This window comes from Nonomuraea roseoviolacea subsp. carminata (assembly GCF_024172185.1).
GTDB classification, from domain to species: domain Bacteria; phylum Actinomycetota; class Actinomycetes; order Streptosporangiales; family Streptosporangiaceae; genus Nonomuraea; species Nonomuraea roseoviolacea.
On record NZ_JAMZEC010000001.1, the window covers coordinates 7,415,001 to 7,870,442 of the forward strand.

Sequence of the window (455,442 nt, forward strand, 5' to 3'; positions counted from 1 at the left end):
ACGCATGGGCAGGTTGAAGCTCAGGTAAGACTGGGTGGAGGACCGAACCCACCAGGGTTGAAAACCTGGGGGATGACCTGTGTGTAGGGGTGAAAGGCCAATCAAACTCCGTGATAGCTGGTTCTCCCCGAAATGCATTTAGGTGCAGCGTCGCGTGTTTCTTGCCGGAGGTAGAGCACTGGATGGCCGATGGGCCCGACAAGGTTACTGACGTCAGCCAAACTCCGAATGCCGGTAAGTGAGAGCGTGGCAGTGAGACTGCGGGGGATAAGCTTCGTAGTCGAGAGGGAAACAGCCCAGATCACCGACTAAGGCCCCTAAGCGTGTGCTAAGTGGGAAAGGATGTGGAGTCGCAGAGACAACCAGGAGGTTGGCTTAGAAGCAGCCACCCTTGAAAGAGTGCGTAATAGCTCACTGGTCAAGTGATTCCGCGCCGACAATGTAGCGGGGCTCAAGTACACCGCCGAAGTCGTGGCACTGACAAGGACTTGTTCTTGTTGGTGGGTAGGGGAGCGTCGTGCAGCTGGTGAAGCGGCGGAGTGATCCAGTCGTGGAAGCTGTGCGAGTGAGAATGCAGGCATGAGTAGCGAATCGAGGGTGAGAAACCCTCGCGCCGGATGACCAAGGGTTCCTGGGGCAGGCTAATCCGCCCAGGGTAAGTCGGGACCTAAGGCGAGGCCGACAGGCGTAGTCGATGGACAACGGGTTGATATTCCCGTACCCGCTTCAATGCGCCCATATCGAACCCCTTGATACTAAGAGTCCTTAACTCGGGTTTGTCCTTCGGGACGGCTGTCAGAGTGAACGCTCGGCCTGATTGGGTAGTAGGTAAGCGATGGGGTGACGCAGGAAGGTAGTCCAGCCCAGGCGATGGTTGTCCTGGGGTAAGCATGTAGGGAGTGAGGTAGGCAAATCCGCCTCGCATGTATCCTGAGATGTGATGCCGAGCCGATTGTGGCGAAGTGGATGATCCTATGCTGCCGAGAAAAGCCTCTAGTGAGTGTTGTGGCGGCCCGTACCCTAAACCGACTCAGGTGGTCAGGTAGAGAATACCAAGGCGATCGGGTGAACTGTGGTTAAGGAACTCGGCAAATTGCCCCCGTAACTTCGGGAGAAGGGGGACCTCTGCTGGTGATGGCACTTGCTGTCTGAGCTGGTGGGGGTCGCAGTGGCCAGGGGGAAGCGACTGTTTACTAAAAACACAGGTCCGTGCGAAGTCGTAAGACGATGTATACGGACTGACGCCTGCCCGGTGCCGGAACGTTAAGGGGACCGCTTAGCGCAGCTTGCTGTGCGAAGGTGAGAACTTAAGCGCCGGTAAACGGCGGTGGTAACTATAACCATCCTAAGGTAGCGAAATTCCTTGTCGGGTAAGTTCCGACCTGCACGAATGGCGTAACGACTTCCCCGCTGTCTCAACCGCAGACCCGGCGAAATTGCATTACGAGTAAAGATGCTCGTTACGCGCAGCAGGACGGAAAGACCCCGGGACCTTCACTACAGCTTGACATTGGCGTTTGGAGCGTCTTGTGTAGGATAGGTGGGAGACTGGGAAGCTCGGACGCTAGTTCGGGTGGAGTCATTGGTGAAATACCACTCTGGTCGTTTTGAACGTCTAACTCTGGTCCGTGATCCGGATCGGGGACAGTGTCTGGTGGGTAGTTTAACTGGGGCGGTTGCCTCCTAAAAGGTAACGGAGGCGCCCAAAGGTTCCCTCAGCCTGGTTGGCAATCAGGTGTTGAGTGTAAGTGCACAAGGGAGCTTGACTGTGAGACTGACGGGTCGAGCAGGAGCGAAAGCTGGGACTAGTGATCCGGCATCGGCATGTGGAAGCGGTGTCGCTCAACGGCTAAAAGGTACCCCGGGGATAACAGGCTGATCTTCCCCAAGAGTCCATATCGACGGGATGGTTTGGCACCTCGATGTCGGCTCGTCGCATCCTGGGGCTGGAGTAGGTCCCAAGGGTTGGGCTGTTCGCCCATTAAAGCGGTACGCGAGCTGGGTTTAGAACGTCGCGAGACAGTTCGGTCCCTATCCGCTGCGCGCGCAGGAGACTTGAAAGGGGCTGTCCCTAGTACGAGAGGACCGGGACGGACGAACCTCTGGTGTGCCAGTTGTACCGCCAGGTGCATGGCTGGTTGGCTACGTTCGGAAGGGATAACCGCTGAAAGCATCTAAGCGGGAAGCTCGCCTTGAGATGAGGTCTCCCACCCTGTGAGGGGGTAAGGCTCCCGGTAGACGACCGGGTTGATAGGCCGGAGGTGGAAGCGCGGTAACGTGTGGAGCTGACCGGTACTAATAGGCCGAGGACTTGACCACAAAGCTTATGCTTTGGTGTGTGCTGCGCTCTGTTACTCTTCGCCGGGTCCAGAGCTGCGCCACACTGAAGGTTTTGCTCGCGTCCACTAGGCAATTCTGAGACAGCAAGCAGTGCTTGTGTGTTTCGGAGGGTTACGGCGGTTATGGCGGGAAGGAAACACCCGGTTACATTCCGAACCCGGAAGTTAAGCTTCCCAGCGCCGATGGTACTGCACTCGGGAGGGTGTGGGAGAGTAGGTCACCGCCGGACAATCTTTTGAGAAGGGGTTCATGCGAGCCCGGCTTGATGCCGGGGCTCGCGTGGGCCCCTTTTCGCATGCTCGGAAACAGTTCCAGGATCGTCAGGGACGAGGAGGGCACATCCCCTCCTCGCTTGCTTTTATCGGCGGCATCCGCCGGCGGGTGCGGGGTGGAGACGGCCTACAGTTCAGCAAGGTCATCGATGCCATCGACGCCATCCGGAGGCTGCGTCCGCACCGTGTCCTAGTACTCCAGTGACACTTCGCGATCATTGCTCAGATCTGCGCTGGTAGTGGCAGCGTCGGGTACTGGCCTGGTGTCGGCGGCGCCAATCCGACCAGCGCAGAATGTCCGTGATGGAGCGGTGCGTGGTCAGTACGAGTGTCGTCAGCAGTCGGCGGATCTCGGGCAAGGTCAAAGGGATGCGGTCGCGTCGGCGACGCTGGGCGGCTGGGCGGCGGCGATGGCTGTCAGGAGAGCCAGGGCGAGCATCGGCGGCGCGCAGGCGCGAGTCTTGGCCGTAGATCTCATCGCCGGTCATCCAGCGGGCGGGTACGCCGGCCTTGAGCGCGGCCAGCATCAGGGCGGGCTTGGTGGCGAAGGCGGTCTCGTCCGGGATGCCGGTGGCCTGGCAGCGGTCGGGGTCGGCCAGCCAGGTGTGCTCGGGCAGGTAGAGCCGCCACCCCAGCAGGGCCCGCTGGCTGGGGTGGCGTAGGCGTTGAAGATGACCATCCAGCCGTCAGGGTCTACGCTGCGGCGCGCGGCCACCGCACGATCTTTGGTTGTCTTCACGGACTCCGAATGATCACGCGGTGGCCGACTGTCACTGGAGTACAGTCATGGGCTACCGGAACCGTCAGGGCTTGGTGAGTCACCACCGGATCCCGGCCGAGGCGCCCGGTGCCCGGCCGGCCGGGCACCGGGCGTCGGGTCACTTGACGATGATCTGATGGGTGGCCTGGGCCGGTCCGGTCCCGCCGTCCCCCGCATAGCTCGCGAGGTAGCTGTACCTGCCGGCGTTGGCGGGCGTGTCGGTGAACGTGTACGTGCCGTCGGCGTTCACCCTCACCGGCGGGAGCTTGACGGTCTTACCGCTGGTGCCCTTGACGTACAGGGTGCGCTGCACGGTGAGCGTGGACTCCGGAGAGGGCGGCCTGTCGCCCGCCGCCAGGACGCCGCTCAGCTCCACGGCCGTGCCGGCGACGCCGGACTGCGGCCCTGTCAGGGTGAGCGTGGCTTCGCGCTTGACCGTCACGGTGACGGAGGCGCTGCTGCGGCGGTGGCCGTCGTCGCCGTCCCAGAACACCCAGTAGATCACCTCGCCGATGTACGGCGGCAGCTCGAAGACGGGCGTGTCCTGAAAGGTGAACGTGCCGTCCTCCCGCGTCGTCACGCCGGTGATCGGCAGTTTCGTCCAGCCGGGCAGGTACTGGATCACCGTGAGCGGCTTGAGCCCCAGTGCCTCGCCGTCGGCGCGGGTGAGCCGCCCCTCGACGGTGATCGGCGAGCCGACGTACGCGTCCGCGGGGGCCGTCACCGTGAGCTTGGTGGCCGGTAGCGCGACGCCCGTCACCCGCCACAGCAGCAGCCGGTCCGTGGAGCTGCGCAGCAGTGCGAAGACGTCCGTGCCGGAGAACGCGACGCTGTCCGGGAGCAGTTCGGCGTCCGGCTGGTCGGCCGCGAACAGCTCCGCGCCCGTCGCCGCGTCGTAGAGGGTGAGGTCGGTGCTGCCCCACTGGCGTCCGGCCGCGACGTACGCGCCGTCCGAGCTGAGCGCCACGGCGCACGAGTACCCGTCCAAGCCGTCGTCGTAGGTGCCGGTCGCCGACAGGGTCCTGGTGTCGTACCTGGTGAAGTGACCGGGGGAGTCGGCCGCGCTGAACAGGGTGCCGCCGTCGGAGCTCAGGGTGAGGTCGCGCAGGGAGTCGATGCGCCACTTCTCGCTGTCGATCGTGCCGCGCAGCGCGGGGGCGCCGTCGCCGAGGTCGTAGACCAGTATGTCGGCGTGGTGCAGGGCGGTCTGGCCGACCACGAGCGTGTCGCCGGCGGCCGCGAGCGCGGGAGGCCGCAGGTGCTGGCCCCCGACCACCACGGGCGCCGGGGCGCTCGCGCTGAGATCCAGGCCGACGACGCCGCCGGTGCCGTTGTCGCATCCGTGCCCCACCCACAACCGCTCGCCCAGCAACGCCAGCGTGGACGGGCAGGGGTGGGCCGACAGGTCGATCCGGCGGGTGACGGCCAGGCGCGCGGTGTCGATCTCGGCGACCTCGTTCGAGCCGGCGAGAGCCGCGTACAGGCGGGTGCCGTCCGCGTTCACGGCCAGCTCTTGGACGCCGGGCAGGCCGGTGACGACACCGCCGGTGAGGTTTCCGTCAGTGCCGGCCACGATGATGCGGTCGCCGGCCGGAACGAACACCCGGCCGCCGCCGACGGCCAGGTCGGCGGCGGAGGAGTCGGTGACCCCGAGGTCGGTGGTGGTGCCGGCCGCCGAGGCGGCGGGGGCCGTGACGGTGAACAGGCCGGTGATCAGGCCGGCGGCGCCGCAGTAAGCGGCTAATCGGCGAACCAGGGATGGGGACACGAAAGCCTCCTGCACAGAATGGGAACAGACGTTCTAATAACGTCTCATGAGTGCTCCCCCGTCAAGATCATTCAGTCGCGCGACACCAAACCGTGATCAAGCACCCTCCGGGATTCGAGACCGGGACGATGGTCGGTGCCCGCCGACATGGTCGTCGCCATGCCGATTCCCCTCACGTGAGTCCGCGCCGTCCGCGGCCACGAGCCAGGTGCTGGACGGGGGATGACCCTGCGCTGCAGGAGGACCGGCGGCCAGCTGCTGGCGTCCGTGCCCGGGGCCGTGCGGTTCAGCCCGGTCGGTGTGCAGTTCGCGGCGCTGCTTGAGCACCTGGACGGGCACGAAAAGGAGTGCCGCGCCACCGTGGAGTCATGGATGCTGAACGGGCTGCCGGTGCCTGCCGGACTCCTCGCCGGGGGTGTGGTCCGACCCCTGGTGGCGGGCCTGCCTGCGGCACCCGGTGGTCCGCGTGGAAGGGCGGGCCGAGCTGCTGGAGGAGGTGTCCGAGGACAGGCGGGTGAGCGTCAGGACGGCGGACGGCGTCCCGTACGAGTCGCCGCCCGGCGCCCCGGTGACTCCGGCGCACCCCTCCTGCCGGACGCCCCGGGACCGTGGCGGCGGCTGCTGGTGGCGCCACGCCGTCGAGTGCGGCTCCGATCGGCTCGAACGCCATCGCGCTGTCGTCACCCGCCGCGACGAGCTCGCCACCCACTACGAGGCCACCGTGCTCGTCGCCACGATCAGCGAATGGCTCTGATCGACTTTGATGCGCGCCTAGACGAGGTCGACGACTTCGTGCAGGCGGCGCCGGCGGTTGAGGTCGCCGGTGATCCGTGCGACGACGGTGCGCGGCAGCAGGCGCGCGGGCCAGGTCAGGGCCCGGTTGAAGGCCCGGCCCGGGTAGGACACCGCGCGCCCTCGGGCGTAGTCATCCAGCGTACGGGCCGCGATGGTGGCCGGCGCGTCGGCGGCCCGGGGGTCGATCGTGGCCGAGGTGCCGTCGAAGAAGCCGGTCGCGATCGCGCCGGGATGCGCGGCCATGACGTGGACGCCGGTGCCGCGCAGTTCCTCGGCCAGCGCCTCGGTGAAGGAGAGCACGAAAGCCTTCGTCGCGGCATAGCTGGCCTGGTAGGGCATGGGCTGGAAGGCCGCGGTGGACGAGACGTTGATGATGCCGCCGGAGCCGCGGGCGACCAGCTCGGCCCCGATCGCGTGGGTCAGCGCGATCAGGCCGACGACGTTGAGCCCGACGGAGCGCAGTTGCGGCTCCAGCGGGCGGCCGAGGAACGGGCCCGCGCTGCCCGCGCCGGCGTTGTTGAGCAGCAGATCGACCGTGAGGCCGCGGTCACGCAGCTCCCGCAGGGCCCCCTCCGGGCCGTCCGGAGCGGCGAGGTCGGCGGCGATGATCTCGGCGTCCGGCCCGCCGTGCCGTTCCCGAAGGTGCGCGGCGACCTCCCGCAGGTTCCCCTCCGAACGAGCCAGCAGGATCACCCGCGCCCCCCGGCGCGTCAGCTCCAGCGCGTACGCCCGTCCCAGCCCCTTGGACGCGCCCGTGACGAGCGCGGTGACGCCACGATAGTCGTCGGCCATGAGATCCTCCATTGTTTCGAGCCTCGAAGCATAGAAGCCAACATAATCCTTCGAGTCTCGAAGTGTCGATAGGATGGCGTCATGACCACGCCCGAGCTCACCGCGGTGGTGGCCGCGACCTACGAGATCTGGATGCGAACCAACGACCAGATCGGGCCCGCGCTGGCCAGGCACCACCTGACACCGGCGACGTTCCAGGCGCTGTGGGCCATCGACCCGGCTGAGCCGCCCCCCTCGATGAAGACGATGACCGAGCGCCTGTACTGCAACGCCCCCAATCTGACCTTCATCACCAACCAGCTCGCCGACCGGGGTCTGGTGGAGCGCGCCGTGGACCCGGCCGACCGCCGCTCCCGCGTCCTGGTCCTGACCGCGAAGGGCCGCGAGGTTCGCGAGGAACTGGTCCGGACGGCGCTGGAGAAGACCCCGCTTGCGGCGCTGACCCGCGACGAACTGCGGCAGCTCATGGCCCTGCTGAACAGAGCCGTCCACTCCGGCTGACGTGCCGAAGACCGTGGCCCCTCGGCTGGGCCTGACAGGGATCCCGGCAGGCTGCACCGGCTTCCTCCACGGCCCCGCCACCGCGTGCCCCGCTGGCCCTCACCGCCCAGGCCGTGTAGCGAAGTCGGCCGGTGATGTCAGCGTGACGTCGACCGACCGACCGACCGACCGACCGACTGACCGGCCGACCGGCGGCGACGTCCTGCCGTCGATGCGCCTGCGCCTGGAAGAACCCCTCGGCTTCATGGGGGCCACTCCCTCATCGAGAGAGGGCGTCAGGAACTCGTGAGGACGACGAGCCGCTCGGTCGCGCGCGTCATCGCGACATAACGGTCCACCGCTCCCTCGATGCCCTCGCCGAACTTCTCCGGATCGACGAGGACCACCAGGTCGAACTCCAGGCCCTTCGACAGCTCCGGAGTCAGCGACCGTACCCGGGACGTCTCCCGGAACGTCGGATCGCCGATGACGCAGGCGGTCCCGTCGGCGTGCGCGGCGAGCCAGGTGTCGAGGATCGAGCCGAGATCCGAAACCGGTCCGTGGACGACCGGGACGCCGCTGCCGCGGATCGAGGTCGGGACGTTGGCGTCCGGGAGCGCGGCCCGGATCACCGGCTCCGCCTCCGCCATGATCTCTTCCGGCGTCCGGTAGTTGATGCTCAGCGACGCCAGGGTGATCCGGTCGAGCCCGACCCGCTCCAGCCGTTCCCGCCACGACTCCGTGAACCCGTGCCTGGCCTGCGCCCGGTCCCCGACGATGGTGAAGCTCCGGGACGGGCACCGCAGCAGCAGCATCTGCCACTCCGCGTCGGTCAGCTCCTGAGCCTCGTCCACGACGATGTGGGCGAACGGCCCGGCGAGCCGGTCCGGGTCGAGGGCAGGCAGTTCGGACTCGTCGACCAGGTTCCGCTGGAGGTCCGCGCGGCGAAGCTGCGTCACCAGGCCCTCGCCGTCGTCATCGGCCTCGATCAGGTTCTCGATGACCTGGGTCATGCGTTCGCGCTGGGCGGCGAGGGCGGCTTCGCGCTGCCGCTTGCGCCGTGACGTCTCCGGGTCGCCGAGCCGCTGCCGCGCCGCGTCCAGGAGCGGCAGGTCGGACACCGTCCACGCCTGGGGCTCCTCGCGTTGGAGTTTGCGTATCTCGTCGGGGCTGAGCCAGGGGGCGCACATCCGCAGGTAGGCGGGTACGGTCCACAGGTCTCCGACCAGGTCGGCCGCTTCGATCAGCGGCCAGGCCCGGTTGAACGCCGTCAGCAGCTCCCGGTCCCGCAGCAGTGACCTGCGGAGCAGATCAGGCGCGACGTCGTCCTGGTCGTGCTTGTCCGCCAGGATCCTGAGCAACTCCTCCCAGATCAGGTCACGGGCGTCGTTGTGCGGAATGCCGGGCTCGGCCGCGTCGAACGCCTCCGCCCAGTCCTCGGGGCTCAGCCAGACGTCGGACCAGTGGGTCGTGACCGTCATCCCCTTGGTGGGCCGGTTCTCGTAGAACCTGACGGCCGGCTCGATCGCCTTCACCAGCTCCGCGGACGCCTTCAGGCGGGCCACGTCCGGGTCGGACTCGACCGCCGCGGCGGCTCCCTCGGCGACGAGGTCCCGCAGCGTGCAGGTCTGCACGCCCTCCTCGCCGAGGCTGGGCAGGACGTCGGAGACGTAGGCCAGGTAGGGCTGGTGCGGGCCGACGAACAGCACGTCGCCCCGCCGGTGGCCGAGACGGGGGTCGGAGTAGAGGAGGTAGGCGGAGCGGTGCAGGGCGACGACGGTCTTGCCGGTGCCCGGGCCGCCGTCGACGACGAGGGCGCCGGCGGAGCCCGCGCGGATGATCGCGTCCTGGTCGGCCTGGATGGTGCCGAGGACGTCGCGCATCCGCGGTGACCGGCTGCTGCCGAGGCTGGCGATGAAGGCGGACTGGTCGTCGAGCGCGGCGTGCCCGACCAGCCCCTCGGAGGTGAACACCTCGTCCCAGTAGTCGCTGACCCGGCCGCGGGTCCAGCGGTACCTGCGGCGGCTGGCCAGGCCCATCGGGTTGGCGTGGGTGGCCCCGAAGAACGGCTCGGCGGCGGGGGAGCGCCAGTCGATGAGCAGCCGGCGGCCCTCGCTGTCCGTGAGGCCGAGTCGTCCGATGTACGCGGATTCGTGGTCGTCCGCGCTCACCATGTGGCCGAGGCACAGGTCCAGGCCGTAGCGGCGGAGCGTGCGCAGGCGAGCGGCCAGCCGGTGGATCTCCAGGTCGCGGTCCAGCGCCTCCCGGCCTTTGCCGCCGGGCGCCTTGCGCAGGGCGTCCAGGCGGTCGGACACGTCGGCGATCGCCTGCTCCAGGCTCCGCGCGATGGCCGCGAAGTGCTGCTCGTCGCCGGCGATCAGCGCCGGGTCGGCCTTGACGGCGAGGTGGTCGGGAAGGTCAAACGCGCTGGTGGTCAGCGGGTTCACGTGGGATTCAGCTCCGATCTGAGGTCGCTAGCGACCGTTTCGCGTGTCGCGTGGGTCCCGCGGGGCCCGCGCGACACGCGGCAAGGCGGCTGGACCGGCTCGGTCGACATGGGGGCGAACGGCACTCCGCTCGGCCTCCATGGCTTTCGCCGGTTCAGGCCACCGGTGGCTTTCGGGTCTTCGTGTTCTGGCTCCGGCTCGGCGGGAGCGGCGCGCGGGTGGTGTGACCGCGCCGATCCGGTGTGCCGGGGTTCAGGCGGAGACGGGCGGTCTCTCCCGGCTGGCCGCGTCCAGCAGCAGCGTCGCGGCCACCGTCGTCCCGTCGGCGCGGACGGCGCCGGCCACGGCGGCGGCCCGTGCGCGGGTCTCGGGGGCCAGGGCGGTCGCGAGCGCGGCCGACAGGGACGCGAAGGTCGGCACCGGCCCGTCGTGCGCCGCGCCGACACCCAGCGCGGCCACCCGGCCGGCCCAGTACGGCTGGTCCGCCAGCTGAGGCACCACCACCTGAGGCGCACCGGCTCGCGCGGCCGTCGTCGTCGTGCCCGCGCCGCCGTGATGCACGACCGCCGCCACCCGGCCGAACAGCTCCTGCTGGTTGACCTCGCCGACGACGAAGCAGTCGTCCCGCTCGTCCCCGTCCCCGTCCCCGTCGCCGGCCGGGCCCCGGCTCAGGCCGGCCCAGCCGCGCGCCATGACCACGCGGCGGCCCTGCGCGCGGATCGCCTCGACGGCGACCTGGGCGACGTCCGTCGATTCACGCATGGGCATGCTGCCGAACCCCACGTACACGGGAGGCGGGCCGGCCTCCAGGAACGCCGTCAGCTCCGCCGGGAGCGGGCGCTCGTCCGGCAGGATCCACGCGCCGGTCTGCACCACGTCGAGACCCGGCGTTCCGAGCCACGGGTCCAGGGTGGGGTCCGTCGCCAGCCACGGCCGGTCGCCGAGGACGTAGTCACGGACGTTGCCCACCGGCGGCAGGCCGATCGAGGCCCGGTTGGTGTTCAGCGCCGCGCCGAACAGCGCGTTGATGTGCCGGGCGTCCAGGTCCCACAGCACCCGGCTGTCCGTCACCTCCGGCGGGAGCGGCCGGCCCGGGTACGCCAGCGGCCGGTGGTGCGGCGACGGCAGCGTGAGCTGCTGGAAGGTGACGGACACGGACGGGATGCCCAGCTTCTCGGCCACCGACCGGGCCCCGGCGGCGGCCGGCAGCATGCCGGTCACCACCATGGCGTCGCACCCCTCGGCCGCCGCCGTGACCGCGTCCAGCTGGCGGGCGATCACGTCGGCCGCGCGCCCGGGCAGGTCCGACGGCGCCGGCGGCGCGGAGGTCGTCAGCGCGCGCGCCGACCGGCCGACCGGCACCATCGGCACCCCTACGCCCGCGAGCCGCCGCGCGAACTCCTCGTCCGGCGGCGCGCACACCCGCACCTCCGCGCCGAGCTCCCGCAACCGCACCGCGAGTCCCGCGACCGGCTCGACGTCACCGCGCGACCCGTACGTCGACAACAGCACCCGCACTTCGCGTCCCCCAATTTCCGCAGGTTGTGGCCACACGATCTGGCCTCGGCGGACGATTCTGGGGTACGACCGGGGTCTTGCCGCAAGCCCCCCGTTGCGCTATACGTTGAGAGTGGAGAGGAGCGGATGCTTCCCCTCTCCCACGATTCCCCTCACTGCCGGGCCACGAAGACGCCCCATCCCAGGTACTGCCTGCCGTACTCCAGGTGCTTCCGGCGTGACCTGTCCAGGAAGTCGCGGAGGGCCGAGGCGTCCGGGTCGTCAGGGTTGGCCCGCAGCCAGTCGCTCAGCGTCCACCACTGGCTGGCCACGTACCGGTCCCAGCTGTCCGGGTCGGACAGCACCATCTCCACCAGCTCGAAACCGGACTCCTCCAGCCGCTCCGCCGTGCCGGCCAGCGACGTGAAGGAGTCCTCGGAGATCTCCAGCGCCTCGCACGCCTCCGCGGGCGGCGGCGACTGCCAGAAGCATTCGCCCACCAGCACGATCCCGCCCGGCCGCAGCGGGCGGCGCATCAGCTCCAGCGTGCCCTGCAGCCCGTCGCCGATCCACGTCGCGCCGATGCAGGACACGATGTCGTACGACTCCGGTTCGTCGTTGTACGTGCCGGCGTCGGCCTCGACGAAACGTACCTGGTCACCGACCCCGAGGTCGGCGGCGCGCCGCCTGGCGGCCTCCAGGAACACCGAGCTGATGTCCACGCCCACCCCGTGCAGCCCGTAGCGGGAGGCCCAGCGGCTGAGCATCTCCCCCTTGCCGCAGGCGAGATCGAGCTGCCGCGTGCCGTGACTGATGCGGCAGATCTCGCCGAGGAGGTTGAGCTTGTCGGGGCTGAGGGGGTTGAGAATGCGGTGCCGCGACTCGGCGATCTCGTGGAAGCGAAGTGACATGGCTGGCAGTCTTCACGAAAACGGCAAAGTGGGCGACCGGATTCACTCGTCGCCGAGTCCCGCGGACGTTCGGCGGCTTGCTAGGCTGGAGCGAGCGGGCCACCCCCACGGGTGGCCTTCGTCGCGTAAGGCCCGAGGACGGGCGGCGGCGAGCCACGGCGGCCGCCATGTGCGATGCGGCTCCGCTGAGTGAGCCAACGAAATGGACCAGAAGTGAACAGAGACAACGGACCCGACGGCGGACAGCGCGGGGGCGGCGAATACGGGGAGAGGCGTACGTACGGTAGCAGCAGGGGCGGCGGATACGGCTCCCGGGGCAGTGGCCAGGGAGCCCCGCGAGGCGACCGCCCGTACCGTTCCGACCAGCGCTCCGGCTCCGACCAGCGCTACGGCGGCCGCGACGACCGGGGGCCGCGCCGCGACGGCGACGACCGTCGCTCCTCCCAGGACCGCGGCCAGGGCGACCGGCCCGTGTACCGCAGCCGCGACGACTTCGACGACCGCGGCCGGCGCCGCGAGGGCGGGTTCCGCGACGACCGCGGTCCGCGCCGTGATGACGACCGCCGTTCGTTCCGCGACCGTGACGACCGTGGGCCGCGTCGCGAGGGCGGGTTCCAGGGTGACCGGGGTCCGCGCCGTGAGGGTGGCTTCCGTGACGATCGTGGGCCGCGTCGCGAGGGTGGCTATGGCGATCGTGGCCCGCGCCGTGAGGGCGGGTTCCAGGGTGACCGGGGTCCCCGTCGTGAGGGCGGGTACGCCGAGCGGGGCCCGCGCCGCGACGACGACCGTCGCCCGTTCCGCGACCGTGACGATCGTGGGCCGCGTCGCGAGGGTGGCTACGGCGACCGCGGCCCGCGCCGTGAAGGCGGGTTCCGCGACGACCGCGGTCCGCGCCGTGATGACGACCGCCGTTCGTTCCGCGACCGTGACGATCGTGGGCCGCGTCGTGAGGGCGGGTACGGCGACGAGCGCCGCCCGTTCCGCGACCGTGATGACCGGGGTCCGCGTCGCGAGGGTGGCTTCCAGGGTGACCGGGGTCCGCGTCGTGAGGGCGGGTTCCAGGGTGACCGGGGTCCGCGTCGTGAGGGCGGGTTCCAGGGTGACCGGGGTCCGCGTCGTGAGGGCGGGTTCCAGGGTGACCGGGGTCCGCGTCGTGAGGGTGGCTTCCAGGGTGACCGGGGTCCGCGTCGTGAGGGTGGCTTCCAGGGTGACCGCGGTCCCCGTCGCGAGGGTGGCTTCCAGGGCGACCGTGGGCCGCGCCGCGAGGGTGGTTACGGCGACCGCGGCCCGCGCCGCGATGACGACCGTCGTCCGTTCCGTGACCGCGACGACCGGGGTCCCCGCCGTGAAGGCGGGTACGCCGAGCGGGGCCCGCGCCGCGACGACGAGCGCCGCCCGTTCCGCGACCGCGACGACCGCGGGCCGCGCCGTGAGGGCGGCTTCCAGGGTGACCGGGGCCCGCGCCGTGAGGGCGGGTTCCGTGATGACCGCGGCCCGCGCCGTGAGGGTGGCGGCTACGGCGACCGCGGCCCGCGCCGCGACGGCGGCTACCGCGACGGCGGCGCCCGGCCGTTCTCCCGCGACCGTGACGGCGAAGGCGGCGGCGCCCGCGACGACCGTCCGGGCGGCGGCACCCGCGCCAGGTACGGCAGGGCCGACCGCGAGGACGCCCCTCAGCGCGAGCGGCTGCCCGAGATCGCCCCGGACGTCACCGCCGACGAGCTCGACAAGGAGGTGCGCGAGGAGCTCCGCTCCCTCCCCGGCGACCTGGCCGAGCTGGTGGGCAGGCACCTCGTCGCCGCCGAGCGGGCCCTGGAGGAGGACGACCCCGACCGGGCGCACGAGCACACCAAGGTGGCGCGTCGCTTCGCCGCCCGCATCGGCGTGGTCCGGGAGGCGGCGGGCATCGTCGCATACCGCGCCGGCCACTACTCCGAGGCGCTCAGCGACCTGCGCGCCGCCCGGAGGATGACGGGCTCCGACGCGTACCTGCCGGTGATGGCCGACTGCGAGCGCGGCCTCGGCCGCCCGGAGCGCGCCCTCGACCTCGTCCGCTCTCCCGAGGCCGAGCGCCTCGACCGGCCCGAGCGCATCGAGCTGGCCATCGTCGAGTCGGGAGCCCGGCGTGACCTCGGCCAGAACGACGCCGCCGTCATCACGCTCCAGCGGCTTCCGGAGCTGCGGGACCAGGACGCGAAGCCGTGGTCGGCACGGCTCGCGTTCGCGTACGCCGACGCGCTGCTGGCCGCCGGACACCAGGAGGCGGCGACCGACTGGTTCGCCCGCGCGATGGCGTTCGACGGCGACGGCGAGACCGACGCCGCCGAACGGTACGCCATGCTGACCGGGGCCGTCATCGACGACCTCGAAGAGGACTACGAGGACGGCGACGACCTCGACGTGCCGTTCGACGACGACATCGCCGTCGGCGCCCCCGCTGGTGAGGCCGACGCCTCCGACGACTTCGACGACTCTGAGGAGTCCAGCGAGTTCGACGAGTCCGAGGACTCCCAGGACTCTTCGGACTCCCAGGAGTCCGAGGAGTCCGAGGAGCACGCCGAGGACTTGGAGGAGGACGTGGCTGCGGACGCCGTGTCCGAGGAGCGGCCGGTGCCGGACGAGGCCCCGCAGGGCGCGCCCGCTCCGACGCCCGCCGACTCGGCAGCCCCCACCGGGGCGGCTGACCCGGCCGTCTCCACCGGGGCGGCTGCGTCGGCCGGCTCGGCCGGCTCGGCCGCCGCCGACGAGGCCGCGTCGCCGGCCGCCGCCGGCGAGCAGAGCGACGTCCAGTCGGCGCCGGACATCAACCTGGCGTTCATCGAGCCCGACTTCGGTGACATCCTCGACGAATCCCCCCAGGACAAGTCCAAGCGGGAAGACTGACGCCTCGGCGTTCAGACACGTGAGTTGACGGTACGGCGGGCACCCCACACGGGGTGCCCGCCGTACCGTCGCGCGTTTCCGGCCGATCCGGCGGCGCCGCACGCCTGCCACCCGAGTCGCTCAGCGGGACAAGCGGAGCAGCAGAAGGCTCAACGGCGGATTCGGGCCGGCAGCACCTCCCGCTGCTACGGGTTGACGCGGTTGAGCCAGTGCAGGATGCCCGCGACGTTGGACGGCGCCCCGCTCAGCAGCTCGAACTGCTCGGCCGCCTCACCCTCCATCTCCAGCGCCGCGTAGCGCTCCTTCGTCCGGTCACGCACCATGGCGACGGCGTGGTCCAGGTCCATGCCCTCCGCGTGCGCCTGGCGGGTCAGGTCCACCCAGATGCGGAGTTCTTCCGCGGAACGTTCGAGGGTGTCCTGAACGGCATCGACCGGTCCGTAGTGGCTGAACAGCAGCCGTTGCGGACCGAGGGCCTGGAACAGGGCGATCGAGTTGAGCGCCGTGTCGAGGTCGAAGTCCGGTGGCGGCGTGGCGGGACGCAGGTCGCCGGTCTCCGGCAGGTACACGCCGGCGGCGTCGCCGACGTAGAGGTCGCCGGTGCCGGAGTCGACGAGGCCGACGTGGTGCTTGGCGTGGCCGGGCGAGTAGTGGCTGCTGAGGGTGCGGCCGTTGCCCAGGTCGACGGCGCCGGTGTCGCCGAGCGCGACGATGCGTTCCGTCTCGGTCGGCGAGAGCTCGCCGAACAGCGTGTCGAGCTTGTCGCCCCACACCATCCGGGCGCTGGCCATGAGACGCGACGGGTCGGCCAGATGCCGCGCGCCCTTCTCGTGTACGACGATCTGCGCGGAGGGGAAGAACTTCGCGATGTCGCCGACACCGCCCGCGTGATCGAGGTGGATGTGCGTGACCACCACGCTCGCCAGATCGTCGGGTCCCACCCCGAGCGAGGCCAGGGCGTCGCGCACCACGGGCGCGGACGTCGAGGTCCCGGTCTCCACCAGGCAGGGCCGGTCGGACAGAATCAGGTAGCCGGCCGTGATACCGGAATAACCGGCCATCTTCGTGTCGATCTCATAGACGTCGCCGCCGAGGGCGGTGATGTTGTCCACAGGAACTCCCGAGCAGCGGTCCGCGATCCCCAGAACGGCATTCGAGCCGTTCCGGCCATGCCCACATCGTAGAGAGTGATCCCCGCCGGAGCATCGGATGGGAGGACGACAGTGGACCGCAACGAGGTCGTGCTGGCAGGGAGGGTGTCCGCGGCAGCCGAGGACAAGCGGCTGCCCAGCGGTGACACCTTGACGAGGTGGCGCCTGGCCGTGCGCAGGGACCGCCCGCACCCGAAGGGCGGCGTGATGACGGACAGCATCCCGTGCGTCACGTTCGTCCCCGAGGTCGCGGCCGTCGTGCGCGACGCGGGGCCGGACGATCCGCTGGAGGTCAGAGGCGCGTTCAGGTGCCGCATCTACGGCCCGTCGTCGGCGAAGATCTGGCGGTACGAGGTCGAGGTCTTCCACGTCGAACCGGCCCGCGTGGATCCGGCGTCACCTCCTCCGGGGCCGAGACGGCGCACGACCAGAGGGCCGCGCCCGCCCAAACCCGCGCCTGCTGCCCCACCTGACGGCGAGGCCGCCACGGGGCAGGACCCTCGAGATCCCGCTTCCCTTCCTGTGGATGCGCTCGGGGTGGGCGCTTCTGCGGCGCCCTCGCCCGCCGAGCCGCCTCGCGCCGAAACGGAATCGCTGGTGGGCGGAAAGCCTCACGAGCCGACCCCCAGGGGCGATTCCGACGCTTCCCCGCACATGTCGCCGCCGCCGAGCCGCCTCCAGGCCATGATCGACACCTGTAGATCCGCCGGGAAGGGCGTGCTCTCCCGCACCCATCGGTGAGGAAGTGAGCGCCGCCGCGTCACGAGCGTTGCGCCGAGACCGGGGGATGCCCACGGCTGGGTGCTCATGCTCGTCGAGAAATGCCAGCCCGACGGGACCTCATCTCGAAGAGGCGCAACCTCACGGAAGCCCGGTCGAACGAACCCCGACCGAAGCCGACACGAAACAGGATGCAGAAAGGGAGAAACAGGAGGGAAGCAGCGGGGAGAAGCAGGAGCGGGCAGCGGGGAAACGCGTGTCCGCGGTGCGCCGAAAGGCCACCGACGGGTTGGGCACGCCCGAGGGAGCGGCAGACGTAGTCCCTGGGGTCCACCTTCACAGGAGCTCGCCCTATGGAGGTGAACTCGCTGGTCGGAGGGTCGGGTCAGCCGGTGGCGAAGGTGCGCAGGACCAGGCCGGTTCGGGGCTTGGGGCCGAAGGAGGTGGATTTGCGAGGCACGCGCTCGCCGGACGCGGCGACCGCGAGCACCTCGGCGACCAGGAGCGGCTTGAGGATCACCGCTGTTCCGCCCGCCTGCACGGCCTGCTCCACCGCGGCGTGTGCGTCGTGGTGGACGATCCGTACCGTCTGGTCGTCGTCGCGCACACCCCACACCTTGGGCATCAGGAACTCCGTCAGGATGGAGGTGTTCAGTGCGTTCCACCGGTCCGAGCGGTCGGCGGGCATGGCGCGGGCCAACTGCATCGGGTCGGGATCGGTCAGCAGATGGGCTCCGCCTTCACCCGCCACCAGGAACGCGAGACCGGGAGCTGCGTCGAGCGCGGCCAGGCCCGCGGCCAGGTCGGGATACTCGTGGACCCGCCACGAGCCCCTCGCCTTGGAGACCGCCTCAGCCAGAGGCAGCCCCGGGATGACCCGATGGATGGCCTTGAGGTCAGGCGGATAGGCCGTGGCGTCGACGAGCAAGGCCAGGCCGAAGTCCCAGGGGCCGGAGGGCGGCCGTCCCGTCTCGGCCTGCTCTGGAGCGCCTTGGGCAACGGCACGAGAGCTGGTGCCGTCGCCCGGTGAGGTCACACGAGTCGCCGTCTCGTCTCCACGCGTTGATGCCGCTGGGGTCGGCTCGCTTTCGCCGGCTGATGCCTGCGGGGTCCTCGTCTCGCCTTCGCCGGCTGGCTGCGGGGTCCTCGTCTCGCCTTCGCTGGCTGATGCCCTAGGAGTCTTCGGCTCGCCGTCGTCTGCTGATGCCTCACGGGAACCAGATCCCGCTTCGCTCGCTGAGGCGTCGTGAGTCTTCGATCCTGCGCTGCCTGCTGAGGGAGTAAGAGTTGCCCAGGCGCTGTGGTCCGGCGAGGCGTCATGAGGCGTCACGGCGTCTTGGGCTGCCAGGGCGTTAAGGATGCGAGAGGCCCCCGGCGAGGGCTGCTCCGCGGGCAACGGCGGCCGTGTCGGCGCGGTCGTCGGGTTGCCGGTCTGGGCGCGGGCCGTGTGTTCCTGGCGTTGCAGGACGCGGTACGTGGCGTACCGGTGATGGCCGTCCGCGATCAGGGCTTGGCGCGGGCGCAGGTCGGCGTTGATCGCGGCGATCTCCGAGCTGTCGGTGATCGCCCACAGGCGGTGGGTCAGGCCGTCCTCGGTCCTGGCCACGACCAGGGGCTCACGGGTGGTGGCCACCTCGTCCACGAGACGCGTCGCCTGTCCGTCGTTCCCGTCGTAAAGGAGGAAGATGGGTTCAAGGTTGGCCTGGGTGGTGCTCATGAGAGCGAGCCGGTCCGCCACGGGGCCGGGGAAGACGTGCTCGTGCGGCAGGATGACGCCCTGCGTCGGGTCGGCGATGCCCACGTCGCCGATGAGGCCGCGCTGCAGGACCGTCGGGCCGCTCTGCTCGTACACGTACAACGCTGGAAGGTCGTCCGTCACCAGGATGCCCGCGTCGAGCCAGGCGCGCAGGGTGTCGCGGGCCTCCGCGTAACGCGTTCCGTCGACCCCGGGCATCCGCTGCGCGAAACCGTGCTCGTCCGGGCTGCCCTCGTCTCGCGTCACAGGGCTGGTCGTCGCACCGGCCCCGACCGGGCTGTCCGCGCCTCGCGTCCGCGGGATGTTCGCGTCGGGCGTCTCTGTCCCGCTCGTGTGGCGGGCCTGTGCGCTGTTCGCGTCCTGCGCCCCCAGGCTGGCCGCGTCCCCCGTCTGCGGGCTGTGCGCGTCTGGCTCCCCTGGCCTGTTCATGCCTCGGGTCTGGGGGGTGTTCGCGTCCGACGTCTCAGTCGTGCTCGTGGGCCGGGCCTGCGGGCTGTCGGGATTCGGCTCCTCCACCGCGTCAGTGCCTGGCGTCTCCGAGGCGCTCATGTCCCGCCGCCCAGCGTCCCGGGATGCGTCCGGATGCCTCTGAGCATCGTCGGCGGCTTCCCGGGCGTCAGGGGTCCCTACCGGTCCGCCGTGCGCTGGGACGGCCTCGGAAGTGTCCGAAGGGGTCTCCACGCGTACCGGCGGTGTGGTGGGGCGGGGAAGGATGAGGCGTACCACGTTGTTCGGATGAGAGTGCAGCAATGCCCGGACGTCGTCGTCCGAGATCAGGTCGTACGGCGGGGACGTGACCTTGGCGGGGTCGTCCACGGCGAAACGGACGCCGCGGAAGGGGCGCAGCACCAGCCCAGCGGGCACCGGCAGTTCAGGACTCCCCATATCGGGCATGCTCCCATAAACATCCGAGTCTTCCAGAAGCCGCCCCAGCACCCCCGCCGCGTCCGACTCCGTGGCGAGCCGAGCGGAGCCGTCGTCCGCCGATGAAGGAGGCCTCACGCAATGGTCCAAGGAAGAAACGTCCACGATGATTCCCCCGGCGCCCCCGAAGGTGACGTTTACGACTGGTACCAGCGTGGGGTGAAGCTGCTCAAGGACGGCAGCCCGGCCGCGGCGGCCGCGCTGCTGGAGCGGGCGGCTCTGGCCGAGCCCGAGTCGCGCAGCATTCTGGAGGCGTTGGCGCGGGCGCAGTTCAACTCGCGGCAGTACGCGGAGGCGGCGGAGAGTTTCCGGCAGATCGTGGACGCCAACCCGGCTGAGGATTACGCCCATTTCGGGCTTGGATTGGCGCTGTGGCGCACCGGTGACATCGAGGGCGCTCAGGAGCCGCTGGCCATCGCCGTGGCGATGCGTCCCGACGAGAGGCACTACGTGTCGGCGTTGAAGAGTGTTCGGGCGACGTTGCGCGCCCGGCGGGAGATGTGACGGGCGAGGACTGCCGGCGGAGCGTCTCTTCCCCTTCGCGTTCGCGGCCGTGTGAGCCGGGAAGAGCGTCGCCGTGTGAGGAGGCGCGCGGGAGGGGTCACGGCGACGGCCTGGGCGGGTGGTCACGCGCGAGGGGCGGCGACGGCGGCGCTATTGTCTCGGTGATGGCGCCGGCGCACAGCCACTCGCGGCCGGCGTGCGGCCACCAGCGCTCGGCGGCCCCACCGCGACCGGAAGGCGACCCGTGCTGATCGACGGCTACGACACCCTGCTGCTCGACCTCGACGGCGTGGTCTACCTCGGCAGCCACGCCGTTCCCGGCGCCCCCGAGGCGCTGGCGGAGGCCCGCGCCGGGGGCGTCCGGCTCGCGTACGTGACCAACAACGCCTCACGCACCCCCGCCGCCACCGCCGCCCACCTGCGCGAGCTGGGCGTTCCCGCCGTCGCCGACGACGTGGTCACGTCGGCGCAGGCCGCCGCGCGGCTGGTGTCCGAGCGGGTGCCGGCGGGCTCGAACGTGCTGGTCGTCGGCGGCTCCGGGCTGCGCATGGCCGTACGGGACCGGGGACTCAGGCCGGTGACCACCGCGATGGACGCGCCCGCCGCCGTCGTGCAGGGCATCGCGCCCGGCCTGTCGTACGGGCTGCTGGCCGAGGGCGCCCTGGCCGTGCGGCAGGGCGCGCTGTTCGTGGCGTCCAACGGCGACAGCACCATGCCGACCGGCCGCGGCGAGCTGCCCGGCAACGGCGCGATGGTGCGGGTGATCGCCGCCGCCACGGGGGTGGAGCCGGTGTACGCGGGCAAGCCCGACCCGCCGCTGCACCGCGAGTCCATGATCCGTACCGGGGCGGAGCGGCCGCTGGTCGTGGGCGACCGGCTCGACACCGACATCGAGGGCGCCACCAACGCGGGCGTCGACAGCCTGCTCGTGCTCACCGGCGTGGCGACGCCGCTCGACCTGCTCACGGCCCCGCCGGAGCACCGGCCCACGTACGTCGCCGAGGGGCTCGGCGCGCTGTCGCGACCGTACCCGGAGGTGCGCGACGGCGTCTGCGAGGGCTGGCGGGCCCGCTGGCAGGACGGCGCGCTGCGGCTGGAGGGCGACGGCAGCCCGATCGACGGCCTGCGCGCCGCCTGCGACGCCGTCTGGGCGGCCGTGGGGGAGCGGCGGGCCGAGGAGGACGCGGTCAAGCACGCCCTCGACCGCCTCGGGTGAACGACACCAACCCTCCGGTCATGCTCGCGACACGTCAGAGGAGCCGGCGCAGGCGCAGCAGGTCGCCGAAGCTGGCGTCGATCTTCACCCGGCCGCCCAGCAGCGCCCGCGCCAGGTCCAGCTCCCCCTCCACCAGGGCCACGAGGTCGTCACTGCCGATCGTCAGCCGCACGTCGGTCCGCCCGTCCGCGGGCGGCTCCTCCACGAACGGGTCGAGCCCGTCGTGGTGCAGCCGCCCGTAGAAGGTCACGCCCAGGTCGGACACGCGGCAGCTCACCGAGCGCTCCACCACGTGACGCGCGCGGTCCTCCGCGTCGATCTCGTCGAACTGGGCGACGAGCTTGACCAGTGCCGCCCGGCACTCCTCGACGCTTGCCATGGTGTCCACCCTTTCGCTCACCTTTACGCACGCCTGACCTTCACCGACGTAGGGTTCCACATCGGTGGCATGCCGTATGCCCCGTCAACGTGTGACACACCCGCGATGGTGCCTGGGCGCTCGCGGGAGGCGTTAACGTCGTCTCATGAGTGCGCTGCCAGAGGAGACCGGGGACGAGCGGGTCGACGCGGTCGTCGCGGGGCTCGGCCGGCTGGCCGGCCTGCCGGTGAGCGAGCACGTCGCGGTGTTCGACGAGGCGTTCGCCGGGCTCGAGGCCACCCTCGCGGCCGTGGACGACCAGTGAGCCGCAGGATACGCCTGGACAGCGAGATGGTGCGCCGCGGGCTGGCCAGGTCGCGCGAGCAGGCCGTGCAGCTCATCGAGGCGGGCCGGGTCAGCGTCGGCGGGCAGCGGGCGGGCAAGCCCGCCACCCAGGTCGACACCGCCTCGCCCATCGTCGTCGCCGAGTCGGCCGAGGGACCCGACTACGTCTCGCGCGGCGCGCACAAGCTGCTCGGCGCCCTCAAGGCGTTCGGCGGGCTGACCGTCGAGGGGCGGCGCTGCCTCGACGCCGGCGCCTCCACCGGTGGCTTCACCGACGTGCTGCTGCGCAACGGCGCCGCCCGCGTGCTCGCCGTCGACGTCGGCTACGGCCAGCTCGCCTGGTCGCTGCGCACCGACGAGCGGGTCACCGTGATGGAGCGCGTCAACGTGCGCGACCTCACCCCCGACATGGTCGGCGAGCCGCCGTCGCTGGTGGTGGGCGACCTGTCGTTCATCTCGCTGCGGCTCGTGCTGCCCGCGCTGGCCGGAGTGGCCGCCCCGGCGGCCGACCTGGTGATGCTGGTCAAGCCGCAGTTCGAGGTGGGCAAGGACCTCGTCGGCGCCGGCGGCGTGGTGCGCGACCCCGCGCTGCGGGCCCGCGCCGTGCGCGACGTGGCCGCCCGCGCCCTGGAGCTCGGGCTGACGGTACGCGGCGTGACGGCCAGCCCCCTGCCGGGCCCCTCGGGCAACGTGGAGTACCTGCTCTGGATGGGCAAGGGAGAGGGCGCGCCTCCGGTGGAGGACCTGGAGGCCGCGATCGAGCGCGCCGTCGAGGAAGGGCCGCGATGAACCGTACCGTCCTGGTCACCGTGCACACCGGGCGCGAGGCCGCCGTCGAGAGCGCCCGCCTGGTCATCGACCGCCTGGTCGACGCCGGGATCACGGTCCGCGTGCTCGACACGGAAGCAGACGACATCGGCTGCGCGGGCGCCGATGTGGTGCCGAGCGACCCGGCCGCCACCAAGGACGCCGAGGTCATGATCGTGCTGGGCGGCGACGGCACGCTGCTGCGCTCCGCCGAGCTGGCCCGGCCCGCCGGCACGCCGCTGCTGGGCGTCAACCTGGGACACGTCGGGTTCCTGGCCGAGGCCGAGGTGGCCGATCTCGCCGCGGCCGTCGACAGCGTCGTCGCGGGCCGCTACGACGTCGAGGAACGCATGACGATCGACGTCCTCGCCCGCCAGAACGGCCAGATCATCGCCGACACCTGGGCCCTCAACGAGATGTCGGTGGAGAAGCGCGACCGCATGCTGGAGGTCGTGGCCGAGATCGACGGCCGCCCGCTGTCGCGCTGGGGCTGCGACGGCGTGATCTGCGCCACCCCCACCGGCTCCACCGCCTACGCCTTCTCCGCGGGCGGCCCCGTGGTGTGGCCAGAGGTGGAGGCCCTGCTCATGGTGCCGATCAGCGCCCACGCGCTGTTCGCCCGGCCGCTGGTGGTCTCGCCCCGCTCCACGCTGGCGGTCGAGACGCTGCCCGACACGCCCGGCGGGGTGTTGTGGTGCGACGGGCGGCGCCGCTTCGACCTGCCCTCGGGCACGCGGGTGGAGGTCCGCCGCAGCGCCCGTCCCGTGCGCCTGGCGCGGCTGCACGGGGTCGAGAGCACCGGCGCGCCGTTCACCGACAGGCTGGTCGCCAAGTTCGAACTACCCGTTCAGGGCTGGCGCGGAAGGGTGCGTCCCTGAGTGAATGGGCTGTGAGGCGCGTAGGATCACATGCGCACTGGTGTTCGGATTCAGGAGCGACGGGAGTGGGCAGTGCGACCTAGGGTCGAGGAGGTCCGCATCCAGGGACTCGGCGTCATCGATGAGGCCGTGCTCGAGCTTTCGCCGGGGTTCAACGTGGTCACCGGCGAGACCGGGGCCGGCAAGACGATGGTCGTCACCGGGCTCGGCCTGCTGTTCGGCGGCCGGGCCGACCCGTCGCGCATCCGGCCGGGGGCCGAGCGCGCCGGTGTCGAGGGCACGCTCGTCATCGAGCCCGGCGGCCGGGTCGCCCAGCAGGTGGAGGACATCGGCGGCGACGTCGAGGACGGCGAGCTCATCATCTCCCGCACGGTCTCGGCCGAGGGGCGCTCACGCGCCTGGCTGGGCGGGCGGGGCGTGCCGGTTGGCACCCTGACGTACCTGGCCGACGACCTGGTCGCCGTGCACGGGCAGATGGACCAGCAGCGCCTCCTGCAGCCCGCCCGCCAGCGCGCCGCGCTCGACCGCTACGCCGGCAACGACCTGGTCAAGCCGCTGCGCGCCTACACCCAGGCGTACAAACGGCACAAGCAGGTCGCGGCGCTGCTCGACGAGCTGACCACCCGGGCCCGTGAGCGGGCGCAGGAGGCCGACCTGCTGAGGTTCGGCCTGGAGGAGATCGAGAAGGTCGACCCCAAGCCGGGCGAGGACGTCGAGCTGCGCGGCGAGGAGGAGCGGCTCTCGCACGCCGACGCGCTGCGCGGGGCGGCGACCGGCGCCCACGCCGCCCTGCTCGGCGACCCCATGCAGGCGATCGACGGCGCGCGCGACGTGATCTCCCTGCTCGGCGAGGCCCGCGCGGCCATCGACGCGGTCCGCGACTTCGACGCGGAGCTGGCCGGCATGGCCGACCGGCTGGCCGAGGCCGGCTACCTCGTCTCCGACGTGGCCACCGACCTGGCCGCCTACGCCGAGTCGATCGAGGCCGACCCGGCCCGGCTCGCCGTCGTGCAGGAACGCCGGGCGCTGCTGTCCGGTCTGGTCCGCAAGTACGGCGAGGACGTCACGGGCGTCCTGGAGTGGGCGCGGAGCTCGGCGGCCCGCCTGACCGAGCTGGAGGGCGACGACGAGCGCATCGAGGAGCTCACGCGCGAGCACGAGGAGCTGACGGCCCGGCTCACCGAGCTGGCGGCCGAGCTCACCCGCGTGCGCGAGGTCGCGGCCGAGCGCTTCGGCCACGCCGTCACCGAGGAGCTGGCCGCGCTCGCGATGCCGCACGCCAGGGTCGTGGTGCAGCTCACGCGGGCCGCCGAGTTCGGGCCGGAGGGCGTCGACGAGGTCGAGCTGCGCATGGCCGCCCATCCCGCCGCTCCGCCGCTCCCGCTCACCAAGGGCGCCTCCGGCGGCGAGCTGAGCCGGGTCATGCTGGCCATCGAGGTGGTCTTCGCGGGCGCCGACCCCGTGCCGACGTTCGTGTTCGACGAGGTCGACGCCGGGGTGGGCGGCAAGGCCGCGGTCGAGATCGGCCGCCGGCTGGCCCGGCTGGCGCGCACCGCGCAGGTGATCGTGGTCACCCACCTGCCGCAGGTGGCCGCGTTCGCCGACCAGCACCTGGTGGTGGAGAAGGCCAGTGACGGCAGCGTCGTGCGCAGCGGCGTCGTCACGCTCGACCACGAGGGCCGCGTGCGCGAGCTGTCGCGGATGCTGGCCGGACTGGAGGACTCCGAGCTGGGCCGGGCGCACGCCGAGGAGCTCCTGGAGCTGGCCGCCGCGGAGCGATGACCTGGAGCCCCGACCTGTGACGACCTGCTGTGACAAAGCGGACACGCATCGTGATGATGGGCCGTTCAGCTGTTTCCCTCTGGCAGGATGTTCTTGATGAAGGTTCCGGGAAGCAGGATGCCGGGCCTCCGCGTCAGGAAGGTCGAGGACCTTCCCGGTGTCACGGCAGTGGCGAGAATCGATCGGCGGACGAAGAGGCTGACCAAGCGCCTCCAGCCCGGTGAGATCGCGATCATCGATCACGTCGACGTCGACCGGGTCAGCGCGGAGGCGCTCGTGGCATGCGGTGTCGCGGCCGTGGTCAACGTCGCGGCCGGCATCTCCGGCCGCTATCCCAACCTGGGGCCCCAGATTCTGCTGGAGGCCGGGGTGCCCTTCATCGACAACGCCACGCCCGAGCTGTTCGAACGGATCAAGGACGGCGACGTCGTCCGCGTCCACGAGGGCGTCGTCCACCTCGACGACGAGGTGGTCGGCAAGGGCGAGGAGCAGACGGCCGAGGCCGTCGAGGCCGCCATGGCCGAGGCCCGCGCCGGGCTCGCGGTGCAGATCGAGGCGTTCGCCGTCAACACGATGGAATACGTCCGCGGCGAGGGCAAGCTGCTCATCGACGGCGTCGGGGTGCCCGAGATCCGCACCCCGATGGAGGGCCGGCACGTCCTCATCGTGGTGCGCGGCTACCACTACAAGGAGGACATCGCCACCCTCCGCCCCTACATCCGCGAGTACCGCCCCGTCCTCATCGGCGTCGACGGCGGGGCCGACGCGCTGCTGGAGGCCGGCTACCTGCCCGACGTCATCGTCGGCGACTTCGACTCGGTCTCCACCAAGGCGCTGAGCTGCGGCGCGGAGCTGGTCGTGCACGCCTACCGCGACGGGCGCGCCCCCGGCCTCGAACGCGTCCACCAGCTCGGCCGCGAAGCCGTCATCTTCCCCGCCACGGGCACCAGCGAGGACATCGCGATGCTGCTGGCCGACGACAAGGGCGCCGAGCTCATCGTCGCCGTCGGCACCCACGGCACCCTGGAGGAGTTCCTCGACAAGGGCCGCTCGGGCATGGCCAGCACCTTCCTCACCCGGCTGCGCATCGGCAGCAAGCTCATCGACGCCAAGGGCGTCAGCCGGCTGTACCGCAGCCGCATCTCCACCCCGCAGCTGCTCCTGCTCGTGATCACCGCGCTGATCACGATGGGGGTCGCGCTGTTCATCTCGCCGATCGGCCAGACCTGGCTGAACGGTCTGCAAGACGCGTGGAACGCGTTCATCTTCTGGCTGGTCGGACTCTTCTCGTGATCGATTTCCGCTATCACCTCGTCTCCATCGTCGCCATCTTCCTGGCGCTGGCCGTGGGCATCGTCATGGGCACCACGCTGCTGCAGTCGCCCGCGATCGAGACCGCCAAGAAGACCAGCGACCTCATGGCCAAGACCAACAACGACCTGCGCTCCGAGCTCGACGCCCGCCGCGTCAGGGAGGCCGCCGACGACGCGTTCGTCTCGGCGTTCACCCCGCGGCTGGTCGCCGGCGAGCTGAACGGCGAGCGGGTGCTGCTCGTCGAGGCGCCCGGCGCCAGCAGCACCTACCGCGAGGCGCAGCAGCAGGTGCTCCTCCAGGCGGGCGCCGCCATCACCGGCCGGGTCACGCTCAACGAGAAGTTCCTCGACGCCAAGAACCAGGGCGTGATCGACGGGCTCGTCACCCAGCTCAAGCCGGACGACATGGCCCTGGCCCCCTCCACCAACGCCTACGACAAGGCCGCCGCGCTGCTCGCGGCCACCCTCATGACCACCGACCAGGCGCAGGCCGGCACCGCCAACCCCGCCACCGCGGCCGTGCTCGGCGGGTTCGAGGCGGGCGGCCTGCTCACCGTCGACGACGAGCCGGCCAAGCGGTCCACGCTCGTCGTCATGTTCGCGCCCGAACGCCCCCTCGACGGCGAGAACGCCGAGCCGCAGGCCGCCGCCCTGCTGTCCCTCGCCCGCGGCCTCGACGCCGCCGGCAAGGGCACCGTCATCGCCGGCAGCGTCAACGCCGCCTCGGCCGGCGGCCTCATCACCGCCGCGCGCGACGAGAGCGACGTGACCAAGCGCGTCTCCACCGTCGACACCGTCGACATGCCCGCGGGCCGCACCGCGATCGTCTACGCTCTGCGGGAGCAGCTCAACGGGCGGGCCGGCCAGTACGGCGTCGGCGCCAACGCGACCGCGCCCATGCCCGCCGTGCCCAACCCCACCACCACCCCCACCTCCTCAGGGAGCTGACATGGCCCGTGGCCTGCTCCACGCGCTCGCCGGCGCCGCCCTCGGCGTCGTCGCCGCCCGCGCCGCCTACACTCTTCTCACCCGGAACAGGCCCCAGGACCCGGGCGACCGCTGGACCCGCAAGAACCACCGCGGCGAGCCCATCACCCTGCTCGAAGGCCCCGCGTTCGTCGCCGGAGCCGCCGCGGCCACCGCGCTCGCGCCTGGCCTGCCCGCGCGCGCCCGCATCGCGGCGCTGCTGGCCGGAGGCGGCAGCGGAGCGCTCGGCGCCTACGACGACCTGTACGGCACCACCTCCTCCAAGGGCTTCAAGGGCCACCTGAGCGCGCTCGCCCGCGGCGAGGTCACCAGCGGGGCCGTCAAGATCCTCGGCATCGGCGCGACCGGGCTCGGCGCCGCCGCGCTCGTCTCCCGCGGCCCCGCCGACACGCTCGTCAACGGCGCGCTCATCGCCGGATCGGCCAACCTCGCCAACCTCTTCGACCTGCGGCCCGGCCGGGCCATCAAGGTGGGCCTGCTCACCGGCGGCCCGCTGCTGGCCGCCGCCCTGCTGCGCGGGCGGCCGGTGGGGGCCGCGCTGGCCGCCGTGCCGCTCGGCGCCGCCGCCGCGCTGCTGCCCGACGACCTCGGCGAGCGGGCCATGCTCGGCGACGCGGGCGCCAACGCCCTCGGCGCCCTGGCCGGCCTCGCGGCGGTCACCACGCTGGAGCGGCCGGGCCGGCTGGTGGTGCTCGGCACCGTGGCCGCGCTGACGGCGGCCTCCGAGAAGATCAGCTTCACCAAGGTCATCGCGGGCAACCCGGTGCTCAACCGCATCGACATGCTGGGCCGCCGTCCGGTCGACCCCGCGTGACCGACGCCGTGTGACTGATGCTGTGTGACTCATGGTGTGTGACCGACGTGCCGCCGGTCGAGCCGGGGTCCCAGATGGCGGGAGTGTCGGTGCGGCCTGCCAGGATGTCAGCGTGATCGGGGGTCTGGTGATGCGCGCGGGCGCGGCTTCGCGGCGGTCCCGTGAGCTGAACGTGCCGCGCGTGCCTTCACGTCCGGCCGCGTGCCGGGGGCGCGTGGTGACGGCGCGCCCTTGCCTTGGAGGTCGCGAAGGGTGTGTCGTGACGGCGCGCTCTTGCCTTGGAGGTCGCGAAGGGTGTGTCGTGACGGCGCGCTCTTGCCTTGGACGTCGCGAGGGGCGTGTCGTGACGGCGCGGCCGACCTTGGATCTCGCGAGGGGCGCGTCGTGACCGCGCGGCTGGCGCGGGGCGTCGCCGGGGGCGCCATGCTCATCGGCGCGATCACGATCCTCGCCCGCGTGGCCGGCTTCGCCAAGCAGTACGCCTTCGCCCGCACCGTCGGCACCAACTGCCTGGCCAGTGCCTACTTCACGGCCAACCAGATCCCCAACATCATCTTCGAGGTCGTCGTCGGCGGCGCGCTGGCCGGCATGGTCGTGCCCGTCCTGGCGGGAACGGCCACCTCCCAGGACGACGGCGCCGGGCGCGCGCGGGTGGAGGCGATCAGCTCCGCCCTGCTCACCTGGGTGCTGCTCGTGCTCGTCCCGCTGGGCGCGCTCACCGCGCTGCTGGCCGGTCCGCTCGTCGAGGTGTTCTTCGGCGCCCAGGTGAAGGGCTGCGACCTCGCCGACATCCAGGCCGTGGCCGCGCGCATGCTCGTCGTCTTCGCGCCCCAGATCCCGCTGTACGGGGTCGCGGTCGTGCTCTACGGCGTGTTGCAGGCGCACAAGCGGTTCGCCGGGCCCGCGCTGGCGCCCCTGGTGTCGAGCATCGTGGTCATCGTCGCCTACCTGCTGTTCGTCCCGCTCAGCGGCGGCTGGGCCGAGAGCGGCGACGCGCGGGCCGGCCTGTCCGCGCTGCCGGGCCCGGCCGAGCTGGCCTTGTCGGTGGGCACGAGCCTCGGCGTGCTCGCCCTCGTGCTCACCGTGGTGGGCCCGATCGCCGGGCTCGGGCTGCGCTGGCGGCCCTCGCTGCGCTTCCCGCCGGGCGTGGCCGTACAGGTGCGGCGGCTGGCCCTGGCCGGGGTGGCCGCGCTGCTCGCCCAGCAGGCCGCCATGGTCGTCGTGCTGCTGCTGGCCAACAAGGCCGTCGGCACCGGCGCGATCGCGGTCTACAACTACGCGTGGGCGATCTACCTCGTGCCGTACGCGGTGCTGGCCGTGCCCATCGCCACCAGCGCCTTCCCCCGGCTGTCGGCGCGTGCCGAGGCGGGCGAGACGCAGGCGTTCGCCGACCTGGCGGCCGGAGCGACGCGCGCGGTGGTGATCGTGTCCGGGCTGGCCGCCGGCGTCCTGGCGGCCACCTCGGAGCCGGGCGCGGCGGTGTTCCTGTGGACCAAGAGCGAGGTGCGGCCCGACGAGCTGGCGCGCACGATCGCGCTGTTCGCGCCCGGCTTGGTCGGCTACGGGCTCATCGCCCACCTCAGCCGCGTCCTGTACGCGGCGGGGCGCGGCCGGGCCGCGGCCACGGGCACGGTCGCCGGGTGGCTGGTGGTGATGGTCGCGCAGACGGTGTTCGCGCTGACGTTCCCCGACGGCTGGCGGATCGCCGGGATGGCGCTGGGCATGAGCGTGGGCATGACGGCGGGGGGTGTGCTGCTGCTGGTGTCGGTCGTACGCGTGCGGGGACGCGGCGCCGCGGCCGGCCTGGGGCGCGCCGGGGCGGCGGCGGTCGCGGGCGGCCTGGCCGGTTACCTCGCCGGGGCCGGGGTCGTGGCGGTGCTCGGCGCCGAGAGCTTCTGGGGGCAGATCGGGGCGGTGCTGGCCGGGGCGGTCGCGGCGCTGGCCGCGGGCGGGCTCGTGGTGGCGCTGGTGGACCGGGCCGACGCCACGGCGGTGGCGGGGACGCTCGTACGGGCGAGACGTGGCTGAGGCGCCCTGAAAATCTACTTTGTAAAGGCGCCCGCCCGGGAGATGGCTGCTGGGGGAGCGTCGGTGAGAAGCGGCAGGTAAGGGAGGAGTGGCGGTGCGGGTGGCATTCGTGCTGGGCACCACGTCCGGCGGCACCGGCAGGCATGTTCGCATGTTGGCCGCCGGGCTGGTGCGGCGCGGGCACCGGGTCCTGGTGGCGGGGCCGCCGAGCGTCGAGGAGAGCTTCGCCTTCACAGAGGTGGGCGCCCGGTTCGTCCCGATCCGGGTCTCGGATCGGCCGCATCCGCTCCACGACGCGCGCTCGGTGCTGGTTCTCCGGCGACTGACCAGGGGCGCCGACGTGGTGCACGCGCATGGCCTGCGCGTCGGCGCCCTCGCCGCGCTCGCCCTTCCCGGCCGCGCCGCGCTCCTGACCGGGGGAGGCGGCGCGCCGGGGACGTCGGGGCAGGCGATGGGGCGCAGGCTGGGGTCCGGCTCCGAGCCCGAGTCCGGCTCCGGGTCCCAGCCCGAGCTCGGCTCCGAGTCCGAGTCCGGCTCTGAGTCCGAGTCCGGCTCCGAACCCGAGTCCGGTTCCGGGCCCCAGCCCGGGCTCGGCTCTGAGTCCGAGTTCGGCTCCAGGTCCCAGCCCGGGTCCCAGCCCGGGCCCGGGCCCGGGTCCGGGTCCGGCTCCGAATTCGGGTCCGGCTTCGGCTCCCGTTCTGGGTCAGGCTCCGGGGCCGGGGCTGCGGCTGCCGCTCGGGCTGGGCGGGGGCGGCCGGTGCTCGTCGTGACGCTGCACAACGCGCTCACCGCCGGAGGGTTCGTCGGGGCGGTCTACGGGGCGCTCGAACGTGTCGTGGCCCGTCGCGCCGACCACGTGCTCGTCGTCTCACCGGACCTGGGCGAGCGGATGCGCGCGCTCGGGGCCCGCGACGTACGGCCCGCAGTGGTGCCCGCCCCGGTGCCGAGGCCGGCCAAGAGGGCGCCCGAGGAGGTGCGCGCCGAACTGGGCGCAGGGCGCCGGCCCATCGTGCTGACTCTCGCCAGGCTCGCCCAGCAGAAGGGCCTGGAAACCCTCCTCGACGTCGCCCGCGGCCCTTGGCCACCTGCAGAATCCGGCGGAGGCCCCGGCGGCAAGGACACCAGTGGTGAAGGCGCCGGTACTGAGGGCCGCGGTGGCGAGGCCCGAGGTGGTGAGGGCCAAGGTCGCGAGGAGCGCGGTGCGGGGGCGGGTCCGTTGTTCCTCATCGCGGGTGACGGGCCCCTGAGGGGTGCGTTGCAGGCCAGGATCGACGCCGAGCGGCTGCCCGTGCGGCTGCTCGGGTGGCGCGACGACGTGCCCGACCTGCTGGCCGCGGCCACCGTCGTCGTCTGGCCGAGCCGCTGGGAGGGCCAGCCGCTCAGCCTCAGCGAGACCCTGATGGTCGGCCGCCCCGTGGTCGCCACCGCCGTCGGCGGCGTGCCCGACCTGCTGGGCGGGGCGGGCAGGCTGGTCCCGTACGGCGACGCCGCCGCGATGCGCGCCGCCGTACGCGAACTGGTGGAAGACCCTGAGGAGGCGGCGCGGGCGGCCGCGCGGCGCGGCGCCGAGCTGCCGGGCGAGGATGACGCCGTGGACAGTGTTCTGTCCGTATACCGGGCCGCTACAGCGGGGGATGATTAGGCGGACCTTACGCGTTCTCATATACTGCGTGCGTTAGGGAGGGGAGTATCCCTTCGCGGCAGCCTCGTCATCACGGTGCAGCCCCGCTCCACGGGGCCCCCGGGGCTGCCGGTCCGCTGATCGAGGCGGGCGGGAGAGACCTCCGGCAGTCAGTTCTGCATGCCGGAGGAAAGACGTGACCGTACCCGTGTGGGCCTATATCGCCGTCATCGGCGGTCTTCTCGTGGTCCTGGCAGTGGACCTGTGGATCGTCGACCGTGGCGAGGCGCGCGAGTTCTCGATGCGCCAGGCAGGCTACTGGGTCACGTTCTACGTCGCTCTGGCGGTGCTGTTCGGCGGTCTGCTGTGGGCCACGATGGGGCCCGACAAAGCGGGTGAGTTCTTCGCCGGATACATCACCGAGTACAGCCTGAGCGTCGACAACCTGTTCATCTTCTTCATCATCATGAGCAGGTTCGCGGTGCCCCGCGCCTACCAGCACAAGGTGCTGCTCGTCGGCATCGTGCTGGCGCTGGTCATGCGCGGCATGTTCATCGCGCTCGGCGCCGCCGCCCTGCAGCGGTTCAGCTGGCTGTTCTACGTGTTCGGGGCGTTCCTCCTCTACACCGCCTTCACCATCGTGCGCGACCACCTCAAGGACGAGGACGAGGACTTCAACGAGAACCTCCTGCTGCGGTGGGTGCGCCGGGCGTTCCCCACGACGGAGGGCTACGTCGGCTCCAAGATCACCGCCAAGATCGACGGCCGGCGCATGGTCACCCCGATGCTCATCGTGATGGTCGCGATCGGCTCCACCGATCTGCTGTTCGCGCTCGACTCGATTCCGGCGATTTTCGGGCTCACCACCGACCCGTTCATCGTCTTCACCGCCAACGCGTTCGCCCTGATGGGACTGCGTCAGCTGTACTTCCTGCTGGGTGGTCTGCTGCAGCGGCTTGTTTACATCAGTTACGGTTTGGCGTTCATCCTCGGGTTCATCGGGGTTAAGCTGGTATTGGAAGCCCTGCACGCCAGCGGGGTCTCCTGGGCGCCCGAGATCCCCATCTGGCTGTCCCTCACGGTCATCGGCGGCACCATGGTCATCACCACCGTGGCCTCCCTGATCAAGGCCCGTGTCGACAGCCGCCGTAGCGAGGAAAGCAGTCCTACCGGGGCTAGCTAAATGGCTTTCGAGGCGCTTTGCTTGTGTAGTCGCGCCGTGTAATAGTTGCTGACTCTGTAACATCACGGCAAAGCGCCCAGTCCAGTCATTCACCAAAGGTTGTCCGTGTCAGACGATTCTGCCAAGACGAGCCGGATCCGGCTCGCACGCGGGGTGTCCCCGTGGCTCCTCCCGACCGTGGCCTCCGCCGCCGCGACCGCGCTGCTCGCGCGCAGGGACCGCCGATGGGCGCTCGCGGCGGTGCCGCTGAGCGCTCTGACCGGGGGCATGCTCTGGTTCTTCCGCGACCCCGAACGGGTTCCCGGGTTCGGCCGCATCCTGTCTCCCGCCGACGGCGTGGTGCAGAGCATCGACCCGTGGCCGGACGGCCGCACCCGTGTCGCGATCTTCATGAGCCCGCTGAACGTCCACGTCAACCGGGCGCCTCTTGCGGGAAATGTCACGTCCGTGCAGCATGTGGCGGGTGGGTTCCTGCCGGCTTTCAACAAGGACAGCGACCAGAACGAGCGCGTGGTGTGGCATTTCGAGACCGCGCTCGGCGACATCGAGATGGTGCAGATCGCGGGCGCGGTGGCGCGCAGGATCGTGCCGTACCTGAGCGCGGGGGCCAAGGTCGAGCAGGCCGAGCGCATCGGCCTCATCCGGTTCGGCTCCCGGGTGGACATCTACCTTCCCGAAGGGATCTCTCCCGCCGTGTCGGTGGGGGAGAAGACGGTTGCGGGGGTGACCAGAATTGACCACGGCTGACGCCGGAAGCTGGCAGGCCGAAGAGGAGGAGCAGCCCCGCGGGCCGGTCGGCAAGGCGTTCCGGCTCTCCGCGGCCGACTCGCTCTCCCTGGGCAACGCGCTCTGCGGCTTCCTCGCGGTCTGCGTCCTCGCCTCCTCGGCGATCCGCTCGCTGCAGGAGGGCGACGGGTTCAGGCCCGCTCCCAGCTACTTCGCGACCGCGGTGGTGCTGCTGCTCATCGGCGCCACCTGCGACCTGTTCGACGGTCTCGTCGCCCGGCGTTTCCGCGCCTCGGCGATGGGCGCCGAGCTGGACAACCTCGCCGACGTGATCAGCTTCGGGTTCGCGCCCGCGTTCATGATCGTCATCTGGGGCGGCTTCACGCCGAACATCCCGTTCCCCGCCGTGCTGGTGGCCGCGGGCGCGGTGCTGCTCGCCGGCGTCGTACGGCTGGCGAGATTCGCCTGCGTGAAGACCAAGAGCGGCGACTTCATGGGCCTGCCCATCCCCATGGGCGCCATGACGGTGATCTCGATCGTGCTGCTGTTCGAGCCGAGCATCCCCGCCCTGCTCGGGGTGCTGGGCGTGGCCTGGCTGATGGTCAGCCGCATCGAGTACCCCAAGCCGAAGGGGCAGCTCGCCGCCGTCGTCCTCGGCTGGATCATGGTCAACGTGGCCTTCCTGGCCTTCTGGGTCGCTTGGCCCGAGGGCGGCGACCTGCCGATCAAGATCGGCGCCTCGATGCAGATCGCGCTCGTCGCGGCGATCCCGCTGCGGGTGCTGTTCTACAAGCGGGAGCAGCGCAAGGAAGCCGAGCGCGTCGGCGACTGACGCCCACCGCACGTCCGGGCACCCGACGGATGGAGCCGCCCATGCCGGACACTCCACGCGAGCACACCCGTACGTACTTCCTCGGCAAGCTGGCCCAGGAGCTGGAGGCGCGCGGCCTGGCCGTCACGCTGCGCGCCCACCCTCCGGCGCTGCGGGTCAGCGACCCCGACACGGCGCTGCTGGCCGAGACCGTCGACTGCGTGCCGTTGTCGGACGGCTGGTTCTACCGGTGGTCGTGGGGCGAGATCGTCGGGCTGGCCGACGACCCGGGTCTGGCGGCGCACCGCATCGCCCGGGTGCTGACCGGCCGCTGACCGGCGCCGATCCACCGCCCGCGGGTCACCACCCGCGGGCTTTCCATTCCGGCAGCGACGGACGCTCGGCGCCCAGCGTCGTGTCCTTGCCGTGGCCCGGGTAGATCCACGTCTCGTCGGGCAGCCGGTCGAAGATCCGCTCCACCACGTCGGCGTAGAGCTGCTCGAAGCGCTCGGGGTCGTTCCACGTGTTGCCCACGCCGCCCGGGAACAGCGAGTCGCCGGTGAACAGGTGCTTGTCGTCGCCGCCGCCGTCGTACAGCAGCGCGATCGAGCCGGGCGTGTGGCCGCGCAGGTGGATCACCTCCAGCGTCACCACGCCGACCGTGATCCGGTCGCCGTGCTCGACCTCGCGGTCCACCGGCACGGGCAGCGCGGGCGCGTCGAGCGGATGGGCGATCGTCTGCGCGCCCGTCACCTTGGCCACCTGCTCCAGGGCCTGCCAGTGGTCGCCGTGCTGGTGGGTGGTGACGATGGCGCTGAGCGGTTGGTCGGCGATCAGCGCGAGCAGCCGGTCGGCCTCGGCCGCCGCGTCGATGAGCACCCCGTCGCCGGTCTCGTTGCAGCGCAGCAGGTAGGCGTTGTTGTCGTACGGTCCGACGGCGAGCTTGCCGATCGTCAGCTTCGGCAGCTCGCGCACGTCGGCAGGGCCGCCGACCTGGACGTCGCCTGTGTACGTCATGGGTAGTCCTCCGGGGGCGTCGCGGGCAGGTCAGCCGGAGCGGGCATGGTCAGCCACGGCGGCGCCGCGGGAAGTTCCGGGCCCGCCGGGCCGGGCACGGACGACTGCCCCTCCAGCACCACCCTAACCCCCTCACCCGCTGATCTGCCGGTGAGCCAGGCCAGCATGTCCGCCGGACGGCCCGCCACGACCGGCCCCGCGCCGAGATCGCGGCAGAACGCCGGGAGCGTCCCGTCGTCCGGCACGTCCAGGAGGCGGATGCCGCCCACCGTGCTCTCCCCGTACGGCCAGCACCGCAGGCAGTCGCGCAGCTCCCGCAGGACGAACCGCTCCGGCCAGTCGGCGGGGCCGTACCCCGCGCCGAGGTCCACGTGGTGCATGCCGAGCTCGCGCAGCCGCCTGACCAGGACGTACCAGGCCGGGTGCGGCGGCGGGCGCAACGCCTCCACCGGCGAGCCCCACGCCTCCGGCGGCATCCGCTCGACGAGCGCGTCCAGCCGCGCCGAGCTCTCCCGCAGGTCGGCGAGCTGCTCGGCCGCCGGGCGGCGGGCGCCGGCCTCGATCTCCGCGTCGCGGGCGGCGCCATTCGTGTACTGCGGGACCCGCACGCCGGTCCTGGCCCAGGTCAGGAGGTTGACGAGGCTGTCGGCGTTGCGGGCCACGTGGGTGAGGACGTGGCCGCGGGTCCAGCCGGGCAGGCGGGAGGGTGCGGCGAGGTCGTCGTCGCGCAGCGCCGCCGCGGTGCCGAGGAGAGCCGAGGTGGCCGAGGCCAGCTCAGCCCGTAAAGTCGCAACAACCGTCATGCCAGATATTTCAGCATCTGCGGGGTCGAGGGCCGGCGGCGGGCATAAAAGGGCAGGTCATGGCGTTGATGTGGGAAGGTCTCCTGCCGCGAGCGAGGCCGTCCCCGGAAGGCCCCCAGCCGTGAGGGAGGCCGACCTGGGAAGGCCTCCTGTCGCGAGCGGGCAGGCCGTACTCTGAGAGGGACGGATTTTCGGGGGGGCGGCATACGGCCCGCCGAAATTGTCGGTGCCCCCGTCTACCATCCCCGTGGACCTATCCGCCTTCTTGACATCGGGATCGCTGTGGCAGACCGCCTCCTCGTGCGTGGTGCGCGCGAACACAACCTCAAAGACGTCTCGCTGGACCTCCCGCGAGACTCTCTGATCGTCTTCACCGGCCTGTCCGGTTCGGGCAAGTCGAGCCTCGCCTTCGACACGATCTTCGCCGAGGGCCAGCGGCGCTACGTCGAGTCCCTCTCGGCCTACGCCCGCCAGTTCCTCGGCCAGATGGACAAGCCCGACGTCGACTTCATCGAGGGCCTGTCGCCGGCGGTGTCGATCGACCAGAAGGCCACCAGCAAGAACCCCCGCTCCACGGTCGGCACCATCACCGAGGTCTACGACTACCTGCGGCTGCTGTGGGCGCGCATCGGCAAGCCGCACTGCCCGGTCTGCTCCCGCCCGATCGCCCGGCAGATGCCGCAGCAGATCGTCGACCGGGTCATGGACCTGGAGGAGGGCACCCGCTTCCAGGTGCTCGCCCCCGTCATCCGCGGCCGCAAGGGCGAGTACACCGAGCTGTTCCGCGAGCTGCAGACCAAGGGCTTCGCCCGCGCCCGCGTCGACGGCACGGTGGTGCGCCTGGAGGAGCCGCCGACGCTGAAGAAGTACGAGAAGCACGACATCGAGGTCATCGTCGACCGCCTGTCGGTCAAGGAGTCGGCGCGGCGCCGGCTCACCGACTCCGTCGAGACCGCCCTGCAGCTGTCTGGCGGCACGATCACCCTCGACTTCGTCGACCTGCCCGACGACGACCCCAACCGCGAGCGGTTCTACTCCGAGCACCTCTACTGCCCCTACGACGACCTGTCGTTCGAGGAGCTGGAGCCGCGCTCGTTCTCCTTCAACTCCCCGTTCGGCGCCTGCCCCGAGTGCACCGGCCTCGGCACCAAGATGGAGGTCGACCCCGAGCTGGTCGTCCCCGACCCCGAGCGCACGCTGCGCGAGGGCGCCCTGCACCCCTGGTCCGGCGGCCACACCAGCGAGTACTTCGTCCGGCTGGTCGAGGCGCTCGGCCACACCATGGGCTTCACGCTCGACACCGCCTGGGAGAAGCTGCCGAAGAAGGCGCAGAAGGCGCTGCTGTCCGGCCACGACGAGCAGGTCCACGTCCGCTACAGCAACCGTTACGGACGCCAGCGCTCCTACTACACCACCTACGAGGGCGTCATCCCGTGGGTGCAGCGCCGGCACGCCGAGGCCGAGAGCGACGCGACGCGCGAGCGGTTCGAGGGCTACATGCGGGAGATCCCCTGTCCCGCCTGCCGGGGCACCCGCCTCAAGCCGGTCTCGCTGTCCGTCACCGTGTCCGGCCGCTCGATCGCCGAGGTGTCGGCCATGTCGATCGGCGAGTGCGCGGCGTTCCTGTCGGAGCTCACGCTGTCCGACCGCGACATGCAGATCGCCGAGCGGGTGGTCAAGGAGATCAACGCCCGTCTGGGCTTCCTGCTCGACGTCGGCCTCGACTACCTCACCATGGACCGCGCCGCCGCCACCCTGGCGGGCGGCGAGGCGCAGCGCATCCGGCTGGCCACGCAGATCGGCTCCGGCCTGGTCGGCGTCCTGTACGTCCTGGACGAGCCGTCGATCGGCCTGCATCAGCGCGACAACATGCGCCTGCTCGACACCCTGATCCGGCTGCGCGACATGGGGAACACCCTGATCGTGGTCGAGCACGACGAGGACACCATCGCCGCCGCCGACTGGGTCGTCGACATCGGCCCCGGCGCGGGCGAGCACGGCGGCCAGGTCGTCGTCTCCGGCACCGTGCCCGAGCTGCTGGCCAGCGAGGAGTCGCTGACCGGCCAGTACCTGTCCGGCCGCAGGAGCATCACCATCCCGGCCAAGCGCCGCAAGCGCGACCGCAAGCGGCAGATCACGGTCAAGGGCGCGCGCGAGCACAACCTCAAGGGCGTCGACATCGACTTCCCCCTCGGCCTGTTCACCGCCGTCACCGGCGTGTCCGGGTCGGGGAAGTCGACGCTGGTCAACGACATCCTGTACGCCGCCCTGGCCAAGGAGCTGCACGGCGCGCGCACGGTGCCCGGCCGCCACTCCCGCATCAACGGCATGGACCACGTCGACAAGGTCGTCCACGTCGACCAGTCGCCGATCGGGCGCACCCCGCGCTCCAACCCGGCCACCTACACCGGCGTCTTCGACCACGTCCGCAAGCTGTTCGCGGCCACCACCGAGGCGAAGGTCCGCGGCTACCAGCCGGGCCGCTTCAGCTTCAACGTCAAGGGCGGCCGGTGCGAGGCGTGCGCGGGCGACGGCACCATCAAGATCGAGATGAACTTCCTGCCCGACGTCTACGTCCCCTGCGAGGTCTGCCACGGCGCCCGCTACAACCGGGAGACGCTGGAGGTCCACTACAAGGGCAAGACCATCTCCGAGGTCCTCGACATGCCGATCGAGGAGGCCCTGGCCTTCTTCGACGCGATCCCGGCGATCAAGCGGCACCTGCAGACGCTGCACGACGTCGGCCTCGGCTACGTCCGGCTCGGCCAGCCCGCCACCACGCTGTCCGGCGGCGAGGCGCAGCGGGTCAAGCTCGCCTCCGAGCTCCAGCGCCGGCAGACCGGGCGGACGATCTACGTGCTCGACGAGCCGACCACCGGCCTGCACTTCGAGGACATCCGCCGGCTCCTCGGCGTCCTCGGCCGGCTGGTCGACGGCGGCAACACGGTGATCGTCATCGAGCACAACCTCGACGTCATCAAGACCGCCGACTGGATCATCGACATGGGGCCGGAGGGCGGCTCCCGGGGCGGCACCCTCGTCGCCGCGGGCACGCCCGAGGAGGTCGCCGTGGTCGAGGAGAGCCACACCGGCCGCTTCCTGCGCAAGATCCTCCAGCTCTAGCCGACCGGCGAGGCGGGTGTGCGCGTGGCGGCGCGGCGGCGGGCCCGCCGCCTGGCGTCGCCGCGCTCCAGCCACCACTCCGCCGCCAGCAGCGGCAGCACCCAGCCGAGCCAGCCGCCCAGCCCGGCGGCCGTCTGCGTGAGCAGCGCCCGGTCCCCGTGGTACGTCGTCATCAGCTCCGGCTCCAGGAGCACGAGGAGCACCGCCGTGTGGATGCGGTTGGTGATGATCGACATGGTGAGGGCGAAGCTGCGCACCATCCACCGGCGGTGCTCCACGAAGCCGCGCCGCCGGGCCGCCCGCCATCCGGCGATCGTGCAGCCCAGCCACAGCAGCGCCAGCAGCACGTTGCTGGCCCGGATGACGTGCCCGAACGGGGTGACCAGGCCGACCACCAGGCCCAGCAGCCCGGCCGGCAGGCAGCCGCCGAGCACGTACACACGGCCGACGAGCCGGTGCGCCCGGGGATGACGCTCGCGGAACCACGGCCAGACCTGCAGGCAGCCCGTCAGCATCGCCACCGAGCCGAACACCACGTGCAGCGACAGCACCACGTAGTGCGGAGGGAAGAACGCCGGGGCGGGCACGCGCGAGCGCGCCGGGTCGAGCGAGACGTACGGCGGCAGCGAGAAGGCCACGAACGCCACCGCCACCACGGCCAGCGGCGCCACCCACGGCCGCCGCCACCAGCGCGGACGCGCCCGTCCGGGCGGTCCCGGCCGTCCGGGCGGTCCCGGCCGTGCGGGCGGCGACGGCCGTGCGGCCGGCGGCTCCGCGGCGGCCGGGTGAGGGGACAGGGATGAGGTGGGGGAGGGTTCGGGCGAACCGGTGAGAGCGGTCATGGCGGCAGCATCGCCCGCCCCGCTGACCGATCACGCACCACCCGCTGACCGGACCGGAGGTCACCGCCCCTACAGTGATGACCGGTCTGGAGGACCTGACCTGCAGGGGGTCAGCGGCGACGCGGAAGGGTCGGCAGTACATGAGGGGTTCGGAGCGGGGCTTCGCCATGCCCGCGATCGAGGAGGGGCCGGGAGACGCCCGGGGGGTCGGGCGGCGCGAGGCCCTCGGTATCGCGGGCGCGGCCGTGTGCGGGCTGGCGGTCGCCGGCTGCGGCGCCGGGGGCCAGGAGACCGCCCCCGTCCAGAGCGTCAAAGGGCAGGTCCTCGCGAAGACGGCGGACGTGCCGGTCGGCGGCGGCACCTTCGTCGAGCAGTGGAAGATCATGGTGACCCAGCCCGCCGAGGGCGTGTTCAAGGCGTTCAGCGCCATCTGTCCCCATCGCGGCTGCGCCGTCGGCTCCCCGCGGGACTCGGTCATGACCTGCCCCTGCCACGGCAGCGAGTTCGCCGCCGACAGCGGCAAGTGCCTCAAGGGCCCGGCCACGGCCCCGCTCACGGCGTACCAGGTGAAGGTGGTGGGTGACGGCGTCGTCGTCGTGTGACACCGGGCGGGACAGGCGGGCGAACCGGTAATTGTGCGTGGTTCTCCGGATCGGCGCGCGCGACGCTGAACCGGTCGGCGGGCGCCGGCGTACCTGGGATTGAGACCCGAACCTGGAGGAACGCACCATGACGGATACGACGCGCAGGGCCGTTGTGCTGGGAGCCGGCGGCGCCGGGCTGGCCGCGGTCCTGACCGCCTGCGCCAGCTACGGCGACCCGGCCACCCAGGGCAGCCTCCCTCCCGTCACGGAGGAGGCCACGGCCGAGGAGTCTCCGGCCGACGAGCCGCAGGCCGAGGAGTCGTCCGCGGCGCCGAAGAAGAAGTCCGCGTCGGGCGGCGGCAAGGCGCTCGCCGACACCTCCGACATCCCCTCCGGCGGCGGCAAGGTCTTCGAGAGCCAGAAGATCGTCGTCACGCAGCCGGCGGACGGGGAGTTCAGGGCGTTCACGGCGGTCTGCACCCATGCGGGGTGCACGGTGGCCAGCGTCTCGAACGGCACGATCAACTGTCCCTGCCACGGCAGCAAGTTCAAGATCGACGACGGCTCCGTGGCCGCCGGGCCCGCCGACCAGCCGCTCGCCGAGAAGAAGATCAAGGTGGACGGCGACAAGATCATGCTCGTCTGATTCAACTTTCATGCTTTTCTCACCTGAGTGCGGTTAGGTGAGACGTATGGCAGACGACCTTCAGAGCCGCAGGGCGGTGATCGCGGGCGTGGGCGTGGGTGGCCTCTCGCTGGCGCTGACCGCCTGTGGCGGCGGTGAGAGCGGCACGACCACCGCCACCGAGTCCCCGGGACAGTCCACGAGCGGGTCCGGCGCGCCGAGCGCCGAGAGCACCGGCTCGTCCGCGGGCGGCGCCCTGGCCAAGACGGGCGACATCCCGGTGGGCGGCGGCACGATCTTCAAGGAGCAGAAGATCGTGGTGGTCCAGCCCGCGGCCGGGCAGTTCAAGGCCTTCAGCGCGATCTGCACCCACAAGGGATGTCTGGTCGCCAAGGTGGCCGACGGGACGATCGACTGCCCGTGCCACGGCAGCAAGTTCAAGATCCAGGACGGCGCGGTCGCCGGCGGGCCGGCCGACCAGCCGCTTCCGGAGAAGCAGATCAAGGTGGAGGGCGACCAGATCACCCTGGCCTAGGCATCGCGGCCATTCCGTACGGCCCCGCACAGGTCCCTCGCCGGGCCCACGCCACACCCGCGAGGCGCCTGTGCGGGGCCACGACCATGCCCTCCGTCCCGGGTATGAGGCGGCGGGGGTTGTCGGTGGGGGCCGTTAGTCTGTGAACGTGGCGAGATCAGCGGGCACCTCCTTGAGCTTCCGGCCCCGGCCCGGGTCCATCCCCGAGTCACCGGGGGTCTACCGGTTCAGGGACGCGCACGGCCGGGTGATCTACGTCGGCAAGGCCAAGAGCCTGCGGCAGCGGCTCAACTCGTACTTCGCCGACTTCTCCGCCCTGCACCCCCGCACCCAGTCGATGCTGACCACGGCGGCCGACGTCGACTGGACCGTCGTCGGCACCGAGGTCGAGGCGCTGCAGCTCGAATACTCCTGGATCAAGGAGTTCGACCCCCGCTTCAACGTCAAGTACCGCGACGACAAGTCCTATCCCTACCTCGCCGTCACCATGGGCGAGGACTTCCCGCGCGTGCAGGTGATGCGCGGCGCCAAGCGCAAGGGCACCCGCTACTTCGGCCCCTACTCCCACGCCTGGGCCATCCGCGAGACCGTCGACCTGCTCCTGCGGGTCTTCCCGGTGCGCACGTGCAGCGCCGGGGTGTTCAAGCGGGCCGGGCAGATAGGCCGGCCCTGCCTGCTCGGCTACATCGACAAGTGCTCCGCGCCGTGCGTCGGCCGCGTCACCCCGCAGGAGCACCGCGAGCTCGCCGAGGACTTCTGCGACTTCATGGCCGGCAACACCAGCCGCTTCATCAAGCGGCTGGAGAAGGAGATGCGCGACGCCGCCGCCGAGCAGGAGTACGAGCGCGCCGCCCGGCTGCGCGACGACATCCAGGCGCTCCAGCGCGCCCTGGAGAAGCAGGCGGTCGTGCTCGGCGAGGGCACCGACGCCGACGTCATCGCCCTGGCCGAGGACCCGCTCGAAGCCGCCGTCCAGGTCTTCTACGTGCGCGCTGGCCGCATCCGCGGCCAGCGCGGCTGGGTCGTCGACAAGGTCGAGGAGACCACGCCCGGCGAGCTGGTCGAGCAGTTCCTGCTCCAGATGTACGGCGAGGCGAGCCCCGAGTCGATGCCCCGCGAGGTGCTCGTGCCCGAGCTGCCGCCCGACGCGGCGGCGGTCGCCGAGCTGCTGTCCGAGCAGCGCCGCGCCCGGGTCGAGGTGCGGGTGCCGCAGCGCGGCGACAAGAAGGCGCTGATGGAGACCGTCGGCCGCAACGCCATGGAGTCGCTGGCCCAGCACAAGATCCGCCGCGCCAGCGACCTGACCATCCGCAGCAAGGCGCTGCAGGAGATCGCCGACGCGCTCGACCTCGACCAGGCGCCCCTGCGCGTCGAGTGCTACGACGTCTCCCACCTCCAGGGCGAGAACGTCGTGGCCTCCATGGTCGTCTTCGAGGACGGCCTGGCCCGCAAGAGCGAGTACCGCCGCTTCGCCGTCAAGACCAAGGAGGGCGACGTCGCCTCGATCTACGAGGTGATCAACCGCCGGTTCCGCCGCTACCTGGAGGAACGCTCGGCCACCGGCGAGCTGGCCGCCGACGACGAGGCCCAGGGGCTCATCGACCCCGAGACCGGCAAGCCGCGCAAGTTCGCCTACCCGCCCAACCTCGTCGTCGTCGACGGCGCCGGCCCGCAGGCCGCGGCCGCCCAGCGGGCGCTCGACGAGCTCGGCATCGACGACGTCGCCGTGTGCGGCCTGGCCAAGCGGCTGGAGGAGGTGTGGCTGCCCGGCGACGACCAGCCGGTGATCATGCCGCGCTCCAGCGAGGGCCTCTACCTGCTGCAACGGGTGCGTGACGAGGCGCATCGGTTCGCCATCACCTACCATCGGTCCAAGAGGTCCAAGACCGTGAAGGAGAGCGCGCTCGACGGCGTGCCCGGTCTCGGCCCGGCGCGGAGGCAGGCGCTGCTCAAGCACTTCGGCTCCGTGAAACGGCTTCGCGAGGCCACCGTGGCGGAGATCTGCGAGGTCCCCGGCATCGGCCGGTCGACCGCGGAGGTGATCGCGTCGACGCTGAAAGGGGAGTCAACCGTGACCACCAGCGAGGCGGCGCCCGCACAGCCGGCCGCCGGCGCGGGCGGCCCGAGCGGCGCCGACGACCCTGTCGAGGCGGGAGCCGCGGGCGGTGCCGACGCCCCCGTCGAGGCGGGAGCCGCGGGCGGCGTCGCCGTCGCGGTCTCGGGCGAAGCCGCCGGACCTGACCGACCGAGCGGCCGAACGGAGTGAGACGATGAGCGCCGCCGAAGACAACGACAAGCGCAGCGCCGCGCCGGAGGGCGAGGCGGGCGAGGGCGCGGCAGCGGTCGTGGCCGCCGCTGCCGCCGCCGCGGTGCAGGGCGACCGCGACGACAGCCGGGATCCGGCGTTCGTCATCGTCACCGGCATGTCCGGGGCGGGACGCAGCACCGCCGCCAAGGCCCTGGAGGACCTCGGCTGGTTCGTCATCGACAACCTGCCGCCCGGCCTGCTGTTCGCCATGGCCGAGGAGGCCGGCAAGGTCAAGCTGGCGGCCGACAAGGTCGCGGCCGTGGTCGACGTGCGCAGCCTCGCCTTCACCACCGACCTCAACGCCGCCATCGAGGAGCTCGAGGGCCGCGGCGTGCGGGTGCGCGTGGTGTTCCTGGAGGCCAGCGACGAGGAGCTGGTGCGCCGCTTCGAGAACGTCCGCCGCCCCCACCCGCTCCAGGGCGACGGCCGGCTCGTCGACGGCATCGCCCGCGAGCGCGGCATCCTGCGCGAGGTGCGGGCCAACGCCGACCTGGTCATCGACACCTCCTCCCACAACGTCCACGAACTCCGCAACAAGATCGTCGCCTACTTCGGCGGCGAGGACCGTCCCGGGCTGCGGGTCAACGTGGTGTCCTTCGGCTTCAAGTACGGCCTGCCGGTCGACGCCGACCTCGTGGTCGACTGCCGGTTCCTGCCCAACCCCCACTGGGTGCCCGAGCTGCGGCCGATGAACGGCCTCGACACGCCGGTGCGCGAGTACGTGCTGGGGCAGCCGGGCGCCAAGGAGTTCCTCGACGCGTACGAGGAGGTCCTGAAGGTGGTCGCGGCCGGCTATGCCCGCGAGGGCAAGAGCTATGCGACGCTGGCGGTGGGCTGCACGGGCGGCAAGCACCGCAGCGTCGCGATGGCCGAGCAGGTCGCCGGCCGCCTGCGCGACCGCGGGATGGAGGTCCAGGTGAGCCACCGGGATGTGGGGCGGGAGTGACCCATGACCACCAGGACCGGAGCGCGTCCTTCGCGCCGCCCCCGTCCACAGGCACCCGGCCGCCTGCCGGGCGGCCGTCCGACGACGTCACGCCGCCCGTAGACCGGCCCTCCGCAGGGGGTTCGCCCTCAGGGTCGCTTTCGTCAGGGTCGGCTTCGTCGGGGTCGTCTTCGTCGGGATCGCCGGGCCCGGGCGTCGTGCCCGTCATGCCGTCCGCGGCCCTCTCGCCGGAGGGCGGGACGCGACCGCGGGGGCCGCGCGTCGTGGCCCTCGGCGGCGGGCACGGCCTGTACGCCTCCCTGTCGGCCCTGCGGTCGGTGACCGACGCGCTCACGGCCGTCGTCACCGTGGCCGACGACGGCGGCTCCAGCGGCCGGCTGCGCCGCGAGCTCGGCGTGCTCCCGCCGGGCGACCTGCGCATGGCGCTGGCGGCGCTGTGCGGCGACGACGAGTGGGGCATCACCTGGAGCGAGGTCGTCCAGCATCGCTTCCGCAGCGAGGGCGAGCTGCACGGCCACGCCGTCGGCAACCTGCTCATCGTCGCGCTCTGGGAGCTCCTGGGCGACCCCGTGGCCGGTCTCGACTGGGTGGGACGGCTGCTCGGCGCGCAGGGCCGCGTGCTGCCCATGGCGTCCGTGCCGCTCGACATCGTGGCCGAGGTGGAGCTCGACGGCGTCATCTCCACCGTGCGCGGCCAGGTGGCGTGCGCCCTGACCCCCGGTCGCGTGCAGGCCGTCTCCCTCATCCCCGAGGACCCGCCGGCCCGGCCCGAGGCGATCGAGGCGGTGCTGGAGGCCGACTGGGTGGTGTTCGGGCCCGGATCGTGGTTCACCAGCGTGCTGCCGCACCTCAAGGTGCCCGAGCTCGCCAGGGCCCTGCACGAGACCCGGGCCAGGCGGCTGGTCACGCTCAACCTCGCCCCGCAGGCCGGCGAGACCGACGACTTCTCCCCCCAGCAGCACCTGGAGGTGCTCCGGCAGCACGCGCCCGACCTGACGGTCGACGTGATCCTGGCCGACACCGGCGTGGTCGACGACCTCGACGCGCTGGAGAAGGCGGCGGCCGCGCTCGGCGGGCGTACGGTGCTGGCCGACGTGGCCGCCGCCGACGGCTCGCCCCGGCACGACCCACGACGTCTTGCCTCCGTCCTGGACGAGATTTTCCTCCAGAAGCGTTGATCCTGGTCGGCGCGGTGCGAAGGTGCGAGAGACTGCTGGGAGCCGGTCTGAATGGGGGAGGACTAACGCTTATGGCGATGACGGGTGTGGTCAAGGACGAGCTGAGCCGACTACCGGTGCTGAAGCCCTGCTGCCGCAAGGCCGAGGTCTCGACGCTGCTGCGGTTCGCGAGCGGTCTGCACCTGGTGGGCGGGCGCATCGTGATCGAGGCGGAGCTCGACACCAACGCCACCGCGCGACGGCTGATCAAGGACATCGGCGAGGTGTTCGGCCACAAGGCGGAGGTTCTCGTCCTCGCGCCGGCCGGCCTGCGCAAGGGGTCGCGCTACGTCGTACGCGTCTACCGCGACGGTGAGGCGCTCGCCCGGCAGACGGGCCTCATCGACAACCACGGGCGGCCCGTGCGCGGGCTGCCCCGCCAGGTCGTCGCGGGGGCGGCCTGCGACGCCGAGGCCGCCTGGCGGGGGGCGTTCCTGGCGCACGGCTCGCTGACCGAGCCCGGCCGTTCCATGTCGCTCGAGGTCACCTGCCCGGGTCCGGAGGCGGCGCTGGCGCTCGTCGGCTCGGCGCGGCGGCTGAAGATCCACGCCAAGGCGCGCGAGGTGCGCGGCGTCGACCGGGTCGTGGTCCGCGACGGCGACGCCATCAGCGCCCTGCTCACCCGGCTCGGCGCGCACGACAGCGTGCTGGCCTGGGAGGAGCGCCGCATGCGCCGGGAGGTGCGCGCCACCGCCAACCGGCTGGCCAACTTCGACGACGCCAACCTCCGGCGCTCGGCCCGCGCCGCCGTGGCCGCCGGGGCGCGGGTGCAGCGGGCGCTGGAGATCCTCGGCGACGAGGCGCCGGACCACCTGGTGGTGGCCGGACGACTGCGGGTGGAGCACAAGCAGGCGTCCCTTGAGGAACTGGGGCAGATCGCCGACCCGCCGCTGACCAAGGACGCGATCGCCGGCCGCATCCGGCGGCTGCTCGCCATGGCCGACAAGCGCGCCTCCGACCTCGGCATCCCCAACACGGAGGCCAACCTCACGGTCGACATGCTCGCACCCTGACCTGGCCGGAGCCCTGGACTGGCTTCGCCCGTGCCCTGACCCCTCGGCGTCCCGCCGGCTGTGTGCGCGTTGGGGCGTCCGTGCGTCCAGGTGCGCTGGTGGTGGGGGTGTTCGGGGTGCTTGCGGGCAGTGTGCGCCCGGGCTCTGTTTGAGTGTGCGGCGGCTCTCCTGCGCGCGGATGGTGTGTGCGCCGGGTCCTGCCTGTGTGTGCGGCGTCTCCTGCGCGCGGGCCGGGCGTGTACGTGCTCCGTCTGCGTGCGTGACCGCCCCGGACGCGTTCAGCGGGGCCCGGGCTTCAGCGGTCCAGGCGGCGGAGTGACCCCTGCGGCCCGGGCCGCAGGGGTCAGCGGGCGGGCCGGTAAGGCCCCGTCGGGTCAGGCGTCAGCTCTGGCCCGGTTCGCGGGGTGCGAAGAGGTTGGCCGTCGGGGCGGCTGGTGTGGCCTTGGGCGGCTGGAGCGGCTCGAACGGCGCCCGGTACTCGGGTTCGGCCTCCATCGCGTCCGTCGCCTGCTCCCCGCCGTCGCGCCCGCGGTGGGTCACCACGCCCGCCTCGGCCCGCCACCGGCGGCGCACCCGCGCGACCCGTACGACGGTCAGCAGGAACGCCGGCACGGCGGCGGCGCCCACCGCGGCCCAGAACTGCCAGGACGTCCGCATGGCCGTCCACACGCCCTGCGCGATGCGGTCGACGTTGTCGGGGAACCACGTCGCCAGGGGGAACCCCTTGTCGACGGCCCAGACCACGATGCCCGCGACGTCGCCCCCCGCGCGCACCCCGAAGGCGTACAGCAGCACGACCCAAGGCAGGAGCAGGCTGCGCGGCCGGACCACCCACACGGCCAGGCCCAGGATCAGCCCGGCCAGCAGACAGCAGGCGACGGGAAAGACAAGCCCCGGGTTGCCCGCGAACCAGCGCACGTCGTACGGCAGACGGTTGGAGTAGGCCACCATGGCCGCATATCCCGCGACTCCTATCAGCATCGCGACGAAGCCCACGATCAGGCCGGACAGCAGGCCGGACCTGCGGTGTGACATCTCAGCCCCCAGAGAATGCCGGAATTTACTCCGATGAGTCGGGCACTTTACTCGAACGCTACAAATTACGCCTCCGGAATGGTGATACGCAGGGCGGGGGTTGCAGTGGTCTAAACCAATTTGGGTCCGATAGGCTTGGGCGTTGAGGTTTCAGCCCGCATCACGTACGAGGAGATCGGTTTCCGTGAGCATCCGCGTAGGCGTCAACGGCTTCGGCCGCATCGGTCGCAACTTCTGGCGCGCGGTCGCCGCCAGCGGCAAGGACATCGAGATCGTTGCGGTCAACGACCTGACCGACAACGCGACGCTCGCCCACCTGCTGAAGTACGACAGCATCCTGGGCCGCCTGCCGTACGAGGTGAAGGCGACCAGCGACGAGATCACCGTCGACGGCAAGGCCATCAAGGTCTTCGAGGAGCGCGACCCGGCCAAGCTGCCGTGGGGCGACCTCGGGGTGGACGTCGTCCTCGAGTCGACCGGCCTGTTCACCGACGCCGCCAAGGCCAAGGTGCACGCCGACAACGGCGCGAAGAAGGTCATCATCTCGGCCCCGGCCAAGAACGAGGACGTCACCATCGTCATGGGCGTCAACCACGACTCCTACGACCCGGCCAGCCACACGATCATCTCCAACGCGTCCTGCACCACCAACTGCCTGGCCCCGCTGGCCAAGGTCATCCACGACACCTTCACCATCGAGAAGGGTCTGATGACCACCATCCACGCCTACACGCAGGACCAGAACCTCCAGGACGGCCCGCACAAGGACCTGCGCCGCGCCCGCGCCGCCGCCCTCAACGTGGTGCCCACCTCCACCGGTGCCGCCAAGGCCATCGGCCTCGTGCTGCCCGAGCTGAAGGGCAAGCTCGACGGCTTCGCGATGCGCGTGCCGATCCCCACCGGCTCGGCCACCGACCTGACCGTCGACGTCAGCCGCGACGTCACCGTCGAGGAGGTCAACGCCGCGCTCAAGGCCGCCGCCGAGGGCCCGCTCAAGGGCATCCTCACCTACACCGAGGACGAGATCGTCTCCTCCGACATCGTCACCGACCCGGCCTCCTGCATCTTCGACGCCGGCCTCACCAAGGTGATCGGCAACCAGGTCAAGGTCGTCGGCTGGTACGACAACGAGTGGGGTTACTCCAACCGCCTGGCCGACCTCATCGAGCTGGTCGGCGCCGACCTCTGACGGGCCGGGCGCACCTCCCGGCGAGGTCGGGCGCGCCTCTGACGGGTCGCGCCGGCCTCTGAGGGGCCCGCGCCGAGCGAGACATCCATCACCTTGGACCGTCCGAGCCCCGCTCGGCGGAAGGAGCACAGTTGCGCACGATCGACGATCTCGACGTGAAGGGCCGGCGCGTGCTCGTGCGCGCCGACCTGAACGTCCCCCTCGACGGTGAGACGATCACCGACGACGGCCGCATCAGAGCGTCGGTTCCGACGATCCAGGCCCTGACCGGGCGCGGCGCGAAGGTCGTCGTCTGCGCCCACCTCGGCCGGCCCAAGGGCAAGCCCGAGCCGAAGTACTCGCTGAGGCCGGTGGCCGCGCGCCTCGGCGAGCTGCTCGGCCAGGACGTCGCCTTCGCCACCGACGTGGTCGGCGACAGCGCCCAGGCCGCCGTCGCGGGGCTCCAGGACGGCCAGGTGGCCCTCCTGGAGAACCTCCGCTACGAGCCGGGCGAGGAGTCCAAGGACGACCAGGCGCGCCGGGAGTTCGCCGAGAAGCTGGCCGGCCTGGCCGAGCTGTACGTGGGCGACGGCTTCGGCGCCGTCCACCGCAAGCACGCCAGCGTCTACGACGTGCCCAAGCTCCTGCCGCACGCGGCGGGCGGGCTGGTCGTGGCCGAGGTCGAGGTGCTCAGGCGCCTGAGCGAGCACCCCGAGCGACCGTACGTCGTGGTGCTGGGCGGCGCGAAGGTGTCCGACAAGCTCGGCGTCATCGCGAGCCTGCTCACCAAGGTCGACCGGCTGCTCGTCGGCGGCGGCATGGCCTACACCTTCCTCAAGGCCCAGGGTCACGAGGTGGGTCAGTCGCTGCTGCAGGAGGACCAGCTCGACCAGGTGCGCGGCTTCCTCGACCAGGCCGCCGAGCGCGGCGTCGAGCTGGTGCTGCCGGTCGACGTGCTGGCGGCCACCGAGTTCGGCAAGGACGCGCCGTACGACGTGGTCGAGGCGAGCGCGATCCCGGCCGACCGGCAGGGGCTCGACATCGGCCCGAAGACCCGCGAGCTGTTCGCGGCCAAGCTGGCCGACGCCCGCACCGTCTTCTGGAACGGCCCGATGGGCGTGTTCGAGTTCGACGCGTTCGCGGGCGGCACCCGCGCCGTGGCGGAGGCGCTGATCGCCTCCGACGCCTTCACCGTGGTCGGCGGCGGCGACTCGGCGGCCGCCGTGCGCCGGCTCGGCCTGCCCGAGGACGGCTTCTCCCACATCTCCACGGGGGGCGGGGCCAGCCTCGAATACCTGGAGGGCAAGACCCTCCCCGGACTCGCCGCCCTGGAGGACGCGGAGTGACGCGACAGGCAGACCGCCCCGCAGCGGGCGGCCGCAAGCCGCTCATCGCCGGCAACTGGAAGATGAACCTCAACCACCTCGAGGCCATCGCCCTGGTGCAGAAGCTCGCCTTCGCGCTCGGCGACAAGGACTTCGACAAGGTGGAGGTCGCCGTCCTGCCGCCGTACACCGACCTGCGCAGCGTGCAGACGCTGGTCGACGGCGACAAGCTGCGCATCGTCTACGGCGCCCAGGACGTGTCCCAGCACGACGCCGGCGCCTACACAGGCGAGATCTCCGGCGCGATGCTGGCCAAGCTCGGCTGCACCTACACGGTGATCGGCCACTCCGAGCGGCGTCAGTACCACCACGAGGACGACGACCTGGTCAACGCCAAGGTCCAGGCCGCCTACCGCCACTCGCTGACCCCCATCCTGTGCGTGGGCGAGGGCCTGGAGGTGCGCAAGGCCGGCGGGCACGTGGCGCACACCCTCGCGCAGCTTGAGGCCGACCTGCGCAAGGTCACCGCCGAGCAGGTCAAGTCGATCGTGGTGGCCTACGAGCCGGTATGGGCGATCGGCACCGGCGAGGTGGCCACGCCGGAGGACGCGCAGGAGGTCTGTTCGGCCCTGCGCGGACGACTCGCTGAGCTGTACGACGCCGAAGTGGCCTCCGCTGTCCGTATCCTGTACGGAGGGTCGGTCAAGTCGAGCAACATCGCCGGCATCATGGCTCAGCCCGACGTCGACGGCGCTCTCGTGGGAGGCGCCAGCATCGACGCCGCTGAGTTCGTCAAGATCTGCCGTTTCACCGATATGCCCGGCTAGCTGAGCTGTTCCGGAGGCGCGACTTGACACCAGGTCGTACCCTCTAGAGGCAAGTTTGAATCGTCACGCGTCACAGAGCACTGAAGGAACAGGCATACCGTGGTAATCGGAATCTCCATCGCCCTCATCCTGGCGAGCTGTCTCATGGTCCTGCTGGTGCTGCTCCACAAGGGCAAGGGTGGCGGTCTGTCCGACATGTTCGGCGGAGGTTTCTCGTCGAGCTTCGGCGGCTCGTCCGTGGTGGAGCGCAACCTTGACCGGCTGACGGTCATCACGGGCGTGATCTGGTTCGTCTGCATCATCGCGCTGGGCCTCCTGCTGAAGCCCTGAGCGTTTGGCGCGTGACAGTGATTCTCCCCCCCGTGTCTCGCGGGGCGATCGAGCGAGGAGTTCATCCGTGGGTAGTGGCAACGCGATCCGTGGCAGCCGTGTCGGCGCCGGCCCGATGGGGGAGGCCGAGCGCGGCGAGGCAGCTCCGAGAGTGCGGGTCTCGTTCTGGTGCGCGAACATGCACGAGACGCGCCCCAGCTTCGCCAGTGACGCGGCGGTCCCCGAGATGTGGGACTGCCCGCGCTGCGGCCTCCCGGCAGGACAGGACGAGCAGGCCCCGCCTGCCCCGCCCAAGAACGAGCCGTACAAGACGCACCTGGCCTACGTGAAGGAGCGCCGGAGCGACAAGGACGGCAAGGCCATCCTCGAGGAGGCGCTCGAGCGCCTGCGCAACAACAGGTCCCCCTGGTAGTTCCCGTTCCGGCGTGCGCCGGACGGTCGGCGGGACATCACGTCCGCGCGGCATGACGTGCCGCGAAGGGCCCCGGCGGTGGCGCCGGGGCCCTTCGCGTCGTCCTGTGGGGTACGGGCGGCCCGGCTACGCGCCGGCCCGCTCGTACACCGGCTCGCCGTCCACGAACGTCAGCGCCACCCGGGTCGTCCAGATCTCCCCGGCGGGCAGCGCGAACGGGTCGCGGTCGAGCACGACGAGGTCCGCCGGGCGGCCCGGCTCGATCACGCCGGCCGGTGAGCGGTTGATCCAGGCCGACCCGGCCGTGTACGCGGTCAGGACGGTGGCCAGGTCGAGCCGCTGCCCCGGCAGGAACGGCGTCTGCGCGGTCGGGTACCCGGCGTGCACCGAGCCGCCCGGCTCGGTGCGGTTGACCGCCACGTGCATGCCCTGCAGCGGGTCGGCGTCCGAGACCGGCCAGTCGCTGCCCGCGCAGAAGCGCGCGCCGTGCGCCAGCAGGTCGGCGAACGGGTACTGCCACGACGAGCGCGGCTCGCCGAGGTAGGGCAGGGTCAGCTCGTCCATCTGGGCGTGGTGGGTGGCCCACAGCGGCTGCAGGTTGGCGGTGACGCCGAGCCGGGCGAAGCGCGGCACGTCCGACGGCTCCACGATCTGCAGGTGCGCGATGTGGTGCCGGTTGGCGGGGTCGGTGCCTTCGCAGGCGTCGAGCGTCTCGCGCACCGCCCGCTCGCCGATGGCGTGGAAGTGCACCTGGAAGCCGAGCCGGTCCAGCTCGGCGACGTACTCCTTGAGCTTGCCCGGGTCCACGTACGACAGGCCCGTGCCGCCGCACAGGCAGTACGGCTCCAGGGTGGCGGCGGTGAAGTTCTCGGTGATGCCGTCCTGCATGATCTTGACCGAGGTGGCGGCGAACCGGTCCAGGCCCTCCGCGGAGCGCCGGCGCTCGACCAGGTCGGCGATCTGGTCGGCCCCGCGCGTGCGGTCCCACCACAGCGCGCCGACCACCCGGGCCCGCAGCCGGCCCGAGCGGGCCGCCGACAGGTACGTGGGGAGCTGGTCGTCCGAGCCCGCGTACGAGCCGACGATCGCGTCCTGCCAGCCGGTGATGCCGAGGGAGAACAGGTGGCGCTGGGCGTCGTCGAGCGCGGCGTCCTGGTCGGCCGCGGTGGGGCGCGGCGTGAGCAGGCCGACCAGGTCCATGGCGCCCTCGTGCAGGACGCCGCTGGGCGTGCCGTCGGGGTCGCGCTCGATGCGGCCGTCGGCGGGGTCGGGGGTGTCGCGGGTGATGCCGGCCAGTTCCAGGGCGCGGGTGCTGACCCAGGCCGCGTGGTGGTCGCGCTGGATGAGGTAGACCGGGCGGCCGTCGGCGTCGAGCTGGGTGCGGTGGGGGAGACCGCCGGGGAAGGCGGACATGTCCCAGCCGCCGCCGTCGATCCACTCCTTGTCCGGATTTCTGGCGGCATAGTCGGCGATCTTCGCCTGGTACGCGTCGAGTCCGTACACCTCGGACAGGTCGCACCTCGCGCGCTCCAGCCCGGCCTGCACCGGGTGGATGTGCGCGTCGATGAACCCGGGCGTCAGCAGCCCGCCCTTCAGGTCCACGGTCTCGTGCGGGCCCGCCTCGCGGGCGAGGTCGCGCTCGTCGCCGACGGCGGCGATCACCCCGTCGCGCACGAGCACGGCCTCGGCGAACCCGCCCGCCGCGGTGAAGACCCGTCCGCCCCGGAACAACGTCGTCATCGGCCCTCTCCGCCCTTCCCGCGCCGCCCCATGGGGCGGACGCCGCTGTAGATCCTCGCAAGATTCAACAAACCCGGCGAAACCGGGATATGTGCGTTCATAGGCGCATATCTTGCTACATGAAACGCCACGTTAGCGGCCGTGTAACAGCGGCCCGGCATGCTGGTGCCCATGGGATTCTTGCGCATCCGCACCACGGTCGACGAGCGGCCGGGACGGCTCGCCTCGCTGGCCGCCGCCCTGGCCGACCGGGGCGGCAACATCCTGGGCCTGAGCGTCCAGTCCGACGCCGACGGCACGGTGGACGAGTTCGTCGCCGACATCCCCGCCCACCCCGAGACCGTGCGCGAGGCCCTGGAGGCGGCCGGCGGACGCCGGGTCCAGGTCGTCCCGGCGACCGCGCACGAGCTGACCGACGAGCCGACCCGGGTCCTGCTGCTGGCCTCCCGGCTGCGCTCCATGCCGTGGCGGCTGCCCGAGCTGCTGGCCGAGCTGCTGCGCGCGGACGACGCCCGCTGGATCTATGGTGAGGCGGTGAGTGATCTTCCCGACCCGACCCAGCTCGTCGTGCCCGTGGCGCCCCGCCGCGCGGTACGGCTGCGCCGCGCGGAGCTGCCGTTCACGCTGACCGAGGCCGCCCGCGCCGCCTCCTTCGCCCGGCTGGCCCAGCCGCCGGCCGAGCAGCCCGCCGGGAACCGCTCCGTGAAGCTGGCCGACGGCGTGGAGGTCGTCATCCGGCCGCTCACCTCGATCTACCGCGAGGCCGTGCGCGACCTGCACGACCGGTGCTCGCCGGAGGCGCGCCGCTTCCGCTACTTCACCTCGATGCCGGCGCTGCCGCCGCGCATGTTCGACAAGCTGTGCGACCGCAGCCGCGGCCACTCGCTCGTGGCGGGCCACGACGGGCAGGTCGTGGCCATGGCGAACCTGATGTTCGGCGCCGACCCCGGCGTCGCCGAGATGGCCTTCCTGGTCGAGGACGGCTGGCAGGGGCGCGGCTTGGGCGCGGCGCTGGCCAGGGCGCTGATCCGGGCGGCGCGCGACCTCGGGTACGCCGAGGTGCGGGCGACCATGCTGTCGGACAACGTCCGGATGCGGCGCCTCATGGCCTCGCTCGGCGCCTCGATCACCTACACCGAGGACCCGGGGGTGCTGGAGTCGCGGCTGCCGGTGGGCGCGATGGTCTCAAGCTGACCCTTCCTCGCGCGGAGCGTCGCCGGTGTCCTCCCCGCCAGCCTCGGCCGGGCGCTCGCCGGGAGCTTCGGCGGGATGCCCTCCGGGAGCTCGGGTGGGAGGACGCTCCCCGGAGGCTTCGGCCGGGCGCTCGCCGGAACCCTCGGCCGGGCGCTCTCCGGAGGTCGCGGGCGGGTGTTCGCCGGGCGGGCGTTCGGCTGTCTCGCCGGGTGGGCGTTCGCTGGTGTCGGCGGGCGGGCGTTCGGAGGTGTCGCCGGGGCGTTCGGGGGTGTCGCCGGGTCCGCGCGCGATGCCGAGATGGCGTTCGATGCGCTCCAGGCTCTCCTCGATCCGCGTCAGCCGCTCCACCAGCGTCGGGCCGCTCGTGTAGTACGGCTCGGCCGGCCTGTCCCTCGGGCCCGCGGCGACCAGCGCGAGCACGCGTTCGCGCAGCCGGTCCAGCGCGACCCCCGCGTCCAGCAGCGCCTGTGCCGCGAGCCCGTCGGCCTCCCGGATGAGCCCGAGCAGGATGTGCTCCGTGCCGATGTAGTTGTGGCGCAGTTGCAGCGCCTCGCGCAGCGAGAGCTCCAGCACCTTCTTGGCGCGCGGCGTGAACGGGATGTGCCCCGGCGGGCCCTTGGTGCCGCGTCCCACCTGCTGCTCGACGTACCGCCGCGTCGGTCCCAGCTCGACCCCGAACCCCTCCAGGGCCCGCGTCGCGACGTCGTCGCCGTCGCCGGCGTGCAGGAGGCCGAGCAGGATGTGCTCGGTGCCGATGTAGTTGTGGTTCAGCATCCGCGCCTCTTCCTGGGCGAGGACGACCACTTTCCGGGCACGATCGCTGAATCGCTCGAACACGAGAGAACTCCGTTCGGCAGGCCTTGCCTCCACTATGCGCTACAAACCCATGCATGTGGGGTATCTCACTGGTGTGGATCTTGACGAGGTGGCCGACCGTCTCTACGGGCTGCCGCCGTCCGAGTTCACCGCCGCGCGCGAGGCCGAGGCCCGCGCGGCCAAGGACGCGGGCGACGCGAAGCTGTCCCGCGAGATCGGGCGGCTGCGCAAGCCGACGGTCTCGGCGTGGGCCGTGAACCGGGCCGCGCGCGAGCACCCGGACGATCTGCGCGAGCTGCTGGAGGTGGGGGAGGAGCTGCGCCGGGCGTGGGCCGCCCACGACGCGGAGGCGCTGGCCGAGGTCGCGCGCCGGCGCGGCGCCGTCGCCGAGCGGGTCGGCCGGCTGGTCAAGGAGGACATGGGGCTGTCGGCCGCGGCGTCGGTGGAGGTGGACCGGACGCTGGACGCCGCCGTGGTGGACGAGGGGGCGGCGGCCGAGGTACGGCAGGGACGCCTGGTGCGGCCCCTGGAGTACAGCGGCTTCGCCCCTGCCCCCGCGCCGGCCCGGGCGGAGGCCGAACAGGGCGAGGCAGGAGCCGAGGGGGCCGGAGTGTCCGGCACCACGAGTTCCACGAGCTCTGCCTCCGGGTCGAGGAGCCCCGCCGGTGCCGCCGGCCGCCCGGCGCGGGAGGTGCGGGCGTCGCGGAAGGCGGCGGCCGAGGAGCGGGCCCGGCGGGAGGCCGAGGCGCGCGCCGCCCGCGAGGCCCGCCGGGCGCAGGAGCGCATGGAGGCCGAGGCGACCTACCTCGAATGGCGCGAGGCGCTGACGGAGGCGGTGCGGGAGCACGACAAGCGCGCGGAGAAGGTGGCGCGGCTGGAGCGCAAGCTCACCAAGGCCCGCGCGAAGCTGCGGGAGAGCGAGCAGCGCCTGGAGGTGGCCCGCCGCGAGGAGCGCCATGCCCGCCGCCGCCTGGAGGGATGACCCGCACGAGCGTCGCGCGGGCGGCTTCGGAGGGCTAGGGTGTACGAAACCGTTCCGTACACTTGGCTACCACGGGAGTGGCGATGACCACCTGGACCCCCGACGACATGCCCCGCCTCGACGGCCGCACCGCGATCGTCACCGGCGCCAACAGCGGCATCGGCCTGCCCACCGCGCTGGAGCTGGCCCGCCACGGCGCACGCGTGATCGTGGCCGCGCGCTCCGACGCCAAGGGCGCGGAGGCCGTGGCCGCGATCCGGCGGGCCGTCCCCGACGCCCGCGCCGAGCACGCCCGGCTGGACCTCGCCGACCTGGCCTCCGTGCGCGCGTTCGCCGAGGGCGTGGACGAGGTGGACCTGCTGGTCAACAACGCCGGCGTCGGCATGAAGCCGCGCAGCCTGACGAAGGACGGGTTCGAGCTGCAGTTCGGCACCAACCACCTCGGCCACTTCGCGCTGACCGGGCTGCTCCTGCCGAAGCTGCTCGCCCGCCCGGGCGCGCGCGTGGTGACCGTGTCCAGCGACGCCCACACCCGAGGCCGGCTCGACTTCGACGACCTCGCCCTGGAGCGCGGTTACGGCCGGATGAGCGCCTACGGCCGCTCGAAGCTGGCGAACCTGCTGTTCACCCTGGAACTCCAGCGGCGCGCCGAGCGGGCCCAGGCCGACCTCAGGAGCGTGGCCACGCACCCCGGCGCCACCGCCACGAACATCGTCAAGGTGGGGCCGCTCAAGCCCCTCCTGGGGCTGTTCCTGCTGAGCCCCGAGACCGGCGCGCTGCCGTCCCTGTACGCCGCCACCTCGCCGGACATCCGCGGCGGCGAGTTCGTCGGCCCGAAGCTGCGCCTGATCACCCCGTCCGCCGACGCCCGTTCCGAGGAGCTGGCCGCGCGCCTCTGGGACGTCTCCACCGAGCTCACCGGCGTACGATTCGAACGGATCGCCGTACGGTGACGCCCCGGCGGGCACCCGGCGACTCCGTGACGAGCTGACCACGATCGCCGGGCGGACCCGCCGGGCAGGACCGGAGGACGTGTACGTGGCCCCACTCGACCCCGTGCGCGAGAGGGCCATCCTCGACGCCACGCTGGAGCTGCTGTCGGAGATGGGCTACGACCGGATGTCGGTCGACCAGATCGCCAAGCGCGCCCGGGCCAGCAAGGCGACGATCTACCGGCGCTGGGCGGGCAAGCCCGAGCTGGTCGTGGACGTCATCTGCAACCGCTTCGACATGGACGCGCCGCGCCCGCGCGACACCGGTTCGCTCCGGGGCGACCTGGCCGAGCTGGTCAGGTGCCTGTGCGAGACGGCCGAGCGCAAGCACACGCTCATCATGGGCCTGTCCTCGACGCTGGTGTCGAACCAGGAGCTGGCCAGGGCGCTGCGCGCGCACCTGCCCAGCCGCGACCTCAGCGGCGTGGAGGCGCTGCTGGTGCGGGGCGAGAACCGGGGCGAGCCGGCGAGGAGGGCGGACACCGCCCGGCTCGCCGCCGTCGCCGAGGCCCTCGTGTGGCATCGGCTGATCTTCGTCGGGCCGCCGCTGGACGACGCCTTCGTGGTGGAGGCGGCGGACGACGTGCTGTTCCCGCTGGTGCGGGCCTGGGCCGAGAGACCCGTCGAGCAAAGCTGACGTCTTTGTGTGAGATTCGGCCGCCAAAGCTGTCCGTACGGGAGGAGGGCGGCCTAAGGTCGTCGCCATGACGACCGACGCGACCATCGACGCCCCCCTCCCGGCCCGGGCGGACGCCTCCTCCGGCGACGCCGCCCTCGACGCGTTCATCGACGCCCTGCCCAAGGTCGAGCTGCACGTCCACCTCATCGGCTCCGCGTCCGTGCCCACGGTCCTGGAGCTGGCCCGCCGCCACCCCGGCGGCGGCGTGCCCACGTCGGAGGAGGAGCTGCGCGCCTTCTACCGGTTCACCGACTTCCCGCACTTCGCGCGGGTCTACAAGGCCGTCAACGCGCTGGTGCGCGAGCCGGAGGACGTCGCCACCCTGGTGCTCGGGCTGGCCCGCGACCTGGCCGCGCAGGGCGCCCGGTACGCCGAGCTCCAGGTCACCCCGTACGCCCATCACATCGTCGGGATGCCGCGGCGCGCGGTCACCGAGGCCCTCGACTTGGCCGCCCGCCGCGCGCCGGAGGAGTTCGGCGTGGAGATGGCCTACATCTTCGACATCCCCGGCGAGTACGGCGTCGAGGCGGCGGAGATCACCGTGGCCCACGCCCTGGAGGAACCTCCCGCCGCGTTGGTAGGTTTCGGCATCGGCGGGATCGAGCAGGAGCGCGTCCACTACCGCGACGCCTACCGCGACGCGTTCACCGCCGCCCGCAACGCCGGCCTGCACAGCGTCCCGCACGGCGGCGAGATGACCGGGCCGGAGACGATCTGGGAGGTCGTCGAGGCGTACGGCGCCGAGCGGATCGCCCACGGCATCGCCTGCCTCCAGGACGAGCGGCTCGTCGCCCACCTGCGCGAGACACGGCTGCCGCTCGACGTCTGCCCCACCTCCAACGTGTGCACGGGGCAGGTGGCCCGCATCGAGGACCACCCGCTGCCGCGCCTGCTGGAGGAGGGGCTGTTCGTGACGCTCAACACCGACGACCCGCCCATGTTCGACACCTCGCTGACCGGGGAGTACCGGACCGCGGCCCGGGTCTTCGGCCTCGGCCGGCGCGAGCTGGCCGACCTGGCCCGCAACGGCGTGACCGCCTCCTACCTGCCGGCCGAGCGCAAGCGGGCGCTCCTGGCCGAGATCGACGCGCTGGAGACGGCCACCCCCTGAACGGGCCGGCCGCTCAGAACCGCTCGCTCGGGGGCGACCGGCTCAGCGCCGGCCGCTCTGCGCTGATGGCTCCGGGCCGACCGCTCAGGGCTGACGGCTCAGGGGGAGGCCAGGCGGCCGAGGCCGGGCGGGATCTTGCCGGCCGCCGCGCGGTCCAGCAGGAACAGGGTGCGCGAGCGCCCCCGCGCCCCCGCCGCCGGCACCTGCACCGGACCGGACTCCGACAGCGCCAGCCGCACCGCGCCCGCCTTCTCCGCCCCCGCGGCGATCACCCAGACCTCGCGGGAGGCCTGGAGCGCGGGCAGCGTGAGCGAGATGCGGGTGGGCGGCGGCTTGGGCGCGCCGTGGACGGCCACCGCCGGCCGCGTGTCGTACAGCGCCGGCATGCCGGGGAACAGCGAGGCCACGTGCGCGTCGGGCCCCATGCCGAGCAGCGTCACGTCGAACGACGGCGACGGCCCGTGGTCCTCGGGCCGGGCCGCCTTGGCCAGCTCGGTGGCGTAGGCGTCGGCCGACTCCTCGGCCGTCAGCCCCGAGTCGGGGCCGAGCATGACGTGGACCCGCTCCGGGTCGACGTCGACGTGGTCGAGCAGCGCCCGCCGGGCGCCCGTCTCGTTGCGCTCGGGGTCGCCGTCGGGCAGGAAACGCTCGTCGCCCCACCAGATGTCGAGGCGCCGCCAGTCGACGGCGTCGCGCGCGGGGGTGCCGGCGATGGCCGCCAGGGTGGCGATGCCGATCGTGCCGCCGGTCAGCACCAGCGACGCGGTGCCCTTGGCGGACTGGACGTCGACGAGCCGGGTGATGATCCGCGCGGCCACGGCCTTGGCCAGGATGTCGGCGTCACGGTGGACGACTACGGTTGGAACGCTCACGGGGACCAGTCTTCCATCCCCGCGGCCCCGGCCACGCCACGCCCCGCGGAGTGGGGCGACGAACGCGGAAGCGGCCGGGCGCCCCGCGAGGGGCGCCCGGCCGCTTCCATCGAACCGGTCCGGACGTCAGGACTTGTACGAGCGGGCCAGCCGCTTGACGGCCTGCTCGTAGGTCTCGTCCGGGTCGAGCCGCCGCAGCTCCTCGGCCAGCAGCTCGGGGGTCTGCCGCCGGGCCAGCGCCACGTTCCGGTCGGGCTGCCCCGGCCGGGACAGCGTCGCCAGCCGGGCGTCGGCGCGGGCCACCGACAGGTCGCCCTCGGGCGTGGTCAGCCGCACGGAGGTCAGGCCCGGACCGGCCGAGTCACCGACCTTGATCGTGGTGCCGAGCCGCTCGGACAGCCACGCCGCCAGCAGGGGAGCGCTCGGGTTGCCCGAGGCCGCGTCCACCTGGCCCTTGCGGACCTTGCCGACGGGCTGGTCGAAGGCCGCCGCGAGCAGGCTGCGCCACGGCGTCAGCCGGGCCCACGCCAGGTCGGTGTCGCCCGGCGCGTAGCCCTTGGCCCGGGTCGCCAGCGCCTTGACGCCGCCGTCGGGCGACATGCGGGCGTCGGTGATGCGCCGCTGCGCGAGCATCCCGATCGGGTCCTTGGCCGGCACGTCGGGCGCCTTGCCCGGCCACCAGGCCACCACCGGGGTGTCCGGCAGCAGCAGCGGGCTCACCACCGAGTCGGCGTGGTCGGTCAGCTCGCCGTACAGGCGCAGCACGACCACCTCACCCGGCGTGGACTCGCCGATGCGCAGCTCCGCGTCGAGCCGGGTCGGCTCGTCGGTCTCCCGGTTGATCACCACGAGGATGCGCGACGGGTGCTCGCGGGCCGCCTCGGTGGCCGCCCGCAGCGCGTCGTACTGGTCGCGCTCCTCGGCGATCACGACGAGCGTCAGCACCATGCCGATGGCCGGCGCGCCCATCTGGTGGCGCAGCAGGGTGAGCTGGCCGGCGATCTTCCCCGCGGTCGTGTCGCTCAGCATGAAGGTCGTCATCAGAGTCTCCTCCACACGCGGCCGTCGCGCGCCATCATCGCGTCGGCCGACGGCGGCCCCCACGAACCGGACGGGTACGGCTCCGGCTGGCCCTGCGTGGCCCAGAACTCCTCGATCGGGTCGAGGATCTTCCACGACAGCTCGACCTCGCGCTGGTGCGGGAAGAGCGGCGGGTCGCCGATCATCACGTCCAGCAGCAGCCGCTCGTACGCCTCCGGCGACGACTCCATGAACGACTCGCCGTAGGCGAAGTCCATGGACACGTCGCGCACCTCCATGGCCGTGCCCGGCACCTTCGAGCCGAACCGCACCGTGATGCCCTCGTCCGGCTGCACCCGGATGACCAGCGCGTTCTGGCCGAGGATCTCGGTGTCGTCCTTGGAGAACGGCAGGTGCGGCGCCCGCTGGAACACCACGGCCACCTCCGTCACCCGCCGGCCGAGCCGCTTGCCGGTGCGCAGGTAGAACGGCACCCCGGCCCAGCGCCGGTTGGCGATCTCCAGCTTGACGGCCGCGTACGTCTCGGTCACGGAGTCCGGCGGGATGCCGTCCTCCTCCAGGTAGCCGACGACCTTCTGGCCACCCTGCCAGCCCGCGGCGTACTGGCCGCGCGCCGTGTTGGCCGCCAGGTCGCCCGGCAGCCGGACCGCCTTGAACACCTTCTCCTTCTCCCGCCGCAGCGACTGCGCCTCGAAGGAGGTGGGGTCCTCCATCGCGACCAGGGCCAGCAGCTGGAGCAGGTGGTTCTGGATCACGTCGCGGGCCGCGCCGATGCCGTCGTAGTAGCCGGCCCGGCCGCCGATGCCGATGTCCTCGGCCATCGTGATCTGCACGTGGTCGACGAAGCTGCGGTTCCAGATCGGCTCGTAGAGGTTGTTGGCGAACCTCAGGGCCATGATGTTCTGGACCGTCTCCTTGCCCAGGTAGTGGTCGATCCGGAAGATCGAGCTCTCCGGGAAGGCCGAGGTGGTGATCTCGTTCAGCTCGTGGGCCGACTGCAGGTCGTGCCCGAACGGCTTCTCGATGACCACGCGCCGCCACGAGCCGGGCGGCGCGTCGGCCAGTCCCGTCCGCTTGAGCTGCTCCACCACCACAGGGAAGAACTTCGGCGGCACCGACAGGTAGAACGCGTAGTTGCCGCCCGTGCCGCGGGTCTCGTCGATCTCCTTGAGCGCCATGGCCAGCGCGTCGAACGCCCCGTCGTCGGAGAACTCGCCGGGCACGAAGTGGATGCCCTCGCGGATCTGCTTCCAGACCTCCTCGCGGAACGGCGTCCGCGCGTGCTCCTTGACGGCGTCGTGCGTCAGCTGGGCGAAGTCCTGGTTCTTCCAGTCGCGCCGGGCGAAGCCGACCAGGGAGAAGCCGGGCGGCAGCAGCCCCCGGTTGCCCAGGTCGTAGATCGCCGGCAGCAGCTTGCGCTTGGCCAGGTCTCCCGTGACGCCGAACAGCACCATGACGCACGGCCCCGCCACCCGCGGCAGCCGCTTGTCGCGCGGGTCGCGCAGCGGGTTGGCCGCGGCCGCCTCGATCGTGGTCGAGGTGCCGGCGACCGAGGTGGCCGCCGACGCCGCGGCGGACGCCCCGGCCGGCCCGTTGCCCTTGCCCGGCGTGGCCGCGTCGACCGCGCTCTGGACCGTGCTGTCCACAGCCTGCGCCCCCTCCGCGGGCGCCTGCGGGTCTGTCATCTCAAGCCTCCTGTGCTACGGCGAGCGGTGCGCCGCCGGAGGAGGCGGCGCACGCCACCCCCTCCGCATGGTCACTGACGTCCCTCGAAGGAGCGGACATCAGGGGACCAGGTTCTTGCGGACGCTCTCGAGCAGCTCGTCCCACGAGGCCTCGAACTTGTCGACGCCCTCGTCCTCGAGCACTCGGACGACGTCGTCGTAGTCGACCCCGGCCTCCTTGAGCGCGGCCATGGTGTTCCACGCCTGCTCGTAGTACGGCCGGACCGTGTCGCCGGTGACCCGGGCGTGGTCGGCGACCGCGTCGAGCGTCTTCTCCGGCATCGTGTTGACCGTGCCGGGAGCGACGAGCTGGTCGACGTACATGGTGTCGGAGTACTCGGGGTTCTTCACGCCGGTCGAGGCCCACAGCGGGCGCTGCGGGCGGGCGCCGGCGGCGCGCAGCCGCTGCCACCGCTCGGAGGCCATGACCTCCTCGAACGCCGCGTACGCCAGGCGCGCGTTGGCGATGCCCGCCTGGCCCTTGAGCTCCGCCTTGCCGAGCTGGTCGAGCCGCTTGTCGATCTCGGTGTCGACCCGGCTGACGAAGAACGAGGCCACCGACTCGATCGTGGCCAGGTTGAGGCCCTTGGCCTGGGCCGCCTCCAGACCCGCCAGCCAGGCGTCCATGACCGCGCGGTAGCGCTCCAGCGAGAAGATCAGCGTGACGTTGACGCTGATGCCCTCGCCGATGGCCTGCGTGATCGCGGGCAGGCCCTCGACGGTCGCCGGGATCTTGATGAACAGGTTGGGCCGGTCCACGAGCCACCACAGCGCGCGGGCCTCGGCCACCGTCTTGTCCGTGTCACGCGCCAGGCGCGGGTCCACCTCCAGCGACACGCGGCCGTCCACGCCGTTGGTGGCGTCGTAGACAGGGCGCAGCACGTCGGCCGCCCAGCGGATGTCGTAGGTGGTGATGGCGCGCACCGCCTCGCCCACCTCGACGCCGCGCACGGCAAGGTCGTGCATCTGCTGGTCGTAGGCGTCGCCCTTGCTGAGCGCGCTGGCGAAGATGGTGGGGTTGGAGGTGACGCCCACCACGTTCTTCTCGCGGATCAGCTGCTCCAGGTTGCCCGTGCGCAGCCGCTCGCGGCTGATGTCGTCCAGCCAGACGGACACGCCCTGGCCGGACAGCTTGTTGAGGATCTCGCTCATCGTCAGTTTCCCGTCGTCTCACCCTTGTCCTGGCCCAGCTTGGCCAGGCTGGCCTTGGCCGCCGCCGCGACTCTCTCGGCCGTCAGCCCGAACTGCTCGTACAGCGTCTTGTACGGCGCGGAGGCGCCGAAGTGTTCGAGGCTCACCACTTCCCCGTGCTCGCCGACGAACTCCCGCCAGCCCAGCGCGACTCCCGCCTCGACGGCGACGCGGGCCTTGACCGACGGAGGCAGCACGCTCTGCCTGTACGCCGAGTCCTGCCCGTGGAACCACTCGACACACGGCATCGACACCACCCGCGTCGGGATGCCCTGCGCCTCCAGCAGCTCACGGCCGTTGACGGCCAGCTCGACCTCGCTGCCGGTGGCGATGAGGATCACCCGCGGCTGGGCGTCGGACGCCTCGTGCAGGATGTAGCCGCCGCGGGCGACGCCCTCGGCGCTGGTGCCCTCGTAGACCGGCAGGTTCTGGCGGGTCAGCGCCAGCGCGGCCGGCCGGTCGGTGTGCTCCAGGACCGTCTTCCAGGCGTAGGCGGTCTCGTTGGCGTCGGCCGGGCGGACCACGTCGAGGCCGGGGATCGCGCGCAGCGCCCACAGGTGCTCGATCGGCTGGTGCGTCGGGCCGTCCTCGCCGAGGCCGATCGAGTCGTGCGTCCACACGTACGTGACCGGCAGCTTCATCAGCGCGGCCAGGCGCACGGAGGGGCGCATGTAGTCGGAGAAGACGAGGAACGTGCCGCCGTAGGGACGGGTGCCGCCGTGCAGGGCGATGCCGTTGAGGATCGCGCCCATGCCGTGCTCGCGGATGCCGAAGTGCAGCGTGCGGCCGTAGCGGTTACCCGGGAACTCCTTGGTCTGGTACTCCTCCGGGATGAACGACGGCTCGCCCTTCATCGTGGTGTTGTTGGACTCGGCCAGGTCGGCCGAGCCGCCCCACAGCTCCGGCAGGATCGGCGCCAGGGAGCTGAGCACCTCGCCGGAGGCCTTGCGGGTGGCCATCGAGGCGCCCTTCTCGAACTGCGGCAGCGCCTGGGTCCAGCCGTCGGGCAGCCGGTGGGCGGAGATGCGGTCGAGCTCGGCGGCGCGCTCCGGGTTGGCCTCGCGCCAGGCGTCGTAGGACTTCTGCCACTCGGCGCGCGCCTCGTGGTTGCGGCGGGCCACCCCGCGGGCGTGCTGCAGCACCTCGGCCGGGACGTCGAAGCTCTTGTCGGGGTTCATGCCGAGCACGCGCTTGGTGGCGGCGACCTCCTCGGCGCCGAGCGCGGAGCCGTGGATCTTGCCGGTGTTCTGCTTGTTGGGCGCGGGCCAGCCGATGATCGTGCGCAGCCGGATGAACGTCGGCCGGTCGGTCTCGGCCCGCGACTCCTCCAGCGCGGCGTGCAGCGCCTGCACGTCCTCGACGTAGTCGCCGGTCTCGGTCCAGTCGACGCTCAGCGTCTGCCAGCCGTACGCCTCGTAGCGCTTGAGGACGTCCTCGGACTTGGCGATGAGGGTGTCGTCCTCGATCGAGATGTGGTTGTCGTCGTAGACGACCGTCAGGTTGCCCAGCTTCTGGTGGCCGGCGAGGGCGCTCACCTCGTGGCTGATGCCCTCCTCGATGTCGCCGTCGCTGACGAAGCACCAGATGTGGTGGTCGAACGGCGAGGCGCCCGGCGCCGTGTCGGGGTCGAACAGGCCGCGCTCGCGGCGGGCGGCCATGGCCATGCCCACGGCGTTGCCCAGGCCTTGGCCCAGCGGGCCCGTCGTGGTCTCCACGCCGGCCGTGTGGCCGTGCTCCGGGTGGCCGGGGGTACGGCTGTCCCACTGGCGCAGCCGCTCCAGGTCCTCCAGCGTGAGGCCGTAACCCGACAGATAGAGCTGGATGTACAGGGTCAGGCTCGAATGCCCGCACGACAGCACGAAACGGTCACGACCGATCCAGGTCGGGTCCGTCGGGTCGTGGCGCATCGTACGCTGGAAAAGCAGGTATGCGGCGGGTGCCAGGCTCATGGCGGTGCCGGGGTGGCCCGAGCCCGCCTTCTCCACTGCGTCCATGGCCAGGGCTCGAACGACGTCGACCGCCTTCTTGTCGAGGTCGGTCCATTCGAGGGCTGGCACGAGTTCGGTGCTCAAGTGCTCGATCTCCGGAATCTAGTTGTCATTGGATGGTGCCGGTTTGGCATATCCCGCCCACACCGGACCCTAACCGAGTGGCGACGCCGAACGTTCCCCACTCCCTCCACGCGTGTTCCCTGTGTGGTGACGCCCGGCCCCGAGCCCCCCATTGGCCGGACCGGCCGACCCTGCGACTACAGTTTGGTTGTTGTCCGCAGGGCCGCCACGGCGCCCCGTCCACGGATCCGCTCTAATCAGAGGTTACGCGTTGACTCCGCACGTGCTGGAAGCGCCTTGACGGTGCTGACGAACAGGCAGGCGACGGCCCCCGCTCCGGCGGAGGATGCGCCGCGCCCGAGCGGCCGCTCGATCGGCATGGTCGTCAAGGCCTACATCGCCCTGACCAAGCCGCGGATCATCGAGCTGCTGCTCATCACCACGCTGCCGGTGATGTTCCTGGCCGCCGGAGGGCTGCCGCCGCTGTGGACGTCCGTCGCGGTCATGGTGTTCGGCACGCTGTCGGCGGGCAGCGCCAACGCCCTCAACTGCTACGTCGACCGCGACATCGACCAGAAGATGCGCCGCACCCGGCGCCGCCCCCTGGCGCGGCACCAGGTCTCCCCGCGCGGGGCGCTGATCTTCGGCATCGTCCTCGGCGTGCTGTCCCTGCTCGGGCTGTGGGTGACGACCAACTGGCTCGCCGCCATGCTGTCCACCGGGGCGATCCTGTTCTACGTCCTCGTCTACTCGATGATCCTCAAGCGGCGCACCGCCCAGAACATCGTGTGGGGCGGCATCGCCGGCTGCATGCCCGTGATGATCGGCTGGGCCGGGATCACCGACCGGCTCGACTGGGCGCCGCTGGTGCTGTTCGGCGTGGTGTTCTTCTGGACGCCGCCGCACACCTGGACGCTGGCCATGCGCTACAAGGAGGACTACGCGGCGGCGAAGGTGCCGATGCTGCCCGTCGTGGCCACCGAGCGCCGGGTGATCCTGGAGTCGATCGCCTACACCTGGGCGACCGTGCTGTGCTCGCTGGCCCTGTGGCCGGTGGCCGGGACCACGCTGTTCTACCCGATCGTGGCCGCGGTGCTGGGTGCCATGTGCCTGTGGGAGGTGCACCGCCTGCTGGCCAGGCTCAACGCCGGCAAAACCGGGGTCGCGCTGCGCCCGATGCGCTTCTTCCACTGGTCCAACGCCTACCTGGCGCTGCTGTTCCTCGCCGTCGCCATCGACCCGCTGCTGTCCTGACCGTGCCGGGTCCCGGGGCGGCCTCCCGCGCGGGACACCTGCACCGTGATCCGTTAAAGTCACCGTATGACGTCCCGTGATCCACGCTGGGTGTTGAAGGACCGCCCGTCGTTCGCGTTGATCACCGGGCTGGTCCTCACCGGCATCTGCGCGCTCGTCTCCCTCTCCTTCGACGTGATCAACGGCGCGCCCGTGCAGTTCGTCATCGCGCTCGTGCTGGCCCTGGCGCCCGTGCCGCTGCTGCTGGCCGCGGTGCTCGCGCTCGACCGGATGGAGCCCGAGCCGCGCAGCAACCTGATCTTCGCCTTCGCCTGGGGCGCGGGCGTCGCCGTGCTGGTCGCCGGTCTGGTCAACTCGCTCAACCTGCACTACGTCACCGACACGGCGAACGTGTCGGCGGCCAGCGCCCGCAACCTGGTCGCCACCTTCGGCGCGCCCGTGGTCGAGGAGACCATGAAGGGCCTGGTGCTGCTCGGGCTGCTGCGCTTTCGCCGGGCCGAGCTCGACGGGCCCACCGACGGCGTCATCTACGCGAGCATGGTGGGCCTCGGCTTCGCGATGAGCGAGAACGTCAGCTACTACGTCCAGGCGCTCAACTCCGAGGCCGGCGGCGTGGGCCTGGCCGTCACCGTGGTGCTGCGCGGCATCCTGTCGCCGTTCGCGCATCCGCTGTTCACCTCGATGATCGGGGTGGCGGTGGCCTACGCGGCCCAGCGCCAGGGGCCCGAGCGGGTCTTCTCCATCATGGCCGGCTGGGCGGGCGCGATGGTGCTGCACGGCCTGTGGAACGGCATGGTCTCCTACGGCGGCTTCCGCGGCCTGCTGATCGCCTACGCCACGCTGCTGGTGGTGCTGGCCGTGCTGATCGGGGTGGTCTTCCGCGACCGGCGGCGCATCGTCGCGCTCCTGCAGCGCTACCTGCCGCCGTACGAGCCGACGCGGCTGGTCGACGCCGGCGACATCCACATGCTGTCCGCGCTGCCCCGGCGCCGCAAGGCCCGGCAGTGGGCCCGCGCCCACGGCGGCAAGCGCGGGCTGCGGGCCATGCGCGACTACCAGCTCGCCGCCACCGAGCTGGGCCTGCTGCACGAGCGGGCCGCGCGCCGCGTGGTGGACGAGGACGCCTTCCACGAGGAGCAGCGGGCGCTGCTGGAGATCATGAGCATGTCCCGGGCGCAGTTCCCGGCGGTCAGCGGGAGCGGGCCAGGATCGTGGTGAGCGAGGTCTCGCGCGGGCCGGGGAAGACCGGGTCGGAGTGCAGCAGCAGGGCGTCGGCCAGGCCCTTGGCGGTCGCGGCGAGCTCCCGGGTGGCGTAGACGTAGGTGGTGGCGGCCCACCGCCGGGTCGAGTCGTCGCCCACGCCGAAGGTCTCCAGACCGGCCGCCCGGCACAGCGTCACCGCCCGGGGCAGGTGGAAGGCCTGGGTCACCACGGTCACCCGGCGGGCGCCGAACACCTGGCGGGCCCGTACGCAGGAGTCCCAGGTGTCGAAGCCGGCGTAGCCCAGGACCATGACCTCCCGGGGCACGCCCCGCGCGGCCAGGTAGTCGGCCATCGCCGACGGCTCGTCGTACTCCCTGCGGCTGTTGTCGCCCGACAGCAGCACGGCCCTGACCTTGCCCGTCCGGTACAACGCGGCGGCGATGTCGAGCCGGTCGGCCAGCATGGGGGAGGGGCGGCCGCCGTACAGGCCGGCGCCGAGCACGAGCGCGGTCTCGGCGGCGGGCACCCGGGCCTCCCAGCCCGGGGCGCCGGCGACCGCGCGGTGGGGTGCGCTGCCGAGCCAGGCCCAGGTCATGGGGGCCAGGGCGAGCACGCTGAGCAGGACCGACCCCTGGTAGGCCCGGCGTAAGGCGGTCCGGGAGGGGCGGCGGGCCCGGAGCGCAGCCTTCCAGAAGGGGCGGACGAACTTCCGCAAACCGCACCTCGCCTCGGTGGGGGAGTGGCCGACTTCTCACCCCAAAGCCTGGCATAACCGCTCAGACGGCGGCAGGCACTCCGGTGGGGGAGGGGGCGGGGGCCTCCTCGGCGGCCTCGCGCACGCGCAGCGCCGTGACGGCGCGCAGCGCGAAGATCCACACCAGCGTCGCGCCGAGGACGTGCACCCCCACCAGGAACGCGGGCACGGCCAGGAAGTACTGGGTGTAGCCGATCACGCCCTGGAGCAGCTCGACCCCCAGCAGGGCCAGCGCCGCCCGCCGGGCCTCGCGCGGGGCCCCGGTCACGCGCAGCGCGAACGCCAGGGCGAACGTCAGCCCCACCACCAGGTAGGCGACGTCGGCGTGCAGCCGCACCACGCTCTCGATGTCGAGGTCGAAGCGCGAGGCCAGCTCGTCGCCCGAGTGCGGGCCCGTGCCGGTCGCCGTCACCCCGGCCAGCAGGAGGGCGAACACCGCCGGGACCAGGACGTGGCCGAGGCGGCGGATGTCGCGGTGGACCAGCGGCCGCACCGGGCCGTCGCCCTCCCGGCTGCGCCGGTAGAGCGTCCAGCAGGCGGCGACCAGCCCGATTGACAGCAGGAAGTGCACGCTGACCGTGAACGGGTTGAGCATGGTCCTGACCACCAGGCCGCCCCACAGCGCCTGCGCCACGACGCCCAGCGGCTGGAACAGGGTCAGCAGGAGCAGGGAGCGGCGGGCCGGACGCAGCCGCAGCGCCGACACCAGGCAGGCGAACCCGACCGCCAGCACGAGGAACGTGACCAGCCGGTTGCCGAACTCGACCAGCATGGTGGCCATCGACAGCTCGGGGTGCGCCACCGGCACGAAGCTGTCGGGCGTGCACCGCGGCCAGGTCGGGCAGCCGAGCCCGGAGCCGGTGACCCGCACGGCGGCGCCGCTCACGGTGATGCCGGCGTTGGCCACCACGGACGCGAGCGCCCAGCCGCTGAACGACTCCGCCGTGGGGTGCCAGGGCGACAGCAGGAGCCGGACGAGGCGGTTCGGGTGGGCCGTGGATTGCTTCACGTCATCGATGGTATGGGCCGGGGAGGGCGGTCCCGTCACCGGGGAACGCCCTTCTCAAGCCAAAAAGTATGTGACATATTACTGCGCGGGAGGTGCGCCGCCCTGTCCTGCCCGCACCCCCTCCGACCTGGAGGACTTGTCATGAGCGACCGCGTCCGACCCTGGCACGGGATCATGGTGGCCACCGCGCTGCCCCTGCGCGACGACCTCACCGTCGACCTCGACCGGTACGCCGAGCACTGCCGCTGGCTCGTCGGCAACGGCTGCGACGGGGTCGTGCCCAACGGCTCCCTCGGTGAGTACCAGACCCTCACGCCCGAGGAGCGCGCCCGGGTGGTGGAGACCGCCGTCGAGGCCGTCGGCGGAGCGAACGTCATGGCCGGCGTCGGCGCGTACGGCGCGGCCGAGGCGCGCGCGTGGACCGAGCGGGCCGGCGAGGCCGGCTGCGGCTCGGTGCTGCTGCTGCCGCCCAACGCCTACCGGGCCGGCGAGGACGCCGTCCTCGACCACTACCGCGAGGTGGCCAGGGCTGGCGTGCCCGTCGTCGCCTACAACAACCCCTACGACACCAAGGTGGACCTGACGCCCGCCCTGCTGGCCCGGCTCTTCGACGAGGGGCTGATCGTCGCGGTCAAGGAGTTCAGCGGCGACCCGCGCCGGGCCTACGAGATCGCCGAGCTGGCGCCGGGCCTCGACCTGCTGATCGGCTCCGACGACGTGCTCCTGGAGCTGGCCGTCGCCGGGGCCGTCGGCTGGATCGCCGGCTACCCGAACGCGCTGCCCGCCTCCTGCGCCGAGCTCTACCGGGCCGCGACCGCGGGCGACCTCGCCACCGCCCTCCCCCTCTACCGCGCGCTCCACCCGCTCCTGCGCTGGGACTCCAAGACCGAGTTCGTCCAGGCCATCAAGCTGTCGATGGACCTCGCCGGCCGCCACGGCGGGCCGTGCCGGCCGCCGCGCCTCCCGCTGGACGCCGATCAGGAGGCCGTCGTGCGCGCCGCCACCGAGAAGGCGCTCGCGGAGGGCCTGCGATGAGGACCAAGCGCGTCTTCCACGCCGTCGACTCCCACACCGAGGGCATGCCGACCCGCGTCGTCACCGGCGGCGTCGGCGTCGTCCCCGGCGCCACCATGGCCGAGCGGCGCGTGTACTTCCGCGACCACCTCGACCACATCCGGCGGCTGCTCATGAACGAGCCGCGCGGCCACGCCGCCATGAGCGGCGCCATCCTGCAGCCGCCCACCCGCCCGGACGCCGACTGGGGCGTGCTGTTCATCGAGGTGTCGGGGCTGCTGCCCATGTGCGGCCACGGCACCATCGGGGTGGCCACCGTGCTCGTCGAGACCGGCATGGTGGAGGTGACCGAGCCGGTCACCACCGTGCGCCTGGAGGTGCCCGCCGGGCTCGTCGTGGCCGAGGTCGCCGTCGAGGACGGCACGGCCACCTCCGTGACGCTGCGCAACGTGCCCTCCTACAGCGACCGGCTGGACGCCGTCGTCACCGTGCCCGGGTACGGCGACATCCGCTACGACCTCGCCTACGGCGGCAACTTCTACGCCGTCGTCGACCTCGACGCGTACGGGCTGCCGTTCGAGCGCAAGGCCAAGAACGAGATCCTGGCCGCCGGCCTGGCCACCATGGCGGCGATCAACGCCGCCGACGAGCCGGTCCACCGCGAGGACGCGCGCATCCGCGGCTGCCACCACGTCTACCTCGCCGGGCCGGGCTCCGACGCCCGCCACTCGCGGCACGCGATGGCCATCCATCCCGGCTGGTTCGACCGCTCGCCCTGCGGCACCGGCACGAGCGCCCGCATGGCGCAGCTCCACGCCCGCGGCGAGCTGCCGCTGGGCCGCGACTTCGTCAACGAGTCGTTCATCGGCACCCGCTTCGTCGGCCGGCTGCTGGAGGAGACCACGGTCGGCGGCGCTCCGGCGGTCGTGCCGTCGATCACCGGCCGCGCCTGGGTCACCGGCACCGCCCAGTACTTCCTCGATCCGCGCGACCCGTTCCCGGAGGGCTTCGAGCTGTGAGCGCACCCGGCGTCGTCACCACGACCGACTACCACACCGGCGGCGAGCCGTTCCGGATCGTCACCGGCGGAGCCCCCGAGCTGCCCGGCGCGAGCGTGCTCGACCGCCGCGAGCACGCCCTGCGCCCGGGGAGCGAGGCCGACCGGCTGCGGCGGCTGCTCTGCCACGAGCCGCGCGGCCACGCCGACATGTACGGCTGCTACCTCGTCCCGCCCGACGACCCGGGGGCCCACCTCGGGGTGCTGTTCTGGCACAAGGACGGCTTCTCCACCGCCTGCGGGCACGGCACGATCGCGCTCGGCGTCCACGCGGTCCGCGAGGGCCTGGTCGCCGCCGCGCCCGACGGGGAGACCGACGTCGTCGTGGACGTGCCGTCGGGCCGCGTCACCGCCCGCGTGCGCTGCTCCGGCGGGCGGATCGAGGCGGTCACGTTCGTCGGCGTCCCGTCGTTCGTGCTCGCCCGCGGCGTCCCGGCCGACGGCGCGAGCGTGGACCTCGCCTACGGCGGCGCCGTCTACGCCAGCCTGCCGGCCCGCTCCGTCGGGCTGGAGGCGCGCGCCGGGCACCTGACCGAGCTGATCGCCCGCGCCCGCCGGATCAAGCGCGACCTGGAGGGCCATCCGGCCACCCGGCATCCCACGGACGAGCGGCTGTCCGGCGTCTACGGGGTGATCTTCCACGACGAGCTGCCCGGCGAGGACGGCCGCGTCCGCCAGCGCAACGTCACCGTGTTCGCCGACGGCGAGGTGGACCGCTCGCCGTGCGGGTCCGGCACGGCCGCGCGGCTGGCGCTCCTGCACGACGAGGGCGTCCGGGAGCCGCTGGTCCACGAGAGCGTCGTCGGCTCCGTCTTCCGGGCCCGCGTCGCCCGGGTCACGGAGGAGGGGGTGGTGCCGGAGGTCGAGGGCATGGCCTACCGGACCGGCCGGCACACCTTCGAGCTGGATCCGGACGACCCGCTCGGCGCCGGGTTCGTCCTGCGGTGACCCCGTGACGGATGATCTGACCATGGAGCCCCAGCCGCACCCCGCCGTAGCCTCCGCCCTGCCGTACCTCGACGCCGGGACGCTGCGGCGGCTGGTGCCCATGAGCCGGGCCGTGGACGTCCTGGAGGAGGCGCTGCGCGGCGGGCTCGACCCCGAGGACACGCCCCTGCGCACCGCCGCCGACCTGCCCGGCGGGCAGCTCCTGCTCATGCCCGCCGCCGCGGGCCGCTACGCCGGGGTCAAGGCCGTCACCGTGGCCCCCGGCAACCCCGGGCGCGGGCTGCCCCGCATCCAGGGCACGTACCTGCTGTTCGACGGCGGCACGCTCACCCCGCTGGCCGCCCTCGACGGGGTGGCGCTCACCTCGCTGCGCACGCCGGCCGTCTCCGCGCTGGCCGTCCGGCACCTGGCCGAGCCGGACGCCCGCGAGCTGCTGGTCTTCGGCACGGGACCGCAGGCGTACGGGCACGCCGAGGCGCTCGCCGCGGTGCGTCCCGTGCGCGGCGTCACCGTCGCCGGCCGCGACCCCGGCCGTGCTGAGGCGCTGGCCGCCCACTGCCGCTCCGCCCTGGGCCTGCGCGCCCGCGCGCTGCCCCTCACCGGAGACGGCCCGGAGCTGCGCGCGGCGGTCTCCCGGGCCGATCTCATCGCCTGCTGCACCACCGCCCGGCTGCCGCTGTTCCCCGGCGCCCTGCCGCGCGACGGCGCCACCGTCGTCGCCGTCGGCTCCCACGAGCCCGACGCCCGCGAGCTGGACGACGACCTCGTCGCCCGCTCCACCGTGGTGGTCGAGGCCCGCTCCTCGGCCCTGGCCGAGGCGGGGGACGTGATCGTGCCGATCGGCCACGGTACGATCACCACTGGTCATCTCGCCGGAAACCTCGCCGAGCTGATCGCCGGCCGCCTGACCCCCGGTTCCGGGCCCCGCGTCTTCAAGAGCACGGGCATGGCGTGGGAGGACCTGGTGGTGGCCGCCGCCGCGTACGAGGCGTGGGACGTTGGGAGTGGATGAGCGGATGGGCGCGGAGCACCGGCTCGACCTGCCGGCGGTCGGAGAGCGGCAGAGCCTGCGCGAGCAGGTGGCCCACGCGCTGCGGGCCGCCCTGGTCACGGGCGAGATGCGCCCCGGCGTCGTCTACTCGGCGCCCGCGCTGGCGCAGCAGTTCGGCGTCTCGGCCACGCCCGTCCGCGAGGCGATGCTCGACCTGGCCAAGGAGGGCCTGGTCGAGGCCGTGCGCAACAAGGGCTTCCGGGTCACCGAGCTGTCCGCGCGCGACCTCGACGAGCTGACCGAGCTGCGCCGGCTCATCGAGGTGCCGACCGTGGCGCGGCTGGCCGACGACGCGCCCGCCGCCGAGTTCGCCCGGCTGCGTCCGCTGGCCGAGGACATCGTGGCCGCCGCCGAGCGCGGCGACCTGCTCGCGTACGTGGACGCCGACCTGCGCTTCCACCTGGAGCTGCTGGCGCTGTCGGGCAACTCCCGGCTGGTGTCGGTGGTCACCGACCTGCGCAACCGGGCCCGCCTCTACGGCCTGTCCCAGCTTCTGGGCGAGAAGCTGGTCTCCTCGGCCCGCGAGCACCTGACGCTGCTCGACGCGCTGGAGTCGGGCGAGCGCGACGCCGCGGGACGCATCATGGCCGAGCACATCGGCCACGTCCGCGGCATCTGGGCCGCCCCGGACCCCCGCCCGTAGGGGCAGGGGCCGTCGAGTCAGGGGCCGCTGAGACAGGGGGCGCTGAGACAGGGGCCGCTGAGACAGGGCCCCGGCTCAGCGTGACCGGGTGGCGCCCAGGCTGGCCGCCACGATGCTGGCGATCGCCGCCCACTGCTGCAGGTGCAGCACCTCGCCCAGCACCACGAGCCCGACCATCGCCGCCACCGCCGGCTCCAGGCTCATGAGGATGCCGAACACGTGCTTGGGCATCCGCCGCAGGGCGTTCAGCTCCAGCGAGTACGGGATGACCGACGACAGCAGCCCCACCCCGAGCCCGATCAGCACCAGCTCCGGCTGCAGCAGGTCGGTCCCGCCCGTCGAGAGGCCCACCGGCGCGACCAGCACGGCCGAGACGATCATCGCGAACGACAACCCGGTCGTCCCGGGAAAGTGCTTGCCCGCCGCGGCCGACAGCAGGATGTAGGCCGCCCAGCAGGCGCCGGCCACCAGGGCGAAGCCGATGCCGACCCAGTCCACGCTCTGCGACTGGCCCCATGGGGCGAGCAGCGCCACGCCCAGCCCGGCCAGCCCGACCCACAGCAGGTCCAGCCGGCGCCGCGACGCGGCCACGGCCACCCCGAGCGGGCCCAGGAACTCGATCGCCACCGCGATGCCCATCGGCAGCCGCGACAGCGCCTCGTAGAACGTCAGGTTCATCAGGCCGAGCGTCGCGCCAAAGCCGAGCCCGACCGCCCAGGCGCGCCACGACATCCCCCGCAGCTTCGGCCGGGCCACCGCGCCCATGATCAGCGCGCCCGCCATGATGCGCAGGAACACCACCGCGCTCGGCGGCAGCGTCGCGAACAACTCCTTGGCGAAACCCGCCCCGAGCTGCACGGAGAAGATGCCCAGCAGGACGAGCCCCGACGGCGGAATGGAGCCGGCGGCCGAGCGCAGCAGGTTGCCCGGCCGCGACAGGCCGGACCTGCGGTCGAACGGATCGTCCAAGGCGAAGTCGGTCACGATGCTCCTCGCGGGGGTGTGACGAAAGAGAGGCCGATGGCGGCAATGTGCCGAGGATAGTCAATGACCTCGACATATCCCCACCTAGGGTGGTAGGACCGGAAGCCGGTACCCCTGACCGCCCCGTCACGCGCTGGAGACATGACCGCACCCGCCGAGCCCGTCGCCCTGGTGCGGCCGCCGTTCGCGCTGTCCGCCGCCTCCCTCGTCAGCAGCTTCGACCGCTTCGCCGTCGGCCCGATGCTCGTCCTGATCGCCCTGGACCTGCGCGTGACGCTCGCCGCGGCCGTCGCGGCGGCGAGCGGCTACTACCTCGCCTACGGCCTGTCCCAGCCGCTGTGGGGCGTGCTGTCCGACCGGTACGGGCGCGTGCCGGTGATGCGGGGCGCGCTGCTGGGCGCCACCGCGGCGGGCCTGGCCTCGGCGTTCATGCCGGGCCTGATCCCGCTGGTCGCGCTGCGGGTCGTGGCCGGCGCCTGCTTCGGCGCGGTGATCCCCACCTCCCTCACCTACGTCGGCGACACCGTCGCCGCGCCGATCCGCCAGCGCGCCCTGTCGGACCTCATGGGCGCGACCGCGCTCGGCACGGCCGTGGCCACCGGCTTCGGCGGCGTGCTGGCCGACCTGGTGAGCTGGCGCGTCGTCTTCACCACGGCCGCCCTGTGCGCCCTGGCCTGCGCGCTCGGACTGCGCTCGGTGCCCGAGCCGCCCCGGGGCGCCGTCGCCGGGCTCGGCGCCCACCTCGGCGCGGTGCTGCGGGAGCGCTGGGCGCTGCTGGTGTTCGGGCTGGCGTTCGTGGAGGGCGCCGTCCTGCTGGGGCTCCTGCCGTTCCTCGCCACCGCGCTCCAGCACCACGGGGTCACCGCGGCGGTGGCGGGCCTGGCCACCGCGGTCTACGGCGTGGGGCTGTGGCTGCTGACCCGGCTGGTCAAGCGGGTGTCGCGGCGCCGGCCCGCGCCCCTGCTCATCGCCGTGGGCGGCGCCCAGCTCTGCCTCGGGCACGCGCTGGTCGCCGTCCACGTCAGCCTGGCGACCGTGACGGTGGCGGCGCTGCTGTTCGGCGGCGGCTGGTCGTTCATGCACTCGTCGCTGCAGACGTGGGCGACCTCGGCGGTGCCGCACGCGCGGGGGACGGCCGTGGCGTTCTTCGCGGCGGCGCTGTTCATCGGCAGCGCGGTCTCGTCGTCGGCGGCCGGGCCGCTGGCGGGCGCCGGGGCGTACGGGCCGCTGTTCGGGGTGGCCGCGGCGGTGGCACTGCCGCTGACCGCCGTGGCGGCCCTGACCCGCCGCAGGTGGCGCGCCCCCTGAGGCCCGCGCCGTCCGGTGAGCCCCGCCCGTGCGGCCCGGCTGGTAGGGTTACTCCCAGCGGAACGTGCGCGAGGCCAGCCCCAGGCACAGCACCGCCCACGCGGCCAGCACCCCGAGCGCGCCCAGCGGCAGCGCGCCGCCCGACAGCACCGTCCGCAGCCCGCCGGTGAGCGCCGAGATGGGCAGCACCTCCAGCGCCGGCCGCACCGACTCCGGCAGCTTCGACAGCGGGAACATCACCCCGCCCGCCCCCAGCAGCACCAGGTAGACGAGGTTGGCCGCGGCCAGCGTCGCCTCGGCGCGCAGCGTGCCCGCCATGAGCAGCCCGAGCCCGCTGAAGGCCGCCGTGCCCAGCACGATGAGCAGCGCCGCCGCCGCGAACGACCCGTGAGGCCGCCAGCCGAGCGCCAGCCCCACGGCCACGACCACCACGACCTGGATGAGCTCCACCGCCAGCACGGCCGCCGTCTTGGCCAGCATGAGCCCGGCCCGCGACAGCGGGGTCGCCCCCAGCCGCTTCAGCACCCCGTACCGCCGCTCGAAGCCGGTCGCGATCGCCTGTCCGGTGAAGGCCGTGGACATGACCGCCAGCGCCAGCACACCCGGCGCGAGGAAGGCCACCCGGCTGCCGCCGCCGACGTCGATGAGCGGCGCCAGCGTGAACCCGGCCAGCAGCAGCACCGGGATCACCAGGGTCAGCAGGAGCTGCTCGCCGTTGCGCAGCGTCGCGCGCACCTCGGCGCCCGCCTGGGCGAGCACCATGCGCGGGAACGGCGCCGCCCCGGGCGCCGGGGTGAGGTCGAGGGCCGCCGTGTCCGGCGTCGTCATCGCAGCTCCCTGCCGGTCAGTTCGAGGAAGACGTCCTCCAGCGTGCGGCGCTCGATGCGCAGGTCGTCGGCCGTGACGCCCTCGGCCGCGCACCAGGCGGTCACCGTGGCCAGCAGCTCCGGGCCCACCAGGCCCTCCACGATGTAGTGGCCGGCCGGCGACTCCTTGGCCGCGCTGCCCGACGGCAGCGCGTTGAGCAGCTCCTCCAGCGCCAGGCCGGGCCGGGCGCGGAAGCGGAGCTGCCGCTCGGCCCCGGTCAGCGCCGCCGGGCTGCCCTCGGCCACCACCCGCCCGCCGTCGATGATCACCACGTGGTCGGCCAGCCGCTCGGCCTCGTCCATGTGGTGCGTGGTCAGCAGCACCGCCACGCCCGCGGCGCGCAGGTCGGTCACGAGGTCCCAGCAGGCGTGGCGGGCCTGCGGGTCGAGCCCGGCCGTCGGCTCGTCGAGGAAGACCAGCTCCGGCCGGCCGACGACCGCCGCGGCCAGCGACAGCCGCTGCTGCTGGCCGCCCGACAGGCGGCGGTACGGGGTGCGCGCGTGGGCGGCCAGGCCCAGCCGTACGAGGAGGGCGTCCACGTCGAGCGGACGGGCGTAGAAGCGGGAGACCAGGCGCAGCCACTCGCCGCAGCGCGTCGCCGGCGGCACGCCGCCCGACTGGAGCATGACCCCCACCCGGGGCCGCAGCGCCGGGGTGGCGGGCGGGAGGCCCAGCACCCGCACGGTGCCCTCGTCGGCCTCCCGGAAGCCCTCGCAGATCTCGACCGTGGAGGTCTTGCCCGCGCCGTTGGGCCCGAGCACGGCCGTCACCGCGCCACGGGCGGCGCGCATCGACAGGCCGTCGACCGCTGTGGTGCCGCCGTAGCGCTTGACCAGGCCGATGATCTCGACGGCTGGGGAGTCCATGGCCACGAGTCTAAGGACTGCGCGGAGCGGTCCCGTGCGCAGCCCGGGCCGCGCGCCGCCGGCCCGCCGCCCGCGTCCCCGGGGCTGGCCGGATATGGCCACCTGTTTACCGCGCGTTTCCCGGCGGGGCCATCGGCCGGGTGAAAGCCTGAGGGCGGGGGCGAGTCGGGCGGCAGCCGCGAGGGGGCGGCGGCCGGCGAGGACGGCAAGGAGGGTTCCCATGTCAGAGCGCAGCGGCTACGAGCCGGGTGTCCCGTGCTGGGTGGATCTGTCGAGCTCGGACGTGGAGGCGTCCGTGCGCTTCTACGGCGAGGTCCTCGGCTGGCGGGCCGAGATGAGCGACGATCCCGCGGCCGGGGGCTACGGCCAGTTCTTCCACGGCGGCAGGCGCGTCGCCGGCGTGGGCCCCCTGCACGACGAGGACATGCCGTCCCACTGGAACAGCTACGTCGCCGTCGAGGACGCCGACGCGACCGCCGACCGGGTCAAGAACTCCGGCGGCACCGTGGTCGCGGGCCCGATGCAGATCATGGAGGAGGGCCGCATGGCGGTCTTCCAGGCGCCGGACGGCGCGTACGCCTCGATCTGGCAGGCGGGCCGCCACCACGGCGCCGACCTGGTCAACGAGCCGGGCGCGTTCTGCTGGAACGAGCTCGTCACCCGCGACCCCGAGGCCGCCGAGCGCTTCTACCGCGCGGTGTTCGGCTGGGAGCCCCGCCCGCAGCAGATGGACGGCGTCACCTACACCGAGTGGCACGCGGGCGGCCGGGCCGTCGCCGGGATGATCGAGATGGGGCCGATGTACCCGCCGGAGACGCCCTCGCACTGGATGGTCTACTTCGCGGTCGCCGACCTCGACGCGGCCATCGGGGCCGCCCGGCGGCACGGCGCGGAGGTGTTCGTCGACTCCATGGACTCGCCGCCGGGCCGCTTCGGGATGTTCCAGGACCCTCAGGGCGCGGCCCTCTCGGTCATCCAGCTCCGCGAAAATCAGTAAAAATCAGATGACTGGGAATTAGGAGGACTTTACCGCTGTTTATCTCCCTCGGCCCTCGTGGGCCGCACGCCTGCGAGGGAGAGGGGTACGCGCATGTCCGTGGCGCCGGCGTCACCATCCGCATCAGCGGCATCGGGATCCAGCCTGCCAGGGTCGGCGAACGGTGAGGAGGGCGCCCCTCGTGCGAAGCGGTCCGGCGCCCTGCTGCTGTTCGTGCTCGGCGCGCTGTCGGCCATCGGCCCCCTGTCCATCGACATGTACCTGCCGGCCCTGCCCGCCATCACCGGGGAACTGCTGAGCACGCCCGCCCAGGTGCAGCTCACGCTGACGGCCTGCCTCATCGGCGTCTCCGCCGGTCAGGTTGTCGCCGGGCCGGTCAGCGACGTGCGCGGGCGCCGGGGGCCGTTGCTGGTCGGCGTCGCCGGGTTCGCGGTGGCCTCGCTGCTGTGCGCGTTCGCGCCGAACGTGCCCGTGCTGATCGCGCTGCGGCTGCTGCAGGGCGTCCTCGGCGGCGCCGCCCTGGTGATCGTGCGCGCCGTGGTGCGCGACCTGTACGAAGGCCCCGCCATCGCGCGCATCTTCGCCACGCTCATGCTCGTCAGCGGCCTCGCGCCGATCCTCGCCCCGGTGGCCGGCGCCCAGCTCCTGTCGTTCACCTCCTGGCGCGGCGTGTTCGTCGCGCTCAGCCTGACCGGCCTGGTGCTGCTGCTGGCCGTGGTCGCGGGCGTCCGCGAGACGCTGCCGGCCGCCAAGCGCGAGAGCGGCGGGCTCGGGCACACCCTGCGCACCTTCGGCCGGCTGCTGCGCGACCGCCCGTTCATGGGCAGCGCGCTGACCGCGGGCCTGGGCTTCGCCGCGATGTTCGCCTACATCTCCGGCTCGCCCTTCGTGATCCAGGAGGTCTACCACGCCACGCCCCAGCAGTACTCCCTGATCTTCGGGCTCAACGCGCTGGGCCTGACCCTCATGGCCCAGGTCGGCGGGCGGCTCGCGGGCCGGGTCGCGCCCGCGCGGCTGGTCTTCACGGGTCTCGCCATCGCGGTCGCGGGCGCCGCGCTGCTGCTGGCGGCCGCGGTCACCGGGCTGGGGCTGGCCGGGATCGTGGCGGGACTGTTCGTCATCATGTGCGGTCAGGGCCTCATCCTGCCGGGCACCGGCGCGCTCGCCCTGGCCGGGCAGCCGCCGCAGGTCGCGGGCAGCGCCTCGGCCCTGCTCGGGGTGCTCCAGTTCGCGCTGGGCGCCCTCGCCGCGCCGCTCGTCGGCTTGGTGGGCTCGGGCTCGGCGACGCCGATGGCCGCCGTCATGCTGGCGCTGCTGGCCCTCGCGGCCGTCGTCTTCGCGGTCGTCCGGGGCCGTCCGGCGGCGGCGCTCCAGGCCGCCGAGCAGGGGATTAGGTAAGGCTTACCTGCGTGAGAAATTGCATTGACCCTTTCCCAGGATCCATTTGTGGGGCGGGAAGGAATTACGGCACACTGATGTTGTGAAAAACGTGCCCACCACGATCGAGCCCGGCAGCGAGCGCAGCACCCGCGCGCGCGTGGCCCGGCTCATCCTGGAGCACGGTCCCGTCGCGGCCGCCGCGCTGGGCGAGCGGCTCGGGCTGACCCCGGCCGCCGTCCGCCGTCACCTCGACGCGTTGCTGTCCGACGGGATGATAGAGCCTCGCACGGTGCGGCCACGCGGCCAGCGCGGGCGCGGGCGGCCGGCCAAGCTGTTCGCCATCACCGACGCGGGGCGCAGTGCCTTCGAGCACGCCTATGACGACCTGGCCGGGAGCGCGCTGCGCTTCCTGGCCGAGCGCATGGGGGACGAGGCGGTGACCGACTTCGCCCGCTCGCAGGTCTCCGGCCTGCTGCGTAGGCTGGAGCCGGTCATGCGCGAGGTGCCCGCCGAGCGGCGGGTCGAGGTGCTGGCGCAGGCGCTCTCGGCCGAGGGCTACGCCGCGTCGGCCAGCAAGGCCAAGTCCGGCGGAGACCAGCTCTGCCAGCACCACTGTCCGGTGGCGCACGTGGCGGCGGAGTTCCCTCAGCTCTGCGAGGCCGAGACCGAGGCGTTCGCCCGGGTTCTCGGCACCCCCGTGCAGCGCCTGGCCACGATCGCCCACGGCGACGGGGTCTGCACCACACACGTCAGCCCGCAATCGCTGGGTGATCCCGCACATAGAGACAAGAGCAAGGAGACCGGAAGGTGACTGTCACCGACCGCCCGGAGCTGGAAGGCCTCGGGAATTACAAGTTCGGCTGGGCCGACCCCGATGCCGCCGGGGCGGCGGCCAAGCGTGGCCTGTCCGAGGACGTCGTGCGCAACATCTCCGGGCTCAAGAGCGAGCCCGAGTGGATGCTCGACCTTCGCCTGAAGGGCCTCCGCCTGTTCGACAAGAAGCCGCTGCCGACCTGGGGCTCCGACCTCACCGACATCGACTTCGACAACATCAAGTACTTCGTCCGCTCGACGGAGAAGCAGGCCGCCTCCTGGGACGAGCTGCCCGCCGACATCAAGAACACCTACGACAAGCTGGGCATCCCCGAGGCCGAGAAGCAGCGGCTCATCGCCGGCGTCGCCGCCCAGTACGAGTCGGAGGTCGTCTACCACAAGATCCGTGAGGACCTTGAGGAGAAGGGCGTCATCTTCGTCGACACCGACACCGGCCTGCGCGAGCACGAGGACCTGTTCAAGGAGTACTTCGGCTCGGTCATCCCGGTCGGCGACAACAAGTTCGCCGCCCTCAACACCGCCGTGTGGTCCGGTGGCTCGTTCATCTACGTGCCGCCGAACGTCGAGGTCGAGATCCCGCTCCAGGCGTACTTCCGGATCAACACCGAGAACATGGGCCAGTTCGAGCGGACCCTGATCATCGTGGACGAGAACTCCTACGTCCACTACGTCGAGGGCTGCACCGCGCCGATCTACTCCTCCGACTCGCTGCACTCCGCGGTCGTCGAGATCATCGTGAAGAAGAACGCCCGCTGCCGTTACACGACCATCCAGAACTGGTCGAACAACGTCTACAACCTGGTGACCAAGCGCGCCGTCGCCTACGAGGGCGCCACCATGGAGTGGATCGACGGCAACATCGGCTCCAAGGTCACGATGAAGTACCCGGCCGTCTACCTCATGGGCGAGCACGCCAAGGGCGAGACGCTGAGCGTCGCCTTCGCCGGCGAGGGCCAGCACCAGGACGCCGGCTCCAAGATGGTGCACCTGGCGCCCCACACCAGCTCCAGCGTCATCTCCAAGTCGGTGGCCCGCGGCGGCGGCCGCACCTCCTACCGCGGTCTCGTGCAGATCGAGGAGGGCGCCCACGGCAGCGCCAGCACCGTCAAGTGCGACGCGCTGCTCGTCGACCAGATCAGCCGCTCCGACACCTACCCCTACGTCGACGTCCGCGAGGACGACGTGTCGATGGGGCACGAGGCCACGGTCTCCAAGGTCAGCGAGGACCAGCTGTTCTACCTCATGAGCCGCGGCCTCGACGAGGACGAGGCGATGGCGATGATCGTGCGCGGCTTCGTCGAGCCGATCGCGCGCGAGCTGCCCATGGAGTACGCGCTCGAGCTCAACCGGCTGATCGAGCTGCAGATGGAAGGAGCCGTCGGCTGATGGGCCTGAACGAGAAGCCCCTGTCGACCCTGCACGAGAAGGCGTCGTACGACCTGGCCGACTTCGACGTGCCGACCGGGCGCGAGGAGGCGTGGCGCTTCACCCCGCTCTCGCGCCTCAAGGGCCTGCACAACGGCAAGGCCGAGGCCACCGGCCAGCTCGTCGTCCAGGCGTTCACCCCGTCCGGCGTGAGCGCCGAGTGGGTCGGCCGCGAGGACCCGCGCATCGGCCGCGCGTACGTGCCGGCCGACCGGGTCAGCGCCCAGGCCTACAACGCCTTCGAGAAGGCGCTGGTCATCACGGTGCCCAAGGAGGCGACGCCCGACGACCACATCCGGGTCGAGCTGCGCGGCGGCGGCACCGACGGCGCCTCCTACGGCCACATCGTGGTCGTCGTCGAGCCGCTGGCCGAGGCCGTGGTCGTCATCGAGCACCAGGGCAGCGCGGTCTACGCCGACAACATCGAGTTCGTCGTCGGCGACGGCGCCTCCCTCAAGGTCGTCAGCCTCCAGGACTGGGAGGACGACGCCGTCCACGTCTCCCACCACCACGCCCAGCTCGCCAAGGACGCCACCTTCCGCAGCTTCGTGGTGACGCTCGGCGGCGACCTCGTCCGGCTCTCGCCCAGCGTGTCCTACACCGGCCCCGGCGGCGACGCCGACCTGGCCGGCGTGTACTTCGTGGACGCGGGCCAGCACCTGGAGCACCGCCTGCTGGTCGACCACTCGCAGCCCCACTGCAAGAGCAACGTCGACTACCGCGGCGCCCTGCAGGGCGAGGACGCTCACGCCGTCTGGATCGGCGACGTGATCATCCGCGTCGAGGCCGAGGGCACCGACACCTACGAGCTCAACCGCAACCTCATCCTCACCGACGGCGCCCGCGCCGACTCGGTGCCCAACCTGGAGATCCTCACCGGTGAGGTCGCCGGCGCGGGTCACGCCTCGACGTCGGGCCGCCTCGACGACGAGCACATCTTCTACCTCCAGGCCCGTGGCATCCCCTTCGACGAGGCGCGCCGCCTGGTCATCCGCGGCTTCCTCGGCCAGCTCATCGAGCGCATCGAGATCGAGGAGATCCGCGATCGCGTCATGGGCGCGGTGGAGGCGGAGCTCGCGCGATGAGTTTCCAGAAGGTGTGCAGCGTGTCCGACGTCCCCGACGGCGGGGTGCTCGGCGTGGAGGTCGAGGAGACCCCCGTCGCGCTCGTCCGCAAGGGCGGCGAGGTCTTCGCGCTGCACGACATCTGCTCCCACGCCGAGGTCAGGCTCAGCGAGGGAGAGGTCTACGACGACACCCTGGAGTGCTGGCTGCACGGCTCGTGCTTCGACATCCGCAGCGGCAAGCCCACCGGCCCGCCCGCGACCAGGCCCGTGAACACCTACACAGTCAAGATCGACGGCGATGACGTCCTCGTCTCGCTCTCGAAGGAGTCATAAGCACATGTCCACCCTTGAGATCCGTGACCTCCAGGTCGCCGTCGACGACAAGGCGATCCTGCGCGGCGTCAACCTCACCGTGCGGTCGGGCGAGACCCACGCCATCATGGGCCCCAACGGCTCCGGCAAGTCCACGCTCGCCTACGCGATCGCCGGTCACCCCAAGTACACGATCACCGGCGGCCAGGTGCTGCTCGACGGCGTCGACCTGCTGGAGCTGTCGGTCGACGAGCGCGCCCGCGCCGGTCTGTTCCTCGCCATGCAGTACCCCGTCGAGGTCCCCGGCGTGTCGGTGTCCAACTTCCTGCGCTCGGCCGTCACCGCGGTGCGCGGCGAGGCCCCCAAGCTGCGCGAGTTCGCCAAGGACCTCAAGAGCGGCATGGACGCCCTGTCCATCGACGCCGCCTTCGCCCAGCGCAACCTCAACGAGGGCTTCTCCGGCGGTGAGAAGAAGCGCCACGAGATCCTCCAGCTCGAGCTGCTCAAGCCCAAGATCGCCGTGCTCGACGAGACCGACTCCGGCCTCGACGTCGACGCGCTGCGCGTGGTGTCCGAGGGCATCAACCGCTTCCGCGCCACCGGCGACACGGGCGTGCTGCTCATCACGCACTACACCCGCATCCTGCGCTACGTGAAGCCGGACTTCGTCCACGTCTTCGCGGGCGGCCGGATCGTCGAGGAGGGCGGCCCGGAGCTGGCCGACAAGCTCGAGGCCGAGGGCTACGAGCAGTACACGAAGGCGACTGCATGACTTATCCCACCAGCTTGGACGTGGAGAGGATCAGGAAGGACTTCCCGGTTCTCTCCCGCGAGCTGCCCGGCGGGCGCCCGCTCGTCTACCTCGACTCGGGCAACTCCTCGCAGAAGCCCACGCCGGTCGTCGAGACGGTGCGCGAGCACCTGGCGATGCACTACAGCAACGTCGGGCGCGCCATGCACGCGCTCGGCGCCGAGTCCACCGAGGCGTACGAGAGCGCGCGTGACAAGGTGGCCGCCTTCATCGGCGCGCCCTCCCGCGACGAGGTGATCTTCACCAAGAACGCCTCCGAGGCGCTCAACCTGGTGGCCCACGCCTTCGGCCCCCACCTGTGGGGCTCCTCCGGCGAGGGCGCCGACCCGCGCTTCGCGCTCGGCCCCGGCGACGAGATCGTCATCTCCGAGATGGAGCACCACTCCAACATCGTGCCGTGGCAGCTGCTCGTCCAGCGCACCGGCGCGACCCTGAAGTGGTTCGGCGTCACCGAGGAGGGCCGGCTCGACCTGTCCAACCTGGACGAGCTGGTCACCGAGCGCACCAAGATCGTCTCGATCGCCCACCAGTCCAACGTGCTCGGCACCGTCAACCCGGTCGCCGACGTGCTGCGGCGCGCCCGCGAGGTGGGCGCCCTGGTGATGCTCGACGCCTCCCAGTCCGTCCCGCACCACCCGGTCGACATGGCGGGGCTGGGCGTCGACTTCGTGGCCTTCACCGGCCACAAGATGCTCGGCCCGTCCGGCATCGGCGTGCTGTGGGGGAGGGGCGAGCTGCTCGACGCCATGCCCCCGTTCCTGGGCGGCGGCGAGATGATCGAGGCGGTCTGGATGGACCACTCGACGTACGCGCCGATCCCGCACAAGTTCGAGGCGGGCACGCCGCCGATCGTCGAGGCCATCGGTCTCGGCGCGGCCGTCGACTACCTCCAGGGCATCGGCATGGACGCGATCGAGGCGCACGAGCGCGAGCTCACGGCGTACGCGCTGGAGGCCCTGCGCGAGGTGCCGACGCTGCGGCTCATCGGGCCCGACACCCTGGACCGGCGCGGCGCGACCCTGTCGTTCACGCTGGAGGGCATCCACCCGCACGACGTGGGGCAGATCCTCGACGACAGCTTCGGCATCGCCGTGCGGGTCGGCCACCACTGCGCGCGCCCGCTGCACCTCAGGTTCGGAATACCGGCGACCACGCGGGCGTCGTTCTACCTGTACAACACCACGGGCGAGATCGACGCCCTGGTGCGCGGCCTCCACCACGTTCAGAAGGTGTTCGCATAGCCATGATCGGCGAGTCGATGTACCAGGAGCTGATCCTGGAGCACTACAAGCACCCGCAGGGGCGGGGGCTGCGCGAGCCGTACGACGCCGAGGTCCACCACGTGAACCCGACGTGCGGCGACGAGATCACGCTTCGGGTCAAGGTCGGCGACGCCGGCCGGATCGAGGACGTCTCCTACGACGGCCAGGGCTGCTCCATCAGCCAGGCCGCCGCCTCGGTCCTGCACGAGCTGACCGCGGGCTCCACGGTGGAGGAGACGCTGTCGGTCGTCGACGAGTTCACCCGGCTCATGCAGGGCAGGGGACAGGTGGAGGCCGACGAGGACGTCCTCGGCGACGCCGTGGCGTTCGCCGGGGTGGCCAAGTTCCCGGCCAGGGTCAAGTGCGCGCTGCTGTCCTGGATGGCCTACAAGGACGCTGTAGTGAGGAGTGCCAGCAGATGAGCAAGCCGGTGGAGACGCCGACCTCGTTCGACGGTGAGACCACCGTCGAGGAGGTCATGGAGGCGCTCAAGGACGTCGTCGACCCGGAGCTCGGCATCAACGTCGTCGATCTCGGCCTGGTCTACGGCCTCAACCTCGACCCCGCCGAGGGCGGCCGGCCCGTGGCCACCATCGACATGACGCTCACCAGCGCCGCCTGCCCGCTCACGGACGTGATCGAGGATCAGGCGCACTCCGCGCTCGATGGTATGGTCTCCGATGTGAAGATCAACTGGGTCTGGCTCCCGCCGTGGGGTCCCGACAAGATCACCGACGAGGGCCGTGAGCAGCTCCGTATGCTAGGCTTCAACGTCTGATCTCCTGACCTTCAGCAGCATCAGCCTCCAGCGGGACGCTCCGAGCGGATCGTCTCGTGCATAGCTTCATCGTGAGCAGTACGGCCGGCACCCCGGTGCCGGCCGCGTCTGTGCCTCGGTCCGAGATCCGGACCGGGCGGGGAATACCCCAGGTCCTCCCCGCGTTGGCACCACGTGCACCTGGCGCACCTTCACGTGCGTCTCGCCGCCTGCGGCCGGCAACCGGGTGCGCGTAGACGGCCCGACGACATGCCGGTGAGCACACCGGTCCGGGCCAGTCCCCACCCCAGCGGGTGCCGATCACCCGCGCCTGGCAACGAGTGCGGCATGGCGCCGCACGTTCTGGCTCGTCCTTTCGCAGAAGTGACGCGCCACTTCGACTGAAAGGCACGACGTTCGTGACCATGCTTGACGCTGTCCTGCCCGAGCTCGCCCCCGAGCAGGGTCTGCCCACGCTCGCCCCCGAGCCGGGCCCGTCCGGATTCGAGCTGCTGGGCCTGCCCAAGCCGCTCGTGGCCGGCCTGGCCCGCCAGGGCATCGACAGCCCCTTCCCCATCCAGAGCGCCACCATCCCCGACGTGCTGACCGGCGCCGACGTCCTCGGCCGCGGCCAGACCGGCTCCGGCAAGACGCTCGCCTTCGGCCTGCCCACCATGGCCCGCATCGCCGGCGTCAAGCCCGCCCCGGGCCGCCCCCGCGCGATGGTCCTCGTCCCGACCCGCGAGCTGGCCCTCCAGGTGCACGACGCGCTGGAGCCGCTCGGCCGCGGCCTCGGCCTGCGCATGAAGGTCGTCGTCGGCGGCATGTCCATGGGCAAGCAGATCGAGGCCCTGCGGCGCGGCGTCGACGTCGTCATCGCCACGCCCGGCCGGCTCGGCGACCTCATCCGCCAGGGTGAGTGCTCGCTGGCCGACATCGAGGTGAGCGTCCTCGACGAGGCCGACCACATGTGCGACCTCGGCTTCTTCCCCGTCGTCACCGAGCTGCTCGCGCAGACCCCGGCCGGCGGGCAGCGGCTGCTGTTCTCCGCCACGCTCGACGGCGACGTCGACAAGCTGGTCCAGCGCTTCCTCAAGGACCCGATCACCCACTCCGTCGCCCCCGCGACCTCCCCGGTCGACACGATGGAGCACCACGTCATGCAGGTCACGCGCGACGACAAGTTCGACGTCACCGCGGAGATCGCCAACCGCGAGGGCCGCACGATCATCTTCGTCCGCACCCAGCACGGCGTGGACCGGCTGTGCAAGCAGCTGGCCCGGGTCGGCGTCAAGGCGGGCGGTCTGCACGGCGGCAAGCGCCAGAACCAGCGCACCCGCATCCTCGCCGAGTTCCGCGAGGGCTCGGTCAACGTGCTCGTCTGCACCGACGTGGCGGCCCGCGGCATCCACGTCGACAACATCAGCCTGGTGCTGCACGTCGACCCGCCGCAGGACCACAAGAGCTACCTGCACCGCGGCGGCCGCACGGCCCGCGCGGGCGAGAAGGGCACCGTGGTCACGCTCGTGCTGCCCAACGAGCGCCGCTCCACCGACCAGCTCACCCGCCGGGCGGGCATCCACCCGTTCCGCCTCAAGGCCACCCCGGGTCACCCGCGGGTCGCCGAGGTGACGGGCGCCCGCGTCCCGAGCGGCGAGGCCATCCCCGTGTGGGAGCCCGACGTGCGCAAGCCGCTGCGGCCGCGCCGCGAGCACGGTCACGGCGGCGGGCACGGCGAGCGCCGTGGCCGGCGTGGTCGCCGCGACTTCGGGCGTGACGCCGAGGGCGACCGCCGCCCCCGCCGCCACGACGGCGGCGAGCAGGAGGCGGGCTCGCGCGAGCCGCGCACGTTCGGCGAGGATCGCGGTGAGCGCGGCTTCCGCCGTGACGACCGCGCCCCGCGCGGCGGCGGCTTCCGCTCGGACGAGCGTCCGTTCCGCTCCGGCGACCGCGGCCCGCGCGGTGGCGGCTTCCGTTCCGACGACCGTCCGGCCCGTGACGGCTACCGCTCGGACGACCGCCCGGCTCGTGACGGCGGTTTCCGCTCCGACGAGCGTCCGTTCCGTTCCGAGGACCGGCCGTTCCGCGGGGACGACCGCGGCCCGCGCGGCGGCGGTTTCCGCTCCGAGGGCCGTGGCCCGCGTGACGGCGGTTTCCGCGCCGACGACCGCGGCCCCCGTGGTGGCGGCTTCCGCGCCGACGACCGCGGCACGCGCGGCGGCGACCGCGGCCGGCCGTTCTCGGCCGACCGTGAGCGCGGCTTCCGCGGCGACGACCGTCCGCGCGACGGCCACCGCACCGGCGGCCACCGCGACGACCGCGGCGCGCGCGGCGGCTACCGCTCGGAAGGTCGCCGCTTCGGCCGCTGACCAGCGACACCTTCGACGGCCCGCCGTACCCCTCGCAGAGGACGGGTACGGCGGGCCGCGCCGTTCCCGGGGAAGGCGCCATGGGCGACCCCGCTCATCGCGCGCCGGAACGCCCGGTGCGATGGCGAGGCCGAGCACGAGAGCGTCCGGGGCGGTCAGCCCTTGAGGCCGCTGAGCGCGATGCCGCGGGGTGAAGTACCTCTGGAAGACGAGGAAGAACGCGATCGTCGGTACCGACGCCAGCAGTCCGCGGTGTCCAGGCGCGTGCTTTCGGCGGCCTCAGTCCCCTGGCCCGCCTCGTCTTCCTTCGAAGCAGATGCAGGCGCCCAGGTCTGCCGCGGCGGCTTGCGGCCGGCCACACTGTACCTGCACCGACCGGCCGTGTCGTCGCAACAGCTTGCTGACGCCCTCGATGATGTAGCCGACGTGAAACGGCTCGGCGCGCCCCGGAACGCGACGAGCAGGCCATTGCCACCTGGAAGGCCGAGATTTCTGCGCGGCGGGCGTGTACCCGCCCCTTTGCCCCTGCCGCATCCCCTCCGGGCGCGGCGGGACGAAGCCGGCCACGACGAACACGGTGCCGATGTCGAGCGTTTGCCGCTGGTGGCGCGGGCGGCGCTCAGGAGCGCCACCAGGACTGTGCCGCAGACCGCCGTCGTTCGTCGCATGGGGGCCGTCCGATCTGCGGGTCGGATGGGCGTCCGGTTCCGCTGGCGGAGGCATGCGGGATACGGGGCATCCCGTGGACCGGCGCCCGATTTCACAGGCATGGGGATCGCGCTACTTAATCGGGTAAGTTCACCTAGGCGGTGATCGAAGGAGCGGGCCGTCTCCGCTGCCGTTCCTTGCGCCCGGGGCCGCGCGGTGTGACGGCCGTCCATGCAGCGGTTCAGGGAGGCGGGGCGGTGCTCCCGCGGGGACGCAGCCGGGCCGCCGCGTCCTCCACGCCGGTGACCTGCTCGCCCGCCGCCATCCGCAGCAGGAGCTGCGCCGCCCGCGCCCCCGAGGCCGGGATGTCGCGGGCCGTCGTCGTGAGCGGCGGCCGCACCACCTGGCAGAGCGGCGAGTCGTCCCAGGCCACGACGGACAGCCCGGCCGGCACCCGCAGGCCCATCTCCTGGGCCACCGACAGGCCGGCCAGGGCCGTGACGTCGTTGTCGTAGACGATCGCCGTGGGCCGCGAGCGCGAGCTGAGCAGCCGCCGGGTCGCCCGGGCGCCCTGCTCGCCGGTGTGGTCGGTGTGCGCGGCCGGCGCCTCCTCCAGCCCGAGCGCGGCCAGCGACTCCACGAACGCCGCGTCCCTGATCGCGGTGTGCGCCAGGGCGGCCGGGCCCGCCACCCGCGCGACGCGCCGATGGCCGAGCGCCGCGAGGTGCTCCAGCACCTCGCGCATGGCGGCCGCCTCGTCGGACCACACCGCGGGCAGCGAACCCGCGGCCGACGGGTGGCCGATCACCACCGCCGGCATGCCCAGCTTCTCCATCACCGGCACGCGCGGGTCGTTCGTGTGCAGGTCGACCAGGATCACGCCGTCCACGCGCCCCTCGCCCCACCAGCGGCGGTACACGGCGATCTCGTCCTCGTGCCCGGCGGCCACCTGCAGCATGAGCGCGTACGAGCGCGCCGCCAGCTCGCCCTCGATGCCGCTGATCAGCTCCATGAAGAACGGCTCGACGCCGAGGAAGCGCGCCGGACGGCACACGACCAGCCCGATCGCGCCCGCGCCGGCGCCGCTCAGCAGGCGCGCGGCCAGATTCGGGCGCCAGCCGATCTCCTGGGCGATCGCGTGGATGCGCGCCCTCGTCTCCTCCGACACGCCCGGCCGGCCGTTCAGGGCGTAGGACACCGCGCCCTTGGAGACGCCCGCGCGCCGGGCGATGTCGGCGATCGTCGGCCTCTTCACGCGGCACCTCCGCCAGGAGAGTTTCACTGAACCGGATCAGCGGGACCGGAGGCTGTCCGTGGTCAAGTGCTTATCCGGTTCATCGCGACGGGCCCGGACCCCGGCCGCCTCCGGCAGGGACCTCGCCCGGTTGTCCCGCTGATCCGGAAGACGTTTCCGGATTATCGGCTACCGGGAGCGGGGCAGCCGGGCGAACGATTCGAAACCAGTATGAAAGCAGGAGCGGCGTAACCATCTCCTCCGGCACGCGCGCGGACCGACGTACGACGGACAAGGTTTGTCCGGTGTTGTCGTCTCGGGTTCCGGACACGGGGCGTGCGACCCATGCGGGCCGACTAGGCTTGTCATGCACGTCAGCCGACCGACGAGAGAGACCATGAAGACCTTCGAAGAGCTGTTCGCCGAGCTGTCCGAGAAGGCGCGCACCCGGCCCGCGGGGTCGGGCACCGTGGCCGCGCTCGACGCCGGCGTCCATGCCATCGGCAAGAAGGTCGTCGAGGAGGCCGCCGAGAGCTGGATGGCCGCCGAGCACGAGTCCGCCGACCGGGCCGCCGAGGAGATCTCCCAGCTCCTCTACCACGTGCAGGTTCTCATGCTCGCCAAGGGCATCGGGCTGGACGAGGTCTACAAGCATCTCTAGGGCGCCCCGCGCCCGCCTCGCCCGCCCACGCCCGCACCGCGAGACACGGAGAGACCACACCGACATGATCCGCCTAGCCGTACCCAACAAGGGCGCGCTCAGCGAAGCCGCCCAAGCCATGCTCAAGGAGGCCGGCTACCGGCCCCGCCGCGACAGCAAGGAGCTGTTCGTCCTCGACGAGGACAACGGCTGCGAGCTGTTCTTCCTGCGCCCCCGTGACATCGCCGTCTACGTCGGCGAGGGCACCCTCGACGCCGGCATCACCGGCCGCGACATGCTCGTCGACTCCGGCGCGCCGGTCGAGGAGATCATGCCGCTCGGCTTCGGCGACTCCACCTTCCGCCTGGCGGCCAGGTCCGGCACGTTCGCCTCGGTCAAGGACCTCGACGGCATGCGCGTGGCCACCTCCTACGCCGGCCTGCTCGGCAAGTACCTGTCCGACGCGGGCGTCGACGCGCGCGTCATCAAGCTCGACGGCGCGGTGGAGACCGCCATCCGGCTCGGCGTGGCCGACGCCATCGCCGACGTCGTCGAGACCGGCACGACGCTGCGCAACGTCGGGCTGGAGGTGTTCGGCGAGCCGATCATGCGCTCGGAGGGCGTGCTGATCAGGCGGCAGAGCGCTCCCGAGCAGCCGGGCGTCCAGCAGCTCGTGCGCCGCTTCCAGGGCGTCGTCCACGCGCGCGACTTCGTGATGATGGACTACGACATCCGCGCCGAGCGCATCGAGGAGGCCATCGCGCTGACCCCGGGCATGGAGGGGCCGACGGTCTCGCCGCTGCACCGCGAGGGCTGGGTCGCGGTGCGCGCCATGGTCCGCCGCAAGGGGCACCAGCAGGTGATGGACCAGCTCTGGGACATCGGCGCCCGCGCCATCCTGGTCACCGACATCTACGCCTGCCGCCTCTGACCCCTCGCCCCGAGACCCTCCTCCTGCGGGGACTCGCCCCGAGGGCCGCCCGCCCTCGGGGCCTGCTCTGACCGACCGCGCCGGTCGCCCGGCTTCCGGGCTTCCGGGGGCGCTCCGACCCTCCGCTCCTAGAGCCGCCCGCCTGGGAGGCGCCCGCCTGGGAGGCGCCCTCTCGGCGCCCCGGTTCCGGATTCGGTGCGCGCTGTCCGGCCTGGGGGGACCACCGGGGCTCGGGAGGGGACTTCTCCGACATCCTGGGGGCGCGGGCTCTGGAGACGGATGCCTCGGTCGCGGCTCCCCGGCGCCCGCGGGCGCGGCCTGGCTCCCGTGAGCGGGGGTCTGGTCACACTGGGACGCGATGCACGGCCTCCGGACACTCCGGCGCCCCGGCCCGGCACTCCGGCACTCCGGCCCGGCACTCCGGCACTCCGGCGCCCCGGCCCGGCACTCCGGCATCCCGGCCCGGCACTCCGCTCCGGCACTCCGCTCCGGCACCCCGGCACCCCGGCACTCCGGCATCCCGGTCCGGCAACCTCGCCCTGGCGCCTCGCCTCGGCCACCCCGGACTGGCACCCCGGTCCGGCATCCCGGCACCAAATGGCACCCCGGCAGATCGTGGCTCAGGTTCTGGTCGACGTCACCTCCCGGATCAGGTCGGACACGCGGACGATGCCCATGCAGCGGTTGAGCTCGTCGGTGACCACCAGGTCGTCGTACACGCGGGCCGAGTCCCGGCCGGCCGCCTGGATGGCCGCCACCGCCGACGTGGTCTTCGGCACCGTACGCGGCGGATCGGCCAGCCGCCGCGCCGGCTTCGAGCCGTGCAGCGCGTGCCCGTAGCGGGCGGCGATCGACAGCAGGAAGCGGCCGCGGTCGAGGCTGCCCTTCGGCCGCTGGTACTCGTCCACCAGGATCACGCTCGTGATCGACGGCTCGTGGCCGAAGGCGGCCACCACCTCCTCCGCCTTCGCCTCGGCGGGGAGCGTCACAGCGGGCAGCAGCAGCTCCTGGACGCGCGGCCCCAGCTCCACCATGCCGGGCTGCTCGTCGGCGACCGGCAGCGGCACCCGTACCCGCCCGTCCGGCCCCGGGCCCAGCAGGGGACCCTCCGCGAGCCGCACACCCCAGCCGCGCACCACCGCGAGCTGAGCCTCCTCCTCGACCCCCTGGGCCAGCACGTGCGCCCCGATGCCGCGGGCCAGCGTCACCATCGCCTGCCCGACGGCCGCCGCCCGATGGTCGTTGTGGACCCGCGCGACCAGCTCCGGGGCCAGGGCGAGCGCGTACGGCGAGGCGTCCGCGATCAGGTCGAGCGGCACCCCCTCCGTCCCGGCGCCGCCGAAGCCCAGCAGGTAGCCGAAGTTGCGCAGCCCTTCGAGCGCGACCCGCAGCATCGGCCGGCCCTCCGGCGCGCAGGGCCCCGAGAGCACGAGCATCGTCTCGCGGGGATGCCTGCCGGACCTTCGCAGCGCCTCATGCAGCGGCGCGAGCGCCCCGGCCCCCTCCATCACGACCCGGATGGGCAGGTCGAGCACCAGGGGCAGCGGAACGTCCGGTAGATAGCCCGCCGCGTCCACGGCGGCGGCACAAGCGATGACGGCCCCTGTGCCGAGATCCACAACGGGGCCTGTGAACAGGGAGGACACGTAGCGATGATGGGAGCGGCAGGGGCGCCGTAGAAGGCACATGAAACGAAGTTCACCGACATTTCCCATGACGTTCCCATGGGCTGGCCGACCGGGAGCCGCGACACGACCTCACTGCTCCGTCCGAGCCGCCAACGGTCCGCCGGGAGTGTCCTCCCTGGCTGATCCGTCCCGGTCGTCGTCCCGGTCGTGCCCAGCGAGGCCCGTGCCCGTCCGTCCCGGTCGTGCCCAGCGAGGCCCGTGCCCGTCCGTCCCGGTCGTGCCCAGCGAGGTCCTTGTTCGTCGGTCCCGGTCGTCGTCCGGTCGTATCCAGCGAGGTCCTCACCCGTCCGTCCCGGCCGTCGTCCGGTCGTGCCCAGCAAGCCCTGGCCGTGCCCGACAAGGCCCTCTGCGACACGGACGGAGAGAGCCGTGCCCGGCAAGGCCCTCTCCGTCCGTGTCGCAGGCGAGGGGTCGGCTAGCCTTCGGGCATGAGCGCGCGACCGGCCAAGGGCGGCGGGCGGTGGGTGTCCGTGCCGCCGGAGCGGGTCCACCCGTGGATCGACGGGTTCGCCGACCGGCACGGGCCGTTCGAGGCGTCGGGCGACGAGCGGGCGGTGCGGCTGGTGGCCGCCGACGGGGCGCTCGCCGAGCTGCGCGTGCCGTTCCCGCCCATGCTCCCCGGCCCTCCTCATGTCACCCGGCTGGTCACGCACGCCCGCGCCGAGCGGCGCATCGGAGTCGTGCTGGTGCGGCTCGGAGGGTACGCGGCCGGGGTGTTCCGGGGGACGGAGCTGGTGGCGTCGAAGGTCGGGTCCCGGCTCGTGCAGGGGCGTACGGCGGCGGGCGGCTGGTCGCAGCAGCGCTTCGCCCGGCGCCGCCGCAACCAGGCGGACCAGGCGCTGGAGACGGCGGCCGACACCGCCCTGCGCGTCCTGACGCCCCACCTGCCGGAGCTGGAGGCCGTGGTGCTGGGCGGAGACCGCAGGGCCGTGGACGTCCTGCGCGCGGACCGCCGCCTCGCGCCGCTGCTCGCCCTGGAGGCGGAGCCGTTCCTGACCGTCCCGGACCCGAGGCTGGCCGTGCTGCGCGCGACGCCGGCGGAGTTCCGCGCGGTCCGGATCCACGTGGTGGACCCGCCCGGGGGTGGAGAGGCCGGGCGCCGCCGCGGCTGACAGGGGCCCGGAGCGGAGAGACTGAGCGCCGCCGCCGGCTGACAGGGGGCCGGAGCGGAGAGGCCGGGCGCCGCTGTCGGCTGGCAGGGGGGCGGAGCGGAGGGGTGGCGCGCTGCCGTCGGCTGACGGGGAGCCGACGAGGCGGGGGAGGAGGGGGCCTGAAGCTCGCTGAAACGGATAACAGAATAATGCTCCGGTAAGCGGTTGCCAGCGAAACCGCAGCTTGAGTCGATTCAAAACGATCTCGCCGGCCGCTATGATGAGCGGCGTTCACCCCCCGGCGCGGCCTCGTGAGGATCCATGGCGACAAGGAGCATCAAGGAGGTCGCGCGGCTGGCGCGCGTCTCGGTCGGCACCGTGAGCAACGTGCTCAACCGCCCCGAGATCGTCGCCCCCGCGACCAGGGCGCGCGTGTTCGACGCCATCCGCGAGCTGGGCTTCGTCCGCAATGAGGTGGCCCGCCACCTGCGCGTCGGCCGCAGCCGCACCGTCGGCCTGGTCGTGCTCGACGTGGCCAACCCCTTCTTCGCCGACGTCGCGCAGGGCGCCGAGGCGCTGGCCGACGAGCACGACACGATGGTCGTGCTGTGCAACAGCGGCACCGACCCCAACCGCGAGCGCCGCCACCTCGACCAGCTCGAACAGCAGCGCGTCATGGGCATACTGATCACCCCGGTCGACGCGGGCAGCCCGCGGCTGGCCGACCTCGCGGCCCGGGGCACCCCCGTGGTGCTGGTCGACAGCGCCGCCACCGGGCTGCAGTGCTCGGTGGCCGTGGACGACCGGTTGGGCGGGCAGATCGCCGCCGCCCACCTCATCGAGCAGGGGCATCGCCGCATCGCGTTCGTCGGCGGGCCGCCGTCGATCAAACAGGTGGCCGACCGGCACGCGGGCGCGGCCGGCGCGGTCGAGGCCGCCCGCGGGGTCGAGCTGCTCGACGCGTCGATGCCGATGCTGAGCGCCGCCGCCGGGCGGGCCGCCGGCGAGCGCGTCGCCGCCCTGCCCCCGGCCGAGCGGCCGACGGCCGCCTTCTGCGCCAACGACCTGCTCGCCCTCGGGTTTTTGCAGGCCATGGCCGCGTGCGGCCTGCGCGTGCCCGGCGACATGGCCATCGTCGGCTACGACGACATCGACTTCGCCGCCGCGGCGGCGGTCCCCCTCTCGTCGGTACGGCAGCCGCGCGAACTGCTCGGCCGCACGGCCGTCGAGCTCCTGCTGGAGGAGGTCGCCCATCCGGAGCGGCACCGGCACCGGCAGGTGATCTTCCAACCGGACCTGGTGGTCCGGGAGTCCAGCGCGCTGCGGAGGCGCGACTAGGAGGAGCGGCATCGTGACCGAGATCTACCGCAACCGGCTCGCCGGCCCCGACGACCTGGAGGGGTTCCGGATGGAAGGAGCCGGGGCGGTCTCCTTTCCGCTGGGCAGGATGCGGCTGGAGAGCCTGCGCCCGCCGGCCGACGGGCAGGCCGCGAACCTGGTGCTCTGGTGCCCGGAGGAGTTCCCCGCCGACGTGCGGATCGAGTGGGACTTCTGGCCGGTCAGGGAGCCAGGGCTGGCCATCCTGTTCTTCCACGCGCGGGGGAGGGGCGGCGAGGACCTGTTCGATCCGGCGCTGGCCCGGCGCGAGGGGCCGTACGAGCAGTACCACAGCGGCGACATCGACGCCTACCACGTGTCCTACTTCCGGCGGATGTGGCAGTCGGAGCGAAAGTTGCACACCTGCAACCTGCGGAAGAGTCACGGCTTCCACCTCGTCGCGCAGGGGCCCGACCCGCTGCCCGCGGTGCTCGACGCCGAGGGCCCCTACGCCATGCGGCTCGACGTCCGCGCAGGTGAGGTGACGTTCGCGGTCAACGATCTGGTCTCGTTCCGCTGGCAGGACGAGGGTCTCCTGGGCGGTCCGGCGCTGGCCGGAGGCAAGATCGGGTTTCGGCAGATGGCCCCGTTGATCGGCGAATACGCAAATCTCCGGGTTTCGTGTCATTGACTCTGAGTCGATTCAACACTACGTTCGCCACCAACCGCAGCGGTCATCCGCCCGTAACCGGGTGGGAACCGCAGCGCAACGCCCCCATCACCGTGTCCGCGCACACGCCACGAGAAAGTGCTGCCGGATGAGCCATTCCACCACGTCAACCAGGGTCTACGCGGTCTGCTCGGAGTTCGTCTGGGCGGTCCGGCTGAACCTGCTGTGGCTCGTCTTCGCCCTCGCGGGCGGAGTCGTCCTGGGAATGGGGCCCTCCACCATGGCCGCGTACACGCTGGCCCGGAGGCACGCTCGTGGTGAATCGTTTCAGGCGACGCGTGAGTTCTGGGCCGTCTACCGGCGGGAGTTCGTCCGCGGCTCGCTGCTGGTGCTGCCCGCCGCGGTGCTGGGCGTCGTCCTCGTGGGCGACTACCTGTACCTGAGCGCCCTCGGGCCCACCTCGGGAGCGTTGCGGATCGCGACCCTCGTGGCGCTCGTCGCACTGGCCGGTGTGGGGGCGCAGGTGGGGCCGCTCTACGCGCACTACGACCTGCCGCTGCGGGCCTACTGGCCCAAGGCGGCGCAGCTAGCGCTGCTGCGTCCGGCTTCATCCGTGCTGTTGCTGCTAGCGCTATCAGCCATCGCCGCCGCGACCTCGGCGGCGCCCCTCCTCGCCCCCCTGATCAGCTTCGGCGCGTGGATCTCACTCAACACGTGGCTTTGCCAGCGCTTCTTCGCCGAGAACGAGGCGCGACTGCTTTCGAAAGGGAACTCATGAGCGCATCACGTCGTAGCCGGCTCATCGCCGGTGTGTTAACGCTCACGGCCGCGCTGACCGCCTCGGCCTGCTCGGGCGGCGGCGACGCCCCCAAGACCGACTCCAACACGATCACCTTCATGGCGAGGCTGTTCGGCACGGCGCCCAACCCCCAGGGCGAGATGCAGCAGGCCGTCGAGAAGTTCCTGGGCAAGAAGATCCACGTCACCTGGGTCCCCAACGCGCAGTACAGCGACAAGATCAACGTCACTCTGGCCTCGGACAGCATCCCGCAGGTCATCGACGTGGACCCGCACCTGCCGGCGTTCGTCAAGGCCGCGCAGGCCGGGGCGTTCTGGGACCTCACCGACAAGATCGACAAGTACCCGAACCTCAAGCCGGCGGACCAGCGCACGGCCCTGAACTCCTCCATCAACGGCAAGATCTACGGCTTCTACCGGATGCGGCCCCTGCTGCGCTCGGCGGTCATCATCCGCAAGGACTGGCTGGAGAAGGTCGGCCTGAAGGAGCCGCAGACGGTCGACGACCTCTATCAGGTCGCCAAGGCGTTCACGGAGAAGGACCCCGACGGCAACGGCAAGAAGGACACCTACGGGCTCATCATCCCGAAGTGGCCGGGCAACTACGCCACCGCCAGCCCGTACGACGTGATCGAGACCTGGTTCGGCGCCCCGAACGGCTGGGGCCGGCGCAACGGCAAGATCGTGCCCGGCTTCGACACGCCGGAGTTCCTGGAGGCCAACAAGTGGCTGAAGAAGATGGTCGGCGAGGGCCTGGTCAACCCGGACTTCGCCACCCTCGACGCGGCCAAGTGGAACGAGCCCTTCCACCAGAACAAGGGCGGCATGATCATCGACGTCAACATCCGCTCCCGGCAGGTCCTCGACCTGTTCAAGGAGGACGACCCGGAGCACTACGGTGACAAGGTCACCATGGTCGGCAACCTCAAGCTGTCCGACGACAAGAAGTTCTCCTACCCGTTCACCGGCTACAACGACGTCCTGGCCATCTCCAAGCAGAGCGTGCGGACCGAGGCCGACCTCGACAACGTGCTGAAGTCGCTGGACAAGCTGGCCACCAAGGAGGGCCAGGTCCTGCTGCAGAACGGCATCGAGGGCCGCAACTTCAAGGTCGAGAACGGCGACACCGCCGCGCTGATCAACGAGGACGACCCCGCCGTCAAGACCATCCAGAACGACGTGGACAACGCCTTCACCCAGCTCAGCACCAAGGGCACGGCGGACATCGGCGGCATCGCCTACCAGCGCGTGCCGTCCGGCGAGCCGTACAAGGCGATGCTCAAGCTCCAGAAGGAGCTGATGGCGGAGGACCTCAAGACGGCCGTGCACAACGTCGGCCTGCCCGTGGTCTCACCCACCGCCGTCCAGCGGGGCCCGCAGATCGACACGATCATCCCGGACGCCCGGATCAAGTACCTGTCCGGCCAGCTCGACGACGAGGGGCTGAAGGCCGAGATCAAGCGCTGGTACGACAGCGGCGGCACGCAGGTGACCGCCGAGATGAACGACCTGATCGCCAAGCTCGGCCCCACGAGCTGACCCCGTCCCGGAGGGACCCGGGCCGCCGCCCAGGTCTCTCCCAGCCGTTCGGAAACCCGCCGCCCCGCCGTCGTGCGTGACCAAGTCGTGCGTGACCAAGACGAGCCGGCGGGTTTCTCCCGAGGAAAGGAGGCCGCTGTGGCCACCGACCTGGCGCCGCCTCCGACGAGCGCGGCGAGCATCTCCGGGCGCCGGCGCCGGAGGGCGGGGCTGCGCGACGTCTTCACGCGCTACCGCTGGCTCTACCTGATGCTCCTGCCGGGCGTCGTCTACTTCGCGCTGTTCAAGTACCTGCCGATGTACGGCGTGACGATCGCGTTCCAGGACTTCCTGCCGTTCCTCGGCTACTCGGGCAGCCCCTGGGTCGGGTTCAAGCACTTCGAGGAGCTGTTCTCCGGCCCCGACTTCGGCCGGCTGCTGTTCAACACGCTCTTCCTGGCGCTGCTGCACATCGTCTTCGTCTTCCCGGCACCGATCGTCGTCGCGCTGCTGCTGAACGAGCTGCGGGTCACCGTGCTCAAGCGCACGGTGCAGTCGCTGGTCTACATCCCGCACTTCCTGTCGTGGACGATCGTGGCGTCGCTGACGTACATCCTGTTCGCGGCGGACTTCGGCGTGCTGTCCGGCTGGATCCGCGACGTCCTCGGCGACACCTCGAAGATCGACTACATGGCGCAGGAGGAGTGGTTCCGGCCGATCGTCGTCCTGCAGCAGCTCTGGAAGCAGACCGGCTGGGGCACGATCATCTACCTCGCCGCGCTGGCCGGCGTGGACCCGCAGCTCTACGAGGCGGCGCGCATGGACGGCGCGGGACGCTTCAAGCAGCTCTGGCACGTCACGCTGCCCGCGATCCGCCCGACGATCGTCGTCATGGCCATCCTCGCCTCCGGCAACCTGCTCGACTCGGGCTTCGAGCAGATCTGGCTGATGACCACCTCGCTGAACCGCTCCGTCGCCGACGTGTTCGACACCTACGTCTACTACTCCGGCATCACGCAGGGCGCGATCAGCTACTCCACCGCCGTCGGCCTGTTCAAGGGCGTGGCCGGCGTCATCCTGATCTTCGGCTCCAACTGGCTGGCCAAGCGCCTCGGCCAGCGGGGACTGTTCTGAGGAGCCCTTGACATGAACAGCATGAAGCACAAGAAGCCGGCCACCGAGTACAGCACCGTGGGCAGCCGCGTCTTCGACGTGGTCAACGTGGCCGTGCTCGTCGGCCTGGCCCTGGTCACCGTCCTGCCGCTGCTGTACGTCCTGGCGGGCTCGTTCGCCGGCGAGGCGGAGATCTCCTCGCGGCCGTTCTTCCTGTGGCCGGAGAAGTTCGTCACCGAGTCGTACCGCTACATCTTCGCCACCGACACCTTCGTGCGGGCCCTGCTGACGACCGTGGTCGTGACGGCGGTGGGCACGGTGGTGCAGGTGCTGCTGACGTTCACCATGGCGTACCCGCTGGCCAAGCGCTATCTGCCGGGCCGCGCGCTGGTGCTGAACCTGATCATCTTCACGCTGGTCTTCACCGGCGGGATGATCCCCACCTACCTGGTGGTGCGCGACCTGGGACTGCTGGACAGCTACTGGGCGCTGATCCTGCCGCTGGCGATCAACCCGTTCTACCTGATCATCGTGAAGAGCTTCTTCCAGGAGCTGCCGCAGGCCCTGGAGGAGGCGGCGCGCATCGACGGCTGCAACGAGATGGGCGTCTTCTTCAAGATCGTCCTGCCGCTGTCGAAGCCGATCATCGCGACGTTCTCGCTGTTCTACGCGGTAGGCATCTGGAACGACTACATGTCGCCGCTGCTGTACATCAGCGACCCGGACAAGTGGACGCTGCAGATCCTGGTGCGCCAGCTCGTCAGCACCGACGCGGCCAACGCCCTGTCGCAGATGGACCGGACCTGGGTGCCGCCGGAGCAGGGCCTGAAGTTCGCGGTCGTGGTGATCGCGACGCTGCCGATCCTGTTCTTCTACCCGTTCCTGCAGAAGCACTTCACCAAGGGAGTGCTCATCGGCTCGGTCAAGGAGTAAGACCCTGAACACCGTCGCGACGACGCTGCGCTGGCTGAACGAGTCCCGGACGCCCCGGGGGGAGGGGGTGACCTTCGGGGTGCCGTGGCCGCGCGGCGCCGTCGGGCGGGCCGAGCCGTACACGCTGACCGGCCCTGACGGCAGCGCCCTGCCCACGCAGAGCTGGGTGACCGCGACCTGGCCGGACGGGTCGGTCAAGTGGTCGGCGCACGCCGTCCCTCCCCACGGGGAGCCCGCCGTCCCTCCCCACGGGGAGCACGCCGGTCCTCCCCAGGGGGAGCCCGCCGGGACGTACCGGCAGCCCGCCGGGACGTACCGGCTGGAGCCGGGGCGCACGCCGCCGGCGCCCCGCGTGCCCGTCACCGTGACGCGCGAGGACGGGGCCCTGCGGGTGAGCACGGGCGTCGTGACGTGGACGATCGAGGAGTCGGGCGCCACGCTCGCCCGCTCGGTCACCCGCGGCTCCCGCGAGATCGTCCGCGACGTCCGCCTGGTGAGCCTGCACCAGGACGGGCCCACGCCCGACGACGGCGGCACGCTCACGCGGACGGAGGCGACCGGCCAGGTCACCCGCGTCACCGTGGAGCAGGACGGCCCGGTCCGCGCCGTCGTCCGCCTGGAGGGCCACCACGCCCGCGCAGACGGACAGGAGGGACGCGCGTCCTTGCCGTTCACCGTGCGCCTGTACTTCTACGCCGGGGCGGAGGACGTCCGGCTCGTCCACACCTTCGTCTGGGACGGCGACCCGCAGCGCGACTTCCTGGCCGGGCTCGCCCTGCGCGCGGACGTCGTCATGCGCGACGAGCCGCACGACCGGCACGTACGGCTCGCCGGCCCCGACGGCTTCCTCACCGAGGCCGTGCGCGGGCTGACCGGCCTGCGCCGCGACCCGGGCGAGGCCGTGCGGCGGGCGCAGGTCGAGGGCCGCCCGTGCGGCCCGATCGGCAACCCCGAGGTCGCCGGCCGCCTCCACCTCATCCCCACCTGGACCGACTACACGCTCGACCAGGGCAGCGCCGACGGCTTCACGCTGCGCAAACGCACCGGCGAGGGCCACGCCTGGGTGACGATCCCCGCGGGCACCCGCTCGGCCGGCTACGGCTACGTGGGCGGGGTCAGCGGCGGCCTGGGGTTCGGGCTGCGCGACTTCTGGCGGCTGCATCCCACCCGGCTCGACGTGCGCGGCGCGGCCACGGACCTCGCCACGGCGACGGTCTGGCTCTGGTCGCCGTCGGCCCCGGCCATGGACCTGCGGTTCTGGCACGACGGCATGGGCCAGGACACCTTCGCCGAGCAGCTCGAAGGTCTGGAGATCACCTACGAGGACCACGAGCCGGGCTTCGGCGACGCGCACGGCGTGGCCCGCACCCACGAGCTGACCCTGCGGGTGCACCAGGCCACGCCCCCGGCGGAGGCGCTGGCCGCGCACGCCGCCGCCCTGAACGACCCGGCGCTGCTGACCGCGCCGCCCGCGCGGATCCGCGCGGCGGGCGTCTTCGGCGACTGGGCGCCCCCGGACCGCTCGACCCCGGCGCGCGCCGCGATCGAGGACCGGCTGGACTTCCTGTTCGACCTGTACGTCCGCGAACGCGAGCAGCGCCGCTGGTACGGCTTCTGGGACTACGGCGACGTCATGCACACCTACGACGCCGACCGCCACACCTGGCGCTACGACGTGGGCGGCTACGCCTGGGACAACTCCGAGCTGTCGCCCGACCTGTGGCTGTGGTACCAGTTCCTGCGCACCGGCCGGGCGGACGTCTTCCGCTTCGCCGAGGCGATGACCCGCCACACCGGCGAGGTCGACGTCCACCACCTCGGCCGCTGGAAGGGTCTCGGCAGCCGGCACAACGTGCAGCACTGGGGGTGCAGCTGCAAGCAGCTGCGCATCTCCAACGCCGCCTACCGGCGCTTCCACTACTACCTGACCGCCGACGAGCGCACCGGCGACCTGCTGGACGAGCTGTCGGAGCCGGAGGCGACGTTCCTGGCCGTCGATCCGCAGCGCAAGGTGCGCGAGGACGTCTACACGCCCGACCCGTCGGCCCTGTCGGTCGGGCTCGGCACCGACTGGGGCGCGCTGGCCGCGGCCTGGCTGACCCGCTGGGAGCGGCACGGCGACGAGCGGGCCCGCGACCGGCTGCTCGGCACGATGGCCGGCATCGGGGCGCTGCCGCGCGGCTTCCTGACCGGCGAGGCCCGGCTCGACCTGGCCACCGGCCGCTTCGACACCTCCCGCGACGCGGTCATGGTCTCGCACCTGTCGTCGGTGTTCGGCCTGCCGGAGATGTGCTCCGAGCTGATCGCGCTCGACCTCGGGGTGCCCGGCTTCGAGCGGGCCTGGCTCGACTACTGCCGGCTCTACCTGGCGCCGGCCGCGGAGCAGGAGGCCGAGGTGGGCCAGGCGTTGCGCGGCATCTCGCTGGTGCAGGCGCACAGCCGGCTCACCGCGTACGCGGCGGCCCGCACCGGTGATCCGGCGCAGGCCGCGCGCGCCTGGCGCAAGTTCTACCTGGACGAGGACGACCAGCTCAACCGCAACGAGCTCCAGCGCGAGCCGCACTGGCGGCTGACCCGCGTGACGGGGCCGCGGGTGCCGGCCGCGCTCGACGAGGCGCCGTTCGTCTCCACCAACGACGCCGCGCAGTACGGGCTGGCGGCCATCCAGAACCTCGCGCTGATCGGCGACCACCTCCCCGGGCGTCCGCCGGAGTAGCCGAGGGGCGGAGAACGGCGCACCGGGGATGAGCTGGGAGATAACCGGAGGTGGTGCTCCAGCTCAGGGGCCTACACTGATCGGTATGCACACTCCCGATTGACGGCACGGCGCACCCGGCCGCACGTCCCCCCTCCCTCGATTCCCTAGCTCGGGAGTGTTCCGTCAACCATGATCATCGCCAGTGACATCGAGCTGCGCGCCGGCGCGCGCCTGCTCATCGAAAGCGCCTCCTTCCGGGTCAACCCGGGCGACAAGATCGGCCTGGTGGGCCGCAACGGCGCGGGCAAGACCACGCTGACCAAGGTCCTGGCCGGCGAGGCGCTGCCCGCCGCCGGGTCGGTCACCACGAGCGGCAGCGTCGGCTACCTGCCGCAGGACCCGCGTACCGGCGACCTGCAGGTGCTGGCCCGCGACCGCATCCTGTCGGCGCGCGGGCTCGACGAGGTGCTGCGCAAGCTGCGCGAGGCCGAGCTCGGCATGTCCTCCGCCGACGAGAAGACCCGCGAGCGGGCGGTGCGCCGCTACGGCCGGCTGGAGGACCAGATGCACGTCCTCGGCGGCTACGCGGCCGAGTCGGAGGCCGCCTCCATCGCCTCCAGTCTCGGACTGCCGGACCGCGTCCTCGGACAGCCGCTGGAAACGCTTTCCGGCGGACAGCGCAGGCGCGTGGAATTGGCGCGCATTCTTTTCAGCGGGGCGGAAACTCTCCTTCTCGACGAGCCGACAAACCACCTAGATGCCGACTCAATCGGGTGGCTTCGTGATTTTTTGCGTTCTCATCAGGGCGGCTTGGTGATCATCAGCCATGACGTCGACCTTCTTGAAGCGACGGTCAACAAGGTCCTTCACCTCGACGCCAACCGCAGTGTCATCGACCACTACAACGTCGGCTGGAAGGCGTACCTCGCGCAGCGCGAGACCGACGAGAAGCGCCGCAAGCGCGAGCGGGCCAACGCCGAGAAGCAGGCCGGCGCCCTGCTGGCCCAGGCCGACAAGATGCGCGCCAAGGCCACCAAGGCCAAGGCCGCCCAGGACATGATGCGCCGCGCCCACCGCCTGCTGGCCGGCACCGAGGAGGAGCGCCAGAGCGACAAGGTGGCGCGGCTGCGCTTCCCGGAGCCGCAGCCGTGCGGGCGCACCCCGCTCACGGCGGAAGGACTGTCCAAGTCGTACGGCTCGCTGGAGGTCTTCACCGACGTCAGCGTGGCCATCGACCGAGGTCACCGGGTCGTCATCCTCGGCCTCAACGGCGCCGGCAAGACCACGCTGCTGCGGCTGCTGGGCGGCCAGGAGCAGCCCGACACCGGCGAGGTGAGGCCCGGCCACGGCCTCAAGCTCGGCTACTACGCCCAGGAGCACGAGACGCTCGACCCCGACCGCACGATCCTCGAGAACATGCGCTCGGCCGGCGGCGAGTTCACCGACACCGAGCTGCGCAAGGTGCTCGGGTCCTTCCTGTTCACCGGCGAGGACGTCGACAAGCCGGCCGGCGTGCTGTCCGGCGGCGAGAAGACCCGCCTCGCGCTGGCGATGCTCGTGCTCTCCAGCGCCAACGTCCTGTTGCTCGACGAGCCCACGAACAACCTCGATCCGGTCAGCCGGGAGCAGGTCCTCAACGCTCTGAGGTCGTATTCAGGAGCGATCGTGCTCGTCACCCACGACGAGGGTGCCGTTGACGCCCTGTCACCGGATAGGGTGATCTTGCTACCGGACGGAACTGAAGACGCATGGAGCGCCGAATTTTCCGATCTTGTGGCACTTGCCTGATCTTAATTTGGGTGGGTACGGATCTTTTCCCGTGGAGTAGGTAGCCGATCCCGCTGAAATGACTGATCATGGCGGAGTAACGCTGCGGAAGTCCGGCACTACAGGAGGTACTCGTGGCCGAGACACTGAAGAAGGGCACCCGGGTCACCGGGGCCGACCGTGAAAAGCTGGCCGGCGATCTCAAGAAGCGCTACGCCGCGGGTGAGAGCATCCGTGCCCTGGCCGCTTCGACCGGTCGGTCCTACGGGTTCATCCACCGCATCCTGAGCGAGTCCGGCGTGACTCTGCGCGGGCGCGGCGGGGCGACCCGAGGCAAGTCCAAGCGCTGACGGCCGCCTCGGAACGTGCGACCGCAGCCGCTCGTCCCTAGTCAGCCAGCCGTCGCGCCCGGGCCCAGAATCTCATTCTGTAAGCTCGGGCGCGACGGTTCAGTGGGCACAAGGGAGCGGGCGATGGCGGGAGCGAAGGCGCCGGAGGAGCGCGGGGGGTACGCGGAGGACGTGTCCGCCGGACGACCGGAGGAACACGGACTGCGCTTCGAGGTGGACGGTGAGATCGCGACGATCACGCTGAACCGGCCGGACAAGCGGAACGCTCAGACGTTCGCGACCTGGTCAGCGTTGGCCCAGATCGGTGATGACCTGCCGGAACGGGTGCGCATCGTCGTCGTGAAAGGTGAGGGACCGTCCTTCTCGGCAGGCATCGACCTGCGGATGTTCACACCAGAGGGGGTGCCCGGACAGGGCTCGTTCAGCTCGGCAGCGCGGCTCGGAGCCGCGGCGTTCGAGCAGCGGTTGCGGCAGGCACAGCGGGGGTTCCTGTGGCTGCGCCGCCCCGAGATCGTTTCCGTCGCGGCCGTGCAGGGCCACGCGATCGGCGCGGGTTTCCAGCTCGCGCTCGCCTGCGACCTGCGGATCGTGGCCGACGACGTCAAGTTCTGCATGAAGGAGCCCGCCCTGGGGCTGGTGCCCGATCTGACCGGGACCAAGCCGCTGGTCGAGCTCGTGGGCCTGGCCAGGGCGATCGACATCTGCCTGACCGCCAGGACCGTGGAGGCCGGCGAGGCCCTGCGCATCGGGCTCGCCGAACAGGTCGTCGCCCGCGACGACCTCGACCAGGCCGTGCGCGACAAGGCCGCCCAACTGCTCTCGACCAACCGGGACGCGGCCACGGCGACCAAGCGGCTCCTCCAGGGCGCGCGCTCGCGCACCCTGGAGGAGCAGTGCGCGGCCGAGGGCGCCGAGCAGGCCGAACGCCTGCGCGCCCTCTTCGCCGCCCAGCCCTGACCAGGTCCGCCCAGCCCTGACCGGCCCGCGCCGTATCCGCCCGGACCCTCCGGCCCGGTCCCGTGTCCGATCCGATACGCGTCCGATACGCGCCGCCGGGAATCGCCGGGCCGCCGGCGGCGCTCATACCGGGGAGGAGGCCCCGGATGGCGATGATGGGAGGGGGCTTCGGCCCCCAGGTCATGGCGTCGCTGCGCCGCGACGAGTCGGTGACCAAGCAACGGCTCGCGCCCGGCACCGTGCGGCGCATCGCGGGCTACGCGCGGCCCTACACCCGGCAGATCACCGCGTTCCTGCTGCTGGTGATGGCCGGCGCGGGCGTCGTGGTCGCCAACCCGCTGCTGATGAAGGCGATCATCGACGACGGCATCCTGCCCAGGCGCACGGACGTCGTCGTCGGCCTGGCACTGGCGATCGCCGCGCTCGCGGTGGTCGACGCCGGGCTCACGCTGGCGCAGCGCTGGTTCTCGGCCCGCATCGGCGAAGGACTGATCTACGACCTGCGCACCGAGGTGTTCGACCACGTGCAGCGCATGCCGGTGGCGTTCTTCATGCGGGCGCAGACCGGCGCGCTGGTCTCGCGGCTCAACACCGACGTCATCGGCGCCCAGCGCGCCCTGACCAGCACCCTGTCGTCCGTGGTCTCCAACGTGATCAGCCTGGTGCTCGTGCTCGGCGCCATGCTCGTGCTCTCGTGGCAGGTGACGCTGGTCGCGCTGGTGCTGGTGCCGATCTTCGTGATCCCGGCCAAGTGGGTGGGCCGGCGCATGTCGGCGCTGACGCGCGAGCAGATGCAGCTCGACGCCGAGATGAGCTCCGTCAGCACCGAGCGCTTCAACGTCGCCGGCGCCATGCTCGCCAAGCTGTACGGCCGGCCCGAGGACGACGCCGCCATGTTCGGCGCCCGCGCCGCCCGGGTGCGCGACGTGGGCGTCACGGTCGGCATGTACGGCACCGTGTTCCGGGTCGCGCTCGGCCTGGTCGCCGCGCTCGCCACAGCCCTGGTGTACGGCATCGGCGGCGTGCTGGCCATCGGCGACGTGTTCGAGCTCGGCACGCTCGTGGCGCTGGCCGCGCTGCTCATGCGCCTGTACGGCCCGCTGACGTCGCTGTCGAACGTGCACGTGGACGTGATGACGGCGCTGGTGAGCTTCGACCGGGTCTTCGAGGTCCTCGACCTGAAGCCCATGGTGGCCGAGCGCCCGGACGCCCGGCCCGTGCCCGACGGCCCGGTGACGATCACGTTCGACGACGTCCACTTCCGCTATCCGGCGGCCGAGGAGGTGTCGCTGGCGTCGCTGGAGTCGGTGGCCCGGCAGGACACCGCCCCCTCCCACCCCGTGCTCAAGGGCGTGTCGTTCACCGCCCGGCCCGGCCGCCTCGTGGCGCTGGTCGGCCCGTCCGGCGCGGGCAAGACCACGATCACCTCGCTGGTGTCGCGGCTGTACGACGTGTCCGAAGGAGCGGTCCGCCTCAACGGGCTCGACGCGCGCGAGGCCACGCTCGCCTCGCTGCGTGACACGGTCGGCGTGGTCGCCCAGGACCCGCACCTGTTCCACGACACGATCGGCGCCAACCTGCGCTACGCCCGCCCGGGCGCGAGCGACGAGGAGCTGTGGGAGGCGCTGCGCGCCGCGCAGATCGGCGAGCTGGTCGAGGGCCTGCCCGACGGGCTCGACACGGTCGTCGGCGACCGCGGCCACCGGCTGTCGGGCGGGGAGAAGCAGCGGCTGGCGCTGGCGCGGCTGCTGCTGAAGGCGCCGCGCGTCGTCGTGCTCGACGAGGCCACCGCCCACCTCGACTCGGAGTCGGAGGCGGCCGTGCAGCAGGCGCTGAAGACGGCGCTCGCGGGCCGCACCTCGCTGGTCATCGCGCACCGGCTCTCGACGATCCGCGAGGCCGACGAGATCCTCGTCGTCCAGGACGGGCGGATCGCCGAGCGCGGCACGCACGACGAGCTGCTCGCCCGCGGCGGCCTGTACGCGGAGCTGCACCGCACGCAGTTCAGCTCGTCAGGTAGCCCAGAGTCGTGAGCTCCTGCCGGGCGACCTTCTCCACCAGGGCGAGGTCGTCCGGCCGCAGCCGGGCGCGCCACGTGCCGGTCTCCGGCCGGCCGCCGCCGTACAGCGCGACCTTGGAGACGCGCGTGCCGAGGAAGGCCGCCACCGACGCCACCGCCTGGGCCGGCCGGAGCGCCAGGTCCTCGAAGCGCAGGGTCAGCAGCTGGTCCTCGGGCAGGTCGCGGCGGAGCGTGGCGCTCAGGCGCACGGCGCTGCGCCAGCGCAGCGCGCTCTTGCCGGCGACCGGCATGCCCTTCCACTTGTCGAGGTGCTCGTCGCGGTTGACGCCCAGGAACGCGTTGGGGAACTCCGTCTCGCCCGACAGCATCGCCGGCTTGAACCAGGCCAGGCACGCCGGGTCGGCCAGCATGTCGGCCACCACGTCGCGGCCGTCGCGCACGATCTGGACGAACCGGGCATCGGGGAAGGCGCGCAGCAGGGTGGCGGCGCTGTAGATGAGGTCGGGGCTGGCGTCGCCGAAGCGGGTGACCTCGGCCGTCGCGACGCACGGGCCGCCGCCCGTGACCCCGCCCGCCTCCCGGCACGCCGCGCCGCACAGGCGGCACGAGTCGGGCATCACCTGCCACGACTCGGCCAGCGCGTCGCGCAGCACCCGCACGGCGCCGGAGCTCTCGCCGATGGACGGCTTGCGGGCGAAGGCGTACAGGACGTGGGCCACGCAGGCCCGGCCCATGGTCAGGTGGAAGCCCGGTGACCGTTTCAGGGCGCGGCCGAGCAGATCCGTGCCGGAATGCGGCGCTCCGAGCAGGAAGACCGGCCGGCGGACCTTGATGCCGTTGACCACGAGGATGTGGGGCGGAAGTCGCATACTGGAGCACAAGTGTGACACCGTTTGGCACGTGAACGAGCCAGGGACCGGGCCCGTGCGGCCCGAACGACAGATCACCACGGTGCGGCCGGGCGACACCGTCGCGGTCGTGGCGCCGTCGGGGCCGCCGGACGCCACGTTGCTCAAGCGCGGCATCCAGCGCCTGGAGGGCCTCGGACTGAAGGTGTCGGCCGGCGGGCGGGTGCTCGACCGGCAGGAGCTGCCCTACCTGGCCGGCTCGGACGAGGGCCGCGCCGCCGACCTGCAGGCCGCCTGGTGCGACCCGGCCGTCTCCGCGGTGTTCTGCGCGCGGGGCGGGTACGGCGCGGCGCGGCTGCTGAGCCTGATCGACTGGGCCGCGATGCGGGCCGCGGGGCCGAAGACGCTCGTCGGCTCCAGCGACATCACCGCGCTGCACCACGTCTTCGGCGTCGAGCTCGGCGTGCCGACCCTGCACGGCCCGATGGCGGCCTGCGACACGATCGCCGCCGAGGTCGGCCCCGAGCCGGTGTCGTGGGAGAACTTCCAGGCGGCCCTGGCCGGCCGGGCGCCCGCGGTCACCGGTGACCGGGTGCTGTCGCCGGGCCGGGCCGAGGGCGTGCTGACCGGGGGCAACCTGTCGCTGCTCGCTTCCCTGTGCGGCACCCGTCACCACCCGTCCTTCGACGGGCGGATCGTGCTGCTGGAGGACATCGGCGAGGAGCCGTACCGGATCGACCGGATGCTCACCCAGCTCCTGCAGGGCGGGGCGTTCGACGGCGTGCGGGGCCTCGTGCTCGGCTCGTGGGTGGACTGCGGCGACCCCTACCCGGTGCTGCGCGACCGGCTGCTGCCGCTGGGCGTGCCGATCCTGGCGGGGCTGCCGGTTGGGCACGGATCACCACAGCTGAGTGTGTGGCTTGGAGCCCCGGCCGTTATCGATACCGAATCGTGCTCGCTGGCTGGACCGATCCGCAGCGGCGAGCAGGCAAGGTAGGAGGGACAGATCGGGACAAATCGGACATGATGGGACGCCGCGCGTGAAGTTCTTCCGACGTGGCCGGAAACCCTCACGCAGGGCGGTCGAGGACGTCGACCTCGACTCCCTGCTCGCGCTCGTGGCCGATTCCCTCGGCTTCACCTGCGCTTTCGCCGCCGACGGCAGCTCGCTCACGCTCCGGCTGCCGGCCGCCCCCCGGGCGCGCGACGGCGAGATCCTCGTCCGGCTCACCGGGCTGCGCCGAGAGGCGGGCCGCCGGCCGCGCGAGGACTGGCCGACCCTCGTCTCCCAGCACCTGGCGCGGGCCGTGGGCGTTGCCGACGGTGCAGACGGTGCGGGCGACATCGCGGCCGGGGTGGACGCCTGCGACTACGACCGGGCCGCGCCGCTGCTGGGCACCCGCGTGGAGGCGGTCGACGAGGTGCCCGACCTGACCCGCGTGGTCGGCCGCCACCTCAACGGCGACCTGGTGGAGCTGCTCACCGTCGGCGCCCGCCCGGTGCTGCCCGAGGAGGCCGGCTGCTGGCCCGTGCCGGCCGGCGAGGCCCTGGAGCGGGCGGTCGGCAACGTGCGGCGCGGCGAGCGGCTGTCGGTCGAGGCCATCGAGCTGTCCGGCACGGCCGTCACCCGGCTGACCGGCCGCACCCCCTCGGCGGCGACGCACCTGCGCTGGCTCGGCGCCTACCTGCCCGTGCCCGCCCACGGCGTCCTCGCCGTGCTGCCCGACCCGTACACGCTGCTCGTGCACCCCGTGAACGGGATCAGCGTGGTGCGGGCCATCGAGCGGCTGCGCGTCCACGCCGCCCGCACGGGCGGCCTGAGCCCGCAGGTCTACTGGTGGCACCAGGGGCGGCTGACGCTCATCCGGGCCGACATCGAGCTGCGCGACGGGCAGACGCGGCTGGTGGTCGCGCCGCCGCCCGACTTCGCCCGTGTCCTGGCCCGCCTGGCTGCCTGACCGGGCCGCCTGACGGGGCCGCCCCGCCCGCGGGTCAGCTGTCGCGGGCCAGCTTGGGCGTCTCGTCGTGCTCGGACAGCGCGCGGGCGGCGTGGATCAGCGGCACGTGGCTGAACGCCTGCGGGAAGTTGCCGACCAGCCGGGAGTAGCGGGGGTCGTACTCCTCCGACAGCAGCCCGAGATCGTTGCGCAGCGACAGCAGCCGCTCGAACAGCTCCTTCGCCTCCTCCCTGCGCCCCTGCATGGCCATGACCTCGACCAGCCAGAAGCTGCACGCCAGGAACGCGCCCTCGCCCCCGGGCAGCCCGTCGACGTCGTTGTCCTCGGCCACCGGGTAGCGCAGCACGAAGCCGTCGGACATCAGCTCCTTCTCGATGGCCGCCACGGTGCCCACCATGCGCGGGTCGTCGGCCGGCAGGAACCCGACCATGGGCATGAGCAGCAGCGACGCGTCCAGCTCGGTGGAGCCGTAGGACTGGGTGAAGGTGTTGCGCCGGGCGTCGAAGGCGTGCTCGCACACCTCGGCGTGGATGCGGTCGCGCGTGCGCCGCCACTTGTCGACGGGGCCGACCCGGCCGTACCGCTCGACGTACTTGACCGCCCGGTCGAGCGCCACCCAGCACATGACCTTGGAGTGGGTGAAGTGCCGGCGCGGGCCGCGCACCTCCCACAGGCCCTCGTCCGGCTCGTCCCAGTGCTCCTCGACGTAGTCCAGGAGCTGGCGCTGGATGGACCAGGCGCGCTCGTCGGCCGTCAGGCCGGAGGCGCCGGCCAGGTAGAGGGCGTTCATCACCTCGCCGTAGACGTCGAGCTGGAGCTGGTTGACGGCGTCGTTGCCGATGCGGACCGGCCGGGAGCCCTCGTAGCCGTCGAGCCAGTCGAGCTGCATCTCCGGCAGCCGCCGCTCGCCCGCCACGCCGTACATGATCTGGAGGTCCTGGGAACGGCCGGCGATCGCGCGCAGCAGCCACGACCGCCACTCGGCGGCCTCGCCGAGGTAGCCGTTGTTCAGCAGCGCCTCCAGCGCCATCGTGGCGTCGCGCAGCCAGCAGTAGCGGTAGTCCCAGTTGCGGACGCCGCCGAGGTCCTCCGGCAGGGAGGTCGTGGGGGCGGCGACGATGCCGCCGGTGGGGGCGTAGGTCAGGGCCTTGAGGGTGATGAGGGAGCGCACCACCGCGTCGCGCCAGGGACCTGCGTGGGTGCAGGTGGCCACCCACTCCTTCCACAGCGCCTCGGTCTCGTCGAGCTGGTGCTCGGCGTGGATCTGGGTGGGCATCGGCTCGTGCGAGGGGTGCCAGGTGAACACGAACGGCAGCCGCTGGCCGGCCTTGACGTGGAAGGTGGCGCGGTGGGCGTAGTCGCCGCCCTTGAGGGGGACGGGGGAGTGCAGCCACGCGGCGTCGGGCCCGCCGACGGCCTGGAGGTGGCCGTCGGTGCGCCGCACCCAGGGGACGATGCGGCCGTAGTCGAAGCGCACGCGCAGCTGGGTGGCCACCTCGACCGTGCCGGAGACGCCCTCCACGATGCGCACCACGTCGGGGTTGACGTCGCGGGGCGGCATGAAGTCGATCACCCGGACCGTGCCCGTGGGGGTGTCCCACTCGCTCTCCAGGATGAGCGTGTCGGGACGGTAGCGGCGGCGGGTGGCGGGCTGCCGCCCGGGCGGGCCGATCCACCAGTGACCGTTGCGGTCGCCGCCGAGCAGCGCGGCGAAGCACGCCGGGGAGTCGAACCTGGGCAGGCAGAGCCAGTCGATCGAGCCGTCCCTGCCCACCAGGGCGGCCGACTGCATGTCTCCGATCAGAGCGTAGTCCTCGATCCGCATGCCTTGACGCTACTCGCCACGAGGGTGATCACGCCGCCGGGTCCGGGCACGTCGCGTCATGCCGGACCCGGCGGCGTGATCACGTCAGGGGGAAGCGGCGGGCGAAGAGCTGGGTCAGCGGCCCGATCGCCAGGGCGAACACCAGCGTGCCGACGCCGACCGTGCCGCCGAGCAGCCAGCCCGCCGCCAGCACGGTCACCTCGATGAGGAAGCGGCCGAGGCGCAGCGACAGGCCGAGCCGGACCAGCCCGGTCATCAGGCCGTCGCGCGGTCCGGGGCCCATGCCGGCGCCGATGTAGAGCACGGTGGCCAGCGCGATCGACACCAGGGCCAGGGCCAGGTAGAGCCAGCTCAGCGCCCAGTGGCCGGGAACGGGCAGCACGAACAGCGCGGCGTCGGCGAACAGGCCGACGAAGATCACGTTGCTGATCGTGCCCAGGCCGGGCCGCTGCCGCATCGGGATCCACAGCAGCATGACCAGGGCGCCGACCATGATGATCATGGTGCCGATCGACAGCCCCAGGTGGCGGGCCAGGCCCTGGTGGAAGGTGTCCCACGGACCGTTGCCCAGCCCCGAGCGGACCTGCAGGCCGATGCCGAGGCCGTACAGGGCCAGACCGCCGTAGAGCCGGGTGAGGCGGGAGGGGAGGGAGCCGAGATGGGGAACGGACGCTTCGCTCATAGTGGTCCTAGAGTGGCAGGCCACTGGCTTGCCAATACAGGGCCAATCGTGAAAAGTGGCCTGATGAGGTATTTGAGCGCCGCACAGGTGGCCCGGCTCGCCGACGTGCCGCCCGAGGCCCGGCCGTACTACCGGGCGCTCGCCGACGCCGTGCGCGCGCTCATCCTCGACGGGCGCCTGCCCGTCCGCGTGCGCATGCCCGCCGAGCGGCACCTGGCCGCCACGCTCGGCGTCAGCCGCACCACCGTGACCGCCGCCTACGACCTGCTGCGCGAGCGCGGCTACCTGGAGAGCCGGCAGGGCTCCGGGAGCTGGACGGCGCTGCCCGACCCCGCCTCCACCGCCGACAACCCGTGGCTGTCCACCGGCCAGGACGGCCTCATCCAGCTCCACGCCGCCGCCCCGCCCGCCCCCTCCGCGCTGCGCGAGGCGATGGCCGAGGCCCTGGAGGACCTGCCGCGCTACGGCATGGGCAACGGCTACGACCCCATGGGCCTGCCGGCGCTGCGCGAGCGGATCGCCGCCCGCTACACCGCGCGCGGCCTGGCCACCCGGCCCGAGCAGATCCTCGTCACCACCGGCTCGCAGCACGCCCTGCACCTGGCCATGAGCCTGCTGGCCGGACCGGGCGACCCCGTCCTGGTCGAGTCGCCCACGTACACGCACGCCATCGACGTGGCCCGGCAGCGCGGCGCCCGGCTCGTCCCGGTCGGCATCTCGCACGAGGGCTGGCAGGCCGACCTCGTCGGCTGCGCCCTGCGCCAGTCGGCGGCCCGCGTCGCCTACCTCATGCCCGACTTCCAGAACCCGACCGGCGCCCTCATGGACGACGCCACCCGCGCGGCCGTCGCCGGCGCGGCCCGGCGCGCCGACACCATGATCCTCATCGACGAGACGTGGGCGGAGCTGGACCTGGACGGGGGCGACGGCTCCCACGCGCCCATGGCCGCCTTCGACAACGACAACCGCATGATCACCATCGGCTCGGCCTCCAAGCTGTGGTGGGGCGGGCTGCGCATCGGCTGGCTGCGCGCCGGCACCGCGCTGATCCGGCGGCTGGCCGTGCGCCGGGCCGCCGTCGACATCGCCAGCCCGGTGCTGGAGCAGCTCGCGGTGGCCCGGCTGTTCGACCGGCTGGAGGAGACCAGGGCCGAGCGGCTGCGCGGCCTGCGCGCCTCCCGCGCGACGCTCGTGGCCGCGCTGCGCGAGCGGCTGCCGGCCTGGCAGTTCGCGGTGCCGCGCGGCGGCGGGGCGCTGTGGGTGCGGCACGACTCCGGCTCGGCCGTCTCCCTGTGCGAGGCGGCCGCCACGCGCGGCGTGCGGCTGGCGGCGGGGACGTGGTTCGGCCTGGAGGGGACGCTGGAGGGGTACCTGCGCGTGCCGTACACGCTGCCGCCGGCGGTGCTGGAGGAGGCCGTGAAGCGCATCGCCGTCGCCCGCGAACACGGGCCGGCCGCGGGCGGGCGCCCCGCCGACGCGCTCGTCCCGATGATCTGACCCCGGTCACTCGGACGGCGGGACGCCCCGGGCCAGCGGGGCGCGCAGCTTGAAGCGCATCGCGGCCACGCGCAGCCCGAAGGCCACCACCGCCGAGGCCAGCGTGGCCGGCCAGCCGTGCAGCCCCAGCGTGGACAGCTCCGCCATCATGGCCGAGCCGAGCAGCGCGGGCACCGCGTAGAGCTGCCGGTCGTACAGCAGCGTCGGGATCTCGCCGGCCAGCACGTCGCGCAGCATGCCGCCGCCCACGCCCGTGGTGACGCCGAGCAGGGTGGCGTGCAGCGGGCTCAGCCCGTACTCCAGGGCCTTGAGCGTGCCGACCGCGCAGAACAGCCCGAGACCCGCCGCGTCGAACACCAGGATGGCCGGCATCACCCGCGCCACGTGCGGATGCCAGAAGAACACGATCACCGTGGCGGCCAGCGGCACCAGCACGTACCCCACGCTCTGGAAGGCGGCCGGCCGGACGTTGAGGATGAGGTCGCGCACCACGCCGCCGCCCAGCGCCGTCATCTCGGCGAGCACCGCCATCCCGACCACGTCGAGCCGCTTGCGCACGCCCATGAGCGCGCCGGACAGCGCGAAGACGAAGATTCCCACGAGGTCGAGCAGTTCGGGCACGGTCACATGTCTATCGGATCAAGGGGCCCGGCGGAGCCGCCGGGGTCGGCCTCCGCCCCGGCCCCGCCGGCGTCCTCAGCGGGTGGGCGGCGTCGCGGGCTCGTGGTGCTCGGACATCAGGTGGCGCAGCCTCCGGGTGAACATCAGCAGCGCCAGCCCGGCCGCGATCGCCATCAGCGCCAGCAGCGTGAAGTACGCCGGGTCGGACATCACGGTGCTGAGCCGCCCGGTCTGCCCGCCGATCGCGTCGCCCACCGAGATCGAGATGAACCACAGCCCGAGCATCTGCCCCTTGAACGCCTGCGGGGCCAGCTTGGAGGTGACCGACAGGCCGACCGGGCTCAGCGACAGCTCGCCGAACACCTGGATGAGGTAGACCAGCACCAGCCACCACACCGACACCCGGCCGCCCTGCGCCAGGCCGGCGGCCAGCGCCATCACGAGGAAGCTCAGGCCCACCATGACCAGCGCGAAGGCGAACTTCTGCGGCGTGCTCACCCGCGTGCCCAGCTTCACCCACAGCGTCGCGAACACCGGCACGAAGATCATGATGAAGAGCGGGTTGAACGACTGGGTGGTCGCCGCGTTGATGTGGACGCCGAACAGGGTCAGGTCCGTGTGGTTCTGGGCGAAGAACAGCAGCTTGCTCGGCGCCAGGTCGTACAGCATCCAGAAGATCGCGGCGGCGATGAACAGCCAGACGTAGGCCTTCATCCGCGACCGCTCGTCCTCGGTCAGGTCGTGGCTGCCCATGAGGATGTAGCCGAAGTACGCGACCGGCACCGCGAGGATGACGAGGGTCACGACCACCGTGAACCGGTCGATCGTGAACGTCCCCGTCGCCACCCAGATCGCCATGAGCACCACGACGCCGAGCGCGGCCAGCCCCACGTGGCGCAGCGCCCGGCGGCGGTGCTCCGGGGTCAGCGGCAGGTTCGGCTCGTCGCCGACGCCGCGCAGGTGCCTGCGGCCGAGCACGTACTGCGCGAGGCCGAGCGCCATGCCGACGGCCGCGGCGCTGAAGCCCAGGTGCCAGCGGTCGCCGTCGGCCAGCCAGCCCACCACGATGGGGGCGAAGAACGCGCCCAGGTTGATGCCCAGGTAGAACAGGGAGAACCCGGCGTCGCGGCGGCCGTCGTCCTCCTCCGGGTAGAGCTTGCCCACCATGACCGAGATGTTCGGCTTGAGCAGGCCCGTCCCGGCGATGATCAGCGCCAGCCCCAGCCAGACGAAGAACGGCGACGTCACGGGGATGGCCATGCTGATGTGGCCGCACATGATGACGAACCCGCCCCAGAACACCGAGCGGCGCGGCCCGAGCAGGCGGTCGGCGATCCAGCCTCCCGGCAGCGCCACCAGGTAGATGAGCGCGCCGTACACGCCGACGACGGCCGTCGCCGTCTGCTCGCTCAGGCCGAGCCCGTGCTGGGCGGGCGAGGCGGCCATGAACGTGGCCAGGATGGCCCGCAGGCCGTACCAGGAGAACCGCTCCCACATCTCCGTGCCGAACAGCGTCGCCAGCCCCCACGGGTGGCCGAAGAACGTGCGCTCGTGCGTCTCGTGCGTGGTCATGCGCGCCCCCCGGGCATCTTCCGCATCCGTTGCATCACTCTACGTGACGGCGATCCCGCTCACCGGAGAGGTCTTGCCGCTACCCCGCAGGTGTGGTGCGATGCATGCCCCTGGACAAGTGAACATGTGAGGAGCGCGTGCCATGGCCGGTGTCCTCGGCGTGCGGGCGGAGATCGACGAGCTGATCGCCGGCCGGACCATCTGTGAGCAGCTCAGGGAGACGGCCGAGCGTCACCCCGCCGCCCCCGCCTACTCCGACCCGGCCGAGGGCGGCTGGGTGACGCTCACCTACGCCGAGGCGCGGCGGCGGGTGCTGGAGATCGCCGCCGGGTTCGCCGCGATCGGGCTGCGGCCCGGCGAGACGGTCGCGCTCATGATGATCAACCGCAGCGAGCACGTGCTGGCCGACCTCGGGGCGGTCCACGCGGGCGGGATCGGGTGCACGATCTACTCCACGTTCGCGGCCGAGCAGATCGCGTTCGTCGCGGCCGACGTCGGCGCCGTCTGCGCCGTGCTGGGCGGCCCCGCCGAGCTCGCGCGCTGGGAGCCCGTCCTGGACCGGCTGCCCACCCTGCGCAAGGTCGTCCTGCTGGAGGGCGCGCCGGCCGGCGACGACCGGTTCATGTCCTGGGAGGACCTGCTCGCGCTCGGCCGCGACGCGCTGGCCGCCGACCCGGACGCCGCCGAGGCCCGCTGGCGGGCCGTGCGCGCCGAGGACGTGGTGACGGTCCTCTACACCTCGGGCACCACCGGCAACCCCAAGGGCGTGCCGCTCACCCACCACAACGTGCTGTACGAGGTGGCCGCCACCGACCGCATGGCCACGCTGCCCGACGGCGGCACCCAGATCTCGTACCTGACCTACGCCCACATCGCCGAGCGGGTGCTCAGCCTCTACCTGCCGCTGGTCAAGGCCTCGCACGTGCACTTCTGCACCGACCTGGCCGAGCTGGGCGCCACGCTCGGGCAGGTGCGGCCGATGATGTTCTTCGGGGTGCCGCGCGTGTGGGAGAAGATGATGGCGCGCCTGCTGGCCGTGCTCTCCGCCCAGCCGGAGGAGCGGCAGGAGGCCGTGCGGCGGGCCATGGCGGCGGGCGTGGCCTACGTGGAGGGGGGCCAGCACGGTCACACGGTCACGCCCGAGGTGCGGGCCGCGTACGAGCGCGCCGACGCGGAGCTGCTGGCGGGCGTGCGCGCGCTCATCGGCTTCGACCGCGCGCAGTGGACCGCCACGGGCGCCGCGCCGCTGCCCGGCGAGGTGCAGCGCTTCTACGCCGGGCTCGGGCTCAAGGTCATCGACGTGTACGGCATGACGGAGACGACCGGCGCGTTCACCGGCAACGGTCCCGGCTGCTACCGCCTGGGCACCGTCGGCCGGGCCGAGCCCGGCGTCGAGGTGCGCATCGCCGAGGACGGCGAGATCCTCACCCGCAGCCCCCTCAACACCCGCGGCTACCTCAACCGGCCCGACGGCACCGCCGCGCTCATCGACGACGACGGCTGGCTGCACACCGGCGACATCGGCACGGTCGACGACGACGGCTTCTACCGGGTGGTGGACCGCAAGAAGGAGCTCATCATCACCTCCGGCGGCGAGAACATCTCACCCGCCGCGATCGAGAACCTCCTCAAGGAGCACCCCCTGGTCGGCCAGGCCCTCGCCTACGGTGACAACCGGCCCTACCCGGTCGCCGTCCTCACCCTCGACCCGGACGTGGCGCCCGGCTGGGCCCGCGCCCGCGGCATCGAGGGCGACCTCGCCGGGCTGGCCGCCCACCCCGACGTGCTCAAGGAGGTCGAGGGGGCCGTCGCCGCCGCCAACGAACGGCTCGCCCGGGTCCAGCAGGTCAAGCGGTGGGCGCTGCTCGGCACCGAGTGGACCGCCGAGAGCGAGGAGCTCACGCCCAGCCTCAAGCTGAAGCGGCGGGTCATCCACGCCAAGTACGCCGCCGTCATCGAGCGGCTGTACACGGGCTGACCGGCCCGCGCCCCGGACGCGGAGTCTTTGCCGTCCGGGGCGTGTGTCGTGGTCCCTGCCATGACCGGCCGGTTCCTACGGTCTGGATCATGACCAGAAGACTCGTTCTCGTCTCGCTCGCGGCGGGGGCCCTCACGGTGCCCGCGCCGGCGTCCTCCGCCGCCACGAGCCTCCCGCCCGCCTCCGGTCTCGCCGCCGCCGCGCGGGCCGCCGCCGCCCCGACCATCCGCGAGATCGTCGTACGCCCCGCCTCTCCCGTCGTCGGCCCCGGCGACTCCGTCCGCATGGTGATCGACGTGGTGGCCAAGGACGTCAAGTACAAGAACGGGGTGACCGTCAAGGTCGAGCCCGGCAAGCCGCCGGCGGACGCCGCGGGCGCGACCGACCCCTCCACCGGCGCCGCCCCGGCCCCCGCCCCGGTCGCGCCGGCCCCGCGCCCGGCCCTTCCCGTTCCTGGGGTGCAGCCGCCCGCAGTGCCGCCCGCTGTGGCGCCCGCCGTGGCCGCCGACGACCGGGGCGTGCCCGTGGTGCCGGTCGGCCGCGCCGTCCGCCCGCAGGGCCGTCCGCTGATCCCCGCTCGCGACCACCAGCCCGCCCTGGCGGCGCACTCCCACGACCACTCCGCCTCGGTGCATCCCGGCTCCGCCTCGGTGCCGCCCGGCGCGGCCCGCCTGGCCGCGCCGCAGCGCGACCACAAGCGCCGCACCGACCCGCGCGACTCGGAGAAGGGCCGCGGCAAGCACGCCCAGTCGGTGTCCTGGCAGCCGACGCCGAGCTGGATGAGCTTCAACGGCGACTGGCAGACCTGGCGCTTCCTGCCCGACAAGGGGCTGACCCGGAACTACCCGGCCGGCACCTGGACGATCACCGCCACCGCCGTCGGCGCGGGCGGGGCCACGACGACGAAGTACACCACCTTCCAGCTCCGCCGCGAGACCAAGCTGGACGGCGTGCGCGTCACCCCCAGCCCGGACGGCTCGGCCGTGCGCTTCGCCGGCTCGCTGAACCGGCTCGGCCCGAAGGGCGTCGCCGACTACGCCCCGTTCGCCGAGCAGCCGGTGGACATCCTCTGGCGTCCCGACGGAAGCAGCGCGTGGGAGGAGGTGGCCGAGGTCACCACCGATGAGGGCGGTGCCTTCGCCAAGGACGTGACGGGCCGTACCGGCGGCTCGTGGCGCGTGCGCTACGAGGGAACCCCGCGCTACGCCCCGATCCTGTCGCGCATCCACCAGCTAGCCAACTAATTCCGGATAAATAGCTCGAAACACTCATATATCGGGCTATGAAATGAAGAGTCGTTGCATAACCGTGATCAGCGGATCGCAACTTTTCTTTACCCGATCGCGTCATTCGCGATGACGCGCGCCCGTCCGGACGCGCGTTCCACACGGGGAAGGAAGTTCATCCGATGATGCGACGACTCGCCGCCGGCCTGGCGGCGGCCGCTCTGGGCGTCACCATGGTGGGGGCGGCCGCCGCCCCCGCGCTGGCCGACCCGGACGTCGACGGCGGCCACACCGTGCTCCGGTTCGACGCGGGCCCCGAGCCCGTCTGGCAGGGCAGGACGCTCTCACTGGACGGCCGGCTCGCGGTGGAGTGCGAGGAGGACTACATCAGCGGCTTCGTCTCCGTCCACCACGCCGACTACTGCAAGGAGTCGGAGTCGTGGCACCGGCTCGGCTGGAAGCGGATCGTGATCCTCTTCCAGCCGGACCGCGGCGGGGACTGGGAGCACGTCGAGACGGTCACGACCGGCCGTGACGGCTCCTTCCACACCAGGGTCCCGGCCTACACCTCGGGCACGTGGCGGGCGGTCTTCGAGGGCTCCCGCCACCTCGACCCGGCGGAGGCCACGGACTGGGTCAAGGTCGTCGGCCGCCGCTGACGCGCCGCACCGCACCGCCCGGCTCTCTCCTGGGGGCCGGGCGGTCGCCTTCCGCGGGTCAGGTCAGCCGGCCCACGTGCGCCAGCGCCTGCTTGAGCAGGACCCCCTGGCCGCCCGTCATCTCCTGCTGCACCATCGGCGAGGCCGCCTCCTCCGGCGTGAACCACACCAGGTCCAGCGCGTCCTGGCGCGGCCGGCAGTCGCCCCGCACGGGCACGATGTAGGCCAGCGACACCGCGTGCTGGCGCGGGTCGTGGTACGGCGTGACGTCGGGCGACGGGAAGTACTCCGCCACCGTGAACGGCGCGAGGGAGGCCGGCAGGCTGGGCAGCGCGACCGGCCCGAGGTCCTTCTCCAGGTGACGCAGCAGCGCGTCGCGCACCCGCTCCTGGTACAGGACCCGCCCGGAGACCAGCGCCCGGCTCACGGTGCCGTCGGGGGCGATGCGCAGCAGCAGGCCCACGTGGGTCACGATGCCCATGTCGTCCACCCGCACCGGCACGGCGTCGACGTACAGGATCGGCATCCGGCCGCGCAGCGACTCCAGCTCCTCGGGAGCGAGCCAACCGGGCGTGGTTTCGGTCATTTCGGTCATCTGTTGATCGTACTGGGCCGCGCGCGCCCGGCGGGGGAGGCGGGCACGCCGTCGAAGACGATTCCGCCACGGCCGCCCTGACCCGCCGGGCCGTCCATGCCGTCCATGCCGTCCATGCCGTCCATGCCGTCCATGCCGCCCAGCAGGTCCGCGGCGCGGCGGTCGATCACCACCGCGCCCGCCGCCGGCGCGGCCGTGCCCGCCCGGGCCCGCGCCAGCAGCGCCTCCCAGCGGCGGCGGTGGTAGGAGAACGTGCGCGGCGCCACCACCCGGTCGCGGGCCCGCTGACCGGCCAGGGCCGCCTCGGGGGTGGCGTCGAGCAGCAGCAGGTGGAAGGCCACGCCGCGACGGCGCGCCAGGAGGGCGAACAGGCGCAGGACCACGGGACCGCAGCCGCGGTTGTGCGCGATCACCGGGCCGGCGGCCAGCCCGCGCCGGATCCGCCAAAGATGGGTGGCGAAGACGACCGCGGTGCGCGCCGGCTTGGGCGCCCACCCAAGAGACCCGGCCCAGCGCAGCCTCGACTGCATCGAGTCGATCACCGTCACCCCGCCCGCCACCACGGGCGCCGTCTCGGAGCCGTCCAGCCCGTACAGGCGGCGCAGCAGCGTGCTCTTGCCCGCGCCGGGGAGACCTGTGAGGATCACCAGCGACCCGGCCGGGTAGCGCAGCGCCCCGGTCTCCACCGGGCCCGGCGAGAGAGGCGGGGGTGAGAGGGGCGAAGCTGTCCTGCTGGTGTGTCCGGTCATCCGGGGAACCTCCGCGTCCGATCCGTCGCGCGGGGGTGCTCCCGCCTGACTGGCGAACGAAGACCCGGGCGGCGGGGTTCCGGCAGCGCGCGGATCGCCGTCCGGGACGCGCGCCGGGACCGTTGCTGTTAGCGTTATCGGGAAAGGGGTGAGGCGGATGGCCACGGCATCGGACGGGGGCGGGCGGCCGCGCAGCAGGCCCGCGGTGCTCGGCGACGTCGCCGCGCTCGCCGGCGTCTCGGCGATGACCGTCTCGCGCGTGCTCAACACGCCCGACCGCGTGCGCGCCGAGACCCGGGCGCGCGTGCTGGCGGCCGTGCGCGAGCTCGACTACTGGCCCAACTCCGCGGCCCGGCAGCTCGTCACCGGCCGCTCCGGCGTGCTCGGCGTGGTCAGCATCGACACCACCCTGTACGGCCCGGCCTCCACGCTCTACTGCATCGAGCAGACCGCCCGGCTCAGCGGCTACACCGTGAGCATCGCCAGCCTGAGCGCGCTCAACCGGCGCTCCATCGAGGAGGGCGTCCACCGGCTGCGCTCGCAGTCGGTCGACGGCGTCATCATCGTCGCCCCGCACGAGTCGGCCGCCGACGGCCTGCGCCACCTGCCGCCCGACCTGCCGGTGGTCGCGGTCGACGCGGGCGAGGACATCCCGGTGCCGGTCGCCATGGTCGACCAGCGGGCCGGCGCCGTCCGCGCCACCCGCCACCTGCTGAGCCTCGGCCACGAGACCGTCTGGCACGTGGGCGGCCCGGCCGACTGGATCGACGCCAGCGGCCGCATCGAGGGCTGGAAGAGCGTCCTGGAGGCCGAGGGCCGGCCGGTGCCCGAGCCGCTGCGCGGCGACTGGAGCCCCCGCTCGGGTCACCAGCTCGGGCGGCGGCTGGCCGCCGACCCGTCGGTGACGGCCGTGTTCGTCGGCAACGACCAGATGGCGCTCGGCGTGCTGCGCGCCATGCGCGAGGCCGGGCGGCGGGTGCCCGAGGACGTCAGCGTGGTGGGCTTCGACGACATCCCCGAGTCGGCGTACTTCTGGCCGCCCCTGACCACCGTGCGGCAGGATTTCCGAGAGGTCGGCCGGCACGCCTTCCACCTGCTCCTCGACCGCATGGCGGGCGAGGAGGGCGAGACGCGCCGGCTGGTCGAGCCCGACCTGGTGGTGCGGGAGAGCACCGGCTCCCCGAAGCGCGCCTGAGCGGCCGCCCCTCGGGGGCCGCCCAGGGCGGGGGTCGGCCCGGGGTGGATCACGGCGGGGTGGGGGTCCGCCCAGGTGGATCACGGCGGGGCGGGGGTCCGCCCAGGTGGATCACGGCGGGGCGGGGGTCCGCCCAGGTGGATCACGACGGGCCGGGGTCAGCCCAGGTGGATCACGTTCCACGAGACCGGCGGCAGCAGCACCCGCAGCGGGTCCTGCTCCACGTGCGGGTTGGCGCGCGGCGCCACCCGGTCCGGCTGGTCGGCGGTGTTGCGGGCGTAGACGTCGGCGTCCGTGAGCGTCGTCGCGCCCGTGACGCGGACGCCGCCCAGCGCCCGCGCGTCGATCTCCAGCGACAGCGGGCCGTCGGTGGAGCGGTTGACCGCGAACACCGTGACGCCGCCGTCGTCGGCGCGGGTGGCCACCGCGTGCAGCAGCGGCACCTCGCCGTACTCGGCCGTCTCGTACGACGGCGACACCGGCTCGACCCGCAGCACCTCGCCCGAGGCGTACCGCGACGCCTGCGCGAACGGGTGGAACGTGGTCTGCCGCCAGGCCCGCCCGCCCGGCTCGGTCATGATCGGCGCGATCACGTTGACGAGCTGGGCCAGCGACGCGGCCGTCACCCGGTCGCTGTTGCGCACCAGCGTGATGATCAGCCCGCCGAGGGCGACCGCGTCGGCCAGGTGGTAGTGGTCCTCCAGCAGCGGCGGCGCGACGGGCCAGTCGCGCGGCGGCTCGGCGGCCTGGTGACGCGACAGGTACCAGATGTTCCACTCGTCGAAGGAGATGTCGATCCGCTTGCGCGACTTCAGCCTGGCGCCGACGTGGTCGGCCGTGGCGACCACGGACCGGATGAAGTACTCCATGTCGGTCGAGCAGGCCAGGAAGCTGCCGAGGTCGCCGTCCTTCTCCTCGTAGTAGGCGTGGCAGGAGACGAGGTCGACGACGTCGTAGGTGTGCTCCAGCACCTCCGCCTCCCACGCGCCGAAAGTCGGCATCGAGGAGCCGGAGCTGCCGCAGGCGACCAGCTCCAGGTCCGGGTCGACCATGCGCATGGCGCGGGCGGTCTCGGCGGCCAGCCGGCCGTACTCGCGGGCGGTCTTGTGCCCCGTCTGCCAGAAGCCGTCCATCTCGTTGCCCAGGCACCACATGCGGATGTCGTGCGGCTGCTTGGCGCCGTTGGCGATCCGCCGGTCGGACAGGGCCGTGCCGGACGGGTGGTTGCAGTACTCCAGGAGGTCCACGGCCTCGGCGATGCCCCGGGTGCCCAGGTTGACCGCCATCATCGGCTCCACGCCGGCCTTGCGGCACCAGGCCACGAACTCGTCGACGCCGACCTCGTTGGTCTCGGTGCTGTGCCAGGCGAGGTCGAGCCGGCGCGGCCGCCTCTCGCGCGGGCCGACGCCGTCCTCCCACCGGTAGCCGGAGACGAAGTTGCCGCCGGGGTAGCGGACGGTGCTCACGCCCAGCTCGCGGGTCAGGTCGAGGACGTCGCGGCGGAAGCCGTCCTCGTCGGCGGACGGGTGCCCGGGCTCGTAGATGCCGGTGTAGACGCACCGGCCGAGGTGCTCGACGAACGTGCCGAACGTGCGGCGCCGCACGGGGGCCACGCGGAACGCCGGATCGATGGTGAGGTGGGCCTCGCGGGCAGTGGTGCTCACGTGGTCTCGCGCTCCTGTGGTGCAGACGTGACAAGAATGTCCTGATTGTTAGCGCTATCACGTTGAGCGTCAAGGTCTGTGAGGTATCGGACCCAGGGTCTTGACATGCGCATTGTGACCGCTAACACTCAAGGCACCCTGAACCCGGGCGGCGCCTCCTTGACCCGCCCGCCCGTCACGGACCCTCACCCGCCGATCTCGCGCGCCCTCCGCGCAGGCGAGATGTTCACGTCACCATCCCCGGCCAGAGGAAGAGACCCATCGTGGACGGACCCCCCATCGACCGCCGCAGCCTCCTGGGCGGCGGCCTCGCGCTCCTCGGCGCGGGCGCCGCCGGCTGCTCCATCCCCGCCGGACTCGGCTCGACCCGGACCCGCGTGCGCTACTGGCACTTCCTCGGCGCCAGCGACGGCATCATCATGAACGGCATGGTCCGCGCGTTCGGCGTGGCCAACCCGGGCATCGCCGTGGAGGAGAACGTGCTCGCCTGGGGCGAGCCGTACTACACGAAGATCGCCATGGCCGGCGCCGGCGGCCGCTCACCCGACCTGGCCACCTTCCACCTGGCCCGCCTGTCCGGCATCGGCGCGGGCCGCATCCTCGACCCGATCGACACCGCCCTGCTCGCCGAGAACGGCCTCAAGGCCGCCGACTTCAGCCCGCCCATCTGGGAGCGGGCGCACGTCGGCGGCGAGCTGTACGCCGTGCCGTTCGACGCCCACCCCATGGTGCAGTACTACAACACCGACATCTGCGAACGGGCCGGGCTGCTCGGCCCCGACGGCCGCCTGCTGCCGACCGACGGCCCCGAGGAGCTGCTCGCCGCCCTGCGCAAGGCCAAGGCCGCGCTCGGCGGCAAGCCGCCGCTCGTCTTCGACGCCCTCGGCCTCGGCACGGTCGGCCCCTGGCGGATCTGGTGGTCGCTCTACCCGCAGAGCGGTGGCACGCTGCTGTCGGAGGACGGCTCCCGGGTCACCCTCGACGACGCCAAGGCGCTCGACGCGCTGCGCCTCATGCGCACCCTCGGCGAGGAGGGGCTGTGCGACCCGCGCACCGACTACGGCGCCTCCGTGGCCGCCTTCACCAACGGCCAGGCGGCGTTCCTGTGGAACGGCGACTGGGAGACCACCGGCCTCAAGCAGCGCGGCACCCCGTTCAGCATGGCCCGCTTCCCGAGCGTCTTCGGCAAGGGCTCGGCCCAGGCCGACTGCCACTCGTTCGTCCTGCCGCACCAGCGCGAGCGCGACCCCGAGGTCGAGCGCGCCACCTACCGCTTCATCGCCCACCTCGTGAAGAACAGCGCCGACTGGGCCGTCGCCGGGCACGTCCCCGCCTACCTGCCCACGCTGGAGCGGCCCGACTACCTCGCGCTGCACCCGCAGTCGGAGTACCGCTCGGTCATCACCGAGGTCGCCCTCGACCCGAGGGCGTGGTTCGCCGGCTCCGCCTCCAGGCTGTGGCTGGAGTTCGGGCAGGCGTTCTCCCCGGTCATCAGCGGCGCCAGCACCCCCGAACAGGGGCTCGCCCGGGCCAGGCAGGCGCTGGGCCGGCTGATGGCCGCGCCCAACCCCTTCCCCCCAGAGGAGCGATGATGACCGCCGTCGCCGTCCCCGCCACCGCCGCCACACCCGCCGAGCAGGCCCGGCCGCGGCGCCGCTGGACCCAGCACGGGATGCTGTTCATCGCCCCCTTCTTCGCGATCTACCTCGCGTTCCTCGTCTGGCCGCTGCTCCAGGGCCTGCGGATGAGCCTGTCGAGCGTCAACATCGCCGGCACCAACGACCGCTTCGTCGGCCTGGCCAACTACGCCGAGGCGTTCGGCGACCCCCGCATGTGGCGCGCGCTGTGGAACACCGTCGTGTTCACCGTGCTCAGCACGGTCCCCCTCGTGCTGCTCGGCCTCGGCCTCGCCCTGCTGGTGCACAACCTGCGCTTCGTGCAGTGGCTGTGGCGGCTGTCGTTCTTCGGCCCGTTCCTGCTGCCGTCGGCCGTCGTGTCGCTGCTCTGGCTGCAGATGATCTACCCGCCGGAGTACGGCCTGATCAACGGCGCCCTCGGCACCGACGTGCTGTGGCTGGGCGACCCGTCCACGGCCATGTGGTCGATGGTGCTGACCACCGTGTGGTGGACGGTCGGCTTCAACTTCCTGCTCTACCTCGCCGCGCTCCAGTCGATCCCGGCCCACCTGTACGAGGCCGCCGCGATCGACGGCGCCTCGGCCTGGCACCGGCTGCGCTCCATCACGCTGCCCCTGCTCGGCCGCACCACCGCGCTGGTCGTCGTGCTCCAGCTCCTCGCCTCGCTGAAGGTCTTCGACCAGATCTACCTGATGACCGGCGGCGGCCCCGAGGACTCCACCCGGCCGATCATCGAGTACGCCTACGACGCCGGGTTCACCGGCTACCGCATCGGCTACGCCTCGGCCGTCTCCTACATCCTGTTCGCTCTCATCGTCGTCGTCTCCCTGGCGCAGCTGAGGCTGTTCCGCAAGAGCGAGGAGCCGTCATGACCAAGAGGTTCGGCTGGGGCCGGCTCGTGCTGCTGGCCCTCACCCTCGTGCTCGCCGCCGCCTGGCTCGCGCCCGTCGCCTGGGCCGTGGCCACCTCGCTCAAACCCGAGACCGAGACGACCAAGCTGCCGCTGGAGTGGATCGGCAGCCGCGTCACCCTCGACGCCTACCGCCTCGTCCTCGGCACCGGCGGCATCGTGAAGTGGGCGGTCAACTCGCTGGTCACCGCGGCGGTCGTGACCGTCATGACCGTCCTGTTCTCCGCCATGGCCGCCTACGGCTTCGCCCGCACCGGCTTCCGCGGCCGGCGCGCGCTGCTGGCCGTGATCCTGGCCGGGATCATGGTGCCGCCCCAGGTGCTCATCGCGCCGCTGTTCGCCGAGATGGTCTCGCTGGGGCTGGTCGACACCTGGTGGGCGATCATCCTGCCGCAGGTGGCGGCCCCGCTGATCGTCTACATCCTCTACAAGTTCTTCGCCGACGTGCCGCCGGAGCTGGAGCAGGCGGCCTTCGTGGACGGCGCGGGACGCTGGCGGGTGTTCTTCACCATCGTGCTGCCGCTGTCGCGGCCGGTGCTCGCCGCCGTGTCGATCTTCACGTTCATCACGACGTGGAACAACTTCCTCTGGCCGTTCCTCGTCTCCACCGACCCGGACACGATGACCCTGCCCGTCGGGCTGGCCAACGTCGTGCAGGGCACGTTCGGCCTGCGCTACGCCCAGATCATGGCCTCCGTCGTGCTCGCCGGGCTGCCGCTGCTCGTCGTGTTCGTGCTGTTCCAGCGGCAGATCATCCGCGGCGTCGCGCACACCGGCCTGGCCGGGCAGTGACGTCCCGAGGGGTCCCGCCGCCCGGCCGGGACCCCTCGCGATCAGGCTCCCGCGCGGGCGGCCCGCCGGGCGACGACCGCCCGTCCCATGCCCGGGTCGTCGCAGAACGCCCCGTCCACGCCGAGGTCCAGCAGCCGGTCCAGCCAGCCCATGACGTCGCCCGTGGCGCGCGGGTACACCGGGCTCGCCGGGTTCCCCAGCCGGTGGTCGGCCGGGAGCTGGGAGTTCTCGTTGCGCACGGTCCAGACGTGCACCTGCAGCCGCCTGCGGTGCGCGTCGGCCACCAGCGTGGTCGGCTCCAGCAGCCTGCCGTCCGGGCCGACCGGCACCACGCGCCGCGTGTCCACGCCGACGCCGTCCGCGTACGACGCCACCTCGCGCAGCCCCTCGGGCGTGACCATGTCGTCGTAGGTGCGCGGATCGCCCGCGGCCACCCAGTCGTAGGGCGCGCCGCCCCACGTGACGAGCTGGATGAGCGGCAGCCGGGTCTTCGCGCGCAGGTCGCGCAGGTTGGCCGTCTCGAACGACTGGATGAACACCTTGCGCAGCCTGTGCGCGTTCAGCACCTCCAGCAGCGGCTCCTCCAGCGACAGGCCGACCGAGTCGAAGTAGGTCGGGTGCTTGGTCTCCGGGTAGACGCCCACGCCGAGCCGCTCGGCCAGCCGCACGACCTCCTCGAACGTCGGGATCTCCGCCAGCCCGTCGAAGGCCGCGTTGTCCGGCCGCAGGTCCGGCACGCGCTCCTTGGCCCGCAGCGTCTTCAGCTCGGCCAGCGTGAAGTCCTCGGTGAACCAGCCGGTCACCGGCCGGCCGTCGATCGTCTTGGTCGTGCGCCGCCCGGCGAACTCCGGCCGGGCTGCCACGTCGGTGGTGCCGGAGATCTCGTTCTCGTGCCGGGCCACCAGCACGTGGTCCTTGGTGGAGACCAGGTCGGGCTCGATGTAGTCGGCGCCCAGGGCGATGGCCGCCTCGTACGACAGGAGGGTGTGCTCGGGCCGGTGGGCGCTGGCGCCGCGGTGACCGATCACGACGGGGGAGTGGCCGCGGCCGGCGGCCTCGGCGGGGTCGGGTTGCGTAAGCACGACGGCGACCGTACCGCCGAGGCCGCCCATGAGGACGGCCAGCGCGCCCGCGACCCATCTGCGCGTCATCATGCCGCGAACGCTAGACCGGGCGGATGGCCCCGGGGTTACACCGGGATGGTCATGGGGTGGCGGTGGGTGACGGGCCGCCCGGGACGCTCGGGGCGGGGCCGGACGGCGCGGGGGAGCCGGCGGGGCTGGGAGCCCCGCTCGGGTTGGCCGGCGCCCCGCTCGGGTTGAGCGAGGCGAACACGCCCGTTCTGGCCACGACCGGCACGATGAGCCGCATGTCGTTCGGCCCGCCGGTGAAGCCGAACGACATCGGCACCGAGCCCGTGTCGGCCACGCCGGTGACGGTGCCGATCGGCCGGTCGGTGCCCACGATGCCCCGGGGCGGCACCTCGATGGCGCCGGCGAGCTGGACCTGACCGCCCTGGCTGAGCGTGATCTTCTCCAGGCGCACGGGCTGGGCCCGCTCGTTGATGAGGACGGCGTACAGCGGAAGCCCGGCCGCCGGCGTCTCCGACCGGCCCGTGAGCGACGCGCCCAGCAGGAACGCGTTGCGCACGTACACCTGCTTGGCGCTGGCGTTGGCCCCGTCGTTCTGGGGCGTGAAGATCCGGGTGACGTCCTCGGAGCTGTACGTCAGGCCAGTGCACCCCGCGGTCGCGAGCACCAGCGCGACGGCGGCGACGGCGACGGGACGGCGCATGGCGGGTCCTTTCTCGACTCCTGCCCGACGCCCCATCCGGTACCCGCTGTGACCAGGCTGAACACCCGCGGTCGCAGGTCAGCCCTTGTAGTTGAACACCTGGCCGAGCGTGTGCCGCACCTCCACCAGGTCGCGCTGGTCCGCCATGACCTGGTCGATCGGCTTGTACGCCTCCGGGTGCTCGTCCACCAGGGCCTCCGCCCGGTCGGCGTTCCAGGTGCGGCCGCGCATCGCCTCGGCCAGCGAGCCGGCGCTGAGCTGCTTCCTGGCCTTGTTGCGCGACATGCGGCGTCCCGCGCCGTGCGAGCACGAGTCGTAGGAGGCGGAGTTGCCGAGCCCGCGCACGATGTACGACCGCGTGCCCATCGACCCCGGGATCACGCCCTCGTCGCCGGTGGCGGCCTTGATGGCGCCCTTGCGGGTGATCCAGAGCTCCTTGCCGCCGTGGCTCTCGAGCTGGGTGAAGTTGTGATGGCAGTTGATCACGCGGACCCGCGAGCCCTTGCCGACGATCCGGAACAGGGCGTCCACCAGCACCTGGTCCATCCGGGCGCGCGAGGCCATTGCGTAGCGCTGCGCCCACAGCATGTCCTCGACGTACGCCTCGAACTCCGGCGTGCCCTGGGTGAAGTAGGCCAGGTCGGGATCCTCCAGGCTCCGTTCCTGACGCTCCATCAGGCCCTTGGCGCCGGCGATGTGCTTGGTCGCGAGCTGGTTGCCGATGCCGCGCGAACCCGAGTGGAGCACCGTCCACACCCGCTCGCGCTCGTCCAGGCACACCTCGACGAAGTGGTTGCCCGAGCCGAGCGTGCCGAACTGGACGGCGACCGTCCGCTCCTGCTTGGCCGTCAGCTCGGTGCGCGGCAGCCCGAGGCCGCCCAGCGCGCGGTCGAGGGACGGGTCGTCGTGGCCCTTGCCGACGCCGGCCGGGATGTGCCGCTCGACCAGCGGCATGAGGGCGTCGAGGGTGTCGGGCAGGTCGGCGGCGGTGAGGGTCGTCTCGGTGGCGACCATGCCGCAGCCGATGTCCACGCCCACCGCCGCCGGGATGATCGCCCCCTCGGTCGGGATGACCGAGCCGACCGTGGCGCCGATGCCGACGTGCGCGTCGGGCATCAGCGCGACGTGGCCGGCGACGAACGGAAGGCGCGCGGTGCGGGCGGCCTGCGCGATCGCGGCGTCGTCGATCTCGCTGGCCCACGAGAGCACGTCGGGTGCGGGCTGGTTCGGCATGACAGACATCTCCTTGGCTCGTCCGTGCCCCAGTGTGCCGCGATCATGAGAGCGAAACCCAATGGTTTTCGGGCTCACGCGTCCCGGAGGGCGCCGAGCAGGGGCAGGCACGGCTCCAGCCCGTCGACGCGGTGGCCGGGCGGCGTGCTCCAGTGCTCGCGGTCCAGCCGCAGCCGCTGCTGCACCGCCATCCGGCCCCGCCGGCCGGTGCGCAGGAGGCCGTCGTCCCGGTAGCCGAGCCGGCGGGAGACGCCCAGCGACCGGGGGTTGTCGAGGTACGCCTCCGAGACGGCGCTCTCGGCGCCGAGCCCGTCGAAGGCCAGGTGCAGCACGGCCCGGCGCATCTCCGTGCCGATGCCCCGGCCCTGGAAGCGCAGGCCGAGCCACGAGCCCGTCCGCACCTCGCGGGTGACCGCGAAGTCCGTGGCCTCCAGCTCCTGCGTCCCCACGATCTGTCCCTCGAAGACCGTCACGAACGGGCAGGTCCACGACTCCGGCGTCCAGGCGGCCCAGCGTCCGAAGTGGTAGCGCACGGTGGCGCGGGCGCGCTCCTCCGGGGAGCCGTCGGTCCAGGGCAGGGAGAACGGCATCTCCGCCGGGTCGTGGACGCCCTCGGCGGCGCGCTCGGCCAGCTCGTCCAGGTCGGCGAGCGAGGGCATCCTCAGCTCCAGGCGGGCAGTGGTGACGGACAGCGAGAAGAGCGGCCAGTGTCGCATGCCCGGATCATGGCAGGTCGTCACCGGTGTCCGGCAACGGATTTACCGGGGGCTTCACCGGGCGCTTCACCGGGGGCCGGGGCCGGTCGTACCGACCTGACCGGGGGAGGGGGGATCCTGGAGGAAGGAAGGGAATCGGCTCCGTCGCGTGGCTGTTGTGTGGTGATGCGGCACGATATGGCCATGCGGTGCGGGATGGCGGCGGTGCCGGGCCGTAGTCTGAGCAGCCGGTGATCTGACAGGAGGTGACGCCCATGTTGCGGGACTCGTTCGGACGGGTGGCGACGGATCTGCGGGTGTCCCTCACGGACAAGTGCAATCTGCGCTGCACGTACTGCATGCCGCCCGAGGGGCTCGACTGGCTGCCCAACGCCCAGCTCCTCACCGCCGACGAGATCGTCCGGCTGGTCACGATCGGCGTCGAGCGGCTCGGGGTCACCGAGGTCCGCTACACCGGGGGCGAGCCGCTGCTGCGCCGCGAGCTGGTGGACATCGTCGCGCGCACCTCCGCGCTGAGTCCCCGCCCGCAGGTGTCGCTGACGACCAACGGCATCGGCCTGGCCAGGCTCGCCCGGCCGCTGGCCGAGGCGGGGCTCGACCGGGTCAACGTCTCGCTCGACACGCTCGACCGCGAGGTGTTCAAGCGGCTGGCCCACCGTGACCGGTTCACCGACGTGATCGAGGGTCTGGCCGCCGCCCACGACGCCGGCCTGCGCCCGGTCAAGATCAACACCGTGCTCATGCGCGACGTCAACGACCACGAGGCCGTGCCGCTGCTGCGCTTCTGCCTCGACCGGGGGTACGAGCTGCGCTTCATCGAGCAGATGCCGCTCGACGCCCAGCACGGCTGGAGCCGCGAGAACATGGTGACCGCCGACGAGATCCTGAACCTGCTGTCGGGCTCGTTCGACCTGAGCCCCGACGACCTGGAGGAGCGCGGCAGCGCCCCGGCCGAGCGGTTCCTGGTGGACGGCGGGCCGGCCCGGGTGGGCGTGATCGGCTCGGTGACCCGGCCGTTCTGCGGCGCCTGCGACCGCGTCCGGCTCACCGCCGACGGCCAGGTCCGCAACTGCCTGTTCGCGACGGAGGAGTCCGACCTCAAGACGCCGATGCGGGCCGGCGCCACGGACGAGGAGCTGGCCGCGCGCTGGACCGCCGCCGTGGCCCGCAAGCGCGCGGGGCACGGCATCGACGACCCGTCGTTCCTGCAGCCGTCCCGCCCCATGTCGGCCATCGGCGGCTGAGAGCCGCGGGGTCCGCCGGGCTCAGTTCTCGGTGAGGGCCAGCTTCACGCCGAGCGCCACGAACGCGCCCGCGAAGACCCGGCGCATCCACGCCATCACCGCGGGACGCGAGACGACCTGGCCGCGGATGGCCGCCGCGAACCACCCGTACCCGCAGAACGCCACGAACGTCACCAGCATGAACACCCCGCTCAGCTCCAGCATGCGGGCGAGCGCGGCCGGCTCGTCGGTGCTCACGAACTGCGGCAGGAACGCGAAGAAGAAGATCGAGAGCTTGGGGTTGAGCAGGTTGACCAGCACGCCGGAGGCGACGACCCGGCCCGCCGGGCGCGGGGCGGTCTCCGGCTCCACGCTGAGCCCCCCGCGCTCGCGCAGGGTCATGACGGCCATGAACAGCAGGTAGGCGACGCCCAGGTACTTCAGCACCTGGAAGGCGAGGGCGCTCGCGTGCAGGACGGCGGCCAGACCGGTGACCGCGGCGGCCATGTGCGGCACGATCCCGAGGGTGCAGCCCAGCGCGGCGACCATGCCGGCCCGCCCGCCCCGGGCCAGGCCGGCGGCCATCGTGTAGAGCACGCCGGTGCCGGGCGTGACGACGATGACGAGCGTGGTGAGAAGGAACTCGGTACTCATCGCGCCATCGGACCACTCGGGCCCCTTCTATGTCAATCTGTGTTGGCATAGAAGGGGCGCGGTGGAGGTGTCACGCGCGCCGGTGGGCGTCCGTCAGGGCCTGGAACAGGCGGGCCGGGTCCTCGGCGATGCGGTTCCGGACGTACAGCCACCACTGGGTGCCGAACACGATGTACTCCCTGGTCCGATGCCCGCGCTCCCGCAGTTCCGCCGCCGACGCGTCATGACGTGCGTGCGAGAACGAGCGAGCCGCGCGGGCGCGCGCTGAGGCACCTGAGACGTGGCGTGGACAGGCCGCACCTGAGACCTGGCGTGGACAGGGCGTGCCTGAGACGGGCCCCGGACGGGCGGTCCGGCCGGACGCGGGCCGCGGGGACGGTTGCCGAGCGGGAGAGGCGCGGCGGTGCGTACGGTGAAGGCATGAGTGCTGGGTACGACGCGGTGGTGCTGGCCGGGGGAGAGGCGCGGCGGCTCGGCGGCGCGGACAAGCCGGGGCTCGTCGTGGGCGGCCGGACGCTGCTGGAGCGGGTCGCCGGCGCCGTCTCCGGTGCCGGGCGCGTGGTGGTGGTCGGGCCCGTCCGCGACGTGCCGGGAGTGGTCTTCACCCGGGAGGACCCGCCGGGCGGGGGACCGGTGCCGGCGCTGCGCGCGGGGCTGCGCGAGGTCACGGCGCCGAGGGTCGTCCTGCTGGCGGCCGACCTCCCCTTCCTGGCCCCGTCCCACGTCGCCGCCCTCCTCGCGGCCCTGTCCGCCGCCCAGTCCGACCCGGCCGACCCGGCCGACCCGACGCCGCCTCCGCCCTCCGCCAAAACCCCGGCTCCGCCCTCCGCCAAAACCCCGGCTCCGCCCTCCGCCGAAACCCCGGCTCCGCCCTCCGCCGAAACCCCGGCTCCGCCCTCCGCCGAAACTCCGGCTCCGCCCTCCGCCGAAACTCCGGCTCCGCCCTCCGCCGAAACCCCGGCTCCGCCCTCCGCCGAAACTCCGGCTCCGCCTGCCGCTGAGGCGCCCCCTGCCTCTGACGTGTCCGCCGCGCCCGGAGGGGGTGTCGAACCGCCCGCGCCCGCTCCCGTCTCGCGGCGCGCTCACGATGCGCCCGCCGGCCCAGGAACGCTCCCAGGCGGGCCTGAGGCACCGGAAAAAGCCCGTCCCGCACCAGGGTCCACCTCGCCCGTGTCAGGCGATCACGGGGCGGCTGCGGGCCGGGAGGAGGGCATTCCGGGGCGCCGCGCCGGCGTGGTGGCGGTCGACGGTGACGGGCGCGAGCAGTGGCTGCTGGGCGTCTGGGACACCGGGACCCTGCGGGAGGCGCTCGGCCGCTACGGCGGGCGGTCCCTGCGCGGCCTGCTGGCCCCCCTCGTCGCCGCGCGCGTCACGTTGCCCGGACGGGCCTGGTTCGACTGCGACACAATGGACGACCTGTACGAAGCCCGCCTCGGCGACACGACCCGTGTCCCCTTCCCGACGACAGGAGGAGGCGCGCCGCCCGGCCCGTGACGGCACCGAAGCGTCCCGACGCGCCGTCGGGGAACGGAAGGCCGCGCCGCACACCCATGAACGTGCTGAACGAGTGGACCGCGCTGGCCTGCAAGGAGCTCGGCGTCGACCCGGCCCGCGTCGACCGTGACCTGATCCTGGAGCTCACCAAGGAGGTGGCGCACGGCGTGGCCCGGCCGGCGGCGCCGCTGACCGCCTACCTGCTCGGGCTCGCCCAGGGCGCCGGCACCGCGCCCGAGGACGCCGTCGCGCGCCTCACCGCCCTCGCCCGCGACTGGGGGCAGGGCGCGGCGCCGACGCTGACCGGCGACTGAGACTCCAGCGAACTCTTCTTGTCAAGCGCTGCGCGAACCTGAAAGTTTCCTGGCAATTCCGGACGCTTCGAAGCGAAAACGATTTCGGGAAAGGGGCCCTATCACACGATCGCAGGCACCGCCGGATTGATCATCTACGGCGAGATTTCCCCGGGAAAGGGCGACGCCGGGTGGTTACGGGGGCAAACCACCCGGCGTCGCTTCATCGGCGTTCCGACGGGGGCCCGGAACGCCGGCACCAGCACTCCGACGGGGGACCGGAGTGCTTGGCTAAAGCGTACACCTACAACCCATGGGATGCGTCAAGACTTAGTCACGACCCGATCTCGCGTCGGTGCCTTGGTATCTCGCTTTGGTTAGCTTCCGGTGTCTGAAAGGTGGGAGGAGGGACATCCATCCCCCTCTCATTGGCCCCGATTACGGCTATGTATGGCAAAAAGACTGCGCCGGCGATGAACAGCAGCCGGTACGGCCACGGCACGGGCACCACCACGGCCAGGATCAGGCAGATCGTGCGGATACCCATCTTGATCAGGTAGCTCACCTCGCGGCGCTGGATGTCCGCGCTCAACGAGGGTCTGGCGTCCGTCACCTGATGGACGTCGGGCTTCTTACGCCAGCGCTTCATATCTCCCACCGTAGACCTCGGAGGAGCGCCGGGCGACGGCCGCCCGGCCCAGGACGGCCGGTCATGCGATCATGGCTTTCGAGTAAGGAGGATGTGGAGATGACGGATCGAACGTACCGGGTGACCGAGATAGTCGGCACCTCGGCCGAGAGCGTTGACCAGGCCATCCGCAACGGCATCCGGCGCGCCTCGCAGACGCTGCGGCACCTCGACTGGTTCGAGGTGACGGAGGTGCGGGGACACATCGACGGGGGAGAGGTCGCCCACTACCAGGTGGGCATGAAGGTGGGCTTCCGCCTGGAGGACGCCTGACGCCCCCGCCTGACGCCCCGCCCGGCGTGCGCCGACCGGCGGCCCCGCCCGGCGTGCGCCGACCGGCGGCCCCGCCCGCCGCTGAGGAGGCGGGCGCGGGCCAGGACGTCGGCGTGCCGAGGTCGGCGGGCGGGCCTCAGCTCGCCTGGCTCACCGTCGACATGTTGAAGTCGGGCACCCGCACGGCCGGCATGACCGCCCGGGTCCAGTAGTCGTTCCACTCCCGGGGCAGCGTCTGCACGCTCGCCCCCACCTCCGACAGGCGGCCGAGCAGGTCGACCGGGCTCTCGTTGAACCGGAAGTTGTTGACCTCGCCCACGACCTCGCCGTTCTCGACGAGGTAGACGCCGTCGCGGGTCAGCCCGGTCACCAGCAGCGTCTGCGGATCGACCTCGCGGATGTACCACAGGCAGGTCAGCAGCAGCCCGCGCTCGGTCGAGGCGATCATGTCGTCCAGGGACGCGCCGCCCTCGCCGCAGGTCATCAGCAGGTTGTCGACGGGCGGGGTCACCGGCATGCCGCTGAGCCCGGCGGAGTACCGGGTCTGCTGCAGCGCCTCCAGCCGCCCGTCCCTCACCCACGCGGTCGGCTCCAGCGGCAGACCGTTGTCGAACACCGACGAGTCGCGGCTGGAGGAGTGCGCCACGACGAACGGCGCGCACTCGAGCCCCGGCGCCGACGGGTCGCCGGACAGCGTGATCGGCAGCTCCGTCAGCCGCTCGCCCACCCGGGTGCCGCCGCCCGGCTTGGAGAACACCGAGCGCCCGTCGAGCGCGTCCCTGGCGCCCGACGACCAGTACAGGTAGATCATCAGGTCGGACACCGCGCTCGGCGGCAGGATCGTCTCGTAGCGGCCGGCCGGCAGGTCGATCCGGTTCTTGGCCCAGTCGAGCCGCCGGGCCAGCGACGAGTCGAGGCCCGCCACGTCCACGTCGGAGAAGTCGCGCGTGGCCACGCCGGTCCACGCCGACCGCTTCAGGTCCGCCGACTTGGCGTTGAGCTCCAGCCGCCCGGACGGCTGGTCGTGGCGCAGCCGCAGGCCCGCCGACGTGCCGAGGAACGTCGTCGTACGGGTGTGCTCGGCGAAGCCGTACAGCTTCCTGCCGCCCGACTCGGCCGCGGCGAACGCCTCGCCGAGCGCGGGCGCGAAGCCCTCGAAGACGCCGATGTCGGTCGGCGTCACCGGATCGCCCCAGGACGGGCTGGCCGGCACGCCCTCGACGAGCGGCCGGGCGTCCTCGGCCGGCTGCGCCTCGCGCGCCGCCCGGTCGGCCGCCTCCACCACGTCGGCGAGCTGGTCGGGCCGCACGGCGGCGCGCGAGACGACGCCGACGCCCTCGCCGACGACGGAGATCACGGTCAGCCGCGAGGAACGCGCGACGCCGTTGGTGGTCAGGGTGTTGCCCGCGAAGCGCAGGTTGGCGGTGGAGCCCTCGTCGGCGAGCACCACGCAGCCGTCGCCCCGCGACAGCTCCAGTGCCCGTTCCACCATCTCCTGCGGCGTACCGCCGGTGATGCGCTCGCTCACTTCTTCCCACCCTCCTGCACGGTGTTGAGGATCCGGACACCCCGGAACAAGGCCGAGGGGCACCCGTGGCTGACCGGCGCGACCTGCCCCGGCTGGCCCTTGCCGCAGTTGAAGGCGCCGCCGAGCACGTACGTCTGCGGCCCGCCGACCGCCTCCATCGACCGCCAGAAGTCGGTGGTGGTGGCCTGGTAGGCGAAGTCGCGCACCTGGCCGGCCAGCCGGCCGTCGCTGATCAGGTACGCCCGCTGCCCGGTGAACTGGAAGTTGTAGCGCTGCATGTCGATGGACCAGCTCTTGTCGCCCACGATGTAGAGGCCGCGCCGCACGCCCGCGATCAGCTCCTCGGTGGAGGGGCCGCCGGGCGCCGGGGCGAGCGAGACGTTGGCCATGCGCTGGATCGGCATGTGGCCGGGGGAGTCGGCGAACGCGCAGCCGTTGGAGCGGCCGAAGCCCTTCATCAGCGCCATGCGCCGGTCGAGCTGGTAGCCGACCAGGACGCCGTCGCGCACGATGTCGAACGACTGCCCCTCGACGCCCTCGTCGTCGTAGCCGATCGTGGCCAGGCCGTGCTCGACCGTGCGGTCACCCGTCACGTTCATGATCGGCGAGCCGTACGTCAGCTCGCCCAGCTTGTCGAACGTGGCGAAGCTGGTGCCCGCGTAGGCCGCCTCGTAGCCGAGCGCCCGGTCGAGCTCCGTGGCGTGGCCGATCGACTCGTGGATGGTCAGCCACAGGTTGGACGGGTCGATCACCAGGTCGTAGTCGCCCGGCTCGACCGACGGCGCGGCCAGCTTCTCGGCCAGCAGCTCGGGGATGCGGGCCAGCTCGGCCGCCCAGTCCCAGCCGGTGCCGGTCATGTACTCGTAGCCGCGGCCCGCCGGCGGGGCGATCGTCGACATGTCGTCGAAGCCGCCGTCGGAGGCCTTCATCGCGTTGAGGCTCGGATGGAGGCGCACCCGCTGCTGGGTGGTGACCGTGCCCGCCGTGTCGGCGTAGAACTTCTGCTCCTTGACCTGGTACAGCCGGGCCGAGACGTGGTCGGCGCCCTTCAGCAGCCCGGCCGACCACTCGGCCAGCAGCGCGACCTTGTCGGCCGACGGCACCGTGAACGGGTCGATCTCGTAGGAGGAGACCCAGGTGACGTCGCGGTGGGCGGGCTCGGGGGCCAGCTCGATCGGCTCGCGGTTGATCGGCGCGCTCACCTCGGCCACGCGCACCGCCTGCTCGGCCACCGCGGCGGCCGCCTCCGGGGTGAGGAGGATGCCGGAGGCGAAGCCCCACGTGCCGCCCTTGACGACGCGCACGGCGTAGCCCAGGTCGTCGGCGTCCATCGCGCCTTCGAGCCGGGTGTCGTAGAGGCTCAGCATCTCGGCCCTGACGCGTTCGAGCCGGAAGTCGGCGTGCTCGGCACCCAGGTCACGGGCGCGTTGCAGGGCGGCGTCCGCGAGCTGCCGTAGCGGCAGCTCCAGGAATTCGGGGTCCATCTGGCGCATGTCCACGATCCTAACCCTGTGATCTTGTCTGGCCCGGACAAGCGGATACCGGCCGGTAGGGGATAGCGTCAGGTCTCATGGCACGCTCTGTACTCGTCACCGGGGGCAATCGCGGCATCGGCCTCGCGATCGCCCGTGAACTAGCCGCGGCCGGCGACGCCGTCGCGGTCACCTACCGTTCGGGAGAGCCCCCGGAGGGGCTGTTCGGCGTCCGGTGCGACGTGACCAGCATGGACGACGTCGAGGCCGCCTTCGAGAAGGTGGAGGCCGAGCAGGGCCCGGTCGAGGTGCTGGTGGCCAACGCCGGCATCACCAAGGACACCCTGCTGGCGATGATGAAGGAGGACACCTTCACCGACGTCATCGACGCCAACCTCACCGGCGCCTACCGGGTCGCCAAGCGGGCCATCCGGCCGATGATGAAGCTCAAGCGCGGGCGCGTCATCCTCGTCTCCTCGGTCGTCGCCCTGCTCGGCTCCGCCGGCCAGACCAACTACGCCGCCTCCAAGGCCGGCCTCATCGGCTTCGGCCGCTCCATGGCGCGCGAGTACGGCTCGCGCGGCATCACGGTCAACGTGGTCGCGCCCGGCTTCGTCCAGACCGACATGACGGCCGGCCTCGACGAGGAGGCCATCATCAAGAACATCCCGCTGGGGCGGCAGGCGTCGCCGGGCGAGGTGGCGCGCGTCGTCCGCTTCCTGGCCAGTGACGACGCCTCCTACATCACCGGGGCCGTGATCCCGGTCGACGGCGGACTCGGAATGGGGCACTGACGTGGGCATTCTCGACGGCAAGCGGATCCTCGTGACGGGCGTCCTGACCGACGCCTCCATCGCCTTCTCGGTCGCCAAGCTGGCGCAGGAGGAGGGCGCCACCGTGGTGCTCACCGGCTTCGGCCGGCTCAGCCTGGTCGAGCGCATCGCCAGGCGGCTTCCGCAGCCGGCCCCGGTGCTGGAGCTCGACGTGCAGAACACCGAGCACCTCGACACGCTGGCCGCCCGGGTCGGCGAGCACGTCGACGGCCTCGACGGGGTCGTCCACTCCATCGGCTTCGCCCCGCAGACCGCGCTCGGCGGCAACTTCCTCAACACCACGTGGGAGGACGTCTCGACCGCCCTGCACGTGTCCACCTACTCCTTCAAGTCGCTGGCGGTCGCCTGCCTGCCGCTGATGAAGGAGGGCGGCGCGGTCGTCGGGCTCGACTTCGACGCCACCAAGGCGTGGCCGGTCTACGACTGGATGGGCGTGGCCAAGGCCGGCCTGGAGTCCGCCTCCCGCTACCTCGCCCGCGACCTCGGCAAGCAGGGCATCCGGGTCAACCTCGTCGCGGCCGGTCCGCTGCGCACGATGGCGGCCAAGTCGATCCCCGGATTCAAGGAGTTCGAGGACAGCTGGCCGGAGAAGGCGCCGCTCGGCTGGGACCTGTCCGACACGGTGCCGGCCGCCAAGGCGTGCGTGGCGCTGATGTCCGACTGGTTCCCGGCGACGACGGGCGAGATCGTCCACGTCGACGGCGGCGTCCACGCGATCGGCGCCTGACGCCCCGCCATCCCGTCCCACGCCCGGCCCGCTGACCGCAGCGCGGCCGGGCTCGGCTTTTCCGGGGACGGCCGGCCGAGGCGCCCTTCCGCGCAGCCCGCCGAAGCTGCCGGACGCGGTTCAGGCGAGGCGGTGGCGGCCGTTGGCGGCCGTCGACGGCTCGAACGGGATCGAGTCGGGCTGGTCCGACCGGTGCCGCCGCTGCTGCACCACCCGCGTCGCCGCCACCGCCGACAGCAGCAGGAGGACCGTCAACGCCGTCCCCAGCACGTCCGAGGTGGGCGCGCTTGGCCGCAGGACCTGCTGGTCGCGCAGCGGCGCCGTCAGGTCGCGCACGAGGGGGTGCGGCCAGAGCAGGTCGATGCGCGGCTCCTCCGGGTCGGCCGCCGGCTCCTCGCCGATCCGCTCCTCCCTGGTGTCCAGGAGGTACGGCTGGCTGTCCGGCTGCGTGGCGGCGCGGGTGGGCCGGGCCGTGGGCGCCGTCGTGGGCCGCCGGCCGTCGTCCTTGCGCTGCCGGGCCGTGCCGGAGCGCGTGGGCTGTCCGGGCTGCGCCGTGCGTCTCTGCGCGGGCGCCAGGGCGGTGGCGCTCGGGCCGGGCGTCGCGCGGTCGTCGCGGACGCTCTGGTCGTCGCAGGCCAGCACCGGCAGGCACACCTCGCCCAGCGTCCTGGGCAGCAGGGTGCCCGTGGTGGTCGGCGAGGGGTCGGGGTCGTCCTTCCTGTCGTGGCCGGGCCTGGCCGTGGGCACGGCCTCCCCGACCTTGCCGAGCACCTTGCCCGTGGTGTCGTCCACCTTGTCGGTCAGGCCCTTGGCCTTGCCGCCGGTCACGTTGTCGACGGTGTCGGTGACCTTGCCGACCGTGTCGCAGACCGTGCCCGTCACGCCGCCGAGTAAGCCGCCCCCCTTGGGGCAGTCGTCGGCCTCGGCCGGTCCGGCCCCGGGCACGGTGAAGGTCACAGTGAGGGCCACGGTGACCGCGGTCGTCGCCAGTGCCGTCGCCAGGACGCCGGCCGACCTCGCGGTCCTGCTCCCCATCGGTTCGTCCCCTCCCGCATCGCCTTGGATGAAATTTTTACGGACATCGCCGCCGAGACGCAGGTGTTTACCGCCAAAGTTGCGATTCGGTATCGAGTAGTGATACGCGAGCCCGAATCCGGTTCTCCTGGGCGGCGTGTCGTACCCGGTCAGTCCGGGGAGGACACGTCGTCCAGGGCCTCGCGGATCTCCCGGGGCAGCACGACCTCCTCGGCGGCCAGGATGCCCGCGAGCTGCGACCGCGTGCGGGCGCCCACGATGGCCGAGGACACCCCCGGCTGGTCGCGCACCCAGGACAGCGCCACCGCCAGCGGCGAGACGCCGAGCCCGTCGGCGGCCGTCATCACCGACTCCACCACCGACCGGCAGCGGTCGTCGAGGTACGGCCGGACGAAGTCGGCGAAGTGCGGCGTGGCGGCCCGCGAGTCGGCCGGGATGCCGGTGCGGTACTTGCCGGTCAGCACGCCCCGCCCCAGCGGCGACCAGGCCAGCACCCCGGCCCCCACGTGCTCGGCGGCCGGCAGCAGCTCCCGCTCGGGCTCGCGCGCCAGCAGGGAGTACTCGGCCTGGGCCGAGATGATCGGCACGCGGCCGGGCACGCACCGCTGGGCGACGGCCGCGGCCGCGAGCTGCCAGCCGGCGTAGTCGCACACGCCCGCGTAGACGGCCCGGCCGGAGGAGACGATCGCGTCGAGCGCGGCCAGGGTCTCCTCCAGCGGCACCTCGTCGTCGTAGGTGTGGAGCTGCCACAGGTCGACGTGGTCGACGCCGAGGCGGGCCAGCGACTCGTCCACGGCGGCCACCAGGTGGCGGCGGGAGGCGTCGCGGGGGCGGCGGCCGAGCGGCGTCACCACGGCCTTGGTCGAGATCACCAGCTCGGAGCGGGGCACCTGGTCGCGCAGCAGCCGGCCGAGCAGGCGCTCGGCGTCGCCGCCGGTGTAGACGTCGGCCGTGTCGACGAGCGTGCCCCCCGCGTCCACGAAGGTGCGAAGCTGCGCCGAGGCCTCGTCGGCGTCGGTGTCACGCCCCCAGGTCATCGTGCCGAGCCCCAGCCGGGACACCGACAGGCCGCTTCGGCCGACATAGCGCTGCTGCATGGTCCCGAAAGGGTACCGTCCGGGCCGCGGAAAAGCCGTGATCCACGCCTGCGACACTTGGGTCGTGACCACGCTGCTTCTGGCCCGCCACGGCCTCACCGCCCTCACGGGGCCCGTCCTGGCCGGCCGTACACCGGGTGTGCATCTGAGCGAGGAGGGCCGGCGGCAGGCCGGCGCGCTGGCCGGGCGCATCGCCGGCGTGCGGCTGGACGCGGTGGTCTCCAGCCCGCTGGAGCGGTGCCTGGAGACCGCGACGGCCGTCGCCGAGGGGCGCGGGATGGCCGTGAAGACCGACGAGCGGTTCGTGGAGTGCGGCTACGGCGACTGGACCGGCCGCCCGCTGGAGGAGCTGGCCAAGGAGCCGCTGTGGCGGGTCGTGCAGGCCCATCCGAGCGCGGCGGTCTTCCCCGGCGGCGAGCCGCTGGCGGACGTCCAGCACCGGGCCGTGGCGGCGGTGCGGGAGTGGAACGCGCGCGTGGGGGAGAAGGGTGTCTACCTCGTGTGCAGCCACGGCGACGTGATCAAGGCGATCGTGGCCGACGCGCTGGGCCTTCATCTTGACCAGTTTCAGCGGATAACGGCAGATCCTGCGGCCCTCACAGTGATTCGCTATGCTCCCTTGCGTCCCTTTCTTCTCAGGCTTAACGATATGGGGGAATTGCGGCTCCCCGAGGATTCGGAGGAGAAAGACGGGGGAGAAAACATCACCGGGAGCGATGCCGCCGTCGGCGGCGGACCCGGGACCACGTAAGGTCAGGCTATGCCGGTCTTCGACTACGACCCACCAGAGAGGTTCGTGGCCGGTGCCCTGGGGCAACCGGGCGCCCGAGCCTTCTTTCTGCAGGCCAGAGCCGAGGGCAGACTGACCACGGTCGCGCTGGAGAAGCTGCAGGTCGCCGCGCTCGCGGGCAGGCTCGACGAGCTGCTCGACGAGGTGCTGCGGCGCAGCGGGGGCACCGCCCACGTGCCGGCCCTGGCGCCCGCCGAGCTCTCCGACGACGCCCCCCTCGACGTCCCGCTGGCCGAGGACTTCCGGGTGGGCACCATGGCACTCGCGTGGGACCCCGAGACCTCTCAGGTGGTGATCGAGGCCCAGGAGATGGTCGACGAGGAGGACCTCGACGCGCCCGAGCCCGCCGTGCTGCGGGTCCGCATCAGCGCCGGGGCCGCGCGGGCCTTCACCGCGCGGGCCCTGCGCCTCGTCGCCGCGGGCAGGCCACCCTGCCCCCTGTGCGGCCAGCCCCTCGACGCCGAGGGGCACATCTGCGTCCGGCTCAACGGCTACCGCGGGGGTGAGGCGGCTTCATGAGCGCCCCGGAGAGCGAGCCCGCCGTCAGGCACTCGCACACGCCGGTCATGGACGACGAGAGGGCGCTGAAGCTCCTCCGTGACGGGCGTCTGGACGTGGTCGGCCGCCTGGTCGAGGCGACCAACCTGACGCTCTACTGCTCCGTCACGCTCGCCGGGCGCACCGTCGCCTGCGTCTACAAGCCCGTACGCGGCGAACGCCCGCTGTGGGACTTCCCCGACGGCACCCTGGCGGCCCGCGAGGTGGCGGCCTTCGAGGTGTCCCAGACGACCGGCTGGCAGATCGTGCCCCCCACCGTCTACCGCGACGGCCCGTTCGGTCCCGGCATGTGCCAGCTCTGGATCGACACCGAGCGCGAGATCGACCTCATGCGGCTGGTGCGCAGCCGCAACCCGGTGGTGCGCCGCATGGCGGTCTTCGACGCGGTGGTCAACAACGCCGACCGCAAGGGCGGCCACCTGCTGCCGCTGCCCACCGGCCACGTGTACGGGGTCGACCACGGCGTCTGCTTCGCCGCCGAGGACAAACTGCGCACCGTGCTGTGGCAGTGGCGCGGCAAGCCGCTGGCCCGCGAGGCCGTCGCCGTGCTCGCCAAGCTGGAGCGCGAGCTGGAGTCGGGCGCGCTCGGGCGCAGGCTGCGCGAGCTGCTGACCCAGGCAGAGGTGGAGGCGACCTGGCAGCGGGTCAGGCGGCTGCTCGACACCGGCCTCCACCCGTCGCCGTCGGAGGACTGGCCGGCCATCCCCTGGCCGCCGATCTAAAGGCGTTTACTACGCTGTGCCCCATGTGCACCGTGATCGTGAAGACAGGGTGGCCCCTCACACTCCTGTTCGTGCGCGACGAGTACGCCGACCGGCCCTGGGAGGGGCCGGGGGAGCACTGGCCCGAGCGCTACCCCGGCGTGATCGGCGGCCGTGACCTCAAGGCGGGCGGCACCTGGCTGGCGGTCCACCCGGCCGCCCGGCGCGCCGCCGCCCTGCTCAACGGGTGCGGCTGCACGGCCGCCGAGGCCACCCGGGTCTCGCGCGGCGACCTGGCCCTGCGCGCCGCCGCCACCGGAACCCTGCCCGGCGACCCGCCCCGCGCCGGTGCCGACGCGCGGGCGAGCCTGTCGGAGGCCGACCTCACCGTGTACGACCCCTTCTACCTGCTGCTCGCCGAGCCGCCGGGAGCTCGGCTGGCCGGCTGGGACGGTGAGCGGCTGACCGTCACCCCCGTGCCCGACGGCATCAACATGATCGTCAACGCGGCCGGGCTCGACCCCGCCCACCCCCGCGTCGTGGCCAACCTGCCCCGCTTCCGCGCCGGCGACTGGCGCGTCCCGGGCGAGGAGGCGCCCTCCGCCGACCCCGAGTCGCTGCTCGTCCGCCACGAGACGCCCGACGGCAAGGTCCTCACGTCGCTGTCGGCGATGCGCGTCACGCTGGCCAGCGACGACGTGACGTACGACTTCACCGACCTGACCGCCGACCGGGACAGATAGGCTCAAAGCTATGAGATCGTGGTCCGCCCCGAACATCCCCAAGCTGCCCGGTCAGAGCGTCCCTCTGCGGCTCCACGACACGGCGACCGGGCAGGTGCGCCCGACCGATCCGGGTCCCACGGCCCGCATGTACGTGTGCGGCATCACCCCGTACGACGCCACGCACCTCGGGCACGCCAACACCTACCACGCCTTCGACCTGGTCGGCCGGGTGTGGCGCGACGGCGGCCACGACGTCCACTACACCCAGAACACCACCGACGTGGACGACCCGCTTCTGGAGCGCGCCGAGAAGACCGGCATCGCCTGGCAGGAGCTGGCCGAGCGGGAGATCGAGCTGTTCCGCACGGACATGGAGGCCCTGCGCGTCGTGCCGCCCCGCGAGTACGTGGGTGTCACCGAGGTCGTCGGCCGCGTCGCCGGGCTGATCGACGCCCTGTCGGCCAAGGGCGTCACCTACGAGCTGGACGGCGACGTCTACTTCAGCTCGGCCGACGCCCCGAAGTTCGGCCAGGTGTCCGGCTACTCCGAGCAGGAGATGCTGGAGCTGTTCGCCGAGCGCGGCGGCGACCCCGAGCGGCCGGGCAAGCGCCACCCGCTCGACTGGCTGCTGTGGCGGGCCGAGCGGCCCGGGGAGCCGGCCTGGGACTCGCCGCTGGGCCGGGGCCGTCCCGGCTGGCACATCGAGTGCACGGCCATCGCGCTCGACCACCTGGGCGCCGGCTACGACGTGGCGGGCGGCGGCTCCGACCTGATCTTCCCGCACCACGAGTGCGGCGCCTCCGAGGGGCACGCGGCGACCGGCGAGTGGCCGTTCGCCAAGTTCTACACCCACGCCGGCATGGTCGCCCTCGACGGCGAGAAGATGTCGAAGTCCAAGGGCAACCTCGTGTTCGTCTCGCGGCTGCGCCAGGAGCACGACCCGATGGCGATCCGGCTGGTCCTGCTGGCCCACCACTACCGCTCCGACTGGGAGTACACCCCGGAGCTGATGGCCGAGGCGGAGCGGCGGCTGGCCCGCTGGCGCGAGGCGGTGGGGCTGCCGTCGGGACCGCCCGCCGGCGACGTGCTGGCGCGGGTGCGCGAGCGGCTGGCCGACGACCTGGACGCGCCGGGCGCGCTGGCCGCGCTCGACGCCTGGGCCGAGGAGGCGCTGGCCGGCGGCGGCACCGGCGCGGGCGCCGACCCGGGCGCGCCGGGCCTGGTCCGCGACCTGGCCGACGCGCTCCTCGGCGTCGCCCTCTGACGCACCCCCGCAGGACGCCGCCCTCTGAAGGCCGCCCCCGGCAGGACGCCGCCTTCTGAGGGACGCCCCGCAGGACGCCGCCCCTGATCGGGCTCCTACGTCAGGAGGCGGCGCGCGGGGATGATCTCGGCCGACATGTTGCGCTCCATCATGCGCAGCGCGGCCCGGCCGAGATCCCCGTGGACCGGCGCCACGCAGTCCGGCGGCACCACCACCCCGAACTCCCGCACGTACGCGTCCAGCGCGCTGTACAGCACGCACTGCTCGGTCACCTGCCCGGTCAGGATCACGGTGCCGATGCCCCGCTGCCGCAGCAGGTGGTCCAGGGGCGTGCCGTAGAAGGCGCTGTGGCGCGCCTTGGACAGGAACGCCGCGGTGCGCGGCGGCACCACCGGCCGCACCAGATCGGGCCGGCGTCCCTTCAGCGCCCGCGCCACCAGATCCTCGCGGGTGGCGGTGAAGTCGCCGTAGTTGTCGTTGACGTAGATCAGCTCCACGTCGTCGCGCCGGTGCGCCCGGCCGGCCAGCTCGGCCAGCCTGGGCACGATCGGCTCCACTCCCTGCACGAGCCGGTCGGCGTCCTCGTGGTCGTACGGGTTCAGCATGTCCAGCACGACCATCGCGATTCCCGGCATCCTCGAAACCACCACCCCCCCGACGGCCGGCTCAGGCGCCCAGCCGTTCCAGTCTTCCGTGGTCCGTCAGCTCGGAGGCGAACCAGTCGATCGTCCGGCGCAGGCCCTCCTCGGCGGGCACCGCGGCCCGCCAGCCGAGCCGCTCGGCGGCCAGCGTCGTGTCCGGCCGGCGCACCATCGGGTCGTCGGCCGGCCGTTCGATGAACTCGACGGGCGACGACGACCCCGTCAGTTTCTTGACCAGCGTGGCCAGCTCCAGCATGGTGAGCTCGTCCGGGTTGCCGATGTTCACCGGACCGGCGAAGTCGCTCTCCGCCATGGCGAGGATGCCCGTGACCGTGTCGTCCACGTAGCAGATCGACCGGGTCTGCGTCCCGTCGCCGGTGATCGTGATCGGCTCGCCCAGCAGCGCCTGCCGGATGAAGGTCGGGATCGCCCGGCCGTCGAAGGGCCGCATGCGCGGGCCGTAGGTGTTGAAGATCCGCACGATGCCGGTGTCGGTGTCGCGCGACTGCCGGTAGGCGGTGGTCAGCGACTCGGCGAAGCGCTTGGCCTCGTCGTAGACGCTGCGCGGCCCGACCGGGTTGACGTTGCCCCAGTACGTCTCCTTCTGCGGGTGCTCCAGCGGGTCGCCGTACACCTCGCTGGTGGAGGCGAGGACGAACCGGGCGCCCTTCTCCCGGGCGAGCCCGAGCGCGTGCAGGGTGCCGACGCTGCCCACCCGCAGCGTCTCGATGGGGTAGCGCAGGTAGTCGGCGGGCGAGGCGGCCGAGGCGAAGTGCAGGACGAGGTCCAGCCGGTCGGGCACGTGGACGTACCCGGTCAGGTCGCACTCGATGATGCGGAACTCCGGCCGGTCGATCAGGTGCTCGACGTTGCGCGGGCCTCCGGTGAGGAAGCTGTCCATGCAGATGACCTCGGCCCCCTGGCCGAGCAGGCGTTCACACAGGTGCGAGCCGAGAAACCCGGCTCCGCCGGTAACCAGCGCCCTCATGAGGTGACCTCCATCACGGCGTCCAGGACTTCGGAGACATCGATTCGCAGCAGGCCGGCGTCCACCCGGCCGCCGTGGGGGTCGCCGGTCCGCCCGGCCCACAGCGCGACGTGCCGCCAGCCGGGCGGCGGCCCCCACAGCGCGGGCGGCACCGGCCCGAACAGCACCACCGACGGCACGCAGAAGGCGGTCGCCAGGTGGCCGACGCCCGTGTCGCCGCAGACCACGAGCCGGGCCCGGCCCACCACGTCGATCAGCCCCGCCAGGTCCGTACGGCCGGCCAGCACCCGCCCGGCGGGCAGCCCGGCCAGCTCCGCGACCCGCGCGGCGATCGGCGCCTCACCGGCGTCGCCGGTGACCACGACCTCGCCCACGGTCCGCTCCAGGGCCGCCGCCACCCGCGCGAACCGCTCGGGCGGCCAGCGCCGGGCCGGGAAGGCGGCGCCCGGGTGGACGACCACGGGCCCGGTCCGGTCGGACACGCCCAGCGTCAGGTCCGACGGGTCGGCCTTGACCCCGTACCACTCCAGCATGTCGCACCAGCGCCGCACCTCGTGCACGTCGTCGCGCCAGGGCGGGCCGAGCGTGTGGCTCAGCAGCCGCCCGGGCTCGGTGCGGCGCAGCGCCTCGATGCTCTGCGGGCCCTTGCCGTGCAGGTTGACCGCGATGTCGGGCCCTCTGCCGGGCCGCTCGAACGGCACCGGGCCGGGGCCGCGCACGTCGATCAGCTCGTCCACCGCCCCGGTCAGCGGCATGAGCGGCTCCAGCGGCGCCGGCGCGGCCACCGTGATCCGGTGGACCGGGAACTCCTGCCGCAGCGCGCGCAGCGCGGGCACGGCCGTGAGCAGGTCGCCCAGGCCGAGCCCGCGCAGCGCGAGAAGCTCTAGGGCCATGACGTCTCCGTCGAGGGGCAGACGACCAGTTCCCTGACCTCGCACCCGGCCGGCTGGCCGAGCGCGAACACGACGGTGCGGGCCACGTCGGCCGGGTCGTTGAGACCGGCGTCGGGACCCGGCTTGTACTGCTCGGGCCGGCCGTCGAAGAACGCCGTCCGCATGCCGCCGGGCACCAGCAGCGTCACCCCGACCTGCCCGGCCAGCTCGACGGCCAGCGCCCGGGTGAGGCCGACCACGCCGAACTTCGAGGCGCAGTAGGCGCTCGCGTCGCTCAGCGCCCGCAGCCCGAGGGTGGACGCGCAGGTGACGACCTTGCCCCGCGACTCCTTCAGGTACGGCAGCGCCGCCCGCACGACCGAGGCGGTGCCGATCAGGTTGACCATGATCACCCGATCCCAGGCGTCGGCCGGCACGTCCTCCAGGCGCCCGCAGGCGTCCACGCCGGCCGCGGTCACCACGGCGTCGAGCCCGCCGGCCCGCTCGGCCAGCTCGCGCACGGCCCGCTCGGCCTCGGCCCGGTCGGCCAGGTCGGCGACCACGTGCTCGACGTCCGGCCCGGCATCGCGCGCGTCGACGACCAGCGGCCGCCAGCCCTCCTTGGCCACGGCCTCGGCGGTCGCCCGCCCGAGGCCGGAGGCGCCTCCGGTGATGAGCACCTTCATGTGATCTCCTTGTCATCGTGGTCGCGGCTCCCCGCGCATCCGCGGGAGCGTCAGCGGATCTCCCTGATGAGGTTGGTGGTGGAGCGGCCCGGCAGGCTGCTGAGGACGACGACCTCGCCGCCCAGCCGGTCGAGGACCTCGGCCTCGGGCAGCAGGTCGCCCTCGTAGTCGCCGCCCTTCACCCACACGTCCGGCCGGAGCCGCTCGATGGCCGCGGCCGGGGTGTCCTCGTCGAACACCATCACCGCGTCCACGCAGCCCAGCGCCCGCAGCACCTCGACCCGGTCGCGCACGTCCACGATGGGCCGGGTCGGGCCCTTGAGCCGGCGGACGGAGTCGTCGGAGTTCACGCACACCACCAGCGCGTCCCCGAGCGCCCGCGCCCGCCGCAGCAGGCTGACGTGCCCGGCGTGCAGCAGGTCGAAACAGCCGCCGGTGGCGATGAGCCGCCCGCCGTAGGCCCGGGTCAGCTCGGCCACCTCCAGCGCGGTGCGCGGCCGGTCGCCGAGCTCCTGCTCCTGGATGCGGATGGAGGCGGCGCCGCCCCGCTCGACGAAGCGCGAGGCCTCCCCGACGCCGATCGTGACCGCCTCCTCCACGCCGGAGCCGTCGCGCAGCGCGAGCGCGGCCGCGGCGGCCAGCCGGTCGCCCGCGCCGCACACGTCCTGCCCGGCGGCCGACACCGGCGCGGGCACCTGGGTCAGCGCGCAGCCCTGGCGGGCCAGCGCCGCGCCGCGCCCGCCCAGCGTCACGGCCACGGCCCGCGCCCGCAGCGCGCGCATGAGGTGGCGGGCCGCCTGGTCCGGCCCCTCGTACGGGCCGTCGCACATGAGCCTGGCCTCGGCCTCGCTCGGCGTCACCAGCGCGCAGCCGGGCACCGGCGGCTCGCCCTTGGGATGCGGGTCCCACACGAGCGGCGCGTCGGCCCCGCGCAGCAGCTCACGCGTCACCCGGGTGACGCCGCGGCCGTAGTCGGACACGAGCACCGCCCCGGCCTGGCGCAGCGCCGCGGCCACCTCGTCGTGGGCGGCGTGCCGGGCCCGGCCGTCGCCGGAGTCCACGCGCACCAGCGTCTGCCCCCGGGCCCGGATCCGGGTCTTGCGCACGGTGCCGCCGCGCAGCGGCAGCCGCACCAGCTCCACCTCGCCCGCCAGCAGTCCGCACAGGCGGCGGCCGTCCTGGTCGTCGCCGATCGCGGTGACGAGCACCACGTCGGCGCCGTCGCGGGCGGCCAGCAGCGCGGACAGGCCCGCGCCGCCGGGCCGGGCGTGCTCGGCGTCGACGTCCACCACCGGGACGGGCGCGTCCGGGCACAACCGGTCCGCGCCGCCCTCCACGTCCACGTCCAGCAGGGTGTCGCCGATGACGACGAGCGGACCGCTCACAGCGCCTCCTCGACCGCGTCGCAGAGCAGGTGGACCAGGGCGAGATGCACCTCCTGAACGGTCGCGGTCTCCTCGGCGGGCACGGTGACGGCCTCGTCGCACATGCCGGCCAGCGGGTTGGGCGCGGGCCCGGTCAGCGCCCAGGCGAGCATCCCGCACTCGCGGGCCGCCTTGGCTGCGGCCAGCACGTTGGGGCTGCCGCCGCTGGTGGACAGGCACACGAGCACGTCCCCCCGGCGGCCGTGGGCGCGCACCTGGCGGGCGTACGCCTCCTCGGCGCCGTAGTCGTTGGCGATCGCCGTCAGCGACGAGGTGTCGGCGTGCAGCGGGATCGCCGCGTACGGCGGGCGGTCGGCGCGGAAGCGGCCCACCAGCTCGGCTGTCAGGTGCTGGGCCTCGGCCGCCGACCCGCCGTTGCCGCAGGCCAGCAGCCTGCCGCCGGAGGACAGGACCACGGCGAGCGTGCCGCCCCACGCGCGGACGACGGCCGCGTGACCGTCGACGCGCGCCAGGGTGGCGCACAGCTTCTCCAGATGCGCGTCCATCTCTCACCCTCCCAGCGCCGCGAGACGGCACATCCGGCCGTCGATGACCTGCGTGTAGACGGCCTCCGTGCGCTCGGCGACGCGCGGCCAGCCGTAGCGCTGGCGGGCCCGCCGCGCCCCCGCCGCGCCCATCGCGCGGCGGCGGCCCGGGTCGGCCAGCACGTCCTTGAGGGCCCTGGCCAGGGCGCGGGGGCGGCGGGGCGGCACCAGCAGGCCGCACCCGGCGACCGTGTCGAGGTGGCCGCCGACGGCCGAGGCGATCACGGGCACGCCGCAGGCCATGGCCTCGACGGGCACCATCCCGAACGGCTCGTACCACGGCACGGTCACCAGCGCGTCGGCCGCGCGCATCAGCGCCGGCACCTCGTCACGGGGGACGCTGCCGACGACCCGCACGCGCCCGGCCAGGCCGTACCCGTCGGTCAGCTCGCGCAGCCGCACCGCCTCCTCGTCGTCCACGCGACCGCCGGCGATCACCAGCTCGGCGCGGGGGAGCAGCCGCATGGCCTGCACGAGGGTGTCCACGCCCTTGCGCGGGACCAGCCGCCCGATGCTGAGCACCCGCGCCATCCCGGCCTGCGGCCCGCCTGGGACGCCCGCTCCGTCCGTGCCCGGCGCTCCCGAGCCGTCCGCCCGCGCGCCCAGCGGCCCCGATCCGTCCGCCTCCGGGGCGCCGGTTCCGCCCGGCCACGGCCCCTTCGGGCCGTCCGGGCGGAAGTGCCCGAGGTCCACGCCGCACGGCACGATCACGATCCGCCGCTCGGGCACGCCCATCGCGCGCAGCTCGTTCACCTCGTCGCGGCAGGTGGCCAGCACGGCGTCGGCGCTGCGGCCGATCTGCCGCTCGGTGTCCACCCGGTGCGGCGGGCTCGTGTCGGCGGCGCCCTGCCAGCGCCGCTTGACGGTGCCGAGCGCGTGGAACGTCTGCACCACCGGCACGTTCCCGGCGGCCCGCAGCGCCGCCTGCCCGCTCATCCAGAAGTGCGCGTGGACGACGTCCGGCGGATCGGCCTCCCAGCGCGCCGCCAGGCGCGCGGTGAACTCCGGCATGTACGGCGGAAGCTCGTCCTTCGGGACCGGCGCCGCCGGGCCCGCCTCGACGTACTCGACCCGCGCGCCGGGCGCCAGCTCCACCCGCGCCGGCTGCCCCGGGTCCCAGCGCCGGGTGTGGACGACCACCTCGTGACCGCGCGCGCCGAGGGCCGTGGCCAGGGCGGCGACGTAGACGTTCTGCCCGCCGGCGTCCACCCCGCCGATGGCCGCGAGCGGATCCGCGTGTTCCGAGACCAGGGCGATTCTCACTGGTTCAGCTCCCTCACTGCCTTGACCACCTGTTCGCTGGTCACCTGCGCCAGACAGGGATGGCCGGGCACCGGGCACACGCGTGCCCGGGAGTCCCGGCACGGCGCGTCCTGGTCGCCCAGCAGGACCGTGGGCACCCGGTACGGGGCCCACCGCCCGGCCGGGACGACCGGCGCGAAGAGGCTCACGACCGGCGTGCCGACGGCCGCCGCCAGGTGGGCGGGGCCGGTGTTGCCGGCCACGAGCACGGAGGCGCCCTCGATCACGGCCGCGAGCTGCGCCAGCGTGGTCGAGCCGCCGAGGTCGAGGGCCGCGCCGGGCGCCCCGGCGGCGACGTACGCGGTCAGCTCGCGCTCCACGCCGGTGACGACGACCCGGTGGCCGTCGTCGGCCAGCTCCCGCACCGCCTCGCGGTTGCGTTCGGCCGGCCACGTGCGCGCGGGCGCCGACGTGCCGGGATGCACGACCACGTACGGGCCGGGCCCGAGGCCGAGGCGGGAGACGTCGGGCAGCGGCCGGCGCACGGCGAGCCGGCCGTCGTCGCCCGGCGGCAGCTCGAAGCCGGCGGCGCGGGCCACGGCCAGCATCCGCTCCGGCTCGGGCACGTCCAGCCCCTCGTCCACGACGTGCCGCACGTCGAGCAGCGAGCCGGGGTAGTCGTTGCTGATGGCCGAGACGCGGCCCACCCCGGCGAGCCGCAGGAGCAGCGCCAGCGGCAGCGCCGACTGGTGGAACGACGTGAGGATCACCGCCTCGTCGATCCCCCTGACCTGGCCGATCAGGTCGTCCACGCCACGCCGCGACACGGGCGGCGGACGGTGGTCGATCCACGGCGCCCGCCACACGACCACCCGGTCCACCCCGGGCAGCAGCTCGGCCGCCGCCCGGCCGCGCGGGCCCGCGAGCAGCGTCACCTCGTCCGCGCGCGCGCTCACGGCCCGGACGGCCGGGCCGGCCAGCAGCACGTCCCCGGCGTCGTCCAGCCGAGCCACGAGCACCCGTCCGCTCATCGCCGCACCTTCCATTCCCCCCGAAGCCGGTGCGCCACGGCGACCGGCGGGATCAGCACACTGGTGACGGCCATCCGCAGCACCTCGCCCGGTGTGCGCGGTCCCGGCGCGATCCGCGCCCAGGCGAACTCGGCGGTCATCGCCGCCCACCCCGCGCCCGCCACGACGGCCGGCCAGGCGAGGGAGCGGCGGGCGGTCAGGGGGGACGCCGCCCGGCGCCCGTCAGCGCGGAGGGGGGTCAGCCGGAATGCCGCCCGGCGCTGCTCGGCGCGGCGGCGCGTCAGCAGGGCGGCCAGGCCGAGGCCCGCGGCGGCCAGGCCGAGCGCCGTGGTCGCCGCGTGGCGGCGCAGCCGCCCGCGCGCCCCGCCGATCGCCTCGCGCCAGCCCGGCCCGTGCAGACGCCGCATCAGCGCGTCGTCGGCGTTGCCCCGCTGGAAGCGCACGCTCGCCCAGAACCCGTCGTCGCGCACGGGATGGACCGTGACCCGCTCGCCCCACGCCAGCGTGTGCCCCCGGTTGGTCAGCCGCAGCGCGAGGTCGGCGTCCTCCCGGTAGGCCCGGGGGAAGCGCTCGTCGAACCCGCCGACCCGCTCCAGCGCGGCGCGCCGGTACGCGATGTCGGCGGTGATCCACAGCGCTCCGGCCAGCCCGGCGGTGTTCCGCTCGGCGTCGGTGGGCCGCCGTCCGTCCGGCAGCGGCACCTCGATGCGGCCCTGGCTGCCCGCCGCCTCGGGCGGCAGCTCGGCCAGGTCCTTGAGCAGCGCCTCGTACCAGCCGGGCGCGGGCACGACGTCGTCGTCGAGGAACGCGATCCACGGCGTGGCGGCCGCCCGCCAGCCCGCGTTGCGCGCCGCGGCGGGGCCCCGCCCGCCGGACGTCACGACCCGCACGTTCACGGGCACGTGCGCGGACGTCACCAGGGGCGGCCCGTCGTGCCCGGCCGGCCGGTCGTCCACGACGATCACCGGCACGTCCGGGCCGAGGGCGGCGAGCGTCGCCCGCAGGCTGGGCCGCCCCACGGTGGGCACCACCACCGTGATCACGGAGCGAACACCTCCCGCCGCCGCACCAGGTACGGCCCGAGCACGAGCACGTCCACCGGTGAGGAGCCGAAGCACTCCAGCGCGTCACGCGGGTCGTCCACCATGGGCCGCCCGGCCGTGTTCAGGCTCGTGTTGACCACCACCGGCAGCCCGGTGCGGGCCTCGAACGACGACAGCATCCGCGCGAGCAGCGGCTCCGACCGCGGCGACACCGTCTGGATGCGCGCCGTCCCGTCCACGTGCACCACGGCCGGGATCCGGTCCCGCCACGCCGGGTCGACGTCGTGGACGAACAGCATGTACGGCGAGGGCACCGGCCCCCGGCCGAACAGGTCGCGGGCCCGCGACTCCAGCACCATCGGCGCGATCGGCCGGAACTGCTCGCGGCCCTTGACGTCGTTCAGCCGCTCGGTGTTGCGGGCGTGCCCCGGGTGCGCGAGCAGCGAGCGGCGGCCCAGCGCCCGCGGCCCGTACTCCGACCGGCCCTGGAACCACGCCACGATCCGGTCGGCGGCCAGCTCGGCCGCCACGGCGTCGGCCAGGTCGGCCGGCCGCGTGTACGGCACCCGCGCCACGTCCAGCCAGGCGCCCAGCTCCTCGTCGGTGAAGCCGCGCCCCAGGTCGGCGCCCGGCATGGGCGCGGCCGGCTCGCCGTACGCCTGGGCCAGGTGCAGGGCGCCGCCCAGCGCGGTGCCCGAGTCGCCCGCGGCGGGCTGCACCCACACCTCCTCGAACGGCCCCTCGGCCAGCAGGCGGGTGTTGGCGACGCAGTTGAGCGCCACCCCGCCGGCCAGCGCGAGCCGCCGCTCCCCGGTGCGCTCGTGCAGCCACCGGACCAGCTCCAGCAGCACCTCCTCCAGCCGCGCCTGGACGCTGGCCGCCAGGTCGGCGTGGTCGTCCGTCCAAGGGGCGCCCTTGGACAGAGCCTTGGCGTAGGAGTTCCAGTCGATCGGCTCGACCCTGAAGCCGCCGTCGTCCGTGGTGTGGATCAGTTCGCGCAGCGACTCCAGGTGCCGGGGCCGGCCGTAGGAGGCCAGCGCCATGACCTTGTACTCGTCGCTGGAGCGCAGGAAGCCCAGGTGCTGGGTCACGTCCTCGTACATGAGGCCCAGGGAGTGCGGCAGCTCCTGCGCGGCGAGCACCTCCAGCTCGCCGTCGCGGTAGCGGCCGGCCAGGTGGGAGACGTTCTCGCCCCGGCCGTCGCACACGAGCACCGCGCAGTCGCGGTACGGCGAGGCCAGCCCGGCCGAGGCCGCGTGCGCCACGTGGTGGGGGACGTAGCGCACCTGCGCCGGGTCGAGCCCGGGCAGTGCCGTGGCCAGGAAGTCGGGCGCGCGCACCGCGTACTTCGTGCGCAGGTCCTCCCAGTCGCCCTCGGGGCGCTGGACGACCAGGGACGGGTCGTAGGAGTAGGCGACCGCGTCGATGTCCTCGGGGGAGAGGCCTGCCTCCTCCAGGCACCAGGCCGCCGCCTGCTCCGGCAGCTCCCAGGCCGAGAACGCGAGGGGCCGCTTGCCGTGCTTGCGGCGGCTGAACCGTTCCTCCTCCGCGGCGGCGACGATGCGCCCGTCGGCGACGATCGCCGCGGCGGGGTCGTGAAAGATCGCGTTGATGCCGAGAAATCTCATCGGGCTCCTCCCACCGGATGGAGAATCGCTACCGAGAGAAGCGGCTCTCAAACCTGCACCATTGCTCCGAGGTGCAGAAATACCTCTCTTGTCCTGCTATTGGTCACTCTCTGTAGTTGTTAGCGGGGCGTCTGGCCGGGTAGCAGACCGACCGGCGCGACGGAGGTGAGAGGTGTTCACACAGCGAGGTCCCGGGGCCGTGCTCTTCGACCGTGACGGGACTCTGATCAAGGACGTTCCGTACAACGGTGACCCCCGCAAGGTGGAGCCGATGCCGGGGGCGGCCGAGGCGCTGTCCCGGCTGCGGCGCGCCGAGGTCCCGGTGGCCGTGGTGACCAACCAGTCGGGGGTGGCCAAGGGGCTCATCACGCCGGACGAGATGGGCCAGGTCAACGCCCGGGTGGAGGAGCTGCTCGGCCCGTTCGACGCGTGGGCGATCTGCGTCCACGACGACGGCGACTGCTGCACCTGCCGCAAACCCGCGCCCGGCCTGCTCATCAGGGCCGCCGCCGTCCTCGACGTCAGCCCGCGCGACTGCGTGGTCGTCGGCGACATCGGCAGGGACATGGAGGCCGCCCGCGCGGCGGGCGCGCGCGGCATCCTCGTGCCCACGCCGCTCACCCTTCAGCAGGAGGTCTTGGAGGCGCCCGAGGTCGCCGCCGACCTCACCGAGGTGACCGACCGGCTGCTGGCCGGCGTGGAGGGCGGCCCGGTGCCCGCCGGCAGCCACTCGCGCCGCGCCCGGGTGCTCGGCTGGAGCCGCTGGTGAGGATCCTGCTCTGGCACGTGCACGGCGCGTGGACCAACGCCTTCGTCCGCGGCGGGCACGAGTACGTGCTGCCGCTCGTCCCCGATCGGGGCCCCGACGGCCTCGGCCGCGCCGACACCTACGACTGGCCCGCCAACGCGCGCGAGGTCCCCTGGGACCGGCTGCGCGACGAACCGCTCGACGTGGTCGTGTACCAGCGGCCCCGCGACCTGGAGCTGGCCCGCGAGTGGCTCGGCCGCGACCTGCCCGGCGTCTACGTCGAGCACAACACGCCCGCCGGCGACGTGCCGCGCACCCGCCACCTCCTCGCCGGCCGCGCCGACGTCACGCTCGTCCACGTCACCCACTTCAACGAGCTGTACTGGGACAACGGCCGCGCGCCCACCCGGGTGGTCGAGCACGGCGTCCCCGACCCCGGGCACCTCTACACCGGGGAGCTGCCCCGGGCCGGCGTCGTGGTCAACGAGCCGGTGCGCCGCACCCGGGTCGCCGGCACCGACCTGCTGCCCCGCTTCCACGCCGCCGTGCCGCTCGACGTGTTCGGCATGAAGGTCGCCGGCCTGCCGTACGGGACGTACGAGGACCTCCCGCAGCACCTCATGCACCCCGAACTGGCCCGCCGGCGCGTCTACCTGCACCCGTACCGGTGGACCTCGCTCGGGCTCGCCCTCATCGAGGCGATGACCCTCGGCATGCCCGTGGTCGCCCTGGCCGCCACCGAGGCGATCGAGGCGGTCCCGCCGGAGGCCGGCGTGATCTCCACCAAGGTGGACGTGCTGGTCGAGGCGCTACGGGAATTCGCCACCGACCCGGAGCGGGCCGCGCAGGCCGGGAAGGCCGCCCGCGCCGCCGCTCTGGCCCGCTACGGGCTGGACCGGTTCCTCGCCGACTGGGACAGGTTGCTGGACGAAGTGGTGTGACCCGCCAGGAAAGGGGTAGGCGCCGTCGGCATGATGATGCACGACTGGTCGCGCGGGGCCGCCTGCCAGGCCATGGACCCGGAGCTGTTCTTCCCGATCTCGACGGAAGGCCCGGGCCGTGAGCAGGTGGAGCAGGCCAAGGCCGTATGCCGGGGATGCCCGGTCCGCCAGCCCTGCCTCGACTACGCGATCGACACCCGCCAGCTCAACGGCGTCTGGGGCGGCACCGACCCCGAGCAGCGCCGCTCCCTCATCCCGACGGTAGCGCGGCGGCGAGAAACCGTTCCCGCTCCTCCTCTGCCAGGTGATCGCTGAACAGCACGCCGTCCAGGTGGTCCACCTCGTGCTGCAACACCCTCGCCAGCACGCCCAGCGCCCGGACCGACACCGGCTTGCCGAACATGTCACGCCCGCGCGCGACCACCATGTAGGAGCGCTCCAGCGGCCACCACACCCCCGGCGCCGACAGGCACGCCTCGTCCGCCGTCACGCGGCGCTCCGACAGCTCCAGACGCGGGTTGACCAGATGGCCCGAGCGGCCCTCGTACGCGTAGGCGACCACCCGCAGCGGCACCCCGATCTGCGGCGCCGCCAGACCCGCGCGCCCGGGCCCGGCCCGCAACGTGGCCGTCAGGGACTTCACGACGGCGCGCAGCTCGCGGTCGAAGTCGCGCACCGGCTGCGCCACCGAGCGCAGCACCGGGTCGTCGAACAGGCGGATGGGCCGGACCGTCACCGAACCTCCCCGAAAGGTCGCTTGGTCATCGGGAAGGCTTCCCGCGCCCGCTCGCGATCAACCCCGGAGGTGCGGCGGATGTGGCATCACGGTGACACCCGCACGTACGCCCCAGAGGCGGTGCTTGTAGCACAGCGGTAACAGAAGGGACCCAGCGGCGAAACGGCCGGAAAGCACCATGGGGTGCGTGATCTCACTTCTGGTTCACGTGCCTGTGATGCCCGGCCGGGTGCTCGGGGCCCGGCCGGGCCCGCCGGCGCCCCCGACTCCTCAGGAGGTGCCCGCGTGAGCGCGCCGCTCGCCGAGGACCCGTCCCGCGCCCACGAGACGGCCCCCAACGCCCTGTCCGGCTTCACGGTCGGCGTCACCGCCACCCGCCGGCGCGAGGAGTTCGGCGCGCTGCTCGAACGGCGGGGCGCCCGCGTGGTCAGCGCCCCCGCGATCCGCCTGGTGCCGCTCGCCGAGGACGCCGACCTGCTGGCCGCCACCCGCCACAGCCTCGAACGGCCCCTCGACGACGTGGTGGTCACCACCGGCGTGGGCTTTCGCGGCTGGATGGCCGCGGCCGAGGGATGGGGCCTGTCCGGCGAGCTCGCCAGACAGCTCGCCCGCGCCCGCCTGCTCACCCGCGGCCCCAAGGCCAGGGGAGCGGTGCGCGCCGCCGGCCTGGACGACCACTGGACGCCCGCCAGCGACTCCTGCAAGGAGGTCAAGGAGCACCTGCTCGCCCAGGACCTGCGCGGCCGGCGCATCGCGGTGCAGCTCCACGGCGAGCCGCTCGCCGACTTCGTCGCCGACCTGCGCGCGGCGGGCGCCGAGGTCATCGAGATCCCCGTCTACCGCTGGCTGCCCTACCGCGACCCCTCGCCGCTGCGCCGCCTCATCACCCAGACCATCTCCGGCGCCGTGGACGCCGTGGCCTTCACCAGCGCGCCGGCCGTCCACGCCATGCTCGCCGCCGCCCGCGCCGAAGGGGCGGAGGAGCCGCTGCTCAACGCGTTCGGCTCCCGGGTCGTCGCCGCCTGCGTCGGCCCCGTGACGGCCGAGCCGCTCGTCTCCCGCGGCGTCCCCACGCTCCAGCCGGACCGCTCCCGGCTCGGCTCGCTCGCCCGCGCCCTGGCCCGCCACCTGCCCGAGCACGGCGTCACCCGCCTCGTCGCCGGCGGCCACCACCTGGAGATCCGCGGCCACGCCGTCGTCGTGGACGGCGAGCTGCGTCCCCTGCCGCCCGCCCCGATGGCGGTGCTCAAGCGGCTGGCCGACAAGCCCGGCCACGTGGTCTCCCGCACGGACCTGCGCACGGTGCTGCCCGGCAGCGTCGCCCGCGACTCGGCCGAGCACGCGGTGGAGATGGCGATCACCCGGCTCCGGCGCGCCCTCGGGCCCGGCGGCATCGTCGAGACGGTCGTCAAACGCGGCTACCGCCTGGCCTGCTCCCACGAGGCGCACCAGTGAACGCCCCATCCACGCCGCGCCGCCCCCACCCTCACCGGCACCGCCAACCCCACCGCAACTCCGACCTGAACCCCGGCTCCGACCCGAACCCCAGCCCGAGCCTCACGCCCGCCGATTCGCGGGGCGGCGCTCCCAGGCTGGTCCTGGCCGCGCACGGGACGCGCAGCGCCGCGGGGGAGCGGACCCTCGCCGAGCTGGCCGACGTCATCCGCCGGCAGCGGCCCGGACACCGCGTCGACCTGGCCCACCTGGAGATCAGCCGCCCGCTCCTGCGCGACGTGCTCCCGGCCGTGCCCGGGCCCGTGGTCGTGCTGCCGCTGCTGCTCGCCGGTGGCTACCACGTGCGCGTGGACCTGCCCGCCGTCCTGGCCGCGCACCGGCCCGACGCGCTCATGGCCGCCCCGCTGGGCCCCCACGGGCTGCTGACCTCCGCCCTGGCCCGCCGGCTCGGCCGCGCGGGGCTGCGCCGTACGGACGCGGTGATCCTCGGCGCGGCGGGCTCGTCCGACCCGTCGGCGCTGGCCGACGTGCGCGCCGCCGCCCACCGCCTGGCGGTGCGGCTCGGCCGCCCGGTCACGGCGGCGTTCGCCTCGGCCGGTACGCCCACGCTGGCCGAGGCGCTGGAACGGGTCCGTTCGGGGCCCGCCCGGCGGGTGGCCGTCGCCTCGTACGTGCTGGCGCCCGGCTTCTTCCACGGCCGCCTCCTGGCCGCGGGCGCCGACCTGGTCACCGACCCGCTGGGCGCGGACCCGGACGTCGCCTCCCTGGTGTGGAACCGCTACGACGAGGCCGCCCTCGCACCCCGCGCCGCCACCGCCTGACCCCGCCACCCGTACCCCCGCACCGCGCGGGACGACCGTGCCGGGCGCCTGGACGGCCAGGAGCGGCGCACGAGGGGCCGAGACTCAGGAAGGCGGCTCCAGGCGGAGCTCGCGGACGATCTCCTCGGCGCTCACCTCGCGCGGCGGCACCAGGTCCGCCCCCACGAACAGCTCGATGTAGGCCCGGTGGAAGCATCCCGCGAGCAGCAGCCGCGCGCTCGCCTCCGGGTCCACGCCGGCCGCCACCCGGCCGAGCCGCCGCTCCTCCTCCAGGTACGCGGCCAGCGGCGCCACCTCCGCCTCCGGCCCGAACCCGGCGGCGCGCAGGGCCTCGCGGACGCGCACCGTCACGTTCGGCGAGCTGAACGCGGGCAGCGCCGCCGCCTGCACCTCCAGGTGGTAGTCGAGGCCCGCCCGCGCCACCGGCACGAGATTGCCCGCGACCGTGCCGCTCCCGGCGCGGTGCGTCAGGTCGTGCAGCACGCTCAGCCAGAACGGCAGCCGGTACTGCAGCAGCGCGAGGAAGTGGTCGACGGAGCCGCCCGGGGGCCCGTCGCGCAGGGAGAGCGCCATCTCCAGGACGCGTCGCCTGGCGTCCTGGCTTCGCTGGTGCGGGTCTACGTGAGATGTCACCATGGGGGGCCTTACGTGGGCGGTCACGTGGATCGGGGCGGGGTGACGCCCCTGTGACCGGCGCACGCCCGACTCTCCTGGCTCAGCCTCGTCCAGGCCCGGGCCGGAAGTGGAGCCCGGCTCGCCCTGGCCGTCGTACGGCCCTGATTATGACCCGAAAGCCGCCCGGGAAGCGCGGCCGTAATGCTGGAAGTTAGCTGTCAGTATCGGTGTCGCGATGCCGGAGATACCGCTCGAACTCCGCCGCGATCGCGTCTCCGCTGGCCTCGGGGAGCTCCGCCGCGTCCTTGCGGTCCTCCAGCTCCTTGACGTATTCGGCCACCTCGCTGTCCTGGGAGGCCAGCTCGTCGACGCCGCGCTCCCACGCGCGCGCCTCCTCGTCGAGGTCGCCGAGCGGCATCGGGATGTCGAGGACGTCCTCCAGGCGGCGCAGCAGCGCCAGCGTCGCCTTCGGGTTGGGCGGCTGGGCGACGTAGTGGGGCACCGACGCCCACAGCGACACGGCCTTCATGCCCGCCTCGCCGAAGGCGTGCTGGAGCACCCCCACGATGCCGGTGGGGCCCTCGTAGCGGCTCAGCTCCAGGTTGGTCGAGCGGGCCAGCTCCTCGTCGGTCGCGCCGCCCAGGATCGGCACCGGACGGGTGTGCGGCGAGTCGTTGAGCAGCGCGCCCAGCATGACGGCCAGCTCCACGCCCAGCTCGCGGCAGACCTCGATGATGTCGGCGCAGAACGAGCGCCAGCGCATGTTGGGCTCGATGCCCCGCAGCAGCACCACGTCGCGCTCCAGGCCCGGCGGGCGGGCGTGGAAGAGCCGGGTGGTGGGCCACACGATCGACCGGGTCAGTCCGTCGCCCATCTCCACGACCGGCCGGGTGACCTGGAAGTCGTAGTAGTCGTCGGGGTCGAGCGCGACCAGCGGCTCGGCCTTCCACGCGGACTCGAGGTGGGCGATCACACCGCTGGATGCCTCGCCCGCGTCGTTCCACCCCTCGAACGCGGCGATGAGCACCGGGTCGACGAGCTCGGGGAGCCCTTCGAGCTCTATCATGTGTCGCCTCCTCTCTTCTCCGTCCCGCTTAGCCTATGCGGTGAGGAGCCGCTCATGTCACCGAGTGGCGATGATCAGCTTTACCAGACGCGGCCCGGCCGCGCACCACCCGCGAGCGCCCGGACCGAGCCGGCGGAGGACTCCCGCGATCCTTGATGATCGAAAACCCGTGTCCGCTCCAGCCCGGCTCCAGCGCAGCCGATAAGCTGAGCGCCATGAGCAGCTCCGCGTCCGCCTTCCGTGAAGCCCTGTCCCAGCGAGTGATCGTCGCCGACGGCGCCATGGGCACGATGCTCCAGGCGCAGGACCCGACCCTCGACGACTTCCAGGGCCACGAGGGCTGCAACGAGGTGCTCAACGTGACCCGGCCCGACATCGTCGCCGGCGTCCACGACGCCTACTTCGCCGTCGGCGTCGACTGCGTCGAGACCAACACCTTCGGCGCCAACCTCGCCGCCCTCGGCGAGTACGACATCGCCGACCGGGTCTTCGAGTACTCCGAGGCGGGCGCCCGCATCGCCAGGGAGCGGGCCGACCACTGGTCCACCCCCGACCGGCCGCGCTTCGTGCTCGGCTCCATGGGCCCCGGCACCAAGCTGCCGACGCTCGGCCACATGCCGTACTCCAGCCTGCGCGACGCCTACCGCGACAACGCCGCCGGCCTGATCGCGGGCGGCGCCGACGCCCTCATCATCGAGACCTGCCAGGACCTCCTCCAGGTCAAGGCGGCCGTCATCGGCGCCAAGCGGGCCGCCGAGGCCGCCGGCCGCGACGTGCCGATCATCGCCCAGGTGACGATCGAGACCAACGGCGCGATGCTGCTCGGCTCCGAGATCGGCGCCGCGCTGACCGCGATCGAGCCGCTCGGCGTCGACGTGATCGGCCTCAACTGCGCCACCGGCCCCGCCGAGATGAGCGAGCACCTGCGCTACCTCGCCCGCCACTCCCGGCTCAGGCTGTCCTGCATGCCGAACGCGGGCCTGCCGGTGCTGACCTCCGACGGCGCCTACTACCCGCTGAGCGCCGAGGAGCTCGCCGACGCCCACGACTCCTTCGCCCGCGACTACGGCCTGTCGATGGTCGGCGGCTGCTGCGGCACGACGCCCGAGCACCTGCGCCAGGTCGTCGAGCGGGTCCGCGGCCGCGAGCCCGCCGCCCGCCGCCCGCACCCCGAGCCGGGCGCGTCCTCGCTCTACCAGACCGTCCCGTTCCGGCAGGACACCTCCTACCTGGCCATCGGCGAGCGGTGCAACACCAACGGCTCCAAGGCGTTCCGCGAGGCCATGCTGGCCGGCCGCTGGGACGACTGCGTCGAGATGGCGCGCGACCAGGCCCGCGACGGCGCCCACATGCTCGACCTGTGCGTCGACTACGTCGGCCGCGACGGCGTCGGCGACATGCGCGAGCTGGCCTTCCGCTTCGCCACCGCCTCCACGCTGCCGATCATGCTCGACTCCACCGAGCCGGCGGTGCTCCAGGCCGGCCTGGAGATGCTCGGCGGGCGCGCCGCCGTCAACTCCGTCAACTACGAGGACGGCGACGGCCCCGACTCCCGCTTCCAGAAGATCATGCGGCTGGTGCGCGAGCACGGCGCGGCCGTGGTCGCCCTCACCATCGACGAGGAGGGCCAGGCCCGCACCGCCGAGCACAAGATCCGCGTCGCCTCCCGTCTCATCGAGGACCTGACCGGCAACTGGGGCATGCGGGTCGAGGACATCATCGTCGACTGCCTGACCTTCCCCATCGCCACCGGCCAGGAGGAGACCCGCCGCGACGGCCTGGAGACCATCGAGGCGATCCGCGAGCTCAAGCGCCGCTACCCGGGCGTGCAGACCACGCTGGGCCTGTCCAACATCTCCTTCGGCCTCAACCCGGCCGCGCGCATGGTGCTCAACTCGGTGTTCCTGAACGAGTGCGTCAACGCCGGCCTCGACTCGGCGATCGTCCACGCCTCCAAGATCCTGCCGATGGCCCGCATCCCCGACGAGCAGCGCCAGGTCGCCCTCGACATGGTCTACGACCGGCGCCGCGACGGCTACGACCCGCTGCAGCGGTTCATGGACCTGTTCGAGGGCGTCGACGCCGCCGCCATGCGGGCCGGCAAGGCCGAGGAGCTGGCCGCGCTGCCGCTGTGGGAGCGGCTCAAGCGGCGCGTCATCGACGGCGAGCGCAAGGGCCTGGAGGCCGACCTCGACGCCGGCATGGAGCAGCGGCCCGCCCTGGAGATCATCAACGAGGTGCTGCTCGACGGCATGAAGACGGTCGGCGAGCTGTTCGGCTCCGGCCAGATGCAGCTGCCGTTCGTGCTCCAGTCGGCCGAGGTGATGAAGGCGGCCGTCGCCTACCTGGAGCCCCACATGGACCGGGTGGAGGGCGAGACGAAGGGCCGCATCGTGCTGGCCACCGTCAAGGGCGACGTCCACGACATCGGCAAGAACCTCGTCGACATCATCCTGTCCAACAACGGCTACCAGGTCGTCAACCTCGGCATCAAGCAGCCGGTCTCGGCGATCCTGGAGGCCGCCGACGACCACAAGGCCGACGTCATCGGCATGTCCGGCCTGCTGGTGAAGTCGACGGTCATCATGAAGGAGAACCTGGAGGAGATGAACTCCAGGGGCCTGTCGGAGAAGTACCCGGTGCTGCTCGGCGGCGCCGCGCTCACCCGGGCCTACGTCGAGCAGGACCTCGCCGAGCTGTTCGAGGGCGAGGTGCGCTACGCCCGCGACGCGTTCGAGGGGCTGCGGCTCATGGACTCCTTCATGGCCGTCAAGCGCGGCGTGGCCGGCGCGACGCTGCCGCCGCTGCGCGAGCGCCGCGTCAAGACCGGCGCGGTGCTCCAGCGCACCCCCGTCGAGGAGCTGCCCGCCCGCTCCGACGTGGCCGCCGACAACCCCCTGCCGAAGGCGCCGTTCCTCGGCGACCGCATCGTCAAGGGCATCTCGCTGACCGAGTACGCCGCCTTCCTCGACGAGCGGGCGCTGTTCCTCGGCCAGTGGGGGCTCAAGCCGACCCGCGGCGGAGACGGCCCCGGCTACGACGAGCTGGTCGAGACCGAGGGCCGGCCGCGGCTGCGCATGTGGCTCGACCGCATCCAGACCGAGGGCCTGCTGGAGGCCGCCGTCGTCTACGGGTACTTCCCGTGCGTCAGCGACGGCGACTCGCTGATCATCCTCGACGACGCCGGGAACGAGCGCACCCGCTTCACCTTCCCGCGCCAGCGCCGCGACCGCCACCTGTGCCTGTCCGACTTCTTCCGCTCGCGCGAGTCGGGCAAGACGGACGTGGTGGCGTTCCAGGTGGCCACGATGGGCGGCAAGATCTCCGAGGCCACGGCCGAGCTGTTCGCCAAGGACGCCTACCGCGACTACCTGGAGCTGCACGGCCTGTCGGTCCAGCTCACCGAGGCGCTGGCCGAGTACTGGCACGCCCGGGTCCGGGCCGAGCTGGGCATCGGCGGCGAGGAGTCGCTGGACGACATGCTCAAGGTCAACATCCAGGGCTGCCGGTACTCGTTCGGCTACCCGGCCTGCCCCAACCTGGAGGACCAGGTGCAGCTGTTCGAGCTGCTGTCGCCCGAGCGCATCGGGGTCAGCCTGTCGGAGGAGTTCCAGCTCCACCCCGAGCAGGCCACCTCCGCCCTGGTCGCCCACCACCCCGAGGCCAAGTACTTCAACGTCTGACGCCCCGCGCGCCGGCGTCCGCCACGACCGCCCCCGTCCGGGCCCCGGCGCCCGTCCCGTCCCGTCGCGGGGGCGGGGTCCTCGCCCATGGCGGGCCGCGTCCGCGCGGGGCCGCCGCCGACGAGGGCGACCCCGGCGGGCGTCCACCATGCGCGGCCCGGTACGGTCGGAGGTCCGGCCGGGATCCCCGGACCGGACCCACGAGGCCGCCCATGAGGCTGCCTTCGAGCCGGGCCCGCGGCGGAACCCCGCACCCAGGACCCCGTGCCCGGCTCACCCGCCGCACAGCCGGCGCCTGTCAGCGAGCGAACCGATCGGAGACGCATGCAAGCCGCCCTGTTCGACATGGACGGCCTCCTCGTCGACACCGAGAAGGTGTGGCTGGAGATCGAGACCGCCGTGATGGCCCGGCTCGGCGCCCCCTGGTCCGCCGAGCACCAGGCGCACCTGCTCGGCGGCTCCATGGAGCGCACGGTCGCGTACATGCTGGAGGTCTCCGGCGCCGACCTGCCGCCCGAGACCCTGTGGCGGTGGATGGTGGACGGCATGGTCGGGGCGCTGGCCGAGGGCGTGCAGGTCATGCCGGGGGCGGCCGAGCTGCTCGACGGGCTGCGCGCCGAGGGCGTCCCGGTGGCGCTGGTCACCTCGTCGCTCAGGGACATCGCGGACGCGGTGCTCAAGGCCGTCGGCCGCGACCGCTTCGACGCGGTCGTCACGGCCGACGACGTGACCCGCACCAAGCCCGACCCCGAGCCGTACCTCACGGCCGCCCGCCTGCTCGGGGTGCGGCCGGTGCGGTGCGTGGTGCTGGAGGACTCTCCCACGGGGGTCGCCGCCGCCACGGCGGCCGGCTGCGCGGTGGTCGCGGTGCCGAGCGTCCTGCCGGTCGAGCCCGCCCCGGGCCGCCTGGTGGTCTCCTCGCTGACCGAGGTCACGATCGCCGACCTGCGCGCCCTCGTCCCGGCCTGATCCCCGGTTCACCTCCAGCGGCCCGGACCCGCCCCCGGAACGTATGCCGCCCCGGCACCCGGGGAATCCCTGAGATGCCTGGATCGTCCCCCTAAGGGAGAAGTGGTCCTCGCGGAGGAGCGGCCGCGGCGCGCCCGCGTGCCAGGATGGGGACGTAGTCGAGACGAGGGGCGGCCGAATGTCCGGACAGATCGCGACCTGGTTCCCGCTGTGCGTCGGGTTGACCGTCGTGGGGCTGGTGTTCAGCTTCCTGGCCTTCCGGCGCAGGGGAGCGGCGGCGGGCATGCGGACGGCGGCGTGGGCGCTGCTGCCCCTGGCGGCCTATCTGACCGGGGCGCTGCAGGCGTTGTGGACGATCGGCACGACGATCGTGGGTTTCGTCACGAGCCTGGTGTTCAGCCCGCTCGTGTGGGCCGGCGTCGCGGTGGCGGGGGTGTCCGTGGTGCTGTTCGTGGCCTCCGGCGTGCTGCGGGGCCGGGCGCTGTCCCGCGACGGCGAACGGCGCAAGGGCGGCCGGGGCGGCAAGGAGGCCCCGGCGGGCCCGGCGGAGGCCCCGGCGGTCGCCGGTGGACGGCCGGCCCAGACGGGCAAGCCTGCGGTCGAGGCCCCGGCCAAGCGCAAGAGCGACGACGACTTCTCCGACATCGAGGACATCCTCCGGCGCCGCGGTATCAAGTGACTAGGCTTGTGTCACAGGTTCGGGACAGAATCGCGATGGCTTCCTGACATCCCGTTCAAGATCGATACGAATGAGTTTCGCGTCAGTCACAGTTGAGCCACATCGGCCGATGAGGGGCTAGTCACACCAGCTCAGGCCATAGATTCTGCCTCCTGGGGCCGCGACACCGCGGTCTGCCAAGCATGGGCGTCCACCCTGACCGGGACCGCGCCGCACACGGACGACGTCGTCTGGAATCCAGGGGGCTACTGGAATGACCGCACCGCTCGATCTGCCGGAATCGGCTGTCGAGGCCGGACCGGAGACCGTTCTTGAAGGAGCGGGGTCTTCAGCCATCCGGGGGCGTTCCCTCGGTCAGATCGCCTGGATGCGCCTCAGGCGCGATCGCGTCGCCATGGCCGGCGGCATCGTCATCGTGCTGCTCATCCTGATCGCGATCTTCGCGCCGCTGATCGTGTCCTGGTTCGGCCACCCACCGGCCGAATGGCACCGCGACAAGATCGACCCAGCCATCCAGGCGCCGATCGGCGCGTTCGGCGGCATCAGCTGGGACTACCTGTTCGGTGTCGAGCCGACCACCGGCCGCGACCTGTTCAGCCGCATCCTGTACGGGGCGCGCATCTCGCTGCTGATCGCGTTCTTCGCGACCCTGCTCTGCGTGGTGCTCGGCACCGTGCTCGGAATGATCGCCGGCTTCTTCGGCGGCTGGATCGACACCGTCATCAGCCGGGCCATGGACATCTTCCTGGCCTTCCCGCTGCTGGTGTTCGCACTGGCGCTGGCGGGGGTGATCCCCGACAAGGCGTTCGGCATGTCGGGCGACACGCTCCGGATCAGCCTGCTGGTGTTCATCATCGGCTTCTTCAACTGGCCCTACATCGGGCGCATCATCCGGGGGCAGACCCTCTCGCTGCGCGAACGCGAGTTCGTCGACGCCTCCCGCAGTCTCGGCGCGCGCAACCACGTGATCCTGTTCAAGGAGATCCTGCCCAACCTGATCGCGCCGATCCTGGTCTACTCGACGCTGCTGATCCCGTCGAACATCCTTTTCGAGGCCGCGCTGTCCTTCCTGGGCGTGGGCGTGCGGCCGCCGACCCCGACGTGGGGAGGCATGCTCGCCGAGGCCGTCCACAACTACGACGTCGCGCCGAACTTCATGCTCTTCCCCGGTCTCGCGATCTTCATCACCGTGCTGGCGTTCAACCTGCTCGGTGACGGCCTCAGGGACGCATTCGACCCCAAGGCGCGATAGACCTCGTGAGGTTTCCGCAAGTGCTACGAACTCCCAGATCAAGGGGTGTGTCAGGTCGATGAAGATAAGATCAACTGCGTCGGCGGTCGCGGCGACCGCCGCCCTCGCCCTGCTCGCCTCCGCGTGCGGTGGCGGCGGCGGTGGGTCCAAGAGCTCCACCGGCGGCGGCGACGCGGCGCCCGCCAGCCAGTACAACGCGGCGGTGACGCAGGTCGTCAACCCGTCGACGAAGACCGGCGGCACGCTGCGGATGGGCATGCCCGGTGACTTCGACTCGGTGGACCCGGGCGACCAGTACTACGGCTACGCCTGGAACTTCTCGCGCTTCTACACGCGCGCGCTGACCATGTTCAAGCCGGTGCCGGGCGAGGAGGGCCTGCAGCTCGTCGGCGACCTCGCCGAGGACCTGGGCAAGCCCAGCGACGGCGGCAAGACCTGGACGTACAAGCTGCGCGAGGGCATCAAGTTCGAGGACGGCACCCCGGTGACGTCCAAGGACGTGAAGTACGCCGTGGCCCGCTCCCTGGACAAGGACATCCTGCCCAGCGGCCCCACCTACTTCAACGACTGGCTCGACCTGGGCGGCTACACGGGCCCGTACAAGATGAAGGGCAAGCTCGACGACTTCAAGGCCGTCGAGACCCCCGACGATCGCACCGTCGTCTTCCACCTGAAGAAGGCGTACGGCGGTTTCGACTACTTCGCCATGCTCCCGCAGACGGCCCCCGTGCCCGAGGCCAAGGACACCGGCTCGAAGTACAAGGAGCACCCGGTCTCGACCGGCCCGTACATGTTCAAGTCGCACGAGCTCACCAAGCGCATCGAGCTCGTGAAGAACCCCAACTGGGACCCGGCGACCGACCCGAACCGCAAGCAGCTCAACGACTCCATCGAGGTGCTGCTCGGCCAGAACGAGGACGACCTCGACCAGCGCCTGCTGTCCGGCAAGATCGACGTCAAGGTCAACAGCACCGGTGTCGCGGCCAACGCCCGCAAGAAGGTCCTGACCGACGACAAGGTCAAGCAGTACGCCGACTCGGCCCTGATCGACCGGACCTGGTTCACCAACATCAACGGTGACGTCAAGCCGTTCGACAACATCCACTGCCGCAAGGCGGTCCTCTACGCGGCCGACCGCTCGGCCATCCAGGGCGCCTACGGCGGCCCCGACGCCGGTGGCGACGTCGCCCTGAGCCTCATGCCGCCGAAGATGACCGGCTACCAGAAGATCGACCCGTACGGCGTCGAGGCCAACCCGACCGGCAACGTCGAGAAGGCGAAGGAGGAGCTGGCGGCCTGCGGTCAGCCCAACGGCTTCAGCACCACCATCTCCTTCCGCAACGAGCGCGCCGCCGAGAAGCAGACCGCCGAGGCGCTGCAGCAGTCGCTCGGCCGCGTGGGCATCAAGCTGGACCTGAAGGGCTACCCGCAGGGTGACTACTTCAAGCTGTACGCCGGCAAGCCCGACTTCGCCAAGAAGAACAACCTGGGCCTCATGGTCTACGGCTGGGGCGCCGACTACCCCGAGGGCTTCGGCTTCTTCCAGCAGATCGTGGACAGCCGGGTCATCCGTCCCGCCGGTAACACCAACCTCGGCGTGAAGGACCCCAAGATCGACGAGCTGATCGACCAGGCCGCGGCCGAGACGGACGCCACCAAGCGCGGCGCCATCTGGGCCCAGGTCGACAAGCAGGTCATGGACTCGGCCTTCATCCTGCCCTACGTGTGGGCGCACGGCCTGTTCTACCGGCCGCCGACCCTGAAGAACGTCTTCGTCAGCCAGAACTGGGGCATGTACGAGTTCCTCACGCTGAGCACCCAGTAGTACCCGGCCGGCAGTCCCGCCGGAACGTCCGTCGAAAGCAGGTGAAGGCTTGGCGGCCGGGCCCACAAGGCCCGGCCGCCGTGGCCGAGATCAGTGTTCACATACATTGTCAGACGGTTGATAGCGGCCGTCATGCTGCTCTTCGTGGTGAGCATCGCGACGTTCGCCATCTTCTTCCTCGTGCCTCGGCTCGCTGGCATGTCTGCTGACGACCTCGCCTCCCGGTACGTGGGCAAGGCGGCCAACGCCCAGGTCATCCACGACACGGCCATCCGGCTGGGCTTCAACGACCCGGTCATCGTGCAGTACGGGCGGTTCGTCAAGGGCATCTTCGTCGGCGTCGACCGCAACTACGGCCCCGGCGTCGAGCACTGCCCGGCCCCCTGCCTGGGCTACTCGTACGTCAGCCAGAACCCCGTCCTGCCGGACATCCTCAACCGGCTGCCGATCACGCTGTCGATGGCGCTCGGCGCGGCCGTCGTGTGGGTCATCTTCGGCGTGGCGACCGGCGTGGTCTCCGCGCTGCGGCGGGGCAGCTTCTTCGACCGCCTGTCCATGGGCATCGCCCTGGCCGGCGTCTCGCTGCCGATCTTCTTCACCGGCATCGTGTCCCTGGCCATCTTCCGCGACCAGCTCGGCCTGGTCGGCGACGTGGCCGACTGGGTGCCGTTCTCCGAGGACCCGCTCACCTGGGCCAACAACCTGATCCTGCCCTGGGTGACGCTGGCCTTCCTGTACGCGGCCGGCTACGCCCGGCTCACCCGCGCCGGCATGCTGGAGACCATGTCCGAGGACTACATCCGCACGGCCCGGGCCAAGGGCCTGGCCGAACGGGCCGTGGTGCTCAAGCACGGCCTGCGCGCCACGCTCACGCCCGTGCTCACGATGTTCGGCCTGGACCTCGGACTGCTGCTCGGCGGCGCGGTGCTCACCGAGAGCACGTTCTCGCTGCCCGGCATCGGCAAGTACGCCGTGGACGCCATCAGCAACAACGACCTCCCCCAGGTGATGGGCGTCACGCTGATCGCGGCGGCCTTCATCATCCTGGCCAACCTGATCGTCGACATGCTCTACGCGGTCGTCGACCCGAGGGTGAGGCTGGCGTGAGCCCCTTTCTCGACGTCAAAGACCTGAAGATCCACTTCCCGACCGACGACGGCCTGGTCAAGTCCGTGGACGGGGTGACCTTCAGCCTCGAACGCGGCAAGACGCTCGGCATCGTCGGCGAGTCCGGCTCCGGCAAGTCCGTCACCAGCCTGGGCATCCTCGGCCTGCACAAGGGCCGCGGCGCGAACATCTCCGGCGAGATCTGGCTCGACGGCGAGGAGCTCGTCGGCGCCTCGCAGGAGCACGTGCGCGGCCTGCGCGGCAAGAAGATGGCGATGATCTTCCAGGACCCGCTGTCGGCGATGCACCCCTTCTACACCGTCGGCGACCAGATCATCGAGGCCTACCGGATCCACAACAAGGTCTCCAAGGCCGTCGCCAAGAAGCACGCGATCGACATGCTCGGCCGCGTCGGCATCCCCGAGCCCGGCCGCCGCGTCGACTCCTACCCGCACGAGTTCTCCGGCGGCATGCGCCAGCGCGCCATGATCGCCATGGCGCTCTCGTGCGACCCCGAGCTGCTCATCGCCGACGAGCCGACCACCGCGCTCGACGTCACCGTGCAGGCCCAGATCCTCGACCTCATGCGCGACCTGCAGCGCGAGTTCGACTCCGCGCTCATCATCATCACCCACGACCTGGGCGTGGTCGCCGAGCTGTCCGACGACATCCTCGTCATGTACGGCGGCAAGTGCATCGAGTTCGGCTCGGCCGACGACATCTTCTACCGTCCCGAGCACCCCTACACGTGGGGTCTCCTGGGGTCGATGCCCCGTCTCGACCGCGAGCCCACCGAGCGGCTCCTCCCGATCAAGGGCAGCCCGCCGTCGCTCATCAACGTGCCGCCGGGCTGCGCCTTCCACCCGCGCTGCCCGTACGCCGAGCGCACCGGCGACAAGGCCCGCACCGAGGCGCCCGCGCTCGCCGAGACCGAGGGCGGCCACCTGGTGCGCTGCCACATGGCCCCGGCCGAGCGGCGTGCCCTGTGGGAGAACGAGATCAAGCCAGTGCTGGAGACCCCGTGACCGAGCCACAGACCCAGCCCGCGACGCAGACCGCGACCCGGACCGCCCGGCAGGGCGAGCCGCTGCTGTCCGTCCGCGACATGGAGAAGCACTTCCCCGTCACCCAGGGCCTGTTCAAGCGCCAGGTCGGCGCCGTCAAGGCCGTGGACGGCATCAGCTTCGACGTCTACAAGGGCGAGACGCTCGGCCTGGTGGGGGAGTCCGGCTGCGGCAAGTCCACCACCGGCCGGCTGGTCACCCGGCTGCTGGAGCCCACGGGCGGCCAGGTCATGTTCGAGGGCCGCGACATCACGCACATGAGCCAGGGGCGGCTGCGTCCGCTCCGGCGCGACATGCAGATGATCTTCCAGGACCCGTACTCGTCGCTGAACCCCCGCCACACGGTCGGCGCCATCGTCGGCGCGCCGTTCCGCATCCAGGGCGTCCAGACCGACAACGGCGTCAAGAAGGCCGTCCAGGACCTCCTCGAACTCGTCGGCCTCAACCCCGAGCACTACAACCGCTACCCGCACGAGTTCTCCGGCGGCCAGCGGCAGCGCATCGGCATCGCCCGCACGCTCGCGCTCAAGCCGAAGCTCATCATCGCCGACGAGCCGGTCTCGGCGCTCGACGTGTCCATCCAGGCCCAGGTGGTCAACCTGCTGGAGGACCTGCAGAACGAGCTCGACCTCACCTACGTGGTGATCGCGCACGACCTGTCGGTGGTCCGCCACATCAGCGACCGCGTCGCCGTCATGTACCTGGGCAAGATCGTCGAGATCGCCGACCGCAAGAGCCTGTACGCGACGCCCATGCACCCGTACACCAACGCCCTGCTGTCGGCCGTCCCGGTGCCCGACCCGCGGGGCCGCGCCGGGCGCGAGCGCATCCGCCTGACCGGCGACGTGCCGAGCCCGCTCAACCCGCCGCCCGCCTGCCGCTTCCACACCCGCTGCTGGAAGGCGCAGGAGATCTGCAAGAAGGTCGAGCCGCCGCTGGCGGAGCTGGCCGGCGGCCACCGCGTCGCCTGCCACTTCCCGGAGAACGCCCCCGGCTCCCCGGACACGCCGGCCGCCGGCAAGGACGAGCCGGTCACCGCCTGACCCGCCGACCGCCCGCCTCCCGGCAAGATCGGGGGCGGGCGGACGTGTGCCGTCAGCCCGGCGGCGGTCAGGCGTCCACGGACGGCTCGCCCGTCAACCGGGCGGTGGTCAGGCGCTCACGGACGGCTCGCCCGTCAGCCCGGCGCTCAGGACAGCGCGCCGGGAGTGATCAGCCCCGTCTCGTACGCCAGCACCACGGCCTGCACCCGGTCGCGCAGCCCCAGCTTGGTCAGCACGTTGCCGACGTGCGTCTTGACCGTCGTCTCGCTCACCACGAGCTTGGCCGCGATCTCGGCGTTGGACATGCCCTTGGCGATCAGCCGCAGCACCTCCAGCTCCCGCTCGGTCAGCCGGTCCAGCCGCGCCGGCGCGGGCTGCTCGTAGGCCGCCGGCAGCCGCGCCGCGAACCGGTCCAGCAGGCGCCGGGTCACGCTGGGCGCCACGATCGCGTCGCCCCCCGCCACCACCCGGATCGCCTGCACCAGCTCGTCCGGCGGCACGTCCTTCAGCAGGAAGCCCGACGCCCCCGCCCGCAGCGCCTCCACGATGTACTCGTCGAGGTCGAACGTCGTCAGGACCAGCACCTTCGGCACGTGCGCCCCCGGCGCCGCCTCCCGCACGATCCGGCGGGTCGCCTCGATGCCGTCGACGCCCGGCATGCGGATGTCCATGAGCACCACGTCGGGCAGCAGCGCCCGGGTCTGCTCCTGGGCGTCCTTGCCGTCGCCGGCCTGCCCCACGACCGTGATGTCCGGCTCGGCCTCGAGGATCAGGCGGAACCCCGTGCGCAGCAGCGGCTGGTCGTCCACCAGCAGCACCCTGATCGTCATTGTCCGTCCTTCAGCGGGAACCTCGCCCGCACCTCGAAACCGCCCCCCGGCCTCGGGCCGATGCTGAGAATTCCACCATAGAGCGCGACACGCTCGCGAATCCCCACCAATCCATGCCCCCTGCCCGGCCGCGCCCCGCCGCCCTCATGAGCGTCCGCGTCATGGAGCCCGCCGTCGCCGATCTCGTGAAGGTCCGTGTGGTGACCGCCGCCGTCGCCGCTCCCGCGCGAGCCGTTCCCGCCCGGGCCGCGCCCGTCGTCCTCGACGCGGACGTCCAGCTCGTGCGGCTCGTACCGGACCGTCACCCGCGCCGTCGCGCCCGCCCCCGCGTGCCGCAGCGCGTTCGTCAGCCCCTCCTGGACGAGCCGGTACGCGGCCAGGTCCACGCCCGCCGGGACCGGCCCCGGCGCGCCCTCCACCGTGAGCCCCGTCGCCAGCCCCGCCTCGCGCATCTGGTCCACCAGCGCCGGCAGGTCGCGTGTGCCCGGCTGCGGCCCCAGCTCGGCCCGCGCGTCCGCCCGCAACACCCCGACGATGTTCCGCATCTCGGTCAGCGCCATCCGGCCCGTCTCCTCGATCGCCGTCAGCGCCTCGCCCGCCAGCCCGGGATCCGAGGCCAGCACCCGGCGCGCCGCCGACGCCTGGACGGTCATCACGCTCACGTGGTGGGCGACCACGTCGTGCAGCTCGCGCGCGATGCGGGAGCGCTCCTCGGCCCGGGCCGCCCGCCGGTCGGCCGCGCGCGCCCGCTCCAGGCGCGCCGCCCGGTCCCTCAGCTCCTCCATGTACGCGCGGCGCAGCCGCAGGCTGCGGCCCACGCCCCATACCGCCACCAGGGCCACGACCACCACCAGATGGTCGCTCCACGCCGCCGGCGCGCCGGCCCCCGCCGCCGCGGACGCCGTGTACAGCGCCAGCGACAGGGCCAGGCCGCCCAGCGCCACCGCCAGACCCCGGTAGGCGGCCACCGAGTACAGCATCACCAGCCCGGCCGTCCCGGTCAGGCCCGTGCCGTACCCGAGGCCCTCCAGCGCCGTCTCGGGCACCAGGGCCGCGCACAGGCCGGTCAGCGGCCACCGCCGGCGCACCGCGACGGGCACGCACGCCAGCAGCACCAGCACGACGCCCAGCGCGTCCGCGTCCCGCGGCCCCTCCACCGGCACGCCGCGCGCCCCGGGACCCCAGAAGGTGAGCAGCGTCAGGGAGACGGCGGCCACGAGCACGGCGAGAAGCGCGTCGCGCACCAGCACCCGGCGCGGCCGGCCCCACACCCTCACGGGCGCCTCCGGGAACGGCCCGGCGCGGCGCCGAAGGGCATCGGGGGTCGGGGCGTGAACCCCTGGGACACGTTCGAGCCTCCCCGCGTGCCGTCACTGCTCCGCCCCGCCTCCACGGGCGGGGTGCCTGCCACTGTAAGCCCGCCCCACCCCGGCCGACCTCCTCCTACGGGAGGAAACCATGATCGCGCGGGAGCGGGGCCGCCGGTGCGGCGTTCGGGCGCGGGCCGAGGTCATGACCCCGTGGGCGGCCGAGAACGCGCGTCGTCACGGCGAGCACCCCGTGAGCCCTCACGACCGGCCATGACAGAGCTCGGCCGACGTCGGCGCGTGCGCGTGACCTTGGCTATGCCGTAAAAGATCGAAAAACCGGCGACGGAGGCGCGCCGACGCCGGCCGTGCCGCGACACACCACAAGGTTCCTAGAGTTCGTCCGTCGCGGCGCGGCGGCTGCGGCGGACGGTGTCGCCCGGCTGGCGCGCCGGCACCGGCGGCGGTGTGCCGCCGAACTCCGGGCACAGCGCCTGATGGTCGCACCAGTCGCACAGCCGGCTGCGCCGCGCCCGCCACTCGCCCGACTGCAGCGCCCGCTCGATGGCCTCCCACAGCGCCCGCACCTTGCGCTCGGTGGCCAGCAGGTCGGCCTCGTCCGGCGCGTAGCGCAGCACCTCGCCCTTGCCGCCCAGGTAGACGAGCTGCAGTAACCTCGGCACCTCGCCGCGCAGCCGCCACAGCACCAGCGCGTAGAACTTCATCTGGAACAGCGCCTTCGCCTCGAAGTCGGGCCCGGGCGCGCTGCCCGTCTTGTAGTCGACCACGCGCACCTCGCCGCTCGGCGCGACGTCGAGCCGGTCGACGTAGCCGCGCAGCATCAGCCCGCCGTCCAGCACCGCCTCGACGTACAGCTCCCGCTCGGCGGGCTCCAGGCGGGTCGGGTCCTCCAGCGTGAAGTAGCGCTCCAGCATGGACCGCGCCTGCGTCAGCCACTCGGCCTGCTCGGCGTCGTCGGCGAACATCTCCGCGTACTGCGGCTCCTCCTCCAGCAGCCGCAGCCACTGGGGCTCCAGCAGCTCCAGGGCGGCCTGAACGGAGCGCGCCGGGGCAGGCAGGTCGTAGAGGCGCTCCAGCACGGCGTGGACCACCGTGCCGCGCACGGCCGCCGGCGACGGCCGCTCCGGCAACTGGTCGACCACGCGGAACCGGTAGAGAAGGGGACAGGTCATGAAGTCGCCCGCCCGGGACGGGGAGAGAGCTCCGATGATCACCGGATCGGTCAACGTCATGCACCGCACTCTAGGTCACTCCTCCGACAGAACCGCGACGGGGAAAGCGGGATCACCCCCTCCGGCGCGTAGCATCGAGGCAGCGACACCCCATGACGAACGGCGAGGAGTTCGGTGAGCGAGCAGAGCCCCCAGCAGGAGTTCTCGGGCCTGAGGATGGGAAAGCCGTTCGGCATCCCGGTCTACGTCTCCTGGACCTGGTTCATCGTCGCCGCCTTCATCACCTGGATGTACGGCAAGAACGTCCACAACGCGCTGCCCGAGCTCGACGCGCCCGCCGCGTACGCCGTCGCCTTCGTCTTCGCGGTCCTGCTGTACGTGTCGGTGCTTCTTCACGAGCTGGCCCACAGCGTCCTGGCCAAGGCGTACGGCCTGCCGGTGCGGCGCATCACCCTCTACCTGCTCGGCGGCGTCTCCGAGATCGAGAAGGAACCGCCCACACCCGGCAAGGAGTTCATGGTCGCCGCGGCGGGGCCCGCGCTCTCGCTGGCGCTCGGCGGCGCCGGCCTGCTCGCCGACATGTACCTGGTCACCGGTGGAGGCATCCCCCAGGAGCTGATCTGGCAGCTGTGGGTGTCCAACCTCGTCGTCGGCGTCTTCAACCTGCTGCCGGGGCTGCCGCTCGACGGCGGCCGGATGCTGCGCGCCGGAGTGTGGAAGCTCACCCGCCGGCCCGGCACCGGCACCGTCGCCGCCGCCTGGGGTGGCCGGATCCTGGCCGTGCTGCTCGTCGTCGCGGCGCTCGCCATGGCGGCGACGAGCAGGCAGGGCATGGACTACACCGGCATGATCTGGCCGGTGGTGCTGGCCTCCTTCATCTGGATGGGCGCCTCGCAGTCGCTGCGGGTGGCCCGCATCCGCGCCCGCATCCCGCAGGTCAACGCCCGTTCCCTGGCCCGCCGGGCCATCCCCGTCGCCGGCGACCTGCCGCTGGCCGAGGCGCTGCGCCAGGCCGGCGAGCGGCGGGCCGGGGCGCTCGTCGTCGTGGACCACGACGGCCGGCCCGTCGCGATCGTCAACGAGGCCGCCGTGCAGGCCACGCCGGAGCACCGCCGTCCCTGGGTGAACGTCGCCTCGCTGGCCAAGTCGCTGGAGCCGTCCATGATCCTCGCCGCCGACCTGACCGGCGAGCCGCTCATCGACGCCATGCGCGAGACCCCGGCGGGGGAGTACCTCCTGGTCGAGGGCAGCGGCGAGATCTACGGCGTCCTCGCCACCGCCGACGTCAACCGCGTCTTCACCGGCGTCTGACCCCGCCGCCCCGCCCCATTCCGCCTCGTTCCGTTCCGGTCCGGGGGAGGGCCCGCGGCGACGGGCCCGGATGTCCGGGTGGTGTCCGCTGGTCGGCGGGTCCCTCGCGGCGGTTCGCCACGGTCGCCGTGGACAGTTCTCCTGGACGGTTCTGGTGGACTTCGCCCCGTCGGGCGGAATCTTCTGGGGTGCGCCTGATTTGTCCCACTCGAATAACCGGCAGCCCCCGGCTAGTGTCGTAACTGGTGATCAGGCCGGTCGCGCGCCGGCCCGATCCCGCCCCCGGCGGTTCGAGGAAGCGACGGCTGGCCGATAGTGTTCCGTTTGGCCGAGCTCACAGACCGGAGGGGTTCGCCGCGGCCCGACGATCCGACGGATCGGCACCGCCTCGCCGTGGCGCTCCCCGCCGCTGGGACGCGTAAGGCTGGTGGCCAGCACGGCAGTGCGGGTGCCGTAATTTCGCCGGCTTCCGGGGAGGAGAGTTGAGTGACCGAGCGCAGCGAGGGCACCGTTGAGCGTCAGCGCACCACCGTCGGCGTGAAGGAGGACTCATGACCGACCAGGGTTTCGGCGTGGTGCGCCCGCTTCCCGGCGACGGCCTCGTCGCCTGCCTCGGCGGGCTGCTGCTGGTCTGCGACGCGGGTGAGGCCGCCGCGGACGACCTGCTTGAGGCGTTGCGCTCGACGGCCGCCTCCGGCGGTGACGGCCGGGCCCTCGCCAGGCGCGCGGCCCAGGTGCTCGCCGCCAACATGACGGGCGACCCCGCCACCTGCGCGGTGGCCGGCCCGGTCGGCGGCGGAGGCGTCGCCGTGCTCGTCAGCGGATCGGCCGCCGCCGTCATCACCACCGCCGACGGTGAGACCCGCCTGGCCGGCAGCGACTCACTGACCTGGGCCGACCGGCTCATCGCGGGCCCCGTCGAGCGCGTGGAGCTCACCCTGCCCGGCGCCGGCACCCCGCATCCGGCCGTCCGCTTCGACGGCGGCGTCGTCCACGGCGGTGGCCTGTCCGGCGACTTCGGCGACCTCGGCGAGCGGGCCACGCCCGCCGCGCCCGCCCCGGCCCGGCAGCTCACCAGCGAGCTGCCGAACACCGCGCTGCACATGGAGCCCGACCTCATCCAGCCGCCCGCCGCCGAGCGCGCCCCGGTGAACATGCCGCCCTACCCCATGTCGGGCGACCAGCCGCCGGCCGCCGCGCCGCAGGGCCCCGGCTTCCAGCCCGGGCCGCCGTCCGGGCCGCAGGCCGCGCCCGCCCCGGAGCCCGCGGGCACCGGGGCGTCCCTGGGCTTCCCACCGCCGCCCGCCGAGCAGTCGCCGGCCTCGCCGTTCCAGCCGCTGCACGAGCAGCCGCAGCCCGGCGGCTACCCCAGCTACGACGAGCCCGCCCACGCGCCCAACGGCACCGGCGAGCCGTACGAGCAGCCGGGGCAGCCCGAGCCGCAGCCCGGCCCCCACCTGTCGGCCGTGCCCGACTACTTCGAGCCCGCCCAGCCCTCCGGCCCGCCGTCGGGCGACCACCCGGACCCCTACGACCAGCCCGGCCAGCCCGGATTCGACCAGCCCGGATTCGACCAGGGCGGCCAGCCGGGATACGACCAGGGCGGCCAGCCCGGCTACGAGCAGCCCGGGTACGACCAGCCGGGCCAGCCCGGGCCGGGCCAGCACGGCGGCCAGGAGCAGCCCGAGCACGGCGACCGCCCGCTCGTCTACGGCGTCGACTGCAAGAACGACCACTTCAACGACCCGCGCTCGCCCTACTGCGCGGTCTGCGGCATCGCCCTGGTGCAGCGCACCCTCGTCCCGTACAAGGGGCCGCGCCCGTCGCTCGGCGTCCTCATCCTGGACGACGGCACGACGCTGCCCCTGGAGAGCGACTACCTCCTGGGCCGCGACCCCGAGCGCGCCCCCGAGGTGGCCGGCGGCTCCGCCCGTCCCGCCAAGGTCACCAGCCCCGACGGCTCGGTCTCGCGCCGCCACCTGCGGGTGGCGCTCGACGGCTGGGACGTCAACCTGGTCGACCTCGGCTCGGTCAACGGCACGCAGATCCAGCCGCCGGGCGACCCCAACTTCTACGACATCCCGCCGAACGAGCCGGTCACGATCGCGCCGGGCACCACGGTCCGGGTCGGCGTGTCCCGCACGATGCGCTTCGAGCCCCACCGCACCTGACCGCCCACGACCGGCAGAGTGGCCCGCACCCGGCCGGGCTCAGACCTGCCGACGGGCACGGCGACCTGCTCGCGCCCGGAAACAGACCTGCCGACCGGCGCGGCGACCTGCTCTCCGGCTCTCCGGCCAGGGGCAGGCCCGCCGACCGGCGCGGCGACCTGCTCTGGTCCGGGAGCAGACCGGCCGACCTGACCGACGCAGCGACCCGACCTCCGGCCTCCGGCAGACCGGCTGGCCGGCAGCGATCTGCCGACTCGACAGCAGCCCGGCCTTTCGCCGGGCAGCGCCCGGCCGACCGGCAGCGGACCTCCCGGCCGACCGCGCGCATCGGGTCACCGGGCCCGCCTGACCACTCCTGGTCAGGCGGGCTTCGTCGTCCCGCGCGACCACTGCTCCCGGCGGCGCGGGCGGCGTCGCCCCCGGATCACCACTCCGGTCGCGCGGGCTTCGTCGTCCCCGGACGACCACTGCTCACGGCCACGCAGACCTTGTCGCCCCCGGCGACCCCCACTCTCCACGGCGCGGGCTTCGTCGTTCCCGCGCGACCACTCCCAGTCGCGCGGGCCTCGTCCTCCCCGCACGCGCTCTTCCGCGCGCAAGGCCCCATTCCCCGCCCGGGACGTGAGGCCGAGCGGGACGTGAGGTCGACGACGTCGCAGAGACGCCCGCCCGTGCCGGGCCGAGCGGCGGCGACCGTGTGCTGGAGCCGGGGCAGAGCCGTCGTCAGTGTGAGGCCGCCGGACGCCCCTCGCCGAAGGCGTGCACCCCGCGCAGCAGCCGTGCCGCCGCGTCCAGCCCGCTGGCCGCCTCCAGGGCGCGGCCCCCGGCGGTGGCGAGCCGGCTCAGCAGGTGCTCGTCGTGGTCGCCGAAGTCCCGCCCGGCCACCCACAGCCGCAGGTGTTCGCGGACCGCCAGCGGCACCGGGGCCGCCAGGAACCCCGGCTCGCCCGCCGCGACGTCCCGCGGCAGGCGCACCGGCCGGTCCGACACGGTGAGGAGCTTGAGCACCCCCGATCCGGCCAGCCAGGGCCGCACCCGCAGCGGGTCGCCCGGCGGCGCGTGGACGTGGACGGCGTGGGCCGTCTCCCTCAGCGGGTCCACCCGGACGAGTCCGGCGTATCCCGTGCCGGACAGGGAGGCCGCGGCGCGGGCCAGCAGGTCGGCCAGCGCCGCCGCGTCCGGGCAGGCGAACGAGCGGATGAGTTCGTGCACGGTGACATGAGCGCGGTTGCCAGGCATCGAGGTTCCCTCCGTGGAGGGTGAGTGATCGCGTTCTCTCGTCACGCGATCTACGGGTGCGGTGACCCGGAGTATTCTCCGAGACCCGCCCGTTGACCAGACCTCAACGGGAAAGTCCGATTTCTGCCAACCGCTGCGGCTGCGCGCGAAAGCGCGTGCCGGCCGCCCGCGGGGAAGGCGGATCACGCCGGGCGGGAGCGCAGGCGCACCCAGTGGACGTCGTCGGCCCGCGTGCCGTCCCCCGTCAGGAACAGCTCCCGGTGCACGCACTCCTGCTCGAACCCGGCCCGCCGCAGCACCGCGTGCGACGCCTCGTTGGAGGCGTTGGTGCCGGCCGTGATCCGGTGCAGCGGGGTGTGCGCGAAGGCCCAGTCCACCAGCAGCCGTACGGCGCGCGTCATGAGGCCCCGGCCGCGGAACTCCTCCAGCAGCGAGTAGCCCACCATGGCCTGCCCCATCAGCGGCACCACCTGCATGAGCTGCACGTGCCCCGCGAACGCCCCGGAGGCCGCGTCGCGGATCGCCAGCTCGATCCGCTGCCCGGTCACCCACCAGTAGCCGGTGTTGCGGCAGCGCCGCTCGATCTCCTCCAGAGTGGCCACCGGGCCCACCGCGTAGGCGGCCGTGCTGGGCTCGGCCATCATCCGCTGGAAATCCCCGGCGTCGCCGACCTCCATGGGGGTGAGCCGGACCACGCCGTCGGTCAGCTCGCCGCCCTCGAACGGCGGCAGGTACGACGGCGTCTCCTCGCCGGCGTCCAGCGCCAGCCGTCCGAACAGCACGAGGTCGGTCAGCCGCCCGTCACGCGTCTCCCGCGCGTCGCGTCGCCGCCCCTCCTCCCGGAAGCCGGCCTTCAGCGCCACCCGCAGCGAGGCGAGGTTCTCCGCCTCCGCCGCCAGCTCCACCCGGTGGACGCCCTGGTCGAACAGCCACTGGGTCACCGCACGCACGGCCGCCGTGGCCACGCCCTTGCCGCGCGCCCACGGCGCGACCAGGTAGCCGATCTCGACCGCGCCCCACCGGTCGGGCGGCGAGACGCGCAACGCCCCGGCGTAGGCGCCGTTCTCGGCGACGGTGAACTCGGCGCCGCCCTCCTCCCACGTGCGCGCCGCCACGGCCAGATGGTCGCGGGCGTCCTGCTCGGTGTACGGCGCGGGCAGCACGGGCAGGAAGCGCGCGGTCACCGGGTCGCCGCACGTGGCGGTCATCGCCTCCACGTCGGCCTCCTCGGGGGCGCGCAGGACGAGGGATCCGGTGGACAGGACGGCACGAGGGAGCATGACCCATACATATCGCGCGTCAGAGGCCGGTCGAAAGCCCTATAACCTTGCCGCCATGGGTTTCCGCAGGCATGGGCCGTTCCAGGTGGGGGATCAGGTGCAGCTCACCGACCCCAAGAACAAGCGTCACACGTTCACGCTCAAGCAGGACGGCGTCTTCCACACGCACAAGGGCGCCATCCCGCACAGCGACCTGATCGGGCAGCCGGAGGGCTCCGTGGTGCGCTCCTCCGGCGGCACCCAGTACCTCGCGTTCCGGCACCTGCTGCAGGACTACACCCTGGCGATGCCGCGCGGCGCCGCGGTGATCTACCCGAAGGACGCCTCGATGATCGTCGGCATGGCCGACGTCTTCCCGGGCGCCCGGGTCATCGAGGCGGGCGTCGGGTCGGGCGCGCTGACCTGCTTCCTGCTGCGCGCGGTCGGTCCCGAGGGCCACGTCACCTCGTACGAGCGCCGCCAGGACTTCGCCGACGTCGCCCGCGGCAACGTGGAGAAGTTCTTCGGCACCGAGGAGGACGGCCCGCTGGCCAACTGGCGGCTGGTCGTCGGCGACCTCGTCGCCTCGATCGACGAGGTCGACGTCGACCGCGTGATCCTCGACATGCTGGCCCCGTGGGAGTGCGTGGACGCCGCCGCCAAGGCGCTGACGCCCGGCGGAGTGATCTGCTGCTACGTGGCGACGACCACGCAGATGTCCAAGACCGTCGAGGTTATCCGCGATCACGGGAGTTTCACGGAGCCCCATGCGTGGGAGACCCTGGTTCGCGACTGGCATGTCGAGGGACTCGCCGTTCGGCCCGATCACCGGATGATCGGCCACACGGGATTCCTCGTCACCGCCCGCCGCATGGCGGACGGCGTCACACCCCCGCCACGTCGCCGACGACCGAAGGGAACCACCGAAGAACTATGACAATTCGGCCACGAGGCTTCTTTGGTGCGTGAGACGGGAACAAGCCGCCGGGCTACCGCGCTGGCAGGATTAAACGCACAATCGAGGATTATTCACCGAACACTGAATGTCACTCTACGAACACTGCCCGGCCAGGTTACGGAGGGGCCCGAGATAGGTAAGGTCCTAAGTAGTCGCCCTCGACTGGGAAGGAGGTGACGGGGCGTGGCAGCTCGCGATGATGCAGAGGCTCGAGCCGCGCAGCGCGAACGGGAGGTCGCTGATCTTTCAACACAGGTCTCCTTCCTGCAGGAGGAGATCACCGCGCTGAGGCGGAAGCTGGCCGAGTCACCCCGTCAGGCCAGAGTCCTCGAAGAGCGCCTTCACGAGGCGCAGGCGAACCTCGCGGCCGTCACCGGCCAGAACGAGCGCCTGGTCGCCACGTTGAAGGAGGCCCGGGACCAGATCGTCGCCCTCAAGGAGGAGGTCGACCGGCTGGCGCAGCCGCCATCCGGATTCGGCACCTTCCTGGAGGCCCGGGAAGACGGCACGATCGAGGTGTTCACCGGCGGCCGCAAGCTGCGGGTGAACGTCAGCCCGGCCGTCGACGTCGACTCGCTGCGGCGTGGCCAGGAGGTCATGCTCAACGAGGCCCTCAACGTGGTCGAGGCCCTCGGCTACGAAGAGGTCGGCGAGATCGTCATGCTCAAGGAGCTCCTCGACGAGGGCAAGCGCGCCCTGGTCATCTCGCACGCCGACGAGGAGCGCGTGGTCCGCCTGGCCGACTCGCTGGTGGGCCAGCCGATCCGGGCCGGCGACTCCCTTCTGCTGGAGCCCCGCTCCGGCTACGTCTACGAGCGCATCCCCAAGTCCGAGGTCGAGGAGCTCGTCCTGGAGGAGGTCCCGGACATCTCCTACGAGGAGATCGGCGGCCTGTCCCGGCAGATCGAGCAGATCCGCGACGCCATCGAACTGCCCTACCTGCACGCCGACCTGTTCCGCGAGCACCAGCTGCGCCCGCCCAAGGGCGTGCTGCTCTACGGCCCTCCCGGCTGCGGCAAGACGCTCATCGCCAAGGCGGTCGCCAACTCCCTGGCCAAGCAGGTCGCGGAGAAGACCGGCCAGTCCGGCAAGAGCTTCTTCCTCAACATCAAGGGTCCCGAGCTGCTCAACAAGTACGTCGGCGAGACCGAGCGGCACATCCGCCTGGTCTTCCAGCGGGCCCGCGAGAAGGCCTCCGAGGGCACTCCCGTCATCGTGTTCTTCGACGAGATGGACTCGATCTTCCGCACCCGCGGCTCGGGCGTGTCCTCCGACGTCGAGAACACCATCGTCCCGCAGCTGCTGTCGGAGATCGACGGCGTCGAGGGGCTGGAGAACGTCATCGTCATCGGCGCCTCCAACCGCGAGGACATGATCGACCCGGCGATCCTGCGGCCCGGCCGCCTGGACGTCAAGATCAAGATCGAGCGGCCGGACGCCGAGGCGGCCAAGGACATCTTCTCCAAGTACCTCGTCGCGGACCTCCCGCTGCACCCGGAGGACCTCTCCGAGCACGGCGGCTCCCGCGAGGCGACCATCCACGGCATGATCCAGAGCGTCGTCGAGCGCATGTACACCGAGAGCGAGGAGAACCGCTTCCTCGAGGTGACCTACGCCAACGGCGACAAGGAAGTCCTCTACTTCAAGGACTTCAACTCCGGCGCGATGATCCAGAACATCGTCGACCGGGGCAAGAAGATGGCCATCAAGCAGTTCCTCGAGAGCGGCCAGAAGGGCCTGCGGGTGCAGCACCTGCTCACGGCCTGCGTGGACGAGTTCTCCGAGAACGAGGACCTGCCCAACACCACCAACCCCGACGACTGGGCCCGCATCTCCGGCAAGAAGGGCGAGCGGATCGTCTACATCCGCACCCTCGTCTCCGGAAAGCAGGGCGCCGAGGCCGGCCGTTCCATCGACACCGTCGCCAACACCGGCCAGTACCTGTAGTCGCGACCTCGTCACCTCGAAGAGGGCCGCGCGGATCCGTCCGCGCGGCCCTCTCGCGTTCCCACGCCGCCATCGAAGCGGGACACAGGGTGTGAAAACTGTGACGCGCGGGAACCGAAGTGATCGTCGTGACGTCCAAAGGGCGTGCATCACCACAACCGGCCGCGCCGCGCCCGGGTAGCCCGAGGAGACGGCAGGCTGGCGGAGCTCGACCTGCTGCGGTTCGCCGCCGCCCTGGCCGTGCTCGCCTTCCACTACCTCGTCGCCTACGCCTCCGTGTGGGGCGACCGGCCCGCCGAGCTGTTCCCCGCCGTCGCCCCCTTCGCCGGCCTCGGCATCCTCGGCGTCGAGCTGTTCTTCGTCATCAGCGGCTTCGTCATCCTCATGAGCGCGTGGGGCCGCTCCCTGGGCGCCTTCGCCCGCTCCCGGCTCGTCCGCCTCTACCCGGCGTACTGGCTGAGCCTGGCCGCCGTCGCGGCCCTGTACGGCCTCACCGACGCCAAGGCGCTCGACCCGAAGCTCACCCCCGGCGACTACGCCGTCAACGCGACCATGTTCCAGCGGCTGTTCGGCGTCACCGACGCCGCCGGCGTCTACTGGTCGCTCTGGGCCGAGCTGCGCTTCTACCTGATCATGGCGATCCTCGTCGTCATCGGCGTCACCTACGGGCGCGTGCTCGTCCTCGGCGGCGTCTGGCTCGCTGCCGCCCTCGGCGCCGAGCTGCTCGGCAACGACCTGCTCAACGAGATCGTCATGCCGCGCTACGCCCCCTACTTCGTCGCCGGCATGGCGTTGTACCTCATCCACAAGCACGGCAGCGCCTGGTTACCCTGGCTCTACGTCGTGGCCGGCTGGGCGATGTCCCTGCACGCGGCCCTCGAACGCGTCCACGGCCGCATCGAGGTCGCCGGCTTCAAGAACATGCCCGTCACCGACGTCTCGGTCATCGTCACGATCACGCTCGTGTACGCCGTGATGGCGCTGGTCGCCCTCGGCCTCCTGCGGCTCAGGCCCTCCAAGTTCCTCACCGCCCTCGGCTCGACCACCTACCCGCTGTACCTGTTCCACTCGGCCGTCGCCGTCGCGCTCGTCCCGCGGCTCACCGGCAGCCTGCCGCCCTGGCTCACCGCGACCGTCACCGCGCTGGCGGCGATCGTCCTGTCGTATCTCGTCTACACCTTTGCCGAGCGCCCGATCCAGCGTCTGCTCAGGCCCCGGCGCACACCGCGGACCCACCCGGCCCCGGCCGTACAGGTCGAAAAGGCGTCGGTGCCATAACTCTGTGACCCTGGGGCACTGTGAAGGGCATAGGCTCGGGCATATAAACGGCGGATAGGCAGATCCGGACGAACAGAGGGTGTTGCATGACGGTGCGTCGGGTGATGGGCATCGAGACCGAGTACGGCATCTCCGTACCAGGTCAGCCGGGCGCCAACGCGATGGTGACCTCCTCGCAGGTGGTGAACGCCTACCTGGCGGCCTCGGCGGCACGCGCGCGCAGGGCCCGCTGGGACTTCGAGGAGGAGAACCCCCTCCGCGACGCCCGCGGCTTCGACCTCGCACGAGAGGTCGCCGACCCCAGCCAGCTCACCGACGAGGACCTCGGCCTCGCCAACGTCATCCTCACCAACGGCGCCCGCCTCTACGTCGACCACGCCCACCCCGAGTACTCCACCCCGGAGTGCACCAACCCCCGCGCCGCGGTCATCTGGGACAAGGCCGGCGAGCGCGTCATGTACGACGCGGCGCAGCGGGCCTCCGCCATCCCGTCCAACGCGCCCATCCAGCTCTACAAGAACAACACCGACGCCAAGGGCGCCTCCTACGGCTGCCACGAGAACTACCTCATGCGGCGCGCCACCCCGTTCGCCGACATCGTCCGCCACCTCACCCCGTTCTTCGTCAGCCGGCAGGTCGTCGTCGGCGCGGGCAAGGTCGGCATCGGCCAGGACTCGCGCGGCGAGGGCTTCCAGATCAGCCAGCGCGCCGACTTCTTCGAGGTCGAGGTCGGGCTGGAGACCACGCTCAAGCGGCCCATCATCAACACCCGTGACGAGCCCCACGCCGACCCCGAGAAGTACCGGCGGCTGCACGTCATCATCGGCGACGCCAACATGTCCGAGATCTCCACGTACCTGAAGCTCGGCACGACGGCGCTCGTCCTCGCCATGATCGAGGACGGCTTCATCACCCGCGACCTCGCCGTGGACAACCCCGTGCAGGCGCTGCGGGCCGTCTCCCACGACCCCACCTGCCGCTACGAGATCTCCATGCGCGACGGGCGCCGGCTGACCGCCGTCCAGCTCCAGATGGAGTACCTCGACCAGGCGCGCAAGTACGTCGAGGAGCGCGGCACCGCCCAGGACGAGATGAACAAGGACATCCTCGACCGCTGGGAGTCCGTGCTGACCCGCCTGGCCGAGGACCCCATGCAGCTCTCGCGCGAGCTCGACTGGGTCGCCAAGCTCGAACTGCTGGAGGGCTACCGCACCCGCGACAACCTGCCCTGGTCCCACTCCAGGCTCCAGCTCGTCGACCTCCAGTACTCCGACATCCGGCCCGACCGCGGCCTGTACAACCGCCTGGTCGCCCGCGGGCGCATCCAGCGCCTGGTCACCGAGGAAGAGGTCCAGCGGGCCGTGGAGAACCCGCCGACCGACACCCGCGCCTACTTCCGCGGGCGCTGCCTGCGCCAGTACAGCGAGTCCGTCGCCGCCGCCTCCTGGGACTCCGTCATCTTCGACATCCCCGGCCGCGAGTCCCTGCAGCGGGTCCCCACCCTGGAGCCGCTGCGCGGCACGAAGGCCCACGTGGGCGAGCTGTTCGACCGCTGCCGCACCGCCGCCGACCTCGTCGCGGCCCTCACCGGCGGCGACTGACCGCTCCCCGCGTACGCGAACGGCGTCCCGGAACCGTCCGGGACGCCGATCATGTGATCCACGACCAAGGGGCGCTCAGACCAGCAGCCCCACGCCGAGCGTCAGCGCGCCCACCGCCAGGCAGGCCCCGCCCGCCACGGTGAGCCCGATCAGGCGGCTCGGCTTCGTGTCGGACGGCCGGATGACCGACAGGAAGAAGCCCAGCGGCATGAGGATGGGCGCGGCCACGATGAGTAGGCGCGCCAGCCACTTCAGGCCCTCGGAAAGGCCGGTCTGGTCCACGTAGAGCATGGCCACCAGGCTGAACAGCACGAGCACCCCCGCGTGGGCGTGCCCGGCGCGCCACAGGCCGCGCCGCACGGGGTTGTCGATGTAGCCGGGGACGCCCCGCATGAGGAACTTCAGCAGGGTGACGCCGCCGAAGGCGATCGTCGGCACGGTGATGAGCAGCACACCGGCCATGGAGAGGGAAGCGGGGGACACGGGAACCTCCTGGCAGAGCAGCGCGAACGCATTGGATAGTACAGCTATCTAGACAAACCGGCAAGATCGCCTGCCGATCGGCGCGAAATGTCGTCCGGTTCGGGGAAGATATGCCTCAGGAGGCAGTCCCCCGAGTGGAGGTACGACATGGCGAGCAGGGACACCGGAGGCCAGAAGCAGGCCGGCCGGCGCGACAGCGAGGTCGAGGAGACCGAGGCGTCGGCGGCGCCCGACGTTCAGGAGCGCCAGGAGAAGCTGTCGGACGACGTCGACGCGATCCTGGACGAGATCGACGAAGTTCTCGAAGAGAACGCAGAGGAGTTCGTGCGCTCATACGTGCAAAAGGGCGGACAGTAGGGCAAAACGGACAGACAACCAAGGTGATGGAAGACGATGAGGGCTTGAAGCGGTGCCCGGACTGTGGGGAGACCAAGGCGCTCTCCGCGTTCGGGCGCAACAAGCGCCTGGCCGACGGCCGCGCGCGGTACCGCAAGCCCTGCTTCCGCGTCCGCTCCACCCAGAGCTACCGCAAGCGCAAGGCCGAGCAGGGCAAGGTCGTGCGTGATCGGGTGGGGCCGCCCCCCGGCCACAGGTACTGCCCGAGATGTGACGACATCAAGGAGCACGCCGCTTTCGGCCGCAACCAGGCGACCAAGGACGGGCTGACCTCTTACTGCAAGCCCTGCCACACCAGCGTCATGCGGCAGAACAAGATCAAGAACCACGGCAGCGACCGGAACCGCACCAGCCGAGTGCGGGGTGTGCTCTGCTTCAACTGCAACAACGGGCTCGGCCACTTCGACGACAACGCCATGGTTCTGCGCGCGGCGTATGTGGGGGCGGCCGTGTCCGCCGAGGAGTACGTCGAGGAGGCGTGGCCGGCGGAGGGGTTCGCGCGGCTGGAGCGGGCCGATGAGCAGGCGCGCTCAGCGTTCTATTCGATGGCGGTCAGAGTGTAGGAGGTCGCTTCGTCGCCCGGTGGGGCGTACTCGACGGCGACACCGAGCAGGCGTACGGGGCGGGTGAGGTCGAACCGGCCGAGGACGGCGAGGGCGACGCGGGTCAGCTCGGCGGGGTCCGTGGTGGGCGCCGCGAGCCGTGACTGGCGCGTGCGGGTGAGGAACGGGGTGAACCGCACCTTGACGGAGACACGGACGACGGCGCGACCGGCCTCCGCGGCGTCGGCGGCGACCTGCCGGGCCAGGGCGGCGACCTGGCCGGAGATGTCGGAGGCGTCGGTGAGGTCCCGGGGGAAGGTGGTCTCGCGGCTGTGGCCGCGCGGCACCCACGGGGTGGTGACGACCTCGGACTCGCCCCTGCCGTGGGCGAGGTGGTGCAGCCAGGGTCCGTTGACGGGGCCGAAGTGGCGGGCCAGCTCGGCGGGGTCGGCGGCGGCGAGGTCGGCGACCGTGCGCACGCCCAGGCCGGCGAGTTTTCGCGCGGTCTTGGCCCCGATGCCCCACAGGGCGTCCGTGGGCCGCCCGTACATCTGCCGGGCCCAGGTGTCGGTGGTGAGCCGGTGGACGCCGGCGGGCTTGGCGAAGGCGGAGGCCAGCTTGGCCTGGTGCTTGTTGTCGCCGATGCCGACCGAGCAGGACAGGCCCGTGGCGGCGAGGACGGCCCGCCGCAGGTCGGCGGCGAGGGCCTCGGGGTCGTCGGTGCGGGCGCCGACGAACGCCTCGTCCCAGCCCCAGACCTCGACCCGGACGGGGAAGCCGCGCAGCGTCGCCATGACCTGCTCGGAGGCGGCCTCGTAGGCGGGTCTGTCGCTGGGCAGGAAGACCGCCTCGGGGCAGAGCCGCAGGGCGGCGCGCAGCGGCATGCCGGAGCGGATGCCGTACGCGCGGGCCTCGTAGGTGGCGGTGGCGGCCACGGTGCGCGGCCGGGTGGGGTCGCCGGAGCCGCCCACGACGACGGGCCTGCCGCGCAGCTCGGGGTGGCGCAGGAGCTCCACGGCGGCGATGAACTGGTCGAGGTCGACGTGCAGGACCCAGTCCCGCCCGGACTCCTCCGGCCCCGTCATGGTGCCAGTATCGCCTGCCCGGGGGCGGCGGGGCGGTCCGGGTCGCCGGCCGCGGGCGGACGGCGCGGACTTCTGGCGAGCGTAAAGAAACGATCTGGTGACCGGTTCGCCGTGAGCTGATCGTGGGAAGTGCAGACAGCAACACAACATGAGTAGTGTCGCTCTAGGAACACTGACCTTTGGGAGGGAGTCGCGTGGCATCGCACAGGGATCTGCCCGCCGGCTTGGTGAACCAGCTTTTCCACAACACCGGGAGTTCCTCCTTCACGGAGTTCGTCGCGGGGTATGCGCCCGAGTTGCTGCCGCAGCGTGACAAGGTCCTCGCCACCCCGATCGGTGACCAGGTTCCCCACGCGACCACGATCGTGGCGGCGACCTTCGCCGGCGGCGTGGTGATGGCGGGTGACCGGCGGGCGACGTCCGGCAACATCATTTCCCAGCGTGACGTGGAGAAGGTGTTCCGGGCCGACGACTACTCCTGCATGGGCATCGCCGGCACGGCGAGCACCGGCATCGAGATGGCCCGGCTCTACCGCGTGGAGCTGGAGCACTACGAGAAGATGGAAGGCCGCACGCTGTCGGTGGCGGGCAAGGCCAACCGCCTGGCCACGATGATCCGCGGCAACCTCGGCATGGCGATGCAGGGCCTCGTGGTGGTGCCGCTGTTCGCGGCCTACGATCCCGACCGCGACGAGGGGCGGATCTTCAGTTACGACGTGGCGGGCGGTCCGTACGAGCGGGAGCGGTTCGACGCGATCGGGTCCGGTTCGATCTTCGCGCGCGGCGCGCTGAAGAAGCTCTACCGCGACGGGGCCTCGGCCGACGACATGGTGATGACGCTCATCCAGGCGCTGTACGACGCGGCCGACGACGACTCGGCGACCGGCGGCCCGGACGTGACGCGCAAGATCTGGCCGATCGTCTCGGTGATCGACGCCGACGGCTACCGCCGGCTGACGGAGGAGCAGGTGGCGGGCTACGTCGAGCAGATGCTCGAGCAGCGCCTGATCTCCCCTGACGGCCCCATCGCCCCGCTGCGCTAGAAAGGACCATCACGGTGTCCATGCCTTTCGGATATGCGTCCCCTGAACAGATCATGCGGGACAAGGCGGATTACGCGCGCAAGGGCATCGCGCGGGGCCGCAGCGTCGTCGTGCTCCAGTACGAGGACGGCATCCTGTTCGTGGCGCCCAACCCGTCGCGGGCGCTGCACAAGATCAGTGAGATCTACGACCGCATCGGGTTCGCCGCGGTGGGCCGCTACAACGAGTTCGAGGAGCTGCGGCTCGGCGGCATCCGCTACGCCGACATCAACGGCTACACCTACGACCGCTCCGACGTGACCGGGCGCGGCCTGGCCAACCTGTACGCCTCCAACCTCGGCCGCATCTTCACCGAGTCGATCAAGTCGCTGGAGGTGGAGGTCGTGGTCGCCGAGGTCGGCGACACCCCCGACGGCGACGCCATCTACCGGCTGACCTTCGACGGGTCGGTGTTCGACGAGCACGGCTTCGCCGCGATGGGCGGCCAGGCCGACGCGGTGGCCACGCGGCTGAAGGAGCGTTACCGCGAGGGCATGCCGCTGGCCGACGCGCTGGAGGTGGCGCTGACGGCGCTGACGGAGCCGGGCGGCGAGCGTCCGCCGGTGGCGCAGCTCGAGGTGGCGGTGCTGGACCGCAACCGTGAGCACCGCAAGTTCCTGCGGCTGACGGGGGCGCGGCTGGAGCGGCTGCTGTCGCAGGTGTCCGGGGGCGGTGCGGCGGCTCAGGAGCCGGCCGAGGAGCCGCCGGGCGCCGCTCCTGGCGAAGGCGCCTCCGGCGCTGCGGGAGCCTCCGGCGCTGCGGGTGCTTCTGGTGCCGCGGGTGCTTCGGGGCAGGCGACCCCGCCGCCCACGGGGCCCGAGGGCGACATCGACGACGGCTCCTCGCCCCTGTAGGAGGTCTTCCGGGCGCCCGCCACGCCGCCGCCCTGACGACGGGGCGGGGCTCGGCGGGCGGCCGTTGCGCCGTCGTCCTGGGCGACGGGCTCGGCGGTGGGCGGCGGTTGTGCCGTCGTCCTGGGTGACGGGCTCGGCAGGCGGCGGTTGTGCCGTCGTCCGGGCGACGGGCTCGGCGGCGGGCTGCCGCGCGCCCTCCTGAGGCGGAGCGCTCCCTCCCTCAAGTCGTGACTTCGCGGCCGTGGTCTCTCCAGCGTGAAGGGGTGAGACCACGGCCGTCATGCGCGTGTGCGCCGTGGCTCTGCAAGGCCCTCCTGCCCGCCCCTCGCCGCTGACGGCGCCATCCCCATCAAGCCGCACGCCCGCGTGGCGGCCGCCCTCTTGCCGCGCGCTCAGAGCCCCGTCCGCGACATGGAGCGGCGACCCGGAACGCGCCGTGAGGCTGTCGCGCGACCATGGGCGAGCCTGCACAGGTCGGCCGCGGCGCGGCGCGGGGCTGGTGATGGCGCAGGCGCGACGGGGCGGGGAACAGGGCTGACGAGAGGGGGCGGGGGACAGGGCTGACGGGGCGGGGCGGGGGACTGGGCCGACGGGGCGCGGGGACGGGGCTGCGGGCGGCGGGGGTTGGTAAAGAGGTGAGCCCATGCCGTCCCCGCGATCTTCGGGTTCGGTCAAATGTCGGGCGGGCCGGGTGTCGGCGGGGCGGAGGCCGGGCCGCCGGGTGCTGCCATGACCTCATGATCAAACTGAGTGTCGTCGTGGCCTCCGCCACCTTCGCCCTCCTGGGAGCGCAGGGTGGTCCCGCGCTCGCCTCCGCCGGGCCCCGCCCCGAGTCTCCTCCGATCAGCCACTCCGAGACCCCGGGCGCGGCGGCCGCCCACCGGGCCGGGCACCTGTCACGGGCCGTGACGTGGCACGCGTCCCACCCGGGAAGCGCCGCCGTCCGGCACTCTCCGCCCGCCTCCGCCCACCAGGCTCAGCACTCCACCCGCCAGGACCAGCGCCCCACCGGCCGTCGCGCTCCCGATCCGTCCGGTCGTGACGCCCTGCGCTCCTCAGGTCATCGGACGCTTCGCGTGTCCGTGCGGCCGTCCGCCGGCGGGGCGGCGGCGGCGGACGAGGCCGGCAGCACGTGGCCGGGAGAGCCCGCGCAGCTCACGGTCGTCGGGCAGGGCACCGTCCAGGCGCCGCCCGACGTGATGCGCCTCAGCGTGGGGGTGGACGTGCGCCGAGACCGGGCCTCCTCCGCGTTCAGCGCCGCGAAGGCCGCCCGGGCCCGGCTCGCCGCCGCGGTCCAGGGCGCCGGCATCTCCGTGAACGACATGCGCACCGAGAACCTCACCCTCGGCGCCGAGTACAAGGACGGGCCCCAGGTCGTCGGCTACCGGGCGGCGCAGGGCGTGGAGGTGATCCTGCGCGACATGTCGCGGGCCGACGCGGTCATCGACGCCGTCGCGGCCGTGGGGGACGAGGTGCAGATCAACGGCATCTCGTTCGAGGTCTCCAAGGCCGAGGCGCTGCTCGCGCGGGCGCGGGCGGCGGCGTACCGCGACGCGCTGGGCAAGGCCCGCCAGCTCGCCGCCCTGGCCGGGCGGCACGTGGGCCGGGTCGTGAAGATCGACGAGCAGTCCGACTCGTCGCCGCGCTTCTCGCTGGCGGGGGCTGACGCGGCGTTCGTCAGTCCCGGCCAGTCGTCGATCTCCGTGATCGTGAACGTGGTGTACGAGCTGGTCTGACGCTCCCGTGGAGACCCCTCGTCACACATGTGACCTATGTCACTTTTGTTGGAGCGAACTCCAACCTGGGGCGAGGGGTCTCACCTGTCCGTGAAGACTTCTTTCCGAGCACTGCTCGCGGTAGGCGCCTCCGCCGCCCTGGTCCTGACCTCCGGCGCGGCCTCCTGGGCGTCCGCGGCTGCCTCCACGGCGGCCACCACGGGCGCCTCCGGCGGCACCCCGGCCCCGGCGCGGCCCATCCCGGCCTTCAAGGCGCCGAAGATCTTCGGAACCTCCTTCCAGCCGGACCCGAAGCACGACTTCACCAAGGGGATCCACTCCCGGCACGACGGCATCCTGCGCGGTCAGATCACCCTGATCCGCGGCGCCGTCGCCGAGTACGAGCCGATCAAGTGGAAGAAGGACACCCACACCGAGGGCTACTTCGTCGGCCCGCCCGAGGGTGACGTGACGGCCTACGCCTCGCCCGTCGCCAAGGACGTCGTGTTCCTGTCGGCCTTCGGCTGCAAGGCCACCATGGCGCAGATGACGGTCAGCCGCTCCACCGGGCTCGGCGCCAAGCGCTGCGACCGTTCCGCGCTGCTCAAGCGGCACAGGAAGCAGGGCCAGCCGTCCCTGATCACCGTCTACAAGGGTGAGATCGTCAAGGTTCAGGAGATCTACACCCCCTGAGCGCGGGGCCGTTCCGTCCGCGACGTCACCGGGGAGGCGAGCGGCCGGCGACCGGCACGGAGAGAACCACGTGGGACGCGGGGGCGCCCGCGTGGGGCATCCGAGCCGTGTCATGCACCCTAGGGGGCCGCGTCCGCGCGGACGGCGGCCGGAGGCCAGGTGTTCCAGGCGTCGCGTCCGGTACCGGATCAGGGGGACGAACCGGACGGGCGCGACGCCCGCAGGGCGCGGAGCGGCAAAACACGCCGAAGATCCCTCCCGCTCGCCGATCCGTGGGCATAGTGTGAGGTGATGGATCGTCGCATCTTCGGGCTGGAGAACGAGTACGGCGTGACCTGCACGTTCCGGGGACAGCGCAGGCTGTCGCCCGACGAGGTCGCGCGCTACCTGTTCCGGCGAGTCGTGTCCTGGGGCCGATCGAGCAACGTCTTCCTCCGCAACGGCGCACGCCTGTACCTCGACGTGGGCAGCCATCCTGAGTACGCAACACCCGAGTGTGACAACGTCATCGAACTCGTCACCCACGACAAGGCCGGCGAGCGCATCCTCGAGGGCCTTCTCGTCGACGCCGAGAAGCGGCTGCGCGAGGAGGGCATCGCCGGCGACATCTACCTGTTCAAGAACAACACCGACTCGGCCGGCAACTCCTACGGTTGCCACGAGAACTACCTGGTGGGCAGGCACGGCGAGTTCGGGCGGCTGGCCGACGTGCTCATCCCGTTCCTCGTGACCCGGCAGATCATCTGCGGGGCCGGCAAGGTGCTGCAGACGCCGCGCGGCGCCGTCTACTGCGTCTCGCAGCGGGCCGAGCACATCTGGGAGGGCGTCTCGAGCGCCACCACCCGCAGCAGGCCGATCATCAACACGCGCGACGAGCCGCACGCCGACGCCGAGCGGTTCCGGCGCCTGCACGTGATCGTCGGCGACTCGAACATGAGCGAGACGACCATGCTGCTCAAGGTCGGCGCCACCGACCTGGTGCTGCGCATGATCGAGGCCGGCACCGTGATGCGCGACCTGTCGCTGGAGAACCCGATCCGGGCCATCCGCGAGGTCTCGCACGACATGACCGGCCGGCGCAGGGTCCGCCTGGCCAACGGCCGTGAGGCGTCGAGCCTGGAGATCCAGCAGGAGTACCTGTCGAAGGCCAAGGACTTCGTCGACCGGCGCGGCGGCGACGCGACCGCCCAGCGGGTGCTGGAGCTGTGGGAGCGCACGCTGCGGGCGGTCGAGACCGGCAACCTCGACCTGGTGGCCCGCGAGATCGACTGGGTGACGAAGTACCAGCTCATCGAGCGCTACCGCAAGAAGTACGACCTGCCGCTGTCCTCGCCGAGGGTGGCGCAGCTCGACCTGGCCTACCACGACGTGCACCGCAAGCGCGGCCTGTACTACCTGCTGCAGAAGCGCGGCTCGGTGGAGCGGGTGGCGTCCGACCTCAAGATCTTCGAGGCCAAGTCGGTGCCGCCGCAGACGACCAGGGCGCGGCTGCGCGGCGAGTTCATCCGCAAGGCGCAGGAGAAGCGGCGCGACTTCACCGTCGACTGGGTGCACCTCAAGCTGAACGACCAGGCGCAGCGCACGGTGCTGTGCAAGGACCCGTTCCGCAGCGTGGACGAGCGCGTGGACAAGCTGATCGCGGGGATGTAGCCCTCGCTTTACCCGCCGGTTTACCCCGGCCCTACCCGGGGGTCGGATAGGGTGACGCGAACCTGCAGTCCACCGAGGGAAGTCCATGCGCCGCGCCCTGGCCGTCCTGGCCGCCGTGCCACTGATCTTCTTCGCCGCCGCGTGCGGCTCCGACACCGCCGCCACCTCCGGCTCCCCAGGGGCCGGAGGCGGGGCGACGGGTGTGAAGGTCACCGGAAACCTGGGCGCCAAGCCCACCGTGACGATCTCGGGGGCGCCCGCCACCAAGTCGTCGTACCAGGTGATCGCGCCGGGCACCGGCCCGGCGGTCAAGAGCGGCGGCCAGGTGATCGTCAACCTCACCGTCTACAACTGGGACGGCAAGCAGAACGCCTTCCAGGGCTCCTCCTACGACACCAAGCAGCCGGAGACCATCCCGGTCAACGAGCAGCTCCCGCAGGTCCTGCGCGACGGCTTCACCAAGGTCAAGCACGGCGGCCGGCTGCTGGCCGTGATGGCCTCCGACTCCACCCAGCAGCAGGCCCAGGCGACACAGGCCGCGCAGCCGACCAAGGTGTTCGTCATCGACGTCGTCGGCGCCCCGCCCGAGCCGCTCAAGGCCGCCACGGGCAAGGAGACCGGCGACAGCATCAAGGGCGTCAAGGTGGTCAGCCCCGGCGGCGACAAGGCGCCGACGCTGACCACGAAGACGGGCGAGAAGGCGCCGAAGGAGCTGGTCGTCAAGACCCTGATCCAGGGCACCGGCCAGAAGGTGCAGGCGGCCAACACGCTGACCGTCCACTACACCGGCAAGATCTGGGGCACCGACAAGGAGTTCGACTCGAGCTGGAGCAAGGGCCAGCCGGCGTCGTTCCCGCTGTCGGGCGTGATCCAGGGTTGGCAGAAGGGGCTCGTGGGCGTGCCGGTCGGCAGCCGCGTGGTGATGAGCATCCCGCCGGACCTCGGCTACGGCGCGCAGGCGCAGCAGAACATCCCGGCCAACAGCACCCTCGTGTTCGTGGTGGACGTCCTGTCCGCCTACTGAGGTCCCGTTCGCCGCGACGCCCTTCCCGTGCCGGTCCCGCCGGCGCCCGGGGAGGGCGTCGGCGCGCCTAGACTCCGGCTGTGCGCGAAGACCATCTGGAGGCCCTGTCCCTGCTGCACGATCCCGTGCGGCGCAGCCTGTACGAGACCGTGGCGGGCAGCGGCGGCGACGTGGGCCGGGCCGAGGCGGCCGAGGCCACCGGGGTGTCCAGGACCCTCGCCGGCCACCACCTCGACAAGCTGGTGGAGGCCGGGCTGCTGGAGAGCGGCTTCCGGCAGCCGGAGCGGCGCGGGCCGGGCAGCGGCCGGCCCGCGAAGGTGTACCGGCGCGCCTCGGGCGAGCGGTCGGTGAGCCTGCCGCCGCGCGACTACGCCGTGCTGGCCTCGGTGCTGGCGGGCGTGGTGGACGCGCTGGGCGCCGAGGAGAAGGCGGAGCAGGTGGCCAGGGCGGCGGGCGCCCGCCTGGCCCGGGACCACCGGGGCGAGCCGGTGGAGGCCGTGCTGGCCGGACGCGGCTACGAGCCGTACACCGACCGCGCCGGTGAGGACGCCCCAGCCGGGGGCGAGGGGCGTCTGCGGCTGCGCAACTGCCCCTTCCACGCCCTGTCGCAGGAGCATCCGCTGCTGGTGTGCTCGATGAATCTCGCGCTGTGCCAGGGCCTGCTGGAGGGCCTCGGCGACCGGCCGGAACGCGCGGCGCTGGACCCGAGGCCGGGGGAGTGCTGCGTGTCCCTCGCCCTGCCATCGGATACTAAAACAAATGAAGATTGACATAGAAGCGAAGGGCATGGTGTGCTGACGCCATGCACCTCGCCCAGCTCAACATCGCCCACCTGCGCGCCCCCATCGACGGCCCCGAGCTCGCCACGTTCGTGGAGCTCCTGGAGCCCATCAACGCCCTCGCCGACGCCGCGCCCGGCTTCGTGTGGCGGCTCCAGGAGAGCGAGGACGACCCCACCGCCACGGTCGTCCACGACTACGGCGACCACCTGCTCGTCAACTTCTCGGTGTGGGAGTCGATCGACGCCGTCTGGACGTTCGTCTACCGCAGCGCCCACCTGGGCGTGCTGCGCCGGCGCAGGGAGTGGTTCCTGCGCATCGCCGAGCCGTACACGGTGATGTGGTGGGTGCCCGAGGGGCACATCCCGACCCTGGCCGAGGCCATGCGGCGGCTGGAACGCCTCAGGGCCCACGGCCCGGGCCCCGAGGCGTTCACCTTCCAGGAGCCCTACGACAGCAGCGAGGCGGCGAACCTGCCCGCCGCCGCAGAGGCCAGGAAGTAGGCCAGGTCCTCCTCCAGCCCCCGTCCCATCGTCGAGAGCCGCACCGGCGAGGCGCGCAGCGCCTCGTGCAGGCCGTCCACCGGCACGGGGACCAGCTCGTGCCGGACGGCCAGCAGCTCGGCCTGGTCGCGCACCCGCTCGCCGAACTCCCCGGGCAGCATCGGCACCGGCACGTGGGCCCGCGCCAGCGCCACCCGGCCGTAGGCCGTCAGCGAGTGGTGCGACACGCCGAGGTGCCGCTCCCGCCGGTCGCCCTCGCTGACCCGCAGCGCCGCCACCGGCCGGCCGAGCAGCACGGCGGCGGCGTTGACCGCCTCGCCCGCCGACACGCCGGAGAAGCCCCAGCGGGTGCCCGTGCCGAGGTTGCCCGGCCCCTGGGCGACGATCGCGACGTCCGCCTCCAGCACGTGCCGGGCGGCCAGCAGCCCCGTGTGCGTGGTCACCGCCTCCACGTCGCCGCCGAACGCCTGCCCGACCGTCACCACCCCGGCCAGCCAGCCGATCTCGCGCAGCGTCGCGCACGCCATCGAGAACCACGCCGGCAGCGCCCCGCCGTCCTGCATCACGTACGCCACGCGCACGCCGCCGCCCGCGCCGCCCGGCACCGCCTCGTACAGGCCGCACAGGATCGGCGGCAGCGCCGAGTGCAGGTCGGCCACCACCACGGGCATCCCGTCGACCGAGTCGGCCTCGCGCAGGACCTCGTGATGAGGCGAGTCCTGCTCGTCCGCGCCGAGCACCGTCGCCTGCATCGGGGTGTAGCGCGCCTTCACCAGGTGCCCCGGCCCTTGCGGATCTTCCGGTAAACGGTTCGGGAGGGCCACCACCATGGCGTAACCTCCCGTACCGAGACCCATCGCGAGTGCCGTCGTGTTGAGCAGCACCTCGTCGCCGGGTTCCGGGCGGCCCACCAGGGCCGGATAGGCCAGCGCCCGGCACCGCCCCTCGGGCACGGCGACGTCCAGCTCCACCGCCCCGGGCCACTCTCGGCGGATCCGCACGACCTCGCCCTTGCGCCATCTGATCACGGGGGCAGGGTAGCGTCGATGAAGGAGGAGTGAGGCAGATGTCACGCCGTAAGACCGAGCGGTTGCTGAATCTGGTGATCTGCCTGCTCGCCACCAGCAGGCCGCTGTCGGCCGAGCAGATCCGGCACGCGGTGCCGGGCTACGACCGCGACGGCGACGAGGCGTTCCAGCGGATGTTCGAGCGCGACAAGAACGAGCTGCGCGAGATCGGCATCCCCATCGACGTGGTGCGCGACCCCTGGGAGGACGAGCCGGGCTACCGCATCCGCCGCGAGTCCTACGAGCTGCCCGAGATCACCCTGGAGCCCGACGAGGCGGCCGTGCTGGGCCTGGCCGCCCAGGTGTGGCAGCGCGCGAGCCTGGCCGAGGCCGCCTCGGGCGCCCTGCTGAAGCTGCGCGCGGGCGGCGTGGCCACCGACGAGACCGTCGGCGGCCTCGGCCCGGCCGGCGGAGCGCTGGAGCTGCGCGTCGACACCCGTGACCCGGCCTTCCCGCCGCTGTGGGAGGCCGTGCGCGACCGGCGCGTGGTCCGCTTCGACTACCGCAGCTCCGGCAGCGAGAACGTGCGCACCCGCACCGTCGAGCCGTGGGGCGTGGTCAGCCGCCGGGGCCGCTGGTACCTCGCCGGCTTCGACCGCGACCGCGAGGCGCCGCGCGCCTTCCGGCTCAGCCGCATCACCGGCCAGGTCGCCACCCTGGGCCGCCCGGGCGCCGTCGAGGTGCCCGACGGGGTGGACCTGCGCGCCATGGTCGGCTTCCCGGAGGAGCCCGTGCAGGAGCGCGTGGCCGTGGTCCGCGTCCGCCGGGGCACCTGCCAGGGCCTGCGCCAGCTCGCCCGCGCCGTGCGCCCCGCCGCCGGCGAGCCGGGGGAGTGGGACGAGGCGGAGCTGCCGTTCTCCGACCCCGAACGGCTGGCCGGATGGATGGCCAGCCTGGGCTGCGACGTGGAGGTCGTCGAGCCGCCCGACGCCCGCGAGGCCGTCATCCGCCGACTGAAGGGAGCCCTGGCATGACCGGAACCGCGTCCCCCGAGGGGGCGGCGTGAGCGGCTCCGCCGACCGGCTGCCGAGGCTGCTGGCCCTCGTGCCGTACCTGATGTCCCACCCCGGCGCCCAGGTGGGCGAGGTGGCCGAGGTGTTCGGGCTGAGCGAGAAGCAGCTCATCGACGACCTGCAGCTCGTCTGGATGTGCGGCCTGCCCGGCCACACGCCGGGCGACCTCATCGACGTCTCCTGGGACGGCGGCGAGATCCTCATCGACAACGCCGACACCATCGCCCGGCCGCTGCGGCTCGGCATCGACGAGGCCAGCGCCCTGCTGGTCGCGCTGCGCATGCTGGCCGCGATGCCCGAGCTGGCCGAGGTGCCCGGCGACGCGCTGCCGCGCGTGGTGGCCAAGCTGGAACGGGCCGCGGGCGAGGGCGCCGCGTCCGTCAGCAGCCAGGTCGCCGTGGACGTCGACGCCGCCCCCGACGCGCTGCCGCGCGTGCGCGAGGCGCTGACCGGGCGGCGCCGCCTGTCGCTGCGCTACTACGTGCCCGGCCGCGACGAGGTGACCCCGCGCGAGGTCGACCCCATGCGGCTGGTGGTGGCCGACGGCCGCACCTACCTGGAGGGCTGGTGCTACCGGGCCGAGGCGATGCGGCTGTTCCGGCTGGACCGGGTCCTCGGCGCCGAGGTGCTCGACGTGCCCGCCGACCCGCCGGCCGGGGCCGAGCCGATCGACGTCGCCCAGGGCGTCTTCCGGCCCTCGCCCACCGACGAGCTGGTCGAGCTGGAGGTCACGGCCGCCGGGCGGTGGGTGGCCGAGTACTACCCGTGCGAGCGGGCCGAGGAGCTCGGCGAGGGCCGGCTGCGGATCACGCTGCGGGCCCGCGACGAGGACTGGGTGCTCAAGCTGGCGCTGCGGCTGGGCGACACCGGCCGCGTCGTCTCGCCGCCGGCGATGGCCGAACGGGTGCGGGAGGAGGCCGAACGCGCCCTGGCCCGCTACGCTCACCGGTCATGACGTGGATCATCGTGGCCGCCGGGCTCGTCGTGGCCGGTCTGGTCGTGCTCCTGGTCGCGGGAACCCGGGTCGCGAGAGCGGCGCGGACGTTGAACAGGGAGATCGCCCAAGTTCATGCGCTGTTCAACGTCAAATCGGACGCCAGGGGATGAGGCATCGGCCCCATCGGCGTACGATCGGTCCTAAGCACAGCACTTCGCTCTCACCATGAAGGACGTCACATGAACTTGGGAGCTCCAGAGATCATCTTGATCTTGGTGGCCTTGGTCCTGCTCTTCGGTGCCAAGAAGCTTCCGGACCTCGCCCGTGGCGTCGGCCGGTCCCTGCGCATCTTCAAGGCGGAGACCAGCAAGATGAACGATGACGACGACGACAGGCCGACGGTCGTGCAGGCCCAGCCCCAGGCTCAGCCGGCGCCGCAGCAGATCCCGCCGGCCGCGCCCGCCCCGGCGCTGTCCGCCGAGGAGCAGGCCCGCCAGCTGGAGGAGCAGGCCGCGAGGCTGCGCGCCGCGGCGCAGGCCGACAAGCGTCCCTGACCCCCCGTCCCTTCGGCCACCTGGACTGCTAGATGGCGCTGCTGAAACGGTCGGGCCCGAAGCCGGAACGGGACCCAGAAGGCCGGATGCCGCTCATGGAGCACCTCCGTGAGCTGCGTAACCGGCTGCTCATCGCGATCGCCGCGGTCGCGGTGGGCGTCGTCGTCGGTTGGTTCCTGTTCGGGCCGGTGTGGGAGCTGCTCAGGGAGCCCTACTGCTCGACCCTCCAGTCGAAGCAGCTCACCGGCCACTGCAGTCTCACCTACAACGGCATCTTCTCGTCGTTCTTCATCACGCTGAAGGTCTCCGTGATCGTGGGCCTGGTGGTGGCCTCGCCCGTCTGGCTCTACCAGATCTGGGCGTTCGTCACCCCCGCCCTCTACCGCACCGAGAAGCGGTACACGCTGACCTTCCTCGCGCTGGCCATCCCGCTGTTCGCGCTGGGCGCGACCGTGTCCTACCTGATCATGGACACCGCGCTGACGTTCCTGCTGGGCTTCTCCCTCGCCGACACCGTCGCCACCATCTCGATCGACGACTACCTCGACTACGTCCTGATCATGCTGGTGATCTTCGGGGTGTCGTTCGAGCTGCCGCTGCTGCTGGCCTTCCTCAACATCATCGGCGTGGTCTCGCACGCCACGGTCGCCAAGCACCGGCGGCTGGTCATCTTCCTGATGTTCGTCTTCGGCGCCGTGATCACGCCGGGCGGCGACCCGCTCAGCATGATGGCGCTGGCCACACCGATGATCATCCTGTTCCTGGGCGCCGAGCTGTTCATGTTCCTGCGGGAGAAGCGGCAGCCGCAGAGCGAGTTCGCCGGCCTGTCCGACGACGAGGCGTCGCCGCTGACCGCCGACGACACCCCGCTGGAAGAGGATTCCGGTTCGGGCCGATAGGCGATAGGTTCCGGGCGTGTCCCCTCGACTCGCCCTGCTCGTCAACCCCGCGGCCCGCGGCGGCCGCGCGCTGCGCCTGCTCGAACCCGTGGTGCGCCGCCTGCGCATGGGCGGCGCCGATGTGTCGGTGATCGCCGGCGCCGACCCGGCCGACGCCCTCGAACGCGCCTGCGCCTGCGTGGCCGAGCGGCCCGACGCGCTCGTGGCCTTCGGCGGCGACGGGCTCGTCCACCTGGCCGTGCAGGCCGTGACCGGCACCGACGTGCCGCTCGGCATCATCCCCGTGGGCACCGGCAACGACGTCGCCGCCGCCCTGGGCCTGCCGTGCGGCGACCCGATGGCGGCGGCCCGCACGGTGCTGCGCATGCGGACCCGGCCGGTCGACGTGGCCCGCGCTGTGACGGGCCAGGGCGAGGAACTGTTCGCCAGCGTTCTGTGCTGCGGCTTCGACGCGCGGGTCAACGAGCGGGCCAACCGGCTGACGTGGCCGTCCGGCCGGGCCCGGTACGTGCGGGCGGTGGTGGAGGAGCTGCGCGCGTTCCGGCCGGTGCCGTTCCGGGTCACGCTCGACGGCGAGGAGGTGCTCGAACGCGACGCCGTGCTGGTGGCCGTCGGCAACACCCGCTCCTACGGCGGCGGCATGCGGATCTGCCCGGACGCGCGGCCCGACGACGGGCTGCTGGACGTGGTCGTGGCGGGCGCGCTGGGCGTGGGGGAGTTCCTGCGGGTCTTCCCGGGCGTCTACCGGGGCACGCACGTGGCCCATCCGTCCGTGACGGTCAGGCGGGCGCGGCACGTGCGGCTGGAGGCGGACGGCGTCCCGGTCTACGCCGACGGCGAACGCCTGGGCAGCGGCCCGGTGACCTGCGCGGCGGTGCCCGGCGAGCTCCAGGTTATCGCTTGAAATCTACAATGTAAAGGCGTGCTGCCCGGAGATCGCGTGGATCGCCGTCGGCGCCGGGACGGACCGGAATGGCGGTTTCGGTAGGCTGACGTCATGACGACGCCAGCGGAACGGTACGCGGCCTTCCGCGACAGGTTCGGAGACGACGGGGCCGCTTTCAGATCGTTCCGAGGACTGTACGACTTCCAGCTCGACGACTTCCAGGTCGACGCGTGCCGCGCGCTGGAGGCGGGCGACGGCGTCCTCGTGGCCGCCCCCACCGGCTCGGGCAAGACGGTCGTCGGCGAGTTCGCCGTCCACCTCGCCCTGGAGCAGGGGCAGAAGTGCTTCTACACCACCCCCATCAAGGCGCTGTCCAACCAGAAGTACAACGACCTGGTCAAGCGTTACGGCACCGCCAAGGTGGGCCTGCTGACCGGCGACAACAGCGTCAACGGCGAGGCCCCGATCGTGGTCATGACCACCGAGGTGCTGCGCAACATGCTCTACGCCGGCTCGGCGACGCTGGCCGGGCTGGGGTTCGTGGTGATGGACGAGGTCCACTACCTCGCCGACCGGTTCCGCGGGGCGGTGTGGGAGGAGGTCATCATCCACCTGCCCGAGTCGGTCCGGCTGGTCGCGCTGTCGGCGACGGTCAGCAACGCCGAGGAGTTCGGCGAGTGGCTGGGCGAGGTGCGCGGCGACACCACCGTCATCGTCGACGAGCACCGGCCGGTGCCGCTGTGGCAGCACATGATGGTCGGCAACCGCGTCTACGACATGTTCATGAGCGACGACGACGTCGCGCGCATCAACCCGACGCTCATGCGGGTCACGCGCGACGCCGAACGGCTGGCCATGGGACGCGGCCGGCGCGGCTACGGCCGCCCGCAGCGCTCCCGGCCGCCGGACCGCGCCCAGGTGATCGAGAAGCTCGACGCCGAGGGGCTGCTGCCCGCGATCACGTTCATCTTCTCCCGGGCCGGCTGCGACGCGGCCGTGGCCCAGTGCCTGTACGCCGGCATCCGGCTCACCACCGAGCGGGAGCGGCACGAGATCCGCCAGCTCGTCGACGAGCGCACCGCCCACCTGCCCGACGAGGACCTCGCGGTGCTCGGCTACCTGGAGTGGCGCGACTGCCTGGAGCGGGGCCTGGCCGCCCACCACGCGGGCATGCTGCCGGCCTTCAAGGAGGTCGTCGAGGAGCTGTTCACCCGCGGCCTGGTCAAGGCGGTGTTCGCGACCGAGACGCTGGCGCTGGGCATCAACATGCCGGCGCGCACCGTGGTCATCGAGAAGCTCGACAAGTGGAACGGCGAGTCGCACGCCGACCTGACGCCCGGCGAGTACACCCAGCTCACCGGCCGGGCCGGGCGGCGCGGCATCGACATCGAGGGCCACGCCGTGGTGCTGTGGCAGCCGGGCATGGACCCGCTGTCGGTCGCCGGTCTGGCCGGCACGCGCACCTACCCGCTGCGCTCCAGCTTCCAGCCCTCGTACAACATGGCCGTCAACCTCGTCGGCCAGTTCGGCCGCGAGCGCGCCCGCACGCTGCTGGAGGAGTCGTTCGCGCAGTTCCAGGCCGACCGGGCGGTCGTCGGGCTGGCCAAGCAGCTGCGCAAGCACGAGGAGGCGCTGGAGGGCTACCAGGAGGCGATGACCTGCCACCTGGGTGACTTCACCGAGTACGCGGCGCTGCGGCGACGCCTGTCGGACCGGGAGGCCGAGCTGTCGCGCCAGCGCGGCTCGGCGCGGCGGGCGGCGGCCGTGCGGTCGCTGGAGGCGCTGCAGCCGGGCGACGTCATCCGGGTGCCCGGCGGGCGCCGGGCGGGCCTGGCCATCGTGCTCGACCCCGGCCGCAACCCGCGCGGCGGCGGCCCGAGCCCGCTGGTGCTGACCATCGGCAAGCAGATCAAGAAGCTCGACGCGGCCGACTTCCCCGTGCCGGTCGAGCCGATCGAGAAGCTGCGCATCCCGAAGAACTTCAACGGCCGCTCGCCCAAGGAGCGCGCCAACCTCGTCTCCACGCTGCTCGCCAAGATCGGCGACCGTGACCTGGGCAAGCCGCCCAGGGCGCGCGACCACAGCGTGGAGGACGACGAGGTCAACGAGCTGCGGCGGCGCATCCGGCAGCACGCGTGCCACGGCTGCGACGAGCGCGAGGACCACGCCCGCTGGGCCGAGCGCTACTACAAGCTGCTGCGCGAGACCGAGGGGCTGCGGCGGCGCGTCGAGGGGCGCTCCCACGTCATCTCGCGCACCTTCGACCGCATCTGCGCGGTGCTGGAGCAGCTCGGCTACCTGCAGGAGGAGACCGTCACCGACGAGGGCCGCCGCCTGGGCCGCCTCTACACCGAGCTCGACCTGCTGACGGCCGAGTGCCTGCGCAGCGGGCTGTGGGAGAACCTGGAGCCGGCCGAGCTGGCGGCGTGCGTGTCGGCGCTGGTGTTCGAGTCGCGGCAGTCCGACGACGCCCGCCGCCCGAAGATCCCGGCCGGGCGGGCGCAGGACGCGCTGACGGCGATGGTGCGGCTGTGGGCGGAGCTGGAGGGCATCGAGTCCGACCACGGCCTCGACACCATCCGCGAGCCCGACCTGGGGTTCGCGTGGGCGGCGTTCCGCTGGACCAAGGGGCACACGCTGGACGCGGTGCTCATGGACGGCGTCAACGGCAACGAGCTGGCGGCCGGCGACTTCGTCCGGTGGATCAAGCAGCTCATGGACCTGCTCGGGCAGCTCGGCAACGCGGCGCCGCCCAACAGCAAGATCAGGCAGACGGCGTCCAAGGCGATCGACGGGATGCGGCGCGGCGTGGTGGCGTACTCGTCGGTCAACTAGGGCGCCGCGCGGCTTTCGCGGGCCGCGCCCACCTACGAGAGACGCGGCCACCTTGGCAGGCGCGTCCGGAATCGGGGCGGCGCCTGTCTTCGAGGATGCGTCCGTCTGCGAGGGCGGGCCCCTTCGGGGCTGGAGTTCCGGCGGGGGCGAGGACGTCTCCCCGGGCGCGGACTGACCGGCCGGTCAAGATGTTGTCATCGGCGGTCTACGCAACGTCACCGCCGGGCCAGTTTCCTGCCCGAACCCCGCGGACATCCCCATGTCGGAAAGCCCGTAACGCTTCGGACGCACCGCGCTGAGGCCAAGCCCCGGCTCGGATCCCCGGCGTCCGTCGGACCTCCCGGAGGTTGCCATGTTCGCCGTCGCCGCAGCCGTGTTCTTCCTGCTCGCCCTGATCTTCGCCCTCGCGGGGCTGTCCGTGGGCGGCGTCCTGACGGTCACCACGCTCGGGCTGGCCGGGCTCCTCTGCGTCGCCCTGCACCTCATGGGGGTGGGGGCGGGCTGGAGCGTCCTGAAGAAGTGACCCGTGCCCCTGCGGCCGCGGCCCGTCCACCCGGGTCGCGGCCACAGCCGTGCCCGGGCCCGCGAGCCGCCGTCAGGCCAGGGCGAAGCGGACCTCGCGGGTGGCGGGGTCCGCCTGGACGAGGCGGACCGTGACCTTCTCGCCGAGCGGCAGGGCGCCGTCGCAGCGGGCGATCACGGCCGGCTCCACGAGCTGGACCTGCCCGCCCCGGCCGTCCGCCGACACGTCGATCACCGCGGCCTCGAACGCCTCCCCGATGCTGTCGCGCAGCAGGAACGCCTCCACCAGGTCCACGCAGGCCCGCTCCACCGTGCTGCCGCGCCGGCCCGCGGCCGTCATGAGGGGCGGCAGCTCCGGCAGGGCGCGGGCGACGTCCTCGGGCACCGGCTCGCCCGCCGCGACCGCCAGGCACACCTCGGTGGCGTAGCGGTCGGCCAGGCGCCGCAGCGGCGCCGTCACGTGCGCGTACGGCGCGCCCACCGCGGCGTGGTCGGCCATCGGAGGAGGGGCGCCGTCGAAGGCGACGTAGCCGGAGCCGCGCAGCAGCACCCGTGACTCGTGCAGGAACGCGGCCTGCTGCGGGCTCTTGGCGTCGAGCCCGTGCACGACCTCGCCGTAGGTGGCGTCGTCGGCCCAGGCGACGCCCAGCGCCGCCGCCACCCGGCGTACCTTGGCCAGGTCGTCGGGCCGGGGCGGCGGCAGCACGCGCAGCAGCCCGATCTCCGCGTCGAGCATCATGGTGGCCGCGGCCATGCCGGTGAGCAGGGAGATCTGGGCGTTCCACGCCTCGGCGGGCAGCGGCACGCGGTATTCGAGCCGGTAGCCGCCGCCGGCCGGCGCGACCTCCTGCTCGGGGGTGGGCAGCGTGACGCCGCCGCGCTCGCGTTCCAGCTCCAGCCGCAGCGGGCCGATCTCGGCCAGCAGGCCGAGGGTGCCGTCGGCCGTGCCGGTCTCCACGGCGGCCTGGACGTAGGCGTAGTCGAGGCGTTCGCGGCTGCGCACCAGGGCGCGGCGCACGTCGGCGCCGATCGTGCGGCCGTCGGCGTCGAGGTCGATCCGCCACACCGCCGCGGGACGCGTCGCCCCGGGCAGCAGGCTGGCCGCGCCCTCCGACAGGACCGTGGGGTGCAGCGGCACCTTGCCGGTGGGCAGGTAGACGGTCTCGCCGCGGTCCCGGGCCTCGGCGTCGATCGCCCCGCCCGGGCGGACGAACGCGCCCACGTCGGCGATGGCGTACCACACCCGGTAGCCGCCGGCGAGGCGCTCCAGGTGGACGGCCTGGTCGAGGTCCATGGCGCCGGGCGGGTCGATGGTGACGAACGGCAGCTCGGTCAGGTCCTCGCCCGGCGCGCGGGGCGCCTCGGCCACCCAGTCGGCCTCGTCGAGCACCGCTCGGGGGAAGTCGGCCGGCAGGTCGGCCTCGCGCCTGATGCGCGCGAACCCGTCCTCCAGGCGCTGGGGGACACCGTCTCGGACCTGGATGCTCGTCTTCGACACGCCGATCAACCTACCGCGCGGCCCGTGCCCGGCCGGTCGTGCCCCCGGACGGATGTAAAAGATTCTGTACATGAGGTCAAAGACGGGTTACATTGGCCATGTCAAAGATTCTGTACATCGCAGAGGATGACCGATGACGCACGAAGAGAAACGCGCGTGGATCAGGCTGGTCGTGGCCGTGGTGGCCTACGCCGCGTACGCGGTGGTCATCATCGCGGGCGGGACCGGCGGACGCCCGCTCGCCGAGACGCCGTACGAGGCGGCCCTGCTGTGGTCGGTCGGCGGGGCCGTCGCGGCCTCGATCCTGGCCGAGATCGTCATGGCGGCGGTGAACCCCGGGGCGTCGCGGGTCAGGGACGTGCGCGACCGGGAGATCGCCCGCTTCGGCGACCACGTCGGCCAGGCGTTCGTCGCCATCGGCGCCATCGCGGCGATGCTGATGGCGATGGCCGGCTGGGAGCGGTTCTGGATCGCCAACGCGGTCTACCTCTGCTTCGTGCTGTCGGCCGTCCTCGGCGGCTTCGCCAGGGTCGCCGCCTACCGCAGGAGCCTGCCGGAGTGGTGAAGCCCACGCGTGTCACGAACCGCATCCGCGCCCTGCGCTTCGAGCACGGCGAGATGACCCAGGCGGACCTGGCCGACCGCATCGGCGTGACCAGGCAGACCGTCATCGCCATCGAGCAGGGACGCTACTCGCCGTCCCTGGAGATGGCCTTCCTGATCGCCCGCGTCTTCGGAGTCCCGCTCGACGACGTGTTCCAGTATCCCGACCCGCCCGAGGGGGCGTCATGAAGGCGATCGTCCAGGACGTGTACGGACCGGCCGGCGTGCTCCGGCTGGAGGAGACCGACCCGCCGCGCGTCGGCGACGACGAGGTGCTCGTCCGGGTGCGCGCCGCCGGCGTGGACCCGGGCGTGTGGGTCCTCATGACCGGCCGGCCGCCCGCCGTGCGCCTCATGGGGTTCGGGCTGCGCCGCCCCAAGGAACGCGTGCGCGGCCGGGACCTCGCCGGGACCGTGGAGGCCGTCGGCTCCCGCGTGACCCGGTTCCGGCCCGGCGACGAGGTGCACGGCACGTGCGATCACGGCTCGTTCGCCGAGTACGCGGCGGCGCCCGAGCGGCTGCTGGCGCGCAAGCCCGCCGGTCTGTCGTTCGAGGAGGCCGCGGCCGTGCCCGTGTCGGGGACGACCGCGCTGCAGGCGGTCCGCGACGCCGGCCAGGTGCGGCCGGGGCAGCGGGTGATGGTCATCGGCGCCGGGGGCGGCATCGGGACGTTCGCCGTGCAGATCGCCAAGGCGCTCGGCGCGCGCGTCGTCGCCGTGTGCGGGCCGGGCAAGGCCGACCTGGTGCGCTCGCTGGGGGCCGACGAGGTCCTCGACTACACCCGCGACGAGGTCGACCGCGACGGGCCGCGCCACGACGTGATCATCGACGTGGCCGGGACGCGTCCGATCTCGCTGCTGCGGCGCGCCCTGACGCCGCGCGGCACGCTCGTGATCGCGGGTGGCGGTCACGACGGCCCCGGCCTGCTCGGCGGGTACTCGCGCGCGCTGCTGCGCCGGCCCCTGGCCCAGCTCGCCACCAAGCAGCGGCTGCGCGGCCTCACCGCCAAGGAGGGCGCCGACGACCTTTCGGAGCTGGGCCGGCTCATCGAGTCGGGTGCGGTCAGGCCGGTGATCGGGCGCGCCTTCCCGCTCGCCGAGGCGGCCGCCGCGATCGAGCACCTCGCCCAGGGGCACCCCACAGGCAAGATCGTCCTCACCGTCTGACCCCTCCCTTGACCCGGCCCTCACGCGGCCCGCGCCGCGCCGGGGTCGTCGGCCGCGCCCGGCGGCCAGGCTGGTGCGGGGCGGAGGCCGGACAGGGGCGATGCGCCGCGTGACCGGCCGGGCGACGCGCGAGCGGACGGAGCGGTCGCCGGGATGATCAGGCTTGCGGCGGTGTGAGGGGGCGCGTGCCGAGCGCAGGTGCGCGGGGCGGTCGCGACAAGTCGCGGGCCCGGGTGACCGGCTGGGCGGCTCGGCCGGAAGGGGTGCTCAGCGGGGCGGAGGCCGGACAGGGGCGGCGTGCCGCGTGACCGGCCGGGCGAAGGACGGGCGGGGGTGGATGGGGGAGGGCCGCGCGGTCAGCCGGGGAGGGCGTCCAGGAGGCGGTTGAGCGGGCTGTCCAGGCCGTAGCGGTCGGCCAGGCGGACGAGGGCCTCGGGGTCGCGCGGCTTGCCCGGCAGCGCCAGGTCGGCGGCCGGCAGCGGCACGTCGGAGGACGCCTCGACCACGGCCGGCGCGACGCTCAGGTAGTCGCGGGCGGCGGACAGCCGGGTGCGGCTGCCCGCCGGGAACCCCTCGGTGACGCCCGCGTCGAGCGCCGCGAGCACCGCCTCCAGCGAGCCGAAGCGGGTGATGAGCGAGGCGGCCGTCTTCTCGCCGACGCCGGCCACGCCCGGCAGGCCGTCGCTCGGGTCGCCGCGCAGGGTCGCGAAGTCGGCGTAGGCGCGGCCCGGGATGCCGTACTTGCCCGTCACGAACGCCTCGTCCACGATCTGCAGGTTGCGGATGCCGCGCGCGGTGTAGAGGACGCGCACCGGCCGGGCGTCGTCGACGAGCTGGAACAGGTCGCGGTCGCCGGTCACGATGTCGACCGGCCCGTCCTCGCGATGGGTGAGCGTGCCGATGACGTCGTCGGCCTCGAAGCCGGGCGCCTCCAGCCGGGCGATGCCGACCGCGTCGAGCACCTGCTCGATCACCGGGATCTGCGGCACCAGCGTGTCCGGGACCTCCTCCTCGTCGCCCTGGGCGACCCGAGCCGATCGGTCGCCCTGGGCCACCCGGTGCGCCTTGTACGTCGGGATGGCCGCCACGCGGAACGCGGGCCGCCAGTCGGCGTCCATCGTGGCCGCCATCCGGGTGGGGGAGTGGGCCCGCACCAGGGTGGCGATCATGTCGATGAGGCCGCGCACCGCGTTGACGGGCATGCCGTCGGGCGCGGTGACCGAGTCGGGCACGCCGTAGAAGGCGCGGAAGTACAGCGACGGGGTGTCGAGCAGCATCAGCACCCCCCCATGGTGGCATCCGGGAGTGACAATCCCGCGCGCCGGTCAGCGGGTCGTGAAGGCTCCGCCGTTCACGTGGATGGTCTGTCCCGTGATGTGCCGCGCGCCGGGGGAGGCGAGGAAGAAGACGGTCTCCGCGATGTCGCCGGGCGTGCCCGGCCGCTTGAGCAGCGTCTCCTCCACGAGCCTGCGGTGGCGCTCCTCGGTCATGCCGTCGCCGAAGAAGTTGGTGCCGGTGACGTACCCGGAGGAGATGACGTTGCAGGTGACGTCCCGAGGGCCGAGCGCGGCGGCGAGGGTGGCGTTCCAGGCGGCCAGCGCGGCCTTGGCGGCGCCGTAGGAGCCGCCGCCGCGCTCGGCGCCGATCGAGCCGATGCTGACGACCGTGCCCCCCGGGACGAGCAGGTCGCTCACCGCGGTGGTGGTGAGGACGGCGGTGAGGACGTTGGCGGAGACGCTGGACAGCCACTCCTGGGCGAGCGCCTCCAACGGCGGCGTTCCGGCGGCCGGCCCGGCGGGCAGGCCGCCCGCGGCGTTGACGAGCACGCCGAGCGGGCCGCCCAGCTCCTCGGCGAGGGCGGCGACCTGGTCGGGACGGGCGGCGTCGCAGGCCAGCCCGCGCACCCCCAGCTCCTTGGCGGCGGGCTCGACGGTGTCCGGGTGGCGGCCGGTGATGACGACGTCGGCGCCGTCGGCGGCGAACCGGGCGGCGACAGCCCGGCCGATGCCGCTGGTACCTCCGGTGACGAGCACGGTCCTGCCCATGATTCCTCCTCACGACTGGTACGTTTAGCCCTAAACGTAGCGGAGGATGCCCCGATGGTCCAAACCCCGGCCAGTCCCGCGGAGATCGCCGCGGCCTGGCAGCGCGAGCGCCCCGGCACGCCGACCGACTCCATCGAGATCGTCACGCCCATCTGGCGGCTGGCCAAGATGTTCGCCGACGACCGGGCCCGGGTCCTGCGCGCCGCCGGGATCGACGCGGCCACGCTCGACCTGCTGTCGGTGATCCGCCGGTCCGGGCCGCCGTACCGGCTGAGCACCCGCGAGCTGGCCCGCCGCACGCTGGTGACGGCCGGCGCGATCTCCCAGCGGGTGGCCAGGGCCGAGCGCGCGGGCCTGATCCGGCGCGGCCCCGGCGAGACCGGGCCCAGGAGCGTCGCGGTGTCGCTCACCGACGAGGGCCACGCCCTCATCGAACGCTCGGTCGACTCGGTCCTCGGCCGCGAGGCGTCCCTGGTGGCGGGCCTGACCCCGGCGGAACGGGCCACCCTCGCCGAGCTGCTGGAGAAGCTGACCGCCGACGTCCGGGACAGGATGACGCGGCCCGGCCCCTGATCAGGCGCCGAGACGGTCCTCGATGCCGACGGCGAGCAGGCAGGCGTCGTCCTCGGGGTTCGGGCCGCCGATCTCCTCCAGCAGCCGGTCCAGCGCCGCGTCCAGGCCGAGGTGCAGGTCGTCGCGGGTCAGCCGGGCGGCGGCGGCCAGTACCAGCGCCAGGCCCTCGTCGATGTCGCGGTTGCGCCGCTCGACCAGCCCGTCGGTGAACATCAGCAGCAGGTCGCCCTCCCGCAGCTCCACGCGCGCCAGATGGTACGCCTGGTCGCCGGCCGCCCCGAGGAGCACGCCCCTGGCCTGTTCGAGCTGCCGGGCGACGCCGTCGCGCACCAGGATGGGCGCCAGGTTGCCGGCCCGCGCCCAGCTGAACACCCGCGTCGAGGAGTCCAGGTGGCCGATCACGGCCGTGGCGGTGGTGCCCTCCAGGCGGTGGATCACCAGGTCGTTCAGCAGCGCCAGCAGGCCGCTGGCCGGACGCCCGGTCATCGTCAGCCCGACCAGCGCATGGCGGAGCTGGGCCATGTGCGCGATCGCGGGCAGGCCGTGGCCCGACACGTCGCCGATCGCCAGGAGCACCCGCCCGTCCGGCAGGGGCGCGGCCTCGAACCAGTCGCCGCCGAGGCTCGCGGTCTTCTCCGCCGGCACGTACCGTACGGCGATGCGGGTGCGCGGCAGGTCCAGGCAGCCGACCGGGTCGGGCAGGATCGCCTCGCGCAGCGCCAGCATCACGTGCCGCTCCTCAGCCGCCTTGACGCGGGCCTCCAGGAGCTGGCGACGCGACTCCGACATGATGCGCTCGGCGCGGCGGCGGCCGGTGATGTCCTGGAACACCGCGTGGACGCCGCGCACCGTGGCCGCCGCCCGCAGCCCGGCGCCCAGGTCGTCGGCCGGCCGGCCCGCCGACAGCAGGGGCTCCAGGACGACGCGCAGGTTGCGCAGCTCGCCGCCGCGCCGGATGCGCATCTCGGCCTGCGCCGCCTCGGCCTCGTGCACCACGGTCAGCAGGAGCTGTTCGAGCATCCGCAGGTCGTCCGGCTCCACCAGGCCGGCCAGCTCCGGCAGGTCCGCCGGCCCCCTGGCCGGGTCACGGCCGAAGATCACGTACACCTGGTCGGACCAGGCGGTCTCCCCGGTGCGCAGGTCCCACTCGGCCCAGCCCATGTTGCCCAGCCGCTGGGCGTGCGCCAGCCGCGCGGCCAGCAGCTCCTTCTCGGCAGCGCCCTGATGGGGCGCGCCGGCGGCACCTCCCGGACGCCGCCGCTGCCCCGGCCCGCCGCTGATGACGTCGACCATGAGACACACCCTCGAATGCAGTGGAACGGGACATTCGCCTCACACTATGCGGTCAGGCGTGAGCGAAGGGTAGCGATGGCTTGGCGTGTTGTAAGACCTTTTCGCGGATTTTAGGAGGTGGCGTCGGGAGTAGATTTGTGGCCGTGACGTCCTCAGATCTGTATCCCGTGTCCCGTCTCGCCGCCGTCCAGGAGGCCACCGCCAAGGCCGGCATCGACGCCCTCCTGCTCACTCCGGGTCCCGACCTGCGGTACGTGAGCGGCTACGACGCCAAGCCGCTGGAGCGGCTCACCTGCCTGGTGGTGCCCGCCTCGGGCGAGGCGTACATGCTGGTGCCGCGCCTGGAGCTGCCGGCGGCGGAGGCGTCGCCCGCCGCGCGGCTCGGCCTGGAGTTCGTGGCCTGGGACGAGACCGACGACCCGTACCGGATCGCCGCCGACCGGCTCGGGCGGGTGGCGACGGTCGGTCTCGCCGACCGGATGTGGGCCATGTCGTCGCTGCGCTTCCGCGACGTGCTGCCGGACACCCGGCAGGTGCTGGCCGGCAGCGTGCTGCGCGAGCTGCGGATGCGCAAGTCGGCGGTGGAGGTGGCGGCGCTGCGCGAGGCCGGCGAGGCCATCGACGCCGTGCACCGCCAGGTGCCGGAGTTCCTGCGCGCCGGCCGCACCGAGCGCGAGGTGGGCCGCGACATCGCCGAGGCCATCCTCGCCGCCGGCCACGCCACGGTCGACTTCGTCATCGTCGCCTCCGGCCCCAACGGCGCCAGCCCGCACCACGACGTGTCCGACCGCGTCATCCAGCCGGGCGAGCCGGTCGTCGTCGACATCGGCGGCCAGCTCCACAACGGCTACTGCTCCGACTCGACCCGCAACTACTGCGTGGGCGAGCCGCCCGCCGAGTACGCCGCCTACTTCGAGGTGCTGCGGCGGGCGCAGGAGGCCGCCTGCGCCGCTGTACGTCCCGGCGTGAGCTGCGAGTCGATCGACGCCGCGGCCCGCGAGGTCATCACCGAGGCCGGCTACGGCGAGTACTTCGTCCACCGCACCGGCCACGGCATCGGCATCGAGACCCACGAGGACCCCTACATCGTCTCCGGCAACACCGAGGCGATGGAGCCCGGCTTCGCCTTCTCCGTCGAGCCCGGCATCTACCTGCCCGGCCGCCACGGCGCCCGCATCGAGGACATCGTGGTCTGCGGCGAGAACGACGGCGAGCGGCTGAACCTCACCCCTCGTGACCTGGTGATCGTCTAGGTGGAATGCCCGGCACGCACGAGGAGTGTTCACCGATGACCGTCGAGCGTGCCCTGCCCACCCCCGGGGCGCACGACCTGATCCGGCCGACCCGTGAGCCGGTAGCCAGGGAGGTCGCGCCCCGGGCGGCGGCCGACGAGGCGGCCGGGCGGTTCCCGCGCGAGGCCAAGGCGCCGCGGCTCGTGGAGGGCGCCAACCAGATCCGGCGGCTGGTCATGGGCCGCGCCCTCGCCCAGGAGCGGCTGTGAAAGGCGCCCGGAAGGGGGTCCCGGCCCGCCCGGCACGAGCGCTCCTGCCGGCGGGGCTCGCGGTGGCGGTGCTCGCGGCGTGCGGGTCGCAGGGGGCGCTCAGCCAGGAGGTCGTCGACCGGGCCCGTGCCTCCGGGGCCGCGCCGGACCTCATCTACGCCGTCGAGCTGGACGGCTACCGGATCCTGGAGCAGTCGGCCGGCGGCGTCGGCGACGAGGGGTTCGGCGTGCTCTACGCCCCCGAGAAGGGCGCCGGCGAGCCCGTGGAGCTGCGGGTCGACCGGGGCTCGTTCGACGATGACGTGTGCGCGTCCACGCCCGTGAGCGGCGGCGACGGGCGCCGGGCCGCGCGGTGTGAGCGCGACGGGGACGGCTGGTACCGGACCGACGGGGTCCGCCAGGACTACACCGTCGTCCGGGGCGACCACTACGTGCGGCTGGCCGCCGCGGTGGGCCAGGTCGGCCGGGAGGCGCTGCGCGCGGCCGTGACCGGGGCGCGTCCCGCGGTGGGGGACGGCATGCCCGCCCCGCCGCCGACGGTCGTGCCGCGCGGCGACCTCCCCACGACGGGTGACGGGGCGCCGTACAACCCGGTCGGGCCCGGCGGCTGACGGGCCTGTCGCGGTTGCCGGTCGGAACGCCGGCTCCTCCGCGTGGCCGGGGTCACCCGCCCGCGTCCTCCAGGGCGCGGGCGAAGGCCGCGTGGACGTCGGCCGTGAACAGCACGAACCGCGCCTCCTCCACCCTCGTGCGCGCGGCCCTCACGGTGGTCACCGCGATGCGGGCCGCGTCGGCCACGGGCCAGCCGTAGATCCCCGCCGACACCGCGGGCAGCGCCAGGGTGACCGCCTCCAGCTCGTCGGCCACCCGCAGCGCCTCCCGGTAGCAGGAGGCGAGCAGGTGCGAGCGGTCCTCCCGGCCGGAGTAGACCGGGCCGGCCGTGTGGATGACCCACCGGGCCGGCAGCTCGCCGGCCGTCGTGGCGACCGCCTGGCCGACCGGCAGCCCGTCGGCGTACCGGGTGGCGCGCAGCCGCCGGCACTCGGCGAGGATCGCCGGGCCGCCGCGCCGGTGGATGGCCCCGTCCACCCCGCCGCCGCCGAGCAGGGACGGGTTCGCCGCGTTGACGACCGCGTCGACGCGCTGCTCGGTGATGTCTCCCTGGACGAGCGTGATCCTCATGACAGCGAGTCTTCCGCACGGGCGGCCGGATATTCGGTTGTGCGCATGGCCCGCCCTCTGTTTCACTCCCCGCGACGACCGTCGAGCGAGCGAGGAGGCCCGAGATGCGGCGTAGGTCCATGTCCATCCAGTCAGGAGGTTTCGTCTACGTGAAGGACATGAACGCTTCGTGCGAACGCTCAACCTGGGGATCCTGGCGCATGTAGACGCCGGTAAGACCAGCCTGACCGAGCGGCTGCTGCACGCCGCCGGTGTCATCGACGAGGTCGGCAGCGTCGATGACGGCAACACGCAGACCGACACGCTCGCGCTGGAACGCCGGCGCGGCATCACCATCAAGTCCGCCGTCGTGTCGTTCGCCGTCGGCGGGGCCGGTGGGGTCGGCGGAGTCGGTGGAGTCGGTGGAGTCGGTGGAGTCACGGTCAACCTCATCGACACGCCCGGCCACCCCGACTTCATCGCCGAGGTGGAGCGGGCCCTCGGCGTCCTCGACGGCGCCGTGCTCGTCGTCTCCGCCGTCGAAGGGGTGCAGGCGCAGACCCGCGTGCTCATGCGGACGCTGCGCAGGCTGCGCATCCCCGCGATCATCTTCGTCAACAAGATCGACCGTTCCGGCGCGGACCCCGCCCGGGTCCTGCGGGCGGTCTCCGAGCGGCTCACCCCGGACGCCGTCCCGCTGGGCGCCGTGCGCGGGGCCGGCACGCGGGACGCCTCCTTCGCGCCGTACGGGCCCGGTGACGCCGGGTTCCTGTCCGGGCTGGCCGAGACGCTGGCCGAGCGGGACGACGCGCTCCTGGCCGACTACGTCGCCGGTGGGCCCGCCCTCTCCCACGACCGGCTGCGCCGCGCGCTCGCGGACCAGACGGCGCGGGCGCGGGCGTACCCGGTGCTGTTCGGCTCGGCGATCACCGGCGCCGGGGTGGACGCGCTCATGGCCGGGTTCGAGGAGCTGCTGCCGGCGGCCGAGGGCGACGCGGACGCGCCGGCGTCGGGCACCGTCTTCAAGGTCGAGCGGGGGCCGGCCGGGGAGCGGGTCGCGTACGTGCGGGCGCGGTCCGGGACGTTCAGGGTGCGCGACCGGGTCCGCTTCGGCCCTCCCGGCGCGCCGGACGAGCGCGAGGGCAGGATCACCGCGATCCGCGTCTTCGACCGGGGCGGCGCCGGGCCGCGGGCGACGCTCACGGCCGGGCGGATCGGGACGGTGCGGGGGCTGCCCGAGGCGCGGATCGGCGACGAGATCCGCGCGGCGGGCCCGGCGGAGCACTCGGGTCCCGCGGCGCTTTCGAGGTCTTCGAGGGACCCGGGATCGTCGGGGGCGTGGGGCTCTTCGGGGGTTTCGGCGTTCTCGGGCTCTCCGGGATCTTCGGGGCTTTCGGGAGCCGCGGGCTCCTCGGGAGCGCCGGGGCGAGGGTGGTTCGCGCCACCCAGCCTGGAGACCGTCGTGGTGCCCCGCAGTCCCGCCGAACGCGGCGCCCTGCACGCGGCCCTCGCCGAGCTGGCCGAACAGGACCCGCTCATCGGCCTGCGCCAGGACGACGAGCGGCAGGAGGTCTCCGTCTCGCTCTACGGCGAGGTGCAGAAGGAGGTCGTCCAGGCGACGCTGGCCGCCGACTACGGCCTGGAGGTGACCTTCCGCGAGACCACCACCATCTGCGTCGAACGCCCCGCCGCCACCGGCGAGGCCGTCGAGCTGCTCGGCCAGGACGGCAACCCGTTCGTCGCCACGGTCGGGCTGCGCGTCGAGCCGGCGCCGCCCGGTTCGGGCGTCGCCTTCCGCGTGGACGCCCCGCTGAGCACGCTCCCGCTGTACGTCTACAAGTCGGCCGGCGAGCTGGCCGAGGCGATCGGCGCCACCGTGCGCGAGACGCTGCGGCAGGGCCTGCGCGGCTGGGAGGTCGTGGACTGCGCGGTCACCATGACGCGCTCCGGCTACGCCTCGCCGGCCTCCACGGCCCGCGACTTCCGGCTCCTGACGCCGCTGGTGCTGATGAGCGCGCTGCGGCGGGCCGGGACGGTCGTGTGCGAGCCGGTCCACCGCTTCCACCTGGAGGTGCCGGCCGACACCGCCACGCAGGTGGTGGCCGTCCTGGGGCGGCTGCGCGCCGTCCACGGGGGTACGGCGTGGCGGGGCGCGTGGTGCGAGCTGGCGGGCGACGTCCCGGCCGCCGAGGTGCACCGGCTGGAACGGCAGCTGCCCGGGCTGACCCGGGGCGAAGGCGTCCTGGAGACGTCCTTCGACCACTACCAGCCGGTCCGGGGGCCCGCGCCGGTCCGGCGGCGCGACGGGCGCGACCCGCTCGACCGTGAGCAGTACCTGCTGCACGTCGCGCGGAGGGTGTAGCCGATGACCTCCGAGACCCGGCAGGACCGGGAGGATCGGCATGTCACGGGACCCGGCGCGGCCGCAGGCAAGGGCCCTGTCCGCGACAGTCAAGCCCGTGCCCGCGACGGGGAGACCCCCGCCCACGACGGGGAGACCCCCGCTCGCGACGGGGAGGCCCGTGCCCGCGGCCGGGACGTTCGTGCCCGCGACAGTCAAGCCCGTGCCCGCGACGGGGAGACCCCCGCCCACGACGGGGAGACCCCCGCTCGCGACGGGGAGGCCCGAGCCCGCGGCCGGGACGTTCGTGCCCGCGACCGGGAGGTTCGTGCCCGAGACGGGAAGACCCATGCCCGTGACGGGCGGCGGGCCCGTGCGGGCGATCGGGAGATCAGCGCGGACGCTACGAGGGTCCGTGCGGACCACGCGAGGGTCCGTGCGGACGCTACGGGGGTCCGTGCGGAGAGGGACGTCCGGCGGCTGGTGCTGCGGCTCATGCGGCCCGGCCGGCGGGCGGGCCTGGCGCTCGGCGCGGCCGTCATCGCCATGACCGTGCTCCCGCTCGCGGGCCCCCAGCTCACCCGCCGCTTCGTCGACGACGCGATCGCCGGCGCGGGCACCGGCCGGCTCACCCTCATCGCGCTCGCCGCCCTGGCCGCGGCCGTCGCCGGGCAGGCGGCCCGCCTGGCCGCCGCCCGGCTGGCGAGCCGGCTCGCCTGGGACGGCACCGACCGTCTCCGTGAGCGCCTGGCCGGGCACGCCCTCGGCCTCGACATGGACTTCCACGGCAGGCACACGCCCGGCGAGCTGATCGAGCGGGTGGACGGCGACGTGGTGGCCGTGTCGGGGTTCGTCGTGGCGTTCCTCATGGACGTCGTGGGCGGCGCGCTGCTGCTGGCGGGCGTGCTCGGCGTCGTCCTGGCGGCCGACCCGCGGCTCGGGTGCGCGCTGCTCGCGTACTGCGTGCTGATCGGCCTCGCCACGACCCGCGCCCAGCGGCTGGCCGTGCCCTCCGCCACCGCGGCGCGGGCGGCCGGCGCGCGGCTGTACGGCGAGATGGAGGAGCGGATCGCCGGCGCCGAGGACATCCGCGCCAACGGCGCCGGCGAGCACGTCGTCACCCGCTTCCTCGGCACCGCCGCCACCTGGTACCGGGCCGAGCACCGCGCCGATCGCATCGGCAGCGCTCTGCTGGCGGGCACGTCGGTCGCGTTCGCCGCCGGGACGGCGCTCATGCTGGCCCTGGCCGCGTGGGCGCGCTCCACCGGGACACTCACCGTCGGCACCGCCGTCCTGGTGTTCCAGTGCACGGTGATGGTGCGGGCGCCGTTCGAACGGCTCATCGACCGGTTACGCGACTACCAGGGCGCCCTCGCCGGGATCAGCCGCATCGGCGGCCTGCTGGCCGAGCGGCGCACGCTGCCCGCGCCCGCGCGGCCCCGCCGGCTGCCGGCGGAGGGGCCGCTCGCGCTGGAGCTGGACGGGGTCGCCTTCGCCTACGACGCCTCCGAGGAGGGCGGCGGGCGGGTGCTGTCGGACGTCACGCTGACGCTGGCGCCGGGCGAGACGCTCGGGCTGGTGGGCCGCACCGGCAGCGGCAAGACCACGATCACGCGGCTGGCGCTGCGCCTGTACGACCCCGTGGCGGGCGCGGTGCGGGTCGGCGGCGTGGACCTGCGGGAGGTGGACGAGGGCTCCCTGCGCGAGCGGGTGTACGCGGTCACGCAGGACGTGCGGCTGTTCGACGCGAGTGTCCGCGACAACCTCACCCTGTTCCGGCCCTCGCCCGGCGACGACGCGCTGCGGCGGGCGCTGGCCGACGCCGGGCTCGGCGACTGGCTGGCCGGGCTGCCGGACGGCCTCGACACGGAGCTGCGCGGCGTGTCGGCCGGTGAGGCGCAGTTGCTGGCGTTCGCCCGGGCGTTCCTGGCCGACCCGGGGCTGGTGGTGCTCGACGAGGCGTCCAGCCGGCTCGACCCCGCCACTGAGCGGCGCGTCGAGCGCGGCATGGACCGGCTGCTCGCCGGCCGCACGGGCGTGATCGTCGCGCACCGGCTGTCGTCGCTGTCGCGGGTCGACAAGATCGCGGTCATGTCGCGCGGGCGGGTGGTCGAGTACGGCCCCCGCGCCGAGCTCGCCGCCGACCCGGGCAGCCGCTTCTCCCGGCTCCTGGACCTGGCGGGGGTGACCCGATGAGCGGATCACCGAAGGGCGTGCGGACGGCGGCGGCGGCGAAGGGCGGGCGGACGGCGGGGGCGGCGAAGGACGTGCGGACGGTGGCGGCCGGGCTGGTGCGCTTCGACCTGCGCCGCTTCCTGGTCGGCGCGTTGCTGTGGATGCCGGTCAGCGTGCTGCCGGTCCTCACCGGCCTCGCGCTCCAGAAGATCTTCGACGGCATCAGCGGCCGGGCGCCGGCCGCCCCGGACCAGGTGCTGTGGCTGTGCGCCGCGCTCGTCGGCGTGGAACTGGCCCGCGGGCTGACCATGGTGGTCGCCTGGACGTACGGCGACTACTGGTGGGACGCGGCGGCGACCCTGCTGCGCGCCAACGTGCTCCGCTCCGTCCTCACCGCCCCCGGCCCGGTGGCGGCCAGGCTGCCGCGCGCCCCGGGCGACACGCTCGCGCGGCTGCGCGACGACGTGAGCGACCTGGTGGAGCTGGTGGACGAGGCGGTGCCGCTGGCCGGGGCGATCCTGTTCGGCGGGACCGCCCTGGGCGTCATGGCGGCGATCGACCCCGCCGTCACGGCGGCGCTGGTGGTGCCGATGGTCGTGATCGGCGTGGCGAGCCGGCTGCTGCGCCGGCGGGTCCGCTCGCTGCACCAGCGGGTCAGGGTCCTCGGCGCGGACGTCACCGCGTACGTCGGGGAGATGTTCGGCGGCGTCCTCGCGATCAAGGTCGCGGGCGCGGAGGAGGCGGCCCTGGAGCGGCTGCGCGCGCGCAACCGCGCGCGGCGCGAGGCCGCCGTCCGCGACCGGCTGGCCGGCGACCTGCTGGACGGCGTCACGAACGCGGCCGTCGAGATCGGCGCCGGCCTGGTGCTGGTGCTCGCCGCGCCGGCCATGCGGAGCGGCGCATTCACCGTGGGCGACCTGGCGCTGTTCACCAGCTACGCCGGGTGGCTGGCGGCGCTGCCACGCGTCGTCGGCGGGATCCTCGCCCGGCTCCCGCACGCCGCCGTCGCCACCGGCCGGCTCGCCCGGCTCATGGCGCCGCACGAGGACGTCCGGGACCTGGCGCGCGACAGCGGCGTGTGGTTCCACCGGGAGCCGCCCGCCGCCGCGCCCCGGCCCCGTCACGACGACCCGCTGGAGGTGCTGGAGGCGCGCGGCCTGACCGTCCGCCTCGGGCCGCTCGGGACCGGGCTGCGCGAGGTGGACCTGCGGGTGCGGCGCGGGTCGTTCACGGTGGTCACCGGCGCCGTGGGCGCCGGCAAGACGACGCTCGTACGGGCGCTGCTCGGGCTGGTCCCCCTGGACGGCGGGACGATCACCTGGAACGGCCGGCCCGTCGCCGACCCCGGGACGTTCCTGGTGCCCGGCCGGGTGGCCCACGCCGGTCAGGTGCCCCGGCTGTTCTCGGCGTCGCTGCGCGAGAACCTGCTGCTCGGCGCGTCCGGCGACGGCCTGGAGCGGGCGCTGGCCCTGGCGGCGCTGGAGGACGACCTCGCCGCGATGCCCGAGGGCCTGGACACCGTCGTGGGGCCGCGCGGCGTCCGGCTGTCCGGCGGCCAGGCGCAGCGCGCGAGCGCCGCCCGCGCGCTCGTCCGGGCGCCCGACCTGCTGGTCGTGGACGACCTGTCGTCCGCGCTCGACGTCGAGACCGAGGAGCTGCTGTGGGACCGGCTGGCGACGGCCGCCCGCGACGGCGGCGGGCCCGCGACGCTGCTCGTGGTCTCGCACCGGCGGGCCGCCCTCGAACGCGCCGACGAGATCGTCGTCCTCGACCGCGGCCGGGTCGCCGGGCGCGGGACGCTGTCCGGGCTGCTGGCGAGCTGCCCGGAGATGCGGCGGCTGTGGGCGGAGGAGGGCGTCGCCGAGGCGGGGGAGCGCGCCCCGGAGTAGGCCGGAGCGCGGCCCCGAGGAGATCCGCGGCGCCCGGACCCTTCCCGGCGGGACATGAGTACGCCCCGTCCTGCCGGGAAGGGTCCGCCGACATGCCAGACATATCAGGAGAAGGGGTGAGTGACGGAACCCCAGGGGTGCGTGGCACAGTTGTCCACCACAAGAAGGCGTCCCAAGGCGGGACGCGCGTCGCGCAGGGGGAGAACGTGGTCAGTACGGCCGGCTCAGGGGTACGCGAGTGGCTGCTGAAAGGACTGCAGCGCTCCGATCGCCGCACCACCGGACCGCACCACGAGGAGGCGCCCGAGCATCAGCACGCCTGGTGGCAGGTCATGTGCCTCACCGGCGTCGACTACTTCTCCACGCTCGGCTACCAGCCCGGCATCGCCGCCCTCGCCGCCGGCGCGCTCAGCCCCATCGCCACGCTGCTGCTCGTGGCCCTCACCCTGTTCGGCGCGCTGCCGACGTACCGGGCCGTCGCCGAGCAGAGCCCCCACGGGCTCGGCTCGCTGTCCATGCTCGAACGGCTGCTGCCCGGCTGGCGCGGCAAGCTGCTCGTGCTGTTCCTGCTCGGCTTCGTCGCCACGGCGTTCATCGTGACGATCACGCTGTCGGCGGCCGACGCCACCGCGCACATCCTGCACAACCCGTTCGTGCCGAAGGCGCTGGCCGGCTGGCAGGTCCCGGTGACGCTGCTGCTGATCGCGGGCCTCGGCGGCGTGTTCCTCGCCGGGTTCAGCGAGGCGATCTCCATCGCCGTCGTGCTCGTGGCCGTGTACCTGGTCCTGAACGTCGTCGTCGTCGCCACCGCCGTCCGGCACGTGCTCGCCGCCCCCGCCAAGGTCACCGACTGGCAGAACCTGCTGGCCTCCGACTACGCCAGCCCGGTCGCCATGGTCGCCGTGTCGCTGTACGTGATGCCCAAGCTCGCCCTCGGCCTGTCCGGCTTCGAGACCGGCGTCGCCGTGATGCCGCTGGTCAAGGGCAACCTGGAGCAGCGGGTCAAGGGCGCGCGCAAGCTGCTGACCACCGCCGCGCTCATCATGAGCGTGTTCCTCATCACCTCCAGCTTCGCCACGACCGTGCTCATCCCGGCCAAGGAGTTCGCCGAGGGCGGCTCGGCCAACGGGCGCGCCCTGGCGTACCTGGCCCACGAGTACCTCGGCGACTGGTTCGGCACCGCCTACGACCTCAGCACCATCGCCATCCTGTGGTTCGCCGGCGCCTCGGCGCTCGCCGGTCTGCTCAACATCGTGCCGCGCTACCTGCCCCGGTACGGCATGGCGCCCGACTGGTCGCGCGCGGCCCGGCCCATGGTGCTGGTCTTCACCGTGATCTCGTTCCTCATCACGCTGTTCTTCGGCGCCGACGTCGAGTCGCAGGGCGGTGCCTACGCCACCGGCGTGCTCGCGCTCATCCTGTCGGCGGCCGTCGCCGTCACCCTGTCGGCCTGGGTCGGCCGCAGGTACAAGGCCGCCGTGCCGTTCGGCGTCATCACGCTGATCTTCGCGTACGCGCTGGTGGCGAACATCATCGAGCGGCCGGACGGCCTGGTCATCGCCCTGCTGTTCGTGCTCGGCATCGTGATCACCTCGCTCATCTCGCGGGCGACCCGCTCCACCGAGCTGCGCGTCACGGAGATCACGCTGGACGACCTCGCCCGGCAGTTCGTCAACGAGTCCGGCGACCTGCGCCTCATCGCCAACGAGCCGCACGCCCGCGACTGCAAGGAGTACATCGACAAGGCCCGCGAGGCGTGGGAGCTGCACCGGCTGCGGCCCTCCGAGGGGATCCTGTTCCTGGAGGTCACGGTGCCCGACGCCTCCGAGTTCGCCAGCGAGGTCAGGGTGAGGGGCGAGGAGCGGCACGGGTATCGCATCCTGCGCCTGGAGAGCGCGACCGTGGCCAACGCCATCGCCGCCCTGCTGCTGTACCTGCGCGACCAGACGGGCAAGATGCCGCACGTGTACTTCCACTGGGCCGCCGAGGGCAACCCGATCGGGGCGCTGCTGCGTTACCTGGTGTTCGGCGGCGGCGACATCCCGCCGCTGACCCGCGAGGTGCTGCGGCAGGCCGAGCCCGACGCCGAGCGGCGTCCCGTCGTCCACGTGGGCTGACGCCGACCCCTCCTGATGTATCAGGGGGGCCGCTCCGCGCTCCGTGAAGAGGAGGGCGACGGAGGGGAGAGGCGATGGACGTCGGGCGGGCGGTGTCCCCCGAGGACACCGTGTCCATCGGGAACGCGGCGTTCAGGGGGAGCGCGCCGTTCGCCGGGGACGCGGTCTTCGCCGGGGACGCTGCCTCGGGGGACGCGGTCTTGGGGGGCCCTGTCCCGCGGGACGCAGTCTTGGGGGACGCGGTCTTCGTGGGGCGGGCGGCCGAGCTGGCGCTGCTTCGGGCGGAGCTGCGCGCCGCCGCGGCGGGGCACGCGCGCGTCGTCGCGGTGGAGGGTCCGGAGGGGATCGGCAAGACCGCCCTGCTCCACCAGGCCCTGGCGGAATGCCTCGACGCCGGTACGGGGCCTCGGGCCGGGCGCTCCGGCCGGACCGGCACCGGCACGCGGGTGCTGGCCGTCAGCGGCGAACGGGGGGAGCGGGACCTTTCGTTCGGGCTCGTCCGGCAGCTCGTGCGCGGGGCGGCCGGGCTCGACGACCCGTGGCGGGCGGGACGGGCGCTGGCGGCGGAGCTCAACCGGCTGGAGGCCGAGGGGCCGCTGGTGGTGCTGGTGGACGACGTCCAGTGGGCGGATCGGTCGTCGCTGCTGTCCCTGGGATACGTGCTGCGCCGCCTGCCGCGGGGCCGGCTGCTGGTGGCGGTCGCCGGACGGGACCTCGGGGACGAGTGGCTGCCGGAGGGGCTGAGACGCTTCCTGGCGGGGGACTCGGTGCGCCGTCTCGCCTTGGATGGGCTGACGGCCGGTGATCTGTACGCCCTGGCCCGCGCCGCGCACGCCGGGGCGGGGTGGAGCGAGCGGGCCGCTGGACTCGCCGCGTATGCCGACGGCGGACTGACCGAGCGGGCCGCTGGGCTCGCTGCGTATGCCGACGGCGGATTGACCGAGCGGGCCGCTGAGCGGCTGCGCGCGCACACCGGCGGGAACCCCCTGCACGCCCGCGCCCTCCTCGCCACCCTCACGCCCCGGCGCCTGGCCGACACCGGCACGCCGCTGCCCGCCCCGGAGACCTACACCCGGCCTTTCGCCCGCCGCCTGGGCGCCTGCTGCCCGGCGGCCAAGGCGCTGGTGGCGGCGTGCGCCGTCCTGGGGGAGACCTGCGACCTGCACGTGGCCATCGCCGTCTCCACCGCCGCCGTCCGAGGTCCCGCCGCCGTCCGAGGCCCCGCTGGGGCGCGACGACCCGCCGGGGCGCCAGGCCCCGGCACGGCCCCCGGCGCCTCAGCCCTCGGCCCGACCGCCCCGGCGCAGGAGGGAGGAGGCGTCCCCGGCACCTCGGACGGCTCTGTCCCTGACGCTTTGGACGGTTCCGTTCCTGGCGCACGGGACGGCTCCGTCCCCGGCATCCCGGACGGTTCCGTCCATGGCAGGCCGGAGGGTGCGGTCGTGGGCGGGGCGCTCGGCCCGGGCGCCGGCGCGCACCGGCGTCCCCTGACGGGCGGCGGCGGTTCTCCCAGGGGAGGGGCGTTCGACGCGTTGCAGAACGCCGTGGAGGCCGGGGTGCTGGAGGAGGGACCCGGACGGACCGTGCGGTTCGCGAGCCCGCTGGCCCACGCCGCCGCCTACGCCTCACTGGGGCCGGCCGAGCGGGCCCGCCTGCACCAGGCCGCCGCCCGTCTCGTCGCGGACGCAGGCGCGGCCCTGCGCCACCGCGCCGCCGCCGCCGGAGGTCGCGACGACGCCCTCGCCGAGGAGCTGGCCGGTCTGGCCGCCAAGGAGGCGCAGCACGGCCAGTGGCGCGAGGCCGCCGGCCACCTCCACCTCGCCGCCGGCCTGTCCGAGTCGCCCGCCCGGCGCGAGGAGCTGCGTACCGCCGTGCTGGAGCACACGCTGCTCGGCGGGGACGTGACCCGCGCGGCCGAACTGGCCGCCGAGCCGAGCGCCGATCCGCGGCCGTTCCGCCGGTACGTGCTGGGGCGACTGGCCCTGGCGGCGGGACGCCTGGAGCGGGCGGGGGAGCTGCTGGCGGACGCCTGGCGCGAGCGCGAGCCCGGGTTCGCCGCCGACACGGCCGAGCAGCTCGCCTGGCTCAACCTGGTCAGGGGCCGGCTCCACGCCGCGGCGGGCTGGGCGGACCTGGCCGTGGGGCAGCCCATCCAGGGGGTGGCGGCGCGGCCGTACGACGTGCTGGCCCTGGCGGGCTGGCCCCGCGCCGGCGCGCCCGAGGACGGGCTGGCGGCGGGCGTGGCGCGGCTGCGCGACGGCGACGTGCCCGGCGCGCTGTCCGTGCTGGGCGGGGCCGTCACGGCGCTGGAACGGGCGGGGCTGCCCCATCACCGGCTACCCGCGGCGGCGCTGCTGGCGGTGGCCGAGTATCGGGACGGGCGGTGGGACGACGCCGCCGCGCGGGCGGAGCGGGCACTGGCCGAGGCACGGGGGCTCGGCCAGCGCTGGCTCCTGCCGTGGCTGGGCGTGGTGTGCGCTGCCGTCCCGGCGGTGCGCGGCGAGCGGGACCGGGCCCTGGCCCACGCCTGGGCGGCGCTCGCCGCCGCCCGCCGCATGGGCCACACCCGGGGCGAGGCGCTGGCGACCGCCGCCATGACGCTGCTCGCGCCCGGTGCACGCGTGCCGGGGACCATCGCGCCCGGGTCGCTTCGGCCGGGGTCGCTTGTGCCGGGGTCGGTCGCGTCCGGGTCGTTCACTTCTGAGCGGCTCGCCCCCGGCACGGCGGGTCCGGACATGGCGGCGGTGTACGGGGATCCGTTCGCGACCGGGCTGTGGCCGATGCTCGTGGAGTGGCTGATCGGGGAAGGATGCCTGGACGAGGCGGAGGCCGAGCTGGCCGCCCGGGGCGGCTCCCCGGGTTCGGGGCCGGCGCGGGCCCGGCTGGAGGGGCTGCTGCTGGGTGCCCGGAACGTGCCCGCCGGCGCCGAGATCAGGCTCATCCGCGCTCTGGAGCTGGCCCGGCACGCAGGTGACTCCCTGGAGGAGGGGCGCGCGCTTCTCGGCCTCGGCATGGTGCTGCGGCGTACCGGCAGGAGGAGGGCCGCGGCGGACCGGTTGCGGGCCGCGTACGAACTCCTCGACCGGCTGGGCGCCCGGCCGCTCGCCGAGATCTGCGCGCGCGAGCTGGGCGCCTGCTGAGCCGGTGGGGCCACGCCCGAGGAGGGGACGGGCGCGGCCCCACCGCGCATCCCCACGTCCGCCGCCCGAGGCAGGTCGCGCGTCCGGAGGCTGGCCACCGTTCCACCGGGCGGTGCGGCATCCGGAGCGCCCTAACGGGTGGCCGGAAAGTCGTGACATCCTTCCTGACCAACCCTCGAAGAGCGTCAGTAACCCCCACTCAGCGCTCTGGTATGACATATTGATCTCTGAGGCGCTTTGCGACTTGAGTGGAATTTGAGGCGTTGCTAGGGTGACCGGTGCCAGGCATGTAGATCGACCTCTTCTTGCGCCTTGACAGGCCTCCGCCGACCAAGGCTCCCCAGGGCGGATTTGTGCGCGCGCGGCATGGCGAGGGCCTGCCCGCGAAGGGATGTACAGGCGGTGCTCGATGGATTTCGGTCGTTCTGATCGGTGGCGGTTGCCCACCGCGATCAAGATTCTGATCGCGGGTGGTTTCGGCGCGGGCAAGACCACGATGGTGACGGCCGTGTCCGAGACGCGGCCACTGCGCACCGAGGAGATCCTCACCCAGATCGGCCAGCACATCGACGACCTGGCCGGCATCGAGGGCAAGCCCACCACCACCGTCGCCTTCGACTTCGGCCGCATCACGATCAGCGGCGACTACATGCTCTACCTGTTCGGCACGCCCGGCCAGGAGCGGTTCTGGTTCGTCTGGGACGACCTCAACATGGGGGCGCTCGGCGCCGTGGTGCTCGCCGACACGCGCCGCCTGGCCGACTGCTTCCCCGCCATCGATTACTTCGAGCAGCGCGACACGCCGTTCGTCGTGGCGCTCAACTGCTTCGACGGGGCCCGCGAGTTCACGGTCGGCGAGGTGCGCCAGGCCCTCAACCTGGAGCCGGAGATCCCCATCGTGATGACCGACGCCCGCCGCCGCGACTCCGGTCGCGAGGTGCTCATCACGCTCGTCGAGCACGCCATGCGCCGGGGCGCCACCCCGGTCGGGACCATGTCGTGACCTCGACGGGCTATTTTTGACCGATGGAGGAGATCGATCGCCGGATCGTCACGCTGCTGGCCAAGGACGGCCGGATGAGCTTCACCGACCTGGCCAGGGAGACCGGGCTCTCGGTCTCCGCCGTCCACCAGCGGGTGCGCCGCCTGGAGAAGCGCGGCGTGGTGCGCGGCTACACCGCCGTCATCGACCACGACGCGATCGGGCTGCCGCTGACGGCCTTCGTGTCGATCAAGCCGATCGACCCCGCCGCCCCGGACGACGCCCCCGACCGGCTGGCCCACCTGACCGCGATCGAGGCGTGCCACAGCGTGGCGGGCGACGAGAGCTACATCCTCAAGGTGCGGGTGGCCTCGCCCGTGGCGCTGGAGGACCTGCTCCAGCAGATCCGCGCCGCGGCCAACGTCTCCACCCGCACCACGGTCGTTCTCAGCACGCCGTACGAGCACCGGGCCCCCGAGATCGCCGCGGAGGCCGTCGGCCACCCGACGGCCTGAGCGGGGTCAGCGGCGGACCGGCATCCGGTCCACCGCGAGCGGCAGGAAGGGCTGCGCCGCGCGCGCCCGGGGGACCTGGCCGCACAGGGCGACCATCATGTGGTCGCCCACCGCGTAGTCGATCGGGCTCGGCTCGATCGTGCCGTCCTCGCCGATCCGCTGGTACTTCGCCAGGTTCAGGCCGAACGACAGCTCGCGGCGGCCGTCCTCGCTGACCAGTGACTGCGTCGTCATGCCGAAGACGCCCCCGTCGTGCCCCCAGAACCGGCCGCACGGCAGCTCCACCGTGTACAGGCCGAGTCCGTAGTCCACTTGCCCGCCGCCCGCCAGCACCGGCACGGTCGCGCGCATCTCGGCGAGCCGCTCCGGCCCGATCACCTCGCCGCGCAGCAGCGCCCGGTAGAACCGGTTGAGGTCGTCCATGGTCGACACCAGCGCCCCCGCGGTGCTCGCCCACGACATGTCGTACACGCTGTAGTCACGAGGCGGGTCGATCAGCCCGTACAGCGACTCGTACGCCTTCGACGACGGCGCCGGCAGGCGCGGCGTGGCCGGGAAGAACGTGTCGCGCAGCCCGGCCCGGCGGATGACGTCGCGGGTGATGACCCGCTCGGCGTCCTCGCCGGTCACCTTCTCCAGCAGCAGGCCGGCGATGACGTAGTTGGTGTTGGAGTACCTTCCGGGCAGCGCCCCCGGCTCGCCGGTCGCCTCGGCGGCCAGCCCGAGGCGCACGAGCTCCTCCGGCGCGAACCGGCGGAAGCGGTTGGCGTCGAGGCTCGCGGGCGAGCCCTCCAGCAGCGAGGGGAACGCGCCCGCGATGTAGTCGCCGATGTGGCTGGTGTGGTTGAGCAGCATCCTGACCGTGATCCGGTCGCCGCGCTCCCCAGGGATCAGCCCCGGCAGGTAGCGGCTCACCGGCGCGTCCAGCTCGACCCTGCCGCGTTCGACCTGCTGGAGGATCGCCGCCGAGGTGAACGTCTTGGTGATGCTGCCCACCCGGTGGCGCATGTCGGGCCGCGCCGGGCGGCGGGTGACCACGTCGGCGACGCCGGACGCGCCGCGCCACACCTGGCCGCCGTCGCGCGCCTGCGAGTAGAGGCCGTACATGCCGGCCTCGTGGACGGCGTCGAGCGTGCGCCGCAGCGCCGCCCGGTCCAGTCCCGCGGCCGTGGTCCGGGACGGCGACTCGGGGTCGAGACCCGCCGTCGGCGCAGTCGGTGCCGGGACGAGGGTCGTGGCCGGCGCGGGGGACGCCGGGTCCGGACCGGCGGCGGCCCGGGCGGGTGGGGCGAGCGCGGCGGCGAGGACCAGCGCGCCCGCCACGGCGCCGGCGGCGGCGCGCCGGCCAGGACGCGCGGCGCGGCGCGCCCCTGCGGCGCCGCGCCCCGGCTGGGAGATGGAGGAAGGTGTCATGCCGTCAGCATGATCCTCCCGGCCCGGCCGGGGCAGTCCACGCTGTCACCGGTTGCGCATGACAGCGGTCATGCCGGGCCGGTGACACCCGCCAGGCCGGTCATGCCGGGCCGGTGACACCCGCCAGGCGCCCGGCGGCCCCCTGAGGCTCGTAGCGGGCGCGCAGGCGGGCCTTGGCGGTCTCCGTCGCCCCCAGCCGCTCCAGCCCGTTCAGAGCGGCCCCCACGATCGGCGGGACCCCGCACACGACCACCTCGGCGTGCGGCGCCCGCGCCGCGAACCCCGCGTCGAGCAGCGCCGTCAGCAGCGGGTCGCGCGCCCGCAGGACCCCGCCGCCCAGCACCACCTCCGCCGGCGTCTCCAGCAGGCCGAGACGGCGCAGGCACACCTCGGCCATGACCACCACCTCCGCGGCCTGCCGCTCGACCAGTTCCACGGCCACCGCGTCGCCCGCCGCGGCGGCGGCGAACACCCCCGGGGCCAGCTCGTGCAGCCGCGCCCCGTCCACCCGGCCGAAGTGGACGCCCAGGACCAGCTCCTCCACCGTGTCCGTCCCGGCCCACTCCTTGACCACCTCCGCCAGCGCGGTGGCGGGGCCGCGGCCGTCCTCCGCGCGCACGGCGTGCCACAGCGCCTCCTCGCCCAGGCCCCCGCCGCCGCCCCAGTCGCCGCTGATCCGGCCGAGGGCGGGGAAGCGGGCCATCTCGCCGGTGGGGGAGACGCCGACCGCGTTGATGCCGGCGCCGCACACCACCGCCACGCCCCACGGCGCCGACGCACCGGCCCGCAGCAGCGCGAACGTGTCGTTGCGGACCACGACGTCCGGGCCGAGCCCCCGGGCGGCGAGCTCCCGGGCCAGCGCCTCCTCCTCGACCGGCAGGTCGGCGTTCGCCAGGTAGGCGGCCACGTGGTCGAACCCGCCGCCGCCCTCGCCCGGCGGCAGAGCGGCCAGCGCCTGCCGCACGGCCCGCTCGATCTCGCCGACCGCGGCCGCCACCCCGGCGCTGTGCGGCAGGAACGGCCCCGAGCGCGCCGTCGCCAGCACCTCGCCGTCCTCCGCGACCACCGCCACGTCCGTCTTGCTGTTGCCGCCGTCCACGGCGAGCAGGAGCCTGCGGCGGGTCACCGGCCCACCGTCCACGGCAGGTGGGCGCGGTTGGCCTCCAGCAGCAGCCCGGTCAGCTCCTCGGCGACCGCGTCCTGGCCGACCAGCGGGTGGGCGAGCAGGGCGTCGCGCACCCGGTCGGCGCCGCCGTGCAGCGCCGCCTCCAGGGCCAGCGTCTCGTACGCCGAGACGTGCGCGATCAGCCCCGCGTACAGCGGCTCGACGGGCCGCACCGGCAGCGGCACGGCACCGGCGGCGGTGACGGACGCGGGCACCTCGACCACCGCCTCCTCGGGCAGGAACGGCAGCGTCCGGCCGTTGCGCACGTTGACCACCTGGGGCGGGCCGTCCTCCCGGCCGCCGAGCAGCGCGGCCAGCAGGTCCACGGCCGCCTCCGAGTAGAAGGCGCCGCCCCGCCGCTCCAGCTCCTCCGGCTTGGTGACCACCGACGGGTCGGCGTACAGCTCCAGCAGGCGCGCCTCCACGGCGGACACCTCGGCGGCGCGCGGCGGCGCGGTCCGCTGCTCCGCCACCACCTCGTCGTGCGCGTAGTAGTAGCGCAGGTAGTACGACGGGACCGCGCCGAGCCGCCGGATCAGCTCCGGACGCAGGCCCGCCCCCTCGGCCAGCTCCTTCAGGTGCGCGTCGATGAGCGTGGGCAGCACGTCGGCCCCGTCGAGGCGCAGGGCGCGCAGCCAGGTGAGGTGGTTGAGCCCCACGTGGTCGAGCGTGATGCGCGACGGCGCGACTCCGAGCGCCGCCGCGGCGCGCCGCTGGAGGCCGATCGCCACGTTGCACAGGCCGATGGCGCGGTGTCCGGCGTCGAGCAGCGCCCGGGTGACGATGCCGACCGGGTTGGTGAAGTCGACGATCCACGCGTCCGGCGCGTGCCGGCGCACCCGCTCGGCGATGTCCAGCACGACCGGGACCGTGCGCAGCGCCTTGGCCAGGCCGCCCGCGCCGGTCGTCTCCTGTCCGACGCAGCCGCACCGCAGCGGCAGCGTCTCGTCCACCTCGCGGGCGGCCTGACCGCCGATCCGGAGCTGGAACAGCACGGCGCTCGCCCCGGCGACGCCCTCCTCGACCGACGAGCCGGCCGTCACCCGCGCCGGATGCCCGGCGTGCGCCAGCATGCGCCGCGCCATCCCGGCCACCAGGCCCAGGCGCCGCTCATCGGGGTCGATGAGCGCTATCTCGGTGAGGGGCAGCACGTCGCGCAGCCGCGCGAACCCGTCGATGAGCTCCGGCGTGTACGTCGAGCCGCCCCCGACCACGGCGAGTTTCAACCCTTGACTCCTGTCAGCGTCACGCCCTCGATGAAGACCCTCTGGGCGAAGAAGAACACGATGATGATGGGGGCCGTCACCAACAGGGTGGCGGCCATGGTGAGGTTCCACTGCACGCTGTGGAACGCCTTGAAGGTGGCCAGGCCCAGCGACAGGGTCCAGCCCTCCTGCTGCACGCCCGCGTACAGCAGCGGCCCGTAGTAGTCGTTCCAGCAGTAGAAGAACTGGAACAGCGCGACGGCGGCGATCGCCGGGCGGGCCATCGGCAGGATCACGCTGACCAGCGTGCGCAGCTCGGAGCAGCCGTCCACCCGGGCCGCGTCGGTGTACTCGCGCGGGATCGTCACGAGGAACTGGCGCAGCAGGAAGATGGAGAAGGCGTCGCCGAACAGCATCGGCAGGATGAGCGGCCACAGCGTGTCCGTCAGCCCGAGCCGCGCCCACACCAGGTAGACCGGCACCGCGACGACCTGCGGAGGCAGCATCATGGCCGCCACCACGAGCAGGAACGCCGCCTGCCGCCCCCGGAAGCGGAAGCGGGCCAGGGCGTAGGCCACCGGCACGGACGACACGAGCGTGAACAGCGTGCCGAGGCCGGCGTACAGCAGCGTGTTGGCCGTCCAGCGCAGCAGCTGCGACTTGGCGAACACGGTCGCGAAGTTGTCCCAGTTCCACGTCCGGGGCCACAGGTCGCTGGTCAGCGCCTGCTCGTCGGTCATGAGCGCGGTCAGCGCCAGGAACACCACGGGCGCCAGGAACATCAGCGCGAGCACGATCGCCAGCGCGTGCTGGGCGATCCAGACCAGCATCCGCCTGCGGCGGGCGGCGGTCCCCGCCTTGCGGGGCCGCGGCGCGGCGGCGGGACGGGTCGGAGCGGTCACGGTGGCGCTCATGCGGCCCCCTCGGAACGGCGGAACTGCCACAGCAGGAGCAGCGTGAACACCATCGACGCGGCGAACAGCACCAGGGCCAGCACGCAGGCGTACCCCATCTGGTAGTCGCGGAAGCCCGCCTGGAACAGCCACTGCGGCAGCGTCAGCAGCGACTCGTCGGGATAGCCCGGCGTGAACGTGCTGCCCGGCGAGTCGGTCACGCCCGACGCCACCCGGGAGGCGATCATCGCCTGCGCGAAGTACTGCACGGCGTAGATGACGCCCGTGACCGCCGAGAACATCAGGACCGGCGCGATCGACGGCAGCGTCACGCTGCGGAACTGCCGCCACGGGCCGGCCCCGTCGATCGCGGCCGCCTCGTACAGGTGCCGGGGCACGTCCAGCAGCGCCGCCATGAAGATGACCGCGATCTGGCCGCAGCTCCACACCGACAGCAGCGTGAGGCTCGGCTTCGACCAGGCCGGGTCGCCGAACCAGTCGGGGCCGGTGACGCCGAACAGGGCGAGGAACTGGTTCCACGGCCCCGTCGAGGGGTTCATGAGGAACACGAACGTGATCGTCCCGGCGGCCACCGGCACCAGCGACGGCAGGTAGAAGATCGTGCGGAACAGGCCGACTCCCGCCTTGAGCCGGACCACGAGCTGCGCCAGCCCCAGCGAGAACAGCGTCTGGACCGGCACCATGACGGCCACCAGCCACAGCGTGTTCTTGGCCGAGGTCACCACCCGGGGGTCGCGCAGCAGGTAGCGGTAGTTGTCCAGGCCGGCCCACTCCAGCGTGAACAGGTCGTAGTGGTGGAAGGAGAAGTAGACGGTGGCCAGCAGCGGGTAGACGAAGAAGACGGACACGCCGGCCAGCCACGGCGACAGCCACACGAGGGCGCGCAGGCCCTCGCGGCGCCGCCACCGGGACGGCGCGGCCGATGCGACGGACGCCACGCTCAGCTCCCCGACAGCTTGAGCTTGTCGTCGATCTGCCGGTCCACGGACCTCAGGCCGGCGTCCAGGTCGGGCACCGCGCCCTTCTCCCACTTGGTGAGGAACGTGGCCAGCGCCTCCTGGTTGAAGACGCTGTTGACGGCGGACGGCAGCGTCGAGGTCTTCGGGTGGGCGAAGATGTCGAGGAACGTCTGGAAGTTCGCGTCCTTGGTGAGCTTCGGCGAGTCCATGGCGGCCCGGGTCGTGGGCACGTTGCGCAGCGCGTTGGACAGCGTCACCAGGGAGTCGGTGTCGGTCGTGAGGTACTTGACCAGCTCCCACGCCTGCCGCGGGTTCCTGGCGCCCTTGGGCACGCCGATCACGGTGCCGGCGGTGAAGCCGCTGCCGTACAGCTCCGGCCTGGTGTCGGAGACCGGCATCGGGGCCGTGCCGTAGTCCATGTCCTTGGCCTTCGGGTCGCCCGCGATCATCGCGTTGCGCCACTCGCCGTCCACGATCATGGCGACCTTGCCGGTGAGGAACGGGTGCTCGGACCCCCACTCGTCGCCCAGGCCCTTGCGGAACTTCTCCAGCTTGTCGTAGCCGTACCAGTCGACGAGGTCCTTCTGCCAGCGCAGCAGCTCCTTCCACGCCGGGTCGGAGCCGATGGCCGAGGTGCCGTCGGTGTCGTACCACTTCGCGCCCACCATGGGGGCCAGGTGGCTGGGGGAGTTCTCGTAGTACTGGAAGCTCGGGATGAAACCGGCCACCTTGATGTCGCCGTTCGCGTCGCGCACCGTGAGCTTCTTGGTGAGCGCGGTCAGCTCCGACAGCGTCTTGGGCGGCGGGTTCCCCTTCATCAGGGCCTTGTTGTAGTAGAGGCCGTACGCGTCGGCCAGCAGCGGCAGCGTGCAGCGCTTGCCGGCGTACTCGGTGTAGGTGCGCGCCACCTGCGGCAGCACGCCGAGGTCGATGCCGTCCTGCGCGATGACGGGCGTGAGGTCCTGGAACGATCCCGACCTGCACCATTGGGCGACGTTGTCGGTGGTGAACGAGGCCGCCACGTCGGGGGCCTTGCCGCCGCGGATGGCCTGGGTGATCTGGTCGTCCTGGACGCCCTTGACGGCCTTGACGGTGATCTGGGGGAACTTCCGGTTGAATCCGGCGATGGCGTCCTCGAACGCCTTCACCTCGGCGGGCGTGGAGAATCCGTGCCACAGTTCGAGGGTGGCCGCCGGGAGGGAGCTCGCGGCCGAGCCGGCGGGCCCGGGGCGGGCGCCGAGCGACGGCGCCGCCTCCTTGCCCGCGGTGCAGGCGGTCAGCGCCAGGGCCGTGAGCCCGGCGACCGCGAGGGGGACGATGCGCACGGGGGGTGCCTCCTGATCATGGGGGGACGGTGGAGTTCACAACGGGGTCGCGCCGGCCCGCGCGTTGTCCGGCGTGAAGCCGAAGACCTCGGCGCGGGCCAGGTCGAGGGCGAGGTCGAGGGCGCCGGCGAGCACCGGGCCGCCCTCGACGGACGACAGCCGCAGCCGCGGCCGGGGGATGGTGAGGGCGTGCAGTTCGTGCTCGACCAGCTCGCGCAGCGTCTCGCCGCCGGCCATCACCATGCCGCCGGCCAGCACGATGAGACCGGGGTCGAGGACGGAGGTGATCGCGGCCAGGCCCACCGCGAGGCGGGCGGCGATGTCGCGCAGGCCGGCCCGGGCGTCCTCGGCCCGCCGCGCCTCGGACTCGGCCGCGCGTCTTGCCGTGGCGGACTCGGCCGTGCGTTGTGCTGCGGCGGACTCGGCCGCGCGTCTTGCCGTGGCGGACTCGGCGGCGCGTACCGCGTTGGCGATGGCCTGCCGGAAGTCGGCGCCGCGCACGCCGTACGAGCGCAGCAGCCGCAGGACGGCGGGGCCGCCGGTGAGCGCCTGGTAGCCGTGGTTGGCGTAGCGCCCCGCCTCGCGGGCCGTCGGCGCGCCGGGCGTGGGCATGTAGCCGACCTCGCCGGCGCCGCCCGTGGCGCCGCGGTGCAGCCGCCCGCCCAGCACCACGGCCGCGCCGATGCCCTCGTCGGCCCACAGCAGCACGAAGTCGGGATGGCCGCGGGCGGCGCCGTGGGCCTGCTCGGCCAGCGCGGCGAGGTTGACGTCGTTCTCCACGGCGACGGGCACGCCGAGCCCCTCCGAGAGCGCCGGCACGAGGCCGGGGATCTGCCAGCCGGGCATGTCCTTGGCCGTGGCGTACCCCAGGGCGCCCGTGGACGGGTCCAGGGCGGCCTGGACGCCGATGACCACCTGGCGCAGTGGGCCGGGCGGGCTCGCGCCCTCCAGGGCCGCGTTGAGCCGCTCGACCAGCTCGCCGCCGGGGCGGCGCGGCGTGGGAAGGGTGTACTCGCCGACGACGGTGCCGGTGATGTCGGCGACGCGCGCCTCGATGCGGTCCGGGGTGACGTCGAGCGCGCCCACGTACGCGGCGGCGGGGTTGATCCGGTAGACCTCGGCCGTGCGGCCCGGCAGGCCCTCGCGCACGCCGTCCAGGACGACCAGGCCGGCCTCCTGGAGGCGGGCCAGGAGCTGGGAGGCCGTCGGCTTGGACAGGCCGGTCAGGGTGCCGATCTCGGGGCGGGTGAGCGGCCCGCGGTCCAGGAGGACCCGCAGGGCGGCGCGGTCGTTGATGGCGCGCAGCAGACTCGGGGTCCCGGGGACCGGACCGCTCACGTGGGCTCCTTCGGCATTAGGAGTTAGGAAACTTTCCTAACTCAATGCGAACGTAAGGAGTCGGCGGGGTCCTGGTCAAGAGCCGCAACCAAGCCGTGACCGTACCTGGGCGAGGGGATGGCGCGGAAAGATGGGAGTGCCTCAACAGGCGTGCTAGTGTCGTCGTTTGTCGCAACAACAAGCAGAATGGCCCGGAGTGTCCCATTAACAACAATAATGGTCTGGCGGCAACCCGTCAAACGGAGCTCGCCAGGGAGCAGGAGTACGTCGCCCGCCTCTACGAGCGGCTCGACACGTTGCGTGACCGCACCCAGCGTCAGCTCAAGGAGGTGCTGGCCACGGGTGCCGTGGGAACGATGCAGAACCGCTCCGAACGCGACACCTTCGCCGGCATGTACGCCTCCCGGCTGGCCCGGCTGTGGGCGGTCGAGCGGGGCCTGGTCTTCGGCCGCCTCGACCACGTCGAGGAGGGCCGCCTCTACATCGGCAAGCTCGGCATGACGGACGACGAGCAGGACCGGCTGCTCATCGACTGGCGCGCGCCCGTCGCGCAGCCCTTCTACCGCGCCACCCCGGCCGCGCCGATGGGCCTCACCCGCCGCCGGCACCTGCAGACCAAGGGCCGCGTCGTCGTCGGCGTCGACGACGACCTGCTCGACCTCGACGCGCTCAGCGACGACGACCGCGCCACGCTCAACGGCGAGGCCGCGCTGCTCGCCGCGCTCGACGAGCAGCGCACCGGCCGCATGCGCGACATCGTCGCCACCATCCAGGCCGAGCAGGACCGCGTCATCCGCTCCGACCTCAACGGCGTCCTCGTCGTCCAGGGCGGCCCCGGCACCGGCAAGACCGTCGTCGCCCTGCACCGCGCCGCCTACCTCCTCTACACCCACCGCGAACGGCTGGAGCGGCGCGGCGTCCTCGTCCTCGGCCCCAACCCGACGTTCCTGCGCTACATCGAGCAGGTCCTGCCCTCTCTCGGCGAGAACGACGTGCTGCTGTCCACGGTCGGCGAGCTCTACCCCGGCCTGACCGCCACCGCCCGCGAGCGGCCCGAGGTCGCCGCGGTCAAGGGCGACGCGCGGATGGCGGAGGTGATCGCCCGGGCGGTCCGCGACCGGCAGCGGGTGCCGCGCAAGCCGATCGAGCTGGACCTCGGCCGCCACGCCCTGACCATCGACCGCGCCATGCTCGACGCGGCCCGCAACAAGGCCACCCGCTCGCGCCGGCCGCACAACCAGGCCCGCGCGGTCTTCGTCCGCTCGCTGCTCAACGCCCTCGCCCGGCAGGCCGCCCGCAAGCTCGGCAAGGGCCTCATCGAGGAGGACGAGCTGGCCGACCTGCGCGAGGAGCTGCGCACCGAGCCGGCGGTCAAGTCCGCGCTCAACCGGCTGTGGCCGTACCTCACCCCGCAGCGGCTGCTGCTCGGCCTGTACGGCTCGCCCGAACGGCTGGGCCACGCCGCCGCCGCGCTCACCCCGGAGGAACGCGCGCTGCTGCGCCGCGACGGCGGCGCCCCCTGGACCGAGTCGGACGTGCCGCTGCTGGACGAGGCCGCCGAGCTGCTCGGCGAGATCGACGAGCAGGTGCTGCGCGCCACCGCGCTGCAGGCCGAGGAGGAGCTGGCCGCCGCCCGCCGGGCCGAGGAGCACGAGCGTGAGGCCGAGCTGGCCTACGCGCGCGAGGTGCTGGAGCTGACCGGCCTGTCCGACGTCATGGAGGCCGAACGGCTGGCCGAGCGCCAGCGCGGCGAGGGCCCCTACCTCACCACCGCCGAGCGCGCCGCCGCCGACCGCGCCTGGGCCTACGGGCACGTCATCGTGGACGAGGCGCAGGAACTGTCGCCGATGGCGTGGCGGGCCGTCATGCGGCGCGTCCCGACCCGGTCGATGACCATCGTCGGCGACGTCGCCCAGACCGGGTCCGCGGCCGGCGCCCGTTCCTGGGGCGAGGTGCTCGACCCGTACGTGGCCGGGCGGTGGCGCCAGGAGCGGCTCACCGTCAACTACCGCACCCCGGTCGAGCTCATGGAGGTCGGCGCCCGGGTGCTGGCGGCCATCGACCCGTCGCTGGAGCCGCCCGCCTCGGTGCGCGAGACCGGAGCGCGGCCGTGGGCGGCGCCGCTCGCGGAGCTGCCCGAGCTGGTCAAGGCGGAGGCCGCCGAGGGGGGCAAGGTCGCCGTCGTCGCGCCCGACGCGCTGCTGGCCGCCATCGGCGAGGCCGTCTCCCGGGCCGTGGACGGCGCGGTCGTCGTCGCGCCCGGCTCCGGCCGCAGCGGGGGAGCGGCGGCCCTCGACGCACCGGTGGCGGTCATGGGCGTCGCGGAGGCCAAGGGGCTGGAGTTCGACTCGGTGATCGTGGCCGAGCCGGGCCGCGTCGTGGCCCAGTCGCCGCGCGGGCTCAACGACCTGTACGTCGCGCTGACCCGGGCCACGCGCCGGCTGGGCGTCGTCCACGAGGAGCCGCTGCCAGAGCCGCTGGAAGGCCTGCCGGCGCGGGGACAGGCGGGCCGCTAGCCGCAAGGACATCTACCGACAAATGGTCTTTAGGGCGCTTGGGGGCGGCAGGCCAAGCATGTCCTACCTGCGAAAACTTGATGTTCCCGCTGATCGGGACACGGTTGACATCTGAGGTGGAGTCGGTAGTTTGCTGCGCAGTCCAGCACGGGACTTGGCCGGTTGGCCGTCTCTGACATCGTCGGATCCTGCGTCCGTGACGGAGCGTGACTCCGTCCACACAGCCAGGTGCAGGGCCGTCGGTCCGTCGAGTCGGGGCACCCCAGCCGGGCGGGGGGTTGGACCCGGGACGGGCCCGGTAGCCCAGTAGACAACGGAATTCCGCGCTCGCCGCCGACGAGACGGGTCCGGTCCGAAGGGTTTCCGGGCCCTCTTCCCGCTCTCGTGCGCAGGATCGCCATCAGCGCCGGGTGGTCCCACGGCTCCGTCTGACCGGGGATCACCCAGCCGCTCCCAGCCTCGCCACCCGCGATCCGCCCCCCGCCCGCCCGTCGCCACGCCCCGGCACGGGGCTGTTCCCCCTGCCTGGGACCCCTATTCTCGGAGGGGGACGCGCCTCGCGACCGCACGGTCGCCCAGGAGCGGTACCGTTTCGGCAAGAACGCGTTTCGCCCCGGGCACCAGCGGGGCTCCGCGGGGACCGCCCGCGGCGGAAGGGGAGCAGGCGGAGTGGCGAAGGAAAGGACGGGCCTACCGCCCACCGGCGGCGATTCCCCACGCCCCCGTCCCACCACCCCGGCCTCCGCCCGCACGGGCGCCGTCACGGACGTCGTGTCCCCCGACCCCGCGGACACCATGTCCGACGCTCCGCCCGGTTCCGACGCTCTGCCCGGCGACCGCGCGGGCACCGCCTCCGAGCCGCCCGCGAGCACCCCGCCCTCCGGCAGCCCCGCCGAGCCGGCCGAGAGCACCCCGACCCCCGGCAGCTCCGCCGAGGGGGCCGTGCGGCGGCCCGAAGGCCCCGCACGGGAGCCCGCGCTCGTCCTGCTCGCCCGGGTGGTCGCCGCGGCCGCGGGCGGTGTGCTGCTGTACCTCGCCTTCCCGCCGCTCGGCTGGTGGATCACCGCGCCGCTCGGCATCACGCTCGTCGTCGCCTCCCTGTACGGCGCCCGCCCCCGCCGCGCCGCCTGGCTCGGCTACCTGGCCGCCGCTGTCTTCCTCGTGCCCACGCTCTCCTGGGTGCGCACCATCGGCGACGACGTGTGGGCGATGCTCGTGGCGGTGGAGAGCCTGTTCTACGCCGGGATGGCCGCCCTGGCGGCGCCGGTGTTCCGGCTGCGGTGGTGGCCGCTGTGGTTCGCCGGGCTGTGGCTGGCCATGGAGTGGGCGCGCGGGCTGGTGCCCATCGGCGGCTTCCCGTGGGCGCGGCTGGCCTTCAGCCAGGGCGAGTCGGCCTACACGCGCTTCGCCGCGCTCGGCGGCGCCCCGCTCGTGTCGTTCGCCGTCGTGCTGTCCGGCGCGCTGCTGGCCCACGCCGTGGTCAGCCACCTCCTTCCGGCGTACGCCGCCCGTCCCGCGCGGGCCGGGGCGGCGCGGAAGGTGGCGCCGGTCGCGCTCGCGGTGGCGGTGCCGGCGCTCACGCTCGCCGTGCCACACCCCGGCGACGAGGGCCGCACCGTCAACGTCGGCATCGTGCAGGGCAACGTGCCCGGCCGCGGCATGTACGCCCTGGGCGACGAGCCGGCCGTCGTGCTGAAGAACCACTCCGCCGAGACCGAGCGCCTGGCCGCGGCCGTGCGGGCGGGCAGGCTGCCCCGCCCCGATCTCGTCGTGCTGCCGGAGAACTCCACCGACATCGACCCGTACCGCGACGCGTTCGCCCGCGCGACCATCGACGCCTCGGTCAAGGCCGTGGGCGTGCCCACCCTGGTCGGCGCGGTCGTGGCCATCGGCGACACCGAGCGCGCCACCCGCAGCCTCGTCTGGGACCCGGTCACCGGGCCCGGCGCCCACTACGACAAGCAGAACCTGGTGCCCTTCGGCGAGTACACCCCGTTCAAGGACATCGTGCTCGCGCTGTGGGATCGGGCGAGCCTGGTCGGCCGGCAGTCCGTGCCCGGCACCAGGCCGGGCGACCTGAAGATGGGGCCCGTGACGGTCGGCGCGGTCAACTGCTACGAGGTGGCCTACGACGGCACCGTCCGCGGCACCGTGCGCACCGGGGCGAGCCCGATCGTGGTGCAGACCAACAACGCCTCCTACGCGCTGTCCAACCTGCCGCCCCAGCAGCTCGCGATGTCGCAGATCCGGGCCGTCGAGCACAACCGCGCGGTCGTGACGGCCGCGACCACGGGGATCTCCGCGTACGTCACGCCTGACGGTAAGGTCTCCTGGCGTACCCGCGAGCTCGTCGCGGACATGAACGTGGTGACGGTGCCCGTGCGCACCCGCGAGACGATCGCCACCCGGGTCGGCGCGCTGCCCGAGTGGGCGCTCGCGCTGATGGGCGTGGCGGCCGTGGGCGTCGCCGTGTGGCGCGGCAGGCGGCAAGGCGACCGGACGGGGAAGGGCTGATCGTGGAGACTCTTGGCCGAGTGCTCATCATCGTGCCGACCTACAACGAGCGCGGCAACGTCCCGATGATCGTCGAGCGGGTGCGGGCCGCCCTGCCCGAGGCCCACCTGCTCGTCGTGGACGACAACAGCCCCGACGGCACCGGCGAGGTCGCCGACGCGCTCGCGGCCGAGGACGACCACGTCCACGTCCTGCACCGACCCGGCAAGGAGGGGCTCGGCGCCGCCTACATCGAGGCGTTCCGCTGGGGCCTCGGCGAGGGCTACAACGTGCTGGTCGAGATGGACGCCGACGGCTCCCACCAGCCGGAGGAGCTGCCCAAGCTGCTGGAGGCGCTGGCCGGCGGCGCCGACCTGGCCATCGGCTCGCGCTGGGTGCCCGGCGGCGAGGTGGTCAACTGGCCCGCCTCCCGCGAGCTGCTCTCGCGCGGCGCCAACATCTACACCCGGATCATGCTGGGCCTCGCCGTCCGCGACGCGACCGCGGGCTTTCGCGCCTACCGGGCCGAGACGCTCGAGAAGATCGGCCTGGCCGACGTCGAGTCGCAGGGCTACTGCTTCCAGGTCGACCTCACCCTGCGCACCGCGCGCCACGGGCTGCGGGTGGCCGAGGTGCCGATCACGTTCGTGGAACGGACCGTCGGCACCAGCAAGATGAGCCGGCGCATCATGACGGAGGCGTTCTGGCGGATCGCCGTGTGGGGTTTCACCGGCCTGCCGGCCCGCTTCAGCAGGAGACGCACCTGACGCCCGTTCCGGCGGCCGGTTACGGCGGGAGACGGACCTGATGGCCGTTCCGGCGGGAAAGGGACCTGATGGCCGTTCCGGCAGGAGATGCACCTGATCGCGGAACGCGGCGGCCCCGCCGGTCGTTGTTCCTTCCGTACGCGCGTGTGCTGAAATCGAGGAAACGATGCGGCTCCTGCTGTTCCTGGCCTTCCTGGTCGTCCCCGTCCTGGAGATCTGGCTGCTCATCCAGGTCGGCTCGGTCATCGGCGGCTGGCCGACCGTGGCCCTGCTGATCGCCGACAGCCTGCTCGGCGCCTGGCTCGTGCGCCGCGAGGGCCGGCGCGCCTGGCGGGCCCTGCGGGAGGCCCTCGAGTCCGGGCGCATGCCCGACCGCGAGCTGGCCGACGGCGCGCTCATCCTCGTGGGCGGCGCGCTGCTGCTGACCCCCGGCTTCTTCACCGACATCGCCGGGTTCCTGTGCGTGCTGCCGTTCACCCGGCCGCTGATGCGCCGCCTCGGGTCGTGGTTCTTCGACCGCCGGGTCAAGCGCATGGCCGCCGCCTCACCGTACGCGCAACTGTTCCCGGAGCAGTTCCCGGGCACGCCCGACGCGGGGACGGCCGGCCCCGCGCGCGGCGGGAAGGTCGTCCACGGCGAGGTCCTGCGCGAGGACCGCGAAGCCTAACCCGCCTGCTGGGGGAGCTTCGAAGGCGAAAGGCATGGTCCTTCGCGGAAGGCGCTTCGCGCCACGGGGCTCCGGGCAGCGCTCCGTGGGGGCAAGCCCCCACACCCCCGCCTGGGGGTCTTCCGACCCCCAGGCCCCCGGTCCGTGGGCCGGCTCGCTTCCGGGTTGTTCGACTATGGCGAAGGCATGAGGTGAGCCAGGAGCGGAGCGGTCACGGTCGCCACGCTTCCACGGTGAGCTTCGAGGACGCTCTGCGACGCGTTCTGCACGAGCAATGCGGCATCGAGGTGACGATCGGTCCGCTCCTTCACATCGACCGGACAAGCGACCACGATGAATACGTGTTCGTGGCCCATCTCGTAGACCACGGCGACCTACGCCGCAGTTGCGATGGGCGTTCCGGCATTCCAGCGCCCAACGGTTGTTTCTGGGATGGCATCGAACTCACCCCTGCCGCCATCCATGCCGCCAACTTCATGCCCGAGGGGATCGGCGCGCTGTTCGCCGGGCACCTCCGTCATGGTCGGCCTCCGTGGACCCTGAGCGACGTACGATCGCGGGGACTATGATCCCGCCGGCCACCGAAGAAGATCACCTTTGGCCTCGCTGGACCAGTGGCTTCGGTGGTGGGATTGCGCGACAAGGCAACCGATCCGCCGCACAAGCCCCATTATGGAATCTTGTGGCCTCGACAGCGGAGGGACCTGACTCGCTCCTGGAGAAGCGCCCGGGAAGGAGCCCCGCCATGCCCGCGGCCTGCCGGGCGGTCTTTGCGCGGATCGGCATCACTCCGCCCGCCCTCAGGCGTATGGCCGCAGGACTCGCCGTACTGGCCTCGCTGGCCACGGCCTGCGGCGGCGGAACGCACACCGCCCGCACTCCCACGTCGTTCACATCCCCGGGGCCGCTGCCGACCCGGCGGCTGACGCCGGTCTTCGCCGACCCGGAGACATGTCCTGAACCACCCCGCGAGAAGCGTGAGATCAAGCCTGCCGCCGCGCCGTCCGGCTGGGAGACGCTCTGGACCGAAGGCGCGCAGGGGACGGCGCTGATCGACGCGACCGTGACGGCGGACGGGACGATCTGGGCGGCCCACGCGGACACGTCCGGGCGGCACGTGCCGTGGCGCTGGAACGGCTTGAGCTGGACCCCCGTCGGGTTCCCCGAGGACCTCTCCGAGATCCAGACCGTGGCCGCCGAGTCGAAGGACCGCGCCTTGGTGTTCGGCAGGCGGGGCAACGACGGTTATGCCGCGAGTTACGAGGCAGGGCGGTGGCGGGTCGAGACCATCCCTGGGCAGGGTGGCTGGCCGTCGTTCACCTCCAGTGGCCCCTGGGTGGCCGACCACGAGCTGACCCGGCGATGGAACGGCGGCGCCTGGAGGCGGGCAGACTGTCCTTCCCGGTCCGGGCGCTGGCGAGCTTCGGCGCGGACATCTGGGCGGTCGGCGACTTCACCGCTGCCCGTTGGGACGGCGGCGGTTGGCAGAAGATCGGGATGCCGTCGTTGAGGGTGCCGGAGGACGCCTACGTGCTGTGGGACGACGTGGCTGTCCTCGGCAACGGTCACGCTTGGGTGTTCGGCCGAGCTTCCTGGGAGGAGGCGGGCCCGGTCAGGGACGACAACGAGCCATGGATCGTCTACCGGTCGTTCGGGCTGCGGTTCGCGGAGGGAAGCTGGCAGTGCGTCTGGGGTCTCGGCACTCGGGAGGCCGAGCCGGACGGCAAGGGCGGAATGTGGCTGGTGGCCGCTGACGATGAGCTGTGGCATCTGTCCGGCGACGGCCGTTGGACCAGGCAGCGGCTGCCGGTCCCGAGCGGCTGGTCGGCCTCGGTGAACAAGCTGGCCCTGCGGCCGGGGACCACCGAGGTGTACGCCGTGGGCTCGGCCGGGCCGCAGGACTCTTCCGGGCATGGGTTGAACGGGGTCCCGGTGAAGGCGAAGGCGAGGATGTGGCGGTTCCGTTCTGACGAAGGGAGGCAGGCGTCCCCATGAACAAGGCCCAGGCGGCGCGGGCGACGCTGATCCTTGTGCGGGGTGCGCCGATCGCCACCGAGGACATGTTCAGCAAAAGCTTCTCGTGGGCCGTCCGCGAACCTGGTTACGACAGCTCTGACGTGTCATGCCTCATCGCTCAGGTGGCCAGGGAAATCGATCGCCTGGTGCGACAGGTCTACGGCCGGGTGGCGCGGACGTAGTACAGCAGGTACGGCAGATCGCCCTCGGACTCCACCTGGAACCCGGCGTCCGGGACGAGCGTGCCGAGCAGGTCGCGGGGGTCATGCCGCATGGCCGGGCCGGACAGGGCGCCGACGAGGTGCCGGGCCAGGGGGTGGGCCGGTGGCCGGAACTCGGCGATGAGCAGCCGCCCGCCCGGTCGCAGGACGCGGAGCATCTGCCGCAGCGCCTCGGGCCGGGCCTCGACGGGTATGTGGTGCACGGCCAGGCTGGAGACGACCAGGTCGAACGAGCCGTCCGGGAACGGCAGGTCCTGCCCTTCGCCGGTGACGTAGGCGCAGTTGGCGGGGGCGTGCCGGGTGGCGTACTCGATCATGGCGGGGGACGGGTCGAGGCCGGTGACATGGCCGCTGGGCGTGACCACCGGGGCCAGGATCCGGCTCAGGTAGCCGGTGCCGCAGCCGACGTCGAGGACGCGATCCCCGGCTCTCGGCCGGGCGGCGGTGGCCACGCGCGTGAAGGCGGCGCGACGGCCGCCGAGGTACGCGACCGAGCTGAAGGCTTCGTACATCCGGGGGCGGTCGATGGTGCCGCCCGCCTCGGCGTGCTCGTCATGGTGGTGCAGCAGCTTTCCCAGGCCCATGGCAGTATCTCCCGAAGTTGAACAACCTGTTCGGTTATGAATGATGCGTTCATGATGGTGCGGGGTCAACGACCAGATCGGCCGTGCTGTGCCGTACTGAACAGGGAGTGGGAAAGTGTCCGGAGACCGGCGAGTGCGGCGTACGCGGCGCATGGTCCAGGAAGCGCTCGTGGCGCTGATCCTGGAGAAGGGCTACGAGGCGGTGACCGTCACCGACATCATCGCCCGCGCGGACGTGGGCCGCTCCACCTTCTACTCCCACTTCACCGACAAGCAGGACGTCCTGCTCAGCAACCTCGATGAGCTCGCCTTCCTGCGCCCTCCGTCGGGCGGTGGGCCGGGGGAGCTGTTCGCGTTCAGCCTGCCGATGTTCGAGCATGTGCGCGAGCAGGAGCGGCTCGTGCGAGCGCTGCTGGGACGGCATGGCGGCGGGACGGTGCACGCGTACGGGGAACAGGTGCTCGCCGGGCTCGTCAGAGACGACCTGCTCGCCGCGGGCGGGCGCGCGTCGGCCGCGCTCGACCTGATGGTGGTCTGTGTGGTCGGGGCGTTCATGGGACTGCTGCGGGCGTGGGTGGACGGGAGGACCGCCGCTTCGCCCGCCGAGCTGGACGCCGCCTTCCGCGCGGCCGTGGAGCCCGGCGTGCGGGCCGTGCTGGGTCGGCCCTAGCCGTGCGGGCCCTGCTGGGTCGGCCGTACCTCGTGCTGGGTCGGCCGTAGCCGTGCGGGTGAACCCGTGGGTGCGGTCGTGTCAGTCGGCCTTGGGGTGGGTGCGGCGGGCGTAGGCGCGAGCGGCGCGGGCGCGGTCGCCGCAGCGGACGGAGCACCAATGGCGGCGGCCGTGGCGCAGCAGGTAGCGGTTGCAGGGGGTGGAACCGCACGGGGTCAGGCGGTCGGCGTCGGGGCCGGTGAGGAGGTCGGCCGCGTTGGCCGCGATCGTCGCGAGCGCGCGGTCGAGGATCTCGTTCGTGGGGCACGGCGCCGCGCGGTAGGGGCCGCGTCGCTCGTCCCAGTACAGCAGGGCGGCGGAAGGGGCCCTGCTCAGCGCGTCGTTGACGGCGGACAGGGCAGCGGGCAGGGCGGGCAGGCCGCCGGACCGGGCGGCGAACAGCACTCTGAGGTGTTCGCGCAGCGAGCGCAACTGCGCCGCGCACATCTCCTGCACCCCGGCGTCCTCGGGGGCGAGGCCGCGCTCCGTGAGCCACCGGTTGGTCGCGCCGGGCGTGCCGAGGAGGTCGACGAAGTGACCTCCGGGCAGCGCGATCGCGCTGTTGACGAAGTCGAGGGCGAGGTAGTCGTCCGCGCCGGGCGCCGGCGGCAGCGCGGGCTCGGCGGTCAGGGGCTCGCTCATGCGTCTCATGTTACAGCTTGCGTTCATCCGTGAGACGGCACTACCGTCCTTCACGGATAAGCCACTTCTCATCCGTGAGGTTACGTCTATGTCCGGCACCATCGCCGCCCCCGTCCCCGTCCGCGCGCTCGGCGGTCCCACTGCCCTGTTCGAGTACGGCGGCCTGCGCTTCCTGACCGACCCGACCTTCGACGCCCCCCGCCACTACCAGGTGCCCGGCGGCGGGCTGACGAAGACGGCCCCTCCCGCCGCCGCACCGGCCGACCTCGGCCGCATCGACGTGGTCCTGCTCTCGCACGACGAACACCCCGACAACCTCGACCTCTCCGGCCGCGCCCTGCTCGCCGACGTCCCGCTCACCCTCACCACGCCCGGCGGCGGGCGACGCCTGGGGGAGGGGGCCAGGGGCCTGGCCGACTGGGAGTCCGTCACCCTGGACCGTCCCGGAGGCGGCACGGTCACCGTCACGGGGGTGCCCGCCGTCCACGGGCCCGGCCCTCGGGAGGAGGTCGAGCAGATCACCGGCCAGGTCGTCGGATTCGTCCTGACGGGTGACGGTCTGCCCACGGTCTACGTCAGCGGCGACAACGCCTCGCTCGACGCGGTCAGGCAGATCGCCGGACGTTTCGGCCCGGTCGACACCGCGATCCTGTTCGCGGGGGCTCCGCGCTTCTCCGTCCTGTTCGACGGCGCGCTGATCGTCCTCGACAGCGCGCAGGCCGCCGAAGCGTGCACGATCCTCGGCGCGCGCCGCGTGATCCCCGTCCACTACGACGGCTGGGCGCACTTCACCGAGGGCCGGGACGACCTCGTCGCCGCCTTCGCCGCCGCCGGTCTGGCCGACCGCCTGGACCTGGCCGGTCACCCGGATCCGGCCGACCGCCTGGAGGCCGGCCACCCGGATCTGGCCGGTCATCAGGACGTGGCCGGTCATCAGGACGTGGCCGGTCGTCTGGACCTGGGCGACCGCGCGTGAGGAACGTCGTCCCCGCCCGGACCGCGGACCCGCCGCGCCTTCAGCCGCAGCGCCGCGTCCTGATCGTCCTGGTCGCCGCCCAGGTCCTCAGCGGGGCCGGGCTGGCGGCCGGCGTGACCGTCGGCGCCCTGCTCGCGCAGGACATGCTCGGCTCCACCAGCCTCGCGGGCCTGCTCGGCGCGCTGTCCACGGTCGGCTCAGCGCTGGCGGCCGTCGCCGTGGGGCGCATCTCCGACGCCCGCGGCCGGCGACCCGGCCTCGCCGCCGGTTACCTGGCCGGCGCCGTCGGCAGCGCGGGCGTCATCGCCGCGGCTGTCGCGGGCGACCCCGTCCTGCTGTTCGCCGCGATGTTCGTCTACGGCGCGGGCACCGCCACCAACCTCCAGGCCCGCTACGCCGGAGCCGACCTGGCGGCCCCCGCGCACCGCGCCCGCGCCGTGTCCACCGTGCTGGTCGCCACCACGCTGGGCGGCGTGGCCGGCCCCAACCTCGCCGCCCCCACCGGCGACCTCGCCCTCACCCTCGGCGTCCCGTACCTGGCCGGGCCGTTCCTGCTCGCCGGCGCCGCCTACGCGACGGCCGCCCTGATCCTGGTCGTCTGGCTGCGCCCCGACCCGCTGCTCCTGTCCCGCGCCACCACGCCGCAGGCCGAACCCGACCGGCCGCACCCGCAAGCACGCCGTTCCGGTGTGCCCGCCGGCACGCTGGTCATGGTCTTCGCCCAGCTCGTCATGGTCGCGATCATGACGATGACCCCCGTGCACATGCACGGACACGGCCACGGCGCCGCCGCCTCCGGCCTCGTCATCGCCATCCACATCGGCGCGATGTACCTGCCCTCGCCCGTGACGGGCTGGCTCGTCGACCGGTACGGCCCCCGCCTGGCGGCCACCGCCTCGGCACTGGCCCTGCTCGCCGCCGGAGTCGTCGCCGCCACCGCCCCGGCCGAGTCCGTCGTCCTGTACGCCGTCGCGCTGGCCCTGCTGGGCCTGGGCTGGAACCTCGGCCTCGTCACCGGCACCGCGATCATCAACGAGTCCGTGTCGCCGGCCACCCGCGCCCGAACCCAGGGCCTGGTGGACGTCGCCGTCGCCGTCGCCGGCGCGACCGGCGGCATGGCCTCGGGCCTGGTCGCAGCCACCGCCGGATACCCGATCCTGGCTCTGGGCGGCGGCGTCCTGGCGCTGGCCATCGTCCCAGCGGTGATCACGACGGCGCGGGGGCGGTGACGGCCACCGCCCGATCGTCCCGCGGCGCGTCGGCCACGCTCCCGAAGGCGGCCTCATGCCCGCTCCTGGGGACGCGTGCGGGTGACGACCGCCCGTATCCCTCCGAGGGAACGACCGCCCCGTATCTCCCCGAGCCGGTTTCGCAGTACGATCCTCCGACCAATCGCATAGATCGTTCCAAGACCGGCGAGGTTGTGTGTTCGGAATCATCCGCCCCTGCGTCACGCATGCCTGCGCGAGCGTGCGCGACGCGTGGCGCGCCCACCTGTGCGGCCTCTGCCTCACCTTGCGGGACGGGCAGGGCCAGGCCGCCCGGCTGGCCACCAACTACGACACCTTGATCGTCTCGGTGCTCGCCGAGGCCCAGCTCCCGTCCGCCTCCCCGCACCGCACCGCGGGCCCGTGCGCGTTGCGCGGGTTCCGCCGGGCCGACGTCGTGGACCACCGGGCGCGCGGGGCGCGGCTGGCCGCCTCGGTGTCGCTCGTGCTGGCCGCCGGGCGGCTCCGCGACCACGCCGCCGACGGCGACTCGGCCCCGGCGGCGGGCGTCGCGGGCCGCGTCCTGGCGACCCGCTGGGAGGCGGCCGGGGCGCGGCTCGGGGCGGAGGTGGGGTTCGACACCGCGACGCTGGCGACGGCGGCCGACCGGCAGGTCGCGCTGGAACGCCGCGCCGCCACGGCCCTGCTCGACCGGGGAGGGCGCGAGGCGGCCCCGGGCGGGGGAGTGGGCGCGAGGGGGGGTGCGGTCGGGTTGCTGGAGTTGACCCGGCCCACCGAGGAGGCGGTCGCGGCGGCGTTCGCGCACACGGCCGTCCTCGCCGGCCGTCCCGGGAACACCGCGGCGCTGGCCGAGATCGGCACGCTGTTCGGCCGCCTGGCCCACCTGCTCGACGCCGCCGAGGACCAGGAGGAGGACGCGGCGCGGGGCGCGTTCAACCCGCTCACCGCCACGGGCACCGGCCGCGACGAGGCGCGGCGGCTCTGCGACGACGCCGCGCACGGCATCGCGCTCGCCGTACGGGACCTGGAGCTGGAGCAGCGGCACCTCGTGGAGGTGCTGCTCGGCACGGAGGTGCGGCGGGCGGTGGCCCGCTCCTTCGGCGGCGGGCACGAGAAGGCGTCCCGGCGGCGCCCGGCCTGGCCGCTGCGGACGGTGGCCGCCGCGGGCACCGTCGTCACGTGCGGGCTGTGGCGGCCGGAGTGGAGCGAGCTGAAGAACGCCGCCTGGGACGACCGCTGCTACCTGCGTGACGGCTGCGACGGTTGCGAGGGCTGCTGCGACTGCTGCCAGTGCTCATGCGACTGCTGTGACTGCTGTGAGGGGTGCGACTGCTCCTGCGGCAACTGAACGCCGCGAAAGGAGCCCGCGAAGAGCACGAAAGGGCGCCGCGAAAAGGACGCCCGGAAAGGCGCACGGGTACGGCGAACGCCGGTCCCCGTCATCGGGAACCGGCGTCCAACAAGGTGCCCCCGGGCGGCTGCCCGGGGGCCTCACACCGTGAAGACGAGTTCAGGCGCTCTTACGACGCTGGGCGCGCAGGACGGCCAGCCTCTCGTTGAGCACCTCCTCCAGGTCCTCGATCGACCGCCGCTCCAGGAGCATGTCCCAGTGTGTCCGCGGCGGCTTGGTCTTCTTCGACTCGGGCTGCTCGCCGTCCACCCGCGTCGCGGTGGCGCCGCACATGCGGCACTCCCACGTCGCGGGGATCTCAGCCTCGGCGGCGAGCGGTACCTCGAAGAGATGCCCCTTCGGACAGGTGTAAGACACCTCCTGGCGTGGGGCCAGATCCGTGTTACGGTCGTTCTCGTAGCTGGTTGCCCCGAGCCGGGTGCCACGAAGTGCTCGCTCGCCCATGTCTGAATGCCTCCTACAGGGCCCCCATTGCGCGGGGGGTCTGTCTCCCACGGTGTCTAACGCTTGATACCGTGATGGGATTCCCACCCGTGGCGTGATCCAACCGCGCGGGCGCTCAGGAGTTACCTCCAGAGGCGCGACGGCCCCCGTGAGAGCGGGGTTCGCGCATGTGGGAGCTGCCCGCATCCGGCAGAGGGCCGACGATGTTCAGGCGCGGGCGACCCACCCCTCAACGCGCGGCCACGCGCCGGCCCGAGCGCCACACCTCGGCCGCCAGCCACAGACCCCCGGCGGCGATGAGTGCGCCGTGCGCGACCCGCAGCGGGTACGGGCCGAAGAACTGCGGGATGAACAGCGCGAACCCGAGCGCGAGGGGCGCCGCGCTCCACGCGGCCATGACCCCCGAGCGCCGCACCGCGACGGCCGCCATCACGGTCCCGACGCCGAGCAGCGCCAGCCCGGCGGCGAACATGGTCATCGGCACGGGATGGAACCGGAACTCGCCGGCCAGCTCCATGAGCGCGGGCGCGCCGTCGCGCAGCGACCTGCGCGCGATCACGTGCAGCCCGAAGTCCTCGGCGCCGTAGTAGGGGAGAGCCAGGCCGGCGCCCACCCAGGTCACGGCCACGGCCCGCAGGGACAGCCGGTCGCCCAGCAGCTCGCGCAGCCCGAGCAGGCCGAGGCCCAGCAGCACGAACCCCAGCATGGCGGCCAGATGCCCGGTCACCCAGGCGGGCGCGGCCATGGCGGCGGCGTCGTCGCCCGCGGGCCGGACCGCCGGGTAGAGGAGGAACAGCAGACCGGCGGACGCCAGCGCCGACGCGGTGAGACGAGGACTCATGACCACTCCCAGGTGAAACCATCGCTCTTTGATGAGAGCAATGCTCTCGCCTGGGAGCGGCGTTCGTCAAGAGCAGTGCTCTCTTTTCAGTGCTCCGGTCTTCTGGTGGGCGGTGTCAGGGGCGGTTCAGCAGGGGGACGAGCGTGCGGTCTCCGAGGCGGGTCATGGCCGCCAGCGGCTGGGTGGCCGCCGCCATCAGCACCGCCAGTCCCGGCTTGCCCCCGGCCCGCGCCAGCCGGGGCCCCAGGGCCGCCATGAGAGCCGTGAGGCCCGGCAGCGGCCGGATCCACAGCGTGATGTCCTCGATCAGCCCGTGCTCGTCCAGTCGCAGCAGCGCCGACTCCTCCAGGCGCTGCGAGCCCAGCCGGGCGTCGGCCGCGACCATGCGGGTCCGCTCGTCGCCGACGTCGGTGTGGTAGCGCAGGTCCGAAAGCGCGCCGAGGGCCGCGGCGAACAGGTCGCGCACCCGGGCGTGCCCCTCGAAGGGTGCCGAGCCGGTGAGCGGGGAGTGGAAGGAGACCCGGGGCGACAGCGTCGCCATCACCGCGTCGACGTTCTTGGCCTCGCCCGCCTCGCGGTAGGCCCTCACTGGTGAGTCCTGAATGTGAACTGACATAAGTTCACTTTATCAACCCACTAAGCTGGTGCCGTGAACAGGTTCGGTGAGATGCACTGCTCCATCGCCCAGGCCGTCGGCGTGCTCGGCGAGCCGTGGACGCCGCTGATCCTGCGCGACCTCTTCCTCGGGCTGAGCAGGTTCGACGAACTGGCCGAGGACCTCGGCATCTCGCGCAACCTGCTGACCCGGCGGCTGGAACATCTGGTGGCGGCGGGCGTGGTCGAGCGCCGGCCGTACCAGGAACGGCCGGTCCGCTACGCGTACGAGCTGACCCAGGCGGGCCGCGACGTCGTGCCCGCGCTGTTCACGCTGATGGCCTGGGGCGACCGCTGGGCCACGCCGCCCGGCGGGCCGCCCGCGCTGCTCGTCCACTCCTGCGGCGAGCGGTTCACCCCCGTCGTGACCTGCCCCCACTGCGGCGGCGAGGCGAACGCCGACACGGTCACCCCCGTCGCCGGGCCCGGCGCGGCCCAGGGGCCCGGCACGATGGTTCTCGCCGCCCCGCTGGCCGGCGCGGGCGGCGGCCGGGAGTCAGATCCGGTGGGGCACCTCGTTGCCCGCGTCCCGGATGGCCTTGGGCAGGTTGACCAGGGCCAGTAGCACGAAGCCCACCACGAAGAAGACGATCATGGAGACCATGGCCATCCGGTAGCTGTTGGTGAGCTGCAGCGCGATCGTCACCGTCAGCGCGCCGATGAACGCCGAGCCCTTGTCGCTGATCTGCAGCAGGCTGAAGTACTCCGCCTCCCGCCCCTTCGGGATCACCTGGGAGAACAGCGAGCGCGACAGCGCCTGGGTGCCGCCGAGCACGATCGCGATGGCCAGCGCCATGAGGTAGAACTGCGTCGCCTGCCCCTCCTGGACGTACAGCGCGGCGACGACGATGACCGTCCAGACCACCAGGCTGGCCAGCACGGTCCGCTTGGTGCCGTACCGGCGGGCCAGCAGGCCCAGCAGCAGCGCGCCGAAGAACGCCACGAACTGCACCATGAGGATCGCGCTGATCTGCACGGTCTTGCTCAGCTTCAGCGCCTCGGAGGCGAAGGCCGCGCTGTTGCCGATGACGGTCTGGATGCCGTCGTTGTAGACGAGGTAGGCCACCAGGAACAGCAGGGTCAGCGGGTAGCGCCGCAGCTCGGCCAGCGTGCGGCCGAGCTGGCGGAAGCTGCCCGCCACCGAGCGCAGCGCCGTGCCCTCGTGGACGGGCACCGGCCGGTTGCGCAGCCGCAGCAGCGGCACGATCGTGAACGTCGCCCACCACAGCCCGGCCGACATCATGCTGATCCGCACCGACATGCCCTCGCTGAGGCCCAGGCTCTCGTGCCGGAGGTAGAGCACCAGATTGAGGGCCAGCAGCAGGCCGCCGCCGAGGTAGCCGATCGCCCAGCCGCGCGAGGACACCGCGTCGCGCTCGTCGGGCGTGGAGATCTGCGGCAGGAACGAGTCGTACACGACGACCGACGAGCCGTAGGCCAGGTTGGCGACGACGAACAGCGCGCCGCCGAGCAGGTAGCGGTCGCCCTCGACGAAGTACAGGCCCATGGTGGCCAGCGCGCCGACGTAGGCGAACGCGCCGAGCAGCTCGCGCTTGCGGCCGGTGTGGTCGGCCAGCGCGCCCACGATCGGCAGGAAGACGATCTGCAGGAACACCGCGACGGTCAGCGTCAGCCCGAAGAACGCCGCGGGCCGCACGTCGGCGCCCAGCACGTCCACGTACCCGAGCCCGGGGTGCGCGGCGGCCAGCTTGTCGAAGTCGCGCGCGCACGTCTCGGCGGCGACCGCAGGGAAGTCCTTCGCGCAGGCCGCGGTGCGCGCCACGGGGATCAGGTACGGGCCGAGGAACACCGAGATGATCGTGGTGTAGAACGCGGAGTTGGCCCAGTCGTAGACGTACCAGCCGCGCTGCTCGCGCCGGCGCGCGGCCGGCGAGTCGGCGGTGGGGTCGTCGGGAACCGCGGGGGGTGCGGGTACGGGCATGGTGTCGAGTCGCTCCTAGGACGCTGTCCGGGCTGCTGTGCGCGCTGCTGTACGGGGCACTGCTCAGGCCGCCATGCGGCCGGGATGCCACTGGCCGCGGCGGTCGAGCACGTCGCGCAGGCCGGTGATGTCGTCCGTCATGATGCCGTCGACCCCGAGGTCGAGCAGCCCGTCCATGCGGGCCCGGTCGTTGACCGTCCACACGTGCACCTGCATGCCGATGGCGTGCGCCGTGCGCACCAGGCGGCTCGTGGTGACGCGCAGCCCGCGAAAGCCCATCGGCACCTGCGCGCAGGGCACGCCCGCCCGCGACAGGCGGGCCAGCAGGCGGCCGTAGCCGGAGGTCGAGGCGGCGGCGCGCAGCGCGGCCACGCCGCGCGGGCCGAGCGCCGAGCAGACCTCGCGGCCGAGCGCGGCCCGGGCCATCAGCAGCCGCTCGTCGGAGAACGACGTCAGGCAGATCCGCTCGTAGGAGTTGGTGCGCCGGATCGCGTCGGCCAGCGGCGCGATGGCGCCAGCCTCCTTCACGTCGATGTTGAAGCGCGCCTCCGGCCAGGTGCCGAGCAGGTCCTCCAGCAGCGGGATCTCGTGCTCCCCGCCGATCCTGGCGCGGGCGGCCTCGCGGTACGGCAGCTCCGACAGGCGCCCGCGCCGGTCGGTCACCCGGTCGAGCGTCGGGTCGTGGAAGGCCAGCAGCACGCCGTCGGCCGTGGCCCGCGCGTCGGTCTCCAGATAGGTGTAGCCCAGCCGGACCGCCCGCTCGAAGGCCGCGGCGGAGTTCTCCGCGCCCTCGGCCGCGCCCCCGCGATGGGCGAAGGCGAGCGGGCCCGGATGGTCGAGAAAGGCGAAGCGACGGCTGAGCACGTCCTGAAGTATGCCTTCCGTGGATGCGGATGTGGATGCGAGCGACGGTTACGAATCAGCGAGCATCCCCCAAAATCAGGGAGACTCCGGCAACTCAGCCAGATTCTGCCACTCCTGGCGGCGCGCCTCGGCCAGCGCGATCGCGGCGGCCACGGCGACGTTGACCGACCCGACGCGGCCGACCTGCGGGATGTAGCAGACGCCGTCCACGGCGTCGAGCAGGGCGGGGGAGCAGCCGTGGTCCTCGCTGCCGACCACCAGGCACACGTCGCGCCCGAGGTCGGCCCGGTGCAGCGGCACGGCCCCGGCGGTCAGCTCGATCGCGAGCACCGCGTAGCCGTCGTCGCGGGCCGCCTTGACGGCGTCGGCGGCCGGCATCGCCTCGTGCCAGGTGACCAGCCGCTCGGTGCCGAGGGCGGTCTTGCCGGCCTTGGGGTTGGTCGGCGGGGTGGCGTTGCCGGCCAGCCAGATCTGGTCGGCGCCGAACGCCGCGGCGGTCCGGAAGATCGACCCCACGTTGAACGGGCCGGTGACCGACTCGAGGATCAGGGAGAGCCGGTTGCCCGTCTGACGCCGCCAGGCGCGGTTGAGCCGTTTGACGTCGGTGGGGCGCAGCTGCCTTCTCATGCTTCCACTTTCAATATCCGGTAGGCGGCCCGGGAGGTCTCGCGGGAGACCTGCCAGCCCTGCTCGCCGAGCCAGCGTTGCAGGGAGTCGGAGCCGAGGTGTTTCTGGACGACCAGGTAGGCGACGCCGCCGGGCGCGAGGCGCGACAGCCACCTGGTGAGCATCGCGTGCAGGGCCGGCTTGCCGATGCGGATCGCCGGGTTGGACCAGATGGCCTGGAAGGTCACCTCGTCCGGCACCTCGTCGGCGTGCACGGCCCGCACCCCGCCGAGGCCCGCGGCCCGGGCGTTGCGCTCGGTGAGCTCCACGCTGCGGCGGTTGACGTCGACGGCCCACACCGTCGCCTGCGGGGCGCGCGAGGCCATGGTCAGCGCGATCGGGCCGTAGCCGCAGCCCAGGTCGAGCAGGTCGCCCTCGCGCGGCGGGGGCGGGACGGTCTCCAGCAGGACGCGCGTGCCGAGGTCGACCCGCTCGGGCGAGAACACGCCCCGGTCGGTCTCCAGCCGCAGGTGCAGGTCGGGCAGCACCAGATCGACGGCGCCCGGCCTGCTGGCGGCTCCCGGCTGTTCGGAGAAGTAGTGGGCCACGTGCCTGAACGTTACGGGATCCGCGCACCGAACAGGACGGCGGCGCCCGCCACCAGCACGCCCGCGACGATCGCCGCCACGATGAACCACTGGGTGATCTCCTGGTTCACCAGCTTGAACCCGAGCGAGGTGCCGATCTGCTCGTAGACGTCGCGCAGCTCGCTGCCCGACTCGGCCGCGTAGGCGCGCCCGCTGGTGCCGTCGGACAGCGACTGCAGGGTCTGCTTGTTCACCGGCACGTTGACCGGCCGGCCGTCGATGGAGACCGTGCCCTCCTGCGTGCCGTACGCGATCGTGGAGACGGGGACGCGCGCCTGCTTGGCCGCGTCGATGGCCTCGTTGACCGAGCGGCCCGAGGTGTTGTCGCCGTCGGACAGCAGCACGATCGCGGCCGGCGGCGGGTCGGTGACCGCCTCCTGGTCGAACGAGCGGACCGAGTCGAGCGCGTTGAAGACCGCCTCGCCGATGGCCGTGCCCGGCCGGGTCGACAGGTTGCCGATGGCGGTCATCACGGCCTGGTGGTCGGTGGTGGGGGAGATGACGACGTTCGCGGAGCGGGCGAAGGACACCACGCCCACGTTGAAGCGGTCGGGCAGCTCCTTGACGAACGTCTGGGCCGCGGTCTTGGCCGCGCTGATCCGGTTGGGCCGCACGTCGCCGGCGTCCATCGACAGCGACACGTCCAGCGCGATCATGATGGTGGCGCGGTCGCGCGGCACGCGCACCTGGTCGGCGGGCTTGGCCGCGCCGAACACCAGCAGCGCCATCATCAGCAGGAACAGCCCCGGCGCCACGTGCCGGCGCCAGCCCGGACCGGCGGGCGCGACGAGGTCGAGCAGCGCCAGGTTGGTGAAGCGCACGGTGTAGCGGCGCCGGGCGAACTGCGCGGCGACGTAACCGGCGGCCAGCAGCACGAGCAGCGCGAACAGCCACAGCCACGCGGGAGCCAGGAAGGTCATGAGGATCTCCGGTGCGCGAGGTGGCTCATGCGGCGCTGGCGCAGCACGAACTGCGCCACGTCGAACACCCAGTCGCGGTCGGTGCGCAGCACGAGGTGGGCGACGCCGGCGCGGCGCAGCGCCGCCCGGGTGCCCTCGCGTTGCGCCGCCGCCGCCTCGGCATACGCCTGCCGGATCTTGGGTGAGAGATGCACGTCGCGTACGTTCCCGGTCTCGGGGTCGGCGAACGCGACCCGGCCCACGTCGGGCAGCTCCAGCTCGCGCGGGTCGATCACCTCGACCGCGAGCACCTGGTGGCGGGCCGCCAGGCGGCGGATGGGCCGCTCCCAGGGCCGCTCGGCCGCCGGGTCCAGCTCCGGGTGGGCGTCGAGGAAGTCGGAGACCACCACCCGCATGCCGCGCCGCCTGCGGGTGGCCGACAGCACCTCGATCCCCTCGGCCAAATCCGGCGCGTCGGGCACGGGCCGGCCGCGCGGGGCGTCCATGAGCGAGTGCAGCAGCCCGTACAGGGCGGGCCGGCCGGTGCGGGCGGGCATGCGGTGGACGTACTCGTCGTGCAGCACGAGCGCGCCGAACCGGTCGCCCATGCGGCTGGACAGGAACCCGATCGCGCCGATCGCCGACACCACCAGGTCGCGCTTGTCGGTGTCGGCCGTGCCGAAGTCCATGCTCGGCGACAGGTCGGCCAGCGCCCACGTCTCCAGCTCGCGGTCGGCGATCAGGTCGCGCACGTGCGGCACCGTGGTGCGCGCGGTCACCGCCCAGTCCATGCGCCGCACGTCGTCCTCGCCGGGCACGTAGACCCGGCTGTCGCCGGCCTCGCTGCCCGTGCCGGGCAGCAGCCCCAGGTGGGCGCCGTGCAGCAGGCCGTCGAGCCTGCGGGTCACCACCAGCTCCAGACGCCGCAGCGCCTGCTCCGCTGTACTGCTGGAAGTCACCGGTTCTGGTTCCAGACGACGAGGGGCGGGGGCACGGCGTGCAGGATCTGCCTGACCACCTGCTCGGGGTCCACGCCGTCGGCCAGCGCGTCGAACGTCAGCATGAGCCGGTGCGCCATCACGTCCACGGCCACGTCGCGCACGTCGTCGGGCAGCAGGTAGTCGCGGCCCCGCAGCAGCGCCAGGGCCCGCCCGGCGGAGACCAGCCCCAGGGTGGCGCGCGGGCTCACCCCGATCTCGATGGTCTCGGTCAGGTCGGCCAGGCCGTACTCGGCCGGCGAGCGGGTGGCCATGACCAGCCGTACCACGTAGTCGGCGACGAGCTGGTGCACCGAGACCGCCTCGGCCGCGCCCTGCAGGGCGAGCAGCCGCTCCGGCTCCAGCACCCGCGCCGGCGTGGGCGGGGTGACGCTCATGCGGTGCAGGATCTCCAGCTCCTCGTGCGCGCTCGGGTGCGGCACCCGCACCCGGAACAGGAACCGGTCGCGCTGCACCTCCGGCAGCGGGTAGACGCCCTCGGACTCGATCGGGTTCTGGGTGGCCAGCACGATGAACGGCCGGGGCAGCGGATGGGTGACGCCGGCCAGCGTCACCTGCCGCTCGGCCATCACCTCCAGCAGCGCCGACTGCACCTTGGCCGGGGCCCGGTTGATCTCGTCGGCCAGCAGGAAGTTGACGAACACCGGGCCCAGCTCGACGTCGAACTTCTCGTTGGACGGGTGGAACACGCGGGTGCCGACGATGTCGCTCGGCACCAGGTCGGGAGTGAACTGGATGCGGGCGAACGTGCCGCCCACCACGGTGGCCAGGGTGGAGGCGGCCAGGGTCTTGGCGACGCCGGGAACCCCTTCCAGCAGGCAGTGCCCGCGCGCGAGCAGGGCCACGACCAGCCTCTCGACCATGTGCTCCTGCCCGACGATGACCCGCCGGACCTCGTCGAGGGCCTGACGCAGCACGCCCGCGTCCGTCCCGCCTGGCAACTCTTCGGCGACGCTCATGACGCCCATTCCACCAAACGTCCCGCGAACGTGCATCACGCCACGTCTGTGCTTTCATGGCAAACGTGGCAAGTCCGCTGCAGTATGGCGATCCACCGCGGCTGGGGCCGTTCGTCGTGCAGGCGCGCCTGCACCAGGCCCCGGCCGGTTTCGTGTACCTCGGGCAGGGCGCCGACGGCCGCGCGGTGTCCCTGGCCGTGCTGACCCACGGGGCCGCCCTGGACGCGGCGGCGCGCGAGCGCTTCGTGACCACGATGCGGGAGGCGTCGGCGCGGGGCGGCGGCATGCGCGGCTGGCTCGTCCGGGTGTCCCGGCCGCGGGCCGCCGTGCTGGAGGGCGCGCCCGAGGTGCTGGCCATGGAGACCGGGCAGGCGCCGTGGGTGGCCGTGCCGTACCTGCCGGGCCGGCCGGGGGCCGAGTGGTTCCTCGGGCCGGTGATGGTCGGGGGCACCTTCATCGGGCCCGCGCACGGCCCCGACTTCGTGCCGTACTGGCTGACCGACCGCGAGCCCGCCCTGCCCGGACCCCCGCCGCGGCCGGCCCCGCTCACCGAGACCCGCAGGCGGGTGCTCATGGCCGCCCTGGCGCTGGCCGTGCTGGTGGCGTTGCTGACGACGATCGCCCTGCTGCTGCTGTTCGGCAGGTCGGACGGCGAGCCGCTGCCCCGGCCGCTGCCGCCCACCAACTTCGAGCCGACGCCGCCGCCCAGCCCGATGACGCCCGAGCCGCAGCAGCCCTCGCCCTCGCCGACGCCGTCGCCGAGCGAGAGCGGCCAGGGCTCGCCGGGCCGCTCACCGGGCGAGGAGCAGGGCCAGGACCAGCAGCTCTGAAAACCGGCTTGAGCCTGACGTGACGTCAGCCTTTAGCGTCCGGCGGCATGGAGTTCATCGTTCACGACACCCTCACGCCCATGGCCGAGCTGCTGGAGCAGCCGCTGGAGCGCCGCCCCGACCTGCTGCGCGAGGTGCTGGCGCCGATCCGGCCGGCCATCCCCATGCCGGGCGACAGCGTCGACCTGCACCACCGCGGCAACGGCTTCCGGGTCGACGCCGACGACCCCCGCTACCTGCCGGCCGTCCGCCGCATGATCGAGGAGGACGTCCTCGGGCAGGTCGAGCGCGAGCTGAACCGCGCCGCCGAGCGGCTCGAGGACGTCCGGCAGCCGGACCGGCTCCAGGTCATGCTGATGCTCGGCAACCCCGACGACGACTACCTCATGAACGTGACCGGCGGTTACTACGGCATGGCGGGCTCGCGCGGCTGGCTGTACCTGCTGGCCTGGCCCGCCGACGACGTCGTCGGGCGGATCGCCCACTGCGCGGTCCACGAGTTCCACCACGCCGTCCGTCACACCACCGTGGAGTGGGACCCGGTCGCCGTGACCGTCGGCGAGCACGTCGTCGCCGAGGGGCTGGCCGAGGCGTTCGTGCGGGAGCTGTCGGGGCCGGAGGCGATGGGGCCGTGGTCGTCGAAGGTCACCGGGGCCGAGCTCGACCGGGCCTACGAGCGGATCATGGCGGACATCGACCTGCCCGGCATGATGAACACCCCCGCGTACGTGCTGGGCGACTCCGCGGCGCGCCTGTTCGGCGGGGAGCCGCGCGGCATCCCCGACATGGCCGGGTACGCGGTGGGGCTGCGGCTGGTGGAGGCGCACCTGGCGGCGACCGGGATGACGGCGGCCGAGAGCACCGTGCTGCCCGCCGCCCGCATCCTGGAGAGCTCGGCCACCTGATCCGGCCGCCGGCCGGCGCCGCGAGGGCAGGCCGGTCGGGCGCGGCGCCGGCTCGTCAGCGGGGGTCGGCGGGGGAGACGAAGCCCGACTCGTACGCGGCGATGACGGCCTGGGTGCGGTCGCGGGCGCCGAGCTTGGCCAGCACGTTGCCGACGTGGGTCTTGACCGTCTCCTGGCCCACGACGAGCTCGGCCGCGATCTCGCCGTTGGACAGCCCCCGGGCCATGAGCCGCAGCACGTCGCCCTCCCGGCCGGTCAGCCGGTCGATGCCCGGCACGTCCGAGCCGGGCCGGTGCGCGGCCAGCGCCCGGATCGCCGCCGGGAACAGCAGCGTGTCGCCGGCCGCGACGAGCTTCACCGCGCGCAGCAGCTCGTCCGGCCGGGTCCGCTTGAGCAGGAACCCGTCGGCCCCGGCCCGCAGCGCGTCGTAGACGTAGTCGTCGTTCTCGAACGTCGTGACGACGAGCACCTTCGGCGGGTCGTCCAGCGCCACCAGCCGCCGGGTGGCCTGGATGCCGTCCACGGCCGGCATCCGCACGTCCATGAGCACCACGTCGGGGCGCTCGCGGCGCACCACGGGCAGCACCTCCGCGCCGTCGGCCGCCTCGCCCACCACCTCCACGCCCGGCTCGGAGGACAGGATGACGCGCAGACCGGTGCGCACCAGGTCCTCGTCGTCGGCGATCACGACCCTCACCGTCATGGCGCCGACCGTAGCGGGAGCCGCGCGCTCACCCGCCACCACCCCTCCCCTTCCGCCGGGCCCTCCCCTTCCGCCGGGCCGGCGTCCAGGTCGCCGTTCAGGAGCCGGACGCGCTCGCGCATGCCCTCCAGCCCCCGGCCGCCCCGGGGCCCGGTCGCGCGCGCCGGGGCGGCGGTGCGGTTGGCCACCTCCAGCCGCAGGCAGCCGTCGCGCACGGCCACCGCCAGCCGTACCGGGGAGCGGCCGTGCTTGATGGCGTTGGTGAGCGCCTCCTGCACGATCCGGTACGCCTCCCGCGAGACCGGCGCCGGAACGCCGGACACGTCGCCCACCTCGCGCTCGACCGGCGCCCCCGACGCGGCGATGAGCGTGTCGAGATCGTCCAGCGTCGCCCGGCCGGCCGGGGCGCCGGGCCCGCCCGGCGGATCGCCGGCGCGCAGGACCCCGAGCGCGTGGTCGAGGTCCTCCAGGGCCGCGCGCGCCGACCGCTCGATCGCGTCCAGCGCCGTCCGCGCCGTCTCCCGGTCGCGGTCGAGCACGCGCCCGGCGGCGGCCGCCTGCAGCGTGACCACGCTCAGCGCGTGGCCCACCGAGTCGTGCAGCTCGCGGGCCAGCCGGTTGCGCCCGGCCAGCACCCGCGCCCGCTCCTCGGCCGCGGCCAGCCGCTCGCCGGGGGTCGGGCCGAGCAGCACGGGCGCCAGCCGGGTCAGCAGCGCGCCCGCCCCCGCCACCATGAGGACCAGCGCCACCAGCGCGACGATCCCGGACAGCGTCCACGCCAGCGCCGGCCAGCCCGGCCGCACGCCGACGCCCAGCACCGGCGTCGGCCCCCCGAAGAACGGCAGCGCCAGCGTGTAGGCGGTGAACGGCACGATCGCCAGCGTGAAGCCGCTGACCACGCCCCCGACGGCCAGGTGCAGCGTGAACCACGCGGCCGTGCGCCGCCGCTCCTGCCACGAGCGACGCGCCTCGCGGGGCGGCGTCTCCACCCGCGCGCCCAGCAGCCCCTGCGCCGCGCTCACCTCCAGCCCCCGCACCGGCAGGAACAGGCCGGTGACCGCCACCACCGGAAGCACGGCCGCGTACAGCCCGACCTGCAGCGGCAGCAGGAACTCGCCCTGGCGGCCGGCGGTCAGCCCGGCGACCAGGGCCCCGGCCATCATGTACGGCATCAGCAGCGCCCCGCCCAGGATGAGGCAGGCCCAGCGGCGGGGGAGGTTCTTTCTCACATCCGCGAGTATATGTCGATGAATATTCGCTCTCGGAGGAATGCGCCCTGAGAGAAATGCGCCGCCAGCGAAAACCCCGATGAATGGCGCGGGCCCGGGTCTAGCGTTTGCCAATAGTCCGAGAGAAAGGCGAACCATGACGGAGACCTCGCGCACGCAGTGGCCTGACCAGCTCAGCCAGCGTCTTCTGAAAGAACGCATCCTGGTTCTCGGCCAGGAGGTCGACGACGACATTTGCAATCGGCTCTGCGGGGAGCTGCTTTTGCTGGCCGCCGAGGACCCGAAGCGCGACATAACCCTTTACATCAATTCGCCGGGCGGTTCCGTGACCGCCGGGATGGCGCTGTACGACATGATGCAGTTCGTGCCGTGCGACGTGGCGACGGTGGCCATGGGCTTCGCCGCGTCCATGGGGCAGCTCCTGCTGTGCGCCGGCACCAAGGGCAAGCGTTACGCCCTGCCCAACGCCCGCGTCGTCATGCACCAGCCGCTCGGCGGCATCGGCGGCACGGCGGCCGACATCCAGATCCAGGCCGAGAACATGATCCACACCAAGCGCCGCCTGGCCGAGCTGATCGCCCACCACACGGGCCAGCCGCTGGAGCGCATCCAGGCCGACTCCGACCGCGACCGCTGGTTCACCGCCCAGGAGGCCCTGGAGTACGGCTTCGTCGACCACATCGCCGAAGGGATGAACTGACATGAGCGGACGCTACGTGCTGCCGTCCTTCACCGAGCGCACCTCCTACGGCGTGCAGGAGAGCAACCCCTACGCCAAGCTCTTCGAGGACCGCATCATCTTCCTCGGCACCCCGATCGACGACACCTCCGCCAACGACGTCATGGCGCAGCTGCTGACCTTGGAGTCGCTCGACCCCGACCGCGACATCAACCTCTACATCAACTCGCCGGGCGGGTCGTTCACCGCGATGGCGGCCATCTACGACACGATGCAGTTCGTCCGGCCCGAGATCCAGACGGTCTGCATCGGCGAGGCCGCGTCGGCGGCGGCGGTGCTGCTGGCGGCGGGCACGCCCGGCAAGCGGGCCGCGCTGCCCCACGCCCGGGTGCTGCTCCACCAGCCCGCCACCGAGGGCGCGCGCGGCCAGTCGAGCGACCTGGAGATCCACGCGCGCGAGATCCTGCGCATGCGCGACCAGCAGGAGGAGATCCTGGCCCGGCACACGGGCCGGCCGGTGCTCGACATCCGGCGTGACCTGGAGCGCGACCGCATCTTCACGGCCGAGCAGGCGCGCACGTACGGGCTGGTGGACGACGTGTTCGCCTCCCGCAAGCGCACCGTCTCGGTCGCCCGCTGAGCCCCGCGCGGCGCACGGACCCGGCCCGGGTGGAGAGCTGAGGGGCGCTCTCCACCCGGGTCCGGGCTTTCCGGGCCTGGTCGTTCGCGGGAGGGTCCGGCGGGCTCGGCGGGTCCGGCGGGTCCGGTGGGTCAGAAGGGCGCGGTGAAGGCGTAGTCGCCGGAGGCCAGCTCGACGGCCAGCACACCGGGCCACTCCCCGGCCACCCGCACCCCCTCGGCCGCCTCGACCGGCAGGCCGCCCTCGCGCACGGCCGCCGCGTCGGAGGTGGGCACGTGCAGGACCGCCGTCGCGCCCGGCGGCACGGACACCTCGACGGCGACGGCGCCGTCCTCCAGGCGCCAGCCGCACGCGACGCGGCCGTACGGCGTCTCCTGGCAGGCCCGCGCCCAGCTCAGCCGCCCGCCGACGGTCGGCCGCAGCAGCAGCCGCCGGTAGGCGACCGACCCGGAGTCCTGGTCGATGCCGGCGACCCGCCCGTACAGCCAGTCGCCCACGGAGCCGAGGGCGTAGTGGTTGAAGGAGTTCATGGTCGCCGACTGGAAGCCGCTCTCCTCGGTCCAGCCGTCCCAGCGCTCCCAGATGGTGGTGGCGCCGTGCCGGATCGAGTAGCACCACGACGGGAAGTCCTCCTGGTGCAGCAGCGCGTACGCCAGGTCGGCGTGGCCGTGCTCGGTCAGCACCGGGCACAGCAGCGACACGCCGAGGAAGCCGGTCGTCAGGTGCCGGCCCCGCGCCTCCACGTCGGCGGCCAGGTGCGCGGCGGCGGCCGGCACGAGGTGGCCGGGCAGCAGGTCGAAGGCCAGCGCGAGCAGGTAGGCGGTCTGGGTGCCGCCGGTCACCCGGCCGTCCGGCCCGACGAACGCCTCGGCGAACGCCTCCCGGATCGAGCGGTGCAGCTCGGCGTACGCGGCGGCGTCGTCCTTGCGGCCGAGCACGGCGGCGGCCCGCGCGGTGAGCTGGGCGGAGCGGGCGAAGTAGGCGGTGGCCAGCACCTCCCGGGGCGTCTCCACGCCGATCTGCAGCCAGTCGCCGTAGTGCTTGCCCACCCGCTCGCGCCAGATCAGGTCCGGGTTGTGCCGGCGGACGTACTCGACCCAGGCGGCCATCGCGTCGTAGGAGCGTTCGAGCACCCGCACGTCCCCGTACAGCCGGTAGAGCTGCCACGGGATGATGACGCCGGCGTCGCCCCAGGCGGGGGCGCCCGCGTCGGTGACGCAGATCTTCGGGGCGACGTCGGGGAACGCGCCGCCGGCGTCCTGGGCGCCGACCACGTCGCGCATCCAGCGGGCGAAGAAGGCGGCGACGTCGGCGTTGCGCGCGGCCGTCGGCAGGAACACCTGGGCGTCGGCCAGCCAGCCGAGCCGCTCGTCACGCTGCGGGCAGTCGGTCGGCACCGCGACGAAGTTGCCCCGCTGGCCCCACACGATGTTGGCCTGGAGCTGCGTCACCATCGGGTCCGAGCAGTGGAACTCGCCCGCCGCCGGCGTGTCGCTCATGAGCACGACGCCGGTCACGTCCTCGGCGCGCAGCGGCCCTGGCACGCCGCTGATCTCCACGTACCGGAACCCGTGGACGGTGAAGCGCGGCTCGAACACCTCGACCGGCTCCCCGGCCGCCACGTAGTGGTCGGTGGCCTCGGCGGTGCGCAGATTGTCCAGGTACAGCTCGCCGTCGTCGAGCATCTCGGCGTGCCGCAGCCGGACCGTGGCGCCACGGGGCAGGCCGCGCAGGGTCAGGCGGACCCGGCCCACCATGTTCTGGCCGAGGTCGGCGATGTGGCGGTCGCCGCCGCGCGGCGCGACCGACACGGCGGGCAGCTCGGCCACCACGCGCACCGGCCGGTCGGTGCTCGCGGTCAGCGCCGACAGGTCCCGGTCGAGGACGGCGGCCGGGGCCCAGCCGCTGTCGTCGAACCCGGGCGCGTCCCAGCCCGTCACCACCAGGCGCGCGTCGTGGCGCTCGCCCATGAGCAGGTCGCCGTAGACGACCGGGCCCCGCCCGGCGCGCCAGGCGCCGTCGGTGGCGACGACGCGGCGCGAGCCGTCGGCGTGGTCCACGACGAGCTGGGCGAGGAACTGCGGCGCCGTGCCGTAGTGCAGGGCCTGGCGGCGGGCGTCGAAGCCGACGTAGCCGCTCCACCAGCCGTCGGCGAGGGTCGCGCCGACCACGTTCTCGCCCTCGCGCAGCAGCTCCGTCACGTCGTGCGCCTGGTACGGGATCCGCTCGTGGTAGTCGGTCCAGCCGGGGGCGAGCTCGTGGTCGCCGACCCGCCGGCCGTTGATCGACAGCTCGTACAGGCCGCGCGCGCTCACGTACACCCGGGCCCGCACGACCTCGCCCTCGACCCGGAACGCGCGGCGCAGCTGCGGGCAGGGCGCCAGCGGGCGGGTGCGCTCGGTGCGGTCGTCGTCGCGCGGCGGGTCGACGACGGCGACGAGCGCCGGGTCGGGACCGATCCAGGCGGCGCTCCAGTCGTCGGCGTGCAGCAGCCCGGTCTCGAACCAGGACGTCGCCTCGCCCGCCGGCGCGCCCGTCGCGTCCCACAGCGAGACCCGCCAGTGGTAGCGCGTGCCGGACTGCAGCGGGGGGCCGTCGTAGCGGACGTACGGGGACTCGGGCGGCTCGACCAGGTCGGTGTCCCACAGCAGCCGCGCGGGATCGTCGAGGTCCTCGGGCCGCGCCGCCACCCGCAGCCGGTACGCTGCCGGGGCCTGGCCCCGCACGCCGGAGGCCATCCGCCACGACAGGCGCGGCCGGGGCTCGCCGAGCCCGAGGGGTTCCTCCAGGAGTTCGCAGGTCAGGCCGTACGGGGTCAGGGTGGGCACGATCGTCCTTCCTCCGCCTGTCGATGCGGGAGTGTGTACCGGGTCGGAGGCCGCGCGGACACGAAGCATCATCGGAGGTGGCGCGGCTTCGCGGCTAGCACGAAAGACATCTCACTCGGACGAAATTGACCTGAGCCCCGGGGCTAGGGTGGCCGACGTGACGGGATCGCCGCTGAAGATGACCCGCGGGCTGCTCCACTTCGACGACGGCTCGCCCGCCTACGCGCGCCGCTACGCGCACGAGGGCGAGGAGCCCGTCCACACGCACAGCTTCGTGGAGATCGCCGTCGTGGTCGGCGGCACCGCCGTCCACCACTCCCTGTCCGGGCGGCACGAGCTGCGCGCCGGTGACGTCGTGCTGCTGCGGCCGGGGGTGTGGCACGGGTACGAGCGGTGCGCCGGGCTCGACCTGTACAACTGCTGCGTCGGCACCGACCTGCTGCGCGACGAGCTGTCGTGGACCCGCGAGGACCCCCTGCTCGGCTACCTGCTCTGGACCGGCCCCCACTCCCTGCAGCGCCGGGGCGTGCTCACCGCCCACCTGGACGAGCACGACCTCGGCCTGTCGGTCGGCTACCTGGAGCACCTCGACCGGCTCCGGGACGGCAGCATCCGGCGCCACCGGGCCGACGTGATCGGCTGGCTGTCGCTCTTCCTCGGCCTGCTGTCCCGCACGGTCGGTTCCGTGCGGGACGAGGGCGGCGCCGAGGCCGCCCTGACCCACCCGACGGTCATGCGGGTCGTGCGCATGGTGGAGTCCGACCTGGCCCGGGAGTGGACCCTGGGGGAGCTGGCCGGGGCGGCCGGGCTCAGCTCCGCGTACCTGGTGCGGCTGTTCAAGTCGGCCACGGGGCTGCCGCCCATGGCGTACCTCGCGCGGCTGCGGGTGGAGACCGCGGCCGACCTGCTGCTGCGCACCGACGAGCCGGTGACCTCGATCGCCCAGGCGGTGGGCTGGGCCGACCAGAGCCACTTCGCGCGGCGCTTCAAGGGCTACTACGGGCTGAGCGCCACGACCTACCGCACCCGGTTCCGCACGCGGACGGCCCGGCCACCGGGCTAGGCGATCAGACCGGGCCGGCGGCCGTCGAGGAGGGCGGCGCCGAGATCGGTGACGGTGTGGATGACCGCCTGGCCGAGACGGTGGCTGGCCACCAGGCCGGCCTCGCGCAGGGTGGTGGCCTGGCGGCTGGCGGTCGAGCCGGGGATGTCGAGCCGGCGCGCGAGCTCACCGGTGGTGCAGTCGCCGTGGGCGATGGTCTCCAGCACCTGGGCCCTGGTCGGCCCCAGCAGGCCGGTGAGCGCCGGGCGCCGGCCTGGCGGGTCGCCGTGCGCCCAGGCGGGGTCGTGCTCGATCGGGTAGACCAGCACCGGCGGCAGCTCGGGGTCGCGCAGGGTGATCGGGGTCCGCCGGCAGAAGAACGAGGGCTGCAGCACGAGCCCCCGGCCGTTGAGATGGATGTCGTGGTCGGCCGGATAGGACAGCTCCAGCGTCGGGAAGCTCCACCGCGCCGACGGGTGGAGCGTGGCGAACACCGCCTCCCAGCCGCCCTCGCCCAGCACGCGGGCGCGGTGGGCGCGTTCCCGGGCCACCTGCGCGCGGATGCGCGACCAGTACGGCGACAGGCACGCCTCGAAGTAGGTCTCGGCCGCGCCGGCGACGGCGTCCAGCGTCCGCGGGCTGCCCGCGGCCAGGCCGCCCAGCCACCCGGGCAGCCGCCTGCCGGGATGGCGCCAGGCCAGCTCGACCAGGTCCACGCGCAGCCGCTCGCGCGGGGTCCGGCGCAGGGCCTCGGCCCCGGCCGCGATCGAGCCCGGCTCGGTGCGCGGGGTGAGGAAGTCGACGGCGTACCCCTGCGTGGGCACGAGCGTGGTCAGCATCCTGGTCGCCGCGGGCACCCTCGCCAGCGCGTCCTTCTTCCACTGGCCGAAGACGATCGCGCCCTCGCGGCGGCGTAACCGGTAGAGGCTGAGCATCACCTCCCACATGGCGTCGCAGTCGGGGGCGACGCGCGTCCGCGCGAGGTCGTCGCCCGTGAAGTGGATTCTCAGCACCATGGAGTCCCCCGTTCGACGTGCCGCGGCACCGGGCCTTCGCGCCCCTGTCCGGCCTGGTGCCTCCGACGGAACATCTCCTACGACGCCGATGATCGCCCTCGGGTTCGCGGTGCCGCGCCGCGCCGCACTGCGCCCGCCCGTCAGGCGGAGGCGGGGGTGAGGCCGACGAGCCTGGCGAGGAACCGGTCCACCTGCTCCTCCAGCGGCGGCCAGGCCAGGTCGGGCTGGTTGACGCGCATCGAGACGGCGCCGTGGACCGCCGCGCGCAGGTCGAGGGAGACCGTCGCGGCGTCCCCGTCCGGGGCGAGCCCGGCGTCCATGCAGCGGCGCACGGCGGCGGTCGTGCGCTCGGCCAGCTCCAGCTTGAACGCCATGGCCGCGCGCTGGTTGAGGGTGCTCTCGTGCAGCACCTTGTACAGGCCGGGGTGCCGCCGGACCCAGTCGCCGAGCACCAGGACGCGGGCCCGGAGGGCGCCCGCCGGGTCGGGAGCCGCCGCCTCCGCCTCGTCCACGGCCCGCACCAGGTCGCCGTGGAAGCGCTCCAGCGCGGCCAGCACGAGCGCGTCACGGTCGTCGAAGTGGATGTAGACCGAGGTCGCCGCGATGCCGACCGCGCGCGCCACGGCCCGCAGCGAGAGCGCCTGGTCGTCGCCGAGCTCGTCCAGCAGCCGGACGGTGGTGGTGACGATCTCCTCGCGCAGCCGCTCGCCCTGGCCCCGCGGGTTGCGCCCGCGCCCGCCGCTGTTGTCCATGACGCCCCATTGTAGGACCACACGTGTTGGGCTACAGTCGTAGCGCAACAACCGTTCAGTCATGGAGGACCACCATGGACTACCCGTCCGACGTGCGGGTGAAGGAACTCGACGCGGTGTTCGCGGAGATGAGCGCCGCGACGTACCGGGCGCTCTGGGACGAGCTCCCGGAGCTGACCACGAGGGAGAAGATCCTGCTGTCGCTCGTCGCCGACGTCTGCGAGCAGACCCTCGGCGTGCCGTTCGAGGAGCACGTGACGGCGGCACTGGAGCACGGCGTGCCCGTGGGAGATCTGCGGGAGCTGGTGCGCTTCATCGCCTACGACAGCGGATACCCGGCCGCCCGCTCCGCGCTCGAACGGCTGGCCGGCATCGAGCGGGCCCGCGGGCTCGACGGCGCCCGCGAGGAGGGCCACGAGGTGAACGCCGACGGCGCGGGCACCCCGCTGCCCGCGCCGATGGTGCGCGCGGTGCGCGGCCTGGACGAGCCGTTCGCGGAGTACATGGCCCTGCAGTCACGGATGCGGGGCGGCATGACGCGGATCGGCGTGCGGGAGCGCGCGTTCGCCACGATGACCGTGGACGTGCTCTACCAGACGCTCGACGAGAGCTTCCGCGCCCACGTGACCCGGGCCCTCGGCGCGGGCGCCACGCCCGAGGAGCTGCGCGCCGTCGTGCGGTTCTCGGCGCTCTTCGGACTCACGCGGGCGTGGCGCGCCCTGCGCGTGCTGGACGCGCTGCTCACCGAGACCGGCTCGGTCTACGCCTGACCGCCGCCTGGTCCGCGACCTCCCGGGCGTCAGCCGATCTCCGCCTTCCGCAGCACCTCCAGGGTGTCCGCCAGCTCGGCGGCGGGCACGAAGTGGCCGAAGGTGTCGTTGGCGAAGAACGAGACCCCGGCCAGCGACGCGGCGTGCCCGGCCAGCACCTCCCGCTGGTAGAGGTACGTCCGGCGGTCGTCGAGATAGGTGCGGTACCAGTACCAGGGGTCCACGAAGTCGAGGCCCAGCAACGGGCGGGGCCCGCCCAGCGCGGCCTTGCTCAGCAGGTTCGGCACGATCTCGGTGCGCTCGACGAGCACGGCGAACGTGCTCACCAGGATCGCGTCGAGGCTCCGGTACGCGGCGTCGGTCATGCCCCACGCCGACCGCTCCACCTCGGCCCGCCAGTAGGTGTCCATCCAGTAGACCAGGCGCTCGCCCATGGCCTCCCGCAGCCGCAGGAAGAACCGTTCGATCCCGGCCGAGCGCTGCGGGGTGGGCGGCGGCGCGTTGTCCGGATGCCAGAAGCCCACCAGCCCGAACTGGTTGCCGAGCAGCACCCCGTCCAGGCCGAAGTCAACGGCGAACGCGGCCGTCTGGGCGGCCACGAAGTCCCCGGCGGGCAGCCCGGCCGGGATGCCGCCGGGGAAGGCGGCGTACCGCCGCCCGTCGGCGGCGAGCGGCGCCGTCACGTCGATCACCCCCGGGACCAGGTGCCCGCCGGCGTCGGCGGCGCTCGCCGCCACTTCCGGATGCCGGACCGTCTTCCACTCGCTGCGGCAGAACTCGGGCCCCGGCTCCAGGTACTCCAGCAGCCGCACCGGCAGGCCCCGCGAGCGCGCCTCGGCGCGCACGGCCGCGTAGATCCCGGCCAGCGTCGCGTAGTCCATCGGCTGCTCGGACAGCGTGAACATCGGGCCCGCCGAGTACGGGTTGGCCGAGCGCTCCCCGCCGTCGCGCACCCGAGCCAGCCAGTCGCGGTTGTGCGCCCGGGCCATCGCGGCGGGCCCGCCGGGGCCGAGCGCGAAGCAGTTGTAGCGGGCCCAGTCGAAGCGCTCCTGCCACGCGTGGCGGCCCGCGTAGTTCAGCACGTGGTCGCCGTTGCCCGCGCAGAACACGAGCGTGACGGGCCGGTCGCCGAGCCAGCCGGCGTGGTGGTCGAAGAACGCCGCCACGCCGGGACCGGGGTCGCGCAGGTCGTCGAAGATCTTGGGCGTGATCCACAGGCACGCCTCCATGGGGGTCATGGCTTCCTTCGAGGTCGGGGATCGAGCGGTCTCGGGGGTCTCACGGCGCGGAGGTGAACGCCTTGTCCATGCGGCCGAGCACGGCCGGCACGTCCACCGTCCCGTTGAACAGCTCCTGGATCGAGGTCAGGTGCTCCTGCTGGACCTTGGGGTTGGGCCACGCCTGGTCCGGGTAGAGCGTGGACCTCCCCGCCTTGACGGCGTCCAGGACCGGCTGCTGGAGGGCGTCGGCCCGGAAGCCGGGGGCGGACAGGGCGGGGCTGCTGCCCGAGGCCGTCGCGTACAGGGCCTGGCCCTCGGGTGAGGCGAGGAAGCGGATGAACCGCCTGGCCAGGTCGGGGTTCTTGGCCTTGGCGTTGACGCCGTAGACGATGCCGACCGAGACGGGCAGGTAGGTCCCGGCCGCGCTGTCGGTGGCGGGGAAGGGCGTCATCGAGAACGTCGTGCCGTCGGGGGCGTACTCGCGGGCCGACTGCACGGCCGACAGCACGTGCACCACGCCGAGCGCCTTGCCCTGGCCGAACATCCGCATCTGCTCGTCGTAGCCGACGCCGTTGGGGCTGTCGTTGAAGCAGCCCTGGTCGCGCATCTGCACGTACTGCTCCAGCGCCTGCTTCCACGCCGAGCCCGCGAAGGTGGCCTTGCCGTCCTTCTGCGCCTGGGTGAAGCCGGGGTTCGGGCCGTAGACGAGGGAGGCGGTCAGCGCGTACGGCACGAGCTGGGTCACCCAGGCCGACTTGAGGCCGAGGGCGAACGGCACGACGCCCTTGGCCTTGGCGTCCTTGCAGAAGCGCAGCACCTCCGGCCACGTCGTGGGCTTGGCCAGCCCGCTCGCCTGGAGCGCCTGGTCGTTCCACACCGCGCCGATGGCGCCGACGGTCACCGGGACCGCGACCACCTTGCCGGCCGGGTCGCTGGTGACGGCCTTGAGGTCGGCGCTCAGGCCGCCCGCCCAGCCCTCGCCGGACAGGTCCGCCAGCATGCCGTCCTTGCCGAGGTCGCGCACGGCCATGGTGTTGCCGCCGCCCGGCCACATGCGGAAGACGTCCGGCGCGGTCCCGGAGGAGAGCTGGGTGCGGATCTGCTGCTGGTAGGAGGCGTCGTCCTCGGTGAAGGTGGTCTTCACGACGACGCCGGGGTTGGCCTTCTGGAACGCCTCGATCGCGGCCTTGGCCGGGCCCTGGCCGGCCGCGGCCAGCGTGAGCACCTGGCCGGACCCGCCGGCGCCGGCGGAGCCGGTGCCCGAGGTGGAGCAGGCGGTGGCCGCGAGGGCGAGGCAGCTCGCGGCCGTGAACGCGGTGAACGACTTCATGACAGTCTCCGGAGTCGGGGAACGGGGGGTGCGCGGCTCAGCCCTTGAGGCCGCCGGCGAAGCCCTTGATGATGTGCTTCTGCAGCGCGAAGTAGAGGACCAGGATCGGGACGACGCTGATCACCAGGCCGGCGAAGATGAGGGGCCACTGGGAGACGTACTGGCTGACGAAGCCGTAGATCGCCACCGGGGCCGTGGTGTTGTCGCTGCCGCCCAGGTAGAGCAGCGGGGTGAAGAACTCGTTCCAGATGCCGACGGCGTTGAGGATCACCACGGTTCCGGTGACCGGCCGCAGCAGCGGGAACACCACGGTGACGAACGAGCGCACCGGGCCGCACCCGTCGAGCAGCGCCGCCTCCTCGTAGTCGAGCGGCAGCTCGCGCAGGAACATCGTGTAGAGGAAGACCGAGAACGGGATCTGCTGCCCGACGTTGATGAGGATCACCGCCCAGAGCGTGCCGAGCAGCCCCACGTCGCGCATGGTCGCGTACAGGGGAAGCAGCGCGAGCTGCCCGGGGACGAGCAGCCCGCCGACCAGGAGGAAGAACGTGGCCCGCGACCAGCCGCGGGTCACGCGGGCCAGCGGGTACGCGGCCGCGGCGGCGAAGGCGATGATCAGCGCGACGCTGACGACGGTGATGACGAAACTGTTGGCCAGCGCCGCCCCCAGACCGGCCTCGTCCCACGCCCGCGCGTAGTTCCCCAGCGTGGGCGGCCAGGCGAAGGCCAGGGCGCCGCCCTCGCTGTCCTGCGGCTTCAGCGAGACGTTGAGCAGCCCGGCCAGCGGCACGAGGAACAGCAGGGCGAGCAGGATCAGCGTCGCCTCGCGGACGAGGGTCCGCCAGGTGTAGCGGGCGTCCATCAGGAGCTCCTCCTCTGCGTCAGGCGGAACTGGACGGCGGCCAGCACCGCGATGACCGCGGTCATGACGACGGCCAGCGCGATCGAGAAGGGGTAGTCGCCCAGGGAGAAGGCGCTCTTGTAGATGGCGGTGGAGATCGTCTCGGTGGCGGTGCCGGGACCGCCGCCGGTCATGGCCATCACCTGGTCGAACTGCTTGAGCCCGCCGATCAGGCACAGCATCACGTTGATCACGACGGCGCCGTTCAGCAGGGGCAGCACGACGTGGCGGAACCGGCTCCACGCGCCCGCCCCGTCGATCGTGGCGGCCTCCAGCACCTCCGCCGGGATCGCTTGCAGTCCCGCCAGGTAGATGACCATCGAGTAGCCGGCGAACTGCCAGACGATCTCGGCGACGACCGCGTACAGCGCCGTGCCGGGGTCGCCCAGCCAGTCGTGCGCCAGCGCCCCGAGCCCGGCCGCGCGCAGCGCCTCGTTGAGCGCGCCGTCGGGCGAGAGCAGGAAGCTCCACACGTAGCCGGCGACCAGCGGCGTCAGCACCACGGGCGCGAAGAAGACGACGCGCAGCACGTACCGGCTCCTGACCACCCGGTTGACGCCGAGGGCCAGCAGCAGCCCGGCCACGTTCTGCACGACGGTGGCCGTGGCGGCCAGCAGCAGCGTGTTGACCAGCGCGTCGCGGGCGGCGCGGTCGGCGAGGACGTCGGCGTAGTTGCCCAGGCCGACGAAGGACCAGCCGGGCCGCAGCCCGTTCCAGTCGGTGAAGGAGAACACGGCGCCGTTGACGCTGGGGACCACGACGATGAAGACGTAGACGGCGACCGCCGGCACCACGAACCACCACGGGGCCCGCACCCCGGCTCGCTGTCCTCGCGCGGTGGCGGGCGTGCGGGCGGCGGGTGCCCGCGCTCCGGGCGGTGTCGTCGTCGCGTGCGGCGCGGCCACGTGTGACTCCTCTCGCAGGGGGTGCCGGGCCCGATGGAGCCACGGGGGATGACGGGATGGGGAACGCCTGTCCGGGGCTCTCGTCGGCCAGGTGCCGGGACGCGCCCAAGGGGAGTGCCGTGAATCGATTCACGAGCGTTTCGGGCAGATTACGGGTGGGCCCCGGGTCGTGTCAACGGTCCGCCGGCCGGCTTCGTGAATCCATTCACAGGCGCTAGGCTGACGGCGATCTCCAGCCGCACGACGACGAGGAGCGCCATGACCTCCCCGCCACGGCGCCCCAGGGCCGTGAGCTCCGTCCCCACGGTGGGCGACGTCGCCGCCCGCGCCGGCGTCTCGCGGGCGACCGTCTCCTACACCTTCACCCAGCCCGACCGCGTCTCGCCCGACCTGCGCCGGCGCGTGCTCGCCGCCGCCGACGAGCTCGGCTACGTCGGCAACGACGCCGCGCGGCGGCTGCGGGCCGGCCACAGTCTCGCGCTCGGGTTGCTCGTCTCCAGCGCCGCCAACCCGGTGTACGCGGAGATCTCGGCGGGCGCCGAGGCGGAGGCCGCCGCCCACGGCCGGTTCGTCCTGCTCGCCAACAGCGACGAGAGCGCCGAGCGGGAGCGCGCCTACCTCAACTTCTTCGAGTCGCAGCACGTCAGCGGCATCATCGCCGCCCCGGTCGGCGACGTGCCCGCCGAGCTGCTCGGCCTGCGGAGCAGGGGCACGCCGTTCGTCCTCGTCGGCGTCGCGCCGGGCCCGCACAGCTATCCGGCGATCTCGGGCGACAACGAGCGCGGCGGCCATCTGGCCGCCGCCCACCTGCTCGCGCAGGGCAGGCGGCGGCTGCTGTTCGCGGGCGGCCCCCACCCGCACGTGGACCTGCGGCTGGCCGGGGTGCGGCGGGCCATCGCCGAGTCGGGCGTGCCGGCCTCGCTGGAGGTCGTCCGGGTGCGGGTGCAGACCGCGAAGGTGGGGGAGGAGGTGTCGCGGACGCTCCTCGAACGGCCGGAGCGCGACTTCCCCGACGGGATCGTCGCGGGCAATGACCTGCTCGCGCTCGGCCTGCTGCACGGGCTGATCGTGGCCGGCGTGCGGGTGCCGGAGGACCTCTCGCTGGTGGGGTACGACGACATAGAGTTCGCCGACTTCGCCATCGTGCCGCTCACGAGCGTCCGCCACCCGTCGGCGGCCTTGGGGGCCGGCGCCGTGCGCCTGCTGCTCGGCCTTGAGGACGAGCAGGACATGCAGGGACGTTTCGAGCCCGAACTCGTCGTCCGCGCCACCTCCCTGCCGACCGCCCGCCCCTGACCCGCCTTCCCCTTCCGCCGTCGTCGCGGGGCCGGGGAAGGGGCGTTGACAGGCTCGTGAGGCCGCCGTTACGCTCGCCCGCACATCGCGCCGTGAATCGATTCACAGAAGAAGCGGGACGGCGCGCCCTGGAGGACGATCATGAGCTCGACCCGACATGGCGGCGGCCCCGCCACCCGCGGCGTCCGGCGCGTCACCGCCGTGGTCACCGCCGTGGCCGTCACCGCCACGCTGGCCCTGACCCCCGCCCCCGGGGCCGTCGCGGCCGTCGTGCCGACCCCTGCCGCGACCACGCGGGCGGCGGGCGGCGCGCCCGGCCCGCTCCCCGAGGTGGCCCCGCTCGATCCCGGCACGATCGACCTGGCCGCCTTCACCGGCCTGGAGCAGCAGATCGCCCCCTACCTCGCCAACCTGGCCCGCCTGGCCAACAGCGTCGACGACGACAGCGCCACCACCTATGGCTACATCACCTGCGGCTGCTGGCGCGCCGGCCAGAGACCGGACGACGCGCGCGTCATGGAGAACGTCCTCACGCTCGCCTACTTCTACACCGCCGACCGCCCCTGGAACCCGTACCACCGCGACCCGGCCCTGCGGCTGCGCCTGGAGGCCGCCCTGCGCTTCATGCTCGGCACCCAGAACGCCGACGGCTCGTTCCCCCAGGGAGGCGGCGACCTCCATTCGCGCGCCGCGACCGGCTTCGCGCTCGAGCTGTACGCGATCATGGCGGACCTCCTCGACGCCGACGGCACCGTCGATCCCGCGCTGGTCCCGTCGCTGACCGCGGCGCTGAAGCGGGCGGCCACCTGGTTCCTGGAGGACCAGGAGGTGTGGGGGCCGCGCGGCTCCCAGTTCGCCAACCAGGTGGCGGGCGGCCTCGTCGGCATCTCCCGCCTGCTGCGCCGCCTTGACGACCCGGCGTTACGCGCCCGCTTCGAGCAGCGCCTCGCCGAGCACGAGAGGATCTCCCAGAGCGAGGCCGGCTTCTACCGGGACGGCACGGTCGCCCACCGCTACAGCATCGAGGTGGAGACCGAGGACCTCGCCGGCTGGGCCGACCCCGCGACCCGGCCGGTCATCGACCGGATGCAGCGGCGCTACATGGACTGGGCGCAGTACAACCTGCTCTACGACCAGGGGCTCGACGGGTTCTTCGTCAACACCGCGGCCGACTCGCGCCACCGCGGCTGGAACTACGCGGCCGAGCTGCCGATCGGCTCCAACAACCTCTGGGGCGCGACGATCCCGCAGGCCCGCGCCTACGCGGCCACCAAGGAGGAGGTCGCCGAGCGCCGCGCGGCGTTCGTGAAGGGCGGCTGGCGGACCTCGGTCGCCCCGCTCGTCGCGCCGGCGTGGGCCTACCTCGACCCGGCCGTCGTCCGCGACGTGGCGCTGGGGGAGGAGTACCATCCGGCCGCCGCCGAGCGCCGCGCGGCCATCGCCACGCTGCGGCCGTACGCGGGCGCGCCGTACACCGAGGTCCGCGCCGACTCGGTCACCGGTCAGCGGTTCGTGTTCGCCAAGCGCCCCGCGTACGTGGTGGGCATGGGCTTCGGCCGGCACGTGAACACGCAGTACGGCTACTGGGACAACCAGCGCTTCGGCCTCGGCTACCTGTACGACCCGAAGCTCGGCGTCGTCATCCAGGGCCAGAACGCCCCGGCGCCCGGCGCGCCGCGTACCCGCCCGGCGGAGGCGGAGCTGTCCTGGGGCACCGGCTGGACGGCGGCCGACGGACGGCACACCGACGCCTACGACCAGCCGGTCCCCGCGTTCTTCCGCGACGGCTCGCCCGTGGACCCCGCCACCGTGCGCGGACTCGACGACCTGGAGATCCGCTACGCGGCGGCGGGCGCGCCGGTGACCAAGTCCGTCACGCTCGGCGACACCCTCAAGGTGCGGGTCGACGGCACGGGCGCGTTCTTCGAGCGCATCCCGCTCGTCCTCGGCAAGGACGACACGCTCCAGTGGATCGGCGGCGACCCGGCCGAGCGCTCCGTCAAGGTCGGCACGCGCGCCTCCGCCGAGGGCGTCTCAGGAGTCGTCGTCAACCGCGGCGGGCGGAGTCTGGAGATCCGCTGGACCGGCGCCGGAACCGCGACCCTGTGGCCGTCGTCCTTCCCGGTGGCGGGCGGCGGGCGCACCCTCCAGGTCCTCGACGTCACGGCCGCAGGCACGCTCGGTTACGACGTCCGCGTGGTCGACGACGCGTGCCCCGGCTCCGACGAGCGCCCGCACGTCCTCATCGGCGACCGCGACACCGGCGTCGCCAACGCCGACGACGGCACCGGCTGCACGGTCGCCGACCGCCTGCGCGCCGGCGAGCAGTGGGAGAGCCACGGCGCGTTCGTCGCCCATGTCACGCGGACGAGCGCGGCGCTGGTGCGCGGGCGCGTGCTGGGGGCGCGCGACGCCGCGCGCCTCGTGGCCGAGGCGGCGCGCTCCGACGTCGGCCGGGACCTGGTCACCGCCCGGCTCGACGCCGCCGGCGGCGTGGCCGGTCAGGAGCTGACGGTACGGGTCACGGGACGCGGCATCGCGAAGGTCACCCTCTCGGGCCCCTGCCTGGCGGCCCCGGTCTCGGCGGCGGGGGCGGGCGAGCTGACGGCGACCGTGCGGGAGACGGCGCTGCCGGGGCCGTGCCCGCTCACCGTCGAGACCCTGCGTACCGGCGGGACGAGCGAGATCGACGCGCTCGGCCTGCGGATCGTGCCCGACGCCGAGGGCGTGGTCTTCCACGACGGCTTCTCCTCGGCGGAGGCGACGGCCGAGGCGTGGACGGCCGTGGACGGCGCCTGGAGCGTCACCGGCGGCGTGTACCGCCAGCAGGACACGACCCGTACGGGCTGGAGGACCGTCGTGGACGACCTGACCGTCGCCGACGGCTTCGCCGAGGCCGACATCTCCTTCCGGACAGCAGCGACGTCCACCGCCTTCGCCGGGCTCCAGGTGCGGACGGCCGAGCCGGGCGACGTCTACACCCGGTCCGGGTACATGGTGTACCTACGGCCCGACGGCTCGGTCGACGTCTTCCGCGCCGGCAAGGGCGTCATCGCGACGGGCAAGGGGGCGGCGGTCACCGGGACGACCCGGCTCCGTGTCGAGCTGCGCGGCGCCGAGATCCGCGCCTTCGTCGGCGGGGAGACGGCACCCCGGGTCACCGTCACCGACGCCGACCCGATCACGGGACCCGGGTCCGTCCAGCTCGTGACGGGCCGGGCCGCCGTCGACTTCGACGACGTCCGCGTCGCGACCGCCCTGCCGTAGCCGGGGCCCCGCCCGGCGCGAGGCGGCCCGGCGGCGACCCGTTCCCGGGCTCCTGTGCTGGGTGCCCCCTCGTCATCGCCTCGGCGACGCTGATGGTGACGCCGGACGCGGCTTCTCCACCGCGACCGGCGAGTGGGTGGCGGCCGCCTGCTCGCCGGCGTTCGGCGGGCTGCTCCCGCTCGGCGGTCGCACGGGCGAGGTGTTCGGCAGACGGCGGACGCGCTCGGTGAAGGCGGCGATGTGCGCGTCCATGGCCAGATCGATGATCTCGTCGAGATCGGTGAAGGAGTAGCGGACGGCGCTCTTCGTCAGCGGGCCGGCGTCGGCGAGCGCCCGGACCGTGCACCCGGCCGGCCCGTCACGGGCCGGCACGGTCCTGGCAGGCTCGGCGGAGACGTTCACGGGGCCGTCGTGGGCGCGGCGGCGGCGGATTCCGCCGGCCCCGGCTCCGCTGGAGGGAGGCCGTCGGCGGCGAGGTGGTCGTGCAGGGCGGCGTGGCGGAACTGGTAGACCGGCCCGACGGCGCGCAGCAGCCCCAGCCGGTGGGCGTCGTCGAGGAAGTCCATGATCCGCCAGGGGAGCCTGCGTGCCAGGGCCTCCCTGGCCACGGCGATGGCGCAGATCAGCCACGCGCGATGGTTGCCCGTGGCCATCCCGCTGCCCACCCCCAGCGCGACCCCGAGGAAGAGACCCGTCACGAGCCCGTCGGACAACCCGGACGAGACGCCGGCCAGGAACCCGCACATGAGGCCGGCCGAGACGCCCATCGCGCACATGCGCAGCAGCAGGAGGCCCCGGTCGGCCCGCCAGCTCGAACGGGGCGTGCTCGTGGAGGTGAACGTGGGGTGTTCCGCCCAGGCGATCACCCCGAATGCCACGGTGAGCGCGATCCCGACCACGAAGCTGACGACGGCCCCGCCGAAGAGCAGGTCGGTGAAGTCGTCGAAGCCGCTGGTGAGGACGGACGACAGGATGCCCCCGATCATGAACCAGAGCCCGGTGGTCAGCCCTTCCCCGAAAGCGCCCCTGATCGAGCGGAGCAGGAGACGCGTCCGCCCGCGCAGGCGCAGGTCGGCGTGGCCGGGGGTCTCGGCGACGAGGGACCTGGCGGCGCCGCGCGCCAGCAGGAGCATGGAGGGGCCGGCCACGAGCCCGATCACGAGCCCGGCCGCGGGGGTGGACTCGAGCCAGACCACGACGCCGTCCGCGAGCCCGGCCGCGAGCCCGAGGGCGCCGAGCGTCGCCGGAAAGCGGGGGACGGTGCCGGCGATGCGCCACCAGGCGAGGTCCCGGCCGGTGGCGGGCGGGAAGGCGCGGGCCAGATACGTGAGGTAGCGGCGGGTGGCGTCCGGGTCGAGCCGCCGGCGCGGCCGGAAGGGGTCCGCGGAGCCGGCCCCGGGCGGCCGGGCGGCGATGAGGGCCGGGATGAGCCGGTCGAGCAGGTGGGCGCGCAGCGCGGCGCTGTCGCCGCCGAGGGGCCCGGTGAGCGCGGAGGGGTCGGCGCCGGGGGCGATGGTGACGCTGCGGATCAGCCACAGGCCGAGCGGGGTGGCGGCGAGCCGGGTGAGCCCGGGGAGGGCGCGGGAGCGCAGCGCGGCCAGGATCTCCTGCCAGACGGGCGGAGGGGCGGCGGGCAGGCAGGCGGTCAGGTAGTCCGCGGCGGCGTCGGGGGTGAGCGCCCGGGGGGCGATGACCGCGGCGGCGGTCAGCGGCCGGCCTGCCTGCCGGACGGCGGTGGCGAACTCGGCGGTCCGGCTGGTGAGGACGAGCTGGTCCCGCGCGCCCAGCGAGGCGTTGAGCGCGTCGATGAGCCGGGCCGCGGCTTCCTCGGGGATCTCGTCCAGGCCGTCCAGGACCGGCAGGACGTGCCCGCCCTCGGCCAGCGCGGCGGCGGCGCCGGGGCCGAGCTGGGGCGCGGCCAGCGCGGGGTGGTCGCGGACCAGGCGGACGGTGAGCCAGTCCTGCAACCGGGGGTGGACGTCGACGTCCCAGCCGGAGACCGGCAGCAGCACCGGGACCGGCACGATCTCCCCGGCGGCGCCGGCCAGGTCGGACCTGCGGGTGGCGAGCAGGTGGAGCAGCAGTTGCACCGCCAGGGTGGTCTTGCCCGTACCCGGGCCTCCGGTGATGACCAGCCGCCGGCGGGGCAGCTCGCGGAACGCGCGCGCCAGGGCCGCGAGGTCGTCGCTGCGGCCGGTGAAGGCGGGATCGCCGCCGGCGGTGATCAGGCGGGGATGGCTCATGACCGACGCGTCGGTGGTCAGCCGCCACTGGACGGGGATCGGCGCGGGGTCGTCCAGCAGCCTGTGCCGGGCCTCGGTGCGCCACTGCCGCTCCACCACGCCGGCCAGCACCTCGGCGGCGGCCTCCACGTCGGCGTCGATCCGGGCGGCGGTGTCGGGCGCGCGCCAGGCCCAGGCCCAGGCCACCACCGTACCGAGGAAGGCCACCCCGGTCAGCGTGACGCTGACGACGTCGGCCAGGTTGGGTTTCTCGGTGGGCGTGTACTCGCGCCACACCTTCAGCACCAGTACGGTCACCGCGAGGGTGGCCAGTGCCGCCACCGGGATCCGCCAGCCGCGCCCGCGTCCGCTCACGCCGCCATCGTCGCCGCTGACGGGGACGCCCGCGAGCGAATGCCGCAAAGTCGGCCCCGGCAGGACGCGAAGGGGAGGTCGTGCGCGCGGCCCGCCGGCGGCCTCACACCTTGCGGCTGGACCGGGGCCCGTCGAGGCCCCAGGAGATGATCCTGGCCGGGGTGATCGTGATGATCTCCCGCGAGAAGTACGGCACCGGCGGCTCGTGGTCGGTCAGCGCCACCGCCGACCCCCGGATCTCGATGCCGCGCACCACCCACGGGTCCACCGAGGCCAGGTCGTCCACGACGAGGGACACGGTGCTGCCCTGCTGGACGTTCCTGAACTTCTTGGACACCCCCAGCGCGTGCCCGCCGATCGTGATCGTGCCCGAGGCGGCGTCCACGAAGAAGTTCACGGGGTTGTTCTGCACGTCACCGGCGGGGGAGACGGTGGCGAGGCGGCCGATGTGCTGTCCGGCCAGGTAGTCGAGTTCTGCCTGCGTGAAGATCATGCGGGCCAGTATGCAACCTTGACACCGGCGTCAATCAAACCCGAGGCGTTCAGAAGGGGACGCCGCAGCGCAGGATCACGTTGGCGTAGGGACGCGCCTCGCCGGTGCGGACCACCAGCTCGGCGGCCCGGCCCAGCTCCTTGAGGCGCTCGTGGGGCACGTACGCCGGCCCGGGGAGCCGGGCGCGCAGCAGGGCGTCGCACGCGGGGTTGGCCGCGCGCACCTCTTCAGCGGCCGTGGCGCCCTCGACGACGAGCTCGGAGAGCAGGCCGTCCAGCACCGTCTCGAACGACGGGATCCCCGGCAGGAACGCCAGGTCCACGATCTCGGCGCCGCGCCGCAGCGGCATGCCGCTGTCGCAGACCAGCACCCGGTCGGTGTGCCCGAGCCGCGCGACGGCCCCCGCGAGGGCGGCGTTGAGGATGCCGCCGCGCTTCACCAGGTGTCCCGCGTCGTCCGCATGAGCCGACCGTACGCGCCCGGCCCGGACGGGACGCGGAGCGACACCCTCCGACATTCCCGCCCGGATGCGAAGTAGTACGCTCGTACATGTACGAATGTACTACTTCTGGAGACCTCCGCCATGATGTACGTGTTCCTGGCCCTGGCCATCGTGGCCGAGGTCGTGGCGACCAGCCTGCTGAAGACCACCGAGGGGTTCACCCGGCTCTGGCCGACGCTGGGTTGCCTGGCCGGGTACGGAGCCGCCTTCCTGCTGCTCACCCAGGCCCTGGAGCGGGGCATGCAGGTCGGCGTCGCCTACGCCGTGTGGTCGGGCCTCGGCACGACGCTCATCGTGATCATCGGAATGCTCTTCCTGGGCGAGCCGCTCACCGTGGCGAAGGTCGCCGGCGTGACCCTGGTGGTGGCCGGCGTCGTCACGCTCAACCTGGCGGGTGCGCATTGACCGGCCGGCGCAACCCCGGCGAGCGCCGCCGCCGCATGGTCGAGGCCGCCTGCGAGCTGATCCCCGAGGTGGGGGTGAACGGCCTGACGCACCGGCTCGTCGCCGCCCGCGCCGGCGTGCCGCTGGGGGCGACGACCTACTACTTCGCCTCCCTGGACGACCTGGTCGCCGCCGCCCTCACGCGCGCCGCCGAGGTCACCGAGGAGGGGCTGCGCCTCTGGAGCGAGGAGCTGGAGCGCTGCGCGGACGTGCCCGCAACGCTCGCCGCGCTCACCGCCGACTACCTGCGCGAACGCGACCGGATGGTGACCTGGAACGAGCTCTACGCCGCGGCGGCCCACCGGCCCGAGCTGCGGCCCCTGGCCCGCCTGTGGCTCGACGGGCTGACCAGGAGCCTGAGCCGGTACGCGGGCGCGCGGGCGGCCCGCGCCGCCGCGGTGTTCGTCGACGGGGCCCTGCTGTACTCCCTCATCAACGACGAGCCCCTCGACGCGGAGTCGCTGGAACGGTCGCTGGCCGCGCTCCTGGCCATGGACGCCGGCTGAGCGCCGCGCTACCCCTCCGGCAGGACGAGGCGGACCGGGCCGAACAGCCCCGTGACCCGCTGGCCGGGGAAGACGAAGTGCGTGGGGCTCACCGCGTCCAGGTGCGGGGCGAGCGTGCCGTACACCTCGACCTCCACCGTGTTCTCGCCGGGCCGCAGCGCCGCGCCCACGTCGAACCGGTACGGCGAGCAGACCCGCACCCCGCACGCGCGGCCGTTGACCCGCACCTCGGCCGTGCCGCGCACCCGCCCCAGATCGAGCACCCCCGGCCCGGTCGCGGTGACGGTCACGGTGCGGCGGTAGCGGACGCCTCCGCTGTACTCCGGCAGGCCGGTCCGCTCCCAGTCGCCCAGCTCGATCGGCCCCGGCCCGGCGTCGAACTCGACCGGCCCGGTCAGGATCGCCCCGCCGGCGTGCCCGGCCTCGGTCTCCACCCGCAGCGTCGCCACGCGCGGCCCCCTCCCTCCGTCGAGGGGCACCTCCAGGAGACCCGTGCCCTCCGCCACCGTGGCCTCCACCGCTGTGTCTCCCACGGCTGCGTCTCCCACACCTGTGTCTCTCACCACTGTGTCTCCCACGACGGGGTCGCCGTCCAGCGTGAGAACGGCCCGCCCGCGCAGCGGCACCCGGACGGCGGTGGCCCCCGGCGGCACCTGGAAGCGCAGCCACTCCACCCGCCCCGCGGCCCCCTCCTCGCCCAGCACGGCGCGCAGCACCACGTCGTCCCCGCCGGCGCCCGACAGCCAGGACGTGTCCGGAAGCGGGTGCGGGCGGCGCGGGAGGTGGAGGGCCGCCGGGTCGAGGTACTGGGACCGGCGCACGCGGGCCGGCGACCGCACGCCGTCCCGGACCGCCTCCCAGCCGGGCCCCGACGTCGCGCAGCCGTCCACCAGGACCGGCTCCGAGCCGTCGGCCACCCGCACCGTGACCACGTTCGGCCCCGGCCGCAGCGCCCCGGACGCGTCGTAGCGGCGCACGCGGGGCTTGCGCAGGTCCGCGTACGGGTCGAAGCCGCCCTGACGGCCCAGCTCGACGCCGTTCACGAGGACGCGGCAGGCCGCGGTCGAGGCGACCTGGAGCGTGGTGCCGCGCGGGACGAACGTCGCGGTCAGCTCGGCGGGGCCCTCCGGACCGGCGATCCACTCGGGCCGCAGGTACGCCTCCGGGTCCGTCACGACCGCCACGTGGGCGCGCAGCGGCGCGTCACCGCCGTCCGCCTCGTCCGGCGCCAGCCGCAGGTCCAGCACGTACGTGCCGGGGGAGAGCGGCTCCCCGGCGATGGCGAGGTGCCCGCGGTCGGCGAGGGGGACGGCCGCGCCGTCGATCCAGGCCGCCTTGGCCGCCGCCGCCCCCACCGCGAGGTACGCCCGCCCGTCCGGGTCCGCGCCCGCCGGGACGGTCAGCTCGCACCGGAACCACGCGGCGTGGCCCGCCGGCACCCGGCCGAAGTCCAGGAACTCCTCCGGGACGTGCCCCTTGGGGCCGAGGGTGACGCGGTGGATCGGGTCCTTGCGGATCCCGCGCGACACCGAGAAGACAGCGGCCCGCCGGTCGCCCGCGGCCGCGGGCGCCCCCTCCGCGGCCGGGCGGCCGGCCGCCGGGACGGGCGGCTCGCCCGCGGGCGCGGGCGTGGTCACGTCGTCCGGCGTGAGGTGCCAGACCCCGTGCGGGCCGAACGTGGCGTACGCGGGCCGCCACGCCTCCTCCCCGTCGAGCCGGTGCTCCACCTCCCACCGGCGCAGCACCGGCCCGTCGTGGCCGAGGTCGCCCCAGGTGTCGTCCAGGGTGGGCACCGGCTCCATCTCCCAGCCCGAGTCGAGGTCCACCTGGCGCGTACCGCCCGGTACGGCCGGCGGGGGCGGCGGCGCCTCCTGGCCCGTGAACACCAGCAGTGCCGCCGGTCCCGCGTCGAACGGCACCACCACCTCCACGCCGTCGCCGTCCACGGCGGACGGCAGCACGCGCGCCCCGCCGGTGAACGGGTCCACCAGCAGCGGCGCCCCCGTGACGCCCCGCACCCGGACCGGCATGCCGGTCGCGTACCGGGACGGGTCGAAGTCGATCGTGGCCGAGTCCCATCCCTGGTCGGCGCCCCGCGCGTCCGGGTGCTCCACCGCCACCCGGCTGGCCATGGGGAACGCGGCCTGCAGGTAGACCAGCGTCGCGCCGTCGACCTCGCGGACCAGCGGCGGCACGGGCGCCTCCACGCGGCGCAGCGGCGCCAGCAGCGGCCCGAGCGCGTCCACCGACGGCGCGAACCGGGCGAGGTCCCGCAACGGCCCGTCGGGGACCGTCTCCACGGCCACCACCAGGCCGCCCCGCTGCGCGAACGCGACCAGCGCCCGCTCGGTGCCGGGCTCCAGCACCGCGCAGGCGGGCAGGACGACGGCCGCGTACGACTCCCCGGCCACCTCCAGCCGCGCCCCGTCACCCCACGCTTCGGGAGCGGAGGGCCGGACGGTGGCCCGCTGGAGCGAGTCGTCGTCGATGACGTCCGCGTCCAGCCCCAGCTCGTCCAGCACCCCGGGCACCATCCGGAACCACGCCATGTCGCCGACGAGCCGCCGGTACACCTCCTGCGCCCGCCCGGCCTCCGCGCCGGCGCCGTCGAGGCCCGTGAACGCCTGGGCGGTCGCGGTCGGCAGCAGCACCGCCACGTCGCACGCGTGCCGCCCCAGCGACAGGGCCGCGCACAGCCGCGTGACGGCGTCGGCGAAGACGCGGTGGTGCCGCCAGTACGGCTGCCGCCAGTCGGTGGCCGGGGGCGCCCACTCCCACCAGCCGCCCTTGGTCGTGTAGTACACGGCGTGCGGGTTGTAGAGCGTGGCGCCGGCGCGCAGCCAGGGCAGCAGCCAGTCGAAGGTCTCCTCCAGCGTGCCGCCCCAGCCGCTGGAGTGGAACGCCTCGATCCAGGTGCGGGGCCGGCCGTACAGGTGGGCGAGGGAGGAGTGGATCCGGGCGTCCCCGTGGTGGTCGGAGCCCGGGGCGCCGAACCAGCGGTGGGTGCGGGCGTAGTCGGCGTACAGCTGCACGCCCTCCACGGGGTGGCCGGCGCGGGCCGGGTCCTGCTGGTCGCAGCCGCTCACCAGGCCGTGCCGCTCGTGCCAGGCGGCCAGCGGCCGGAAGAACGCCTCCTCGGCCAGTTCGGCGCGCGTCCGGTGGTAGTCGCGCCGCACCCGTCCCGCGTCCGGCCCGCCTCCTCCGTCCTGCCACAGCGCGGGCAGGTGCGGCGTGAGGTCGTAGCCGCGCCGCCGGGCGAACTCCTCGGCGAAGCCGTCCGACCAGGTCGGGATCGACGGCAGCTCGTCCTGGAACGAGCCGGCGATGACGCCGCCCAGCCGCTTGCCGAGCCGGCGCTCGAACGCGCCGTGGACGCGGTCGATGAGCGCCGCGCACGCCTCCGTCGACAGGTAGTCGAAGCCGCGGGTCGCGACGGAGCCGTCCGGCGCCAGCCAGCGCCCCGCGAAGCGCGGCTCCTCGTCCACCAGCCGCGCCTGGAGGTCGGCGCCGGAGAAGCCGAGCTGGTCGTAGAACCACAGGGAGATCCCCAGCTCCTCGGCGTCGTCGCACACCTGCTCCAGCAGCGTCCACCACGCCTCGGAGAAGAACGGCGGGTCGTCGGCGTCGGAGCCGAACATCGGCCCGGACGGCGCCAGGTTGAGGATGACCAGGTTCCACACGCCGCCCTCGGCGAACCGTTCGAGCTGCCGGCGCAGCCGGTCGCGGCGCAGGGGCTCCCCGCTCCACCACCAGATCGCCGCGGGGGAGTAGGCGCGCGGCGGCTCGGCCAGCACCCGGGCGAGCCCGGGCGGGAGGGACGGCGGCGAGGCGGGCGAGGAGGGAAGGGACGGCGGGGTCATGACGCCTCCGGGGGGAGCAGGGCGGCGACGTCGAGGGACCGGGTGAGCTGGTCGAGCTCCCGCAGCGCCTCGGGCGCTGCGCCGGCGTCCACGATGACGCGGTCGAACGTCTCGAGCCGGGCCACACGGTACAGCGCGGTCCGGGTGAGCTTGGTGTGGTCGAGCAGCAGCACGCCGCGCGTGGCCGAGGCCAGCATGGCGCGCTTGACCGGCACGATGTGCTGCTCCTGGTGGCAGGCGTGGCCGCCGGTCACCGCCGAGGTCGACACGAAGCACAGGTCGGCCTGCAGGGCGGCGATGGCGTCGGTGCAGGAGACGCCGAGGAAGGAGTTGTGCGGCGCGTCGTAGTCGCCGCCCAGCGCGATGAGCCGGATCCCGGGCATGCCGGCGACCAGCTCGATCGTGGTGAGGAAGTTGGTGACGACGGTCAGCGGGGCCAGCGCCTCCAGGCGCCGCGCGAGGGCCAGGCTGGTGGTGGAGTCGTCGAGCATGACCGCCATGCCCGGCTCGACCAGCTCCGCCGCCCGCGCGGCGACCGCCTCCTTCTCCGCGCGCATCGACCGCTCGCGGAAGGAGACGTCGCTCTCGAAGACGCTCGACGGCTGCGCGGTCACGCCGCCGCGCAGCTTGCGGACCAGGCCCTGCCGTTCCAGCGCGCTCAGGTCCCGGTGGATCGTCATCAGGCTGACCTGGAACAGCTCGGCCAGCTCGCCCGCCGTGATGTCGCCGCGGGCGAGGATCTGCTCGGCGATGGCCTCCTGCCGCCTCGCGGGGCCCGGCCGCGTGCCGCCGCCGTCGATCATCCCTGGGCCGTGCCCGTTCCCGTCATGGTGGATCTCCAGGGGGTGTCCGAGAACCGGAGGGGATCGCGTCGTCGACGCGCGCGTTAACACTGGCATGTGATTCATAACGGTGTCCAGTGTTAAAAACTGCGATTTCTCACAGGACACTTGATAGATCGGCGGGGCTGACATGATGGCCCGGTGCGGTTGTGGACGGTTCAGCATCGAGTGGTTCCGGAGGCGTTGGCGGCCGCCGGTGAGGTGACCGGCGACTGGGGCAGGGTGCTGAGCCCCTCGTACCGTCCCGCCTACGAGGAGATGACGGCGGAGATGGCGCGGCGCGGCCTGGACTGCGCGGGACGCCCGCCGTTGTGGGCGTGGCACGGGCCGGACACCCGCGACGACCGGGTGGCGTTGACGGCGGAACTGCTCCTCAACCCGGCCACGCCGCAGGAGTACGAGCGCTATGCCGTCCTCGACCTGGACGTCCCCGACGAGGTCGTGATGCTCAGCTCGTACGCGCGCTGGAACGACTTCATGGAGACGCTCTTCCTGGGCCGGGGCTCGCCGGCCATGGACTGGTCGATCGACGCGGAGGAGTACGGCGGACCGGCCGGCTTCCGCGTCCAGGCATGCCTTCCGCGTCTGGCGGCCCCGTGGGTGCTGGGCGTCCGCCCGCTGGAGCCGTCGGAAGGGTAAGATCCACGTCATGAAGTGATGGCCCGCCGCACCGATTCCCCCATGACGCCGTCCGAGGCATCCCTCCGGCGTCCGGTCCGTGCGCCCGCGCCCCATCCTCCGCCATCACCTTCACCTGAGGGGACCGTCATGACCGACGACGCTTTTCTCGACCCTGTCGCCGACCGGCTCGCCGCCCTTCCCGCCGTGCGCGCCGTCACCCTCGGCGGCTCGCGCGCCGAGGGCACCCACACTCCCGACAGCGACTGGGACCTGGCCGTCTACTACCGGGGCCGCTTCGACCCGGACGCGCTGCGCGCCACCGGCTGGCCGGGCGAGGTCTCCGAGCTCGGCGGCTGGGGCGGCGGGGTCTTCAACGGCGGAGCGTGGTTCACGATCGACGACCGGCGCGTCGACGTCCACTACCGCGACCTCGACGTCGTCGAGCGCGAACTCGCCGAGGCCCGGAAGGGGCGCTTCCACTGGGAGCCGTTGATGTTCCATCTCGCGGGCATCCCCAGCTACCTGGTGGTCGCCGAACTGGCCGTCAACCAGGTGCTGCGCGGCTCTCTTCCCCGTCCCGCCTACCCCGAGGCGCTGCGGGAGGCCGCGCCGCCGGTGTGGCGCGGGCGCGCCGGCATGACGCTCCAGTACGCCAGGGGCGCCTACGTCCCGCGCGGCCAGGCCACCGAGGTCGCGGGGGCGCTGGCCACCGCCGCCATGAGCATGGCGCACGCGGTGCTGGCGGCGCGCGGCGAGTGGGTCACCAACGAGAAGCGGCTCCTGCGGCGGGCCGGCCTGCGCGACATCGACGCGATCATCGCCGGGCTGCGATCCGAGCCGCCCGCCCTCGCCCAGGCGATCACCGAGGCGGAGCGGCTCTTCGAAGCCGCCGTCCGGCGATAGTCCACGGGAGTCCATGAGGCGGGCGGGCCGGCGCCTCCTCAGTCCACGGGAGGCCATGAGGCGGGCGGGCCGGCGCCTCCTCGACGGGCCGCGACCGGCCCGCCTCGCGGATCAGGCGGGCTGGTCCCAGATGCTGCGGCCGCCCGCCACCTCGTCCAGGCGCGAGGCCGCCGGTCCCTCCAGCGCGGCCGTCGCGTTCTCGAAGTCCTCGGTCGCGATGACCACCTTGACGCCGCCGAAGGCCGTGTAGGCCAGGTCGATGTTCACGTTCGCGTCGGCGAGCTGCCGCGTCAGCTCGCCCAGCGTGCCCGGCCGGTCCTCCAGGTTGACCACCAGCACCGGCCGCTCGTCGGCGATCCCCATGCCGCCGCCCTCCAGCGCCCGCCGGCAGCGCGCCGCGTCGTCGTCCGCGACCAGCAGGTGGATCACGCCCTTGCCGTCGCCCGTGAACGCGGCCAGGCCCTCGATGTTCACGCCGGCCTCGCCGGTGAGCTCCCCCAGGCGGGCCAGCTCTCCCGGCCGGTCGTTCAGGATCACGGTGAGGTTGGTCGACATGACCCCCTCATTTTCGCATTCAGTCATATACCGGACAGTCGGCGGGGTGCCTCCTGGGCCTTCTCGGCCGGTTCCGCGTGCTCGGCGGGCCCGTCGGCCGCGGCCCCGTCCGCCGCGGGCCCGTCCGCCGCGGCGGCGTAGCGGGCGGCCAGCTCGCGCAGATGCGCGCGCAGCGCCGGCGGTTCGAGCACGGTGAACGGCACGCCGAGGCTCCCGAGGAAGCCGGCCAGGTCGTGCAGTGACTCGCTGCCCGTCTCCAGCAGGCACCCGGCCGCCCCGTCGCCGGGGTCCAGGGGTGTCAGCAGGCCGGCCGCCGGCGGGATCCGGTCGGCCACCGCCTCCGCGGGCGCGTGCAGCCGCACCCGGGCCGGATGCCGGTAGGCCGTCGAGGCGGCGCCCCGCATGACGTGGGCGGCGGCGTCGCCGCCCGGCGGCGTGCGCGGGGTGAAGCGCGGCCCGTTGGGGGAGCGCGGCCGCACGCGGTCGGCGCGGAACGTCCGCCAGTCGTCCCGGTCGCCGTCCCAGGCCAGCAGGTACCAGCGTCGCCCGGTGTGGACGAGGCGGTGCGGCTCGACCTCCCGGAGCGACGCGGTGCCGTCGTGGCCCGCGTAGTCGAAGCGCAGCCGCTCCCGGTCGCGGATGGCGGCGGCGATCGTGGTGAGCGTCCCGGCGTCCACGGTGGGCCCCCGCCCGGCCACGGACACGGTCGCCGCGCGCATCGCCTCGATGCGGTGCCGCAGCCGCGACGGCAGCATCCGCTGCACCTTGGCCAGCGCCCGCAGCGAGGTCTCCTCGATCCCCGTCACCGAGCCGGACGCGGCGGCGTGCAGGCTGACCGAGACCGCCACGGCCTCCTCGTCGTCCAGCAGCAACGGCGGCATGGCGGTGCCCGCGCCGAGCCGGTAGCCGCCCGCGGTGCCGGTGGCCGAGTGGATCTCGTAGCCGAGGATCCGCAGCCGCTCCACGTCGTTGCGCACGGTCCGCGTGGTCACGTCCAGCCGCTCCGCCAGCTCGGCCCCGCCCCAGCCCGGACGCGCCTGAAGCAGCGACAGCAGCCGCAGCAGCCGCACAGAGGTTTCCAGCATGCGTCGAGTGTGGCAGCACTTGAGGAACCGGAGATTCCTCAACGCCTTCTACTGTTCCCTCCATACCGCGACACACCGGGCAGGACGGTCCTGCCGGGCAACCGAGGGAGCGTTCGCATGCTGCGTGGATTCGCCACCGTCAACCTGTTCGCCGACGACCTGGCCGCCGCCCGCGACTGGTACGCCGAGCTGCTCCGCGTCCAGCCGTACTTCGAGGTGCCCGGGCCGGACGGCGGGCCGGCGTACGTCGAGTTCCGGGTGGGGGACTACCAGCACGAACTGGGCATCGTGCGCGGCGCGTACGGACCGCACGGGCCGGGCGCCGGAGCCTCAGGGCCGTCCGGGGCGGTGCTGTACTGGGCGGTCGACGACGTGGAGGCCACGCTGGAGCGGCTTTTCGCGCTCGGAGCCAAGGAGCACCAGGGCGTCGTGGACCGCGGGGGCAACGGGTTCGTGACGGCGTCCGTGGTGGACCCGTTCGGGAACGTGCTCGGGATCATGACCAACCCGCACTACATGGAGGTCCTCGGGGCGCGGGGCTGACGTCGGGGCATGGAGCGAGGTGACACGCCGCCGGGGCGGCCACCTCTTCCCGCCGCCGGGACCGGGCTTAACCTGCGGTAATGAGGCGGGGGAGCGCGACGGCGCTGGTGGGCGCCGCGACGGCGGCGGCGGTGTTGTGCGGATGCGGCGGCCCGCCCGTCACGACGGCCGCGCACCGGACGACGGCCGTCCCCGGCGACGCGACGGCCTCGCCCCGGACCACGACCACCCCTGGCACCGCGATCGCCGCCCGTCAACCCACGCTGTCGGCGGCGCCGCCCGCGCAGCCGCCGCCCGCCCTCACCCCCGCCGCGGTGGACGCCGCCGTCTCCCGGCTCGACGGGATCGCGCGCGACGTGATGCGCCGGACGGGCGTGCCGGGCATGGCCGTCACCGTCGTGCACCGGGACCGGGTGATCTACCTCAAGGGGTTCGGGGTGCGCCGCGCCGGCAGCCCCGGCGCCGTCGGCCCGGACACCGTCTTCCAGCTCGCCTCCGTCTCCAAGCCGCTGGCCACCACCGTGGTCGCGCGGGCGGTCGGGCAGCCGGGCGCCGGGCCGCGCGCCGTGGGCTGGGACGACCCGGTCGTCCGGCACGACCCCGGCTTCGCCCTCAAGGATCCCTGGGTGACCCGGCACGTGACGCCGGCCGACCTGTTCTCCCACCGCAGCGGCCTGCCCGACCATGCCGGCGACCTGCTGGAGGACCTGGGGTACGGCCGCCGCTACATCCTGGAACACCTGCGCGACGAGCCCCTCGGCCCGTTCCGCGTCCAGTACGCCTACACGAACTTCGGCTTCACCGAGGCGGCGCTCGCCGTGGCGCGGGCCCGCGGCCTGTCGTGGGAGGAGCTGTCGCGGACGCTGCTGTACGAGCCGCTGGGCATGCGCTCCACCAGCTCCTCCTTCGCCGCGTACGCGCGGGCGCCCGACCGGGCCGCCCTCCACGTGCGGGTGGACGGGCGCTGGGAGGCCCGCCACGTCCGCGATCCGCAGGCCCAGTCACCCGCGGGAGGAGCCAGCTCCACGGCCCGCGACCTCGGCTCCTGGCTGCGCCTCCAGCTCGCCGGCGGCGTGTACGCCGGCAGGCGGCTCATCGAGCGGTCCGCGCTCGACCGGACGTACCTGCCGCACGTCCTGTCCGCCCCGCCCACGGCCCCGTACGGCCGGCCCGGCTTCTACGGTCTCGGCTGGAACGTGACCTACGACGACCTCGGCCGGCTCCAGCTCGGCCACTCCGGCGGGTTCGCTCTGGGCGCGGCCACGAACGTGACGATGCTGCCGTCGGAAGGGCTCGGCATCGTGGTGCTCACCAACGGCGAGCCCGTCGGCGCCGCCGAGGCCGTGGCGCTGACGTTCCTCGACGTCGCCCGGCACGGCCGTCCGACCGTGGACTGGCTGCGGCTGGCCGGCGCGGCGTTCGCCGGCATGGAGCGCGGGGAGCGGCCGGCGACCGACTACGGCAGGCCGCCCGCGGACGCCGCGCCCGCCCGGCCGGCGCGCGCCTACACGGGTGTGTACGCCAACGGGTACTACGGCCCGCTCACCGTCACTGAGGAGCGCGCCGGGCTCGTCATGCGGCTCGGGCCGAAGCCCCTCCGGCTGCCGCTGCGCCACTACGCCGGCGACACCTTCGCCTACCTCACCCCGGGAGAGAACTCCGTGGGCCTGGACGGCGCCCGCTTCACCGTCGGCGCGGACGGCCGGGCCGCGAAGGTCACCCTGCCCGCCCTCGACCACACCGGCCTCGGCACGTTCACCCGCCGCCCCTGATCCTCAGGAGAACCTGACCATCGCGGCGACATCGCAGTAATGGGGTGTCGTTGTCCCGTCCGGGCGGCCTGTCTACGATGGGTTCCGCCTCGGGGGGCGTCCGCGAGGCCCGTACCGAGGAGGTGGCGTGCCGGAGACGTTGACGATCGCGGTCGCCCAGCCCCTGACCGTCCCGCACGACGTCGCGGCCAACGCCGCCGCGCACGCCCGGGCGGTGCGGTCCGCGCGGGCGCGGGTCGTCGTGTTCCCCGAGCTGTCGCTGACCGGGTACGAGCCGGCCGCCGCGACCCTCGCCCCCGGCGACGCCCGGCTGGAGCCGCTCGTGGCGGCCTGCGCCGAGACGGGAGCCGTGGCGCTGGCCGGCGCGCCCGTGGACGGCGACGGGGACGGGGGCGGGGACAGCGGGCCGTCCATCGCGATGCTGGCCGTCGACGGGAGCGGCGTCACCGTCGCCTACCGCAAGATGTACCTCGGCGCCGAGGAGGCCCTCCGGTTCGCGCCCGGCTCTCGGCCGCGCGTGCTGGAGGTGGACGGCTGGCGGCTCGGCCTCGCCGTCTGCAAGGACACCGGCGTCCCGGAGCACGCCGCGGCGACGGCCGGCCTCGGGATCGACGTGTACGTGGCCGGAACGGTGAAGCACGCCCACGAGGCGGAGCTCCAGGCCGAGCGCGCCCGGGGCGTCGCCGCCGGGCACGGGGTGTGGGTGGCGGTGGCCAGCTTCGCCGGGCCGACCGGGGGCGGGTTCGCCGAGACGGCGGGCCGGTCCGGGGTCTGGGCGCCCGGCGGCGAGCCGGTGGCCCAGGCCGGCCCGGAGATCGGCGCGGTCCTGACGACGACGCTCACCACGAAGCCCGCGACGAAGCCCTTCTGACCGGACGGCCGTCCCGGGCGGATGACCGTTGGGCCCTGTGCGCCGGGACCTCCGGCCCTGCCGGACCGCCGCCCCGCCGCGGTGCGATGGAGGGGACGAAGGAGGGACGATCATGATCGTTGTGGGTGTCGACGGCTCGATGGCGGCCCGGGCCGCGGTGGAGTGGGCCGCCGGCGACGCGCTCCGCGCGCACGTGCCCCTGCGCGTCGTCTACGCCGTGGACCGCTCGCCGTACCAGATCGACCGGTTCGGCCCCGCCGACCGGCCCGACGCGCCGACCCGGGAGGGACGCCGGGCCCTGGACGAGGCGCTGGCGCTCGCCCGTGAGCGGCAGCCCGGCGTGGAGGTCACCACCGCCCTCGTCGAGGGGTCGCCGGACGTCGTGCTGCGCGAGGAGGCCGTCCGCGCGGACGAGCTCGTCGTCGGCAGCCGCGGCCTCGGCGGCCTGACCGGGGCGCTGCTCGGCTCCGTGAGCGCGCACCTCGCCGGCAGGGTCGCCTGCCCGGTCGTGGCCGTGCGCGCCGAGCGGCATCCCGTGCGCGGCGAGGTCGCGGTGGGCGTCGACGACTCACCCGGGTGCGAGGCCGCCCTGGAGTACGCGTTCGCGCAGGCCCGGCTCCGGGGCGCCGCCCTGCGCGTCGTCCACGCCTGGCAGCTCCCGGTCCACGCGTTCGCGCCGGAGATCTCGTACGAGATGGACCAGGTCCGTGCCGCCCAGCACGAGGCCGTCGTCGGCCGGCTGGCTGCGTTCGAGCGGCGTCACCCCGGGGTCAGGGTCGTCGAGGACGCCCCGTGCCGTCAGCCGGTGGACGCGCTGACCGCCGCGTCGGCAGGCGCCGACCTGCTGGTCGTCGGCTCGCACGGGCGGGGCGCCGTCGGAGCGGCGTTGCTCGGCTCCGTCAGCAGGGGCGTCCTGCACCACGCGCGCTGCGCCGTCGCCGTCGTCCGCCACCACACCTGACGCCGGCGGACGGCACGCCGGTACGGGCGGTCAGCGGGTGAGGCGGGGCAGCAGCGCGGCGGCGACCGTCACGCCCGCGGCCAGCGCCACCACCAGCACCGCCACGTCCAGCGCCAGATGGGCGGGAGTGCCGAGCAGGAGGCCGCGCAGCGCGTCCACCTCGTAGCCGAGGGGGTTCACCCGGTTGACGGCCTGCAGCCAGGCCGGCATCAGCGCCACCGGGTAGAGCGCGTTCGACGCGAAGAACAGCGGCATCGTCAGCGCCTGCCCGATGCCCATGACCCGTTCGCGGCTCAGCACCAGCCCGGCGATCACGATGGACAGGCAGGAGAAGAACCCCGCGCCCAGCACCAGGACGACGAACGTGGCGCCGATGCGCAGCGGGTTCGCGGTGAGGGAGACGCCCAGCACGGCCGCCAGCGCCAGGATGACGACGCCCTGGACCACCGCCCGCACCCCCGCCGCGAACGCCTTGCCCGTCACCAGCGCCACCCGGGGCGCCGGCGTGACCAGCAGCTTGGCCAGCACGCCCGCGTCCCGCTCCCAGATGATCTGGATGCCGTAGAAGATCGCGATGAACAGCGCCGACTGGGCCAGGATGCCGGGCGCCAGGTAGTCGAGGTACGGCAGGTCGCCCGTCGGTATGGCGTGGATGCGGGTGAACGTCACCCCGAACACCAGCAGCCACAGCGCCGGCTGGATCGCCCGGGTCAGCAGCTCCGCGCGGTCGTGGCGTACCTTCTGCAGCTCGACCAGGCACAACGCCCACACCGGCCCGGCGCCGAGGCGCCAGGGGATGCGCTCAGCCGAGCCGGCTCGCCGTGCGGCGGGTGCTTCTGATGTCACGCGCGTCACCTCCCGCGGCGTCGAGGAAGCTCAGGGAGTCGCCGGCGCACACCCGGAAGACGTCCTCCAGTGACGCCTCCGGCCCCAGCCCGGCCGTCAGCTCGGCGGGCACGCCGAGCGCCCGGATCCGGCCGAGACTCATCAGCGCCACCCGGTCGCAGTGCTGCTCGGCCTCGTCCATGTAGTGGGTGGTGACCAGCACGGTCATGCCGGTCTCTGCGCGCAGCGCGCCGATCCGCTCCCACACGACGGCCCGCGCCACCGGGTCCAGGACGCCGTACAGGCGGGCGAACAGGGCGACGTTCTGCCGCCCGGTCAGCGCGCCGTCCGCCGAGAGCTGCTGCGGCACGTACCCGATGCGCCTGCGCACGGCCATGCGCTCGCGCGCCGCGTCGAGGCCGAAGACCCGCACCGAGCCGGGCGGGCAGGGCAGCAGCGTGACGATGAGCCGGATCGTGGTGGTCTTGCCCGCGCCGTTCGGCCCGAGCAGCCCGAACACCTGACCCGCCGCCACCCGCAGGTCGATCCCGTCCACGGCGGTCCTGGCGCCGAACGCGTACCGCAGGCCGGAGATCTCCACGGCCGGGCCGGTTCCACCCCCGGCGGCCGGCTCCTCCGACACCGTCCCCTCTTCCCACGACGCTCCCACGGCGCGCCACCTCACTCCCGTCTCCCGTCTTCTGCCGGACGGCCCGGACCGCCCCACTGTGCGTCGCCGCCGATGAGACGACGATGAGAGGGCGGGGTCAGCGGCCGGGGGACAGGCGGTACCCCGCGCCGCGAACGGTCTGGATCGTGTCGCGGCCGAACGGCCGGTCCACCTTCTCGCGCAGGTAACGCACGTACACGTCGACGACGTTCGAGCCGCCGTCGTAGGCGAAGTCCCAGACGTGCTCGATGAGGTACGAGCGACTGAGGATCTCGTCGGGCCGCCGCATCAGCTCGTGCAGCAGCGCGAACTCCTTGGCCGACAGGTGGATCTCGGTCTCGCCCCGCCGGACCGTCCTCGTGCCCGGGTCGAGGGTGAGGTCGCCGGCCCGCAGCACGGCGGGGCGGCGCACCTGGTCGCGGCGGGTCAGGGCGCGCAGCCGCGCGTACAGCTCGGCCAGCGCGAACGGCTTCGTCAGGTAGTCGTCGGCGCCCGCGTCGAGGCCGCGCACCCGGTCGTTGACGGTGTCGCGGGCGGTCAGCATGATGACCGGCGCCCACCGGCCCCGCTCCCGCATCCGCCGGCACACCTCGTAGCCGTCGGGCGGGGGGATCATCGCGTCGAGCACCACGGCGTCGTAGTCGTGCTCCATGACGCTCCACAGGGCGTCCTCGCCGCTGGTGGCCACGTCGACGGCGTAGCTCTCCCGCCGCAGGCCACGCGCCAGCACGTCGGCCATGGCGGCGTCGTCCTCGACGACGAGCACCCTCATGCGGCCACCCTAGAACGCACCCCTCCTCCGGGCGGGGGCGGGTGGAGGAGGCGTTGCGGGCTGGAGCGGCGGGGCGTGGGCGCCTGGATGGCGCGTGAGAGGATGGCAGGGATCCGGAGGTGGGGCCGTGCGGCTGGTACCGCGTTCGCTCCGTGTCCGGCTGGTGCTGGTGACCGCGGTCGGCGCCTCCGTCGCGCTCGTGCTCTGCCTGGGCCTGCTGTACACGGTGCTCGACCGGCAGCTTCGGGCCGCGTTCGACGCCGACCTGGGCCGCCGCGCCGGTGACGTGGCCGCCGCCGTGAGCGCCGGCGCGCCGGACGTCGTCCCCCTCGACCCCATGGCCCAGCTCTACGACTCCGGCGGGCGGCCGGTCGCCGCGTCGCCCGTCCTGGACGGCGGGCGGCTCCTGGCGCCGGCGCGGGTACGCGCCCTGCGGGCCGAGCTGTTCACCGAGGCGTCGCTGCCCGGGCGGCGGGGCGGTGAGCCCGAGGAGGTCCGCGTGCTGGCGCGGCGCCTGGCCGACGGGCGGGTCCTGGCCGTGGGAATCCGGGCGGCCCCGCTCCAGCACGCCCGCGACCGGCTGCTCGCGGCCCTCGCGCTGGCCGTGCCGCCGCTCGTCCTGCTCGTCTCGGCCGCCGCCTGGGCCGTCGTACGGGCGGCGCTGCGGCCCGTGGACACGCTGACCCGGGAGGCGGCGGCCATCTCGTCCCTGGAGAACGGACGGCGGATGCCGAGCGTGCCCGGGGACGACGAGATCGCCCGGCTCGCCCGCACCCTCGACGGGATGCTCGCCCGGCTGCGGGTGGCGTTCGACCATGAGCGGGCGTTCGTGGACGACGCGAGCCACGAGCTGCGCACGCCCATCGCGGTGCTGCGCGGCGAGATCGAGCTGGCCCTGTCGGCCCTGTCCGACGCCCGCGCGGCCTGTGGCCGCCGTGACGGCGGCGACACCGCCGTAGATCTTCGGGCGAGGGGTGGGCGGGATGCCGGGCCGGGCGTACCCCATGACCGGCTCGGCGAGGTGGAAAGGTCGCTGCGCGGGGCGCTCGGGGAGACCGAGCGGTTGTCGCGGCTGGCCGAGAACCTGCTGCGGCTCGCCCGCGCCGGCTCACTCCCCGCACCCGCCGAGCCGGTGGACGTGCCGGCCGTGGTCCGCGCGGAGGCGGACACGCTCCGGCCGCTGCTGGGGCTGCGCGTGGAGGTCACGGGCGACCCGCTGGTGGTGTCGGCCGACGCCGACCGGTTCCGCCAGGTGGCGGCCAACCTGATGGCCAACAGCGCGGCGGCCGGGGCCACGACGCTGAGCGTGCGGGTGGGCGCGGGCCGCGAGTGGCACGTGGTGGAGTTCGCCGACGACGGGCCGGGCTTCGCGCCCGGGCTGCTGGAGTCGGCGATGGAGCGCTTCACGCGCGGCGACGACGCCCGCACGCGGGGCCGGTCCGGGGCGGGGCTCGGCCTGCCGATCGCCCGCGCCGTCGTAGCCGCCCACGGGGGCACGATGACCATACGCAACGGGCTCCCGCTCGGCGGCGCGGTCGTCACCATTCGTCTCCCCGTTCACCGCTGACCCGCGCGGTCGTCACCATCCGTCCCCCTGTTCAGCGCCGAGCAGCCGTACCGTCACCATCAGCCTCGCCGTTCACCGGTGACCCGGCGGGCTCCTTCTCATCGGCTTCTCATCGTCGTGACCGCATGATGAGAGCCCCCCGACCCTTGGAGCCGGTCACGACCCTCGGAAGGACCAAGGACCCATGGAAACCCTCACCCTCCGGCGTCGGCGTCTGCCCGGCGTGATCCTCCTCGAGGTGGGCGGCGAGCTCGACCTCCTCACCGCCGCCCGCTTCGGTGCCTTCGCCGGTCGCGTCCGCCGTCCCGGCCTGCACCTGGTCGTCGACCTGGCCGCGACCACGTTCCTCTCGTGCCACGGCCTGCGGGCCCTGCTGGCGGTGGGGGACGACGTCCGGCGCGACGGCGGCGTCGCCCGCCTGGCGGCGCTGCCGCCCGGCCCGCTGAGGCTCGTCCGGCTTCTCCACGCCGACGCCCTGGTGCCCGTGCACGCCACGGTCGAGGACGCCCTGACCGCCGCCGCCCCGACCGGGGGCGCCGCCGGCCCGCCCGTCCTCACCACCCCCGGCCACGCGCCTCTTGCACAGTAAAGTTTCCTAAAAGATACTCCGGGGAGTTGCCCCCCACTCCCAGGAGCGCCCATGGTCCGCCGCGGCCTGACCCTCGCCACCGCCGCCCTCGCCACCGCCTTCACCGCCGCCCTCGTCACCGCCACGCCCGCCCAGGCGGCCGTCGTGGACGTCACGTTCGGCCCGACGTCCATCGGCGACTACTGCCACGCGCGGGTCAGCTCGTCCTCCTGGATCGGCTTCTACGAGCCCGGAGGGCTGCGCTGCTACGCCGGCGGCATGGGCGGAGCCCTCCAGTACGCGGGGTCCGGCGATCCGTACCTCGCCTGCAAGTACCTGACGACCGACGTCGTCATGAGCGCCTCACGCGGCGCGTCCGACGCCCTGGTCTGCCGCGTCGTGCGCTGAGGGGTCGTGCGCCGACGGGCGGCCGTCCCCGGCGCGGGACGGCGGCCGGGGGCCGGTCGCGGAGGCGGTCAGGCGCCCGCCTTCAGCGCAGCCGTGCCGGCCCGCGTCTCCGCCACGAGGAAGTCCACGACGTCCTCCATCCGCCCCCGCCGGTCGAGGACCCGGCGCTGGCGCTCGGCCGAGCTGCCGCGCGCCAGCGCCTCGCGCGCCAGGCCCGACACGAGGTCCCAGTCGCCCGCCTCCTCCAGGTACGGCCGCAGGTCGTCCACCAGCCGCAGCACCACCTCTCCGGCCGGCGCCGGGGTGCCCTCGCGCGGGTCCACCAGCTCGCCCTCCAGGCCGGAGCGGGCCGCCTGCCACGCCGCCGCCCGCACCGGCTCCAGCTGCACCTCGCGCTCCGGGTCCCGCCGGGCGTGCTCCAGCTCGCGTGCCACCAGCGCCCGGAACAGCCCGGCGATCAGCACGATGTCGTCCACGCGCGGGCACGCGTCGCAGACCCGCAGCTCGACCGTGGGCACGTGCGCCGACGGCCGCACGTCGAAGTAGATCATCCCCGGGTCGCTGATCACCCCGGACCGCACCAGGTCGTCCACCATGCGCTCGTAGTCGGCGGCGGAGCCGTAGCGGCCCATCGGCCCCGAGGTGGGCCAGCGCTGCCACACCATCGTGCGGTAGCTCGCGTACCCGGTGTCGGCGCCCAGCCAGTACGGCGAGCTGCAGCTCAGCGCGAGCAGCGGCGGCAGCCACGGCGTCACCAGGTGCGAGACCAGCACGGCCAGGTCGCGGTCGGCCACCTCGGCGTGCACCTGCGTGCCGCAGATGAGCTGCTCGCGGGTCAGGAGCTGGTAGTCGTCGAGCATCTGCTCGTAGCGGGGGTCGGGGGAGACCTTCATGGTGTCCGCGTCGCCCAGCGGCACGCTGCCCGCCGCGACGATGCCCACGCCGAGCCCGTCGGCGACGTCCGTGAGGGTGCCGCGCAGCGCCACGAGATCGCGCGCCAGGTCCTCCAGGCTCGTGAACGGCTTGCTGTTGGCCTCCACCGCCGATCGCTGCAGTTCCTGCGTGAACCGCTCCTTCGGCAGCTTGTCCAGCAGGGCACCCGATCGGGAGACCAGGTGCCGTGTGCCGGAGTCGACGATGTGGAACTCCTCCTCGACTCCGACGGCGATCGCAGGCTTGGAACTCGTCACTGGGGCCACTCCCGGGGAAGGTCGGCGTGTCGTTGCGCCGATCACCTCCCCGAAATGGCGGCTTTCGCACCTCCCATTGCGGCGCGCCAGGCGAGATCAGGCCGTCAGGCGGGCGTGAGCGGGCCGCGGCCCCGGGCGCGCTGCACGAGGTGGTCGTCCAGTCCGGCGGCCGCGAGGAGCCGCTCGGCCGAGGGGGACAGGTGGGCCAGGCTGAGGGTCCCGCCCCTGCGCTGCAACGATCGCTTGACCGCCAGCAGCACGCGCAGCCCGGAACAGTCGATGAACGACACCTGGCTGAGGTCGAGCTCGAGCACGGACACGGAGGGCCCCTCGATCATGGTGTCGAGGCTGGTCTTCAGAAGCTCGGCGGTGGCGAGATCGATCTCCCCCCGCAGGTGCGCGACGGCGCGCCTTGGCTGGGTTTCCAGGGTGACGTTCAGCGACTCCATCGCATCCTCCAGATGGATCGGCCGACGCAGACTCCACAAAAGCCGCGTGTGCATCGCAACGCCACCATATTGGCCTCCCAGGTGTCACCCTCGGATCCGTAAAATCCTGGCCTCCGTTGGCCGACGCTCCGCACGAAAGCCCTTCTGGGCCGGTGATTCCGACTTCTCGCCGCCGTGGGAACGGCGGCGAGAAGTCGGATTCGCGAGGTTTGCGGAGGCATGCCGGTGAGGTTAGGGTGCCGGATGTGACTGCCGGGTCGGCCATGGGCCATGAGCGAGTCGGGCGCCCGGCCAGGGCGTGACCGGCGGGCGGGCGAGAGCCCCGCCCCCTTCCCTTCGCACCGCGATCCGCCGGTGAGCACCCCCGGACGCGGACCCCATGGGCCTTTTTCCCGCACGCCTCCAGGCGGTCTCCGTCATGCCGCCGCAGGGCTCGCGGGAGCACGATTCCGGACGAAGAAAGCAGAGCATGCCGAACGATTTCAACCAGCAGATCATCGAGGAGTTCCGGGCGAACGGCGGCCGGGTCGGAGGCCCGTTCGAGGGAGGGCGGCTGCTGCTCCTGACCACCACCGGCGCCCGGACCGGCGCCGCGCACACCACGCCGCTCGCCTACCTGCCCGACGGCGACCGGGTCCTCGTCATCGCCTCGGCCGGCGGCGCGCCGCGCCACCCGCACTGGTACCGCAACCTCCTGGCCGACCCGCGGGTCACGGTGGAGAACGGCGTCTTCACCTTCGAGGCGGAGGCCGTCGTCCTGGAGGGCGCCGAACGCGACGCGGCGTTCGCGCGGGCCGTCGAGACCGACCCCGGCTGGGCCGCCTACGAGTCCAGCTCGGGCCGCACCCTGCCGGTGGTGGCCCTGGAGCAGGTGCCGGGCGTCATGCCCACGCCCACCGCCGCGTCGTTCGGCCAGACGCTCAAGGCGGTCCACGACGCGTTCCGGCGCGAGCTGGGGCTGATCCGCCAGGAGATCGCCGCCGGCGGGCCCGGGCTCGGGACGCAGCTCCGGGTCAACTGCCTCAGCGTCTGCGGCAACCTGCACCACCACCACGTGATGGAGGACTCGGGGATGTTCCCGTCGCTGGCCGGGCGGCGTCCCGAGCTGGCGCCGGTCATCGAGCGGCTCGGCGAGGAGCACCGGCGGATCGCCGAGCTCGTCGCCCGGCTGCGGGAGGTCGTCTCGGCCGAGGGCGCCGAGCCCGCCGCGGTGCTGGCCGAGGTGGACCGGCTGACGGAGGAACTGGAGGGGCACCTGACGTACGAGGAGGAGCAGCTCATCCCCGTCCTGGACGGCGCCGCCACCGCCTGACGGTCGCGCCCCGCGGTCAGGGCCGCCAGATCCGCTCGTAGGCGGCGCGGTAGCCGGGCGGGTCCCAGGACGAGGCGCCGTCCACGTTGTCCGTCGTCGTCAGGTGGACGTGCGGCACGTACCCGCTCGGCGGCGCCCCGGCGAACGCCCGGTTCAGCTCGTCCACGAGCTGGTAGCCCTGCGCGTTCAGCGGCTCGGGGACCGTCGCCGCCTGGTACTGGCGGGTGCGGACCCGCTCGAACGCCGACGGGTCGCCGTCGCCCGCGCCGATCGCGTACGGTGCCCCGCCCCCCGGGAGCCCGGCGGCCCGCAGCGCGGGCGCGGCGTCGGCGAAGTAGAGGTCGTTGATGGCGGCCGAGTACGTCCACCGCTCGCCGAAGCGCGCCAGCAACGAGGACACCTCCTGCGGGGTGCGGGTTCCCGCGTCCGGCAGCGGGATGTTCTCGTACGAGAGCAGCCTGACGCCGGAGCAGCCGAGCAGCGTCCGCTGGATCAGCCGGGCCTTGCGCTCGGCGAACGGGATCGACGAGTCGGTGAACAGCACGACGCCCGCGTCGCCGCCCGACCTCGCGATGATCCAGTACGCGGCGATCCGGGCGACGTCCTCGACCCGGGTGGTGACGTTGGCGAACAGCTTCGGGTCCGCGCTCGGACCGGGAGCCCGGGTGGCGTGCCAGCCGACCAGCGTGATGCCCGCCCGGTTCGCCTCGCGCACCTGCTGGGCCACGGAGCCCGGGTCGAACCCGCCGATCACGATCCCGGACGGGCGCAGCGCGACGGCCTGGCCGAGGGCCGCGCGCACGCCCGCCGGGGTGCCCTGGCCGTCGATCACCCGGACGTCCCAGCCGATCCCGCGGGCCGCCGCGGTGACGGCGGAGGCGGCCCCGGCGACGCCGGGGTTCGTCATGGTGGCGGCCACGTACACGACGCTCCTGCCGGGCACGGCCCGGGGGCCGGTCCTGGGCCCGTCCCACGGAGTGGCGCGCTGAGCCAGGCCGACGGCCCGCCGGGCCTCCGCCAGCACGGCGGGACAGGGGCGCGGCGGCCCGCCGGGCGCGGGGTCGGAGGGGGAGCCGGGCGCGGGGTCGGAGGGGGAGCCGGGCGCGCAGCCGCAGGTCAGCGCGGCGGCGAGCGCCAGCGCCGCCGCGGCGCCGGAGAGCCGGGCGCGGATCACGGCTGGTCCCGGCGCTCCCGGTCGGGACGCTCGCCCGCCGCCGCCTCCCACACCGTGCCGGCCGGCGGATCCGGACGTGCGTCCGCGGATGAGGGAGGAGGGGCCGGTGGAAGGGACGCGGACGGGGGAGCGGGCGCGGGCTCGGCAGCCGGGGGGCGGGCGCGCATCCGGCGCCGGGCCGACCAGCCGACCAGGCCGACCGCCGCGAGCAGCGTCAGCCCGTTGAACAGCGGCGTCACCCAGAAGTCCGCGCCGAGCTGCCCGAGCCCGGACAGGCCGACCGCGAGGACGCCCACCGCGACCACCGTGCCCAGCGGGTTCGGCCGGCCGGGCCTGATCACGGACGACCCGAGCAGGGCGGCGGTGAACGCGGGCAGCAGGTAGTCCAGGCCGACGCTCGGGTTGCCGATCTGGTTCTGGGCGGCCAGCAGGACGCCCGCGAAGCCCGTGACCAGCCCCGAGACGGTGAACGCGGCGCACACGTAGCGGCGGGTGGGGATGCCGACCAGTTCGGCGGCGCGCGGGTTGGAGCCGATGACGTACAGGTAGCGGCCGAGGGGAAGCCGTTCGAGCGCCACCCACAGCACGGCCGTCAGCGCCGCGACGTACAGCGCGGGCAGCGGCAGGCCCAGCACCGTCGCGTCGGTCAGGTTCGTGAACGCGACGGGCAGCCCCTCCGGCCCCGGCACGACGCGGGCGCCCCCGGTCACCCATCCCGTGATCGCGTACAGCACGCTGCCGGTGCCGAGGGTGGCGATGAACGAGTCGATCCGGGCGAACTCCACGAGCAGCCCGTTGACCACCCCCGCCACCGCCCCGCCCACCAGGACGCCGAGGCAGGCCGGCGGCCACGGCCAGCCGTCGGTCACGATCAGCTCCAGCGTCACGACGTGCCCCAGGCCGAGCCCGTACCCGATGGACAGGTCGAACTTACCCGTGACGATCGGGACCATCGCCCCCAGCGCGAGGACCGCGACGACCGCGTTCGTGGACAGGACCAGCCGCAGGTTGGCGGCCGTCGGGAAGGTCGCGGGCAGCGCCAGCGAGAAGACCGCGAACAGCAGGACCGCCAGCGCCAGCAGCCCGTAGGCGCCGACGAGGCGACCCGGCGCGGAGCGGCGCGGGCGGGCGCGGCCCCCGGCGGCCATCAGCGGCCCGCCCCCGTGACGGCGCGGGTGATCCCGCTGACCGTCAGGGCATCCCCGGTCAGCTCGGCGGTCACCGAGCCGTCCGCGAGGACGAGCGCGCGGTCGCAGACGTGCGCGATCTCCTCGGCGTCGGCCGAGACCAGCACGACCGCCAGGCCGTCGCGGAGGGCGGCGTCGAGGAGCCGGTAGATCTGCGGGCGGGCGGCGACGTCCACCCCCGCCGTCGGCTCCTCCAGGACCAGCACCCGCCGCCCGGTCCCCAGCCAGCGCCCGACCAGCGCCTTCTGCTGGTTGCCGCCCGACAGGGCCGTGAACGGCAGCTCGGTGCCGGCGGGCCGCACGCCGAGGCGCGCCAGCAGCGCGGCGGCCCGCTCCCGCTCCCGGCGCGGCCCCAGCCAGGTCAGCGGCGAGCCGCCGCGCAGCCGGGGATTGGCCAGCACGTTCTCCCGGACGCTGAGGCTAGGCGCGGCGCCCTCCTCCATCCGGTCGCCCGCGACCATCCCGACCCCCGCCGCGACCGCCTCCGGCGCCGAGCGCGGCCGGAAGGGCCGCCCGTCCAGCAGGACCCGGCCGCCCTCCGCGGGCCGCGCGCCGGCCAGCGCCCGCCCCACGGCGACGTGTCCCGCCCCGGCCGGCCCCGTCAGGCCGACCGCCTCACCGGCCCGCAGGTCGAAGCTCACCGGACCGGCCGGCTCGGCGCGCAGGGCGCGCACGCTCAGCACGACCTCGCCCGCCTGGCGCCGCCCGCGCCGATGGACGGCCGGCTCGCCGCCGACGATGGCGCGCACCAGATCATCCCGCCCGCCGCCACCATCACCGCCGGCATCGTCAGCACCGCCGCCATGACCGCTCCTGTGAACGTCGGCCCGGTTACCGCCGCCGTGACGGTCGCCGGCGTCACCGGCGCCGTGACGGTCGCCGCCATGACCGCCGCTGTCGTCGAGCGGCCCGTGCCGGACGACGCGCCCGTCGCGCAGCACCGCGACGCTGTCCGCCAGTTCGCGTACCTCGCCCAGCCGGTGGCTCACGTACACGATGCCGCGCCCCCGCCCGCGCAGCTCCCGCAGCACCGCGAACAGCCGCGCCCGGTCGGCCTCCCCCAGGCTCGCGGTCGGCTCGTCCAGCACGATCACCTCGGTGTCGCGGGCCAGCGCGCGGGCCACGGCGACCAGTGACCGCTCGGCCCGGGTGAGGTCGCCGGCCCGCTCGCCGGGGTCGATCCGCGCGCCGACCGCGTCGAGCGCCTCGGCGCAGCGCCGGCGCGCCGCCCGCCGCGAGATCAGGCCACAGCGCAGCGGGTAGCCGGCGCCGAGCGCGACGTTCTCGGCGACGCTCATCCAGTCGACCAGCGCCGGGTCCTGGTGGACGAACGACATCCGCCCGGCCGCCTCCCGCCCGCCGAGCGGGTGCCCCGCGACCGCCACCTCCCCGGCGTCGGCGCGGTGGACGCCCGCCAGGATCCTGATCAGGGTGGACTTGCCCGCGCCGTTCCGCCCCACCAGCGCCAGCACGCTGCCGCGGGCCAGGTCGAGGTCGACGCCGTCGAGGGCGGGGGTGCCGCCGAACCGTTTGCGCACCCCGCGGACACGGACCAGCGGCTCCGGCCCGGCCCTGCCGGGACGGCCCCTGCCGAGATCGTGGCTGGCGTGGTCGTGCACAGGCCCCTCCGCGGGGCTCGATCGCCCGGCGGGCGGGCACGATGCGGCGGCCACGCGGCTCAGGCCGCGCCGCGCGGACGCCCTGCAGCGGCCCGTCCGATGCTCCGTTCATCGTACAGAACTGAAGGTCAAAGGCGTGTCAGCCGGCTTGACGCGGGCTCCAGGCGCGGATGATCTGCGCGCGCGAGGTGAAGCCGAGCTTGCGCAGGATGTTCTCCACGTGGTTCTCGGCGGTGCGCTGCGCGATCACCAGCTCCTCGGCGATCTGCCGGTTGCTCAGCCCCCGCGCCACCAGCTCGGCGATCTCCCGCTCCCTGCGGGTGAGCAGCGCGGCGACCCCCGGCTCCTGCTCGGCGTCCCCGGCGTCGGGCGCCGGGCTCTCCTCCAGCGCGTACGCCGCGGCGGCGTCCAGCGTGAGCTCCGAGCCGCGCAGGAAGCCCGCGGCGAACCGCTCGTCGCCCAGGTCGCGCCGCAGCCCCTCCTCGCACCGGTCGTGGAAGCGGGCCAGATGGCCGAGGCCCGACAGCGACGTCCCGATCGACCGCCACACCATGTGGGCCGCGCCGAGCAGCTCTGCGGCGCGCGCCCGCCTGCCCTGTCCGGCCAGGATCCAGGCCAGCCCCTCCAGGCACTGGGCGAGCCCGAGGTGGTCGTGGCAGCGCACCTTCACCCGGATCGCGTCGCGCATCATGGAGACGGCCGCCTCCGCGTCGCCCCGCCGCCACCGGTCCAGGGCCACGATCCACAGCCCGTACGACACCGACCACTCGGCCCGCTCGCGCCTGGCGGTCTCCAGGGCCTCCTCGCACAGGCCCGGCGCGCGCGGGTCGTCCATGAACACGGCGGTCATCGCGAGCTGGAGCAGCGTGACCCAGGCGTGCCCCCGGCAGCCCAGCGCCCGGCGCCGCGCCAGCGCCTCCTCCAGCAGGGCGAAGGCGCGCGGGAAGTCGCCCGCCAGCAGCGCCGCGAACCCGGAGATGTGCACCGCCCCCGCGAGCTGGGCCTCGTCGCCGAGCCGCTCCGACAGCGCCCGGCACTCCTCCAGCAGGGGCCGCGCGGCGGCCGCGTCGCCCCGCAGCAGCACGAGCCAGGCGTCCACCCAGAGCGCCTTGGCCCGCGCCGAGCCCGGCGCCGAGGGGGCCGCCAGGGCGCGTTCCAGCCAGTGGTGTCCCTCGCTCGGTGACGTCCAGGACAGCCGGTGGCTCCACATCGCGGCGCCGATCTCCAGCGCGGCCCACGCCTCGCCCGGCTCGCTCAGGCAGAACTCCAGCGCGGCCCGCACGTTCGCCTGCTCCTTGCGCAGCCGGCCCAGCCACTGCATCTGGTTCGCGCCGAACCACTCGTCCTCGGCCCTCGCGGCCAGCTCACGGCACCAGTCGCGGTGGCGCGCCCGCAGCTCCGCCCGCCCGCCCGCCTCGGCCAGCCGCTCCTCGCCGTACTGGCGCAGCGTCTCCAGCATCTCGTACCGGACGCCCCATCCGTCCTCCCCGCGCCGCACGACCGACTTGTCGACCAGCGCGTCCAGGACCTCCGGCACGGCCTCCCGGGGCAGGTCGGCCGAGTGGCACACCTCGGCCGCCGCCTCCGGGTCCCAGCCGCCGGAGAAGACCGACAGCCGCCGCCACAGGGCGCGCTCCTCGGGCGAGCACAGGTCGTAGCTCCAGTCGACCAGCGCGCGCAGCGTCCGCTGGCGCGGCATCGCCACCCGCACGCCCTGCGTGAGCAGCCGGAACCGGTCGTCGATCCGGTCGAGGATCTGCTCGACCGACAGCGCCCGCATCCGCACCGCCGCCAGCTCGATGGCCAGCGGGATCCCGTCGAGCCGCCGGCACAGCCGGGTCACCGCCACGCTGTTGCCCGCGTCGACCGTGAAGCCCGGCACCACGGCCGCCACCCGGTCGGCGAACAGGCTGACCGCCTCCGAGCCCACCTCCAGGGGCAGCTCCCGGCCCGCACCCGCCACCCGGCCGGGCCCCGGGCGGGACGCCGGGTCAGGCCCTGGGCGGGACACGGGGTCAGGCCCCGGGCGGGACGCGGGGTCCGGCTGGGCGGGCACCAGCCCGGCGGCCCCCGAGGCGGACCTTGCCCCCGGCCCCGAGCCCGCCCCGGCCCCCGGCCCGAGTTCAGCCCCGGGCTCGGCCGGCACCGCCAGCGGCGGGACCTCCAGCAGGCTCTCGCCCGGCACGTGCAGCGGCTGCCGGCTGGTCGCGACGATCCGCAGACCGGCCGCGGCGGCGAGCAGCTCGGTCACCAGGGCGGCGCACGCCGGCACCAGGTGCTCGCAGTTGTCGAGCACCAGCAGCATCCGCCTGCCGCGCAGGTGCTCGCGCAGCCCCTCCAGATCGTGCCGGTGGCACCCGATGGTCTGCGCCACCGTCCCCGCGAGCAGCTCCCCGGCCGCCAGGGGCGCGAGGTCGGCCAGCCACACCCCGTGGGGATGGCCGCGCGCCACCTCCGCGGCCAGCCGCAGCGCCAGCCTCGTCTTGCCGACCCCGCCCACCCCGGTCAGCGTCAGCAGCCGACCGGCCGACAGCAGCCGCCTGGCCTCGGCCAGCTCCTGGCGGCGTCCCACGAAGCTGGTCAGCTCGGCCGGCAGGTTCCCCTCGGCCCGGCGCGTCGTGGCCCCCGCGGTCATCTCGGCCGTCCCGTGCCCTCCCGGACCAGCGCGGAGCCGGCCCGGCGCGGGTCCGCGAGCAGCCGCGGGTCGAGGCCCAGCCGGACGCCCTCGCGGAAGGCCGCCTCGTACGCCCGGACGCCGAGCGCCCGGCGGGCCCGCGCCGCGCACTGCTCGTGCCACGGCGCGTGGTACGACAGCCGGTTCGGCGAGGCGTCCACGGCCTGCCAGAGGGCGTGCGCGGCGCCCAGCAGGCCGGCGGCCCGCTCGTGGTCGCCGTGGGCGCCGGCCGCCCACGCCAGCACCTCCACGCACTGCGTCAGGCACCACTTGTCGTCGATGTCGCAGGTGAAGCCGGCCGCCTCGCCCACGAGCGTCTCGGCCCGGCGCAGGTCGCCGAGGTTCCACAGCGCGATGCCGAGCACGAGCTGGGCGTACCCGCGGGTCACGGGCGCCCGGTGCGCCTCGCACAGCTCCAGCATCTCCTCGCCGTACGCCGCCGCCAGCCGCGGGTTCTGGCTCGCGCCGTACGCCGCCGCGTAGTACAGGCTGAACACCACCCCGTCGAGGTCGGCCGCGGACCGGTGCAGGGCCAGCGCCTCCTCCAGCAGGGCGAGCCCGCGCTCGGGCTCGCCGGTGGAGTACGCGGCCACTCCGGAGGTCCGCACGGCGTACGGCAGCACGTCGGCGAGGTCCTCGCGCCGGCTCAGGGCGCGGCACTCCGCCAGCCGGGGCGCCGCCGCGGCGGGGTCGCCCTGGCGCAGCGCCAGCATGCTGTACACCCACAGCGCCGTCGCCCGGCCCCGGCCCGGCGCGGGCACGCGTTCCAGGCCGCGTTCCAGCCAGTACCGGCCCTCGGTCGCCGCCCCGGACAGCAGCCAGAACGACCACAGCTCCGCGGCCATCTCCAGCCCCACGGCGGGCGGCCCCGCCCCGCCCAGGCACAGCTCGATCGCGGCGCGCACGTTGGGCAGCTCCCGGCGCAGCAGCCGGTAGCGTTCGAGCTGCTCGGGGACCGTCTCGTGGATCCGGTTGCGGACCACGAGGTCGTGGTGGCAGGCGATGAAGCGCTCGCGCAGCTCCCGTTCCTCCTCGCCGGTCAGCCGGTCGTAGCCGTAGGCGCGGATGGTGTCGAGCATGCGGTACCTGACGCCGCCCTCGGCCCGCTCGCCGAGCAGGATCGACTTGTCCACCAGCCCGGCGACCAGGTCGAGCACCTCGGCCGGGTCCACCTCGCCGCCGGAGCACACGGTCTCGGCCGTCTCCAGCCCGGCCCCTCCGGGGAACATCGCCAGCCGGGCCCAGAGCCGCTGCTCGCCCGGCGAGCACAGCCGGTAGCTCCACTCCATGGTCGCGCCCAGCGTCCGCTGCCGGGGCGGCAGCGGAGGCGGCGGCGTCCCCGACGTGAGGTCCCCGTCGCCGAGGGGGTCGTCCAGCTCGCTCACCAGCCGCTCCAGCGACACCGCGCGCAGCCGGGCCGCCGCCAGCTCGATCGCCAGGGGCAGCCCGTCGAGGCGCCGCGCCAGCCACGCGACGTCCGCCGCGTTCTCCCGGGTCAGCTCGAAGCCGCGCGACGCGCCGGCCGCGCGGTCGGCGAACAGCCGCACGGCGTCGTGCCGGGCGATGACGTGCGGCGGCAGCCCCGGGTCGGGAACCGGCAGCGACTGCACGGTGAGCACCTGCTCGCCGTACACGCCGAGCCGTTGCCGGCTCGTGGCGAGGACCCGCAGCTTCGGCGCCTCGCGCAGCAGCCGGGACACGAACCGGGCGCACTCCTCCAGCAGGTGCTCGCAGTTGTCGAGCACGAGCAGCATCCGCCGCTCGGCCAGGTGGTCGACCAGCAGCGTCATGGGGTCGGACTCGCCGTCGCGCAGCCCCAGGTCGGTCGCGACGCTGGCCGCCAGCAGCTCGCCGGCCTCCAGCGTGGCCAGCTCGACGACCTCGACGCCGTCGCGGTACGCGCCGCGCAGCGCGTCGGCCACCCGCAGCGCCAGGCGGCTCTTGCCGACGCCGCCCGTGCCGGTCAGCGTGAGCAGCCGCGCCCGCGCCAGCGCCTTGCGGGCCGCGGCCACCTCGTGCCGGCGGCCGACGAACGTGGACTCGCACACCATGGCCATGCCTGCTCCACCGGCCGTGCCCCCGTGGGCGCCTCCTCGCGCCTCTCGACCTGCGGAAACACAGACCGATGTCCCCAGCCTAGGCCCCCGCCGCCGTGGCCGCCCGCCGCCACCCCCTCCGGCGGCGGCCCGGGTCCCCGGAAGGGCCAACGGCCGCCCCGGATCCGGCAAAGGCGGGATTGGACCCGTGGCGGCCCGGCCAGCGACGTGGGGGAGGAATCGATGCCGAAGCCCAGGATCGTGGTGGTCGGGGCCGAGCAGCTCGGCATCGACCCGCCCCAGGACGCGCGGACGACCGCGCCCTGAACGCGGCCCCCTCCCCGCAGGCTCAGCCGATCAGGCCCGCCAGGTCGAGGGCCTCCAGACGCTCGGGGTCGGCGAGGACGTCGATGGCGGTGACGAGGCCGCCGACGATCGTGAAGCTGTGCAGCGACACGGCGCGGCCGTCCACCAGGTTGACGAATCCCGCCGAGCCGTTGACCAGCACGTGCCGACCGGTCTGGCCCGGCCGCCGGTAGATCAGCGCCCCCTTGGCGACGTTCGCAGCGCCCCGCACCTCGGTGACGCCGCCCGGCGCGCCCAGGTCGGCGCGCGCCACGACGTCCGGGTGGAGCACCGCGACCAGCGCCTCGAAGTCCCCGTCGCGCGCCGCCGCCTGGAACGCCTCCACCACCCGCCGCTGGCGCGCCAGGTCGGGGTCGGGCCGCGGCGCGGTGCCCCGCACGCGGCGGCGCGCCCGGCTGGCGAGCTTCCTGGCCGCCGCCGGCGTGCGCTCCACCAGCGGGCCGATCTCCTCGAACGGCACGCCGAACATGTCGTGCAGCACGAACGCCAGCCGCTCGGCCGGCGCCAGCGACTGCAGCACGACCAGCAGCGCCAGCCCCACCGAGTCGGCCACCAGTGCCTCGTGCTCGGGATCGCCGCCGTCGGCGAGGCTCACCACCGGGTCCGGCAGGTGCACGCCCACCCCGTCCTCGCGCCGCGCCTGCCGCGAGCGCAGCATGTCGATGCAGATCCGGCCGACGACCGTGGTCAGCCAGCCGGCCAGGTTGTCCACGCCGTCGGCGCCGGAACGGCTCAGCCGCAGCCACGCCTCCTGGACGGCGTCGTCGGCCTCGCTCAGGGAGCCGAGCATCCGGTAGGCCACCGCCCGCAGGCGCGCGCGGTGCTCCTCGAACCGGCCGGCCAGGAAATCGTGGTCGTTCATCGGTCACATCCTCCACTCACGGATTCGCTCACCGGCATGACGGGTGGGGCGAAGCCGATGTGACCGATGCATCAAATAAGATGCATCTGTTCTGATGTATTGTGGCGGCATGAACGCGGTGGACCTGTTCCTGCTGGGGCGGACGCTCATGAAGATCGGCGAGGAGGCCATGCCGACCGAGGGCATCGGCCCCCAGACGACGAGCGTGCGCACCGTCCTCATCGTCGTGAGCGACGTCCGCGGCCATCCGGAGACCTCGGTCGGCGAGATCGTCGCCCGCACCGGGCTGCCGCAGAGCGCCGTGTCGGCCGCCGTGGCCCGCCTGCGCGAGGCGGGCGCCGTGGTCACCGAGCCCGACGCCCGCGACCGGCGCAGGACCGTGATCAGGCACGCGCCGCGGATCTCCGAGCGCGTCGCCGCGGCGCGCTCGGCGTCCATCGAGGACGCGCTGGCCGCCGCGCTGGGCGGCGCCGACGCCGCCGCGGTCGCCGAGGTCACGGCCCTGCTGGAGGCCCTGGCCGCCCGCCTCGGCCCCGACGCGCTCACCCGCCTCAGGCCGTGACGCGGTTTTGAAGGTCGGCCGCGCGTCCCTCCTGCTGCCGAGGGCTGATCGCGGCCGAAGTCTCAAACGGTGCTTCAATGACACACTTGAAGCCATGCATTCCCCCCTCCTCAGCACGCAGGCCGCCGACAGCCACGACGTCATCCAGGTGCGCGGCGCCCGGGAGAACAACCTGGCGGGTGTCTCGCTCGACATCCCCAAACGGCGTCTGACCGTCTTCACCGGCGTCTCGGGCTCCGGCAAGTCCTCGCTCGTCTTCGACACCATCGCGGCGGAGTCGCGCCGGCTCATCAACGAGACCTACACCGCGTTCGTGCAGAACTTCATGCCCTCCCAGGCCCGGCCGGACGTCGACGCGCTGCGCAACCTCAGCGCGGCGATCATCGTGGACCAGGAGCGGATGGGCGCCAATGTCCGCTCCACCGTCGGCACCGCCACCGACTGCCACACCATGCTGCGGATCATGTTCAGCCGCCTCGGCGTCCCGCACGCCGGGCCGCCCTTCGCCTTCAGCTTCAACCGGGCCGAGGGCATGTGCCCGGCCTGCGAGGGAATCGGCAAGGCGTCCGAGATCGACGTGGACGAGCTGGTGGACCGCGACCTGTCCCTGAACGACGGGGCGATCAAGGTGCCGGGCTTCGCCAAGGACACGTGGTACTGGCAGCTCATGGCGAACTCCGGCCTGTACGACCCCGCAGCCAGGCTGCGCGACTACACCCCCGAGCAGTGGGAGGACTTCCTCCACAAGCCCGCCACCAAGATCAGGATGGGCTCCGGCACGTTCACCTACGAAGGGCTCGTCACCAAGGTCCGGCGGCTCTACCTGGCCAAGGAGCGCGAGTCGATGCAGCCGGCGGCGCGCGCCTTCGCCGACCGGGCGGTCAAGCTCGCCCCGTGCGGCGCCTGCGGCGGCACCCGCCTCAACGAGACGGCCCGCTCCAGCCTCGTCGCCGGCCGCAGCATCACCGACTGCTCGGCCATGCAGATCGACGAGCTCGCCGCGTTCGTCCGCGGGATCGGGGACGCCTCGGTCAAGCCGCTCCTCGACACCCTGCTGGAGACGCTCGACTCGCTCGTCGAGATCGGCCTCGGCTACCTCAGCCTCGACCGGGAGTCCTCCACCCTGTCCGGCGGCGAGTCCCAGCGCGTCAAGATGGTGCGCCACCTCACCTCCAGCCTCAGCGACGTCACCTACGTCTTCGACGAGCCGACCGCCGGGCTGCACCCCCACGACATCCAGCGCATGAACGGCCTGCTGCTGCGGCTGCGCGACAAGGGCAACACGGTGCTCGTCGTCGAGCACAAGCCGGAGACCATCGCCATCGCCGACCACGTGGTGGACCTCGGCCCCGGCGCCGGCACCCAGGGCGGCCGGCTCTGCTACACCGGCGACCTGGCCGGGCTGCGCGCCTCCGGCACCCTCACCGGCCGCTACCTCGACCACCGGGCCAAGATCCGCGAGGACGTCCGCCGTCCCACCGGCCACCTCGCCGTGCGCGGCGCCACCCTGCACAACCTGCGGGACGTCAGCGCCGACATCCCGCTCGGCGTGCTCACGGTCGTGACCGGCGTCGCCGGCTCGGGCAAGAGCTCGCTCATCCACGGGTACGTCGCGGGGCGCGAGGGCGTCGTGGTCGCCGACCAGTCGCCGATCCGCGGGTCGCGCCGCAGCAACCCGGCCACCTACACCGGCCTGCTCGACCCGGTGCGGGCGGCGTTCGCCAAGGCCAACGGGGTGAAGGCGAGCCTGTTCAGCGCCAACTCCGAGGGCGCGTGCCCGGCCTGCAAGGGCATCGGGCTCGTCTACACCGACCTGGCGATGATGGCCGAGGTGGCGTCGGTGTGCGAGGAGTGCGAGGGGCGGCGCTTCACGCCCGAGGTGCTGACGTACCGGCTGCGGGGGCGCACCATCAGCGAGGTGCTGGCCATGCCGGTGGCGGAGGCGCGGGAGTTCTTCGGCTCCGGTCAGGCGCGGGCCGTCCTCGACCGGCTCGCCGCCGTCGGCCTCGGCTACCTCGCGCTCGGCCAGCCGCTCACCACCCTGTCGGGCGGCGAGCGGCAGCGGCTCAAGCTGGCGGTCAACATGGCGCGCAACGGCACGACGTACGTCCTGGACGAGCCCACCACCGGCCTGCACCTCGCCGACGTCGACCAGTTGCTCGGGCTGCTGGACCGGCTGGTGGACGACGGCAACACGGTCATCGTCATCGAGCACCACCAGGCCGTCATGGCGCACGCCGACTGGATCATCGACCTGGGGCCGGGGGCGGGCCACGACGGCGGCCGGGTCGTCTTCGCCGGCACCCCGTCCGAGCTGGTCGCCACGGGTACCTCCCTGACGGCGGAGCACCTGCGGCTCTACGTGTCCTGACCCGAGGCGAGCCCCACCCGCCCCGGGGCTCACCAGAGGGCGGTGGCGACCAGGCCCGCAATGATGAGGACGACGAACGCGTGGCGCGGCCACCTCAGGGAGTACATACGTCAACTCTAAGTTGACGCCCAGCTGTCGTCAACCAATGGTTGACGCAGGGCTTTCGGCTCCAGGCGCTACACGGTGACGCCGATGCGGTCGTCGCCCTCCCCGGAGGCGGAGTGCCGGGCCTGCCAGGCGGCGGCGAGAGCGGTCACCGCCTGATCGAGCAGCTCGGGCGCGAGCGCGAAACTCAGCCGGAGGTGCTCCCGGTGCCGTCCGTCCGGGGAGAACAGCGTCCCGGGCGCGACGGCGACGCCGTACGCCTGGGCCAGGTGGGCGAATCGTTCGGCGTCGGCGCCCGGCACGCGGACCCACAGGGACAGCCCGCCGTCGGGCGTCCGCCAGCGCCATGACGGCAGGTCCCGGCGCAGCGCCCGGCTCAGATGATCGCGCCGCCGGCGGAGCTCCTGCCGCCACTGGTCGCCGGCCGCCTGTTCCAGCAGGACGGCGGCCATGCGCTGGCCGACGACACTGGTGGCCAGGTCGTTCTCCACCTTCAGCTCGGCGAGCCGCGAGAGCAACGGGGCCGGGGCGCTGACCCAGCCGATGCGCAACCCGCCCCACAACGTCTTCGACAGGGACCCGACGGTGATCGTGCCGTCGGGGTGGCCGGTGGCGTAGGGGAGCGGGGCGTCGCCGGTGTGCACCACCTCGGCCAGCGCCCGGTCCTCGACGAGGAGGACGTCGGCCGCCCGGGCGATGCCCGCCAGCTCCGCCACCCGTTGCGCCGGGGTCACCCGGCCGGTGGGGCTGTGCACGCCCATGAGAAAGGCGCACGCGGGGCGATGCCGGTCGACGGCGTCGCGGAAGGCGCCGGGGCTCGGCCCGTCCTCGTCGCACGGCACCGGTACGGGCTGCGCGCCGCACCGCCGGACGACGGCGAGCGCGCCGGGGTACGTCGTCTCCTCGACCAGGACGACGTCCCCCTGCCGGACGGCGCACCGGAGCGCGAGGTCGATGCCGTGCTGCGCCCCGCTCGTGATCATGAAGTTGTCGCCGGCCCGTTCCCGCAGGCCCGCGCGCAGGCGGGGGTCGCCCATGGCGTCGTAGCCGTGCTGGTGGGGCGCGTGCAGCAGCTCGGCGGGGTCGAACGCGGGAAGCCGCAGGAATGACGGATCGGCCACCACCGACTTGGACAGGTCGATGACGAGGGGATCGGCGCGCATCAGGTGGCCGAACCCCCAGCCGCCCTCCTGCGGCCGGTGGTCCACCACGTACGTCCCGCTGCCGGTGCGCCGCTCGCAGAGCCCCGCCAGCACCAGCGACCGGTACGCGGCCGCGACCGTGCCCCGGCTCATCCCCACCGCGGGGGCGAGCTCCCGCTCGGAGGGCAGGCGCGCGCCGGGCGGCAGCGCCCCGGCCTCGGCCAGGTCCCGCACCGCCGCGGCGAGCCGGCGGCCGGGCTGTCCCGTCCCGCGCGCTCGCAGCCTGTCGCGCAGCAGCACCGTGAAGCGCTCCGCCTCTGTCCTCACCCGGTCATTATCCCGGCACCCCCTCGAACCCACGTCTTCCTTCCGATACTGTGCCGTTAATCGTCATAATGGCCCATATTTCAGAAAATACCTGCGCCACTTGGAGGAGCACGTGAACGAAGCCGCGCACATCTGGATGGACGGCGCGCTGGTCCCCTGGGCCGAGGCGCGGGTGCACGTCCTCACCCACGCCCTCCACTACGGCACCGCCGTCCTGGAAGGCACCCGGGCGTACGAGACGGCGCAGGGGCCCGCGGTGTTCCGGCTGGACGACCACCTGACCCGCCTCCACCACAGCGCCCGGATCATCGGGCTGCCGCTGCGGTACACGACGGACGAGCTGCGCGCCGCCACGCTGAAGACCGTGGCGGCCAACGGGCATCCCGCCTGCTACATCCGTCACCTCGCGCACCGGGGCTACGGCGAGATGGGCATCGCGGCCAGGAGCGCCCCGACCGTGGTGTCGATCGCGACGTGGGAGTGGGCCCCGCTGCTGGAGCAGGGGGTGCGCCTCATGACCAGCTCCTGGCGGCGCAACGACCAGGCGGTGGTGCCGACCGCGGCCAAGGCCACGGGCCCGTACCTCAACTCGGTGCTGGCCAAGAGCGAGGCGCTGGACGCCGGATACGACGAGGCGGTGCTGCTCAACGCCGCCGGGTACGTCAGCGAGTGCACGGGCGCCAACCTGTTCGTCGTGCGCGACGGCCGCCTGGCCACGCCGCCGCCCAGCGCGGGCGCGCTGGACGGCATCACCCAGGACACCGTCGAACGGCTCGCCGCCGACCTCGGCGTCCCGGTGGCCAGGCGGGACCTGCTGCGCTCCGACCTCTACACGGCCGACGAGGTGTTCCTGTGCGGCACCGCCGCCGGGATCGTGCACGTCGACTCGGTGGACAACCGCGCGCTGAACGGCCGCGGCCCGGTGACCGCCAAGCTGTCCGACGCCTACGACGACGTCGTCCACGGCCGCGACCCCCGCTACCGCCACTGGCTGACCCCGCTCGGCTGAGGCCCGCCCCGCGCCCCTGATGCCGGCGCGTGGGCGTCTCAGCGATCTGTCAGCGATCGCTCAAGCCTCTGTCATCGCTCTCCGCGAGTCTCAGGACGACCCCGCGATCCCGTGGGGCGTCCTTCGGCGCGACGGGTCCCGACGGACTCCCGCGGCCGGATCCCGCAGGAGAGGAACCCCGCCCATATGACCACGCCCCGCCTCGACGCCTCCGCGTACCGGACCGCCGAGCAGCTGCTCCGCCACAACCGCCGCCGCCTCGTCCGAGGGGGCGAGATCACGCCGCACTGGATCGAGGACGGCGCCCGCTTCTGGTACGCGGCCGACACCCCCGACGGCCGCAGCTTCGTCCTCGTCGATCCGGCCGCCGCGACGCGGGAGCCCGCGTTCGACCACGAGAAGGTGGCGGCGGCGCTCGCGCGGGCGTCCGGGCAGCCGGTGGACGCCCGCACCCTGCCGTTCGCCGACGTCCACCTGGTCACCGGCGCGGGCGGGACGGTGGAGGCGGCCGAGTTCGCCGCCTTCGGCGCCCACTGGCGGTGCGCGGCCTACGGCTCGGCGTGCGAGCGCGTCACCGGCCCTCGTCCCGCCGACCCGCTGGAGGTGCGCTCGCCCGACGGGCGGCTCGCGGTGTTCCGCCGCGGCCACGACCTCTGGCTGCGCTCCCTGGAGGACGGCGCCGAGCGTCCGCTGACCACCGGCGGCGACGCCGACCACGACTACGGCGCGAGCCCCGACTTCTTCATGTACTCCCCGCTCCTGCAGCGTCTGGGACTCCCGCACGCGCCGCCCGCCGCCGCCTGGTCGCCCGACTCCTCCCGGGTGCTCACGCACCGCACCCTCCAGGAGGGCGTACGGCTCACCCATCTGGTCGAAGCGCTGCCGGCGGACGGCGGCGCGCCGCGCCCGGTGACGCTGCGCCAGCCGTACCCCGGGGACGAGCGGCTGCCGATGGCCGAGCTGGTGGTGCTGGACGTGACCACGGGCGCCGTCGTGACGGCGCGGGCGGAGCCGGAGGCGATGCCGACGTTCTCGCCCGTCCTGCTGAGGTGGGCGTGGTGGGCGGAGGACGGCTCGGCCGTCCACTACCTGAGCCGTTCGCGTGACACGCGCACCCTGCGGCTGCGCCGGCTCGACCCGGCCACGGGCGAGGTGACGACCCTGGTGGAGGAGACGGGGGAGACCCGGGTCGAGCCGGCGCAGCGGCTCGACCGGCCGCCGCTGGTGCGCGTCCTGTCCGGGCGTCCGCCGGAGGTGCTGTGGTACTCGCAGCGCGACGGCTGGGGCCACCTGTACCTGTACGACACGCGCACCGGCGAGCCGCCGCGTCAGGTGACGTCGGGGGAGTGGGCGGTCCAGGAGATCCTGCACGTGGACGAGGACCGCCGGGTCGTCACCTTCACCGCCTCCGGGCTCGTCCCCGGCGACCCGTACCGCCGCCAGGTGTGCCGGGCCGGGCTCGACGGCGGCGGCGTGGAGCGGATCACCCGGGACGACCTCGACCACGCGGCCGTCGTGCCGCCCCGCGGCGGGTACGTCGTCGACACCGCCTCCACCACCGGCACCCCGCCGGTGACCAGCCTCCTGGGGCCGGACGGGCAGATGATCATGGAGTTGGGGCGCGCCGACGTCTCGGGTCTCGCCGCGACCGGCTGGAGCGCGCCCGAGCGGTTCCGCGTCAAGGCGGCCGACGGGCGGACCGACGTGTACGGGGTGCTGTACCGGCCGCACGGGTTCGACCCCGGCCGCCGCTACCCGGTGCTCGACCACGTGTACCCGTTCCCGGCCGTGACCCGGGTGAGCCCGTCGTTCGACCCCGGCTGGCACGGCTACGACGCCGAGGCGGTGGCGGCGCTCGGGTTCGTCGTCGTGGCCCTGGACGGGCGCGGGACGCCGGGGCGCGACAAGGAGTTCCACGACGCGTCGTACGGGTGGCTCGACGACGGAGGGCTGGCCGACCACGTCGCCGCGCTCGACCAGCTCGGCGCGACCCGGCCGTGGATGGACCTCGGGCGGGTGGGCGTGTTCGGCATCTCCGCCGGCGGCCAGGCCGCCGTCCGGGCCATGCTCGACCATCCGGACGTCTTCACGGTGGGGGTGGCCGAGGCGGGCCTGCACGACCTCCGGTACGGGGACCCGGGCACGGTGGAGGCGTACCACGGGCCGTACGACGAGGAGAGGTACGCCGCCGCGTCCAACGTGGAGCGCGCCGACCGGCTCCGCGGACGGCTGCTGCTCGTCCACGGCGGCCGGGACACGCAGGTCTCGCCGCACCTGACGCTGCGGCTGGCCGAGCGGCTCATCGCCGCGGGCAAGGACTTCGACCTGCTGATCGTGCCGGGGGCGGAGCACGTGTTCGCGGGGTACGAGCACTACGTCAACCGCCGCACCTGGGACTTCCTGGTACGGCACCTGCTGGGAATGGAACCGCCAGAGGACTACCGCCTCACCCCGGTACCGCCGGGCATGTGACCTGACCACCCGCCGGGTCTCGCCCGCGTCAAGGGCTCAGGGTGGGCGCGACGAGCTCGTCCACCGTCGCGAGCGTCGCGTCCCGGCCGCGCCCCGCGGCCGCGTCGTACTCCTCCTCGCCGAGCAGTCCCCGCGCGGCCGCCTCCACCCGCGCCGCATCGGGCTGCGAGAGGTCCGGCGTGCCCCGAACGGCGCTGCCGGCCGCGAGCAGCAGCGCCGCCTCACGCGGCCGGCCGCGCCGCAGCGCGAGGTCCGCGATGCCCACGAGCAGCAGCCCGACCGCCGGAGCGCTCATGGAACGCGTCGCCCAGGGCAGCGCCGCGGCGCGATGGGCCCTGGCCGCCTCCAGATCCCCGGCCAGCGCGTCGAGGTATCCCAGCGTGTCGAGCACCATCGCCCGGAACCCCCAGTTCAGCGGCATGCCCCGGGCCAGCTCCTCGGCCCGGGCGAGGTGCGCCCGGGCCGCGCCGGGATCCCCGGCCCACCGGGCCAGCTCCGCCCGGGCGTAGGCGACCGCCACCCGGCCCGCGGGCAGCCCCATCCGCTCGGTGTCCCGCTCCGCCTCGTCCATGGCCGCCGCGCAGCCGTCCCGGTCACCGCCCAGCCAGCGGTACTGGGCCAGCCTGAGCCGCAACTGCCACGCGGCCTCGCCCGGCACCACCTCGGTGACGACGGCGATGGCCTCCTCGTGACGACCGGCCGCCGCCGCGAGGTCGCCCCGCCAGGCGGCCAGCCCGCCCAGCGCGGTGAGCGTGGAGGAGACGCCCCACCGCTCGCCGATGTCCCGGAACCCGGCCAGGGCCTCCTCCAGGACGGTCTCCGCCCGGCCGTGGTGGCGGCCGGTCTCGATCCAGGTGAGGGCCTGGTTCATCCGCGCCATCGCCCGCACCCAGGGGTCCTCGTCGGCGAGCAACGGAGCGATCACGTCGTCCCGCGACGCTGCGAGGCCGCCCGCTCCATGCCCGGCGTCGGTGCCGCTCGGACCACGCTCGCCGTCCGCGCCGGGGGAGGCGTCGATCACGCGGCTGAGCGGGCCGATGAGCCGGGCAAGCGGGTGCGGGCACCAGGTCCGCGCGGCGATCTCCTCCGCGGCGCGAATCCACTCCCGGGCCCGCCGCTCGTCGCCGTGCCCGTTGAGCTCGAACAGCGCGGCGACCGCGAACGCCGCCGCCCGCACCCGCTCGTCCCCGCCCGCACTCCCCGGCGCCCCAGGCACCGCCAGCGCCCCCGGCATGGCCACTACCCCCGGCGTGGCCAGCACTCCCGGCATGGTCAGCACATCGGCCGCCAGTCGCGCACCCTCCGCCTTGTACCCGCCGAGCGCCCAGTCGAGGAACCAGCACCAGCCCATCGCCGCCACCAGCCGCACCGCGACCCCGGAGTCGCCCGCCGCGAGGGCGTCGCGCACGGCGGAGTCCACGTTCGCGCGCTCCCGGGCCAGCCGGCGCAGCCACACCGCCTGGCCGGCGCGGCGCAGCTCCGGGTCGGCGGTCTCGGCGAGCGCCGCGAACCAGTCCGCGTGCGCACGGCGCACCCGCTCCACCTCGCCCGCCTCGCGCAGCCGCTCCAGGGCGTACTCCCGGATCGTCTCCAGCATCCCGAACCGGGGCCCCTCGTCGTCGGAGACCACCAGCAGCGACTTGTCGGCCAGCCCGAGCAGCGACCCGAGCACGCCCTCACCCCCGCCCGGGGCATCCGGGCAGGCGGGCCCCACGGGCGCGTCCGCGCAGACGTGCTCGGCCGCCTCCGGGGTGGCGCCGCCGGAGAAGACGGCCAGCCGCCGCAGCAGCGTCCGCTCCTCCTCCGACAGCAGCTCCCAGCTCCAGTCGACGACCGCGCGCAGAGTACGGTGCCGGGGCAGCGCCACCCGGCTGCCCCCGGTGAGCAGCCCGAACCGGTCGCCCAGCCGCTCGGCCAGCCGTTCCGGGGTCATGGCGCGCAGCCGGGCCGCCGCCAGCTCGATGGCCAGCGGCATGCCGTCCAGGGCCCGGCAGATGCGCACCACGGCCGCAGCCGTACGGTCGTTCACCTCGAACCCGGGGTTCGCCGCCCGCGCCCGCTCGCTCAGCAGCCGCACCGCCGGGTACGCCGCCGCCTCGGCCGCCCCCGCGCCCTCCGGCGGGAGGGGGAGGGGCTCCACCGGCCACAGGGCCTCGCCGGTCAGGCCCAGGGGTTCGCGGCTCGTGGCCAGGATCCGCAGGTCCGGACACTCGCCGAGCAGCCGGTCCACGAGCACGGCGACGGCGTCGGCGAGGTGCTCGCAGTTGTCCAGGACCAGCAGCAGGTGGCGGGTGCGCAGCGCCGCCGCGAGCCGGTCGGCCGGATCGGCTTCGGGCGCGGGTCCGGCCCAGGCCTGTTCCCCGATGCGCAGGGCCGCCAGCACCGCCCGCCCGACCTCGGCCTCCTCGCGCACCGGCGCCAGCTCCACCAGCCACACGCCGCCCGGGCTCCGGCCGAGGAACGCGCGCGCCGCCTCCCCGGCCAGCCGCGTCTTGCCGGAACCGCCGGGTCCGACCAGCGTGGTCAGCCGGTGCTCGCCGAGCAGCTCGCCGACCCGCGTCAGGTCGTTCTCCCGCCCGATGAGGCCGGTCAGCGGCGCGCGCAGATTCGTCCGGGCCGCGTCGCCCGGGACCGAACCGCCGCCGTCCCCGGCTCTGCCGCTGGCCGCCTGTCCACCTCCTCCGGCGCCGCCGTCCCTGAGGCTGTCCGCTTCTCGGGAGTCGCCGTGCCTGCCCCCGGTCGCGTCTTCCTCTACCCGGCGCGCGGAGACGCGCCCACCCCGGGGGACGGCGGCGTGGCCGAGATCGTCGCCGCGCAGGATCGCGGTGTGCAGGGCTGACAGCTCAGGTGACGGGTCGGCGCCCAGGGCCTCGGCGAGGGCGCGCCGTACCTGCTCGTGAACAGCGAGCGCCTCCGCCCGTCGCCCGGTCGCGCACAGGGCGCGCATCAGCGTCCCCGCCGGGCGTTCACGCAGCGGGTGCTCGGCCACGAGCGCCGTCAGCTCGACGACCAGCGCGGCCCCGGCAGCCGCCCCGGATCCGGGCTCCCTCCACGCCGCACCGGATCCCAGCGCGCGCAGGTCCGCCTCCAGCCGGTCCTCCAGCACCGACAGTCGCAGCTCCGACAGCCGGGCGATCGGCGCGGTGAAGAAGTCCGCGCCCGCCACGTCCGCCAGCGCCGGCCCCCGCCACAGGGCCAGGGCCTCCCGCAGGAGCCGCGCCCCGCCCACCGGGTCCGCGGCCATCGCCGCCCGCCCGGCAGAGGTCAGGCGCTCGAACCGCAGGACGTCCACGTCGTCCGGCCCGGCGTTCAGGCGGTACCCGGCGGGACGGTACTCGATCGGAGCGGGCACCGGCGGCAGCGCCCGGCGTAGCCGCGACACCAGCGCCTGCGCCGCGTTGAGCGCGCCCGCGGGCGGGCGGTCGCCCCACACCCCGTCCACCAGCCGCGTCACGGGCACCACCCGCCCGGCGTCGAGCGCCAGGACGGTCAGCGCCGCCCGCAGGCGCGCCCCGCCCAGCTCGACGAGGGCCCCGTCGTCCGACCTGACCTCCAAGGGCCCCAGCATCCCGATCCGCACGCCCCGATTCTGCCCGCCGCCGCGCCCTCCCGGTGCGTCCAGGAAGCAGGACGCGGCGGCCTCCCGCCAGGGCATCCACGAGACACGACGCGGCCCGCTCCCGCCGCGGCGCCTACAGCACGCTCGCCAGGAACGCCCGGGTCCGTTCATGCGCGGGATCGGCCAGAACGGCCTCCGGCCGCCCGCTCTCCACGACGACTCCGTCGGCGAAGAACGTCAGCGTGTCACCGACCTCGCGGGCGAACCCGATCTCGTGCGTCACCACGATCATGGTCATCCCGCCGCGCGCCAGCGCCTTCATGACGTCCAGCACCTCGTCCACCAGCTCGGGATCGAGCGCCGAGGTCGGCTCGTCGAACAGCATGAGCGCCGGCTCCATCGCCAGCGCCCGCGCGATGGCCACCCGCTGCTGCTGGCCGCCGGAGAGCTGGTGGGGCCGCTTGTGCGCGTGCGCGGCCAGCCCGACCTGTTCGAGGTGGCGCAGGGCGAGCTCCCGCGCCTCCGCCGGCGGCCGGCCGGCCACGTGGATCGGCGCGCAGGCGACGTTCTCCAGCGCCGTCTGATGGGCGAACAGGTTGAACCGCTGGAACACCATCCCGATGTCGCGGCGGAAGGCGGCGAACCGCTTCGGCGTCCACCGGTGGTACCGGCCGGCGCCCAGCGTGTGGCCCACCTCCTCGCCGAGGACCCGAAGGCTCCCGCCGAGCACGGGTTCGAGCCCGTTGACGCAGCGCAGGAAGGTGGACTTGCCCGAGCCCGACGGGCCGATGACGCAGCTCACCTCGCCCTGCCGCACGGTGAAGTCGACCCCGTTGAGCACCTGGGTGTCGCCGTAGCTCATCCGGACGCCGGAGGCGGCGACGACCGCGCTCACGCGGCCACCTTGGGCAGGAACACCCGGCCGGCCAGGTTCCTGCGGACCAGCCGTACCGCGTCGGAGCCGAACCGGCGTTCCAGCCTGCCCTGCAGGAAGGTGGCGACCGCGGTCATCAGCATGTACCACAGGCTGGCCACGATGAGCAGCTCCATGATCAGGTTGTTGGACTTGTAGATCTGGCTGGCGTTGGTCATGAGGTCGTGCCCGGCCACCACGTACACCAGGGACGTCGTCTTCAGCATCGAGATGAACTCGTTGCCGGTCGGCGGGATGATGATGCGCAGCGCCTGGGGCAGCACGATCACGCGCATCCGCCTGGCCGGGGTCATGCCGAGGGCGTACGCCGCCTCCGTCTGCCCGCGGTCCACCGCCTGGATCCCGGCCCGCACCGTCTCGGCGAAGTAGGCGGCGAGGTTCAGCCCGAGGCCGAGCATGGCCGCGGTGAACCCCGTCATCAGCTCGTTGGTGTCCCACTTCAGCCCGACCGAGGTGAACGGCACCCTCAGCACCAGCACCGGGAAGAGGAACGCCAGGTTGTACCAGAAGATGAGCTGGACCAGCAGCGGCGTGCCGCGGAAGAACCAGATGTAGAGCGTCGCCAGCCACCGCAGCACCGGGTTGTGCGCCAGCCGCATCACCGCGAGCAGCACTCCCAGGGTGAGGCCGATGGCGGTGGCCAGCACCGAGATCTCCAGCGTGACGAGGATGCCCGCCAGGATCTGCCCGTCGAACAGATACCGGCCGACGGCGCTCCAGTCGAGGTTCGGGTTGGTGACGACGAGCAGCACCAGCCAGCCGAAGACGAGGGCCGCGCCGGCGCCCGCCAGCAGGCGGCCCCAGTGGCGCGGCCGCGCGACCGGGATCGGCCTGCCGTCCGGGGTGATGATGGGTTCCGTGCGCACGTCGGCTACTTCCCGCCGTTGACCACGGCCGACGGCACCGCGAGCTTCTCCAGGGACCACGCCTTGAGGATGCCGCCGTACTCGCCGCTCGCGATGAGCGCGTCGAGGGCGCCCCTGACGCACTCGACGAGCTGCTCGTCCTTCGGGTTCATGCCGATGCCCCAGGGGCTCTCGGTGCCGTCGACGGCCAGCGCCTCGACCTTCTGCCCGGGGTCGGCGGCCTTGTACGCCGCCACGACGTAGTCGGTGATGTTGGCCTGGGCGCGCCCGTTCCTGACCTGGAGCAGCGCCTCCTGGTCGCCGGGGAACTTGAGGATGGTGACGCCGGACTTGCCGGCCTTCCCGCAGTCCTTGTCGTACGTCTCGGCCAGCTCCAGGGACGACCCGTTGTCGACCACGGAGACCGTCCTGCCGCACAGGTCGGCCGGTCCCTTGACGCCCGCCGGGTTGCCCGCCTTGAGGATCATGCCGGCGCCGGCGCGGACGTAGTCGACGAACGTGACCTTGGCCTGCCGCTCCGGCGTGTCCGACATCGACGACATGATCATGTCGTAGCGGCCGGTGATGACGCCGGGGATCTGGGCGTTGAAGTCCTCGTCGCTGATCGTCACCTTGACGCCGAGCTTCCTGGCGATGGCGCGGGCCAGGGCGGGGTCCAGGCCGATCGGCGTCTTGCCGTCGGAGGCGAACAGCTCCATCGGCGGGTAGCCGACGGACGTCGTGACCTTGAGGCCCTCCGCCCGCACCGCGTCCGGGACCTTGGCGGCGAGTGCCTGGTCCGGGGTGACGGCGTTGACGATCGCGGCGGCCTTGTCGTCGGCGGGCGCCTGGTCGAGGGTCACGGTGGTGCCGCCCGGCGTCCGCCGCCCGTCCGGTCCGGCCTTGGCGGCCCCGTCGTCGAGCGACTGGGCGCCGCAGGCGGTGGCGGCCAGCAGCAGGGCGCCGAGGGTGATGCTTCGCAGGTTCATGGTTCTCCTCAGCCGCGCGTCCAGCGGATCTCGCCGCCGACCACGGTGGTCAGGACTCGCGCGCGCAGCAGCGCGTCGGGGGGTTCGGTGAAGGGGTCGATGTCGAGGGCGACGAAGTCCGCGAGCATGCCTTCGGCCAGGACGCCCTTGCGCCTCTCCTCGCCGGCCGCGTAGGCCGAGCCGAAGGTGTGCGCGCGCAACGCCTCGCCGAAGGTGAGCCGCTGCTCCGGCTGCCAGCCGCCGGGCGGCCTGCCGCCGGGCCGGGTCCGGGTCACGGCGGCGTGCAGCGCGGCCAGGGGGTTCGGGTGCTCGACGGGCGCGTCGGAGCCGAAGGCCAGCGGGACGCCCGCGTCGAGCATGGCGCGCCAGGCGTAGGAGGCGAGGTCGCGCTCGCCGAGCAGGGACGCGACGAGGTCGAGGTCGCTGGTGCAGTGGACGGGCTGCATCGAGGCGACGACGCCGAGCGCGGCCATCCGCTTGACGTCGGCCGGCCGGAGATGCTGGGCGTGCTCGATGCGGTGCCGCAGACCGGCCTGCCCGCCGGCGGCCTCGTAGGCGTCGAGCACCAGGTGGTTGGCCTGGTCGCCGATGGCGTGCGTGGCCACCGCGACGCCGGCCGCGCTCGCCATGCCGATGAGCCGCACGAGCTCCGCGTACGGGGTCACCGCGATGCCGGCGTTGCCGGGGGTGCCGGCGAACGGCTCGCTCATGTGGCACGTGTGCGAGCCCAGCGCCCCGTCGCTGAACAGCTTCACCGGGCCGGTGCGGAACCAGTCGTCCCCCTGGCCGGTGCGCCGGCCCTCGGCGATGGCCGCCTCCAGGTGGTCGCGCGGGATCGCCTTGTGCACGCGCAGCTTGAGCGCGCCGGCCGCGCGCAGCTCCAGGTAGGCCGCCCGGCAGTCCTCGCCGTCGATGTCGTGCACGCTGGTCAGGCCGAGGGCCAGCAGCTCCTCCTGGGCCACGCGGAGCATGGCGGTCAGGTCGGCGGCGGGCAGGAGGTCGCGCAGCGGGTAGGCGGCGGACTCGCGCAGGATCCCGGTCGGCTCGCCGTCCGCGTCCCTGACGATCTGGCCGCCGGGCGGGTCGGGTGTGGCGCGGTCGATGCCCATCATGCGCAGGGCCAGGGAGTTGGCCCAGGTGGTGTGGCCGTCGATGCTGGCCAGGGCCGCGGGCCGGTCGGGGCAGACGGAGTCGAGGGCGTACCGGTCGGGCTGCGCGGGGCGCTCCCAGACGTTGCTGTTCCAGCGTCCGCCGGACAGCCACGCGCCGGGCTCCAGCCGGGAGGCGTGGCCGGAGACGCGGGCCAGGGCCTCCTCCAGCGACCTGGCGCCGCGCAGGTCCACCTCGCTCAGTCCCCGCGCGTAGTTGGCCGTGTGGATGTGGGCGTCGTACAGGCCGGGGATGACGGCCGCGCCGTCGAGGTCCACGAGGTCGGCCGAGCGTCCCGCCGCCGCCCGGACCTCGGACTCGCCGCCCACCGCCAGGACGGTCTCCCCGTCCACGGCGATCGCCTGGGCGGGCGGTTTCCCGCCGTCACCGGAATGAAGGACGGCATTACGAAAGACACGGATCGTCATGGGACCTCGGGGTTTGGTGAGAAGGTCCCCACACTGTAGAAGTGGCCTATTAAGGTGCGAAAGACCACAAAGAAGACAGTCAGCGCTGCTGAGGATAAGGATCGCTGATGGTGAAACCGGAGCATCTGCGGACGCTGCGTGAGGTGATCAGCCGCGGCTCCTTCGCCGCCGCCGCCAACCGGCTCGGCTACACCCCCTCGGCCGTGTCGCAGCAGATGTCCGCGCTGGAGCGGGAGGTCGGGGTGCGGCTGTTCATCCGGTCCGCCCACAGCGTCCTGCCCACCGGCGCGGCGGAGGTGATGGCCAGACACGCCTCCACCGTCCTGGGCGACATCGACCGCCTGGTGGCCGCCGTACGGGAGGCGCACCTCGACACCCGCCGGCAACTGCGCCTGGGCGCGTTCTCCAGCTTCGTCCAGCACCGTGTCGCCGGGGTCCTGCGGCGGATGCCCCCCGACGACCGGGCGTGCTTCCGGCTGTCCGTGGGAGAGCCGTCGCAGCTCATCCCGCACCTCGGCGCGGGCGGCGAGATGGACGCCGCGATCGTCTACCGGGTGGGCGACGCCGGACTGTCGTGGCCCTCGTCGGTGGAGCAGCGCTGGATCGCCGAGGACCCGTTCAAGGTCGTCCTGCCCGCCTCGTGGCCCGACCTCGCCCCCTACCGCGCCGAGCAACTCGTGGACCTGCCGTGGGTGGTGCACCATCCCGCCAGCAGCGACGCCTCCTTCTTCGAAGGGCTCTTCGCGCGCTGGGACCTGCACCCGCGCGTCGTCGGCCACTCCGACGACTTCGACGCCACGCTCGCCATGGTGGCGGCCGGCCTGGGCGCGGCGCTCATCCCCGAACTGGCGCTGCCGGCCGACCTGAGGGGTGTCGTCGTCGCCGACGTCCCCTGGCTGAACACCAGCCGCAGCATCTTCGCCCTCCTCCGGCCGGACCGGGAGACGGCCAGGCTGGGCACCTTCCTGGACGCGTTGACGAATCCCGCGTGAACGCGGCCGATCAAGCAGACTTCTTCGCGAATGCCGTACCCGGGATCGAAGCGGAGGGCGAGAATCCATGGCCGATGTGTTCGCCAAATGCCGGCTGCCCGCGACGTACCAGTTCGTGAAAGACCTCGGCGTCTATCCCTATTACCGGGCGATCGAGGAACGGCCCGGCGGGGCCGAGGTCGTGATCGACGGCCGGGTGCTCGTCCAGGCCGGCTCCAACGACTACCTGGGCCTGTCGGGCGACGAACGCGTGACGGAGGCGGCGGCCGGGGCGACGCGCCGGCTGGGCGCGGGAGGGGGCGGCTCGCGCCTGGGCAACGGCTCGCTCGCCCTGCACGAGGAGCTCGAAGCCCGGCTCGCGGCCTTCCTCGGGCGGGCGGCGGTCATGGTGACCAGCGCCGGCTACCTGGCCAACCTCGCCCTCGGGGCGCTCGTCGGGCCCGAGGACACCGTGATCGGCGACCGGCTGATCCACGCCTGCCTGATCGACGCCGTGCGCCTGGGCGGGGCGCGGTTACGCCGCTACCGGCACCACGACATGGAGCACCTGGAACGGCTGCTCGACGCCGGCGAACCCGGCGCCGGGCGGCTGATCGTCACCGAGGGCATGTTCTCCACCTCCGGCAGCGTGTGCGACCTGCCGGGCATCGCGCGGCTCGCCCGCCTCCACGGCGCCCGGGTCGTCCTGGACAGCGCCCACGACGTGGGCGTGCTCGGCGCGGCCGGGCGGGGCGCGGCCGAGCACCACGGGGTGGAGGACGCGGTGGACGTGCAGACCCTGACCTTCTCCAAGGCGCTGGGCACCGTCGGGGGCGCGGTGGCCGGGCCCGAGGAGATCATCGCCTACCTGCGGCACTACGCGCGGTCCATGGTGTTCACGGCGGCGCTGTCCCCGGGGTGCGCCGCCGCCGCGCTGGCCGCCCTGGGCATCGTCGCCGCGGAGCCCGAGCGCCGCGACCGCCTGCGGGTGGCGGCGCTCCGGCTGAGCGGGGACCTGGCCGCGACGGGGTACGCGGTCGTCCCCGCCGACCGGCCGGTCATGGCCGTGCCGGTCGGCGACGACCTGCTGTGCTTCCGGCTGTGGCGGGAGCTGTTCGACGAGGGCGTCTTCGCCACCGCGATGGTCCCGCCCGGAGTGCCGCCCGGCCAGGCGCTCGTCCGGGTCAGCGTCACCGCCGCCCACACCGAGGCCCACCTCGACCGGATCGCGTCGGCGTTCGCCGCCGCCGGCCGCCGGCTGGGGCTCACCCGAGAGGGGTGAGCCGGGAGACGTTCAGGGGTGCCGGACGGCCTCCGCGGCTCGCCTGATGCCGTCCGTCCAGGACGCCAGCGCCGCCCGCAGCCGGGCCGCGCCGAAGAACAGGCCGAGCAGCGGCCCGGCCATGGACTCGCTCACCTCCAGCTCCGTGCCGCCGCCGGCCCGGGGCCGCAGCACGTGCCGGTGGACGGCCCGGGCCCCGAAGCTCACGCCCGTCCACGTGAGCTCCTCCTCCCGGCGCACCACCGCGAACCTGGACCGGATCGTGGCCTTGCCATTCACCCAGGAGAAGGACGTGTCCGGCGCGAGCGCGCCGCTCAGCCGCACGTCGCGGATCGCCGGGTCGATGCGAGACCAGGCGGCCGGGGTGGCCAGCACGTCCCAGACCGTCCCGACCGGCGCGTCGATCGCGACGTCGCAGCGGGCCCGCACCGCCGCCCGCTCGTCGATGCGGCCCTTCTTGGCGTACTGCTCGTGCAGGTCGTCGAGCGCCGGACCGGTGTACAGCAGCGACTTGACCATGGTGTGACCTCCAGGGGGGTGACGGGGGGAGCCTCAACCGGCGGTGAGCCGGCCGAGCGGGCGTAACAGCCGCTCGACCGCCGCGCGCCCGGCTTCGAAAGCGGCCCTGAGCGGCTCGCCGTCGCGGGTGAGGCGGCCGACGCGCGGGGTGCCGGGGCCGGGGCGCACGGACAGGACCGCCGGATCCGCCGGGGCCCGCCCCTCGGCGGGCTGCCGGGACGGTTGCGGGATCGACCGGTCGTAGCGCGTGAGCACCGCGTCGTCGTGCAGCAGGCGGTGGGCGCGCGCGAGGTAGCTCCGGTGCAGCGCCTCGGGGTACCTCCGCAGGACGGTCGCGGCGACCAGCCGGGCGCCGTACGACGGCCGCGCCCCCGCGCCGGCCACCGCGATCCCGGCCACACCCGTCCCAGCCACATCCTCCACAGCGGCCCCGGGCACACCCGTCTGGCCCGCGCCCGTCCCGGGTGCCCCCGTCCCGACCGCGCCCGGGACGGGGGCGGGGCGTGACCGCAGGACCAGGACGTGGCTCGCGCCCTGCGCCAGAGCGGTGCGGTACGGGATCGACTCGGCGAGGCCGGCGTCGTAGTAACGCCGCCCGGCCAGCTCGACCGGCGGCCCGGCCAGGAACGGCAGCGCGGCACTGGCCCGCAGCGCCAGCCGTAGCTCGGCGGGACCGGTCACATACGGGCGCAGATCGGTGGACCGCCCGGTGCGGACGTCGGTGGCCAGCGGGTGGTACTCGACGGGATGGGCGAGGACGGCGTCGAAGTCCATCCGGGCCACCTCGCGGTACAGGTGCTCGACCAGGTTGCGCACGTCGACCACGGGCCGGCCGCGCAGGAGGTTGGCGGGGCGGATCATCGCCCGGGCGTAGCCGGGGTCGGCCCAGCCGGTGAGGCGCTCGGGAGTCCCGCTGAGCAGCCAGGCCCCGGTGATGGCGCCCGCCGACGCCCCGTAGACCGCGTCGAAGGCGTGCATCACCCCGCTCTCGTGCAGGGCCAGGGCCATGCCGGCGGAGATCGTGCCGCGCATGCCGCCGCCCTCGACGGCCAGCGCCACCCGATGGCCGTCCCGCCGCTCGCCGGGACGGCTGCCGCGGCGGACCCGGTCGGCGAGGACGTGCAGCACCTCGTGCCCGCCGGTCGCGGAATCCAGGACCTCGTGCTCGCCGGTCACGGGGTCCCGGCCGCTTCGGACAGGTAGGCCCGGGCGCGGTCCCAGAGGCCGGGGTCGGGCTGGGCGGTCGTCCAGGTGGTGGACCTGAGCCGGCCCCGCCCGCGGTAGCGCCGCACGATGGCGACGTGGTCCGGCCATGCGACGAACCGGCGCAGGGCGAGCTCGTCCCGCCAGATCGACACCGATCCGCACCGGCCGCTCAGCGGCTCCGTCCAGAGCCACATGCCGACCGCGCCGGGCAGCTCCGGCCAGGACCGGCGCAGCGCGAGCCCGGCCCGGTAGACGCCGGGCAGGTCGAGCAGCCGGTCGGCCCGGAAGTCGGTGACGCTGACCAGCACCGTGCCGGTGACGCCGGCCGCCTCGCCGGGCGTCCAGCGGCTCCTCAGCACGGCGCCGCCCACGACGGGGAGCGGCCCAGCAGGCCGAGCAGCCGCTGGAAGTCCGGCGCGTCGCCGGGCACCGGGACGCGGGCGTCGAACGCGGCGCCCGGCCCCCGGCTCGCGGGAGTGTCCGGCACCCGCGCGGCCACCGCCAGCCCGGCGGCGACCAGCTCGGGGTCGGGCCGGTAGGACACGTCGATGCTCACGGCGACGTCCCACCCGTGCACGAGGTTGTCGATCAGGTGCATGCCGATGGCTGCGCGCCCGGGGAAGACGCCGAACTCGCGGACCTCCACCTGGCGGTCGGGGAAGCCGGGCACGGAGAACGCCTTCACGACGGCGGTGGCGGAGTCCTGGTAGGCGCCGAACGGGTCGTCCCCGAGGTCGTCGTCGTCCCAGACGGGCGGACGCGCCGGCGGGTCCGCGGCGGCGCCGGCGAAGCCGCGGTTCTCGCTCACCATGTGCCGCAGCAGCTCGCCCAGCGTCCACTCCGCGCACGGCGTGGGCCGGTCGAGGTCCGCGGAGGTGACCTGGGCGACGGCTCGCCCGGCCAGCTCCAGCGCGCGCCGGTGCAGGTCGCGCAGGTCCGCGGTCGTGGGGTCGGTCATCGTCCACCCTTCTAAGTACGAACGTTCGTGCTGACAATAGGAGCGCGCCAGGAGCGACGTCAAGCGGCTATCCTGAACCGAACGTTCGTACTCGGAGGGGTGGAGATGCCGGGAAGGCCGCGGGACGAACGAGCGCGCGGGACGATCCTGCGCCGGGCGGCGGACATCGCCTCGCAGGACGGCCTGGAGGGGCTGTCGATCGGCCGGCTGGCCGCGGACCTCGGCGTGAGCAAGAGCGGCCTGTTCGGCTACTTCGGTTCCAAGGAGGAGCTGCAGCTCGCCACGATCCGCCTGGCCCAGGACGTGTACGTCGCGGAGGTCATCCAGCCCGCCCTGACGGTGCCGCCGGGCGTGGGCAGGGTGCGCCGGCTGTGCGAGACCTGGCTGAGCTACTCGGAGCGGCGGGTCTTCCCGGGCGGCTGCTTCTTCTTCGCCGTCACCGCGGAGTTCGACGCCCGCCCCGGCCGGGTCCGCGACGCGGTCGCCGCGGCCGGCCTGGAGTGGAACCGTTTCGTGGCGCGTGCGGTCGACGACGCCCGCCAGCTCGGCGAGCTCGACGGCGACACGGATCCCGGCCAGCTCGCCTTCGAGCTCATCGCGTTCATGGAGACCGCCAACGCCGTCTCCCTGCTGCACGACGACCCGAGCGCCTACGAGCGGGCCCGGACCGCCATCGGCCGGCGCCTCGACGCCGCGAGCGCGCCCCGCTGAGCGCGCCTCGCTGAGCGTGTCGGGGGAGCGTCGGCGCGCCTGGAACGCGCCCGGGTGGCCGGGCCAGCCACTCGGTCACCCAGTCACCAGCCCGGTCACCCGTCCGGTCATGTCACCCGGGCGCCCGGTCACCCATCTGGTCATGTCACCCGGTCAACCGGTCACCCGCTCGGTCACCCGGTCAACCGGTCACCCGCTCGGTCACCCGGTCAATCGGTCACCCGCCCGGTCACCCGGGCGCCCTGGCCGCCCAGGTGGCCGGTCCGGGCGCCCGGTCAGGCCCCTTGGATCTCCGTGCGGTACGGGCGGAAGCCGCGGGCCCGGTAGTTCGGCAGGGCGGCGGGGTTGTCGTCGCTGGAGGTGTGCAGCCAGACGCGGCGGGCCGGGCCGCCGTCGCGCGGCGTGGTCGCCCACGCCTGCCGCACGCAGAGCGTCAGCGCGTGCCCGCCGAGCCCCTTGCCGACGAACTCGGGGACCAGCCCGAACGTCTCGATCTCGACGTCGCCGTCGTCCTGCGGATGCACGGCCAGCAAGCCGGCGATCTCGCCGCCGTTCCGGATCAGGTAGTAGTCGAACGGGTCGCGCGCCAGCTTCCGCTCCCACTCCTCGGCGGACCGCCGGGCCGCCCGCCAGCCGTACGGGGCGCCGATCCGGGCCTGGACGGCGGGCACGTCGCGGCAGGTGCGCTCCACCCGCTCCAGGGTGAGACCGGTCACCTCGCGACCGGGCACGAGCTGGTCGGGAGACGTCATCTCCAGGTACGTGATCGTCGCTTCCATGAGGCGATCCTAGGGAGCCCTGCCGTGCGGCCCGGACACGAGCTGCTCCTGTTCGTGGTTATATGTCAGGCTTTTGGTATGCCCATCGATGCGCACCTCCTCCTGGCCTTCACCCTCACCTCCCTCGTGGCCATGGTCGCCCCGGGCCCTGACATGCTGTTCGTCCTCGGCTGCGGGATGCGCGGCGGCGCCCGCGCCGGGCTGCTGGCCACCGCCGGCGTGGCGACGAGCGAGGCCATCCATGTCGCCGTGGCCGCCGCGGGACTGGCCGCGCTGTTCGAGGCCGCCCCCGCGGCGTTCGCCGTCGTCCGCGTCGTGGGCGCCGCCTACCTGGTCTATCTCGGCGTCCAGATGATCCGTAAGCGCGGCGAGGTCGTGCTCGACGAGCGGGCCGGCGGCGCGGGGATGACCGGCCGCCAGGCGTTCCTGCGCGGGCTGGTGACGAACCTGCTCAACCCCAAGATGGTCACCTTCACGATCGCGTTCCTGCCGCAGTTCGTGAACCCGGCCCTGGGGAGCGTGTGGCTGCAGTTCGCGATCCTGGGCGTCGTCCTCATCGCGCTGGAGTTCCTGGTGGACGGGACGGTCGGCGTGCTCGCGGGCCGCATCGGCGGCTGGCTGCGCGCCCGCCGCGCCGCCCGCCGCCGGATCGACGTCGCCACGGGCGGCCTGTTCATCGGCCTCGGCGTCCGGCTGGCCGCCGAGCGCTGAGCCGGGCCCCCGGGCGCTGAGCCAGCCGTGCCCCGGGCGCTGTGCCAGGCCGCCCAGCGCTGAGTCAGGCCCCGGGCGCTGAGCCGGGCCCCGGGCGCTGAGCCGGGCCTCCCGGACGAGCGGCGAGGCGGGGGTGACCTGGCGCTCCCGGTGGTACGAACCCGGGGAGGGGTCCCCGCGGGGGAGGGCCCGTTCATCCCACAGGAGCGCATGTGCCTACCGATGAGTCCTCACGGGTCGCCGTGGTGACCGGCGGCTCCCGCGGCATCGGCCGCGCCACCGCCCGCCGCCTGGCCCGCGACGGCGTCGCCGTCGTCGTCGGCTACGCGGGCGACCGGGCCGAGGCCGAGGCCGCCGTCCGGGAGATCACCGGGGCGGGCGGCCGGGCCGTCGCGGTCCGGGCCGACGTGGCCGACGAGCGCGCCGCGGCCGGGCTGTTCGACGCGGCACAGTCGTCGTTCGGCGGCACCGACATCGTCGTCCACGCCGCCGGCAAGATGGGCCTGGCTCCGGTCGCCGAGCTGGACCTCTCCGTCCTGGACGCCCTGTACCGCACGAACGTCCGCGGCACGTTCGTGGTCGCCCAGCAGGCGGTACGACGGATGCGGGACGGCGGCGCGATCATCCTGTTCTCCAGCTCGGTCGTCGGCCTGGCCTTCCCCGGGTACGCCGCCTACAGCGCGACCAAGGGCGCGGTCGAGGCGCTCACCCTCGTCCTGGCCAGGGAGCTGCGCGGGCGCGACATCAGCGTCAACACCGTCGCGCCCGGCCCGACCGCGACCGACCTGTTCTTCGAGGGCAAGGACGAGGAGACGGTCTCGGCCCTGGCCGCGCAGCCGCCGCTGGAACGCCTCGGCACCCCGGCCGACATCGCCGACGTCGTCGCGTTCCTGGCCGGGCCCGGCCACTGGGTCAACGGCCAGGTCCTCCGCGCCAACGGCGGCATCGTCTGAGGCTCCGGCGGCCGCTAGAGACCTTCGGGGGCGAAGTCGCGGTCCAGCGGGAAGATGGGCCTGGCGAGGTTGGCGTACGGCAGGCGGACCAGGTCCTGGTCGACGCCGCCCGGGGTGAGGGCGAGCATCCAGCCGGCGGCGGCCTCGAACAGCTCCGGCTCCAGGTAGCCGATCTTCACGGTGACCACGTCCACGCCGGCCACGTCGACGCCGAGGCGGCGGTAGGACTCCAGCAGCCGGTACTGCATGCGGCGCGAGGTGAGGAAGACGCTGAGCCCGCCGACCCGGACCGAGGCCACGCGCCCGCCGTCGGGGTCGTCGGCGACGGCCTCCAGCGTGCCCTCCAGCAGCAGCGGCCCCGGCGGGCGGGTGTCGACGCGGCCACCGGCGCGGACGGCGACCGGCGAGCCGACCGGCAGATCGGCGATCTCGGCGACGGCCCGCGGGTCGTACAGCGACGCGAAGACGGCGCGGACGGAGCCGTCGCGGATCTCCGGCCGGGCCAGCATGCGCTCCACGGCGTAGGTGACGTCGTCGGCGCCCCCGGCCCCGGGGTTGTCGCCGGAGTCGCTGATGAAGTACGGCCGGGCGGCGTCCTTGAGCGCCACCTCCAGGCACTCGTCCATCGACCCGGTCGGGGCGACGAAGGCGAACTCCTCGCGCGCCCGCCAGAAGGCGCGCGCCAGCTCGCGGGCGGCCTCCTCGGTGGCCTCCCGGTCTGTGCCGGTGGCCACGACGGCGCCCGTGCAGCGCGGCTCGTCGGCCCAGGCGAAGCCGATCCAGACGGCGGCGTCGATCACGCCGGGGCGGGCCTCGATCTCGGGGATGCGGCCGTACAGGCTCCTGGCGGGCTCGACGCGGGTGCTGGTCATCTCGCCGGGCAGCAGGATCGGCACGTGCACCAGCGCCTTGTGCGGGCGGCCGCCGCGACGCAGGGCCGCCACGAGGTTGCGGGCGGCGCGCTCGCGGGTCTCCCACACGTCCACGTGCGGGGCGGTGCGGTAGCAGGTCAGCAGGTCGCAGCCGGCGAACAGGGTGGGGGAGACGTTGCCGTGCAGGTCCATGGCCGCCGACACGAGCGGCTCGGGGCCGAGCGCCCCGCGGATGGCGGTGATGAGGTCGCCCTCGGCGTCCTGGCGGCCGGCCACGCTCATCGCGCCGTGGAAGTCCAGCAGCATCCCGTCGAAGCGGCCCGCGGACAGGCCCTCGACGATCTCGGCCCGCCAGGCGTCGTACGCCTCGGGCTCGACGGCGCCGCCGGGCAGGGCGCGGGCGTGCACCAGCGGCACCCACTCCACCTCGCGCGCCCACGGCTCGTCCCGCCAGGCGTAGCGGTCCAGCAGCGCCTGGCCGCGGGTGACCTCGAAGTCGGCGGTGCCGCTGCGGTGCGGGGAGAAGGTGCTGGACTCGATGTGGATGCCGCCGATGGCGATGCGCAGGGGCACGGTGACTGGACTCCTCAGGGGACGGGGCAGGCGAGGGGACGGGGCGGGCGGTGACGGGGCGGGCGGTGACGGGGACAGCGGACGGCTACCCGGCCGAGGCGCGCACCAGGCGGCCGAGCCCGATCAGCGCGGCGTCCGGGCCGGCGAGGCTGGCCTCGATGGACAGGGACTGGGTGATCGACGGCAGGCACCGCTCGTACAGCGTGCCCTTGGCTGCGGCGACGTAGACGTCCAGGCTGGACAGCGACCCGCCGATGACCACGCTGTCGGGGTTGAGGAAGTTGACCAGCCCCGACAGCGCCACGCCGAGCAGCCGGCCCGCGTGGCGCACGAGCGTGACCGCGGCCGGGTCGGCGTCGAGGGTGGCGGCGATGACGTCGCCGGTGCTGGTGACCGGCAGGCCGCGCCGGGCCAGGTCGCGCACCAGCGCCGCGCCGCTGGCGACGGTCTCCAGGCAGCCGCGGCTGCCGCAGGAGCACTCCTGCTCGCCGCTGTCGGCCACGCGCACGTGGGTGACGTCGCCGCTGAGGCTGCGCCCGCCGCGGTACACCTGGCCGCCGGAGACGAGGCTGCCGCCGATGCCGGTGCCGGCCTTGACGTAGATCATGTCGCCGGCGTCGCCGCGGACGGCGTGCTCGCCGACGGCGGCGGCCTTGGCGTCGTTGTCGACGACGACGTCCACGCCGAACCGTCCGCGCAGGTCGCTCTCGGCGTCGTAGCCGCTCCAGCCGGGCATGCGGGCCGGGCCGATGATGCGGCCCTGCGGGAACTGCACCGGGCCGGGCAGCGCCATGCCGACGCCCAGCAGCCGCTGGCCGGGCGCGTGCGCGGCCCTGATCCGGTCGAAGACCGCGCCCACCTCGTCGAAGATCGGGCCGGGGCCGGCTCCTATGTCGATGGCCCACTCCTCGGTGACGGTCAGGTCGCCGGAGGGCGAACACAGGCCGGCGCGGGCGTGGCGGGCGCCGAGCTCGGCCACCGCGTAGAGGCCGCCGGCCTCGCGCGGGCGCAGGATCCTGCGCCGGCGGCCCCCCGTCGAGGCGCCCACGCCCTCCTCCAGGATGACGCCCTCCTCCAGGAGGCGGCGCACCACACTGGACACGGTCGAGGGCGCGACCTGCAGGGTCTCCACCAGATCCGCCCGGGAGGCGGCCTGGCCACTGGCGAGCAGGCGGAGCGCCTGCTCGCGCAGACTGCCGGGATCCGACATGCCTCTCCTCTTGACGCGTCTTGCAGGTCCATCATCGAGCACGAAGCCCGCCGAACGAAGTTCCCGACGCGGACCCTACCGCGAAATAAGTGTCCCGAACAAAGTGGATTTTTCCCATTGACTTCGTTCGTCCCCGTCATTAGATTCTCCGGACTGAACGGCCCCCGGAGGGCCCGCGCATGTCTCGACGAGGAGAATCATGGGGACGAGAATCCGCATCGCCTGCGGTGTGGCGGCCATCGGGCTCAGCCTGACCGCCTGCGGCGGCGGCGCCGGCAACAGTTCACAACAGGGCGGCGCCCAGGGCAAGGACACCGCGACCGTCGCCTTCCGCACGCCCAACTGGATCCTGCCGATCTCGGCCCCCGGCTTCACCCAGGGCGAGAACGACATCTTCTCCACGGCGCTGTACCGCAAGCTGTACAGCTACAAGCTCGACGGCTCCAGCAGCGACAACATCGACCCGCGGCGCTCGCTGGCCGAGGCCCCGGCCGTCAGCGACGGCGGCCGGACGCTGACCATCACGCTCAAGGACAACACCTGGTCCGACGGCAAGCCGATCACCACCAAGGACATCCAGTTCTGGTGGGACCTGGTCACCACCAACAAGGACAAGTGGGCCTCCTACCGGCCCGGCGGCTTCCCCGACAACATCGCCGAGTTCAAGGTCAAGGACGACAAGACCTTCTCCTTCACCACGAAGAAGGCCTACAACGCCGCCTGGTTCATCGGCAACCAGCTCAACCGCATCGTCCCGCTGCCCCAGCACGCCTGGGACAAGGGCGACGCCAAGCAGACCTTCACCGAGCTGACCGAGGCCGCCAAGGACCCCAAGTCCTACGCCACCAACCCGCTGTGGAAGGTCGGCAGCGGCCCGTGGAAGCTGGAGAAGTACGTGCCCAACGGCGAGGTCGTCCTCGCCAAGGCCGACACCTACTCCGGCCCCGACAAGCCGAAGCTGAACAAGGTCGTCCTGCGCCCCTTCACCGGCGACGACTCCGAGTTCAACGTGCTGCGCGCCGGCCAGATCGACTACGGCTACATCCCGCCGGCCAACCTGTCCCAGAAGACCTACCTGGAGTCCAAGGGCTACACGGTCTCCCCCTGGTACGGATGGTCGATCACCTACCTCCAGCTGAACTTCAACAACCCCAAGACCGGGGTGCTGTTCAAGCAGCCCTACCTGCGCCAGGCGCTGCAGATGCTCATCGACCAGCCGACCATCAGCAAGGTCATCTGGGGCGACATGGCCTCGCCCACCTGCGGCCCGGTGCCGTCCAAGGGTGAGGGCTGCGTCTACCCGTTCGACCCGGCCAAGGCCAAGCAGCTGCTGGAGGCCAACGGCTGGAAGGTCGTCCCCGACGGGCAGACCACCTGCCAGGACGCCGCCAAGTGCGGCGAGGGCGTCGAGCAGGGCACGCCGCTGGCCTTCACCGTGACCAGCCAGTCCGGGTTCACCGCCACCTCGAAGATGTTCGCCGAGATCAAGTCGCAGATGGCCAAGCTCGGCGTGCAGCTCACCATCAAGGAGGTGCCGGACTCCGTCGCGGTCACCCCGGCCTGCAAGCCGAGCGAGTCCAAGTGCTCCTGGGACATGAGCTTCTTCGGTTCCCAGGGAAGCTGGTACTACCCGGCCTTCGCCTCCGGCGAGCGGCTGTTCCAGACCGGCGCGCCGGTCAACCTCGGCAGCTACTCCAACCCCGAGGCCGACAAGCTCATCGAGCAGGCCCAGTTCTCCGCCGACGCCTCGGCGCTGACGGCGTACAACGCCTTCCTGGCCAAGGACCTGCCGGTGCTGTGGATGCCGAACCCCGTCTACCAGATCTCGGCGTACAAGTCGGGGCTGCAGGGCGTGGACCCGCAGGACCCGATGAACCTCATGTACTTCCAAGACTGGTCCTGGAAGAGCTGACCCGGTGGCCCGCTACCTCCTCACCCGCCTGGGCCAGGCCCTGGTCATCGTGATCCTGGTGACACTGATCACGTTCGTCATCCTGCACTTCCTGCCGGGGGGCGCGGCGCGGGCCATCCTGGGCAAGGAAGCGACGCTGGAGCAGATCGCCGCCTTCAACCACGACATGGGCTACGACCGGCCGCTGTGGGAGCAGTACGCGCTGTACCTGCAGCGGCTGGTCCGCGGCGACCTGGGCTACTCCTTCCAGCTCAACCAGTCGGTGGCCGAGGCGATCACGCAGCGTCTGCCCAAGACGATGGTGCTGTCGCTGGCCTCCACCGCGCTGGCCGTCGTGATCGCGATCCCGCTGGGCGTGGTGCAGGCCGTCCGCCGCAACAAGTGGCCCGACTACACCATCAACGCCCTGTCGCTGCTGGCCTACGCCACGCCGATCTTCTTCCTGGGGCTCATGATGATCATCCTGTTCGCGCAGGTGTGGCCGGTGCTGCCGCCCGAGGCGCCACAGGGCTTCACCCTCGGCGAGGTGCTGGCCGACCCGGCCGGGCTGGTGCTGCCCACCGTGACGCTGGCCGTCCTGACCGTCGCGGTCTACTCCCGCTACGTGCGCTCCTCGATGGTGGACAACCTCAACGAGAACTACGTGCGCACCGCCCGCAGCAAGGGCCTGTCCGAGGGACGGGTCATCGTCGGCCACACGCTGCGCAACGGCCTGTTCCCCGTCATCACCCTGCTCGGCATGTACCTGCCGGCGCTGTTCAGCGGCGCCCTGGTGGTCGAGCGGCTGTTCAACTACCCGGGCATGGGGCTGCTGTTCTGGCAGTCGGCGCTCAAGCGCGACTACCCGATCCTGCTCGGCGTCACGCTGCTCATCTCGGTGGCGACCGTGCTCGGCGCGCTGGTGGCCGACGTCCTGTACGCCGCCGTCGACCCGCGCGTCCGGCTGAAGGCGAGCCGCTCGTGAACGACCAGACCCGCGTGCGCGGCCTGTGGCGGCAGGGCCTGGAGGTGTTCGTCGACAACCGGCTGGCGCTGGCCGGCGTGGGCATCTTCGTGCTGCTGGCCGCCTTCTCCTTCCTCGGCCCGCTCTTCTACGGCAGCGACCAGGTCCACACCGACCTGGCCAACGTCTACCTCTCTCCCGGTACGGCCGGCCATCCGATGGGCACCGACGGCGTCGGCTACGACCAGCTCGGCCGGCTGATGCTGGGCGGCCAGACCTCGATCGTGGTCGGCCTGGCCGCCGGCCTGCTGGCCACCGTGGTGGGCACCGTGTGGGGCGCCATCGCCGGGTTCGCCGGCGGCTGGGTGGACGCGATCATGATGCGGGTGGTCGACGCCATGATGTCGATCCCGGCGCTGTTCCTGTTCATGCTCATGGCCGCCATCGTCACCCCGACCGTGCCGATGCTCATCGTCATCATCGGCGCCTTCGCCTGGCTCGGCCCGGCCCGCCTGGTGCGCGGCGAGGCGCTGTCGCTGCGCACCCGCGAGTATGTGCTGGCCATGCGCGGCATGGGCGGCACCGGCGGCCGTGCCGTGCGCCGGCACATCATCCCCAACGCGATCGGCACCGTGATCGTCAACGCCACGTTCCAGATCGCCGACGCGATCCTGTACGTCGCGTACCTGTCCTTCCTCGGGCTCGGGGTGCCGCCGCCCGCCGCCAACTGGGGCGGCATGCTGTCCGACGGCCTGTCGGACACCTTCAGCGGCCACTGGTGGCTGCTCTACCCGCCCGGTATCGCCATCATCCTCATCGTCCTGGCCTTCAACTTCATCGGCGACGGCCTGCGGGACGTCTTCGAGGTCCGTCTCAGGAGAAGGTAGCCATGAGCCTGTTGCGGCTTGTCGACCTCAGCACCGACATCGCGCTGCGCCGCGGCGCCGTCCACGCCCTCGACCACGTCAACCTGGAGGTGCGGCAGGGCGAGACGCTCGGCGTGGTGGGGGAGTCCGGCAGCGGCAAGACCATGACCGTGCTGTCGGTCATGGGCCTGCTGCCGCCCGGCGGACGGGTCGTCGACGGCCAGATCCTCTTCGACGGGCGTGACCTGCTGGCGATGGCGCCCGAGGAGCTGCGCCGGGTGCGCGGCGTGGAGATGGGCATGGTCTTCCAGGACCCGCTCACCTCGCTCAACCCGACCATGCGCATCGGGGCCCAGGTGGCCGAGCCGCTCCGCGTCCACCAGGGCGTGAGCAAGGCCGAGGCGCGCGAGCGGGCCGTCGAGATCCTGCGCCGGGTCGGCATGCCCCGCCCCGACAAGATCGTCGACGACTACCCGCACCAGCTCTCGGGCGGCATGCGCCAGCGCGCGGTGATCGCCATGGCGCTCATCCGCTCCCCGCGCCTGCTGATCGCCGACGAGCCGACCACCGCCCTGGACGTGACCACCCAGCGGCAGATCCTGGAGCTCATCGACGACCTGCGCGACGAGTTCAAGATGGCGGTCATCCTCGTCACCCACGACCTCGGGGTGATCGCCAGCCGCGCCGACCGGGTCGCCGTCATGTACGCCGGCCGGGTGGTGGAGACCGCGACGACCGAGGAGCTGTTCCAGGCGCCGCGCCACCGCTACACCGAGGCGCTCATGCACGCGCTCCCGGAGTCGGCGCAGGGCCGGGAGGGCCGGCTGTACTCCATCCCGGGCCTGCCGCCGGACCTGTCGCAGCCGCTCACCGGCTGCCGGTTCGCGCCCCGCTGCCGGCACGTCACCGACGCGTGCCGCGCCACCGACGTCCCGCTCGTCCGGGCCGCCGACGACCACCTGTACGCCTGCCTGCACCCGGTCACCGAGGCCGTCACCTTCGCCCCCCGGGGCGCGGGCGACCCCCGGCCTTCCGGCGCGTCGGACACCCTCCTGTCCGTGCGCGAGCTGGTCAAGGAGTACGACGCCGGAGCCAAGGGCCGCGTCAGCGCGGTGGCCGGCGTCTCGTTCGAGGTCAGGGCGGGCGAGACGCTCGGGATCGTGGGCGAGTCCGGCTGCGGCAAGTCCACCGTGGGACGCCTGGTGGCCGGGCTGGAGGAGCCCACCGGCGGGCAGATCGTGCTGGACGGCACCGACATCGGCCGCCTGGACCGGCGGGCCCGCCGCCGCATGCACCGCGAGGTGCAGCTGATGTTCCAGGACAGCTACGCGGCGATGAACCCCCGCATGCGCATCGACGGCATCCTCACCGAGCCGCTGGAGATCCAGCAGGTGGGCGACCCGGCGGCCCGCCGCGGCCGGGTCACGCGGCTGCTGGACCAGGTGGGCCTGCCCACCCGGGCGCTGGAGCGCTACCCGCACGAGTTCTCCGGCGGGCAGCTCCAGCGCATCGGCCTGGCCCGCTCGCTGGCGCTGGAGCCGCGCCTGATCGTGGCCGACGAGCCGGTCAGCGCCCTGGACGTCTCCATCCAGGCGCAGGTCCTCAACCTGATGCGGGACCTGCAAACGGAGCTGGGCCTGTCGTACGTCTTCATCAGCCACGACCTGTCGGTGGTGGACTACATGGCCGACCGGATCGCGGTCATGTACCTGGGCAAGCTCGTCGAGATCGGCCCGGCGAGCCAGGTGGTGCGCGCCGCGCGCCACCCCTACACCCAGGCCCTCATCGACGCGGTGCCCTCGCCCGACCCCGGGCACGCGCCCAGCCGCGCCACGGCCATCCGCGGCGAGCTGCCCAGCGCGATCGACCCGCCCACCGGCTGCCGCTTCCGCACCCGCTGCCCGCTGGCCCAGGACGTCTGCGCGACCGAGCCGCCGCTGCAGGGCGGCCCGCACCAGGTGGCCTGCCACTTCCCGCTCCGCCCGGAGAGCGCCGCGGCGCGGCCCTGACCTCAGGGCCGCGCCGTGCGGGAGGTCACAGGCGTTCGAAGCCGCGGACCCGCTCCCAGTCCGTGACCGCAGCCTCGAACGCCGCCAGCTCCGCCCGCGCCGCCGCCGCGTAGTGCCCGGCCACCGCGTCGCCGAACACCTTCGCCGCCAGGCCGCCCTCCTCCCACCGGCGCAGCGCCTCGCCCAGCGTCGCGGGCAGCCGCGGCACCGACGGGTCGGCCAGCGCGTTTCCGGGGTGAGGCGCGGGCAGCGGCAGCCGGTTCTCGATCCCGTACAGGCCGGCCGCGATCACGGCGGCCACGGCGAGGTACGGGTTGGCGTCGCCGCCCGGCACCCGGTGCTCCAGGCGCAGCGAGGCGCCCGAGCCGACGACCCGGACCGGGCACGTCCGGTTGTCGCGCCCCCAGGCGATCCCGGTGGGGGCGAACGCGCCCGGCCGCAGCCGCTTGTAGGAGTTGACGTTCGGCGCCATGAGCAGCGTCAGCTCCGGCAGGCAGGCGAGCTGCCCGGCCACGAAGTGCCGGAACAGCTCCGACATCCCGTCGCCCGCGCCCGCGTCGGCGAACACCGGCCCGCCGCCGGCGTCGCGCAGCGACAGGTGGACGTGGCAGGAGTTGCCCTCGCCCTCGTCGAACTTCGGCATGAACGTGAGCGCCACCCCCTCCTGCTCGGCGATCCGCTTGGCGCCGTTCTTGAACAGGACGTGGTTGTCGCACGTGGCCATCGCCTCGTCGTAGCGGAACACGATCTCGTACTGGCCGGGATGGCACTCCCCGCGCGCCGTCTCCATCGTCAGGCCGGCGCGCACCATCTCGCGGCGGATCCGGCGCACCACCGGCTCCACCTCGGACAACCCGTGCAGCGCGTAGTCGACGTTGTAGCGGGTGCCGGTCTCCAGGCCGTGGTAGCGCCGCTCCCAGGCGTCCCGGTACGACCCCCGGAACACCAGGAACTCCAGCTCGGTGCCGGCCAGCGCCGTCAGGCCCAGCTCGTCCAGCCGGTCGAGCTGGGCCCGCAGCACCCGCCGGGGCGCCACCTCCACCGGCTCGCCGCCCGGCCACACGGCGTCGGCGACCACGAGTGCCGTGCCGGGGTCCCACGGCGGCAGCCGCAGCGTCCCGGGATCGGGCCGCAGGACGAAGTCCCCGAACCCCGACGCCCAGGCGTCGATCGCGTACCCGGGGCCGGTCGCCATCTCCACGTCGGCGGCCAGCAGGTACACGCACGCCCCGAACCCGTCGCGCGCCACCTCGTCCAGGAAGTACGGCACCGACATGCGGCTGCCCTGCAGCCGCCCCTGGAGGTCGGGGACGGCGACGACCACCTCCTCCACCCGCCCGGCGGCGGCCTCCTCGCGCAGCCGTTCGTAGCCGGTCATCGTCATCGCTCCTCCCGGGAGCCGGCGCGCGGCCCGGGGACCCGCGCGCGGAAGAGGGGGTTGGGGACGGTGCCGTGGACGACGTCGAAGCCCTCGTCGCGTTCGGCCCGGTCGTGGAAGCCGCCGCCGAGGAGCTGCTCCCGGTTGAGCGCCACCCGCTCGAAGGACGGGGCCAGCAGCCCGAACGCCTCCGCCCGGCCGGCGTCCTCCGGGAAGCGGGCGTGATGGCGCTCGATCTCCTCGCGGACCAGCCGCCAGAACTCGGGCTCCGGCACGCCCAGGTGCTCCTCGGCCAGCGGCGCCAGGAACCGGAAGTGGCCGGCGAACACCGCGCTCAGCAGCGAGTGCGCCAGCTCGCCGGCCGGCCAGCGCAGCAGCACCGCGCGGGCCCGGCCGGACAGGCCGGTGTAGGCGGGCAGGTCCTCGGGCAGCAGGTTGACGTCCTCGGCGAAGTCCTTCACCGCGATCCCGACCGGCACGTCGGCGGCGTCGTAGAGGATCACCGTGTTCTCGCCGTGCGGGCAGAACGCCACCCCGTGCCGGTAGAGGTGGCGCAGCAGGCCCGGCAGCAGCGCCGCGAACAGCCGGGCCAGCCAGGCGCGCGGCGCGAGCCCCGACCGGGACACCAGCTCGGCGGCCAGGGCCCGGCCGTCCGAGCCGACCGCGAGCAGCGCCGCCATGGTCCGCGCCCGCTCGCCCGGGCGCAGCAGCCCGGTCACCGGCCGGCGCCACACCGCGCCGAGCAGCTCGTGGTAGCGGTACGGCGCGTCGGGCACGGCCGCGTACAGGGGGTGGCGCACGGCCACGGACGCCACCTCGCCGAGCGGGTGGAAGCGCAGCTCGTCGCGCAGGTACGGGTCGGCCTCGCGCAGCGCGAGCAGCCACGCGCTCACGTCGGGCGCGGCCCGCGTCGGCTCCGTGGCCAGGCCGCGCCAGACCAGCGTGTTGCGGATGAGCAGCGGCACCTTGACGTTGCGCCGCTCCGGGCGGTCCAGGTTGGCGAGCGTGCGGATCGACTGGAGCGGCCGGTAGCGGTCGGGGCCCTCGCCGAGCGGCACGATCCGGCCGTCGGCCAGGTACGGCGCGAACAGCGGCTCGACCGCCTCGTCCCAGTGGAACGGGTGGACGGGCAGCCAGGTGAACGCGGCCGGGTCGAGCCCGGCGCGCGCCGCCGCCTCCTCCAGGACGGCGGCGAACTCCTTGCGCACCTCCTCGTCCAGCTCCTCCGCCAGCAGCGTCTCCGCGTCCAGCCCCGGCACGCCGGAGTACGCGGCCAGCGACGCGTGGACCGCCGCCCACCGCAGGCGCACCGCCCCGGCGGCCTCGGGGGCGTAGGCGGCGGCGTCGGAGGCCGAGAAGCCCAGGCGGCCCTTGTTGAGCAGCATGCACGGGTGGCCGTGCTGGTGCGCCTCCAGGTCGAGGTGGTCGAGGTCGGCCAGCTCGGCGGCGGGCCGGGCGCGGGAGAGCAGCTCAGCCTCGGCGCGGCGGGTGGCGGTCAGCTCGCGCAGCGCCTCGGCCGTGGTGGGGCCGTCCCAGCCGAGGAGGGGGCGGGCGTCGAGCAGCAGCCGCTCGGGCCCGTCGTCGCCGTCCTCGGGGGCGGGGCGGCGGCGCAGGGTACCCGGCTCGATCCGCCAGGAGCCGAACGAGCCGCGCGCCGCCCGGAACGTCCACCGCGTGCCGCCGCCCAGCTCCAGCAGGTAGCCGCCGGCCGTCCCGTCCGGCCGGGGGACCAGCAGCTCCTCGTACGCGAACTCCTCCACGGCCTTGACCAGCAACCGCCGCCCGGCCTCCGCCCACGCCTCGTGCCACGTCCCGCGCGCGACGCCGCTCATCTGGCGCTCCGCTCGGACCGGGCCTCGGCCGCCGTGAGCGCGGGCTCGGCCGCGGCCGGGGGCTCCGGCGCGCCGAACGTGGTCCAGGCGGCCCGCGCCGGCACCGGCACCACGGCCCGCCCGGCGGCGGCGTTGAGGATCGTGGCCGCCCGCCACGCCCCCAGCGTCAGGTCCGGGGCGCCCACCCCGTGCGTGTGCATCTCGGCGTTCTGCACGTACAGCTCGCCCGGCACGCGCGGGTCGAGCGCCACCCGGTAGTCGCCGTTCACCTGGTAGCGGCCCCGCTCGTCCCAGTCGACCAGCTCGGCCAGCGGCTCCAGGAACGCGGGCCGCGCCGCCGCGTACCCGGTGGCCAGCACCACGGCCGAGGTCCGCACCTCGAACGTCGTGCCCTGCTCCCGGTGCCGGCAGGTCAGGGCGTAACCGCCGGCGCGCTCCGACGCGGCCGTCACCTCCACCCCCGGGTGCAGCGCGGCGCGCGGCTCGGCGCCGCCGATGGTCCGCTCGTACAGCTCGTCGTGGATGTCGCCGAGCGTCTCGCCGCTGACGCCCTTGTAGAGCTGCCACTGCTCGCGGACGAGCCGGTCGCGGGCGGCCTCGGGCAGGTGGCGGAAGTAGCGCACGTAGTCGGGGGTGAAGTGCTCCAGGCCCAGCTTCGAGTACTCCATGGGGGCGAAGGCCGGGGTGCGGGCCAGCCAGCGGACGTACGGACCGCCGAGGCCCCGCCCGTCCTGGTGGCGCAGCAGGTCCAGCACGACCTCGGCGCCCGACTGCCCGGCGCCGACCACCGTGACGTCGGGGGCGGCGGCCAGCGCGGCCCGGTGGGCGCGGTAGTCGGCGCTGTGGAGCACCCGTCCCGCGTGGGCGCCGCCCAGCAGCGGCCGCAGCGGCTCCGGCACGACCGGCGCCGTCCCGACGCCCAGCACCACCCGCCGGGCGTGCGCGCGCGAGACCGCCCCGGCCGCCGACCGGTACGTCAGCGCGAACGCCCCGGCCGCGCCGTCCCACTCCACCGCGGTGACCTCCGCGTCGAACCGGCACGACGGCAGCCGCTCGGCCACCCAGCGGCAGTAGTGGTCGTACTCGCGGCGCGGGATGTGGAAGCGCTCGGAGAAGAAGAACGGGAACATCCGGTCGTGACGCCGCAGGTAGTTGAGGTACGACCAGGGGCTCGTCGGGTCGGCCATGGTGACCAGGTCCGCGAGGAACGGCACCTGGAGCACCGTGCCCTCCACCAGCAGGCCGGGATGCCACGAGAAGGCCGGCTTGGCGTCGAGGAACAGGGCCCGCATGCCGGGGACGCCGTCGCACAGGGCGGCCAGCGACAGGTTGAACGGGCCTATGCCGACACCGGCCAGGTCGTAGGGGGCGGTCACCGCTGCACCTCCGGGAGGGGGTTGGGAAGGTCGATGTAGACGGACTGGGAGTGGACGTCGCCGGCGAGCTCGTCGCGGCCGTCCACGCAGGTGAGATGGTTGCCCTTGCAGCGCAGCACCGGGGCGTCGAGCAGCAGCCCGAGCAGGCCCTTGGCGCCGGGCTCGGCCGCGCGCAGCCGCTCCAGCGCCGCGCGCAGCACGCGCAGCAGGTCCTCCTCGGCGGCCAGGCCCAGCGCGCCGAACGCGCCGACCAGGCCGAGGAGGTTGCCGATGCCCAGGTAGTAGGCGACCCGCTCGTCCACGAACGCGTCGTCGAAGACCAGGTCCACGCCGTCGGTCAGGCCGGGCACCAGGCGCTCCAGCTCGCCGGCGCGGGAGGCGGCCAGGTAGTAGCCCTGGCTGTCGCGGTACCAGCCGGCCCGGGGCAGGCCGTCGGCGCCGAGCGCCACCAGGGTGTTCTGGTGGTGCGGCTCCAGCGCCACGCCGTACCTGGCCTGCAGGCGGATCAGCGGGACGGCGAGCACGTCGAGGTAGCGCCCCAGCCACAGCGCGGACGCCTCGGCGACGGACCGGCCGAAGGCGCGGGCGGCGCGCTCCACGGCGGACGCCAGCAGCGCCCGGTGGCGGGGCGGGGAGCCGTCACCGGGGCCGGTGCGCTCGGCGAGCAGCCCCGCCACGCACAGCGCGCCGTCCGAGGCGTTGCGGAAGGGATTGTCGCGGATCGCGGTCTCGAACCCGGTCTCCGCGCCTCCCCTGGTCGCCGGGTCGTCCACCGCCACCCAGGCGAAGTCGCGCAGGATGCCGAACGCGGGGTGTTCGGCGCGCAGCCACGCGGCCGGCCCGGCGGCCAGCAGGCGGGCGGCCCGCACGCCGAGGCGCAGCTCGCCCCGCAGGTTCTCGCGGCGGGAGTTCGTGATCCGCATGCCGAGCGACAGCTTCAGCATCACCTCCGCCTCCGCCCGGTACACCGTGCGGACCGACGAGGTCGGGTGCCAGGCCGGTCCGGCGGGCCCCAGCGGCCGCAGCAGGCCGGCCTCCAGGAGCGCCGCCACCGCCGGGCGGCGAACGACCTCGCGCGCCTGCCACGGGTGGGCGGGCACGGGCGTCCAGCCGTCCGGCAGGTCCAGCCCGGCGGGGGCGATGCGCCGGCACAGCTCCGCCGGGTCGCGGCCGTCCGCGCTCTCACCGGTCACGACGCCCGGGGCGGCGGCGAACCAGTGCAGCGGGAACGAGCCGCGCAGCTCGGGGGAGTAGGCGGCCAGCTCACCGGCGGACGCCTCCTCCCGGCTCTTGGGGGCGGGGTGGAACGGGTGCCCGAGCAACAGCGCCTGCTCGGCACGGAGGAACGCGTCCGTGGCCGTGGATGTCTTTGCGCCGGGGCCGGTGCCGGGGGGTGGTCCCTCGGCGCGGCGGCAGGCCAGGTGCGCGGTGACGCGGCGGGCGGAGTCGAGCACCCGGGAGGTGGCGTCGGACACCCGATGGGCGGGCAGCCCCGCGCGCACGGCCGTCTCGCGCACGACGACCGCCGCGACCAGCGCCACCCCGGCCGCCACCTCCGGGCCGTCGCCGGCCAGGTACGGCTCGCCGAAACGGTGCCATCCGGTCGCGGACCGGTGGCGCACCGGGACGCGCAGCCGCACCCCGGCCGCGGGGAAGTCCAGGACGAGCTCCTCACCCGGGGCGGGCACCGGGATCGCCAGGTCGCGCACGTACGCCCGCACCAGCGTCTCCGTGGCCGCCGCCTCCCCGGCCCGCGCCACGTCGGGATGGTCGAGCGGGTCGATGGCGCTCGCCGGAACGTGGTGGCGTGTCACGAGAGGCCCGCCTCCTCGGCCTCGCCCGCCGCGACCACCAGGCCGACCAGCCGCTCCACCTCGGCGACCGTGGCGTGCGGGTTCAACAGGGTGAGCTTCAGCCGCACGCGCCCGCCGCCGGGTGATCCCGCGCCGGATCCCCCGGCGGACACCTCGTCGGATCCCTCAGCGGACATCTCGGTGGTGACATCTCCGGGCAGCTCGGTGGTGACATCTCCGGGCAGCTCGGTGGTGACATCCCGGGGCAGCTCGGTGCGGCCGACCACCGCCAGGCCCTCACGCAGCAGGCGTCGCCGCAGCGCGGCGTTCACCTCGTCCGCGCGTCCCGGGTCACGGGGCAGGTAGCGGAACAGGAACGCCGTCAGCACCGGCTCGGCGTGCAGCTCCAGGCGCGGGTGGGCGCGCACCGCCGCCGCGCCCGCGCGGGCGAGGTCGTGGCAGACGTCCACCAGCCGCCCGAGCCCGTCCCGGCCGAGCGTCCGCAAGGTGACCGCGATCTTGAACGCGTCGGCCCGGCGCGTGGTGCGCAGCGAGCGGCCCAGCAGGCTCGGGTACCCGGCCTCCTCGTCGTCGGCCGGGTTGAGGTAGGCGGCGCGCCGGGCCAGCGACGCGTACGTCTCCTCCCGCCGTACCAGGAACACCCCCGCCGCGGCGGGCTGCCAGCCGAGCTTGTGCCAGTCCAGGGAGATCGAGTCGGCCAGCTCCACGCCCGCCAGCAGCGGCGCGAGCCGGTCCGACAGCAGCGCGCCCCCGCCGTAGGCGGCGTCCACGTGCAGCCACGCGCCGTGCTCGGCGGCCAGGGCCGCGCACTCGGGCAGCGGGTCGATCGCGCCCGTGTCGGTGGTGCCGGCCGTGGCGACCACCGCGACCGGCGGCTCGCCCCGCCGCGCGGCCTCCCGCAGGGCTCGCTCCAGCGCGGCCGGGTCCATCCGCTGCTCCCGGTCCACGGGGACGGCGACGACCGCGTCCTCGCCGAGCCCGAGCAGGGCGGCGGCACGGCGGACCGAGAAATGGGCGGCGGCCGAGGCGAAGATCCTCGGCCGGACCCGCGCGGGCAACCCTCGAAGCTGGACCGGCTCCCCGGTGACCCGCTCCAGCACGCGGTCGCGGGCCAGCATCAGGCCCATCACGTTGGACTCAGTGCCGCCGGAGGTCAGGACGCCCGCGGCCGTGTCCGGGTAGCCGACGAGCCCGGCCAGCTCCCTCAGCAGCAGCGTCTCCAGCTCGGTCGCCGCGGGGGCCTGGTCCCAGGAGTCCAGGGACGGGTTCAGCGCGGACACGGCCAGGTCGGCGGCCACGGCGACGGCCAGCGGCGGGCAGTGCAGGTGCGCGGCGCAGGCGGGGTCGGCCGGGTCGGCCGCGCCGTACGCCAGCAGCTCGGTCAATCGGCCGAGGGCCTCCTCGCCGCGCGCCTCCGCCAGGGTGCGGGCGACCTGCGCGGCCAGCGCCTCTGGGGTCTCGGCGGGCACGGGGCCACCCCGCCGCAGCGCCCCGGCGGCCAGCCCGTCCAGAACGGCCCCCACCGCCCCCGCCAGCGCCTCACCGGGTCGTACAGACGCCAGCCCATCCCCGGGCCTCGACACGACCCCGCCGGACGGCCTCGGTGTGGGCGCGCTGGACGGCCTGGATGTGATCTCGACGGGCGGCCTCGGCGTGGCCGGGCTGGACGGCCCCGGTGTGATCTCGGCGGGCGGCGCGGGCGGCGCCTGCGCTCCGGCCGGTGGGGGTGAGGCCGAGGCGCCGGCTGGCGCGTCCGGCTCGTCCGCGCCGGCCTGGGACGGTTCGCGCCAGGTGTCCGTCATGCGGGCCGTCCTGCCAGGCGGGAGGCCGTCACAGCGGCGATCGCGTCGGCCAGCCGGTCCACGACCGCATCCGCCTGCTCGTCCGTGATGACCAGCGGCGGCAGCAGCCGCACCGTGGAGTCGTACCGGCCGCCGAGCTCCACGATGAGCCCGCGTTCGAGGCACGCCGCGCGGACCTCGGCCGCCGTGCGCGGCGCCGCGGGGAACGCGCCGCACGCGTCGGGCTCGCCGCCCGGGTCCACCAGCTCGACGCCGAGCATCAGGCCGCGCCCGCGCACGTCGCCGACCACCGGCAGCTCGGCGCGCAGCGCGCCGAGCCGTTCCAGCAGCCGGCCGCCGACCTCGGCGGCGCGCGCGGCCAGGCCCTCGCGGGCGACGTGGCGCAGTGTGGCCGTGCCGGCCGCCATGGCCAGCGTGTTGCCGCGGAACGTGCCCGTGTGCGCGCCCGGCAGCCACCCGTCGTAGTCCTCGTGGTAGACGATCACCGCGAGCGGCAGGCTGCCGCCGATCGCCTTGGACAGCACCATCGCGTCCGGCACGATCCCGCTGTGCTCCACCGCCCAGAAGGCCCCGGTGCGTCCGACGCCGGTCTGCACCTCGTCCACGATCAGCGGGATCCCGCGTTCGGCCGTGATCCGCCGCATCTCGCGCAGCCAGGAGTCGGGCGCGGCCACCGCCCCGCCCTCGCCCTGCACCGCCTCCACGATCATCGCCGCGGGCGGCACGACGCCGCCCGCCGGGTCGTCGAGCAGCCGCTGCGTGTACGCCGCCGACAGCCGCGCCCCCGCCTGCCCGCCCACGCCGAACGGGCAGCGGTACGGGTACGGGTACGGCAGCCGCGTCACGTCGGCCGCGATGCCGGCCACGGGTTCCTTGACCGCGACGTTCGCGGTGGCGGCCAGGGCCCCGAGGGTCATGCCGTGGTAGCCGCCGGTGAAGGCGAGCAGGCCGCGGCGGCCGGTGGCGGTCTGCATGAGCTTCAGCGCCGCCTCCACCGCGTCGGTCCCGGCGGGCCCGCAGAAGTGGATCCGCGCCCGGTCGGCCAGCCCGCGCGGCAGCGTGGCGAACAGCTCCGCCACGAACGCGTCCTTCTCCGGCGTCGCCAGGTCGAGGACGTGCAGCGGGGCCCCGCTGTCGAGCGTGCGCCGGATCGCCTCCAGGACCACCGGGTGGTTGTGGCCGAGGGCCAGGGTGCCCGCGCCCGACAGGCAGTCGAGGTAGCGGCGGCCGTCGGCGCCCTCGACGACCATGCCCTCGGCGCGTACCGGGACGATCGGGAAGGACCGGGCGTAGGTGCGGGCGGAGGACTCGCGGTCACGCTGGCGGCGCAACACCGCCGCGCCGGCGTCGGCAGCAGGGGCGAAGGGGGCCAGGTCGGCCGGATGCGCGGTCATGGGTCTCCAGGACGTGGACGGACAGGACGGAGGAACGCGAACGGAGCCGGTCACAGCAGGTGGCGCTCGGCGACGGGGTGGCCGAGGAAGCGGTGCATGGCGAACTCCCAGCCGTAGGAGCCGGCGTACGGGAAGACGACGATGTCGCCGGCGCGCACCCGGTCCACCCGGACGTCGCGCAGCAGCGTGTCCTCGGGGGTGCACAGCTCGCCGGTGACGGTCACCTCGGTGCCGGTCAGGGCGGGGCGCGGGCAGTCCTCGGGCCAGTCCTCGACGGGCAGCACGGCCATGTTGTGCACGATGTCCCACGAGGTGGGGAGCTGGAAGTGGTTGATGCCGCCGCGGATCAGCACGTACGACGTCCCGTACGAGGTCTTCACGTCGATCGCCTCGGCGGCGTACCAGCCGCAGTCGGCGACCAGGTAGCGGCCCGGCTCCAGCAGCACCTTGACGCCCGGGGGCGGCTCCACCTGGGCGGCCAGCTCGCCGAAGCGGGCGACGTCGAACGGCTTCTCGCCCTCGAAGGCCACCCCGATGCCGCCGCCCACGTCCACCAGGCGCAGGTCGACGCCGTGCTCGCGGGCGGTGCGCGCGCTCCACTCCACGCACCAGCGCAGGTACGCGGCGTGGGCGTCGGCGTCGAGGTTGCCGGAGGCGGCGTGCACGTGGAAGCCGACCAGGTCCAGGCCGGGGAGCCGGGCCGCGGCGCGCAGCACGTCCGGCACGTCGGGCTCGGCCACGCCGAACTGGGACGGGACGCCGCCCATCCGCAGCGAGCCGGTGACGGGGATCGAGGCGGGGTTCACCCGCAGCGTGACCCGGGCGCGGACGCCCTCGGCGACGGCGATGGCGCTGATCCGGTGCAGCTCCAGCAGGCTCTCGGCGTTGATCGCCTCGACCCGCGCCCGGATGAGCGCGGCCAGGAAGGGCGGCGACTTGGCGGGCCCGGCGGCCACGACGGGCGCCGGCGCGGAACGCCCCGTGGTCCCTTCGACGGGTGCCGGCACGGAACGCCCCGTGGTCCCTCCGGCGGGCGCCGGGGTGGTGCGCCGCGTGGTCGCCGCCTCCCCCCGCGCCCCGTCAGTCGTGGGGCGGGCGCTCAGGGCGAGGTCGAGCTCGGCCCGGGAGGCCACCTCGAACCCGTCGACGTGCGGGGCCAGGGCGGCGACGACGCCGGGGAAGGAGTTGGCCTTGACGGCGTAGTGCACGGCCGCCCACTCGGGCAGGGCGGCCCGCAGCTCGCGGGCGCGTTCGGCGGCCACCTCGCCGTCGTAGACGTAGGCCGACACGGGGGTGCCGGCCGAGGCCAGGTGGAGGAGGAGTCGGCGGAGCCGGGCGGGGAGCACGTCCGCCGGGTAGGCGGAGCGCGGCGCGGCGGAGGGCGGGAACTGCACGGACATGAAGCTTCTGCCTCCGAAGTATTAGGTAAGGCTAACCTAAACTGCGGATCATGGCTTGGCAAGGCTCCGTCCGTGTGATCTACGACGTAAAGGCGGCGGGTTTGCCTCAGCGCACGGCGGGGCAGCGGGCGGGTGCGGTCCCGTACGCGTACTGGAGGAAATCGGTCAGATAGGCCGGCCAGGAGGTCCAGTCGTGGCCGCCCGCGCTGTAGCAGTAGCGGTGCGAGACGCCGAGACCGGTCAGCGTGGCGTCGAAGGCGGCGGCGTACGAGCCGAGGATGTACTCGTTCACCGTCGTCGCGTCGGTCACCGCGGAGGAGGTGGTGCTGTACCCGCAGCCGGACGGCGCCGGGCCGGTGCCGTCGCCCGGCGGGTCCGCCGCGGCGGGGGCGCAGCCTCCCGCGTACACGGCGAGCCGGCCGCTGAACGGCGCGTACCCGCCCCGCGTGGCGAGCGTGGCCGGGTTGGCCGAGGGCCAGTCGTGGACGGCGCGGCCGCCGGAGACGGTCGTGGTGTGCGGGCCGAACAGCGTGTCCAGCCGGTAGAGGCGCTGCACGTCCTGGTCGAGCACGAGCACGCCGTCGGCGTCGTACTTGTTGACCCGGAACGCGCCGTCGAGCAGGTCGAGGGGCGCGATCGCGGCGCCGGCCTGCCACATGGAGTCGGAGATCGTGCCCTGCGCGGGCCTGGCCCGCAGCTCGATGCCGGGCGACAGCGCGCCGACGACCGAGAACACGTCCGGGTGCGCGGCGGCGTACCGCAGGGTGCCGTACCCGCCCATCGACACGCCCGCCAGCCCGCGCCCCGTCCGGTCGGCGACGGTGGCGAAGTTCGCGTCGATCCAGGGGACGAGCTGGGAGATGTGGTACGTCTCCCAGCTGGGCGCGAAGAAGCCGTCGGTGCGGCCGGCCCAGTCGGCGTACCAGCCGCTCCGGCCGCCGGTCGGCATGACCACGATCCCCTCGTACGGGTGCCCGGGAACCTCGGCCAGCAGCGACACCAGGTCGGTCTTGGTGGTCCACTCGTCGTAGTCGTCGCCTCCGCCGTTGATCAGGTAGAGGGAGCGGTAACGGGGAGAGGCGGCGGGGTCGTAGCCCGGAGGCAGGTAGACCCGGACGGTGATCGGCTCGGCCGGAGAGCTGATGACCGGGGTGCCGCCGGACGCCTGGAAGATCGCGGTCGAGGTCATGGTGACGTCGCGCAGCTCCGAACCGTCGCGCTGGAGGTGCCGTTCGACGCGCAGGCAGGTGATGCCGTACGCGTCGGGCGTGGGTAGGACGCCCGCGCAGGCGGCTGCCCGCGCACTCTGCGCGCCCTGCGCGGGCGGCGCGGTGAGAAGGGTGGTGAGCAGCAGGGCGAGCAGGCTGACGGCCAGGACGCGGACCGGCCGGCGGGAGCGGGGGATGGGACGTCGCACGGGTCCTCCTCGGCGCACGACGCGGCCAAATGGCCGCTTGGTCAGTGCCTGGGATCATGGCACCAAGGAACGGCCCGCCCCGTCAATGACCGACCCGCGAACGGCGGCGCGCCGGTCGTGCCACACTCGCGATCATGTCTTCTCACACCCCCTGTCCCCGGTGCGCCGCCGACATCGTCAGGGACGGCCGCTACGCCGTCTGGTGCCCGTCGTGCGAATGGAACCTCGGCGCGGAGCCACCCGGAAGACGTTCTCTCGGTGCCGTGCTCGCGGACCGGCTCACCGCCGGGCAGCATGCCCACGTCCTGCGGCGCGGCGCCGCGCTGGAGGGCGGCGGGCTCTCCCGGGCGACGGCCATGCTGCTGGCGGCGCTGATCCATCTGGTCACCGCCGCCTGCGTGGTGGCGGCGGTGGCGGTCGTCGTCGCGGTGCCGAACATCGTGGGCGTCCTGTCGGCCGTGCTCCTGCTGGGCACGGCATGGCTGATGCGGCCCCGGCTCGGCCGGCTGCCGGCCGAGCGCAACCTCCTCCGCCGGGACCGCGCGCCGCGCCTGTTCGGCCTGCTGGACCGGATCGGCGCCGAGGTGGGGGCGCCGCCGGTCGACGTGGTGTTCGTCGTGGCCGAGCACAACGCCGCGTTCGGGCGGATCGGGCTGCGCGGCAGGCGGACGCTGTACCTCGGCGCGCCCCTGTGGGCGATGCTGGACCCGCAGGAGAAGGTGGCGCTGCTGGCGCACGAGCTCAGCCACTCCAGCAACGGCGACGTCCGTGCGGGGCGCCTCACCGGGACCGCGATCAGCGCCCTGGAGGAGGTCCACGAGGTCGTGCGGGCGGTGGCGCGCGGCGGCAGGGACTCCGCCGAGGCGACCGCGCAGAGCGTCGTCGCCATGCTCTCCCTCGCGCTGGCGGCCCTCATGTGGCTGGCCGGGCTCGCGCTGCGGACGCTCGGGTTCCTGCTGCTGGCCGTGTCGATGCGCGCGGCCCGGCAGGGGGAGTACGTCGCCGACGAGCGGGCCGCCCGGCTGGCCTCGTCCGAGGCGGCGGCCGGCATGCTGGACCGCCTGGTCACCGCGCGCATCGACACGGCCGAGCTGAGCTGGCTCGCCGCCTCGTTCGGCACCTCCGTGTGGACGCGGCTGCCCGACAAGCACGGCCAGGTGCCGGAGCACGAGCTGGAGCGGCGGCGCCGGCTGGAGGCCCGGGCGGAGCGGCACGTCTTCCACTCGCACCCGCCGATCCGCCTGCGGGTGGAGTTCGTCCGGTCGCTGGGGTACGCGGCGCCCGCCGTGGAGCTGGGCGAGGAGGAGGCGGCGGCCGTCGAGGCGGAGCTGGCGCCGCGCTTCGCGACGATCGCGACGGTTCTCGGCGAGGAGCGGCGGGAGGTCTCCTACGCCTGACCCGGCTCCAAGCGCTCAGGCGGCGTCGAGCAGGATCTTGACCAGCTCGTCGGGGGCGTCGCGCATGAGGTTGTGGCCGCCGGCCAGGTCGTGAACCGTCCACGCCGGGTCCTGCCGCAGCCGGTCGCGGACGACGGTGAACGGCGATCCGCCGTCCCAGCCGGCCGCGTACACGTAGTCCCTGCGGCGCACGTGCGCGAGGTCGCCGGTGAGGCGCAGGCGTTGCAGCACCGAGGCGATCGGGTGGGCCGTGGCGCGCGGGTCGAAGAAGGGCAGGGGGCGCACGGCGTACCCGGTGTCGTCCACGTCGGCGTACCAGCGACGCTCCTCGTCGCGGACGAGCGACCAGCAGGAGTCGCCGTCGGAGGGGACGACCGCGTCGAGGTAGACCAGCGCGGCGGCCCGCCCGGGGGCGCGGTCGGCGGCGCCGGTGATCACCATGCCGCCGTAGCTGTGGCCGACGAGCACGGCGTCCTCGACGTCCTCGGCCTCCAGGAGGGCGGTCACGTCCCGGATGTGGGTGTCGAGGTTGACCCCGCCGGTCAGGAGGTGGTGGCGCTCGGCCACTCCGGTGAGGGTGACCGGGACGACGCGGTGGCCGTGGGCGCGCAGCCGCTCGGTGACGGGAGCGAAGCTCCAGCCGCCGTGGCACAGGCCGGGGACGAGGACATAGGTGGCCATGGGTGAGTGCTCCCTGTCGCGGTTGCGATCGTTCCCCTCCAGGGTGCCCCGGGCGGCACTCAGAAGTCCAAGAGATGATCGCGATGGCGTTCAGAAGCGATCGTTATGGTGCGTCAGCGGCTCTCGATGGCGACGCGCAGCCCCAGGGCGACCAGGACGGTGCCGCTCACGGCGTCGAGGCGTCGGCGCACGACCGGCCGGCGGAACCACGCGCCCGCGCGCCCCACCACCGCGGCGAGCGACAGGTACAGGACCGTCTCCAGGGCGACCTGGAGCAGGGCCAGCAGGGCGGTGGTGGCGAGCAGCGGCCGGTCGTGCGGCACGAACTGCGGATAGAAGGCGATCATGAAGGCGGCGGCCTTCGGGTTGGCCAGCATCACCACGGCGCCCTCCCCGAACGCCTTCCACCAGGAGCGGGCGGAGACCGCCGGGCCCTCCTCCTCGGGCTGTGCCGCGGCGCCCGTCCGGCGGCTCAGCCACGCGGAGCGCCACGCCTTCACCCCGAGGTACAGCAGGAAGGCGGCGCCGGCCACGCGCAGGACGACGAAGGCCACCTCGGAGGCGGCGACCAGGGCGGCCAGGCCGGCGGCGGCGCACAGCGCCCACACGTAGAGGCCGGCCTCCAGGCCGAGCACCGTCGGGACCGCGCCGGAGAGCCCGCGCACGGCGGCCCGGCGCAGGATGAGGGCCATCGCGGGCCCCGGCGAGGCCGAGATGAGGATCACGGCGAGAACGAAGGCGGGCAGGGAGGGAAGGAGGTCCATGCCGGGATGATGGCGGCGCGGCCGTCCCCGCCGCAATCGAGATTCCGGCGGGAACTGCGGCCGGCTGGCCCGTCCGCGCCGCGATCGGGATTCCGGCGGGGACGGCGGCCGGCTGGCCCGTCCGCGCCGCGATCGGGATTCCGGCGGGTGCCGTGACGGGGCGCGCCGGTCAACCGGCGAGGCCGTGGCGCCGGGCCCAGGCGGTGACCGCCGCGGCGATGTCGACGGGCCGGTCCTCCGGGGCGTGGTGCCCGGCCGCGCCGACGTGCTCGACCTCCAGCGCCGCGAACGTGGCCGCGCACCACGCGGCGACGTCCGGGGTGATGAGCAGCGTCGGCGAGGAGTCGAAGGTCAGCAGCAGCTTCGGCACGTCGTCGCTCTTGGCCAGCCACGCGTCGTACGCCTCGACCCGCTCCGCCACCTCGGCCGGCTCGCCGTCCAGCGGGAGCGAGCGCGCCCACTGCAGCAGCGGCCGGCGGCTCTCGCGGGTCGGGTACGGCTCGCGGAAGCGCGCGATCTCCTCCTCGGGGAGCGGGTTCAGGACGCCTCCGGTGTACGCGGTGTCGATGAGGAAGTGCCCGTCGAGGACGAGCGCCTCTCCCTCGGGGCCGCGGATGGCCCGGGCCCGCGCCCGCGGCCCCTCGCCCAGGTCGCTCCAGGACAGCGTCTTGACGATGGTCTCGAAGAACGCGATCCCGCGCACCCGCTCGGGGTGGCGCGCGGCCCAGTCGAAGGCGAGGGCGCCGCCCCAGTCGTGACCGACCAGGATGACGTCGTCCAGGCCGAGGGCGTCGAACCAGGCGTCCAGGTAACGGGCGTGGTCGCCGAAGGTGTAGGCGATGTCCGGCTTGCCGGAGCGGCCCATGCCGATCAGGTCGGGGGCGAGCAGCCGGCCGGACACGCCGATCGCGGGCATCACCTGGCGCCACAGGCGGGAGGAGCCGGGGTTGCCGTGGAGGAAGACGATCGGGGCGCCGGCGCCCGTCTCCTCGTAGAACAGGGTCGAGTCGAGCACGTCGATGACGGGCATGAGTTCCTCACAAGTCGTTCGTGTGACTAACGTTCGTGGCACTAACGAAAGTACATCGTTAGTGCGACTAACGCAAGGGAGTAGGATCGGTCGCGTGACGGACCCCGCCGAAGAACGGAACACCACCGCGCCCGCCCGGTTGCGCACCCTGCCGACGCGGCTGCTGTCCCTGGTGACGATGCACTCCGACCGCATCGTCACCGAGGGCCTGGCGGGCGCCGACGCCCGCAAGTGGCACTACGCCGTCCTGGCCACGCTGGAGGAGAACGGCCCGGCCAGCCAGGCCGAGCTCAGCCGCCGCACCGGCGTCTACCGCAGCGACCTGGTCGCCGTCATCAACGAGCTGTCGGCGCGCGGCCTGGTGGAGCGCGCCCCCGACCCCGCCGACCGCCGCCGCAACGTCATCACCCTGACCGGGGCCGGCCGCGACCGGCTGCGCCGGCTCGACGCCCTGATCGGCTCACTGGCGGACGAGGTGCTGGCCCCGCTCGACGCCGCCGAGCGCGACCAGCTCACGGCGCTGCTCACCCGCCTCCTCGACCACCACGGCGGTCACCCGGGCCCGGGCTGACCTCCGCGCCGGGGTCAGAGCGTGCCGCGGGCGCCCGGCACCACGAGGCCCGTCTCGTACGCGGCCACGACCGCCTGCGTCCGATCGCGCAGCCCGAGCTTGCCCAGCACCCGGCTCACGTGCGTCTTCACCGTCTCCTCCGTGACCGTCAGCCGGGCGGCGATCTCGAGGTTGGACAGGCCCTCGGCGATGAGCCGCAGCACCTGCGTCTCGCGCGGGGTGAGCGCGGCCAGCGCCGCCGCGGCCTCGGGAGACGGACCGGTCCGCAGGCGCGCGAACTCGCCGATCAGCCGTCGCGTCACGCCCGGCGCCAGCAGCGCCTCGCCCGCCGCGATCACCCGTACCGCGTCGAACAGCCGCTCCGCGGTGACGTCCTTCAGCAGGAACCCGCTCGCCCCGGCGCGCAGCGCGTCGTAGACGTACTCGTCGAGGTCGAACGTCGTCAGGATGAGCACCCGCGGCCCCTCGCCCGGTCCGGCGGCCAGGCGGCGGGTGGCCTCGATGCCGTCCATGCCGGGCATGCGGACGTCCATGAGCACGACGTCGGGGCCCAGGTCCCGGCAGGCCCGCACGGCCTGCGCCCCGTCGACGGCGGTGCCGACGACCTCGAAGTCGGGCTGCGTGGCCAGCAGTTCGGCGAAACCGGCACGGACGACGAGGTGATCGTCCACGACGACGATCCGCACCCGAGGGGAGGACGCGCCCGTCATCCGCCCTCCCGGCCCGCCCGCTCCATGCCCGGGAGCGGAGGAGCGCCGAGGGCCGCGCCGGGAAGGGCGGCCGAGATCAGGAAGCCGCCGCCGGGCGCGGGGCCCGCGGTGAGCCGGCCACCCACCGCCGTGGCGCGCTCCCGCATCCCCGCCAGCCCGTGCCCCGCTGTGCGGCCGGCGGCGACGCCGGGCCCGGGCGAAGGGCCCGGGCCGTTGTCGCGGACGCGGACCCGCAGCGTCTCACCCGTGTAGTCCAGCTCCACGTCCACGGCCGCCCCCGGGGCGTGCCGGCGGGTGTTGGTGAGAGCCTCCTGGATGATCCGGTACGCCGCCAGCTCCACCCCCGGATCCAGCCGCACGGGGCGGGAGCGCACGATGAGCCGCGTCCCCGTGCCGGCGGCGTCGCGGGCCTCGTCCAGCAGCTCGTTCAGCTCACCGAGCCCGAGCCCCGGCTGCGGAACGCGGACGTCGGGGCCGGCGCCCGCGTCCTCGCGCAGCACGCCGAGCAGCCGGCGCATCTCGGTCAGCGCGGCACGGGCGGTGTCGCCGATGGCCGCCAGCCGTTCCGCGCCCGCGGGCGGCATGCCGGGCGTGGCCAGCCGCGCCGTCTCCGCCTGCACGGCCACCATCGAGATGTGGTGGGCCACCACGTCGTGCAGTTCGCGGGCGATGCGCGCCCGCTCGCCTCGTGCCGCGTGCTCCAGCAGGCCCTCGGTGGCGATCCGGCTGGCCGCCGCGCTCTCACGCGCCTCGCCCGTGGCCCGGCGCGCCACGCCGGCCAGCGCCGCGGCCGGGGCCAGGGAGGCCAGCACCAGGGTGAGCAGCCGCGTCCCGCCCGCGCCCTGTCCCGCCAGGGCCAGCAGCGGGTACGGCAGCGCCGCCGCGACGGCCATCTCCCGCGGACCGGTCCGGCCGAGGCGGTGACCGGCGACGAGCTGGGCGAGCGCGCCCGCCACGGTCAACGTCTGGAACGCGGTCAGCGACAGCACGCTCGCCGCCGTGACGGTCAGCCCGGCGGCCACCGGCTGCCCCCACAGCGCCGGCACCGGCACCGTCGTGGCCAGCGCCAGCAGGGCGTACACCACCAGGAACATCGGCCGGTCGGCGGTCAGCGCCATGCGCGGGTCCACGGCCCGCGCCACCGCCTCCACCAGCGCGGCTCCCGCCAGCAGCGCTCCGGCGGCCACCGGCACCGCACGCGACCCGGCGAGCCGCCCCAGTCCCAGCCGCAGCCCCAGCCGCGGCCGCCGGCCCCCGGGCCGGCCGCCCCGCCGGTCCTCCCGCGCCGGCCCCGCCCCCGTCCGGTACGCATCCCGGAGCGCCGCCTGCGAGGGCCGGGGGCTCGGCCCGTCCGGCCCCTGGGCCCGTGCGTGTGGTGCGTTCATCCTGGTCATTGTCCCGGTCGTCCGGGATCGTGCCATCCCTCGATCGAGGGATGCTGCGCCGCCGACGATGGCTCCCCCGCGTGACGCGCCCGCCGCGGACCGCGCCCTAGCCTGCGATGTCATGGAAACCACCATCGAAGTCGCGGGCCTGCGCAAACGGTACGGCCCGACCCTGGCGCTGGACGGCATGACGTTCACCGTCACGCCGGGACGGGTCACCGGGTTCGTCGGCCCCAACGGCGCCGGCAAGTCCACCACCATGCGGGTGGTCCTGGGCCTGGACGCCGCGGACGAGGGCGCCGCGCTGGTGGGCGGCCGGCCGTACCGGAGCCTGCGCGACCCGTTGCGGCACGTGGGCGCGCTGCTGGACGCCGGGGCGCTGCAGCCGAGCCGGACGGGCCGCAACCACCTGCTGTGGCTGGCCCACTCCCAGGGGCTGGGCGTGCGGCGGGTGGACGAGGTGATCGACCTGGTCGGGCTGGGCCCGGCGGCGCGGCGCAGGGCGGGCGGGTACTCGCTCGGGATGCGCCAGCGGCTCGGGATCGCGGCGGCGCTGCTCGGCGACCCGCCGATCCTCATGCTGGACGAGCCGTTCAACGGGCTGGACCCGGAGGGCATGGTGTGGATCAGGCGGCTGCTGGGCTCGCTGGCGGCCGAGGGCAGGGCCGTGCTGGTGTCGAGCCACCTGATGAGCGAGCTGGAGGACACCGCCGGGCACGTGGTTGTCGTCGGCCGTGGCCGGGTGGTGGCGGACGCGGCCGTGGCCGACCTGATCGCCGCCGCCTCCCGCGACCGGGTCACGCTGCGCACCTCCGACCGGGCGGCGGCGATGACGGTGCTGGCGGGGGTGGGCGCCGCGGTCACCGTGTCCGATCGCGACACGGTGACGGTCTCGGGGGTGCCGGCCGAGCGGGTCGTGGGGCTGCTGAACGCCGGTGGGGTGCCGTTCTCGGAGGTGGCGGCGCACCGGGCGACGCTGGAGGAGGCGTACATGGAGCTGACCCGCGACGCGGTCGAGTTCCGCGCCGCGAGCGGCGGGGCGGCGCGATGAGGGCGGGTGGGCCGTCCGCGCCCGGGGGATTCGGGCGGATGACGCGAGCGGAGTGGACGAAGTTCCGGACGGTGCGCGGCTGGGTGGCCGGCATGGCCGCCGCCGCGCTGGTCACCGTGCTGCTCGGTCTCATGTCGGCGGCGGGCAGCCACACCTCCTGCGGCGGCCCGGACGACACCTGCCCCGTCCCGCCCGTCGGCCCCGGCGGCGAGGCGGTCGACGACCACTTCTTCTTCGCCCACCGGCCCATGACCGGTGACGGCTCCCTCACCGCGCGCGTGACCTCCATGACGGGGAAGGTCCGGGTGCCCGACCGCGTCCCCGGAGCGCGGCGGCTCGACGCCCGCCTCGTGCCGTGGGCGAAGGCGGGGCTCGTCGTCAAGGACGGCGTGCGGCAGGGCTCCACGTACGCCGCCGTCATGGTGACGGGCGGCCACGGGGTGCGGATGCAGCACGATTTCACCCAGGACACCGCCGGTCTCCCCGGCGGCGTGTCGGCGGGCTCGCCGCGCTGGCTGCGGCTGGACCGCAAGGGGCAGGAGATCACCGGGTACGAGTCCGCGGACGGCCGGCGCTGGACCGAGGTGGGCAGGGCCCGGCTGCCGGGACTGCCGGACACGGCCGAGATCGGACTGTTCGCCGCCTCGCCCGGCGACCTGACGGTGACGCGGGCCGACTTCGGCGGGAGCATCGAGCAGGTCCGCTTCTCCGAGACGACCGCCGTCTTCGACCGGGTCGAGCTCTCGGGCCGCGTCGCCGCCGGGGCGTGGAGGCGCGACGACATCGGCGTCACCACCGAGGCGGACGGCGTGACGCCCCACCACCCCGGCGGCTTCCAGGAGTCCGGCGGCACGTACACCGTGACCGGCGTCGGCGACATCGGCCCCGTCGTCGACGGCCCGCGCCCCGAGAACACCCTGACCGGCGTGGTGATCGCGCTGATCGTGGTGATCGTCGTGGCGGTCGTGTTCGTCACCGCGGAGTACCGGCGCGGCCTCGTCCGCGTCACGCTCCTGGCGTCGCCACGGCGCGGTCACGCGCTGGCCGCCAAGGCGGTGGTGATCGCCGCGGTGACCTTCGCCGCGGGGCTGGCCGCCACGGCCGCCACGGTGTCCCTGGGGACGGGACTGCTGCGCGGCAACGGGGCCGTCCTGCTGCCGGTGTCCGGGGAGGCGCAGGTGCGGCTGATCGGCGGGGTCGCCCTGATGATGGCGGCCACGGCCGTGCTGGCGCTCGGGCTCGGCGCGCTGTTGCGCCGCGGACCGGCGGCGATCACGGCCGGCATCGCGGTGGTCGTGGTGCCGCACCTGCTGGCGACCGCCTCCTTCCTGCCGGACGAGGCGGCCCGGTGGCTGCTGCGGCTCACTCCGGCGGCCGGGTTCGCGATCCAGCAGAGCATCCCCGAGTACCCGCAGGTGCTCGCCAACTACGTGCCCTCGGCGGGCTTCTACCCGCTCGCGCCCTGGGCCGGGCTGGCGGTGCTGTGCGGGTACGCCGGGCTCGTGCTCGTCCTGGCCGTCATCCGCCTCAACAGGAGGGACGCGTGAACCGGCGGCGCGCGTCCGGGGAAGGCGGCCGGGGCGGTCGGGCGTCGCGGGAAGGAAGCCGGGCGAGCCGGGGGCAGGCGCGGGAAGGCGGCTGGGTGAGGCGGGAGCTGCGGGCCGAGTGGACGAAGCTGCGCACCGAGCCCGGAGCCGGGTGGCTGCTGACGGCGCTGGCCGTCCTGACCGCCGCGGCGGGCGCCGCGGTGTGCGCGAGCGTGACCTGCCCGGCGGCGGGCTGCGGCCACGACACCGTCCGGCTGGCGCTCGCCGGCGTCCAGGTGGGGCAGGCCGTCGCGGCCGTGCTGGCCGTCCTGGTCGCCGGCGGGGAGTACGGCACCGGCATGATCCGCACCACCCTCACCGCCATGCCGCGCCGGGGCGCCGTCCTGGCGGCCAAGGGCGCGGTGCTGACGGGTGTGACGCTGCCGGCCGCGGTCCTGGCCGTGCTGGGGTCGCTGCTGGCCGGGCGGCTCGTCCTGCCCGGCCGGGGGTTCACCGCGGCGCACGGCCACCCGCCGCTGTCGCTCGCCGACGGGCCGACGCTGCGGGCCGCCGCCGGGTCGGTGCTGTACCTCGCCCTGGTCGCGCTGCTGAGCCTCGGGATCGCGTTCGCCGTGCGTGACACGGCGGCGGCGATCGGGGCGGTGCTCGGGCTGCTGTACGCGTCGGCGGTGCTGCCGCTCATGGTCGGCGACCCGGACTGGCAGCTCGTGCTGTGGCGGCTGTCGCCGTCGAACGCGGGCCTGTCCGTCCAGGCCACCGTGAACCTGGACGGCCTGCCGTTGGGCCCGTGGGCGGGCCTCGGCGTGCTGGTCGCGTGGACGGCCGCGGCGCTCGCGGGCGGCGGCCTGCTCCTGCGCGTCCGTGACGCGTGACGTCCCAGCGTGACGTCCCAGCGTGACGTCCCGGCGTGACGTCACGGCGGTGGGACGTCATGGCGGCGGGGCGTCCGACGTCGCTAAACCGGCCGGTGGGGGTCGGTGCGCAGGAGCGCGTACAGGAGCTGGTCGTGCCACGCCCCGGCGCGCCACTGCGCTTCCCGCAGCACCCCCTCCCGCCGGAACCCCGCCTTCTCCAGCGCCCGCTGCTCGGCCCGGTTGCGGGTGTCGGTGTACGCCTGGACGCGGTGCGCCCGGGTGTGGTCGAACAGGTACGCGACCAGGCGGCGCTGCGCCTCGGTGCCGATCCCGCGGCCCCGGAAGGCGGGCCGCAGCAGGATCCCGATCGTCCAGCACCACGACTCGGCGGGCGGCCCCCAGCCCGAGGCCCTGCCCCAGTCCACCCGCCCCGCCACGTCACCGTCACCGCCGTCGCCTTCGCCGGCGCAGACCGTCAGTGTGCCGCCGTCGTCGTGCAGCATCCCGTTCTCGGCGTACGCGCGCCGGTCGCGGCCAGGGGAGCGGAAGCCGAACCACTGCAGCTCGCTCCGCCCGGCCGGCGTGCCGAACTCCTCCTCGAAGACCGCCAGGTCGCTCTCCCGCACGGGCCGGAGCGTCACACGCGTCATCGAAGCCCTCCTCGAAGGGGGTACGGGGGTGTGTCAGGAGAGCGCGTCGATCCAGCGCTCCAGGCGGTCGCCCTCGGCCTTCATCAGCTCCGGGTCGCGCAGCGTGTTGGTGATCAGCGAGATCCCCTGGTAGGAGGACAGCAGGGCGACGGCCAGCTCCCGCGCGTCCTCGCGCCCCAGGGCGGCGAACTGCCGCTCCATCCAGTCCAGCAGCTCCCGCATCAGGACGCCGACCGCCTGGTCGAGGCCGTCGGCGCGTTTGTCCAGCTCGGAGGCCAGCGTGCCGGTGGGGCAGCCGTAGCGGGCGGCCACCTCGCGCTGGTCCACCCAGCCGCGGACGAGCGCCTTGAGCCGCCGCTGCGGCTCGGGCAGCTCGTCGAGCCGGTCGAGCAGGCCGCGCAGCGCCCGGCCGTGCTCGCCGATGGCCGCCTCGACGAGCTGGTCCTTGGTCTTGAAGTAGTAGTAGACGTTGCCGACGGGGACGTCGGCCGCGTGGGCGATGTCGGCCAGCGTCGTCTTCTCGACGCCCTGCTCGTGCAGCACCCTGGCCGCCGCGGCCGCCAGGCGTTCGCGCTTCCCGCCCCGTACTGAGTTGGTCACCTGACTGACTATAGCGCCGCCGGCCCGAGAGCGCCTTCGTACACCCAGCGCCCGTCGAGCCGGACGAACCGGCTGTGCTCCTCCATCGTCCCCTCGCGCCCGCGCTCCACGTAGTGGGCGCGGAAGCGGACGGTCCCGTCGGTGTGCAGGACCGTGCCGCGGGCGGTCTCCAGCACCTCCAGCCGCACCCACCGCACCTTGCGGTCCAGGCCGACGCTCGCCGGCCGCGTCGCCGGGTGCCAGGTGCGCAGCAGGTACGCCTCGTCGCCCACGCTGAACGCGGCGAACCGCGACCGCATGAGCAGCTCGGCCGTGGGGGCCGCGCCCTCGCCCCGGTGGAAGCGGCCGCAGCAGTCACGGTAGGGGGCGGGCAGGCCGCACGGGCAGCCGGCGGGTTCACGACGGGACATGCCCCCCATTCTGCCCGCCTCTGAATGCGGGGCGTCCTGGGACGGGGAGTCCTCGGATGGGACGTCCCGGATCGTGGGGCGTCCGGGGACCGGGCCGCTAGGTGTATTGACCACGAGCGTTGTTAACAGTGGGGTCTTGATCAAAGGAGAGGCCTCCGGTGTGGTGTAGGTGTCGAATCTTCACCGCGCGGAGGCCTCGTGTCCCACCGTAACGCCCGGCTGACCATTCATGGCCGGCGTCTGCTCGTTGAACGCGTCCTGTCCGGCAGGCCGGTCGCGCATGTGGCCGCTGAAATGGGCATCTCCCGGCCCACCGCCCACAAATGGATACGTCGATGGCGCGAACAGGGCGAGGCGGGCCTGCACGACCGTCCCAGCCGGCCCCACACCACGCCGCACCGCACCCCCGCCCACATGGAGCGTCAGGTATGCCGGCTGCGTACCAGCCGTAAGCTCGGTCCGGCCCGTATCGGGCCCATCCTCGGGCTGGCGACCTCCACCGTGCATCGGATCCTCACCAGACATCGCCTGCACCGGCTGGCATGGCTGGACCGGCCCACCGGCCAGCTGATCCGCCGCTACGAACGCGATCGCCCCGGCGAGCTCGTGCACGTGGACGTCAAGAAGCTCGGCCGTATCCCCGACGGCGGCGGCTGGCGCATCCACGGCCGCGACCAGCGCAGCCACCACCCCAGCCGCACCGTCGGCTACGACTACATCCACTCGGCCGTCGACGACCACACCCGCATCGCCTACAGCGAGATCCACCCTGACGAGAAGGCCACCACCTGCGCCGCCTTCCTACGCCGCGCCATCACCTACTTCGCCGGCCTGGGCATCCCCACGATCGAACGCGTGCTGACCGACAACGCCCTGGCCTACCGCCGCAGCACCACCTGGCGCCAAGCCCTGGCCGACATCGGAGCGACCGGCAAACGCACCCGCGCCTACCGGCCCCAGACCAACGGCAAGGTCGAACGCTTCAACCGCACCCTGCTGGAGGAGTGGGCCTACATCCGCCCGTACGCCAGCAACGACGAACGCACCGCCGCTCTGCAAGACTTCCTGCACACCTACAATCACCACCGCTGCCACACCGCTCTCGGAGGCCGACCCCCGATCACTCGCGTCAACAACGCTGCGGGTCAATACAGCTAGGCGGTCCGGGCGGCCGGTCCCGGAAGCCGGCTCGTCAGCTCGGTGAGCGTGGCGCCGAGCGGCGCGTCCAGCCGGATCGTGGCCTCCGCGTCGCCCCGGGTGGGCCCCTGGTTGACGACGGCGATCGGGATGCCCAGCTCGGCGGCCCGCAGGACGAACCGCAGCCCCGAGCGCACCGCCAGCGAGGAGCCGAGCACCAGCAGCGCCCGCGCCCCGGCCACCAGCGCGAAGCACTCGTCCACGCGCGCCTTCGGCACGTTCTCGCCGAAGAACACGACGTCCGGCTTGAGCAGCCCGCCGCACCCCGTGCAGTCGACCACCCGGAAGCCCGCGACCTGCTCGTCGGTGAGGACGGCGTCGCCGTCGGGGTTGATGGCCGCCGCGGCGGCGTCCCAGCCGGGGTTGGCGCGGCGCAGGCGGCGGTCCAGCTCCAGGCGGGGCGTGCGGGCGCGGCAGGACAGGCACACCACCCGGTCGAGCCCGCCGTGCAGCTCGACCACCCGCCGCGCCCCGGCCGCCTGGTGCAGGCCGTCGACGTTCTGGGTGATGACCCCCTCGACCAGGCCGCGCCGTTCGAGCTCGGCCACGGCGCGGTGGCCGGAGTTGGGCGCGGCCCCGCCGATGCGCCGCCAGCCGACGTGGCTGCGCGCCCAGTAACGCCGCCGGGCCTCCGCGCTGCCGACGAACCGCTGGTACGTCATCGGGTCGGCGCGCCGGGCCCGCCCGGTCGGTCCGCGGTAGTCGGGGATGCCCGACTCGGTGGACAGCCCGGCTCCGCTGAGCACCACCGCGCCGCCCCCGGCGACCAGCTCGCACAAGCCGGTCAGGTCGGACGGTACGGCGATCTCGCGGTCGTCTGCGCTCACGCTCACCCGTCCATGGTGCCCGACGGCAGGGGATGCCGGGCACCCGCCCGGAGCCCGCGGATGAACAGCTCCAGGTGCCGCCGGGCGAAGGCGTGCTTCTCGTCCGCGTCGAGCGGCCCGGGGAGGGGGCGGGCGATGCGCACCAGCATCGTCCCGACGTCCATGAACGTCACGTCCTCGGGCAGGGCACCGGCGGCGCGGGCGTCGTCCACCAGGCGCCGTACGAGGCGGGCGGAGGTGTCGCGCGCGGCCGACAGCTCGGGGTCGGCGTCCAGGTCCACCACGTCGATCATGGCGGGCAGCACGGCGGAGACGCGCAGCTCCAGCGCGTCGCGCAGGTAGCGCGCGAGCGCCTCGAACGGGTCGCCCTCCTGCTCGGCCGCCGCGGCGGCGGCCGTCGCGGTCCTGGTCAGCGCGTCGAGGGCGACCGCGCGCAGCAGGGAGTCGCGGTCGGGGAAGCGGCGGTACAGCGTGGCGCTGCCGACCCCGGCGCGCCGGGCGACGTCGTCGAGCGGCACGTCGGGCCCGCGTTCGGCGATCAGGTCGCGCGCGGCGCGCAGGATCTGCTCCAGGTTGCGCCGCGCGTCGGCCCGCATGGGTCTGGCCTCCACGTCGTCCCCTCTCGCGTCGTGCCGCCCAGCATAAACCAGGAAGTGGGGAGATTTCCCCCACTTCGCCTTGTGTCGTCATGACAGACGTGTCACTGTCAAGTGGGGAATCTTTCTCCGCTTAGCCGCCGTCCGGAAGGAACGAACACATCATGAGCAGCGAGCGCCAGGTGCTCGACCTCGTCGACCGCTGGGCCCGGGCCGAGCTCGACGGCGACGCCGACGCCTTCGACGACCTCCTCGGCGCGGACTTCGCCGGCATCGGCCCCGTCGGGTTCGTCCTCGACAGGGCCCAGTGGGCCGGCCGCCATCGCGGCGACCTCAAGAACCACCACTTCGCGATCCTGGAGCCGAGCGTGCGCCTCCACGGCGACACCGCGATCGTGGGCGGGATCCAGGAACAGCGCACCAGCGTCAGAGGGCACGACGTCGACCACGCGTTCCGGCTGACCCTCGTCGCCGTGCGGCGGGGCGACGACTGGGTGATCGCCAACATCCAGCTCAGCGGCCCGCTCCAGGACCCGTCCGCGCCGCCGCCCTTCGCCTGCCCGGGCGGGCCGATCTCCCGCGACGAGCTGCGGGCGGCGATCGACGCGAAGGCGGTCACCGTGGTCGACGCCCTGCCCGCGGCCCCGTACCGGCGCCGGCACCTGCCCGGCGCCCTCAACCTGACCGCCGAGGACGCCGCGAGGTCGGCCGGCGAGCTGCTGCCGGACCGCTCCGCGGCGATCGTCGCCTACTCCACCGACGCCGACTGCGACCGCGGCCCGGCCCTCGTCGCCGAGCTGACGCGGCTGGGGTATCCGAACGTGCGCCTGTACGCCGGCGGAGTCGAGGACTGGGCGGCGGCCGGCCTGCCGCTGGAGACCGGCTCCTGAAGCCGGACCCGTGGCTACCGGTGCGACCCGAGGGCGTCCAGCCGCACCTGGAGCCCGTCGAGGAAACGCTCCAGGCCGTAGGCGAAGCCCTCGTCGCGCAGTCGCGACGGGTCCTCGCCGGCCCGCTGGTCGTAGCCCTCGCGCAGCAGCGGCAGGTCGCGCACGGTCTCCTCGGCGATCCGCCGCAGGCCCTCCGCCAGCTCCTGCTCGCTCTGCCCGCTGCGGGCCAGCATCGACAGGTACGCCGCCTCGCTGACGGTCATGCCGATGACGTACGCGATGACGGTGCTCATGGCCCGGTCGGCCTCGCCGGCGGGGAAGCCCGCGCGGTGGAACAGGGCGAGCATCCGCTCGGACTGCCGCGTCAGGTTCGGGCCCAGCTCGGCCAGCCCGACCTGGCCGAGCACGGAGGCGACCCACGGGTGCCGCAGGATCATCGCCCGCAGGCTGCCCGCGCACGCGGTGACGGACTCCCGCCAGGGTGCCCCGGAGCCGTCCGGCACCTCCATCTCGCCGTAGACCTCGTCCACCACCAGCTCGATCAGCTCGTCCTTGCTGGCGACGTGCCGGTAGAGGGAGGTGGCCCCGGCGCCCAGCCGGGTGCCGAGACTGCGCATGCTGAGCGCCTCGATGCCCTCCTCGTCGAGCAGGCGGACGGCCTCGGCGACGATCCGGTCCTGGCTGAGGGCGGGCTGCTCCCGCTTGTGTCGCTGCCGCGCCCACACGGAGGGGACGGCCGGCTTGCCGGTCGGCATGGCGCCTCCTTTCCCGGTCACCATAGCGCACGGTGTACGCATCGGCGTACGTGCGCTGTGGCTCCCTCGCGGGCTGTAGGTTGGGGAGCGTCGGGGTGCTTGCGGGAGCGCACGGGAAGGCGTGAGAGTGGCGGAGCGGTACTACTCGGTGGAACGCGTGGCCGAGCTGCTCGGCCTGCACGTCAAGACCGTGCGCGGCTACGTCCGCGACGGCCGGCTCAAGGCCACCCGCATCGGCCGGCAGTACCGGATCGCCGCCGAGGACCTGGAGGCGTTCACCGGCCGCCCCGCCCCGGCCCCGGCCGCGGGCGGGCCGCACGCCGAGACGTCCGCCGTCGTACGCGTCGACGGCATCGGGCGCGACGAGGTCATCCGGCTGTCCAACACCGTCGTGGCGGCGGCCGGGAGCCGCCCGCGTGACGGCGGCGGCCCGCTGCGCGTCGAGACCGTCTACGACGAGGAACGGGCCGCCCTGACGATCGTCATCATCGGCGCGCTCGACGGCGCCGCCGAACTCCTCAAGATCGTCGATCTGCTGGTGCGGGAGGAGCGGGCCACTCCCGGGACGGCGTGACCGGGGCCGCCAGCAGGCCCGCGAGCGCGTCCACCAGGGCGTCGGCCGTCTCCCGCCACACGGTCGCCGGGTCGGCCGCCGGGTCCTCGTGCAGGGCGCGCTCGCGCTCGGCGAGCATGTGGACGACCAGCACCCGGCACATGTCGGTCCGCTGCCGGTGCACCTCCTCCGGCACCCCCGGCGCCAGCCGGAACAGGTGCTCGGCGATCGGGCCGAGCGACGGCGCGGCGACCGCCTCCTCGATGACCACGGCCCGCATGCCGGGCTCGGTGTCGGCCTGCGCCAGGAACCGGGCGAACCAGGTCGGGGCGGGCAGCGAGGCCAGGTGCTCGGTGGCCGGACGCACCAGGCACGACGCCCACTCCCGCACGCCCGAGGCGTCGCCGACGGCGGCCAGCATCGCGGCGCGCCGCTCCTCCATGGCCGGGTTGTGGCGGCGCAGAACGGCCCGTACCAGGTCGGTCTTGGTGCCGAAGTGGTAGCCGACGGCGTAGTTGTTCGACTGGCCGGCGGCCTCGCCGATCTGCCGGTTGGACACCGCGGCGATGCCGTGCTCGGCGAACAGCCGCTCGGCCGCCGCGAGGATGCGCTCGCGGGTGTCCGCCCCGCGTCCGGGCCTGTCCCGCGTACGGGCGGGGCCGGTGCTCACCATCGGACCGGCACCTCGCGCAACCCGCCGACCAGCAGCCCCTCGCGGGCCGCCAGCTCGGCCGCCGGGACCGCGAGCTCCAGGCCGGGCAGCCGCCGCAGCAGCACGTCCAGCACGGTCTGCAGCTCGGTGCGGGCCAGCGCCTGCCCGAGGCAGGAGTGGGGGCCGACGCCGAAGGCGAGGTGCGGGTTGGGGGAGCGGCGCAGGTCCATCGCGTCGGCCCGGCCGAAGGCCCGCTCGTCCCGGTTGGCCGCGGCCATGCTGCAGATCACCGTCGTGCCGGCGGGCAGCTCGCGCCCGCCCACCTCGACCTGCTCGGTCAGGTAGCGCGGCATGCCGAAGCCGGGGTTGGCGTCGAAGCGCAGCACCTCCTCCACCGCCGGGTGGACGAGCGCCGGCTCGGCCAGCAGCGCCTCCCAGCGGGACCGGTCGGCCAGCAGCATCGCGGCCATCTTGCCGATCATGTTCGCGGTGGTCTCGTGGCCCGCCACCAGCAGGCCCCGGGCGGTGCCCACGAGCAGCGGCTCGGTCAGCCGCCCGTCGGCCGCGTCCACGATCCCGATGAGCTCGCTCAGCAGGTCCTCGCCCGGCTCGGCGCGCTTGGCGCCCACGTGCGCCGCCAGGTACGCGTCGAACTCCGCCTGCGCGGCGTCGATCTGCGCCTGCGTGTACCGCGTCATGCTCAGCATGGTGTCCGACCAGTACGAGAACCGGTCACGGTCGGAGTCGGGCACGCCCAGCAGGTCGCAGATCACCCACACCGGCAGCGGGAACCCCAGCCCGGCGACGAGGTCGGCCGGCGGCCCCTGCGCCACCATGGCGTCGACGAGCCGGTCGGCCATCTCCTCCATGCGGGGCCGCATCGCCAGCACCCGCTTGGCCGTGAACGCCCGGCCCACGAGCCGCCGCCACTGCATGTGGGCCTCGCCGGAGGCCGACATGGCGGACGTGGCGGTGTCGGAGCGGCCGAACACGCCGCCGGACTCGTTGGCCGTCACCCGGGCGGCGTCGCCGGCGTCGAGCTGCCGGGTGAAGCGCGGGTCGGACAGCACCCGGCGCACGTCCTCGTAGCGGGTCAGGAGCAGCGCCTGGTCGCCGCTGGCCAGCCGGATCGGCGCCACCGGGCAGCCGTCGCGCAGGTCCGCCCACTCCGGAGGCGGCTCCAGCGCGGAGGGGTTGCGGAAGGGGTAGTCGGGGACGGCGTCGCTCACGGGGCCTCCTCGCTTCGGGCCGACACCCCCTTGTCTAAGCCATATGACTTAATCCCGTCAACCGAGCCCGCAACGCGCCCAGGCGCCGCGGAGCTCCTCCAGCGGGTACGGGGTCGTCCGGCTCTCGCGCTGGAGCGCGTGGAAGAACGCGGACATCACCCGGGCCAGCGGGCTGTAGCGGGACAGCAGCGCCGCGGCCTTCTCCGGGGCGCCCTCCGGGGGCTCGCCGCCGGCCCACGCCGCGATCCGCTCCTCCCTCCCGTCGAACCCGTGCAGCTCGGCGGCCAGCCAGCGGACGAGCTGGGTGAGGGTGTAGCAGCGGTCGTAGGCGCGGTGCCGGTCGTGGAAGGCCGCCTCGGCAGGCGACAGCTCGAACCGGGACGACACGGCCAGGCCGAAGTCGGCGAAGTAGAGCCGCCGCCCGTCGGTCAGGACGTTCAGGAAGTGGGCGTCGAAGTGCAGCAGGCCGCGGGCGTTCATGAACGCCACGCCGGCCGCCAGCTCGCGCTCGACGAGCGCGCACGCCCGGTCGGCGGCCCGCCCGCCGGCGCGCATCCGGCCACTCATCCACTGGTGCAGGTTGTACGGGACGTGCTCCAGGAAGAGGACCAGGCTCGCGGAGGCGTCACGCAGGGCTTCGAGGCGGCGGCGCACCCCGGCTGAGCCTCCCCAGAAGCCGACGGCCCGGTCGACGTCGGCGAGCAGCTCGTGCGGCGCGGGGGCGCCGTCCGGCAGGACCCGCCAGTGGTAGGTCAGCGGGAAGCCGCCGAAGGCGCCGGACAGCACCCAGTTCGTGGTCATGACGTGCGTGGCCAGCTCCCGCCACGCCCCGAACCCGGGGCTGCCGATGCCGTACTGGAAGAACGGCGGCAGCCCGAAGAGGTCGGCCGTGGAGCCCCGGTTCGCCGGCAGGAGCTCCACGTCCGTGAGCGGCACCCGCTTGACGAAGACGGGGACGCCCTCGACCTCCAGCCGCGCCGACGTCCCGCCGATGCCCGCCCCGGCCGGGACGGCCCCGTCCAGCAGCTCGCCCAGCCTCCGGTCCCCGAGCAGGGCCAGGGACGTGGACACGGCGTCGTAGGCGCGCAGCCGCTCGCGCCGGGTTCCGGTCCCGGTTCGTTCCGTCGCGTTCACGGGCCGTCCAACGCGCGCGAGCCGCCCGCGGTTCCGCTCCCGACTCTGGAGTGGCGTCGCGACCGCCCGGGGTGCCCCTCCGCTCCCGACTCTGGAGTGGCGTCGCGACCGCCCGGGGTGCCCCTCCGCGTCCGCGCCCGGAGTGGCGTCGCGACCGCCCGGGGGTGCGCTCCCGCGCTCGGAGCGGCGTCACCGCAGGTGCGATGCGCCCGCCGCCCGGGAAGGAGCGGCCGTCACCTGCGGCGGGGCGCCGAACCAGGTGCGCAGCGCCGCCTCCAGAAGGGCCGTGCCGCCGTCGGGGCCGCAGGCCCACGCGATGGCGCCGTCCGGACGGATCAGCGCGCCGCCCAGCGCCGGATGGTCCACGGCCGTCACCTCCACCACCTCGACGCGGTCCCGCCAGGCGGCCGCCGCGGTGACCGCCCGGCCGCCCGCCGGGGCGAACAGCACGGGCCGGCCGCCGGTGGTCAGCCGGCTCAGCGGCACCTCCCGGCCCGGCTCCTCGGCCGGGGAGAGCACGACGTCCGGGCAGTGCGTGCCGATCAGCGGGTGCGCCTCCGGCGTCGCGTACGGGAACGCGTAGCGCGTCCCCAGGCCCGACAGCAGCCGGCCGAAATAGCGATTGACGTCCGGGATGTCCATCAGATCCGCGACGATGTCGCGCAGGGCGTCCGTGTGCGGTCCCGGCAGCATGAGCGCCGACTGCGCGCGCGTGTTGCGCAGCACGGCCTCCCCCACGGGGTGCCGCTCGGCGGTGTAGGTGTCGAGCAACCCCTCGGGGGCGGTCCCGTTCACCTCGGCGGCCAGCTTCCAGCCGAGGTTGACGGCGTCCGTCAGCCCCAGGTTGAGCCCCTGACCGCCGTTGGGGGAGTGGACGTGGGCCGCGTCGCCCGCCAGCAGCACCCGGCCCAGCCGGTAGGTGGCGGCCTGGCGGGCCTGGTCGGTGAAGCGCAGGGCGTCGCCCATCCGGGTGAACGTCACGTCCACGCCAGCCACGCGCCGCACGCTCGCCCGCAGCTCCTCAGCCGTGACCGGCCCCTCATGGCGCTCGTGGACGTCGGCGAAGTCGAACGTGCCGATGCCGCCGGGGCCGTGGAGGAGCATGCCGCCCGGCAGCCGGCCCGGGGGCGGCAGAGCGCCGGGGTCGGCCGGCTCGGCGTGCGCCTGGCGGGCCGTCATGAGCGGAGGGGTGCCGGGGAAGGCGAACCCGGCGAGCTTGCGCACGGTGCTGCGCCCGCCGTCGCACCCCACCACGAAGGCGGCGCGAAGCCGCCGCTCGCCGGCGCCCGTGGCGACGGTGACGGTGACGCCGTCCTCGTCCGGGGAGACCCCGGTGACGGTGTGCCCTCGACGCACCGCGACGCCGAGCGCGGCGGCGTGCTCGCCCAGGACGGCCTCGAGGTCGGGCTGCCAGATGAGGACGCCGCGCCGGTCCGGCTCCTCCTGCAGCAGCGGGTCGATCTTGTGGATCCACGCGAAGTGGTCCTTCTCGCTGCCGTGCTCCCGCGCCTTCTGCGCTCCGCGTTCGGGCTGGTGCGCCTGGAGCCGCCCACCGAGCCCGCGCCGCCGCAGCGCCTCGGCGGCCAGCGGCCCGATCCCGCGCGACCTGCGCAGCGGCGACGGCTCCGCCAGCCGTTCCAGCACCAGCGGCTCGGCTCCGGCCAGGCGCAGCTCGGCGGCCAGGAGCAGGCCGACCGGCCCGGCTCCGACCACGATCACGTCGGCGTCCATGAATGCCTCCTTAACTTGTTAAAGAGCACCGTGCCTTTAACTTGTTAAAGTGTCAAGCCGAAGAGGGCGGGCGGAGGAGAGGGAGGACCGGCGCGCGATGCCGATCGACAAGGAGGTCGCGGCCCGCACGGCGCTGCGGCTGCTGGAGGAGGACGGTCTGGACAAGCTGACCGTGCGCCGGGTCGCCTCGGCGCTCGATGTCCGGGCGCCGGCGCTGTACTGGCACTTCGCCGACAAGCGGGCGCTGCTCGACCAGATCGTGGACGTCATGCTCACCCCCGCCGCCGGGGAGCTGAGCCGTCCCGCCGGTGGGGAGCCGTGGTGGGAGTGGCTGGAGCGCTCGCTCGGCGCGTTGCGGCGCGCGCTGCTCGCCCATCGCGACGGGGCGCGCGTGGCGGCCGGCGCGGACCTCACGCGCGCCGTCGCGCTGGGGACGTTCGCCGAGCGGATCACCGAGGTGTTGCACGGCGCGGGCTTCGGGCTGGCCGACGCCTCACGGGCGGCGGGCGCGCTCGTCCACTTCGTCGTCGGACGGGCCCTGGAGGAGCAGTCGCGGCCGGCGCCCGAGGAGGAGGCGCGCGCGGTGGCGCGGGACGGCTTCCCCTTCCCCGTGCTCGCCGCCGCCCTGCGCGAGCGCCACGAGGCGGGGATCACGCCGGAGGAGGACTTCGGCTACAGCCTCACGATCATGCTGACCGGCCTGCGGGCGCTGCGCGACCGGCTCGGCTGACCGTCGCCGCGGTTCCGGATTGCGTACGGCATGCCGATGTGCGTACAGTGTTCGCATCGAGCGAGTGTTGTACGCACGAGTGTTGTACGCAAACGAGGGGACGGCCACCATGCCGAAGACCACCACCTGGGACATGAGCGGCAGCTGGGACGCCACCGGGGGATGGGCCACCCAGGGCAGGACGGAGGAGCACGCCCCGGCGCCGGGCGGCCTGTCCGCGGCCGGGCTCGACCGGATGCGCGAGGTGCTGGCCCGGCCGGTCGCCTCCGGCGCCGTCCCCGGCCTCGTCGCCCTCGTCGGCCGCGGCGACGACACGCACGTCGAGGTCATGGGCACCCTCAGCGCCGGGGGAGACGAGCCCATGCGCAGGGACACGATCTTCCGCATGGCCTCCGCCACCAAGCCCGTCACGGCCGCCGCCGCGATGGTCCTCGTCGAGGAGTGCCGGCTGCGGCTCGACGACCCCGTCGACCCGTGGCTGCCCGAGCTGGCCGACCGGCGGGTCCTGAGGAGCCTGGACGCGCCGCTCGACGACACCGTGCCGGCCCACCGGCCGATCACCCTGCGCGACCTGCTGACCTTCACCTTCGGCTTCGGCGCCGTGCTCGCGCCCCCGGACACCTACCCCGTCCAGGTCGCGATCCGCGAGCTGGGCCTGGACACCACGTCGCCGGACTTCGGGCCCGACGAGTGGATCAGGCGGTTGGGCGAGCTGCCGCTCATGCGCCAGCCGGGCGAGATGTGGCAGTACCACACGGGCTCCGACGTGCTCGGCGTGCTCATCGCCAGGGTGGCGGGACAGCCCTTCGAGACGTTCCTGCGCGAACGGATCCTCGACCCCCTCGGCATGAAGGACACCGGCTTCCACATCCCCGAGGACTCGATCCACCGGCTGCCCGTCTGCTACGCCCACGACCCGGCGACCGGCGGGCTGACGGTGTGGGACGAGGCCGCCGGCGGCAAGTACAGCCGGGCTCCGGTGTTCGCGGCGGGCGGCGACGGCCTGGTCTCGACGGCCGACGACTACCACGCGTTCTACCGCATGCTGCTCGGCAAGGGCACGCTCGGCGGCGTGCGGGTCCTGTCGCGCGCCTCGGTCGAGCTCATGACCGGCGACCGGCTCACGCCCGCGCAGAAGACGGAGAAGGACGCCTTCGGCGACCACTTCGGGCGCCACGGCGGCTACGGCTTCGGCATGGCCGTGCGCACCCACCGCCGGGACCTGGCCTCGCCGGGGCAGTTCGGCTGGGACGGCGGCCTCGGCACGAGCGCGTACGCCGACCCCGCCGAAGGGCTCGTCGGGATCCTGCTCACCCAGACGGCCCAGGACTCCCCGGACACCCCCGGCCTCATCAGGGACTTCTGGACCGCCGCCTACCAGACCCTGGCCTGACCGCCCTGCCGGGCCCCCGCCCTGACCGCCCTGCCGGGCTTCTGCCCTGTCACGCCCGCCCCCTGACCGCCCTCACGTCCCCGCCGTGAGCCGCCCTCCCGAGCCCCCGCCCGACCGCCGGGAGCGCGTCAGGAGGCGGGGTCGGGGATCCAGCTCCCGTGGAAGCCGGCCGGGACGCGGCGCGGCAGCCGCACCGACGCCGTGCGCGACAGGTCGCCCGCGTCCAGCACCAGCAACTCCGAGCCCTGCCCGGCGCGGTCGGTGACGATCGACAGCAGCCAGCCCTCGTCCTCGGCCCGGGCGCCCTCGGCCGCCACGAACACCGCCTCGCCCGGCACCAGGTCCGGGCCGAGCTCCAGCGCCGCCGAGGAGCCCGAGCGCAGGTCGTGCTTCACGATCGCGTCGGCGGCCGCGGTGTAGAGGTAGCGGTGCGCGTGACCGGTGCGGGCGTCGTCGTGGGTGGGGAACTCGACGGGCCGGTCGTCGAGCGGCTCCTCCTTGACCGCCCCGGAGGCGGGGTCCAGGGTCCAGCGGTGCAGCCGGGAGCTCCCGGTGGCCGCCGCCCGGGACGGGGCGTTCGCGACGGTCGCGGCGGAGGTGTCGCCCTCGCCGCCGATGCTCGGCCAGAACGCGGTGAAGTCCTCCGGCCGGTAGCGGACGCCGTCCACGACCACCCGCCCGGCCTCGTCCTCGTACGCGTTGCCCACGTGGAAGACGTAGCAGGGATCGACATCGAACCAGCGCACCGGGCCCCCGGCCCGCGGCATGACGCCGAGCCGCGCCCCGTAGGCGTCGTCCCAGCGGAACGGCATGCCGGCGCCACTCCGCGCCAGGCCTATGTCGAACACCACCGGCAGGTCCAGCCACACGACGTGGTTCGCGGTCACGGCGAAGTCGTGCATCATCGTCGGGCCCGGCACCTCCACCTCGCGGCTCTCCACCAGCCGCCCGCCGGCCGACAGCCGGTGGTAGGTGAGGTACGGCGGGACGAGCCCGTACCCGAAGAACAGCAGCTCGCCGGTGACCGGGTCCTCCTTGGGGTGGGCGGTCATCCCGCCCTTCAGCAGCCCGCCGAAGTCGCACGGGCCCACCGTGTCCAGCTCGGGGGTCAGCTCGTACGGCAGGCCGGTCTCGACCAGCGCGAGGATGCGGCCGGCGTGCGGGACGACGTGGGTGTTGGCCGGGACGGCCGCGTGGTCGAACGTGCTGTCGGGGCGTACGAACGGGGCGCCGTCCGTGAACTTGGTGGTGCGCACCCAGCGGTTGCGGTACCACTCGGCGCGGCCGTCGCGCAGCCGCACGCCGTGCACCATGCCGGGCCCGGTGAACCAGTGGGCCGACGGGGTGCCCGGCAGCGGGTTGGGGCCGTTGCGGAAGTAGCGGCCGGTCAGCTCGGGCGGCAGGGTGCCCTCGACCGGCAGGCCGACCGCGTCGATCTCGTCGGGGACGGGGGCGTGGTGGCCCTCCAGCCACAGGGAGGGGGAGGTTCCGTTCGGCTGGCTCATCTCGATGCTCCTCACAGGCTCGGCACGGGTGGCGGATGGGTGGCGCGGGTTGCGGGACGGGTGGTGCGGGTGTCGGGGCTCGGCCCCGCCGCGGCGGGCGTCGGCCGGCCGCTCAGAGGCTCGGGCGCGCCGCGGCGGCCGCCGCCGCGCGCTCCCGGGCCCTCGCGGTGTAGCGCGCGGTGAAGACGGCCGGCAGGGTGAACCCGGCGACCTTGCAGGCCACCAGCACGGCGACGGCCTGCGGCGCCCAGTGCTGCACGCAGGCCAGCGCGATCGCGGTGACCGTGAAGCCGACGGCCCAGGCCCTGGTGATGACCACGTTGATCTGCCGGAACCGCTCCGTGGCGGCGATGTGCGCGTCGACCTGGCGGCGCGCGATGCCCTCCGTGAACGGGCGGCCGGCGGCGAGCGTGCCCCACGCGGTGACGGCGAGCCACGCGATGGCCAGCGACGCGCCGTACCCCAGCACCGGCGAGTGCGGCGCGGCGAACGAGAGCGCGGTCAGCAGCGCCATGTAGACGGCGGTCGAGGTCTCCAGGATCAGCGCGTCCCACGCGATGCCGGAGCGCAGCCGGTCGAGGGCGAGCAGGACGAGCGCGGCGGCCAGGCCGGTGATCGCGCCGGTGCGGGCGTCGAACCCGCTGACGATGGCGAGGGCGATCCAGGGGAGAAAGGTCCGGCCGTAGTACTTCAGCATGACGTCGCCTCCAGACGACATTCCAACTTTGACACGTCGAATCTAGACCTTCCAGTTTTGACATGTCAATCCAGAGAGGTAGAGTTCCGGTCATGAGCCTGCGGCATGCGGTCCTCGGCCTGATCGTGGAACTCGACGGCGCGAGCGGCTACGACCTGATGAAACTCTTCGAGATCTCGCTGGCGAACGTGTGGACGGCCACCCAGAGCCAGGTGTACGGCGAGCTGGCCAAGCTCACGGCCGACGGCCTCATCGAGGTGGCGGCCGAGGGCCCGCGCGGCCGCAAGGAGTACCGCGCGACGGACGCGGGGCGCGACGAGCTGCGCCGGTGGCTGGTCGAGGAGCAGCCCAGGCCAGCGCGGCGTGACGGGGTGCTGCTGAAGGTGTTCTTCCTCGGCCAGCTCGAACCCGAGCGGGCCCGCGCGTACCTGCGCGACAGCGCCGCGACCATGGGGGAGCGGCGCGACAGCCTGGCCGCGCTCCAGGAGGAGGTGACGTGGGGCGAGGACAATCTGTCGCTCTACGGGCGGCTCACGCTGGAGTACGGCCGGCGCTTCTTCGCGATGCGCAAGGAGTGGGCCGAGTGGGCGGAGGCCGAACTGGCCCGCCACACCGCGCCACCCGAGGACGCGGACCGCGCCTAGCGCGCTCGGGAGCCCTGGCCGCGCCTGGCGCGCTCAGGGCCGGCGCGCCCTGGCGTGGGTCCCGGTGCGGGCCTCGATGGCGTGCAGCACCGCCACCATGTCGGCCGCGCCGTGCCCCAGCTCCACGGTCTCCCCGAACAGGTCGTGGCAGACGTCGAGCAGGGGCGAGGCCAGGCCCGACGCCCGGGCCGCCTCGGCGATCAGCCGGTTGTTCTTCAGCACGTCCAGCGCCGCGGCCTGCACCGCGAAGTCGCGGGCCAGCAGCTTGGGCGCCTTCATCCGCGACACGGCGCTGGCCATCGGCCCGGCGTCCAGGATGTCGAGGAACCGCCCGCGATCCAGGCCGTGCCGGTCGGCGAAGTGGTACGCCTCGGTGAGCCCGGTGACCATGGTGATCAGGAACAGGTTCACCGCGAGCTTCGTCAGCAGCGCGCCCGGCACCGGCCCGCAGGCGAACGTCTCCCGGCACATCGGCGCCAGCAGCGGCGCGACCTCCTTGACGTCGGCCGCCTCCCCGCCCAGCATCGCCACGAGCCGCCCGGCCTCGGCGGGCTCGCGGGAGCCGGAGACGGGCGCCTCGACGTAGCCGCCGCCCGCCGCCCGGATGTCCCGCTCCAGCTCGCGTGAGTGGTCCGGCGAGGTCGTGCCCATGTGCACCACGACGCGTCCCGCCACCCGGGCGGCGAAGGCGGGCGTGCCCCGGCCGAGGACCGTGTCGATGGCCGCCTCGTCCGCCAGCATGAGGATCACCGTGCGGGCCCGCCCGAACACCTCGCCGGGGCCGGACGCGACGTGGGCGCCGGCCGCGCGCAGCGGTTCGGCCCGGGACGGGGTGCGGTTCCACACCACGAGCGGCGTCCCGGCGCGGGCCAGGTTGAGCGCCATCGGCTGTCCCATGACCCCGAGACCGACGAACCCCACGTCCACGACGCACCACCACCTGCCTGCGCGACCAGCTTCTCTATGACAGTCGTCATACTAGAACGCGATATGACAAGCGTCATAGAGGGGTCTTCCTCGAACGCCCGTGAAGCGTGGGAGGGTACTCCTGACCAGGTGCGGGCGGCAGCGGCGGGAGGCCGGGATGGCGGAGAAGGAGCGGGGTCCGCGGGAGCGGATGGTGTTCAGCGCGGCGCAGCTCATCCGCCGCGACGGGGTCGCCGCCACCGGGATGCGCGACGTGGTCGCCCACGCCCGGGCGCCCCGCGGCTCGCTGCGCCACTACTTCCCGGGCGGCAAGGAGCAGCTCGTCAACGAGGCCGTGGACTGGGCGGGCCGCTACGCCGCCGCCCGCGTCGCCCGGTTCCTGGCCGGCATGCCGCAGCCGTCGCCGAGCGGGCTGTTCGCCGCGATGGCCGCGCAGTGGATCGACGAGTACGGCTCCGTGGGGTTCGAGGCGGGCGGGTGTCCCGTCGCGGCGGCGACCGTGGACTGCTCGCGGGCGGCCGAGTCCACCCGGGAGGCCGCGGCGGCCGCGTTCGCCCGCTGGACCGCGCCGGTCGCGCGGGCGCTGGCCGACATGGGCGTGCCCGCCGCCCGGGCCGAGCCGCTCGCCACCCTGATGATCAGCGCGCTGGAGGGGGCGATCCTCATCGCGCGGGCCGAACGCGACGTGCGCGCCCTGACGACCGTGACCCGCGAGCTCGGCCCCCTCCTGGACGCCGCCGCGACCCCGCCGCCGGACGGCCCGACGACCTGACGGGGGCAGCAGGACGTGCTCGCGGTATGGGCCCGGTCCCCCGGCCTCACCCCGCCACGCGCAGGTAGTGCGCCCAGTACCCCTGCCACGGCCCGTACCCGGCGGCCAGGTCCCGCAGCTCGCGCTCGCCCAGCGTCCGGCCGTAGGCTGCGGCGGCCGAGCGCGTCAGCTCCCGGTCGATCGGCGCCTCCTCCATCCGCCCCAGCCCGCGGATGAGGACGAACGACGCCGACCACGGCCCGATCCCGGGCAGCCCCAGCAGGAACGCCTTGACCTCCTCGTACGGCCCGTGACGCAGGAACGCCTCGTCGGTCCGCGCCCACGCCTCCAGCGCCGCGCGCAGCCGGCCGGCCTTGCGCGGGTCGCCGGCCAGGTCGGCGGGCGTCTCCAGGAGCTGGCCGACGTCCGGGAAGGCGCCGTACGGGTTGCCGGCGTGGGCGACGATCGCGGCCTTGGCCCGGGCGGCGGCCCGCATCGGCGTGCGCTGGCACAGGATGGCCCACACCAGGTTCTCCACCGGCGACGGGAACTTGACCTGGTGGTAGCCGCGCAGCCGCTCGACCACGGGGCGGAACCCCTCGTCGGCCGCCTCGTAGAAGCCGGTCAGGTCGTCGTCCAGGCTCAGGTGGAACCGGATCCGGTCGGCCGCCGCCGTGACGACATCGTCGGTCAGGGGGTCGGGGGACTCCAGCTCGCAGCGCAGCCCGGCCCCGGCGGGGGACAGGCGCGCCCGTACGGTGTGCCCGGCCACCCGGTACGCCTTCACCAGCGTCGTCCCGGTGATCTCCTGCTCACCGCCGGCAGGCGGGAAGCGGGCGAGGAAGCGCAGGGACGCGCCGAAGTCGAAGGGGGCGCGGGCGCCCAGGAGCATCATCGGCGCTCCCCGTCCGCCAGGGCGCGCAGCGTCGAGACGAGCGCGGGCCGGTCGGGCGCCGCCGCGAAGAACGCCGCGTCGGTGCGCTCCACCTCGGCGACGGCCCGCTCGATCAGCTCGCGGCCCCGGTCGGTGACCCGCAGCAGCTTGGCGCGGCTGTCGGCCGGGTCGGTCTCGCGGACGAGCAGGCCCTTGTCCTCCAGCTTGCGCAGCACCTGGGAGGCCATCTTCACGTCGGCGCCGGCCTGCCGGGCCACGCTGAGCTGGTTCGGCCGGCCGCCCTCCTTGTTCAGCCACCACGCGCAGGCCAGCAGCACGAACTGCACGTGCGTCAGGTCGAACGGCTCCAGGGCCGCCGTGACGGCCCGCTGCCAGCGCAGCGTGGTCCGCCACAGCAGGAAGCCGGGGCTGTCGTCCGGGGTGAGGCTCACGCCGTCTCCGCCAGCTTGACCAGGGCGGCGACCGCGTCGGGCAGGTCGGCGGCGACGGCCGGGCCGATCTCTTCGGCCCCGGGGCCCGTCACCTCCAGGCGGTGCGTCACCCGGGTGCCTCCGGCGAACGGCTCCAGCGTGTGCGTGAAGCGGAGGACCACCTCGCCGAACACGGTCTCGTCGGCGAACGTGTCGTTCTCGTCGGCCCGGGTGATGCGGGCGCGGACCTCGTCCTGGCCCTGGGGCGTCATGACGATCTCGGACCCGGCGGCGAAGGGGCCGTGGAGCTCGGCCCGCTCCAGGCCGGTGTCCCAGCGCACCCAGCCGGGCACGTCGGCGTACAGCGCCCACACCGTCTCGGCGGGGGCGGTGGTCTCGGCGCTGTGCTCGAAACTCCACAGGAACATGGACGCACTCCTTTAGTCCGCGCGTAGATTGTCTACGCGCAGACTATATCCCAGGGGCGTCAGGGGCGGAAGGCCCGGAGCGTGACGTCCACGAGCGCGTCGGCGTACTCGGGCGTCAGGGGGCCCGAGCGGTGCAGCCAGCGCCGGTGGAGCGGGGAGTAGAGCACGTCGAGCACCAGGTCGAGGTCGGCGTCGGCGGCGAGCTGGCCCGCCTCCTGCGCGGCGCGCAGCCGCGCCTTCTTGGCCTCGTCCAGCGGGCCGGCCAGCCGCTCGTGGTACTGGGCGGCCAGGCCGGGATCGTTGACGATCTCCATCGTGAGCGCCCGGATCGGCGCGTCGAAGGCCGGGTCGGCGAACTCGGCCGCCGTCGCCCGCATGACGAGCTTCAGGTCGGCCTCGAGGTCGCCCGTGTCGGGCAGCGCGACCTCCCCGCCCTCGGCGTCCTGGCTGAGCGCGAGGATCGACTCGAAGACGACCGCGCCCTTGGACGGCCACCAGCGGTAGATCGTCTGCTTGCCCACGCCGGCGCGCGCGGCGATGGCCTCGATCGAGACCTTCCCGTAGCCCACCTCGCCGATCAGCGCGCGGGCGGCCTCGAGGATGGCGTGCCGCGACCGCTCGCTGCGCCGCGCGGGGTCGGGCTTCCTGGCATCGGACATGGTCGCGAGGATACCACGTTACGAGACGAGACGGTCCGTCTTGACGAGCGGACATCAGTCGTGCAGACTCGGGCGGCGAGACGAACCGTCTCGCCTCGTCGGATAAGAGAAGCACAAGGAGGTGAGGCCCGTGACGACCGGGAAGGTGTGGTTCATCACCGGCGCATCCCGTGGCCTGGGCCGGGCGTTCACGGAGGCCGCGCTGGAGGCCGGGGACCGCGTCGTGGCCGCCGCGCGCCACGTGGAGCCGCTGACGGAGCTCGCCGCGCGGCATCCGGGCCGGCTGGCGCCGCTGCCGCTGGACGTCTCCGACCGGGCCGCCGTCCACGAGGCGGTGGACCGGGCGGTGGCCGCCTTCGGCCGCCTCGACGTCGTGGTCAACAACGCCGGCGGGCTCCTGTACGGCATGGTCGAGGAGGCCACCGAGGAGCAGGTGCGGGCGCACCTCGACGTGAACTTCCTCGGCGCGCTCTGGGTGAGCCAGGCCGTGATCCCGTACCTGCGGGAGCAGGGTTCGGGCCGCATCCTGCAGATCACCTCGATGGGCACGAGCGGGGGCATGGCCTCGGTCGGCCTCTACGGGGCGGGCAAGGCGGCGCTCGACTCGCTCAGCGAGGCCCTGGCGACGGAGCTGGAGCCGTTCGGCGTCAAGGTGACGATCGTGCAGATGGGCGGCTACGACACGGGGCTGTTCACGGCCGGCACCACGGCGACCGAGCCGCTGCCCGTCTACGAGCCGCTGCGCGCCAGGCTGGCCGAGATGTGGGGGGAGGACGCCGGGCCGCCCGCGAGCACGGCGGCGCCGGTCGTCCTGGAGCTGGCGTCGCTGCCGGAACCGCCCCGGCGGCTGATCGTCGGCGGCGCCTCGTACGACATGGTCCAGCAGATGGACCGCGCCCGGACGGAGCTGTACCAGGCGTGGGAGCACCTCAGCCGCCGGGCCCCGGGCTGACCGGGCGGCCGCGGCGCCCGGGCCCGCCGCGTGTCCGGACGGCCCGGGCAGCCGCGGTGGCCGGACCGGCCGCGCGTCCGGACGGCGGGCCGTCAGAAGGCCGGATCGGTGTGCACCCGCTCGCCTTCGACGTACGTGGCCAGCACCGAGGTGCCGGCGATCGCGTCGGCCGGGATCGCGCAGGGGTCGCGGTCGGTGACCACCAGGTCGGCGAACTTGCCCGTCTCGATGGTGCCGGTCCAGGCGTCCAGGTGGTTCACCCGCGCCGTGCCGATCGTGTAGGCGGCCAGCGCGTCCGTCAGGGCCAGCCGTTGTTCCGGCAGGAACACCTTCGAGCTCCCGCCCGCGATCGCCCGGTTGACCGCGACATGGATGCCCAGGAACGGGTCGGGGCTGCTGACCGGCCAGTCGCTGCCCGCCGCGAGCCGGGCGCCGGCGCGGGCGAGGTCGCCGAACGGGTACTGCCGGCCCGCCTGTTCCGGGCCGAGGAACGGAATGGTCAGCTCGTCCATCTGCGGCTCGTGCGCCGCCCACAGCGGCTGGATGGTGGCGGTGATCCCGAGGGCGGCGAAGCGCGGCACGTCGTCCGGGTGGACCACCTGGACGTGGGCGATGTGGTGGCGGTGGTCGTTCGTCCCGTTGGCGGCCCGCGCGGCCTCGAACGCGTCGAGGGCTTCGCGCGCCGCCCGGTCCCCGACGGCGTGCACGTGCACCTGGAAGCCCTCGGCGTCCAGGCGGGTGATGTACGTGCGCAGCCTGTCCGGGTCGACGAAGCTGAGCCCCCGGTTGCCGGTCGCGCACCCGCAGCCGTCCAGGTAGGCGGAGGTCATCGCGGCGGTGAAGTTCTCCGCGACCCCATCCTGCATGATCTTGACGCTGGTGGCGCGGAACCGGCCCGCGCCGCCTCTGCGCGCGAGCAACTCGGGGATCTGTTCCTCGCCCCTCTCGCGGTCCCACCACAGCGCTCCGACCACCCGGGCGGTGAGCAGCCCGGACTCGGCCGCGGTCAGGTAGGCCCGCTGCACCTGGGGAGTGACCATCGCGTCCTGCCAGGCGGTCACGCCGACCGAGTGCAGCCGCCGCTGACCGGCCTGGAGGCCGCGCAGCACGGCGTCCGCGGCCGGCTCGGGCAGGTGCCGGCCGACCAGGGCCGACGCGCCTTCGTGGAGCGTTCCCTGCGGGTGGCCGTCGGCCTCCCTCTCGATGCGGCCGTCGACCGGGTCCGGGGTGCTCGCGTCGATGCCGCACAGCCGCAGCGCCCTGGAGTTGACCCAGGCTCCGTGGCCGTCGCGGTTGACCAGGTGGACGGGCCGGTCGGGGACCACCGCGTCCAGCAGGCGCCGGCTGGGCGTTCCCCCGGGGAACCAGTCCATGGACCAGCCGCCTCCGCTGATCCATTCGGCCTCGGGGTTGGCCTCGGCGTAGGCGCGGACGGCGGCGACGGCCTCGTCGGCGTCGCCGGTGTCGTGCAGATCGCACTGGATCATGGTGAGGCCGGCCAGGACCGGATGCACGTGGGCGTCCTGCAGCCCGGGGAGCAGAGCTCGGCCGGCCAGGTCGACGACCTCGGTGGCGGCGCCGATCAGCGGCCGGACGTCCGCGTCCGCGCCGACGGCGATGATCCGGCCGCCGCGGACGGCGACCGCGGTGGCCGTGGCGGGGGCCGGTCCGAGCGTGTGCACCGGACCGCCGCGGAGGACGAGATCGGCGGGGGTGGTCATGCGGGTTCTCCTTGCGGGGGGGATCAGGGGGTTCACAGCGATTCGGGGCGCGAGGCCCAGGGGCGGGCACGTTCGACGGCGGCGCCGACGTGGAAGACGGTCGCGTCGTCGTAGGTGCGTCCGACGATCTGCACCCCGGTCGGCACGCCGTTGGACGCGCGGCCGGACGGCACATTGAGCACCGGGCATCGGCTGGCGATGTTGAAGACCGGAGTCAGCGAGTACTCCAGGTGGTCGTCGAGTTCGACGCCGTTCACGGTGAGCTTGGTGTCGAGGTACTCCTCGCCGGCGCGCAGGGCGGGCGCTCCCGTGGTCGGGCAGACGAGCGCGTCGTGGCGGTCGAGCAGGTCGCCGATCGGCGCGTAGATCGCCGCCTCCAGCTCCAGCCCCGCCAGGAAGCCGCCACCCCGCTCGTACGCGCTCCGGGAGTCGGCGGCGAAGGCGAGGGCGTAGCGGGTGAGCTGGTCGCCGTGCTCGGCGGCGACCCGGCCGACCATGGGGCCGAAGACGGCGCCGAAGTGGATGAGGGTGGCGCGCATGACGTCGGCGCGGCGCAGCCCGACCTCGACCTCCTCGACGATCGCCCCGGCCGCGCGCAGCGCGTCGGCGACCGCCCGGGTGCCGGCCGCGACGTCCGGCTCGATCTCCCAGTCGCCCAGGTTGGGCGCGTAGGCGACGCGCAGCCCCCGCACGTCGCCGAGCCGGTCCGGGAGGCGGACGGCGGGGCGCAGCGAGACCACGTCATGGGGGTGCGGGCCGGCGATGACGTTCTGCAGCAACGCGCAGTCGGCCACGGTGCGCGCCATCGGCCCGTCATGGCAGTAGTGGTCCAGGTTGAACGGCGGCATCGCGGGCACCCGGCCGTAGGGCGGCTTGTAGCCGACCGTGCCGGTGCAGGCGGCGGGCATCCGGATCGAGCCGCCGATGTCGGAGCCGGTGGCGAGCGTGGTCGTGCCGGAGGCGAGCGCCGCCCCCGAGCCGCCCGAGGAGCCGCCGGGCGAGTACTCCAGGTTCCACGGGTTCCGGGTGATCCCCCACAGCCGCGAGTGCGTGAACGCGGCGCAGCAGAACTCGGGCGTCGTGGTGCGGGCGTGCACGATGCCGCCGGCGTCCAGCACCCGCTGGATGACCGGGTGGGTCTGCTCGGCCACGCTGCCGGCGTAGGCGAGGGAGCCGTCCGTGGCCGGCCGTCCGGCGATCGGCTGCTCGTCCTTCGCCGCGACGGGAACGCCCTCCAGCGGGCGCGGCGAGCCGTCGCGGTAGGCGCGCTCGGCCCGCTTCGCCTGCAGCGACGCCTCCTCGAAGAGGCGCTCGCTCAGCGCGTTGACCCGCGGCTCGACGGCCTCGGCGCGCTCCACGACGGCGGCCAGCAGCTCGACGGGGGACAGCTCGCGCGACCGGAACAGCCGCAACGCCTCGGTGGCGGAAAGGTAGGCGAGGTCCGTCATGAGGACTCCTTCGACTCGGTCGCGAGGGCACGCCGGTCCGCCGCGATGCGGGCGGGGTCCCAGCCGGGACGCGGCACCGAGTGCAGCAGCAGGCGGGTGTACGGATGCTCGGGCGCGGTCAGCACCCGTGAGCTGGGGCCCGACTCGACCACGCGCCCCTGGTGGAGCACGAGGACGTCGTCGGCGACGTGCCGGACGAGCGCCAGGTTGTGGGTGACGAACACATATCCGACGCCGCTCTCCCGGCGGATCTCCGCGAGCAGGTCCAGGATCTGGGCCTGGATGGACACGTCGAGGGCGGCGGTCGCCTCGTCCAGGATCAGCACCTTCGGCTCGGTCGCCAGCGCGCGGGCGAGCGCGACCCGCTGGCGCTGGCCGCCGGACAGCCGCCGGGGGAGCGCGTCCGCCTCCCGCCCGCCGAGTCCCACCCGGGCCAGCAGCTCGTCGCGGCGGGCCCGCCTTTCCCGCGGGCTCATCGCGAAGTGCAGGCGCAGCGGCTCCTCGACGCACTGCGCGACGCTGACGCGGGGGTCGAGCGAGAGGTAGGGGTCCTGGAAGACCATCTGGAGCTCCCGGGCCCGGGAAAGCCGGGTCGCCCTTCCTCGGGCCGCGGCGGAGCGGTCCCGGCCTCCGACGCGGATCCGGCCGGCGTCCGGCCGCTCCAGGCCGACGAGCATCCGCGCGGTCGTCGTCTTCCCCGATCCCGACTCGCCCACGACGGCCAGGGAGCCGCCGGGCGGCAGGGAGAAGGAGACGCCGTCGACGGCCACCTGGCCGCCGAACGACTTGCGCAGGTTCTCCACCTCCAGCGCGTACTCAGTCATGGCTCAGCTCCTCCGCGCGCAGGCAGGCCACGTGGGCGCCGTCGATCTCCCGCCGGGCGGGCACGTCCCGCGTGCAGGCGGGCCGGGCGTGGGCGCAGCGGGCCGCGAACGCGCATCCGGCCGGAGCCTCGGCGAGCGACACCGGACGCCCCGGCACGCCGCGCGGCGGCCGGTCCGACTCCAGCCGGGGGGTCGCGGCCAGCAGGCCCGAGGTGTACGGATGGCGGGGCCGGTCGAAGAGTCCTCCGGCGGTCTGCGCCTCGACGATCCGCCCCGCGTACATCACATAGACGCGATCGCAGATCGCCGCGGCCAGCTCCAGGTCGTGGGTGACGAAGAGCAGCCCCATGGATCGCTCTCCCCGCAGGCCGGTCAGGATCGCGATGACCTCGGCCTGGGTGGTGACGTCCAGCGCCGTGGTGGGCTCGTCGGCCAGCAGCAGCCGCGGCTCCCCGGCGAGCGCGCCGGCGATCATGACGCGCTGGAGCATGCCGCCCGAGAACTCGTGCGGATACCTGCGCAGCGCCGCGCGCGGCTCACGGATGCCCACCGACTCCAGCAACTCCGCGGCCCGCCGGAGAGCGTCGTCCCGCGACATTCCGCCGGCCCGCATGCCTTCGGTGACGAAGTCGCCGATCCGGCGCAGCGGGTTGATGGAGGCCCGAGGGTCCTGGAAGATCATGGAGACGTCGTTCCGGCGCAGGTCGCGGAGCCGGGCGGCGGACATCGTCAGGACGTCCTCGCCGTCCACCCGCACGCTGCCCGCGGCCTCGGCACCCTCGGGGAGCAGGCGCAGCACCGAACGGCAGGTGACCGACTTGCCCGACCCCGACTCGCCGACCAGCCCGACGGCCTCGCCGCGTCCGACGTGCAGCGACACCCCGTCGAGGATGGGCCGCGCGGCCCTTCCGGCTGTGAGCCGTACATCGAGGTTCTCGATCTCCAACAGCCGAGGGGTCATCACCGCTCCCGCCTGGCGACGCGGTCGGCGATGGACTCGCCGACGGTGCTGAACGCGACCACTGTGATCACGATGGCGGCGCCGGGGGCGAGGGCGGGCAGCATCGCGCCCTGGAGCAGGGCCTGGGAACCATCGTTGATCATCGCGCCCCAGTCGGCGGCGGGCGGCTGCACACCGAGGCCGAGGAAGGAGAGCGCCGCGAGATCCATCAGCGCGTAGCCGAAGTTGATCGCGGACTGGGCCAGGACCAGCGGGGCGATGTTGGGAAGCAGATGTCCCACGCAGATCATCCAGCCGGACCACCCCTGCACCTGGTACGCCTGGATGTAGGGACGGCCCTTCTCCCGCAGGGCCACGCTGCGCGCCAACCGGCCGACGTACGGGGCGTAGGCGACGCTCATCGCGATCACGGGCGCGGTCGGTCCGGGGCCGAGGACCGCCACCAGGATGATGGCCAGCAGCAGGGCCGGGAAGGAGAAGACCAGCTCCATGGCCCGCGACAGCACGGCATCGACGGCCCCGCCGTGCCAGGCGGCGCTCACCCCGATCAGCGTGCCGAGCACCGTCGACACGAGCACGACCACCAGCGGGCCGAGCAGTCCCGTCCGCGCACCGAAGATCAGCCGGGACAGGACGTCGCGGCCCGACTGGTCCGCGCCCAGCAGGTGGTCGGGGGTGGAGCCGCTCAAGGTCGCGGACAGGTCGACGGCGTCGGGGTCGTGCGGGGCGATCAGCGGGGCGAGGACCGCCGCGACGGTCAGCACGGTCAGCACGGCGAGGGCCGCCGTGACGAGCTTGTCGCCTCCCGCGACGCGGGCCAGCGGAGCCAGGAACCCGCGCCGGTGGAGGGGCAGGGCGGTCATCTCACGCCTCCCTTCGGGTGGGACGGGCGAGGGTCGATGAGCGGTTGGACCAGGTCGACGACGAGGTTGGCGCCGACGAAGGCCAGCACCACCAGCAGGCTGACGGCCTGCACGACCGGGAAGTCCTTGACGGTGACGGAGCTGACGAGCAACTGGCCGACCCCCGACAACCCGAAGGCGGTCTCCACGATCGAGGTGGCGACCAGCAGACCGGCCACGATCGTCCCGGTCACGGTGGTGATCGGGGCGAGGGCGTTGCGCAGCACGTGCCGCCGCACCACGTCCGAGCCTGGTATCCCGCGGGAGCGGGCCACCTCGACATGCTCGCGGCCGAGCTCTTCCAGCATCGACGTCCGGGTCACCCGGGCCAGCAGGCCGACGAAGGTCAGGGCGAGCGCCGCCGCCGGGAGCGTCAGATGGCTGATCCGGCCGCCGAGACCGCTGCCGTTGCCGAAGGCGGGGAACCAGCCCAGCTCGACGGAGAACAGCGAGATCAGCCCGATCGCCGCGACGAACGACGGGGTGGCCGTGGCGACGCCCGTGCCGATGAGGACGGTCCGGTCCACGACGCCCCGCCGCAGCGCGGCCAGGGCCCCGAGCGCCAGCCCCCCGACGAGGATGAGCAGGCCGGCGTAGCCGATGAGCCACAGCGTCGTCGGCAGCCGGGCCGCGATCAGCCCGGCCACGTCCTGCCGGAACTGCGCCGAGCGACCGAGGTCCCCGGTGACGACGCCGCCGATCCACTTGGCGTACTGGACCGGGAACGGGTCGTTCAGGTGGTACTGCTCCTTGATGGCCGCGACGGCCGACGGCGACGCCGAGCGCCCTCCCAGGAGGAAGGACGCCGGGTCTCCGGGGGCGAGCTGGACCGAGCCGAAGACCAGCAACGAGGTGACGAGCAGCGTCGCGACGATCCCGGCGGCCCGGCGGAGGAGACGGCCTGCCATGGCCGGCCTCAACCGGCCGAACCCAGACGGGCGGCCCACGGGAAGACGAGCTGCGAGATGCCGGTCGGCGCGCCGGTGAGCCGCTTGTTGAGGAACAGGCTGTGCGGCACCTCGTACAGCGGGATCCAGACCATCTCGCGGACGGCGATCTCCTGCAGCTCGGCGACCGTCGCCGCGCGGGCGGCCGGGTCGGCCTGCGCGTTGGCCTTGGCCACCAGGGCGTCGTAGCCGGGGTTGGAATAGCCGCCGTAGTTGGCGAAGTCGCCCGTCTGGAGGATCCCGTAGAACTCCAGCGGGTCGGGGGTGGAGTCGTACCAGATCGTCATGACCAGGTCGATCCCCTCGCGGGCCTTCGGGTCGGAGAACAGCGCCGTGTAGGCCTCAGGGGCGACCGCCTTCAGCTCGACCCGCAGGCCGATGGCCTGCCCCGCCGACTGCACCGCGTTGGCGATGACGCCGATGTCCGGGGCGAGCGTGCTGGTCGCCATCACGATCTTCTTGCCGGCGGCGCCCGCCTCCTGGATCAGCTTCTTCGCCCCGGCGACGTCCTGGGTGAGGGCCGGGAGCCTGGCGTAGTAGCCCTTGGCCGCCTCCGGCGCGATGCCCCAGGCCCCGATGGCGCCGGGCGCCTTCGCCGGGGTGGCGACGCCGCCCGCGGCGGCCTTGATGATGCCCTCCCGGTCGAGCGCCATCGACAGCGCCCTGCGGACCCGGACGTCGCCGAGCGGGCCCTTGAGGTTCGTGGGGATCACGTTGACGGCCGTCGTGTTGGGGCCGAAGTAGAGCGTGCCGTTGCCGGCGGCGCGGAGCTTGGGGAACCCGGTGGACGGCAGCAGGTAACCGCCGTCGACCTCGCCGGACAGCAGGGCGTTGACGCGGGCGGCGGGATCGGTGATGAACACGGCCTTGATCGTGTCCGCCTTGGGGGTGAGCGACGGGTCCCAGTAGCCGCCGAACTTCCTCAGGGTGATCGACTGGCCCTTCTGCCATGAGTCGAGCGCGTACGGCCCGGTGCAGTTGACGCCGGTGTCCGGGGCGCCGTAGCCCGGCCTGGCCAGGGAGGCGGCGCTCTCGATGGTTCCGGCGGAGGTGCCCATCTCCTCGTTGAAGAGCTGGTCGGGCTTCTTCAGATGGACCGTGACCTCCATCGGCCCGGTCTTCTCGATCCGGTCGACGTCCTTGTAGGCCGAGACCCAGTACGAGCCGACCTTGGGGTCCAGGTGGCGGCGCATGCTGGCGACGACGTCGTCGGCCGTGAGCGTGGACCCGTCGTGGAACCTCACTCCGGAGCGGATCGTGTAGACCCAGCGTCTGGGGTCGGGGGAGGCGGCGGCGCTGGCCAGGCCGGGCTCCACCTTGAGGTCCGGGGTGATCCGCATGAGCTGCTCGCACACGTTGGCGAGCACGGTGTTCGGGTGGTAGTCGAAGGCGTACGCGTAGTCGAGGGACTGCGGTTCGGCGTAGAGCGACCAGGTCACCGAGTCCACGGGGCCCTTGGCCGGTGCGGTGTCCTTCGTGATCTCGAAGGCGGCGGAGCCGCCACCGCCGCCCCGCGGGGCGCCGCCGCAGGCGGCGACCGCGAGGGTGAGCAGGGTCGTCGCGGCAGCGGTTCGGGAGGCGCGCAACGGACCACCTCTTTTCTGAACGGGCCGCAGCGGTTCCGGCATGCGGCTGAGGTGGCAGCGAGTATTCGTGAAGGAACGTTCCTGCACAAGGGTTCGGCGGAACGATTCTGCAATGCTTGGCTGGGGTGGCGGACCGTCCGGCCGGATGACAGGATTCCCGACCATGAGCCAGTCAGAGCGCAACGCCCGGGTTCGCCTCGTCGACGTGGCCCGCGCCGCGGGGGTGTCCAAGACGACCGTGTCCGACGCCCTGAACGGGGCCGGACGGCTTCCCGCGGCCACCCGTGAGCACGTACGGCAGGTGGCGCGCGGTCTCGGCTACCGCCCGAACGCCACGGCGCGGCTGCTGCGCAGGGGGCACACCCGGCTGCTCGGCGTCGCGGCGCGCGAGTACGTCGACACGCCCTGGGTCTACGCCGACCTGGCGTACTTCTCGCAGCTCACCACCGCCACGACCCGGGCGGCCCTGTCCCACGGGTACGGCGTCGTCCTGCTGCCCACCTCGGGGCCGGAGGACTGCTGGCTGGACATGCCGCTGGACGGCGTGTTCGTCATCGACCCGGTCGCGGGCGACCCGATGGTCGGCGACTTCCTCGCGGCGGGCGTCCCCGTGGTCTCCGACCGGCGGGCCCTGTCGGAGGCCGGGAGCGGGGCGCGCGAGAACGGCCGCTGGGTCGACTTCGACTACGACGGCGCGGCGCGCCAGGTCTTCGACCATCTGGAGGCCGCCGGCGCGCGACGGATCGCGGTCGTCGCGGCGACGGCCACCGCCTGCTTCCACCAGCGGTCCGTCGGCACCTACCACGACTGGTGCGCCGAGCGGGGCCGTGAACCCCGGATCGTCCTCCTCCCCAGCCCCGGTGTCCAGCAGATGCTCGACGCCGTGCGGGAACTGCTCGCCGCGGACGTCCCGCCCGACGCGCTCGTCACCCTCGTCGAGGTCAGCCCGCCGCTCCTGCTCGACACGATCCGCAGGCTCGGCCGCTCCGTCCCCGACGACCTGCTGCTCGTCTGCGCCACCGAAGATCCGGCCGCCTCCTACACCGATCCGCCGGTCACCACGCTGAGCTTCCTGCCCGGCGAGACCGCCCGGGCGGCGGTGGACCTGCTCGTCGACCGCATCGAGGGCCGTGCGGGCGACCACGGCCGCCTCTTCTCCGCCGACCTGCGCATCCGCAGTTCCTCGGCCTTCCCCGGCCGGCGGCCCGCGCTCGGATGACTGCCCGTGGTGCGGGACCTACCGGCGGCACTCGCCCGAGGGGACCAGGGGCTGGGACGACGTCGTCGAAACCGGGGTGACCGGCGGCTTCGCCCGGCCCGTCGACAGCCACGAGCCCAGCAGGATCAGCGGCAGGCCCACCGCCATCCCGGCGCCTGGCCGCTCGCCGAGCAGCGCCGTCCCCAGGATCACCGCCACCACCGGGTTCACGTACGTGATCACCAGCGCGCGGCCCGCGCCCGCCTCGGCGACCAGCATCCCGTAGAAGACCATGGCCGCCGCCGTGCACAGCACGCCGAGCAGCACCACCGCCGTGATCACCCCGGGGGACGGCATCACCCGGGGCACGTCCACGACGGCCGCCGGGGCGAGCAGCGCCGACGACAGCACCAGGACGGCGGCCATCGACACCCGCGGGTCGAGATCGGCCAGCCGCCGCTTGAGGATCATCGGGCCTACGGCGTAGCAGAACGCCGCGCCGAGGATCGCCGCCGCGCCGAGCAGCTCGTCCGGACGTCCGCTGACGTCCACCCCCACCAGCGCCGCCACCCCGGCGAGCCCCGCGAGCAGGCCGGCCAGCCGCCGCCCGGTCACCCGCTCGGCCGCGTCGAAGCGCCGGGCGAGCACCGCCACGAACAGCGGCGCCGCCGCGATCAGCGTCGCGGCCAGGGAGGAGGACACGTGCTGCTCGCCCACCGCGATCAGCGGGAACGGCAGGACGACCTCGGCCACGGCGAACGCGGCCAGCCAGCGCAGCCGCCCGCGGAACGCCGCCCGCACCGACCCGCGAGGAACCAGCACGAGCAGCGTCACCGCCCCCAGCGCCACCCGCGCCCACGCCAGGAAGCCGGGCGGGAGCCCGCCGTCCACCCCGGCCTTCAACAGCAGATACGGCAACCCCCACAGCAGGGACACGGCCCCGAAGGCCACCCACGCACGCGCGTTCACACGCCACCACCTCACGTCACGTCGTCCACCTGAGCCACGCAGCCCGCCGGACCACCCGCCGGACCACCCGCCGGACCACCCGCCGGGCCATCGGCCGGGCCATCCGCCGGGCCATCCGTGGGTGATCCGCGGATCACCCACGGATCACCCGCGGACCGCGCACGGATCGCCTACGGACCACCCGCGGATCACCCGCGGACCGCCTACGGACCGCCCGCGAATCGCCTGCGGACCGCCGAACCTCTCGGCCAGCCGACCGTAAGCCGCCAACCGGTACGCGGATAAGCTCCAGTTCCGTGTCGATCGAGTGGACCGGTTCGATCCCGGACCTGTTGCTGCGCCTGGACCGCGGCCGCCCCGAGCCGCTGCGCGCCCAGCTCGAACGGGAGCTGCGCGAGGCCATCCGCACCGGCCGCCTGGCGGCGGGGGAGCGGCTGCCCTCCTCCCGCGCCCTGGCCCAGGGGCTCGGCGTCTCGCGCGGGCTGGTCGTGGACTGCTTCGCCCAGCTCCAGGCCGAGGGATACCTGGTCACCCGGCTCGGCTCGGCCACGCGGGTGGCGCCCTGCGCCCCGGTGCCGCCCTCGCCGCGGACGCCGGCCGCCGCCGAGCCGCCCCGGCTCGCCGCCGACTTCCGCCCCGGCGTGCCGGACCTCGCGAGCTTCCCGCGGCACGACTGGCTGTGGGCGCTGCGCGAGGCGTCGCGCCGGCTGCCGGACTCGCGGCTCGGCTACGTCGACCCGTACGGCGACGCCGACCTGCGCGCGGTGCTGTCCGCGTACCTGGGACGGGTGCGCGGCGCGGTCGCCGAGCCGGACCGGCTGGTGGTCTGCTCCGGGTTCGCGCAGGGGTACGGCCTGCTGCTGCACGTGCTGAGGGAGCGCGGGGTGCGCCGCGTCGCCGTCGAGGACCCGGGCGACTCCGACCAGCGGCTCCTCGCCGCGCGGGCCGGTCTGGAGACGGTCGCCGTGCCCGTGGACGAGGACGGCCTCGACGTGGCGGCCCTCGCCGCCACGGACGCCCGCGCGGTCGTGCTGACCCCCGCCCACCAGTGCCCGACCGGCGTCGCCCTGGCCCCGTCCCGGAGGCAGGCGCTGGTGGCGTGGGCCCGGGAGCGCGACGCGACGATCATCGAGGACGACTACGACGCCGAGTTCCGCTACGACCGCGACCCGGTGGGGTCGCTGCAGGGGCTGGCCCCGGGGCACGTGGCCGCGCTCGGCACGGTCAGCAAGGCGCTGGCGCCCGCGCTGCGGCTCGGCTGGATCCTGTGCCCGTCGCACCTGGCCGCCGCCGTGGCCGCCGAGAAGCACCTCGCCGACCGCGGCTCGCCGGGGCTGGACCAGTTCGCGCTCGCCCTGCTCATGCGGTCCGGCCGCTACGACCGTCACCTGCGCAGGATGCGCGCCTCCTACGCCCGCCGCCGCGACGCGCTGGTGACCGCCCTGGCCCGCCACGCGCCCGGCGTCGAGCTGCGCGGGCTCGCCGCCGGGTTCCACGCGGTGGCCCGCCTCCCGGAGCGGGTCGCGGAGGAGGAGGTCGTCGCCGCCGCGCGGGAGCGGTCGGTCGGGCTGTACGGGATGAGCGGCTACCGCTCCGGCCGGGAGCCCGTGGGACCGCACGGGCGCGCGGAGCTCGTCCTCGGCTTCGGCAACCTGCGCGAGGACGCCATCGCGCGCGGGATCGCCGCGGTCGCCGACCTCCTCACCGCCCCCTGACCCGCCGCGCCCCTTCACACGCCGCCGCCAGAGGACGCGTCCCTCAACGCCGCCGTCGGAAGGAGACGCGTCCCTTCGCCCCGGCGTTGGAAGGAGACGCGTCCCTTTCGCGCCGCTGTTAAGAACGCCAGCCGCACCCCGGCGCGATGGGCGCGCTCCAGCGCCCACAGCCCCGCGTCCAGCACCTCGTCCACCTTGTGCCAGCTCGCCTCCGGCAGGCTTCCTCGACCGCCGCCCTGCGCCCCGGTCCTGATACCCGCGGCCGTCCCGGGGGCTTCATCGCGCCGATGGTCTGACAAAAATTGAAATCTGTCATCTGTCATGCCATAGTCGAGAGTGACGACGACGGCAGCACTCACCCTCAAGGAGTCCTCATGCTCACTCGTTCCCTGGGATCCACCGGGCCGCGCGTCTCCGCCCTCGGCCTCGGCTGCATGGGCATGTCCGCCCTGTACGGCGACGCCGACCGCGGCGAGTCCATCGCCACCGTCCACGCCGCCCTCGACGCCGGCGTCACCCTGCTCGACACCGGCGACTTCTACGGCATGGGCCACAACGAGCTGCTGATCCGCGAGGCGCTGAGCACCGCCCCGGCCGGGCTGCGCGACCAGGCCGTCATCAGCGTCAAGTTCGGCGCGCTGCGCGGACCGGACGGCTCCTGGGGCGGCATGGACGGCCGTCCGGCCGCGGTCAAGAACTTCGCCGCGTACTCGCTGCAGCGGCTCGGCGTGGACCACATCGACGTCTACCGGATCGCCCGCGTCGACCCCGGCGTGCCCATCGAGGAGACCGTGGGCGCCATCGCCGAGCTGGTCCAGGCCGGGTACGTCCGCCACATCGGCCTGTCGGAGGCCGGCGCCGACACCGTCCGCCGGGCCGCCGCCACCGCGCCCATCGCCGACCTGCAGATCGAGTACTCGCTCATCTCTCGCGGCATCGAGGAGCGCATCCTGCCCGCCACGCGCGAGCTCGGCGTCGGCATCACCGCGTACGGCGTGCTGTCGCGCGGCCTGATCTCCGGCCACTTCACCGCGGACCGGCGGCTGGCCGCGGACGACTTCCGCGCGCACTCGCCCCGCTTCCAGGGCGACAACCTGCGCCACAACCTCGGCCTCGTCGAGGCCCTGCGCCGGATCGCCGCGGACAAGGGCGTCACGGTCGCGCAGATCGCCATCGCCTGGGTCCTCGCGCGCGGCGAGGACATCGTGCCGCTGGTCGGCGCCCGCACCCGCGAGCGGCTGTCCGAGGCGCTCGGCGCCCTGGACGTCAAGCTGGAGGAGTCCGACCTCGCCGCGATCGAGCGGGCCGTCCCGCCCGGCGCCGCCGCGGGCGACCGCTACGCCGAGGAGCAGATGACGATGCTCGACAGCGAGCGGTGACCCTCGCAACCGGTACGGTCGTCTCCATGGCCACCACCGACGCCCTCACCCCCGAGCGCATCCTCGAAGCCACCGAGGAGGTGCTGCGCCGCCACGGCCCCGCCAAGGCGACCGTGGTCGACGTGGCCCGCGCGCTCGGCGTCAGCCATGGCAGCGTCTACCGGCACTTCCGGACGAAGACGGCGCTGCGCGAGGCCGTGACCCAGCGCTGGCTCGACCGCACATCCAGGGCGCTGTCGGGCGTCGTCGCGGGCTCCGAGCCGCCGGAGACGAGGCTGCGGCGCTGGCTGGCCGAGCTGTTCGCCGCCAAGCGCCGCAAGGTCGGCGACGACCCGGAGCTGTTCGCGACGTACATGGTGCTGGTGGGGGAGACCAGCGCGGTCGTCAACCGCCACCGGGCCGACCTCACGGGGCAGCTCGCCCGGATCATCCACGAGGGCCTCGAACGCGGCGAGTTCGCGCCGGCGGGGGCGTCGCCTGAGGTGCTGGCGCGTGCGGTGTTCGACGCCACGGGCCGCTTCCACGACCCGGCCTACGCCCGGGAGTGGGCCGATCCGGGGATCGACGCCGAGTTCACGGCCCTGGTGGATCTCGTGCTGCGCGGCCTCAGAGCTCCCTGACACTCACCGCCGCCCGGCCCCGGCGGGGCCTCTCCGGCAGGCGACCACCACTCAGGGACGGTGGCCGTGCCGGGGGCGACGGCTTGGGGCCCGTATCGAAGTCCGCTATCAACCGGCTCAGACCGGCCGTGCGCTACGAAGCCACGGTCCTCATCGCCGCAATCAACGAATGGCTCTGAACCGGCTTCTCACCCTGTCCGCTTGCGCCAGGTTGAACGCTTGCGCTCAGGAGTCAAGTACGGCGGCGACGGCTTCGATCTCGACGAGCTGGTCGGCGTAACCAAGCACGGTGACTCCCATCAAGGTGCTCGGTACGTCATGTTCACCGAACGACTCCCGGACTATCTTCCAGGCAGCCCCCAGATCTTCCTGCCGGGTGGACGCGACGAGAACCCTTGTGCTGATGACGTCCTGCAATGATGCGCCAGCGTCAGCGAGGGCCGTCTGCAGGTTCTCGATGGCTTTCGCTGCCTGACCTGCGTAGTCCCCAATCGCCGCCGTCGAGCCGTCCTCGTTCAGGGGACACGCTCCGGCGAGGAAGATGAGTCGTGACTCGGCAGGCGCCGTGGCTGCATAAGCGTACTGAGCGACGTCGGACAGAGAGGCGGAGCGGATCAAAGTGACGGCGCCAGGCATGGCCACTCACGTCCTTTCGCATAGGGGACAAAGCGACCATGCTGGCATGGGCATGTGACTGCCGCCTCCTCTTTTCGCTCGGCGGTCCGGGTCGGCGGCCGCTCGGTGACGACGGCTCAGGGGGTGACCGATCAGCGGGACGGCTCGGCGGCGGTGCCGGCCGAGGGATGGCCACGAGCGTCCCGTCGGCAAGCCCGCCCACCTGCCGGGCGCCATCAGCGGCGAGGTCACGTGTGCGCTCGCGCCGTCCCCCATGGTGAGCCACTTGGGGCGGGGCCGCTCAAGAGGCGACGGCTCACGAACGGTGGCGGATCGGGGCCTTGGCGCTCAGGGGCGGCGGCGGGCGACCATGACCGCGTCGTGGATCGTGATGTCGCGCCCCTCCGGGTCCACCACCGCGCGCGGCCGGGCCTCGGCCGTCACCACCTCCCACACGTCCGGCTCCAGCCCGGACGCCACCTCCTCGGCCGTGTACATCATGTCCGGGAAGTGCATCCGATGCGCCGTGGTCCGCAGGTCGCGCGGATGGTGGCCGACGATCAGCAGCGTCCCGCCCGGAGCCACCGCGGCGGCCAGCCGCGCGAACAACTCCCGCCGTTCCGTGCCCGGCAGGTGCATGAACTGCGCCGACACCAGGTCGTACGCGCCTGCGTCCGGCACATACTCGCGCAGGTCCGCGTGGACCCACTCGACCCGTTCGCCGACGCCCGCCTCCGCCGCGTGGGCGGCGGCCCGCTCCAGCGCCGTGGTCGAGATGTCGGTACCCGTCACCCGCCAGCCGCGCCCCGCGAGCCACACCGCGTCGGCGCCCTCCCCGCTGCCCACGTCCAGCGCCCGCCCGGGGACCAGATCGGCGGCCTCGGCCACGAGCTGCGGGTTCGGCCGGCCGCTCCAGATCGCGGGCCGGGCGCGGTAGCGCTCCTCCCAGCCCTCCCGCTCGAACATCGTCCTCATGCTGCGCCGATACGCCTCCACGGCGGCGCGGCGGTCCTCGGCGACCAGGTCGGCGTTGATCGCCGCCGCGGCGCTGAGCCCGGCCGCGGCCGAGGTCAGGACCTGGGCGCCCGCGTCGGCCACGTTGCCCGCCACCCACACTCCCGGCTCGGCCGTGGCGCCGGTGTGGTCGGCGGGGATGCGGTCGCCGACGACCTGCCCGCCCATCTCGATCTCCACGGGCTTCAGCCCCAGCGGCTCCAGCACCTCCGCCCGCGCCGTGAGCCGCGCCCCGACGACCACGACGTCCAGCTCCACGACCTCGCCCGTCACCAGCCGCACGCCGGTGAGCCGGTCGTCCGACACCTCGACCGCCGCGACCGGCTCCTCCACCACGACGACGCCGCGCGCCGCCAGCGCCTCAGCCTCCTCGGAGCCCGGCGCCGGGGCCTCGCCCAGAGGCAGCAACAGCACGTGGGGGCTCCACTGCCGCCACAGGTGCGCGAGGTGGGTCGCGACCGGCCCGCCGGCGAGGACGCCGATCCGCCGGTCGCGCACCTCCCAGCCGTGGCAGTACGGGCAGCTCAGCACGTCCCGGCCCCACCGCTCGGCCAGGCCGGGCACGTCGGGCAGCTCGTCGGTGAGCCCGGTGGCCACCAGGAGCCGCCGCGCCCGCACCCGCCGCCCACCGTCGAGCGTCACGACGAATCCGCCGTCGCGGGACCCAGCCTCATGCGCCGCGGCTGTGTGAGGTTCGGTCTCGTGCGGCGCGGCTGCGTGAGGCGCGGTCTCGTGCGGCGCGGCCGTGTGAGGTGCGGCCTCCTTGATCCCTGTGTCGCGGGATCCGGCGTCATCGGGGGAGCCCACGGACGGGGAACCCACGGATGGGGACCCCACGGACGGGGAACCCATGGGCGGGGACCCCACGGACGGGGGCGCCGCGGACACCGCGTCGTGGCGGGCCACGTGCGCCACGCGGCCGGTGACGACCTCGCCGCCGTAGCGGGTCACCTCATCGCGCCCGTCCGCCAGCAGGTCGCGGGGCGGGGTGGCGTCCCTGCCCAGGTAGTTGTGCATGTGCCGGGCGGGCGCGTTGCGCGGCTCGCCGGCGTCCACCACCAGCACGGACCGGCGGGCCCGCGCCAGCGCCAGGGCCCCGCTGAGCCCGGCGGGGCCGCCACCCACCACCACGACGTCGTACACCTCGTCTGCCATGCCGTCCGCCATGTCGTCTGTCATGATCTTCCCTTCACCGCTCATGTGCAGGGCCAAGGTGCAACGCCGGAGGCGGGTTCGACAAGTAATGTTGCTGCTATGGCAAATGACGAGGGCGACGCTGTCCTGGCGGCGGTCGGGCCGAGGTTGCGCGCGCTGCGCAGGCAGCGGGGCGCGACGCTGAGCCAGCTCGCGGAGACCACCGGCATCTCGGTGAGCACGCTGTCGCGCCTGGAATCGGGTGGGCGGCGGCCCACCCTGGAGTTGCTGCTGCCGCTGGCCAAGGCGTACCAGGTGTCGCTGGACGACCTGGTCGGCGCGCCGGCCACGGGCGACCCGCGCGTGCGTCCGCAGCCGATCGTCCGTCACGGCGTGACGTTCCTCCCGCTGACCCGCCGCTCGGGCGGTCTGCAGGCGTTCAAGCAGATCCTGCCCCCGGGCACGCCGTACGGCCACGACGAGCCGCAGACGCACGAGGGCTACGAGTGGCTGTACGTGCTGTCGGGCCGCCTGCGGCTGCGGCTGGCCGAGCACGATCTCCTGCTGACGGCGGGGGAGGCCGCCGAGTTCGACACCCACCTCCCGCACCTGATCTCCAACCCGGGTCCGGAGCCCGCGGAGGTGCTCAACCTGTTCGGCCCGCAGGGGGAGCGCCTGCACGTCCGCGCCCGCCCCAAGCAGAGCTGACGGCCCAGCGGCGCCCGGAGCGTGAGGAACGCGTTCCTGATCCGGCGCGGCCGTTCACGCTCGTGACGGCTCGCACGGCCCGCGACAGTCATGCGATCCTTACGACCTGCCCCGCCTCCCGGGGCAGCCGGACGGCGGAGAGGTGCACGGTGGTGGTGAAGGACGAAGAGGCGCCGGCCACTGTGCTGTGGCGTCCGACGGGCCCCGAAGAGCTGGAGCTCGTCCGGCGGTCGGGCTGGCGCGCCTGGCCGCCCCGGCTCCCCGAGCAGCCGATCTTCTACCCGGTGCTCGACGAGGAGTACGCCGTCAGGATCGCCCGGGAGTGGAACGTCCTGCACCACGGAGTGGGTTACGTGACCCGGTTCCGGGTCGAGACCCGGTTCCTGGAGCGCTACCCGGTCCGGCAGGCCGGCGGCAGGACCATCCTGGAGCTGTGGGTTCCGGCCGAGGAGCTGGACGAGTTCAACGCCCATCTGGTCGGCCCGATCGAGGTGGTGCACGAGTTCCGGTGACCGTTCCCGCGTGACCGCGCCTCAGCGAGCGGAGGCGAGGAGGGGGGCCTGTGCCGGGCTCGACCTCAGCACCGTGACCGCGAGCAGGGGCAGCGCCAGCGTCATGAACTGGTCCCCGAACAGCGACAGCGACTGCCCGGCCCAGAGCAGCCCGAAGTCCCGGCGCGCCGCCGCCCGCGTACGGCCCGCCACGTCGGGGCCGTCCGGCAGGGGCATCACGGCCGCACCCGGACACGGCGGCCGGGGACCTGGCGCGGCGGGCCTTGCGGATGGTGGAGCACGCCGTCCATCGTGGCCGAGCCCCGGCCGGGACCGATGGCGGATATCGGACCTCGCGCCGCGCGGCCGGGCTCGGCTCAGGCCGTCGCCGGTCGAGCCTCAGCGGGGGGCGGGCCGGGCCTGGAGGACGTCGCCGAGCTCGGCGGTGAAGCGGGCGACGCGTTCCTCGTCCCGCCGGTGGTGCGTCCCCGTGCCGCACGTGCGTGGAGACGACCAGCCCGGCACGCTCCAGCGCCGCCATGCAGGACGAGACGGTCGACTGGGCGAGACCGAGCTTGCCCTGGATGTGGCTGACGCACACGCCGACCTCGTGCGGGCCGGCGATGCCCTCGTGGAAGCGCGACAGTCAGGCGACGGGCCCCAGGAACGCCAGCGTGCGGGTGAGCAGCAGCGCGGCGGCGTCCGCGTCGTAGGAGGGCAGCGTGCGGTCGGCGAAGTAGTGCTGGTCGCCGGGATAGAGGAACAGCTCGCCCTGCCCGGCCGACTTGACGACCTCCCGGGCGAAGTCGAGATCGCCCTCGCCGGCGAAGACGGGATCGGCGTCCATGCCGTGCACCTGGACCGGCACGCCGTCCGGCCACGCGTCGCCGAACTCCGAGAGCGGCACGCAGGCGTAGTACAGCAGCGCGCCGCGGGCGCCGGGCCGGGTCTGCGCCAGCTTCTGCGCGGGCAGCACGCCGAGGGAGAAACCGGCGTAGACCAGGCCCGCGGGCAGGCTCTCGACCGCCCGGGTGCCGCGCTCGATCACCGCGCCGAAGCCGATGTCCTGGACGTACGCCATCCCTTCCTCGATGCCGCCGAACGTGCGGCCCTCGAACAGGTCAGGCGTGTGGACGGTGTGCCCGGCGCGGCGCAGTTCGCCGGCGAACGCGGTGACGCCCGGCGTGAGCCCCAGCGCGTGATGGAACAGGACGATCTCGGCCATGGTGCCCCCTGGCTGCCTTCCGCGACGTGGGTGATCCGTGACAGTAAGCCATGTCCGCTCGACCTTGTCGAACGCGCCGAGCGCCCACGTGGCCCGGTCGCGTGACGCCTCGAACCGGCGCACGGGCGGCGACGGGCGGCGACGGGCGGCGACGGGCGGCCGGACGCGGTGATGCTTCCGACGCCGATCGCGTGGGCACACACGGGACATGCCCATGGGGAAGCTCGATCCGGCGTCCATCCGCGTGGTGGCCTGTGACATCTTCGGCACGACCGTCGACTGGCGCACCGGGGTCGCCGACCAGGCCGCCCGGATCGCCGCCGGTCACGGCGTCGGCCTGGACGCCGGCGCGTTCGCCGACGCCTGGCGCGAGCGCTACCTGCCGTCCCTGCGGCGCGTGAACCGGGGCGAGCGCGACTGGGCCGGCCTCGACACCCTGCACCGCGAGTCGCTGGACGACCTCCTCGCCGAGCGCGGCGTCGCCGGCGCCTTCGACGACGCGGCCCGCCGGAGCCTCGTCCACGCCTGGCACCGCCTGCCCGCCTGGGACGACGCGGCGCCCGGACTGGCCCGGCTGCGGCGCCGCTTCGTGGTGACCACCCTGTCGAACGGCGGATTCGCGCTGCTGACCACCCTGGTCAAGGCCGCGGGGCTGCCCTTCGACTGCATCGTGTCGGCCGAGCTCGCCCGCGCCTACAAACCGGCGCCCCGGGCCTACCTCACCGTCGCCGAACTGCTCGACGTCGAGCCCGCGCAGGTCCTGCTGGTCGCCGCGCACCGATGGGACGTCGACGGCGCCCGCGAGGCGGGGCTCGCCACCGCGTTCCTGGAACGGCCGCTGGAGAAGGGGCCCGGCCGCACCGCCGACCGGGCGGCCGACGTCACCGCCGATCTCACCGTGACCGGCTTCGACCACCTGGCGGACGTCCTGGGCTGCTGAGGGACGCCGGGGCCGCGGCGTCGGTGGCCGATCGGCTGCGCCGCCGGTACTCGGTGGGCGTCAGCCCGACCAGCGTACGGAAGCGGCGGGCGAAGTAGGTCGGGTCGTCCCAGCCGACCGCGGCGCCGACCCGGGCGGCCGGCAGGGACGAGTGCGCCAGCAGGGTGGCGGCCCGCTCGGCCCGCAGCCGGGCCAGGAAGTCCAGCGGCGTCACCCCGACGTACCGCCTGAACAGCCGGCCGAGATAGGCGGCGTCCAGGCTGACCGCGCGGGCGAGGTCGTCCAGCCGCCACGGATGGGCGGGCTCCGCCTCCAGCCGGGCGACGGTGGCGGCGACGGCGGGATGGACGGCGGGCCCGGGCGCCGCCGGTCCTGGGTCGCGGCCGTCGGCCAGGACGCCGAGCACGGTGACCAGCCGGCCCAGCACCCGGCCCGGCCGGTTCCGATCGGCTCCGAGGTCGCGTTCGAGCAGGCCGATCTCCGCGATGGCCTCCTCGGCGGCGGCCGGATCCACGGCGGTCACCGCCACGCCGTGGGTGCCGGACGCCACCGGGTCGGTCCACAGCATCCGGCGCAGCATCGGCAGGTCGTACAGCGCCGCCAGCTCGGCCCGCAGCGCCTGGGCGGACAGGCAGCAGTTGGCGACCGTCAGGTCCGCGCAGTCCCGGAACCCGTGCCAGGCGCCGGGGCGCAGCACGATGACCTGGCCGGGCCGTAGCGGGTGCTCGCCCTGGCTGGTCACGTGCCGGCCGTGACCGGTCCCGATCACCGCGATCTCGAGGAAGTCGTGCGCGTGCGCCTCGACGTCGAGGTCCAGGAGGTGGACGCCGCCCAGGACCGGGCCTCCGGTGAACAGCGCGTGCTCGTGCAGTGTGGCCGGCATGTCGGGATCGTACGACTGCTCGCCGCGATCGGCCTAGCTCGCGGCGGTACGCCGCGACGAGGCTTGTGGTGTCCCGAACACGCGGATCGCGGAGGTAGGAATGGCGACGACCACGAACGAGCAGTACGTCGGCGACGTCGGAGCCGACGGGCGGGTGCCGGAGGAGCTGGTGGCGGCGTACCGCGAACACGGTTTCGTCCGAGTGCGCGGTGTCCTCGGCCCCGGCGAGGTCGAGCGCTTCCGGGCGAGCGCCGAGGAGTTCCTGGCGGCGCATCGCGCGGAGAGCCTGGAGAAGCAGGGTGTCTTCAGCCAGCTCGTCAACGTCTGGCAGCGCGACCGGACGCTGCGCGAGCTCACGCTCCATCCGCGGCTCGCCCGCATCGCCGAGCAGCTCGCCGGCTTCCCGCTGCGGCTCTGGCACGACCAGATGCTGGTCAAGGAGCCGCACAACAACGCCGCCACGGAGTTCCACCAGGACCGGCCGTACTGGCCGCACACGGGTGACCGGCTCCCGCTGTCGGCGTGGATCGCGCTGGTCGACGTGCCGCCGGAGCGCGGCTGCATGACGTTCCTGCCCGGCACCCAGGATCGCACCGGCCTGCGCCCGCAGGACCTCCACCACGAGGAGGACCTGTTCGAGATGGACCCGTCCCTGCGCTGGATCCCCCGGGTCACGCTGCCGCTGCGCGCCGGCGACTGCACCTTCCACAGCGGCTACACCGGCCACATGGCGCTGCCCAACCGCACCGACCAGGCCCGGCTCGCGCACGTCACGATCTACATGGACGAGGAGACGCGCTACGACGGCGGCGGGCACGTCGTGACCGACCCGCTCGGGCTCGCCGCGGGCGACCGGCTGGACGGCGACGCCTTCCCCCGCCCCTGGGCGTAGGCGGCCCGGCTCAGGACGGGCGCGGGAGGACGGGTGCGGGGGCCGGGCGCGATGGGCCGGGCGCGAGGGGCCGGGCTCAGCGCACCCGGGCCAGGGCGTCCATCCTGAGCCAGGCCATGCGGACCGCCAGCACGGCGAGCGCCGTCAGGGGGAGGAGCATGGCCACGGCCCCGGCCAGCCGCTGGTCGCCCGGCACGTCCGGCACCCCGGGCGGGGCGGCCAGGTCGAACCACTCGCCCCCGACCCGCGGCCCGAGGATCAGGTACGCGCCCAGGACCACGTGGACGGCGGTCACCACGGCCAGCAGCCGGACGCGGGCCGGCCACGGAACCGGGCGGGGCAGCGGGTCCACGCCGGCCAGCACCCAGAAGACGACCAGGCCCAGACCGAGGAAGAGCAGCTCCGTGAGCACGTGCGGGGCGTAACCAGACAGGGACCACGGCAGCCACGGCGTCACGTACAGCAGCACGAACCCGACCGGATAGGCGATCATCAGGGACCGCGGGCGGGGCAGCCGCCAGGAGTCCGGTGACAGGGCGGTGGCCCGGGCCGCCAGCGTGAGCGGGGCGCCCAGGCAGAGCAGGCAGGGCGAGACGACGGTGAGCACGGCGTGCTGGAGCGCGTGGACCGACAGCATCGCCCGCGCGTAACCCGCCACGCCGCCGAGCAGCACCAGCGCGGCCAGCGCCAGCCCGGCGGAGAAGGCGAGCGTCCGGGAGGCCGGCCAGCCGGGCACCCTGCGCACGCCCGCCCCGTAGCCGGCCGCCGCCAGGGCGAGCAGCAGCAGGAGCGCCGGGTCCAGCCGGACCTCGGTGACCAGCGCCGCGGGGCTGAAGGGCGCGAGGGCGTACTCCAGGACGAGGTGGTCGTGGCCGCCCCCGCCGCCGGGCGGCGGCGTGCGGGACAGCCCGACGGCCAGCCCGACCGCGGCCGCCATCACGGTCACCTCGCCGATCGCCAGCCGGACGAACGTGCGGCGCACGCCCCGGTCGGCGACCCCGGCGACCGTGTGCCGGCGATGGTTCCAGCCGAACAGCCCGAGGAGCACCAGCGCGGCCGCCTTGGCCAGCAGCAGTTGCCCGTACCCGCTCCGCCACAGGTCGGACGGCGTGCCGAGCCGCACCCACGCGCTCGCCACCCCCGAGACGGTCACCGCCGCGAAGCAGCACAGGGCGACCGCGCTGAAGCGGGGCAGCACCACCGGCAGGTCGGGGGAGCGGCGGAAGTGGACGAGCACGGCGGCCAGGCCGCCCACCCAGACCGACACCGGCACCAGGTGGGCCATCAGGGCGGAGATCGCGAGGTCGTGGTCGCCGGCCGAGGCCGCGTGCCCGACGTAGGCGGGCGGTAACAGCCCGAACGCGGCGACCGCCAGGCGTGCCCGAACCGGAGCCCCGGCGGACACGGCCACCACCAGCGCCACACCCGCCACCAGCAGCAGCGCCTGGGTCTGCGGGATGGACAGGCCGAACTCCAGCATGTCCGGCGAGGCCAGCAGGTTGACGACGGGCAGCGGGATGAGATCGGACAGCGTCGCCAGGTAGCCGAGCGCCGCCGTGCACACCCAGCCGAGCGCCCACCACCCGGCGGCGCGCGCGCATCTGCCGCCCTCGGGTGAGCCGGCCGGGGCGAGGCAGGCCGCGGTGAGCGTTCCGACGCAGGCCAGGGCACATCCGTCGGAGAAGAGCCGGACCAGCGGCAGGCCCCACACGGTGACCGGCCCGGCGGTGGGCAGCCCGGGGATCTCCGGCTCGATCGCGCCGCCGTACCGCAGGACGACGACCAGCACCACCACGCCCGCGGCGACCACCGCGCCGGCGTACACGCGCTCCGGGACCTTCATGGCGGCTCCGCCAGGTTAGGGGCGCCCGCCGCCACGAGAGCCGCGATGGCGGGCAGGAGGTGCGACCTCCGCATGGTGCCACATCGGCACGATCATGGCCATGCCGCGCGAGATCACGGCCATGCCGCACGCGAGATCACGGCCATGCCGTGCCCGAGACCACAGCCGTGCCGCGCGAGTCGCCGGTCAGCGGACGCGGTCGTAGACCAGGGCCAGCGTGCCGTGCTCGCCCGCGGCCTGGCTGACGAGCGACCACCGCCCGGCGGGCAGGCCGTCGTCGAACAGGCAGGGCCCGCCGCCGAGGAACACCGGGAAGATCGTGAGCGCCAGCCGGTCGACCTGGTCGGCCGCCAGCAGCGCCTTGATGACGCTCGCGCTGGAGAGCACGAGGATGTCGCCGCCCTCGGCCGCCCTGAGGTCCTCGACCACCTCGGCGGCCGGCCTGTCGGCGATCGTCGTCCGCTCCCACGGCGCCTCGGCGAGGGTGGAGGACAGGACCACCTTGTCGGCGTCGACGAGCCACTTCGCGAAGCCCTCGTCACGCGGGTCGGCGCCCTCCATGCCGATGACGGTGGGCCAGAAACCGAGGAAGCCCTCGGCGTTGACCCGCCCGAGCAGGGCCGTCGTCGCCGGCTCCCAGAGGCTCGTCAGGTGGTCGCGGGCGACGTCGGTGACGGCGTACGGCATCACCCAGCTCATGTCGTGGGGGTCGGCCGGTCGGGCGTAGCGGCCGTCGAGGGAGAGGCTCATGTTGGTGACGACCCTGCGGGCGGCGGTCTGCTCGGTCATTTCGTGCTCCTTGTGTCGGTGTCGTCCGTGCTCGGGGTGTTGGAGGTGTCGTCGGAGGGTGCGGCGAGGGCCGCCGCGAGCTTGTCGAGGCTCTGGCCGAAGCCGATCTCGATGCCCGCGACGAAGTCCGCGGAGGGGATGGTGCTGTCGGTGATCCGGTACAGGACGTCGAGGTCCGTGCCGGTGGTGGTGGGGCGCAGGTCGAAGGCGACGTGGGCGGTGAACGCCCGCCCTCCGCCGGGAAGCAGGGGGGAGAGCCGGTAGGAGAGGCGCTCGCCGGGGCGCACGTCCTCGACGACCCCCTCCCCGCGTCCGGCGACCTGGTCGGAGCCGTCGGCGTCCTCGGCGTCGCGGTACTCCAGGACGATCCGGCCGCCCGGCCGCGCGTCGAACACGAGCTCGGAGACGCGCAGGTCTTCGGGTGTCCACCAGCGGGCGAGCAGCGACGTCTCGGTCAGGTGGCGCCAGACCAGCTCGGGCCGGCCCGCCAGCGACCGGGCGAACCTGAACGAGCGCCCGTCGGCCCACCCGGGCTCGTCCGCGGCGAGCCGTTCCGCCTGGAGGCTCGCTCCGTAGCGGTCGTACGTCTCGCGCGGGCCGCCGGTCTGGTCGGCGGTGTCGGCGAGCCGGCCCAGCGTGGCCGCCAGCTCCCGCAGGGGCTCGGGCCGGAGCGCGTAGACGCGGCGCTGGCCGCTGCGCTGGGAGGTGACGAGCCCGGCGCGCTGCAGGGTCTGGAGGTGCTTGGTGGTCTGCGGCTGGCGCGCCTCGGCGAGCTGCGCGAGGACGCCGACCGGGCGGGGCCGCTCGGCCAGCAGGTTCACGAGCCGCCACCGGGCCGGGTCGGCCAGGGCGGCGAGGAGTGCGTCGATGCCGAGAAGTATGCCTCGTGACGAATATTCGTGTCAAGGAATATCTCTGAGGATCGTACTTTCGGCCGGTAGGACGCCCGGCCGGGAGTCTCTAACCTGAACGCCGTGCCCGCCCCGGACGACCTCGGCCCCACCTCCCCGCAGCCCGGCGACCCCTTCCTCGATCGGCCGAGGCCCGATCGCCCGGGCCGCGACGCGTCCGCCCGGCCGGAGGGCTTGAGCCGTGATGCGTTCGCCCGTCCGGAGGGCTCGGGTCGTGATGCGCCGGCCTGGCCGGAGGGTTCCGGCCGTGACGTGTGCGCCCGGTCGGCGGATCCGGTCGGTGACGCGTCGGCCCGTTCGGAGGGTTCCGGCCGTGAGGAGTCCGCCCCTCCAGGGGGCTCGGGTCGTGACGGGTCCGCCCGTCCGGAGGGGCCGGGCGAGGGCGTGGCGGGCTGGGAGGGCGTGCGGGAGCGGGCGGTCCATGAGCGTCGCCGGGCGGTGACGGACGCGGGCCTCGCGGCGGTGTTCGCCCTGACGCCGGTCTACGTGGCGTACCGGATCGCGCAGAGCTGGGGCGGTGGCGCGTGGTGGTTCGGGTGCGCCGCCGGGACGGTGGTGTGCGTCATCGCGCTGCTGCGCCGCGGGAACCGCGCCCGGGCGGCCGCCGCGGGCCTGGCCGTCGCCACGGCGGCCGTCCTGACCGCCCGCCTCGCGCACCTGCCCGCCGAGCCCGGCCCGGCCATGGCGCTCGCCCTGGCCGTCCTCACCGGCTCCGCCGTCCGGGCGCTCCCGTGGCGGCGGGCGGGCGCGGTCGCGGCGGGAGGGCTCGCCCTGGCGGTGCTCGCGTTCGCCACCTCCGCCGCGCACGCGACCGTGGCCGAGCTGTACGGCCTGGCCTGGCTCGCCGCCGCCGGCCTCGGGCTGGGGACGCGCCTGCTGCACGCCCGCCGCCGGGCCGCCATGGAGCGGGTACGCCGGGACGAGCGCCTCCGGCTGGCCAGGGAGCTGCACGACGTCGTCGCCCACCACGTCACCAGCGTGGTGCTCCAGACCCAGGCCGCCCGGCTGGTGGCCCGCCGGAGCCCCGACCGGGTGGACGTCTGTCTGGCCGGCATCGAGGCCGCCGGCTCCGACGCGCTCGCCGGGGCCCGCCGCGTCGTCGGCCTCCTGCGCGACGGCGCCCCCTCTCCGGAGTCCGCGGCGCCGGCGCCCGCCGCCGTGTCCCACCGCGACGACCGGATCGGCGAGCTGGTGCGGCGCTTCACCGGCCCCCCGGTACGCTTCCGCCTCCCCGAGGGCGAGCCGGGATGGCCGCCCGAGGTCGCCACCACCGTCTACCGGATCGTCCAGGAGGCCCTCACGAACGTCTCCCGCCACGCCCCCCACGCCCGCTCCGTCTCGGTCACCGTCACCGAGGACGACGACACGATCGCCGTCGAGGTGGCCGACGACGCCCCGCCCGCCCCCGCCCGCCGCCTCCGCCGGGGCGGCGCGGGCGGAGGCTCCTGGGGCGGCGTGCGAGGCGGCGGGTACGGCCTGATCGGCATGCGGGAACGCCTGGATGCCCTCGGCGGCTCGCTCACCGCCGGCCCGCGCCCGCAGCGCGATGGCTGGGCCGTCCGGGCCACCCTGCCCCTTCCCGCGCGAGGACGCTGATGGCCACCCCGCCCGTCACCGCCCGGAGGCCCCCATGACGATCAGGGTGCTGCTGGCCGACGACCAGGCGATGGTCCGCGCCAGCCTGCGCATCATCCTGGAGGACGAGCCGGGCATCACCGTGGTGGCCGAGGCCGCCGACGGCGAGGAGGCGGTCGCGCTGGCCCGCGAGCTGCGCCCCGACGTGTGCCTCGTGGACGTGCAGATGCCCCGTCTCGACGGCGTCGCCGTCACCCGCGCCCTGGCCGGCCCCGGTGTTCCGGACCCGCTGCGGGTGGTGGTCGTGACGACGTTCGACCTGGACGCGTACGTCCACGGGGCGCTGCTCGGCGGGGCGGCCGGGTTCGTGCTGAAGGACGCGGGCCCCGCCCTCCTGGTCGAGGCCGTGCGGGCGGCGCACGCCGGGGACGCGCTCATCTCGCCGTCGGTCACGCTGCGGCTGCTGAGCCGCCTCGCGGGCACCGGCGACGGCCCCCGGCGCAGGCCCGTACGGGCGCTGTCGGAGCGTGAGGCCGAGGTGGTGCGGGCGGTCGCCCGGGGGCGGACCAACCAGGAGATCGCCGCCGAGCTGTCCATCTCCCTGAGCACGGTCAAGGGGCACATCGCCGCCGTGCTGGCCAAGCTCGGCGCCCGCAACCGTGTCGAGATCGCCGCCTGGGCCTGGGAGAACCGCGCCGTCCCGTAATGCATGCATATCAGGTAGGAAATATTGACAATGCCCGACGTGGCGCGTAGCTTCGTGATCATGAAGCAGGGCTGTGCGGGAGGGGACAGGGGGCGCGCCGGCACGGTCGTGGTGGTCGGCGCCGGGCCGGCGGGCGCGTGCGTGGTGCGGCGGCTCCGCGCCCGCCTCCCCGAGCCGTCCGGCGACGGCCTGGACGTCCACGTCGTGGACCCGTACCCCTCCCACGCCTTCGAACGGGCCGCGCGAGCGACGCCCGGCCCCGTCCGCGTCCACCTGCACCGGGAACGCGCGGCCGGGCTCACCGGCGGCGCGGGCCGGCAGCGGGTGGAGCTGTCCGGCGGGACCCGGCTGGAGGCCGACGCGGTGGTGCTGGCGCTGGGCGACCACGGCGCGCCGCCGTCGCCCGCCGAGGCGGAGCAGGCCCTGTTCGCCGCCCGTCACGGCCTCCTGTACGTGCCCGCCGGCCAGGCCGCCGACCCCGACCCGGGCCTGCTCCCGGCGGGCGAGCCGGTGCTGGTGCGCGGCGCCGGTTCGGCGTTCACGCGGCTGCTGGCACTGCTCGTCTCCGAGCGGGGCGGCCGGTTCGCCGGCGGGCGCGGCGGCGAACCCGTCTACCTGCCCAGCGGCGACGAGCCGCTCCTGTACGTGGGCTCGCGCCGCGGCGTGCCCCACCAGGCCCGCCCCGGCCACCGCCTGGCCAGGCCGCCCGCCCTGCCCCGGTTCGTCACCCGCGACACCCCGCCGGAGGAGCTGCGGCGCGCCGTCGGCAAGGAGCTGGCGTACGCGTACTACCACGAGCTGTTCACCGCCCACCCGGAGCGCACCCGCGTCGGCTGGGACGCCTTCGAGGCCGCCTTCGAGCAGGCCGAATGGGGCGGCAAGGAGATGCGGGCACTGGTCACCAGGTCCGTGCCGCGCTTCGCCGACCGGCTCAACCTGGACCGGCTGGACCGGCCGCTGCACGGCATGCGCTTCGGCGACCTCGCCGGGCTGCAACGGTGGATGCACGGCTACCTGGCCGCCGGGCTGGAACGCCGCGCCGACCCCGGCCACAGCGCCGACCTGGCGCTGGTCCACGGCGTGCTCTCCGCCCGGGCCGTCCTGGCCGGCCGCGAGCCCGATCCGTGGTTCGAGCGGCTGTGCGGCTTCCTGGCGGGCGGCCCGCCCGTGTCGCGGCTGGCCGAGCTGCGGGCGCTGGCCCGGGCGGGCGTGGTCACGTTCCTCGGCGCCGGCATGCGGGTGGACCAGGACGAACGCACCGCTTCCTGGCGGGCGTCCGGCGCGACCGTCCCGGGCGCGGTCGGCGCGCGTGCCCTGGTCGAGGCGCGACTGCCCGGGCCGGGCCTGAGCCGCGCCGTCGACCCGCTGATCGCCGCACTGCGCGCCCGGGGCGAGTGCCGGGAGACGACGGGTCTCCTGGACGTACGGGCGGCGGACCGCGGGCTCGTCACCGCGGCGGGCGACGCCCATCCCCGCCGCTTCGCCCTCGGGCCGTGGACAGCCGTGACCGCGCGTCCCGAGGACCACACCGCCCGCCCGGAGGACGACGCCGCCCTGCCGGGACAGGCGGACGCGGTGGCGCGCGCCGTGCTGGCGCGGACGGCCGCGTCCCCGCTGGGCGCGGCGGCCTGACCGCCGCCGGGCATGTCGGAGCCGCTGGGCTCATGGGAAGCGTCAGCGGGCGCGGGCGGTGGACGCCCGCTCGACCAGGTCGGGCTGGAAGATGACCTGGCGGTGCTCGTGGAAGTCCGGCTGGTTGGCCTCCTCCAGGAGCATGAGCGCGGCCGTGTGGCCGAGCTGCTCGCGCGGCTGCCGGATCGACGACAGCGGCACGGCCGCAGCCGCGGCGAAGTCGATGTCGTCGTAGCCGAGGATCGCCACGTCGTCCGGCACCCGCAGGCCGTGCCGCGTCAGCTCCTGGAGCACGCCCAGCGCAACCAGGTCGTTCGCGCAGAAGACCGCCGTGGGACGGTCGGCGCGGGACAGGCCGGCGACCTGCTCGCCGGCGGTGCGGCCGGTGGCGACGGTGAGGTCCGGCAGCGGGATGACGGTCAGCCGGTCGCCGGGCGTCATCGCGCCGGCCAGCCCCTGGTGACGCTCCTCCACCTGGCGGACGGTGAACGGCCCGCCCGCGAACGCGATGTGGCGATGCCCCCGCTCCCGCAGGTGCAGCCCGGCCAGCCGGCCGCCGAGCACGTCGTCGGCCGCGACCGCGCAGCCCCGGCCCTGCCGCGAGGAGTTGTCGAACACCACCACCGGGATGCCGCGCGCCACGAGCCGGCCCAGCCGCCGGTCCTGTCCCTCGGCGTTCACCGGGGTGATCAGCACGCCGAAGGGCCGTTCCTCCTCGAACATCTCCAGCAGCCGCGCCTCGCGCGCGGCGTCCTTGCTGCTGTTGACGACCATGACGTTGAGGTCGGCGGTCTCCGCCGCGGCCTCCACGCCGCGCAGCACGTCGATGACGAACGGGTTGGACAGGTCGAGCGCCACCACGCCGATGGTCCGGCTGCGGCCCGCGCGCAGGTGGCGCGCCGAGCCGTTGCGCACGTAGCCGAGCTGGGCCACAGCCGCCTGCACCCGCAGCCGCGTCTCCTGGGCCACCAGCTCGGGACGGTTGAGCACGTTGCTGACGGTGCCGACGGAGACCCCGGCGAGGCGGGCGACCTCTTTGATGCTCGACATCGTTCCTCGTGTCCGCTGGGCGCTCTGCCGGCCAGCGTGATCATACCGTACGCGCCCCGAACTCGATCGAAACGATTTTCTCCGGTTAAGGCGATTGCCTTATTAAGGCGGCTGCCTTAGCGTCAAGATCGACCCGACATCGACTTGAGGGGGCGTCATGACCGAGTCCGTGCCCACCTACCCCTTCGACCGGGAGGAGGCCCTGCGCCCGCCGCGCGAGTGGGGCGAGCTGCAGGAGAAGTGCCCCGTGGCGCACGTCCGGCTGCCCAGCGGCGACACCGCCCAGCTCGTCACCCGCTACGACGACGTGCGCGCCCTGCTCACCGACCCCCGCTTCCGGCGCGGCGGCCAGGACGCCGCGCGGATCGCGACCACGCAGGACGGCGGCCTGTTCGCCCGCAACACCATGACCATCACCCAGGGCGAGGGCCACCGCCGGTGGCGGCGGCTGCTCAGCCCCTCCTTCACCATCCGCCGGATGGAGGCGTGGCGGCCCCGCGTGCAGGCCATGTGCGACGAGCTGGTCGACGACCTGCTGGCCGCCGGGTCACCGGCCGACCTCTCGGTCCGGCTGGGCCTGCCGCTGCCGGTGCGGGTCATCTGCGCCCTGGTCGGCGCTCCGGCCGAGGACCAGGACAGGTTCGCGCACTGGTCGCGGGTCATGCTCACCCTCACCCGCCACACGCAGGAGGAGGTGCAGCAGGCGTACGAGGAGTTCGACGCGTACGTCTCCGCCCTGGTGGACGCGCGGCGCGCCGAGCCCGGCGACGACCTGCTCAGCGAGTTGACCCAGATCTCCGACAGCGAGGACGGCCGGCTCAGCCACGAGGAGCTGATCGCCACCGTGCGGGCGCTGCTGCTGGCCGGGCACGAGACCACCTCCAACATGATCGCCATCATGGTCGCCATGCTCCTGGCCGAGCCCGAGCGCTACCAGGCGGTCATCGACGACCCCGGCCTCGTCCCCGGCACGGTCGAGGAGGTGCTGCGCCTCGACAGCACGCTCAGCGTGGTCGGCTTCCCCCGCGTCGCCGGCGAGGACCTGGACATCGCCGGAGTGAAGGTGGCCGCCGGGAGCACGCTCATCCCGTGCCGTCCCGCCGCCAACCGCGACCCGCGCAAGTTCGCCGACCCCGAGCGGTTCGACCCGCACCGGGACAACGCCAACCAGCACCTCACCTTCGGCGCCGGCCCGCACTACTGCCTCGGCCAGCCACTGGCCCGCCTGGAGCTGCAGGTCGTGCTCGGCACGCTGGTCCGCCGGCTGCCTGGCCTGCGCCTGCGCGACGGCGCCGAGGCCCTGCGCCTGCGCACCGGGCTGCTGTCGGGCGGCCTGGAGAACGTCTGGGTCGCCTGGTGACGCGGCGCGTCCCCCGGTGACGGGCAGGCGGACGGTGTGAGCTCGCCCCGCTCGGCCGCCGCGCGGCGCCTCATCATGCGCGCGGCCGAGCGGCTCTACGCCACCCGCGGCCTCGCCGGCGTGTCCATCCGGCAGATCGGCGAGGCCGCCGGGCAGCGCAACAACTCCGCCGTGCAGTACCACTTCGCCGGGCGCGACGCCCTCATCGAGGCCGTCCTGGCCGAGCACGCCGCGGCGATCGAACGGCACCGGCTGGCCATGATGACCGCGCTCGGCGACCCCGCGCGGATGTCGCCGCGCGACCGGCTCCGCTGTGCCGTGCTGCCCCGCGTGGAGCACCAGATCGCGCTCGGCACGCCGTCCTGGTACGCGCGCTTCCTCGCCCAGATCGCGGTCGAGCCCGCGCTGCGGGAGCACGCCGTGCGGGTGCACCTGGAGACGCCGTCCCTGCGCCGCCTGTACGACGCCATGCACGCGGAACGGGCGGCCGTGCACGCGGAACGGGCGGTGGTGCACGCGGAACGGGCGGTGGTGCACGCGGAGCGGGCGGAGGGGACCGCGCGGGCAGGACGCGGCGGCCGGGAGTCCTGGGCCGAGCCCGGTGCGACCGCCCGCCGGGAGGCCATGACGCGCCAGCTCGTCGTGCACATGTGCGCCGAACTGGAGACGGACCTGGCGGCCGGGCGGGCGGCGGGCCGCGTCGGGGCGGTGGAGGCCGCCGCGGCCTGGCGGCGCCTGGGGGACGACCTGGTCACGGGCCTGCTCGGCCTCGTCGCCGCCCTGGACGCCGACGACGCGTGAGGCCGAGTCCCCGGGCTCGGATGGTGAGTCGGGTCCCTGCGCCGGACGGTGAGGCCGGGTCCTCGGGCCCGGATGCCCAGGCCCGGGGCGGCTCCGGGGGCGGCGGGCCCGCCTCCTAGCGTGGGGGTCCTGACGACGCGATCGAGGACGCTCGGGAAGGAGTGCGCGTGAGCGAGACCGTCCTGGTGACCGGCGCGACCGGCCGGCTGGGCAGGGCCGTGGTGCCGAAGCTCGTCGAGGCCGGGTACGAGGTGCGGGCCATGAGCCGCGCCCCGCGCTCGGGCGGCGGCGCGACGTGGGTGGTGGCGGACCTGACCACCGGGCGGGGGCTGGCCGAGGCGCTGGACGGCGCCGGCACGGTGATCCACCTGGCGTCGGCGCCGTACAAGGGGAGGTACACCGAACAGGTCGAGGTGGAGGGCACACGGCGGCTGTGCGCGGCGGCCCGGGACGCGGGTGTGGGTCACCTGCTCTACACCTCGATCATCGGGGCGGACCGGGTGCCCTGGGGCTACTTCGGTACGAAGGTGCGCACCGAGGAGGTCGTGCGGGCGGGCGGGGTGCCGTGGTCGGTCGTGCGGGCCGCACAGTTCCACGAGTTCGTGGCCCAGGCGTTCGCGACGGTGGCCCGGGCGGGGGTGCTGGTCGTCGACCCGGGAGTCGCGGCGCAGCCGGTGGACGTCCGGGACGTGGCGGGTCGGCTCGTCGGGCGGACGGGGGAGGGGCCGAGCGGCCGTACGGAGGACTTCGGCGGCCCCGAGGTCCTCAGCCTGGAGGAGGCGGCTCGGCAGTGGCTCGCGGCGCGCCGGTCGCGGCGGCCCGTCGTGCGGCTCCGGCTTCCCGGAAGGCTGGGCGCCGCCCTCCGCGGCGGCCACCTCACCACCCGCGAGACCCCTACCGGCGTCATCACCTGGAAGCGCTACCTCCAGGAACACCCCTGAGCCCGGCGTCACGGCTCCGATGAGCGGCGGCCGCGGGGGGATGGCGGGCGGCTGAGGGAGGGGGCCGCAGGTAAGGGGAGAAAGCGGGTGGGGGAGAGCGCGGGCGTTCGCCCCTGGAGGTGGGACGGCGCGCGCCCCTGGAGGTGGGAAGGCGCCCGCCCCTGCGGACGGGCGCTCCCCCCGGGCGGGCCGGCAGGCGGGGTCACCTCTGCGGCAGGACGTTCTCCCGGTAGCGGCCCGTGACGTTGCCCGGAGCCTTGTACGCGCACACGACGTACGTCTCGTACGCGCTCGGCCCCTGTCCCGTGGCCTGGGCGCAGCCGACCTTGGTCGTGCCCTTCCAGACCACCTGGGTGAAGGAGCCCGTGCGCGTGGAGAAGCCGGGGTGGGCGAAGTCGTAGGTGCGTCCGCTGTCGTACCAGCTCTTGACGGCGGCCGTGCAGGACGCCGTCCGGCCCGGCGTGAAGGACCGGTACCAGTGGACGTTCTGGCCGTACTGCCGTGACGCCGGCTGACTGCGTGCGCCCTCCAGGCCGTCGTAGCGGGTTATCTGGTCGGCCCGCTGTTTGGCGTAGGCGACGAGCGCCTGGTCGGTCGTGAGGTTCGGCGCCCCGTGGCGCGCACGGTAGGCGTTGTGGGCGGTGAGGCATTCGTTCTGGAAGGCCGTGTCCGTGCGGGTGGGCAGCGGCGGGCGGGCCGAGGCCGCCTCGGCCGGTCCCGCCAGGGCCACGAGTGAGGCCAGTGCGCTCACGGCCGTCGCCGCCTTGATCGTCCGCGCGGTGGGTCGGGGCATCTCCACTCCAATCGGTCCATCGCCCCGGTCGGGCCGTCGTGCCTGATCAGAGGCGAGGCGAAGGACAGATCGAAGGTCGCATCCCGGTGACGGCCCGCGCGATGTCGGCGGGAGATACGGGATGGCCTGCGGTTTTGCGGCGTGTCCCCTGTAACGGTCGCGGAGTCGTCCACGAAGCCCGGGCACAAGCCGCAAAGCGGAAGATCGTGCGAGCTTTTCCGGGATAAATGGCTAAAAGTCCGATTTCGCCGATGGCACAGTCGTGGCGGATGCGGGGATTGGGGTGGAATGCGCGTGGGCGGGGAAATGGCATGCGGCCCGAAGGCGTGGCAGGATGGATCGGTCTGACTGCTGCGATTTGCTAATTTTGGAGCATTATGTCGACTGCTCGGGACAGGGGCGACGTGGCCGGAGTCCCGGACACCGGAATTCCGGGCAGAATTCCCCGCCATTCCGGGCCGACCGCGCTGCGCATCCTGGTCGGCGCGCACCTGCGCCGGCTGCGGGAGGCGCGCAACATCAGCCGTGAGGAGGCCGGGTACCTCATCAGGGGCTCCCACTCCAAGATCAGCCGTCTGGAGCTCGGCCGGACCGGGTTCAAGCTGCGCGACGTGGCCGACCTGCTCACCCTGTACGGCGCGGACGAGGCCGAGCGCGCGACGCTGCTGGCGATGGCCGAGCAGGCCAACGCCCCCGCCTGGTGGCAGGACTACCGCGACGTGGTGCCCTACTGGTTCGAGGACTACCTCGGGCTGGAGCGCGACGCCTCGCTGATCCGCACGTACGAGATCCAGTACGTGCCCGGCCTGCTGCAGACCGAGGACTACGCCCGCGCGGTGATCCAGCAGGGACGCGAGCGGGAGCCGGTCGAGGAGGTCGAGCGCCGGGTCCAGGTGCGCATGCGCCGCCAGCAGATCCTCAGGTCGGCCGCCCCGCCCAAGGTGTGGGCGGTGATCGACGAGGGCGCCCTGCGCCGCGAGGTGGCCCCGCCCGAGACGATGCGTGCCCAGCTCGAACACCTCGCGACGCTGGCCGAGCTGCCGCACGTCACGATCCAGGTGCTCACGTTCAGCTCCGGCGGCCCCGTCGGCGGCGTCGGCCCGGTCACGGTGCTGCGCTTCGCGCCCGCCGAGCTGGACGACGTCGTCTACCTGGAGCAGATCGCCGGGGCGCAGTACCTCACCCGCAGGCAGGACGCCCTGCCGTACCAGCATCTGCTGGACCAGCTCGTGCTGCACGCGCGGCCCTCGGCGGCGACGCCGGCCATCCTGCGGATGCTCGCCGCCGCCATGGCCTGACGGGACATGGCCTGGCGGAACATGGCCTGACGGGGCGGGGCCGGACGCCCGGCTACGGCTTGCGGCCCACGCCGCAGAAGGCGTCCACCTCGTCCGGCACGCCGAACACGCCCGCCTCGACCCGCCAGCGCGACACCGACACGATGCCCGGCTCCACCAGCTCCAGCCCGTCGAAGAACCGGCCGATCTCGCCGGGGGTGCGCAGCCGGTAGGAGTAGACCTTGCCCTCGTCGCGCAGGCGCTCGGCCTCGGCGGCGGCGTCGGGGTTGACCGTGTTGGTGCCGTCCTCGAACACCAGGTAGCTGCCCGGGGCCAGCGCGTCCATCAGGTGCCCGACCAGCCGGTACGCGTGGTCGTCGTCGAAGATCGTGCCCATCACGCCGAGGAGCATGAGCGCGGTCGGCCGGGTGAGGTCCAGAGTCTTGGCCGCGAAGTCCAGGATCGTGTCCGGGTCGCGCACGTCGGCCTCGATGTAGTCGCAGGCGCCGAGGGGGTGGCTGGTGAGCAGCGCCTGGGCGTGGACGAGCACGAGGGGGTCGTTGTCGACGTACACGATGCGGCAGCTCGGATCGACCCGCTGCGCGACCTCGTGGGTGTTGTCCACGGTCGGCAACCCCGTCCCGATATCCAGAAATTGCCGGATTCCTGCCTCTTCGGCGAGATAACGCACCGCACGCCCCAGGAACGCCCGGGTGTGCCGGGCGATGTCCTCCATGCCCGGATAGACCTCGCGCAGTTGCGCGGCGAGTTCGCGGTCGACCGGGTAGTTGTCCTTTCCGCCCAGCCAGTAATTCCACACCCGCGCCTGGTGCGGCCTGGTGATGTCGATCCTGGGGAGAGGCGCCTCGTCGGCCACGAAATTCTCCTCATGTGTCTGCATCTGTCGGCATACAAACCTAATGCCGGGCGTTTTTCCGCGCCACTGGTGATCGACGGCGAGATCATAGGGCGTTCAGCGGTGGCGGCGCGTGGCGAGCAGGTACCCGAGGGACGCCACGGCCAGGGCGGCGTGGACGGCGAGCGCGACGGCCGGGCCCGCGGGGAGCAGGGCGCCGCCGAGGGCGGTCCCCAGGGCGATGCCCGCGTACATCGCGGAGGCGTTGAGCCCGACGACCACGGCGGTCTCCCGTGGCGCCGCCGCGATCAGCCGCACCTGCTGCGCCGGGGTCTGCGACCAGGTGCTCGCGCCCCACGCCGCCATCAACAGCGCGGTCAGCGGGAGCCACGTCACGCCGGCGTGCCCGGCCGAGGTGAGCGAGGCCAGCGCGGCGAGTGCGGCCAGCGAGAGGGCGATCGCCGCGTACCCGGTGGCGAGGACCGGGATCGGGCCGCGCCGGTCCACCGCCGTGCCCGCCACGGCGTTCCCGGCCACCGCCCCGGCGCCGTACACGACCAGCAGCCAGGTCTCCGCGGACGGTCCCGCGCCGAGGGCGCGCAGCAGCGGGACGGTGTACGCGTACAACCCGTAGCTGCCGGCCAGGCCGAGCGCGGTCAGCGGCAGCACGGCCACCACGCCGGGGCGGCGCAGGGTCGCCAGGCGCTCGCGCAGCGGCACCCGCGGGTGGCCCGGCAGCGGCGGCAGGGCGGCGCGCACCCCGGCCGCGGCGAGCAGGCAGAGCGCGGCCACGAGCCCGAGGGCCGAGCGCCAGTCCAGCAGCCGGCCCGCGAGGTTGCCGAGGGGGACGCCGACGGCGGTGGCGACGGTCAGGCCGCCCACCACCACGGCCAGCGCGCGGGCCCGCCGCTCCGGCGCGACCAGCGCGGCGGCGACCGCCCCCGCGTTCGGCGTGAAGACGGCCGCGCCGGCGGCGGCCGCCACGCGCGTGGCCATCAGCGCCGCGTAGCCGGGCGCGAGCGCCGAGCCGAGGTTGGCCAGCGCGAGGAGCAGCAGCGCGCCGACCAGCAGCGGGCGGCGCGGGACGCGGGAGGTGAGCGTGGCCAGGACGGGGGAGAGCACGGCGTAGGTGACGGCGAAGGCGGTGGCGCTCTGCCCGGCGGCGCTCTCGGAGACGCCGAGGGAGCGGGCCATGGCCGGCAGAAACCCGGCCACGACGTAGGCGTCGGTGCCGACGGCGAACGTGCCGAGCGCCAGGATCAGCGTCCGGCGGAGGCCGTGGGGGGACGTAACCAGGACATCAGACATCCCGATTTCCTCTCTGCGGGGACGAGGGTCTGGGGCGGTGGCGCTTCTTGAGGAGGGTCAGCCGGTCATGCGGCTGTAGTTGCGGCGGGTGCGCTCGGCCCCCACCGGGGCGTGCGCCATCAGGTCGGCGATCGTCTGGGCGGCCAGCTCCCGCCGCCAGGCCAGCTCGGCGCGGCGCATCGCGGTCGCGATCCCGCACGGGCGGGCGAACTCGCTCCCGGCGCCCTCGCCGCCCACGCCCCGCTGCCGGATCTCGTCGCAGCGGAACGGCTCCAGCGGGCCCTGCAGGGCGGTGACGACGTCCATGAGCGTGATCCGCTCCGGCGGCCGGGCCAGGGAGAAGCCGCCCCTGGCCCCCGGCGTGGAGGCCAGGATGCCGGCCCGGGTGAGGGCCTGCAGGCGCTTCTTCAGGTACTCCTGCGGCAGGTCGAACCAGGCGGCCAGCCGGCGGATCGACACCGGCCCCTCCTCACGCAGCCAGGCCAGGGTCACGCAGCAGTGCAGGCCCCACTCGACTCCTTCACCCATGTGCATACCGGGACTATAGATGTCCCGGTTCGGGACGTGCCGGCCGGGGGTGCCCCCCGGGCCGGTCAGGTCAGGACTTGCCGCGGCCGGTGAGGGCGTCCCTCAGGCGGTCGACCAGGCCCGCCCCGGGCGCCAGCAGCTTGTTGAACGGCGGCGTGTCCGGCGCGGACGGATGGGGGCGGGTGGGCGCCACCTTCTTGGCCCGCTCGACCTTGGCCCCCAGCTCGGTGAGCTCCTCGGCGGGGCAGGACGCCCGCAGCTTCGGGAACAGGTCGTTCTCCTCCTCCTGGACGTGGTGGCGAATCTCCCGCATCAGCTTCTCCATGACCGGCCAGAAGTCCTCGTCGCCGGGCTCCAGCGCCTCCAGCCGCTTCATGGTCTCCTCGGCCTCGGCGTGCTCGGCGATCTCGTGGTCGGCCAGCTCGTCGCCACCCTCGACGAACTTGCGCACCGCCGGGTACAGGTACGCCTCCTCGGCCACCGAGTGGCGGACGAGCTCGATGACGACCTGCTCGGCCAGGGTCTTCGGCCGCTCGTCGATGGCGCCGATCATCGTGTCCAGCTCCGCGAACATCTGCTCCACCTCGCGGTGGTCGGTCACCAGCACGCTGATCACGTCCTGCTGCTCGGCCATGCCGCACCTCCTCGCCTCTCGCCGCTGCTTGCCTCACGCACCTGCCCACCCTGTCCGGGCCAAACGCGTCCCGTCGGCGGGGAGGTGGCCGGCCGCCTTGAGGGTGGCGTGGACGGGAGCGGTCTCCAGCGTCCGTACGCCGTCGAGGGCGCCGAGCCGGTGGACGAGGTACCGGTGCAGGTCGGCTGGGCCGGAGCACAGCGCGCAGGCGAGCAGGTTGGTGCTCCCGGTCGTGGCGATGACGGTGGCCAGCTCGTGGTGGCCGGCCAGGGCGGTGGCCACCCGGTCCAGGTCGCCGGGCGCGACCGCCATCCACAGCAGGGCCTGGGTCGTGACGCCGTACGCGGAGGCGTCGATCTCCACGTCGAAGAACAGGGCGCCGCGGGCGCGCAGGTCGGCCAGGCGGCGCGCCACCGTGGCCTGGGACCAGCCGGTGACGGCGGCCAGGTCGGCGTGGGGCGCCCGGCCGTCGTGGCGCAGCGCGTCGATCAGCGCGTGGTCTCCCTCGGTCAGCCGGGGCGGACCGGCGACGGCCGGCGGCAGGGCGGGGCGCAGCAGCTCCCGCTGCCCGGGGTCGAGGGTCTGGAGGCGTCCGTGCCAGGCGGCGGGCCCGCCCAGGTACGTGTGGAGCACGCAGTGGGCCGAGACCGCGGTGATGCCGGACCGCCGGGGGACGTCGTGGAGCAGGGGCGGGCTGGTCGCGTCGGGCGCGTGGACCATCGCGAAGATCTCCGTGCCGCCGGAGGTGAGCTTGACCCAGGAGGTGTCGGCGCGGCGGGCCAGCGAGTGCGCCAGGGGCCGGGCGGCGGCCGGGGTCGTGCTCAGGCGGACCACCCACTGGGTGTGCCCGGAGCGGCCGTGGTCGGCCAGGCCCACCACGCGCAGCCCCGCCTCGCGGCGCAGCCGCCGGTAGCGCCGCGTCACCGTCTGCGGCGACACGTCCAGGACCTCGGCGACCCGGCTGAAGGGGGCCCGGCCGTCGATGTGCAGGGCGTGCACCAGGGCGCGATCCACGTCATCCATATGACCAGGATTCCTCACATTCGGACCGCTCATGGCGGAAATCCGCACCTGGCGTCGCTCGGCTGGAAGGTCCTCGCATGTCCGGCCGACCCTGTTCCCGCACGAAGAGAGCAAACCTGAGGAAGGAAGAGGGAGAGCGATGCCCCACCACCCTGGCGGCCCCCACCCTGGCGGCCTCCACCCCGACAGCCTCCACCCCGACAGCCTCCGCCACGACACCCTCCGTCATGGCGACCCGGCCCGCCGCCGGCGCTGGGCCGGGCTGGTCGCGCTGCTGGTCGCCGAGGCCATGAACCTGCTGGACGCGACGATCGTCACGGTCGCCGCGCCGGTCGTCCACGCCGACCTGGGCGGGGACGCCTCCGCCATCCCCTGGTTCAACGCCGCCTACACCTTGCCGTTCGCCGTGCTGCTGATCACCGGCGGCCGGCTGGGCGACCTGGCCGGGCGGCGGCGGGTGTTCGCACTGGGCGTGGCCGGGTTCGCGCTGGCGTCGGCGGCCTGCGCCCTCGCGCCCGGCGTGGGGACGCTCGTCGGCCTGCGCGCGGTCCAGGGGGCCGCCGCGGCGCTGGTCATCCCGCAGACCATCGGGCTGATCCGGGCGATGTTCGACGGCCGCGACCTGGCCAGGGCCATGGGGAGCATCGGGCCGGTGATGGGGCTGGCGGCCGTCGCCGGGCCCGTCCTCGGCGCCGTGCTCACGCACGCCGACCTGTTCGGGTCGTCGTGGCGGGCGGCGTTCCTGGTCAACCTGCCGCTCGCCGCCGCCGTGCTCGCCGCCGTCCCGTTGCTGCCGGGCCGGAGGACGCCGGATGAGGCGGCCCGCGAGGCGTCCGGGGGGACCACGCGGAAGGCGTCCGACGGGACCACACGGGCCGCGTCCGCGGGGGCGGCGCGGCCCAGGCTCGACGGGACGGGGACCGTGCTCGCGGCGCTGGGCACCGGCCTGGTCGTCTTCCCCCTCATCCAGGGGGACGCCGCCGGCGGGCCGGCGCGGGGCTGGGCCATGGCCGTCGCGGGCGTCGCCCTCCTCGTGGGCTTCGCCTTCCAGCAGCGCCGCCGGGCGCGGGCCGGGCGCGCCGGGCTGGTGGAGGCGAGCCTGTTCCGCGACCGCGGCTTCCCGGCCGCGCTGGCCACCTCGGCCCTGTTCTTCGCGGCGATGAACGGCCTGTCGCTGGTGGTCGTCCTGGAGGTCCAGCTCGGCCTCGGGCAGGACGTGCTGACCGCCGGGCTCGCCCTGCTGCCCTGGTCGGCGGCCATGGGGCTCGCCTCCTGGGTGGCCGGCGCGAGCCTGGTGCCCCGGTACGGGCGGCGGGTGATGTTCGCCGGGCCGGCCGTCATGCTCACCGGCCTGGCGGTCACCGTGATCGCCTACCGGCCGTCCGCGACCGCCGCGACCCTCGGGATCGTCGCGGCCGGCCTGGCCGTCGCGGGCGCCGGCAACGGGCTGTTCACCACCCCGTTCTTCACCGCCGCCCTGTCCCGCGTCCGGCCGCACGAGACGGGGTCGGCCGCCGGGCTGCTCAACGCGGTCCAGCAGGCCGGCTCGACGCTCGGCACCGCCGTCCTGGGCGGCGTCTACCTGCGCGCCCTGGCCGCCGGGTCCGGCTGGGCGGGCGCCGGGCACGTGGCCGCCGCCCGATGGGCGTTCCTGCTGGGCGCGGGACTGCTGGCCGCCACGGTCGTCGCCGCGGCCCTCATGCGGGTCGTCCGGCCCGGGCCGGACCGCGTCCCGATGGAATCCAATCAAGCGCTTGCTAGGCAAGCGGGTGAGGGTTAGTCTGCGGCTGCGCGGCGGTGCCGCCGCTCTGCGGCGGCCCGTTCCCCGCGATGGCGATCACCGGACGGGGGAGTGCCCTGATGGAGTTCAACCACGCCGACCTGTTCGAGGCCCTCGCGGACGCGATGGGCGGGCGCCGGGCCCTCGTCAGCCCCGACGCGCTCGGCACGCCCCGCGAGCTCACCTACGCCGAGCTCGACGCCGAGGCCGACGCGCTCGCCCACGCCCTGCTCGACGCCGGCCTCGGGCCGGGCGACCACGTGGGCCTGCAGATGTTCAACTGCGTCGAGCACATCGCGGCCGTCCTCGCCGCGCTCAAGATCCGCGCCGTGCCGGTCAACGTGAACTACCGCTACGTCGAGGACGAGCTGGTCTACCTCTACACCGACGCGGAGCTGAAGGCGCTGCTGTACGACGGCGAGCTGGCCGGCCGGGTGGCCCCGGCCCTCGCCCGCATCCCGCCGCCCCATGGCCTGGCCGGGGACGGCGAGGATTCGGAACGGCCGGGGCGGCTCATCGAGGTGGGCGTGGAGAGCGGGGCGGTGCCCGGAGCGGTCAGGTACGAGGACGCGGTGGCCGGGCGGGCCGGCTCGGGGCGGGCGGGGGCGCGCGTCCCCGGGCCCCGCTCGGGCGACGACCTGTTCGTCATCTACACCGGCGGCACCACCGGCTTCCCCAAGGGCGTGATGTGGCGGGTCGAGGACCTGCTCAGGGCGTTCTGGCACAACTACGCGCCCTTCCCCGCGACCCCGGAGCAGCTCGTCGAGGCGGCGACGGGCGGCGGCCCCCTGGTGATGATGCCGGTCGCGCCGCTGATCCACGGCGCGGCGCAGGTCGCCACGTTCATCGGCTGGTGGCTCGGCGCGACGGTCTGCTACGTCCGCAGGTTCGACGCCGCCGACGTGCTGCGCGCCATCGCCCGCCACCGGGTCAACACGATCAACATCACCGGCGACGCCATGGCCCGCCCGCTGGCCGAGGAGCTGGCCGCCGGCGACCACGACGTGTCGTCCCTGCTGGTGATCAGCTCGACCAGCGCGCTGCTGTCCGCCCCGGTGCGCGAGCGGCTGGCCGGGCTGCTGCCGAACGTGGCGATCCTCGACAACTTCGGCTCCACCGAGTCCGGCTACACCGCCTCCGGCGTGGCCGGCGGCGCATCGGGGGAGGGCCTGCGCTACCGGGCCAACGACCCCGGGCTCACCGTCCTCGACGAGCGGCTGCGGCCGGTCGAGCCGGGGTCCGGCGTCATCGGGCAGGTCGCCAGGAGCGGCCCCATCGCGCTCGGCTACTGGAAGGACCCCGGCAAGACCGCGCGCACCTTCGTCACCGACGCCGAGGGCGTGCGGTGGCTGCTCACCGGCGACATGGCGACCGTGGAGAAGGACGGCGCGATCGCCGTCCTCGGGCGCGGCTCGCAGTGCATCAACACCGGTGGCGAGAAGGTGTACGCCGAGGAGGTCGAGGCCGTGCTGAAGGGCCACCCGGACGTCTTCGACGCGGTGGTCACCGGCATCCCGGACGAGCGCTTCGGCAGCCGCGTCGCCGCGGTCGTCGAGCCCCGCGAGGGTGCCCGGCCCACGGCCGAGGAGCTGGACGCCCACTGCCGCCGCGGCCTGTCCGGCTACAAGGTGCCGAGGACGTACGCGTTCGTCGAGCGGATGACGCGCTCACCCGCCGGCAAGGCCGACTACCGCTGGGCGAGGGAGACCGCGCAGGCCGCCGCGACAGCGTAGAACTCGTTCTAGCTGCCGGGGCGGCCTCCCCTCCCGGAAAGGTCGCGTCAGTCGAAGAGCACCACCTGGCGGATCACGTCCCCGCCCTTGTCCAGGGCCAGGACCGCGTCCGGCAGGTCCTCGAAGCGGATGCGGCGGGTGATGAGGCTCTCCAGGTCCAGCCGCCCCGCCCGCCACAGGTCCACGAACCGCCGGGCGTCGCGGCGCAGGTCGGAGCAGCCGTAGATGGAGCTCAGGATGTTCTTGCCGTCGAACAGCAGCGAGAAGGCGTCGATCTCGACCTGGTCGTCCGCCGCGCCCGCACCCACGACCACCACGTCGCCGCCGCGCCGGGCGGCCTGCCAGGCGGCCTTGACGGTGCTCGACCGGCCGACGGCCTCGAAGGCGTGGTCGAAGCCGCGCCCGCCGGTGAGCAGGCCCTTGACCGCCTCCATCTGCTCCGGCGTCGTCGCGTGGGTGGCGCCGAAGCGCTTGGCCGCCTCGTGCTTGGCCTCGATCGGGTCCACGGCCAGGATGGTCGCCGCGCCGGCCAGCCGCGCCCCCTGGATGACCGACAGCCCGATGCCGCCCGCGCCGATGACCACGACGGAGGCGCCCTCCTCGACCCGGGCCGTGTTGATGACCGCGCCGACGCCGGTCGCGACCGCGCAGCTCAGCAGCGCCGCGAGCTCGAACGGCACGTCCGGGTCGATCCTGACGACGGCCTGGGCCGGGACGACGAGCTCCTCGGCCCACGCGCCCAGCCCGCCGAAGCCGAAGCACGGGGCGCCGTCGCCGAGCCGGAAGCGCGGCTTGGTGAAGCCCTCCAGGACGTACGTGATGCACAGGTACGGCTGGCCGCCCAGGCAGTCGGCGCACGAGCCGCAGGGCGGGATGAAGGACAGGAGCACGTGGTCGCCCGGCGCGAGCCCGCTCACCTGGGAGCCCGTCTCGACGACCTCGCCCGCCGCCTCGTGGCCGAGCACCGCGGGCAGCGAGGCGGGCAGGACGCCCTTGAGCGCCGACACGTCGGAGTGGCAGACGCCGGTGGCCCGGACGCGGACCCTGACCTCGCCCGGGTCGGGCCCGGCGACGGTGACGTCGTCGCGCAGTTCGAGGGCGGCACCGGGCTCGTGAAGTACTGCGGCGCGCATGGGCTGTTCCTCTCCGGACGGGATTCCGGCCGCTCTCGGTAGAACCTGTTTCAAGGTGGGTGTATTGTCGCCCGGTAGCCATATTTCAAGCAAGCGTTTGGTCGGATCAGTACCGGGGACCGGCGCGAGTCCCCTCTTCGTGAGGAGAGGCGGAAGTGCGCGAGTACACCCAGCTCTACATCGGAGGCGGCTGGACGGACCCGGCCACGGGCGCGGTCATCGAGGTCGTGTCCCCCCACACCGAGGAGGTCGTCGGCAGGGCGCCCGAGGGGTCGCCCGCCGACATGGACCGCGCCGTCGCCGCGGCCAGGGAGGCGTTCGACGACGGCCCGTGGCCGCGCATGTCACCGGCGGAGCGGGGCGAGGCGCTGGGCCGGCTCGCCGCCGCGTACGAGGCCAGGCAAGCCGAGATGGCCGAGACCATCACCGCCGAGATGGGCTGCACGCTGGCCTTCTCCCAGCTCGCCCAGGCCCCCATGGCCCACGCCGTGCTGTCGTACTACGCCGGGCTCGGCGACTCGCTGGTCGTGGAGAGCGAGCGCCAGGGCCTGTTCGCGCCCATCACCGTCCGGCGCGAGCCGGTCGGCGTCGTGGCCGCCATCGTGCCGTGGAACACCCCGCAGTTCCTCACCATGACCAAGATGGCGCCCGCCCTGCTCGCCGGCTGCGCGGTCGTCGTCAAACCGGCCCCCGAGACGCCGCTCGACGCGCAGATCCTGGCCGAGCTGGTCGACGAGGCCGGCCTGCCGCCGGGCGTGGTCGGCATCGTCCCGGCCGGGCGCGAGAGCGGCGAGCACCTGGTCCGGCACCCCGGCGTGGACAAGGTGGCCTTCACCGGCTCCACCGCCGCGGGCCGGCGCATCGGCGCCCTCTGCGCCGAGCAGCTCAGGCGGTGCAGCCTGGAGCTCGGCGGCAAGTCCGCGGCCATCCTCCTGGACGACGCCGACCTCGACGCCTACATCGGCTGGCTGCCGTTGACGTCGTTCATCATCAGCGGCCAGGGCTGCATCGCGCAGACCCGGGTGCTGGTCCGGCGCGACCGCGTGCAGGAGGTGCTGGACCGCCTGTCGGAGGCGTGCCGGGCGATGCGGATGGGCGACCCCTTCGACCCCGCAACCGAGCTCGGCCCCCTGGCCACCGCGCGCCAGCGCGACAAGGTCGAGGGCTACATCCGCCTGGGCCAGGAGGAGGGCGCCAAGCTCGTCGCCGGCGGCGGTCGCCGGGGCTTCGAGCGCGGCTGGTACGTCGAGCCCACCGTCTTCCTGGGCGACAACACCATGCGCGTGGCCCGCGAGGAGATCTTCGGCCCGGTCCTCGTCGTCATCCCGTACGAGGACGAGGAGGACGCGATCCGGCTGGCCAACGACAGCGAGTACGGCCTCGGCGGCTCGGTGTGGACCAGGGACGCCGAGCGCGGCCTGGCCGTCGCGCGGCGGGTGCGCACCGGGGTGTGCGCGGTCAACGGCTTCCTCCTCGACCCGGTCGCGCCGTTCGGCGGCTTCAAGGCCAGCGGCATGGGACGCGAGCTCGGCCCGGAAGGGCTCGACGGCTACCTGGAGTACAAGTCCATCCCGCGGATGGGGTGAGCGCACGGCGTCGTCCGCCGCGACCTGCTCGCGCGGCCGAAACCTGTCCCAACATTGACGCGACGCGGGCACGCGCACGCCCCGGCCGCGTCGCGGCGCCGATGAGCATGTCTGCTGAGGCACCACCACGGGGGACGCGCATGGCCATCGAACCGGGGACACCCGAGAACCTGCTGGAGCGGGCCGCCGCGCGCCGGACCGCGCCCGGCCGGGCACTGGCCCGCGACGCCGGGTCGATCGCCGCCGCGGCGCGGGGCATGGCGGCGCGCTTCCGCCGCGGAGGCCGGCTCGTCACGTTCGGCGACGGCGCGGCGGCGGCCGACGCGGGGCACGTGGCCGTGGAGTTCACCCATCCGGTGATCGTGGGCAAGCGGGCGCTGCCGGCGATCTCGCTGGCGGGGGACGCGGCGGCGCTCGGCGGCCCCGCCGGGGGGAACGGGCCCGGGGCGGGGTTCGCCGCCCAGGTCAGGACGTTCGGCCGGCCGGGGGACATCGCGCTCGGCGTGCTCACTGGTGAGGACGACCGTCGCGTGCGGGAGGGGCTCGCGGCGGCCCGCGAGCTGGGCATGCTCACCGTCGCCCTGACGGCCGCCCCGCCCGCCGCCTCACCGGCCACCTCACCGGGAGGCCCGCCCGCCACATCGCCGGGAGGCCCGCCCGCGACCTCGCCGGGAGGAGCGGGCCGCGCCGCCGAGGAGGCGGGGTCCTGCGGTCCGGTGGCGGCCGATCACGTGCTGACCGCGTGGTGCGACGATCCGCTCGTCGCCCGGGAGCTGCACATGACGGCCTACCACCTGCTCTGGGAGCTGGTCCACGTCGTGCTGGACGAGCCCGAGGAGGCGCCGCCGCAGGAAGCGCCGCCGCAGGTCGCGTGCGACACCGGCGGCGGCACGTGCGTGACGTGCTCCGACACCGCCGTGCCGGTGCACGTCACCGAGCTGCGTCCGGGCGGGCTCGCCCTCGTGGACACCGGCGAGGGCGTCGAGGAGGTCAGCGTCGCCCTGGTTCAGGCGCGGGTCGGCGACGTCGTCCTGGTCCACGCCAAGGAGGCCATCGCGGTGCTGGGCGGCGGTGACGGCTCGTGAGCGCGCTCTACCCGTTCCTCGCCCCCGACGGCGACGCCGGGACGGACCTCGTCCGCTCCACCGAGGCCAAGGCGGCCGAGAGCCTGGAGCTGCGCCTGCGGGTGCTCGCCGGCCTCGGCCCCGCCCTCGCCGCCTGCGCCGCGGCCATGGCGGCGGCCTTCCGGGCCGGGGGCACGCTGTTCGCGTTCGGCAACGGCGGCAGCAGCACCGACGCCCAGGCCGTCGCCCAGGTGTTCCGCACGCCGCACGGAACGAGCCCGGGTGTCCCGGCGATCTGCCTGACCGGCGACGCCGCGCTGTTGACCGCGCTGGCCAACGACGTCGCCTTCGACGTGGTCTTCGCCCGGCAGCTCGCCGCGCTCGGCCGTCCCGGCGACGTGGCGATGGCGCTGTCCACCAGCGGCGGGTCCGTCAACGTGCTGCGCGGCCTGGAGCAGGCCCGCCGCATCGGCATGGTCACGGTCGGCCTGGCCGGGGCGGGCGGCGGCCGGATGGCCGAGGAGGGCCTGGCCGACCACCTGTTCGTCGTCCCGTCGTCGTCGGTGCACCGGGTGCAGGAGGCGCAGACGACCCTCTGCCACGTCCTGCGCGAGCTGGCCGGGCGGGAGCGGGCGGGCACGTGAGCGGGCGGGTGCGCTCCCTCATCCGGGTCGAGGGCGTCGTCCAGGGGGTGGGCTTCCGGCCGTTCGTGCACGCCCTCGCCTCCCGGTACGGACTGGCGGGGCTGGTCGGCAACGACGGCGGCGGGGTGTTCATCGAGGCGGAGGGCCCGCCCTCGGCCGTCGCCGCGCTGGTGGAGGCGGTGCGCGAGCGCGCCCCCGTGCTGGCCGTCGTCGAGCGGGTCAGCGTCACCGCCGTCCCGCCGACCGGGGACGGCGGCTTCCGCATCGTGCCCAGCGTCGCCGGCGGCCCCGGCCGGGCGCTCGTCCCGCCGGACGTCGCCACCTGCGACGACTGCCTGGCCGAGCTGTTCGACCCGGCCGACCGCCGCTTCCGGTACCCGTTCGTCAACTGCGTCAACTGCGGGCCCCGCTTCACGATCATCACGGCCGTGCCGTACGACCGGGCCGTCACCACGATGGCGGGCTTCGCCCTGTGCGCCGCCTGCGCCCGCGAGTACCACGACCCGGCCGACCGCCGCTTCCACGCCCAGCCCACCTGCTGCCCCGCCTGCGGCCCTCGGCTGGCGCTGCGCGCGCCGGACGGCACGCCGCTGCCCGGCGACCCGCTCACGGAGGCGGCGGCCCTGGTCGCGGCGGGCGCCGTCGTGGCCGTCAAGGGGCTCGGCGGCTACCACCTGGCGGCCGACGCCGCCTCCGAGGACGCGGTCGCCGCCCTGCGGGCGCGCAAGCGGCGGCCGGACAAGGCGTTCGCGGTCATGGCCGCGGACCTGGCCGCCGCCCGGGAGCTCTGCGAGGTCGGCGAGGCCGCCGCCGCCCTGCTGACCGGGCCGGCCCGGCCCATCGTGCTGCTGCCCCGGCGGGCCGGCGCGCCGGTCGCGCCCTCGGTGGCGCCCGGCGGGCCCGACCTGGGCGTGCTGCTGCCGTACACGCCGCTGCACCACCTGCTCTGCCGCGAGCTGGCCCGGCCGTACGTGCTGACCAGCGGCAACCTGGCCGACGAGCCGATCGCGCACGACGACGAGGACGCGTTGCGGCGGCTGGGCGGCGTCGCCGACGCGTTCCTGTGCCACGACCGGCCCATCCACGCCCCCGCCGACGACTCGGTGCTGCGCGTCTTCCGCGGCACGCCGGCGCCGGTGCGCAGGTCGCGCGGGTACGCCCCCGAGGCGATCACGCTGCCATGGCCGTTCCGGCGGCCCGTGCTGGCCTGCGGCGCCGAGCAGAAGAGCACCTTCTGCCTCGGCCAGGGCCATCGCGCGGTGCTGTCGCAGCACCTCGGCGACCTGGAGGGCCATCTGGCGCTGCGCGCGTACACCGGCGAGATCGAGCGGATGCGGCGGCTGCTCGGCGTCGAGCCCGAGGTCGTCGCGTACGACCCGCACCCGGAGTACCTGTCGACGAAGTACGCGCTGGAGCTCGACGGCGTGGACGTCGTAGCGGTCCAGCACCACCACGCCCACATCGCCTCGTGCCTGGCCGACAACGGCGAGGCGGGTCCGGTCGTCGGGGTCGCGTTCGACGGCACCGGACACGGGCCCGACGGCACGATCTGGGGCGGGGAGCTGCTGGTGGCGAGCCTGTCGGGGTACGAGCGGGCCGGCCACCTGGAGCGGGTGCCGCTGCCGGGCGGCGTGAGCGCCATCCGCCAGCCGTGGCGCATGGCGGCGGCGTACGTGGGCGCGGCGGGACTGGCCGCGGCGGGGGAGCCGGCCGGCCGGCTCGCGGTGGCCCGCCGCAACGCCCGGCTCTGGCCGGCCGTGTCGGCGCTCGCCGCCGCCGGCGGCCCGGCCGCGCCGCTCACCTCCAGCGCCGGGCGGCTGTTCGACGCGGTGGCGGCGCTGCTGGGGGTACGGGACGCGGTCACGTACGAGGGGCAGGCGGCCATGGGGCTGGAGCACCTGGCCGACCCGGCCGTGCGTGACGGCTACCCGGTGACCGTGACCGGAGGGGCGGGGTCGCGGCTCGCCGGCGGCCGGTGCGCCACCGGCTCGCCGGGGCTGGTCAAGGACGGCCACGGGGCGACGTGTGCCCTGGCCGCCCCTGTGGTGATCAGGAGCACCGACCTGGTACGGGCCGTCGTGGAGGACCTGCGGCGCGGCGTGCCGTCGCCGGTGATCGCGGCGCGGTTCCATCACGGGCTGGCCGAGGCGGTGGTGACGGCGGCCGGGCTGATCGCCGAGGCCGCCGGGATCGGGACGGTGGCGCTGTCGGGCGGCGTGTTCGCCAACGAGCTGCTGCTCGGCGGCGTGGCCGACGGGCTGCGCGCCGGGGGGTTCCGCGTGCTGACGCACCGCCGGGTGCCGTGCAACGACGGCGGGATCAGCCTCGGCCAGGCGGCCGTGGCCGCCTCCCTCTGACCCGTCTCGTCAGCAGATGCGGGGCAGCGGATCCCCTATGAGAAGGTCCACGATGCGGGTGCCGCCGAACGCCGTGCGCAGCAGGACGAGCCCCGGCGGGTCGTCCCGCACGGTGCCGATCACCGCCGCCCCCGCGCCGAGCGGATGCCCGCGCAGCACCTCGACCGCGCGCTCCGCGTGCTCCCCGTCCACCACCGCCACGAACCGGCCCTCGCACGCCACGTACAGCGGGTCGATGCCGAGCAGCTCGCACACCCCGGTCACCTCGCGGCGCACGGGCAGCGCCTCCTCCTCCGCCACCACGCACACGCCGGAGGCGACCGCCACCTCGTTGAGGATGGTGGCGACCCCGCCGCGCGTGGCGTCGCGCAGCGCCCGCACCCCGCCCGGCGGCAGGGCGTCCAGCAGCGCGCCCGCGATCCCGTGCAGCGGCGCGGTGTCGGAGACGAGCGGCGCCTCGATGCCGAAGTCGCCGCGCGCCAGCATGATCGCTGCGCCGTGCTCCCCGATCGGCCCGGACACGACGACCGCGTCACCCGGCCGCGCCCGCGCGACCGACAGCTCCACGGGCCGCTCCAGGACCCCGACGCCCGCGGTCGTGACGTAACAGCCGTCGGCCTTGCCCCGCTGGACGACCTTGGTGTCGCCGGTGACGATCTCCACCCCGGCCGCGGCCGCGGCGGCGGCCATCGACGCGGTGATCCGCCGCAGGTCGGCGACCGGGAAGCCCTCCTCCAGGATGAAGCCCGCCGACAGGTACGCCGGACGGGCCCCGCACATCGCCAGGTCGTTGACCGTGCCGTTGACCGCGAGGTCGCCGATGTCGCCCCCGGGGAAGAACAGCGGCGACACCACGAACGCGTCGGTCGTGAACGCGGTCCGCGCGCCGTCCAGCGCCAGCGTCGCCCCGTCTTCCAAGGGCGCGAGGCGCGGGTTGCGGAACGCCTCCAGGAAGACCGCCTGGATGAGCGTCTGCGTGGCCTTGCCGCCCGAGCCGTGGGCGAGCGTGATCCGCTCCTCCCTGACCACCGGCCGGCGCCGCCTGGCCCGCGCGATCCGGTCGAGCACCTGCTGCTCACGGTCACGCAGCGGCGTCCCGGGAGCGGGCGGCGCGTCCTCGTCGAGGGCCACTCCGGCGGGCGGCGCGGACCCGTCAGGCGGCGCGGACCCGTCGGGCGGGCCCTTCGTCTCGGCGGTCACGACAGCGTCGCCTCCCTCACCCGTTCGCGGCTGAAGCGGCCGAAGTTGTAGTACGCGGCGCAGGCGCCCTCCGAGGACACCATGCACGTGCCGATGGGCGTCTCCGGCGTGCAGGCCGTGCCGAACACCTTGCACTCCCACGGCTTGAGCACGCCCTTGAGCACCTCGCCGCACTGGCACGCCTTGGGGTCGGCCACGCGCAGGCCGGGCAGGTCAAAGATCCGCTCGGCGTCGAACTCCGCGTACGCGTCGGACAGCGCCATCGCCGAGTGCGAGATGAAGCCGAGCCCGCGCCACTCGAAGTGCGCCCGCATCCGCATCACCTGCCCGATGGCCGCCATGGCCGTGCGGTTGCCCTCCCAGGGCACCACCCGCGCGTACTGGTTGGCCACCTCCGAGCGGCCCGCCGCGAGCTGCCCGAGCAGCATGTGCACGGACTGCAGGATGTCCAGCGGCTCGAACCCCGCCACGACCAGCGGCTTGCCGTAGTCGCGGGCGATGAAGTCGTACGGCCGGCAGCCGATCACGGCCGAGACGTGGCCCGGGCCGATGAAGCCGTCGAGCCGCAGGTCGGGCGAGTCCAGGATGGCCTTGATCGCCGGGATGATGAGGACGTGGTTGCAGAAGACCGAGAAGTTGCGCACGCCCTCGGCCGCGGCCCGCAGCACGGTCATCGCCGTGGACGGTGCCGTGGTCTCGAAGCCGATCGCCATGAACACGACGCGCCGGTCCGGGTTCTCCCTGGCGATCTTGAGCGCGTCGAGCGGCGAGTAGACCATGCGGATGTCGGCGCCGGCGGCCTTGGCGTCGAGGAACGAGCCGTTCCCGCCCGGCACCCGCATCATGTCGCCGAACGACGTCATGATCACGCCGGGCTGGGACGCGATGTGGATGGCGTCGTCCACCCGCCCCATCGGGATCACGCACACCGGGCAGCCGGGGCCGTGCACGAGCACGACCTGCTCCGGCAGCAGGTCCTCCAGCCCGTGCTTGTAGATCGTGTGGGTGTGCCCTCCGCACACCTCCATGAACGTGTACCGGCGGCCCGGCTCGCACCGGGCGGCGATGTCGGCGGCCAGTGCCCGAGCCCTGCCCGCGTCGCGGTACTCATCGACGAACCGCACGCGACCCCCTCACGTGATGTCCGACTGGCGCAGCGCGTCCAGTTCGTCGTCGTAGGCCGGGCCGAGCCCCTCCAGGTAGTCCAGCACCGCCTGCGCCTCCTCCTCGGAGATCCTCGACAGCGCGAACCCCACGTGGACCAGCACCCAGTCCCCGATCTTCAGGTCCTCGTCGGCGAGCAGGCCGACGTTGATGCGCCGGCGCACGCCCGCGACGTCCACCACCGCGAGGTCGGCGTTGTCGGCGTCGGCGGCGACGAGCTCACCGGGGATGCCCAGGCACATCGGCCGGCTCCTCCCCGAAGGTGATCGACTCCAGCACCAGCTCGTCGCCTCCGGTGACGTCCACGTCGTCGCTGCCGCAGGGCGGGCAGACCGCCAGCACGTCCAGCGACTCGCAGCGGGCGCCGCAGGCCCGGCAGGTGACGGTGACGGGCGTCACGACGAGATCGACGGCGGCGTCCTGCGCGGCGGTGCCCGCCGAGGCGAGCGTGAAGGCCTGGTCGAACGCTTCCCCGACGACCGCGTGGCGGACGCCGACCCGCACCCGCGCGCCGCTGATCCGCCTGCCCCCGGCTCGCCGCTCCAGCAGCTCGACCAGGCCCTCGCACATTCCGATCTCGTGCATACGGCACTACATCCGTTTCATCGTTATGTACCGGTGAATTTCCGGCCATTGGCGGACGATGACCGCGCTTACCGTGGCTATCGCGATCAGTGCCGCAACGTGTCTCTTTCTCATGCCATGTCACCTCCTTCCGGATGCGGAGGCCGGGAGGCGGGCCCGGCGTTTTCCGCAATCATGTCCATCACCAGACGGACGGCATGGCCGGCCGCCTCCCGCACGGGCGCGCTCAGCTCCACCAGCACGTCCTCGTCCGGCTCGCCGGACGGCGCGACGGCGGGCTCGCAGCAGACGACGACCACCCGGCCGGGCAGCCGCCCGAGCTCCGCGGCGAGGCGGAGCACCTTGACCGGGTCCATGCCGTGGCCGTCCGCCTGCGCGGCGGGCCGTGCCGCGCCGTCGCCCGCGCCCGCTCCCGCGTCCGGGGACAGGTCCGGCTCCAGCACCGTCAGCGTGCCGGGAGCCTGACCGCGGGGCGCGGCGTCCACGAGGATCGCGAGGTCGTAGTCCCGTTGCAGTGCGTACGCGAGGTCCATGCCGCGGATGCCGAAGTCCACCACGTCCACGCCGGCCGGCAAGGGCAGCGCCGAGAGCCGGCGGGCCACCTCGACGCCGAACCCGTCGTCGCCGAAGAAGACGTTGCCGATGCCCGCGACCAGGATCCGGGCGGCCGGGGCCGCCCCGTCCCGCTCGTCCAGCGGCTCGATCTCGTCGGCCGCGTAGAAGAAGCGGTGCCCGGGCATCCGCGCCTCGCCGAGGTCGCGGCCCGGGTCGTCGTCGAGCGTGACCGCGACGTGGAAGGCGCCCTCGTCGTCCTGCTCGACGGACTCGACGACGGCGACGCGGCCGTCCAGGACCAGGTCCATGATGTCGGTCCGCTTCATCGGGGAGGGCCGCAGCCGGACCCGGCTGCCGGCGCGCACGGCCCGCCCGGCGACCGTCACCACGCCGGGCCCGCGCCGCTCCATCCGCGCCCAGAACCCCAGGCCGACCATGCGGTCGCCCCCGGGGCCGGGGTACTCGCCGTTCATGCCTCGTCCCTGCGCAGGACGCCGTGCAGGCGCATGAGCTGCTCGGCCGTGAGCCCGGCGCAGCGCTCCAGGATCTCCCGGCCGCGCGGGTCGCCCTCGCGGATCTCCCGCTGCTCCTCCTCGCCGAGCGCCAGCACGCACAACGTCAGGAGCTGGTCGATCTCCGTCGCGTCGAACAGGTCGCCGGGGCTCTCCGGCGAGATCCGCGGGTGGTCGTACAGGATGATCGGCGCCGACAGCATCGTGTGCCGCTCGCCCTCCTCGCCGACGAGGACCGGCCAGGCGCCGAGGCCGCGGCAGCCCTCCGCGTGCTCGCGCAGCTCCTCGGGCGGGTCCATGAGCGAGACGAACCGCCCGTCGCGCGCGTGCAGCGCGGTGTGCGCCGACACCAGCGTGCGCCGCATCAGGTCGCTACGGCTGCCGCCGGGCCACGGGGTCGTGTTGACCACGTCGGCGGTCAGCCGGAAGAGGCCCGGCCCCAGCGGCTCGGCGCTCACCTCGACGTGGCCGCGCAGCCCCTCCCAGTGCCGCACCACCGCGCCTATCGGCCTGCCGTCCTCGACCGGGACGGTGTCCGGCAGCGGCTCGATCTCCTGTCCCGCGGGCACCTCGATCGCCGCGCGGACCGGCCGCCGCGCCAGGTCCTCCAGGGCCAGGCCGCACGCCGCCGTCTCCCGCTCGGTCGCCTCCTCCCGGGGCACGATCCGCAGGCCGCCGGTGACCAGCTCCGGTACGGGTTCGGCGAGGCCGTCGCGCACCAGGGCGGGCTCCCGTACGAGGACGTGCAGGTAGCGCACCCGCACGTCCACGCGCGCGCCCGCGTCGGCCTCCACGAGGCACTGGGTGCGCATGAGCCACGGGTGGCCGTCGTGCTCGCGCCCGTAGGGCTCGGGGTGGACGCCGCCGATCGTCCAGCGGTGCCGGTTCTTCAGCGCCGACTGCCGGTACGGCCACAGCAGGTAGCCCTCGTACAGCACGGCCCGCGCGATCCGCCGCACCTCGTCCGCGGGCGGCCGCCCGTCCTCATCGTCCATCGGCTCGTCCATCGGCTCCCGCCTTCAGCAGCGACTCGACCACGGCGTCCCAGCCCGGCAGCGCGTTGCGGGTCCGGTAGGCGTGCAGCCGGTCGAAGGTGTCACGGCCCAGGCGCAGCCACGCCGCGCCCGGGAAGTGGCGGTCCATGAGGTCCCGCCAGGTGGCGGCCGGCATGCGGAAGCCGGCCTCGGTGTCCCACGGGATCCGCGTGGCCCGCAGCATGCCGCCGGCCAGGGCGAACACCGTGCCGCTGAAGAGGAACTCCAGCGGGATCGCGCCGTCGCGCACGCCGTCGAGGTACTTGGCGGCGGCCACGTCGAAGTCGTAGGTGCAGGGCACCCGGAGCGGCGCGGTCGTCTCCCCGGTGAAGGCCGGGAGCTGCGTGACGTGCTGTGCCCACAGCAGGCTGGCCGGTCTGCGTCCCCACAGCTCGGGCGGCCCGAACAGGTCGGCGAGGCGTTCGCGGCACGCCTCGTCGTAGCCGCGGCGGGTGACGGCGATGCGCAGCTGCGTCTCCAGGACGACCGAGCGCACCTCCACCCCGTCGGCGGCGGCGATCCGCAGCGCGAACTCCAGCGTCGGCACGGCCGCGAACTCGGCCGCCTGGACGCCCTCGACCGTGATGCGCAGGGACGGGGCGGCATCGGTCGCCGCCCCGTCCTTCGGCGCTGTCGTCTCGCGCACGGCTCAGGCGGGGGAGAGGTTCGGCATGCCGGGCATGATGGGGTCGCGGTCGGCGGCGTTGATGCCGGTGGAGCGGGCGGCGGTCGAGCGGCCGTCGATGAGGTGCCCGACCTGGCTCTCGTAGTGGCCGACGGAGTTGCCCTCGTTGACGCCGTCGATGTGCGAGGGCGTGTCCG

At 73.6% G+C, this 455,442-nt stretch carries 417 protein-coding genes, 2 rRNA genes and 2 pseudogenes (2 of these 421 running past the window's edge); 223 read left to right on the forward strand and 198 right to left on the reverse strand.

All coding sequences use genetic code 11. The annotated features are described in order from the left end of the window. Both HD595_RS34455 and rrf read left to right on the forward strand, forming a co-directional pair. Positions 1–2,319, forward strand: a 23S ribosomal RNA gene (locus HD595_RS34455); it begins 790 nt to the left of the window's first position. A gap of 133 nt (positions 2,320–2,452) precedes the next feature. Further along, positions 2,453–2,569, forward strand: a 5S ribosomal RNA gene (rrf, locus tag HD595_RS34460). 486 nt (positions 2,570–3,055) lie between these two features. On the opposite strand, the pseudogene HD595_RS47380 reads toward rrf, so the two are convergent. Further along, positions 3,056–3,285: pseudogene (locus tag HD595_RS47380) on the reverse strand (transposase); the annotation flags it as partial. A 205-nt stretch (positions 3,286–3,490) separates the two neighbouring features. After that, entirely contained in the window at positions 3,491–5,140 is a 1,650-nt protein-coding gene (locus HD595_RS34470) for a YncE family protein (protein ID WP_253776442.1), read from the reverse strand. 415 nt (positions 5,141–5,555) lie between these two features. Between HD595_RS34470 and HD595_RS34475 the strand changes: the two genes are divergently transcribed. After that, positions 5,556–5,894, forward strand: a complete 339-nt coding sequence (locus HD595_RS34475; protein WP_253776444.1) for a hypothetical protein — start codon at positions 5,556–5,558, stop codon at positions 5,892–5,894. 17 nt (positions 5,895–5,911) lie between these two features. Here HD595_RS34475 and HD595_RS34480 read toward each other — a convergent pair whose 3' ends face one another. Beyond that, positions 5,912–6,727: an SDR family NAD(P)-dependent oxidoreductase gene (locus HD595_RS34480; protein WP_253776446.1), complete on the reverse strand. Its 816-nt coding sequence runs from the start codon at positions 6,725–6,727 to the stop codon at positions 5,912–5,914. Between the two features lie 81 nt (positions 6,728–6,808). Between HD595_RS34480 and HD595_RS34485 the strand changes: the two genes are divergently transcribed. Continuing rightward, a complete protein-coding gene (locus HD595_RS34485) occupies positions 6,809–7,228 on the forward strand; it encodes a MarR family winged helix-turn-helix transcriptional regulator (RefSeq protein ID WP_253776448.1) in 420 nt (139 codons plus the stop codon). A gap of 275 nt (positions 7,229–7,503) precedes the next feature. Here HD595_RS34485 and helR read toward each other — a convergent pair whose 3' ends face one another. The 4 genes from helR to HD595_RS34505 all read right to left on the reverse strand — a co-directional run bounded on the left by helR (position 7,504) and on the right by HD595_RS34505 (position 13,853). Continuing rightward, on the reverse strand, positions 7,504–9,654 hold the full coding sequence (gene helR / locus HD595_RS34490; protein ID WP_253776450.1) for an RNA polymerase recycling motor ATPase HelR: 2,151 nt from the start codon (positions 9,652–9,654) through the stop codon (positions 7,504–7,506). A 252-nt stretch (positions 9,655–9,906) separates the two neighbouring features. Next, complete coding sequence (locus HD595_RS34495) at positions 9,907–11,172, reverse strand: glycosyltransferase (RefSeq protein WP_253776452.1); 1,266 nt, start codon at positions 11,170–11,172, stop codon at positions 9,907–9,909. A gap of 152 nt (positions 11,173–11,324) precedes the next feature. After that, positions 11,325–12,062, reverse strand: a complete 738-nt coding sequence (locus HD595_RS34500; RefSeq protein ID WP_253776454.1) for an SAM-dependent methyltransferase — start codon at positions 12,060–12,062, stop codon at positions 11,325–11,327. 42 nt (positions 12,063–12,104) lie between these two features. After that, the gene (locus tag HD595_RS34505; protein ID WP_253776456.1) at positions 12,105–13,853 is read right to left on the reverse strand and encodes a hypothetical protein; all 1,749 of its coding nucleotides are present in this window, start codon (positions 13,851–13,853) and stop codon (positions 12,105–12,107) included. Here HD595_RS34505 and HD595_RS34510 point away from each other — a divergent pair. Then, positions 13,797–14,945 carry a hypothetical protein gene (locus HD595_RS34510; RefSeq protein ID WP_253776458.1) on the forward strand — a complete coding sequence of 383 codons (1,149 nt, stop codon included), beginning with the start codon at positions 13,797–13,799 and terminating at the stop codon, positions 14,943–14,945. The genes HD595_RS34505 and HD595_RS34510 overlap by 57 nt on opposite strands. Positions 14,946–15,130: 185 nt before the next feature. On the opposite strand, the gene HD595_RS34515 is transcribed toward HD595_RS34510, so the two are convergent. Further along, entirely contained in the window at positions 15,131–16,057 is a 927-nt protein-coding gene (locus HD595_RS34515; RefSeq protein WP_253776460.1) for an MBL fold metallo-hydrolase, read from the reverse strand. A 111-nt stretch (positions 16,058–16,168) separates the two neighbouring features. Here HD595_RS34515 and HD595_RS34520 point away from each other — a divergent pair, with 111 nt between their 5' ends. Next, positions 16,169–16,837, forward strand: a complete 669-nt coding sequence (locus HD595_RS34520; protein ID WP_253776462.1) for a single-stranded DNA-binding protein — start codon at positions 16,169–16,171, stop codon at positions 16,835–16,837. A gap of 364 nt (positions 16,838–17,201) precedes the next feature. Here HD595_RS34520 and HD595_RS34525 read toward each other — a convergent pair whose 3' ends face one another. After that, positions 17,202–19,601: a DUF1015 family protein gene (locus HD595_RS34525; RefSeq protein WP_253776464.1), complete on the reverse strand. Its 2,400-nt coding sequence runs from the start codon at positions 19,599–19,601 to the stop codon at positions 17,202–17,204. Between HD595_RS34525 and HD595_RS34530 the strand changes: the two genes are divergently transcribed. Then, positions 19,578–20,000, forward strand: a complete 423-nt coding sequence (locus tag HD595_RS34530; RefSeq protein ID WP_253776466.1) for a tetratricopeptide repeat protein — start codon at positions 19,578–19,580, stop codon at positions 19,998–20,000. The two genes, HD595_RS34525 and HD595_RS34530, sit on opposite strands and share 24 nt — an antisense overlap. Before the next feature lie 244 nt (positions 20,001–20,244). Continuing rightward, positions 20,245–21,216 carry an HAD-IIA family hydrolase gene (locus tag HD595_RS34535; RefSeq protein ID WP_253776468.1) on the forward strand — a complete coding sequence of 324 codons (972 nt, stop codon included), beginning with the start codon at positions 20,245–20,247 and terminating at the stop codon, positions 21,214–21,216. Positions 21,217–21,250: 34 nt separating this feature from the next. Here HD595_RS34535 and HD595_RS34540 read toward each other — a convergent pair whose 3' ends face one another. Next, complete coding sequence (locus tag HD595_RS34540) at positions 21,251–21,595, reverse strand: SCP2 sterol-binding domain-containing protein (protein ID WP_253776469.1); 345 nt, start codon at positions 21,593–21,595, stop codon at positions 21,251–21,253. A gap of 145 nt (positions 21,596–21,740) precedes the next feature. On the opposite strand from HD595_RS34540, the gene HD595_RS34545 reads away from it, so the two are divergent. The 13 genes from HD595_RS34545 to HD595_RS34605 all read left to right on the forward strand — a co-directional run bounded on the left by HD595_RS34545 (position 21,741) and on the right by HD595_RS34605 (position 35,204). After that, a complete protein-coding gene (locus HD595_RS34545) occupies positions 21,741–21,899 on the forward strand; it encodes a hypothetical protein (protein ID WP_175601170.1) in 159 nt (52 codons plus the stop codon). Further along, positions 21,896–22,708 carry a TlyA family RNA methyltransferase gene (locus HD595_RS34550; protein WP_253776471.1) on the forward strand — a complete coding sequence of 271 codons (813 nt, stop codon included), beginning with the start codon at positions 21,896–21,898 and terminating at the stop codon, positions 22,706–22,708. The genes HD595_RS34545 and HD595_RS34550 overlap by 4 nt, the downstream gene beginning before the upstream one ends. Continuing rightward, the gene (locus HD595_RS34555; protein WP_253776473.1) at positions 22,705–23,604 is read left to right on the forward strand and encodes an NAD kinase; all 900 of its coding nucleotides are present in this window, start codon (positions 22,705–22,707) and stop codon (positions 23,602–23,604) included. The genes HD595_RS34550 and HD595_RS34555 overlap by 4 nt, the downstream gene beginning before the upstream one ends. A gap of 30 nt (positions 23,605–23,634) precedes the next feature. Next, positions 23,635–25,386, forward strand: coding sequence for a DNA repair protein RecN (gene recN, locus HD595_RS34560; protein WP_253776475.1), 1,752 nt, complete (start codon positions 23,635–23,637; stop codon positions 25,384–25,386). A gap of 96 nt (positions 25,387–25,482) precedes the next feature. After that, positions 25,483–26,679, forward strand: a complete 1,197-nt coding sequence (gene steA, locus HD595_RS34565) for a putative cytokinetic ring protein SteA (protein ID WP_253776477.1) — start codon at positions 25,483–25,485, stop codon at positions 26,677–26,679. Continuing rightward, positions 26,676–27,647, forward strand: a complete 972-nt coding sequence (locus HD595_RS34570) for a copper transporter (protein ID WP_253776479.1) — start codon at positions 26,676–26,678, stop codon at positions 27,645–27,647. The genes steA and HD595_RS34570 overlap by 4 nt, the downstream gene beginning before the upstream one ends. Position 27,648: 1 nt before the next feature. Next, a complete protein-coding gene (locus HD595_RS34575) occupies positions 27,649–28,500 on the forward strand; it encodes a hypothetical protein (RefSeq protein WP_253776481.1) in 852 nt (283 codons plus the stop codon). Positions 28,501–28,884: 384 nt separating this feature from the next. Continuing rightward, positions 28,885–30,528, forward strand: coding sequence for a murein biosynthesis integral membrane protein MurJ (gene murJ / locus HD595_RS34580; protein WP_253776489.1), 1,644 nt, complete (start codon positions 28,885–28,887; stop codon positions 30,526–30,528). A 94-nt stretch (positions 30,529–30,622) separates the two neighbouring features. Then, positions 30,623–32,170, forward strand: coding sequence for a glycosyltransferase (locus tag HD595_RS34585; protein ID WP_253776491.1), 1,548 nt, complete (start codon positions 30,623–30,625; stop codon positions 32,168–32,170). A gap of 175 nt (positions 32,171–32,345) precedes the next feature. After that, the gene (locus tag HD595_RS34590) at positions 32,346–33,332 is read left to right on the forward strand and encodes a TerC family protein (RefSeq protein WP_253776493.1); all 987 of its coding nucleotides are present in this window, start codon (positions 32,346–32,348) and stop codon (positions 33,330–33,332) included. 105 nt (positions 33,333–33,437) lie between these two features. Then, on the forward strand, positions 33,438–34,079 hold the full coding sequence (locus tag HD595_RS34595; protein ID WP_175589650.1) for a phosphatidylserine decarboxylase: 642 nt from the start codon (positions 33,438–33,440) through the stop codon (positions 34,077–34,079). Beyond that, positions 34,066–34,890 carry a CDP-diacylglycerol--serine O-phosphatidyltransferase gene (gene pssA, locus HD595_RS34600; protein WP_253776495.1) on the forward strand — a complete coding sequence of 275 codons (825 nt, stop codon included), beginning with the start codon at positions 34,066–34,068 and terminating at the stop codon, positions 34,888–34,890. Before HD595_RS34595 ends, pssA begins: the two co-directional genes overlap by 14 nt. A 41-nt stretch (positions 34,891–34,931) precedes the next feature. Next, positions 34,932–35,204 (forward strand): hypothetical protein, encoded by a 273-nt coding sequence (locus HD595_RS34605; RefSeq protein WP_175589648.1) that lies wholly within the window; start codon positions 34,932–34,934, stop codon positions 35,202–35,204. A gap of 25 nt (positions 35,205–35,229) precedes the next feature. On the opposite strand, the gene HD595_RS34610 is transcribed toward HD595_RS34605, so the two are convergent. Both HD595_RS34610 and HD595_RS34615 read right to left on the reverse strand, forming a co-directional pair. Continuing rightward, positions 35,230–35,886: an MBL fold metallo-hydrolase gene (locus HD595_RS34610; RefSeq protein WP_253776497.1), complete on the reverse strand. Its 657-nt coding sequence runs from the start codon at positions 35,884–35,886 to the stop codon at positions 35,230–35,232. Beyond that, positions 35,883–36,689 carry a maleylpyruvate isomerase family mycothiol-dependent enzyme gene (locus HD595_RS34615; RefSeq protein ID WP_253776499.1) on the reverse strand — a complete coding sequence of 269 codons (807 nt, stop codon included), beginning with the start codon at positions 36,687–36,689 and terminating at the stop codon, positions 35,883–35,885. The genes HD595_RS34610 and HD595_RS34615 overlap by 4 nt, the downstream gene beginning before the upstream one ends. A gap of 282 nt (positions 36,690–36,971) precedes the next feature. Here HD595_RS34615 and uvrA point away from each other — a divergent pair, with 282 nt between their 5' ends. Further along, positions 36,972–39,812: an excinuclease ABC subunit UvrA gene (gene uvrA / locus HD595_RS34620; RefSeq protein WP_253776501.1), complete on the forward strand. Its 2,841-nt coding sequence runs from the start codon at positions 36,972–36,974 to the stop codon at positions 39,810–39,812. Here the strand turns inward: uvrA and HD595_RS34625 are convergent. Continuing rightward, positions 39,809–40,654: a DUF2306 domain-containing protein gene (locus tag HD595_RS34625; RefSeq protein WP_253776503.1), complete on the reverse strand. Its 846-nt coding sequence runs from the start codon at positions 40,652–40,654 to the stop codon at positions 39,809–39,811. The genes uvrA and HD595_RS34625 overlap by 4 nt on opposite strands. A 140-nt stretch (positions 40,655–40,794) precedes the next feature. On the opposite strand from HD595_RS34625, the gene HD595_RS34630 reads away from it, so the two are divergent. The 7 genes from HD595_RS34630 to whiA all read left to right on the forward strand — a co-directional run bounded on the left by HD595_RS34630 (position 40,795) and on the right by whiA (position 47,882). Further along, positions 40,795–41,256: a Rieske (2Fe-2S) protein gene (locus HD595_RS34630; RefSeq protein ID WP_253776505.1), complete on the forward strand. Its 462-nt coding sequence runs from the start codon at positions 40,795–40,797 to the stop codon at positions 41,254–41,256. A 127-nt stretch (positions 41,257–41,383) separates the two neighbouring features. Further along, the gene (locus tag HD595_RS34635; protein WP_253776507.1) at positions 41,384–41,884 is read left to right on the forward strand and encodes a Rieske (2Fe-2S) protein; all 501 of its coding nucleotides are present in this window, start codon (positions 41,384–41,386) and stop codon (positions 41,882–41,884) included. Positions 41,885–41,930: 46 nt separating this feature from the next. Beyond that, complete coding sequence (locus HD595_RS34640; protein ID WP_253776509.1) at positions 41,931–42,398, forward strand: Rieske (2Fe-2S) protein; 468 nt, start codon at positions 41,931–41,933, stop codon at positions 42,396–42,398. A gap of 172 nt (positions 42,399–42,570) precedes the next feature. Beyond that, positions 42,571–44,664, forward strand: coding sequence for an excinuclease ABC subunit UvrC (gene uvrC, locus HD595_RS34645; RefSeq protein WP_253781410.1), 2,094 nt, complete (start codon positions 42,571–42,573; stop codon positions 44,662–44,664). Positions 44,665–44,668: 4 nt separating this feature from the next. Next, positions 44,669–45,652 (forward strand): RNase adapter RapZ, encoded by a 984-nt coding sequence (rapZ, locus tag HD595_RS34650; RefSeq protein WP_301309677.1) that lies wholly within the window; start codon positions 44,669–44,671, stop codon positions 45,650–45,652. Positions 45,653–45,858: 206 nt separating this feature from the next. Beyond that, the gene (locus HD595_RS34655) at positions 45,859–46,830 is read left to right on the forward strand and encodes a gluconeogenesis factor YvcK family protein (protein WP_253776511.1); all 972 of its coding nucleotides are present in this window, start codon (positions 45,859–45,861) and stop codon (positions 46,828–46,830) included. 71 nt (positions 46,831–46,901) lie between these two features. Next, complete coding sequence (gene whiA / locus HD595_RS34660; RefSeq protein WP_138670245.1) at positions 46,902–47,882, forward strand: DNA-binding protein WhiA; 981 nt, start codon at positions 46,902–46,904, stop codon at positions 47,880–47,882. 381 nt (positions 47,883–48,263) lie between these two features. Here whiA and HD595_RS34665 read toward each other — a convergent pair whose 3' ends face one another. Continuing rightward, positions 48,264–48,917, reverse strand: coding sequence for a hypothetical protein (locus HD595_RS34665; protein ID WP_253776513.1), 654 nt, complete (start codon positions 48,915–48,917; stop codon positions 48,264–48,266). Positions 48,918–49,101: 184 nt separating this feature from the next. On the opposite strand from HD595_RS34665, the gene gap reads away from it, so the two are divergent. From gap to HD595_RS34690, 5 genes are all read left to right on the forward strand, one after another. Next, positions 49,102–50,106 carry a type I glyceraldehyde-3-phosphate dehydrogenase gene (gap, locus tag HD595_RS34670; RefSeq protein ID WP_253776515.1) on the forward strand — a complete coding sequence of 335 codons (1,005 nt, stop codon included), beginning with the start codon at positions 49,102–49,104 and terminating at the stop codon, positions 50,104–50,106. A gap of 131 nt (positions 50,107–50,237) precedes the next feature. Next, entirely contained in the window at positions 50,238–51,431 is a 1,194-nt protein-coding gene (locus HD595_RS34675) for a phosphoglycerate kinase (protein ID WP_253776517.1), read from the forward strand. Then, a complete protein-coding gene (gene tpiA / locus HD595_RS34680; RefSeq protein WP_308211294.1) occupies positions 51,428–52,237 on the forward strand; it encodes a triose-phosphate isomerase in 810 nt (269 codons plus the stop codon). The genes HD595_RS34675 and tpiA overlap by 4 nt, the downstream gene beginning before the upstream one ends. 99 nt (positions 52,238–52,336) lie before the next feature. Beyond that, a complete protein-coding gene (gene secG, locus HD595_RS34685; RefSeq protein WP_175589639.1) occupies positions 52,337–52,567 on the forward strand; it encodes a preprotein translocase subunit SecG in 231 nt (76 codons plus the stop codon). Between the two features lie 67 nt (positions 52,568–52,634). Then, positions 52,635–52,979, forward strand: a complete 345-nt coding sequence (locus tag HD595_RS34690; protein WP_175589638.1) for an RNA polymerase-binding protein RbpA — start codon at positions 52,635–52,637, stop codon at positions 52,977–52,979. 126 nt (positions 52,980–53,105) lie between these two features. Here HD595_RS34690 and HD595_RS34695 read toward each other — a convergent pair whose 3' ends face one another. Continuing rightward, a complete protein-coding gene (locus tag HD595_RS34695; RefSeq protein WP_253776519.1) occupies positions 53,106–54,719 on the reverse strand; it encodes an amidohydrolase in 1,614 nt (537 codons plus the stop codon). Positions 54,720–54,890: 171 nt separating this feature from the next. Between HD595_RS34695 and HD595_RS34700 the strand changes: the two genes are divergently transcribed. Then, positions 54,891–55,913 carry a GNAT family N-acetyltransferase gene (locus HD595_RS34700; RefSeq protein WP_253776521.1) on the forward strand — a complete coding sequence of 341 codons (1,023 nt, stop codon included), beginning with the start codon at positions 54,891–54,893 and terminating at the stop codon, positions 55,911–55,913. Here HD595_RS34700 and HD595_RS47385 read toward each other — a convergent pair. Next, complete coding sequence (locus HD595_RS47385) at positions 55,905–56,750, reverse strand: Clp protease N-terminal domain-containing protein (protein ID WP_475717469.1); 846 nt, start codon at positions 56,748–56,750, stop codon at positions 55,905–55,907. The two genes, HD595_RS34700 and HD595_RS47385, sit on opposite strands and share 9 nt — an antisense overlap. A 73-nt stretch (positions 56,751–56,823) precedes the next feature. Between HD595_RS47385 and HD595_RS34710 the strand changes: the two genes are divergently transcribed. The 4 genes from HD595_RS34710 to add all read left to right on the forward strand — a co-directional run bounded on the left by HD595_RS34710 (position 56,824) and on the right by add (position 60,493). Continuing rightward, positions 56,824–57,711: a hypothetical protein gene (locus HD595_RS34710; protein WP_253776523.1), complete on the forward strand. Its 888-nt coding sequence runs from the start codon at positions 56,824–56,826 to the stop codon at positions 57,709–57,711. Between the two features lie 83 nt (positions 57,712–57,794). After that, on the forward strand, positions 57,795–58,664 hold the full coding sequence (locus HD595_RS34715; RefSeq protein WP_253776525.1) for an oxidoreductase: 870 nt from the start codon (positions 57,795–57,797) through the stop codon (positions 58,662–58,664). Positions 58,665–58,749: 85 nt separating this feature from the next. After that, positions 58,750–59,340 (forward strand): TetR/AcrR family transcriptional regulator, encoded by a 591-nt coding sequence (locus HD595_RS34720; protein ID WP_253776527.1) that lies wholly within the window; start codon positions 58,750–58,752, stop codon positions 59,338–59,340. Positions 59,341–59,407: 67 nt separating this feature from the next. Then, positions 59,408–60,493: an adenosine deaminase gene (add, locus tag HD595_RS34725; RefSeq protein WP_253776529.1), complete on the forward strand. Its 1,086-nt coding sequence runs from the start codon at positions 59,408–59,410 to the stop codon at positions 60,491–60,493. A gap of 98 nt (positions 60,494–60,591) precedes the next feature. On the opposite strand, the gene pgl is transcribed toward add, so the two are convergent. The 5 genes from pgl to tkt form a co-directional block, all read right to left on the reverse strand. Next, the gene (pgl, locus tag HD595_RS34730) at positions 60,592–61,365 is read right to left on the reverse strand and encodes a 6-phosphogluconolactonase (RefSeq protein ID WP_253776531.1); all 774 of its coding nucleotides are present in this window, start codon (positions 61,363–61,365) and stop codon (positions 60,592–60,594) included. Positions 61,366–61,491: 126 nt separating this feature from the next. Then, positions 61,492–62,406 (reverse strand): glucose-6-phosphate dehydrogenase assembly protein OpcA, encoded by a 915-nt coding sequence (locus tag HD595_RS34735; protein ID WP_420540733.1) that lies wholly within the window; start codon positions 62,404–62,406, stop codon positions 61,492–61,494. Continuing rightward, positions 62,406–64,091: a glucose-6-phosphate dehydrogenase gene (zwf, locus tag HD595_RS34740; protein WP_253776533.1), complete on the reverse strand. Its 1,686-nt coding sequence runs from the start codon at positions 64,089–64,091 to the stop codon at positions 62,406–62,408. The genes HD595_RS34735 and zwf overlap by 1 nt, the downstream gene beginning before the upstream one ends. Before the next feature lie 99 nt (positions 64,092–64,190). After that, positions 64,191–65,282 (reverse strand): transaldolase, encoded by a 1,092-nt coding sequence (gene tal, locus HD595_RS34745; RefSeq protein WP_253776535.1) that lies wholly within the window; start codon positions 65,280–65,282, stop codon positions 64,191–64,193. Positions 65,283–65,284: 2 nt separating this feature from the next. Continuing rightward, on the reverse strand, positions 65,285–67,315 hold the full coding sequence (tkt, locus tag HD595_RS34750; protein ID WP_253781414.1) for a transketolase: 2,031 nt from the start codon (positions 67,313–67,315) through the stop codon (positions 65,285–65,287). Between the two features lie 354 nt (positions 67,316–67,669). Here tkt and HD595_RS34755 point away from each other — a divergent pair, with 354 nt between their 5' ends. Continuing rightward, the gene (locus tag HD595_RS34755) at positions 67,670–68,626 is read left to right on the forward strand and encodes a heme o synthase (protein ID WP_253776537.1); all 957 of its coding nucleotides are present in this window, start codon (positions 67,670–67,672) and stop codon (positions 68,624–68,626) included. 66 nt (positions 68,627–68,692) lie between these two features. Then, entirely contained in the window at positions 68,693–69,844 is a 1,152-nt protein-coding gene (locus HD595_RS34760; protein WP_253776539.1) for a PrsW family intramembrane metalloprotease, read from the forward strand. On the opposite strand, the gene HD595_RS34765 is transcribed toward HD595_RS34760, so the two are convergent. Further along, the gene (locus tag HD595_RS34765; protein WP_253776541.1) at positions 69,816–70,544 is read right to left on the reverse strand and encodes a SanA/YdcF family protein; all 729 of its coding nucleotides are present in this window, start codon (positions 70,542–70,544) and stop codon (positions 69,816–69,818) included. The two genes, HD595_RS34760 and HD595_RS34765, sit on opposite strands and share 29 nt — an antisense overlap. Before the next feature lie 61 nt (positions 70,545–70,605). Beyond that, complete coding sequence (locus HD595_RS34770) at positions 70,606–71,592, reverse strand: COX15/CtaA family protein (RefSeq protein ID WP_253776543.1); 987 nt, start codon at positions 71,590–71,592, stop codon at positions 70,606–70,608. 141 nt (positions 71,593–71,733) lie between these two features. Here HD595_RS34770 and HD595_RS34775 point away from each other — a divergent pair, with 141 nt between their 5' ends. Genes HD595_RS34775 through HD595_RS34795 form a run of 5 tightly spaced genes read left to right on the forward strand, consistent with a single transcriptional unit; the run spans position 71,734 to position 76,305 of the window. Beyond that, positions 71,734–72,627 (forward strand): dihydrodipicolinate synthase family protein, encoded by an 894-nt coding sequence (locus HD595_RS34775; RefSeq protein WP_253776545.1) that lies wholly within the window; start codon positions 71,734–71,736, stop codon positions 72,625–72,627. After that, a complete protein-coding gene (locus HD595_RS34780; RefSeq protein ID WP_253776547.1) occupies positions 72,624–73,625 on the forward strand; it encodes a proline racemase family protein in 1,002 nt (333 codons plus the stop codon). Before HD595_RS34775 ends, HD595_RS34780 begins: the two co-directional genes overlap by 4 nt. Continuing rightward, a complete protein-coding gene (locus tag HD595_RS34785) occupies positions 73,622–74,611 on the forward strand; it encodes a proline racemase family protein (RefSeq protein ID WP_253776549.1) in 990 nt (329 codons plus the stop codon). Before HD595_RS34780 ends, HD595_RS34785 begins: the two co-directional genes overlap by 4 nt. Before the next feature lie 4 nt (positions 74,612–74,615). Next, positions 74,616–75,623, forward strand: a complete 1,008-nt coding sequence (locus HD595_RS34790; protein ID WP_253776551.1) for an ornithine cyclodeaminase family protein — start codon at positions 74,616–74,618, stop codon at positions 75,621–75,623. A 4-nt stretch (positions 75,624–75,627) separates the two neighbouring features. Further along, positions 75,628–76,305 carry a GntR family transcriptional regulator gene (locus HD595_RS34795; protein ID WP_253776553.1) on the forward strand — a complete coding sequence of 226 codons (678 nt, stop codon included), beginning with the start codon at positions 75,628–75,630 and terminating at the stop codon, positions 76,303–76,305. Between the two features lie 75 nt (positions 76,306–76,380). Here HD595_RS34795 and HD595_RS34800 read toward each other — a convergent pair whose 3' ends face one another. Then, on the reverse strand, positions 76,381–77,289 hold the full coding sequence (locus HD595_RS34800; protein WP_253776555.1) for an EamA family transporter: 909 nt from the start codon (positions 77,287–77,289) through the stop codon (positions 76,381–76,383). Between the two features lie 141 nt (positions 77,290–77,430). Between HD595_RS34800 and HD595_RS34805 the strand changes: the two genes are divergently transcribed. Beyond that, positions 77,431–78,597 carry an MFS transporter gene (locus tag HD595_RS34805; RefSeq protein ID WP_253776557.1) on the forward strand — a complete coding sequence of 389 codons (1,167 nt, stop codon included), beginning with the start codon at positions 77,431–77,433 and terminating at the stop codon, positions 78,595–78,597. Positions 78,598–78,645: 48 nt separating this feature from the next. Here HD595_RS34805 and HD595_RS34810 read toward each other — a convergent pair whose 3' ends face one another. Beyond that, positions 78,646–79,425: an ABC transporter permease gene (locus HD595_RS34810; protein WP_175601209.1), complete on the reverse strand. Its 780-nt coding sequence runs from the start codon at positions 79,423–79,425 to the stop codon at positions 78,646–78,648. After that, positions 79,422–80,330 carry an ABC transporter ATP-binding protein gene (locus tag HD595_RS34815; RefSeq protein WP_253776559.1) on the reverse strand — a complete coding sequence of 303 codons (909 nt, stop codon included), beginning with the start codon at positions 80,328–80,330 and terminating at the stop codon, positions 79,422–79,424. Before HD595_RS34815 ends, HD595_RS34810 begins: the two co-directional genes overlap by 4 nt. Before the next feature lie 220 nt (positions 80,331–80,550). Between HD595_RS34815 and HD595_RS34820 the strand changes: the two genes are divergently transcribed. From HD595_RS34820 to HD595_RS34870, 11 genes are all read left to right on the forward strand, one after another. Further along, a complete protein-coding gene (locus tag HD595_RS34820) occupies positions 80,551–81,327 on the forward strand; it encodes a VOC family protein (RefSeq protein ID WP_253776561.1) in 777 nt (258 codons plus the stop codon). Between the two features lie 93 nt (positions 81,328–81,420). Then, the gene (locus HD595_RS34825) at positions 81,421–82,725 is read left to right on the forward strand and encodes a multidrug effflux MFS transporter (protein WP_253776563.1); all 1,305 of its coding nucleotides are present in this window, start codon (positions 81,421–81,423) and stop codon (positions 82,723–82,725) included. Positions 82,726–82,816: 91 nt separating this feature from the next. Continuing rightward, positions 82,817–83,518 (forward strand): helix-turn-helix transcriptional regulator, encoded by a 702-nt coding sequence (locus tag HD595_RS34830; RefSeq protein ID WP_253776565.1) that lies wholly within the window; start codon positions 82,817–82,819, stop codon positions 83,516–83,518. Continuing rightward, positions 83,515–84,927: a Fe-S cluster assembly protein SufB gene (gene sufB / locus HD595_RS34835; RefSeq protein ID WP_253776567.1), complete on the forward strand. Its 1,413-nt coding sequence runs from the start codon at positions 83,515–83,517 to the stop codon at positions 84,925–84,927. The genes HD595_RS34830 and sufB overlap by 4 nt, the downstream gene beginning before the upstream one ends. Beyond that, a complete protein-coding gene (gene sufD / locus HD595_RS34840; RefSeq protein ID WP_253776569.1) occupies positions 84,927–86,051 on the forward strand; it encodes a Fe-S cluster assembly protein SufD in 1,125 nt (374 codons plus the stop codon). The genes sufB and sufD overlap by 1 nt, the downstream gene beginning before the upstream one ends. Next, entirely contained in the window at positions 86,048–86,365 is a 318-nt protein-coding gene (locus HD595_RS34845; RefSeq protein ID WP_253776575.1) for a non-heme iron oxygenase ferredoxin subunit, read from the forward strand. Before sufD ends, HD595_RS34845 begins: the two co-directional genes overlap by 4 nt. A gap of 4 nt (positions 86,366–86,369) precedes the next feature. Continuing rightward, a complete protein-coding gene (gene sufC / locus HD595_RS34850; RefSeq protein WP_253776577.1) occupies positions 86,370–87,116 on the forward strand; it encodes a Fe-S cluster assembly ATPase SufC in 747 nt (248 codons plus the stop codon). Then, entirely contained in the window at positions 87,113–88,396 is a 1,284-nt protein-coding gene (locus tag HD595_RS34855; protein WP_301309679.1) for a cysteine desulfurase, read from the forward strand. The genes sufC and HD595_RS34855 overlap by 4 nt, the downstream gene beginning before the upstream one ends. 2 nt (positions 88,397–88,398) lie before the next feature. Further along, positions 88,399–88,839 (forward strand): Fe-S cluster assembly sulfur transfer protein SufU, encoded by a 441-nt coding sequence (sufU, locus tag HD595_RS34860; RefSeq protein WP_175589611.1) that lies wholly within the window; start codon positions 88,399–88,401, stop codon positions 88,837–88,839. Then, positions 88,836–89,195: a metal-sulfur cluster assembly factor gene (locus tag HD595_RS34865; RefSeq protein WP_175601219.1), complete on the forward strand. Its 360-nt coding sequence runs from the start codon at positions 88,836–88,838 to the stop codon at positions 89,193–89,195. The genes sufU and HD595_RS34865 overlap by 4 nt, the downstream gene beginning before the upstream one ends. A gap of 404 nt (positions 89,196–89,599) precedes the next feature. After that, positions 89,600–91,543 carry a DEAD/DEAH box helicase gene (locus HD595_RS34870; RefSeq protein ID WP_253776579.1) on the forward strand — a complete coding sequence of 648 codons (1,944 nt, stop codon included), beginning with the start codon at positions 89,600–89,602 and terminating at the stop codon, positions 91,541–91,543. Positions 91,544–92,432: 889 nt separating this feature from the next. Here the strand turns inward: HD595_RS34870 and HD595_RS34875 are convergent. After that, the gene (locus HD595_RS34875) at positions 92,433–93,446 is read right to left on the reverse strand and encodes a LacI family DNA-binding transcriptional regulator (RefSeq protein ID WP_253776584.1); all 1,014 of its coding nucleotides are present in this window, start codon (positions 93,444–93,446) and stop codon (positions 92,433–92,435) included. Positions 93,447–93,822: 376 nt separating this feature from the next. Between HD595_RS34875 and HD595_RS34880 the strand changes: the two genes are divergently transcribed. Both HD595_RS34880 and hisG read left to right on the forward strand, forming a co-directional pair. Continuing rightward, on the forward strand, positions 93,823–94,086 hold the full coding sequence (locus tag HD595_RS34880; RefSeq protein WP_175589604.1) for a phosphoribosyl-ATP diphosphatase: 264 nt from the start codon (positions 93,823–93,825) through the stop codon (positions 94,084–94,086). A 64-nt stretch (positions 94,087–94,150) separates the two neighbouring features. Then, positions 94,151–94,996, forward strand: coding sequence for an ATP phosphoribosyltransferase (gene hisG / locus HD595_RS34885; protein ID WP_253776593.1), 846 nt, complete (start codon positions 94,151–94,153; stop codon positions 94,994–94,996). Positions 94,997–95,616: 620 nt separating this feature from the next. Here hisG and HD595_RS34890 read toward each other — a convergent pair. Next, positions 95,617–96,642 carry an EAL domain-containing protein gene (locus tag HD595_RS34890; RefSeq protein WP_253776594.1) on the reverse strand — a complete coding sequence of 342 codons (1,026 nt, stop codon included), beginning with the start codon at positions 96,640–96,642 and terminating at the stop codon, positions 95,617–95,619. A 470-nt stretch (positions 96,643–97,112) separates the two neighbouring features. Between HD595_RS34890 and HD595_RS34895 the strand changes: the two genes are divergently transcribed. The 12 genes from HD595_RS34895 (at position 97,113) to HD595_RS34950 (ending at position 111,929) form a co-directional block, all read left to right on the forward strand. Next, a complete protein-coding gene (locus HD595_RS34895) occupies positions 97,113–97,796 on the forward strand; it encodes an acVLRF1 family peptidyl-tRNA hydrolase (RefSeq protein ID WP_253776595.1) in 684 nt (227 codons plus the stop codon). A gap of 300 nt (positions 97,797–98,096) precedes the next feature. Continuing rightward, the gene (locus HD595_RS34900) at positions 98,097–99,113 is read left to right on the forward strand and encodes a LacI family DNA-binding transcriptional regulator (protein WP_253776596.1); all 1,017 of its coding nucleotides are present in this window, start codon (positions 98,097–98,099) and stop codon (positions 99,111–99,113) included. Between the two features lie 13 nt (positions 99,114–99,126). Further along, positions 99,127–99,783, forward strand: coding sequence for a DUF1961 family protein (locus HD595_RS34905; protein ID WP_253776597.1), 657 nt, complete (start codon positions 99,127–99,129; stop codon positions 99,781–99,783). Between the two features lie 127 nt (positions 99,784–99,910). Then, complete coding sequence (locus tag HD595_RS34910) at positions 99,911–100,540, forward strand: YesL family protein (protein ID WP_253776598.1); 630 nt, start codon at positions 99,911–99,913, stop codon at positions 100,538–100,540. Positions 100,541–100,572: 32 nt separating this feature from the next. Next, positions 100,573–102,099, forward strand: a complete 1,527-nt coding sequence (locus HD595_RS34915; RefSeq protein WP_253776603.1) for an extracellular solute-binding protein — start codon at positions 100,573–100,575, stop codon at positions 102,097–102,099. A 138-nt stretch (positions 102,100–102,237) separates the two neighbouring features. Continuing rightward, the gene (locus HD595_RS34920; protein WP_253776605.1) at positions 102,238–103,212 is read left to right on the forward strand and encodes an ABC transporter permease; all 975 of its coding nucleotides are present in this window, start codon (positions 102,238–102,240) and stop codon (positions 103,210–103,212) included. A gap of 12 nt (positions 103,213–103,224) precedes the next feature. Beyond that, positions 103,225–104,124: a carbohydrate ABC transporter permease gene (locus tag HD595_RS34925; protein ID WP_253776607.1), complete on the forward strand. Its 900-nt coding sequence runs from the start codon at positions 103,225–103,227 to the stop codon at positions 104,122–104,124. A gap of 25 nt (positions 104,125–104,149) precedes the next feature. Then, positions 104,150–106,840, forward strand: a complete 2,691-nt coding sequence (locus HD595_RS34930) for an exo-rhamnogalacturonan lyase family protein (protein WP_301311059.1) — start codon at positions 104,150–104,152, stop codon at positions 106,838–106,840. A 171-nt stretch (positions 106,841–107,011) separates the two neighbouring features. Further along, positions 107,012–108,610 carry an ABC-F family ATP-binding cassette domain-containing protein gene (locus HD595_RS34935; RefSeq protein ID WP_253776610.1) on the forward strand — a complete coding sequence of 533 codons (1,599 nt, stop codon included), beginning with the start codon at positions 107,012–107,014 and terminating at the stop codon, positions 108,608–108,610. A gap of 113 nt (positions 108,611–108,723) precedes the next feature. Then, positions 108,724–108,939: a helix-turn-helix domain-containing protein gene (locus HD595_RS34940; protein ID WP_020547488.1), complete on the forward strand. Its 216-nt coding sequence runs from the start codon at positions 108,724–108,726 to the stop codon at positions 108,937–108,939. A 123-nt stretch (positions 108,940–109,062) separates the two neighbouring features. Continuing rightward, complete coding sequence (locus tag HD595_RS34945; protein WP_253776612.1) at positions 109,063–109,896, forward strand: enoyl-CoA hydratase/isomerase family protein; 834 nt, start codon at positions 109,063–109,065, stop codon at positions 109,894–109,896. A gap of 146 nt (positions 109,897–110,042) precedes the next feature. Further along, the gene (locus HD595_RS34950) at positions 110,043–111,929 is read left to right on the forward strand and encodes an ABC transporter ATP-binding protein (RefSeq protein WP_253776614.1); all 1,887 of its coding nucleotides are present in this window, start codon (positions 110,043–110,045) and stop codon (positions 111,927–111,929) included. Here the strand turns inward: HD595_RS34950 and HD595_RS34955 are convergent. Continuing rightward, on the reverse strand, positions 111,901–112,785 hold the full coding sequence (locus HD595_RS34955) for a sulfotransferase family protein (protein WP_253776616.1): 885 nt from the start codon (positions 112,783–112,785) through the stop codon (positions 111,901–111,903). The two genes, HD595_RS34950 and HD595_RS34955, sit on opposite strands and share 29 nt — an antisense overlap. A 31-nt stretch (positions 112,786–112,816) precedes the next feature. On the opposite strand from HD595_RS34955, the gene HD595_RS34960 reads away from it, so the two are divergent. Together HD595_RS34960 and HD595_RS34965 are read left to right on the forward strand one after the other, a co-directional pair. Continuing rightward, complete coding sequence (locus HD595_RS34960; RefSeq protein ID WP_253776618.1) at positions 112,817–113,761, forward strand: S66 peptidase family protein; 945 nt, start codon at positions 112,817–112,819, stop codon at positions 113,759–113,761. A gap of 43 nt (positions 113,762–113,804) precedes the next feature. After that, positions 113,805–114,722, forward strand: a complete 918-nt coding sequence (locus tag HD595_RS34965) for a hypothetical protein (protein ID WP_253776620.1) — start codon at positions 113,805–113,807, stop codon at positions 114,720–114,722. Positions 114,723–114,756: 34 nt separating this feature from the next. Here the strand turns inward: HD595_RS34965 and HD595_RS34970 are convergent, their stop codons facing one another. Then, positions 114,757–116,547 (reverse strand): glycoside hydrolase family 15 protein, encoded by a 1,791-nt coding sequence (locus HD595_RS34970; RefSeq protein WP_253776622.1) that lies wholly within the window; start codon positions 116,545–116,547, stop codon positions 114,757–114,759. A 79-nt stretch (positions 116,548–116,626) separates the two neighbouring features. Further along, positions 116,627–117,229: a membrane protein YczE gene (gene yczE, locus HD595_RS34975; protein ID WP_253776624.1), complete on the reverse strand. Its 603-nt coding sequence runs from the start codon at positions 117,227–117,229 to the stop codon at positions 116,627–116,629. A gap of 63 nt (positions 117,230–117,292) precedes the next feature. Between yczE and yczR the strand changes: the two genes are divergently transcribed. Then, positions 117,293–118,726 carry a MocR-like transcription factor YczR gene (yczR, locus tag HD595_RS34980; protein ID WP_253776625.1) on the forward strand — a complete coding sequence of 478 codons (1,434 nt, stop codon included), beginning with the start codon at positions 117,293–117,295 and terminating at the stop codon, positions 118,724–118,726. Between the two features lie 6 nt (positions 118,727–118,732). On the opposite strand, the gene HD595_RS34985 is transcribed toward yczR, so the two are convergent. Together HD595_RS34985 and HD595_RS34990 are read right to left on the reverse strand one after the other, a co-directional pair. Further along, the gene (locus tag HD595_RS34985) at positions 118,733–119,353 is read right to left on the reverse strand and encodes a trimeric intracellular cation channel family protein (RefSeq protein ID WP_420540734.1); all 621 of its coding nucleotides are present in this window, start codon (positions 119,351–119,353) and stop codon (positions 118,733–118,735) included. A 69-nt stretch (positions 119,354–119,422) separates the two neighbouring features. Continuing rightward, positions 119,423–120,919: a peptide MFS transporter gene (locus HD595_RS34990; protein WP_253776627.1), complete on the reverse strand. Its 1,497-nt coding sequence runs from the start codon at positions 120,917–120,919 to the stop codon at positions 119,423–119,425. Positions 120,920–121,061: 142 nt separating this feature from the next. On the opposite strand from HD595_RS34990, the gene HD595_RS34995 reads away from it, so the two are divergent. The 3 genes from HD595_RS34995 to HD595_RS35005 all read left to right on the forward strand — a co-directional run bounded on the left by HD595_RS34995 (position 121,062) and on the right by HD595_RS35005 (position 124,782). Beyond that, entirely contained in the window at positions 121,062–122,897 is a 1,836-nt protein-coding gene (locus tag HD595_RS34995; protein WP_253776629.1) for an AMP-dependent synthetase/ligase, read from the forward strand. 89 nt (positions 122,898–122,986) lie between these two features. After that, on the forward strand, positions 122,987–124,141 hold the full coding sequence (locus tag HD595_RS35000) for a hypothetical protein (RefSeq protein ID WP_253776631.1): 1,155 nt from the start codon (positions 122,987–122,989) through the stop codon (positions 124,139–124,141). Between the two features lie 164 nt (positions 124,142–124,305). Continuing rightward, positions 124,306–124,782 (forward strand): hypothetical protein, encoded by a 477-nt coding sequence (locus tag HD595_RS35005; RefSeq protein WP_253776633.1) that lies wholly within the window; start codon positions 124,306–124,308, stop codon positions 124,780–124,782. 58 nt (positions 124,783–124,840) lie between these two features. Here HD595_RS35005 and HD595_RS35010 read toward each other — a convergent pair whose 3' ends face one another. Further along, the gene (locus HD595_RS35010; protein ID WP_253776635.1) at positions 124,841–125,377 is read right to left on the reverse strand and encodes an NUDIX hydrolase family protein; all 537 of its coding nucleotides are present in this window, start codon (positions 125,375–125,377) and stop codon (positions 124,841–124,843) included. Next, positions 125,374–126,126, reverse strand: a complete 753-nt coding sequence (locus tag HD595_RS35015) for an AAA family ATPase (protein ID WP_253776636.1) — start codon at positions 126,124–126,126, stop codon at positions 125,374–125,376. Before HD595_RS35015 ends, HD595_RS35010 begins: the two co-directional genes overlap by 4 nt. Before the next feature lie 157 nt (positions 126,127–126,283). Here HD595_RS35015 and HD595_RS35020 point away from each other — a divergent pair, with 157 nt between their 5' ends. After that, positions 126,284–127,321 carry a LacI family DNA-binding transcriptional regulator gene (locus HD595_RS35020; protein WP_253776638.1) on the forward strand — a complete coding sequence of 346 codons (1,038 nt, stop codon included), beginning with the start codon at positions 126,284–126,286 and terminating at the stop codon, positions 127,319–127,321. Between the two features lie 158 nt (positions 127,322–127,479). Here the strand turns inward: HD595_RS35020 and arfA are convergent, their stop codons facing one another. Continuing rightward, positions 127,480–128,985: an arabinosylfuranosidase ArfA gene (gene arfA, locus HD595_RS35025; RefSeq protein ID WP_253776640.1), complete on the reverse strand. Its 1,506-nt coding sequence runs from the start codon at positions 128,983–128,985 to the stop codon at positions 127,480–127,482. A 263-nt stretch (positions 128,986–129,248) separates the two neighbouring features. Between arfA and HD595_RS35030 the strand changes: the two genes are divergently transcribed. The 3 genes from HD595_RS35030 to HD595_RS35040 are packed head-to-tail and all read left to right on the forward strand — an operon-like array spanning position 129,249 to position 132,324. Continuing rightward, positions 129,249–130,577, forward strand: coding sequence for an extracellular solute-binding protein (locus HD595_RS35030; protein WP_253776642.1), 1,329 nt, complete (start codon positions 129,249–129,251; stop codon positions 130,575–130,577). After that, positions 130,574–131,494, forward strand: coding sequence for a carbohydrate ABC transporter permease (locus HD595_RS35035; protein ID WP_253776644.1), 921 nt, complete (start codon positions 130,574–130,576; stop codon positions 131,492–131,494). The genes HD595_RS35030 and HD595_RS35035 overlap by 4 nt, the downstream gene beginning before the upstream one ends. Then, complete coding sequence (locus tag HD595_RS35040; RefSeq protein WP_253776646.1) at positions 131,491–132,324, forward strand: carbohydrate ABC transporter permease; 834 nt, start codon at positions 131,491–131,493, stop codon at positions 132,322–132,324. Before HD595_RS35035 ends, HD595_RS35040 begins: the two co-directional genes overlap by 4 nt. 41 nt (positions 132,325–132,365) lie before the next feature. On the opposite strand, the gene HD595_RS35045 is transcribed toward HD595_RS35040, so the two are convergent. The 4 genes from HD595_RS35045 to HD595_RS35060 form a co-directional block, all read right to left on the reverse strand. After that, complete coding sequence (locus HD595_RS35045) at positions 132,366–133,478, reverse strand: glycerophosphodiester phosphodiesterase (protein ID WP_253776648.1); 1,113 nt, start codon at positions 133,476–133,478, stop codon at positions 132,366–132,368. A gap of 49 nt (positions 133,479–133,527) precedes the next feature. Further along, positions 133,528–134,118: a hypothetical protein gene (locus tag HD595_RS35050; protein ID WP_253776650.1), complete on the reverse strand. Its 591-nt coding sequence runs from the start codon at positions 134,116–134,118 to the stop codon at positions 133,528–133,530. Positions 134,119–134,196: 78 nt separating this feature from the next. Beyond that, a complete protein-coding gene (locus tag HD595_RS35055; RefSeq protein ID WP_253776651.1) occupies positions 134,197–135,351 on the reverse strand; it encodes an RtcB family protein in 1,155 nt (384 codons plus the stop codon). Positions 135,352–135,425: 74 nt separating this feature from the next. After that, entirely contained in the window at positions 135,426–136,067 is a 642-nt protein-coding gene (locus HD595_RS35060) for a GNAT family N-acetyltransferase (RefSeq protein WP_253776652.1), read from the reverse strand. Between the two features lie 254 nt (positions 136,068–136,321). Between HD595_RS35060 and moaA the strand changes: the two genes are divergently transcribed. Next, positions 136,322–137,311, forward strand: coding sequence for a GTP 3',8-cyclase MoaA (gene moaA, locus HD595_RS35065; protein WP_253776653.1), 990 nt, complete (start codon positions 136,322–136,324; stop codon positions 137,309–137,311). A gap of 21 nt (positions 137,312–137,332) precedes the next feature. Here moaA and HD595_RS35070 read toward each other — a convergent pair whose 3' ends face one another. After that, entirely contained in the window at positions 137,333–137,944 is a 612-nt protein-coding gene (locus HD595_RS35070; protein ID WP_253776654.1) for a LysE family translocator, read from the reverse strand. A gap of 420 nt (positions 137,945–138,364) precedes the next feature. Between HD595_RS35070 and mobA the strand changes: the two genes are divergently transcribed. After that, on the forward strand, positions 138,365–139,438 hold the full coding sequence (gene mobA, locus HD595_RS46295) for an NTP transferase domain-containing protein (protein WP_301309681.1): 1,074 nt from the start codon (positions 138,365–138,367) through the stop codon (positions 139,436–139,438). Between the two features lie 56 nt (positions 139,439–139,494). After that, positions 139,495–139,752: a DUF6457 domain-containing protein gene (locus HD595_RS35085; protein WP_253776656.1), complete on the forward strand. Its 258-nt coding sequence runs from the start codon at positions 139,495–139,497 to the stop codon at positions 139,750–139,752. 313 nt (positions 139,753–140,065) lie between these two features. Here the strand turns inward: HD595_RS35085 and HD595_RS35090 are convergent, their stop codons facing one another. After that, positions 140,066–140,380: a DUF3099 domain-containing protein gene (locus HD595_RS35090; RefSeq protein ID WP_175601263.1), complete on the reverse strand. Its 315-nt coding sequence runs from the start codon at positions 140,378–140,380 to the stop codon at positions 140,066–140,068. Between the two features lie 99 nt (positions 140,381–140,479). Here HD595_RS35090 and HD595_RS35095 point away from each other — a divergent pair, with 99 nt between their 5' ends. Then, positions 140,480–140,692: a dodecin gene (locus HD595_RS35095; RefSeq protein ID WP_253776658.1), complete on the forward strand. Its 213-nt coding sequence runs from the start codon at positions 140,480–140,482 to the stop codon at positions 140,690–140,692. Between the two features lie 136 nt (positions 140,693–140,828). Here HD595_RS35095 and HD595_RS35100 read toward each other — a convergent pair whose 3' ends face one another. Both HD595_RS35100 and HD595_RS35105 read right to left on the reverse strand, forming a co-directional pair. Further along, the gene (locus HD595_RS35100) at positions 140,829–142,184 is read right to left on the reverse strand and encodes a metallopeptidase TldD-related protein (protein ID WP_253781417.1); all 1,356 of its coding nucleotides are present in this window, start codon (positions 142,182–142,184) and stop codon (positions 140,829–140,831) included. 32 nt (positions 142,185–142,216) lie between these two features. After that, positions 142,217–143,713: a TldD/PmbA family protein gene (locus HD595_RS35105; protein ID WP_253776660.1), complete on the reverse strand. Its 1,497-nt coding sequence runs from the start codon at positions 143,711–143,713 to the stop codon at positions 142,217–142,219. A 77-nt stretch (positions 143,714–143,790) separates the two neighbouring features. On the opposite strand from HD595_RS35105, the gene fabG reads away from it, so the two are divergent. After that, positions 143,791–144,486, forward strand: coding sequence for a 3-oxoacyl-ACP reductase FabG (fabG, locus tag HD595_RS35110; protein ID WP_175601265.1), 696 nt, complete (start codon positions 143,791–143,793; stop codon positions 144,484–144,486). A 1-nt stretch (position 144,487) separates the two neighbouring features. Further along, a complete protein-coding gene (gene fabI, locus HD595_RS35115; RefSeq protein ID WP_253776662.1) occupies positions 144,488–145,252 on the forward strand; it encodes an enoyl-ACP reductase FabI in 765 nt (254 codons plus the stop codon). Positions 145,253–145,372: 120 nt separating this feature from the next. Here the strand turns inward: fabI and HD595_RS46300 are convergent, their stop codons facing one another. Then, on the reverse strand, positions 145,373–146,287 hold the full coding sequence (locus HD595_RS46300; RefSeq protein ID WP_301309682.1) for a hypothetical protein: 915 nt from the start codon (positions 146,285–146,287) through the stop codon (positions 145,373–145,375). Positions 146,288–146,436: 149 nt separating this feature from the next. Then, positions 146,437–147,384 (reverse strand): aldo/keto reductase, encoded by a 948-nt coding sequence (locus tag HD595_RS35130; RefSeq protein WP_253776666.1) that lies wholly within the window; start codon positions 147,382–147,384, stop codon positions 146,437–146,439. Between the two features lie 64 nt (positions 147,385–147,448). Between HD595_RS35130 and HD595_RS35135 the strand changes: the two genes are divergently transcribed. From HD595_RS35135 to mshC, 5 genes are read left to right on the forward strand one after another with little or no spacing between them, the layout of a single operon-like run. Continuing rightward, positions 147,449–148,135, forward strand: a complete 687-nt coding sequence (locus tag HD595_RS35135) for a histidine phosphatase family protein (RefSeq protein ID WP_253776668.1) — start codon at positions 147,449–147,451, stop codon at positions 148,133–148,135. A gap of 9 nt (positions 148,136–148,144) precedes the next feature. Next, positions 148,145–148,693, forward strand: coding sequence for a DUF3090 domain-containing protein (locus HD595_RS35140; protein WP_175601270.1), 549 nt, complete (start codon positions 148,145–148,147; stop codon positions 148,691–148,693). Then, positions 148,690–149,454, forward strand: coding sequence for an SCO1664 family protein (locus HD595_RS35145; RefSeq protein WP_253776670.1), 765 nt, complete (start codon positions 148,690–148,692; stop codon positions 149,452–149,454). The genes HD595_RS35140 and HD595_RS35145 overlap by 4 nt, the downstream gene beginning before the upstream one ends. 23 nt (positions 149,455–149,477) lie before the next feature. Further along, entirely contained in the window at positions 149,478–150,176 is a 699-nt protein-coding gene (locus HD595_RS35150) for an NRDE family protein (RefSeq protein ID WP_253776672.1), read from the forward strand. A 10-nt stretch (positions 150,177–150,186) separates the two neighbouring features. Beyond that, positions 150,187–151,422: a cysteine--1-D-myo-inosityl 2-amino-2-deoxy-alpha-D-glucopyranoside ligase gene (mshC, locus tag HD595_RS35155; protein WP_253776674.1), complete on the forward strand. Its 1,236-nt coding sequence runs from the start codon at positions 150,187–150,189 to the stop codon at positions 151,420–151,422. Between the two features lie 95 nt (positions 151,423–151,517). Here mshC and HD595_RS35160 read toward each other — a convergent pair whose 3' ends face one another. Genes HD595_RS35160 through HD595_RS35205 form a run of 10 tightly spaced genes read right to left on the reverse strand, consistent with a single transcriptional unit; the run spans position 151,518 to position 161,522 of the window. After that, positions 151,518–152,057, reverse strand: a complete 540-nt coding sequence (locus HD595_RS35160; RefSeq protein WP_253776676.1) for a cysteine hydrolase family protein — start codon at positions 152,055–152,057, stop codon at positions 151,518–151,520. Between the two features lie 31 nt (positions 152,058–152,088). After that, a complete protein-coding gene (locus HD595_RS35165; RefSeq protein WP_253776678.1) occupies positions 152,089–153,051 on the reverse strand; it encodes a UDP-glucuronic acid decarboxylase family protein in 963 nt (320 codons plus the stop codon). After that, positions 153,048–153,944: a glycosyltransferase family 9 protein gene (locus HD595_RS35170; protein ID WP_253776680.1), complete on the reverse strand. Its 897-nt coding sequence runs from the start codon at positions 153,942–153,944 to the stop codon at positions 153,048–153,050. The genes HD595_RS35165 and HD595_RS35170 overlap by 4 nt, the downstream gene beginning before the upstream one ends. Continuing rightward, on the reverse strand, positions 153,935–154,609 hold the full coding sequence (locus HD595_RS35175) for an SDR family oxidoreductase (protein WP_253776682.1): 675 nt from the start codon (positions 154,607–154,609) through the stop codon (positions 153,935–153,937). Before HD595_RS35175 ends, HD595_RS35170 begins: the two co-directional genes overlap by 10 nt. A 50-nt stretch (positions 154,610–154,659) precedes the next feature. Continuing rightward, the gene (rfaE2, locus tag HD595_RS35180) at positions 154,660–155,994 is read right to left on the reverse strand and encodes a D-glycero-beta-D-manno-heptose 1-phosphate adenylyltransferase (protein ID WP_253776684.1); all 1,335 of its coding nucleotides are present in this window, start codon (positions 155,992–155,994) and stop codon (positions 154,660–154,662) included. Then, the gene (locus HD595_RS35185; RefSeq protein ID WP_253776686.1) at positions 155,991–156,539 is read right to left on the reverse strand and encodes a D-sedoheptulose-7-phosphate isomerase; all 549 of its coding nucleotides are present in this window, start codon (positions 156,537–156,539) and stop codon (positions 155,991–155,993) included. The genes rfaE2 and HD595_RS35185 overlap by 4 nt, the downstream gene beginning before the upstream one ends. 3 nt (positions 156,540–156,542) lie before the next feature. Next, positions 156,543–157,841, reverse strand: coding sequence for a glycosyltransferase (locus HD595_RS35190; RefSeq protein ID WP_253776688.1), 1,299 nt, complete (start codon positions 157,839–157,841; stop codon positions 156,543–156,545). Next, entirely contained in the window at positions 157,838–158,851 is a 1,014-nt protein-coding gene (locus HD595_RS35195) for a glycosyltransferase family 9 protein (RefSeq protein ID WP_253776690.1), read from the reverse strand. The genes HD595_RS35190 and HD595_RS35195 overlap by 4 nt, the downstream gene beginning before the upstream one ends. After that, entirely contained in the window at positions 158,848–159,894 is a 1,047-nt protein-coding gene (locus HD595_RS35200) for a glycosyltransferase family 2 protein (protein ID WP_253776692.1), read from the reverse strand. The genes HD595_RS35195 and HD595_RS35200 overlap by 4 nt, the downstream gene beginning before the upstream one ends. Next, a complete protein-coding gene (locus HD595_RS35205) occupies positions 159,891–161,522 on the reverse strand; it encodes a carbamoyltransferase family protein (protein WP_253776694.1) in 1,632 nt (543 codons plus the stop codon). The genes HD595_RS35200 and HD595_RS35205 overlap by 4 nt, the downstream gene beginning before the upstream one ends. Positions 161,523–161,694: 172 nt before the next feature. On the opposite strand from HD595_RS35205, the gene HD595_RS35210 reads away from it, so the two are divergent. The 3 genes from HD595_RS35210 to HD595_RS35220 are packed head-to-tail and all read left to right on the forward strand — an operon-like array spanning position 161,695 to position 163,526. Further along, positions 161,695–162,291: a D-glycero-alpha-D-manno-heptose-1,7-bisphosphate 7-phosphatase gene (locus HD595_RS35210; protein ID WP_253776696.1), complete on the forward strand. Its 597-nt coding sequence runs from the start codon at positions 161,695–161,697 to the stop codon at positions 162,289–162,291. Then, entirely contained in the window at positions 162,288–163,211 is a 924-nt protein-coding gene (locus HD595_RS35215; RefSeq protein ID WP_253776699.1) for a glycosyltransferase, read from the forward strand. The genes HD595_RS35210 and HD595_RS35215 overlap by 4 nt, the downstream gene beginning before the upstream one ends. A 30-nt stretch (positions 163,212–163,241) precedes the next feature. Continuing rightward, a complete protein-coding gene (locus tag HD595_RS35220; RefSeq protein ID WP_205302501.1) occupies positions 163,242–163,526 on the forward strand; it encodes a WhiB family transcriptional regulator in 285 nt (94 codons plus the stop codon). On the opposite strand, the gene HD595_RS35225 is transcribed toward HD595_RS35220, so the two are convergent. Continuing rightward, complete coding sequence (locus HD595_RS35225; RefSeq protein ID WP_253776701.1) at positions 163,462–163,947, reverse strand: peptide deformylase; 486 nt, start codon at positions 163,945–163,947, stop codon at positions 163,462–163,464. The genes HD595_RS35220 and HD595_RS35225 overlap by 65 nt on opposite strands. Positions 163,948–164,232: 285 nt before the next feature. Here HD595_RS35225 and HD595_RS35230 point away from each other — a divergent pair, with 285 nt between their 5' ends. After that, positions 164,233–165,402, forward strand: coding sequence for a uroporphyrinogen-III synthase (locus tag HD595_RS35230; protein WP_253776703.1), 1,170 nt, complete (start codon positions 164,233–164,235; stop codon positions 165,400–165,402). Continuing rightward, positions 165,399–166,223, forward strand: a complete 825-nt coding sequence (locus HD595_RS35235) for a sirohydrochlorin chelatase (protein ID WP_253776705.1) — start codon at positions 165,399–165,401, stop codon at positions 166,221–166,223. The genes HD595_RS35230 and HD595_RS35235 overlap by 4 nt, the downstream gene beginning before the upstream one ends. A gap of 84 nt (positions 166,224–166,307) precedes the next feature. On the opposite strand, the gene HD595_RS35240 is transcribed toward HD595_RS35235, so the two are convergent. Beyond that, positions 166,308–166,859 (reverse strand): hypothetical protein, encoded by a 552-nt coding sequence (locus tag HD595_RS35240; RefSeq protein WP_253776707.1) that lies wholly within the window; start codon positions 166,857–166,859, stop codon positions 166,308–166,310. Between the two features lie 190 nt (positions 166,860–167,049). Further along, entirely contained in the window at positions 167,050–167,904 is an 855-nt protein-coding gene (locus tag HD595_RS35245) for a PAC2 family protein (protein ID WP_253776709.1), read from the reverse strand. A 215-nt stretch (positions 167,905–168,119) separates the two neighbouring features. Here HD595_RS35245 and metH point away from each other — a divergent pair, with 215 nt between their 5' ends. The 8 genes from metH to HD595_RS35285 all read left to right on the forward strand — a co-directional run bounded on the left by metH (position 168,120) and on the right by HD595_RS35285 (position 179,526). Continuing rightward, the gene (gene metH, locus HD595_RS35250) at positions 168,120–171,587 is read left to right on the forward strand and encodes a methionine synthase (protein ID WP_253776712.1); all 3,468 of its coding nucleotides are present in this window, start codon (positions 168,120–168,122) and stop codon (positions 171,585–171,587) included. A 324-nt stretch (positions 171,588–171,911) separates the two neighbouring features. Beyond that, positions 171,912–172,556, forward strand: a complete 645-nt coding sequence (locus HD595_RS35255) for an HAD family hydrolase (RefSeq protein ID WP_253776714.1) — start codon at positions 171,912–171,914, stop codon at positions 172,554–172,556. A 178-nt stretch (positions 172,557–172,734) separates the two neighbouring features. Next, the gene (locus HD595_RS35260) at positions 172,735–173,235 is read left to right on the forward strand and encodes a cellulose synthase (RefSeq protein WP_253776716.1); all 501 of its coding nucleotides are present in this window, start codon (positions 172,735–172,737) and stop codon (positions 173,233–173,235) included. Positions 173,236–173,488: 253 nt separating this feature from the next. Next, a complete protein-coding gene (locus HD595_RS35265) occupies positions 173,489–174,487 on the forward strand; it encodes an ABC transporter permease (protein ID WP_253776718.1) in 999 nt (332 codons plus the stop codon). Between the two features lie 58 nt (positions 174,488–174,545). Then, on the forward strand, positions 174,546–176,312 hold the full coding sequence (locus tag HD595_RS35270) for an ABC transporter substrate-binding protein (protein ID WP_253776720.1): 1,767 nt from the start codon (positions 174,546–174,548) through the stop codon (positions 176,310–176,312). 93 nt (positions 176,313–176,405) lie between these two features. Continuing rightward, positions 176,406–177,419, forward strand: coding sequence for an ABC transporter permease (locus HD595_RS35275; protein WP_253776722.1), 1,014 nt, complete (start codon positions 176,406–176,408; stop codon positions 177,417–177,419). Continuing rightward, positions 177,416–178,444, forward strand: coding sequence for an ABC transporter ATP-binding protein (locus HD595_RS35280; protein ID WP_253776724.1), 1,029 nt, complete (start codon positions 177,416–177,418; stop codon positions 178,442–178,444). Before HD595_RS35275 ends, HD595_RS35280 begins: the two co-directional genes overlap by 4 nt. 80 nt (positions 178,445–178,524) lie before the next feature. Beyond that, positions 178,525–179,526 carry an ABC transporter ATP-binding protein gene (locus tag HD595_RS35285; protein ID WP_253781418.1) on the forward strand — a complete coding sequence of 334 codons (1,002 nt, stop codon included), beginning with the start codon at positions 178,525–178,527 and terminating at the stop codon, positions 179,524–179,526. A gap of 146 nt (positions 179,527–179,672) precedes the next feature. Here the strand turns inward: HD595_RS35285 and HD595_RS35290 are convergent, their stop codons facing one another. From HD595_RS35290 to HD595_RS35305, 3 genes are all read right to left on the reverse strand, one after another. Beyond that, positions 179,673–180,356 carry a response regulator gene (locus HD595_RS35290; protein ID WP_253776726.1) on the reverse strand — a complete coding sequence of 228 codons (684 nt, stop codon included), beginning with the start codon at positions 180,354–180,356 and terminating at the stop codon, positions 179,673–179,675. Next, on the reverse strand, positions 180,353–181,633 hold the full coding sequence (locus HD595_RS46305) for a sensor histidine kinase (protein WP_308211296.1): 1,281 nt from the start codon (positions 181,631–181,633) through the stop codon (positions 180,353–180,355). Before HD595_RS46305 ends, HD595_RS35290 begins: the two co-directional genes overlap by 4 nt. A 422-nt stretch (positions 181,634–182,055) precedes the next feature. After that, positions 182,056–182,916 carry a RecB family exonuclease gene (locus tag HD595_RS35305; protein ID WP_253776728.1) on the reverse strand — a complete coding sequence of 287 codons (861 nt, stop codon included), beginning with the start codon at positions 182,914–182,916 and terminating at the stop codon, positions 182,056–182,058. Between the two features lie 114 nt (positions 182,917–183,030). Between HD595_RS35305 and HD595_RS35310 the strand changes: the two genes are divergently transcribed. Together HD595_RS35310 and HD595_RS35315 are read left to right on the forward strand one after the other, a co-directional pair. Further along, complete coding sequence (locus HD595_RS35310; RefSeq protein WP_253776730.1) at positions 183,031–184,167, forward strand: site-2 protease family protein; 1,137 nt, start codon at positions 183,031–183,033, stop codon at positions 184,165–184,167. 551 nt (positions 184,168–184,718) lie between these two features. Continuing rightward, the gene (locus tag HD595_RS35315; RefSeq protein WP_253776732.1) at positions 184,719–186,338 is read left to right on the forward strand and encodes an FHA domain-containing protein; all 1,620 of its coding nucleotides are present in this window, start codon (positions 184,719–184,721) and stop codon (positions 186,336–186,338) included. Between the two features lie 723 nt (positions 186,339–187,061). Here HD595_RS35315 and HD595_RS35320 read toward each other — a convergent pair. Both HD595_RS35320 and HD595_RS35325 read right to left on the reverse strand, forming a co-directional pair. Next, positions 187,062–187,550: a hypothetical protein gene (locus HD595_RS35320; RefSeq protein ID WP_253776734.1), complete on the reverse strand. Its 489-nt coding sequence runs from the start codon at positions 187,548–187,550 to the stop codon at positions 187,062–187,064. Between the two features lie 209 nt (positions 187,551–187,759). Continuing rightward, positions 187,760–188,857: a GNAT family N-acetyltransferase gene (locus HD595_RS35325; protein ID WP_253776735.1), complete on the reverse strand. Its 1,098-nt coding sequence runs from the start codon at positions 188,855–188,857 to the stop codon at positions 187,760–187,762. 55 nt (positions 188,858–188,912) lie between these two features. Between HD595_RS35325 and HD595_RS35330 the strand changes: the two genes are divergently transcribed. From HD595_RS35330 to dop, 4 genes are all read left to right on the forward strand, one after another. Then, positions 188,913–189,773 (forward strand): tRNA (adenine-N1)-methyltransferase, encoded by an 861-nt coding sequence (locus tag HD595_RS35330; protein ID WP_253776737.1) that lies wholly within the window; start codon positions 188,913–188,915, stop codon positions 189,771–189,773. Between the two features lie 204 nt (positions 189,774–189,977). After that, positions 189,978–191,741 carry a proteasome ATPase gene (arc, locus tag HD595_RS35335; RefSeq protein ID WP_175589533.1) on the forward strand — a complete coding sequence of 588 codons (1,764 nt, stop codon included), beginning with the start codon at positions 189,978–189,980 and terminating at the stop codon, positions 191,739–191,741. Between the two features lie 144 nt (positions 191,742–191,885). Then, complete coding sequence (locus HD595_RS35340) at positions 191,886–193,019, forward strand: acyltransferase family protein (RefSeq protein ID WP_253776738.1); 1,134 nt, start codon at positions 191,886–191,888, stop codon at positions 193,017–193,019. Positions 193,020–193,105: 86 nt separating this feature from the next. Beyond that, positions 193,106–194,620, forward strand: a complete 1,515-nt coding sequence (dop, locus tag HD595_RS35345; protein WP_205302499.1) for a depupylase/deamidase Dop — start codon at positions 193,106–193,108, stop codon at positions 194,618–194,620. A gap of 75 nt (positions 194,621–194,695) precedes the next feature. Here dop and HD595_RS35350 read toward each other — a convergent pair whose 3' ends face one another. Next, positions 194,696–195,103 carry a hypothetical protein gene (locus HD595_RS35350; RefSeq protein WP_253776740.1) on the reverse strand — a complete coding sequence of 136 codons (408 nt, stop codon included), beginning with the start codon at positions 195,101–195,103 and terminating at the stop codon, positions 194,696–194,698. Between the two features lie 147 nt (positions 195,104–195,250). Here HD595_RS35350 and HD595_RS35355 point away from each other — a divergent pair, with 147 nt between their 5' ends. Together HD595_RS35355 and HD595_RS35360 are read left to right on the forward strand one after the other, a co-directional pair. After that, positions 195,251–195,460, forward strand: a complete 210-nt coding sequence (locus HD595_RS35355) for a ubiquitin-like protein Pup (RefSeq protein WP_253776742.1) — start codon at positions 195,251–195,253, stop codon at positions 195,458–195,460. 44 nt (positions 195,461–195,504) lie between these two features. Beyond that, entirely contained in the window at positions 195,505–196,062 is a 558-nt protein-coding gene (locus HD595_RS35360; RefSeq protein WP_253776744.1) for an endonuclease domain-containing protein, read from the forward strand. On the opposite strand, the gene HD595_RS35365 is transcribed toward HD595_RS35360, so the two are convergent. Beyond that, entirely contained in the window at positions 196,038–197,126 is a 1,089-nt protein-coding gene (locus HD595_RS35365; protein ID WP_253776746.1) for a DNA polymerase IV, read from the reverse strand. The two genes, HD595_RS35360 and HD595_RS35365, sit on opposite strands and share 25 nt — an antisense overlap. Before the next feature lie 194 nt (positions 197,127–197,320). On the opposite strand from HD595_RS35365, the gene prcB reads away from it, so the two are divergent. The 8 genes from prcB (at position 197,321) to HD595_RS35405 (ending at position 205,426) form a co-directional block, all read left to right on the forward strand. Next, on the forward strand, positions 197,321–198,169 hold the full coding sequence (gene prcB, locus HD595_RS35370) for a proteasome subunit beta (protein WP_253776748.1): 849 nt from the start codon (positions 197,321–197,323) through the stop codon (positions 198,167–198,169). Between the two features lie 20 nt (positions 198,170–198,189). Then, the gene (gene prcA, locus HD595_RS35375; RefSeq protein ID WP_253776750.1) at positions 198,190–199,062 is read left to right on the forward strand and encodes a proteasome subunit alpha; all 873 of its coding nucleotides are present in this window, start codon (positions 198,190–198,192) and stop codon (positions 199,060–199,062) included. 737 nt (positions 199,063–199,799) lie between these two features. Then, positions 199,800–200,798: an SIMPL domain-containing protein gene (locus HD595_RS35380; RefSeq protein ID WP_253776752.1), complete on the forward strand. Its 999-nt coding sequence runs from the start codon at positions 199,800–199,802 to the stop codon at positions 200,796–200,798. Between the two features lie 90 nt (positions 200,799–200,888). Then, on the forward strand, positions 200,889–201,470 hold the full coding sequence (locus tag HD595_RS35385; RefSeq protein ID WP_253776754.1) for a hypothetical protein: 582 nt from the start codon (positions 200,889–200,891) through the stop codon (positions 201,468–201,470). A gap of 291 nt (positions 201,471–201,761) precedes the next feature. After that, the gene (pafA, locus tag HD595_RS35390; RefSeq protein ID WP_253776779.1) at positions 201,762–203,120 is read left to right on the forward strand and encodes a Pup--protein ligase; all 1,359 of its coding nucleotides are present in this window, start codon (positions 201,762–201,764) and stop codon (positions 203,118–203,120) included. Between the two features lie 85 nt (positions 203,121–203,205). Continuing rightward, a complete protein-coding gene (locus tag HD595_RS35395; RefSeq protein ID WP_253776781.1) occupies positions 203,206–204,144 on the forward strand; it encodes an FKBP-type peptidyl-prolyl cis-trans isomerase in 939 nt (312 codons plus the stop codon). A gap of 80 nt (positions 204,145–204,224) precedes the next feature. Then, positions 204,225–204,914: a helix-turn-helix transcriptional regulator gene (locus tag HD595_RS35400; protein WP_253776783.1), complete on the forward strand. Its 690-nt coding sequence runs from the start codon at positions 204,225–204,227 to the stop codon at positions 204,912–204,914. Between the two features lie 32 nt (positions 204,915–204,946). Further along, the gene (locus tag HD595_RS35405; RefSeq protein WP_253776785.1) at positions 204,947–205,426 is read left to right on the forward strand and encodes a DUF3291 domain-containing protein; all 480 of its coding nucleotides are present in this window, start codon (positions 204,947–204,949) and stop codon (positions 205,424–205,426) included. Here HD595_RS35405 and HD595_RS35410 read toward each other — a convergent pair. Continuing rightward, positions 205,372–206,454, reverse strand: coding sequence for a DUF3866 family protein (locus tag HD595_RS35410; protein ID WP_253776787.1), 1,083 nt, complete (start codon positions 206,452–206,454; stop codon positions 205,372–205,374). The genes HD595_RS35405 and HD595_RS35410 overlap by 55 nt on opposite strands. 38 nt (positions 206,455–206,492) lie before the next feature. Here HD595_RS35410 and HD595_RS35415 point away from each other — a divergent pair, with 38 nt between their 5' ends. The 8 genes from HD595_RS35415 (at position 206,493) to HD595_RS35450 (ending at position 214,140) form a co-directional block, all read left to right on the forward strand. Beyond that, positions 206,493–207,467, forward strand: coding sequence for a helix-turn-helix transcriptional regulator (locus tag HD595_RS35415; protein ID WP_253776789.1), 975 nt, complete (start codon positions 206,493–206,495; stop codon positions 207,465–207,467). Positions 207,468–207,495: 28 nt separating this feature from the next. Beyond that, positions 207,496–208,461: a helix-turn-helix transcriptional regulator gene (locus HD595_RS35420; RefSeq protein WP_253776791.1), complete on the forward strand. Its 966-nt coding sequence runs from the start codon at positions 207,496–207,498 to the stop codon at positions 208,459–208,461. Beyond that, the gene (locus HD595_RS35425) at positions 208,458–208,613 is read left to right on the forward strand and encodes a hypothetical protein (protein WP_253776793.1); all 156 of its coding nucleotides are present in this window, start codon (positions 208,458–208,460) and stop codon (positions 208,611–208,613) included. The genes HD595_RS35420 and HD595_RS35425 overlap by 4 nt, the downstream gene beginning before the upstream one ends. 69 nt (positions 208,614–208,682) lie before the next feature. Beyond that, positions 208,683–208,997, forward strand: coding sequence for a Sec-independent protein translocase subunit TatA (tatA, locus tag HD595_RS35430; protein ID WP_253776795.1), 315 nt, complete (start codon positions 208,683–208,685; stop codon positions 208,995–208,997). Positions 208,998–209,083: 86 nt separating this feature from the next. Next, the gene (tatC, locus tag HD595_RS35435; RefSeq protein WP_253776797.1) at positions 209,084–209,896 is read left to right on the forward strand and encodes a twin-arginine translocase subunit TatC; all 813 of its coding nucleotides are present in this window, start codon (positions 209,084–209,086) and stop codon (positions 209,894–209,896) included. A gap of 16 nt (positions 209,897–209,912) precedes the next feature. Next, positions 209,913–210,800, forward strand: coding sequence for a diacylglycerol/lipid kinase family protein (locus tag HD595_RS35440; protein ID WP_253776799.1), 888 nt, complete (start codon positions 209,913–209,915; stop codon positions 210,798–210,800). A 93-nt stretch (positions 210,801–210,893) separates the two neighbouring features. Beyond that, on the forward strand, positions 210,894–213,617 hold the full coding sequence (locus HD595_RS35445) for a DEAD/DEAH box helicase (RefSeq protein WP_253776801.1): 2,724 nt from the start codon (positions 210,894–210,896) through the stop codon (positions 213,615–213,617). 352 nt (positions 213,618–213,969) lie between these two features. Further along, positions 213,970–214,140, forward strand: a complete 171-nt coding sequence (locus HD595_RS35450; protein ID WP_253776803.1) for a hypothetical protein — start codon at positions 213,970–213,972, stop codon at positions 214,138–214,140. 72 nt (positions 214,141–214,212) lie between these two features. Here HD595_RS35450 and HD595_RS35455 read toward each other — a convergent pair whose 3' ends face one another. Further along, the gene (locus tag HD595_RS35455; protein ID WP_253776805.1) at positions 214,213–215,637 is read right to left on the reverse strand and encodes an RNB domain-containing ribonuclease; all 1,425 of its coding nucleotides are present in this window, start codon (positions 215,635–215,637) and stop codon (positions 214,213–214,215) included. Between the two features lie 133 nt (positions 215,638–215,770). On the opposite strand from HD595_RS35455, the gene HD595_RS35460 reads away from it, so the two are divergent. From HD595_RS35460 to HD595_RS35470, 3 genes are read left to right on the forward strand one after another with little or no spacing between them, the layout of a single operon-like run. Then, positions 215,771–216,202 (forward strand): hypothetical protein, encoded by a 432-nt coding sequence (locus tag HD595_RS35460; protein ID WP_253776807.1) that lies wholly within the window; start codon positions 215,771–215,773, stop codon positions 216,200–216,202. Next, positions 216,199–216,429 carry a helix-turn-helix transcriptional regulator gene (locus HD595_RS35465; protein WP_420540735.1) on the forward strand — a complete coding sequence of 77 codons (231 nt, stop codon included), beginning with the start codon at positions 216,199–216,201 and terminating at the stop codon, positions 216,427–216,429. The genes HD595_RS35460 and HD595_RS35465 overlap by 4 nt, the downstream gene beginning before the upstream one ends. Beyond that, positions 216,426–217,406: an NAD(P)-dependent alcohol dehydrogenase gene (locus tag HD595_RS35470; RefSeq protein WP_253776811.1), complete on the forward strand. Its 981-nt coding sequence runs from the start codon at positions 216,426–216,428 to the stop codon at positions 217,404–217,406. Before HD595_RS35465 ends, HD595_RS35470 begins: the two co-directional genes overlap by 4 nt. Before the next feature lie 356 nt (positions 217,407–217,762). Here the strand turns inward: HD595_RS35470 and HD595_RS35475 are convergent, their stop codons facing one another. Together HD595_RS35475 and HD595_RS35480 are read right to left on the reverse strand one after the other, a co-directional pair. Next, positions 217,763–218,683 carry a 5'-3' exonuclease gene (locus HD595_RS35475; protein WP_253781420.1) on the reverse strand — a complete coding sequence of 307 codons (921 nt, stop codon included), beginning with the start codon at positions 218,681–218,683 and terminating at the stop codon, positions 217,763–217,765. Positions 218,684–218,731: 48 nt separating this feature from the next. Continuing rightward, the gene (locus HD595_RS35480; RefSeq protein ID WP_253776812.1) at positions 218,732–219,451 is read right to left on the reverse strand and encodes an SDR family NAD(P)-dependent oxidoreductase; all 720 of its coding nucleotides are present in this window, start codon (positions 219,449–219,451) and stop codon (positions 218,732–218,734) included. A gap of 54 nt (positions 219,452–219,505) precedes the next feature. Between HD595_RS35480 and HD595_RS35485 the strand changes: the two genes are divergently transcribed. Then, complete coding sequence (locus HD595_RS35485; RefSeq protein WP_253776814.1) at positions 219,506–220,024, forward strand: MarR family winged helix-turn-helix transcriptional regulator; 519 nt, start codon at positions 219,506–219,508, stop codon at positions 220,022–220,024. Here the strand turns inward: HD595_RS35485 and HD595_RS35490 are convergent, their stop codons facing one another. Further along, the gene (locus HD595_RS35490; protein WP_253776816.1) at positions 220,025–221,317 is read right to left on the reverse strand and encodes a PP2C family protein-serine/threonine phosphatase; all 1,293 of its coding nucleotides are present in this window, start codon (positions 221,315–221,317) and stop codon (positions 220,025–220,027) included. A 143-nt stretch (positions 221,318–221,460) separates the two neighbouring features. On the opposite strand from HD595_RS35490, the gene HD595_RS35495 reads away from it, so the two are divergent. From HD595_RS35495 to HD595_RS35505, 3 genes are read left to right on the forward strand one after another with little or no spacing between them, the layout of a single operon-like run. Further along, complete coding sequence (locus HD595_RS35495; RefSeq protein ID WP_253776818.1) at positions 221,461–222,570, forward strand: M24 family metallopeptidase; 1,110 nt, start codon at positions 221,461–221,463, stop codon at positions 222,568–222,570. A 35-nt stretch (positions 222,571–222,605) separates the two neighbouring features. After that, entirely contained in the window at positions 222,606–222,818 is a 213-nt protein-coding gene (locus tag HD595_RS35500) for a hypothetical protein (RefSeq protein WP_253776820.1), read from the forward strand. Next, on the forward strand, positions 222,815–223,429 hold the full coding sequence (locus HD595_RS35505; RefSeq protein ID WP_253776822.1) for a hypothetical protein: 615 nt from the start codon (positions 222,815–222,817) through the stop codon (positions 223,427–223,429). The genes HD595_RS35500 and HD595_RS35505 overlap by 4 nt, the downstream gene beginning before the upstream one ends. A gap of 52 nt (positions 223,430–223,481) precedes the next feature. Here HD595_RS35505 and HD595_RS35510 read toward each other — a convergent pair whose 3' ends face one another. Beyond that, positions 223,482–224,000 carry an O-acetyl-ADP-ribose deacetylase gene (locus HD595_RS35510; RefSeq protein WP_253776824.1) on the reverse strand — a complete coding sequence of 173 codons (519 nt, stop codon included), beginning with the start codon at positions 223,998–224,000 and terminating at the stop codon, positions 223,482–223,484. A gap of 169 nt (positions 224,001–224,169) precedes the next feature. Between HD595_RS35510 and HD595_RS35515 the strand changes: the two genes are divergently transcribed. From HD595_RS35515 to HD595_RS35545, 7 genes are all read left to right on the forward strand, one after another. After that, positions 224,170–226,341 (forward strand): GTP-binding protein, encoded by a 2,172-nt coding sequence (locus tag HD595_RS35515; protein WP_253776827.1) that lies wholly within the window; start codon positions 224,170–224,172, stop codon positions 226,339–226,341. A gap of 462 nt (positions 226,342–226,803) precedes the next feature. Beyond that, positions 226,804–228,516 carry an ABC transporter ATP-binding protein gene (locus HD595_RS35520; RefSeq protein WP_253776829.1) on the forward strand — a complete coding sequence of 571 codons (1,713 nt, stop codon included), beginning with the start codon at positions 226,804–226,806 and terminating at the stop codon, positions 228,514–228,516. Continuing rightward, complete coding sequence (locus HD595_RS35525; RefSeq protein WP_253776831.1) at positions 228,513–230,384, forward strand: ATP-binding cassette domain-containing protein; 1,872 nt, start codon at positions 228,513–228,515, stop codon at positions 230,382–230,384. Before HD595_RS35520 ends, HD595_RS35525 begins: the two co-directional genes overlap by 4 nt. A gap of 116 nt (positions 230,385–230,500) precedes the next feature. Beyond that, positions 230,501–232,501, forward strand: coding sequence for an amino acid transporter (locus HD595_RS35530; RefSeq protein WP_253776833.1), 2,001 nt, complete (start codon positions 230,501–230,503; stop codon positions 232,499–232,501). A 230-nt stretch (positions 232,502–232,731) separates the two neighbouring features. Then, positions 232,732–235,641: an AAA family ATPase gene (locus HD595_RS35535; protein ID WP_253776835.1), complete on the forward strand. Its 2,910-nt coding sequence runs from the start codon at positions 232,732–232,734 to the stop codon at positions 235,639–235,641. A 409-nt stretch (positions 235,642–236,050) separates the two neighbouring features. Continuing rightward, on the forward strand, positions 236,051–236,644 hold the full coding sequence (locus tag HD595_RS35540) for a GTP-binding protein (RefSeq protein ID WP_253776837.1): 594 nt from the start codon (positions 236,051–236,053) through the stop codon (positions 236,642–236,644). A gap of 23 nt (positions 236,645–236,667) precedes the next feature. Beyond that, positions 236,668–237,138: an Lrp/AsnC family transcriptional regulator gene (locus HD595_RS35545; protein WP_253776839.1), complete on the forward strand. Its 471-nt coding sequence runs from the start codon at positions 236,668–236,670 to the stop codon at positions 237,136–237,138. Positions 237,139–237,144: 6 nt separating this feature from the next. On the opposite strand, the gene HD595_RS35550 is transcribed toward HD595_RS35545, so the two are convergent. The 7 genes from HD595_RS35550 to HD595_RS35585 all read right to left on the reverse strand — a co-directional run bounded on the left by HD595_RS35550 (position 237,145) and on the right by HD595_RS35585 (position 245,457). Continuing rightward, positions 237,145–238,551, reverse strand: a complete 1,407-nt coding sequence (locus HD595_RS35550; RefSeq protein ID WP_301309683.1) for a serine hydrolase domain-containing protein — start codon at positions 238,549–238,551, stop codon at positions 237,145–237,147. 100 nt (positions 238,552–238,651) lie between these two features. Further along, complete coding sequence (locus tag HD595_RS35560; protein WP_253776843.1) at positions 238,652–239,677, reverse strand: N-acetylglucosamine kinase; 1,026 nt, start codon at positions 239,675–239,677, stop codon at positions 238,652–238,654. After that, complete coding sequence (locus HD595_RS35565) at positions 239,674–240,942, reverse strand: 6-phospho-beta-glucosidase (protein ID WP_253776845.1); 1,269 nt, start codon at positions 240,940–240,942, stop codon at positions 239,674–239,676. Before HD595_RS35565 ends, HD595_RS35560 begins: the two co-directional genes overlap by 4 nt. Then, the gene (locus tag HD595_RS35570; RefSeq protein ID WP_253776847.1) at positions 240,939–241,835 is read right to left on the reverse strand and encodes a carbohydrate ABC transporter permease; all 897 of its coding nucleotides are present in this window, start codon (positions 241,833–241,835) and stop codon (positions 240,939–240,941) included. The genes HD595_RS35565 and HD595_RS35570 overlap by 4 nt, the downstream gene beginning before the upstream one ends. After that, complete coding sequence (locus HD595_RS35575) at positions 241,832–242,773, reverse strand: carbohydrate ABC transporter permease (RefSeq protein WP_253776849.1); 942 nt, start codon at positions 242,771–242,773, stop codon at positions 241,832–241,834. Before HD595_RS35575 ends, HD595_RS35570 begins: the two co-directional genes overlap by 4 nt. A 2-nt stretch (positions 242,774–242,775) precedes the next feature. Further along, positions 242,776–244,119: an extracellular solute-binding protein gene (locus HD595_RS35580; RefSeq protein ID WP_253776851.1), complete on the reverse strand. Its 1,344-nt coding sequence runs from the start codon at positions 244,117–244,119 to the stop codon at positions 242,776–242,778. Between the two features lie 36 nt (positions 244,120–244,155). Beyond that, the gene (locus HD595_RS35585) at positions 244,156–245,457 is read right to left on the reverse strand and encodes an ROK family transcriptional regulator (RefSeq protein WP_253776853.1); all 1,302 of its coding nucleotides are present in this window, start codon (positions 245,455–245,457) and stop codon (positions 244,156–244,158) included. 356 nt (positions 245,458–245,813) lie between these two features. Between HD595_RS35585 and HD595_RS35590 the strand changes: the two genes are divergently transcribed. The 7 genes from HD595_RS35590 to HD595_RS35620 all read left to right on the forward strand — a co-directional run bounded on the left by HD595_RS35590 (position 245,814) and on the right by HD595_RS35620 (position 254,098). Further along, positions 245,814–247,973, forward strand: a complete 2,160-nt coding sequence (locus HD595_RS35590; RefSeq protein WP_253781421.1) for a HelD family protein — start codon at positions 245,814–245,816, stop codon at positions 247,971–247,973. A 669-nt stretch (positions 247,974–248,642) separates the two neighbouring features. Continuing rightward, positions 248,643–250,487: an apolipoprotein N-acyltransferase gene (gene lnt / locus HD595_RS35595; protein ID WP_253776855.1), complete on the forward strand. Its 1,845-nt coding sequence runs from the start codon at positions 248,643–248,645 to the stop codon at positions 250,485–250,487. 20 nt (positions 250,488–250,507) lie between these two features. Further along, on the forward strand, positions 250,508–251,233 hold the full coding sequence (locus tag HD595_RS35600) for a polyprenol monophosphomannose synthase (protein ID WP_425566347.1): 726 nt from the start codon (positions 250,508–250,510) through the stop codon (positions 251,231–251,233). 166 nt (positions 251,234–251,399) lie between these two features. After that, positions 251,400–251,900 (forward strand): FxsA family protein, encoded by a 501-nt coding sequence (locus HD595_RS35605; protein ID WP_253776857.1) that lies wholly within the window; start codon positions 251,400–251,402, stop codon positions 251,898–251,900. 233 nt (positions 251,901–252,133) lie between these two features. Further along, positions 252,134–252,469, forward strand: coding sequence for an NUDIX hydrolase (locus tag HD595_RS35610; protein WP_253776859.1), 336 nt, complete (start codon positions 252,134–252,136; stop codon positions 252,467–252,469). Between the two features lie 793 nt (positions 252,470–253,262). Further along, positions 253,263–253,895: a hypothetical protein gene (locus tag HD595_RS35615; RefSeq protein WP_253776861.1), complete on the forward strand. Its 633-nt coding sequence runs from the start codon at positions 253,263–253,265 to the stop codon at positions 253,893–253,895. Then, positions 253,892–254,098 carry a hypothetical protein gene (locus tag HD595_RS35620; protein ID WP_253776863.1) on the forward strand — a complete coding sequence of 69 codons (207 nt, stop codon included), beginning with the start codon at positions 253,892–253,894 and terminating at the stop codon, positions 254,096–254,098. The genes HD595_RS35615 and HD595_RS35620 overlap by 4 nt, the downstream gene beginning before the upstream one ends. Here HD595_RS35620 and HD595_RS35625 read toward each other — a convergent pair. After that, entirely contained in the window at positions 254,074–254,721 is a 648-nt protein-coding gene (locus HD595_RS35625) for a class I SAM-dependent methyltransferase (protein WP_253776865.1), read from the reverse strand. The two genes, HD595_RS35620 and HD595_RS35625, sit on opposite strands and share 25 nt — an antisense overlap. 115 nt (positions 254,722–254,836) lie before the next feature. Here HD595_RS35625 and HD595_RS35630 point away from each other — a divergent pair, with 115 nt between their 5' ends. Next, the gene (locus HD595_RS35630; protein ID WP_253776867.1) at positions 254,837–255,391 is read left to right on the forward strand and encodes a TetR/AcrR family transcriptional regulator; all 555 of its coding nucleotides are present in this window, start codon (positions 254,837–254,839) and stop codon (positions 255,389–255,391) included. An 81-nt stretch (positions 255,392–255,472) separates the two neighbouring features. Here the strand turns inward: HD595_RS35630 and HD595_RS35635 are convergent, their stop codons facing one another. Continuing rightward, positions 255,473–256,072 carry a CGNR zinc finger domain-containing protein gene (locus HD595_RS35635; RefSeq protein ID WP_253776869.1) on the reverse strand — a complete coding sequence of 200 codons (600 nt, stop codon included), beginning with the start codon at positions 256,070–256,072 and terminating at the stop codon, positions 255,473–255,475. 88 nt (positions 256,073–256,160) lie between these two features. Between HD595_RS35635 and HD595_RS35640 the strand changes: the two genes are divergently transcribed. From HD595_RS35640 to HD595_RS35650, 3 genes are all read left to right on the forward strand, one after another. After that, entirely contained in the window at positions 256,161–257,048 is an 888-nt protein-coding gene (locus tag HD595_RS35640; protein ID WP_253776871.1) for an MBL fold metallo-hydrolase, read from the forward strand. After that, a complete protein-coding gene (locus HD595_RS35645) occupies positions 257,045–258,277 on the forward strand; it encodes an MFS transporter (RefSeq protein ID WP_253776872.1) in 1,233 nt (410 codons plus the stop codon). The genes HD595_RS35640 and HD595_RS35645 overlap by 4 nt, the downstream gene beginning before the upstream one ends. A gap of 196 nt (positions 258,278–258,473) precedes the next feature. Continuing rightward, positions 258,474–259,625, forward strand: coding sequence for a DUF5685 family protein (locus tag HD595_RS35650; protein WP_253776874.1), 1,152 nt, complete (start codon positions 258,474–258,476; stop codon positions 259,623–259,625). Positions 259,626–259,787: 162 nt separating this feature from the next. On the opposite strand, the gene HD595_RS35655 is transcribed toward HD595_RS35650, so the two are convergent. The 3 genes from HD595_RS35655 to HD595_RS35665 form a co-directional block, all read right to left on the reverse strand. Next, on the reverse strand, positions 259,788–260,132 hold the full coding sequence (locus tag HD595_RS35655; protein WP_175589473.1) for an RNA polymerase-binding protein RbpA: 345 nt from the start codon (positions 260,130–260,132) through the stop codon (positions 259,788–259,790). Positions 260,133–260,361: 229 nt separating this feature from the next. Beyond that, a complete protein-coding gene (locus tag HD595_RS35660) occupies positions 260,362–260,973 on the reverse strand; it encodes a hypothetical protein (protein WP_253776876.1) in 612 nt (203 codons plus the stop codon). A 115-nt stretch (positions 260,974–261,088) separates the two neighbouring features. After that, the gene (locus tag HD595_RS35665) at positions 261,089–261,589 is read right to left on the reverse strand and encodes a nuclear transport factor 2 family protein (RefSeq protein WP_253776878.1); all 501 of its coding nucleotides are present in this window, start codon (positions 261,587–261,589) and stop codon (positions 261,089–261,091) included. Positions 261,590–261,622: 33 nt separating this feature from the next. Here HD595_RS35665 and HD595_RS35670 point away from each other — a divergent pair, with 33 nt between their 5' ends. Beyond that, positions 261,623–262,192 (forward strand): winged helix-turn-helix transcriptional regulator, encoded by a 570-nt coding sequence (locus tag HD595_RS35670; protein WP_253776880.1) that lies wholly within the window; start codon positions 261,623–261,625, stop codon positions 262,190–262,192. Here HD595_RS35670 and HD595_RS35675 read toward each other — a convergent pair. From HD595_RS35675 to HD595_RS35705, 7 genes are all read right to left on the reverse strand, one after another. Then, on the reverse strand, positions 262,124–263,569 hold the full coding sequence (locus tag HD595_RS35675) for an MFS transporter (RefSeq protein ID WP_253776883.1): 1,446 nt from the start codon (positions 263,567–263,569) through the stop codon (positions 262,124–262,126). The genes HD595_RS35670 and HD595_RS35675 overlap by 69 nt on opposite strands. Positions 263,570–263,632: 63 nt before the next feature. Further along, on the reverse strand, positions 263,633–264,433 hold the full coding sequence (locus HD595_RS35680) for a glycerophosphodiester phosphodiesterase family protein (RefSeq protein ID WP_253776885.1): 801 nt from the start codon (positions 264,431–264,433) through the stop codon (positions 263,633–263,635). A 75-nt stretch (positions 264,434–264,508) separates the two neighbouring features. Then, positions 264,509–265,060, reverse strand: a complete 552-nt coding sequence (locus HD595_RS35685) for a TrmH family RNA methyltransferase (protein WP_253776887.1) — start codon at positions 265,058–265,060, stop codon at positions 264,509–264,511. Then, positions 265,057–265,647, reverse strand: a complete 591-nt coding sequence (locus tag HD595_RS35690; protein WP_253776889.1) for a class I SAM-dependent methyltransferase — start codon at positions 265,645–265,647, stop codon at positions 265,057–265,059. The genes HD595_RS35685 and HD595_RS35690 overlap by 4 nt, the downstream gene beginning before the upstream one ends. Before the next feature lie 11 nt (positions 265,648–265,658). Further along, the gene (locus HD595_RS35695) at positions 265,659–266,606 is read right to left on the reverse strand and encodes a VWA domain-containing protein (RefSeq protein WP_253776892.1); all 948 of its coding nucleotides are present in this window, start codon (positions 266,604–266,606) and stop codon (positions 265,659–265,661) included. Further along, a complete protein-coding gene (locus HD595_RS35700; RefSeq protein WP_253776894.1) occupies positions 266,603–267,544 on the reverse strand; it encodes a DUF58 domain-containing protein in 942 nt (313 codons plus the stop codon). The genes HD595_RS35695 and HD595_RS35700 overlap by 4 nt, the downstream gene beginning before the upstream one ends. Beyond that, positions 267,541–268,542: an AAA family ATPase gene (locus HD595_RS35705; protein WP_253776896.1), complete on the reverse strand. Its 1,002-nt coding sequence runs from the start codon at positions 268,540–268,542 to the stop codon at positions 267,541–267,543. Before HD595_RS35705 ends, HD595_RS35700 begins: the two co-directional genes overlap by 4 nt. A 56-nt stretch (positions 268,543–268,598) precedes the next feature. On the opposite strand from HD595_RS35705, the gene HD595_RS35710 reads away from it, so the two are divergent. After that, positions 268,599–269,372, forward strand: coding sequence for a hypothetical protein (locus HD595_RS35710; RefSeq protein WP_253776898.1), 774 nt, complete (start codon positions 268,599–268,601; stop codon positions 269,370–269,372). Positions 269,373–269,419: 47 nt separating this feature from the next. Next, complete coding sequence (locus tag HD595_RS35715) at positions 269,420–270,277, forward strand: DUF2268 domain-containing putative Zn-dependent protease (protein ID WP_253776900.1); 858 nt, start codon at positions 269,420–269,422, stop codon at positions 270,275–270,277. 55 nt (positions 270,278–270,332) lie between these two features. Here HD595_RS35715 and HD595_RS35720 read toward each other — a convergent pair whose 3' ends face one another. Together HD595_RS35720 and HD595_RS35725 are read right to left on the reverse strand one after the other, a co-directional pair. Then, complete coding sequence (locus tag HD595_RS35720) at positions 270,333–270,980, reverse strand: response regulator transcription factor (protein WP_253776903.1); 648 nt, start codon at positions 270,978–270,980, stop codon at positions 270,333–270,335. After that, the gene (locus HD595_RS35725) at positions 270,977–272,209 is read right to left on the reverse strand and encodes a sensor histidine kinase (protein WP_253776905.1); all 1,233 of its coding nucleotides are present in this window, start codon (positions 272,207–272,209) and stop codon (positions 270,977–270,979) included. Before HD595_RS35725 ends, HD595_RS35720 begins: the two co-directional genes overlap by 4 nt. Positions 272,210–272,345: 136 nt before the next feature. Between HD595_RS35725 and HD595_RS35730 the strand changes: the two genes are divergently transcribed. Then, the gene (locus tag HD595_RS35730; protein WP_253776907.1) at positions 272,346–272,909 is read left to right on the forward strand and encodes a ClpP family protease; all 564 of its coding nucleotides are present in this window, start codon (positions 272,346–272,348) and stop codon (positions 272,907–272,909) included. Between the two features lies 1 nt (position 272,910). Then, on the forward strand, positions 272,911–273,528 hold the full coding sequence (locus tag HD595_RS35735) for an ATP-dependent Clp protease proteolytic subunit (RefSeq protein ID WP_253776909.1): 618 nt from the start codon (positions 272,911–272,913) through the stop codon (positions 273,526–273,528). 131 nt (positions 273,529–273,659) lie between these two features. On the opposite strand, the gene HD595_RS35740 is transcribed toward HD595_RS35735, so the two are convergent. Then, a complete protein-coding gene (locus HD595_RS35740) occupies positions 273,660–276,356 on the reverse strand; it encodes an alpha-L-rhamnosidase (protein WP_253776911.1) in 2,697 nt (898 codons plus the stop codon). A gap of 157 nt (positions 276,357–276,513) precedes the next feature. Between HD595_RS35740 and HD595_RS35745 the strand changes: the two genes are divergently transcribed. After that, complete coding sequence (locus HD595_RS35745; protein ID WP_253776913.1) at positions 276,514–277,419, forward strand: AraC family transcriptional regulator; 906 nt, start codon at positions 276,514–276,516, stop codon at positions 277,417–277,419. Here the strand turns inward: HD595_RS35745 and HD595_RS35750 are convergent. Together HD595_RS35750 and HD595_RS35755 are read right to left on the reverse strand one after the other, a co-directional pair. Further along, positions 277,416–278,414, reverse strand: a complete 999-nt coding sequence (locus HD595_RS35750; protein WP_253776915.1) for an ArsR/SmtB family transcription factor — start codon at positions 278,412–278,414, stop codon at positions 277,416–277,418. The genes HD595_RS35745 and HD595_RS35750 overlap by 4 nt on opposite strands. A gap of 140 nt (positions 278,415–278,554) precedes the next feature. Beyond that, complete coding sequence (locus tag HD595_RS35755) at positions 278,555–279,166, reverse strand: TetR/AcrR family transcriptional regulator (RefSeq protein ID WP_253776917.1); 612 nt, start codon at positions 279,164–279,166, stop codon at positions 278,555–278,557. Positions 279,167–279,240: 74 nt separating this feature from the next. Between HD595_RS35755 and HD595_RS35760 the strand changes: the two genes are divergently transcribed. Next, complete coding sequence (locus tag HD595_RS35760) at positions 279,241–279,936, forward strand: carboxymuconolactone decarboxylase family protein (RefSeq protein ID WP_253776919.1); 696 nt, start codon at positions 279,241–279,243, stop codon at positions 279,934–279,936. 29 nt (positions 279,937–279,965) lie between these two features. On the opposite strand, the gene HD595_RS35765 is transcribed toward HD595_RS35760, so the two are convergent. From HD595_RS35765 to HD595_RS35780, 4 genes are read right to left on the reverse strand one after another with little or no spacing between them, the layout of a single operon-like run. After that, positions 279,966–281,174, reverse strand: a complete 1,209-nt coding sequence (locus tag HD595_RS35765) for a hypothetical protein (protein WP_253776921.1) — start codon at positions 281,172–281,174, stop codon at positions 279,966–279,968. Between the two features lie 40 nt (positions 281,175–281,214). Next, positions 281,215–282,486: an ABC transporter substrate-binding protein gene (locus HD595_RS35770; RefSeq protein ID WP_253776923.1), complete on the reverse strand. Its 1,272-nt coding sequence runs from the start codon at positions 282,484–282,486 to the stop codon at positions 281,215–281,217. A 37-nt stretch (positions 282,487–282,523) separates the two neighbouring features. Further along, positions 282,524–283,348, reverse strand: a complete 825-nt coding sequence (locus HD595_RS35775) for a carbohydrate ABC transporter permease (protein ID WP_253776926.1) — start codon at positions 283,346–283,348, stop codon at positions 282,524–282,526. Then, complete coding sequence (locus HD595_RS35780) at positions 283,348–284,292, reverse strand: carbohydrate ABC transporter permease (RefSeq protein ID WP_253776928.1); 945 nt, start codon at positions 284,290–284,292, stop codon at positions 283,348–283,350. Before HD595_RS35780 ends, HD595_RS35775 begins: the two co-directional genes overlap by 1 nt. 258 nt (positions 284,293–284,550) lie before the next feature. Here HD595_RS35780 and HD595_RS35785 point away from each other — a divergent pair, with 258 nt between their 5' ends. Then, complete coding sequence (locus tag HD595_RS35785; RefSeq protein WP_253776930.1) at positions 284,551–285,588, forward strand: LacI family DNA-binding transcriptional regulator; 1,038 nt, start codon at positions 284,551–284,553, stop codon at positions 285,586–285,588. Between the two features lie 141 nt (positions 285,589–285,729). Continuing rightward, on the forward strand, positions 285,730–288,855 hold the full coding sequence (locus HD595_RS35790) for a hypothetical protein (RefSeq protein WP_253776932.1): 3,126 nt from the start codon (positions 285,730–285,732) through the stop codon (positions 288,853–288,855). Positions 288,856–288,927: 72 nt separating this feature from the next. Here HD595_RS35790 and HD595_RS35795 read toward each other — a convergent pair whose 3' ends face one another. The 4 genes from HD595_RS35795 to rbsD all read right to left on the reverse strand — a co-directional run bounded on the left by HD595_RS35795 (position 288,928) and on the right by rbsD (position 292,384). Next, positions 288,928–289,257 (reverse strand): TetR/AcrR family transcriptional regulator, encoded by a 330-nt coding sequence (locus HD595_RS35795; protein ID WP_253776934.1) that lies wholly within the window; start codon positions 289,255–289,257, stop codon positions 288,928–288,930. Continuing rightward, entirely contained in the window at positions 289,254–291,452 is a 2,199-nt protein-coding gene (locus tag HD595_RS35800) for an NACHT domain-containing protein (protein ID WP_253776936.1), read from the reverse strand. The genes HD595_RS35795 and HD595_RS35800 overlap by 4 nt, the downstream gene beginning before the upstream one ends. Before the next feature lie 103 nt (positions 291,453–291,555). Beyond that, a complete protein-coding gene (locus HD595_RS35805) occupies positions 291,556–291,945 on the reverse strand; it encodes a PPOX class F420-dependent oxidoreductase (RefSeq protein ID WP_253776939.1) in 390 nt (129 codons plus the stop codon). 49 nt (positions 291,946–291,994) lie between these two features. Then, on the reverse strand, positions 291,995–292,384 hold the full coding sequence (rbsD, locus tag HD595_RS35810) for a D-ribose pyranase (protein WP_253776941.1): 390 nt from the start codon (positions 292,382–292,384) through the stop codon (positions 291,995–291,997). A 144-nt stretch (positions 292,385–292,528) separates the two neighbouring features. Between rbsD and HD595_RS35815 the strand changes: the two genes are divergently transcribed. Then, positions 292,529–292,852 (forward strand): DMT family transporter, encoded by a 324-nt coding sequence (locus HD595_RS35815; protein WP_253776943.1) that lies wholly within the window; start codon positions 292,529–292,531, stop codon positions 292,850–292,852. Continuing rightward, complete coding sequence (locus HD595_RS35820) at positions 292,849–293,397, forward strand: TetR/AcrR family transcriptional regulator (RefSeq protein ID WP_253776945.1); 549 nt, start codon at positions 292,849–292,851, stop codon at positions 293,395–293,397. Before HD595_RS35815 ends, HD595_RS35820 begins: the two co-directional genes overlap by 4 nt. An 8-nt stretch (positions 293,398–293,405) precedes the next feature. On the opposite strand, the gene HD595_RS35825 is transcribed toward HD595_RS35820, so the two are convergent. Both HD595_RS35825 and HD595_RS35830 read right to left on the reverse strand, forming a co-directional pair. Beyond that, on the reverse strand, positions 293,406–297,257 hold the full coding sequence (locus HD595_RS35825) for a glycosyl hydrolase (protein ID WP_253776947.1): 3,852 nt from the start codon (positions 297,255–297,257) through the stop codon (positions 293,406–293,408). After that, positions 297,254–298,060, reverse strand: coding sequence for a DeoR/GlpR family DNA-binding transcription regulator (locus HD595_RS35830; RefSeq protein WP_253776949.1), 807 nt, complete (start codon positions 298,058–298,060; stop codon positions 297,254–297,256). The genes HD595_RS35825 and HD595_RS35830 overlap by 4 nt, the downstream gene beginning before the upstream one ends. 180 nt (positions 298,061–298,240) lie before the next feature. Here HD595_RS35830 and HD595_RS35835 point away from each other — a divergent pair, with 180 nt between their 5' ends. Together HD595_RS35835 and HD595_RS35840 are read left to right on the forward strand one after the other, a co-directional pair. After that, positions 298,241–298,738, forward strand: a complete 498-nt coding sequence (locus HD595_RS35835) for a DUF3841 domain-containing protein (RefSeq protein WP_253776950.1) — start codon at positions 298,241–298,243, stop codon at positions 298,736–298,738. Positions 298,739–298,867: 129 nt separating this feature from the next. Continuing rightward, positions 298,868–299,623 carry a nucleotidyltransferase domain-containing protein gene (locus HD595_RS35840; RefSeq protein ID WP_253776952.1) on the forward strand — a complete coding sequence of 252 codons (756 nt, stop codon included), beginning with the start codon at positions 298,868–298,870 and terminating at the stop codon, positions 299,621–299,623. Between the two features lie 111 nt (positions 299,624–299,734). On the opposite strand, the gene HD595_RS35845 is transcribed toward HD595_RS35840, so the two are convergent. Then, the gene (locus HD595_RS35845) at positions 299,735–300,178 is read right to left on the reverse strand and encodes a hypothetical protein (RefSeq protein WP_253776954.1); all 444 of its coding nucleotides are present in this window, start codon (positions 300,176–300,178) and stop codon (positions 299,735–299,737) included. A gap of 23 nt (positions 300,179–300,201) precedes the next feature. Next, the gene (locus HD595_RS35850; protein ID WP_253776957.1) at positions 300,202–301,263 is read right to left on the reverse strand and encodes a helix-turn-helix transcriptional regulator; all 1,062 of its coding nucleotides are present in this window, start codon (positions 301,261–301,263) and stop codon (positions 300,202–300,204) included. A gap of 117 nt (positions 301,264–301,380) precedes the next feature. Between HD595_RS35850 and HD595_RS35855 the strand changes: the two genes are divergently transcribed. The 4 genes from HD595_RS35855 to HD595_RS35870 all read left to right on the forward strand — a co-directional run bounded on the left by HD595_RS35855 (position 301,381) and on the right by HD595_RS35870 (position 305,410). Beyond that, positions 301,381–301,806, forward strand: a complete 426-nt coding sequence (locus tag HD595_RS35855) for a VOC family protein (protein WP_253776959.1) — start codon at positions 301,381–301,383, stop codon at positions 301,804–301,806. 80 nt (positions 301,807–301,886) lie between these two features. Next, a complete protein-coding gene (locus HD595_RS35860) occupies positions 301,887–303,578 on the forward strand; it encodes a serine hydrolase (RefSeq protein ID WP_253776961.1) in 1,692 nt (563 codons plus the stop codon). 127 nt (positions 303,579–303,705) lie between these two features. After that, positions 303,706–304,449, forward strand: a complete 744-nt coding sequence (locus HD595_RS35865) for a carbon-nitrogen hydrolase family protein (RefSeq protein ID WP_253776963.1) — start codon at positions 303,706–303,708, stop codon at positions 304,447–304,449. 112 nt (positions 304,450–304,561) lie between these two features. Next, positions 304,562–305,410: a universal stress protein gene (locus tag HD595_RS35870; RefSeq protein ID WP_253776965.1), complete on the forward strand. Its 849-nt coding sequence runs from the start codon at positions 304,562–304,564 to the stop codon at positions 305,408–305,410. A 30-nt stretch (positions 305,411–305,440) separates the two neighbouring features. Here the strand turns inward: HD595_RS35870 and HD595_RS35875 are convergent, their stop codons facing one another. From HD595_RS35875 to HD595_RS35885, 3 genes are all read right to left on the reverse strand, one after another. Further along, positions 305,441–306,256 (reverse strand): ABC transporter permease, encoded by an 816-nt coding sequence (locus HD595_RS35875; protein ID WP_253776967.1) that lies wholly within the window; start codon positions 306,254–306,256, stop codon positions 305,441–305,443. Next, positions 306,213–306,905 carry an ABC transporter ATP-binding protein gene (locus HD595_RS35880; protein WP_308211301.1) on the reverse strand — a complete coding sequence of 231 codons (693 nt, stop codon included), beginning with the start codon at positions 306,903–306,905 and terminating at the stop codon, positions 306,213–306,215. The genes HD595_RS35875 and HD595_RS35880 overlap by 44 nt, the downstream gene beginning before the upstream one ends. Positions 306,906–307,002: 97 nt before the next feature. Next, a complete protein-coding gene (locus HD595_RS35885; protein ID WP_253776969.1) occupies positions 307,003–307,677 on the reverse strand; it encodes a response regulator transcription factor in 675 nt (224 codons plus the stop codon). A 127-nt stretch (positions 307,678–307,804) separates the two neighbouring features. Between HD595_RS35885 and HD595_RS35890 the strand changes: the two genes are divergently transcribed. From HD595_RS35890 to HD595_RS35900, 3 genes are all read left to right on the forward strand, one after another. Continuing rightward, on the forward strand, positions 307,805–309,244 hold the full coding sequence (locus tag HD595_RS35890; RefSeq protein ID WP_253776971.1) for a sensor histidine kinase: 1,440 nt from the start codon (positions 307,805–307,807) through the stop codon (positions 309,242–309,244). A gap of 184 nt (positions 309,245–309,428) precedes the next feature. Further along, complete coding sequence (locus tag HD595_RS35895; protein WP_253776973.1) at positions 309,429–309,833, forward strand: STAS domain-containing protein; 405 nt, start codon at positions 309,429–309,431, stop codon at positions 309,831–309,833. 51 nt (positions 309,834–309,884) lie between these two features. Next, complete coding sequence (locus HD595_RS35900; protein WP_253776975.1) at positions 309,885–310,220, forward strand: hypothetical protein; 336 nt, start codon at positions 309,885–309,887, stop codon at positions 310,218–310,220. A gap of 68 nt (positions 310,221–310,288) precedes the next feature. Here the strand turns inward: HD595_RS35900 and HD595_RS35905 are convergent, their stop codons facing one another. Continuing rightward, on the reverse strand, positions 310,289–311,410 hold the full coding sequence (locus HD595_RS35905) for a carboxylate-amine ligase (RefSeq protein WP_253776977.1): 1,122 nt from the start codon (positions 311,408–311,410) through the stop codon (positions 310,289–310,291). 104 nt (positions 311,411–311,514) lie between these two features. Further along, complete coding sequence (locus HD595_RS35910) at positions 311,515–311,859, reverse strand: STAS domain-containing protein (protein ID WP_253776979.1); 345 nt, start codon at positions 311,857–311,859, stop codon at positions 311,515–311,517. A gap of 469 nt (positions 311,860–312,328) precedes the next feature. Here HD595_RS35910 and HD595_RS35915 point away from each other — a divergent pair, with 469 nt between their 5' ends. Next, positions 312,329–313,171, forward strand: a complete 843-nt coding sequence (locus HD595_RS35915; RefSeq protein WP_253776982.1) for a nitroreductase/quinone reductase family protein — start codon at positions 312,329–312,331, stop codon at positions 313,169–313,171. Positions 313,172–313,187: 16 nt separating this feature from the next. On the opposite strand, the gene HD595_RS35920 is transcribed toward HD595_RS35915, so the two are convergent. The 6 genes from HD595_RS35920 to HD595_RS35945 all read right to left on the reverse strand — a co-directional run bounded on the left by HD595_RS35920 (position 313,188) and on the right by HD595_RS35945 (position 323,089). Continuing rightward, on the reverse strand, positions 313,188–314,345 hold the full coding sequence (locus HD595_RS35920) for a substrate-binding domain-containing protein (RefSeq protein WP_253776984.1): 1,158 nt from the start codon (positions 314,343–314,345) through the stop codon (positions 313,188–313,190). Continuing rightward, entirely contained in the window at positions 314,342–315,493 is a 1,152-nt protein-coding gene (locus HD595_RS35925) for an ABC transporter permease (protein ID WP_253776987.1), read from the reverse strand. The genes HD595_RS35920 and HD595_RS35925 overlap by 4 nt, the downstream gene beginning before the upstream one ends. Then, the gene (locus HD595_RS35930; RefSeq protein WP_253776990.1) at positions 315,493–317,151 is read right to left on the reverse strand and encodes a sugar ABC transporter ATP-binding protein; all 1,659 of its coding nucleotides are present in this window, start codon (positions 317,149–317,151) and stop codon (positions 315,493–315,495) included. The genes HD595_RS35925 and HD595_RS35930 overlap by 1 nt, the downstream gene beginning before the upstream one ends. Positions 317,152–317,290: 139 nt before the next feature. After that, positions 317,291–319,786, reverse strand: coding sequence for an ATP-binding protein (locus HD595_RS35935; RefSeq protein ID WP_253776992.1), 2,496 nt, complete (start codon positions 319,784–319,786; stop codon positions 317,291–317,293). Next, a complete protein-coding gene (locus HD595_RS35940) occupies positions 319,783–321,882 on the reverse strand; it encodes an ATP-binding protein (RefSeq protein WP_253776994.1) in 2,100 nt (699 codons plus the stop codon). The genes HD595_RS35935 and HD595_RS35940 overlap by 4 nt, the downstream gene beginning before the upstream one ends. Positions 321,883–322,210: 328 nt before the next feature. Beyond that, complete coding sequence (locus HD595_RS35945; RefSeq protein WP_253776996.1) at positions 322,211–323,089, reverse strand: sigma-70 family RNA polymerase sigma factor; 879 nt, start codon at positions 323,087–323,089, stop codon at positions 322,211–322,213. Positions 323,090–323,198: 109 nt separating this feature from the next. Between HD595_RS35945 and HD595_RS35950 the strand changes: the two genes are divergently transcribed. Then, a complete protein-coding gene (locus HD595_RS35950; protein ID WP_253776998.1) occupies positions 323,199–323,651 on the forward strand; it encodes a MarR family transcriptional regulator in 453 nt (150 codons plus the stop codon). 94 nt (positions 323,652–323,745) lie between these two features. Further along, complete coding sequence (locus tag HD595_RS35955; RefSeq protein ID WP_253776999.1) at positions 323,746–326,022, forward strand: ATP-binding cassette domain-containing protein; 2,277 nt, start codon at positions 323,746–323,748, stop codon at positions 326,020–326,022. A gap of 176 nt (positions 326,023–326,198) precedes the next feature. Here the strand turns inward: HD595_RS35955 and HD595_RS35960 are convergent, their stop codons facing one another. Continuing rightward, the gene (locus HD595_RS35960) at positions 326,199–327,596 is read right to left on the reverse strand and encodes an aminotransferase-like domain-containing protein (RefSeq protein WP_253777001.1); all 1,398 of its coding nucleotides are present in this window, start codon (positions 327,594–327,596) and stop codon (positions 326,199–326,201) included. Between the two features lie 112 nt (positions 327,597–327,708). On the opposite strand from HD595_RS35960, the gene HD595_RS35965 reads away from it, so the two are divergent. After that, complete coding sequence (locus HD595_RS35965; protein WP_253777004.1) at positions 327,709–328,605, forward strand: branched-chain amino acid transaminase; 897 nt, start codon at positions 327,709–327,711, stop codon at positions 328,603–328,605. Positions 328,606–328,791: 186 nt separating this feature from the next. Next, on the forward strand, positions 328,792–331,077 hold the full coding sequence (locus HD595_RS35970; RefSeq protein WP_253777008.1) for a S9 family peptidase: 2,286 nt from the start codon (positions 328,792–328,794) through the stop codon (positions 331,075–331,077). A 28-nt stretch (positions 331,078–331,105) separates the two neighbouring features. Here the strand turns inward: HD595_RS35970 and HD595_RS35975 are convergent, their stop codons facing one another. The 5 genes from HD595_RS35975 to HD595_RS35995 all read right to left on the reverse strand — a co-directional run bounded on the left by HD595_RS35975 (position 331,106) and on the right by HD595_RS35995 (position 338,906). Then, positions 331,106–334,657 (reverse strand): AfsR/SARP family transcriptional regulator, encoded by a 3,552-nt coding sequence (locus HD595_RS35975; protein WP_253777011.1) that lies wholly within the window; start codon positions 334,655–334,657, stop codon positions 331,106–331,108. A 112-nt stretch (positions 334,658–334,769) separates the two neighbouring features. Next, positions 334,770–335,498, reverse strand: coding sequence for an amino acid ABC transporter ATP-binding protein (locus tag HD595_RS35980; protein WP_253781424.1), 729 nt, complete (start codon positions 335,496–335,498; stop codon positions 334,770–334,772). 29 nt (positions 335,499–335,527) lie between these two features. After that, positions 335,528–336,436, reverse strand: coding sequence for an amino acid ABC transporter permease (locus HD595_RS35985; RefSeq protein ID WP_253777013.1), 909 nt, complete (start codon positions 336,434–336,436; stop codon positions 335,528–335,530). A 5-nt stretch (positions 336,437–336,441) separates the two neighbouring features. Continuing rightward, on the reverse strand, positions 336,442–337,404 hold the full coding sequence (locus HD595_RS35990; RefSeq protein ID WP_253777015.1) for an ABC transporter substrate-binding protein: 963 nt from the start codon (positions 337,402–337,404) through the stop codon (positions 336,442–336,444). Positions 337,405–337,412: 8 nt separating this feature from the next. Then, a complete protein-coding gene (locus HD595_RS35995) occupies positions 337,413–338,906 on the reverse strand; it encodes an amidohydrolase (RefSeq protein WP_253777017.1) in 1,494 nt (497 codons plus the stop codon). A 182-nt stretch (positions 338,907–339,088) separates the two neighbouring features. On the opposite strand from HD595_RS35995, the gene HD595_RS36000 reads away from it, so the two are divergent. Together HD595_RS36000 and HD595_RS36005 are read left to right on the forward strand one after the other, a co-directional pair. Further along, positions 339,089–339,973, forward strand: a complete 885-nt coding sequence (locus HD595_RS36000) for a LysR family transcriptional regulator (RefSeq protein ID WP_253777019.1) — start codon at positions 339,089–339,091, stop codon at positions 339,971–339,973. 67 nt (positions 339,974–340,040) lie between these two features. Further along, positions 340,041–341,234, forward strand: coding sequence for an aminotransferase class I/II-fold pyridoxal phosphate-dependent enzyme (locus HD595_RS36005; protein WP_253777021.1), 1,194 nt, complete (start codon positions 340,041–340,043; stop codon positions 341,232–341,234). Between the two features lie 12 nt (positions 341,235–341,246). Here HD595_RS36005 and HD595_RS36010 read toward each other — a convergent pair whose 3' ends face one another. The 4 genes from HD595_RS36010 to HD595_RS36025 are packed head-to-tail and all read right to left on the reverse strand — an operon-like array spanning position 341,247 to position 343,917. Continuing rightward, complete coding sequence (locus tag HD595_RS36010; protein WP_253777023.1) at positions 341,247–341,753, reverse strand: SRPBCC family protein; 507 nt, start codon at positions 341,751–341,753, stop codon at positions 341,247–341,249. A gap of 33 nt (positions 341,754–341,786) precedes the next feature. After that, the gene (locus tag HD595_RS46310; RefSeq protein WP_308211302.1) at positions 341,787–342,929 is read right to left on the reverse strand and encodes a patatin-like phospholipase family protein; all 1,143 of its coding nucleotides are present in this window, start codon (positions 342,927–342,929) and stop codon (positions 341,787–341,789) included. Then, on the reverse strand, positions 342,926–343,318 hold the full coding sequence (locus HD595_RS36020; RefSeq protein ID WP_253777026.1) for a hypothetical protein: 393 nt from the start codon (positions 343,316–343,318) through the stop codon (positions 342,926–342,928). The genes HD595_RS46310 and HD595_RS36020 overlap by 4 nt, the downstream gene beginning before the upstream one ends. Beyond that, positions 343,312–343,917: a TIGR03086 family metal-binding protein gene (locus HD595_RS36025; protein WP_253777028.1), complete on the reverse strand. Its 606-nt coding sequence runs from the start codon at positions 343,915–343,917 to the stop codon at positions 343,312–343,314. The genes HD595_RS36020 and HD595_RS36025 overlap by 7 nt, the downstream gene beginning before the upstream one ends. 105 nt (positions 343,918–344,022) lie before the next feature. Here HD595_RS36025 and HD595_RS36030 point away from each other — a divergent pair, with 105 nt between their 5' ends. Beyond that, positions 344,023–344,628, forward strand: coding sequence for a TetR/AcrR family transcriptional regulator (locus HD595_RS36030; RefSeq protein WP_253777030.1), 606 nt, complete (start codon positions 344,023–344,025; stop codon positions 344,626–344,628). Positions 344,629–344,903: 275 nt separating this feature from the next. On the opposite strand, the gene HD595_RS36035 is transcribed toward HD595_RS36030, so the two are convergent. Continuing rightward, positions 344,904–345,407, reverse strand: a complete 504-nt coding sequence (locus HD595_RS36035; RefSeq protein WP_253777032.1) for a GNAT family N-acetyltransferase — start codon at positions 345,405–345,407, stop codon at positions 344,904–344,906. A 78-nt stretch (positions 345,408–345,485) separates the two neighbouring features. Between HD595_RS36035 and HD595_RS36040 the strand changes: the two genes are divergently transcribed. Then, on the forward strand, positions 345,486–346,118 hold the full coding sequence (locus HD595_RS36040) for a LysE family translocator (RefSeq protein ID WP_253777034.1): 633 nt from the start codon (positions 345,486–345,488) through the stop codon (positions 346,116–346,118). A 212-nt stretch (positions 346,119–346,330) separates the two neighbouring features. After that, positions 346,331–347,071 carry an SDR family oxidoreductase gene (locus HD595_RS36045; protein ID WP_253777035.1) on the forward strand — a complete coding sequence of 247 codons (741 nt, stop codon included), beginning with the start codon at positions 346,331–346,333 and terminating at the stop codon, positions 347,069–347,071. 14 nt (positions 347,072–347,085) lie between these two features. Here HD595_RS36045 and HD595_RS36050 read toward each other — a convergent pair whose 3' ends face one another. Next, positions 347,086–348,516: a M81 family metallopeptidase gene (locus tag HD595_RS36050; protein ID WP_253777038.1), complete on the reverse strand. Its 1,431-nt coding sequence runs from the start codon at positions 348,514–348,516 to the stop codon at positions 347,086–347,088. Positions 348,517–348,601: 85 nt separating this feature from the next. Further along, the gene (locus HD595_RS36055; protein ID WP_253777040.1) at positions 348,602–349,726 is read right to left on the reverse strand and encodes an ROK family transcriptional regulator; all 1,125 of its coding nucleotides are present in this window, start codon (positions 349,724–349,726) and stop codon (positions 348,602–348,604) included. A 199-nt stretch (positions 349,727–349,925) separates the two neighbouring features. Between HD595_RS36055 and HD595_RS36060 the strand changes: the two genes are divergently transcribed. From HD595_RS36060 to HD595_RS36075, 4 genes are read left to right on the forward strand one after another with little or no spacing between them, the layout of a single operon-like run. Then, positions 349,926–351,638, forward strand: a complete 1,713-nt coding sequence (locus HD595_RS36060) for a peptide ABC transporter substrate-binding protein (RefSeq protein WP_253777042.1) — start codon at positions 349,926–349,928, stop codon at positions 351,636–351,638. Between the two features lie 4 nt (positions 351,639–351,642). Next, positions 351,643–352,602, forward strand: coding sequence for an ABC transporter permease (locus HD595_RS36065; RefSeq protein WP_253777044.1), 960 nt, complete (start codon positions 351,643–351,645; stop codon positions 352,600–352,602). Next, positions 352,599–353,468, forward strand: a complete 870-nt coding sequence (locus tag HD595_RS36070) for an ABC transporter permease (RefSeq protein WP_253777046.1) — start codon at positions 352,599–352,601, stop codon at positions 353,466–353,468. Before HD595_RS36065 ends, HD595_RS36070 begins: the two co-directional genes overlap by 4 nt. 2 nt (positions 353,469–353,470) lie before the next feature. Then, positions 353,471–355,456: a dipeptide ABC transporter ATP-binding protein gene (locus HD595_RS36075; RefSeq protein ID WP_253777048.1), complete on the forward strand. Its 1,986-nt coding sequence runs from the start codon at positions 353,471–353,473 to the stop codon at positions 355,454–355,456. A gap of 25 nt (positions 355,457–355,481) precedes the next feature. Here HD595_RS36075 and HD595_RS36080 read toward each other — a convergent pair whose 3' ends face one another. From HD595_RS36080 to HD595_RS36115, 8 genes are all read right to left on the reverse strand, one after another. Next, on the reverse strand, positions 355,482–356,834 hold the full coding sequence (locus tag HD595_RS36080) for a glutamine synthetase family protein (protein ID WP_301309687.1): 1,353 nt from the start codon (positions 356,832–356,834) through the stop codon (positions 355,482–355,484). Positions 356,835–356,836: 2 nt separating this feature from the next. Beyond that, positions 356,837–358,666, reverse strand: coding sequence for an IucA/IucC family protein (locus HD595_RS36085; RefSeq protein WP_253777054.1), 1,830 nt, complete (start codon positions 358,664–358,666; stop codon positions 356,837–356,839). After that, positions 358,663–360,042 (reverse strand): lysine N(6)-hydroxylase/L-ornithine N(5)-oxygenase family protein, encoded by a 1,380-nt coding sequence (locus tag HD595_RS36090; RefSeq protein WP_253777056.1) that lies wholly within the window; start codon positions 360,040–360,042, stop codon positions 358,663–358,665. The genes HD595_RS36085 and HD595_RS36090 overlap by 4 nt, the downstream gene beginning before the upstream one ends. Next, positions 360,039–361,856 (reverse strand): IucA/IucC family protein, encoded by a 1,818-nt coding sequence (locus HD595_RS36095; protein ID WP_253777058.1) that lies wholly within the window; start codon positions 361,854–361,856, stop codon positions 360,039–360,041. Before HD595_RS36095 ends, HD595_RS36090 begins: the two co-directional genes overlap by 4 nt. Next, the gene (locus tag HD595_RS36100) at positions 361,853–363,658 is read right to left on the reverse strand and encodes a pyridoxal phosphate-dependent decarboxylase family protein (RefSeq protein ID WP_253777060.1); all 1,806 of its coding nucleotides are present in this window, start codon (positions 363,656–363,658) and stop codon (positions 361,853–361,855) included. Before HD595_RS36100 ends, HD595_RS36095 begins: the two co-directional genes overlap by 4 nt. Next, a complete protein-coding gene (locus tag HD595_RS36105; protein ID WP_253777062.1) occupies positions 363,655–365,052 on the reverse strand; it encodes a diaminobutyrate--2-oxoglutarate transaminase in 1,398 nt (465 codons plus the stop codon). Before HD595_RS36105 ends, HD595_RS36100 begins: the two co-directional genes overlap by 4 nt. A gap of 50 nt (positions 365,053–365,102) precedes the next feature. Then, positions 365,103–366,452 carry a type III PLP-dependent enzyme domain-containing protein gene (locus HD595_RS36110; protein WP_253777064.1) on the reverse strand — a complete coding sequence of 450 codons (1,350 nt, stop codon included), beginning with the start codon at positions 366,450–366,452 and terminating at the stop codon, positions 365,103–365,105. Between the two features lie 106 nt (positions 366,453–366,558). Then, positions 366,559–367,869 carry an alpha/beta hydrolase gene (locus tag HD595_RS36115; RefSeq protein ID WP_253777066.1) on the reverse strand — a complete coding sequence of 437 codons (1,311 nt, stop codon included), beginning with the start codon at positions 367,867–367,869 and terminating at the stop codon, positions 366,559–366,561. A 134-nt stretch (positions 367,870–368,003) separates the two neighbouring features. Between HD595_RS36115 and HD595_RS36120 the strand changes: the two genes are divergently transcribed. Continuing rightward, complete coding sequence (locus tag HD595_RS36120) at positions 368,004–369,266, forward strand: M48 family metallopeptidase (RefSeq protein WP_253777069.1); 1,263 nt, start codon at positions 368,004–368,006, stop codon at positions 369,264–369,266. 15 nt (positions 369,267–369,281) lie between these two features. Here the strand turns inward: HD595_RS36120 and HD595_RS36125 are convergent, their stop codons facing one another. From HD595_RS36125 to HD595_RS36135, 3 genes are all read right to left on the reverse strand, one after another. After that, the gene (locus HD595_RS36125) at positions 369,282–369,947 is read right to left on the reverse strand and encodes an alpha/beta fold hydrolase (protein WP_253777071.1); all 666 of its coding nucleotides are present in this window, start codon (positions 369,945–369,947) and stop codon (positions 369,282–369,284) included. A gap of 113 nt (positions 369,948–370,060) precedes the next feature. Continuing rightward, positions 370,061–370,711 (reverse strand): LysE family translocator, encoded by a 651-nt coding sequence (locus HD595_RS36130; protein WP_253777073.1) that lies wholly within the window; start codon positions 370,709–370,711, stop codon positions 370,061–370,063. 169 nt (positions 370,712–370,880) lie between these two features. Then, positions 370,881–371,741: a haloalkane dehalogenase gene (locus HD595_RS36135; RefSeq protein WP_253777076.1), complete on the reverse strand. Its 861-nt coding sequence runs from the start codon at positions 371,739–371,741 to the stop codon at positions 370,881–370,883. A 94-nt stretch (positions 371,742–371,835) separates the two neighbouring features. Between HD595_RS36135 and HD595_RS36140 the strand changes: the two genes are divergently transcribed. Beyond that, positions 371,836–372,312 (forward strand): MarR family winged helix-turn-helix transcriptional regulator, encoded by a 477-nt coding sequence (locus tag HD595_RS36140; RefSeq protein ID WP_253777079.1) that lies wholly within the window; start codon positions 371,836–371,838, stop codon positions 372,310–372,312. A 14-nt stretch (positions 372,313–372,326) separates the two neighbouring features. On the opposite strand, the gene HD595_RS36145 is transcribed toward HD595_RS36140, so the two are convergent. Next, positions 372,327–373,022, reverse strand: a complete 696-nt coding sequence (locus HD595_RS36145) for a response regulator (protein ID WP_253777081.1) — start codon at positions 373,020–373,022, stop codon at positions 372,327–372,329. Continuing rightward, positions 373,019–374,407, reverse strand: a complete 1,389-nt coding sequence (locus HD595_RS36150; RefSeq protein ID WP_253777085.1) for a sensor histidine kinase — start codon at positions 374,405–374,407, stop codon at positions 373,019–373,021. Before HD595_RS36150 ends, HD595_RS36145 begins: the two co-directional genes overlap by 4 nt. A 121-nt stretch (positions 374,408–374,528) precedes the next feature. Here HD595_RS36150 and HD595_RS36155 point away from each other — a divergent pair, with 121 nt between their 5' ends. The 3 genes from HD595_RS36155 to HD595_RS36165 all read left to right on the forward strand — a co-directional run bounded on the left by HD595_RS36155 (position 374,529) and on the right by HD595_RS36165 (position 377,877). Next, positions 374,529–375,458 carry an ATP-binding cassette domain-containing protein gene (locus HD595_RS36155; RefSeq protein ID WP_253777088.1) on the forward strand — a complete coding sequence of 310 codons (930 nt, stop codon included), beginning with the start codon at positions 374,529–374,531 and terminating at the stop codon, positions 375,456–375,458. A 38-nt stretch (positions 375,459–375,496) separates the two neighbouring features. Next, on the forward strand, positions 375,497–377,005 hold the full coding sequence (locus HD595_RS36160; RefSeq protein ID WP_253777091.1) for a DUF1349 domain-containing protein: 1,509 nt from the start codon (positions 375,497–375,499) through the stop codon (positions 377,003–377,005). Between the two features lie 95 nt (positions 377,006–377,100). Continuing rightward, positions 377,101–377,877: an ABC transporter permease gene (locus HD595_RS36165; RefSeq protein WP_253777094.1), complete on the forward strand. Its 777-nt coding sequence runs from the start codon at positions 377,101–377,103 to the stop codon at positions 377,875–377,877. An 83-nt stretch (positions 377,878–377,960) separates the two neighbouring features. Here the strand turns inward: HD595_RS36165 and HD595_RS36170 are convergent, their stop codons facing one another. From HD595_RS36170 to HD595_RS36180, 3 genes are read right to left on the reverse strand one after another with little or no spacing between them, the layout of a single operon-like run. Next, positions 377,961–378,509, reverse strand: a complete 549-nt coding sequence (locus HD595_RS36170; RefSeq protein ID WP_253777096.1) for a GNAT family N-acetyltransferase — start codon at positions 378,507–378,509, stop codon at positions 377,961–377,963. 33 nt (positions 378,510–378,542) lie between these two features. After that, positions 378,543–379,109, reverse strand: coding sequence for a TetR/AcrR family transcriptional regulator (locus HD595_RS36175; protein ID WP_253777098.1), 567 nt, complete (start codon positions 379,107–379,109; stop codon positions 378,543–378,545). A gap of 8 nt (positions 379,110–379,117) precedes the next feature. After that, positions 379,118–379,519 carry a YchJ family protein gene (locus HD595_RS36180; protein WP_253777100.1) on the reverse strand — a complete coding sequence of 134 codons (402 nt, stop codon included), beginning with the start codon at positions 379,517–379,519 and terminating at the stop codon, positions 379,118–379,120. A gap of 198 nt (positions 379,520–379,717) precedes the next feature. Between HD595_RS36180 and HD595_RS36185 the strand changes: the two genes are divergently transcribed. After that, positions 379,718–380,677: an IS481 family transposase gene (locus HD595_RS36185; protein ID WP_253777102.1), complete on the forward strand. Its 960-nt coding sequence runs from the start codon at positions 379,718–379,720 to the stop codon at positions 380,675–380,677. Here HD595_RS36185 and HD595_RS36190 read toward each other — a convergent pair. Further along, positions 380,674–381,543: an NAD-dependent protein deacetylase gene (locus HD595_RS36190; RefSeq protein WP_253781425.1), complete on the reverse strand. Its 870-nt coding sequence runs from the start codon at positions 381,541–381,543 to the stop codon at positions 380,674–380,676. The genes HD595_RS36185 and HD595_RS36190 overlap by 4 nt on opposite strands. A 2-nt stretch (positions 381,544–381,545) precedes the next feature. Next, positions 381,546–382,154 (reverse strand): TetR/AcrR family transcriptional regulator, encoded by a 609-nt coding sequence (locus tag HD595_RS36195; RefSeq protein ID WP_253777104.1) that lies wholly within the window; start codon positions 382,152–382,154, stop codon positions 381,546–381,548. A gap of 149 nt (positions 382,155–382,303) precedes the next feature. On the opposite strand from HD595_RS36195, the gene HD595_RS36200 reads away from it, so the two are divergent. Further along, the gene (locus HD595_RS36200) at positions 382,304–383,029 is read left to right on the forward strand and encodes a rhodanese-like domain-containing protein (RefSeq protein ID WP_253777106.1); all 726 of its coding nucleotides are present in this window, start codon (positions 382,304–382,306) and stop codon (positions 383,027–383,029) included. Between the two features lie 14 nt (positions 383,030–383,043). On the opposite strand, the gene HD595_RS36205 is transcribed toward HD595_RS36200, so the two are convergent. Then, complete coding sequence (locus tag HD595_RS36205; protein ID WP_253777108.1) at positions 383,044–383,784, reverse strand: TetR/AcrR family transcriptional regulator; 741 nt, start codon at positions 383,782–383,784, stop codon at positions 383,044–383,046. A gap of 127 nt (positions 383,785–383,911) precedes the next feature. Between HD595_RS36205 and HD595_RS36210 the strand changes: the two genes are divergently transcribed. Beyond that, positions 383,912–384,358, forward strand: coding sequence for a helix-turn-helix domain-containing protein (locus tag HD595_RS36210; protein WP_253777110.1), 447 nt, complete (start codon positions 383,912–383,914; stop codon positions 384,356–384,358). Here the strand turns inward: HD595_RS36210 and HD595_RS36215 are convergent. The 4 genes from HD595_RS36215 to HD595_RS36230 all read right to left on the reverse strand — a co-directional run bounded on the left by HD595_RS36215 (position 384,303) and on the right by HD595_RS36230 (position 389,083). Continuing rightward, a complete protein-coding gene (locus tag HD595_RS36215) occupies positions 384,303–385,010 on the reverse strand; it encodes a TetR/AcrR family transcriptional regulator (protein WP_253777112.1) in 708 nt (235 codons plus the stop codon). The genes HD595_RS36210 and HD595_RS36215 overlap by 56 nt on opposite strands. Next, positions 385,004–386,218 (reverse strand): cytochrome P450, encoded by a 1,215-nt coding sequence (locus HD595_RS36220; RefSeq protein ID WP_253777122.1) that lies wholly within the window; start codon positions 386,216–386,218, stop codon positions 385,004–385,006. Before HD595_RS36220 ends, HD595_RS36215 begins: the two co-directional genes overlap by 7 nt. Before the next feature lie 57 nt (positions 386,219–386,275). Further along, a complete protein-coding gene (locus tag HD595_RS36225) occupies positions 386,276–387,352 on the reverse strand; it encodes a protein kinase family protein (RefSeq protein WP_253777124.1) in 1,077 nt (358 codons plus the stop codon). A gap of 189 nt (positions 387,353–387,541) precedes the next feature. Beyond that, positions 387,542–389,083 (reverse strand): FAD-dependent monooxygenase, encoded by a 1,542-nt coding sequence (locus tag HD595_RS36230; protein ID WP_253777126.1) that lies wholly within the window; start codon positions 389,081–389,083, stop codon positions 387,542–387,544. 97 nt (positions 389,084–389,180) lie between these two features. Here HD595_RS36230 and HD595_RS36235 point away from each other — a divergent pair, with 97 nt between their 5' ends. Next, positions 389,181–389,813 carry a TetR/AcrR family transcriptional regulator C-terminal domain-containing protein gene (locus HD595_RS36235; RefSeq protein ID WP_253777127.1) on the forward strand — a complete coding sequence of 211 codons (633 nt, stop codon included), beginning with the start codon at positions 389,181–389,183 and terminating at the stop codon, positions 389,811–389,813. Between the two features lie 109 nt (positions 389,814–389,922). Beyond that, positions 389,923–391,206 (forward strand): serine hydrolase domain-containing protein, encoded by a 1,284-nt coding sequence (locus tag HD595_RS36240; protein ID WP_253777128.1) that lies wholly within the window; start codon positions 389,923–389,925, stop codon positions 391,204–391,206. Between the two features lie 128 nt (positions 391,207–391,334). Here the strand turns inward: HD595_RS36240 and HD595_RS36245 are convergent, their stop codons facing one another. Both HD595_RS36245 and HD595_RS36250 read right to left on the reverse strand, forming a co-directional pair. Then, complete coding sequence (locus tag HD595_RS36245) at positions 391,335–392,711, reverse strand: carotenoid oxygenase family protein (RefSeq protein ID WP_253777130.1); 1,377 nt, start codon at positions 392,709–392,711, stop codon at positions 391,335–391,337. A gap of 112 nt (positions 392,712–392,823) precedes the next feature. Beyond that, positions 392,824–393,408 (reverse strand): hypothetical protein, encoded by a 585-nt coding sequence (locus HD595_RS36250; protein ID WP_253777132.1) that lies wholly within the window; start codon positions 393,406–393,408, stop codon positions 392,824–392,826. A 92-nt stretch (positions 393,409–393,500) separates the two neighbouring features. Here HD595_RS36250 and HD595_RS36255 point away from each other — a divergent pair, with 92 nt between their 5' ends. After that, positions 393,501–394,052 carry a PadR family transcriptional regulator gene (locus HD595_RS36255; RefSeq protein ID WP_253777135.1) on the forward strand — a complete coding sequence of 184 codons (552 nt, stop codon included), beginning with the start codon at positions 393,501–393,503 and terminating at the stop codon, positions 394,050–394,052. 33 nt (positions 394,053–394,085) lie between these two features. On the opposite strand, the gene HD595_RS46980 is transcribed toward HD595_RS36255, so the two are convergent. Further along, on the reverse strand, positions 394,086–394,979 hold the full coding sequence (locus HD595_RS46980; RefSeq protein ID WP_253777137.1) for an NAD(P)-dependent oxidoreductase: 894 nt from the start codon (positions 394,977–394,979) through the stop codon (positions 394,086–394,088). A gap of 157 nt (positions 394,980–395,136) precedes the next feature. On the opposite strand from HD595_RS46980, the gene HD595_RS36265 reads away from it, so the two are divergent. Then, a complete protein-coding gene (locus HD595_RS36265) occupies positions 395,137–395,751 on the forward strand; it encodes a TetR/AcrR family transcriptional regulator (RefSeq protein ID WP_253777140.1) in 615 nt (204 codons plus the stop codon). A 46-nt stretch (positions 395,752–395,797) separates the two neighbouring features. Here HD595_RS36265 and HD595_RS36270 read toward each other — a convergent pair whose 3' ends face one another. From HD595_RS36270 to HD595_RS36285, 4 genes are read right to left on the reverse strand one after another with little or no spacing between them, the layout of a single operon-like run. Next, entirely contained in the window at positions 395,798–396,625 is an 828-nt protein-coding gene (locus tag HD595_RS36270; protein ID WP_253777142.1) for a DNA-3-methyladenine glycosylase family protein, read from the reverse strand. After that, the gene (locus tag HD595_RS36275) at positions 396,622–397,056 is read right to left on the reverse strand and encodes a MarR family winged helix-turn-helix transcriptional regulator (RefSeq protein ID WP_253777144.1); all 435 of its coding nucleotides are present in this window, start codon (positions 397,054–397,056) and stop codon (positions 396,622–396,624) included. The genes HD595_RS36270 and HD595_RS36275 overlap by 4 nt, the downstream gene beginning before the upstream one ends. After that, a complete protein-coding gene (locus HD595_RS36280; RefSeq protein WP_253777146.1) occupies positions 397,053–397,463 on the reverse strand; it encodes an SRPBCC family protein in 411 nt (136 codons plus the stop codon). The genes HD595_RS36275 and HD595_RS36280 overlap by 4 nt, the downstream gene beginning before the upstream one ends. Positions 397,464–397,522: 59 nt before the next feature. Beyond that, positions 397,523–398,122 (reverse strand): TetR/AcrR family transcriptional regulator, encoded by a 600-nt coding sequence (locus HD595_RS36285; RefSeq protein WP_253777148.1) that lies wholly within the window; start codon positions 398,120–398,122, stop codon positions 397,523–397,525. A gap of 130 nt (positions 398,123–398,252) precedes the next feature. Here HD595_RS36285 and HD595_RS36290 point away from each other — a divergent pair, with 130 nt between their 5' ends. Next, positions 398,253–399,074, forward strand: coding sequence for an SDR family NAD(P)-dependent oxidoreductase (locus HD595_RS36290; protein ID WP_253777150.1), 822 nt, complete (start codon positions 398,253–398,255; stop codon positions 399,072–399,074). 92 nt (positions 399,075–399,166) lie between these two features. Here HD595_RS36290 and HD595_RS36295 read toward each other — a convergent pair whose 3' ends face one another. Genes HD595_RS36295 through HD595_RS36325 form a run of 7 tightly spaced genes read right to left on the reverse strand, consistent with a single transcriptional unit; the run spans position 399,167 to position 407,463 of the window. After that, on the reverse strand, positions 399,167–400,795 hold the full coding sequence (locus HD595_RS36295) for an amidohydrolase (protein ID WP_253777153.1): 1,629 nt from the start codon (positions 400,793–400,795) through the stop codon (positions 399,167–399,169). A 32-nt stretch (positions 400,796–400,827) separates the two neighbouring features. Continuing rightward, complete coding sequence (locus tag HD595_RS36300; RefSeq protein ID WP_253777155.1) at positions 400,828–402,243, reverse strand: amidase; 1,416 nt, start codon at positions 402,241–402,243, stop codon at positions 400,828–400,830. Next, complete coding sequence (locus HD595_RS36305; RefSeq protein ID WP_253777157.1) at positions 402,240–403,067, reverse strand: ABC transporter ATP-binding protein; 828 nt, start codon at positions 403,065–403,067, stop codon at positions 402,240–402,242. The genes HD595_RS36300 and HD595_RS36305 overlap by 4 nt, the downstream gene beginning before the upstream one ends. Then, a complete protein-coding gene (locus tag HD595_RS36310; protein ID WP_253777159.1) occupies positions 403,060–404,028 on the reverse strand; it encodes an ABC transporter ATP-binding protein in 969 nt (322 codons plus the stop codon). Before HD595_RS36310 ends, HD595_RS36305 begins: the two co-directional genes overlap by 8 nt. After that, positions 404,028–404,891, reverse strand: a complete 864-nt coding sequence (locus tag HD595_RS36315; protein WP_253777161.1) for an ABC transporter permease — start codon at positions 404,889–404,891, stop codon at positions 404,028–404,030. The genes HD595_RS36310 and HD595_RS36315 overlap by 1 nt, the downstream gene beginning before the upstream one ends. Beyond that, entirely contained in the window at positions 404,888–405,838 is a 951-nt protein-coding gene (locus HD595_RS36320) for an ABC transporter permease (protein WP_253777164.1), read from the reverse strand. The genes HD595_RS36315 and HD595_RS36320 overlap by 4 nt, the downstream gene beginning before the upstream one ends. Positions 405,839–405,846: 8 nt before the next feature. Continuing rightward, positions 405,847–407,463, reverse strand: coding sequence for an ABC transporter substrate-binding protein (locus tag HD595_RS36325; protein ID WP_253777167.1), 1,617 nt, complete (start codon positions 407,461–407,463; stop codon positions 405,847–405,849). A 163-nt stretch (positions 407,464–407,626) separates the two neighbouring features. On the opposite strand from HD595_RS36325, the gene HD595_RS36330 reads away from it, so the two are divergent. Next, positions 407,627–408,682, forward strand: a complete 1,056-nt coding sequence (locus HD595_RS36330) for a LacI family DNA-binding transcriptional regulator (protein ID WP_253777170.1) — start codon at positions 407,627–407,629, stop codon at positions 408,680–408,682. Positions 408,683–408,700: 18 nt separating this feature from the next. Here the strand turns inward: HD595_RS36330 and HD595_RS36335 are convergent, their stop codons facing one another. After that, on the reverse strand, positions 408,701–409,630 hold the full coding sequence (locus tag HD595_RS36335) for a DMT family transporter (RefSeq protein ID WP_253777173.1): 930 nt from the start codon (positions 409,628–409,630) through the stop codon (positions 408,701–408,703). Positions 409,631–409,926: 296 nt separating this feature from the next. On the opposite strand from HD595_RS36335, the gene pdxR reads away from it, so the two are divergent. Then, on the forward strand, positions 409,927–411,345 hold the full coding sequence (gene pdxR / locus HD595_RS36340; RefSeq protein ID WP_253777177.1) for a MocR-like pyridoxine biosynthesis transcription factor PdxR: 1,419 nt from the start codon (positions 409,927–409,929) through the stop codon (positions 411,343–411,345). 14 nt (positions 411,346–411,359) lie between these two features. Here pdxR and HD595_RS36345 read toward each other — a convergent pair whose 3' ends face one another. Beyond that, positions 411,360–411,704, reverse strand: coding sequence for a hypothetical protein (locus HD595_RS36345; RefSeq protein WP_253777180.1), 345 nt, complete (start codon positions 411,702–411,704; stop codon positions 411,360–411,362). 15 nt (positions 411,705–411,719) lie between these two features. On the opposite strand from HD595_RS36345, the gene HD595_RS36350 reads away from it, so the two are divergent. Both HD595_RS36350 and HD595_RS36355 read left to right on the forward strand, forming a co-directional pair. Then, complete coding sequence (locus HD595_RS36350; protein WP_253777183.1) at positions 411,720–412,724, forward strand: aldo/keto reductase; 1,005 nt, start codon at positions 411,720–411,722, stop codon at positions 412,722–412,724. A 26-nt stretch (positions 412,725–412,750) separates the two neighbouring features. Next, a complete protein-coding gene (locus HD595_RS36355; RefSeq protein WP_253777185.1) occupies positions 412,751–413,344 on the forward strand; it encodes a TetR/AcrR family transcriptional regulator in 594 nt (197 codons plus the stop codon). A gap of 225 nt (positions 413,345–413,569) precedes the next feature. Here the strand turns inward: HD595_RS36355 and HD595_RS36360 are convergent, their stop codons facing one another. From HD595_RS36360 to HD595_RS36370, 3 genes and pseudogenes are all read right to left on the reverse strand, one after another. Further along, positions 413,570–413,980 carry a RidA family protein gene (locus tag HD595_RS36360; RefSeq protein WP_253777193.1) on the reverse strand — a complete coding sequence of 137 codons (411 nt, stop codon included), beginning with the start codon at positions 413,978–413,980 and terminating at the stop codon, positions 413,570–413,572. Positions 413,981–414,307: 327 nt separating this feature from the next. Then, entirely contained in the window at positions 414,308–415,825 is a 1,518-nt protein-coding gene (locus HD595_RS36365; RefSeq protein WP_253781426.1) for a methyltransferase domain-containing protein, read from the reverse strand. 42 nt (positions 415,826–415,867) lie between these two features. After that, positions 415,868–416,140: pseudogene (locus tag HD595_RS36370) on the reverse strand (FAD-dependent oxidoreductase); the annotation flags it as partial. 87 nt (positions 416,141–416,227) lie between these two features. Between HD595_RS36370 and HD595_RS36375 the strand changes: the two are divergent. Both HD595_RS36375 and HD595_RS36380 read left to right on the forward strand, forming a co-directional pair. After that, on the forward strand, positions 416,228–416,815 hold the full coding sequence (locus HD595_RS36375; protein WP_253777195.1) for a helix-turn-helix domain-containing protein: 588 nt from the start codon (positions 416,228–416,230) through the stop codon (positions 416,813–416,815). A 152-nt stretch (positions 416,816–416,967) separates the two neighbouring features. Continuing rightward, entirely contained in the window at positions 416,968–417,327 is a 360-nt protein-coding gene (locus tag HD595_RS36380) for an ADP-ribosylation/crystallin J1 (RefSeq protein ID WP_253777197.1), read from the forward strand. A 21-nt stretch (positions 417,328–417,348) separates the two neighbouring features. Here HD595_RS36380 and HD595_RS36385 read toward each other — a convergent pair whose 3' ends face one another. The 3 genes from HD595_RS36385 to HD595_RS36390 form a co-directional block, all read right to left on the reverse strand. Further along, positions 417,349–417,546: a hypothetical protein gene (locus HD595_RS36385; protein ID WP_253777199.1), complete on the reverse strand. Its 198-nt coding sequence runs from the start codon at positions 417,544–417,546 to the stop codon at positions 417,349–417,351. 159 nt (positions 417,547–417,705) lie between these two features. Next, positions 417,706–417,831 (reverse strand): hypothetical protein, encoded by a 126-nt coding sequence (locus HD595_RS46330; RefSeq protein ID WP_301309688.1) that lies wholly within the window; start codon positions 417,829–417,831, stop codon positions 417,706–417,708. Positions 417,832–417,952: 121 nt separating this feature from the next. Then, entirely contained in the window at positions 417,953–418,531 is a 579-nt protein-coding gene (locus HD595_RS36390) for a dienelactone hydrolase family protein (RefSeq protein WP_253777201.1), read from the reverse strand. 214 nt (positions 418,532–418,745) lie between these two features. On the opposite strand from HD595_RS36390, the gene HD595_RS36395 reads away from it, so the two are divergent. Next, entirely contained in the window at positions 418,746–419,471 is a 726-nt protein-coding gene (locus tag HD595_RS36395) for a haloacid dehalogenase type II (RefSeq protein ID WP_253777203.1), read from the forward strand. Here the strand turns inward: HD595_RS36395 and HD595_RS36400 are convergent. Continuing rightward, entirely contained in the window at positions 419,425–420,354 is a 930-nt protein-coding gene (locus HD595_RS36400) for a helix-turn-helix domain-containing protein (protein WP_253777205.1), read from the reverse strand. The genes HD595_RS36395 and HD595_RS36400 overlap by 47 nt on opposite strands. Positions 420,355–420,454: 100 nt before the next feature. Here HD595_RS36400 and HD595_RS36405 point away from each other — a divergent pair, with 100 nt between their 5' ends. Continuing rightward, entirely contained in the window at positions 420,455–421,246 is a 792-nt protein-coding gene (locus HD595_RS36405) for a phytanoyl-CoA dioxygenase family protein (protein ID WP_253777207.1), read from the forward strand. A gap of 76 nt (positions 421,247–421,322) precedes the next feature. Here the strand turns inward: HD595_RS36405 and HD595_RS36410 are convergent, their stop codons facing one another. The 3 genes from HD595_RS36410 to HD595_RS36420 all read right to left on the reverse strand — a co-directional run bounded on the left by HD595_RS36410 (position 421,323) and on the right by HD595_RS36420 (position 424,759). Continuing rightward, positions 421,323–423,089, reverse strand: a complete 1,767-nt coding sequence (locus HD595_RS36410) for a bifunctional copper resistance protein CopD/cytochrome c oxidase assembly protein (RefSeq protein WP_253777209.1) — start codon at positions 423,087–423,089, stop codon at positions 421,323–421,325. Positions 423,090–423,275: 186 nt separating this feature from the next. Beyond that, on the reverse strand, positions 423,276–423,878 hold the full coding sequence (locus tag HD595_RS36415; protein ID WP_253777211.1) for a dihydrofolate reductase family protein: 603 nt from the start codon (positions 423,876–423,878) through the stop codon (positions 423,276–423,278). Beyond that, positions 423,875–424,759: a metalloregulator ArsR/SmtB family transcription factor gene (locus HD595_RS36420; protein ID WP_308211381.1), complete on the reverse strand. Its 885-nt coding sequence runs from the start codon at positions 424,757–424,759 to the stop codon at positions 423,875–423,877. Before HD595_RS36420 ends, HD595_RS36415 begins: the two co-directional genes overlap by 4 nt. 414 nt (positions 424,760–425,173) lie before the next feature. On the opposite strand from HD595_RS36420, the gene HD595_RS36425 reads away from it, so the two are divergent. Genes HD595_RS36425 through HD595_RS36435 form a run of 3 tightly spaced genes read left to right on the forward strand, consistent with a single transcriptional unit; the run spans position 425,174 to position 428,702 of the window. Beyond that, complete coding sequence (locus tag HD595_RS36425) at positions 425,174–426,385, forward strand: sensor histidine kinase (RefSeq protein WP_253777215.1); 1,212 nt, start codon at positions 425,174–425,176, stop codon at positions 426,383–426,385. Between the two features lie 34 nt (positions 426,386–426,419). Further along, positions 426,420–427,070 (forward strand): response regulator, encoded by a 651-nt coding sequence (locus HD595_RS36430; protein ID WP_253777217.1) that lies wholly within the window; start codon positions 426,420–426,422, stop codon positions 427,068–427,070. A gap of 60 nt (positions 427,071–427,130) precedes the next feature. Then, complete coding sequence (locus tag HD595_RS36435; RefSeq protein ID WP_253777219.1) at positions 427,131–428,702, forward strand: FAD/NAD(P)-binding protein; 1,572 nt, start codon at positions 427,131–427,133, stop codon at positions 428,700–428,702. Between the two features lie 42 nt (positions 428,703–428,744). Here the strand turns inward: HD595_RS36435 and HD595_RS36440 are convergent, their stop codons facing one another. After that, a complete protein-coding gene (locus HD595_RS36440) occupies positions 428,745–429,752 on the reverse strand; it encodes a LacI family DNA-binding transcriptional regulator (RefSeq protein ID WP_253777221.1) in 1,008 nt (335 codons plus the stop codon). A gap of 157 nt (positions 429,753–429,909) precedes the next feature. On the opposite strand from HD595_RS36440, the gene HD595_RS36445 reads away from it, so the two are divergent. The 3 genes from HD595_RS36445 (at position 429,910) to HD595_RS36455 (ending at position 432,854) form a co-directional block, all read left to right on the forward strand. Beyond that, complete coding sequence (locus HD595_RS36445; RefSeq protein ID WP_253777229.1) at positions 429,910–431,112, forward strand: cytochrome P450; 1,203 nt, start codon at positions 429,910–429,912, stop codon at positions 431,110–431,112. Between the two features lie 36 nt (positions 431,113–431,148). Further along, entirely contained in the window at positions 431,149–431,913 is a 765-nt protein-coding gene (locus HD595_RS36450; protein ID WP_253777231.1) for a TetR/AcrR family transcriptional regulator, read from the forward strand. Positions 431,914–432,080: 167 nt separating this feature from the next. Next, entirely contained in the window at positions 432,081–432,854 is a 774-nt protein-coding gene (locus HD595_RS36455) for an SDR family oxidoreductase (RefSeq protein WP_253777233.1), read from the forward strand. Between the two features lie 202 nt (positions 432,855–433,056). Here HD595_RS36455 and HD595_RS36460 read toward each other — a convergent pair whose 3' ends face one another. Then, positions 433,057–433,647, reverse strand: a complete 591-nt coding sequence (locus tag HD595_RS36460; RefSeq protein ID WP_253777235.1) for a CAP family protein — start codon at positions 433,645–433,647, stop codon at positions 433,057–433,059. Between the two features lie 377 nt (positions 433,648–434,024). On the opposite strand from HD595_RS36460, the gene HD595_RS36465 reads away from it, so the two are divergent. Then, positions 434,025–434,945 carry a helix-turn-helix domain-containing protein gene (locus HD595_RS36465; protein ID WP_253777237.1) on the forward strand — a complete coding sequence of 307 codons (921 nt, stop codon included), beginning with the start codon at positions 434,025–434,027 and terminating at the stop codon, positions 434,943–434,945. A 52-nt stretch (positions 434,946–434,997) separates the two neighbouring features. On the opposite strand, the gene HD595_RS36470 is transcribed toward HD595_RS36465, so the two are convergent. The 5 genes from HD595_RS36470 to HD595_RS36490 all read right to left on the reverse strand — a co-directional run bounded on the left by HD595_RS36470 (position 434,998) and on the right by HD595_RS36490 (position 439,273). Beyond that, positions 434,998–435,801 carry an SAM-dependent methyltransferase gene (locus tag HD595_RS36470; RefSeq protein WP_308211305.1) on the reverse strand — a complete coding sequence of 268 codons (804 nt, stop codon included), beginning with the start codon at positions 435,799–435,801 and terminating at the stop codon, positions 434,998–435,000. A gap of 96 nt (positions 435,802–435,897) precedes the next feature. Continuing rightward, positions 435,898–437,088, reverse strand: a complete 1,191-nt coding sequence (locus HD595_RS36475) for an MFS transporter (RefSeq protein WP_253777241.1) — start codon at positions 437,086–437,088, stop codon at positions 435,898–435,900. 57 nt (positions 437,089–437,145) lie between these two features. Then, on the reverse strand, positions 437,146–437,622 hold the full coding sequence (locus HD595_RS36480; RefSeq protein ID WP_253777243.1) for an RrF2 family transcriptional regulator: 477 nt from the start codon (positions 437,620–437,622) through the stop codon (positions 437,146–437,148). Positions 437,623–437,686: 64 nt separating this feature from the next. Next, a complete protein-coding gene (locus HD595_RS36485) occupies positions 437,687–438,250 on the reverse strand; it encodes a hemerythrin domain-containing protein (protein WP_253777245.1) in 564 nt (187 codons plus the stop codon). A gap of 33 nt (positions 438,251–438,283) precedes the next feature. Further along, a complete protein-coding gene (locus HD595_RS36490; protein ID WP_253777247.1) occupies positions 438,284–439,273 on the reverse strand; it encodes an Lrp/AsnC family transcriptional regulator in 990 nt (329 codons plus the stop codon). 139 nt (positions 439,274–439,412) lie between these two features. On the opposite strand from HD595_RS36490, the gene HD595_RS36495 reads away from it, so the two are divergent. Further along, complete coding sequence (locus HD595_RS36495; RefSeq protein WP_253777249.1) at positions 439,413–441,053, forward strand: MFS transporter; 1,641 nt, start codon at positions 439,413–439,415, stop codon at positions 441,051–441,053. 80 nt (positions 441,054–441,133) lie between these two features. Then, the gene (locus tag HD595_RS36500) at positions 441,134–442,786 is read left to right on the forward strand and encodes an acyl-CoA synthetase (protein ID WP_253777250.1); all 1,653 of its coding nucleotides are present in this window, start codon (positions 441,134–441,136) and stop codon (positions 442,784–442,786) included. A gap of 47 nt (positions 442,787–442,833) precedes the next feature. Here HD595_RS36500 and HD595_RS36505 read toward each other — a convergent pair whose 3' ends face one another. Continuing rightward, positions 442,834–443,919 carry a Zn-dependent alcohol dehydrogenase gene (locus tag HD595_RS36505; RefSeq protein WP_253777252.1) on the reverse strand — a complete coding sequence of 362 codons (1,086 nt, stop codon included), beginning with the start codon at positions 443,917–443,919 and terminating at the stop codon, positions 442,834–442,836. A gap of 155 nt (positions 443,920–444,074) precedes the next feature. Between HD595_RS36505 and HD595_RS36510 the strand changes: the two genes are divergently transcribed. The 4 genes from HD595_RS36510 (at position 444,075) to hypF (ending at position 449,570) form a co-directional block, all read left to right on the forward strand. Beyond that, positions 444,075–445,505 (forward strand): aldehyde dehydrogenase, encoded by a 1,431-nt coding sequence (locus HD595_RS36510; protein WP_253777254.1) that lies wholly within the window; start codon positions 444,075–444,077, stop codon positions 445,503–445,505. Positions 445,506–445,645: 140 nt separating this feature from the next. Further along, on the forward strand, positions 445,646–446,590 hold the full coding sequence (locus HD595_RS36515; protein ID WP_253777256.1) for an SIS domain-containing protein: 945 nt from the start codon (positions 445,646–445,648) through the stop codon (positions 446,588–446,590). Continuing rightward, a complete protein-coding gene (locus HD595_RS36520) occupies positions 446,587–447,213 on the forward strand; it encodes a D-sedoheptulose-7-phosphate isomerase (RefSeq protein WP_253777259.1) in 627 nt (208 codons plus the stop codon). The genes HD595_RS36515 and HD595_RS36520 overlap by 4 nt, the downstream gene beginning before the upstream one ends. Continuing rightward, positions 447,210–449,570, forward strand: coding sequence for a carbamoyltransferase HypF (hypF, locus tag HD595_RS36525; protein WP_253777261.1), 2,361 nt, complete (start codon positions 447,210–447,212; stop codon positions 449,568–449,570). The genes HD595_RS36520 and hypF overlap by 4 nt, the downstream gene beginning before the upstream one ends. A 9-nt stretch (positions 449,571–449,579) precedes the next feature. On the opposite strand, the gene hypE is transcribed toward hypF, so the two are convergent. The 9 genes in view from hypE to HD595_RS36565 are tightly spaced (at most 9 nt apart) and all read right to left on the reverse strand, a layout consistent with a single transcriptional unit that may run on beyond the window. After that, positions 449,580–450,770 (reverse strand): hydrogenase expression/formation protein HypE, encoded by a 1,191-nt coding sequence (gene hypE, locus HD595_RS36530; protein ID WP_308211308.1) that lies wholly within the window; start codon positions 450,768–450,770, stop codon positions 449,580–449,582. Next, positions 450,767–451,894, reverse strand: coding sequence for a hydrogenase formation protein HypD (gene hypD / locus HD595_RS36535; protein ID WP_253777263.1), 1,128 nt, complete (start codon positions 451,892–451,894; stop codon positions 450,767–450,769). The genes hypE and hypD overlap by 4 nt, the downstream gene beginning before the upstream one ends. A gap of 9 nt (positions 451,895–451,903) precedes the next feature. Then, on the reverse strand, positions 451,904–452,176 hold the full coding sequence (locus HD595_RS36540; protein WP_253777265.1) for a HypC/HybG/HupF family hydrogenase formation chaperone: 273 nt from the start codon (positions 452,174–452,176) through the stop codon (positions 451,904–451,906). Next, on the reverse strand, positions 452,154–452,519 hold the full coding sequence (locus tag HD595_RS36545) for a hydrogenase maturation nickel metallochaperone HypA/HybF (protein WP_175589328.1): 366 nt from the start codon (positions 452,517–452,519) through the stop codon (positions 452,154–452,156). The genes HD595_RS36540 and HD595_RS36545 overlap by 23 nt, the downstream gene beginning before the upstream one ends. Before the next feature lie 6 nt (positions 452,520–452,525). Next, positions 452,526–452,633 (reverse strand): DUF6893 family small protein, encoded by a 108-nt coding sequence (locus HD595_RS47315; RefSeq protein ID WP_376768095.1) that lies wholly within the window; start codon positions 452,631–452,633, stop codon positions 452,526–452,528. Then, positions 452,630–453,547, reverse strand: a complete 918-nt coding sequence (locus HD595_RS36550; RefSeq protein WP_253777267.1) for a hydrogenase maturation protease — start codon at positions 453,545–453,547, stop codon at positions 452,630–452,632. Before HD595_RS36550 ends, HD595_RS47315 begins: the two co-directional genes overlap by 4 nt. Next, positions 453,544–454,581: a hypothetical protein gene (locus HD595_RS36555; RefSeq protein WP_253777270.1), complete on the reverse strand. Its 1,038-nt coding sequence runs from the start codon at positions 454,579–454,581 to the stop codon at positions 453,544–453,546. Before HD595_RS36555 ends, HD595_RS36550 begins: the two co-directional genes overlap by 4 nt. Then, positions 454,571–455,266 carry a DUF6084 family protein gene (locus HD595_RS36560; RefSeq protein WP_253777272.1) on the reverse strand — a complete coding sequence of 232 codons (696 nt, stop codon included), beginning with the start codon at positions 455,264–455,266 and terminating at the stop codon, positions 454,571–454,573. Before HD595_RS36560 ends, HD595_RS36555 begins: the two co-directional genes overlap by 11 nt. A gap of 3 nt (positions 455,267–455,269) precedes the next feature. Beyond that, positions 455,270–455,442, reverse strand: the 3' portion of a protein-coding gene (locus HD595_RS36565) for a hypothetical protein (RefSeq protein ID WP_253777274.1). Its footprint extends 52 nt past the window's final position; 173 of the gene's 225 nt are visible here — the last part of the coding sequence; its start codon lies off the right edge, out of view; it ends in the stop codon at positions 455,270–455,272.

Excerpts from the sequence above, each read along its gene's own strand:
- HD595_RS34480 (WP_253776446.1), bottom strand. The coding sequence starts at position 6,727 with ATGGCCGACGACTATCGTGGCGTCACCGCGCTCGTCACGGGCGCGTCC.
- HD595_RS34485 (WP_253776448.1), top strand. The coding sequence starts at position 6,809 with ATGACCACGCCCGAGCTCACCGCGGTGGTGGCCGCGACCTACGAGATC.
- HD595_RS34500 (WP_253776454.1), bottom strand. The coding sequence starts at position 12,062 with ATGTCACTTCGCTTCCACGAGATCGCCGAGTCGCGGCACCGCATTCTC.
- HD595_RS34530 (WP_253776466.1), top strand. The coding sequence starts at position 19,578 with ATGGTCCAAGGAAGAAACGTCCACGATGATTCCCCCGGCGCCCCCGAA.
- HD595_RS34540 (WP_253776469.1), bottom strand. The coding sequence starts at position 21,595 with ATGGCAAGCGTCGAGGAGTGCCGGGCGGCACTGGTCAAGCTCGTCGCC.
- HD595_RS34545 (WP_175601170.1), top strand. The coding sequence starts at position 21,741 with ATGAGTGCGCTGCCAGAGGAGACCGGGGACGAGCGGGTCGACGCGGTC.
- HD595_RS34555 (WP_253776473.1), top strand. The coding sequence starts at position 22,705 with ATGAACCGTACCGTCCTGGTCACCGTGCACACCGGGCGCGAGGCCGCC.
- recN (WP_253776475.1), top strand. The coding sequence starts at position 23,635 with ATGCGCACTGGTGTTCGGATTCAGGAGCGACGGGAGTGGGCAGTGCGA.
- steA (WP_253776477.1), top strand. The coding sequence starts at position 25,483 with ATGAAGGTTCCGGGAAGCAGGATGCCGGGCCTCCGCGTCAGGAAGGTC.
- HD595_RS34575 (WP_253776481.1), top strand. The coding sequence starts at position 27,649 with ATGGCCCGTGGCCTGCTCCACGCGCTCGCCGGCGCCGCCCTCGGCGTC.
- HD595_RS34605 (WP_175589648.1), top strand. The coding sequence starts at position 34,932 with ATGCCGGACACTCCACGCGAGCACACCCGTACGTACTTCCTCGGCAAG.
- HD595_RS34610 (WP_253776497.1), bottom strand. The coding sequence starts at position 35,886 with ATGACGTACACAGGCGACGTCCAGGTCGGCGGCCCTGCCGACGTGCGC.
- HD595_RS34615 (WP_253776499.1), bottom strand. The coding sequence starts at position 36,689 with ATGACGGTTGTTGCGACTTTACGGGCTGAGCTGGCCTCGGCCACCTCG.
- HD595_RS34625 (WP_253776503.1), bottom strand. The coding sequence starts at position 40,654 with ATGACCGCTCTCACCGGTTCGCCCGAACCCTCCCCCACCTCATCCCTG.
- HD595_RS34630 (WP_253776505.1), top strand. The coding sequence starts at position 40,795 with ATGAGGGGTTCGGAGCGGGGCTTCGCCATGCCCGCGATCGAGGAGGGG.
- HD595_RS34635 (WP_253776507.1), top strand. The coding sequence starts at position 41,384 with ATGACGGATACGACGCGCAGGGCCGTTGTGCTGGGAGCCGGCGGCGCC.
- HD595_RS34640 (WP_253776509.1), top strand. The coding sequence starts at position 41,931 with ATGGCAGACGACCTTCAGAGCCGCAGGGCGGTGATCGCGGGCGTGGGC.
- rapZ (WP_301309677.1), top strand. The coding sequence starts at position 44,669 with ATGAGCGCCGCCGAAGACAACGACAAGCGCAGCGCCGCGCCGGAGGGC.
- HD595_RS34655 (WP_253776511.1), top strand. The coding sequence starts at position 45,859 with ATGCCGTCCGCGGCCCTCTCGCCGGAGGGCGGGACGCGACCGCGGGGG.
- whiA (WP_138670245.1), top strand. The coding sequence starts at position 46,902 with ATGGCGATGACGGGTGTGGTCAAGGACGAGCTGAGCCGACTACCGGTG.
- HD595_RS34665 (WP_253776513.1), bottom strand. The coding sequence starts at position 48,917 with ATGTCACACCGCAGGTCCGGCCTGCTGTCCGGCCTGATCGTGGGCTTC.
- HD595_RS34695 (WP_253776519.1), bottom strand. The coding sequence starts at position 54,719 with ATGACGACGTTGTTCCGGGGCGGACGGGTCTTCACCGCGGCGGGCGGG.
- HD595_RS34700 (WP_253776521.1), top strand. The coding sequence starts at position 54,891 with ATGGGATTCTTGCGCATCCGCACCACGGTCGACGAGCGGCCGGGACGG.
- HD595_RS34715 (WP_253776525.1), top strand. The coding sequence starts at position 57,795 with ATGACCACCTGGACCCCCGACGACATGCCCCGCCTCGACGGCCGCACC.
- add (WP_253776529.1), top strand. The coding sequence starts at position 59,408 with ATGACGACCGACGCGACCATCGACGCCCCCCTCCCGGCCCGGGCGGAC.
- HD595_RS34735 (WP_420540733.1), bottom strand. The coding sequence starts at position 62,406 with ATGACGACCTTCATGCTGAGCGACACGACCGCGGGGAAGATCGCCGGC.
- zwf (WP_253776533.1), bottom strand. The coding sequence starts at position 64,091 with ATGACAGACCCGCAGGCGCCCGCGGAGGGGGCGCAGGCTGTGGACAGC.
- tal (WP_253776535.1), bottom strand. The coding sequence starts at position 65,282 with ATGAGCGAGATCCTCAACAAGCTGTCCGGCCAGGGCGTGTCCGTCTGG.
- tkt (WP_253781414.1), bottom strand. The coding sequence starts at position 67,315 with ATGGACGCAGTGGAGAAGGCGGGCTCGGGCCACCCCGGCACCGCCATG.
- HD595_RS34760 (WP_253776539.1), top strand. The coding sequence starts at position 68,693 with ATGACGTCCCGTGATCCACGCTGGGTGTTGAAGGACCGCCCGTCGTTC.
- HD595_RS34775 (WP_253776545.1), top strand. The coding sequence starts at position 71,734 with ATGAGCGACCGCGTCCGACCCTGGCACGGGATCATGGTGGCCACCGCG.
- HD595_RS34780 (WP_253776547.1), top strand. The coding sequence starts at position 72,624 with ATGAGGACCAAGCGCGTCTTCCACGCCGTCGACTCCCACACCGAGGGC.
- HD595_RS34795 (WP_253776553.1), top strand. The coding sequence starts at position 75,628 with ATGGGCGCGGAGCACCGGCTCGACCTGCCGGCGGTCGGAGAGCGGCAG.
- HD595_RS34805 (WP_253776557.1), top strand. The coding sequence starts at position 77,431 with ATGACCGCACCCGCCGAGCCCGTCGCCCTGGTGCGGCCGCCGTTCGCG.
- HD595_RS34810 (WP_175601209.1), bottom strand. The coding sequence starts at position 79,425 with ATGACGACGCCGGACACGGCGGCCCTCGACCTCACCCCGGCGCCCGGG.
- HD595_RS34815 (WP_253776559.1), bottom strand. The coding sequence starts at position 80,330 with ATGGACTCCCCAGCCGTCGAGATCATCGGCCTGGTCAAGCGCTACGGC.
- HD595_RS34820 (WP_253776561.1), top strand. The coding sequence starts at position 80,551 with ATGTCAGAGCGCAGCGGCTACGAGCCGGGTGTCCCGTGCTGGGTGGAT.
- HD595_RS34825 (WP_253776563.1), top strand. The coding sequence starts at position 81,421 with ATGTCCGTGGCGCCGGCGTCACCATCCGCATCAGCGGCATCGGGATCC.
- sufD (WP_253776569.1), top strand. The coding sequence starts at position 84,927 with ATGGGCCTGAACGAGAAGCCCCTGTCGACCCTGCACGAGAAGGCGTCG.
- HD595_RS34845 (WP_253776575.1), top strand. The coding sequence starts at position 86,048 with ATGAGTTTCCAGAAGGTGTGCAGCGTGTCCGACGTCCCCGACGGCGGG.
- sufC (WP_253776577.1), top strand. The coding sequence starts at position 86,370 with ATGTCCACCCTTGAGATCCGTGACCTCCAGGTCGCCGTCGACGACAAG.
- HD595_RS34855 (WP_301309679.1), top strand. The coding sequence starts at position 87,113 with ATGACTTATCCCACCAGCTTGGACGTGGAGAGGATCAGGAAGGACTTC.
- sufU (WP_175589611.1), top strand. The coding sequence starts at position 88,399 with ATGATCGGCGAGTCGATGTACCAGGAGCTGATCCTGGAGCACTACAAG.
- HD595_RS34865 (WP_175601219.1), top strand. The coding sequence starts at position 88,836 with ATGAGCAAGCCGGTGGAGACGCCGACCTCGTTCGACGGTGAGACCACC.
- HD595_RS34870 (WP_253776579.1), top strand. The coding sequence starts at position 89,600 with ATGCTTGACGCTGTCCTGCCCGAGCTCGCCCCCGAGCAGGGTCTGCCC.
- HD595_RS34880 (WP_175589604.1), top strand. The coding sequence starts at position 93,823 with ATGAAGACCTTCGAAGAGCTGTTCGCCGAGCTGTCCGAGAAGGCGCGC.
- hisG (WP_253776593.1), top strand. The coding sequence starts at position 94,151 with ATGATCCGCCTAGCCGTACCCAACAAGGGCGCGCTCAGCGAAGCCGCC.
- HD595_RS34895 (WP_253776595.1), top strand. The coding sequence starts at position 97,113 with ATGAGCGCGCGACCGGCCAAGGGCGGCGGGCGGTGGGTGTCCGTGCCG.
- HD595_RS34900 (WP_253776596.1), top strand. The coding sequence starts at position 98,097 with ATGGCGACAAGGAGCATCAAGGAGGTCGCGCGGCTGGCGCGCGTCTCG.
- HD595_RS34910 (WP_253776598.1), top strand. The coding sequence starts at position 99,911 with ATGAGCCATTCCACCACGTCAACCAGGGTCTACGCGGTCTGCTCGGAG.
- HD595_RS34925 (WP_253776607.1), top strand. The coding sequence starts at position 103,225 with ATGAACAGCATGAAGCACAAGAAGCCGGCCACCGAGTACAGCACCGTG.
- HD595_RS34935 (WP_253776610.1), top strand. The coding sequence starts at position 107,012 with ATGATCATCGCCAGTGACATCGAGCTGCGCGCCGGCGCGCGCCTGCTC.
- HD595_RS34945 (WP_253776612.1), top strand. The coding sequence starts at position 109,063 with ATGGCGGGAGCGAAGGCGCCGGAGGAGCGCGGGGGGTACGCGGAGGAC.
- HD595_RS34950 (WP_253776614.1), top strand. The coding sequence starts at position 110,043 with ATGGCGATGATGGGAGGGGGCTTCGGCCCCCAGGTCATGGCGTCGCTG.
- HD595_RS34955 (WP_253776616.1), bottom strand. The coding sequence starts at position 112,785 with ATGCGACTTCCGCCCCACATCCTCGTGGTCAACGGCATCAAGGTCCGC.
- HD595_RS34970 (WP_253776622.1), bottom strand. The coding sequence starts at position 116,547 with ATGCGGATCGAGGACTACGCTCTGATCGGAGACATGCAGTCGGCCGCC.
- yczE (WP_253776624.1), bottom strand. The coding sequence starts at position 117,229 with ATGAGCGAAGCGTCCGTTCCCCATCTCGGCTCCCTCCCCTCCCGCCTC.
- yczR (WP_253776625.1), top strand. The coding sequence starts at position 117,293 with ATGAGGTATTTGAGCGCCGCACAGGTGGCCCGGCTCGCCGACGTGCCG.
- HD595_RS34990 (WP_253776627.1), bottom strand. The coding sequence starts at position 120,919 with ATGACCACGCACGAGACGCACGAGCGCACGTTCTTCGGCCACCCGTGG.
- HD595_RS34995 (WP_253776629.1), top strand. The coding sequence starts at position 121,062 with ATGGCCGGTGTCCTCGGCGTGCGGGCGGAGATCGACGAGCTGATCGCC.
- HD595_RS35000 (WP_253776631.1), top strand. The coding sequence starts at position 122,987 with ATGACCAGAAGACTCGTTCTCGTCTCGCTCGCGGCGGGGGCCCTCACG.
- HD595_RS35005 (WP_253776633.1), top strand. The coding sequence starts at position 124,306 with ATGATGCGACGACTCGCCGCCGGCCTGGCGGCGGCCGCTCTGGGCGTC.
- HD595_RS35010 (WP_253776635.1), bottom strand. The coding sequence starts at position 125,377 with ATGACCGAAATGACCGAAACCACGCCCGGTTGGCTCGCTCCCGAGGAG.
- HD595_RS35015 (WP_253776636.1), bottom strand. The coding sequence starts at position 126,126 with ATGACCGGACACACCAGCAGGACAGCTTCGCCCCTCTCACCCCCGCCT.
- HD595_RS35020 (WP_253776638.1), top strand. The coding sequence starts at position 126,284 with ATGGCCACGGCATCGGACGGGGGCGGGCGGCCGCGCAGCAGGCCCGCG.
- HD595_RS35035 (WP_253776644.1), top strand. The coding sequence starts at position 130,574 with ATGATGACCGCCGTCGCCGTCCCCGCCACCGCCGCCACACCCGCCGAG.
- HD595_RS35040 (WP_253776646.1), top strand. The coding sequence starts at position 131,491 with ATGACCAAGAGGTTCGGCTGGGGCCGGCTCGTGCTGCTGGCCCTCACC.
- HD595_RS35045 (WP_253776648.1), bottom strand. The coding sequence starts at position 133,478 with ATGATGACGCGCAGATGGGTCGCGGGCGCGCTGGCCGTCCTCATGGGC.
- HD595_RS35050 (WP_253776650.1), bottom strand. The coding sequence starts at position 134,118 with ATGCGCCGTCCCGTCGCCGTCGCCGCCGTCGCGCTGGTGCTCGCGACC.
- HD595_RS35055 (WP_253776651.1), bottom strand. The coding sequence starts at position 135,351 with ATGCCGAACCAGCCCGCACCCGACGTGCTCTCGTGGGCCAGCGAGATC.
- HD595_RS35060 (WP_253776652.1), bottom strand. The coding sequence starts at position 136,067 with ATGCGACACTGGCCGCTCTTCTCGCTGTCCGTCACCACTGCCCGCCTG.
- moaA (WP_253776653.1), top strand. The coding sequence starts at position 136,322 with ATGTTGCGGGACTCGTTCGGACGGGTGGCGACGGATCTGCGGGTGTCC.
- HD595_RS35070 (WP_253776654.1), bottom strand. The coding sequence starts at position 137,944 with ATGAGTACCGAGTTCCTTCTCACCACGCTCGTCATCGTCGTCACGCCC.
- mobA (WP_301309681.1), top strand. The coding sequence starts at position 138,365 with ATGAGTGCTGGGTACGACGCGGTGGTGCTGGCCGGGGGAGAGGCGCGG.
- HD595_RS35085 (WP_253776656.1), top strand. The coding sequence starts at position 139,495 with ATGAACGTGCTGAACGAGTGGACCGCGCTGGCCTGCAAGGAGCTCGGC.
- HD595_RS35090 (WP_175601263.1), bottom strand. The coding sequence starts at position 140,380 with ATGAAGCGCTGGCGTAAGAAGCCCGACGTCCATCAGGTGACGGACGCC.
- HD595_RS35095 (WP_253776658.1), top strand. The coding sequence starts at position 140,480 with ATGACGGATCGAACGTACCGGGTGACCGAGATAGTCGGCACCTCGGCC.
- HD595_RS35100 (WP_253781417.1), bottom strand. The coding sequence starts at position 142,184 with ATGGTGGAACGGGCACTGGAGCTGTCGCGGGGCGACGGCTGCGTGGTG.
- HD595_RS35105 (WP_253776660.1), bottom strand. The coding sequence starts at position 143,713 with ATGCGCCAGATGGACCCCGAATTCCTGGAGCTGCCGCTACGGCAGCTC.
- fabG (WP_175601265.1), top strand. The coding sequence starts at position 143,791 with ATGGCACGCTCTGTACTCGTCACCGGGGGCAATCGCGGCATCGGCCTC.
- HD595_RS46300 (WP_301309682.1), bottom strand. The coding sequence starts at position 146,287 with ATGGGGAGCAGGACCGCGAGGTCGGCCGGCGTCCTGGCGACGGCACTG.
- HD595_RS35130 (WP_253776666.1), bottom strand. The coding sequence starts at position 147,384 with ATGCAGCAGCGCTATGTCGGCCGAAGCGGCCTGTCGGTGTCCCGGCTG.
- HD595_RS35140 (WP_175601270.1), top strand. The coding sequence starts at position 148,145 with ATGCCGGTCTTCGACTACGACCCACCAGAGAGGTTCGTGGCCGGTGCC.
- HD595_RS35145 (WP_253776670.1), top strand. The coding sequence starts at position 148,690 with ATGAGCGCCCCGGAGAGCGAGCCCGCCGTCAGGCACTCGCACACGCCG.
- HD595_RS35150 (WP_253776672.1), top strand. The coding sequence starts at position 149,478 with ATGTGCACCGTGATCGTGAAGACAGGGTGGCCCCTCACACTCCTGTTC.
- mshC (WP_253776674.1), top strand. The coding sequence starts at position 150,187 with ATGAGATCGTGGTCCGCCCCGAACATCCCCAAGCTGCCCGGTCAGAGC.
- HD595_RS35160 (WP_253776676.1), bottom strand. The coding sequence starts at position 152,057 with ATGCCGGGAATCGCGATGGTCGTGCTGGACATGCTGAACCCGTACGAC.
- HD595_RS35165 (WP_253776678.1), bottom strand. The coding sequence starts at position 153,051 with ATGAGGGCGCTGGTTACCGGCGGAGCCGGGTTTCTCGGCTCGCACCTG.
- HD595_RS35170 (WP_253776680.1), bottom strand. The coding sequence starts at position 153,944 with ATGGCCCTAGAGCTTCTCGCGCTGCGCGGGCTCGGCCTGGGCGACCTG.
- HD595_RS35175 (WP_253776682.1), bottom strand. The coding sequence starts at position 154,609 with ATGAAGGTGCTCATCACCGGAGGCGCCTCCGGCCTCGGGCGGGCGACC.
- HD595_RS35185 (WP_253776686.1), bottom strand. The coding sequence starts at position 156,539 with ATGGACGCGCATCTGGAGAAGCTGTGCGCCACCCTGGCGCGCGTCGAC.
- HD595_RS35195 (WP_253776690.1), bottom strand. The coding sequence starts at position 158,851 with ATGAGCGGACGGGTGCTCGTGGCTCGGCTGGACGACGCCGGGGACGTG.
- HD595_RS35205 (WP_253776694.1), bottom strand. The coding sequence starts at position 161,522 with ATGAGATTTCTCGGCATCAACGCGATCTTTCACGACCCCGCCGCGGCG.
- HD595_RS35220 (WP_205302501.1), top strand. The coding sequence starts at position 163,242 with ATGATGATGCACGACTGGTCGCGCGGGGCCGCCTGCCAGGCCATGGAC.
- HD595_RS35240 (WP_253776707.1), bottom strand. The coding sequence starts at position 166,859 with ATGGTGACATCTCACGTAGACCCGCACCAGCGAAGCCAGGACGCCAGG.
- HD595_RS35245 (WP_253776709.1), bottom strand. The coding sequence starts at position 167,904 with ATGATAGAGCTCGAAGGGCTCCCCGAGCTCGTCGACCCGGTGCTCATC.
- metH (WP_253776712.1), top strand. The coding sequence starts at position 168,120 with ATGAGCAGCTCCGCGTCCGCCTTCCGTGAAGCCCTGTCCCAGCGAGTG.
- HD595_RS35255 (WP_253776714.1), top strand. The coding sequence starts at position 171,912 with ATGCAAGCCGCCCTGTTCGACATGGACGGCCTCCTCGTCGACACCGAG.
- HD595_RS35260 (WP_253776716.1), top strand. The coding sequence starts at position 172,735 with ATGTCCGGACAGATCGCGACCTGGTTCCCGCTGTGCGTCGGGTTGACC.
- HD595_RS35265 (WP_253776718.1), top strand. The coding sequence starts at position 173,489 with ATGACCGCACCGCTCGATCTGCCGGAATCGGCTGTCGAGGCCGGACCG.
- HD595_RS35270 (WP_253776720.1), top strand. The coding sequence starts at position 174,546 with ATGAAGATAAGATCAACTGCGTCGGCGGTCGCGGCGACCGCCGCCCTC.
- HD595_RS35285 (WP_253781418.1), top strand. The coding sequence starts at position 178,525 with ATGGAGAAGCACTTCCCCGTCACCCAGGGCCTGTTCAAGCGCCAGGTC.
- HD595_RS35290 (WP_253776726.1), bottom strand. The coding sequence starts at position 180,356 with ATGACGATCAGGGTGCTGCTGGTGGACGACCAGCCGCTGCTGCGCACG.
- HD595_RS35305 (WP_253776728.1), bottom strand. The coding sequence starts at position 182,916 with ATGACGTTGACCGATCCGGTGATCATCGGAGCTCTCTCCCCGTCCCGG.
- HD595_RS35315 (WP_253776732.1), top strand. The coding sequence starts at position 184,719 with ATGACCGACCAGGGTTTCGGCGTGGTGCGCCCGCTTCCCGGCGACGGC.
- HD595_RS35325 (WP_253776735.1), bottom strand. The coding sequence starts at position 188,857 with ATGCTCCCTCGTGCCGTCCTGTCCACCGGATCCCTCGTCCTGCGCGCC.
- HD595_RS35330 (WP_253776737.1), top strand. The coding sequence starts at position 188,913 with ATGGGTTTCCGCAGGCATGGGCCGTTCCAGGTGGGGGATCAGGTGCAG.
- dop (WP_205302499.1), top strand. The coding sequence starts at position 193,106 with ATGACGGTGCGTCGGGTGATGGGCATCGAGACCGAGTACGGCATCTCC.
- HD595_RS35355 (WP_253776742.1), top strand. The coding sequence starts at position 195,251 with ATGGCGAGCAGGGACACCGGAGGCCAGAAGCAGGCCGGCCGGCGCGAC.
- HD595_RS35365 (WP_253776746.1), bottom strand. The coding sequence starts at position 197,126 with ATGACGGGGCCGGAGGAGTCCGGGCGGGACTGGGTCCTGCACGTCGAC.
- prcA (WP_253776750.1), top strand. The coding sequence starts at position 198,190 with ATGCCTTTCGGATATGCGTCCCCTGAACAGATCATGCGGGACAAGGCG.
- HD595_RS35380 (WP_253776752.1), top strand. The coding sequence starts at position 199,800 with ATGATCAAACTGAGTGTCGTCGTGGCCTCCGCCACCTTCGCCCTCCTG.
- pafA (WP_253776779.1), top strand. The coding sequence starts at position 201,762 with ATGGATCGTCGCATCTTCGGGCTGGAGAACGAGTACGGCGTGACCTGC.
- HD595_RS35395 (WP_253776781.1), top strand. The coding sequence starts at position 203,206 with ATGCGCCGCGCCCTGGCCGTCCTGGCCGCCGTGCCACTGATCTTCTTC.
- HD595_RS35405 (WP_253776785.1), top strand. The coding sequence starts at position 204,947 with ATGCACCTCGCCCAGCTCAACATCGCCCACCTGCGCGCCCCCATCGAC.
- HD595_RS35415 (WP_253776789.1), top strand. The coding sequence starts at position 206,493 with ATGTCACGCCGTAAGACCGAGCGGTTGCTGAATCTGGTGATCTGCCTG.
- HD595_RS35425 (WP_253776793.1), top strand. The coding sequence starts at position 208,458 with ATGACGTGGATCATCGTGGCCGCCGGGCTCGTCGTGGCCGGTCTGGTC.
- tatA (WP_253776795.1), top strand. The coding sequence starts at position 208,683 with ATGAACTTGGGAGCTCCAGAGATCATCTTGATCTTGGTGGCCTTGGTC.
- tatC (WP_253776797.1), top strand. The coding sequence starts at position 209,084 with ATGCCGCTCATGGAGCACCTCCGTGAGCTGCGTAACCGGCTGCTCATC.
- HD595_RS35445 (WP_253776801.1), top strand. The coding sequence starts at position 210,894 with ATGACGACGCCAGCGGAACGGTACGCGGCCTTCCGCGACAGGTTCGGA.
- HD595_RS35450 (WP_253776803.1), top strand. The coding sequence starts at position 213,970 with ATGTTCGCCGTCGCCGCAGCCGTGTTCTTCCTGCTCGCCCTGATCTTC.
- HD595_RS35460 (WP_253776807.1), top strand. The coding sequence starts at position 215,771 with ATGACGCACGAAGAGAAACGCGCGTGGATCAGGCTGGTCGTGGCCGTG.
- HD595_RS35470 (WP_253776811.1), top strand. The coding sequence starts at position 216,426 with ATGAAGGCGATCGTCCAGGACGTGTACGGACCGGCCGGCGTGCTCCGG.
- HD595_RS35475 (WP_253781420.1), bottom strand. The coding sequence starts at position 218,683 with ATGCTGCTCGACACCCCGTCGCTGTACTTCCGCGCCTTCTACGGCGTG.
- HD595_RS35480 (WP_253776812.1), bottom strand. The coding sequence starts at position 219,451 with ATGGGCAGGACCGTGCTCGTCACCGGAGGTACCAGCGGCATCGGCCGG.
- HD595_RS35485 (WP_253776814.1), top strand. The coding sequence starts at position 219,506 with ATGGTCCAAACCCCGGCCAGTCCCGCGGAGATCGCCGCGGCCTGGCAG.
- HD595_RS35490 (WP_253776816.1), bottom strand. The coding sequence starts at position 221,317 with ATGGTCGACGTCATCAGCGGCGGGCCGGGGCAGCGGCGGCGTCCGGGA.
- HD595_RS35500 (WP_253776820.1), top strand. The coding sequence starts at position 222,606 with ATGACCGTCGAGCGTGCCCTGCCCACCCCCGGGGCGCACGACCTGATC.
- HD595_RS35510 (WP_253776824.1), bottom strand. The coding sequence starts at position 224,000 with ATGAGGATCACGCTCGTCCAGGGAGACATCACCGAGCAGCGCGTCGAC.
- HD595_RS35525 (WP_253776831.1), top strand. The coding sequence starts at position 228,513 with ATGAGCGGATCACCGAAGGGCGTGCGGACGGCGGCGGCGGCGAAGGGC.
- HD595_RS35540 (WP_253776837.1), top strand. The coding sequence starts at position 236,051 with ATGGATTTCGGTCGTTCTGATCGGTGGCGGTTGCCCACCGCGATCAAG.
- HD595_RS35545 (WP_253776839.1), top strand. The coding sequence starts at position 236,668 with ATGGAGGAGATCGATCGCCGGATCGTCACGCTGCTGGCCAAGGACGGC.
- HD595_RS35550 (WP_301309683.1), bottom strand. The coding sequence starts at position 238,551 with ATGACACCTTCCTCCATCTCCCAGCCGGGGCGCGGCGCCGCAGGGGCG.
- HD595_RS35570 (WP_253776847.1), bottom strand. The coding sequence starts at position 241,835 with ATGAGCGCCACCGTGACCGCTCCGACCCGTCCCGCCGCCGCGCCGCGG.
- HD595_RS35590 (WP_253781421.1), top strand. The coding sequence starts at position 245,814 with ATGCAGAACCGCTCCGAACGCGACACCTTCGCCGGCATGTACGCCTCC.
- HD595_RS35605 (WP_253776857.1), top strand. The coding sequence starts at position 251,400 with ATGCGGCTCCTGCTGTTCCTGGCCTTCCTGGTCGTCCCCGTCCTGGAG.
- HD595_RS35615 (WP_253776861.1), top strand. The coding sequence starts at position 253,263 with ATGGAACGGCGGCGCCTGGAGGCGGGCAGACTGTCCTTCCCGGTCCGG.
- HD595_RS35620 (WP_253776863.1), top strand. The coding sequence starts at position 253,892 with ATGAACAAGGCCCAGGCGGCGCGGGCGACGCTGATCCTTGTGCGGGGT.
- HD595_RS35625 (WP_253776865.1), bottom strand. The coding sequence starts at position 254,721 with ATGGGCCTGGGAAAGCTGCTGCACCACCATGACGAGCACGCCGAGGCG.
- HD595_RS35635 (WP_253776869.1), bottom strand. The coding sequence starts at position 256,072 with ATGAGCGAGCCCCTGACCGCCGAGCCCGCGCTGCCGCCGGCGCCCGGC.
- HD595_RS35640 (WP_253776871.1), top strand. The coding sequence starts at position 256,161 with ATGTCCGGCACCATCGCCGCCCCCGTCCCCGTCCGCGCGCTCGGCGGT.
- HD595_RS35655 (WP_175589473.1), bottom strand. The coding sequence starts at position 260,132 with ATGGGCGAGCGAGCACTTCGTGGCACCCGGCTCGGGGCAACCAGCTAC.
- HD595_RS35660 (WP_253776876.1), bottom strand. The coding sequence starts at position 260,973 with ATGAGTCCTCGTCTCACCGCGTCGGCGCTGGCGTCCGCCGGTCTGCTG.
- HD595_RS35665 (WP_253776878.1), bottom strand. The coding sequence starts at position 261,589 with ATGTCAGTTCACATTCAGGACTCACCAGTGAGGGCCTACCGCGAGGCG.
- HD595_RS35675 (WP_253776883.1), bottom strand. The coding sequence starts at position 263,569 with ATGCCCGTACCCGCACCCCCCGCGGTTCCCGACGACCCCACCGCCGAC.
- HD595_RS35685 (WP_253776887.1), bottom strand. The coding sequence starts at position 265,060 with ATGAGAAGGCAGCTGCGCCCCACCGACGTCAAACGGCTCAACCGCGCC.
- HD595_RS35695 (WP_253776892.1), bottom strand. The coding sequence starts at position 266,606 with ATGACCTTCCTGGCTCCCGCGTGGCTGTGGCTGTTCGCGCTGCTCGTG.
- HD595_RS35705 (WP_253776896.1), bottom strand. The coding sequence starts at position 268,542 with ATGAGCGTCGCCGAAGAGTTGCCAGGCGGGACGGACGCGGGCGTGCTG.
- HD595_RS35710 (WP_253776898.1), top strand. The coding sequence starts at position 268,599 with ATGGCAAACGTGGCAAGTCCGCTGCAGTATGGCGATCCACCGCGGCTG.
- HD595_RS35715 (WP_253776900.1), top strand. The coding sequence starts at position 269,420 with ATGGAGTTCATCGTTCACGACACCCTCACGCCCATGGCCGAGCTGCTG.
- HD595_RS35720 (WP_253776903.1), bottom strand. The coding sequence starts at position 270,980 with ATGACGGTGAGGGTCGTGATCGCCGACGACGAGGACCTGGTGCGCACC.
- HD595_RS35730 (WP_253776907.1), top strand. The coding sequence starts at position 272,346 with ATGACGGAGACCTCGCGCACGCAGTGGCCTGACCAGCTCAGCCAGCGT.
- HD595_RS35735 (WP_253776909.1), top strand. The coding sequence starts at position 272,911 with ATGAGCGGACGCTACGTGCTGCCGTCCTTCACCGAGCGCACCTCCTAC.
- HD595_RS35750 (WP_253776915.1), bottom strand. The coding sequence starts at position 278,414 with ATGGTGCTGAGAATCCACTTCACGGGCGACGACCTCGCGCGGACGCGC.
- HD595_RS35755 (WP_253776917.1), bottom strand. The coding sequence starts at position 279,166 with ATGGACAACAGCGGCGGGCGCGGGCGCAACCCGCGGGGCCAGGGCGAG.
- HD595_RS35760 (WP_253776919.1), top strand. The coding sequence starts at position 279,241 with ATGGACTACCCGTCCGACGTGCGGGTGAAGGAACTCGACGCGGTGTTC.
- HD595_RS35765 (WP_253776921.1), bottom strand. The coding sequence starts at position 281,174 with ATGACCCCCATGGAGGCGTGCCTGTGGATCACGCCCAAGATCTTCGAC.
- HD595_RS35770 (WP_253776923.1), bottom strand. The coding sequence starts at position 282,486 with ATGAAGTCGTTCACCGCGTTCACGGCCGCGAGCTGCCTCGCCCTCGCG.
- HD595_RS35775 (WP_253776926.1), bottom strand. The coding sequence starts at position 283,348 with ATGGACGCCCGCTACACCTGGCGGACCCTCGTCCGCGAGGCGACGCTG.
- HD595_RS35785 (WP_253776930.1), top strand. The coding sequence starts at position 284,551 with ATGACCTCCCCGCCACGGCGCCCCAGGGCCGTGAGCTCCGTCCCCACG.
- HD595_RS35790 (WP_253776932.1), top strand. The coding sequence starts at position 285,730 with ATGAGCTCGACCCGACATGGCGGCGGCCCCGCCACCCGCGGCGTCCGG.
- HD595_RS35805 (WP_253776939.1), bottom strand. The coding sequence starts at position 291,945 with ATGATCTTCACGCAGGCAGAACTCGACTACCTGGCCGGACAGCACATC.
- HD595_RS35815 (WP_253776943.1), top strand. The coding sequence starts at position 292,529 with ATGATGTACGTGTTCCTGGCCCTGGCCATCGTGGCCGAGGTCGTGGCG.
- HD595_RS35825 (WP_253776947.1), bottom strand. The coding sequence starts at position 297,257 with ATGACCCCGCCGTCCCTTCCCTCCTCGCCCGCCTCGCCGCCGTCCCTC.
- HD595_RS35830 (WP_253776949.1), bottom strand. The coding sequence starts at position 298,060 with ATGATCGACGGCGGCGGCACGCGGCCGGGCCCCGCGAGGCGGCAGGAG.
- HD595_RS35840 (WP_253776952.1), top strand. The coding sequence starts at position 298,868 with ATGACCGACGACGCTTTTCTCGACCCTGTCGCCGACCGGCTCGCCGCC.
- HD595_RS35845 (WP_253776954.1), bottom strand. The coding sequence starts at position 300,178 with ATGTCGACCAACCTCACCGTGATCCTGAACGACCGGCCGGGAGAGCTG.
- HD595_RS35850 (WP_253776957.1), bottom strand. The coding sequence starts at position 301,263 with ATGCTGGAAACCTCTGTGCGGCTGCTGCGGCTGCTGTCGCTGCTTCAG.
- HD595_RS35855 (WP_253776959.1), top strand. The coding sequence starts at position 301,381 with ATGCTGCGTGGATTCGCCACCGTCAACCTGTTCGCCGACGACCTGGCC.
- HD595_RS35860 (WP_253776961.1), top strand. The coding sequence starts at position 301,887 with ATGAGGCGGGGGAGCGCGACGGCGCTGGTGGGCGCCGCGACGGCGGCG.
- HD595_RS35870 (WP_253776965.1), top strand. The coding sequence starts at position 304,562 with ATGATCGTTGTGGGTGTCGACGGCTCGATGGCGGCCCGGGCCGCGGTG.
- HD595_RS35885 (WP_253776969.1), bottom strand. The coding sequence starts at position 307,677 with ATGAGGGTGCTCGTCGTCGAGGACGACGCCGCCATGGCCGACGTGCTG.
- HD595_RS35895 (WP_253776973.1), top strand. The coding sequence starts at position 309,429 with ATGGAAACCCTCACCCTCCGGCGTCGGCGTCTGCCCGGCGTGATCCTC.
- HD595_RS35900 (WP_253776975.1), top strand. The coding sequence starts at position 309,885 with ATGGTCCGCCGCGGCCTGACCCTCGCCACCGCCGCCCTCGCCACCGCC.
- HD595_RS35910 (WP_253776979.1), bottom strand. The coding sequence starts at position 311,859 with ATGGAGTCGCTGAACGTCACCCTGGAAACCCAGCCAAGGCGCGCCGTC.
- HD595_RS35915 (WP_253776982.1), top strand. The coding sequence starts at position 312,329 with ATGCCGAACGATTTCAACCAGCAGATCATCGAGGAGTTCCGGGCGAAC.
- HD595_RS35925 (WP_253776987.1), bottom strand. The coding sequence starts at position 315,493 with ATGGCCGCCGGGGGCCGCGCCCGCCCGCGCCGCTCCGCGCCGGGTCGC.
- HD595_RS35935 (WP_253776992.1), bottom strand. The coding sequence starts at position 319,786 with ATGACCGCGGGGGCCACGACGCGCCGGGCCGAGGGGAACCTGCCGGCC.
- HD595_RS35940 (WP_253776994.1), bottom strand. The coding sequence starts at position 321,882 with ATGGCCATGGTGTGCGAGTCCACGTTCGTCGGCCGCCGGCACGAGGTG.
- HD595_RS35945 (WP_253776996.1), bottom strand. The coding sequence starts at position 323,089 with ATGAACGACCACGATTTCCTGGCCGGCCGGTTCGAGGAGCACCGCGCG.
- HD595_RS35950 (WP_253776998.1), top strand. The coding sequence starts at position 323,199 with ATGAACGCGGTGGACCTGTTCCTGCTGGGGCGGACGCTCATGAAGATC.
- HD595_RS35955 (WP_253776999.1), top strand. The coding sequence starts at position 323,746 with ATGCATTCCCCCCTCCTCAGCACGCAGGCCGCCGACAGCCACGACGTC.
- HD595_RS35970 (WP_253777008.1), top strand. The coding sequence starts at position 328,792 with ATGACCACGCCCCGCCTCGACGCCTCCGCGTACCGGACCGCCGAGCAG.
- HD595_RS35980 (WP_253781424.1), bottom strand. The coding sequence starts at position 335,498 with ATGAGCTACGGCGACACCCAGGTGCTCAACGGGGTCGACTTCACCGTG.
- HD595_RS35990 (WP_253777015.1), bottom strand. The coding sequence starts at position 337,404 with ATGAACCTGCGAAGCATCACCCTCGGCGCCCTGCTGCTGGCCGCCACC.
- HD595_RS36000 (WP_253777019.1), top strand. The coding sequence starts at position 339,089 with ATGGTGAAACCGGAGCATCTGCGGACGCTGCGTGAGGTGATCAGCCGC.
- HD595_RS36005 (WP_253777021.1), top strand. The coding sequence starts at position 340,041 with ATGGCCGATGTGTTCGCCAAATGCCGGCTGCCCGCGACGTACCAGTTC.
- HD595_RS36010 (WP_253777023.1), bottom strand. The coding sequence starts at position 341,753 with ATGGTCAAGTCGCTGCTGTACACCGGTCCGGCGCTCGACGACCTGCAC.
- HD595_RS36025 (WP_253777028.1), bottom strand. The coding sequence starts at position 343,917 with ATGACCGACCCCACGACCGCGGACCTGCGCGACCTGCACCGGCGCGCG.
- HD595_RS36030 (WP_253777030.1), top strand. The coding sequence starts at position 344,023 with ATGCCGGGAAGGCCGCGGGACGAACGAGCGCGCGGGACGATCCTGCGC.
- HD595_RS36035 (WP_253777032.1), bottom strand. The coding sequence starts at position 345,407 with ATGGAAGCGACGATCACGTACCTGGAGATGACGTCTCCCGACCAGCTC.
- HD595_RS36040 (WP_253777034.1), top strand. The coding sequence starts at position 345,486 with ATGCCCATCGATGCGCACCTCCTCCTGGCCTTCACCCTCACCTCCCTC.
- HD595_RS36055 (WP_253777040.1), bottom strand. The coding sequence starts at position 349,726 with ATGTCGGATCCCGGCAGTCTGCGCGAGCAGGCGCTCCGCCTGCTCGCC.
- HD595_RS36060 (WP_253777042.1), top strand. The coding sequence starts at position 349,926 with ATGGGGACGAGAATCCGCATCGCCTGCGGTGTGGCGGCCATCGGGCTC.
- HD595_RS36075 (WP_253777048.1), top strand. The coding sequence starts at position 353,471 with ATGAGCCTGTTGCGGCTTGTCGACCTCAGCACCGACATCGCGCTGCGC.
- HD595_RS36080 (WP_301309687.1), bottom strand. The coding sequence starts at position 356,834 with ATGACCGGCTACGAACGGCTGCGCGAGGAGGCCGCCGCCGGGCGGGTG.
- HD595_RS36085 (WP_253777054.1), bottom strand. The coding sequence starts at position 358,666 with ATGAGCGGCGTCGCGCGCGGGACGTGGCACGAGGCGTGGGCGGAGGCC.
- HD595_RS36100 (WP_253777060.1), bottom strand. The coding sequence starts at position 363,658 with ATGACGGACACCTGGCGCGAACCGTCCCAGGCCGGCGCGGACGAGCCG.
- HD595_RS36105 (WP_253777062.1), bottom strand. The coding sequence starts at position 365,052 with ATGACCGCGCATCCGGCCGACCTGGCCCCCTTCGCCCCTGCTGCCGAC.
- HD595_RS36110 (WP_253777064.1), bottom strand. The coding sequence starts at position 366,452 with ATGTCCGTGCAGTTCCCGCCCTCCGCCGCGCCGCGCTCCGCCTACCCG.
- HD595_RS36120 (WP_253777069.1), top strand. The coding sequence starts at position 368,004 with ATGTCTTCTCACACCCCCTGTCCCCGGTGCGCCGCCGACATCGTCAGG.
- HD595_RS36125 (WP_253777071.1), bottom strand. The coding sequence starts at position 369,947 with ATGGCCACCTATGTCCTCGTCCCCGGCCTGTGCCACGGCGGCTGGAGC.
- HD595_RS36130 (WP_253777073.1), bottom strand. The coding sequence starts at position 370,711 with ATGGACCTCCTTCCCTCCCTGCCCGCCTTCGTTCTCGCCGTGATCCTC.
- HD595_RS36135 (WP_253777076.1), bottom strand. The coding sequence starts at position 371,741 with ATGCCCGTCATCGACGTGCTCGACTCGACCCTGTTCTACGAGGAGACG.
- HD595_RS36145 (WP_253777081.1), bottom strand. The coding sequence starts at position 373,022 with ATGACGGGCGCGTCCTCCCCTCGGGTGCGGATCGTCGTCGTGGACGAT.
- HD595_RS36150 (WP_253777085.1), bottom strand. The coding sequence starts at position 374,407 with ATGAACGCACCACACGCACGGGCCCAGGGGCCGGACGGGCCGAGCCCC.
- HD595_RS36155 (WP_253777088.1), top strand. The coding sequence starts at position 374,529 with ATGGAAACCACCATCGAAGTCGCGGGCCTGCGCAAACGGTACGGCCCG.
- HD595_RS36160 (WP_253777091.1), top strand. The coding sequence starts at position 375,497 with ATGACGCGAGCGGAGTGGACGAAGTTCCGGACGGTGCGCGGCTGGGTG.
- HD595_RS36170 (WP_253777096.1), bottom strand. The coding sequence starts at position 378,509 with ATGACGCGTGTGACGCTCCGGCCCGTGCGGGAGAGCGACCTGGCGGTC.
- HD595_RS36180 (WP_253777100.1), bottom strand. The coding sequence starts at position 379,519 with ATGTCCCGTCGTGAACCCGCCGGCTGCCCGTGCGGCCTGCCCGCCCCC.
- HD595_RS36200 (WP_253777106.1), top strand. The coding sequence starts at position 382,304 with ATGAGCAGCGAGCGCCAGGTGCTCGACCTCGTCGACCGCTGGGCCCGG.
- HD595_RS36205 (WP_253777108.1), bottom strand. The coding sequence starts at position 383,784 with ATGCCGACCGGCAAGCCGGCCGTCCCCTCCGTGTGGGCGCGGCAGCGA.
- HD595_RS36215 (WP_253777112.1), bottom strand. The coding sequence starts at position 385,010 with ATGGTGAGCACCGGCCCCGCCCGTACGCGGGACAGGCCCGGACGCGGG.
- HD595_RS36230 (WP_253777126.1), bottom strand. The coding sequence starts at position 389,083 with ATGGACGCCGACGTGATCGTGGTCGGAGCCGGGCCGGTCGGCCTGCTC.
- HD595_RS36235 (WP_253777127.1), top strand. The coding sequence starts at position 389,181 with ATGCCGATCGACAAGGAGGTCGCGGCCCGCACGGCGCTGCGGCTGCTG.
- HD595_RS36240 (WP_253777128.1), top strand. The coding sequence starts at position 389,923 with ATGCCGAAGACCACCACCTGGGACATGAGCGGCAGCTGGGACGCCACC.
- HD595_RS36245 (WP_253777130.1), bottom strand. The coding sequence starts at position 392,711 with ATGAGCCAGCCGAACGGAACCTCCCCCTCCCTGTGGCTGGAGGGCCAC.
- HD595_RS36250 (WP_253777132.1), bottom strand. The coding sequence starts at position 393,408 with ATGCTGAAGTACTACGGCCGGACCTTTCTCCCCTGGATCGCCCTCGCC.
- HD595_RS36255 (WP_253777135.1), top strand. The coding sequence starts at position 393,501 with ATGAGCCTGCGGCATGCGGTCCTCGGCCTGATCGTGGAACTCGACGGC.
- HD595_RS36265 (WP_253777140.1), top strand. The coding sequence starts at position 395,137 with ATGGCGGAGAAGGAGCGGGGTCCGCGGGAGCGGATGGTGTTCAGCGCG.
- HD595_RS36270 (WP_253777142.1), bottom strand. The coding sequence starts at position 396,625 with ATGATGCTCCTGGGCGCCCGCGCCCCCTTCGACTTCGGCGCGTCCCTG.
- HD595_RS36280 (WP_253777146.1), bottom strand. The coding sequence starts at position 397,463 with ATGTTCCTGTGGAGTTTCGAGCACAGCGCCGAGACCACCGCCCCCGCC.
- HD595_RS36285 (WP_253777148.1), bottom strand. The coding sequence starts at position 398,122 with ATGTCCGATGCCAGGAAGCCCGACCCCGCGCGGCGCAGCGAGCGGTCG.
- HD595_RS36295 (WP_253777153.1), bottom strand. The coding sequence starts at position 400,795 with ATGACCACCCCCGCCGATCTCGTCCTCCGCGGCGGTCCGGTGCACACG.
- HD595_RS36300 (WP_253777155.1), bottom strand. The coding sequence starts at position 402,243 with ATGACGGACCTCGCCTACCTTTCCGCCACCGAGGCGTTGCGGCTGTTC.
- HD595_RS36305 (WP_253777157.1), bottom strand. The coding sequence starts at position 403,067 with ATGACTGAGTACGCGCTGGAGGTGGAGAACCTGCGCAAGTCGTTCGGC.
- HD595_RS36310 (WP_253777159.1), bottom strand. The coding sequence starts at position 404,028 with ATGACCCCTCGGCTGTTGGAGATCGAGAACCTCGATGTACGGCTCACA.
- HD595_RS36315 (WP_253777161.1), bottom strand. The coding sequence starts at position 404,891 with ATGACCGCCCTGCCCCTCCACCGGCGCGGGTTCCTGGCTCCGCTGGCC.
- HD595_RS36320 (WP_253777164.1), bottom strand. The coding sequence starts at position 405,838 with ATGGCAGGCCGTCTCCTCCGCCGGGCCGCCGGGATCGTCGCGACGCTG.
- HD595_RS36330 (WP_253777170.1), top strand. The coding sequence starts at position 407,627 with ATGAGCCAGTCAGAGCGCAACGCCCGGGTTCGCCTCGTCGACGTGGCC.
- HD595_RS36350 (WP_253777183.1), top strand. The coding sequence starts at position 411,720 with ATGCTCACTCGTTCCCTGGGATCCACCGGGCCGCGCGTCTCCGCCCTC.
- HD595_RS36355 (WP_253777185.1), top strand. The coding sequence starts at position 412,751 with ATGGCCACCACCGACGCCCTCACCCCCGAGCGCATCCTCGAAGCCACC.
- HD595_RS36360 (WP_253777193.1), bottom strand. The coding sequence starts at position 413,980 with ATGCCTGGCGCCGTCACTTTGATCCGCTCCGCCTCTCTGTCCGACGTC.
- HD595_RS36365 (WP_253781426.1), bottom strand. The coding sequence starts at position 415,825 with ATGGGTTCCCCGTCCGTGGGGTCCCCATCCGTGGGTTCCCCGTCCGTG.
- HD595_RS36375 (WP_253777195.1), top strand. The coding sequence starts at position 416,228 with ATGGCAAATGACGAGGGCGACGCTGTCCTGGCGGCGGTCGGGCCGAGG.
- HD595_RS36390 (WP_253777201.1), bottom strand. The coding sequence starts at position 418,531 with ATGGCCGAGATCGTCCTGTTCCATCACGCGCTGGGGCTCACGCCGGGC.
- HD595_RS36395 (WP_253777203.1), top strand. The coding sequence starts at position 418,746 with ATGGGGAAGCTCGATCCGGCGTCCATCCGCGTGGTGGCCTGTGACATC.
- HD595_RS36400 (WP_253777205.1), bottom strand. The coding sequence starts at position 420,354 with ATGCCGGCCACACTGCACGAGCACGCGCTGTTCACCGGAGGCCCGGTC.
- HD595_RS36405 (WP_253777207.1), top strand. The coding sequence starts at position 420,455 with ATGGCGACGACCACGAACGAGCAGTACGTCGGCGACGTCGGAGCCGAC.
- HD595_RS36410 (WP_253777209.1), bottom strand. The coding sequence starts at position 423,089 with ATGAAGGTCCCGGAGCGCGTGTACGCCGGCGCGGTGGTCGCCGCGGGC.
- HD595_RS36415 (WP_253777211.1), bottom strand. The coding sequence starts at position 423,878 with ATGACCGAGCAGACCGCCGCCCGCAGGGTCGTCACCAACATGAGCCTC.
- HD595_RS36430 (WP_253777217.1), top strand. The coding sequence starts at position 426,420 with ATGACGATCAGGGTGCTGCTGGCCGACGACCAGGCGATGGTCCGCGCC.
- HD595_RS36435 (WP_253777219.1), top strand. The coding sequence starts at position 427,131 with ATGAAGCAGGGCTGTGCGGGAGGGGACAGGGGGCGCGCCGGCACGGTC.
- HD595_RS36440 (WP_253777221.1), bottom strand. The coding sequence starts at position 429,752 with ATGTCGAGCATCAAAGAGGTCGCCCGCCTCGCCGGGGTCTCCGTCGGC.
- HD595_RS36445 (WP_253777229.1), top strand. The coding sequence starts at position 429,910 with ATGACCGAGTCCGTGCCCACCTACCCCTTCGACCGGGAGGAGGCCCTG.
- HD595_RS36460 (WP_253777235.1), bottom strand. The coding sequence starts at position 433,647 with ATGCCCCGACCCACCGCGCGGACGATCAAGGCGGCGACGGCCGTGAGC.
- HD595_RS36465 (WP_253777237.1), top strand. The coding sequence starts at position 434,025 with ATGTCGACTGCTCGGGACAGGGGCGACGTGGCCGGAGTCCCGGACACC.
- HD595_RS36475 (WP_253777241.1), bottom strand. The coding sequence starts at position 437,088 with ATGTCTGATGTCCTGGTTACGTCCCCCCACGGCCTCCGCCGGACGCTG.
- HD595_RS36480 (WP_253777243.1), bottom strand. The coding sequence starts at position 437,622 with ATGCACATGGGTGAAGGAGTCGAGTGGGGCCTGCACTGCTGCGTGACC.
- HD595_RS36485 (WP_253777245.1), bottom strand. The coding sequence starts at position 438,250 with ATGGCCGAGCAGCAGGACGTGATCAGCGTGCTGGTGACCGACCACCGC.
- HD595_RS36490 (WP_253777247.1), bottom strand. The coding sequence starts at position 439,273 with ATGGATGACGTGGATCGCGCCCTGGTGCACGCCCTGCACATCGACGGC.
- HD595_RS36495 (WP_253777249.1), top strand. The coding sequence starts at position 439,413 with ATGCCCCACCACCCTGGCGGCCCCCACCCTGGCGGCCTCCACCCCGAC.
- HD595_RS36500 (WP_253777250.1), top strand. The coding sequence starts at position 441,134 with ATGGAGTTCAACCACGCCGACCTGTTCGAGGCCCTCGCGGACGCGATG.
- HD595_RS36505 (WP_253777252.1), bottom strand. The coding sequence starts at position 443,919 with ATGCGCGCCGCAGTACTTCACGAGCCCGGTGCCGCCCTCGAACTGCGC.
- HD595_RS36515 (WP_253777256.1), top strand. The coding sequence starts at position 445,646 with ATGGCCATCGAACCGGGGACACCCGAGAACCTGCTGGAGCGGGCCGCC.
- HD595_RS36540 (WP_253777265.1), bottom strand. The coding sequence starts at position 452,176 with ATGTGCCTGGGCATCCCCGGTGAGCTCGTCGCCGCCGACGCCGACAAC.
- HD595_RS36545 (WP_175589328.1), bottom strand. The coding sequence starts at position 452,519 with ATGCACGAGATCGGAATGTGCGAGGGCCTGGTCGAGCTGCTGGAGCGG.
- HD595_RS47315 (WP_376768095.1), bottom strand. The coding sequence starts at position 452,633 with ATGAGAAAGAGACACGTTGCGGCACTGATCGCGATAGCCACGGTAAGC.
- HD595_RS36550 (WP_253777267.1), bottom strand. The coding sequence starts at position 453,547 with ATGAACGGCGAGTACCCCGGCCCCGGGGGCGACCGCATGGTCGGCCTG.
- HD595_RS36555 (WP_253777270.1), bottom strand. The coding sequence starts at position 454,581 with ATGGACGATGAGGACGGGCGGCCGCCCGCGGACGAGGTGCGGCGGATC.